Annotated in this window: 425 protein-coding genes, 2 tRNA genes, 6 pseudogenes and 4 riboswitches (1 of these 437 running past the window's edge); of the genes and pseudogenes, 245 read left to right on the forward strand and 188 right to left on the reverse strand. The window is 61.9% G+C overall.

All coding sequences use genetic code 11. The features are described 5' to 3' along the window. Positions 1–1,185 (forward strand): DUF1501 domain-containing protein, encoded by a 1,185-nt coding sequence (locus tag QMO80_RS00005; RefSeq protein WP_283198351.1) that lies wholly within the window; start codon positions 1–3, stop codon positions 1,183–1,185. A gap of 346 nt (positions 1,186–1,531) precedes the next feature. On the opposite strand, the gene QMO80_RS00010 is transcribed toward QMO80_RS00005, so the two are convergent. Together QMO80_RS00010 and QMO80_RS00015 are read right to left on the reverse strand one after the other, a co-directional pair. Then, entirely contained in the window at positions 1,532–2,119 is a 588-nt protein-coding gene (locus QMO80_RS00010; RefSeq protein ID WP_283198352.1) for a hypothetical protein, read from the reverse strand. A 24-nt stretch (positions 2,120–2,143) separates the two neighbouring features. Next, on the reverse strand, positions 2,144–2,530 hold the full coding sequence (locus tag QMO80_RS00015) for an acyl-CoA thioesterase (protein WP_071088984.1): 387 nt from the start codon (positions 2,528–2,530) through the stop codon (positions 2,144–2,146). A 287-nt stretch (positions 2,531–2,817) separates the two neighbouring features. Between QMO80_RS00015 and QMO80_RS00020 the strand changes: the two genes are divergently transcribed. The 4 genes from QMO80_RS00020 to QMO80_RS00035 all read left to right on the forward strand — a co-directional run bounded on the left by QMO80_RS00020 (position 2,818) and on the right by QMO80_RS00035 (position 7,319). Beyond that, entirely contained in the window at positions 2,818–4,638 is a 1,821-nt protein-coding gene (locus QMO80_RS00020; RefSeq protein ID WP_283198353.1) for a methyl-accepting chemotaxis protein, read from the forward strand. Positions 4,639–4,789: 151 nt separating this feature from the next. Continuing rightward, positions 4,790–6,103: an extensin family protein gene (locus QMO80_RS00025; RefSeq protein ID WP_283198354.1), complete on the forward strand. Its 1,314-nt coding sequence runs from the start codon at positions 4,790–4,792 to the stop codon at positions 6,101–6,103. Between the two features lie 137 nt (positions 6,104–6,240). Next, positions 6,241–6,588, forward strand: a complete 348-nt coding sequence (locus QMO80_RS00030) for a CAP-Gly domain protein (protein ID WP_283198355.1) — start codon at positions 6,241–6,243, stop codon at positions 6,586–6,588. A gap of 110 nt (positions 6,589–6,698) precedes the next feature. Further along, on the forward strand, positions 6,699–7,319 hold the full coding sequence (locus QMO80_RS00035) for a hypothetical protein (protein WP_283198356.1): 621 nt from the start codon (positions 6,699–6,701) through the stop codon (positions 7,317–7,319). A gap of 14 nt (positions 7,320–7,333) precedes the next feature. On the opposite strand, the gene QMO80_RS00040 is transcribed toward QMO80_RS00035, so the two are convergent. After that, the gene (locus QMO80_RS00040; RefSeq protein WP_283198357.1) at positions 7,334–8,131 is read right to left on the reverse strand and encodes a class I SAM-dependent methyltransferase; all 798 of its coding nucleotides are present in this window, start codon (positions 8,129–8,131) and stop codon (positions 7,334–7,336) included. 254 nt (positions 8,132–8,385) lie between these two features. Between QMO80_RS00040 and QMO80_RS00045 the strand changes: the two genes are divergently transcribed. Further along, complete coding sequence (locus tag QMO80_RS00045; protein ID WP_283198358.1) at positions 8,386–8,781, forward strand: Ohr family peroxiredoxin; 396 nt, start codon at positions 8,386–8,388, stop codon at positions 8,779–8,781. Positions 8,782–8,888: 107 nt separating this feature from the next. Beyond that, a complete protein-coding gene (locus QMO80_RS00050) occupies positions 8,889–9,935 on the forward strand; it encodes a DUF3095 family protein (protein WP_283198359.1) in 1,047 nt (348 codons plus the stop codon). A 200-nt stretch (positions 9,936–10,135) separates the two neighbouring features. Here the strand turns inward: QMO80_RS00050 and QMO80_RS00055 are convergent, their stop codons facing one another. The 3 genes from QMO80_RS00055 to QMO80_RS00065 form a co-directional block, all read right to left on the reverse strand. Then, positions 10,136–10,537 carry an NUDIX hydrolase gene (locus tag QMO80_RS00055; protein ID WP_283200253.1) on the reverse strand — a complete coding sequence of 134 codons (402 nt, stop codon included), beginning with the start codon at positions 10,535–10,537 and terminating at the stop codon, positions 10,136–10,138. Between the two features lie 27 nt (positions 10,538–10,564). Next, on the reverse strand, positions 10,565–11,062 hold the full coding sequence (locus QMO80_RS00060) for a MarR family winged helix-turn-helix transcriptional regulator (RefSeq protein ID WP_283198360.1): 498 nt from the start codon (positions 11,060–11,062) through the stop codon (positions 10,565–10,567). Positions 11,063–11,206: 144 nt separating this feature from the next. Next, on the reverse strand, positions 11,207–11,974 hold the full coding sequence (locus QMO80_RS00065; RefSeq protein ID WP_283198361.1) for a siderophore-interacting protein: 768 nt from the start codon (positions 11,972–11,974) through the stop codon (positions 11,207–11,209). Positions 11,975–12,240: 266 nt separating this feature from the next. Here QMO80_RS00065 and QMO80_RS00070 point away from each other — a divergent pair. The 3 genes and pseudogenes from QMO80_RS00070 to QMO80_RS00080 form a co-directional block, all read left to right on the forward strand. Further along, a pseudogene (locus QMO80_RS00070) lies at positions 12,241–12,856 on the forward strand (O-methyltransferase). Positions 12,857–13,100: 244 nt separating this feature from the next. Beyond that, positions 13,101–14,060, forward strand: a complete 960-nt coding sequence (locus QMO80_RS00075; RefSeq protein WP_283198362.1) for an acetylxylan esterase — start codon at positions 13,101–13,103, stop codon at positions 14,058–14,060. Then, positions 14,057–14,692, forward strand: a pseudogene (locus tag QMO80_RS00080) (esterase family protein); the annotation flags it as partial. The gene QMO80_RS00075 and the pseudogene QMO80_RS00080, both read left to right, overlap by 4 nt. 25 nt (positions 14,693–14,717) lie before the next feature. On the opposite strand, the gene QMO80_RS00085 reads toward QMO80_RS00080, so the two are convergent. After that, a complete protein-coding gene (locus tag QMO80_RS00085; RefSeq protein ID WP_283198363.1) occupies positions 14,718–16,343 on the reverse strand; it encodes a dihydroxyacetone kinase subunit DhaK in 1,626 nt (541 codons plus the stop codon). Between the two features lie 468 nt (positions 16,344–16,811). Here QMO80_RS00085 and QMO80_RS00090 point away from each other — a divergent pair, with 468 nt between their 5' ends. From QMO80_RS00090 to QMO80_RS00110, 5 genes are all read left to right on the forward strand, one after another. Continuing rightward, positions 16,812–18,257, forward strand: a complete 1,446-nt coding sequence (locus QMO80_RS00090; protein WP_283198364.1) for an MFS transporter — start codon at positions 16,812–16,814, stop codon at positions 18,255–18,257. Between the two features lie 279 nt (positions 18,258–18,536). Further along, entirely contained in the window at positions 18,537–19,601 is a 1,065-nt protein-coding gene (locus tag QMO80_RS00095) for a sensor histidine kinase (RefSeq protein ID WP_283198365.1), read from the forward strand. A gap of 249 nt (positions 19,602–19,850) precedes the next feature. Beyond that, positions 19,851–20,402: a DUF924 family protein gene (locus tag QMO80_RS00100; RefSeq protein ID WP_283198366.1), complete on the forward strand. Its 552-nt coding sequence runs from the start codon at positions 19,851–19,853 to the stop codon at positions 20,400–20,402. A 91-nt stretch (positions 20,403–20,493) separates the two neighbouring features. Next, positions 20,494–23,022, forward strand: coding sequence for a mechanosensitive ion channel family protein (locus QMO80_RS00105; RefSeq protein ID WP_283198367.1), 2,529 nt, complete (start codon positions 20,494–20,496; stop codon positions 23,020–23,022). A gap of 112 nt (positions 23,023–23,134) precedes the next feature. Then, complete coding sequence (locus QMO80_RS00110) at positions 23,135–23,401, forward strand: hypothetical protein (RefSeq protein ID WP_049731840.1); 267 nt, start codon at positions 23,135–23,137, stop codon at positions 23,399–23,401. Between the two features lie 6 nt (positions 23,402–23,407). On the opposite strand, the gene arsC is transcribed toward QMO80_RS00110, so the two are convergent. The 4 genes and pseudogenes from arsC to QMO80_RS00130 all read right to left on the reverse strand — a co-directional run. Continuing rightward, the gene (gene arsC / locus QMO80_RS00115) at positions 23,408–23,830 is read right to left on the reverse strand and encodes an arsenate reductase (glutaredoxin) (protein ID WP_283198368.1); all 423 of its coding nucleotides are present in this window, start codon (positions 23,828–23,830) and stop codon (positions 23,408–23,410) included. A gap of 2 nt (positions 23,831–23,832) precedes the next feature. Next, positions 23,833–24,906 (reverse strand): ACR3 family arsenite efflux transporter, encoded by a 1,074-nt coding sequence (arsB, locus tag QMO80_RS00120; protein ID WP_283198369.1) that lies wholly within the window; start codon positions 24,904–24,906, stop codon positions 23,833–23,835. Between the two features lie 6 nt (positions 24,907–24,912). Further along, a complete protein-coding gene (gene arsN2, locus QMO80_RS00125) occupies positions 24,913–25,389 on the reverse strand; it encodes an arsenic resistance N-acetyltransferase ArsN2 (protein WP_369685944.1) in 477 nt (158 codons plus the stop codon). A 3-nt stretch (positions 25,390–25,392) separates the two neighbouring features. Beyond that, positions 25,393–25,725 (reverse strand): annotated as a pseudogene (locus QMO80_RS00130) (ArsR/SmtB family transcription factor); the annotation flags it as partial. Between the two features lie 42 nt (positions 25,726–25,767). Between QMO80_RS00130 and QMO80_RS00135 the strand changes: the two are divergent. From QMO80_RS00135 to QMO80_RS00145, 3 genes are all read left to right on the forward strand, one after another. Next, a complete protein-coding gene (locus tag QMO80_RS00135) occupies positions 25,768–26,292 on the forward strand; it encodes a DUF6428 family protein (RefSeq protein WP_283198370.1) in 525 nt (174 codons plus the stop codon). A 114-nt stretch (positions 26,293–26,406) separates the two neighbouring features. Next, a complete protein-coding gene (locus QMO80_RS00140) occupies positions 26,407–26,910 on the forward strand; it encodes a DinB family protein (RefSeq protein WP_283198371.1) in 504 nt (167 codons plus the stop codon). A 20-nt stretch (positions 26,911–26,930) separates the two neighbouring features. Next, positions 26,931–27,542 carry a TetR/AcrR family transcriptional regulator gene (locus QMO80_RS00145; protein ID WP_283198372.1) on the forward strand — a complete coding sequence of 204 codons (612 nt, stop codon included), beginning with the start codon at positions 26,931–26,933 and terminating at the stop codon, positions 27,540–27,542. On the opposite strand, the gene QMO80_RS00150 is transcribed toward QMO80_RS00145, so the two are convergent. Further along, positions 27,528–28,511, reverse strand: a complete 984-nt coding sequence (locus tag QMO80_RS00150; protein ID WP_283198373.1) for a squalene cyclase — start codon at positions 28,509–28,511, stop codon at positions 27,528–27,530. The genes QMO80_RS00145 and QMO80_RS00150 overlap by 15 nt on opposite strands. Positions 28,512–28,831: 320 nt before the next feature. Here QMO80_RS00150 and QMO80_RS00155 point away from each other — a divergent pair, with 320 nt between their 5' ends. Together QMO80_RS00155 and QMO80_RS00160 are read left to right on the forward strand one after the other, a co-directional pair. After that, positions 28,832–29,662: a response regulator gene (locus QMO80_RS00155; RefSeq protein WP_283198374.1), complete on the forward strand. Its 831-nt coding sequence runs from the start codon at positions 28,832–28,834 to the stop codon at positions 29,660–29,662. 186 nt (positions 29,663–29,848) lie between these two features. After that, positions 29,849–31,180 carry a diguanylate cyclase gene (locus QMO80_RS00160; RefSeq protein WP_283198375.1) on the forward strand — a complete coding sequence of 444 codons (1,332 nt, stop codon included), beginning with the start codon at positions 29,849–29,851 and terminating at the stop codon, positions 31,178–31,180. 55 nt (positions 31,181–31,235) lie between these two features. Here QMO80_RS00160 and QMO80_RS33015 read toward each other — a convergent pair whose 3' ends face one another. Continuing rightward, positions 31,236–32,258, reverse strand: coding sequence for a GlxA family transcriptional regulator (locus QMO80_RS33015; protein WP_003564299.1), 1,023 nt, complete (start codon positions 32,256–32,258; stop codon positions 31,236–31,238). A 449-nt stretch (positions 32,259–32,707) separates the two neighbouring features. Here QMO80_RS33015 and QMO80_RS00180 point away from each other — a divergent pair, with 449 nt between their 5' ends. Next, positions 32,708–35,500 carry a DEAD/DEAH box helicase family protein gene (locus tag QMO80_RS00180; protein WP_283198376.1) on the forward strand — a complete coding sequence of 931 codons (2,793 nt, stop codon included), beginning with the start codon at positions 32,708–32,710 and terminating at the stop codon, positions 35,498–35,500. Between the two features lie 93 nt (positions 35,501–35,593). Here QMO80_RS00180 and QMO80_RS00185 read toward each other — a convergent pair whose 3' ends face one another. Next, complete coding sequence (locus QMO80_RS00185) at positions 35,594–35,794, reverse strand: hypothetical protein (RefSeq protein WP_049731852.1); 201 nt, start codon at positions 35,792–35,794, stop codon at positions 35,594–35,596. Between the two features lie 279 nt (positions 35,795–36,073). Between QMO80_RS00185 and QMO80_RS00190 the strand changes: the two genes are divergently transcribed. From QMO80_RS00190 to QMO80_RS00200, 3 genes are read left to right on the forward strand one after another with little or no spacing between them, the layout of a single operon-like run. Next, positions 36,074–36,307 carry a DUF2171 domain-containing protein gene (locus tag QMO80_RS00190; protein ID WP_012557983.1) on the forward strand — a complete coding sequence of 78 codons (234 nt, stop codon included), beginning with the start codon at positions 36,074–36,076 and terminating at the stop codon, positions 36,305–36,307. Between the two features lie 53 nt (positions 36,308–36,360). Next, positions 36,361–36,570: a DUF2945 domain-containing protein gene (locus tag QMO80_RS00195; protein WP_283198377.1), complete on the forward strand. Its 210-nt coding sequence runs from the start codon at positions 36,361–36,363 to the stop codon at positions 36,568–36,570. 32 nt (positions 36,571–36,602) lie between these two features. Further along, complete coding sequence (locus tag QMO80_RS00200; RefSeq protein WP_049732037.1) at positions 36,603–36,788, forward strand: DUF3008 family protein; 186 nt, start codon at positions 36,603–36,605, stop codon at positions 36,786–36,788. 36 nt (positions 36,789–36,824) lie between these two features. Here QMO80_RS00200 and QMO80_RS00205 read toward each other — a convergent pair whose 3' ends face one another. Next, positions 36,825–37,544 carry an MgtC/SapB family protein gene (locus QMO80_RS00205; RefSeq protein WP_283198378.1) on the reverse strand — a complete coding sequence of 240 codons (720 nt, stop codon included), beginning with the start codon at positions 37,542–37,544 and terminating at the stop codon, positions 36,825–36,827. A 234-nt stretch (positions 37,545–37,778) separates the two neighbouring features. Between QMO80_RS00205 and greA the strand changes: the two genes are divergently transcribed. Together greA and QMO80_RS00215 are read left to right on the forward strand one after the other, a co-directional pair. Next, the gene (gene greA / locus QMO80_RS00210) at positions 37,779–38,261 is read left to right on the forward strand and encodes a transcription elongation factor GreA (protein WP_283198379.1); all 483 of its coding nucleotides are present in this window, start codon (positions 37,779–37,781) and stop codon (positions 38,259–38,261) included. 132 nt (positions 38,262–38,393) lie between these two features. Beyond that, complete coding sequence (locus QMO80_RS00215; protein ID WP_283198380.1) at positions 38,394–38,750, forward strand: hypothetical protein; 357 nt, start codon at positions 38,394–38,396, stop codon at positions 38,748–38,750. 6 nt (positions 38,751–38,756) lie between these two features. On the opposite strand, the gene QMO80_RS00220 is transcribed toward QMO80_RS00215, so the two are convergent. Continuing rightward, positions 38,757–39,650: a LysR family transcriptional regulator ArgP gene (locus QMO80_RS00220; protein ID WP_283198381.1), complete on the reverse strand. Its 894-nt coding sequence runs from the start codon at positions 39,648–39,650 to the stop codon at positions 38,757–38,759. Between the two features lie 100 nt (positions 39,651–39,750). Here QMO80_RS00220 and QMO80_RS00225 point away from each other — a divergent pair, with 100 nt between their 5' ends. From QMO80_RS00225 to QMO80_RS00235, 3 genes are all read left to right on the forward strand, one after another. Next, a complete protein-coding gene (locus QMO80_RS00225) occupies positions 39,751–40,359 on the forward strand; it encodes a LysE/ArgO family amino acid transporter (protein WP_283198382.1) in 609 nt (202 codons plus the stop codon). Positions 40,360–40,761: 402 nt separating this feature from the next. Beyond that, complete coding sequence (locus QMO80_RS00230) at positions 40,762–41,703, forward strand: LysR family transcriptional regulator (RefSeq protein ID WP_172643288.1); 942 nt, start codon at positions 40,762–40,764, stop codon at positions 41,701–41,703. 99 nt (positions 41,704–41,802) lie between these two features. Then, positions 41,803–41,958 (forward strand): entericidin, encoded by a 156-nt coding sequence (locus tag QMO80_RS00235; RefSeq protein ID WP_283198383.1) that lies wholly within the window; start codon positions 41,803–41,805, stop codon positions 41,956–41,958. Between the two features lie 79 nt (positions 41,959–42,037). Here the strand turns inward: QMO80_RS00235 and QMO80_RS00240 are convergent, their stop codons facing one another. Then, complete coding sequence (locus tag QMO80_RS00240; protein WP_283198384.1) at positions 42,038–42,388, reverse strand: hypothetical protein; 351 nt, start codon at positions 42,386–42,388, stop codon at positions 42,038–42,040. A gap of 33 nt (positions 42,389–42,421) precedes the next feature. Then, positions 42,422–43,423 carry a glycine betaine ABC transporter substrate-binding protein gene (locus QMO80_RS00245; protein WP_283198385.1) on the reverse strand — a complete coding sequence of 334 codons (1,002 nt, stop codon included), beginning with the start codon at positions 43,421–43,423 and terminating at the stop codon, positions 42,422–42,424. 689 nt (positions 43,424–44,112) lie between these two features. On the opposite strand from QMO80_RS00245, the gene QMO80_RS00250 reads away from it, so the two are divergent. Continuing rightward, positions 44,113–45,588, forward strand: coding sequence for a cobyric acid synthase (locus tag QMO80_RS00250; RefSeq protein ID WP_283198386.1), 1,476 nt, complete (start codon positions 44,113–44,115; stop codon positions 45,586–45,588). Between the two features lie 57 nt (positions 45,589–45,645). On the opposite strand, the gene QMO80_RS00255 is transcribed toward QMO80_RS00250, so the two are convergent. Further along, complete coding sequence (locus tag QMO80_RS00255; RefSeq protein WP_283198387.1) at positions 45,646–46,215, reverse strand: hypothetical protein; 570 nt, start codon at positions 46,213–46,215, stop codon at positions 45,646–45,648. 153 nt (positions 46,216–46,368) lie between these two features. On the opposite strand from QMO80_RS00255, the gene QMO80_RS00260 reads away from it, so the two are divergent. Continuing rightward, the gene (locus QMO80_RS00260) at positions 46,369–47,139 is read left to right on the forward strand and encodes an SDR family oxidoreductase (protein ID WP_283198388.1); all 771 of its coding nucleotides are present in this window, start codon (positions 46,369–46,371) and stop codon (positions 47,137–47,139) included. A gap of 125 nt (positions 47,140–47,264) precedes the next feature. Then, positions 47,265–48,493, forward strand: a pseudogene (locus QMO80_RS00265) (adenylate/guanylate cyclase domain-containing protein). A 4-nt stretch (positions 48,494–48,497) separates the two neighbouring features. Here QMO80_RS00265 and QMO80_RS00270 read toward each other — a convergent pair. Continuing rightward, positions 48,498–50,288, reverse strand: coding sequence for a chloride channel protein (locus tag QMO80_RS00270; RefSeq protein WP_283198390.1), 1,791 nt, complete (start codon positions 50,286–50,288; stop codon positions 48,498–48,500). Positions 50,289–50,514: 226 nt separating this feature from the next. Then, positions 50,515–50,912: riboswitch (cobalamin riboswitch) on the forward strand. A gap of 298 nt (positions 50,913–51,210) precedes the next feature. On the opposite strand from QMO80_RS00270, the gene cobU reads away from it, so the two are divergent. Genes cobU through cobO form a run of 4 tightly spaced genes read left to right on the forward strand, consistent with a single transcriptional unit; the run spans position 51,211 to position 57,568 of the window. Next, a complete protein-coding gene (cobU, locus tag QMO80_RS00275) occupies positions 51,211–51,735 on the forward strand; it encodes a bifunctional adenosylcobinamide kinase/adenosylcobinamide-phosphate guanylyltransferase (protein WP_283198391.1) in 525 nt (174 codons plus the stop codon). 4 nt (positions 51,736–51,739) lie between these two features. Continuing rightward, positions 51,740–52,789, forward strand: a complete 1,050-nt coding sequence (gene cobW / locus QMO80_RS00280; RefSeq protein ID WP_283198392.1) for a cobalamin biosynthesis protein CobW — start codon at positions 51,740–51,742, stop codon at positions 52,787–52,789. A 4-nt stretch (positions 52,790–52,793) separates the two neighbouring features. Continuing rightward, positions 52,794–56,936: a cobaltochelatase subunit CobN gene (gene cobN, locus QMO80_RS00285; protein ID WP_283198393.1), complete on the forward strand. Its 4,143-nt coding sequence runs from the start codon at positions 52,794–52,796 to the stop codon at positions 56,934–56,936. Further along, positions 56,933–57,568, forward strand: a complete 636-nt coding sequence (cobO, locus tag QMO80_RS00290) for a cob(I)yrinic acid a,c-diamide adenosyltransferase (protein WP_283198394.1) — start codon at positions 56,933–56,935, stop codon at positions 57,566–57,568. Before cobN ends, cobO begins: the two co-directional genes overlap by 4 nt. Before the next feature lie 37 nt (positions 57,569–57,605). Here cobO and QMO80_RS00295 read toward each other — a convergent pair whose 3' ends face one another. Continuing rightward, positions 57,606–58,391: a TSUP family transporter gene (locus QMO80_RS00295; RefSeq protein ID WP_283198395.1), complete on the reverse strand. Its 786-nt coding sequence runs from the start codon at positions 58,389–58,391 to the stop codon at positions 57,606–57,608. Positions 58,392–58,539: 148 nt separating this feature from the next. On the opposite strand from QMO80_RS00295, the gene QMO80_RS00300 reads away from it, so the two are divergent. The 8 genes from QMO80_RS00300 to QMO80_RS00335 all read left to right on the forward strand — a co-directional run bounded on the left by QMO80_RS00300 (position 58,540) and on the right by QMO80_RS00335 (position 65,190). Further along, complete coding sequence (locus tag QMO80_RS00300) at positions 58,540–58,959, forward strand: cobalamin biosynthesis protein (protein WP_283198396.1); 420 nt, start codon at positions 58,540–58,542, stop codon at positions 58,957–58,959. A gap of 69 nt (positions 58,960–59,028) precedes the next feature. After that, a complete protein-coding gene (locus QMO80_RS00305) occupies positions 59,029–59,979 on the forward strand; it encodes a nucleoside hydrolase (RefSeq protein ID WP_283198397.1) in 951 nt (316 codons plus the stop codon). A 189-nt stretch (positions 59,980–60,168) separates the two neighbouring features. After that, on the forward strand, positions 60,169–61,008 hold the full coding sequence (gene cobA, locus QMO80_RS00310) for a uroporphyrinogen-III C-methyltransferase (protein WP_283198398.1): 840 nt from the start codon (positions 60,169–60,171) through the stop codon (positions 61,006–61,008). Beyond that, entirely contained in the window at positions 61,005–62,312 is a 1,308-nt protein-coding gene (locus QMO80_RS00315) for a cobyrinate a,c-diamide synthase (RefSeq protein ID WP_283198399.1), read from the forward strand. The genes cobA and QMO80_RS00315 overlap by 4 nt, the downstream gene beginning before the upstream one ends. Next, a complete protein-coding gene (locus tag QMO80_RS00320; RefSeq protein ID WP_283198400.1) occupies positions 62,309–63,373 on the forward strand; it encodes a threonine-phosphate decarboxylase in 1,065 nt (354 codons plus the stop codon). The genes QMO80_RS00315 and QMO80_RS00320 overlap by 4 nt, the downstream gene beginning before the upstream one ends. Then, positions 63,370–64,350: an adenosylcobinamide-phosphate synthase CbiB gene (gene cbiB / locus QMO80_RS00325; RefSeq protein WP_283198401.1), complete on the forward strand. Its 981-nt coding sequence runs from the start codon at positions 63,370–63,372 to the stop codon at positions 64,348–64,350. Before QMO80_RS00320 ends, cbiB begins: the two co-directional genes overlap by 4 nt. Before the next feature lie 79 nt (positions 64,351–64,429). After that, positions 64,430–64,630, forward strand: coding sequence for a hypothetical protein (locus tag QMO80_RS00330; RefSeq protein WP_283198402.1), 201 nt, complete (start codon positions 64,430–64,432; stop codon positions 64,628–64,630). A 131-nt stretch (positions 64,631–64,761) separates the two neighbouring features. Further along, positions 64,762–65,190 carry a L,D-transpeptidase gene (locus QMO80_RS00335; RefSeq protein WP_049731878.1) on the forward strand — a complete coding sequence of 143 codons (429 nt, stop codon included), beginning with the start codon at positions 64,762–64,764 and terminating at the stop codon, positions 65,188–65,190. Here the strand turns inward: QMO80_RS00335 and QMO80_RS00340 are convergent. Further along, complete coding sequence (locus tag QMO80_RS00340; RefSeq protein WP_283198403.1) at positions 65,180–65,902, reverse strand: Crp/Fnr family transcriptional regulator; 723 nt, start codon at positions 65,900–65,902, stop codon at positions 65,180–65,182. The genes QMO80_RS00335 and QMO80_RS00340 overlap by 11 nt on opposite strands. Positions 65,903–66,340: 438 nt before the next feature. Between QMO80_RS00340 and QMO80_RS00345 the strand changes: the two genes are divergently transcribed. The 7 genes from QMO80_RS00345 to QMO80_RS00375 all read left to right on the forward strand — a co-directional run bounded on the left by QMO80_RS00345 (position 66,341) and on the right by QMO80_RS00375 (position 72,932). Beyond that, positions 66,341–66,619 carry an acyl carrier protein gene (locus tag QMO80_RS00345; protein WP_003540486.1) on the forward strand — a complete coding sequence of 93 codons (279 nt, stop codon included), beginning with the start codon at positions 66,341–66,343 and terminating at the stop codon, positions 66,617–66,619. Between the two features lie 203 nt (positions 66,620–66,822). Then, positions 66,823–67,305: a 3-hydroxyacyl-ACP dehydratase FabZ family protein gene (locus QMO80_RS00350; protein WP_283198404.1), complete on the forward strand. Its 483-nt coding sequence runs from the start codon at positions 66,823–66,825 to the stop codon at positions 67,303–67,305. Continuing rightward, positions 67,302–68,507 (forward strand): beta-ketoacyl-ACP synthase, encoded by a 1,206-nt coding sequence (locus QMO80_RS00355; protein WP_283198405.1) that lies wholly within the window; start codon positions 67,302–67,304, stop codon positions 68,505–68,507. Before QMO80_RS00350 ends, QMO80_RS00355 begins: the two co-directional genes overlap by 4 nt. A gap of 12 nt (positions 68,508–68,519) precedes the next feature. Further along, positions 68,520–69,806 (forward strand): beta-ketoacyl-ACP synthase, encoded by a 1,287-nt coding sequence (locus tag QMO80_RS00360; RefSeq protein WP_283198406.1) that lies wholly within the window; start codon positions 68,520–68,522, stop codon positions 69,804–69,806. A 151-nt stretch (positions 69,807–69,957) separates the two neighbouring features. Further along, on the forward strand, positions 69,958–70,986 hold the full coding sequence (locus QMO80_RS00365; protein WP_283198407.1) for a zinc-binding dehydrogenase: 1,029 nt from the start codon (positions 69,958–69,960) through the stop codon (positions 70,984–70,986). Positions 70,987–70,993: 7 nt separating this feature from the next. Further along, the gene (locus QMO80_RS00370) at positions 70,994–71,929 is read left to right on the forward strand and encodes a lipid A biosynthesis lauroyl acyltransferase (protein ID WP_283198408.1); all 936 of its coding nucleotides are present in this window, start codon (positions 70,994–70,996) and stop codon (positions 71,927–71,929) included. Between the two features lie 286 nt (positions 71,930–72,215). Then, positions 72,216–72,932 (forward strand): PAS domain-containing protein, encoded by a 717-nt coding sequence (locus QMO80_RS00375; RefSeq protein WP_283198409.1) that lies wholly within the window; start codon positions 72,216–72,218, stop codon positions 72,930–72,932. 31 nt (positions 72,933–72,963) lie between these two features. Here QMO80_RS00375 and QMO80_RS00380 read toward each other — a convergent pair whose 3' ends face one another. From QMO80_RS00380 to QMO80_RS00390, 3 genes are all read right to left on the reverse strand, one after another. Continuing rightward, complete coding sequence (locus QMO80_RS00380) at positions 72,964–73,323, reverse strand: VOC family protein (RefSeq protein WP_283198410.1); 360 nt, start codon at positions 73,321–73,323, stop codon at positions 72,964–72,966. Further along, positions 73,324–73,722 carry an SRPBCC family protein gene (locus QMO80_RS00385; RefSeq protein ID WP_283198411.1) on the reverse strand — a complete coding sequence of 133 codons (399 nt, stop codon included), beginning with the start codon at positions 73,720–73,722 and terminating at the stop codon, positions 73,324–73,326. A gap of 70 nt (positions 73,723–73,792) precedes the next feature. Next, positions 73,793–74,584, reverse strand: a complete 792-nt coding sequence (locus tag QMO80_RS00390; protein WP_283198412.1) for a helix-turn-helix domain-containing protein — start codon at positions 74,582–74,584, stop codon at positions 73,793–73,795. Between the two features lie 204 nt (positions 74,585–74,788). Between QMO80_RS00390 and gndA the strand changes: the two genes are divergently transcribed. The 6 genes from gndA (at position 74,789) to QMO80_RS00420 (ending at position 78,745) form a co-directional block, all read left to right on the forward strand. Further along, positions 74,789–76,240: an NADP-dependent phosphogluconate dehydrogenase gene (gene gndA, locus QMO80_RS00395; protein ID WP_283198413.1), complete on the forward strand. Its 1,452-nt coding sequence runs from the start codon at positions 74,789–74,791 to the stop codon at positions 76,238–76,240. A 152-nt stretch (positions 76,241–76,392) separates the two neighbouring features. Continuing rightward, a complete protein-coding gene (locus QMO80_RS00400; protein ID WP_283198414.1) occupies positions 76,393–76,677 on the forward strand; it encodes a type II toxin-antitoxin system ParD family antitoxin in 285 nt (94 codons plus the stop codon). Continuing rightward, on the forward strand, positions 76,674–76,973 hold the full coding sequence (locus tag QMO80_RS00405; protein WP_283198415.1) for a type II toxin-antitoxin system RelE/ParE family toxin: 300 nt from the start codon (positions 76,674–76,676) through the stop codon (positions 76,971–76,973). Before QMO80_RS00400 ends, QMO80_RS00405 begins: the two co-directional genes overlap by 4 nt. Before the next feature lie 31 nt (positions 76,974–77,004). Then, positions 77,005–77,511 carry a GNAT family N-acetyltransferase gene (locus QMO80_RS00410; protein WP_283198416.1) on the forward strand — a complete coding sequence of 169 codons (507 nt, stop codon included), beginning with the start codon at positions 77,005–77,007 and terminating at the stop codon, positions 77,509–77,511. A gap of 13 nt (positions 77,512–77,524) precedes the next feature. Next, positions 77,525–78,034, forward strand: a complete 510-nt coding sequence (locus QMO80_RS00415) for a GNAT family N-acetyltransferase (protein ID WP_283198417.1) — start codon at positions 77,525–77,527, stop codon at positions 78,032–78,034. A 93-nt stretch (positions 78,035–78,127) separates the two neighbouring features. Further along, entirely contained in the window at positions 78,128–78,745 is a 618-nt protein-coding gene (locus QMO80_RS00420) for a trans-aconitate 2-methyltransferase (RefSeq protein WP_283198418.1), read from the forward strand. A 31-nt stretch (positions 78,746–78,776) separates the two neighbouring features. Here the strand turns inward: QMO80_RS00420 and QMO80_RS00425 are convergent, their stop codons facing one another. The 5 genes from QMO80_RS00425 to QMO80_RS00445 all read right to left on the reverse strand — a co-directional run bounded on the left by QMO80_RS00425 (position 78,777) and on the right by QMO80_RS00445 (position 83,020). Then, positions 78,777–79,310: an AAA family ATPase gene (locus QMO80_RS00425; protein ID WP_283198419.1), complete on the reverse strand. Its 534-nt coding sequence runs from the start codon at positions 79,308–79,310 to the stop codon at positions 78,777–78,779. Between the two features lie 2 nt (positions 79,311–79,312). Beyond that, a complete protein-coding gene (locus QMO80_RS00430; protein WP_283198420.1) occupies positions 79,313–80,389 on the reverse strand; it encodes a D-alanine--D-alanine ligase family protein in 1,077 nt (358 codons plus the stop codon). Positions 80,390–80,422: 33 nt separating this feature from the next. Beyond that, positions 80,423–81,037 carry a C39 family peptidase gene (locus QMO80_RS00435; protein WP_283198421.1) on the reverse strand — a complete coding sequence of 205 codons (615 nt, stop codon included), beginning with the start codon at positions 81,035–81,037 and terminating at the stop codon, positions 80,423–80,425. Positions 81,038–81,211: 174 nt separating this feature from the next. Further along, positions 81,212–81,835: an RNA ligase family protein gene (locus QMO80_RS00440; protein ID WP_369685937.1), complete on the reverse strand. Its 624-nt coding sequence runs from the start codon at positions 81,833–81,835 to the stop codon at positions 81,212–81,214. Positions 81,836–81,982: 147 nt separating this feature from the next. Then, positions 81,983–83,020, reverse strand: coding sequence for a LacI family transcriptional regulator (locus tag QMO80_RS00445; RefSeq protein ID WP_049731894.1), 1,038 nt, complete (start codon positions 83,018–83,020; stop codon positions 81,983–81,985). A gap of 453 nt (positions 83,021–83,473) precedes the next feature. On the opposite strand from QMO80_RS00445, the gene QMO80_RS00450 reads away from it, so the two are divergent. From QMO80_RS00450 to QMO80_RS00505, 12 genes are all read left to right on the forward strand, one after another. After that, the gene (locus QMO80_RS00450; RefSeq protein WP_283198423.1) at positions 83,474–84,709 is read left to right on the forward strand and encodes an ABC transporter substrate-binding protein; all 1,236 of its coding nucleotides are present in this window, start codon (positions 83,474–83,476) and stop codon (positions 84,707–84,709) included. A 173-nt stretch (positions 84,710–84,882) separates the two neighbouring features. Next, positions 84,883–85,788, forward strand: a complete 906-nt coding sequence (locus QMO80_RS00455; protein WP_283198424.1) for a carbohydrate ABC transporter permease — start codon at positions 84,883–84,885, stop codon at positions 85,786–85,788. Next, the gene (locus QMO80_RS00460; protein WP_283198425.1) at positions 85,781–86,725 is read left to right on the forward strand and encodes a carbohydrate ABC transporter permease; all 945 of its coding nucleotides are present in this window, start codon (positions 85,781–85,783) and stop codon (positions 86,723–86,725) included. The genes QMO80_RS00455 and QMO80_RS00460 overlap by 8 nt, the downstream gene beginning before the upstream one ends. A gap of 4 nt (positions 86,726–86,729) precedes the next feature. Next, complete coding sequence (locus QMO80_RS00465) at positions 86,730–87,836, forward strand: ABC transporter ATP-binding protein (RefSeq protein ID WP_283198426.1); 1,107 nt, start codon at positions 86,730–86,732, stop codon at positions 87,834–87,836. A 279-nt stretch (positions 87,837–88,115) separates the two neighbouring features. After that, positions 88,116–90,575, forward strand: a complete 2,460-nt coding sequence (locus tag QMO80_RS00470; protein WP_283198427.1) for a glycoside hydrolase family 2 protein — start codon at positions 88,116–88,118, stop codon at positions 90,573–90,575. A 38-nt stretch (positions 90,576–90,613) separates the two neighbouring features. Then, the gene (locus QMO80_RS00475) at positions 90,614–91,375 is read left to right on the forward strand and encodes a sugar phosphate isomerase/epimerase (RefSeq protein ID WP_049731900.1); all 762 of its coding nucleotides are present in this window, start codon (positions 90,614–90,616) and stop codon (positions 91,373–91,375) included. Between the two features lie 8 nt (positions 91,376–91,383). Then, entirely contained in the window at positions 91,384–92,517 is a 1,134-nt protein-coding gene (locus QMO80_RS00480; protein ID WP_283198428.1) for a Gfo/Idh/MocA family protein, read from the forward strand. Positions 92,518–92,723: 206 nt separating this feature from the next. Beyond that, positions 92,724–93,755 carry an L-glyceraldehyde 3-phosphate reductase gene (gene mgrA, locus QMO80_RS00485; RefSeq protein WP_283198429.1) on the forward strand — a complete coding sequence of 344 codons (1,032 nt, stop codon included), beginning with the start codon at positions 92,724–92,726 and terminating at the stop codon, positions 93,753–93,755. 240 nt (positions 93,756–93,995) lie between these two features. Beyond that, positions 93,996–95,609, forward strand: a complete 1,614-nt coding sequence (locus QMO80_RS00490) for a glycoside hydrolase family 43 protein (protein WP_283198430.1) — start codon at positions 93,996–93,998, stop codon at positions 95,607–95,609. Positions 95,610–96,308: 699 nt separating this feature from the next. Next, positions 96,309–97,235, forward strand: a complete 927-nt coding sequence (locus QMO80_RS00495) for an ABC transporter ATP-binding protein (protein ID WP_283198431.1) — start codon at positions 96,309–96,311, stop codon at positions 97,233–97,235. Beyond that, the gene (locus QMO80_RS00500) at positions 97,232–97,993 is read left to right on the forward strand and encodes an ABC transporter permease (RefSeq protein ID WP_283198432.1); all 762 of its coding nucleotides are present in this window, start codon (positions 97,232–97,234) and stop codon (positions 97,991–97,993) included. The genes QMO80_RS00495 and QMO80_RS00500 overlap by 4 nt, the downstream gene beginning before the upstream one ends. Positions 97,994–98,099: 106 nt before the next feature. Next, a complete protein-coding gene (locus tag QMO80_RS00505; RefSeq protein WP_283198433.1) occupies positions 98,100–98,837 on the forward strand; it encodes an SDR family oxidoreductase in 738 nt (245 codons plus the stop codon). On the opposite strand, the gene QMO80_RS00510 is transcribed toward QMO80_RS00505, so the two are convergent. The 5 genes from QMO80_RS00510 to QMO80_RS00530 form a co-directional block, all read right to left on the reverse strand. Then, positions 98,800–99,723 (reverse strand): LysR family transcriptional regulator, encoded by a 924-nt coding sequence (locus QMO80_RS00510; protein WP_283198434.1) that lies wholly within the window; start codon positions 99,721–99,723, stop codon positions 98,800–98,802. The two genes, QMO80_RS00505 and QMO80_RS00510, sit on opposite strands and share 38 nt — an antisense overlap. A 115-nt stretch (positions 99,724–99,838) precedes the next feature. Next, the gene (locus QMO80_RS00515; protein WP_283198435.1) at positions 99,839–100,276 is read right to left on the reverse strand and encodes an EamA family transporter; all 438 of its coding nucleotides are present in this window, start codon (positions 100,274–100,276) and stop codon (positions 99,839–99,841) included. Between the two features lie 185 nt (positions 100,277–100,461). After that, positions 100,462–101,163, reverse strand: a complete 702-nt coding sequence (locus tag QMO80_RS00520; RefSeq protein WP_283198436.1) for a TIGR02281 family clan AA aspartic protease — start codon at positions 101,161–101,163, stop codon at positions 100,462–100,464. Continuing rightward, a complete protein-coding gene (locus QMO80_RS00525; RefSeq protein WP_283200078.1) occupies positions 101,160–101,378 on the reverse strand; it encodes a DUF1289 domain-containing protein in 219 nt (72 codons plus the stop codon). Before QMO80_RS00525 ends, QMO80_RS00520 begins: the two co-directional genes overlap by 4 nt. Positions 101,379–101,396: 18 nt before the next feature. Further along, positions 101,397–102,179, reverse strand: coding sequence for an adenosylcobinamide-GDP ribazoletransferase (locus QMO80_RS00530; protein ID WP_283198437.1), 783 nt, complete (start codon positions 102,177–102,179; stop codon positions 101,397–101,399). A 169-nt stretch (positions 102,180–102,348) separates the two neighbouring features. On the opposite strand from QMO80_RS00530, the gene cobT reads away from it, so the two are divergent. Then, positions 102,349–103,365, forward strand: coding sequence for a nicotinate-nucleotide--dimethylbenzimidazole phosphoribosyltransferase (cobT, locus tag QMO80_RS00535; protein WP_283198438.1), 1,017 nt, complete (start codon positions 102,349–102,351; stop codon positions 103,363–103,365). Between the two features lie 234 nt (positions 103,366–103,599). Beyond that, on the forward strand, positions 103,600–103,989 hold the full coding sequence (locus QMO80_RS00540; protein ID WP_283198439.1) for a diacylglycerol kinase: 390 nt from the start codon (positions 103,600–103,602) through the stop codon (positions 103,987–103,989). Positions 103,990–104,093: 104 nt separating this feature from the next. On the opposite strand, the gene QMO80_RS00545 is transcribed toward QMO80_RS00540, so the two are convergent. Beyond that, on the reverse strand, positions 104,094–105,629 hold the full coding sequence (locus tag QMO80_RS00545) for a HAMP domain-containing sensor histidine kinase (RefSeq protein WP_283198440.1): 1,536 nt from the start codon (positions 105,627–105,629) through the stop codon (positions 104,094–104,096). A 106-nt stretch (positions 105,630–105,735) separates the two neighbouring features. On the opposite strand from QMO80_RS00545, the gene QMO80_RS00550 reads away from it, so the two are divergent. The 5 genes from QMO80_RS00550 (at position 105,736) to QMO80_RS00570 (ending at position 110,530) form a co-directional block, all read left to right on the forward strand. Then, positions 105,736–106,293 (forward strand): thermonuclease family protein, encoded by a 558-nt coding sequence (locus tag QMO80_RS00550; RefSeq protein ID WP_283198441.1) that lies wholly within the window; start codon positions 105,736–105,738, stop codon positions 106,291–106,293. Between the two features lie 4 nt (positions 106,294–106,297). Continuing rightward, positions 106,298–106,930, forward strand: coding sequence for a uracil-DNA glycosylase family protein (locus tag QMO80_RS00555; RefSeq protein WP_283198442.1), 633 nt, complete (start codon positions 106,298–106,300; stop codon positions 106,928–106,930). A gap of 69 nt (positions 106,931–106,999) precedes the next feature. Beyond that, positions 107,000–107,488 carry an Lrp/AsnC family transcriptional regulator gene (locus tag QMO80_RS00560; RefSeq protein ID WP_003540387.1) on the forward strand — a complete coding sequence of 163 codons (489 nt, stop codon included), beginning with the start codon at positions 107,000–107,002 and terminating at the stop codon, positions 107,486–107,488. 675 nt (positions 107,489–108,163) lie between these two features. After that, a complete protein-coding gene (locus QMO80_RS00565) occupies positions 108,164–109,204 on the forward strand; it encodes a porin (protein WP_283198443.1) in 1,041 nt (346 codons plus the stop codon). A 432-nt stretch (positions 109,205–109,636) separates the two neighbouring features. Then, positions 109,637–110,530 (forward strand): LysR substrate-binding domain-containing protein, encoded by an 894-nt coding sequence (locus QMO80_RS00570; RefSeq protein ID WP_283198444.1) that lies wholly within the window; start codon positions 109,637–109,639, stop codon positions 110,528–110,530. Between the two features lie 61 nt (positions 110,531–110,591). Here the strand turns inward: QMO80_RS00570 and QMO80_RS00575 are convergent, their stop codons facing one another. Together QMO80_RS00575 and QMO80_RS00580 are read right to left on the reverse strand one after the other, a co-directional pair. After that, the gene (locus tag QMO80_RS00575; protein ID WP_283198445.1) at positions 110,592–111,275 is read right to left on the reverse strand and encodes a DNA alkylation repair protein; all 684 of its coding nucleotides are present in this window, start codon (positions 111,273–111,275) and stop codon (positions 110,592–110,594) included. Then, complete coding sequence (locus QMO80_RS00580) at positions 111,272–112,141, reverse strand: NAD(P)-dependent oxidoreductase (protein ID WP_283198446.1); 870 nt, start codon at positions 112,139–112,141, stop codon at positions 111,272–111,274. Before QMO80_RS00580 ends, QMO80_RS00575 begins: the two co-directional genes overlap by 4 nt. A gap of 161 nt (positions 112,142–112,302) precedes the next feature. Between QMO80_RS00580 and QMO80_RS00585 the strand changes: the two genes are divergently transcribed. From QMO80_RS00585 to QMO80_RS00625, 9 genes are all read left to right on the forward strand, one after another. Then, positions 112,303–112,674, forward strand: coding sequence for a hypothetical protein (locus tag QMO80_RS00585; protein WP_283198447.1), 372 nt, complete (start codon positions 112,303–112,305; stop codon positions 112,672–112,674). A gap of 326 nt (positions 112,675–113,000) precedes the next feature. Beyond that, positions 113,001–114,176, forward strand: coding sequence for an FMNH2-dependent alkanesulfonate monooxygenase (gene ssuD, locus QMO80_RS00590; RefSeq protein ID WP_283198448.1), 1,176 nt, complete (start codon positions 113,001–113,003; stop codon positions 114,174–114,176). A gap of 473 nt (positions 114,177–114,649) precedes the next feature. Next, complete coding sequence (locus QMO80_RS00595) at positions 114,650–116,332, forward strand: molecular chaperone HscC (protein ID WP_283198449.1); 1,683 nt, start codon at positions 114,650–114,652, stop codon at positions 116,330–116,332. 4 nt (positions 116,333–116,336) lie between these two features. Further along, on the forward strand, positions 116,337–119,147 hold the full coding sequence (locus QMO80_RS00600; protein ID WP_283198450.1) for a hypothetical protein: 2,811 nt from the start codon (positions 116,337–116,339) through the stop codon (positions 119,145–119,147). A gap of 248 nt (positions 119,148–119,395) precedes the next feature. Next, the gene (locus QMO80_RS00605) at positions 119,396–119,719 is read left to right on the forward strand and encodes a helix-turn-helix transcriptional regulator (RefSeq protein ID WP_283198451.1); all 324 of its coding nucleotides are present in this window, start codon (positions 119,396–119,398) and stop codon (positions 119,717–119,719) included. Then, entirely contained in the window at positions 119,716–120,126 is a 411-nt protein-coding gene (locus tag QMO80_RS00610; RefSeq protein WP_097628495.1) for an SRPBCC domain-containing protein, read from the forward strand. Before QMO80_RS00605 ends, QMO80_RS00610 begins: the two co-directional genes overlap by 4 nt. A 39-nt stretch (positions 120,127–120,165) precedes the next feature. Further along, on the forward strand, positions 120,166–120,378 hold the full coding sequence (locus QMO80_RS00615) for a hypothetical protein (RefSeq protein WP_283198452.1): 213 nt from the start codon (positions 120,166–120,168) through the stop codon (positions 120,376–120,378). A gap of 4 nt (positions 120,379–120,382) precedes the next feature. After that, positions 120,383–120,853: a DUF1801 domain-containing protein gene (locus tag QMO80_RS00620; protein ID WP_283198453.1), complete on the forward strand. Its 471-nt coding sequence runs from the start codon at positions 120,383–120,385 to the stop codon at positions 120,851–120,853. Positions 120,854–120,888: 35 nt separating this feature from the next. Beyond that, positions 120,889–121,341 carry a DUF1801 domain-containing protein gene (locus QMO80_RS00625; protein ID WP_283198454.1) on the forward strand — a complete coding sequence of 151 codons (453 nt, stop codon included), beginning with the start codon at positions 120,889–120,891 and terminating at the stop codon, positions 121,339–121,341. 111 nt (positions 121,342–121,452) lie between these two features. On the opposite strand, the gene QMO80_RS00630 is transcribed toward QMO80_RS00625, so the two are convergent. The 4 genes from QMO80_RS00630 to QMO80_RS00645 all read right to left on the reverse strand — a co-directional run bounded on the left by QMO80_RS00630 (position 121,453) and on the right by QMO80_RS00645 (position 123,871). Beyond that, positions 121,453–121,929, reverse strand: a complete 477-nt coding sequence (locus tag QMO80_RS00630; RefSeq protein ID WP_283198455.1) for an SRPBCC family protein — start codon at positions 121,927–121,929, stop codon at positions 121,453–121,455. Next, positions 121,926–122,267, reverse strand: a complete 342-nt coding sequence (locus QMO80_RS00635; RefSeq protein WP_283198456.1) for a helix-turn-helix transcriptional regulator — start codon at positions 122,265–122,267, stop codon at positions 121,926–121,928. Before QMO80_RS00635 ends, QMO80_RS00630 begins: the two co-directional genes overlap by 4 nt. After that, positions 122,264–122,950, reverse strand: coding sequence for a glutathione S-transferase family protein (locus QMO80_RS00640; RefSeq protein ID WP_283198457.1), 687 nt, complete (start codon positions 122,948–122,950; stop codon positions 122,264–122,266). The genes QMO80_RS00635 and QMO80_RS00640 overlap by 4 nt, the downstream gene beginning before the upstream one ends. Before the next feature lie 102 nt (positions 122,951–123,052). Further along, positions 123,053–123,871, reverse strand: coding sequence for a methyltransferase (locus tag QMO80_RS00645; protein ID WP_283198458.1), 819 nt, complete (start codon positions 123,869–123,871; stop codon positions 123,053–123,055). A gap of 113 nt (positions 123,872–123,984) precedes the next feature. On the opposite strand from QMO80_RS00645, the gene QMO80_RS00650 reads away from it, so the two are divergent. Next, positions 123,985–124,710 (forward strand): DUF2270 domain-containing protein, encoded by a 726-nt coding sequence (locus tag QMO80_RS00650; RefSeq protein ID WP_283198459.1) that lies wholly within the window; start codon positions 123,985–123,987, stop codon positions 124,708–124,710. Between the two features lie 16 nt (positions 124,711–124,726). Here QMO80_RS00650 and QMO80_RS00655 read toward each other — a convergent pair whose 3' ends face one another. The 4 genes from QMO80_RS00655 to QMO80_RS00670 all read right to left on the reverse strand — a co-directional run bounded on the left by QMO80_RS00655 (position 124,727) and on the right by QMO80_RS00670 (position 127,686). After that, positions 124,727–124,993, reverse strand: coding sequence for an usg protein (locus QMO80_RS00655; RefSeq protein ID WP_003594110.1), 267 nt, complete (start codon positions 124,991–124,993; stop codon positions 124,727–124,729). A 172-nt stretch (positions 124,994–125,165) separates the two neighbouring features. Further along, positions 125,166–125,996, reverse strand: coding sequence for an ABC transporter permease (locus QMO80_RS00660; RefSeq protein WP_283198460.1), 831 nt, complete (start codon positions 125,994–125,996; stop codon positions 125,166–125,168). Next, positions 125,993–126,799 carry an ABC transporter permease gene (locus QMO80_RS00665; protein WP_283198461.1) on the reverse strand — a complete coding sequence of 269 codons (807 nt, stop codon included), beginning with the start codon at positions 126,797–126,799 and terminating at the stop codon, positions 125,993–125,995. The genes QMO80_RS00660 and QMO80_RS00665 overlap by 4 nt, the downstream gene beginning before the upstream one ends. A 113-nt stretch (positions 126,800–126,912) precedes the next feature. Beyond that, a complete protein-coding gene (locus tag QMO80_RS00670) occupies positions 126,913–127,686 on the reverse strand; it encodes a transporter substrate-binding domain-containing protein (RefSeq protein WP_064838806.1) in 774 nt (257 codons plus the stop codon). Positions 127,687–128,017: 331 nt separating this feature from the next. On the opposite strand from QMO80_RS00670, the gene QMO80_RS00675 reads away from it, so the two are divergent. Further along, on the forward strand, positions 128,018–130,192 hold the full coding sequence (locus QMO80_RS00675) for an OmpA family protein (protein WP_283198462.1): 2,175 nt from the start codon (positions 128,018–128,020) through the stop codon (positions 130,190–130,192). Between the two features lie 88 nt (positions 130,193–130,280). Here the strand turns inward: QMO80_RS00675 and QMO80_RS00680 are convergent, their stop codons facing one another. Together QMO80_RS00680 and QMO80_RS00685 are read right to left on the reverse strand one after the other, a co-directional pair. Continuing rightward, complete coding sequence (locus QMO80_RS00680) at positions 130,281–131,039, reverse strand: alpha/beta fold hydrolase (RefSeq protein WP_283198463.1); 759 nt, start codon at positions 131,037–131,039, stop codon at positions 130,281–130,283. 48 nt (positions 131,040–131,087) lie between these two features. After that, entirely contained in the window at positions 131,088–132,857 is a 1,770-nt protein-coding gene (locus tag QMO80_RS00685) for a cytochrome c biogenesis protein DipZ (RefSeq protein ID WP_283200079.1), read from the reverse strand. A gap of 327 nt (positions 132,858–133,184) precedes the next feature. Between QMO80_RS00685 and QMO80_RS00690 the strand changes: the two genes are divergently transcribed. The 6 genes from QMO80_RS00690 to maiA all read left to right on the forward strand — a co-directional run bounded on the left by QMO80_RS00690 (position 133,185) and on the right by maiA (position 137,822). Further along, a complete protein-coding gene (locus tag QMO80_RS00690; RefSeq protein WP_283198464.1) occupies positions 133,185–134,219 on the forward strand; it encodes an alpha/beta fold hydrolase in 1,035 nt (344 codons plus the stop codon). Between the two features lie 114 nt (positions 134,220–134,333). Continuing rightward, on the forward strand, positions 134,334–135,074 hold the full coding sequence (locus QMO80_RS00695; protein WP_283198465.1) for a response regulator: 741 nt from the start codon (positions 134,334–134,336) through the stop codon (positions 135,072–135,074). Further along, positions 135,071–136,390, forward strand: a complete 1,320-nt coding sequence (locus tag QMO80_RS00700; RefSeq protein ID WP_283198466.1) for an ATP-binding protein — start codon at positions 135,071–135,073, stop codon at positions 136,388–136,390. Before QMO80_RS00695 ends, QMO80_RS00700 begins: the two co-directional genes overlap by 4 nt. A 192-nt stretch (positions 136,391–136,582) precedes the next feature. Continuing rightward, a complete protein-coding gene (locus tag QMO80_RS00705; protein ID WP_131711033.1) occupies positions 136,583–136,999 on the forward strand; it encodes an organic hydroperoxide resistance protein in 417 nt (138 codons plus the stop codon). Between the two features lie 38 nt (positions 137,000–137,037). Next, positions 137,038–137,190 carry a hypothetical protein gene (locus QMO80_RS00710; protein WP_165503901.1) on the forward strand — a complete coding sequence of 51 codons (153 nt, stop codon included), beginning with the start codon at positions 137,038–137,040 and terminating at the stop codon, positions 137,188–137,190. Further along, the gene (gene maiA, locus QMO80_RS00715) at positions 137,187–137,822 is read left to right on the forward strand and encodes a maleylacetoacetate isomerase (protein WP_097628513.1); all 636 of its coding nucleotides are present in this window, start codon (positions 137,187–137,189) and stop codon (positions 137,820–137,822) included. Before QMO80_RS00710 ends, maiA begins: the two co-directional genes overlap by 4 nt. A gap of 44 nt (positions 137,823–137,866) precedes the next feature. Here maiA and QMO80_RS00720 read toward each other — a convergent pair whose 3' ends face one another. Further along, positions 137,867–138,856, reverse strand: coding sequence for an aldo/keto reductase (locus tag QMO80_RS00720; RefSeq protein WP_283198467.1), 990 nt, complete (start codon positions 138,854–138,856; stop codon positions 137,867–137,869). A 14-nt stretch (positions 138,857–138,870) separates the two neighbouring features. Then, entirely contained in the window at positions 138,871–139,266 is a 396-nt protein-coding gene (locus QMO80_RS00725) for a cupin domain-containing protein (protein ID WP_183781927.1), read from the reverse strand. A gap of 134 nt (positions 139,267–139,400) precedes the next feature. Here QMO80_RS00725 and QMO80_RS00730 point away from each other — a divergent pair, with 134 nt between their 5' ends. The 3 genes from QMO80_RS00730 to QMO80_RS00740 all read left to right on the forward strand — a co-directional run bounded on the left by QMO80_RS00730 (position 139,401) and on the right by QMO80_RS00740 (position 144,091). Continuing rightward, positions 139,401–140,294, forward strand: a complete 894-nt coding sequence (locus QMO80_RS00730; RefSeq protein ID WP_283198468.1) for a LysR family transcriptional regulator — start codon at positions 139,401–139,403, stop codon at positions 140,292–140,294. A gap of 145 nt (positions 140,295–140,439) precedes the next feature. After that, positions 140,440–141,951, forward strand: coding sequence for an ATPase domain-containing protein (locus QMO80_RS00735; protein WP_283198469.1), 1,512 nt, complete (start codon positions 140,440–140,442; stop codon positions 141,949–141,951). Next, the gene (locus tag QMO80_RS00740; protein ID WP_283200080.1) at positions 141,926–144,091 is read left to right on the forward strand and encodes an ATP-binding protein; all 2,166 of its coding nucleotides are present in this window, start codon (positions 141,926–141,928) and stop codon (positions 144,089–144,091) included. The genes QMO80_RS00735 and QMO80_RS00740 overlap by 26 nt, the downstream gene beginning before the upstream one ends. Here the strand turns inward: QMO80_RS00740 and mobB are convergent. The 3 genes from mobB to QMO80_RS00755 are packed head-to-tail and all read right to left on the reverse strand — an operon-like array spanning position 144,023 to position 146,088. Continuing rightward, entirely contained in the window at positions 144,023–144,544 is a 522-nt protein-coding gene (gene mobB / locus QMO80_RS00745; protein ID WP_097628519.1) for a molybdopterin-guanine dinucleotide biosynthesis protein B, read from the reverse strand. The two genes, QMO80_RS00740 and mobB, sit on opposite strands and share 69 nt — an antisense overlap. Beyond that, positions 144,541–145,170, reverse strand: coding sequence for a molybdenum cofactor guanylyltransferase MobA (mobA, locus tag QMO80_RS00750; RefSeq protein ID WP_283200081.1), 630 nt, complete (start codon positions 145,168–145,170; stop codon positions 144,541–144,543). Before mobA ends, mobB begins: the two co-directional genes overlap by 4 nt. A gap of 9 nt (positions 145,171–145,179) precedes the next feature. Next, a complete protein-coding gene (locus QMO80_RS00755) occupies positions 145,180–146,088 on the reverse strand; it encodes a DMT family transporter (RefSeq protein WP_283198470.1) in 909 nt (302 codons plus the stop codon). Between the two features lie 336 nt (positions 146,089–146,424). On the opposite strand from QMO80_RS00755, the gene QMO80_RS00760 reads away from it, so the two are divergent. After that, positions 146,425–147,192, forward strand: a complete 768-nt coding sequence (locus QMO80_RS00760) for an SDR family oxidoreductase (RefSeq protein WP_283198471.1) — start codon at positions 146,425–146,427, stop codon at positions 147,190–147,192. 654 nt (positions 147,193–147,846) lie between these two features. Here QMO80_RS00760 and QMO80_RS00765 read toward each other — a convergent pair. From QMO80_RS00765 to QMO80_RS00785, 5 genes are all read right to left on the reverse strand, one after another. Beyond that, on the reverse strand, positions 147,847–148,629 hold the full coding sequence (locus QMO80_RS00765) for a glucose 1-dehydrogenase (protein ID WP_283198472.1): 783 nt from the start codon (positions 148,627–148,629) through the stop codon (positions 147,847–147,849). A 216-nt stretch (positions 148,630–148,845) separates the two neighbouring features. Further along, positions 148,846–149,634: an SDR family oxidoreductase gene (locus tag QMO80_RS00770; RefSeq protein WP_283198473.1), complete on the reverse strand. Its 789-nt coding sequence runs from the start codon at positions 149,632–149,634 to the stop codon at positions 148,846–148,848. A gap of 77 nt (positions 149,635–149,711) precedes the next feature. Beyond that, entirely contained in the window at positions 149,712–151,190 is a 1,479-nt protein-coding gene (locus tag QMO80_RS00775; protein WP_283198474.1) for a sugar ABC transporter ATP-binding protein, read from the reverse strand. A 28-nt stretch (positions 151,191–151,218) separates the two neighbouring features. Next, on the reverse strand, positions 151,219–152,148 hold the full coding sequence (locus tag QMO80_RS00780) for a sugar ABC transporter substrate-binding protein (RefSeq protein ID WP_003540275.1): 930 nt from the start codon (positions 152,146–152,148) through the stop codon (positions 151,219–151,221). 117 nt (positions 152,149–152,265) lie between these two features. Further along, entirely contained in the window at positions 152,266–153,246 is a 981-nt protein-coding gene (locus tag QMO80_RS00785) for an ABC transporter permease (RefSeq protein ID WP_283198475.1), read from the reverse strand. Positions 153,247–153,457: 211 nt separating this feature from the next. Between QMO80_RS00785 and QMO80_RS00790 the strand changes: the two genes are divergently transcribed. Genes QMO80_RS00790 through QMO80_RS00805 form a run of 4 tightly spaced genes read left to right on the forward strand, consistent with a single transcriptional unit; the run spans position 153,458 to position 157,705 of the window. Next, entirely contained in the window at positions 153,458–154,267 is an 810-nt protein-coding gene (locus QMO80_RS00790) for a transketolase (RefSeq protein ID WP_283198476.1), read from the forward strand. Continuing rightward, complete coding sequence (locus tag QMO80_RS00795) at positions 154,267–155,223, forward strand: transketolase family protein (RefSeq protein ID WP_283198477.1); 957 nt, start codon at positions 154,267–154,269, stop codon at positions 155,221–155,223. The genes QMO80_RS00790 and QMO80_RS00795 overlap by 1 nt, the downstream gene beginning before the upstream one ends. Positions 155,224–155,266: 43 nt before the next feature. Continuing rightward, on the forward strand, positions 155,267–156,733 hold the full coding sequence (locus QMO80_RS00800; protein ID WP_283198478.1) for an FGGY family carbohydrate kinase: 1,467 nt from the start codon (positions 155,267–155,269) through the stop codon (positions 156,731–156,733). Positions 156,734–156,754: 21 nt separating this feature from the next. Continuing rightward, a complete protein-coding gene (locus QMO80_RS00805; protein WP_283198479.1) occupies positions 156,755–157,705 on the forward strand; it encodes a sugar-binding transcriptional regulator in 951 nt (316 codons plus the stop codon). Positions 157,706–158,293: 588 nt separating this feature from the next. Here the strand turns inward: QMO80_RS00805 and moaA are convergent. Then, positions 158,294–159,340, reverse strand: a complete 1,047-nt coding sequence (gene moaA, locus QMO80_RS00810) for a GTP 3',8-cyclase MoaA (RefSeq protein WP_283198480.1) — start codon at positions 159,338–159,340, stop codon at positions 158,294–158,296. Between the two features lie 136 nt (positions 159,341–159,476). On the opposite strand from moaA, the gene QMO80_RS00815 reads away from it, so the two are divergent. Next, entirely contained in the window at positions 159,477–159,851 is a 375-nt protein-coding gene (locus QMO80_RS00815) for a DUF971 domain-containing protein (RefSeq protein ID WP_283200082.1), read from the forward strand. 23 nt (positions 159,852–159,874) lie between these two features. Further along, positions 159,875–161,065 carry a low temperature requirement protein A gene (locus QMO80_RS00820; protein WP_283198481.1) on the forward strand — a complete coding sequence of 397 codons (1,191 nt, stop codon included), beginning with the start codon at positions 159,875–159,877 and terminating at the stop codon, positions 161,063–161,065. A gap of 3 nt (positions 161,066–161,068) precedes the next feature. Here QMO80_RS00820 and QMO80_RS00825 read toward each other — a convergent pair whose 3' ends face one another. Further along, a complete protein-coding gene (locus QMO80_RS00825) occupies positions 161,069–161,536 on the reverse strand; it encodes a MarR family winged helix-turn-helix transcriptional regulator (protein WP_116273554.1) in 468 nt (155 codons plus the stop codon). Between the two features lie 47 nt (positions 161,537–161,583). Between QMO80_RS00825 and QMO80_RS00830 the strand changes: the two genes are divergently transcribed. Beyond that, complete coding sequence (locus QMO80_RS00830) at positions 161,584–162,564, forward strand: alpha/beta hydrolase (protein WP_283198482.1); 981 nt, start codon at positions 161,584–161,586, stop codon at positions 162,562–162,564. A 37-nt stretch (positions 162,565–162,601) separates the two neighbouring features. Continuing rightward, the gene (locus QMO80_RS00835) at positions 162,602–163,213 is read left to right on the forward strand and encodes a pyridoxamine 5'-phosphate oxidase family protein (protein ID WP_283198483.1); all 612 of its coding nucleotides are present in this window, start codon (positions 162,602–162,604) and stop codon (positions 163,211–163,213) included. A 49-nt stretch (positions 163,214–163,262) separates the two neighbouring features. Here QMO80_RS00835 and QMO80_RS00840 read toward each other — a convergent pair whose 3' ends face one another. Together QMO80_RS00840 and QMO80_RS00845 are read right to left on the reverse strand one after the other, a co-directional pair. Continuing rightward, on the reverse strand, positions 163,263–164,330 hold the full coding sequence (locus tag QMO80_RS00840; RefSeq protein ID WP_065092374.1) for a GGDEF domain-containing protein: 1,068 nt from the start codon (positions 164,328–164,330) through the stop codon (positions 163,263–163,265). A gap of 250 nt (positions 164,331–164,580) precedes the next feature. Beyond that, the gene (locus tag QMO80_RS00845) at positions 164,581–166,188 is read right to left on the reverse strand and encodes a fumarate hydratase (protein WP_283198484.1); all 1,608 of its coding nucleotides are present in this window, start codon (positions 166,186–166,188) and stop codon (positions 164,581–164,583) included. A 254-nt stretch (positions 166,189–166,442) separates the two neighbouring features. Between QMO80_RS00845 and QMO80_RS00850 the strand changes: the two genes are divergently transcribed. Continuing rightward, entirely contained in the window at positions 166,443–167,270 is an 828-nt protein-coding gene (locus QMO80_RS00850) for a VCBS domain-containing protein (protein WP_283198485.1), read from the forward strand. Between the two features lie 148 nt (positions 167,271–167,418). On the opposite strand, the gene fumC is transcribed toward QMO80_RS00850, so the two are convergent. After that, the gene (gene fumC / locus QMO80_RS00855; RefSeq protein WP_283198486.1) at positions 167,419–168,810 is read right to left on the reverse strand and encodes a class II fumarate hydratase; all 1,392 of its coding nucleotides are present in this window, start codon (positions 168,808–168,810) and stop codon (positions 167,419–167,421) included. A 61-nt stretch (positions 168,811–168,871) separates the two neighbouring features. Here fumC and QMO80_RS00860 point away from each other — a divergent pair, with 61 nt between their 5' ends. Both QMO80_RS00860 and QMO80_RS00865 read left to right on the forward strand, forming a co-directional pair. Next, entirely contained in the window at positions 168,872–169,138 is a 267-nt protein-coding gene (locus QMO80_RS00860) for a hypothetical protein (RefSeq protein WP_283198487.1), read from the forward strand. Positions 169,139–169,208: 70 nt separating this feature from the next. Further along, positions 169,209–171,119: a murein L,D-transpeptidase gene (locus QMO80_RS00865; protein WP_283198488.1), complete on the forward strand. Its 1,911-nt coding sequence runs from the start codon at positions 169,209–169,211 to the stop codon at positions 171,117–171,119. Between the two features lie 315 nt (positions 171,120–171,434). Here the strand turns inward: QMO80_RS00865 and QMO80_RS00870 are convergent, their stop codons facing one another. Continuing rightward, positions 171,435–172,145 (reverse strand): HAD family hydrolase, encoded by a 711-nt coding sequence (locus QMO80_RS00870; RefSeq protein ID WP_283198489.1) that lies wholly within the window; start codon positions 172,143–172,145, stop codon positions 171,435–171,437. Positions 172,146–172,184: 39 nt separating this feature from the next. Further along, entirely contained in the window at positions 172,185–172,337 is a 153-nt protein-coding gene (locus QMO80_RS00875; RefSeq protein WP_283198490.1) for a hypothetical protein, read from the reverse strand. On the opposite strand from QMO80_RS00875, the gene rpiA reads away from it, so the two are divergent. The 3 genes from rpiA to QMO80_RS00890 all read left to right on the forward strand — a co-directional run bounded on the left by rpiA (position 172,336) and on the right by QMO80_RS00890 (position 173,999). Next, positions 172,336–173,034, forward strand: coding sequence for a ribose-5-phosphate isomerase RpiA (rpiA, locus tag QMO80_RS00880; protein WP_003579681.1), 699 nt, complete (start codon positions 172,336–172,338; stop codon positions 173,032–173,034). The two genes, QMO80_RS00875 and rpiA, sit on opposite strands and share 2 nt — an antisense overlap. A gap of 15 nt (positions 173,035–173,049) precedes the next feature. After that, a complete protein-coding gene (locus QMO80_RS00885; RefSeq protein WP_283198491.1) occupies positions 173,050–173,619 on the forward strand; it encodes a DUF2059 domain-containing protein in 570 nt (189 codons plus the stop codon). A 95-nt stretch (positions 173,620–173,714) separates the two neighbouring features. Then, positions 173,715–173,999 (forward strand): acylphosphatase, encoded by a 285-nt coding sequence (locus QMO80_RS00890; RefSeq protein WP_283198492.1) that lies wholly within the window; start codon positions 173,715–173,717, stop codon positions 173,997–173,999. A gap of 45 nt (positions 174,000–174,044) precedes the next feature. On the opposite strand, the gene QMO80_RS00895 is transcribed toward QMO80_RS00890, so the two are convergent. After that, on the reverse strand, positions 174,045–174,263 hold the full coding sequence (locus tag QMO80_RS00895) for a hypothetical protein (RefSeq protein ID WP_283198493.1): 219 nt from the start codon (positions 174,261–174,263) through the stop codon (positions 174,045–174,047). Between the two features lie 536 nt (positions 174,264–174,799). On the opposite strand from QMO80_RS00895, the gene gor reads away from it, so the two are divergent. Continuing rightward, positions 174,800–176,185, forward strand: coding sequence for a glutathione-disulfide reductase (gor, locus tag QMO80_RS00900; protein WP_283198494.1), 1,386 nt, complete (start codon positions 174,800–174,802; stop codon positions 176,183–176,185). A 119-nt stretch (positions 176,186–176,304) separates the two neighbouring features. On the opposite strand, the gene QMO80_RS00905 is transcribed toward gor, so the two are convergent. After that, a complete protein-coding gene (locus tag QMO80_RS00905; protein ID WP_283198495.1) occupies positions 176,305–177,594 on the reverse strand; it encodes a VWA domain-containing protein in 1,290 nt (429 codons plus the stop codon). Positions 177,595–177,849: 255 nt separating this feature from the next. Here QMO80_RS00905 and QMO80_RS00910 point away from each other — a divergent pair, with 255 nt between their 5' ends. Further along, positions 177,850–179,223: a class II 3-deoxy-7-phosphoheptulonate synthase gene (locus tag QMO80_RS00910; protein WP_283198496.1), complete on the forward strand. Its 1,374-nt coding sequence runs from the start codon at positions 177,850–177,852 to the stop codon at positions 179,221–179,223. A 313-nt stretch (positions 179,224–179,536) separates the two neighbouring features. Here the strand turns inward: QMO80_RS00910 and QMO80_RS00915 are convergent, their stop codons facing one another. After that, positions 179,537–181,372, reverse strand: coding sequence for an ABC transporter ATP-binding protein (locus QMO80_RS00915; protein ID WP_283198497.1), 1,836 nt, complete (start codon positions 181,370–181,372; stop codon positions 179,537–179,539). A 297-nt stretch (positions 181,373–181,669) separates the two neighbouring features. Here QMO80_RS00915 and QMO80_RS00920 point away from each other — a divergent pair, with 297 nt between their 5' ends. Further along, entirely contained in the window at positions 181,670–182,068 is a 399-nt protein-coding gene (locus tag QMO80_RS00920) for a GFA family protein (protein WP_283198498.1), read from the forward strand. Here the strand turns inward: QMO80_RS00920 and QMO80_RS00925 are convergent. Beyond that, the gene (locus QMO80_RS00925) at positions 182,065–182,595 is read right to left on the reverse strand and encodes a DUF1003 domain-containing protein (protein ID WP_283198499.1); all 531 of its coding nucleotides are present in this window, start codon (positions 182,593–182,595) and stop codon (positions 182,065–182,067) included. The genes QMO80_RS00920 and QMO80_RS00925 overlap by 4 nt on opposite strands. Before the next feature lie 190 nt (positions 182,596–182,785). Here QMO80_RS00925 and QMO80_RS00930 point away from each other — a divergent pair, with 190 nt between their 5' ends. The 4 genes from QMO80_RS00930 (at position 182,786) to QMO80_RS00945 (ending at position 187,321) form a co-directional block, all read left to right on the forward strand. After that, entirely contained in the window at positions 182,786–184,468 is a 1,683-nt protein-coding gene (locus tag QMO80_RS00930; RefSeq protein WP_283198500.1) for an NAD+ synthase, read from the forward strand. Positions 184,469–184,529: 61 nt separating this feature from the next. Next, the gene (locus tag QMO80_RS00935) at positions 184,530–185,360 is read left to right on the forward strand and encodes a hypothetical protein (protein ID WP_283198501.1); all 831 of its coding nucleotides are present in this window, start codon (positions 184,530–184,532) and stop codon (positions 185,358–185,360) included. A 93-nt stretch (positions 185,361–185,453) separates the two neighbouring features. Continuing rightward, entirely contained in the window at positions 185,454–185,864 is a 411-nt protein-coding gene (locus QMO80_RS00940) for a hypothetical protein (RefSeq protein ID WP_283198502.1), read from the forward strand. An 890-nt stretch (positions 185,865–186,754) separates the two neighbouring features. Further along, entirely contained in the window at positions 186,755–187,321 is a 567-nt protein-coding gene (locus QMO80_RS00945) for a hypothetical protein (RefSeq protein ID WP_283198503.1), read from the forward strand. Between the two features lie 229 nt (positions 187,322–187,550). Here QMO80_RS00945 and QMO80_RS00950 read toward each other — a convergent pair whose 3' ends face one another. The 4 genes from QMO80_RS00950 to QMO80_RS00965 form a co-directional block, all read right to left on the reverse strand. Beyond that, complete coding sequence (locus tag QMO80_RS00950) at positions 187,551–188,618, reverse strand: 3-deoxy-7-phosphoheptulonate synthase (protein WP_283198504.1); 1,068 nt, start codon at positions 188,616–188,618, stop codon at positions 187,551–187,553. A 328-nt stretch (positions 188,619–188,946) separates the two neighbouring features. Continuing rightward, positions 188,947–189,528, reverse strand: a complete 582-nt coding sequence (locus QMO80_RS00955; RefSeq protein ID WP_283198505.1) for a hypothetical protein — start codon at positions 189,526–189,528, stop codon at positions 188,947–188,949. A 60-nt stretch (positions 189,529–189,588) separates the two neighbouring features. Further along, complete coding sequence (locus QMO80_RS00960) at positions 189,589–191,463, reverse strand: HAMP domain-containing methyl-accepting chemotaxis protein (RefSeq protein WP_283198506.1); 1,875 nt, start codon at positions 191,461–191,463, stop codon at positions 189,589–189,591. Between the two features lie 201 nt (positions 191,464–191,664). Then, a complete protein-coding gene (locus tag QMO80_RS00965; protein WP_283198507.1) occupies positions 191,665–193,125 on the reverse strand; it encodes an MFS transporter in 1,461 nt (486 codons plus the stop codon). A gap of 341 nt (positions 193,126–193,466) precedes the next feature. After that, a riboswitch (cobalamin riboswitch) is annotated at positions 193,467–193,654 on the forward strand. Positions 193,655–193,695: 41 nt separating this feature from the next. Between QMO80_RS00965 and bluB the strand changes: the two genes are divergently transcribed. Further along, positions 193,696–194,385 carry a 5,6-dimethylbenzimidazole synthase gene (gene bluB, locus QMO80_RS00970; RefSeq protein WP_283198508.1) on the forward strand — a complete coding sequence of 230 codons (690 nt, stop codon included), beginning with the start codon at positions 193,696–193,698 and terminating at the stop codon, positions 194,383–194,385. 5 nt (positions 194,386–194,390) lie between these two features. On the opposite strand, the gene QMO80_RS00975 is transcribed toward bluB, so the two are convergent. Further along, positions 194,391–195,485 carry a DUF2865 domain-containing protein gene (locus tag QMO80_RS00975; protein ID WP_283198509.1) on the reverse strand — a complete coding sequence of 365 codons (1,095 nt, stop codon included), beginning with the start codon at positions 195,483–195,485 and terminating at the stop codon, positions 194,391–194,393. A 154-nt stretch (positions 195,486–195,639) separates the two neighbouring features. Between QMO80_RS00975 and QMO80_RS00980 the strand changes: the two genes are divergently transcribed. Then, positions 195,640–196,170 (forward strand): ribonuclease H, encoded by a 531-nt coding sequence (locus tag QMO80_RS00980; protein WP_283200083.1) that lies wholly within the window; start codon positions 195,640–195,642, stop codon positions 196,168–196,170. A gap of 46 nt (positions 196,171–196,216) precedes the next feature. On the opposite strand, the gene QMO80_RS00985 is transcribed toward QMO80_RS00980, so the two are convergent. After that, a complete protein-coding gene (locus QMO80_RS00985; protein ID WP_283198510.1) occupies positions 196,217–198,529 on the reverse strand; it encodes an NADP-dependent malic enzyme in 2,313 nt (770 codons plus the stop codon). Between the two features lie 445 nt (positions 198,530–198,974). Here QMO80_RS00985 and QMO80_RS00990 point away from each other — a divergent pair, with 445 nt between their 5' ends. Beyond that, complete coding sequence (locus tag QMO80_RS00990; RefSeq protein ID WP_283198511.1) at positions 198,975–200,414, forward strand: FAD-binding oxidoreductase; 1,440 nt, start codon at positions 198,975–198,977, stop codon at positions 200,412–200,414. A gap of 91 nt (positions 200,415–200,505) precedes the next feature. Here QMO80_RS00990 and QMO80_RS00995 read toward each other — a convergent pair whose 3' ends face one another. Further along, positions 200,506–201,255 carry a histidine phosphatase family protein gene (locus tag QMO80_RS00995; protein ID WP_283198512.1) on the reverse strand — a complete coding sequence of 250 codons (750 nt, stop codon included), beginning with the start codon at positions 201,253–201,255 and terminating at the stop codon, positions 200,506–200,508. A 143-nt stretch (positions 201,256–201,398) separates the two neighbouring features. Here QMO80_RS00995 and QMO80_RS01000 point away from each other — a divergent pair, with 143 nt between their 5' ends. Together QMO80_RS01000 and QMO80_RS01005 are read left to right on the forward strand one after the other, a co-directional pair. Then, on the forward strand, positions 201,399–202,241 hold the full coding sequence (locus tag QMO80_RS01000; protein WP_283198513.1) for a UDP-2,3-diacylglucosamine diphosphatase: 843 nt from the start codon (positions 201,399–201,401) through the stop codon (positions 202,239–202,241). A gap of 165 nt (positions 202,242–202,406) precedes the next feature. Beyond that, positions 202,407–203,624: an MFS transporter gene (locus QMO80_RS01005; RefSeq protein ID WP_283198514.1), complete on the forward strand. Its 1,218-nt coding sequence runs from the start codon at positions 202,407–202,409 to the stop codon at positions 203,622–203,624. Here QMO80_RS01005 and dgcA read toward each other — a convergent pair. After that, the gene (dgcA, locus tag QMO80_RS01010; RefSeq protein ID WP_283198515.1) at positions 203,576–204,559 is read right to left on the reverse strand and encodes an N-acetyl-D-Glu racemase DgcA; all 984 of its coding nucleotides are present in this window, start codon (positions 204,557–204,559) and stop codon (positions 203,576–203,578) included. The genes QMO80_RS01005 and dgcA overlap by 49 nt on opposite strands. A gap of 85 nt (positions 204,560–204,644) precedes the next feature. Between dgcA and QMO80_RS01015 the strand changes: the two genes are divergently transcribed. The 5 genes from QMO80_RS01015 (at position 204,645) to QMO80_RS01035 (ending at position 210,086) form a co-directional block, all read left to right on the forward strand. Next, a complete protein-coding gene (locus QMO80_RS01015; protein ID WP_283198516.1) occupies positions 204,645–205,829 on the forward strand; it encodes an ABC transporter permease in 1,185 nt (394 codons plus the stop codon). Position 205,830: 1 nt separating this feature from the next. Further along, positions 205,831–206,670, forward strand: coding sequence for an ABC transporter ATP-binding protein (locus tag QMO80_RS01020; RefSeq protein WP_283198517.1), 840 nt, complete (start codon positions 205,831–205,833; stop codon positions 206,668–206,670). Between the two features lie 8 nt (positions 206,671–206,678). Then, the gene (locus QMO80_RS01025) at positions 206,679–208,049 is read left to right on the forward strand and encodes an MlaD family protein (RefSeq protein ID WP_283198518.1); all 1,371 of its coding nucleotides are present in this window, start codon (positions 206,679–206,681) and stop codon (positions 208,047–208,049) included. Positions 208,050–208,073: 24 nt separating this feature from the next. Next, positions 208,074–208,685: an ABC-type transport auxiliary lipoprotein family protein gene (locus QMO80_RS01030; protein ID WP_283198519.1), complete on the forward strand. Its 612-nt coding sequence runs from the start codon at positions 208,074–208,076 to the stop codon at positions 208,683–208,685. 147 nt (positions 208,686–208,832) lie between these two features. Then, the gene (locus QMO80_RS01035; RefSeq protein WP_283198520.1) at positions 208,833–210,086 is read left to right on the forward strand and encodes a sensor domain-containing diguanylate cyclase; all 1,254 of its coding nucleotides are present in this window, start codon (positions 208,833–208,835) and stop codon (positions 210,084–210,086) included. Positions 210,087–210,202: 116 nt separating this feature from the next. Here the strand turns inward: QMO80_RS01035 and QMO80_RS01040 are convergent, their stop codons facing one another. Beyond that, the gene (locus QMO80_RS01040; RefSeq protein ID WP_283198521.1) at positions 210,203–211,078 is read right to left on the reverse strand and encodes a D-alanyl-D-alanine carboxypeptidase family protein; all 876 of its coding nucleotides are present in this window, start codon (positions 211,076–211,078) and stop codon (positions 210,203–210,205) included. Positions 211,079–211,446: 368 nt separating this feature from the next. Here QMO80_RS01040 and QMO80_RS01045 point away from each other — a divergent pair, with 368 nt between their 5' ends. From QMO80_RS01045 to QMO80_RS01055, 3 genes are all read left to right on the forward strand, one after another. Then, the gene (locus QMO80_RS01045) at positions 211,447–212,196 is read left to right on the forward strand and encodes an aminoacyl--tRNA ligase-related protein (RefSeq protein ID WP_283198522.1); all 750 of its coding nucleotides are present in this window, start codon (positions 211,447–211,449) and stop codon (positions 212,194–212,196) included. A gap of 144 nt (positions 212,197–212,340) precedes the next feature. After that, positions 212,341–213,003, forward strand: a complete 663-nt coding sequence (locus QMO80_RS01050; RefSeq protein WP_283198523.1) for a hypothetical protein — start codon at positions 212,341–212,343, stop codon at positions 213,001–213,003. Between the two features lie 93 nt (positions 213,004–213,096). Further along, positions 213,097–213,597 (forward strand): AAA family ATPase, encoded by a 501-nt coding sequence (locus QMO80_RS01055; RefSeq protein WP_283198524.1) that lies wholly within the window; start codon positions 213,097–213,099, stop codon positions 213,595–213,597. Between the two features lie 42 nt (positions 213,598–213,639). On the opposite strand, the gene QMO80_RS01060 is transcribed toward QMO80_RS01055, so the two are convergent. Both QMO80_RS01060 and QMO80_RS01065 read right to left on the reverse strand, forming a co-directional pair. Further along, positions 213,640–214,200: a cysteine hydrolase family protein gene (locus tag QMO80_RS01060; RefSeq protein WP_283198525.1), complete on the reverse strand. Its 561-nt coding sequence runs from the start codon at positions 214,198–214,200 to the stop codon at positions 213,640–213,642. Positions 214,201–214,319: 119 nt separating this feature from the next. Next, entirely contained in the window at positions 214,320–221,342 is a 7,023-nt protein-coding gene (locus QMO80_RS01065; protein WP_283198526.1) for a hypothetical protein, read from the reverse strand. Between the two features lie 464 nt (positions 221,343–221,806). Here QMO80_RS01065 and QMO80_RS01070 point away from each other — a divergent pair, with 464 nt between their 5' ends. Then, positions 221,807–222,190 carry an Hpt domain-containing protein gene (locus tag QMO80_RS01070; RefSeq protein ID WP_082336774.1) on the forward strand — a complete coding sequence of 128 codons (384 nt, stop codon included), beginning with the start codon at positions 221,807–221,809 and terminating at the stop codon, positions 222,188–222,190. Positions 222,191–222,391: 201 nt separating this feature from the next. Next, positions 222,392–222,712 (forward strand): 2Fe-2S iron-sulfur cluster-binding protein, encoded by a 321-nt coding sequence (locus QMO80_RS01075; RefSeq protein ID WP_283198527.1) that lies wholly within the window; start codon positions 222,392–222,394, stop codon positions 222,710–222,712. A gap of 311 nt (positions 222,713–223,023) precedes the next feature. Here the strand turns inward: QMO80_RS01075 and QMO80_RS01080 are convergent, their stop codons facing one another. After that, positions 223,024–223,650: a DUF922 domain-containing Zn-dependent protease gene (locus tag QMO80_RS01080; protein WP_283198528.1), complete on the reverse strand. Its 627-nt coding sequence runs from the start codon at positions 223,648–223,650 to the stop codon at positions 223,024–223,026. Positions 223,651–223,751: 101 nt separating this feature from the next. Here QMO80_RS01080 and folP point away from each other — a divergent pair, with 101 nt between their 5' ends. The 3 genes from folP to folK are packed head-to-tail and all read left to right on the forward strand — an operon-like array spanning position 223,752 to position 225,494. Then, positions 223,752–224,621: a dihydropteroate synthase gene (gene folP / locus QMO80_RS01085; protein ID WP_283198529.1), complete on the forward strand. Its 870-nt coding sequence runs from the start codon at positions 223,752–223,754 to the stop codon at positions 224,619–224,621. Beyond that, positions 224,618–224,983, forward strand: a complete 366-nt coding sequence (folB, locus tag QMO80_RS01090; protein ID WP_009986496.1) for a dihydroneopterin aldolase — start codon at positions 224,618–224,620, stop codon at positions 224,981–224,983. The genes folP and folB overlap by 4 nt, the downstream gene beginning before the upstream one ends. After that, positions 224,976–225,494: a 2-amino-4-hydroxy-6-hydroxymethyldihydropteridine diphosphokinase gene (gene folK, locus QMO80_RS01095; RefSeq protein WP_283200084.1), complete on the forward strand. Its 519-nt coding sequence runs from the start codon at positions 224,976–224,978 to the stop codon at positions 225,492–225,494. Before folB ends, folK begins: the two co-directional genes overlap by 8 nt. 68 nt (positions 225,495–225,562) lie before the next feature. Here folK and QMO80_RS01100 read toward each other — a convergent pair whose 3' ends face one another. From QMO80_RS01100 to QMO80_RS01115, 4 genes are all read right to left on the reverse strand, one after another. Further along, a complete protein-coding gene (locus tag QMO80_RS01100; protein ID WP_003579600.1) occupies positions 225,563–226,114 on the reverse strand; it encodes a hypothetical protein in 552 nt (183 codons plus the stop codon). A 210-nt stretch (positions 226,115–226,324) separates the two neighbouring features. Beyond that, positions 226,325–227,404 (reverse strand): YcjF family protein, encoded by a 1,080-nt coding sequence (locus tag QMO80_RS01105; RefSeq protein WP_283198530.1) that lies wholly within the window; start codon positions 227,402–227,404, stop codon positions 226,325–226,327. Next, positions 227,401–228,876 (reverse strand): YcjX family protein, encoded by a 1,476-nt coding sequence (locus QMO80_RS01110; RefSeq protein WP_283198531.1) that lies wholly within the window; start codon positions 228,874–228,876, stop codon positions 227,401–227,403. Before QMO80_RS01110 ends, QMO80_RS01105 begins: the two co-directional genes overlap by 4 nt. A gap of 75 nt (positions 228,877–228,951) precedes the next feature. After that, complete coding sequence (locus QMO80_RS01115; protein WP_283198532.1) at positions 228,952–229,446, reverse strand: histidine phosphatase family protein; 495 nt, start codon at positions 229,444–229,446, stop codon at positions 228,952–228,954. A gap of 276 nt (positions 229,447–229,722) precedes the next feature. Here QMO80_RS01115 and dksA point away from each other — a divergent pair, with 276 nt between their 5' ends. Further along, positions 229,723–230,142 carry an RNA polymerase-binding protein DksA gene (dksA, locus tag QMO80_RS01120; RefSeq protein ID WP_003569003.1) on the forward strand — a complete coding sequence of 140 codons (420 nt, stop codon included), beginning with the start codon at positions 229,723–229,725 and terminating at the stop codon, positions 230,140–230,142. 64 nt (positions 230,143–230,206) lie between these two features. On the opposite strand, the gene QMO80_RS01125 is transcribed toward dksA, so the two are convergent. Both QMO80_RS01125 and QMO80_RS01130 read right to left on the reverse strand, forming a co-directional pair. Next, positions 230,207–230,851 (reverse strand): DUF1062 domain-containing protein, encoded by a 645-nt coding sequence (locus QMO80_RS01125; RefSeq protein WP_283198533.1) that lies wholly within the window; start codon positions 230,849–230,851, stop codon positions 230,207–230,209. Between the two features lie 413 nt (positions 230,852–231,264). Then, complete coding sequence (locus QMO80_RS01130) at positions 231,265–232,338, reverse strand: flagellar biosynthetic protein FliO (protein ID WP_283198534.1); 1,074 nt, start codon at positions 232,336–232,338, stop codon at positions 231,265–231,267. Between the two features lie 307 nt (positions 232,339–232,645). On the opposite strand from QMO80_RS01130, the gene cckA reads away from it, so the two are divergent. Next, positions 232,646–235,249, forward strand: a complete 2,604-nt coding sequence (gene cckA, locus QMO80_RS01135; RefSeq protein WP_283198535.1) for a cell cycle histidine kinase CckA — start codon at positions 232,646–232,648, stop codon at positions 235,247–235,249. A gap of 257 nt (positions 235,250–235,506) precedes the next feature. On the opposite strand, the gene QMO80_RS01140 is transcribed toward cckA, so the two are convergent. Together QMO80_RS01140 and QMO80_RS01145 are read right to left on the reverse strand one after the other, a co-directional pair. Further along, positions 235,507–236,433, reverse strand: a complete 927-nt coding sequence (locus tag QMO80_RS01140) for a pseudouridine-5'-phosphate glycosidase (protein ID WP_283198536.1) — start codon at positions 236,431–236,433, stop codon at positions 235,507–235,509. Between the two features lie 84 nt (positions 236,434–236,517). After that, complete coding sequence (locus tag QMO80_RS01145) at positions 236,518–237,462, reverse strand: carbohydrate kinase family protein (RefSeq protein ID WP_283198537.1); 945 nt, start codon at positions 237,460–237,462, stop codon at positions 236,518–236,520. A 229-nt stretch (positions 237,463–237,691) separates the two neighbouring features. Between QMO80_RS01145 and recA the strand changes: the two genes are divergently transcribed. Next, positions 237,692–238,780 (forward strand): recombinase RecA, encoded by a 1,089-nt coding sequence (gene recA, locus QMO80_RS01150; RefSeq protein ID WP_283198538.1) that lies wholly within the window; start codon positions 237,692–237,694, stop codon positions 238,778–238,780. Between the two features lie 155 nt (positions 238,781–238,935). Then, positions 238,936–241,590 (forward strand): alanine--tRNA ligase, encoded by a 2,655-nt coding sequence (gene alaS, locus QMO80_RS01155; RefSeq protein ID WP_283198539.1) that lies wholly within the window; start codon positions 238,936–238,938, stop codon positions 241,588–241,590. 91 nt (positions 241,591–241,681) lie between these two features. On the opposite strand, the gene QMO80_RS01160 is transcribed toward alaS, so the two are convergent. Next, positions 241,682–242,314: a LysE family translocator gene (locus QMO80_RS01160; protein WP_283198540.1), complete on the reverse strand. Its 633-nt coding sequence runs from the start codon at positions 242,312–242,314 to the stop codon at positions 241,682–241,684. Positions 242,315–242,440: 126 nt separating this feature from the next. Here QMO80_RS01160 and QMO80_RS01165 point away from each other — a divergent pair, with 126 nt between their 5' ends. From QMO80_RS01165 to QMO80_RS01175, 3 genes are all read left to right on the forward strand, one after another. Then, the gene (locus tag QMO80_RS01165) at positions 242,441–243,292 is read left to right on the forward strand and encodes a GyrI-like domain-containing protein (protein ID WP_283198541.1); all 852 of its coding nucleotides are present in this window, start codon (positions 242,441–242,443) and stop codon (positions 243,290–243,292) included. 85 nt (positions 243,293–243,377) lie between these two features. Further along, positions 243,378–243,659, forward strand: coding sequence for a type II toxin-antitoxin system RelE/ParE family toxin (locus QMO80_RS01170; RefSeq protein ID WP_283198542.1), 282 nt, complete (start codon positions 243,378–243,380; stop codon positions 243,657–243,659). A gap of 54 nt (positions 243,660–243,713) precedes the next feature. Beyond that, a complete protein-coding gene (locus tag QMO80_RS01175; protein WP_283198543.1) occupies positions 243,714–244,019 on the forward strand; it encodes an addiction module antidote protein in 306 nt (101 codons plus the stop codon). 36 nt (positions 244,020–244,055) lie between these two features. Here QMO80_RS01175 and QMO80_RS01180 read toward each other — a convergent pair whose 3' ends face one another. The 3 genes from QMO80_RS01180 to QMO80_RS01190 all read right to left on the reverse strand — a co-directional run bounded on the left by QMO80_RS01180 (position 244,056) and on the right by QMO80_RS01190 (position 246,479). Continuing rightward, the gene (locus QMO80_RS01180; protein ID WP_283198544.1) at positions 244,056–244,682 is read right to left on the reverse strand and encodes a glutathione S-transferase family protein; all 627 of its coding nucleotides are present in this window, start codon (positions 244,680–244,682) and stop codon (positions 244,056–244,058) included. A gap of 68 nt (positions 244,683–244,750) precedes the next feature. Further along, positions 244,751–245,197, reverse strand: coding sequence for a GNAT family N-acetyltransferase (locus QMO80_RS01185; RefSeq protein WP_283198545.1), 447 nt, complete (start codon positions 245,195–245,197; stop codon positions 244,751–244,753). 70 nt (positions 245,198–245,267) lie between these two features. Next, positions 245,268–246,479, reverse strand: coding sequence for an NADP-dependent isocitrate dehydrogenase (locus tag QMO80_RS01190; protein ID WP_003586206.1), 1,212 nt, complete (start codon positions 246,477–246,479; stop codon positions 245,268–245,270). A gap of 188 nt (positions 246,480–246,667) precedes the next feature. On the opposite strand from QMO80_RS01190, the gene QMO80_RS01195 reads away from it, so the two are divergent. The 10 genes from QMO80_RS01195 (at position 246,668) to QMO80_RS01240 (ending at position 257,244) form a co-directional block, all read left to right on the forward strand. Beyond that, positions 246,668–247,195, forward strand: coding sequence for a hypothetical protein (locus QMO80_RS01195; protein ID WP_283198546.1), 528 nt, complete (start codon positions 246,668–246,670; stop codon positions 247,193–247,195). A 95-nt stretch (positions 247,196–247,290) separates the two neighbouring features. After that, the gene (locus tag QMO80_RS01200) at positions 247,291–249,330 is read left to right on the forward strand and encodes an FUSC family protein (RefSeq protein WP_283200085.1); all 2,040 of its coding nucleotides are present in this window, start codon (positions 247,291–247,293) and stop codon (positions 249,328–249,330) included. Between the two features lie 4 nt (positions 249,331–249,334). Next, positions 249,335–250,165, forward strand: coding sequence for an RNA methyltransferase (locus QMO80_RS01205; RefSeq protein ID WP_283198547.1), 831 nt, complete (start codon positions 249,335–249,337; stop codon positions 250,163–250,165). Continuing rightward, positions 250,146–250,946 (forward strand): glutamate racemase, encoded by an 801-nt coding sequence (gene murI, locus QMO80_RS01210; protein WP_283198548.1) that lies wholly within the window; start codon positions 250,146–250,148, stop codon positions 250,944–250,946. Before QMO80_RS01205 ends, murI begins: the two co-directional genes overlap by 20 nt. Positions 250,947–251,075: 129 nt before the next feature. Next, a complete protein-coding gene (locus QMO80_RS01215) occupies positions 251,076–252,587 on the forward strand; it encodes an ATP-binding protein (protein WP_283198549.1) in 1,512 nt (503 codons plus the stop codon). A gap of 337 nt (positions 252,588–252,924) precedes the next feature. Continuing rightward, a complete protein-coding gene (rpsD, locus tag QMO80_RS01220; RefSeq protein ID WP_088674236.1) occupies positions 252,925–253,542 on the forward strand; it encodes a 30S ribosomal protein S4 in 618 nt (205 codons plus the stop codon). 72 nt (positions 253,543–253,614) lie between these two features. Continuing rightward, complete coding sequence (locus QMO80_RS01225) at positions 253,615–254,544, forward strand: glutaminase (protein WP_283198550.1); 930 nt, start codon at positions 253,615–253,617, stop codon at positions 254,542–254,544. Between the two features lie 86 nt (positions 254,545–254,630). After that, the gene (gene ttcA / locus QMO80_RS01230) at positions 254,631–255,503 is read left to right on the forward strand and encodes a tRNA 2-thiocytidine(32) synthetase TtcA (protein ID WP_283198551.1); all 873 of its coding nucleotides are present in this window, start codon (positions 254,631–254,633) and stop codon (positions 255,501–255,503) included. Between the two features lie 48 nt (positions 255,504–255,551). Then, entirely contained in the window at positions 255,552–256,379 is an 828-nt protein-coding gene (locus QMO80_RS01235; protein ID WP_283198552.1) for an inositol monophosphatase family protein, read from the forward strand. Positions 256,380–256,419: 40 nt separating this feature from the next. Then, entirely contained in the window at positions 256,420–257,244 is an 825-nt protein-coding gene (locus QMO80_RS01240) for an inositol monophosphatase family protein (RefSeq protein WP_283198553.1), read from the forward strand. A 90-nt stretch (positions 257,245–257,334) separates the two neighbouring features. Here the strand turns inward: QMO80_RS01240 and QMO80_RS01245 are convergent, their stop codons facing one another. From QMO80_RS01245 to QMO80_RS01270, 6 genes are all read right to left on the reverse strand, one after another. Beyond that, positions 257,335–257,811 carry a GNAT family N-acetyltransferase gene (locus tag QMO80_RS01245; protein ID WP_283198554.1) on the reverse strand — a complete coding sequence of 159 codons (477 nt, stop codon included), beginning with the start codon at positions 257,809–257,811 and terminating at the stop codon, positions 257,335–257,337. Positions 257,812–257,842: 31 nt separating this feature from the next. Continuing rightward, entirely contained in the window at positions 257,843–258,682 is an 840-nt protein-coding gene (locus QMO80_RS01250) for an acyl-CoA thioester hydrolase/BAAT C-terminal domain-containing protein (protein WP_283198555.1), read from the reverse strand. 24 nt (positions 258,683–258,706) lie between these two features. Next, the gene (locus QMO80_RS01255; protein ID WP_283198556.1) at positions 258,707–259,987 is read right to left on the reverse strand and encodes a multidrug effflux MFS transporter; all 1,281 of its coding nucleotides are present in this window, start codon (positions 259,985–259,987) and stop codon (positions 258,707–258,709) included. 52 nt (positions 259,988–260,039) lie between these two features. After that, a complete protein-coding gene (locus QMO80_RS01260; protein WP_283198557.1) occupies positions 260,040–261,245 on the reverse strand; it encodes a multidrug effflux MFS transporter in 1,206 nt (401 codons plus the stop codon). A gap of 138 nt (positions 261,246–261,383) precedes the next feature. Next, entirely contained in the window at positions 261,384–261,719 is a 336-nt protein-coding gene (gene grxD / locus QMO80_RS01265; protein ID WP_003586231.1) for a Grx4 family monothiol glutaredoxin, read from the reverse strand. Positions 261,720–261,901: 182 nt separating this feature from the next. Next, positions 261,902–262,150 (reverse strand): hypothetical protein, encoded by a 249-nt coding sequence (locus QMO80_RS01270; RefSeq protein ID WP_283198558.1) that lies wholly within the window; start codon positions 262,148–262,150, stop codon positions 261,902–261,904. Between the two features lie 164 nt (positions 262,151–262,314). Between QMO80_RS01270 and QMO80_RS01275 the strand changes: the two genes are divergently transcribed. Continuing rightward, positions 262,315–263,490, forward strand: coding sequence for a hypothetical protein (locus tag QMO80_RS01275; protein ID WP_283198559.1), 1,176 nt, complete (start codon positions 262,315–262,317; stop codon positions 263,488–263,490). Positions 263,491–263,785: 295 nt separating this feature from the next. Here QMO80_RS01275 and QMO80_RS01280 read toward each other — a convergent pair whose 3' ends face one another. The 4 genes from QMO80_RS01280 to QMO80_RS01295 form a co-directional block, all read right to left on the reverse strand. Beyond that, on the reverse strand, positions 263,786–264,019 hold the full coding sequence (locus tag QMO80_RS01280; RefSeq protein ID WP_004676237.1) for a BolA/IbaG family iron-sulfur metabolism protein: 234 nt from the start codon (positions 264,017–264,019) through the stop codon (positions 263,786–263,788). A 19-nt stretch (positions 264,020–264,038) separates the two neighbouring features. Further along, positions 264,039–266,270, reverse strand: a complete 2,232-nt coding sequence (purL, locus tag QMO80_RS01285; protein WP_283198560.1) for a phosphoribosylformylglycinamidine synthase subunit PurL — start codon at positions 266,268–266,270, stop codon at positions 264,039–264,041. A gap of 172 nt (positions 266,271–266,442) precedes the next feature. Further along, entirely contained in the window at positions 266,443–267,021 is a 579-nt protein-coding gene (locus QMO80_RS01290) for an acyloxyacyl hydrolase (RefSeq protein WP_283198561.1), read from the reverse strand. A 122-nt stretch (positions 267,022–267,143) separates the two neighbouring features. Beyond that, positions 267,144–268,562, reverse strand: a complete 1,419-nt coding sequence (locus QMO80_RS01295) for a PLP-dependent aminotransferase family protein (protein ID WP_283198562.1) — start codon at positions 268,560–268,562, stop codon at positions 267,144–267,146. 81 nt (positions 268,563–268,643) lie between these two features. Between QMO80_RS01295 and QMO80_RS01300 the strand changes: the two genes are divergently transcribed. Continuing rightward, the gene (locus QMO80_RS01300; RefSeq protein WP_283198563.1) at positions 268,644–268,901 is read left to right on the forward strand and encodes a DUF1127 domain-containing protein; all 258 of its coding nucleotides are present in this window, start codon (positions 268,644–268,646) and stop codon (positions 268,899–268,901) included. A 24-nt stretch (positions 268,902–268,925) separates the two neighbouring features. Here QMO80_RS01300 and QMO80_RS01305 read toward each other — a convergent pair whose 3' ends face one another. The 7 genes from QMO80_RS01305 to QMO80_RS01335 all read right to left on the reverse strand — a co-directional run bounded on the left by QMO80_RS01305 (position 268,926) and on the right by QMO80_RS01335 (position 274,811). Then, positions 268,926–269,324, reverse strand: a complete 399-nt coding sequence (locus QMO80_RS01305) for a hypothetical protein (RefSeq protein WP_283198564.1) — start codon at positions 269,322–269,324, stop codon at positions 268,926–268,928. 31 nt (positions 269,325–269,355) lie between these two features. Next, entirely contained in the window at positions 269,356–270,027 is a 672-nt protein-coding gene (gene purQ, locus QMO80_RS01310; RefSeq protein ID WP_003586242.1) for a phosphoribosylformylglycinamidine synthase subunit PurQ, read from the reverse strand. Next, entirely contained in the window at positions 270,024–270,578 is a 555-nt protein-coding gene (locus tag QMO80_RS01315) for an RNA 2'-phosphotransferase (protein ID WP_283198565.1), read from the reverse strand. The genes purQ and QMO80_RS01315 overlap by 4 nt, the downstream gene beginning before the upstream one ends. 44 nt (positions 270,579–270,622) lie before the next feature. Beyond that, the gene (gene purS / locus QMO80_RS01320) at positions 270,623–270,865 is read right to left on the reverse strand and encodes a phosphoribosylformylglycinamidine synthase subunit PurS (RefSeq protein WP_003568928.1); all 243 of its coding nucleotides are present in this window, start codon (positions 270,863–270,865) and stop codon (positions 270,623–270,625) included. A 15-nt stretch (positions 270,866–270,880) separates the two neighbouring features. After that, positions 270,881–271,645 (reverse strand): phosphoribosylaminoimidazolesuccinocarboxamide synthase, encoded by a 765-nt coding sequence (purC, locus tag QMO80_RS01325; RefSeq protein ID WP_003568927.1) that lies wholly within the window; start codon positions 271,643–271,645, stop codon positions 270,881–270,883. A 229-nt stretch (positions 271,646–271,874) separates the two neighbouring features. Continuing rightward, the gene (locus tag QMO80_RS01330; protein WP_283198566.1) at positions 271,875–274,160 is read right to left on the reverse strand and encodes a bifunctional diguanylate cyclase/phosphodiesterase; all 2,286 of its coding nucleotides are present in this window, start codon (positions 274,158–274,160) and stop codon (positions 271,875–271,877) included. A 96-nt stretch (positions 274,161–274,256) separates the two neighbouring features. Continuing rightward, on the reverse strand, positions 274,257–274,811 hold the full coding sequence (locus tag QMO80_RS01335; protein ID WP_283198567.1) for an alpha/beta hydrolase: 555 nt from the start codon (positions 274,809–274,811) through the stop codon (positions 274,257–274,259). Between the two features lie 177 nt (positions 274,812–274,988). On the opposite strand from QMO80_RS01335, the gene QMO80_RS01340 reads away from it, so the two are divergent. Beyond that, positions 274,989–275,792 carry a DUF2189 domain-containing protein gene (locus tag QMO80_RS01340; RefSeq protein WP_283198568.1) on the forward strand — a complete coding sequence of 268 codons (804 nt, stop codon included), beginning with the start codon at positions 274,989–274,991 and terminating at the stop codon, positions 275,790–275,792. A 128-nt stretch (positions 275,793–275,920) separates the two neighbouring features. Continuing rightward, positions 275,921–276,379, forward strand: coding sequence for a low affinity iron permease family protein (locus QMO80_RS01345; protein WP_283198569.1), 459 nt, complete (start codon positions 275,921–275,923; stop codon positions 276,377–276,379). A gap of 20 nt (positions 276,380–276,399) precedes the next feature. Here QMO80_RS01345 and QMO80_RS01350 read toward each other — a convergent pair whose 3' ends face one another. From QMO80_RS01350 to QMO80_RS01390, 9 genes and pseudogenes are all read right to left on the reverse strand, one after another. After that, complete coding sequence (locus tag QMO80_RS01350; RefSeq protein WP_283198570.1) at positions 276,400–277,875, reverse strand: HlyD family type I secretion periplasmic adaptor subunit; 1,476 nt, start codon at positions 277,873–277,875, stop codon at positions 276,400–276,402. After that, positions 277,872–280,070 (reverse strand): type I secretion system permease/ATPase, encoded by a 2,199-nt coding sequence (locus tag QMO80_RS01355; RefSeq protein WP_283198571.1) that lies wholly within the window; start codon positions 280,068–280,070, stop codon positions 277,872–277,874. Before QMO80_RS01355 ends, QMO80_RS01350 begins: the two co-directional genes overlap by 4 nt. A 67-nt stretch (positions 280,071–280,137) precedes the next feature. Continuing rightward, entirely contained in the window at positions 280,138–287,661 is a 7,524-nt protein-coding gene (locus QMO80_RS01360) for a hypothetical protein (RefSeq protein WP_283198572.1), read from the reverse strand. Positions 287,662–288,511: 850 nt separating this feature from the next. Beyond that, positions 288,512–288,997: pseudogene (locus QMO80_RS01365) on the reverse strand (transposase); the annotation flags it as partial. A 189-nt stretch (positions 288,998–289,186) separates the two neighbouring features. Next, complete coding sequence (gene purB / locus QMO80_RS01370; RefSeq protein WP_283198573.1) at positions 289,187–290,494, reverse strand: adenylosuccinate lyase; 1,308 nt, start codon at positions 290,492–290,494, stop codon at positions 289,187–289,189. A gap of 123 nt (positions 290,495–290,617) precedes the next feature. Then, positions 290,618–291,103 carry a hypothetical protein gene (locus tag QMO80_RS01375; RefSeq protein WP_283198574.1) on the reverse strand — a complete coding sequence of 162 codons (486 nt, stop codon included), beginning with the start codon at positions 291,101–291,103 and terminating at the stop codon, positions 290,618–290,620. A 62-nt stretch (positions 291,104–291,165) separates the two neighbouring features. Then, a complete protein-coding gene (locus QMO80_RS01380) occupies positions 291,166–291,882 on the reverse strand; it encodes a DUF2259 domain-containing protein (RefSeq protein WP_283198575.1) in 717 nt (238 codons plus the stop codon). Continuing rightward, positions 291,879–292,556, reverse strand: a complete 678-nt coding sequence (gene rpe, locus QMO80_RS01385; RefSeq protein ID WP_049735074.1) for a ribulose-phosphate 3-epimerase — start codon at positions 292,554–292,556, stop codon at positions 291,879–291,881. Before rpe ends, QMO80_RS01380 begins: the two co-directional genes overlap by 4 nt. 63 nt (positions 292,557–292,619) lie before the next feature. Next, positions 292,620–293,702 carry an ABC transporter substrate-binding protein gene (locus tag QMO80_RS01390; RefSeq protein WP_283198576.1) on the reverse strand — a complete coding sequence of 361 codons (1,083 nt, stop codon included), beginning with the start codon at positions 293,700–293,702 and terminating at the stop codon, positions 292,620–292,622. 179 nt (positions 293,703–293,881) lie between these two features. Between QMO80_RS01390 and QMO80_RS01395 the strand changes: the two genes are divergently transcribed. Then, positions 293,882–294,376: a flavin reductase gene (locus QMO80_RS01395; protein WP_283198577.1), complete on the forward strand. Its 495-nt coding sequence runs from the start codon at positions 293,882–293,884 to the stop codon at positions 294,374–294,376. Between the two features lie 26 nt (positions 294,377–294,402). After that, complete coding sequence (locus QMO80_RS01400) at positions 294,403–294,723, forward strand: TfoX/Sxy family protein (RefSeq protein WP_283198578.1); 321 nt, start codon at positions 294,403–294,405, stop codon at positions 294,721–294,723. Here QMO80_RS01400 and QMO80_RS01405 read toward each other — a convergent pair. The 5 genes from QMO80_RS01405 to QMO80_RS01425 form a co-directional block, all read right to left on the reverse strand. Beyond that, a complete protein-coding gene (locus QMO80_RS01405) occupies positions 294,693–295,142 on the reverse strand; it encodes an NUDIX domain-containing protein (RefSeq protein WP_283198579.1) in 450 nt (149 codons plus the stop codon). The two genes, QMO80_RS01400 and QMO80_RS01405, sit on opposite strands and share 31 nt — an antisense overlap. Positions 295,143–295,147: 5 nt before the next feature. Next, positions 295,148–296,665 carry a DEAD/DEAH box helicase gene (locus QMO80_RS01410; protein WP_283198580.1) on the reverse strand — a complete coding sequence of 506 codons (1,518 nt, stop codon included), beginning with the start codon at positions 296,663–296,665 and terminating at the stop codon, positions 295,148–295,150. A gap of 157 nt (positions 296,666–296,822) precedes the next feature. Further along, entirely contained in the window at positions 296,823–298,142 is a 1,320-nt protein-coding gene (locus tag QMO80_RS01415) for a peptidoglycan DD-metalloendopeptidase family protein (RefSeq protein ID WP_283198581.1), read from the reverse strand. Positions 298,143–298,248: 106 nt separating this feature from the next. Continuing rightward, the gene (locus QMO80_RS01420) at positions 298,249–299,076 is read right to left on the reverse strand and encodes a ferritin-like domain-containing protein (RefSeq protein WP_283198582.1); all 828 of its coding nucleotides are present in this window, start codon (positions 299,074–299,076) and stop codon (positions 298,249–298,251) included. Further along, positions 299,073–299,546, reverse strand: a complete 474-nt coding sequence (locus QMO80_RS01425; RefSeq protein WP_049735082.1) for a peroxiredoxin — start codon at positions 299,544–299,546, stop codon at positions 299,073–299,075. The genes QMO80_RS01420 and QMO80_RS01425 overlap by 4 nt, the downstream gene beginning before the upstream one ends. A gap of 125 nt (positions 299,547–299,671) precedes the next feature. Between QMO80_RS01425 and QMO80_RS01430 the strand changes: the two genes are divergently transcribed. Further along, the gene (locus tag QMO80_RS01430; RefSeq protein ID WP_283198583.1) at positions 299,672–303,073 is read left to right on the forward strand and encodes an AsmA-like C-terminal domain-containing protein; all 3,402 of its coding nucleotides are present in this window, start codon (positions 299,672–299,674) and stop codon (positions 303,071–303,073) included. A 126-nt stretch (positions 303,074–303,199) separates the two neighbouring features. Next, complete coding sequence (locus QMO80_RS01435; RefSeq protein WP_283198584.1) at positions 303,200–303,484, forward strand: hypothetical protein; 285 nt, start codon at positions 303,200–303,202, stop codon at positions 303,482–303,484. Between the two features lie 81 nt (positions 303,485–303,565). Here QMO80_RS01435 and tyrS read toward each other — a convergent pair whose 3' ends face one another. Beyond that, a complete protein-coding gene (gene tyrS, locus QMO80_RS01440; RefSeq protein ID WP_283198585.1) occupies positions 303,566–304,822 on the reverse strand; it encodes a tyrosine--tRNA ligase in 1,257 nt (418 codons plus the stop codon). 131 nt (positions 304,823–304,953) lie between these two features. Between tyrS and QMO80_RS01445 the strand changes: the two genes are divergently transcribed. After that, positions 304,954–306,072 carry an anhydro-N-acetylmuramic acid kinase gene (locus tag QMO80_RS01445; RefSeq protein WP_283198586.1) on the forward strand — a complete coding sequence of 373 codons (1,119 nt, stop codon included), beginning with the start codon at positions 304,954–304,956 and terminating at the stop codon, positions 306,070–306,072. Next, positions 306,069–306,593, forward strand: coding sequence for a GNAT family N-acetyltransferase (locus QMO80_RS01450; protein WP_283198587.1), 525 nt, complete (start codon positions 306,069–306,071; stop codon positions 306,591–306,593). The genes QMO80_RS01445 and QMO80_RS01450 overlap by 4 nt, the downstream gene beginning before the upstream one ends. Here the strand turns inward: QMO80_RS01450 and QMO80_RS01455 are convergent. Together QMO80_RS01455 and QMO80_RS01460 are read right to left on the reverse strand one after the other, a co-directional pair. Continuing rightward, a complete protein-coding gene (locus QMO80_RS01455; RefSeq protein WP_283198588.1) occupies positions 306,590–307,756 on the reverse strand; it encodes an acyltransferase in 1,167 nt (388 codons plus the stop codon). The two genes, QMO80_RS01450 and QMO80_RS01455, sit on opposite strands and share 4 nt — an antisense overlap. Before the next feature lie 141 nt (positions 307,757–307,897). Next, positions 307,898–308,575, reverse strand: a complete 678-nt coding sequence (locus QMO80_RS01460) for an alpha/beta hydrolase (protein WP_003568896.1) — start codon at positions 308,573–308,575, stop codon at positions 307,898–307,900. A gap of 216 nt (positions 308,576–308,791) precedes the next feature. On the opposite strand from QMO80_RS01460, the gene QMO80_RS01465 reads away from it, so the two are divergent. The 8 genes from QMO80_RS01465 to sufA all read left to right on the forward strand — a co-directional run bounded on the left by QMO80_RS01465 (position 308,792) and on the right by sufA (position 316,238). Beyond that, positions 308,792–309,958 carry a cysteine desulfurase family protein gene (locus QMO80_RS01465; protein WP_283198589.1) on the forward strand — a complete coding sequence of 389 codons (1,167 nt, stop codon included), beginning with the start codon at positions 308,792–308,794 and terminating at the stop codon, positions 309,956–309,958. 168 nt (positions 309,959–310,126) lie between these two features. Then, positions 310,127–311,596, forward strand: coding sequence for a Fe-S cluster assembly protein SufB (sufB, locus tag QMO80_RS01470; protein WP_003568892.1), 1,470 nt, complete (start codon positions 310,127–310,129; stop codon positions 311,594–311,596). Beyond that, on the forward strand, positions 311,596–311,967 hold the full coding sequence (locus QMO80_RS01475; protein ID WP_283200086.1) for an ADP-ribosylation/crystallin J1: 372 nt from the start codon (positions 311,596–311,598) through the stop codon (positions 311,965–311,967). The genes sufB and QMO80_RS01475 overlap by 1 nt, the downstream gene beginning before the upstream one ends. Positions 311,968–312,032: 65 nt before the next feature. Beyond that, positions 312,033–312,788: a Fe-S cluster assembly ATPase SufC gene (gene sufC, locus QMO80_RS01480; RefSeq protein ID WP_037073856.1), complete on the forward strand. Its 756-nt coding sequence runs from the start codon at positions 312,033–312,035 to the stop codon at positions 312,786–312,788. 24 nt (positions 312,789–312,812) lie between these two features. Continuing rightward, positions 312,813–314,087, forward strand: a complete 1,275-nt coding sequence (sufD, locus tag QMO80_RS01485) for a Fe-S cluster assembly protein SufD (RefSeq protein ID WP_283198590.1) — start codon at positions 312,813–312,815, stop codon at positions 314,085–314,087. 12 nt (positions 314,088–314,099) lie between these two features. Then, positions 314,100–315,341 (forward strand): cysteine desulfurase, encoded by a 1,242-nt coding sequence (locus QMO80_RS01490; protein ID WP_283198591.1) that lies wholly within the window; start codon positions 314,100–314,102, stop codon positions 315,339–315,341. A gap of 12 nt (positions 315,342–315,353) precedes the next feature. Next, on the forward strand, positions 315,354–315,734 hold the full coding sequence (locus QMO80_RS01495) for an SUF system Fe-S cluster assembly protein (protein WP_003559708.1): 381 nt from the start codon (positions 315,354–315,356) through the stop codon (positions 315,732–315,734). A gap of 111 nt (positions 315,735–315,845) precedes the next feature. Continuing rightward, the gene (sufA, locus tag QMO80_RS01500) at positions 315,846–316,238 is read left to right on the forward strand and encodes a Fe-S cluster assembly scaffold SufA (protein ID WP_283198592.1); all 393 of its coding nucleotides are present in this window, start codon (positions 315,846–315,848) and stop codon (positions 316,236–316,238) included. 204 nt (positions 316,239–316,442) lie between these two features. On the opposite strand, the gene QMO80_RS01505 is transcribed toward sufA, so the two are convergent. The 5 genes from QMO80_RS01505 to gcvT form a co-directional block, all read right to left on the reverse strand. Continuing rightward, positions 316,443–316,748, reverse strand: a complete 306-nt coding sequence (locus QMO80_RS01505) for a flagellar basal body rod C-terminal domain-containing protein (protein ID WP_283198593.1) — start codon at positions 316,746–316,748, stop codon at positions 316,443–316,445. Positions 316,749–316,886: 138 nt separating this feature from the next. Then, a complete protein-coding gene (locus QMO80_RS01510) occupies positions 316,887–317,924 on the reverse strand; it encodes a GH25 family lysozyme (RefSeq protein ID WP_283198594.1) in 1,038 nt (345 codons plus the stop codon). A 562-nt stretch (positions 317,925–318,486) separates the two neighbouring features. Then, complete coding sequence (gcvP, locus tag QMO80_RS01515) at positions 318,487–321,351, reverse strand: aminomethyl-transferring glycine dehydrogenase (protein WP_283198595.1); 2,865 nt, start codon at positions 321,349–321,351, stop codon at positions 318,487–318,489. Continuing rightward, a complete protein-coding gene (gene gcvH / locus QMO80_RS01520; protein WP_283198596.1) occupies positions 321,351–321,713 on the reverse strand; it encodes a glycine cleavage system protein GcvH in 363 nt (120 codons plus the stop codon). Before gcvH ends, gcvP begins: the two co-directional genes overlap by 1 nt. Before the next feature lie 23 nt (positions 321,714–321,736). Beyond that, positions 321,737–322,873 carry a glycine cleavage system aminomethyltransferase GcvT gene (gcvT, locus tag QMO80_RS01525; RefSeq protein ID WP_283198597.1) on the reverse strand — a complete coding sequence of 379 codons (1,137 nt, stop codon included), beginning with the start codon at positions 322,871–322,873 and terminating at the stop codon, positions 321,737–321,739. 76 nt (positions 322,874–322,949) lie between these two features. Further along, positions 322,950–323,031: riboswitch (glycine riboswitch) on the reverse strand. Between the two features lie 3 nt (positions 323,032–323,034). Continuing rightward, a riboswitch (glycine riboswitch) is annotated at positions 323,035–323,124 on the reverse strand. Between the two features lie 158 nt (positions 323,125–323,282). Here gcvT and QMO80_RS01530 point away from each other — a divergent pair. Continuing rightward, the gene (locus QMO80_RS01530) at positions 323,283–323,663 is read left to right on the forward strand and encodes a hypothetical protein (RefSeq protein ID WP_283198598.1); all 381 of its coding nucleotides are present in this window, start codon (positions 323,283–323,285) and stop codon (positions 323,661–323,663) included. Positions 323,664–323,735: 72 nt separating this feature from the next. Next, positions 323,736–324,737, forward strand: coding sequence for a copper chaperone PCu(A)C (locus QMO80_RS01535; RefSeq protein ID WP_283198599.1), 1,002 nt, complete (start codon positions 323,736–323,738; stop codon positions 324,735–324,737). Between the two features lie 74 nt (positions 324,738–324,811). Here QMO80_RS01535 and QMO80_RS01540 read toward each other — a convergent pair whose 3' ends face one another. Further along, positions 324,812–325,078, reverse strand: coding sequence for a hypothetical protein (locus tag QMO80_RS01540; RefSeq protein ID WP_283198600.1), 267 nt, complete (start codon positions 325,076–325,078; stop codon positions 324,812–324,814). A 120-nt stretch (positions 325,079–325,198) separates the two neighbouring features. Between QMO80_RS01540 and crcB the strand changes: the two genes are divergently transcribed. From crcB to QMO80_RS01575, 7 genes are all read left to right on the forward strand, one after another. Further along, a complete protein-coding gene (gene crcB, locus QMO80_RS01545) occupies positions 325,199–325,576 on the forward strand; it encodes a fluoride efflux transporter CrcB (protein WP_283198601.1) in 378 nt (125 codons plus the stop codon). 94 nt (positions 325,577–325,670) lie between these two features. Next, positions 325,671–326,660, forward strand: a complete 990-nt coding sequence (locus QMO80_RS01550; RefSeq protein ID WP_283198602.1) for an RluA family pseudouridine synthase — start codon at positions 325,671–325,673, stop codon at positions 326,658–326,660. Beyond that, a complete protein-coding gene (locus QMO80_RS01555; RefSeq protein ID WP_283198603.1) occupies positions 326,657–327,310 on the forward strand; it encodes an HAD-IA family hydrolase in 654 nt (217 codons plus the stop codon). Before QMO80_RS01550 ends, QMO80_RS01555 begins: the two co-directional genes overlap by 4 nt. Positions 327,311–327,319: 9 nt before the next feature. Further along, positions 327,320–328,105 carry an ATP12 family chaperone protein gene (locus QMO80_RS01560; RefSeq protein WP_283198604.1) on the forward strand — a complete coding sequence of 262 codons (786 nt, stop codon included), beginning with the start codon at positions 327,320–327,322 and terminating at the stop codon, positions 328,103–328,105. Between the two features lie 67 nt (positions 328,106–328,172). Next, positions 328,173–328,631, forward strand: a complete 459-nt coding sequence (locus tag QMO80_RS01565; protein ID WP_283198605.1) for a hypothetical protein — start codon at positions 328,173–328,175, stop codon at positions 328,629–328,631. 156 nt (positions 328,632–328,787) lie between these two features. Beyond that, entirely contained in the window at positions 328,788–330,320 is a 1,533-nt protein-coding gene (locus QMO80_RS01570; protein ID WP_283198606.1) for an acyl-CoA carboxylase subunit beta, read from the forward strand. Positions 330,321–330,458: 138 nt separating this feature from the next. Continuing rightward, positions 330,459–330,851, forward strand: coding sequence for a DoxX family protein (locus QMO80_RS01575; protein WP_283198607.1), 393 nt, complete (start codon positions 330,459–330,461; stop codon positions 330,849–330,851). A gap of 48 nt (positions 330,852–330,899) precedes the next feature. Here the strand turns inward: QMO80_RS01575 and sugE are convergent, their stop codons facing one another. The 8 genes from sugE to QMO80_RS01615 form a co-directional block, all read right to left on the reverse strand. Then, positions 330,900–331,214, reverse strand: coding sequence for a quaternary ammonium compound efflux SMR transporter SugE (gene sugE, locus QMO80_RS01580; protein WP_283198608.1), 315 nt, complete (start codon positions 331,212–331,214; stop codon positions 330,900–330,902). Between the two features lie 164 nt (positions 331,215–331,378). Continuing rightward, a complete protein-coding gene (locus QMO80_RS01585) occupies positions 331,379–331,846 on the reverse strand; it encodes a YaiI/YqxD family protein (protein ID WP_283198609.1) in 468 nt (155 codons plus the stop codon). A 10-nt stretch (positions 331,847–331,856) separates the two neighbouring features. Next, on the reverse strand, positions 331,857–332,327 hold the full coding sequence (locus QMO80_RS01590) for a GNAT family N-acetyltransferase (protein ID WP_283198610.1): 471 nt from the start codon (positions 332,325–332,327) through the stop codon (positions 331,857–331,859). After that, a complete protein-coding gene (locus QMO80_RS01595; protein WP_283198611.1) occupies positions 332,327–333,454 on the reverse strand; it encodes an S-(hydroxymethyl)glutathione dehydrogenase/class III alcohol dehydrogenase in 1,128 nt (375 codons plus the stop codon). The genes QMO80_RS01590 and QMO80_RS01595 overlap by 1 nt, the downstream gene beginning before the upstream one ends. A gap of 92 nt (positions 333,455–333,546) precedes the next feature. Continuing rightward, the gene (locus QMO80_RS01600; protein WP_283198612.1) at positions 333,547–335,556 is read right to left on the reverse strand and encodes an acetyl/propionyl/methylcrotonyl-CoA carboxylase subunit alpha; all 2,010 of its coding nucleotides are present in this window, start codon (positions 335,554–335,556) and stop codon (positions 333,547–333,549) included. 91 nt (positions 335,557–335,647) lie between these two features. Next, entirely contained in the window at positions 335,648–336,352 is a 705-nt protein-coding gene (locus QMO80_RS01605; protein ID WP_283198613.1) for a hypothetical protein, read from the reverse strand. A 97-nt stretch (positions 336,353–336,449) separates the two neighbouring features. Next, positions 336,450–337,376, reverse strand: coding sequence for a DMT family transporter (locus QMO80_RS01610; protein WP_283198614.1), 927 nt, complete (start codon positions 337,374–337,376; stop codon positions 336,450–336,452). 128 nt (positions 337,377–337,504) lie between these two features. Next, positions 337,505–337,589, reverse strand: a tRNA-Leu gene (locus tag QMO80_RS01615). Between the two features lie 182 nt (positions 337,590–337,771). Here QMO80_RS01615 and lipB point away from each other — a divergent pair. Then, the gene (lipB, locus tag QMO80_RS01620; RefSeq protein ID WP_283198615.1) at positions 337,772–338,491 is read left to right on the forward strand and encodes a lipoyl(octanoyl) transferase LipB; all 720 of its coding nucleotides are present in this window, start codon (positions 337,772–337,774) and stop codon (positions 338,489–338,491) included. 157 nt (positions 338,492–338,648) lie between these two features. After that, a complete protein-coding gene (locus QMO80_RS01625) occupies positions 338,649–339,293 on the forward strand; it encodes an isoprenylcysteine carboxylmethyltransferase family protein (RefSeq protein WP_283198616.1) in 645 nt (214 codons plus the stop codon). 72 nt (positions 339,294–339,365) lie between these two features. On the opposite strand, the gene QMO80_RS01630 is transcribed toward QMO80_RS01625, so the two are convergent. From QMO80_RS01630 to QMO80_RS01640, 3 genes are all read right to left on the reverse strand, one after another. After that, positions 339,366–339,731: a hypothetical protein gene (locus tag QMO80_RS01630; RefSeq protein ID WP_283198617.1), complete on the reverse strand. Its 366-nt coding sequence runs from the start codon at positions 339,729–339,731 to the stop codon at positions 339,366–339,368. Positions 339,732–340,056: 325 nt separating this feature from the next. Then, on the reverse strand, positions 340,057–340,587 hold the full coding sequence (locus QMO80_RS01635) for a BON domain-containing protein (protein ID WP_283198618.1): 531 nt from the start codon (positions 340,585–340,587) through the stop codon (positions 340,057–340,059). Between the two features lie 114 nt (positions 340,588–340,701). Further along, positions 340,702–341,196 carry a peptide deformylase gene (locus QMO80_RS01640; protein ID WP_283198619.1) on the reverse strand — a complete coding sequence of 165 codons (495 nt, stop codon included), beginning with the start codon at positions 341,194–341,196 and terminating at the stop codon, positions 340,702–340,704. 241 nt (positions 341,197–341,437) lie between these two features. Here QMO80_RS01640 and mgtE point away from each other — a divergent pair, with 241 nt between their 5' ends. Together mgtE and QMO80_RS01650 are read left to right on the forward strand one after the other, a co-directional pair. Next, positions 341,438–342,853, forward strand: coding sequence for a magnesium transporter (mgtE, locus tag QMO80_RS01645; protein WP_283198620.1), 1,416 nt, complete (start codon positions 341,438–341,440; stop codon positions 342,851–342,853). A gap of 65 nt (positions 342,854–342,918) precedes the next feature. Then, positions 342,919–343,311 (forward strand): MerR family DNA-binding transcriptional regulator, encoded by a 393-nt coding sequence (locus QMO80_RS01650; RefSeq protein ID WP_049735382.1) that lies wholly within the window; start codon positions 342,919–342,921, stop codon positions 343,309–343,311. On the opposite strand, the gene QMO80_RS01655 is transcribed toward QMO80_RS01650, so the two are convergent. After that, positions 343,312–344,322, reverse strand: a complete 1,011-nt coding sequence (locus QMO80_RS01655) for a heparan-alpha-glucosaminide N-acetyltransferase (RefSeq protein WP_283198621.1) — start codon at positions 344,320–344,322, stop codon at positions 343,312–343,314. Continuing rightward, a complete protein-coding gene (locus QMO80_RS01660; RefSeq protein ID WP_283198622.1) occupies positions 344,322–345,086 on the reverse strand; it encodes a DUF599 domain-containing protein in 765 nt (254 codons plus the stop codon). The genes QMO80_RS01655 and QMO80_RS01660 overlap by 1 nt, the downstream gene beginning before the upstream one ends. A 210-nt stretch (positions 345,087–345,296) precedes the next feature. Here QMO80_RS01660 and QMO80_RS01665 point away from each other — a divergent pair, with 210 nt between their 5' ends. Together QMO80_RS01665 and QMO80_RS01670 are read left to right on the forward strand one after the other, a co-directional pair. Beyond that, positions 345,297–346,070, forward strand: a complete 774-nt coding sequence (locus tag QMO80_RS01665) for a fumarylacetoacetate hydrolase family protein (RefSeq protein WP_283198623.1) — start codon at positions 345,297–345,299, stop codon at positions 346,068–346,070. A gap of 192 nt (positions 346,071–346,262) precedes the next feature. Next, positions 346,263–346,763 (forward strand): carboxymuconolactone decarboxylase family protein, encoded by a 501-nt coding sequence (locus tag QMO80_RS01670; protein WP_283198624.1) that lies wholly within the window; start codon positions 346,263–346,265, stop codon positions 346,761–346,763. 201 nt (positions 346,764–346,964) lie between these two features. Here QMO80_RS01670 and QMO80_RS01675 read toward each other — a convergent pair whose 3' ends face one another. Next, on the reverse strand, positions 346,965–347,966 hold the full coding sequence (locus QMO80_RS01675) for a LacI family DNA-binding transcriptional regulator (RefSeq protein WP_283198625.1): 1,002 nt from the start codon (positions 347,964–347,966) through the stop codon (positions 346,965–346,967). Positions 347,967–348,336: 370 nt separating this feature from the next. Between QMO80_RS01675 and QMO80_RS01680 the strand changes: the two genes are divergently transcribed. The 9 genes from QMO80_RS01680 to QMO80_RS01720 all read left to right on the forward strand — a co-directional run bounded on the left by QMO80_RS01680 (position 348,337) and on the right by QMO80_RS01720 (position 357,799). Then, positions 348,337–349,182 (forward strand): branched-chain amino acid ABC transporter permease, encoded by an 846-nt coding sequence (locus QMO80_RS01680; RefSeq protein ID WP_283198626.1) that lies wholly within the window; start codon positions 348,337–348,339, stop codon positions 349,180–349,182. Then, the gene (locus QMO80_RS01685; RefSeq protein WP_283198627.1) at positions 349,119–350,927 is read left to right on the forward strand and encodes a branched-chain amino acid ABC transporter ATP-binding protein/permease; all 1,809 of its coding nucleotides are present in this window, start codon (positions 349,119–349,121) and stop codon (positions 350,925–350,927) included. Before QMO80_RS01680 ends, QMO80_RS01685 begins: the two co-directional genes overlap by 64 nt. Beyond that, positions 350,917–351,624 carry an ABC transporter ATP-binding protein gene (locus QMO80_RS01690; RefSeq protein ID WP_283198628.1) on the forward strand — a complete coding sequence of 236 codons (708 nt, stop codon included), beginning with the start codon at positions 350,917–350,919 and terminating at the stop codon, positions 351,622–351,624. The genes QMO80_RS01685 and QMO80_RS01690 overlap by 11 nt, the downstream gene beginning before the upstream one ends. After that, entirely contained in the window at positions 351,614–352,192 is a 579-nt protein-coding gene (locus tag QMO80_RS01695; RefSeq protein WP_283198629.1) for a cupin domain-containing protein, read from the forward strand. The genes QMO80_RS01690 and QMO80_RS01695 overlap by 11 nt, the downstream gene beginning before the upstream one ends. Positions 352,193–352,253: 61 nt before the next feature. Beyond that, positions 352,254–353,570: a phosphopyruvate hydratase gene (eno, locus tag QMO80_RS01700; protein WP_283198630.1), complete on the forward strand. Its 1,317-nt coding sequence runs from the start codon at positions 352,254–352,256 to the stop codon at positions 353,568–353,570. A 98-nt stretch (positions 353,571–353,668) separates the two neighbouring features. After that, complete coding sequence (locus QMO80_RS01705; protein WP_283198631.1) at positions 353,669–354,670, forward strand: VOC family protein; 1,002 nt, start codon at positions 353,669–353,671, stop codon at positions 354,668–354,670. 83 nt (positions 354,671–354,753) lie between these two features. Beyond that, positions 354,754–355,971 (forward strand): amino acid ABC transporter substrate-binding protein, encoded by a 1,218-nt coding sequence (locus QMO80_RS01710; protein ID WP_283198632.1) that lies wholly within the window; start codon positions 354,754–354,756, stop codon positions 355,969–355,971. Positions 355,972–356,075: 104 nt separating this feature from the next. After that, positions 356,076–357,194: an alcohol dehydrogenase catalytic domain-containing protein gene (locus QMO80_RS01715; protein ID WP_283198633.1), complete on the forward strand. Its 1,119-nt coding sequence runs from the start codon at positions 356,076–356,078 to the stop codon at positions 357,192–357,194. 53 nt (positions 357,195–357,247) lie between these two features. Continuing rightward, the gene (locus tag QMO80_RS01720) at positions 357,248–357,799 is read left to right on the forward strand and encodes an NADPH-dependent FMN reductase (RefSeq protein WP_097667723.1); all 552 of its coding nucleotides are present in this window, start codon (positions 357,248–357,250) and stop codon (positions 357,797–357,799) included. A 105-nt stretch (positions 357,800–357,904) separates the two neighbouring features. Here QMO80_RS01720 and QMO80_RS01725 read toward each other — a convergent pair whose 3' ends face one another. The 4 genes from QMO80_RS01725 to QMO80_RS01740 all read right to left on the reverse strand — a co-directional run bounded on the left by QMO80_RS01725 (position 357,905) and on the right by QMO80_RS01740 (position 363,770). Then, a complete protein-coding gene (locus QMO80_RS01725) occupies positions 357,905–358,900 on the reverse strand; it encodes a phosphotransferase family protein (RefSeq protein WP_283198634.1) in 996 nt (331 codons plus the stop codon). A gap of 21 nt (positions 358,901–358,921) precedes the next feature. Next, the gene (locus QMO80_RS01730) at positions 358,922–359,884 is read right to left on the reverse strand and encodes a C-terminal binding protein (RefSeq protein ID WP_283198635.1); all 963 of its coding nucleotides are present in this window, start codon (positions 359,882–359,884) and stop codon (positions 358,922–358,924) included. A gap of 86 nt (positions 359,885–359,970) precedes the next feature. Then, complete coding sequence (gene ppc / locus QMO80_RS01735) at positions 359,971–362,724, reverse strand: phosphoenolpyruvate carboxylase (RefSeq protein WP_283198636.1); 2,754 nt, start codon at positions 362,722–362,724, stop codon at positions 359,971–359,973. Between the two features lie 131 nt (positions 362,725–362,855). Beyond that, positions 362,856–363,770 carry a LysR family transcriptional regulator gene (locus tag QMO80_RS01740; protein ID WP_283198637.1) on the reverse strand — a complete coding sequence of 305 codons (915 nt, stop codon included), beginning with the start codon at positions 363,768–363,770 and terminating at the stop codon, positions 362,856–362,858. A gap of 106 nt (positions 363,771–363,876) precedes the next feature. Between QMO80_RS01740 and QMO80_RS01745 the strand changes: the two genes are divergently transcribed. The 7 genes from QMO80_RS01745 (at position 363,877) to QMO80_RS01775 (ending at position 371,605) form a co-directional block, all read left to right on the forward strand. Further along, positions 363,877–365,061 carry an acyl-CoA dehydrogenase gene (locus tag QMO80_RS01745; RefSeq protein ID WP_283198638.1) on the forward strand — a complete coding sequence of 395 codons (1,185 nt, stop codon included), beginning with the start codon at positions 363,877–363,879 and terminating at the stop codon, positions 365,059–365,061. A 57-nt stretch (positions 365,062–365,118) separates the two neighbouring features. Continuing rightward, positions 365,119–366,006: a 3-hydroxybutyryl-CoA dehydrogenase gene (locus QMO80_RS01750; protein ID WP_283198639.1), complete on the forward strand. Its 888-nt coding sequence runs from the start codon at positions 365,119–365,121 to the stop codon at positions 366,004–366,006. Positions 366,007–366,048: 42 nt separating this feature from the next. Then, positions 366,049–367,713, forward strand: a complete 1,665-nt coding sequence (locus tag QMO80_RS01755; protein WP_283198640.1) for an electron transfer flavoprotein-ubiquinone oxidoreductase — start codon at positions 366,049–366,051, stop codon at positions 367,711–367,713. A gap of 40 nt (positions 367,714–367,753) precedes the next feature. Further along, complete coding sequence (locus tag QMO80_RS01760; RefSeq protein WP_283198641.1) at positions 367,754–368,899, forward strand: CaiB/BaiF CoA-transferase family protein; 1,146 nt, start codon at positions 367,754–367,756, stop codon at positions 368,897–368,899. Between the two features lie 361 nt (positions 368,900–369,260). Then, complete coding sequence (locus QMO80_RS01765) at positions 369,261–370,664, forward strand: L-serine ammonia-lyase (RefSeq protein ID WP_283198642.1); 1,404 nt, start codon at positions 369,261–369,263, stop codon at positions 370,662–370,664. 190 nt (positions 370,665–370,854) lie between these two features. Then, positions 370,855–371,106, forward strand: a complete 252-nt coding sequence (locus QMO80_RS01770) for a hypothetical protein (protein ID WP_283198643.1) — start codon at positions 370,855–370,857, stop codon at positions 371,104–371,106. 61 nt (positions 371,107–371,167) lie between these two features. Beyond that, positions 371,168–371,605 carry a DUF1489 family protein gene (locus QMO80_RS01775; RefSeq protein ID WP_003579422.1) on the forward strand — a complete coding sequence of 146 codons (438 nt, stop codon included), beginning with the start codon at positions 371,168–371,170 and terminating at the stop codon, positions 371,603–371,605. Between the two features lie 45 nt (positions 371,606–371,650). Here QMO80_RS01775 and QMO80_RS01780 read toward each other — a convergent pair whose 3' ends face one another. From QMO80_RS01780 to QMO80_RS01810, 7 genes are all read right to left on the reverse strand, one after another. Then, the gene (locus tag QMO80_RS01780) at positions 371,651–371,926 is read right to left on the reverse strand and encodes a hypothetical protein (RefSeq protein WP_283198644.1); all 276 of its coding nucleotides are present in this window, start codon (positions 371,924–371,926) and stop codon (positions 371,651–371,653) included. A gap of 113 nt (positions 371,927–372,039) precedes the next feature. Then, positions 372,040–373,614 (reverse strand): D-alanyl-D-alanine carboxypeptidase, encoded by a 1,575-nt coding sequence (locus QMO80_RS01785; RefSeq protein WP_283198645.1) that lies wholly within the window; start codon positions 373,612–373,614, stop codon positions 372,040–372,042. A gap of 136 nt (positions 373,615–373,750) precedes the next feature. Continuing rightward, positions 373,751–374,536 carry a hypothetical protein gene (locus QMO80_RS01790; RefSeq protein WP_283198646.1) on the reverse strand — a complete coding sequence of 262 codons (786 nt, stop codon included), beginning with the start codon at positions 374,534–374,536 and terminating at the stop codon, positions 373,751–373,753. A gap of 213 nt (positions 374,537–374,749) precedes the next feature. Beyond that, positions 374,750–375,355 carry a transglutaminase-like cysteine peptidase gene (locus QMO80_RS01795; protein WP_283198647.1) on the reverse strand — a complete coding sequence of 202 codons (606 nt, stop codon included), beginning with the start codon at positions 375,353–375,355 and terminating at the stop codon, positions 374,750–374,752. A gap of 365 nt (positions 375,356–375,720) precedes the next feature. Continuing rightward, the gene (gene pip, locus QMO80_RS01800; RefSeq protein WP_283198648.1) at positions 375,721–376,695 is read right to left on the reverse strand and encodes a prolyl aminopeptidase; all 975 of its coding nucleotides are present in this window, start codon (positions 376,693–376,695) and stop codon (positions 375,721–375,723) included. A 211-nt stretch (positions 376,696–376,906) separates the two neighbouring features. Continuing rightward, complete coding sequence (locus QMO80_RS01805; RefSeq protein WP_064838558.1) at positions 376,907–377,518, reverse strand: PilZ domain-containing protein; 612 nt, start codon at positions 377,516–377,518, stop codon at positions 376,907–376,909. Between the two features lie 123 nt (positions 377,519–377,641). Further along, positions 377,642–378,259 (reverse strand): PAS domain-containing protein, encoded by a 618-nt coding sequence (locus QMO80_RS01810; protein ID WP_283198649.1) that lies wholly within the window; start codon positions 378,257–378,259, stop codon positions 377,642–377,644. A 293-nt stretch (positions 378,260–378,552) separates the two neighbouring features. On the opposite strand from QMO80_RS01810, the gene QMO80_RS01815 reads away from it, so the two are divergent. Together QMO80_RS01815 and QMO80_RS01820 are read left to right on the forward strand one after the other, a co-directional pair. Then, positions 378,553–379,344: a rhomboid family intramembrane serine protease gene (locus QMO80_RS01815; RefSeq protein WP_283198650.1), complete on the forward strand. Its 792-nt coding sequence runs from the start codon at positions 378,553–378,555 to the stop codon at positions 379,342–379,344. Positions 379,345–379,435: 91 nt separating this feature from the next. Further along, complete coding sequence (locus QMO80_RS01820) at positions 379,436–379,870, forward strand: CBS domain-containing protein (RefSeq protein ID WP_049735395.1); 435 nt, start codon at positions 379,436–379,438, stop codon at positions 379,868–379,870. Positions 379,871–379,978: 108 nt separating this feature from the next. On the opposite strand, the gene QMO80_RS01825 is transcribed toward QMO80_RS01820, so the two are convergent. The 3 genes from QMO80_RS01825 to folE form a co-directional block, all read right to left on the reverse strand. Beyond that, the gene (locus QMO80_RS01825) at positions 379,979–380,941 is read right to left on the reverse strand and encodes a patatin-like phospholipase family protein (protein WP_116273442.1); all 963 of its coding nucleotides are present in this window, start codon (positions 380,939–380,941) and stop codon (positions 379,979–379,981) included. A gap of 131 nt (positions 380,942–381,072) precedes the next feature. After that, positions 381,073–381,525 carry a phosphoribosyl-AMP cyclohydrolase gene (gene hisI, locus QMO80_RS01830; RefSeq protein WP_283198651.1) on the reverse strand — a complete coding sequence of 151 codons (453 nt, stop codon included), beginning with the start codon at positions 381,523–381,525 and terminating at the stop codon, positions 381,073–381,075. Positions 381,526–381,550: 25 nt separating this feature from the next. After that, positions 381,551–382,165 (reverse strand): GTP cyclohydrolase I FolE, encoded by a 615-nt coding sequence (gene folE / locus QMO80_RS01835; RefSeq protein ID WP_064838553.1) that lies wholly within the window; start codon positions 382,163–382,165, stop codon positions 381,551–381,553. 310 nt (positions 382,166–382,475) lie between these two features. Between folE and QMO80_RS01840 the strand changes: the two genes are divergently transcribed. The 4 genes from QMO80_RS01840 to thrS all read left to right on the forward strand — a co-directional run bounded on the left by QMO80_RS01840 (position 382,476) and on the right by thrS (position 385,993). Then, positions 382,476–382,922, forward strand: a complete 447-nt coding sequence (locus QMO80_RS01840; RefSeq protein WP_283198652.1) for an iron-sulfur cluster assembly scaffold protein — start codon at positions 382,476–382,478, stop codon at positions 382,920–382,922. A 5-nt stretch (positions 382,923–382,927) separates the two neighbouring features. Next, complete coding sequence (yidD, locus tag QMO80_RS01845; RefSeq protein ID WP_283198653.1) at positions 382,928–383,332, forward strand: membrane protein insertion efficiency factor YidD; 405 nt, start codon at positions 382,928–382,930, stop codon at positions 383,330–383,332. Positions 383,333–383,337: 5 nt separating this feature from the next. Then, entirely contained in the window at positions 383,338–383,865 is a 528-nt protein-coding gene (locus QMO80_RS01850) for a DUF1697 domain-containing protein (protein ID WP_283198654.1), read from the forward strand. A gap of 121 nt (positions 383,866–383,986) precedes the next feature. After that, positions 383,987–385,993 carry a threonine--tRNA ligase gene (thrS, locus tag QMO80_RS01855; protein WP_283198655.1) on the forward strand — a complete coding sequence of 669 codons (2,007 nt, stop codon included), beginning with the start codon at positions 383,987–383,989 and terminating at the stop codon, positions 385,991–385,993. Positions 385,994–386,152: 159 nt separating this feature from the next. Here thrS and QMO80_RS01860 read toward each other — a convergent pair whose 3' ends face one another. Beyond that, on the reverse strand, positions 386,153–387,253 hold the full coding sequence (locus QMO80_RS01860) for a hypothetical protein (protein WP_283198656.1): 1,101 nt from the start codon (positions 387,251–387,253) through the stop codon (positions 386,153–386,155). Between the two features lie 113 nt (positions 387,254–387,366). Here QMO80_RS01860 and QMO80_RS01865 point away from each other — a divergent pair, with 113 nt between their 5' ends. The 3 genes from QMO80_RS01865 to QMO80_RS01875 all read left to right on the forward strand — a co-directional run bounded on the left by QMO80_RS01865 (position 387,367) and on the right by QMO80_RS01875 (position 389,814). Then, a complete protein-coding gene (locus tag QMO80_RS01865; protein ID WP_283198657.1) occupies positions 387,367–387,951 on the forward strand; it encodes a nitroreductase in 585 nt (194 codons plus the stop codon). After that, positions 387,951–388,562 (forward strand): flavin reductase family protein, encoded by a 612-nt coding sequence (locus tag QMO80_RS01870; RefSeq protein WP_283198658.1) that lies wholly within the window; start codon positions 387,951–387,953, stop codon positions 388,560–388,562. Before QMO80_RS01865 ends, QMO80_RS01870 begins: the two co-directional genes overlap by 1 nt. 106 nt (positions 388,563–388,668) lie before the next feature. Next, positions 388,669–389,814, forward strand: coding sequence for a DUF2336 domain-containing protein (locus tag QMO80_RS01875; RefSeq protein ID WP_283198659.1), 1,146 nt, complete (start codon positions 388,669–388,671; stop codon positions 389,812–389,814). Here the strand turns inward: QMO80_RS01875 and QMO80_RS01880 are convergent. Further along, positions 389,811–390,221: a hypothetical protein gene (locus QMO80_RS01880; RefSeq protein ID WP_283198660.1), complete on the reverse strand. Its 411-nt coding sequence runs from the start codon at positions 390,219–390,221 to the stop codon at positions 389,811–389,813. The two genes, QMO80_RS01875 and QMO80_RS01880, sit on opposite strands and share 4 nt — an antisense overlap. Positions 390,222–390,348: 127 nt before the next feature. Between QMO80_RS01880 and QMO80_RS01885 the strand changes: the two genes are divergently transcribed. Further along, the gene (locus QMO80_RS01885; RefSeq protein WP_283198661.1) at positions 390,349–390,807 is read left to right on the forward strand and encodes a GNAT family N-acetyltransferase; all 459 of its coding nucleotides are present in this window, start codon (positions 390,349–390,351) and stop codon (positions 390,805–390,807) included. An 18-nt stretch (positions 390,808–390,825) separates the two neighbouring features. Here QMO80_RS01885 and QMO80_RS01890 read toward each other — a convergent pair whose 3' ends face one another. The 3 genes from QMO80_RS01890 to parE form a co-directional block, all read right to left on the reverse strand. Then, on the reverse strand, positions 390,826–392,022 hold the full coding sequence (locus QMO80_RS01890) for an AI-2E family transporter (RefSeq protein ID WP_283198662.1): 1,197 nt from the start codon (positions 392,020–392,022) through the stop codon (positions 390,826–390,828). A 115-nt stretch (positions 392,023–392,137) separates the two neighbouring features. Then, positions 392,138–393,292 (reverse strand): esterase-like activity of phytase family protein, encoded by a 1,155-nt coding sequence (locus QMO80_RS01895; RefSeq protein WP_283198663.1) that lies wholly within the window; start codon positions 393,290–393,292, stop codon positions 392,138–392,140. 201 nt (positions 393,293–393,493) lie between these two features. Beyond that, positions 393,494–395,578 carry a DNA topoisomerase IV subunit B gene (parE, locus tag QMO80_RS01900; RefSeq protein WP_283198664.1) on the reverse strand — a complete coding sequence of 695 codons (2,085 nt, stop codon included), beginning with the start codon at positions 395,576–395,578 and terminating at the stop codon, positions 393,494–393,496. Positions 395,579–395,797: 219 nt separating this feature from the next. Between parE and QMO80_RS01905 the strand changes: the two genes are divergently transcribed. The 5 genes from QMO80_RS01905 (at position 395,798) to QMO80_RS01925 (ending at position 400,597) form a co-directional block, all read left to right on the forward strand. Continuing rightward, positions 395,798–396,697 (forward strand): alpha/beta hydrolase, encoded by a 900-nt coding sequence (locus QMO80_RS01905; protein ID WP_283198665.1) that lies wholly within the window; start codon positions 395,798–395,800, stop codon positions 396,695–396,697. Positions 396,698–396,822: 125 nt separating this feature from the next. After that, the gene (gene tpiA / locus QMO80_RS01910) at positions 396,823–397,593 is read left to right on the forward strand and encodes a triose-phosphate isomerase (protein ID WP_283198666.1); all 771 of its coding nucleotides are present in this window, start codon (positions 396,823–396,825) and stop codon (positions 397,591–397,593) included. Positions 397,594–397,730: 137 nt separating this feature from the next. Then, positions 397,731–398,279 carry a preprotein translocase subunit SecG gene (gene secG / locus QMO80_RS01915; RefSeq protein ID WP_283198667.1) on the forward strand — a complete coding sequence of 183 codons (549 nt, stop codon included), beginning with the start codon at positions 397,731–397,733 and terminating at the stop codon, positions 398,277–398,279. A 144-nt stretch (positions 398,280–398,423) separates the two neighbouring features. Further along, the gene (locus QMO80_RS01920) at positions 398,424–400,052 is read left to right on the forward strand and encodes a CTP synthase (protein ID WP_283198668.1); all 1,629 of its coding nucleotides are present in this window, start codon (positions 398,424–398,426) and stop codon (positions 400,050–400,052) included. A 74-nt stretch (positions 400,053–400,126) separates the two neighbouring features. Beyond that, positions 400,127–400,597, forward strand: coding sequence for an SRPBCC family protein (locus QMO80_RS01925; protein WP_283200087.1), 471 nt, complete (start codon positions 400,127–400,129; stop codon positions 400,595–400,597). Positions 400,598–400,635: 38 nt separating this feature from the next. Here QMO80_RS01925 and QMO80_RS01930 read toward each other — a convergent pair whose 3' ends face one another. Next, a complete protein-coding gene (locus tag QMO80_RS01930; RefSeq protein ID WP_283198669.1) occupies positions 400,636–401,724 on the reverse strand; it encodes a citrate synthase/methylcitrate synthase in 1,089 nt (362 codons plus the stop codon). Between the two features lie 83 nt (positions 401,725–401,807). Here QMO80_RS01930 and QMO80_RS01935 point away from each other — a divergent pair, with 83 nt between their 5' ends. The 5 genes from QMO80_RS01935 to QMO80_RS01955 all read left to right on the forward strand — a co-directional run bounded on the left by QMO80_RS01935 (position 401,808) and on the right by QMO80_RS01955 (position 408,532). Beyond that, positions 401,808–402,953 carry a citrate synthase gene (locus QMO80_RS01935; protein WP_283198670.1) on the forward strand — a complete coding sequence of 382 codons (1,146 nt, stop codon included), beginning with the start codon at positions 401,808–401,810 and terminating at the stop codon, positions 402,951–402,953. A gap of 123 nt (positions 402,954–403,076) precedes the next feature. Then, entirely contained in the window at positions 403,077–403,595 is a 519-nt protein-coding gene (locus tag QMO80_RS01940) for a FecR domain-containing protein (RefSeq protein ID WP_283198671.1), read from the forward strand. A gap of 4 nt (positions 403,596–403,599) precedes the next feature. Next, positions 403,600–405,456, forward strand: coding sequence for a CHASE2 domain-containing protein (locus tag QMO80_RS01945; RefSeq protein WP_283198672.1), 1,857 nt, complete (start codon positions 403,600–403,602; stop codon positions 405,454–405,456). A 99-nt stretch (positions 405,457–405,555) separates the two neighbouring features. Then, entirely contained in the window at positions 405,556–407,556 is a 2,001-nt protein-coding gene (locus tag QMO80_RS01950) for a DEAD/DEAH box helicase (RefSeq protein ID WP_283198673.1), read from the forward strand. Between the two features lie 316 nt (positions 407,557–407,872). Then, a complete protein-coding gene (locus tag QMO80_RS01955) occupies positions 407,873–408,532 on the forward strand; it encodes a methyltransferase (RefSeq protein ID WP_283200088.1) in 660 nt (219 codons plus the stop codon). 18 nt (positions 408,533–408,550) lie between these two features. Here the strand turns inward: QMO80_RS01955 and glp are convergent, their stop codons facing one another. The 5 genes from glp to QMO80_RS01980 are packed head-to-tail and all read right to left on the reverse strand — an operon-like array spanning position 408,551 to position 414,009. After that, positions 408,551–409,774 (reverse strand): gephyrin-like molybdotransferase Glp, encoded by a 1,224-nt coding sequence (glp, locus tag QMO80_RS01960; protein WP_283198674.1) that lies wholly within the window; start codon positions 409,772–409,774, stop codon positions 408,551–408,553. Further along, positions 409,771–410,268 carry a cyclic pyranopterin monophosphate synthase MoaC gene (moaC, locus tag QMO80_RS01965; protein ID WP_283198675.1) on the reverse strand — a complete coding sequence of 166 codons (498 nt, stop codon included), beginning with the start codon at positions 410,266–410,268 and terminating at the stop codon, positions 409,771–409,773. The genes glp and moaC overlap by 4 nt, the downstream gene beginning before the upstream one ends. Position 410,269: 1 nt before the next feature. After that, positions 410,270–411,082 (reverse strand): indole-3-glycerol phosphate synthase TrpC, encoded by an 813-nt coding sequence (gene trpC, locus QMO80_RS01970; RefSeq protein WP_283198676.1) that lies wholly within the window; start codon positions 411,080–411,082, stop codon positions 410,270–410,272. Positions 411,083–411,091: 9 nt separating this feature from the next. Beyond that, positions 411,092–412,108, reverse strand: coding sequence for an anthranilate phosphoribosyltransferase (trpD, locus tag QMO80_RS01975; protein WP_283198677.1), 1,017 nt, complete (start codon positions 412,106–412,108; stop codon positions 411,092–411,094). 8 nt (positions 412,109–412,116) lie between these two features. Then, positions 412,117–414,009, reverse strand: a complete 1,893-nt coding sequence (locus QMO80_RS01980) for a peptidylprolyl isomerase (RefSeq protein WP_283198678.1) — start codon at positions 414,007–414,009, stop codon at positions 412,117–412,119. Positions 414,010–414,228: 219 nt separating this feature from the next. On the opposite strand from QMO80_RS01980, the gene QMO80_RS01985 reads away from it, so the two are divergent. Continuing rightward, entirely contained in the window at positions 414,229–414,510 is a 282-nt protein-coding gene (locus tag QMO80_RS01985) for a hypothetical protein (RefSeq protein WP_003573046.1), read from the forward strand. A 97-nt stretch (positions 414,511–414,607) separates the two neighbouring features. On the opposite strand, the gene QMO80_RS01990 is transcribed toward QMO80_RS01985, so the two are convergent. The 5 genes from QMO80_RS01990 to QMO80_RS02010 form a co-directional block, all read right to left on the reverse strand. Next, the gene (locus tag QMO80_RS01990; protein ID WP_283198679.1) at positions 414,608–414,862 is read right to left on the reverse strand and encodes a GlsB/YeaQ/YmgE family stress response membrane protein; all 255 of its coding nucleotides are present in this window, start codon (positions 414,860–414,862) and stop codon (positions 414,608–414,610) included. 424 nt (positions 414,863–415,286) lie between these two features. After that, positions 415,287–415,748 carry a hypothetical protein gene (locus QMO80_RS01995; protein ID WP_283198680.1) on the reverse strand — a complete coding sequence of 154 codons (462 nt, stop codon included), beginning with the start codon at positions 415,746–415,748 and terminating at the stop codon, positions 415,287–415,289. Between the two features lie 68 nt (positions 415,749–415,816). Next, entirely contained in the window at positions 415,817–416,056 is a 240-nt protein-coding gene (locus tag QMO80_RS02000; protein WP_283198681.1) for a hypothetical protein, read from the reverse strand. A 28-nt stretch (positions 416,057–416,084) separates the two neighbouring features. After that, entirely contained in the window at positions 416,085–417,071 is a 987-nt protein-coding gene (locus tag QMO80_RS02005; protein WP_283198682.1) for a hypothetical protein, read from the reverse strand. Between the two features lie 347 nt (positions 417,072–417,418). Continuing rightward, on the reverse strand, positions 417,419–417,748 hold the full coding sequence (locus QMO80_RS02010) for a HAMP domain-containing sensor histidine kinase (RefSeq protein ID WP_283198683.1): 330 nt from the start codon (positions 417,746–417,748) through the stop codon (positions 417,419–417,421). A 118-nt stretch (positions 417,749–417,866) separates the two neighbouring features. On the opposite strand from QMO80_RS02010, the gene QMO80_RS02015 reads away from it, so the two are divergent. The 3 genes from QMO80_RS02015 to QMO80_RS02025 all read left to right on the forward strand — a co-directional run bounded on the left by QMO80_RS02015 (position 417,867) and on the right by QMO80_RS02025 (position 420,311). Beyond that, positions 417,867–418,022 (forward strand): hypothetical protein, encoded by a 156-nt coding sequence (locus QMO80_RS02015; protein ID WP_003573054.1) that lies wholly within the window; start codon positions 417,867–417,869, stop codon positions 418,020–418,022. A 465-nt stretch (positions 418,023–418,487) separates the two neighbouring features. Beyond that, entirely contained in the window at positions 418,488–419,360 is an 873-nt protein-coding gene (locus QMO80_RS02020) for a transglutaminase family protein (protein WP_283198684.1), read from the forward strand. Positions 419,361–419,468: 108 nt separating this feature from the next. Next, positions 419,469–420,311 (forward strand): transglutaminase family protein, encoded by an 843-nt coding sequence (locus QMO80_RS02025; RefSeq protein WP_283198685.1) that lies wholly within the window; start codon positions 419,469–419,471, stop codon positions 420,309–420,311. Here the strand turns inward: QMO80_RS02025 and QMO80_RS02030 are convergent. Both QMO80_RS02030 and QMO80_RS02035 read right to left on the reverse strand, forming a co-directional pair. Beyond that, positions 420,298–420,522 carry an alkylphosphonate utilization protein gene (locus tag QMO80_RS02030; protein ID WP_283198686.1) on the reverse strand — a complete coding sequence of 75 codons (225 nt, stop codon included), beginning with the start codon at positions 420,520–420,522 and terminating at the stop codon, positions 420,298–420,300. The genes QMO80_RS02025 and QMO80_RS02030 overlap by 14 nt on opposite strands. A 118-nt stretch (positions 420,523–420,640) precedes the next feature. Beyond that, the gene (locus QMO80_RS02035; protein WP_283200089.1) at positions 420,641–421,534 is read right to left on the reverse strand and encodes a LysR family transcriptional regulator; all 894 of its coding nucleotides are present in this window, start codon (positions 421,532–421,534) and stop codon (positions 420,641–420,643) included. Between the two features lie 134 nt (positions 421,535–421,668). Between QMO80_RS02035 and QMO80_RS02040 the strand changes: the two genes are divergently transcribed. Continuing rightward, positions 421,669–423,093 (forward strand): MFS transporter, encoded by a 1,425-nt coding sequence (locus tag QMO80_RS02040; protein WP_283198687.1) that lies wholly within the window; start codon positions 421,669–421,671, stop codon positions 423,091–423,093. Positions 423,094–423,135: 42 nt separating this feature from the next. Here the strand turns inward: QMO80_RS02040 and QMO80_RS02045 are convergent, their stop codons facing one another. Further along, the gene (locus QMO80_RS02045; protein ID WP_283198688.1) at positions 423,136–423,714 is read right to left on the reverse strand and encodes a hypothetical protein; all 579 of its coding nucleotides are present in this window, start codon (positions 423,712–423,714) and stop codon (positions 423,136–423,138) included. A 149-nt stretch (positions 423,715–423,863) separates the two neighbouring features. Between QMO80_RS02045 and QMO80_RS02050 the strand changes: the two genes are divergently transcribed. Then, entirely contained in the window at positions 423,864–425,051 is a 1,188-nt protein-coding gene (locus tag QMO80_RS02050) for a hypothetical protein (RefSeq protein WP_283198689.1), read from the forward strand. 294 nt (positions 425,052–425,345) lie between these two features. On the opposite strand, the gene QMO80_RS02055 is transcribed toward QMO80_RS02050, so the two are convergent. Together QMO80_RS02055 and QMO80_RS02060 are read right to left on the reverse strand one after the other, a co-directional pair. Continuing rightward, positions 425,346–425,996 (reverse strand): quinone oxidoreductase, encoded by a 651-nt coding sequence (locus QMO80_RS02055; RefSeq protein ID WP_283198690.1) that lies wholly within the window; start codon positions 425,994–425,996, stop codon positions 425,346–425,348. Positions 425,997–426,156: 160 nt separating this feature from the next. Then, positions 426,157–426,246, reverse strand: a tRNA-Ser gene (locus QMO80_RS02060). A gap of 259 nt (positions 426,247–426,505) precedes the next feature. Between QMO80_RS02060 and QMO80_RS02065 the strand changes: the two genes are divergently transcribed. The 5 genes from QMO80_RS02065 (at position 426,506) to QMO80_RS02085 (ending at position 431,500) form a co-directional block, all read left to right on the forward strand. After that, complete coding sequence (locus QMO80_RS02065; RefSeq protein WP_283198691.1) at positions 426,506–426,832, forward strand: GYD domain-containing protein; 327 nt, start codon at positions 426,506–426,508, stop codon at positions 426,830–426,832. A gap of 359 nt (positions 426,833–427,191) precedes the next feature. After that, the gene (locus QMO80_RS02070; RefSeq protein ID WP_283198692.1) at positions 427,192–428,286 is read left to right on the forward strand and encodes a septal ring lytic transglycosylase RlpA family protein; all 1,095 of its coding nucleotides are present in this window, start codon (positions 427,192–427,194) and stop codon (positions 428,284–428,286) included. A gap of 74 nt (positions 428,287–428,360) precedes the next feature. After that, the gene (locus QMO80_RS02075) at positions 428,361–429,653 is read left to right on the forward strand and encodes a D-alanyl-D-alanine carboxypeptidase family protein (protein WP_283198693.1); all 1,293 of its coding nucleotides are present in this window, start codon (positions 428,361–428,363) and stop codon (positions 429,651–429,653) included. A gap of 132 nt (positions 429,654–429,785) precedes the next feature. Continuing rightward, positions 429,786–430,466, forward strand: a complete 681-nt coding sequence (gene tmk, locus QMO80_RS02080) for a dTMP kinase (protein ID WP_283198694.1) — start codon at positions 429,786–429,788, stop codon at positions 430,464–430,466. Between the two features lie 8 nt (positions 430,467–430,474). Beyond that, positions 430,475–431,500, forward strand: coding sequence for a DNA polymerase III subunit delta' (locus tag QMO80_RS02085; RefSeq protein WP_283198695.1), 1,026 nt, complete (start codon positions 430,475–430,477; stop codon positions 431,498–431,500). 10 nt (positions 431,501–431,510) lie between these two features. Here QMO80_RS02085 and QMO80_RS02090 read toward each other — a convergent pair whose 3' ends face one another. After that, positions 431,511–432,299: a sulfite exporter TauE/SafE family protein gene (locus QMO80_RS02090; RefSeq protein WP_283198696.1), complete on the reverse strand. Its 789-nt coding sequence runs from the start codon at positions 432,297–432,299 to the stop codon at positions 431,511–431,513. A gap of 235 nt (positions 432,300–432,534) precedes the next feature. Here QMO80_RS02090 and metG point away from each other — a divergent pair, with 235 nt between their 5' ends. Genes metG through QMO80_RS02105 form a run of 3 tightly spaced genes read left to right on the forward strand, consistent with a single transcriptional unit; the run spans position 432,535 to position 435,701 of the window. Then, complete coding sequence (gene metG, locus QMO80_RS02095; RefSeq protein ID WP_283198697.1) at positions 432,535–434,085, forward strand: methionine--tRNA ligase; 1,551 nt, start codon at positions 432,535–432,537, stop codon at positions 434,083–434,085. Positions 434,086–434,089: 4 nt separating this feature from the next. Next, positions 434,090–434,872 carry a TatD family hydrolase gene (locus tag QMO80_RS02100; RefSeq protein WP_283198698.1) on the forward strand — a complete coding sequence of 261 codons (783 nt, stop codon included), beginning with the start codon at positions 434,090–434,092 and terminating at the stop codon, positions 434,870–434,872. Between the two features lie 4 nt (positions 434,873–434,876). Next, positions 434,877–435,701, forward strand: a complete 825-nt coding sequence (locus QMO80_RS02105; protein WP_283198699.1) for an MBL fold metallo-hydrolase — start codon at positions 434,877–434,879, stop codon at positions 435,699–435,701. Between the two features lie 33 nt (positions 435,702–435,734). Here the strand turns inward: QMO80_RS02105 and QMO80_RS02110 are convergent, their stop codons facing one another. Further along, on the reverse strand, positions 435,735–436,340 hold the full coding sequence (locus tag QMO80_RS02110) for a TerC family protein (protein ID WP_283198700.1): 606 nt from the start codon (positions 436,338–436,340) through the stop codon (positions 435,735–435,737). A 286-nt stretch (positions 436,341–436,626) separates the two neighbouring features. Between QMO80_RS02110 and QMO80_RS02115 the strand changes: the two genes are divergently transcribed. Further along, positions 436,627–437,292 carry a hypothetical protein gene (locus QMO80_RS02115; RefSeq protein WP_283198701.1) on the forward strand — a complete coding sequence of 222 codons (666 nt, stop codon included), beginning with the start codon at positions 436,627–436,629 and terminating at the stop codon, positions 437,290–437,292. 78 nt (positions 437,293–437,370) lie between these two features. After that, the gene (locus QMO80_RS02120) at positions 437,371–437,748 is read left to right on the forward strand and encodes a hypothetical protein (protein ID WP_283198702.1); all 378 of its coding nucleotides are present in this window, start codon (positions 437,371–437,373) and stop codon (positions 437,746–437,748) included. 61 nt (positions 437,749–437,809) lie between these two features. Here QMO80_RS02120 and QMO80_RS02125 read toward each other — a convergent pair whose 3' ends face one another. Then, positions 437,810–438,331 carry a PAS domain-containing protein gene (locus QMO80_RS02125; RefSeq protein WP_283198703.1) on the reverse strand — a complete coding sequence of 174 codons (522 nt, stop codon included), beginning with the start codon at positions 438,329–438,331 and terminating at the stop codon, positions 437,810–437,812. Between the two features lie 320 nt (positions 438,332–438,651). On the opposite strand from QMO80_RS02125, the gene QMO80_RS02130 reads away from it, so the two are divergent. From QMO80_RS02130 to QMO80_RS02140, 3 genes and pseudogenes are all read left to right on the forward strand, one after another. Then, positions 438,652–440,802, forward strand: a complete 2,151-nt coding sequence (locus QMO80_RS02130) for a mechanosensitive ion channel family protein (RefSeq protein WP_283198704.1) — start codon at positions 438,652–438,654, stop codon at positions 440,800–440,802. 204 nt (positions 440,803–441,006) lie between these two features. Continuing rightward, positions 441,007–442,380 (forward strand): annotated as a pseudogene (locus QMO80_RS02135) (ISNCY family transposase). Between the two features lie 389 nt (positions 442,381–442,769). Next, entirely contained in the window at positions 442,770–445,028 is a 2,259-nt protein-coding gene (locus tag QMO80_RS02140; RefSeq protein ID WP_283200090.1) for an EAL domain-containing protein, read from the forward strand. A gap of 18 nt (positions 445,029–445,046) precedes the next feature. Here the strand turns inward: QMO80_RS02140 and QMO80_RS02145 are convergent, their stop codons facing one another. Beyond that, positions 445,047–445,490, reverse strand: coding sequence for a hypothetical protein (locus QMO80_RS02145; RefSeq protein WP_283198705.1), 444 nt, complete (start codon positions 445,488–445,490; stop codon positions 445,047–445,049). Between the two features lie 114 nt (positions 445,491–445,604). After that, positions 445,605–445,970, reverse strand: a complete 366-nt coding sequence (locus tag QMO80_RS02150) for a LysR substrate-binding domain-containing protein (RefSeq protein ID WP_283198706.1) — start codon at positions 445,968–445,970, stop codon at positions 445,605–445,607. Between the two features lie 118 nt (positions 445,971–446,088). Here QMO80_RS02150 and QMO80_RS02155 point away from each other — a divergent pair, with 118 nt between their 5' ends. Both QMO80_RS02155 and QMO80_RS02160 read left to right on the forward strand, forming a co-directional pair. Further along, on the forward strand, positions 446,089–449,334 hold the full coding sequence (locus tag QMO80_RS02155; protein ID WP_283198707.1) for an adenylate/guanylate cyclase domain-containing protein: 3,246 nt from the start codon (positions 446,089–446,091) through the stop codon (positions 449,332–449,334). Positions 449,335–449,407: 73 nt separating this feature from the next. Beyond that, entirely contained in the window at positions 449,408–450,088 is a 681-nt protein-coding gene (locus tag QMO80_RS02160; RefSeq protein ID WP_116273388.1) for a peroxiredoxin-like family protein, read from the forward strand. A gap of 38 nt (positions 450,089–450,126) precedes the next feature. Here the strand turns inward: QMO80_RS02160 and QMO80_RS02165 are convergent, their stop codons facing one another. Next, positions 450,127–451,032 (reverse strand): LysR substrate-binding domain-containing protein, encoded by a 906-nt coding sequence (locus QMO80_RS02165; RefSeq protein WP_283200091.1) that lies wholly within the window; start codon positions 451,030–451,032, stop codon positions 450,127–450,129. Between the two features lie 104 nt (positions 451,033–451,136). Between QMO80_RS02165 and QMO80_RS02170 the strand changes: the two genes are divergently transcribed. Both QMO80_RS02170 and QMO80_RS02175 read left to right on the forward strand, forming a co-directional pair. Then, positions 451,137–451,880, forward strand: coding sequence for an SDR family oxidoreductase (locus QMO80_RS02170; protein ID WP_283198708.1), 744 nt, complete (start codon positions 451,137–451,139; stop codon positions 451,878–451,880). Between the two features lie 2 nt (positions 451,881–451,882). Continuing rightward, positions 451,883–452,252 carry the 5' portion of a cupin domain-containing protein gene (locus QMO80_RS02175; RefSeq protein WP_283198709.1) on the forward strand. Its footprint extends 335 nt past the window's final position, so the window shows 370 of its 705 coding nt (coding positions 1–370); its start codon is at positions 451,883–451,885; its stop codon lies beyond the right edge, outside the window.

The following is a 452,252-nucleotide window of genomic DNA, read 5'->3' on the forward strand; positions in this document are numbered from 1 at the left end:
ATGACGCTGTCGATGAACAGGCTCTCGCTTTCCCGCCGCAGCTTTCTGACCTCGGCCTGCTGTCTCGCCGCCGCTCCCGTCTTCACGCCGGTCACCTTCGCGGCCATGCCAGGCGACAACCGCTTCGTCACCCTCGTGCTGCGCGGCGCGATGGATGGGCTGGATCTGGTGCAGCCCTATGGCGATGCCGGCTTTGCCGCGCTCCGACCGACGCTGGCGCTGACGCCAGATACCGGGCTTCTCGATCTCGACGGGCATTTCGGCCTCAATCCCGCCGCCGTCGATCTGATGCCGCTCTGGAAAAGCAAGGAGCTCGCCTTCGTGCATGCGGTGTCGACGCCCTATCGCGATCAGCGCAGCCATTTCGACGGACAGGACATGCTGGAATCCGGCGGCGAGCATGTCGCCGAGGAAAAGACCGGCTGGCTGAACCGGGCGCTTGCCGTCATTCCGCGCTCGAACGCGCGCAAGGCGATCGACGTCAATACCTCGACCGAACTGATCCTCTCCGGACCGAACGACGTCGATGTCTGGGCGTCGGATTCCAATCTGGCGCCGGCGCGTGACGAGATGCAATTCCTGGCGCGGCTCTATGCCGGCGATCCGCCGTTTGCCGCAGCACTCGCCGAGGCGACGCGGGCCGACAGCGCCGCGATGATGGTCGAGCCGGACGGTCAGCGCGGCGAAAAGGTTGCCGATGTGGCAGAGCTTGCGGCCAATATGCTGAAAGGCGATTACCGCATCGCCAGCTTCTCCATCACCGGCTGGGACACGCATATCGGCCAGGCCGGCCAGTTCAAGCGGCCGGCGCAGGATCTGGCGCAGGCGATCAACACGCTGAAGACGACGCTTGGGGCCGAGATCTGGGCAAAGACCGTGGTGCTTGCGATGACCGAATTCGGCCGGACCGCCCGTCAGAACGGCTCCGCCGGCACCGACCATGGCACCGGCGGCTGCGCGCTGCTATCAGGCGGCGCCATCAACGGCGGCCGCATCCTCGGCCGCTGGCCCGGCATCGGCGACGGCCAATTGCTCGACGACCGCGACCTGATGCCGACCGCCGACATGCGCGAGGTGGCGGCGGCGATGCTCTATCGGCAGTTCGATGTCGGCGTGGGCGATCTGACGGGGAAAATCTTTCCGGGGTTGGGGTTTGATAAGGGGTCGCAGTTTTTGAAGGTGTGAGGGGCGGCGATTTTCTTGCTCTTCTGAGTGACGGGCACTGTGCGGAGAGGCGGGGCGGCACGGCACCCGACCAGCCCTCATGGTGAGGAGGCCCGAAGGGCCGTCTCGAACCACGGGGGCGGGTGGCTTGGCGCCAAGCCAGCCTTGGCATTTGGCGAAGCGGGTGGCCAGCCTCGTCCTTCGAGGCCCCTGCGGGACGCCTCAGGATGAGGCTGTAGACAGGCGCGGGCTTGAGACGCAGATTTGTGGAGCAAGCCGCTGCCCGGCATCTTCGCTTCAAGCTCAGAGCGTTCGTCGCTGCAATCGATTCACTGGATCGATTGCTCGGGCTTTGCCCGCCCGCTCCTCACCCCAGCACATCATAAAGCCGGAAGATGAAGCTGACTTGGTAGGCCAGGTTGGCGATGACGAAGGTGGTGTGGAAGCGGCGGTTGGGGGTCCAGGCGGCGAGGGCGCACAGCAGGATGTAGGCGATGTTGCGGGCGGGATATTCCCAGCCGAGTGAGAGAATACGCTCCGGCCCCTTGATCGCCGTGTCGAGGATATCGACGGCATAGATAAGACCGAGGATACCGAAGAACCATTTGCGGCGGGAAATGAAATATTCCTCGTAGCCGCCATATTCGTCGAGCGATGCCGGGAAGAGCAGGGCGCAGAGCAGGAAGAACAGGCTGCAGAAGCAGACGAGGAAGAGATAGATGCCGAAGCCGATGGCCGGCACGGCCTGCAGGCGGTATTCCCACCACCAGATATGGACGATGAACAGGAACAGCGACAGCGCCCAGCCGAGATGAACGGCATAGACCTTCGCCTTGCCGGGATGCTGAACGATGCCGGCAACGCCGGTCAGGAGCCGCGCCAGCGAAAGGCTGATGACCATGGCCATCACCACCTTGATGTGAAGGAAGACCTCCGGCGAGCCGACCGTTTCCATCCCTTATCCCCCGGCGTTAACTTGTCACTCCGCGGGGACGATCTTCGGTTTGCCCTCTTCATCAAGCGCCACCATGATGAAGGTGCCGGCGGTGACTTTTTCCATCTTGGCGTAGCGGGAACGATGCGCCCAGGCTTCGACGATCAGCGTGATCGAAGTGCGGCCGACGCGGTCGATATCGGTATAGACCGACAGCGTATCGCCGATCTTGACCGGCAGTTCGAAGGCCATTTCCTTGACGGCGGCGGTGACGACGCGGCCCTTGGCGCGCTCGGCGGCGCGAATGCCGGAGGCAAGGTCCATCTGCGCCATGACCCAGCCGCCGAAGATATCGCCGGCCGGATTGGCATCGCCCGGCATGGCGAGCGTGCGCAGCGTCAGTTCGCCTCTTGGCTTGGCGGCATCGGTCATTGAGGGGTCTCCATCTGGTGCGGCATCGGCCGACGATTCACTGAGAGCACCCTAGTGCAAAGGCCATGGGCTGTAAAAGACGGCATAGGAGGGTGCTGCAGGCGGCTTGGCGGAAAATTGTTGTCGCCGTTGTCGTTTGAAATTTCATTCGATTTCAAGCCTTTGATTTCCGGCACCCAAGACTCACCTTACGTTATTTAATCATCTTCTCATTAAACTTTACGCTCCAGTAATTCCGCTGCTTCAGTATGTGCGCGAATTCACATAGAAGAATCGCCGGGAACCTCATGCGCAACATCAAGATTTCCACACGCCTTTACTGCCTCGTCGGCTTCACGCTTGCCGTGCTCGCGGCGACGATGGTGTTCTTTCTGAACTATTCCTATTCCGAGCTGCAGGCGGAGCGGAAGGCGGGGCTGGAGAAGATGGAGGCGACGGCGATCGGCATCTTCGACAAATATTACAAGATGGAGCAGGCGGGCACCCTGACCCGCGAGCAGGCCCAGGCGGCCGCCAAGGACGTGATCGGCGCGATGCGCTACGGCGCCGACGGCTATTTCTGGATCAACGACATGCATCCGACAATGGTGATGCATCCGATCAAGCCGGCGCTCAATGGCACCGACATTTCGCAGATGAAGGATCCGAACGGCAAGTTCCTGTTCGTCGAATTCGTCAACAAGGTGAAGAAGGACGGCAAGGGCTTCGTCGACTACTACTGGCCGAAGCCTGGCGCCGACGAGCCGGTGCTGAAATATTCCTATGTCGCCGGCTTCGAGCCCTGGGGCTGGATCGTCGGCACCGGCGTTTATGCCGATGACCTTGCCGCGCTCTATCGCCAGAATGCGATCTGGGCGGCGGTGCTCTGCCTACTCGGTGCGGCCGCCACGATTGCCATCGCCTATGCCATCGTGCGCAGCGTCACCGTGCCGATCGCCCGGCTGAAGACGGCGATGAACGCGATCGCCGCCGAAGAAGCATCGGTGGAAATCGCCGGCAGCGATCGTCGCGACGAAATCGGCCAGATGGCCAAGGCGCTTCTGGTGCTGCGTGATTCCGTCGACGAGCGCAGCGCGCTGCGCGGGCGGGAAGACGAGAGACAGCGGCAGATCGAAGACGAGCGCCGCGGCAACGAGGCAAGCCTGCGTTCGGCCTCCGAGCGGCAGACGCTTGCGATGCAGGCGCTCGGCGTCGGCCTGGAGAAGCTCGCCGGCGGCGACCTGACGGTTGCGATCGGCGACATCGGCGAGGATTACGCCAAGCTGAGAGGCGATTTCAACGCCGCCGTCGATGCGCTGAACGGCGTCATCCACGCGATCGCCGAATCGAGCCGCGTCGTCAACGAGAGCGCTTCCGACATCAGCGAAGCGACCGGCAACCTGTCGAAGCGGACGGAACAGCAGGCGGCCGCACTCGAAGAGACGGCGGCAGCGCTCGACGAGATCACCGCCACGGTCAAGACGGCATCCGAGCGGGCGAACGAAGCGCGCGAGATGGTGGCCGAGACCAAGGCGAGCGCCGGACGCTCCGGCGACATCGTCCGCAACGCGGTGACGGCGATGGGCCGGATCGAGGAATCGTCGAGCCGCATCAATCAGATCATCTCGGTCATCGACGAGATCGCCTTCCAGACGAACCTTCTGGCGCTGAATGCCGGCGTCGAGGCGGCGCGGGCGGGCGAGGCGGGCCGCGGCTTTGCCGTCGTCGCCCAGGAAGTGCGCGAACTCGCCCAGCGTTCGGCCAATGCGGCCAAGGAGATCAAGGAACTGATCAGCCGGTCGGCGACGGAGGTCGAGGGCGGGGTGGCGCTGGTTCGCTCGACGGGTGAGGCGCTGCTCGAGATCGAGGCGCTGGTCAACCAGGTTAACGATCACGTCGCCTCGATCGCGACCGCGGCACGCGAACAGTCGACCGGGCTGAACGAGATCAACGGTTCCGTCAACCATATGGACCAGATGACGCAGCAGAATGCCGCAATGGTCGAGGAGACGACGGCGGCAAGCCGCACGCTCGCCGACGAGAGCACCCAGCTGAAGACGCTGCTTTCGAATTTCCGCCTGCGCGGGGCAGGGCAATCGCCTGGAGCCCGGTACACACGGGCAGCGTGAGTTAAACGACAGATCAAAGGCCGCGAAAGCGGCCTTTTTCCCCTCCGTCGCGTTCAGATTGTGCCGGTAAGTTTTCATTCACCGTTTTTAACTAAAATTGGAGTGAGTTTTTTCTGTCACTGCCCAGTCGGCCTGCGGAAGCGATAAGAGTATGGCGTTTGTTTCCTTTCCACGGCGATCCCTTTTGCCTCTGCTGCTCTCGGTGGCGCTGACCACATGTTCGATCAGCGACGGGCTCGTGCCGCCAGCCAATGTCGACAGCGGAACCAGGGTCAGCTCGATCTCGCCGGCACGGGGCGCAGCCCGGATGGCGCCTGCCGTGCGCATGGCGCGTGCGGAGCGCCTCGCGCCCGCGGAAAGCCAGGCCTCCTATCCCGTCTCCAGTGCGCCCGTCGGCAACAGCCAGGGTTCCGTCGATTATCTCGACACGCCGAACCTTGCCGGCACCGGTCATGCCGCCCCAAAGGCGCAGAACGGGCGCAGGCTGCCGATGATCGACAGCGACGAGGCGCTGGCGGCGGGCCAGCCGAGCGACAATTGGGGCGGCACGCAGAACCTTGCGATCCCTTCCGGCGGCGTCAATATGGATGACGAACTCGGAGCTGAACCCGTCGTCGGGTTGGCGCAGGAGCAACAGCAGCAGATCGCCGAGGGCAATGCGACAGAGCCCGTCGTCGACGGGATCGGCACCGACAATCCGACGCAGCTGAACCAGTCCGCACCGCAGGCAATGCCGCAGCCGGCGGCACAGGCGCAAATGAGCCGGGCGCCCGCCTGGAACGACGGCAGCCCTGTGGTGGCGCCGACGCGCGTTCCGGAAGAGGACGAAAGCGAAGAGGTCGCGATGCTGCGGCCGAACAATCCGATGATGAGCGAGCCGGCAGCCCCCGTCGATCCGAGCGTCATGCCGGCCTCCGAGCTTGCCTGCCGGCGCGAGCTGAAGCGCATGGGTGTGCTCTTTGACGAGAAGCCGCCGATCTCGAACGGGCCGGCCTGCCAGGTGCCGTATCCGGTATCGCTGAAGGGGCTTTCCGGCAATATCGGCGTCAAGCCGGCGGTGACGCTGAACTGCCAGGTGACGCTCGCCTTCGCCAAATGGGTGAAGAACGAGCTGGCGCCGTCCGCCCGCTACCGCTACTGGAGCGGCATCAGAACGATCCAGCCGCTCGGAGGCTATTCCTGCCGTCGCATGAACAACAGCCGGCAGCGATACAATCCGATGTCGGAACACGCCCGCGGCAACGCCATCGACGTCGGCAAGTTCGTGCTGAAGAACGGCCACGAGATCGACGTGCGCAAGAAGGGGCTGTTTTCGCTGCGCGAGGGTCGGCTCCTGAAGGCGGTGCGCACCGATAGCTGCCGCTATTTCAACACGGTGCTCGGGCCGGGCAGCAACCCCGAACACTGGAACCACTTCCACTTCGACCTTCGCTCCCGCAAGAGCGGCAAGGTCTATTGCGACTGATATGCTTTGCCTTGAACCGTGCTGCGCGGGTGCGGCTGTTGTCGCGGCAAATAGGCCCGCTGGCAGAAAATGGTTCATCCCTGCCGTCCGGCGCGTTATAGATCGGTCGGGCGGTTTGCCGTTTGAGAGTTGGATCCATGAGCTATGATTTCCATGTCGGCCAGAAGGTCGTCTGCATCAACGACACCTTCAAGCATGTCAGCATCGACCAGCTCATTCGCAAAGGCGAGATCTATACGATCCGCTGGGTGGGTGAATACACCCATTATGTCGACGGCACGTTCATCGGGGTGAAGCTCGCGGAAATCCATCGCGGCAATGACGACGGGCCGGAAGGTTACGGTGCGGCCGACATGCCCTATCGCGCGACGCGCTTCCGGCCACTGGTGAAGGACAAGATCGCATCGCTGCGCAAGCTTCTGGCGCCGACGCCGGATGCACCGGTCGAGCCGAAGGAAAGGGTCAAGAAAAAAGAGAAGGTCTGAGGGCCGCTCCGGCAATATCCGCTTTTCCGGGTGTCATGCCGGTGACCGCGCGATTGTGCCGCCGTGTGGCCTGTGCGACAGTTCGTGCTGGACATGCCGAGGAGGGGCCGGTGCGGGTGATTTCGAAGATCCTGGCGCTTTGTGCCGCCATCGCTTTTGCTATTGCAGCAACAGGAACGGCGGCGGCCGATGCGCTTGTTTTCAACTATCACGGATGGCAGGTCGATCTCACCAATGCAAGGGGGGCGGAACCCGATCGGGAGATGGTCACGGCCGTCAAGCGGCAGCTCGACATCGTCGAGCATGTCGATCTGAAGCCCGACATTCTCAAGTTCATGCGGACGATCCGGATCTGGGCCAATCCCGCTGCTGCGGGTTTCGGGCCTGGCCATTACAGCAGCAAGACCGGTATCGACCTGCGCGTCAGGGGGCTCGAGCCCGACAAACCGATCATCCTGCATGAGCTTCTCCATGCTTATAACGACCGGATGCTCCCAGGCGGATTTGGCAATTCCGACATCAAACAATTCTTCAATAGCGGTCGGGCGCTCTGGCCGGGCGATTCCTATATGATGAGCAATGACCGGGAATTCTTCGCTGTGACGGCAAGCGTCTATCTGTTCGGCGATATCGACCGGCCGCCCTATTCACGCAGCCAGCTCAAAACCAACCAGCCGCGATACTACCAGTGGCTTGCCACGCTGTTCGACGACGGCCGGCCGCGATCCTGAAAGGCGCGATCCGATCAGGCGGGTTTTCTGCTGAGGAACAGCCCGGTCTCCTTGCTGACATCGAGCGCGCCGCTGCCTTGCCTGAAGGCATCGGTGATCGCGTGGCGGAAGCGGGTAAGCTGAGGCTCGTCGGCGCCTTCGCCGGGCGGATAGGAGGTCAGGGCCAGGAAGACATCCTCCGGCTCGGTAATCCGCATGCTTGCCGGATACTGCGACATGGCGACGTTTCCGAACTGTGACTGCATCATTTGCTCGGCGGCGGCGTATCCAAAGGCTTCGGCGGCCGGATCGGTCGGCGCGCTACCGAAGACGGTCGTCAGGCGATAGATTTCGCGCATGTTGCCGATGCCGTTGGTGGTGACGGCGAGAAAGCCGCCAGGCTTCAGCACCCTTGCCATCTCCGCGATGCCGGCGGCCGGATCGGGCAGGTGATAGAGCATGTGCATGGCGATCACGAAATCGAAGACGCCGTCCTCGAAGGGGAGTGCTGCGGCATCGGCCCGGCGGCCTTGAACGGAAGCGAAGGGCAGTGCGCTGCAGCGCGCCACCGCCTCGTCGACCATGCCCGACGAAAGGTCGGCGAGCGTCAGCTGCAGATCTTTCGGCAGAAGGCCTGCCGTTGCCGCCCAGAACCATGCCGGCCCACAGCCGACATCGAGCACGCGATCTCCCGGTTTCAGGGGCAGTTGCGCGGCAACCCATGGAAACCAGCCCGTTTCGGCGATGGTATATTCGGTATGGAGCCTGGCGCGGGCGGCAAGCTTGCGGCTGTCGCCATACTGCACTGCATTGCCTTCGGTTATGGAGGACATCTCAACTCCGCCTTCTCGTGAGGCCCCGAGCCTCGAGGCGGAGCCTATAGAGGGCTTCGTTCCCGGACAAGACGTGAATATGCGCAACCGGTCGAGCCTGCCTGCATGCCGCCCCCTGACGTTTTTCGTCTGCGCAAAATAAATCGGATCCGATTAAATCGGAATGTTGTTGACATCGAATTTGGCTCGGCGTATTAGAGCGCATCCGATTTAAGCGGATGCGCTACAAATGATCAAACCCGAAGGAGACGACAATGACTGAGAAGCTTCTTTTCGCCGGCAAGACCCATATCGCCGGCGGCCGTAACGGCTATGCACGCAGCAGCGACGGCACGCTCGACATCAAGCTGCCGCAGCCGCATCCGGCGGCCGAAAACCTGTTCGGCGCCGCTTGGTCGGCTTGCTATATCGGCGCCATCGAGCTCGCCGCCGCGCAGCGGAAGATCACGCTGCCAGCCGGTCCCGAGGTCGATGCCGAGATCACGCTCAACGGCGATAACGGCTCATATTTCCTGCGTGCACGGCTCGATGTCAGCCTTGCAGACATCGATCGCGAGATCGCAGAGGAACTGATCGAGGCAGCCCATGGCATCTGCCCCTATTCCAAGGCGGTTCACGGCAATATCGACGTCGAAACCAGGCTCGTCTGAACAGGAAGGGCCGGCCTCGCGCCGTCATCTTCAAGCGGGGGTCTGCCGATCGGCGGCAGACCCGTTTCTGAGCCGGCAGCAACCCCTGCCGATCCGGAGGATATGCCATGATCCACAGCAAGGCAGAGCAGCGCCAGGCCTATGATGAGTTTTCGCTTGTGCTCGATCCCGATGTCTACGAACCGTTGCCTGACGATTGGCTGATCGGCATCACCGACGTCGTCAGCTCGACCGCGGCGATCCGATCGGGGCGCTATGAAGACGTCAATTATGCCGGCGCATCGATCATCGCCGCCCTCGGCAATGCCTGGGGTTCGTTCGCTTTTCCCTTCGTGTTTCGCGGAGACGGAGCAGCCTTCGCCTTGCCGGCGAACGGCATCATGGCCGCGACATCGGCCTTGCGTGATGTCGCGGGCTTCGCCAGAACCGATCTTCATCTCGACCTGCGTGTCGGGCTCGTCACCGTCGGCGAAATCCGCGCCAACGGACGTGACGTCAGGATCGCGCGCTATGCCGCTTCCGAGAGCGCGACCTATGCGATGTTTGCCGGGGGCGGGCTCAAATGGGCGGAGCAGCAGATCAAGAATGGCCGGTTTCTGGTGAAGCCCGGCCGTTATGCGATGCGGCCTGACCTGACGGGCTTGAGCTGTGACTGGGCGCCGTTTCCGAGCCAGCGCGGCGAGATCCTGTCGTTGCTGGTCGAGCCTCGCGACCAGACGCGCCCGGAGGTCTTTGCGACGCTGGCGAAGCGCGTACTTGCGGTTTTCGATGCTGCGCCGCGCCGGTCCCATCCACTTTCCGGAGGGACGGCTAGGGCGAGAGGGCATGCGGAGCAGGTCAGCGCAAAACGCTGGTCGGAGGTCGCCTCCAATTCGGATTTCCGCAAGTTCGACGATGGCCTGCGCCTGACCCTGGACTGCACGCCTGAGCAGATCGACAGTGTCGAAGCCATCCTCATCGCGGCACGCGCACGCGGCGAGATCGACTTCGGACTGCACCGCCAGTCGCATGCGCTGATGACCTGCCTCGTGCCGTCGGGCCGCCCGGATTCGCACCTGCATTTCCTCGACGGAATGGGCGGCGGTTATGCCAAGGCGGCCGAGATGATGGAGGAGGGCGCTCTGGAGGATGTGGCGCGGTCGTGCGTGTTGTAGGCTGGGGTTAGCACTACCTGTCCTCCTTCATTCCTGTGCTTGTCACAGGAATCCAGTACGCCCAAGTCCTTGGGCGCGGGAGAATATTAAATATCACAAGGAGTCGTTCACCGCGCGGACGCGCGGTGGCTGGATTCCTGTGACGAGCACAGGAATGAAGGAGGGTGGGGAAGGCACTCTTCTTCATCGTGTCTTGCGGGTCACTCCCGCCTGAGCAGGTTTAGAAGCATTTCCCTGAGCTGAAGCGGCGCCAGCTCGGTTTCGCATTCTATCTCGGCGGCGGTAAACCATCTGAACGCGGTGTGTTCATCGCCGATAAGTCGCGGAGAGCCCTGCCATCGGTCGACGTGATAGACATGGAAGGCGGCGGATGCCCCCGGCGGGCTTTCAGAAACGAACTTTCCGGCAAACAGCCAGTGCTGCGGCGTCACGCCGATTTCTTCCAGCAATTCCCGGCGCATTGCCGTCTCGGCGTCTTCGCCGGCTTCGACATGGCCGCCCGGCAGGCTCCACCGATCCGGGTGCGTCCTGCGCTCCGAACTTCGCCTGGCGAGAAGAACGCTCCCATTCCCGATCAATGCGCCGATTGCGATCTCAGGCATGTCACCGAGTATCGACATGTGCCGCGATCATGATTTTTCCGGTTCGGCCTGCGCCCGCAGCAGGTTGTCGCGCAGCCGCGTCACCGATTTCTGCACGACCGGGAAATCGTCGCCGAGGCCGACGGCGTCGATCAGGACGGAGCTGGGATCGGTTTCGAGGAGATCGCGTCCTGCCGGTGTCAGGCTGACACGCACCTGCCGCTCGTCAGCGGGGTCGCGATGGCGGGTGATAAAACCCACCGACTCCAGCTTCTTGAGAATGGGCGTCAGCGTGTTGGATTCGAGGAACAGTTTTTCCCCCAGCATGCTGACCGTCTGATCGTCCGCCTCGGAGAGGGCCACCATGGCGATATACTGAGTGTAGGTCAGCCCGAGTGCGTCCAGGACCGGCTTGTAGGCGCGGCCGAAGGCGAGATTGGCCGAATAGACCGCAAAGCACAGGAAATTCGAAAGCTTACGGCCGTCCGCACCTGGGGCGGCGGGTGCAGGCATCTCGGGCAGTTTGGCGGTTTTGGAGGTGGGCATATGAATCCTATCAGCGCTCTGATTGCTTAGAATTATATATGTCGTATCCGATTAAATCGCAATGTAAATCCAGCTGCTTTCCAACGGCGTGTCCGGCCGTCGCCCCGGCTTGCGGAGCGGCGGCCAGCGTCGGCGTCCTACGGGTTAACCGAACTTCTCCGTCGTATCGGCCTTGCCGAATACCCAGTAGCCGGATGCCTTGATCCAGCTCAGCGGGTGACCTCGTTCCAGCAGATGGGCACGGATATCGCGGGTCACCGAGGCTTCCGCCGCGACCCAGACGAAGGTTTCCGGCTGGATATCGACCGCGCGCAGGAGTTTCAGCAGGGCAGCGGCGTCGGTCGCCTTAGAGAGAGGCCGGTGCGCCCAGTGGAGATCGAGGTCGGCTGGGGTGTCGAAGGTCTGCTCTTCCAGCGGGCCGGCGACGGCGGCAATGGCGGTGATGGTGGTTCCGGCCGCACTCTCCTCGATCCGGCGGCCGATCGCCGGCAGCGCGGTCTCGTCGCCTATCAGCAGCCATCGCGTCACCGCCTTCGAGACCACCGCGGAACCTCTTGGCCCGCCGATCTCGAGCCTGTCGCCGGGGCGTGCGCCGATCGCCCATTGCGTCACCGGGCCTGCCTCGTGCAAGGCGAAGTCGATGGTCAACATCCGCGCGGCATTGTCATAGCAGCGCGGCGTGTAGTCACGGCGTTCCTCTCCGCCATCGGCGGCGGGGACGAAGATCTTGATGTGGTCGTCGGGGGCAAGGCTGGTGAAATCGGCAAGATCGTCGCCGGTCAGGGTGAAGCGGCGCATGCCGGGGGTGATGTCGACGACGCTTTCGACCGTCAGTGCGCGCCGGCGCGTCTCGTGGCGCACCCGCTCTATGCCGGGGGGTGAAGTCTGCTCTTTGAATTGATTATTATCCATGTGTCCTCAGGAGCTTTTGAAACTCGATCCGCAGGACACAGTCGCGCAGATCGAAGCCGCAAAGCCGTTCGATCATACGCGTTGAGTGACGTTAACGCTTACGTGGCCGGGTGACCCGACCATTGACTGATTTGATGTAGTCGACCGTGGCGGCATGTGCAACCGCATCGAGGCTGCGAAACCCGATGATTGCCGAAGTTTAACTTTTCTGAGCCAGTTCGGTTGGGCAATGTCAGCCATCAATCGAGGACAGAAGGGCAGGGCCGATGGACAACCGGATCGAGGAAGTGCTCGACATCTATCACGGGATGATCGAGACGGAGCGCAGCAGCCCGCGCGAATTGCCTCCCGGCGGCCGTGACGGAGGGCAGGATCAGCGGCTGCGCGCGGTCGGACCGGAGACCGGGCAGTTCATCAATATTCTCGCCCGGAGCCTCCGGGCGCCGACCATTCTCGAACTCGGCACCTCCTTCGGCTATTCCGGGATATGGCTGGCGGAAGCCGCCCGTGCCTCCGGCGGCCGGCTGATCACGATGGAAATGCACGATTACAAGTCGGCCTATGCGCGCGACATGGCCGTCAAGGCGGGACTTGCCGACCATGTCGAGTTCAAGGTCGGCGACGCCGTCCAGATGATCGGCTCGCTTTCCGAGGGCATCGATTTCGTGCTCGTGGATCTCTGGAAGGATCTCTACCTTCCCTGCCTGAGGCCTTCTATCCCAAGCTCAATCCGAGCGCGATCATCGTCGCCGACAATATGATCCGGCCCGGGGGGAGGATGTGAGACGCTACGGCGAAGCCATCCGCGCCAAACCTGGCATATCAAGCGTGCTGCTGCCGGTCGGCAGCGGGCTTGAGGTCAGTCGTTTCGATCGAGGCTGAGGCGAAAAAGCGCGTAGCGGCGGCTTCATTTTCCCATGGCTCGGCGCCTAACGTTTCCGTGACACAAGCCGTGCCCTCTCTCCGCCCTCATCCTGAGGCGCCCCGCAGGGCCTCGAAGGACGGGGGCGGCCACCGGCGTCTCCTTCGCTAGTGACATGCTGCGGTAAGGTCCCCGGCCACCCGCTCGCTGCGCATGAGCGCACATCGTCTTGCATGGCCGTCGCTTTCACGCGACAAAGTCCGGATGAGCATTCCCACGACGCATCCCTTCGCCTTTGACCCGAGCTACGGCATGCGGGTCGAAGAGCTTCTCGCGATCGAGCCACCCGAGGAGCCTGATGGTTTCGACGCATTCTGGGAGGCGCGGTACCGGAAGGCACTGACGGTCGATCCGCAGCCGGCGCTTTCGCGCAGCGAACTCACCCATCCAGACTGGCACGTGCTCGACCTCGTCTATCTCTCCACGGATGCGTTCCGGATCGGCGGCTGGCTGTTGCTGCCGCGTCAGGGGCAGGTGCGGCGCGGCCTCATTGTCGGGCATGGTTACGGCGGGCGGGACCGTCCGGATTTCGAGCTGCCGGTCAAGGAAACGGCGCTGATCTTTCCCTGCTGCCGCGGGCTGTCGCTCAGTGCCCATCCGCCGATTTCGCAAAATCCCTCCTGGCATGTGCTGCACGATATCGACAAGAAGGACGCCTATATCATCGGCGGCTGCGTCGAGGATGTCTGGCTTGCCGTCTCGACGCTCGTCGCGGTCTATCCCTGGCTTTCAGGGCATATCGGCTATAGCGGCATCAGCTTCGGCGGCGGTGTCGGGGCGATGGCGATTGCCTATGATGACCGCATCGACCGCGGGCATCTCGCGCTGCCGAGTTTCGGGCACCAGCCGCTGCGCCTCAAGCTGCCGAGCGTCGGCAGCGCGCAAGCGGTGCAGGAATATCAGGCGGAACATGGAGATGTGCTGGAGACGCTCAGCTTCTACGATGCGGCGACGGCCGCGCGGCGGATCAAGGTGCCGATGCTGACGGCAGTGGCGCTTTTCGATCCTGCCGTAGCGCCGCCCTGCCAGTTCGCTGTCGCCAATTCGATACCGCAATTTAATGAAATCTTCATCCTGGACGCCGGGCATTTCGACTACCCTGAAAGTGCTGAGCAAGAGGCGGCTCTGCGCGACAAGATCGGACCGTTCTTCAGGGTGCCATGAACCGCGAATATCTCAGCTGGTACAGTCAGCGTCTGCATCGAGACATGGAGATGCTGGTTTTCGGCCATGCCGGCGCCAAGGTGCTGGTTTTTCCGACGCGGGAAGGGCGCTTTTTCGAATATGAGCAGCTCGGCTTGGTCGCGAGCCTTGCCGAGAAACTGCAGGCCGGCCATCTCCAGCTTTATTGCATCGAGGGCTTGGCGGCAGACAGCCTTTACGGTTTCCACCGCCATCCGGCCGAGCGTATTCGCCGGCATGCCGCTTTGGAGGACTATATCCTCAACGAGGTGCTGCCGCTGATGGCGGCGAAGAACCCGCATTGCTGCACTATCGTGCATGGGTGCAGCCTCGGCGCTTTCCAGGCGGCGAGCCTCGTCTTCCGCCATCCGCATCTCTTCCGCAAGCTCGTCGCCTTTTCCGGGCGCTACGATCTGACGATGAAAGTGGAAGCCTTCGGCGATCTGTTCGACGGCTATTACGACGACAGCGTCTATTACCACACGCCGACGCATTTTCTGCCAGGCCTCGGCGCGGACTGGCGGCTGGACAGGCTGCGCGAGATTGACATCGTGCTGACAATCGGCGATGCCGATCCCTTCCTCGACAATAACCGCTATCTCAGCCGGCTGCTTGGCGGAAGATGGCGGCGCTTTACGTCTAAGGACCTGCCACCACGGCGAAGGCTGCGGCAACCGCGACAGCGCCGGGATCGGCCACATCAGCCAGATCCCTTGCGCCGATATAGGACGAACGTCCGGCTCTCGCCTTGGTCATTGCCTTCGTCGATTCCGCGCCTGATGCCGCCGCCTTTGCGGCCGCTGCGACGCCGCCGGAGGCGAGCGCATGCAGCGCCGGCGAGAGCGCATCGACCATCGTCCGGTCGCCGACTTCGGCTCCGCCGTAAAAGGTCATCCTGTCGAGGCCGGCCAGAAGGGCTGCCGATATCTCTGATTTGTCGGCCATTGCCTTGGCTGCCGCGGTGAAGAAGATCGACAGCAGCACGCCGCTCGATCCACCCATGCTGGTGCCGAGGATATCGCCGATCGCGGCAAGGGTGGCCGCCGGCCGGTCGAGCGGCAGCGTGTCGAGGCGGGCGAGCAGGCTGCGGGCGCCCGTTGCGACGGTCGAGCCGGTATCGCCGTCGCCGACGCGGCCGTCCAGCCGGTTGAGCTCATCTTCCAGCGAGATCAGATGCTCGCAGAGTGCCGCGATCAGGCGCCGGTTGCCGGGGTGTTCGCCGGCTGCGGTTTCGGCGGTGGCCGTCCTCGGCGCGGGAATGATCGCGATCTCATGGCGCTCGACGGCCGGCATCCAGGCACGCGGTTCGACATCGGCGGTCAGTGCGGCCTTACGCTCGGTGTCGAGCGGGATCAGCGACAGCGAAAAGCCATTCATGTTGAGCGCGGTCATCATGGGCGCCGGGCCGATGGTCAGGCGGACGCGGCGGCCGAGCGGCGAGGAGAGTACTGCATTGGCGACGACGGCCATTTCGAGCGGCGGCACGGCGCCGAGATTGTTGATGAGGAGTGCATGATCGCCGGCATCGCCAAGCGTTGCGAGGCGAGCGGACATGGTGGCGACGATATCGGTGACCGGCTGCAGCGCGATGCGCTCGACACCCGGTTCGCCATGGATGCCGAGGCCGAGTTCGCCCTCGTTGGCGCCAAGCCGGTCCTCGTGCATTTGGCCGGGCACGCTGCAGCTGGAAAGCGACATGCCGAGCGAGACGATATCGCCGGCGGCACTTTTAGCCTTGGCCGCGACCGTTTTCAGATCCTCATCTCGTTCGGCGTGGTAGCCCGCGATCTTGTGGACGAACAGCGTGCCGGCGATGCCGCGCGCCTGGTTGATGCCGGGCAGGGCGATATCGTCGGCGACGATGACCATCTCGACATGGAAGCCTTCGGCGCGGGCCTTTTCGGCGGCAAGGCCGAAATTCAGGCGGTCGCCGGTGTAGTTCTTGACGATCAGCAGCGCGCCCTTCGCACCGGTCACCGCCCGGATTGCCGTCAGCACCGCATCGACGCTCGGCGAGGCGAAGATCTCTCCCGAGACCGCCGCCGTCAGCATGCCCCGGCCGACAAAGCCCGCATGGGAGGGCTCGTGGCCGGCGCCGCCGCCCGATATGATCGCCACCTTCGACTTGTCCCAGTCTCCGCGCAAGATCACCTTGATATCGGGAAAGCTGTCTAGGCGGGCAAGACGGCCCTTGCTGCTTGTCAGAAGCAGACCGTCCAAGGCTTCGATGACGATATTTTCTCTGCGGTTGAAGAAGTGTTTCATCGGTTGAGCCTCGTCCCTTGGTTTTCGTGCCGTCGTCCTGTCTTTTTGCCGGTCGCACGAGGCCCTGTCCACCGCCATTGCGATAAACCAGTTGCGCAGCGATCACCGCCGTGAAGGGTGAGGACAGGTGATACTTTGACGAATTGCAAAATTTCGTTCGCGAGCGTACCGATACGGCGAAATCTGGCCTCGCTGCGCAACGTACCTCAGGATAGGGAATTCATACCGCTCCTGTTTTCCCGGGAGCGGTTCAAACTTGGCCTCGCTTCGGCGAGGCCTTTTTCTTACGCCGCCCGCAGCATCGGGAATATTCCCGCGCAATGTGAGATTTAGCCTTTCCGGCCGGATGCAACAGGCGTATGCAGCCAGTGCGCGGTTCGTATCCGCGTATCCCCCGCGCGGCAGATTTCCAGTCAGCTTCCTTCCCGTTTTCCTGCCGCGGCATCCAGACTTTTCATTGGCAGATCGATGACAACGGCAGAGACGAGCGAGAATGGGCAAGAGGCGGCAAGCGGCCGCCAGGCGAAAATCGTGGCGCTGGTCGTTGCCGTTTCCTTCTTCATGCAGATCCTCGACGGCACGATCGTCGCCACCTCGCTGCCGCAGATGGCGGCGAGCTTTAACGTTCAGCCGGTGTCGATGAGCATCGGCATCACTGTCTACATGCTGACGATGGCTGCTTTCATTCCGTTGTCGGGCTGGCTCGGTGACAGGTTCGGTGCGCGCCGTATCTTCCTGATATCGATCGCCGTCTTTACTGCCGCCTCGCTGTTCTGCGGGCTGTCCGGCAGCCTGACGGAATTCGTGCTTTGGCGCGCCGTCCAAGGTGCTGGCAGCGCGCTGATGACGCCGGTCGGGCGCATCATCGTGCTGAAGAACGCCCGCAAATCCGAGCTCGTCCAGGCGATCGCGCTGATCACCTGGCCGGCGCTGACCGCACCCGTGGTCGGCCCGGTGCTCGGCGGCTTCATCACCACCTATGCCAGCTGGCACTGGAACTTCCTCATCAACATTCCAATCGGCATTCTCGGCATGGGCCTGGTGCTGCGCTTCGTGCCGGAGCAGCGGGAAACCGATCCCGGCCGGCTCGATCTCGCCGGCTTCGTTCTGAGTGCTGCAGGCCTGACCTTCCTGCTCGCCGCCCTGGAGCTTTCGGTCAAATGGGACGGCGGGCTTTTGCCCGTCACGCTGATGCTTGCAGCCGGCATCGTGCTGTCTGTGTTGGCGACCCGGCATTTCCTCGCCGTCGACAATCCACTGCTCGACCTGTCGGCCTTCCGCGTCCAGACCTTCTCGATGTCGACGCTGTCGGCGGGCACGGCCTGCCGGGTGGCGATCAATGCGACGCCGTTCCTGTTGCCGCTGCTGTTCCAGCTCGGCTTCGGGCTGAGCTCGATTGCCGCCGGCACCTATCTGCTCGTCTATTTCCTCGGCAATCTCGGCATGAAGACGGTGACGACGCCGCTCCTGCGCTTCTTCGGCTTCCGCACGGTGCTGGTGCTCAATGGGCTGATCGCCGCGCTTTCGATCGCCGCCTGCGGTTTCCTGTCGCCGGATACGCCGCAGCTTGTCATCCATGCGCTGCTTTTCCTTGCCGGCCTGTCGCGATCGATGGAGTTCACCGCGCTGAACACGCTTGCCTTCGCCGATATCGGCCCGGCGCAGCGAAGCTCGGCCTCGACGCTGTCGAGCATGCTGCAGCAGGTGTCGATGCTGCTCGGCGTCGCGGTGGCCGCGGCCGTGCTCAATATCGCCTCGGCTCTCAGGGGCGCCGACAATCCCGCGCTTGCCGATTTCCGCTGGGCTTTCGTCGTGGTCGGCGCGATCGGCGTCATCTCGTCGCTGCGCTTCCTGCAATTGCCGGCGGAGGCGGGGGCCGAAGTATCCGGCCATCGGAAATTCCAGAAAAATTAACCCGCCGACGGAAATGATCGGACCGCTCGGCGTCTCGGCATTTCATTTCAGCCTTTCCGTTTCCCGATCTCCTTCAACGGCTTCCATGGGATACTCTCCCAGGCCGGGGTCATGTTCTGAAAATGCCGGCTTTGCGACATCCTTCCTCCGCGCCGCCTGCGGCAAGGGCGAGGGACAACCGCTGTTTACCGCAAGCGGCCAATGCAATACGACATTGCCATGCGGACGACTCGGACGCCTACCGGCGGTCGTCGCTGCGAGAGAAAGCCGGGAGACGGAATGAGCAATTCTAGTGGCGATGCGGATGCCCTGATCCACATCCTCTATATCGATGACGACGAGGGGCTCGCCCTCTTGATGCAGAAGAACCTGGCCCGGCGGGGCTTTTCGGTCGAATGGGCCGAGAACGGTGCCGCCGGCCTTGCCAGGCTCGGCGAAGGTGGCTTTGACGCCGTGGTGCTCGATCATGTCCTGGCTGATGAGACCGGCCTCGACATTCTGCCCTGCATCATGGCGCTGCCGGATCATCCGCCGGTTATCTATGCGACGGGCTCTGATGATACGAGCATCGCGGTTGCGGCGCTCAAGGCCGGCGCCGACGACTACATGCTCAAGCGAATCTCGGCCGATTATTTCGACCTGCTCGCCGCCGCGCTCGAACAGGCGCTGGAGCGGGCGCGTTTTCGCCGCGAGACGGCGCAGGCGCAGGAGGTGATCCGCCAGCAGCGCGACCTTGCCGAAATGCTGCTTGCCGAGGTCAATCACCGCATCGCCAACAGCCTCGGCCTCGTCGGCGCGCTGATCCGCATGCAATCCTCGATGACCAAGGACCAGGTGGCGATCGATGCGCTGCACGAAACGCAGATGCGCATCAACGCCATCGCCAGCGTGCACCGCCGGCTCTATACCAACCGGCGGGTCGGCTCGGTGCAGGTCGACGAATATCTGGACGGCCTGCTCACCGAACTCGAAGCCTCGATGCGCGACGACAAGCGGCCGCACCGCATCGTGCTGACCGCCGAGCCGGTCAATCTGGCGACCGACAAGGTGATCACACTCGGGCTGATCGTCAGCGAACTCGTCACCAATGCCTTCAAATATGCCTATCCGGACAGCGTGCCGGGCGAGATCCGCGTCTTTGTCGATCAGACGGACGAAGCGTTGAGGGTTGTCGTCGAGGATGACGGGGCGGGGTTCGATCCGGAGAGCCCGGCGAGGGGAACCGGGCTCGGCACACGGATATTGACCGCCATGGCCGCGAGCTTGAAATCGGATTTCGCTTATGATCCCGGACATGATGGGACGAAGGCGACGCTGGTGTTTTCGTTGAGCGAGGGGAAGTAGGGTTTTGCGCAATGGCGGCCATATTTCAAGAAGTCTGCCCCTCACCCTAACCCTCTCCCCGTTCTGACGGGGAGAGGGGACGTGCCATACGAGACGTGGGGACGGAGAGCTTGCGGCGATCCCCCTTCTCCCCGCGCGCGGGGAGAAGGTGCCGGCAGGCGGATGAGGGGCTGCTTGGCACATCATTATCCAGCCTTTCCAACACCTTACTAGAGTGACATAAGAGGTCTAACGTTAGGGAAGTCGAACATGACGACGATTCGTACGCCGCGGGAAGTTTACGATTTCTGGTTTGTCCGATGCGGCCGGGAGCTGTGGTTCCGGCCGCCGGCGGAACTCGACGTCGAGATCCGCGAGGGTTTTCACGAGACGCATCTTGCCCTTGCCGCAGGCATCGGTGACGAATGGCGGGCGGATGCCGAAAGCCGGCTTGCTGCCATCATCGTGCTCGACCAGTTTTCCCGCAATATTTATCGCGGCACGCCGCTTGCGTTCGCGACCGATGGGCTGGCGCTTCGAGAGGCCAAGCTCGCGCTTGCCGCCGGCGCCGACCAGGCGGTCGAGACCGCCTGCCGCACCTTCTTCTATCTGCCGTTCGAACATGCCGAAAACCTTGGCGAGCAGGAACGCTCGGTTGCATTGTTCGCCGCCCTCGGCGACGCCGAATATCTGGATTATGCGATCCGCCATCGCGACGTGATCGCCGCCTATGGCCGCTTTCCGCACCGCAACGCCATGCTCGGACGGGAGTCGACGGCTGGGGAGCGCGATTATCTCTCCAAGCCCGGCGCCGGCTTCTGAACCTTTTCCGGGAGCTTCCGCCATTCTGTCGCCTTTCTTTGCTAGGAAAAGCTGGAATTCCATCCCGACGACAACCTTTCCGGAGGCGCTTTTGCGGCTGAGGTCCATCCTGCTTCGCACCATTCTTCTCGTGACGCTGGCGTTTGCCGGCGCGCATTTCGAGGGTGACGCGGCCTTCGCGCAGGAAGCGCAGACGCAGGCAGCCGCGGCGGCGCCCGTGGATACGCCATTCGACCAGGCGGCGAAGGAGATCGAGAAGGCGAAGACCCAGTTTGTCGCCCTTCAGGACAGCGTCAAAGGGAATGCGGACAATGACGATGCCCTGGTCGGGCTTGCGACCAAGGCCGACGAACTCAGCCGCGCCGTCATCACCATATCGGTCAATCTCAGGCCGCGTTTCGACCAGATCAAGAACCGGCTTGCCGAGATCGGCGATCCGCCGAAGGATGGCCAGCCTCCCGAAGCCGAGATCGTCACCCAGGAGCGCAACGCGCTCGCCGCCGAGCGGGCGCAGATCAATGCGGTGACGGGCGACGCCGAAAATCTGTCGATCGCGGTGACGAAGCTCGTCAACGAGATCATCGAGATGCGGCGGCGGCTTTTTGCCGACACGCTTTTCAGACGCACCGAGATCTCCGTCTCGGTGCTTGACGATGCCGCCGGCGCTTTCGTGCACGAGACCGGCGAATTCTCGCAGGCTTTGTCGAGCTGGACCTCTTTCGTCTGGAAGTTCAAGCGTTTCCCGCTGTTTGCCGCGATCTTCCTGTCGCTCGCTTCGGCGCTCATTCTGCTCTCCGGCAGCTACCGGCTGTTCGGCGCCTATCTGCGCCGCGACGAGGCGATCGAGAACCCGTCCTATATCGGCCGGCTGTCGATCGCCTTCTGGTCGACGCTGATCCGCACGCTGGCGCTTGCGGTCCTGCTCGTCACGTCGTTCTTCTTCCTCAACAGTTTCAATGTGCTGCGGCCCGACATCGCGCCCGTCATCGGTGCGTTGTTCGGGACGATCGGGCTCGTCTATTTCGTCGGCCGCTTCGTCAACGCCATCTTCGCGCCGCACGAACCGCGCTGGCGGCTGGTGCGCCTTTCCAATCTCGGCGCACGCTCGATCGGCTACTGCCTGCTGGCGATGGCTATCATCAACGGGCTCGATTATTTCTTCGGCTCCATCGGTGAAGCGATGGGCTCGCCGCTGGTGCTGACGGTTGTGAGAAGCCTGATCGCCGCACTGATCATCGGCATGATCCTGATCGTGGCCTCCTTCGGCAAGCCGATGCTGGCGAAGAACGGCGATCCCGATGCTCCGGGCAGGCATTGGCCGCGCGGCATGGCGATCATCCTGCGCGTCGTCGGCGCCGGCCTGATCGTCACGGCGCTTGCGGGTTACGTCGGACTGGCGCGCTTCGTCGCCACCCAGCTCATCATTACCGGCGCTGTCGTCGCCACCATGTATGTCGGCCTGCTTTCAGGCAAGGCGATATCGCGGCAGGAAAGCTTCGGCGATACCTTCTTCGCGCGCTTCCTGACCCGCCGCTTCAATCTCGGGCCGGTGGCGATCGACCAGGCCGGCCTGCTCGTCGGCCTTGCCATCTATGCGGTGGCGCTCGTCGTCGGCGTGCCGCTGATCCTGCTGCTCTGGGGCTTCCATGTGCAGGACCTGCAGCTCATCGCCTACCGGCTGTTCACCGAGGTCAAGCTCGGCGGCATCAGCATCTCGCTGCTCGGCATCTGCACCGGCATCCTGCTTTTTGCCGGCGTCTATCTCCTGTCGCGCTGGCTGCAGCGCTGGCTCGACAGCAATGTGATGGCGCGCAGCCATGTCGATCTCGGCGTGCGCAATTCGGTCAAGACGGGCATCGGCTATCTCGGCGTCGGCATGGCGGCGATCATCGGCGTTTCATCGGCCGGCATCGATCTGTCCAGCCTGGCGCTCGTCGCCTCCGCGCTTTCGGTCGGCATCGGTTTCGGCTTGCAGAACATCGTCTCCAACTTCGTCTCCGGCCTGATCCTGCTCGTCGAGCGGCCGTTCAAGGTCGGCGACCATGTCGTATCGGGCACGGCCGAAGGCATCGTCAAACGCATCTCGGTGCGCGCCACCGAGATCGAGACCTTCCGCAAGCAGTCGATCATCGTGCCGAATTCGGAGCTGATCAACGGCCTGGTCGGCAACTGGACGCACCGCAACAAGATCGGCCGCTCGGAAATCCCGGTTTCGGTCAGCTACGATGCCGATCCGCAGCAGGTGATGGATATTCTGCTCGAGCTGACGGCCAAGATACCGCTCGTCATGCGCAATCCCGAACCGCATGTGGAGTTCCTGCGCTTCGGCCCCTATTCGCTTGATTTCGAGCTGCGCTTCTTCCTCGCCGACATGGGCGACGGCATGACGGTGCGCAACAATCTGAGGATCGAGATCCTCCGGCGCTTCAAGGCCGAGGGCATCGAGATCCCGCTGCCGCAGAGCGACCTCACCATCCATCGCGATGCCCCGCCGGTCCTTGCCAATGCCGCCAAAGAGCGGACGGACGGTCAGGACGATCCAAAGAACAAGCCCATCGAGGACGAGGAGCGGCCGGTGCGGCAGCTGCGTGGGCGGACGGCGGATGGCCTGAAGAGCTGAACGGCTCATTCAGCCATCATTCACAGGTCTATGTGCATGATCTCCACCATCGGGATTGCTGCCGAGGGCAGCACCGATCGTTCGAGGGGAGGGCGCGCCCGCGCCGCCGCACATGATGGCAAGGTTTGCCGCCGTTCTGCTTATCCCGCTGCTAGCCGCGCCCGCGGCGGAAGCCGCATCCATCACCAACACCGATCCGGCAGCCGTGGTGCTCGTCATCACCGAGAGCGGCCAGCGCGTCGAAGTCGTGGTCGACGCCGGCGCTTCGGAAAACCTCTGCGCCTCCGGCTGCTTCATGACGACGCCCGACGGCGACCGCATCGGGCTCGACGGCGGCGAGACGATCGAAATCGTCAAGGGCTCGGCCGTCGTCAAGTAAGCGGGATCAGACGATCCGCTTGCCCTCAGCATCGAGCACTTTCTCGCCGTCTTCCTTGGTGAAGGCGCCCTTGTGGGGCTCCGGCAGGATTTCCAGAACCAGCTCGGAGGGCCGGGACAGACGGGTGCCGAGCGGTGTGACGACGAAGGGGCGGTTGATCAGGATCGGATGCGTGAGCATAGCGTTGAGAAGCTGGTCGTCGCTGAGATCGGGATTGTGGAGGCCGAGGTCGGCGTAGGGCGTATCCTTCTCGCGAATGGCCTGGCGTACGGTGAGGCCGGCATCGGCAATCATCCGGGCCAGTTCCTGACGCGACGGCGGGGTTTCCAGATAATCGACGACGGTGGGTTCGATACCTGCATTGCGGATCATCGCCAGCGTATTGCGGGAGGTGCCGCATGCCGGGTTGTGGTAGATGGTGACGTTCATGATCAGGCTTTCGTTGTTGATGTGATTTTCGAAGTGGACACCGAGCGCACGGCTGCGCCGCGCTCGTACCAACCTTTGCTGCGGTTGACGATCCAGACCACTGACAACATCACGGGCACTTCAATGAGCACACCGACGACGGTGGCCAGGGCTGCACCCGAGTTGAAGCCGAACAGGCTGATGGCCGCCGCGACGGCGAGTTCGAAGAAATTCGATGCGCCAATCAGCGCTGACGGTCCGGCAACGCTATGTTCCTCGCCGGTCACTCGGTTCAGCAGATAGGCGAGTCCGGAATTGAAGTAGACTTGGATCAGGATCGGAACGGCCAGCAGCCCGATCACTGCGGGCTGCGCGATGATCTGTTCACCCTGGAAGCCGAACAGCAGCACCAGAGTTGCCAGCAGCGCCAAAAGCGAAAGCGGCTGGAGAATATTCAGGAGGCGGTGGAGGGCAGCGACCGAGCCACCCGCGAGGACACTTCGGCGCAGAAGCTGTGCGGCGGCGACCGGTAAAACGATATAGAGCACCACGGAAATCATCAGCGTGTCCCAAGGTACGGCAATCGCCGAAAGACCGAGCAGCAGTCCGACTATCGGGGCGAAGGCGACGACCATGATGGCGTCGTTGAGCGCCACCTGAGACAGCGTGAAATGCGGCTCGCCCTTGGTAAGGTTCGACCAGACGAACACCATGGCGGTGCAGGGTGCAGCTGCGAGGATAATCAGGCCTGCGATGTAGCTGTCGATCTGGTCCGCGGGCAGCATCGACCGGAAAAGGTAACCGATGAACAGCCAACCGAGTAGCGCCATTGAAAAGGGCTTCACAGTCCAGTTGATGATGAGGGTCACGCCAATTCCGCGCCAATGGCGGCCGACCTGGCCCAGCGCCGCGAAGTCGATCTTGATCAGCATTGGAATGATCATCAGCCAAATCAGTGCCGCCACCGGAATATTGACCTGCGCAATCTCGATCGATCCAATGAGATAGAATACGCCGGGCATCAAATGCCCAAGAGTGACGCCGACCGCAATGCAGAGAAACACCCACACGGTGAGATAACGTTCAAAACTGGACATAGTCCGTTATCCCTCCAGCGTTTTGGCGAGCAATACTGCTGAGGCAGGGCACAGGCTAATTGCTTGGCGGGTTTGCAGGAACGCGATGGGTGCTCCCGCGCGGTCGATCGGCGTGAAGCCGAGCGTTTCAAAGAACGGAGCAGCGTTGGTGGTCAGCAGGTAGGCAGTGCGAGCGCCCTCCGCGTGGGCGCGTCTGAATAGGAGATCGGTAGCGCGGCCGCCCAGGCCTTTGCGACGATTGGCCGGCGTGATGACCACGGATCGCAAAAGCACACTGTCTCCATACAATTCATATCCACAATAACCCACGGTATTGTCGCCCTGTGCAATCCGGAAAAAAGTCCGACCCGTTTCGTCGATATCATCAGTCGGGAGGTCGGCGCTTTCGAGTGCGCTGCGTAGCTCGCCTTCATGTCCCGCAATCGGCAGGAGCGCCAGCAAGGTGTCGATCCGGTTCGCGGTCATTTGGAATTTCCCCTCCATTTCAGGAGAACAGCATGCGGCGACGGCCGCCGCCGGCGCGCAGATCTCAGGGTTTCCGCCGCAGCAATCTTCCATCAGAAAGCGGATCAAGCCGCCGAGCCTCTCGTAATTGGCGGTGTAGATGATCGAGCGGGATTCGCGCTGCTGGGCAATCAGCCCGGCCCGTTCCAGCTCCTTCAGATGGAAGGAGACGTTGGATGGCGAGACCTCCGCCTTTTCGGCGATGGCGCCCGCCGCCATTCCGTCCGGGCCGGAGACAACCAGCATGCGGATGATGTGCAGGCGCGTTTCCTGCGAAAGCGCGCTGAATGCGGCGAGGGCTTGACGTTGATCCATATTTCAATAATCCTTGAATAATTGAAATATGGATTAGCCGATATGAACGCAATCGACAACGGAAAAATCCAAGAGAACGATATCAGCCTTGGCACACTGCTCGATGTGCTCGCCGGCCAAAAGGACGCGCAGCTGATTTTCTACTACGATGGGGAGCCGGTGAAATCAGGCTACAATATCACCGAGGTCAAGGCGGGCCAATTCGCGGGTCTCGATTGCGGCGCCAATCCCGAGGCTTGGACGGAGATCTTCATCCAGCTCTGGGATATCGAGGAAGGCGACCGCAAGCACATGCCGGCCGGCAAGTTCTGCGCGATCGTCCGCAAAGTGACGGAGCATGTGCGGCTCGACTCTTCGGCCAAGCTCACCTTCGAAGTCAGCAACGGCGTACGGCCGATGCAGCTCTATTGCGCGGCGATGCCGGTTCTCCGCGCCGGCGCCATACATGTGGCGCTTTCACCCCGACCGGCAAGCTGCAAGCCGCGTGACCGGTGGCTTGCCGAAGAAAATAGGAAGGCTACGGCCTGCTGCAGCCCATCAGCGGCTGGGAGCGCCTGCTGCGCCTAAGAACGAAATGGTGCGGCGTGCGGCAGACATTCCATTGACTGACCGTCAGTCATTCGGATAGATGTGAGGCGCCGGCGTGATGTTGGCGCCGCCCGTTTCATCCCGGAGATCGCCATGAGCGCCAAGACCCTGTTGAACTCCCTGTTCCGATACAAAGCGGACGCCGACGACGAGCTTCTCGACGCGCTGAGCGCGCTCAGCGAGGAGGCGCGCTCGGATACGTTTCGGTCGGCCCTTCGCGTGCTCAACCATGCCCACCTCGTTGACCGCATCTTCGCCGCCAATCTTCAGCGGCTGGATCATTCCTTCACCGCGAGCTGGAGCAGCGAAGCACCGCCATTGGCGCAGCTGGCCTCCGATATCCGCGAGACGGACGGCTGGTATATCGACTACACCGCGCGCATAGCGCCTGACGAAATGGAGGAGGTCGTCGGCTTCACCTTCACCGATGGCGGGCGCGGGCGCATGTCCCGCGAGGAGATGCTGGCGCACGTGGTGACGCATGCCGGTTATCATCGCGGCGAGGTCGGCCGGCTGCTGCCTGATATCGAGAGCACCGCGATGCGCGACGTGTTTACCGGCTACCTGCACAGGGCCGATCCCGCGCGCCGTCAATGAGCGCGGATTCAGTCCCGCCGATGTCGATTGATCCCGTTTCAAAACCGAGAACTAAGCCTGCCGAAGAGCGGCGCGACGAGCTGATGCGTTCGGCCGAGCGGCTTTTCATGGAAAAGGGCCTGGAACAGACCACCATCGAGGAGATCACGGCCGCGGCCGGGGTCGCCAAAGGCAGCTTTTACCTGCACTTTTCCTCGAAGGCCGATGTTCTCCTGGCGCTGCGCGCTCGTTTCGTGCAGGGCGTGCTCGATGGCATCGTCGCGGCGGTCGCGGAACGACAACAAACGGATTGGCGCGGCAAGCTCGCCGCCTGGTCGACGGCGTGCGCCACCGGCTATCTCGACGCGGCCGGGCTGCATCACCTAGCCTTCGTGGCCGAGCCCCCGGCAACGCGGGAAGGGCTTTCGCGCAACATCCTGATCGACCATCTGAGCGAACTGCTGGCCGGCGGGGCAGGCCGGGATGCCTGGTCGGTCAATGATCCCGGCTTTACGGCGGTCTTCCTGTTCAATGCCCTGCATGGCGTCGTCAATCAGCCGATCGGCGAGACACCGGCTGATCGCGCCAAATTGCTGCGCAAGATCGAGGCGCATTTCCTGCGTGCGCTGGGTTTGGCATCAGGCATCGATTGAGAGCTGAGCGTCCCACCATTTGAGCACCCGCATCGCGCGGAGCGTGATCCATCGCGAGGGCTTGCCTTGCCCGTCATCGACCTCGAACCACACACGTCCCGGCAGGCTCCAGTCGAGTGGCCAGCAGCCGTCCTGAAGACGCCGGGAGTGCAGGTGCTCGATCGCCTCGCCGAGGCGCGGATCGGGAGCGACACCGGTCAGGATGGCGCTGGCGCGGAAATAATCGAGGGCGCGCAGGATGTCGTAGCGCCAGCGGTTCGGGTGCAGGAACTGCAGGAAATTTTTGTCGGCCGGCTCGCCGGTGCCGAGACGGCGGAAGAGGTGACGCTCGAGCAGGAATTCCTCGCCCGTCCGGCGCGCTTCGCGAGATCGTAGCGTGCCGCCGGTCGACTTCTCGACCTCCAGCAGTCCTTCCAGCACATTGATGGTGCTGGCGAAGGAGGATCGGCGAGAACCGTTGGTCCTCTCGCAGTTCCAGCCGCCGTCGTCGAGACGCTCGCCGACCAGCCTGTCGACAATCGGCGAGACATCAATGCCGAAATAAGCGCCGTCGGCGACGGTGCGACCGTTGATACATTCTTCTACTTCGCCTTGCCAGTAGGGCTGGCCGCCTTCTTCCCAACAGGCATTGGCGCCGACCAATTCGACGGTGCGTCTAGCCTGCTCGCAGGCGGGATCGAGACCGAATTCCCTGAGTTGCGACAGCGAAAAGGTCGTGGCCGTCCACGGCTGGCCGTGCTCTCGCCACTCCTGGGGATCGAAACCGGCGGGCAGGAAGGCGCCGCCCGCCCATTGCCCGTCCTTGTCCCGGCAGGCAAGCAGCCTTGCACCCCAACCTTCGGTCTCGACTTTCGCTCGCTCGGTCATCCAATTCCGCTCCGGGGCGTCGATGAGGTCACGCATCACCTGCCACCGGATCGACGGATCGGAGTCTAGAAGCCATTCGATCACCGGGTCGGATTGGGTCATGGGCGAACCTCTTCGGCGGATCGGTCGATAAAGCGTTTATAATCGCTTCGGCCTGGCGCTGCCAGCCGGGGCGGGAGAGGACGCTCACCCAGTCGCCCTCGTCTTTCGAGGCTCCGGCCTCCGGGGCATCGGTGTAAGCCCGTTCGATGGCCGAGAATCCGGCGCTTCGCGCCTGATTTCTTAATCATATCTGCAAGAAATCGGAGGTGATCCCATCGGGCCGCTTCTTCGTTTCATATCCGGGGCGCTGATTAATAATTATTCAAATCAATTGATGTACCAAATCGATCCGGGGACAGATTTTACATCAAAGGTTTGCTATGGCGTTTCTAGGTATTTCGGGGATGCAATATTCCGGGGAAATGTTTGCCGGTGCGCGTATTATTGTCGCGGAAGATTCCAACGTATTCACCTCGATGATCAGCAAACGCCTCAAGGAGCTGTTCGACATTGAAGTCGAGATCTGCCGTAGCTTCGAGGATCTGCAGTTTTCCTACGACAAGTCTTCCGATCCGATCACGCTGGCAATCTCGAACATCAACCTGCCCGGCGCCGAAAACGGCGAAGCGCTCGAATATCTGGTCGATCTTTCCATACCCACAATCGTCTTTACCGGCACCTTCCACGAAACCATGCGCGACAAGCTGATGGCCAAGGACATTGTCGATTACATCCTCAAGGACAATATCTTCGCCGTCGACCTTCTGGCGGAATCGATCTGCCGGTTCCTGACCAATCATCGTCACCACGTGCTGATCGTCGACGACAGTGCGACGGCTCGCGCGCTGCTGTCGAGCCGGCTGAAACGCTATAATTTCCGCGTCAGCGTCGCCGAGAACGGCGGTAAGGCGCTGGAGATCCTGAAGGCCAACCGCGATATCGGCCTGATGATCACCGACTACAACATGCCCGACATCGACGGCTTCGAGCTGACGCGGCGCATCCGCTCGAATATCGGCTCGCACGAGCTGCGCATCATCGGCGTTTCGTCTTCCTCGAACCGGTTGCTTTCGGCGCGTTTCCTGAAGGCCGGCGGCAATGATTTCATGCTGCGCCCGTTCATCGACGAGGAGTTTTACTGCCGCGTCAACCAGAACCTCGACACGCTGTTGCAAATTCAGTCGATGCGCAAGGAGCGGGCGGTTGCCTGACGGCCCTTCCAGTATCGGCGTCGCCACAGGCGCGGAGACGACGGTCGCAGACCGTCGTCGAATTTCTACAATTGCAAGTAACGCCGTTATTTGTCCCCTTCACGCGCGCGGGCCTCTCGGTTATCGTTCGCCCCGCCGGGGAGAGGGCCGAGTCGAGGCCATCGGACGCATGGGGGATTAGCGGCTGTGGCTTTTCAAGCGGATTTTCAGCGGGATGGCATCGGGCTCCGCTCCGGCGGGCTCAAAATACTTCTGGTTGAAGATTCCCGGATGTTTTCCGCCGTGCTGTGCCATCGGTTCCAGACCGAACTCGGCCTTGCGGTTAAATCCTGCTCGTCGCTAAAGGCGCTTCGCAAAGAACTTGCCGAGGACGGTCACGGCTACACCATGGCTGTCGTCGATCTCAACCTCCCGGATTCGCCCTATGGCGAAGCGCTCGACTGCACGATCGAGCACGACATTCCGGCGATCGTCTTCACCGCGACATTCGATCTCAACACGCGCAACAGGATCATGGAGCGCAATGTCATCGATTACGTGCTGAAGGACAATGAATTTGCGCTCGACAATCTGGTCGCCACAGTCCGCCGGGCGATCTCCAACCGCAAGACGCGGGTGCTGGTCGTCGATGATGTCGTCTCGGCGCGCCAGGTGCTGGTCGATCTGCTGAAGGCGCAGCAATATCTCGTCGTTGAGGCAAGCTCGGGGCTGGAGGCGCTGGCCGCTCTCGAAGCCTATAGCGATATCGAACTGGTCGTTACCGACCACCACATGCCCGATATGAGCGGCTATGAACTGACGCGGCGTATCCGCCATCGTTTCGGTTCCGACAGGCTGCGCGTCATCGGCGTTTCCGCCTCCAACGACCGCATGCTGTCTGCCAGTTTCCTCAAGGCCGGCGCCAGCGACTTCGTCTATCGGCCATTCGTCGCCGAGGAGCTGCAATGCCGCATCGCCAACAATGCCGAAACGCTGGCGCAGATGCGGCAGCTGAGGGCGGCGGCGGCCTGCGACTACCTGACCGGCCTCTACAACCGCCGCTATTTCTACGACAACGGCCCGAAGCTGGTGAACGAGTGTCTGCGGCTGAAAGTGCCGAGTTCGGTGGCTATTCTCGATATCGACCATTTCAAGCGGCTGAACGATACCTATGGCCACGAGATCGGCGACAAGGTGCTGAAGGCTGTCGCAAACAGGCTGTTCACGATCTTCGACGGCAGCGACAATCTTCTCTCGCGGCTTGGCGGCGAAGAATTCGCCATCCTCTTCCCGCAGATGGATTCCCTTGCTGCGACCAAGCTTTGCGACGAGATCCGCTCGGACATTTCCCGGCTGAAGGTCACCGCCGACGACGAGGAACTCGGCGTCACGATTTCCATCGGCATTGCCGAAATCGAGGGCTACGAAACCTTCGAGAACTATCTCAACGCCGCTGACCAGTTCCTCTATATGGCCAAGCACCGAGGCCGGAACCAGGTCTATTCCGACGCCAGGATGACGGAAGAAGCGGCGCAATAAGGCATTCAGGCGAAGCGCCGCCCTTTCAGGTCAGGCGGCGCGCTCTTTCAAACTCTCAGGCCGCGACCGCCTGCTGGCGCGCAGTCGCCATGGTCATCTTGCGCTCGGCGCGCTCCTGCTGCGGCGAGCGATGGTAGAGTTCGCGATAACACTTGGAGAAATGCGAGGCCGAGACGAAGCCGCAGGCAACCGCGACCTCGACGACGGGCATCGAGGACTGCACCAGAAGATGGCGGGCGCGGTCAAGGCGGATTTCCAGATAGTAGCGGGCCGGCGAGCGGCCCATCTCCTGGCGGAACAGCCGTTCGATCTGGCGCCGGGAGAGGCCAGCACCGTCGGCGATCTCGATCAGCGACAGCGGCTCGGCCAGATTGCCTTCCATCAGCTCGATGATCGACAGCACCTTGGCGTTCTGCACGCCGAGCCGGGCGCGCAGCGGCAGGCGCTGGCGGTCGTGCGGGTTGCGCACGCGGTCGGTCAGGTGCTGTTCGCAGATGCGGTTGACGAGGCTTTCGCCGAAATCCTCGCCGACGAGGTTCAGCATCATGTCGAGCGAGGCGGTGCCGCCGGCGCAGGTATAGAGATTGCCGTCGATCTCGTAGAGATCGGCATAGACTTCGGCCTGCGGAAAGGCTTCCGAAAAGCCCGGCAGGTTTTCCCAGTGAATGGCGCAGCGCTTGCCATTCAAGAGGCCGGCCTGGGCCAGCACATGTGCGCCCGTACAGAGGCTGCCGACGGCAACGCCGCGATTGTAGCATTCGCGCAGCCAGGCATTGACCGACTTGTTGTTAAACTGTTCGACATCGATGCCGGAACAGACGAGCACCATGCCCGGCCGGTTTTCGCCGCCGAGATGGCGGCGCTCCTCGGCGAGCGAGGAATTGGCCTCGACGCCGATGCCGCAGGAGGAATAGACCTTCTCCCCGTCAAGGGAGGCGAGCCGCCAGGTATAGGCCTGATAGCCGAGCATGCGATTGGCGATGCGCAAAGTGTCCACGGCCGCCGAAAAGGGCAGCATGGTGAATTGCGGTACCATAAAGAAGACCAGCGAACGCTTCTTGATCTGCATCCTGTTCATAGCGAAATCCATGCTCGAGGAACGATGACATATTCGTTGCGCGGAATGCGTCGCGCCGATGTCCTGAAAGCGACACTGACATGGAAAAATGCGGCCGAGAAGAGCAAATATGCGACATTGACCGCGTTTTGACCGGTTAAACCGCCGGAATAGCGGCGGGCCGGATGCGGATTGCGCTATAGAGGACTGAAATTAAAGTCTGAAGACGGCTCGGGAACGAATGGGCGCGCACGAAAAAGGCGGCGTTGCGTGATGCAGACGCCGCCCTCATCTTGGGAGGAATGTCGCATTCATTGCATGGTCCGGTGTCTTTGCGGATGCCGTTGAAATTTCCTCTAGACACAACTGACGTTGCATGAACCAAGCCAAGATGATGCAATGACACTGAAGAATTTTAGTCGCAGTTTTCACAATGGGCTCGTCGCATTTTATCCAAAGGGCAGAATTGAATGAAGGACCTCGCTTTTCAGGGAACCTGGCGAGCTTATCAGCAGAAGATACTTGATGATCTGACAAATCTCATAGGCGATGATGGTTTGCATATCGTCGCAGCACCCGGCTCAGGCAAAACGATTTTGGGCCTTGAAGTGATGCGCAGGCTTGGTGAGGCGACCTTGATCTTGGCCCCGAGCAAGACCATCAGGGATCAATGGTCGCAGCGGCTACGGATGATGTTCCTGCCCGCCAATGCTGGTGAACCGGACTGGATTTCTCATGATGTAAGAGCGCCTCGCGCTGTCACGATTATCACCTATCAGGCTCTGCATGCGGCGTTCTCGGGTCATACGGCCGAGGAAGAAATTATAGACAGTGAAGAGGAGGGCAGCGACGGCGTGCAATCCGCCGAAACGGACAGGCAGGAGACGGAGAGGGCGAGAAAGAAAATCATCGCGAAGCTGCGCGAAGAGAAGGTTCGCACCCTTGTGCTCGATGAAGCGCACCACCTTCGAAACGAGTGGTGGAAAGCGCTGACGATGCTCAAGGAAGCATTGGGCAAGCCCACGGTCGTAGCGCTGACAGCTACACCGCCCTATGATGTGGATCCCATGGAATGGGACCGTTATCAGGCGCTTTGCGGGCCGATCGACGGTGAAATTTCCGTGCCGGAACTTGTGCTGCAAGGCGACCTTTGCCCGCATCAGGACTATGTCCACTTCAGCCTGCCGAGCGAGTTGGAAACACAGAAGCTGGCAAAGTTTCGCACACAGATCGGCGACCTCATCGAGGCGCTGCTCAAAAGTGCAGAATTCAAGCAGGCAATTTTGCACCACCCATGGATTACCCAGCCGATCGAGAATGTGGAGCATATACTGGACGACGCACGCTTTTTCTCCAGCATGCTTGTCTTCCTGAATGCGCGATATGTCGACTTGCCGCAATCGACACTCGACATTCTCGGCGTTAAGGCGCGTGAAATACCGGATCTGACGCTTGAATGGATAGAGGTGTTGCTGAACGGCGTTATCTACACCTATCGCAACGATTTCGAAGAAGCGGAACAAATGCTCCGCAACCAAGAAGGCAGACTGAGGGACATCAGGGGAGTCGAGCACGGCAGAGTGCGGCTAACGGATGCGCGGTCGGTTCAGAAGCTGCTGGTATCGAGCGTCAGCAAGCTCAACGCGATCGTCGATATCACCCGGCTCGAAAGCGCGTCGATGCGTGACGAACTCCGTATGGTCATCCTTTCCGACTACATCAGGAAGGATGCGTTGCCCACCGGCCCCGCGGACCTTCCGCCCATCGAGAGGATGGGCGTCGTGCCGATCTTCGAGACGCTGCGGCGGTCCGGGCTTGATCTCAAGCTTGGAATTCTGACGGGGAGTCTCATTCTCATTCCAGCGGAATCAAAAGTAATTCTTGACGAGATCGCAGACCATCTTGGCGTCGGCGCGGAACATATCCGTTATCAGCAGGCAGCATTCGATGCCGGCTTTCTAGGCGTTGAAATCAGCGGCGCTCTGAGCCGCCACATCGTTCATATGATCACCGAACTGTTCAGTCGCGGCGGGATCACGGTTTTGGTCGGCACACAGGCATTGCTGGGTGAAGGATGGGACGCCCCCTCCGTAAACACTTTGATCCTGGCAAGTACGGTGGGATCATATGTGCTCTCCAATCAGATGCGAGGCCGTGCCATTCGCACAGATCCCCGAAGCCCACAGAAGTCCGCGAACGTCTGGCATCTGGCGGTCATCGACCCTGAGAAGTTTGAGCAGAGAATACCGCTGCGGTTCGGGAGGAAATCGACCGATAGAAAGGCGCCCGATCCATTTGATACCATGACGATAGACCTGGGCAGCGACGTCGATGCGCTGAAACGCCGATTTTATGCCTTCGAGGGTTTGTCCTTCGGTGAGCATCCGTGGATTGAAAGCGGCTTTCACCGGCTGATGCTCGGTGCCGCAAAATGGAATGCGCGAGGTGTTGATGACATTAACAAAATAATGGAACGCGGCGCCGCAGACCGCAAATCACTGAAAGTTCGATGGCATAGCGCGCTGCGTAGCTATCGTGCTTTTCCGAGGATGCAGGAAACATTGGAGAGCAACTATGCCCCCAAGGGGCTGCTCAACTGGAATACGACCAAATTTCTGTATGCGCAAAGCGCCGCCCTTGCGGGAATGATCTTAAGCGCATTCTTGGGCGCGCTTTCGGATATGGATATTCGTTCACTCGAACAACTGGCGCTGTTCCTATTCGTTATGTTCTCACTGATGGCTATCTATTGTTTGCCGGGCGCATTCAAAGCCAGTCTGTTGCTGCTGCGGAATGGCTCCCTTGAAGGAAGCATGAAACAGGTGGGGAAAACCGTTCTGGAGGCGCTGCATCATATGGGCGTCATAAGGAGTGAGCTTGGAAAAATGAGCGTCGAGGCAACGCTAGACCAAAACGGCATCATTTACTGCCGGCTTGAGGGTGCTACGACGATCGAACGATCTCACTTTCTCGACGCTCTGCGAGAAGTTCTCGTTCCACCACAGAATCCTCGCTACATTCTCGTCAGGTCGTCAAAATTCTGGCGGCTGAACCGGGTGGATTATCATGCAGTTCCTTCGATCATCGGGAGGAAAAGGGAGGATGCCATGCATTTCGCCCAGCTGTGGGATCGCTACGTCGGCCCTTCGGATATCGTCTACACGCGCAGCGCACAGGGCCGCCTGACGCTACTCCAATTCCGTGCGAAATCGTTTGCTTCGGCATTTACCAGGAAAACAGATAGAGTCAGCCGTTGGGAGTGACAGCCGGAGCGAATCCTACGCGTTCTGAAGACGGAAAAGACGGCGCCGCGTGATGCAGACGCCGCCGTCATCTCGAGAGGAATGTCGCATTCATCAAACGGTCCGGTGTTTGTTGTCGTCCGTGCTCGGCCAGCCGATATCCTTGCGGATGTCGAAGGGCATGGCTTCGATTTCGCGGGCCGTCCGCCAGCGCGTCCAGGCAAGCACGAGCTTGCGGGCATGATATGCCAGATCGAAGCGGCCTGCGCCGGAGGTGAAGGGCTTGCCGCCACCGCGATAGGTAAGCGTGGTCATTTTCCGGTTCCTTTCTTTAGGTCAGGGCATGGTCATCGATGGGAGGTTCGTCCATGTCCGTGATCACAATATGGGCCTACGGGACCCATCATTCAAACGAATAGAGCTTATGGATAACATCAGAGATATTGAATGATCAGCGTTTGCCCGAGGGGGCCGACGCGCCGACCTTTGCGGGGTTGCAAAATGCCAAATCGAGGCACGGAGAGGCGGCTCGGAACTAAGTTCGCTCCACCTCGTTGCCGCTTCGTAGCTGACAATGACGCAAAGGAGGAAATGATGATTTCCGCAGACCAGATCCGAGAACATATGGAAGTGCGGGCTGCCGACGGCACCCATATGGGGACGGTCGATCATCTCGATGGTCCCACCCGCATCAAGCTGACGAAGACCGACTCGGAAGACGGCAAGCACCACCTGATCCCGATCGATTGGGTCGATCACGTCGACGCGCATGTTCACCTGTCGAAGAACGCCAGGGATGTCCGCAGCCAGTGGGCCACCATCAACTGACGAGCGGTCGGCTGCGGCTTTTGCCGCAGCCTCCTCGCCGCAAGGGAAACCACATGTCCAGGCAATTGAAAAAGGGCGAGGACGTGAGCTGGGATACCAGCCAGGGAAAGACCGAGGGCAGGGTGGTCAAGAAGCAGACCAGCCCGACGAAGATCAAAGATCACACGGTGAAGGCGTCGGCGGCGGAACCGCAATATATCGTCCAGAGCGACAAATCGGGAAAACGAGCCGCGCACAAGCCAGACGAACTCAGGAAGCTTTGAGAGCGGTTGATGCCAACGAGAAGGAGATCGATATGCCAGCCAAGTCCAAGGCCCAGCAGAAGGCGGCGGGTGCTGCACTCTCGGCCAAGCGTGGCGAGACGCCCAAGAGGGAGCTCAAGGGTGCTTCGAAGCAGATGGAGGAATCCATGAGTGAGAAGCAGCTCGAGGAGTTCGCATCCACCAAAAGAAAGGGTAAACCGGAGCACGCCTCCAAATAGGTCGGGAACAGCGGTAGCGACGGCGGCGGCGTCCGGTCACGTCGTCGTAGAATGCATCGAGAAATTCGCGATCTCATGCGTCTCGGCGACGGCGAAAAGAATTGCGCGTGCTGATGCATCCGGATCTTTCGCCAGCCACCGCAATTCGAACGTCATCCCGATCCGGCCATCTTCGGTCTGTCCCAGCGAAACGAACAATGCGTTGCATTCAAGAGATCCCAGCACATTTGACAGGTCGGGAATATCGGAGCTCGAGCCGTAGATGACGAGGGTTGCCTTGCGTTCGCAGCGCAGCCATGTGTCCAGGCGCTTCAACGGCGACAGCACGATGAAGGCAACGACGGTGGCCACTGCCCCGGTGACGATCTGGCCGCCGCCGAAGCAGAGGCCGACCACCGTCATGAACCACAGGGTCGCCGCCGTGGTGACCCCGGTCATCATGTCGCCGCGCCTGAGGATTGCTCCGCCGCCGATGAAGCCGACGCCGGTCAGCACGCCGAGGGGAAAGCGCAGCACGTCCATCTGCGTGAAATAACTGAAGGTTTTCCCGTAGGTCGACAGAAGCAGGTTCGCCTGGACCATCGCAATGCAGGCGGCAAGCGCCACCAGGATCGTGGTCCTGAAGCCCGCGGCATGGCCGCCGCGCTCGCGGTCGAGGCCGATAAGGCCGCCGGCAATCACCGTCAGCATGATGCGGGCGGCGATATCCCACCAGCTCGGCGTCAGCGGCATGGCGTCGGTCAGGAGCGAAGGCATGTCTCGCTCCAGACTTCGTCATGGCCTTTCCGCTGCTCGTCGGGCATTCGATCCTCCTCGGTCTGGATGCATCAGGGGTCTGAACGCCGTGCGGCGCAGGACGCTCCCCATTGCCGGTGTCGCCGCCGACAGGTCGAGATTGGCGGTTCGGCTGCAGCCGGTGTATGTATGATTTCAAATATGGGCAGTTCGCCCGTCAGCGAAAGGGCACCGCGCCCAAAACGGAGTATAGAATTGGCCGTCGCCTTCACCAAGGAAGAGAGTTTCGAAACCGCTTCGGAAACCCTGCTGCCCGATCGTCCGGTTTCGCCGCATCTGAACCTGGTCACGGAGGCTGGGCTGAAGGCTCTGGAATTGCAGTTCCAGCAGGCGCGCGAGGCCTATGACGCCGCGAGCACGATCGAAGACGTGAACGAGCGGCGGCGGCAGGCGGCCGGTCCCTTGCGCGATTTGCGCTATCTCGCGGCAAGGCTGCGCACCGCCCAGCTCATGGCCGATCCTGCATCAACCGATGCCGTCGCCTTCGGCAGCACGGTGACCTTCAGCCGTGACGACGGGCGCGTGCAGACCTATCGGATCGTCGGCGAGGATGAGGCCGATCCGAAGGCAGGATCGATTTCCTATGTTTCGCCGGTGGCACGGTTGCTGATGGGCAAGGCTGTCGGCGATGTGGTGGAAACGGGCGGCCAGGAGCTGGAAATCATTGCTATCGCATAGGACGCGATACTTTAAGCGGTGCCGGGGGCGCCCACATGCAATTATTGTCATAAAAACGGTACTATAAGGTACTTTATTTATGAGGCATTTACCATTCGTGACCTAGAAGGTGACATTCCATCATCGAAAGTCATGCTCATGGTCAGCGCAATTTCCAGTTCTGCATCCACCCTTTTGAGTTCAGCCGCTTCAACCTCGTCTTCCAGCTCATCGGATCAGCTTGCCGCCCTCGAGGCGCAGCTCGCCGAAAAGCAGGCAGCCCTGTCGCAAACACAGGACGAAGAGGAGAAGGCGACGATCGAAAAATCCATCGAGACGCTGGAAGCCAAGATTGCCAAGCTCGAAGCATCCGAGAGCAGCGAGACCGAGGCGTCCGCCGCATCGAAGCCGGCCGCCGCTCCGCAGGAACTCTCCGGCGAGAGCGAGCGGATCGGCACGAAGAATTTCGACGAGCCCAGCGAGTTCGGCAGCCGCACGGCTTACGTATGATTGCAGTCACAGGCGGCGCTTCGCCACCGTGACGACCTCGCGCGTCAGCTCCGCAAGGCGGTCGGCGGCGAGGCGGTTTATCTGCCAATAGAGTGGAATATCCAGCGGTGTACCGGGAACGAGTTCCACCAGCCGGCCCGAGGCGAGATGTTCGCGGGTCAGCTGGGTCGGGTTCATGCCCCAGCCCATGCCCGAAAGGGCGGCCTCGACGAAGCTTTGCGTCGAGGGCAGCCAGTGGGTGGGGTGGTCGAGATCGTGTCCGAAGGTCTGCCTTATCCAGTTGCTCTGCAGCTTGTCCTTCTGGTTGAAGGTCAGGGCCGGAGCGTTGCGAATCGCCTCGGCGTTGACGCCATCAGGAAAGTGTCGGGTGACGAAGTCGGGTGTTGCGGTGGCGTGGTAGCGCAACACGCCGAGCGCAAAGCGCCGGCATCCGCGGACCGGCTTTTCCAGGCTGGTGACGGCTGCGATCACCCGGCCCCGCTGCAGCCATTCGGCGGTATGGTCCTGGTCGTCGACGGCAATGTTCAAGAGATAGGAAGAGTTCCTGGCGAAGTTCGACATGGCCTCGACGAACCACGTCCCGAGGCTGTCGGCATTGGTCGCAATCTGGAGCGTCACCCTTTGGCGTGGCTCGTCGGGATCGACGAGAGCCGGCAGCTGGCCGAAGAGTTCGGCTTCGAGCATGCAGACATTCTCCATATGGCGGCAGAGCCATTCTCCCTTTTCGGTCGCCGTACAGGGAATGCCTCTGACGATGAGGACGGTGCCGAGGCGTTCTTCGAGCTGCTTGACACGCTGCGAAATGGCCGAGGGCGTGACGTTCAAAACGGTCGCAGCCTTCTCGAAACTGCCCGTCTGGACAATCGTTGCGACGGCGCGGAGAGCGGGATAATCGAGCATGGATTAGTTTTTCTTACTTCAGATAAGCTGGATTAATTAGCCTAATTCCAGGAGTGGCGATACTGCAACCCCACCGAAGTCAGGGGCGTTTGCCGAAACGATGAGTTTTTCAATCTATGCCACCGGCCTGATGATGGGCCTCAGCCTGATCGTCGCGATCGGCGCACAGAACGCCTTCATCCTGCGCCAGGGGCTGCGCAACGAACATGTCTTCGCTGTCTGCTTCGCCTGCGCGCTCTCCGATGCCGTGCTGATCGTGCTTGGCGTGACCAGCTTGCAGCAGATCGCCAGGTTCATGCCGTGGCTCGATCCGGTGATGCGTTATGGAGGAGCGGCGTTTCTGGCCTGGTATGGGGCGAAAAGCCTCTATTCCGCCTTCCGGTCGTCCGCGACCCTTGCCGCAGCGGAGGCCAAAACGACAAGTTTCCGGCAGACGCTCGCGACCTGCCTGGCGCTCACCTGGCTCAATCCGCATGTCTATCTCGATACGGTCGTGCTGCTCGGCACGATCTCGACGCGTTATCCCGGACAGCAGGCTTCGTTTGCCGCGGGGGCGGTGACAGGTTCCTTCCTGTTCTTCTTTTCTCTCGGCTATGGCGCGACATGGCTGCGGCCGATCTTCTCGAAGCCTTCATCCTGGCGGATGCTGGAAACGCTCGTGGCTTTCACCATGTGGATCATCGCCTTCAAGTTGCTGGGCGGGATGTAGGCGTCATTTTGACCCAGCGAGATGAACACTGAGGCAAGCGAGGTCAAGAGGCCGGGACGATCAGAATGGCGCGCAAGCTTTTTGATGGATGTATGTTTCCCGACTTCCACGCCCGATGAGGCAAGCCGGTCTCGCAATCGTCACCAACGTTTTGGTTCGCTGGCCGAGGAGGAAGGGGCAGTTCCATTTCCGGCTGACAATCGGCCAGCAGATGTGAAGGAAAACGCCTTAACTGCCGGAGTGCAAGCTCATGGTTCGCATCCCTGCGCCTCCGCGACTTGAACGCGGAAAGGGCCTGTACGATATTCCAGATGCTCATGTTCGACATGTCGGGGCCTCCTTTTGCTGCATCGGCTGCTGACCCTCGAAATATGGCGAGCGATTGACATTCAATCAAACAAAATGATATGGGGTTATAAATCAGAAAAATTGAAAGATGCGACGATGAGCCTTCCCTTTCGCCGTCCCATTCCGCTGCTTGACAACGATGTGCTGCGCACCTTCGTCGCCATCGCCGAGACAGGCAATTTTTCGACCGCCGCGGAGGCGGTCTTCCGAACGCCGTCGGCAGTGTCGATGCAGATCAAGAAGCTTGAGGAACAGCTGGGCGCGACGCTGTTTCTGCGCGACGCCCGCTCGGTATCGCTGACGCGCCACGGCGAAATGCTGCTGTCCTATGCCCGCAACATCCTGGCACTGTCGAACGAGGCTGTGTCGCGCTTCATCATGCCGGAACTCAGCGGCGTCGTTCGGCTCGGCGCGCCGGAGGATATCGGCGAGCGGCTGCTGCCGAGCATCCTGAAGAGTTTCGCCGAGAGCTATCCCGGCATCATGGTCGACGTGACGATCGACATGAGCATCGGGCTGAAAAAGCGCATGGAGGAGCAGCGGCTCGACCTGGCCTTGATCAACTGTGCGACGCGGCCGTTCCCGACCGGCGGCGAGGTGGTGTTCCGCGAGCGGCTGGTCTGGGCCGGCGCCCGGTGCGGTTCGGCGCATCGCCGCGATCCGCTGCCGATCTCGATCTGGGAGGACGGCTGCATCTGGCGCCAGGAGGCGCTCTCGCAGCTCGAACGCAACAAGCGGCATTATCGCGTCGCCTATCTCAGCGGCCACACCATGGCGCAGCGCGCCGCCGTGCTCTCCGATCTCGCCATTGCGCCGCTGCCGCTCTCCTATGTCAACGAGGACATGGCGATCCTCGGCCCGCAGGAGGGCCTGCCGGAACTCGGCGCTTTCGATATTCGCCTGCTGACTGCCTCGCAGGTGTCGGGGCCGATCGAGACGGTGGCCGACAGCATTCGCGGTGCCTTTGCCGAGAGAGCCAAGGCCGTCGCCGCCTGAGGATGTCTTTCAGCCGTTGAACCTTTTGTCCCCTTGTGCGTTATCGGCGCGAACGGCATAAGTGCCGTTCGGGGTTGATTTCAAACAAGGATATTCGAAATGACGACAACGGCCAAAATTGCCGCAGCCTTGATGGTTCTTCTTGCCCTTTCCTCCTGCGGCAATACGATCCGCGGCATGGGGAAGGATACGGCGAACGCCGTCAACGCCACCCAGGACGCCGGCCGCTCGGTTGACCGCGCCGCAAAGAAGTAACGACCGTTCGGATTCCTTCGGGGGATCGCCGGATCGATTAATTGACCGGGGCCGGATCACATGATGATCGTGGGCCGGATCAAGGGTTGACCGGGGGATAAGCCTTTTCCAGCCCGCCGGATCGGTCAAGACCGGTCCGGAAGGCCCGGTAGGCAGGATGCTGGCTTGAGCGGGCAGTTTCCATCAGGCGGATCTGCAGCCGATCCGGCGCTTGGGCTCCGAGCCATACTCCGAGGTTTTCGAGCTTCAGCGAATTCAGGAAACGCGAACCGGCTGCCAGATCGAGATGGCGGCGCAGCCCGTCAAGCAGGTTGTCGTCCTGAGCGGCATTTTCCATGAGCAGCGTCAGATATGATTTGTCCGTCTCCGACAGCGCGGCGAGCTTTTCCGCAACGGTATCGCGGTCGGGAAAGGGAACGTTGCCTGTCATCTCGAATCGTCCATGCTTGATGGTGTTTTTGCGTTATAAGTTCGCCTTGACCTTTTCGGCTACATCGGCGGGAACCCATTTCATCCATAGTCCCTCGTAATTGCGAAGGAAATGGATCGCGGCATTCTCGTTGCTTTCGCGGTTTTCGTCCTGCCAGGCCAGCACCTGGTTGATCGTCTGATTGTCCCATTTGCGGGTTTTGAGATAGGTGGTGACAGGTCCGGCACGGCTGGCAAAAGATCTCGTCATCAAGGTGAAGGCGCGCGAGACCGGGTAGGAATTGAGTTGTGGCCTGATGCAGCCGGCAACCGCGGTGCAGCGGTCCCACTCGGCCTTGTTGTGGCCGACGCCGAAGCTCAGCCGCGTCATGTCGTATTTTCCGAGGACGGCGGTCGGCGCCCAGTAATAACCGAGCCAGCCGACCTTGTTGGCGAAGGCGTGGGCAATCGAGGCATCAAGCCGTTCGGGGCTGCCGGTTTCGACGAGTTCGAAGCCCTTTTTGTCCGCGGCAAGCGCCTTGAACAGGTTGGTGGTGGATATCTGGCAGCTCCAGTCGGCGGGACAATTGTAGACCGCGCCCTTCGACGCATCGTCCTCGGCGGGGAAGAGTTCGGGATGTTTCAACGCATCTTCGACCGACCGGATGTCGGGATTGGCGTCGGCGATGAATTTCGGGATCCACCAGCCCTCGACCGCGCCGTCGGCGAGGATTTCGGCTCCCTGCACCAGCCGTCCGGCGTTGACGGCCTGATCGAGCAAAGCCCTGACGGAATTGATCCAATATTCCGAGGCGATGTCTGGGGTACCTTTCTCGTTCATCGAGGCGAAAGTCGGCAGCGTGTCGCCGTCGACAATGGTGACGGAGCAGCCGTAACCCTTTTCCAGGATGATCTTGTCGAAATTCGCCGCAATGCCGGCCGAGGCCCATTTCATCTCGGCGATCGAAACCTTGCCGCATTCTGCGGCTTCGGCCGGCACGACGGCAGAAAGAGCCGCGGCAAAGACGGCCGGAATCAGAAACGTCTTCATCGTCATTCCCCGAATTCTTCTTTACAGCGCTGCGTCTTTTGAGACGCGCTAAGGAGGCTGTGATGCTTTGAATTTACGGACGCACGCCGGGGCAGAAAATCAGCGACAAGTTCCTCCGGCGCCCGAAAGGAAATGCCTTGCGGGCGATGCCGCGACAGACATTTCCGGTTCACGGGTGCCTTCGTCCTTGCGGCTCCGGCAGCTTATCGCAGGTCATGGCTCGAAAATGGCGTTTTAGGGAAGCCTACGCGTTCGCGCGCAGAAATCAACCATCTTCTGCTGATAGTTGTAAGACTAAATGATTGAATTCCAATAATTTATCTCAATATCCCGAAAATGGCGCCTTTGAGCGCGCTGCACGCTCTTGGCGATCGCCAGCGGATCTTCGGCAGAAATTTCGGCGAGAACGTCAAAAAAGATCAAAATTAACATTTGCGTAAGTCTTCAATAACTCTCCGGTAAGAATGTGCCGTTATCAGTTGGGTCGTGGCGGCAATGACCGCCGCTTCTCCGGTTTAGGTAGTGCGTACCGGAGAAAGCGAGCTTCGCCGTGTAGGGGCGAAGACGCCTGAGTTTTCGGCAAACCGCGCAGAGCCAAGGCCATGCGCGGTTTTCGCGTTTTCGCGAAAATGTCGCAACTCTTGACCCGGGATCGGCGGCCATTGTAGGCCTCGCCTCAACGAAAGGCGGCCGCCATGGCAAGAGCAATCATGCTGCAGGGAACCGGCTCGGATGTCGGTAAGACGGTGCTGGTCGCGGGGCTCTGCCGGCTGGCGGCCAATCGCGGGCTGACAGTCCGGCCGTTCAAGCCGCAGAACATGTCGAACAATGCGGCGGTCGCCGATGACGGCGGCGAGATCGGCCGGGCGCAGTGGCTGCAGTCGCTGGCCGCCCGCACGCCGTCCTCGGTGCACATGAACCCGGTGCTGCTCAAGCCGCAATCGGAAAACGGCAGCCAAATCATCGTGCAGGGCAGGGTGTTCGGGCAGGCGAAGGGGCGCGACTATCAACGGCTGAAACCGCAACTGCTCGGCGCCGTGCTCGAGAGTTTCGAAAAAGTGGCCGCCGATGCCGACCTCGTTATCGTTGAGGGTGCGGGTTCGCCGGCCGAGATCAATCTCAGGGCCGGCGATATCGCCAATATGGGTTTTGCGACGCGGGCCGGCGTGCCTGTCGTGCTCGTCGGCGATATCGACCGCGGCGGCGTCATCGCCTCGCTGGTCGGCACGCATGCGATCCTCGACGATGCCGACCGGGCGATGATTGCGGGCTATATCATCAACAAGTTCCGCGGCGACATTTCGCTGTTTGACGACGGTATCCGCGCCATCGAAGGCTTTACCGGCTGGCCGTGTTTCGGCGTTGTGCCCTGGCTTCCGGCTGCCGCGCGCCTACCGGCCGAAGATTCGGTCGTGCTCGAACGGTTGGCGAAGGGCGGGACGGGCGCGCTGAAGGTCGCCGTGCCGGTGCTGCCGCGCATCGCCAATTTCGACGATCTCGACCCGCTGCGGAGCGAGCCGGATGTCGAGCTGGTCTTCGTCAGATCCGGCGAGCGGCTGCCTGCCGATGCGAGCCTCGTCGTCCTTCCCGGCTCGAAATCGACGATATCGGATCTCGCCGATTTCAGGGCTGAAGGCTGGGACCGCGATCTCCAAGCACATATCAGGCGCGGCGGCCGGGTGATCGGCATTTGCGGCGGTTACCAGATGCTCGGCCGCACGGTGCACGACCCGCTCGGTATCGAGGGTGGGACGCGCGAGACGCCGGGGCTTGCGCTTCTCGACGTCGAGACCGAGATGGCGCCTGAAAAAACTGTGCGCAACAGCCATGCCCGCTCGACCGAATATGATGTGCCGCTTGCCGGTTATCAGATCCATCTCGGCATCACCCGCGGCCCGGATTGCGATAGACCTTCGGCGATTATCGATGGCGCGCCCGACGGGGCGCTTTCGGCCGACGGCCGGATCATAGGCACCTATCTGCACGGGCTCTTCGGCAGCGACGCCTATCGCGCCCGGCTGCTGCAAAGCTTTGGGCTCTCGGGCGAGCAGAAGAATTACCGCGAGAGCGTCGAGCGGGCGCTGGATGAGGTCGCGAGCGACCTGGAGAAGCATCTCGATGCGCGCTGGCTTGCCGGGTTGCTCGGCTGCCCCTTTCCAGCGTCGTGCTAGTAGCGCTTGCCGTGAGAATTCGACGGCTTAGCGAACGCACATAACCTGATCGAAAAATTATCTCGTCGGAAGCGCTTGTTCCAGAACCGCGGCCAAATCCTCTCTCTGCATCTTTATGGGGGGTGTCTCGGTGAGTGCGGAAAGAGTAAGATTGATAACTGCAAGCGCATAATCACAGTATAAGCTTGATGGATCATTTTTATATCTGATATCTGCTAAGCAGTGCGATACTCGATCATCCTTGAGCTCGGATCGAGCTACGCCAACAACGGTCCGAATGTTGTCGATCACCTGCTGCGTTTGGGGAGGGGATTGAACATGCACCCGTGTTCCGTTTCTTGCTTGGGTGAGCTTGCTTACAATCTCTTTGAAATCTGTTTTGTCTTGGTAGTCGCGAGCGGCAACTTTCGCCTTCTTTTGTGTGAACAAGATCAGCCATCGCGTAGAACTACAAGCAGGGGAGTCCAGCCCATCACGTGCCAGGATTGCCGTGTAGCATGCTTCGATCTCGCCTCCCTTTCCCGCTATAAGTGTCGCGAAGTAAGGTGGCAGGGCCTCGTTCTCCGCGGCGTTCACAGCCGTTGCAAGCAGCGCGGATAGAGCAGTGATGAGCAATCCAGATTTCATTCTCCACCCTCTGTGATTTCGGAACCGTTTCACATACCGCAAGTCAACAGATCTCAGCTTCCCGTGTAACATCAACCGTCGGTGTGCTATTGTCAAATTAGTTGACTGAGTCCATTAATTGTCGCGACGGGCCCTTTGAGAGCGACGAAAACCATGAGCGTACTGGATAGATTTTCACTGGCAGGTCAGGTGGCGCTGGTGACCGGCGGTGGCCGTGGTCTGGGCTTCGAGATGGCGCGCGCCCTTGCGGAGGCCGGCGCCCATGTCATCGTGACTGGGCGTACGGCGGCGACGCTGGAAGATGCGGTAAACATCATTCGTGCCGCGGGCGGCACGGCGGAGGCGGCCGCCTTCGATATCGCCGACCGCGAAGCGCAGCGTGCTGTGATGGCCGATATCGACCACAGCCACGGCCGCCTCGATATTCTGATCAACAATGTCGGCGCCCGCGACAGACGGCCGTTGGCCGAATTCGACGATGACGCAATCATCGAGCTGCTGCGCACCGATCTGGCCGCGGCGATGATGCTTTCGCGGGACGCCGCCGTGCTGATGAAGCGGCGCAATCACGGCCGCCTGATCGCGGTGACCTCGATCAGCGGCCATGTCGTCATGCCCGGTGACTGCGTCTATCCGGCAGCCAAGCAGGGCCTGACCGGCCTGATGCGCGGTATGGCGGTCGAATTCGGCCCGTACGGCATCACCAGCAACGCGATTGCGCCCGGCTGGTTCGCCACCGAGACGAACGCCGCGATGGCCGCGAACGAGGAATTGATGCCCTTCGTGCGCCAGCGCATTCCCGTCCAGCGCTGGGGACGCCCGGACGAGATCGCCGGCGCGGCGCTGTTTCTTGCAAGCGGCGCCGCCGCCTTCGTCAACGGCCATGTGTTGACCGTCGACGGCGGCATGACGGTCAGGATGTGAGGATGATACCCGCCGGCGTTGTGTTGGCTTCGGATAAAAAGACTTGCCGTTGATCACGGCTGGAAATATCGGCTTGGCGCGACTATCAATTGATAGGGCGGCAGCCCGGTTCGGCACCGCCGCCCATTTGCCCGATTTGCCGTCATAAGATTGCGCTGGCTCATGTGGAGATTCGAAAATTAGCGACCATATTCAGTGGCTTATCGAACAAGGAATCAAGGCCGAGCATATTGGCGACCTCATTGGGGAGCTGTGCGATCGGCTGATCGCCGATGGCTTTCCGATCTGGCGGGGCAGCATTGCGATGCCGTCCATTCATCCCATGTACGGCGGCGTTTCCGCCAATTTCGTGCGCGGCGGTGCCACCACCATCGAGAACGCCGAATATGGAACTGCGGCAGTGCTGAACTTTGAGAAGACGCCGATCTACTATCTGCTCGGCCGCGACGAGACGTCAGGGCGCTGGAACATTGCCAAAGGTGAGGGTGTCGACGACTATCCGCAGCTTGCGGAATTCGCGCTTGGCGGCGGCACGGATCACCTGGTCAGCCTGCTGGAGTTCCCGAAGGAGGCTGCGTTACGCGGTGTCAGCCTGTCGCTCACCAGCGACAGACCGGGTGGGTTCTCCGATGATCAATTGGCGACCGTCGCCAGGTTTTTCCCGGCGCTGGGGCTGGCTTGCTACCGCATCGCGGCTTCGAAAACCGCTGCGGATATCCTTGCCGTCTACACTGGCGCCAAGACGAGTGCACGCATTCTTGCGGGCGATATCCAGAGGGGAACGGGAGGCGCCATCAATGCTGCGATCCTGCTTGCCGACCTCAGAAACTTCACGGCGCTGACCGAGGTTTACCAGCCCGGTGAGATCGCCGGATTTCTGAACGAACATTTCGAGCTGATCGGCCGGCATGTCGAGGAAAGTTCCGGCGAGATTCTCAAATTCATGGGCGACAGCGTGCTGGCGATCTTTCCGACAGACGCCGAGGACCCGCAAAAGTCATGCATGTCCGCGCTGGTTTCCGCACGGAATATTCTGGAAGCGAACAAGGCCTTGAATCATCAGCGGACGGAGAATCGAGGCCCGGATATCGGCGTCGATGTCGTGCTGCATCTCGGCGAGGTGTTCTATGGAAACATCGGCGCGCGCGGCAGGCTTGACTTCACGGTGATCGGCAGCGCCGTCAACGAAGCCTCGCGGCTCGAGAAGCTCTGCGGCACGCTCGGGCACCATCTCCTGATGTCGGAGAGTTTCGCCGTCACCTGCGCGGTTGAGAGCGAATGTCTGGGATCCTTCGAATTGCGCGGTGTTTCTAAGGCGGTCAACGTTTTCAAGCCCGCCGAACCTCGTTCCTAGCGGTTCAGATCTCGCCCGAGACCTCACGGCGGCGGCGGTCGAGTTCTTCGCTGTAGCGGCGCAGCGTATAACTTTCGCTGAGCTGGCCGATCACCTTGCGTTCGATCAGGTTGTTTACGACGGCCAGTGCTTCGCTTTCACTCTTGTCGAAGATCGCCGCCGCCTGCCTGGCATTCATCTGCGGCTGCAGGAAATCATTGCGGTAGTGGATGAAATCGGCAAGCGTCTTGCCCTCGTCTTGGGCGTCGGTCGGGTTGGCGTAGATCTCCGGCACCAGCACGAGGCCGGCATATTTGTCGCTCTCCTCGACGAGGATGACACGCTGGGTCGAGCCGATCGGGAAGGCCTGCTTGAATTCCTCCAGCGAGATGCCCGCCTTGGCCGTCTTGACGTCGGCGCGCATCAGCTTGTCCACCGTCAGGTTGCGGATCCAGCCGACGTCATGGGCGCTGCGGATGCTTTCGCCGCGCAGATGGAAGCGCCATGTGGCGAAGGAGTAGCCGAAGGTCGAGCGCACGACGAGCGAAGAGGTGATGACGGCGGCGAGCACCAGCGCGGTGATCGGGAAATCGCCGGTGATTTCGAGCGCCAGGAACGTCATCGTCAGCGGCCCGCCGATGACGGCGACGGCAAGCGAACTCATGCCGACGACGGCATAGATGACGGGCGTTAGCGTCGCATCGGCAAAATAGGGGCCGCAATAGGCGAAGAGCTTGCCGAGCAGGGCGCCCATGAACAGCGACGCGAAGAACAGGCCGCCCCTGAAGCCGGAGCCGATCGAGATCGCGGAAGCCAAGGATTTCAACAGAAAGAGGCCGATCAGCGCCGGGATGGCCACGTCGCGGGAAAGGTTGAGATGCAGCGCGCCGTGGCCGGCCGAAAGCACCTGCGGCGAGATCATCGCCAGCAGCCCGACAATGATGCCGCCGAGTGCGGGGCGGAAGGGCGGGGCGATCGAGCTCTTGCGCGCGAGTTCCTCGACGAAGGAGACGCCCTGCATGATCAGGATGCCGACGCCGGCGCAGAAGACGCCGAGCAGTATTGCCGGGATATAATCGGCCGGCATGACAGCGCCGAAGCTGCCGATATCGATGGTGAAATCGCCGTCGGTGAGCAGCCTTGCGATCAGGGTGGAAACGAGGGCCGAGACGACCACGGGGGTCAGCGACACGATCGTATAGGTGCCGATGATCAGCTCGAAGGCATAGAAGGCGCCGGTCAGCGGCGCGTTGAAGGCGGCGGCGATGGCGCCGGCTGCGCCGCAGCCGACGAGGATACGCAGATCCGAGCGGCGAAGCTGCAGCTTCAGGCCGAATTTCGAGGCGAGGCCGGCGGCAAGCTGGGTATAGCCGGCCTCCAGGCCGACGGAGGCGCCGAAGCCGTTGGAGATCAGGTTCTGCACGGCGACGATGATGCTGTCGGTCAAGGACAGGCGGCCGCCATGCAGCGCATTGGCCTCGATCGGGTCGACCATCGGCTTCTTGCGGCGTTTGGCCAACACGAAGAGAAGCAGACCGAGCAAGATGCCGCCGATGACGGGGGCGGTCAGCAGCAGCAGCTTGTCGTCGATCACAGACGAGCTCAGCCTTTCGCTGTCTGGTATGCCGAAGACCAGCTGATGCAGTTCATTGGAGACGAAGCTCATGCCGGTGACGGCAAGCCCGGAGGTGATGCCGACGACGGCGCCCGCCAGCGACAGGCCGACTTCGCTGCGTCGCGTCAGCGCCCGCAGCCGCCCCGGATCGAAGAAAACTCGCAGCGCCCGGAACCGGCGCCGATCCAATTTCATAAGCATGGCAAGACAACTAGGCAGGAAGAGGCCCGGTCAAGGGCGATGGCGCAGACCGCTTGCGATGTAATTGCGGCGAAAAGCTGGCGCGACGATCAAATATTTATGACGTAAGTATCTGATAAATGACGATGTTTTAGGTAGAGTAAGTCGTCTTGCGAGCGTTGCGTCGCCTGGCTGGCCATTCCCGGCCATATCGGCCGGTTGACTTCACCCCTGAGCTTGCCTAACCATCTTTGGAATAACGGATGGTTCCGGATCGGTGTTACGCCTTTCCGGATGAAAAGGGAATGTGACGGGGCGGACCCACACCGGGCGCCTTCATCACAGCCGACCCCGCGACTGTAGAGCGGTCAGGGTCTTCCATCCGGCATCCAGCTCTTCCGGCCGACAGTCTGCAATGGTGCAGGCGGGCGGGACGGGCGACATGCCGGAAAAGCCACTGGACATGCATGGTGATCAACCGGGGTCGGACGCCTCTATTTCTACGAATCGTCCACCTCTTCACCGATGCAGCCGGGAAGGCGAGGCAGATCCGCTGGCACGATCATGGGCGACCGGATTCCGGTCCGCCCCGATCGCGGCCGACAACCGCGAGCCAGGAGACCTGCCATTCGTGCCGGGCGAGAAGCCCAACCCTGGGCAAGAGACCCACTGCCAGCACGGAGGTTGTTTTGGCTGAACGAATGAATTCGGCGCGGCTTGGTGCTGTGCGTATGGATTTCCCCTTCTCCCTCGCGGGGAGAAGGTGGCCCGAAGGGTCGGATGCGGGGGCCGCACGGCGCCTCCGTCATTTTGCCCTTCGCTTGTGCTCAGTGCATTCGCGGCTTCGCCGCTCACCCCCTCAACCGCCTGCCGGCACCTTCTCCCCGCGGGGGAGAAGAGGGATGTGGCACCGCCGCGCCCTCTCTAGCGGGAGCGCTTGCGTATGACGATCGCTTCCACCAACACCACCTTTATCCTCGGCGGCGCACGCTCCGGCAAATCCCGCTTTGCCGAATCTCTTGTCGTGCCGACCGGCCTCGATCGTCACTACCTCGCGACCGGCCGGGCGTGGGACGAGGAAATGCAGGCGCGCATCGCCCAGCACCGGGCCGATCGCGGTCCGTCCTGGACCACGCATGAGGAGCCGCTCGATCTTGTCGGCAAGCTCGCCGCCATCGACGGCGAGGGCCGTGTGGTGCTGATCGACTGCCTGACGCTCTGGGTCACCAATCTGATGATGGAGGAGCGGGATATGACCGCGGAGTTTACGGCGCTCGCTGATTTCCTGCCTGACGCGAAGGCGCGGCTCGTTTTCGTTTCCAACGAGGTCGGCCTCGGCATCGTGCCCGACAATCGCATGGCGCGGGATTTTCGCGATCATGCCGGCCGTCTCCACCAGATGATCGCGGCGAAGGCCGCCGAAGTCTATTTCATCGCGGCAGGCCTGCCGCTGAAAATGAAGGGTTAAATCCATGAACCAGCAGAAGATTCCCGCAACCGTCATCACCGGCTTCCTCGGCGCCGGCAAGACGACGATGATCCGCAACCTGCTCACAAACGCGGGCGGCAAGAAGATCGCGCTCATCATCAACGAATTCGGCGATCTCGGCGTCGACGGCGATGTGCTGAAGGGCTGCGGCGCGGAGAATTGCACTGAGGACGACATCATCGAGCTGACCAATGGCTGCATCTGCTGCACGGTCGCCGACGACTTCATTCCGACGATGACGAAGCTGCTGGAGCGCGACCAGCGCCCCGACCATATCGTCATCGAAACCTCGGGCCTTGCTTTGCCGCAGCCGCTGGTCGCGGCTTTCAACTGGCCTGACATTCGCACTCAGGTGACCGTCGACGGTGTCGTCACCGTAGTCGACAGCGCCGCAGTTGCCGCCGGCCGTTTCGCCGACGATCACGATGCTGTCGAGGCGGCGCGCAGTGAGGATGAATCGCTCGATCACGAGAGCCCGATCGAAGAGCTGTTCGAGGATCAGCTGACCTGCGCCGATCTGATCGTGCTCAATAAGACCGACCTGATCGATGGGGCTGGTCTTATCAGGGTGCGCGACGAGGTCGCCTCTCGCACAGTGCGCAAGCCTGCGATGATCGAGGCGAGGAATGGCGAGGTGCCGGCCGGCATCCTGCTCGGTCTCGGAATCGGCACGGAGGACGATATCGCCAACCGCAAGTCGCACCACGAGCTTGAGCATGAGGACGGTGTGGCGCACGATCACGACGAATTCGACAGCTTCGTCGTGGACCTCGGAGCGGTCGCCGATATTGCCGGCTTCGTTGAAAAGCTGAAGGCGATCATATCAGCCCATGACGTGCTGCGCCTCAAGGGCTTCGTCGACGTTTCGGGCAAGCCGATGCGCCTGCAGCTTCAGGCCGTCGGCAGCCGCATCGACCACTATTTCGACCGCGCCTGGACGCCTGGTGAAAAGCGCGCCACGCGTCTGGTCGTCATCGGCCTTCATGAGATGGATCAGGGCGCGGTGAGGGCGGCGATCGAGGCGCTGGCGTAACCCCATGCATCTGCTTCTGGCCCAACAGGGAACGATCAGCGACGGCGATGAGGCGATCGACCTCGGGCAGACGCCGGGCGATATCCTGTTCCTGTCGGCGGCCGACAGCGAGCTTGCGGCGATCGCGGCCGCCCATCAAGCGCGTGGTGGACCGCATTCGCTGCGGCTCGCCAGCCTGATGAGCCTCAAGCATCCGATGTCGATCGATACCTATGTCGAACGCACGGCGCGGCACGCCAGGCTCATCATCGTCCGTGCGCTCGGCGGCGCCAGCTATTTCCGCTATGCGCTGGAGGCGCTGCATGCTTGTGCGGCCCGCAATGGCATGCTGATTGCGGTGCTGCCGGGTGATGCCAGGCCGGATGCAGGGCTGGCGCCCTTCTCGAACATCGCAGCCGACGATCTCGATGGGCTCTGGGCCTATCTGATCGAGGGCGGCGATGCCAATACGCGCGCCTTTCTCGATTATGCTGCGGCAATGCTATCCGGTGCGGAGAAGCCGGCGCCGGCCGTGCCCTTGATGAAAGCCGGCATCTGGTGGCCGGGGCGGGGTCTGATCGGGGTCGAAGAGTGGCGGCGGGTTGTCGGTTCGCATGTTACGCGACCTTCGTCCGTCGAGCGTGGGATACCCCCCTCTGTCCTGCCGGACATCTCCCCCACAGGGGGGGAGATCGGCAAGTCGCTTGGGCTTCGAACCAAAGCAACGCATAAGGATGCCGCACTTTCGGCTGAAGAGATGGCGCGAGGCCTCTCATCCCCGATCTCCCCCCTTGTGGGGGAGATGTCCGGCAGGACAGAGGGGGGTATGGTAGCGGAGGAGCGATTTGAACCCCCGACAATCGCGATCAGCTTCTACCGCGCCCTCGTGCAGAGCGGCGAGACCAAGCCGATCGAGGCGCTGATCGACGCCTTGCAGGCGCAGGGTCTCCGGCCGCTGCCGGTCTTTGCCTATAGCCTCAAGGATCCCGTCTCGACCGGCATTCTCGAAAGCGTGTTTTCAGCGCTGAAACCCGATGTCGTGATCAACACGACCGGCTTTGCCGTCTCCGCACCGGGCGCCGACCGGCAGCCGACGGTGCTGGAGGCGAACGGGGCGGTGGTGCTGCAGGCCATCCTGTCCGCCTCGTCGCGGGAGGCATGGGCTGTCTCCTCGCAAGGCCTCTCGGCGCGGGATCTCGGCATGAACGTGGCGCTGCCCGAAGTCGACGGCCGGGTGCTGGCGCGGGCGGTCTCCTTCAAGACGGCAGCGCGTTACGATGCGGCTGTCGAGACCAACATCGTCGCCAGCGAACCAGATGCCGGCCGGGTGCGCTATACGGCGGAACTCGCCGCCAATTGGGCACGGCTGCGCGGCACCCTGGCACGCGACCGGCGCATCGCTCTTATCATGGCGAACTATCCGAACCGCGACGGCCGGCTCGGTAACGGGGTCGGCCTCGATACGCCGGCCGGCAGCGTCGAGGTGCTTCGGGCGATGGCGGCCGCGGGTTATCCGCTCGCCGATATTCCAGCCGACGGCGACGCGCTGATCCGGCATCTGATGGAGGGGCCGACAAATTCGGGGCATGACGGCCGGGTCGTCCGCGAGACGCTATCCCTGAGTCGTTACAGCAGCTTCCTGGCGTCTCTTCCCAACAAGATCCAGGATGAGGTGAGGGGCCGTTGGGGCGATCCCGAGAACGATCCGTATTTTCGCGAGGGCGTCTTCGCTCTGCCTTTCGCCCGCTTCGGCGGCGTCCTCGTCGGCATTCAGCCGGCGCGCGGTTATAATATCGATCCGAAGGAGAGCTATCATTCGCCGGATCTCGTGCCGCCGCACGGTTATCTTGCCTTCTATGCTTTCCTGCGGCGCGAGTTCGGTGCCGACGCCGTCATTCACATGGGCAAACACGGCAATCTCGAATGGCTGCCGGGCAAGGCGCTGGCGCTGTCGGATGCGTGTTATCCCGAGGCGATCCTCGGGCCGCTGCCGCATCTTTATCCCTTCATCGTCAACGATCCGGGCGAGGGCACGCAGGCCAAGCGCCGGACGGCCGCCGTTATCATCGATCACCTGACCCCGCCTTTGACGCGGGCCGAGAGCTACGGGCCGCTCAAGGACCTGGAAGCGCTGGTCGACGAATATTACGAGGCATCCGGCGGCGACCCCCGCCGCATCCGCCTGCTCAGCCGGCAGATCCTCGATCTCGTCACCGATATCGGCCTCGACCGGGATGCCGGCATCGTCAGCGGCGAAAGCGAAGGCGAAGCGCTGAAGAAGCTCGACGCCTATCTCTGCGACCTCAAGGAAATGCAGATCCGCGACGGACTGCATGTGTTTGGGGTTTCGCCGCAGGGGCGGCTGCTGACGGATTTGACGGTGGCGTTGGCGCGGGTGCCGCGCGGACTTGGCGAGGGCGGGGATACGAGTTTGCAGCGGGCGATTGCGGGGGATGTGGGTGAGGGCGGTGTGCCTGTGGCATCCCCCTCTGTCCTGCCGGACATCTCCCCCACAAGGGGGGAGATTGAATCGGGGCGCTGGCTTCCCCAAACAATAGAGGTTGGCGTGCGGGCTAGCCCCTTGCCGATCTCCCCCCTTGTGGGGGAGATGTCCGGCAGGACAGAGGGGGGTAACTCCACGTTCGACCCTCTCGACTGCGACATGGCCGCTCTCTGGACCGGCCCACGTCCCGCCATCCTCGCAGACCTCCTCGACGCCCCCTGGCGCACCAACGGAGACACTGTCGAGCGCATCGAGCTGCTGGCGGCGAAAATCGTTGCCGGTGAGATGGAATGCCCAACCCTCTGGTCCCAAACCAGAGCTGTGCTTTCCGAGATCGAGACCCGTCTCAAACCTTCGATCCTCGCCTGCGGTCCGGCGGAGATATCCGGCCTGCTTGCCGGCCTCGACGGCCGTTTCGTGGCCCCTGGCCCCTCCGGTGCGCCGACGCGCGGGCGGCCCGATGTCTTGCCCACGGGCCGCAATTTTTATTCGGTCGACAGCCGCGCGGTGCCGACGCCGGCCGCTTACGAACTCGGCAAAAAATCCGCCGAGCTGCTGGTGCGCCGCTATGTGCAGGATCACGGCGAATGGCCCGATACCTTCGGGCTGACGGCCTGGGGCACGTCGAACATGCGCACCGGCGGCGACGATATCGCCCAGGCGCTGGCGCTGATCGGCGTCAAGCCGCTCTGGGATATGAGTTCGCGCCGCGTCACCGGCTATGAGATCATACCGCAGGCCGTGCTCGGGCGGCCGCGCGTCGATGTCACGCTCAGAATCTCCGGCTTCTTCCGCGACGCTTTTCCCGAGCAGATCGCCTTGTTCGACAAAGCGATCCGCGCTGTCGGCGCGCTTGACGAGGACGAGGCCGACAATCCGATCGCAGCCCGTATGCGCGGCGAAGCGGCAAGACTTGCGGCCGCCGGCCTCGACGCCGCCTCGGCGAAACGCCGGGCCGGCTACCGGGTCTTCGGCTCGAAGCCCGGCGCTTATGGTGCCGGATTGCAGGCGCTGATCGACGAAAAGGGCTGGGAGCGGCGCGCCGATCTCGCCGAAGCCTATCTCGTCTGGGGAAGTTATGCCTATGGCGCCGGCGAGGAGGGCAAGGCCGAACGCGGCCTGTTCGAGGAGCGGCTGCGCTCGGTGCAGGCCGTCGTTCAGAACCAGGACAATCGCGAGCACGACCTGCTCGACAGCGACGACTATTACCAGTTCGAGGGTGGCATGGCGGCGGCGGCCGAACAGCTGGCCGGCGCGCGTCCCTCGATCTATCACAATGATCATTCGAGGCCGGAAAAGCCGGTGATCCGTTCGCTGGAGGAGGAGATCGGCCGCGTCGTGCGCGGGCGCGTCGTCAATCCGAAATGGATATCGGGCGTCATGCGCCACGGCTATAAGGGCGCGGCCGAGATCGCCGCCACCGTCGATTATCTCTTCGCTTTCGCGGCGACGACGGGCGCGGTCGGCGCCCATCATTTCGAGGCGGTCTACCAGGCTTTCGTCACCGATCCCGCTGTGCGCGATTTCATGGTGGAGAAGAATCCGGCGGCATTCGACGAGATGACAGCGCGGCTGTGTGAGGCGATCGACCGCAGCCTCTGGACGCCGCGCAGCAATTCGGCCCGGTTCGACTTGGCCAAATCACAGAATGAGGTGAATCGATGAGTGACGAGATCCCGGACAACGAAACGGCCAAGGACGACGCGCGCCATGCCGAGAAAATGGCGAAGAAGAAGGCCGCGCGCGACAAGATCATGGCGACCAAGACCGATGGCAAGGGGCTGATCATCGTCCATACCGGCAAGGGCAAGGGCAAGTCATCCGCCGCCTTCGGCATGATCTTCCGCCACATCGCTCATGGCAAACCGTCCGCCGTCGTGCAGTTCATCAAGGGCGCGATGTGGACCGGCGAGCGCGACCTGATCGAGACTCATTTCTCCGATCTCTGCCAGTTCCACACGATGGGCGAGGGTTTTACCTGGGAAACGCAGGACCGCGCCCGCGACGTTGCCGCGGCTTCGGCCGCCTGGGAGAAAGCCAAGGAGCTGATCCGCGACGAGCGCAATTCCATGGTGCTGCTCGACGAAATCAACATCGCGCTGCGCTACGATTACCTCGATATCAACGAGGTCATCGCCTTCCTGAAGAGCGAGAAGCCCGCCATGACGCATGTCGTGCTGACCGGGCGCAACGCCAAGGAGGAACTGATCGAGATCGCCGATCTGGTGACCGAGATGGAGCTGGTCAAACATCCCTTCCGTTCCGGCATCAAGGGTCAGCCGGGGGTGGAGTTCTGAGGCGTTTGACGGCGATGGACGAGATGAGGTTCGGCGGCTAGACGCCGAGCCAGACGCGCAGCGGATTTGCCGGGTCGGCGAGCAGCTTGACCGCAAGGGCGACGCAGACGATGACGAGGAGCGGCTTGATCAGCTTCGAGCCGATCCGCATGGCAAGCCGCGAACCGAGCTGCGCGCCGAGGAACTGGCAGACCCCCATCAACAGGCCGATCTTCCAGAGGATCGCGCCGAAACTTGCGAAGACGATCAGCGCGCCGAAATTCGAGCCGAGATTGAGAAGCTTGGTGTGGGCGGTTGCCTTCAGCACGCCGAAGCCGGCGAGCGTGACGAAGGCGAGCATGAAGAAGGAACCGGTGCCGGGGCCGAAGACCCCGTCATAGAAGCCGATGGCCGGCACCAGCGTCAGGCCGAAGGCGAAGGGCGTGATGCGGCGATGGGTGTCGACGTCGTTGAGGTTCGGCTTGACGGCAAAGAAGATCGCGATCGACAGCAGCAGCACCGGCATGATCGCCTGCAGCACCTGTCCGGGCACGATCGTGGCAAGGGCAGCGCCGAGCGCTCCGCCCATGACCGCCATCAGCGCCATCGGCAGCTGTTCGTGAAGCTGCACATGGCCCTTGCGGGCATAGGCGAGCGTTGCCGAAGCTGCGCCGAAGATCGACTGCACCTTGTTGGTGCCGAGCGTCTGCAGCGGCGGAATGCCTGCGATCAGCATGGCGGGAACGGTGATGAGGCCGCCGCCGCCGGCAATCGAATCGACGAAACCGGCAAAGAAGGCCGCCGCGCAAAGCAGCAGAAGCAGATGAAGAGCAATGTCAGGCAAGACGGTATTCCGAAGGGGCTTTCGGGTGGCTTTGTTGCATTTCCCATCCCAAGCTGCAATGGCTGCCAGAGCATGATGCCGAAAAGCAGGAGCGGTTTTCCGACGGCATCATCTTCTGAGACACAGCAGAGCGTATTCGACGGCTTCCATGAGCGACATTCCCTTCGACACGGCACGGCGCCACGTGCTCGGGCTCGGCTGCGAGCGCGGGACGGCGCCGGCCGAAATGCTGGCACTGGCCATCGCGGCGCTGGAGGCGGCGGGTATCGGCGGAGCTGAGCTTGCTGCCATCGCCTCCATCGACAGCCGCAGGCATGAGCCGGCAATCCTTGCTGTTGCCGAGCATTTTGCCGTGCCGGCGCTGTTCTTCGATGCGCCGCGGCTGGAAGAGGAAACGCAGCGGCTCAAAAATCCGTCCGAGATCGTCTTTGCCCGCGTCGGCTGCCACGGGGTGGCGGAATCGGCGGCACTGGCGGCCATTGGCCGGGATGCGGAACTCTTGCTCGGCAAGATCAAATCCGCGCATGCGACGGCGGCGGTCGCCCGCATCGGGTTGCAGAAAGCCTGACGGGCGTTATGGTGGCGGCAATTCGCAGCGCCGTCCGGCAGTTCGCGGTTTACATATAAAGGATATTCCATGCACAAGGTCATTTATGACACGGACCCGGGCGTCGACGACGCCATGGCGCTTCTTTTCCTGCACCGCCATCCCGAAATCGATCTGATCGGCATCACCACGGTTTTCGGCAATGCCTCGGTCGAGACGACGACGCGCAACGCGCTTTTCCTCAAGCGCGAATGGAATATTCCGGCACCCGTCGCCAAGGGCGCCGGCGTCACCATCGATCCCTCGCGCGCCGAGCGGGAATGGCCGGCCATGGTGCATGGCGAGAACGGTCTCGGCGATATCGAGGTGCCCGGGACGATCGACCTGCCGCTGGATCCACGCCCGGCGCATCGCTTCATCATCGATACGGTCCGCGCCCATCCGGGCGAGGTGCGCCTCGTGGCCGTCGGGCGGATGACCAATCTGGCGCGGGCGCTGAAGGAAGATCCGGAGATTGCGAGCCTGGTCAAGGACGTCGTCATCATGGGCGGCAACTTCTATGTGCCGGGCAATGTCTCGCCGGTCGCGGAAGCCAATATCCACGGCGATCCCGAAGCGGCCGACATCGTCATGACCGCGCCCTGGAAGGTCGTCGTCATCGGCCTCGACGTCACCTCGATTACCACGATGAGCCGCAGCTATCTCGGCGAGATGGCAGCCAGGGGCGACGGCGCGGTGAAGCTGCTCGACGCGCTGTCGCAGTCCTACATCGATTTCTACAAGCATGCGGTCGAGGACGGCATGATGGTGCATGACAGCTGCGCCTCGGTCTATGTCGTGGCGCCGGAGCTGTTCTCGTCGATATCGGGTGCAGTGCGCGTCGTCTGCGGCGGCATTGCCGACGGCCAGACCATCGTCAAGCCGGACGGCCACCGCTTCCCGCCGGGCGACTGGGATGGCCTGCCCAGCCAGGTCGTCTGCACCGGCATCGAATCGGAGAAGGTCATCGACCTCATCCGCGATACGCTGCTTACGGCTTGACGCTCGGGAGGCCGGCTGCATCGCGGCCGGCCTTCGCGACCATATGATAATATATTCATATTGTTATTCGGGTTTTTCGAGAATTCGAATCCGCTTCCTCGCAAAGTGAGTCACGGTCATCTCAGCAACTTCAAGTGAGGCGGGGCGCGCGGCGTTGACCTTGGCCTTTCCGGGGCCTAGATCAACAAAATGCTGAATAGCCAACTCTCCCATCTTCCGGCGCTGGAGCCGGGCAGCGTCTGGCTCGTTGGCGCCGGTCCCGGCGATCCAGGCCTCCTGACCCTGCTTGCCGCCAAGGGGCTTTCCCAAGCCGACGTCATCGTACACGACGCGCTGGTCAACGAGGAATGCCTGGCGCTGGCGCGGCCGGAAGCGGTGGTGGAATATGCGGGTAAACGCGGCGGCAAGCCTTCGGCAAAACAGCGCGACATTTCGCTGCGGCTGGTGGAGCTGGCGCGCGCCGGCAAGCGGGTGCTGCGGCTGAAAGGCGGCGATCCTTTCGTCTTCGGCCGCGGCGGTGAGGAAGCGCTGACGCTGGTCGAGCACAATATCCCCTTCCGCATCGTGCCCGGCATCACCGCCGGCATTGGCGGGCTCGCTTATGCCGGCATTCCGGTGACGCATCGCGACATCAACCACGCCGTCACCTTCCTCACCGGCCACGATTCCTCCGGCATCGTGCCCGATAGAATCGACTGGGATGCGATCGGCCGGGGCTCGCCCGTAATCGTCATGTATATGGCGATGAAACATATCGCCGAGATCAGCGCCAATCTCATCGCCGCCGGCCGGCCGCCGACCGAACCGGTCGCCTTTGTCTGCAATGCCGCCACCGGCCGGCAGCAGGTGCTGGAAACGACGCTGGGGGAGGCGCCCGAAGCCATCGCCGCCACCGGGCTCGAACCGCCGGCCGTGGTCGTCGTCGGCGAAGTGGTGCGGCTCCGGGCCTCGCTCGACTGGCTCGGCGCGCTCGCCGGCCGGCGTCTGCAGCCCGATCCGTTCCGCCGCTCCGGCAAGGTGGTGATATGAGCGGCCTCCTGATCGCAGCCCCTTCCTCCGGCGCCGGCAAGACGACGGTGACGCTCGGGCTGCTGAGGGCGTTGCGCCGACGCGGCATCGCGGTCGCGCCCGGCAAGGCCGGCCCTGATTACATCGATCCCGCCTTCCATGCGGCAGCGAGCGGCACGCCTTGCCTGAATTTCGATCCCTGGGCGATGCGCCCGGAACTGATCTCGGCCAATTCAGCCCTTCACCGCTCCGGCGACCGCATCCTGGTCATCGAGGCGATGATGGGTCTGTTCGACGGAGCGGCCGACGGAAAGGGAACTGCGGCCGATCTTGCCGCCCAGCTCGGCCTTTCCGTCGTGCTCGTCGTCGACGCCTCGCGCATGTCGCAATCGGTAGCGCCGCTGGTATCGGGCTTTGCCGGCTTCCGCGCCGATGTCCGCGTCGCCGGTGTCATCCTCAACAAGGTCGGCAGCGAGCGGCACGAGGCGATGCTGCGCCAGGCGCTCGAAGCGATCCGCATGCCTGTTGTCGCCGTGATCGGCAGCGACAAGGCGCTTTCCCTGCCGGAACGCCATCTCGGTCTCGTCCAGGCCGGCGAGCACGCGACGCTTGAGAATTTCATCGATCATGCGGCGGACGCCGTTGCCGAGGAATGCAATTTCGAATTCCTGCTGCGCATTGCAAGGCAGGGGCTCAACCGGCCGTCGGCCGCCAATATCGATCGGCTGATGCCGATCGGCGCCCGGATCGCCGTGGCGCGCGATATCGCCTTCGCCTTTTCCTACGAACATATGCTGCTGGGGTGGCGCCGCCGCGGCGCGGATATTTCCTTCTTCTCGCCGCTCGCCGACGAGGCGCCGGCCGGCGACGCCGATGCGATCTATCTGCCGGGCGGTTATCCCGAGCTGCATGCGGGGCGGCTCTCGCAAGCGCAGAATTTCCGCGCCGGCATGCTCGACGCGGCGGCACGCGGCATCCGGATCTATGGCGAGTGCGGCGGCTACATGGTGCTGGGCGATGGGTTGATCGATGCGGCGGGCAAGCGCCACGAAATGCTTGGGCTGCTGCCTGTCGTCACCAGCTATGCCGAGCGCCGGCGCCATCTCGGCTATCGCCGTGTGACGCCGCTCGACGGCGCTTTCTTCGCGCGGACGATGACGGCGCATGAATTCCACTATTCCACCGTTGTCTCCGAGGGCGAGGGAAAGCGGCTGTTTGCAGCGCAGGATGCGCTGGGAACCGATCTCGGTGCCGTCGGGCTGCGGCGCGGCCAGGTGGCTGGATCCTACATGCACCTGATCGATCTTGCGAGAGCGGCCGCATGAACGCGCCCATCGCCCATGGCGGCGGCATCACCGCCGCTGCCGCCGCCTTCGGCGGCAGGCCGGAAGACTGGCTCGACCTATCCACTGGCATCAATCCTTGCCCCGTCGCCCTGCCTGACATTCCGCCAAGGACATGGCACCGGCTGCCGGACAGTCATCTCGTCGACGAGGCAAGACGTGCGGCCCGCGCTCATTACCGCAGCGGCGAGATCCTGCCGCTGCCGGTGCCGGGAACACAATCGGTGATCCAGCTTCTGCCGCGCCTGCTTTGGCAGGAAAGGCAGGGCGCCGTGACGGACGACAAAGTCGCAGTCACGGACAATAGGATTGCCGTGACGGACAACAGGGTTGCCGTGATATCGCCGACCTATGGCGAATATGCGCGCGCTTTTACGTCGGCCGGTTTTGCCGTCGATGCGGTCGGCGATGTCGCCGAAATCGGGGCGGAGCATCGGCTGGCTGTCGTCGTCAATCCCAACAATCCGGACGGCAGGGTCTGGCCAGCGGAAATGCTGATTGCCCTGCACGACAGGATGACGGCTGCAGGCGGGATTCTCGTCGTCGACGAAGCCTTCGGGGATACCGAGCCGGCGCTGAGCCTCGCTGCCCGCGCGCAAGAGCTTCCCAACCTGATCATCTTCCGTTCCTTCGGAAAGTTTTTCGGGCTTGCCGGCTTGCGGCTCGGTTTTGCGATTGCGCGCGAGGATTTTCTCGCCCGTTTCGAGAACTGGCTCGGCCCCTGGGCGGTCTCAGGCCCGGCGCTTTCGCTGGCCGCCTCACTGCTGCGGTCCGACGTCTCCGCGATCCGCCACTGTCTCGATGAACGCAGTGCCGCCCTGCAGGCGACGCTGACCGCGGCCGGATTGCGGATCAGGGGAGGGACCGCGTTGTTCACCCTTGTCGCCGATAGCAGGGTGAGCGACATTTACACGCATCTTTGCCGGCATCATATTCTCGTCCGCAAGTTCGATTATGCGCCGGATTGGCTGCGTTTCGGCCTGACGCCGGATCCGGCGGCAGACAGGCGGCTTGGCGAAGCCCTTCAGGGATTTGAACGATGACGATCGACGAAAACCTCCTCGTGCTGCTTCTGGCGCTGCTGCTCGACCGGATCGCCGGCGATCCGCAATGGCTGTGGTCGCGCATGCCGCATCCTGTCGTCATCTTCGGCGCGGCGATCTCTTACGCCGATCAGCAGCTCAATCCCTCAAGTCTCACGGGCTCTCAGCGCCGGATGAATGGCGTCGCGGCGATCGTGGCGCTGCTTCTGCTGTCGATCGCCGCAGGCCTCGTGTTCGACCGGTTCTTCGCGCTCTTCGGCCTTGCCGGCCTCGTGCTGGAGGCCGGTCTGGTGGCGATCTTCCTGGCGCAGAAGAGCCTTGCCGATCATGTCACTGATGTCGCCGCGGCCTTGCGCCGCGAGGGGCTGGCCGGCGGCCGGAACGCCGTCTCCCGCATCGTCGGGCGCGATCCAGAGACGCTCGACGAGCCGGCCGTCTGCCGCGCGGCGATCGAAAGCCTTGCGGAAAATTTCTCCGACGGCGTCGTGGCGCCGGCCCTCTGCTATGCCGTCTTCGGCCTGCCGGGCCTGCTCGCCTACAAGATGCTGAACACGGCGGATTCGATGATCGGCCACAGGTCGGAAAAATACATCGATTTCGGCTGGGCCGCGGCCCGGCTCGACGATATCGTCAACTGGCCGGCCGCGCGTCTCTCCATCTTGCTGATCGCCGCCGGCGCCTGGATAAGGCGCGGCATGAGCCCCTGCCGCGAGGCGATCCGGGTGGCAATGCGCGACGGCGGCCTGCACCGCTCGCCGAATTCCGGCCGGCCGGAGGCCGCCATGGCCGGCGCTCTCAACGTCCAGCTCGCCGGCCCGCGCATCTACGGCGGTGTCGTCGTGACGGAGCCGATGATCAACAACGCCGGCCGCGACATCGCCACCGCCGGCGATATCGAGGACGGCGTGTCGGTGTTTTATGCCAGCTGCATGGTGCTGACCGGCCTGATCTTCGGGTTGTTTCTGTGTTTTTTGTAGACTGCCACGGCCCAGTGGACAGTCCCGCCTCAAACGTTTATGCGAAGCGCCTCATATCTCACAGACCGGAAGCAGAGCGATGACAGTTCAGGTTGAATTACCGTGCCCGAAGTGCAAGAGCACCAAGATGAAGTTCGAGCGGGCCGAGATCCGCGAGACGGATATCATCACCTGTGCCGCCTGCGGTCACAATCTCGGCACGATGGCTTCCATCCGCGAGAAGATGAACAAGGCCTATCAACGCCTCAACCGGCCTGCGGCTGGGCGCAAGCTCCAGTAGATGAGTCGCTCACTGCTTAAACGTGTTAAAATTGTGATTACCATTCGGATTAAAGCAATATAGAAAGTATTGCCGTAGTCTCTCTGTCGTGAGGGCGCAATTAAACTGCGCGGGTGCGAAGAGGGGTTATCATGAAGACGATTTTAGCGGCCGCGGCCGCAAGTTTATTGCTGCAGTTTTCTCCCGTTGCCGCCGAGGCGGCGACGCTGGTCGCCAATATCAGCATCGGCAAGCAGACGATGACCGTCACCGAGAACGGCTTCGTCAAGTATCGCTGGAAGGTTTCGACCGCGCGCAACGGCTATGTCACGCCGACCGGTTCGTGGAGCGCCAAGTGGCTGTCACGCGACCACCGCTCCCGGAAATACGACAATGCGCCGATGCCCTATGCCGTATTCTTCAACGGCGGTTACGCCGTTCACGCCACCTTCGACCTGAAGCGCCTCGGTCGGCCGGCATCGCATGGCTGCGTCCGCCTGCATCCCGACAATGCGGCAGAGTTCTTCTCGCTGGCGCGCCAGGCCGGCCTTGCCAACACCCGTGTGGTGATTACGCGCTGATTTTCTTTTCCAGCTCATCCATATCGGGGACGACGATATGTCGGATGTTCTCGATGCGGATGACGCCGCTCTTGCGCAGCCGGGTCATCTGGCGGCTGACCGTCTCGATCGTCAGCCCGAGAAAATCGGCGATCTCGGCGCGCGATAGCGGCAGGTCGAAGGCGGTGCTGTTGGCCGTTTGCGGCTCGGCGTGCGTGGCGATGAGGTGGAGCAGGCTTGCGACCTTCTCCTCGGCGGTGCGTCGGCCGAGCGTCAGCATCCATTCGCGCGCGGCATCGAGCTCCTTCAGCGCCTGATCGTGCAGGCTGCGCTGCAATTCCGGCGTCTCCAATATCATGCGGTCGAGCAGGTTGCGGGGGAAGACGCAGATCTCCGCATCGGTCGCAGCCTCGGCCGACAGCGTGCTTTCGCGCATGAAGGGTCTGCCGACGAAATCGGGGGCGAATTGCAGGCCGACGATCTGCTGGCGACCGTCCGGCATCACCTTGCAGAGCTTCACCACCCCGCGCATGATGTTCGAATAGAAAGAGCTTTCCGACCCCTGAGCGACGATCTCTGAACCGGCATCGACCTTGCGGCGCAGCGAATGACGGCCGAGCTCCCGCAGCTGGCTGCTCGACAAGGCGCCGCAGACGACGCCGTGCCGTGCCTGGCAGGAACGGCAAGCGACAGGCGTGCCGGCCTCGGAAACCTCACTGCGTGCGACGTCCATCTCCTGATCCCTTCGAAATCCTGATGCAGCCGGCATGCCCGGGCTTGGCCAACATGCCGGGCGTGGCTGGCTCTTCCGAGACGATTACGCCGCGATTGCGGGTTCGGCTATCCCGATTTCTTCCCGCTCCGCTTGATGATTATCAAATTCGCTAGGCTTGCGATTTGATCCAGATCAAGTGTCCGTGCTTGCTGCTCCAGCCGGGGAGGGCGTTCGCGCCGAGGCGATGCCGTACGATTCGGATGGCTTGTTTGCGCCGCCGGCGCAAAGGCCGCAGCGGCATCGCCCCGCCTCGGGTGACGGCAACGGCCTGCATTCCATTGCTGTTTAGGCAACACCCGACCGGCAAATTGCCGCAACGCCCGGACGAAAGCATTGGCTTTTGAAATGGATTTGCCTATGAGGGGATTTAAATCGTCATTTCATGAGGTACAGCGCGTGACCGCTACATTCGATAAAGTTGCCGACATTATTGCAGAAACCAGCGAGATCGACCGCGCGACGATCACGCCGGAGAGCCATACGATCGACGACCTCGGTATCGATAGCCTCGATTTCCTCGATATCGTCTTTGCGATCGACAAGGAATTCGGCATCAAGATTCCGCTCGAAAAGTGGACGCAGGAAGTCAACGAGGGCAAGGTTTCCACCGAAGAATATTTCGTGCTGAAGAATCTCTGCGCCAAGATCGACGAGCTCAAAGCAGCCAAGGCCTAAGCGAAACATCAATCTTTTTTGACCGCCCTGCCGCCTGACTATGGTGGCCGGGCGGTTTCGTTCCTAACTAGTGCATGCCGCCCAAAAGTGCGCAGCGGTTTTGGGACAACGGCATGCATAAAAACAAAGACCTAAAGTGCGAACCAGACGCGCTTTAGGCGTCACCGGCGGGCGGTTCTGGCCTGTCGGGCCGGAGGATCCGAATGCTGCTGGAATATTTCCAGATGATTGACCGCGTCGAAGCGGTGGACCTGAAGAAGGGCACGCTGACGGCGCGATCCGTCGTGCCGGCCAAGAGCCCCGTCTTCGAGGGTCATTTTCCCGGCATGCCGCTCGTTCCCGGCGTGCTTTTGATCGAGACCATGGCGCAGGCCTCCGGCATGCTGGTGCTTGCCGTCACCAATTTTGCCGCCATGCCCTTCCTGATGTCGGTCGACGGCGCCAAAATGCGCACCTTCGTCGAGCCGGAAGCCGTGCTCGACATCGAGGCGGTGCTCGAGCACGACGGTTCGGGTTTCGCGGTCACCAAGGCTAAAATCACCAGCGCCGGCAAGAAGGTCTGCGATGCGCAGCTGAAGCTTCGCACCATGCCGTTTTCCGAGGTGCCGCTTGGCGATATCGTGAAGAAACGTGCCGGCGAGATCGGGCTTCTCGAAGCGATCGCGGCGCAGGGAGTGATTGGATGAGCAAGGCTGCAAACGACGTCGTCATCTCGGGCATCGGCATCGTCACCTGTCAGGGCGTCGGCAAGGATGCGCATATCGCGCTTCTCCAGGCCGACACAGCTCCGAAAGCGATCGTCGAGACTGAGAAGTTCAAGCCCTATCCGGTGCATCCGCTGCCCGAAATCGACTGGTCGCAGCAGATCGCCAAGCGTGGCGACCAGCGCCAGATGGAGAACTGGCAGCGCATCGGCGTCTTCGCCGCAGGCTTGGCACTCGACGATGCCGGCTTCAAAGACAATCTCGAGGCCTGTGGCACGATGGACATGATCGTAGCGGCCGGCGGCGGCGAACGCGACATCAATGTCGATACGCTGATCGTCGACGAGGCGCTGAAGCGCAACGATCGCGAATTGCTGCTGAACGAGAAGCTGACGACGGAACTGAGGCCGACGCTGTTCCTCGCCCAGCTTTCCAACCTGCTCGCTGGCAATATTTCGATCGTGCACAAGGTGACCGGCTCGTCGCGCACCTTCATGGGCGAGGAAGCGGCCGGCATTTCAGCCGTCGAGACCGCCTTCTACCGTATCAAATCAGGCGAATCCTCGCATGCGCTGGTTGGCGGCGCCTTTGCGGCCGAGCGGCCTGATATGATCCTGCTCACCGAAGCGATCGGCGCCCATGCGCGCGGCGACTGGGTGCCGCTGTGGTCACGCAGACAGAGCGACGGCGGCGGCATGATCACCGGTTCGGCAGGCGCCTTCCTGGTGCTCGAATCGCGCCAGCATGCGGAAGCGCGCGGCGCTCATATCTATGCCGTCATCGACGCGGTCGAGGGCGACCGCGGCAACCGCAATGCCGGCAATCTCGAGATCCGGCTGGAGCGGCTTTTAGCACCGGCCGCCGAGCTTGCCGCCGAAAGCACGGCCATCTTTTCCGGCTCGACCGGCATGCACGACCTTGCCGCCCGCGAGCGGGCGGTGCTCGAACACCAGCTGCCGGGTGCCGCCATCCGCGGCTTTGGCGGCGTCACCGGCCATACGATCGAGACGCAGTTCACGCTGGGTCTGGCGCTTGCAGCACTTGCCGTCGACGGCAAGGCCAAGGTTCCGCCCTTCGATGCCGCCCGTGAGGCGCCGATGCGGGCAGGCGCCACCGCCGCCGTCGTGACCGCGGTCGGACACCAGCGCGGCGAGGGCGTCGCCGTCCTTTCCGCAAATGCGTGAGGAGTGAAAGATATGACAGCTTCCGCTTACAGGGATCACCTCGGCCGCCCGATCGTGGCCGTGACCGGCATGGGTATCATCACCTCGCTCGGTCAGGGTCTTAGCGACAACTGGGCAGCGCTTTCGTCGGGTACGTCTGGCATCCACGAGATCAACCGTTTCCCGACCGAGGGATTGTCGACGCGGATCGCCGGCACTGTTGATTTTATCAGCATCCCGGCCCCAAATGCCGTCGAGCGCTCCTACGCCTTCGCCCGCGAAACGACGATCGAGGCGCTGGCCGATGCCGGCCTTTCCGGCGATTTCAACGGCCCGCTGTTCCTCGCCGCCCCGCCGATCGAGCCGGAATGGAGCGCGCGTTTCGAGCTTGCCGACCGTTCGCCGGCCTCCGAGCATCCCGGCGACGCCTATGAGCGTTTCCTGACGGCGCTGCGCCAGCGGCCGGATCCTGCCTTCCACGAGGCGGCCCTGTTCGGCGCTATTTCCGAGCGGCTTGCCGACCGGTTCGGCACACGTGGCCTTCCCGTTACGCTGTCGACGGCCTGCGCCTCCGGCGTCACGGCGATCCAGCTCGGCATCGAGGCGATCCGCCAGGGGCGCACGACCCGCGCCCTGACGGTCGCAACCGACGGCTCTCTGAGTGCCGAAGCGCTGATCCGCTTCTCGCTGCTCTCGGCCCTTTCGACGCAGAACGATCCGCCGACCAAGGCCTCCAAGCCGTTCAGCAAGGATCGCGATGGTTTCGTCATCGCCGAGGGGGCGGCGACCCTGGTGCTGGAATCGCTGGAAGCGGCGGTCGCCCGCGGCGCCAAGGTGCTCGGCATCATGAAGGGCGCCGGCGACAAGGCCGACAGCTTTCACCGCACCCGGTCGTCGCCGGATGGCGGCCCGGCGATCGCGACGATCCGCGCGGCTCTTGCCGATGCCGGCATCGACGAGAGCGGCATCGGCTATATCAATGCCCATGGCACGTCGACGCCCGAGAACGACAAGATGGAATATGGAGCGATGTCGGCCGTTTTCGGCGAGCGGCTCGTCGGCATTCCGGTGTCCTCGAACAAGTCGATGATCGGCCATACGCTGACGGCGGCGGGCGCCGTCGAGGCGGTGTTCTCGCTGCAGACGATGCTGACAGGCACGCTGCCGCCGACGATCAACTACACCAATCCCGATCCGTCGATCGTTCTCGATGTCGTGCCGAACAAGAAGCGGGAAGCGCAGGTTTCAGCCGTGCTTTCCAACTCCTTCGGCTTCGGCGGGCAGAATGCCAGCCTTGTCATGGCGCTCGAACCGGCTTAGAGACCCTCCTTGATTTTGGGACGAAGTGGTTTTTAACGTCATCCTCGGGCTTGTCCCGAGGATCTACTTGCATCACTCAATGACCGCTGGCAGATGCTCGGGACTAGCCCGAGCATGACGACGATCCACGTAGAAGAAAGAACTATAAATCATGCGCGCTTTGCAACTGATCGACGACCGCAAGCTTGAGATCACCGACCTGCCGGAACCGGACGCCCCTGCAGCCGGCGAGGTGACGCTGCGCGTCAAGGCGGTGGCGCTCAATCATATCGACGTCTGGGGCTGGCGCGGCATGGCATTCGCCAAGCGCAAGATGCCGCTGGTCATCGGCGCGGAGGCTTCCGGCGTCGTGGAAGCGATCGGCCCGGGTGTCGCCAATGTGCTGCCGGGCCAACTCGTCTCGATCTACGGCGCGCGCACCTGCGGCCTCTGCCGCCCCTGCCGCGAAGGCCGCGACAATCTCTGCGAACATGTCTCCGGCGTGCACGGCTTCCATCTCGACGGCTTCGCGCAGGAGAAGGTCAATCTGCCGGCGCGGCTGCTGGTTCCGGCTCCTCCCGGCGTCGATGCGATCGGCGCGGCACTTGCGCCTGTCACCTTCGGCACGGTCGAGCACATGCTGTTCGACAATGCCAGGCTCGAGCCCGGCGAGACGATCCTCGTCCACGCCGGCGGCTCGGGTATCGGCACGGCGGCGATCCAGCTGGCCAAGAAGATCGGCTGCACCGTCATCACCACGGTCGGTTCGGACGACAAGATCGAAAAGGCCAAGGCGCTCGGCGCCGATCACGTCATCAATTACCGCACCGACCGCTTCGAGGGCGTGGTGCGCAAGCTCACCAAGAAGAAGGGCGTCGACGTCGTTTTCGAACATGTCGGCAAGGACACCTGGGCAGGCTCGATGCTCTGCATGAAGCGCGGCGGGCGGCTCGTCACCTGCGGCTCGACCTCGGGAGTTTCCACGGAGATGAACCTGATGATGCTGTTCCAGCAGCAGCTGAAGCTCTTCGGCTCCTTCGGCTGCCGCATGGAGAACATGGCCGATGCGATGCAGAAGATGGGCCGCGGACTCGTGCATCCCGTCATCGACACCGAGGTCAGCTTCAGCGATATCGACCGGGCGCTGGAGCGGATGGAATCGCGCCAGATCTTCGGCAAGATCATTCTGAAAATGGATTGAGCCCCAAGTGAAGCTCCTCATCACCCGGATCGTTCTGGCGCTCAGGCACTTCCAGCAATGGCTGGTGGCGCAGGTGATGTTCGGCTTTCTGAATGTGCTGAAGCTGTTTCCGGCTGATGGCGCGATTCGCTTCGCCGACAGGACGATGCGCCGCCTCGGCCAGTGGACGCGCCGCCACAAGCTGATGCTCGTCAATCTGCGCAACGCCTTCCCTGAGAAAAGCCAAGCTGAGATCGAAGAGATCGCGCTCGCAAGCTGGGGCAATATGGGTCGGCTGGCGGCCGAATACGTCTTCCTCGACCAGCTGTTCGACTATGATCCCGCAAATGACGAGCCGGGCAGGGTGGAGGTGTCGGGCATCCCGATCTTTCTCGATCTGCGCGACAATCCGCGCCCCTTCATCGTCTTTACCGGCCATACCGCCAATTTCGAGCTGCTGCCGGTGGCCGGTGCCGCCTTCGGGCTTCATGTGACCGTGTTGTTTCGGCCGCCGAACAATCCCTATGTCGCCAAGAAGGTCTTCGATTTCAGGAGCGCGCGGATGGGCAAGCTGGTGCCGTCGCATGCCGGCTCCTCCTTCGCGCTCGCCCGTCAGCTGGAAGCCGGCCAAGGCGTGGGCGTGCTCGTCGACCAGAAATTTGGCAAGGGGCTGAAGGGCACCTTCTTCGGGCGCGACGTCAAGACCAATCCGCTGCTGCCGAAGCTGGTGCGCCAGTTCGACTGCGAGGTCTATCCGGCGCGCTGCATCCGGCTGCCAGGCAACCGCTATCGGCTGGAAATCGAGCCGCGGCTGGAAATGCCCCGCGACGCCAAAGGCAATCTCGACCTGCCGGCTGCCGCGCAGCTGCTCAACGACAAGGTGGAAAGCTGGGTGCGGGAATATCCGGAACAGTGGCTCTGGTATCACGACCGCTGGCAGATCAAGCAGACGCTCAGCTCCTAAAGCGCGACGCGATCTATCGGATTCGCTCTCGCGCGTCAGTTCTTTGTTTTGGTGCATGTCGTTATCTGCAAACCGCGACACGCTTTTGCGCGACATGCTTTCAGAATATCCACCCCCAATTATCAGCGGTGAAAAGCGGCAATGGTCTCGGATTGAAACTGAGTGCACTTTTATGTTACCCGTCACTACCAAGACGCGAATAATGTCTACCGAAGGGCGCATTTTTCGAAATGTGCAGCCATAATAGGTCTCGGACCGTCTCTTGGGCCAATGGGAGTTGGGCGTCTTGCTGGAGCTTTTTCGAGCTTTTTCCTTGCGTTGCACGCAGATAGAGGAAGCCATACGCCTGGGTGATGATCAGCGCGTCACGGCGCTCGACGGCCATGTCGAGCCGCTGGTCGAGGCAATCTTCGCCCATCAAGCGGTCAATCTGCTCGAAGTGTACATGCAGCTGCAGTTTGTGACTCATCTCATCGGCCAAGACGCCGACGACAGCGCCAGCGTCACCGAGCACACGACGGTGCTTTCCTACCTGCTTGACCGCTATTTCGGCACGCATGGCCCGGACTGGCGCGTGCCGTCGCCGCAGGACGTGCGCATCCAGCCACCGCCGGCCTATGTGCCTGATACCGACAACGGCCAGTTTCTCAATTCGGCGATCCTCGAAAGCCTGCCGGACCGGGTGGTGGTGCTGACCAGGGACTATCGCTTCCTCTATTCCAATCCAGCCAACTGCGCCTATCTCAACAAGAAGCCGATGGAACTCATCGGCCGCCATCTTTCCGAATTCATCGGAGAGGAGCTGTTTGCCGCGTGCGCCAAATACAAGCTCGACGACTGCTTTGCCGGTGAGCAGATCGACTACGCCTATGAGTGTCCGAACGGCAGCGGCGGATTGGGGCAAGTGCGCTGTCGCATGTCGCCGCTACGCGATGTCGGCGGTACGGTGATTGGCGCGCTGCTCGTCATGGAGGATATCGAGCCGCAGCAGCCAACTGGCTGATCAATAGCTGGCCGCGATCAGCCGGGCACCTTCAGGCAGTCGCCCAGACGGCGAGTTCATATCCGTCGCGGTCGAGGAAATGGAAGCGGCGGCCTCCGGGAAAATCGGTGATCGGCCGGACGATGGTGCCGCCGGCTCTCTCGACCGACGTCAGCACCTCTTCGAGATCCCTGGCGTATACGACAACCAGCGGGCCGCCCGGCCGCACGGGGCCGAAATCGGTGAAGCCGCCCTTCAGCCGGCCATCGTCGAATTCGCAGTAGTTGGGGCCGTAATCGGTGAAACGCCAGCCGAAGGCCGAGCCGTAAAAGGCTTTGGCGGCGGCGATGTCGGCAACGTTGAATTCGACATAATCGATGCGGCGGTCGTTGTTGTCTGATTTGTCGGTCATCTATCTCTCCATCAGGGCTTTCAGCATGGCGAGATCCTTCTCGACATGGGCGGCATCGGCGGAAAACTGCGCGTCGGTCATGCCGGGCAGGCGCAACAGCGTGAACATCACCTCGCAGCCGTCGCCGTTCGGCACGATGCGCAGCGCATTATAGACCCTGAGGCCGGATTCGATCGTCACCGTATGGTCGATTACGCCGAATTCATTGGCGGGCACGAGGCTCACCTTGATGGTTCCGAGAGGGCCGTCGGCGATCCAGTCGGCGCCGTGAGGCTCGAGGCCGCTCGCAAGGCCGGAGGCCCAGAGCGGCATGTTCTCCGGCTTGCCGGCGAAGTCGTAGACGTCGCGCCAGTCGCGCTCGATCGATTGGTGGATGATTTTCGCGGGCATCGTCGACATGGCTTGCAGGTCCTTGATATTGGGTCTCGCTGTGGTAGCAGGCTGATCCGCGGCGTCTTGAACAAAACGGTCAGCCTGGCCTTTTCGGCATGCCGAGTTGGCCGAGAATGACGGCGGGCGTCAGGCTGGAGAGCTCGCCGACCTCGCGCGTCATGTGGGCCTGATCGGCAAAGCCCGCGTCGAGCGCCAGCCGGGCAAGCGGCATCGTGCCGGCCTTGCGGCTGAGATCGAGGAAACGCTGGAACCGGCGGATCCGGTCCAGCGTCTTGGCGCCATAGCCGAAATGGTGGTGGCCGCGGCGGCGCAGCTGCCTTTCACTCGTGCCGAGCCGGGCAAGCAGCCCGGACGCCGGGCGGCCGCCATCGGTGGAGGCGAAGATCACGGCGGCGTCCCGGGCCGGTTCTTCCGCATCGCGTACGGCCTCTTCGAGCAAGCGGGCGAATAGCGCCATGGTATCCGAGGGATGGGGACAATCGCCAAGCCGTGCCTCGAATTCGGCCGTGTCCTTCCCGCCGATCTCGGCAAGCAGCACCGAGCAGCCGACCAGCGCCGAGAGCGGCGTCTTCAGCCAGGGCGCGGCGGCGCCCGGCGCAAAACGTGCGCCGATGACGGTCGCGCCCGGCCGGAGAACGGGAAAGGCCGCCGTCCTGTCGGGCCCGGCAACGGCCAGCCGGCCGTCGATCCAGACGAGGTCGCAATAACCGTCCGGAACGATCGCCACCTGTGCCGGCGGTCCGTCATGGAGCGTATGTGACCAGAACCGGCTGAAATGGCGCCGCAGCGCCGGCGACGGCGCATGTTCGCGGTCGCGGCCGGCACGGGCAGCGAGCAGGGCCGTATCTTTTCGTCTTTCCGATGCCAAGGCGATATCTCCCGAAATGCCGATGATACCATCAGATAGGGCATCAAGGGCAGGTCGCGAGAAAACTTGATTGCCGATCAGCCCGCGCAAGCGGTTGTCGGACAAGTCGGCATATTGGAAGCTTCATTTCATTGCTTTTGCGAACCGATTAGACCCTTGCGAGACTTGCCGTTTGACCGAGACAGTGCCACAACACCGGTCCAAATGACACATCGGAGGTTTGTCGTGGAAAAGGCAGAAATCGGACTGATCGGTCTTGCGGTCATGGGCTCCAACCTGGCGCTCAACATCGCGGAGAAAGGCAATAAAATTGCGGTCTTCAACCGTACGCCTGAGAAAACCGACGAATTCTACGAAAGCGCCGGCGATCTGAAAAAGCAGATCATTCCCTGCAAGACGATCGAAGAGTTCGTCGATGCGATCCGGCCGCCGCGCCCGATCATCATCATGATCAAGGCGGGTGATGCCGTCGATCAGCAGATGGAGGCGTTGCGCCCGCATCTCGCCAAGGGCGACATCATGATCGATGCCGGCAACGCCAATTTCCGCGATACCGTCGCCCGCTTCGACCGCCTCAAGGACACGGCTCTGACCTTCATCGGCATGGGCGTTTCCGGCGGCGAAGAAGGTGCGCGCCACGGCCCGTCGATCATGGTCGGGGGCACGGAAGAGTCCTGGAAGCGCGTCGAGAAGGTGCTGACCTCGATTGCCGCCCGCTACAACGACGAGCCCTGCGTCGCCTGGCTCGGCAATGACGGCGCCGGCCATTTCGTCAAGACCATCCATAACGGCATCGAATATGCCGACATGCAGATGATCGCCGAAATCTACGGCATCCTGCGCGACGGCCTCGGCAAGAGCGCCTCCGACATCTCCAGCATCTTCGGCGAGTGGAACAAGGGCCGGCTGAACTCCTACCTGATCGAGATCTCCGAGAAGGTGCTTGCTGCGAACGATCCCGTTTCTGGCGGCCCGATGGTCGACATGATCCTCGACAAGGCCGGCCAGAAGGGCACCGGCAAATGGTCGGCGATCGAGGCGCAGAACATGGGTATCCCGGCAACGGCGATCGAAGCCGCGGTCGCCGCCCGCAGCCTGTCCTCGATGAAATCGCAGCGCGAAGCTGCCGAAAAAATCTTCGGCACGCAGGCTGCATCCTTTCCGATCGCTTACGGCCCCGAGCTCAACAAGGATCTGGAGCTGGCGCTGTTTGCCGCCAAGATCGGCGCCTATGCGCAGGGCTTTGCGGTGATGGCGGAAGCCTCGCGCGAGTTCAACTGGTCGCTGCCGATGCCGACGATCGCCCGCATCTGGCGTGCCGGCTGCATCATCCGCTCGCAGTTCCTCGACGAGATCACCTCGGCCTTCACCAAGGCGCCCGATGCCGCCAACCTGATCGTCACGCCGGCCTTCTCCGACATGGTCAAGGAATCGATCCCGGCGCTTCGCCGCGTCGTCGCCGCCGCCATTTCGGCCGGCCTGCCGGTGCCGGCGCTGACCTCGGCGCTCACCTATTTCGATGCCTATCGCCAGGGCAGGGGAACGGCCAACCTCATCCAGGCCCAGCGCGACTTCTTCGGCGCCCACGGCTTCGACCGCCTGGATGGCAAGGATTTCCACCACGGCCCTTGGGGCAGCGGTGCGGCGAGCTTCTAAGGTTTGCCGAGAAGACATCAAGGAAGAGCCCGGCCGTCGCGCCGGGCTTTTTTTGAGATGCGTCGCGCTGCACCGCATATGTCGGAATATCAGGAAAGTGTAGGATTTAATCGTGCTCTGTGCGATAAGGATAGAGAAACGAGAGGCAATCCATGCGGACAACTCAATCCCTAAGTATCACCCTGCCGATCGAAATGGCGGAAATGGTCAAGGCTAAAGTCGCCTCGGGAGAGTACGCCACCGAAAGCGAAGTCATCCGTGATGGTCTGCGGACCCTTGCGGCGCGTGATGCCGCCGTGGAACGTTGGCTCCGTGAAGATGTCGCACCTGTTTACGATGAGCTCAAGGCGCATCCGGAGCGGTCTGTCTCCCTCGAAGAGGCTTTCGAGGGGGTCGGCAAACGCATCAAGTCCATCGCGGCCAAAACCAAAGGATGAAATACACAGTTCGGCTGAGTGTCGCCGCCCGGCAGGATGTCGATGCGTTGTTGAATTACCTTGTGCCGCGCGCCGGAGAGACCGCTGCTGAAAATTATATCGGTCGCCTTCAAGCTTTTCTGGAAGCTTTTCAAAGCTTTCCGAAGCGAGGAACGGTTCGGGACGAGATTCGTGATGGCCTGAGGATCGTCGGCTTCGAACGAAGCCTGAGCATTGCTTTCACCGTTGAGGGAGAAACGGTCTATATCCTCCGGATCATGTCCGGCGGGCAGGAATTGCGCCTTTACGAAGAATGATGCCATCGATGTCACGGAGGGTGCCCGAAGGATGCTGATCCGATACGAAATGCCGGCTGATATCGATGCAATCCACGATCTGACTTTGATTGCCTTCGCGCCGATGCCGTATAGCGAGGGTACGGAGGCGGAGATTATCCGGAAGCTTCGCGCGAACGACGATCTGACGATATCGCTGGTTGCTGAAGAAGAAGGCGAGATCCTGGGACATGTCGCATTTTCGCCGGTGACGATTGACGGCGTGTATGGTGGCTGGTTCGGACTGGGTCCTATATCCGTCAAGCCGGAGAGACAGCGGCAGGGGATCGGCAAGGCGTTGATTGTCAGGGGACTTGAACTGTTGAAGGAGAGCGGTGCCGCCGGCTGTGCGTTGATCGGAAACCCGGACATCTATAGCCGCGTCGGTTTCAGCAGCGACGGGCAGCTGACGTATCTCGACCTCGATAAGCGGTTCGTACAGCGGATCGTTTTCCGCGGGACCACGCCAAGCGGAATGCTGCAATTTGCCCCAGCCTTTGAAACGCCAAACCCCACCTGACAGAGGCGACGACATGTCCGAAACCGGCGCGATAAACATCCGAACCGAGCGTCTGAGGCTTCGCATGCCTGGCATAGACGATTTCGCCGCCTATGGGCGGCTCATGGCCTCGCCGCGGTCGGTCGGAATGGGCGGGCCGTTCGATCAGCGCGCGGCCTGGGGAATGTTCTGTCACGACGTGGCGCTCTGGCCGCTGTTCGGGCATGGGGCGCTGATGATCGAGCTTGCCGAAACCGGCGAATGCGTCGGTCAGGTGGGGATCAATCACGGGCCGCTCTTTCCCGAAAAGGAGCTCGGCTGGTTCGTCTATGAGGGCCATGAGGGCAGGGGGTATGCGACCGAGGCGGCCATGGCGTTAAGGGACTGGGCCTTTGCGACGCTCGGCCTGCCGTCGCTCGTCAGCTATATCGCCCCCGGCAACAAAGCCTCGATTGCGGTGGCGGAGCGGCTGGGCGGGCGTCTCGATCCGACGGCACCTCGGACCGATCCCGTGGATCTCGTTTATCGTCATTCCGCTTCCTGATAAAATGGTCATGGGAGCAGTGCTTGGAGGCAGGCGTCTCGATCCTTACATGTCGATCGGTCTGGATCGGATGCTGAAAAATGGGGATGCCGGATGACGGAGGCGAAGCGGGAGCATTGGGACGCGGTGTACCGCACGAAAGCGGCCGACAGCGTCAGCTGGTATCAGCCGACGCCCGAGCCTTCGCTGCGGGCGCTTGACGCGCTGCAACTGCCGGTCACGGCTTCGCTGATCGATGTCGGCGGCGGCGCATCGAGCCTTGTCGATCGTCTTGTCGAGCGCGGGTGGTCCGATCTCACCGTTCTCGACATCGCCGCGCCGGCGCTCGACATCGCCAAGGCGCGGCTGGGGGACGAAACCGCCCGCATTGCCTGGGTGGTTGATGATGTCACCGTGTGGCGACCGGAACGTCAGTACGAAGTGTGGCACGACCGCGCTGTCTTTCACTTCCTCACCGAGCCCGAGCAGCGGCTGGCCTATCGCCACGCGCTCGAAACCGGCACGGCGCCGGGCAGCGCCGTGATCGTCGCCACTTTCGCACCGGATGGGCCGGAACGATGCAGCGGCTTGCCGGTTCAACGTTACGGCGCGGCCGCCCTTGCGCGTGAATTCTCGTCCGCCTTCGCGCTTCAGCGCGACTGGCGCGAGGAGCATACGACGCCCGGCGGCGGCCGGCAGTCGTTTCAGTGGTGCGTCTTCCGCAGGCGCTGAGCTTCCCTTGAGAAAGCAGCCCGAGAGGCGGCTAATTCGTTTCCAGCTGATCGAGGATGAAATCCGCCCGGTCGGCGACCGCGATTTTCGGCAGCATGACGACGTCGTAGCCAAGCGCCGGATAGATTGCGGCAAGCCGGTCATATTCAGCGACCGCCTCGTCGAAGCCATGGCGCCGCTCGGGATCGGCGACATAGATTTCCGGCCATGGCGGGGTGAGAAAAACGCTGCTGTTGTAGCGGTGGAGGGAGCTTAGTCTTTCCAGGACCGGTTCTTCGGTCAGATGCTGAAGCGCTGCTGCGGCATCGATCAGCCCTCGGTCGAAAAACGTCCAGCCGGCGCGCCCGTGCGCCGCCGCGTGATCGGCCGTCGCCATCTCGATGGCGCGGCGGGCGAAGGCCGCCATGTCGATCCAGGGCAGGGCTGTACCGTCGCTTTCGAGCTCTTGCCTGACGATCCGCCGGCCCGGTTCTTCGACGATAGCATGACCGCGACGGCCAAGTTCGGCCAGCAGCGTCGATTTTCCGCCGCCGGAACATCCTGAAATCAGGACCGACCTGTTCATGCTCAGGCAGCCCGGCCGGCGCGCGCCAGGCCGTGGTCGACGAGGCGGTCGATGATCTCGGCGTAACCGACGCCGCTTGCCGCCATCGCCTTGGAATACATGCTGATATCGGTGAAGCCGGGGATGGTGTTGAGCTCGTTGACGAGGAACCGCATATCATCCGTCAGGAAGAAATCGACGCGGGCCATGCCGTCGCAGCCAACCGCCCGGAAAGCTCTCGCGGCCATGTCACGCATGGCGGCCTCGACTTCCTCAGGCAGGTCGGCCGGCACTTTCAGCGCCGCGCCCTGTTCGTCGATATATTTGGCATCATAGCTATAGAAGCCATGGCTTTCGGCCGGCACGATTTCGCCCGGCCGGGAGACGAAGAGTTCGCCGGCCGTATCCTCCAGCACGCTGAATTCGATCTCGCGGCCGGCAATGAATTCCTCGGCGAGCAGTATCCGATCGTGGCGGAAAGCCTCGGCAAGGGCGGGCGCGAATTCCTGGCTGGCATGGACCTTGGCGACGCCGACCGACGATCCTTGCCGTGCCGGCTTGATGAAGAGTGGCAGTCCGAGCTCGCTTTCGAGAGCTGCCAGCGAGGGGGCAGTATCCTCGCGCACCGTCACGGCACGCGCCACCGGCAGGCCGGCCGCCCTGAGCAGGCGTTTGGCGATATCCTTGTCGAGTGCCGCGGCCGAGCCGAGAATGCCGCAGCCGGCAAGCGGCACGCGCGCCACCTCCGCCAGACCCTGCACCGATCCGTCTTCGCCATGCAGGCCGTGCAGCACGGGAAACAGGATGTCGATCCCCGGCAATTCATGGGCCGCGCCATGGGCCGGGATCGCCAGTATCCGGCCGCGTCCGCCCGGCACGAGGCAGATTTCGACGCCTGATGACGGTGTCGCCAGTATGCCGTCCTCGAAATTGCTCAGCAGCCATTGTCCCTCGCGGGTGATGAAAACGGGGATGGCGTCATATTTCTCGGGCTTGAGCGCGCCCATGACATTGGTTGCCGAAAGGATGGAAACCTCATGCTCGGCCGAGCGGCCGCCGAAGAGCACGGCGATGCGCAGCCTGTTTGGGGAAGGGGTCATGCAAGCCTCCGAAACGATGTGGTGTTGAAAAGGTCAGGCGTCGACAGATATGCCGCGATTGGCGAAGAAGCGGTCGAAGACGGCAAGCGGCAGCGTCACATCAGCCTGGCTTGCCTCGTCATGGCCGGACGGGTTGTGGAAGCGGATCGCCTCGTCGCTCGCCGCCGTCACCAGCACCAGATGACCGCCCTTCGATGGCGGCTGGCGCTCCGGCCAGCGGATGCCCGAATGCACAGAGGCGATGAAGAAGCGCCGTTTCGATAGAAGCTCCGGAATGGCCGATGTCTCGACGCCTGTCATCGTCTCCGCATTCAGTGCGAATCGGTCGGCGGCGAAGCGGACGAAGGGGGCGTAGATCAGCCCCTTGATCGAGGCATCGATCTCGTTGACGAAATAACCGCCATATCTAGTGCAGGCCCGGGCAAGCTCGAGGGTCGGATGGATCTCACCGCGGGCGGCCAGAATTATCTTCAAACAGGCCATGCCGCAGACATTGACCGCCCAGCGCGCATATTCCTCGATCGTCGCGGCGCCGGAATGGCGCCAGAGCGGATCGCCGAGCAAGGCCTGCGACCCGTGGGCAAGCACCTGCAGCGTCATGCCGGGTGTTTCCCATTGGCTGAAATAGGGCACGCTGCTTTCTTGCATTCCGTCGATCTCCCCGTGGCTGGTTGTGAGATGGCGGGCAATCTTGGCTTTTTTCGAGGCGAGGGACGCAACCCGAAGATCGCGGCGGTGCTGGGGCAACCGGCAAGGACTGCGCGGCCGGATTTGACGGAGGATTGGTATGGATTTCATGGCGGCTTGCGCCATTTGTGGGCGTCACGAATTTGCCAGCCGATTGGGGATGAGTTCCGACTGCATCCAGTGCGTTTCACTTTGAACGTGATTTGCCCGCACATATTTGCCCATGCGAACCGACATATCGGCTTCTGGGAACGCATCAGCGGTCCGGACGACAAATCCCTCCTGCCTGGTTCTATTCAGGGAGGCCGCAGTCTGCTCAAACAGGCCGGCTTCATATGGTCCGCGATACAGGGTCGGCACAGGAACGATGCCCAATTCTTCGAACCGGGCCAGCGTCAGATCCCAGGACTGTATTTCGTCATGGACAATCCATGCGAAGCCGAGAAAGAAGGACGGCAGATCATCATAACCGACGGAGTGCCGGGCGTAGAAATTTTCGCCGATCACGCGCTCGCCATCAGCCAGTTGCGGCTGTATCCCGGCGGAAAAAGCCTTTAGCCAATCGCGCGACGGATGGTAACGGCTATCGGGACTGCGGGCATGAGACCCGCCACGATGAATGGTCGTGTTTTCGCCATCCATCTTCTCGGTGATGATGAGATCACCGATCATCAGCCCGTCAAGCGTCGCCATGACCTTGTCGTCGCTTGTCGCTCCCGGTGAAATCGGTAGGTGATAGGTTCGTCCGTATTTCTTCATGGTGATGAGGACATAGCGGTTGGCGATCGCACAATGCAAGATCGCCTTTGGCGCCAGCAGTTGCCGGCAGATCCTACCGGGAAATAACGGGTGAAACATGCCGAGGCCGGCGGCTGTCACTCGCTAGGATTCCGACCGGCCGACCGCTTACTTCCCGCCCTCCGGCCAGATCGGCTGGCTGATGCTCTGCAGCAGTTCCGGTTCGACGCCGTCGATGCGGGCGATGACGGCTTTGGCCATTTCGCGGCCGGCCTGGCGCACGTCTTCCTGGACGGTGATGATCTCCGGGCGGATCCAGTTGAGGATCGGCACCGATTGCTTCGATACCATGTCGAGATCGCGGCCGAGCGCCTTGCCGGCGGCCTCGATGCCGGCGTTGACGGCGATCGCCGCGCTGCCGGCCGAACAGACGATGCCGTCAGGGGCATTGGGTGAGCGCATCATCACCTCGACGACGTCGCGGATGTCGGCGAGTGGCGCATCGCTGTTGATGCGCAGCGGCACTTCCTCGGCGCCGTAATCATGCAGGCCGGTCTGGAAGCCGATGCGGATATGGGCGTAATAGGTGAGCTTGCTCGGCGGCTGCAGCAGGGCGATGCGCCGCCGGCCGCGCTTGACCAGCCGTTCCACCGCCTGATGGGCGAAGGCTTCATTGTTGAAATCGTGGAAGGGGTGGGTCAGACCCGCATCGGTGCGCCCATGGGTGGCGAAGGGCATGCCGCGCTCGGTCAACAGCCGCACGCGCGGATCGTCCGGTTCGATGCGCGAGATGATGACGCCATCGGCCGAGCCGGTATCGAGGATATAGCGCACCGGCAGCATCGGATCCTTGCTGTGGGAATGCGGCGTGACGACGATATGATAAGGCGTGCCGGACAGCACCTCGGAGATGCCGAAGACCATCTGGCTGGAGAAGCCCATGATCTCCTCGTCGATGCTGAGGACGAGGGCGATGACGTTGGTCTTGCCGGTGCGCAGGCGCACACCCGCCCTGTTCGGCTGGTAACCGAGCTGGCGGGCGACCATGCGCACCCGCTCCTTGGTTTCAGCCCCGATGTCGGGCGCATCCTTCAGCGCGCGCGACACTGTTGTCACACCAAGGCCGGTCATGAAGGCGATCGTCTTCAGCGTGGGTCGCTCGCGCGACGCCGGCGCCGCTTGCCCGAAATTTCCGTTGTTTTCCATCCCTGTAGGCCTGCCTCGCGCGAATTGGTCTCGCTTATAGAGGCTTTTTCAAGCGCCGTAAGCCCGCCGCCTGCCAAAATCGCGCCTCCCTAAGGAATGCAATCTGTAACGATACAGTAGAAATGTCGAGGGTTTTTTCGTGTGTGCGCCGCAGCATCATACGCAAAAGTTGAATCCGTGATTCATCTCTATTTTTCTGCGCCTGCGAAAAGGATAAAGCGGAAGGCGAAACCAAGTTTAAAAATTTTATCTTTATTTTCAATGTAATAAATTGATTGTGCATTTGCGGAATCGTGAAGATACGTGTCGGTTCGAGGGCTCTGCCGATCCGAGTGGAAACAGTTACAAGTAGCAATTCCCGTTCTCTCGGAAAAATTTGGAGGCGGACGGTTGCGCGCTCAAATCGATTGATCTAAGTTTTTCCGGCAACGTTTCAGTGAGGGAGGAAAACTCATGAAAATCCGTATCACGGCGGCCCTGCTTGCCGCTTCGGTCGCGCTTCCGTTCGGCGCCGCCGATGCTACCGATCTCGAAGTCACGCATTGGTGGACGTCAGGCGGCGAATCGGCTGCTGTGGCCGAGCTGGCGAAGGCATTCGACGCGACCGGCAATCACTGGGTCGACGGCGCGATCGCCGGTTCCGGCGGCACCGCCCGTCCGATCATGATCAGCCGCATCACCGGCGGCGACCCGATGGGCGCCACCCAGTTCAACCATGGCCGCCAGGCTGAGGAGCTCGTTCAGGCTGGCCTGATGCGCGACCTGACCGACGTAGCGACTGCCGAGCACTGGAAAGACATCATCCGCCCGGCGAGCCTGCTCGATTCCTGCACGATCGACGGCAAGATCTATTGCGCTCCGGTGAACATCCACTCCTGGCAGTGGCTGTGGCTGTCGAATGCCGCCTTCAAGAAGGCCGGCGTCGAGGTTCCGAAGAACTGGGACGAGTTCGTCGCTGCCGCGCCGGCTCTCGAAAAGGCCGGCATCATTCCGCTCGCCGTCGGCGGCCAGCCGTGGCAGGCGACAGGCGCCTTCGACGTGCTGATGGTCGCCGTCGCCGGCAAGGATACCTTCAACAAGGTTTTCAAGGACAAGGATGCGGACGTTGCAGCTGGCCCTGAAATGGCCAAGGTGTTCAAGGCTGCCGACGATGCGCGCCGCATGTCCAAGGGCAGCAACGTTCAGGACTGGAACCAGGCCACCAACCTCGTCATCACAGGCAAGGCCGGCGGTCAGATCATGGGCGACTGGGCGCAGGGTGAATTCGCGCTCGCCGGTCAGAAGGCCGGCACCGACTACACCTGCCTGCCGGGCCTCGGCGTGAACGAGATCATCTCGACCGGCGGCGATGCCTTCTACTTCCCGCTGCTGAAGGACGAGGAAAAGTCCAAGGCGCAGGCCGTGCTTGCCAAGACCCTGCTCGATCCCAAGACCCAGGTCGCCTTCAATCTGAAAAAGGGCTCGCTGCCGGTTCGCGGCGATGTCGATCTCGCCGCCGCAAACGACTGCATGAAGAAGGGTCTCGACATCCTCGCCAAGGGCAACGTGATCCAAGGTACCGACCAGCTGCTTTCGGCCGACAGCCAGAAGCAGAAGGAAGACCTCTTCTCCGAATTCTTCGCCAACCCGTCGATGACGCCGGAGGACGCTCAGAAGCGTTTCGCCAAAATCATCGCTTCGGCTGACTGATCGGTAGATTCGCTGCCTTTGCGATCCGGCTCTTGAGGAGCCGGATCGTCCCCCGGACCAATGGTCCGGCCGGCGGCGTGTCTCCGGCATTCCGGCGAATCCCGGGACAGGATGGCAAACGCTGCCAACCCGTTCTGCTACGGGTCGCAGCTGCGAATTGAGGAGAAGTGTTCATGACGGGTCAAGCGCAAGCAGGCCGGCCAAACAAGCTACTGCGCAATCTGAATGCCAAGATTGCGTCCATCCCGATGATCCTGACAGCGCTGGTGATTTTTGTCGGCGGCACGTTCTGGACGGTCTTTTATTCCTTCACCAATTCCAAGCTCCTTCCGCGATTGAGCTTTGTCGGTATCGATCAGTACGAGCGCCTCTGGGCGGCACCACGCTGGGTGACGGCGATCGAGAACCTGGCACTTTACGGCGTGCTCTCGCTGATCTTCAGCCTGGTCATCGGTTTCATGCTCGCCGCGCTGATGGACCAGAAGATCCGTTTCGAAAACACGTTCCGCACCATCTTCCTCTATCCCTTCGCGCTGTCCTTCATCGTGACCGGTCTCGTCTGGCAATGGGTCCTGAACCCGGATTTCGGCATTCAGTCGGTCGTGCGTTCGATGGGCTGGACGAGCTTCACCTTCAATCCGCTCTACACGCCTGAAATCGTCATCTACGGCATTCTGATCGCCGCACTCTGGCAGGGAACGGGTCTTGTCATGTGCCTGATGCTTGCCGGCCTGCGTGGCATCGACGAGGATATCTGGAAGGCCGCGCGCGTCGACGGCATCCCGATGTGGAAGACCTATCTCCTGATCGTCATTCCCATGATGCGGCCGGTCTTCATCACGACGATCGTCATCATCGCCTCCGGTATCGTCAAGGTCTACGACCTCGTCGTGGCGCAGACATCAGGCGGACCGGGCATTTCGTCGGAAGTGCCGGCGAAATATGTCTACGACTACATGTTCCAGGCGCAGAACCTGGGGCAGGGCTTTGCTGCCTCGACCATGATGCTCGTCACCGTCGCGATCATCATCGTTCCGTGGGCCTATCTGGAATTCGGTGGAGGGCGCAAGCGTGGCTGATGTAGGAACTCTCAACACCACCGTTGCCGGTATCGATGCCGTCGCACCGAGACTCGGCGAAGGCCCGAGCGGCGCGAAGCCGCGCCCGGCGCTGTCGTCGCGCAACATCATGCTCTATGGCACGCTGACGATCGCGGCGCTCTATTATCTGCTGCCGCTCTACGTGATGGTCGTGACGTCGCTGAAGGGCATGCCGGAAATCCGCCTCGGCAATATCTTCTCGCCACCGATGGAAATCACCTTCGAACCCTGGGTGAAGGCCTGGGCGGAGGCCTGCACAGGCTTGAACTGTGACGGCCTGTCACGCGGTTTCTGGAACTCGGTGCGCATCACCGTGCCGTCGGTCATCATCTCGATCGCCATTGCCTCGGTGAACGGTTATGCGCTGGCAAACTGGCGCTTCAGGGGATCAGAGCTGTTCTTCTCGATCCTCATCATCGGGGCGTTCATTCCTTATCAGGTGATGATCTATCCAATCGTCATCATCCTGCGCGAAATCGGCATATACGGCACGCTGACCGGCCTTGTTATCGTGCATTCGATCTTCGGCATGCCGATCCTGACACTGCTGTTCCGCAATTATTTCGTGTCGCTGCCGGAAGAACTGTTCAAGGCGGCGCGTGTCGACGGCGCGGGCTTCTGGCAGATCTTCCTGAAGATCATGCTGCCCATGTCGCTACCGATCTTCGTCGTCGCGATGATCCTGCAGGTGACCGGCATCTGGAACGACTTCCTGTTCGGCGTGGTCTTCACCCGGCCGGATACCTATCCGATGACCGTGCAGCTCAATAACATCGTCAATTCCGTCCAGGGCGTGAAGGAATACAACGTCAACATGGCGGCAACGATCCTCACAGGTCTCGTGCCGCTCATCGTCTACTTCGTGTCGGGACGGCTTTTCGTCCGCGGCATCGCCGCTGGCGCAGTGAAGGGTTGATCCCATGAACGTGAATTCAAGTGTCTCCAACTCAAGCGTTTCCATCAAGGATCTGTCGCTGAATTTCGGCGCGGTGAGCGTGCTGAAAGATCTCAACCTCGACATTAACGACGGCGAGTTCCTGGTGCTGCTCGGCTCGTCCGGCTGCGGCAAGTCGACCTTGCTGAATTGCATCGCCGGCCTGCTCGATGCCTCGGAAGGGCAGATATTCATCAAGGGCAAGAACGTCACCTGGGAAGAGCCGAAGGACCGTGGCATCGGCATGGTGTTCCAGTCCTATGCGCTCTATCCGCAGATGACCGTCGAGAAGAACCTGTCCTTCGGCCTTCGCGTTGCCAAGGTGCCGCAGGCCGAGATCAACAAGCGGGTGGCGCGTGCCTCCGAAATTCTGCAGATCCAGCCGCTCTTGAAGCGCAAGCCGGCAGAGCTTTCCGGCGGCCAGCGCCAGCGCGTGGCGATCGGCCGGGCGCTGGTGCGCGATGTCGACGTCTTCCTGTTCGACGAGCCGCTGTCCAACCTCGACGCCAAACTCCGCTCGGAGCTGCGCGTCGAGATCAAGCGCCTGCACCAGTCGCTGAAGAACACGATGATCTACGTCACCCACGACCAGATCGAGGCGCTGACGCTGGCCGACCGCATCGCCATCATGAAGAGCGGCATCATCCAGCAGCTCGACGATCCGACGACGATCTACAACAGGCCGCGCAATCTTTTCGTCGCCGGCTTCATCGGCTCGCCGTCGATGAATTTCCTGCGCGGCGAGCTGGTCAAATCAGGCGACGGCATTGCCTTTTCCGCCAACGGCGTCATTTTCTCGCTCGCTGCCTACGACGCCAACGAGACGCTGCAGCCCGGCCGCAAGGTGGTGCTCGGCGTTCGCCCGGAGCACATCAAGGTCAACGAGAATGCCGGCGGCGAAGAACACGACGCCACCGTCGATATCGAGGAGCCGATGGGCGCGGACAATCTTCTGTGGCTGAAACATGCCGGTCACACGATGTCGGTCCGCGTCAACGGCGCCCGCCGCTTCAACGTCGGAGCCAAGGTGAAGCTGAGTTTCGACATGGCGCTGGCTTCGGTGTTCGATGCGGAGAGTGAGCTGCGGCTTTAGGGAGATTCTGTGGGTGGAGGCCACTAAGCGAGGGTGAGTTTGATGAAAGGCCCACCCCGCTCTCCGTCATCCTCGGGCTTGACCCGAGGATCCATGCCCGCTGCCGCACGTGGATGCGGTGTAGATCCTCGGGTCAAGCCCGAGGATGACGGAGAGCGGGGTGGGCGGATGAGGAGAAAAACGAAACGTCTCTAACGAACGACTAAGTGAAGGCCACCGAAAGGTGACATTTGCCCTTCCTTCAAGACCACAACCCTTTTCGAAATCGGAAATGAAATCGTGACGCAACAACCGCCCCCCTCCAGCATCGACCTTTCCGGTTCGTGGCAGCTCGCCTCCGTCGACGGAGAGATTCGCACTGTGATCACGCTGCCGGGCGACGTGCATACCGCGCTCCACCGCGCAAGCTTGATCCCCGATCCCTATTTCGGCCGCAACGAGGAGAAGGTGCAGTGGGTTGCCCAGCGCGAATGGGTGGTCGAGCGCAGCTTCACGCTGCAGGAGGTCGAAGGCGACTGGTATCTCGATATTGATTATCTTGACACGGTCGCCAGCGTCCATGTCAACGGCTTCCTGGCGCTCGAAGCCGATAACAGCTTCCGCCGCTACCGGCCCGATGTTTCCAGCATGTTGAAAACGGGCGACAACGTCATCCGTATCGTCTTCGCCTCCAACCCCGCCGTTGGCGCCGAGCGCCAGAAGAAGCAGCCTTTCTATATCCCGTACAGTACCGGGAATTCGCCGATCCCCGACGGCAATATGCTGCGCAAGCCGCAATGCCATTTCGGCTGGGACTGGAATATCGCCGTTGCGCCGTTCGGCCTTTACGGCACGATCTCGCTGAAAAAGCTCGAGACCGCGCGCATCGAGCATGTGGTCACCCGCCAGAGCCATAATTTCGACGGTTCGGTCGATCTGACGGTGACGGCGACGCTCTATTCCAAGGGGCCGAGCATTGCCCAGGTCTATTTCGATCTCGACGGCGAGCGGGTGCGCCTCGATGTCGGCGTCCATGGCGAGACCCATGTTCACCACCTCTTCCATATCGACAATCCGCGGCTTTGGTGGCCTTCCGGCAGCGGCGAGCAGGCGCTCTACAGGCTGGCCGTCGAATTGCCGACCGATGAGGTGACGAAGCAGATCGGCCTTCGCACCATCGAGCTGATCACCACGCCGGATGCATCAGGCAGCCGCTTCGCCTTCAAGGTCAACGGCCGCGAGATCTTCTGCCGCGGCGCCAACTGGATCCCGGCCGACGCGCTCTATTCGCTATCGTCGCCCGAGAAGACCCAGGATCTGCTGCAATCGGCGAAAGCCGCCAACATGAATATGATCCGCGTCTGGGGCGGCGGCTTCTACGAGCAGGATCATTTCTACGATCTCTGCGACCGGCTGGGCCTGATGGTCTGGCAGGACTTCATGTTCGCCTGCAACCTCTATCCCTCGACCGACGACTTCCTCGGCAATGTGGCGATCGAGGTCGATTACCAGGTGCGCCGGCTCTCCTCGCACCCCTCGATCGTGCTCTGGTGCGGCGACAACGAACTGGTTGGCGCACTCACCTGGTTCGAAGAATCGCGCAAGGACCGCGACCGCTATCTCGTCTCTTACGACCGCCTCAACCGGACGATCGAGCAGGCGGTGAAGAAGGCGCTGCCGGGCGCGCTCTGGTGGCCGTCGAGCCCGGCTTCCGGCTATCTCGATTTCGGCGATGCCTGGCATGCCGACGGATCCGGCGACATGCATTACTGGTCGGTCTGGCACGATAACAAGTCGTTCGACAATTACCGTTCGGTGCGGCCGCGCTTCTGCTCGGAATTCGGCTTCCAGTCCTATACCTCGCTGCCCGTCATCAAGACCTATGCCGAGGAGAAGGACATGAATGTCGCTTCCCCGGTCATGGAGCTGCACCAGAAGAATGCCGGCGGCAATGAGCGCATCGCCGGCACGATGTTCCGTTATTTCCGCTTCCCCAAGGATTTCCCGAACTTCGTCTATCTCTCGCAGATCCAGCAGGGGCTGGCCATCAAGACGGCGGTGGAATACTGGCGGTCGCTCAAACCCCATTGCATGGGCACGATCTACTGGCAGCTGAACGACACTTGGCCGGTCGCCTCGTGGTCGAGCCTCGACTATGGCGGCCGCTGGAAAGCGATGCATTATCTCGTCAAGCGTTTCTTCCAGCCGGTCGCGGTTGCCGCCATTCCTTCCGAGGACGGTAAGACGATCCGTTTTTCCCTGGTCAACGACACGCTTGAAGATGTCAGCATCGATCTTTCGATGTCTATCCTGACGATGAAAGGCGAACGTCGGCACCTGAAAGACGTGCAAGCTGTATGCTCGCCGGATGCGGCGGTGACGGCTGCGACAATCGACGTCTCCGACATTGACGAGGGCACGCTGCTTGCCTGGCATTTCACCGCATCGAATGGCATGGGCGGCGAGGGGCATTACGTCAACGGCACCTATAAGGCGTTGGAATTGGAGCCTTCGGGCCTGACCGTTACCCACGAATATGTCGAGGAAAGCGGCGCGATCGATATCAACGTCACCGCCAGGGGACTTGCGCTCTTCGTGATGATCGAGAGCGAGACGGACGGCAAGTATTCCGACAACGCCTTCGATCTTGCGGCCGGCGAGAGCCGCCGCATCACCTTTACCCCGGCGCGGCCGCTCGATCGCGGCGCGCTTCCGGAGTTCCGGTTCTACGACCTGCATTCCTGCCAATCGGCGGATTGATCTTCCCAAGCATGGGCACGAGGCCCAAGGAGAATATGATGACGAAACTTAGCTACCAGCTGTACAGCGCCCGCAATTTCCAGCCCTATTCGGTGATTTTCGAAAAGCTCGGCAAGGCGGGCTATGCCGAGGTCGAAGGCTTCGGCGGCATCTATGCCGATCTCGACGATGCCGGACTGAAGAGCCTCCGCGCCGATCTCGACAAGAACGGCCTGGTGATGGCGACCGGCCATTTCAGCCCGGATTTCCTGGAGAAGGACGTGCAGAAGTCGCTGAACATTGCCAAGATTCTCGGCATGGATTCGATCTATGCGCCGCATCTGGCAGCTGACCAGCGCCCCTCCGACGCCGCCGGCTGGACCGCCTTCGGCAAGCGTCTGCAGGAGATGAGCAAGCCTTACAAGGAAGCCGGCTACGAATTCGGCTGGCATAATCACGATTTCGAATTCGTCAAGCTGGCCGACGGCTCGCTGCCGATCGAGCGCATCTTCGAAGGCGCGCCGGATATTTCCTGGGAAGCCGATATTGCCTGGGTCATTCGCGGCGGTGCCGATCCGTTCGCCTGGGTCGAGAAGCTCGGGCCGCGCATCACTGCAGTCCACGTCAAGGATATTGCGCCGGCCGGCGAAGCGACGGATGAGGACGGCTGGGCCGATGTCGGCCATGGCAAGGTCGAGTGGGCGAAGCTGATTGCGGCCCTGCGCGCCACCAAGGCCAAGCACTTCGTCGTCGAACATGACAATCCCAAAGACATCGACCGCAACATCAGCCGCTCGATTGCATCCTTCCAGACTTATTGAGGCACATCATGACCAGGGAACTTGGCGTCGGCATCATCGGATGCGGCAATATCTCTACCACCTATTTTTCACTGGCACCGCTCTTCAAGGGGCTGAAGGTGCTGGCCTGCGCCGATATCAACGTCCAGGCGGCCGAGGCACGCGCCAAGGAATATGGCGTCAAAGCGCAGACGATCGACGAGCTTCTCGCCAATGACGAGATCGACGTCGTCGTCAACCTGACGATTCCGGATGCGCATTTCCGGGTGTCGAAGTCGATCCTCGAGGCCGGAAAACACGTCTATTCCGAAAAGCCGCTGGTGCTTTCGCTTGAGGAGGGTGAAGAGCTTCGCCGCATCGCCAAGGCGAAGAACCTCGCAGTCGGCTGCGCGCCCGACACGTTCCTCGGCGGCGCCCATCAGCTTGCCCGCAAGTTCATCGACGACGGCGGCATCGGCCGGGTGACGTCGGGAGCCTGCTATGTGATGAGCCCCGGCATGGAGATGTGGCATCCGAACCCGGATTTCTTCTTCCTGCCGGGCGGCGGCCCGATCCTCGATCTCGGCCCCTATTACATCGCCAACCTGATCAACCTGATCGGCCCGGTGAAACGTGTCGGCGCCATGACCTCGATGGCGTCGCCGACCCGCACCATCACCAGTCAGCCGCGCAACGGCGAGATCATCCCGGTCAAGACGCCGACGACGATCCAGGCACTGCTCGAATTCGTCAGCGGCGCCACGGTGACGCTGACGGCGAGCTGGGATGTATGGTCGCATCGTCACGCCAATATGGAGCTCTACGGCACCGACGGCTCGCTCTACGTGCCGGATCCGAATTTCTTCGGCGGCACCGTCGAGGCAAGCGGCCGCGACAAGGATATCAAGCCGCTCGAGGACTGGAAGCATCCGTTCGGCAAGATCAACCAGGAAAGCCCGAGCGGCTCGCGCGCCAATTACCGCACGGCCGGCCTTGCCGACATGGCGATGTCGCTGATCGAAGGCCGCGATGCACGCTGCTCGCTCGACCGTACGCTGCACGGGGTCGACGTGATGACCTCGATCCTGAAATCGGGCGAGGAGGGGCGTTTCATCGATCTCACCACGACCTGCACGCAGCCGGCGGCGCTCGGTATCGACGAGGCGCAGGCGCTGTTGAAGTGATAGGATAGCGCGCGTCTGCCCGGCGCGCGCTCCCAAGCTTCCGTCATCCTCGGGCTTGTCCCGAGGATCTGCCGCGCTGTTAGCAGATCCTCGGGACAAGCCCGAGGATGACGACGTTGGAAGGTGGAGATGTTTTTAGCTTTCGGCCGCCGCTCAGGACGGATACGAAAGGGAAGCAATTTTAGACAGGTTCAGGAGACTTCCAAATGAGCTGGCAACCAGCCGCAGACCGTTATTCGAAGATGAAATATAATCGGGTCGGCCGTTCCGGCCTGAAGCTGCCAGCCGTTTCCCTCGGCCTCTGGCACAATTTCGGCGGCGACACGCCGCGTGACCGCAAGATCGACATGTGCCGTACGGCCTTCGACCTCGGCATCACCCATTTCGATCTCGCCAACAATTACGGTCCGCCGCCCGGCAGCGCCGAGACCGCTTTCGGCGAGATCCTGCGCACCGAATTTTCCGGCCTCCGCGACGAGCTGATCATCTCCTCCAAGGCCGGCTACGACATGTGGCCGGGCCCTTACGGCGAGTGGGGCAGCCGCAAATATCTGATCGCCTCCTGCGACCAGAGCCTGAAGCGCATGGGCCTCGATTATGTCGACATCTTCTATTCCCACCGTTTCGACCCCGATACCCCGCTGGAAGAGACCTGCGGCGCGCTCGACCATATCGTCCGCTCCGGCCGGGCGCTTTATGTCGGCATCTCCTCCTACAATTCGCAGCGTAGCCGCGAAGCCTCCGCCATCCTTAAGGATCTCGGTACGCCCTGCCTGATCCACCAGCCGAGCTATTCGATGCTCAACCGCTGGGTCGAGGACGACAGACTGCTCGATACGCTCGACGAGGTCGGCATGGGTTCGATCGTGTTCTCGCCGCTCGCCCAGGGCATGCTGACGACGAAGTATCTCGGCGGTATTCCCGATGACAGCCGCGCGGCGCAGAACCATTTCCTGAAACGCGACTTCATCCGTCCTTCGATCATCGACAATATCGGGAAGCTCAACGAGATCGCCGAGAAGCGCGGCCAGACGCTGGCGCAAATGGCGATCGCCTGGGTGCTGCGCGGCGGACGCGTGACCTCGGCACTGATCGGCGCCAGCCGCTCGGCGCAGATCGTCGATTGCGTCAAGGCGCTGGATAATCTGGAATTTTCGGCCGAGGAGCTTGCAGAGATCGACGTCTATGCCCGTGAGGCGGATATCAATCTTTGGGCGAAGTCGGCGGAGCGGGAGTAGGGAAGGCGAGAGAGCGATCCACAGAAGAGTGGAGACTGAGGGTTGCCACCATCTCCCTCATCTCTGTGCTCGTCACAGAGATCCAGCCAGCCCAAGTCATTGGGCTGAAAAGACTCTTTTGCCGCGCAGACGCGCGGCGGCTGGATTCCTGTGACGAGCACAGGAATGAGGGTGGGGAGGTGAGGTAACCGCCTACATTTGACGTACGTACCACATATAAACCTCGGAGGAGGCCGCATCATGATCCGCAATCCCATCCTGCCCGGGTTCAACCCGGATCCGTCGATCTGCCGCGTCGGCGCGGATTATTATATCGCCACCTCCACCTTCGAATGGTACCCTGGGGTGCAGATCCACCATTCGCGCGATCTGGTGAACTGGACGCTGGTGCGCCGGCCGCTGGAGCGCCGGTCGCAGCTCGACATGCGCGGCAATCCCGACAGCTGTGGTATCTGGGCGCCGTGCCTTTCCTATGCCGACGGGCAGTTCTGGCTCGTCTATACCGATGTCAAGCGCTTCGACGGCAGTTTCAAGGATGCGCCGAACTACATCGTCACCGCTCCCTCGATCGAGGCCGAATGGTCCGACCCCGTCTATGTCAATTCCTCCGGCTTCGACCCCTCGCTCTTCCATGATGATGACGGCCGCAAGTGGTTCCTCAACATGCAGTGGAATCATCGCACCGAGAGCTATGGCGGCTCACCGAAATCGCCGGCCTTCGACGGCATCCTGCTGCAGGAATGGGACCCGGCGACCAAGGCGCTGAAGGGGCCGGTCAGGAACATCTTCGCCGGCAGCCCGCTCGGCCTCGTCGAGGGCCCGCATCTCTTCAAGAAGAACGGCTGGTATTATCTGACGACCGCCGAAGGCGGTACCGGCTACGACCACGCCGTCACCATGGCGCGGTCGCGAGCGATCGACGGACCCTATGAGATGCACCCGAACATGCATCTCATCACCTCCAAGGATCATCCGGGGGCGGTGCTGCAGCGGGCGGGCCATGGCCAATATGTCGAGACGCCTGATGGTGAGGCCTATCACACCCATCTCTGCGGTCGGCCGCTGCCGCCGAAGCGGCGCTGCACGCTGGGGCGGGAGACGAGCCTGCAGAGGTGCGTCTGGCGCGACGATGACTGGCTCTATCTCGAAAACGGCACCTCGGTGCCCGATGTCGATGTGCCCGGTCTCTTCGGCGCCGTGCCTGCGGAAAAGCCGATGCGCAGCGAATACGGCTTCGACGGCGGCACGCTACCGGCCGATTTCCAGTGGCTGCGCACGCCTGAGCCCGAGCGCATCTTCAACCTGACGGACCGTCCCGGCTATCTCAGGCTGATCGGGCGAGAAAGCGTCGGTTCCTGGTTCGAGCAGTCGCTGGTCGCCCGCCGCCAGGAGCATCACAGCTTCCGCGCCGAGACCGTGGTCGAGTTTTCGCCCGATACTTATCAGCAGGTCGCGGGGCTGACGCATTATTACAACCGCCACAAGTTCCACGCCGTTGCCGTGACGCTGCACGAAACACTCGGCCGCTGTGTGACGATCCTGTCCTGCAACGGCGATTATCCGAACGGACGCCTCAGCTTCCCCGCCGAAAGCGGCGTGGCGATCCCAGTCGAGGGCCGTGTCCAACTCGCCATGGAAATCCGCGAGAACGACCTGCAATTCTTCTGGCAGACCGAGGGCAAGGGCGCCTGGCAGCCGATCGGCCCGATCCTCGACGCCGGCATGATTTCCGATGAGGGCGGCCGCGGCGAACACGGCTCCTTCACCGGCGCCTTTACTGGTGTGTTTGCCTTCGATACGTCGGGGAGAGGGAAGGTCGCGGATTTCGACTGGTTCAATTATGATGAGTTATGAGGGGGGCTTGAGAGGCATGGTACGTCTCAATTGCCTTTCGCTTGCGCTCAAGGCGTTCGTCGCTGATGCTCCTCACCCCCCTCATCTGGCCTGATGGGCATCTTCTCCCCGCTGGGGAGAAGGGGGAGCAAGCCGCACGCTGCCACGATTCCCTTCTCCCCAGCGGGGAGAAGATGCCGGCAGGCAGATGAGGGGGTGAGCGACGATAGGGAGCGAATGCGCTGAGCGCAGGCGAAGGCAACTATGGCTGCACGCTGTGGCGGCACTATCCTCAAATACGTCAGGCTGGATGAACCCACCAAAAAAGAAAGCCGGCGCAAGGCCGGCTAAGACGAACGCGGCTGAACAGGGGATGCTGGCCGGTTCCAAGCATTTCGTGACTGAACAATAACTTTCACTACATGCCGAGGCAGCGAAAAAGGGTGCAACGAGAACACCCGGAGACGGCTCCGCGAAGGGGTGGGCAGCGGGGCGGATGCCGGTGCTGGCCTCGGCTCTGTTATCGGGCACGAAGATCACCGGATGATGACATCCGAAATCGACCGCAGTCTTTCTTTTCGCCGCCGCGTCGCCTGCGCCGGCGGCCGACGGTGTTAGCGGGGCGTGAATGCTGTGTTCACGTCTCCAAGGATGTCAAAGCGTCATGAAGGCATTATATAGCGGGCCGAAGTAACACTTAAGAATCCGCAAGAGTACCGCATGGCCCCCATCATTTCTGTTCAGAATCTCACCAAGACCTACGCCAATGGGTTTGAGGCACTGAAAGGCATCAACCTCAATGTCGAAAAGGGCGAGATCCTGGCGCTGCTCGGGCCGAACGGCGCGGGCAAGACGACACTGATCTCGATCATTTGCGGCATTGCCAATCCGACCGGCGGCAAGGTGCTGGTTGACGGCCACGACGTCGTCAAGGATTTCCGCGCCACCCGCGGAATGATCGGGCTGGTGCCGCAGGAGCTGACCACCGATCAGTTCGAGACGGTGTTCAATACGGTGAGCTTTTCGCGCGGGCTGCATGGCAAGAAGGCCAATCCGGCTCATATTGAGAAGGTGCTGCGCGCCCTTTCGCTGTGGGACAAGAAGGACAATATGCTGCGCCAGCTCTCGGGTGGCATGAAACGGCGGGTGCTGATCGCCAAGGCGCTCTCCCATGAGCCGGATATCCTGTTCCTGGATGAACCCACAGCCGGCGTCGACGTGACGCTGCGCAAGGATATGTGGCACGTGGTCGAGGAGCTTCGGGCCTCGGGCGTCACCATCATCCTGACCACTCATTATATCGAAGAGGCCGAAGAGATCGCCGACCGCGTCGGCGTCATCAACGGCGGGCAATTGCTGCTCGTCGAGGACAAGGCGGCGCTGATGGCCAAGCTCGGCCGCAAGCAGCTCATTCTCGATCTCACCGAACCTTTGAGCCGCCTGCCGGATTGTTTTGCCGGCAACGGACTGACGCTGGAGGCGGACGGCGCCCGGCTGACCTATGATTTCGATACCGATAAGGAGCAGGAGAGCATCGGAACACTGCTGACCCGGCTCGGCGAGAACAATATTCATTTCAAGGATCTGTCGACGCGGCAGAGTTCGCTCGAAGACATCTTCGTGGCGTTGGTGGGAGCGGCAAAATGAACGTCGAAGCAGTCAAATCGATCTATTTCTTCGAAATGGCGCGCACGCGCCGCACGCTGTTGCAGAGCGTTATCTCGCCTGTCATTTCGACTTCGCTCTATTTCATCGTCTTCGGTGCGGCGATCGGCTCGCGCATCCAGGAGGTGGAGGGCGTGTCTTACGGCGCTTTCATCACGCCCGGTCTGATCATGCTGACGCTGCTCGGCCAGTGCATCAGCAACGGCTCCTTCGGCATCTATTTCCCGAAATTCACCGGTACGATCTATGAGGTGCTGTCGGCCCCGGTGGCGATGACGGAGATCCTGCTTGGTTACGTCGGGGCGGCGGCGACCAAGGGGATGATCATCGGCTTTATCATCCTGCTGACCGCCAATCTCTTCGTCGACGTCAGGATCGAACATCCCTTCATGATGATCCTGTTCTTCCTGCTGACGGCAATCACCTTCAGCCTGTTCGGCTTCATGATCGGCATCTGGGCCGGTAATTTCGAACAGCTGAACCTTATTCCGATGCTGGTCGTGCCGCCGCTGACCTTCCTCGGCGGCAGCTTCTATTCCATCAGCATGCTGCCGCCCTTCTGGCAGGGGGTCAGCCACCTCAATCCGGTGCTCTATCTCGTCAGCGGCTTCCGCTGGAGTTTCTATGGGATCGCCGACGTCAACCCGGCGATCAGCCTGGCGATGATCACAGTGTTCCTGGCGATCTGCCTCGGCACGCTCGGCTGGATCTTCAAGACCGGCTACCGGCTGCGCAACTGACGCTTGAATGGCATCATCGGAAAATCCGATGATGCCATCGATTTCTTCCGTTTTTCTTCCGCACCGACCCGAGGCATCTGCTCTCCCATTCAAATGGAGATGCGAGATGACTGAAATCAGGATCGAAGGCGCGAAGGTGTTGATCGTCGGCGGCAGCTCGGGCATGGGCTTGGCGCTTGCCAGGCGCCTGCTCGATGAGGGGGCGTTGGTGACGATCGCGGGGCGTAGTCAAGAGAGGCTTGCAGCAGCTTGCCGCCAGCTCGGCGACTATCCGAAACTCGGGACGTGCGCTGTCGATATATCGCGAGAGGAGGAGGTTGCGGCGCTATTTCGAGATAGCGGACCGGTCGACCATATCGTCAGCACGGCCGCCGATATTGAAGGCGCCTATCAGTTGCTGCCGGCGATCGAGCTTGCTGCAGTGCAACGGGTGGTCGAGAGCAAGTTCTACGGACCGCTGCTGCTGGCGAAATATGGCGCCGCCCATCTGCCGCCGTTGGGATCGATCACCTTTACCTCAGGTATCGCGGCCTATCGGCCGGCGGCGCGCGGATCGGTGGTCGCCGCCGTCAATGCGGCGCTTGAAGGTCTGGTCAGGGCGCTTGCCGTCGAACTGGCGCCGATCCGCATCAATGCCGTGTCGCCGGGGTGGGTGGATACGCCGATCTGGAATTCCGTTGCCGGTGACGCCAAGCAGGCAACGCTCGACGCGATGGCGCAACGCCTGCCGGCCGGGCGTGTCGGTCAGCCGGAGGATATTGCCGACGCGATCCGTTTCCTGGTCGGCAATGGTTTCACGACCGGCACTATCCTGCATGTCGAAGGCGGGCATCGGCTGGTCTGACCGGCGAGAGTTCTTCGCCGGCCGATTGCAGCAGGAGGGTGAGCGCCGGCGGCTGCACGCGCCGGCGCCGCCACATCATCACCAGCGCTGCCGCGGGTGATTCGCCCGGCCATGGCAGCTCGACAATATCGCTGCGCGCAGCGGCCGGGCCGAGTGCAAGACGCGGGACGAGGCCGTAACCGGCGCCCGATGCAACGAACCGGATGATCGTTGCGATACTGTCGGCTTGCGCGACGATGGGCGGTGTCGGCAGGCCTGCTTCTTCAAAAGTGGTGTCGAAGAGGTGGCGATAGACGCACCCGGTTTCGGTTGCGACAAAGGGCGCCGTGCTCAGCGCCGCGAGGCCTTCAGATGAAGGGGCCTGCGAATCGCGGCCGGCGATCAACACCAGCGGTTCGATGGAGATGCGGCGTGTCGCGAAGCGCTCGTCCTGCTGGCCGCGATCAAAGGTGAAGGCGACGTCGATCGAGCCGTGCTGCAATTGCGTATGCAATTCGCCGCTGCCGCCGATCTTGAGTTTGAGAGCAAGGCTGGGGTTCTGCCTGCGGAAGAGGGAGAGCCAGGGCGCCAGCCTTTCGGCGGCAATGGTTTCGAGCGCGCCCAGGATGATGGACTGTTCGGTTCTGCCGGCTGCAGAGCGAACGGCGGTCTTTGCCTCGTCATTCAGCGCTAAAATCTCCTCCGCATAGGCCTTTAGCGCCGCACCCGCCGGCGTCGGAGCGACACCCTGGCGGGAGCGGAGAAAGAGTTCCACGCCAAGCTCTTCCTCCAGAGCCTGTATCTGGTCGCTGAGGCTCGATTGGGCGAGGTTGACCTCGGCGGCGGCGCGGGTGAGATTTTCATGCCGGATCACCGCAAGGAATGTCTTCAATTGCCGTGGATTCATTTCAAGCTCCGCTGGGCGCGCAGGCGCCTTGACGCAGGATATCAACAAAGCGGAACCTGCTGCAACGCAGGAGCATTTTCGACGAAGGGCCTGTCTGCGTTGCGCCCCATTCCCCTCAGGCGCTGCTGACCAGCAGGGCGCCGAACAAGATGAGGAGGGTGCCGGCGCCGAGCTTCATTATGTTGAGCTCTGAGGCCTCGCCGAGAAACAGAGCACCGATTGCCAGCGTCACCAGCACGTTGCAGCTCCAGATAGGCGCGAGTTTCGACACCGGGACGCCGTAAGCGAAGAGCGCGAAGCTGATGAGGCCGGTGCCGACGGCGAAGCAGGCGCCTGATGTGGCGGCAAAACCGAGACCTTCGACAGTCCAGGGAGCCGGGCGCCAGATCAGCGCGGCGATCAGGCCGGCCAGCGCACAGGCGCCGCCGAAGGCGATCAGATAGACGGCGGCGCCGGTGGCTGATGTGGCGCTCTGCTTCTGGAAGATGGCGGTGATGCCCCAGAAAATGGCGGGCAGAATGCCGCCGATGACGATCGGCCAGAGTGAATTCATCGCGAAACTCCTGTCGCACCCATAGGTCAGGGCCTTCGCCTCAGGCGACGGCGGGTCGAGCATGCGGGGTGCCACCGGACTAGGAGTTTCTTTTTGCTCTTTGTGGTCTTGTTGTTGCGCCTGAAGGTGACAGAAGCGACCGCTGCCGTAAAGCCGCGGCGACAGCGAATCGCAAGCTCTGCGGCTCAGTCGCGCATGCGCAGCTCGTCGGTCTGCATCTGCAGCGAGCCCAGCGTTTCCAGGAAGCTCATGCCGAGCAGGCTCTGGTCGAGCCGGCCATCCTCGGCGACGCTGGCTGCGACATTGTTGCGGACGATCGGGCCGATCGCCACTTGGTCGAGCGTCACGGGCGCTGCGCGGCCGCGGCCGTTGGCGGTCATGACGGTCATGGAATAGCTGAGGCGGGAAAGGTCGATGCCGATCCGCTCGGCATCTTCGTGCGACAGCGCCACCATGCTGGCGCCGGTATCGACGAGCATCTCGATCGTCTGGCCGTTGACCGCGACATCGGCTTCGAAATGGCCGTTCAGCAGCTTGTGCAGGATGATCTCCTGGCCACCTTCGCTTGTGGTGACGACGACGGCGCGGCCGGGAACGAGGCCGGCGAGCAGCCGGTTGCCGACGCCGAGCGCGTCCTGGCGATAGAGATAGACGGTGACGAGCGCGAGGATGATCACCAGCCAGATCATCATGTGGCGCATCGTTTCACCGATGCTGCTCCGGCGCGCCCAGATGCCGGCCGACAGCATCAGCGCGATCGGCAGCAGATAGACGACGCGAACGAAGTCATCGCTTTGCAGGCCGAGGATCCGGCTGCTGTCATTGTTGACGATCAGCAGCGCAAGGCCGATGCCGATTACGACGAGGAAGACGGTCAAACGGATCATAAAGGCCGCTCCGGTCCGCTGGCGAGGCCTGTTTCCATGTGGTTCGATACCGCGGCGGCGCCTGCAAGCCTTGCCGGCAGCAGCGCCATGATCCGGCTCCGCTCGGTGTCGGAGTAGCTCACCCAGCTGCCGATTTCCTGGAGAGTCCGGCCGCAGCCGGCGCAAAATCCGGTGGCTGAAACCAGCGAGCAGACGTGAATGCAGGGTGTTTGCATGAAGGACATATCGGAGTTTCAAAGAGCCGTGGCAAGGGCGCAAAGCGCGGCGATTTCACAAATTTGCTGCGTCGCGCCCAGCGTGTCGCCGGTGTGGCCGGCAAGCTTGCGGCGGATGAAGGCGGTAAAGGCAAGTGCGGCGATGCCGGCGGCAAGCAGGCTGGTGACCAGCGGCCGCAGACCGAAGGCCGGCCAGATCAGAAGCGCCGCCACGAGGCCGGCCGAGGCGAGGGCAAATTGCATCGCCGCTTCATCCGGCTGGCCGGTCGAGGCGGCGACGCCATCGGCCTTGGCCGGCGGCAGCCGCTGCCAGTGCCAGGCGATGGCGCCGCGGCTGAGTGCGGCGACGGCGGGAATGGCAAGGGCCGACGTGAGCGGCGAGGCGTGGCCGGCAATGGCGGCAAGTGCTGCCGCTCGGATCGCGAAGGAGAGGATCAGCGCTATCGCGCCGTAAGTGCCGATCCGGCTGTCCTTCATGATCTCGAGGCTCTGCTCGCGGCTCTTGCCGCCGCCGATGCCGTCGGCCGTATCGGCGAGGCCATCCTCGTGCAGCGCGCCGGTGACGACGACCTGGATGGACAGCGCGATCAGGGCCGCCATCGGTGGATCGGCGCGCAGCCCCAAAAGCAGAAGCAGGGCGAGTGCGGGGACGAGGCCGATGATGATGCCGGCGAAGGGAAAGGCGCGCACCAGCCGGCCCAGCCTGCCGTCATAGGTTTTGAACAACGATTGCGGCATGGGAATGCGGCTGAGGAAGGCGACGGCGCGGGCGGTATCGACCGCAAGGTCCTTGATCTTCATTCTGCTTCGTTCCGCCCAAGGTCTTATGCTCGCGGGGGCGCTTTTGGAGTTGTTCGCCTCGTCGGGCCGCTTTAAGAGAGTTGCGACCGCAAAGAAGCTGATTTGCTCGACGCAAACAAGTGGTTTGCGTGAAAACAAGAATACCCGGATTCATAGGAAAACCGCACAGATGAGCGTTTCAGGCCTGCCGTTCGACGATTTCCGTACCCTGCTCCGCGACCTGCCGGGGCCGGATGCCCGTGCGCTGGTGGCCGCGCGCGAACGCGACGCGCAGCTGACGAAGCCGCCGGGCGCGCTCGGGCGGCTCGAGGAAATCGCCTTCTGGCTTGCCGCCTGGACGGGCCGCACCCCTGCCGTCAACCGGCCGCTAGTGGCGATCTTCGCCGGCAATCACGGTGTCACCAGGCAGGGCATCACGCCCTTTCCGCCGGCGGTGACGCAGCAGATGGTCGAGAATTTCGCCGCCGGGGGTGCTGCGATCAACCAGATCTGCGTCGCCTACGATCTCGGGCTGAAGGTCTTCGACCTGGCGCTCGATTATCCCACTGGCGACATCACCGAGGAAGCAGCACTTTCCGAGCGCGATTGCGCCGCAACCATGGCCTTCGGCATGGAGGCGATTGCCGGCGGCACCGACCTGCTCTGCATCGGCGAAATGGGCATCGGCAACACGACGATTGCCGCCGCGATCAATTATGCGCTCTACGGCGGTTCGGCACGCGACTGGGCCGGACCCGGCACCGGCTCGGAAGGCGAGATGCTGGAGCGCAAAGTTGCTGCGGTGGAAAAGGCCGTCGAGCTCCACGGTGATCATCTCGACGATCCCCTGGAAATCATGCGACGCCTCGGCGGCCGCGAAATCGCGGCGATGGCCGGCGCCATCCTCGCAGCCCGCATGGAGCGTATCCCGGTGCTGATCGACGGATATGTCGCGACTGCTGCTGCTGCGATCCTCAAAGCCGCCAATCCCTCCGCGCTCGACCATTGCCTGATCGGCCACGTCTCCGCCGAGCCTGGACATCTGCGCGCGATCGAGATGCTCGGCAAGACGCCGCTTCTGGCGCTCGGCATGCGGCTCGGCGAAGGCACGGGCGCGGCGCTCGCCGCCGGCATCGTCAAAGCCGCCGCTGCCTGCCATTCCGGCATGGCGACCTTTGCCCAGGCCGGCGTGACCAACAAAGACTGAGGCCGTGGTCGGCGCCGTCTAAAGCGCGTCGCGTCAAACTTGATTCATGCTACGCGCTTTAGCTCTTTGTTTTAACGCATGTCGTTGCCGCAAAACCGCTGCACACTTTTGCGCGACATGCTTTATCCGCACGCGGCTTCGCTTGCGCCGCCCAGGTGGATTCGGTATCTGCGTATTCGGTCATCAAAAAGGGACGGCAAAGCCTTTCCCGGTCTGGAAGAGGAGAGAGGCGTCTTGACGAAGCCTGCGGTGACGAAACAGACCGGATTTCGGCATTTCACCGCTGCCGCCAGCTATTCCTGGGCAGGCTTCCTGCGGGTGCTGAAAGAGGCAGCCTTCCGCCAGGAACTCGGTTTCTTCGTCGTTTCGATCGCGGCCTTAGCGCTGGTGGGGGCGAGCGCGGGCGAGATCGTCGTTGCGGTGCTGCTGTTTCTCGGGCTGTTTTCGATGGAGGCGATGAATACCGCCGTCGAAGAGGTGATCGACCGGATTTCGCCGGAGATTTCGATCGTCGGCAAACATGCCAAGGATCTCGGCTCCTTCGCGGTGAGCTGCATGATCGCCGCCTGCTGCCTCTATCTCGGCTTCATCCTCGGCAAACACCTGTTCTTCAGCCCGGCATGACTTAGGCCGAATCGGCCTAAGTCATGCCGGGCTGCCGCAAATAAATGATGCATGACGTCTGCCCGAAAACCGCTGGCACTTGTCGGCATCATGCTTTGGCTGAATCAGGCGAAACTCTTGCGCTTGCGCGCGACGGCCTGGGCCTCTTCGACGGCCGGCAGGCTCTGGAGCACGCGCTTGGCGGGCAGGATGGCGATGACCTCGGTGCCCTCGCGCAGCTTTGATTTCAGCACGAACTGTCCGTCATGCTTGGCAAGGATCGCCTGGACGATCGGCAGGCCGAGGCCGGTGCCCTGTTCGGCGCTCTTGATGGCGATCGAGCCCTGGCCGAAGGCCGACAGGACGACGGGAATCTCTTCTTCCGGAATGCCGGGGCCGTTATCCCTGATCGAAATGTATTGTCCGCCGCCGGCCGTCCAGCCGACCTTGACGTGGATTTCGCCGCCCTGCGGCGTGAACTTGACCGCATTGGAGAGAAGGTTGAGCACCACCTGGCGCATTGACTTCTCGTCCGCCCAAATGGCCGGCAGCTGCCGCTCGAACTGATCCGAAATGGCGATGTTCTTGGCGCGGGCGCGCAGCTGGACCATGCCGATGCAATCTTCGGTGATATCGAGAAGCGAGATCGCCTCCTCGCTCAGCTCATATTTGCCGGCCTCGATGCGGGAGAGATCGAGGATCTCGTTGATGAGATCGAGCAGATGCTGGCCGGAGCGGTGGATGTCGCCGGCATATTCCTTGTAGGTCGGATTGGCGAGCGGCCCCATGACTTCGGCCGACATCACCTCGGAGAAGCCGAGGATGGCGTTGAGCGGGGTTCTGAGTTCGTGCGACATGGAGGCAAGGAAGCGGGACTTGGCGAGGTTAGCCTCCTCGGCGCGGCGGCGCGCCTCGTCCGACATCGATTTCGCCACTTCAAGCTCGGCGATCAGGTCGTCTTTTTCCGACTGGTAGGAAAGGATCCTGAGGTTCGACTTGAACAGCCGGTCGCTGATATAGTTGAAGAAGACGAGGGTGCTGGTGAAGAGCCCCGTCAGGCTGATTTCGAGGAGGTCGCGCGACAGGCCGCTCTTGGCGGCGAGCGCCAGAACCGCCGGCGCGAAGGCTGCGAGCACGGCAGGCGTCAGCATGAAATTCGACATCGCCGTGACGGAAAGCGCGATCAGCAGCGTCGCACCCTTATAAAGGATAAAGCTCGACGGCTCGCAGCTGTCGCAGCCCTGCAGCGCGAAGACCGCCCAGCAGCAGCCGAGCAGGACCTGGCCGAGCAGCAGCAGGCGGCGCCATTTGCGGGCGCTCTCTGGGGTGATTTCCTGCCGGCGGGCGCGCCGTGCCAGCAGGATATTGCCGGTGTGACAGGTGAGCGTCAGCAGCGCCCAGAAGAGCAACTGCGTATCTTGAGTGAAATAAACGCCAAGAGCGGTGATGATGACGATGAAGAGCGGCATGACCGTCGCGCCCTGCAGCATCGACGCCACATACATCTTGAGGACGTCACGGTCGAAGGAGGAATTGGACGCATGGCCGGACTGAAGACGTTCGCGCGTTTGCCGCACGGCCTTGGAAACGGCCTTGTTGCGGTGGCTGCGCGACCTGTCGACGATAATCTTGTCGGTCGATGTGCTTACGCCGGTACTCATGTGCACGTTGAAACTTCATCCCAGGGTGGATAAGAGCTTAACCGGCAATTCTTAAGAAGATGTTTGCCATCTTTGCCAAGGATTTGTTTTTTAAGGAGGCGAAAGCGTGACACGGAGCCTGCGCCTGATTCGCGACGGCGTGACCGCTCTTGCCCTGCTGGCGCTCCTGGCGCTGATCGCCGCCAAGCTCAACGATGCAGGAAGCGTCGAATATGCGGGCGCTTTCCATGCTGCCGATGGCGACAGTCTGACTTTAGGAGGCGAACGTTTGCGCCTCGAAGGCATCGATGCACCGGAGCTCAACCAGAGCTGCGAGCGGGCGGGGCATGCCTGGGCCTGCGGACGGGCGGCGCGTGAGGCGCTGCAGGGCATGGTTCTGGCATCGGGAACGCTTTGCCGGGGCAGCCGGCGCGACCGCTACGACAGACTGCTTGTCATCTGCCGGAGCGGGACGGGCGGCGACATCAACGCCGCTATGGTGCGCCGGGGCATGGCAATCTCCTATGGCGGTTACGGCAAGGAGGAGGCCGAGGCGAGGGCCGCGAAGGCGGGGCTCTGGGTGGGGACTTTCGAGCGGCCGCGCGATGTGCGCGACCACGCGCGCCAGAGTTCTGCTTCCGGTGGCCCCCTGCGCTTCATCAGGCGGATCGTCGGATGGGAGTGAGGTCATGACCAATGAAATCGGGCTGGAAGGCCTGCGGCAGGAAATCGCCTCCTGCCGTATCTGTCGTGACGCGCCGGCGAAAGGCCTCGCATATCGGCTGCCGCACGAGCCGCGGCCGGTGGCAGTGATTTCGTCGAGCGCACGCATCCTGATCGCCGGGCAGGCGCCCGGGCTTCGGGTGCATGAGAGCGGCCTGCCGTTCGACGATGCTTCGGGCGATCGGCTGCGGTCATGGCTCGGCGTTGACAGAGCGAGCTTCTACGACCGCGACCGATTCGCCATCGTGCCGATGGGTTTCTGCTTTCCCGGCTATGACGCCAAGGGCGCGGATCTGCCGCCGCGTCGCGAATGTGCGCCGTTCTGGCGGCAAAGAGTGATTGCGGCCATGCCGCAGATCGAACTGGTACTGGTCATCGGCCAATATGCGCAGGCCTGGCATATGGGGGCGGAAAGGCGGGACAATATGACCGAGACGGTGCGGGCTTGGCGGGACAGCCTTCTGTCCAACCGGTCGCCGGCGGTGCTGCCGCTGCCGCATCCGAGCTGGCGCAACAGCGGCTGGCTGAAGCGCAACCCGTGGTTCGAGAAAGAATTGCTCCCGGTCTTGCAGGATCGAACGAAAATGCTGCTTTCTTGAAACAAAATTCTTTTCGTCGCGCGGAATCGCGCTATACAAAGAAAATAATTCGAAAGGACTGTTGCGCGCATGGACCGCCTCGACCGAAAAATACTGCGTCTGCTGCAAGAAGATTCGACCCTTGCCGTGGCCGATCTCGCCAAAAAAGTCGGGCTGTCGACGACGCCATGCTGGCGGCGCATCCAGAAAATGGAAGAAGACGGCGTCATCAAGCGCCGGGTCGCCATCCTCGATCCGGAGAAGGTCAACACCAAGGTCACGGTCTTCGTGTCGATTCGCACGGCCACCCATTCGATCGAATGGCTGCGGCGCTTTTCCGAAGTGGTCGCCGAATTCCCCGAAGTGGTGGAATTCTACCGGATGAGCGGCGATGTCGACTATCTCCTGCGAGTCGTCGTGCCCGATATCGCCGCCTATGACGCCTTTTATAAGCGGATGATCGCCAAGATCGAGATTCGCGACGTCTCCTCCGCCTTTGCGATGGAGCAGATCAAGTATTCGACGCAGCTGCCGCTCGACTACATGATTCTCGACAATGCCAAATCCAATGAGGATTGAATTCGGCAGTGCGGCCGCAAGGCCGCACTGCCGGAAGGCATGAGGATTGTGCTGTTTGAGTCGATCCAACCAACCGCGTCTGAGCGCGCGGATCCGGTCAGTGCGGAAGGGCGGAATGTCGTCATGACTGCAGAAAAGCCCCAGAAATAGCGAAAAAACGCTCGAATCTCACCAAAATTTAGAAAAATACATAGCCTGGTAAGAAATACGACGCTATGTTGTACGGAACCGGTGAGCGTTATGTCATCATTTCGTCTCATTGGTATCGAATTCAGAACACCATGTTCTAAACCGCTGCCTTGTATGTGTTGATTAGCCGGCGGTAGAGTTTATGCACTTCACCAATAATGTTCGACGGGGGTCGAACGGTGGAGTATTTGACAAATGGGGCATAGCGTTTGCGGCTTGCGATGGAGGATTTCCGTCGCGGAGCCGCTTGTCGTGTTTTCTGTCTAAATAATTGATATTGTTGTATAAAAATCACGCTGTTGGGGAAAGTTGCTTTGCGGGAGCCATCCGGCGTGTATCAAGAATTGCTTGATAAGGCCTGGTATGGGATGACGGTTTGGCGGTTCGATCGATCCGCACGCCGAGATGGCTGTTCAAACTGGGCCGGCTTCAAATCGACTACCCGATTGGAAGCCAGCCCCGATCGACAAAGGAATGGATTGGTAAATGAACATCAGAATGGTTTTGCTTGCATCAGCAGCAGCATTTGCTGCATCGACGCCGGTTCTTGCAGCTGACGCTATCGTTGCTGCCGAGCCGGAACCGGTTGAATATGTTCGCGTCTGCGACGCTTACGGCACCGGCTACTTCTACATCCCGGGCACCGAAACCTGCCTCAAGATCGAAGGCTACATCCGTTTCCAGGTCAACGTTGGCGATCGCCCGGGCGACTCGGTAGCTCGTCCTAACGACTCCGACTGGGATGCCGTCACTCGCGGTCAGGTTCAGTTCACCGCCAAGAGCGACACCGAATATGGTCCGCTGACCGGCGTCATCGTCATGCAGTTCAATGCTGACAACGCCACCGATCAGGACGCCATCCTCGACTCCGCTTATCTCGACATCGCGGGCTTCCGCGCTGGTCTCTTCTACAGCTGGTGGGACGACGGCCTCTCCGGCGAAACCGACGACATCGGCTCTGTTGTAACGCTGCACAACTCGATGCGTTATCAGTATGAAAGCGGCACCTTCTACGCCGGTCTCAGCGTCGATGAACTCGAAGACGGCGTTTACAAGGCCGACGAAACCTCCAACAACGTTGGCGTCGCCTTCGGCGTTGGCGGCACGGCTGGCGCGTTCAGCTACCAGATCACTGGCGGCTGGGACTTCGACAACGAAGACGGCGCAATCCGCGCTATGGGTACGGTTGACATCGGCCCCGGCACGCTCGGCCTCGCTGGCGTCTACTCTTCCGGCCCGAACTCCTACTACTCGTCGGCTGAGTGGGCTATCGCTGCCGAATACGCCATCAAGGCAACCGACAAGCTCAAGATCACCCCGGCCGTTCAGTACTACGGCAACTACTTCGGCGGTGGCACGGCTGTTCCGGATGACTTCGACGGTCTCGGCGATGCTTGGAAGGTCGGTCTGACGGTTGATTACCAGATCGTCGACAACTTCTATGCCAAGGCTTCGGTTCAGTACCTCGATCCGGATGATGGCGACGACTCCACTTCGGGCTACTTCCGCCTGCAGCGTTCGTTCTAATCCACTTAGTGGATGCTCCCGGTCTTCGGACCGGGGGCGCTTCAAATCAGTTTCTGATCCGAGTGACCTCCGATCAGCTACGGGGACGGGTCCGGTCTTCCCTGCCGGGCCGTCCTTGCAGCGTTTTTGACGCGCAGTCCTCTGGGCATCTTTCCGAAGCCTTTTCTGAGGAGCCGAACCGGTTCGTTGCGTATTGCACGCCGGCTTCTTGCCACTCCCATTTCAATTTTTAAGCGAGCTGGATCGGTCGACAGCATCGTCGCGCGCACGCAACTGTTGGTCTCTTCCGTTTTGGCCGTCGGCCGGCGTTGCCGCAACAGGTCGCGTAAAGAAAATCCAATGCCGACAATGTGATTACAGCTTTTTGGGAGAGGGGATACAACCTCTGCAGGGGGCCGGCATTCATTTCCTTCTCGCGGGCAGCTTGTTCTTATGGACGATCTCAATGACTACTATTATTTCGCCGCTGTCGTCTCCAGCGGCGGCTTCGCTTCTGCAAGTCGCGATCTGAAGATCCCGCGATCGAAGCTGAGCAGGCGGGTCAGCCGCCTTGAGGAAGGGCTTGGCGCAAGGCTGATAGAACGCTCCACTCGCCACTTCCGGGTGACGGAGATCGGCCAGGCTTTCTACGAAAGATGCCAGACCATTTTGCAGGAGGCCGACCGCGCCAAGTCGATCGTCAGCGAGGCTCAATCCGATCCGCAAGGCGTGGTGCGGATGGGCTGCCCGCTCGGCCTCGTCGATATCTCGGTCGGCGGAATCCTGCCTGAATTCCTGGAGCGTTATCCGAAGATCAAGCTGCAGATCATCGGTTCCGACCGGCGCGCCGACCTCATCAACGAACGGATCGATCTTGAGGTGAGGGCGACCAACGAGCCGGAAACGCAGACGAGCCTGACGATGCGCAAGCTCGACCGGGCGCGGCGCATCCTGGTCGCAAGTCCCTCGCTGGTCGAGCGTACCGGCTTGAATTGCGTGGACGAGCTCGCCGGGCTTCCGACGCTGGCAATGACCTCATGGGTGTCGTTCCACAGCTGGGAATTGATCGGACCGAATGATGCCAAACGGGTGATTCGGCATCAGCCGCGGCTGACCTGCCGCAGCATGACCGCCATCCTGGACGCGGCCCGTGCTGGTCTTGGCTTCGGGCTTTTGCTCGAAAGCGCCTGCGAGGCGGATCTCCGGGCCGGCAGACTGGTGCGGGTGCTGCCGGATTGGCAGTCGGAGGAGAGCCAGTTCTATCTCGTCTTCACGACCGCCAAGGGCATGCCGCCGGCAGTGCGGGTGCTGATCGATTTCCTGGTCGAAAAATCCCGCCAGCATTGATGAAGCAGCATTGAAGAAGCAGCATTGACGAACAAGGGCTTCGCCTTGAAACGGCATGCGTTTATTTCAGCCGTGCCAGCAGCTTTTCGCCGGCCAGTTCCTTGACGGCATCCTTGCCGATCCAGCGGGCGGTTTTGTCGGGGCTTTCCGCCAGCGCCTTTGCAACGACGAGGGCCGGTGCATGGCAGGCGAGATTGCGCTTGCCGATGCTGCGGAGTGCCCAGTTGACCGCCTTGCGCACGAAGTTTCGAGGGTCGCCGGAATGAGCTTCGATCAGCGGCAGCCAGGCAAGGATGCTGGTGTCGGGCTCCGTCTTGCGATGGACGGCGGCACCTGCAATCATGGCGAAGGCAGTGCGCCTGACAAATTCCCGCTCGTCGTCGGCGAATTCTGCGACGAGTTCGTCCAGCCGGGCCTCGACGAAGAGGTCGGCAGCGCAATCGACGATTTCCCAGGAGTTGAAATCATCGGCCCAATGCCGGGCTTCTTCCTCCGTCAGCCGCTTCGGCTCGGCTGTAAAGAGGGCGAGCAAACGGGCTTCGCGGATGTCGCTCCGCCAGAGCTGCATTGCTCTGACGTGATCCTTCTTCGCTTGCCTGGCGATCGCCTTGACATCGGGATTGGCAATGCCGAGGGCGCGGGTGGTGACGATGCCGAAGCGCGCCATGCCGGCGACATTCTCCTCCGAACGCAGCGTTTCGAGATGCGCGATCAGTTCAGCGGCATCGGAGGAGGGGCCGATCATTTTTCGAGGCGGGCAAGCAATGAGGATGTATCCCAACGATTGCCGCCCATTGCCTGCACGTCGCCATAGAACTGGTCGACGACGGCGGTGACCGGCAGCTTGGCGCCGTTGCGGCGGGCTTCGGTGAGCACGATGCCGAGATCCTTGCGCATCCAGTCGACCGCGAAGCCGAAATCATATTTGCCGGCGTTCATGGTCTTGTGGCGGTTTTCCATCTGCCAGGAGCCGGCCGCACCCTTGGAGATCACCTCGACGACCTTTTCGATATCGAGGCCGGAGCGCTTGCCGAAATGCAGTCCTTCGGCAAGCCCCTGAACGAGGCCGGCGATGCAGATCTGGTTGACCATCTTGGTCAGCTGGCCTGAGCCTGCCGGCCCCATCAGGCCAACCATGCGGGCATAGGCGTCGATAACGGGCCTGGCGCGTTCGAAGACGGCCTCGTCACCACCGCACATGACGGTGAGGATGCCGTTTTCAGCGCCGGCCTGGCCGCCGGAGACAGGAGCGTCGATGAAATCGACGCCTTTTTCCTTTGCAGCGGCATAAAGTTCGCGGGCGACCTCGGCGCTGGCGGTGGTGTTGTCGATCAGCACGGAACCCGGCTTCATGCCGTGAAGGGCACCGTTTTCGCCGGATGTCACCGACCGGAGATCTTCGTCGTTGCCGACGCAGACGAAGACGAAATCGGCGCCCGCGGCAGCCTCGGCCGGCGTGGATGCGGATTTGCCGGAGAATTTTTCTGCCCAGGCGACGGCTTTTTCGGCCGTACGATTATAGACGGTGACATCGTAGCCGCCCTTCGTCTTCAGATGACCGGCCATGGGAAAACCCATGACGCCGAGACCGATGAATGCGACTTTAACCATATGTCCTGTCCTTATCCCGAGTGCGAGGTCCTGAGGATTAACCGAAACGGCCGGAGCAGAAAAGCCGTGAAGACGGAGTTCCTTGCGATAGACGGACATGAGGCTGGTCGCCGTTCGCCTCAGCCCTAAATGGAGACTAGGCAAGTGTTTCCGGGGGTGACATGCGCGAAACTCCGACGATCGAGCCGCGGCGCAAAGGCCGCACTGGAATGCAGTCGATGCTTATTCCATCCCAGCAGATGGTCGCAGAGCAGATTCGATCGGCACAGCAAGGTGTTTTCACCGAGCTTGGCGTCCTTCGCCGCCGCCTCGCTGCCAAATACGGGGCGGACGCCTGTTGTCCGGTTACCGTGCAGCGGCATTTGCGCGTGATTGCCGGTCTGTCTTTCCTCGCGCTGCAAAAGGGAGAACCGGTTTCGATGATCACGCCCTATTGGCGCATGGTCGATCCCACCAGCCTGCTGGCGACACGCCTTGCCGGCGGGGCCGGCTTTATCCGGGAGCGGCTGGCTGCCGAACGGCGGGAGGGATAGCGGAAGAAGGCGGCTATCGGCAGGCGCTTGCCGACGAGTGACAGAACGGGAAAAATTATTCCTCAAAGCGGACGACAATGGCAAGTTGATATTGTCGATATAATTTATAGTCTATGCAATATTCCAGCAATCGAAGGCGACTCCTGTTTCCGGCCAGCCGCCATCGATCGACAGGATATTTCAGATGTTCACGCGCAGACAAAACCCCGGCATTCCCTCCGCCGCTACCGCGATCCTCCCAAGCATCCGTGTGGCGGCGCGCGCAGGTACGTCCTGCATGTCCCGCGCGAGCTGATGTTCGAATTTCGCAGCAAAGGACCGTTTCCATGACCGCCACATCCGATCCCATCAATTTCCTCTGGTTCATCCCGACGTCGGGCGACGGCACCTATCTCGGTTCCGCCGATCTCAACCGCGCGCCTGAAATCGGCTATCTCACGCAGATCGCCCAGGCCGTCGACCGGCTCGGCTATTCCGGTGTGCTGTTGCCGACAGGGGTTGCCTGCGAGGAATCCTTCGTAACGGCAGCGGCGCTCGCGGCCAAGACCGAGAAGCTGCAGTTCCTGGTGGCGATCCGCCCCGGCACGGCGTCGCCGGCCTATTACGCGCGCCTGGCGACGACGCTCGACCGCATCTCCAACGGCCGCCTGCTGCTCAATATCGTCGTCGGCGGCAGCCCGGCCGAGCTTGCCGGTGACGGCATCCATCTCGAGCATGACGAGCGTTATGCCCATGCCGACGAGTTTTTCACTGTCTTCGAGGAACTGCTGGACAAGGGCACGGCGAGTTTTGACGGCAAATATATCAAGGCGACCAATGCGCGCCTTGGCTTTCCCTCGGTGCAGAACCCGCGCCCGCCACTCTATTTCGGCGGCTCGTCGGATGCAGGCATCGATTTCTCGGTCGGCCGCGTCGACAAGTATCTGACCTGGGGCGAACCGCCGGCACAGGTGGCCGAAAAGGTCGCCAAGGTGCGCAAGGCGGCCGCCGAGCGCGGCCGCGAGGTGAGCTTCGGCATCCGCCTGCACTTCATCGTGCGCGAAACCGACGAAGAGGCCTGGGAGGCTGCGGAGCGGCTGATCCGTCACCTCGACGACGATACGATCCGCGAGGCGCAGGAGCGCTTCGTCCACGAATCCGACTCGGTCGGCCAGAAGCGCATGGCTGCCCTCCACGGCGGCCGCCGCGACAAGCTCGAGGTCTCGCCTAACCTATGGGCCGGCGTCGGCCTGGTGCGCGCTGGGGCCGGCACGGCGCTTGTCGGCTCGCCGAAGACGGTGGCCGCGCGCCTTGCCGAATACCAGGAGATCGGCATCGATACGGTGATCGGCTCCGGCTATCCACACCTGGAAGAGGCTTATCGTGTCGCCGAGCTGCTCTTCCCCGAACTCGGCATCACCCGCGAGCATCAGCGCCTGGCCTTCAACAACGAATTCGGCCGAAAGCAGATTTTTGCGGGCGGCAGCCACGGCGGCAATCTGAAGGTCGTTTCCGGTTCCTGAGGTCCAACGAAGCGGGTAGGTCTGACATCGCCGGAAGCCGCCCGCGGCTTTCGGCGTTTTACTATATGACGTGCTGGCGAGTTAGATCATGTCTGACGGCCATCCTGCCGCGACTGTCCGGAGGGCCGGTTATGATTGCGCGAGCTGACGCCAAGCCGGACCCTGAAGATCAACACACCATCTATAAATTTTTATCGGCTTTTTGAAGCATGTTGCAATTTAGATCAACTATGAGATGTATAAAGACATCTCACCTGTTATCCGGAATGCATCCTGCGCCCCTCCAAATATCTAGTTCGTCAATCGTTGGTCCCAAAAGCGCATTTTTGCTCGCCGCCCGGCTTCATGCCGCACCGCGCCGAACACGCAGTGCGGCCAGTTCTCGAACTAGGATGACCCGCGCGGCATAGAAGACGACTCATTGTTTCCATCCAGGTAGCGGGCACGCCACCCTATTCGCATTTGAGGTTTTTATGGCAATTATCGGTATCGATCTTGGCACATCCAATTCGTTGGTGGCGGTCTGGTCCGAGAGTGGTGCGGAACTCGTTCCCAATGCGCTTGGCGAAACCCTGACGCCGTCGGCGGTCAGCGTTGCCGATGACGGCGTGTTGCTGGTGGGAAGGGCGGCGGCCGACCGGTTGATCACGCATCCGGAGCGCTCCGTCGCCTCCTTCAAGCGCTGGATGGGAAGCGCCAACGGCGCACAGCTCGCCGGCAAGACCTGGCGGGCCGAGGAACTGTCGGCATTGGTGCTGAAGTCGCTCAAGGACGATGTCGAGGTCAAGCTCGGCGAGGAAATCGTCGAGGCGGTGATTTCGGTTCCCGCCTATTTCAACGATCCTCAGCGCAAGGCAACGTTGGATGCGGCGCGGCTCGCCGGTCTGAATGTCGAGCGGTTGATCAACGAGCCGACTGCCGCGGCGCTGGCGCATGGGTTGGAGGCGGCCGGAGATGGCTGTTTCCTGATTCTCGACCTTGGCGGTGGAACGTTCGATGTGTCGCTTCTGCACAAGTATGAGAACGTGATGGAGATCCGAGCTTCTGCCGGCGATTCCTTGCTTGGCGGCAATGATTTTCGCGATGTGCTCATCGAATTCCTGGTCAAACGGCACCAGTTGAACGAAGCCAAGCTCGATCCGGCCGAGCGGGCTCGGCTGTTGCGCGAGGCGGAAACGATCAAATTCGCGCTGACCGACAAGGCCGAAGCAGCCTATGATTTCTCGCTTGGCAAGACCCCATGCACGGGGGAAGTCAGCCGCGGCGCCTTCGAGGAGGCGGCAGCCCCGCTCTTGAGGCGGATGCGTACGCCGATCGAAAGTGCCGTTCGCGACGCGCGCATCGACATCGCCAAGATCGATCAGATCGTCCTGGTCGGCGGCGCCACAAGGATGCCGCTAGTGCGCAACCTCGTTACCAGACTGTTCGGCCGCTTTCCGTTGGTCCATGCGCGGCCCGACCACGCCATTGCGATCGGTGCAGCGGTGCAGGCAGGCTTGAAGCATCGCCGTGGTGCTCTCGATGAAATCATCATGACCGATGTATGCCCGTTCACCCTGGGGACGTCGGTCCTCGATCCCAGGGCGCCTGATGGTGTCATTCTGTCACCAATCATCGAGCGCAATGCCGTAGTTCCCATCAGCCGGGAAAATACCTATTGGACGGCGTCGAACATGCAGACGCAAGTGAGTATCGAGGTGCTACAGGGGGAGCATATGCGTCCGTCCCAGAATGTGCGGATCGGCACCGTGGATGTATCGGTCCCGCCGGGGCCAGCCGGTCGGGAATCTGTAGGGGTACGATTCACCTATGACATCAACGGTGCGCTGGAAGTCGAGGTCAAAGTGACTTCGACGAAGCATGTCGAACGGAAAGTCTTCCGCAACCAATCCAATCTCAGCGACCAGGAACTCGACAAGAGTTTCGCGGCACTTGCGTCCATTAAGCTAGCGCCACGAGACCAGCAGGAAAACCGCTCGCTGATCGCCCGCGCGGAAAGGCTCTATGCCGAATCGCTTGGGCCGGTGCGGGAGCATATCGCGCAGCTTCTCCTGCAATTTGAGACAGCGCTGAAGGACCAGGCGAACCATGACCTCGACAGCGTGCGCCGCGCATTTGCCGAAACATTGAATCAGTTCGAACGCAGAATTCTTTGATCCCATGGCTGAAACTTGCTGGACGCTCCTGCAGATCGCACCGACTCAGGATGAGAACGACATTCGACGCGCCTATGCCCGGCGGCTGCGCGATTTTCGGCCCGATGAGGATCCGGAGGGATTCCAGCGGCTGGTCGGCGCGAAGGAAGCGGCGCTGGACTGGGCGAAGTCAGCCGAGTTGCCAGCGTTGACCGTTGACGACGGGGACGATCGGGGGATCGATGCGGACCTCGCGCTGCTGACAAGTACCTATACCGCCGACAATTCCAGCGAGCAGCAGACGATAGACGCGGCGCTGCTGCCAGAACTATCGGCTGAAGATGACAAGGCAATACCCGACGCCGGCGACAATGCGGAAACGGAGAAGGAATCCACGAGTGCTGCCGTATTTCACGCGTATGCCGGGCCGATCGAAGATGAGCGCGACCGCCAGATCTTCGAGCGTCTGAACGAAATCGTAGCACCGGATAAGCAGCGCCCGTGGAGTGCCGGCCCGGTAGCCAGGAAGACAGAGTCGTGGAGCCAGCTGTTCGACATGGCTGCAAGCCTCAGTCTGCAACGCCATGAGCAGTTTTTGAAGGAAATCGGCCGACATCTCCCTCCGATCCTCCCTGGCAAGGAGCTTCAGGCGCTGGAGACCCTTGAAGAGTTCACGCAGGGGCACGGTTTTGCCACCGTTGTCGAAATGGTTGAGCAGCACTGCCGGTTTGCCGAGCGGCCGGAATTGCTCGTTCGTCTTTGCGGCCAGGATGCTGCAATGATGTATTTCTCGTGGGTGGCGCACGCGCAGTCCGCAAGAGGCATTCTGCAGCGGCGAAAGACGGGGCGTGGGGCATACGCTGATGCTCAGACCGGCTTGCCGGTCTTTCCGCCTGAAGATCGTATTTTCGCGTTGCAGACGGTCGAACTCGTCAAATTTCACAAGGAGGCCGTAGAGCGTCGTCGCTGGCCGCGCCGTTTCGACTGGAAAACCTTGATCTTTCCGATAACGCGATCGGCTGCCGCCGGTCTCACGCGGGAGGGCGCGCTTTTCCTCGTGATCCTCGGCCTGATCGTTGCAGGCGGCTTGTCGACGTCGAATGATATCGCGCAGATGATCGGTCTGGCGTGCATTCCGATCCTGCTGATTGCGCGCATCGTCATGGCATTCTTCATCAATCGGTTGGCGGTGGGTGCCTCATTGCGGCGGGTGATGCGTGCGGACCGTCGGGGACTCTGGTCTAAGCCCAGGCCCAACGCCTTGCGCAATCACTGGCACGATTATGTGCAGGGCATATTTGTCGGCGAGCTTATCCTTTCCATGGCGGCGCTCATCCTGGCGCCGATCATGATCGCAACTTTCCTCCAGTTGAAAGACGATCTGGACCGACCGGCCGAGACTGTCGTTTCGGAACTCGTCTTCTCAGCGCTTGATGCCGTCGCAAACGACGATCGGCTGCCTGACAGCGCACTCTTCGACGTGATCGACTTCGTCAATTCGGCCGAGTTATTGAACTTCCACGATCGCAGCAAAGGAACTTCCATCACGGTGCGCGATCTCGAAAATCGCGAATGGCTGGCGGAGTTGCACCGTCGCGTCGATCGATTGCTTGGAACGAGCCTGCTCTCAGGCTCCGATCGAGACCTGGTCGGTCCGATCCTGGCGACACCTGCGGCAGAACGCGAACTCAAACTGCACGTTCTTGCCGACGCTTATCGCTCGGCGACGCCGGAGCGGCGCATGGAAATTCAGCGAGTGCTTGCACGCTGGAAGCCGACGCTCGATGCCGCGAATGGCCCGCAGGCTGTTGCCGCCGTCTGGGCGGCCATTCCGCCGCGCAGGAAAGGGCCAAACCTGGACGCCTTCTCCGAGGAAATGCGCAGGCTGCTGCTCGACAGATTTCTCGCGAGCGCGGTCGGAGTTTTCAGCGTGGACGAAATCCAACTCGTCACCCGGTTCCACGACCTTTTGACCGTTCCTGCAGATGGGTTTGCCGCCATCGGTCCGATAGGGTCACCCGATGCGAATTCCATGGTTTCGATAAGCGGACCTAGCCCCGCTGATAGCGACGCAGTGCAAGGCAAAGATCTTGGCGTCGCGCGATACCTCGAGGAACATCCCGATCGCCTCACGGGGGCTGCGGCCCGGATGCCGGGGCTGTCCCGCACCAGTTCGGCGATGGCGCGCTCGAGTTTCTTCGATATCGCCCGTATTTGCCTCGATTCGAATAGCGATGCCGATCGTGTGCATATGCGTGAGTCTATCGGCCGATCTTTGGAGAATTTCCCTGACGCTCGCATTTCAACGACTACCAACCTTTGGCAGACGTTGGGGCGAATCGCCCTGGCGGAACCGAACTGCTATCGCAAGGCTTTCATAGCCGGGAGGGTGTACAGTGGGGATATAAGGATGGGCCAGTTGGACGAGCAGTTTGACGCGCTGGAAGAAGAGCTGGATCAGTTTAGCAAAACCGACGGTGGTATCAGCAATCCGGATGTCCTGGCAGACTTCGTCCAGTTCATCCCGCAAGACGGCATTTATAGTTTCACCCGCAATAAATTGACGTCAGAGATTCATTTTCTTCTCGGCAAGTGGCTCGCCCATAAGGAGGACTATCACAAAGCGATTTTGGAATTCGACCAGGCGCTTGATGCAAAGGAATGCAATGAATTCTATGTTCATCGATTGCAAGCTCTCCGTGCCATAGGAGATAACAAACGAGCTCAAGCAGATCTTCAGCAGGCATTCCAAAAAACCGGATGGTGTATGATTGACGGTGGAGCTGCTCAGGCGTTGCTGTCATCGCTTAAGACACCAGAAAAAGGCGGCCACTAATCCCGGTCTTCTCTACAAGATCCCATGGCTAGGATAGGCGCGCCGCCTGTCAGACCGCCGTCGCGTTATCGATACAAACATCTATGCATAGTTCGCCAGCTATTCATGATCCATATAATTGTCAGGTATGATATGCGCCACAAACTGGCTCGACCTGACCTGTGGTCCTTCAAGCGTGTTTACCTCTTGACTAACGCATACCTGCGTAGCTATACGTTAACTCATAGCTGAATGGGTATGAATTCCAGATGTCCGATGCTCAAGACGCGCTGTTCAAAGCGCTCGCCGATCCGACCCGGCGGGCTCTGTTCGAGCGGCTGTGCCGGGAAGGGGAGAAGACGGTCGGGGCTCTGACGGCTCGGGCCGGGGTCTCGCAGCCGGTCGTCTCAAAACATCTCGGCATTCTGAAACAGGCCGGATTGGTGCGCGACCGCCACGAAGGCCGCCAGACGCATTATAGCGCACAGCTCGGTGCGCTTGCTCCGCTGGTCGACTGGACGAGCGAGATGGCCGGGTTCTGGCAAAACCGCTTCAACGATCTCGAAGATTTGCTGAAAAGGATGGATCAATGACCGACATATCGACAGAAACGCGCTCCGTCGTCATCGAGCGGGAAATCCCTTTTCCCTCGGAAAAGATCTGGCGGGCGCTCACGCAGCCGCACCTGATTCAGGAGTGGCTGATGAAGAGCGACTTCAAGCCGGCCGTCGATCATCGCTTCAGCTTCAACGCCGATTGGGGTTCGGTCGACTGCAAGGTTCTGGAGGTCGAGCCGAACAAGACCCTGTCCTATAGCTGGGATGCCTACGGTCTCGAAAGCACGGTCACCTGGACTCTCACCCCGACCGGCACGGGCACGCATCTGCGCATGGAGCAGTCGGGTTTCCGGCCGGATCAGCGGCAGGCTTACGGCGGCGCCAGGAGCGGGTGGACGCAGTTCCTTGCAAATCTGGAGCAGGTGCTGGCGCGGATGGAGTGAGGCCGCCCATCGCCTCGGCCGATTTTAAGGGAGGCCCCATTGAACTGGAACAACTGGTTGCGGCAGATCCACCGCTGGCTGTCCGTTGCCTTTACCGTAGCGGTCATTCTCAATATTATCGCCATGGTACAGGAGAAATCGACCGTCTGGGTGGGCTTCTTGGCGCTGCTGCCGCTTGGCCTGCTATTGTTGACCGGTCTTTATCTCTTCCTGGTGCCCTATGCCGCCAGATGGCGTGGGAGATCGGAGTGAAGCAATGGCCGGCAAGACGTCCAAGATCGGAGAGAAAGTCACCAAGAAGACCGCCGCCAAGCCGGCCGGTGGTGAGCCAACCCTTCTCTCGGGCGGCAACCCTCAGATTCCCAAGGGTTATGGCGACGCTCCGGTGCAGGCCTATATCGCCGCCATGCCGGGCTGGAAAAGCGACGTCGGCCGCCGGCTCGATATGCTGATCACGCGCACCGTGCCCACTGTATATAAGGCAGTCAAATGGAACTCGCCTTTCTACGGCATCGAAGGGCAGGGCTGGTTCCTCGGCATTCATTGCTTCACGAAATACGTCAAGGTGGCATTCTTCCGGGGTGCGTCGCTGCAGCCTCTGCCGCCCGGCCATTCCAAGCAGAAGGAAGTCCGCTACCTCGACATCCGCGAGGACGACGAAATCGATGAAGCCCAGCTTGCCGCCTGGGTGGAGCAGGCGAGCCGATTGCCCGGCGAACGGATGTGATAACCATACCCCTCGAATGACGGGCGGGAGGAACCATGAAGAAAGCGACAGCAGCCATGAAGAAGAGCGATTCCGGGGAAGCAGAAGGGGGAGCCTCCCCATCTCAACTGATCGATGCGAGGATCGAGGAACTCGGCGATTGGCGCGGCGAAGTGCTCGCCCGCGTTCGGGCGCTCATCAAGCAAGCGGAGCCCGAGGTGGTCGAGGAATGGAAGTGGCGAGGGGTTCCGGTGTGGGAGCGTTCCGGCATCATCTGCACCGGCGAGACCTATAAGAGCGCGGTGAAGCTGACCTTCGCCAAGGGCGCCTCATTACAGGATCCTTCAGGTCTCTTCAATTCCAGCCTCGACGGCAACACGAGGCGCGCCATCGATTTCCATGAGGGCGACGAGATCGACGAGGAGGCGCTGAAGGTGCTCGTTCGCGCCGCCGCAGCATTGAATATGTCAGCAAAGGCTGCCGCCTCCCGGAAGAAATCAAGCGGCTGAGATTCCGCTAAAGCACGTCGCGTCAAACTTGATTCATGCGACGCGCTTTAGGTCTTTGTTTTCAAGCATGTCGTTGCCGCAAAACCGCGGCACACTTTTGCGCGACATGCTTTAATGGATCGGGCTCGCCTCGCGCTCGAGAAAGAGTTCGAGATTGTCGAGGCCGATTTCGGTGCCCTGGAGACGCGCGCCGTTGTCGGCGTAGCCGTCGAGAAAGACCACCTGCTCGGTGAAGACCATCCTGGTGCCGTCGGCTTGGGCTTCGAAGGCGACGGTGGTGAGCGAGGCGGAGATACGGGTTTCGCCGAGCTTCATCTCATAGGCATAGACGATGCGGGTATCCGGCACGATATCGATGTAATAGGCGTCATAGGCGTGCAGAAGCCCATCGGGGTCCGCGACGTGGTTCCTTTCCGTGCCGCCCGGTCTGAAATCGAGCCCGTATTCCAGCGGCACCCATTCGCCGTGGCAGGCGAACCACTGGCGCTTGGCCTCCGGCGTCGACCAGGCGCGGAAGACGCGAGAGACCGGCGCCTTCAGATGGCGCTCGATGACGAGGGTGGCGTGTTCGGCGGATCGTGTCGTCATTCGGAAAAGGTCTCCGGTTCTTCGGCGAGATATTGATCCAGCCTGTCGAAGCTGGCGGTCCAGCGGCTCTTTCGCTGTTCCACCCAGCGTTCGACGGCGGCAAGCGCATCCTGCTGCAGGCGATAGGTTCGCACCCGGCCGGATTTTTCGGAGAGTACGAGGCCGCTTTCCTCCAGCACCTGCAGATGTTTCATCACTGTCGGCAGGGCGACCGCAAGCGGCGCGGCCAGCTCGGTGACGGACGCCGGGCCGCGGCCGAGGCGGTCGATCATGCCACGGCGACTGCGGTCGGAAAGCGCGTGGAACATGCGGTCAAGACCCGCCTGACCGTCGATCATCCCGCGCTATCCCGGAAGCGGCTGGGCAGCCTGTCATGGTAGGGATAGAACTTGAAATAGGGGCGGGCTTCCTCCAGCGCCCTTGCAAAGGACGGGCGGGCGAGAAGCCGGTCGTAATAGGCGCGAAGCTTCGGCTGCTCCTCTAAAAACGGGACCAGCGTCTCGGCGTAGAAGAGGGCGGGGGCTGCGGCGCAATCGGCCATGGTAAAGGCCTCGCCTGAGATCCATGGGCTTTCGGAGAGCTGTTTTTCGATCATCGCATAGGCGGTGGCAAGCGTCGCCTTGCAGGCGGCCACTTCTGTCCCGTCTTCCTTGCCCTCGGGGCGCCGGCGATTGCTGACGATGGTCTGCATCGGCGCCTGGACATAATGGTCGAAGAATCGATCCCAGAGGCGGACCTGCAGCGCCCGGTCGATTTCCAGCGGCAGCAGGGAAACGGGGCCGGGATAATAATGGTCGAGATATTCGATAATGATCGACGTCTCGGGAACCGTGCTGTCGCGCGCTTCGTCCCTGAGCAGCGGCATCTTGCCGATCGGCCAGAAGCGGAAAAGATCGGCGCGCGAGGCCTCGTCGGACAGATCGACGAGGCGGTTTTCGAAGGGCGTGCCGTTTTCGTAAAGCGCGATCAGCACCTTGTGGCAGAAGGAGGCGAGCGGATGCCCATAGAACACGAGCGACATACGGCGACCTTTCCTGTTTGGCGGAAAACTTTACCGACCGACTAAGTATCAGGCCGGAGAGAAATACGCAACAGATAGTTCGCCGATCGTGTAACTATTATCTCAGCCGATATATCTGGCGATCACCAGATGGCCGGGTGTCGGCTGACCGTCTTCCATGCGCACGTTGATATCCGATATCTCGACGAGTTCGAAGCCGGTGGCCGCCAGGCGTTCTTTCACATAGGCGTCGGCATGGGCGAAGCGCTGATGCGGGCCGACCATGTAGGCGCGGCCGGCGAGGGTCTCTTCAGGCAGGGTCTCCGAGGAGAAGATGAAGAGCCCGCCCTGCGTCAGGTTCTCGGCGGCGCCGAAGAACAGCGGTTCGAGCGCGCCGAGATAGGGCAGCACGTCGGTGGCGGTGATGACGTCGAAGGCTTCCTCATCATTGTCGTCGAGGAAATCCTCGACCTCGGCGACGAAAAGCGTCTCGTAGAGATCTTTCTCATGGGCGATCTCGACCATCTTCTCCGAAATGTCGATGCCGGTCATATCCTCGCAGAGGTCGCGTAGCGCGCCGCCGGTGAGGCCCGTGCCGCAGCCGAGATCGAGCAGCCGCTTGAACGGGCCAAGTTTCAGCGCCTGCAGGCGCTGGCGCACCAGCATCGGCACGTGATAGCCGAGTTGCTCGACGAGCACGTCCTCGAAAACCTCGGCATGCTGGTCGAATAGGGTCTCGACATAGGCATCGGGCGCCCTGACCGGCGTTTCGCCGCGGCCCATCGCGGCGATGCGTACGGCCGCACCGCCGTGATCGTCGGGATCGATCGCCAGGACTTCCTCATAGGCCGCAACGGCCGCGTCGATATCGCCGGCCTTTTCCAGCGCCAGGGCGCGGTTATAGGCCTCGCCAAGGGCTTCTTCGTCGATCTTCTTTGCCATCGCGGTCCATCGTCCTTTTGTTTCAGCCATGCGTCTAAGGCGGCTTTCGATGTTTTGCAATGGCGTGGCTGCGGGCGCAGAATGGCGGCAAAGAAGACGAAGGGAGGAAAGCCATGAAATCGGAGCAAGATAGGCCGTCACCGGCCTTTGAAGGGGAGGCTGCGCGGGCGTTGCTGCTGCCTGGTACGCCGGGCGAGATTACCAATACGCTCAGCCATTATTACCGCGGCGAACTCGGGCGGATGACGAGCTGGCGCGACCGCATCGATCGGACGTCGAACTGGGCGATCACCGTGGTGGCAGCTCTGCTCTCGGTGTCGCTGTCGACGCCGAGCTCGCATCACGGGGTCCTGCTGTTCGGGATGATGCTGGTGACGCTACTTCTGATCATCGAGGCGCGGCGTTACCGCTTCTTCGATATCTATCGCGCGCGCATCCGCCAGATCGAGCGCAGCTATTTCGCGCAGATTCTGGCGCCGGAGCCGGGGGGCAGCAGAGAATGGGCGGCGGTGGTCGCCAGCAGCCTGCGCAAGCCGCGTTTCCTGCTCAGCTACCGGGACGCGATGCACCGCCGGCTCAAACGCAATTACGGCTGGATGTATTCCATCCTGTTTCTGGCCTGGTGCCTGAAGATCTCGACGCCGAAACTGCAGACGGAGGGCATGCCAGCGCTGCAGGCGCAGTCCTGGACCTATGTCATCGACAATGCCGTGCTGGGGCCCATTCCCGGCCTTGCGGTCCTCGTCATCGTCGTCGCCTTCTACCTCGGCATCCTCTGTTTTGCGCTCAGCCCGGCCCGCGCCCAAGGCGAATTCGGCCATGGCGAGGCGCATGTCTGATGCCGCGCAAGCCGGATCAGTGCAGGATGAACTCTCCCTTCAGCGCCCGCCACTCGGTCGCCGAGATCAGCTTGCGGTGGATGTAGCGCACCGAATGCAGCGGTCCGTCGAGTTTCTCTTCCCAGAATTTCAGGAAGCCGCGCATTTCGGGGAAATCGGGGGCGAGATCATATTCCTGCCAGACATATGTCTGCAGGATCGCCGGATGATCCGGCAGGTGGTAGAGGATCTGGGCGGTCGTCAGACCATAGCCCTGCAGTTGTTTTTCCATGTCCTTGTGCATCGTGTTCACTTCTTCTCGTTCCCACTCGCGCGCTTATTAGCGCCAGGTGATATGGAAACATGCGAGTGGTTAACAGAAGCTTTGCAGATACTTCATAAAAGGACAATTCATTTTTAATATCAATTGCTTGGCAGCATCGCTCAGAGAGTGCTGCCAGCTTAGGCCGAATTCATCAACGCTTGAGATGCCGGGTCAGGCGGCGTTCGATCCACGCCCAGAGATGGCGCAGCGCTTCGACGATGGAGAGATAGAAGATCGCCGCCCAGAGATAGGTTTGATAGTCGAAGGTGCGGGAGAAGGCGTAGCGGGTTTCGCCCATCAGGTCGAGTACGGTAATGATGGCAACGACCGCCGAGCCCTTGATCAGCAGGATGATCTCGTTGCCATAGGGGCGCAACGCCACGATGAAGGCCTGGGGCAGAATAATCTTGCGGAAAGCGATGGACCTGTGAATGCCGAGGGCGGCTGCCGCCTCACGCTGACCGTGCGGTACGCTCTCGATGGCGCCGCGCAGGATTTCCGCCTGATAGGCTGCGGTATTGATGGTCATGGCGAAGACGCCGCAATACCAGGCTTCGCGGAAGAACCACCAGATGCCGACGCTCTCCAACTGCGGCCGGAACACGCCGAGGCCGTAGTAGACGAGGAAAAGCTGGGCAAGCAGCGGCGTGCCGCGGAAGAAATAGATATAGCCATAGGCGAGCCAGTTGAGCGCCCGGTTCTTCGATAGGCGCGCCATGGCGAGCGGCAGCGAGAGTATCGCGCCGCCGACGACGGAGATGCCAACGAGGCTGAGTGTCACCCAGAGACCGTGCAGATATCGCGGCCCGTAGCGGGTGAACTTCTCCGGATCCCAGCCATTGATGACGGTGTAGATCAGCAGCGCGGCAAAGAGCGCCCAAATGGCAACGAGGATGTAGCCGGCGAGGCGTGCAGCCGTCATCGGCTTCACGACTTCGCGGGGTGCGGGCTGCGGCGGGATCAGCGTTTCGGCGTAGCTCATCGGCGGACCTCCGAACGTTTGGCCCAACGCTCGACATAGACGAGCAGAAAGGAGGAGAGGATGGCGAGCACCAGATAGAGGCAACAGGCCAAGCCATAGAAAAAGAAGGGTTCCTTGGTGACGCGCACGGCGACGCTCGTCTGGCGCAGGATATCGGCAAGGCTGATGATCGAGACATAGGAGGTGTCTTTCAGGAGCACCATCCAGAGGTTCGTCAGGCCGGGCAGCGCGATGCGCACGAGCTGCGGGAGGATGATCAGGCGCAGCGTGCGGCCGTGATGCAGCCCAAGCGCATCGCCCGCCTCATATTGCCCCTTGGGAATGGCGCGGAAGGCCGAGAGCAGCACTTCAGAACAGTAGGCGGAGAAGACCACCGACAGCGCGATGACGCCGGCGAGGAAGGCGTTGATTTCGACCGGCGGTCCATCGTAACCGACGAAGGTCAGCAGAGACTGGATCAGCATCTGCATGCCGTAATAGATGATGAAGAGAGTCAGAAGTTCCGGCAGGCCGCGGAAGATCGTCGTGTAGATACCGGCCGCCAGCCGCAGCGGCTTTTCTTCCGATTGCTGGCCGAGCGCCACCAGAAAGCCGATGGCGAGACCGATCGGCAGGGTGACGATCGCCACCGAAACGGTGACCTGCAGGCCAAGCGCGATCTCGTCGCCCCAGCCGGTATCGCCACAGGCAAGGATCGTCGACTGTCCCAACCAGGTGAAGATGCCAACGGGTCCGCACAGCGGATCGAAAATGTGCACAAGTAAGCTCCAGAAGGAGCCGAGCGCGGAAAATAATCCGCCCATGCGTGAATTCCCCTCACGGCTTTTGCCGTTTTGATCTTGCCATCTTTGTCAAACAAAAATGGCGGAAGAGCAAGCCTTCCGCCATTACCTTGACCGGCCAGATAGCGAATTTCTTATTCGCCGTAAACGTCGAAGTCGAAGTACTTGTCCTGGATCTTCTTGTATTCACCGCTGGCGCGGATCGCAGCGATTGCCGTGTTCAGCTTTTCCTTGAGCGGATCGCCCTTGCGGATCGCAATGCCTGCGCCGTTGCCGTTGATTTCCTTGTCGACCGGCAGGGTCGTCAGGATCTTGCAGCAGGCGCCGGCGTCGGACTTGACCCATTCGGAGAGAACGACGACGTCGTCGATGACGGCGTCGACACGGCCGCTGGCAACGTCCAGCTTGTATTCGTCAGCGGTCGGATAGAGCTTGAGCTCGGTGTCGGCCAGATGCTTCTCGGCATAGTTGGCGTGCGTCGTGGAGGTCTGCGCGCCGATCACCTTGCCTTTGAGGCCGGCAACGTCTGTGATCTTCGAATCCTTCGGCACGGCGATGGCCGGCGGGGTGTTGTAGTATTTGTTGGAGAAGTCGACGAGCTTCAGACGCTCCGGCGTGATCGACATGGAGGAAACGATCATGTCGAACTTCTTGGCGTTCAGCGCCGGAATGATGCCATCCCAGTCGGTGCTGACGAAAGAGCATTCGGCCTTCATCTCGGCACAGAGCGCTTTGGTGATGTCGATGTCGAAGCCCTGGATAGTGCCGCTGGCGTCGACGAATTCGAAGGGCGGATAGGTCGAATCGGTGCCGATCACATACTTCTCGCCATCGGCCATGGCCGAGCCGGCGAAAAGGGACATCGCCGCGATCGAGGCTGCCGCGAAAATACGGGTGGAGATATGCATGAGGATCCTCTCTGTTGGTAGCCGCCGCTCTTTTTCTCGTGGGCTGACGGCCGCAGTTCAACGGTACCGAGACCGCCTTGCGGCGATAATCAGACTTTTTTTCATGGAATTGCAACACAAATCCCATCGCAATTGGGCGGTGCAAATAACAGGCGAGATGAACCTCGGCAGACTGCAACATTCACGCGAGGTTAATCCTCGGCTTCCTAGAACCGGAACAAGTCGGCGGTTCGGCGATTGCCATTTCGCCGTTTCGCCTCATTGCGACGCTAGGGGCGGAAGCAGGGCCTATCGGCCTTTCAGGAAGCTCAAACAGGATCGAGGAAACCCGATGGGCATGAAATCAAGATTGTTCGCAAGCGCGGCTTTTCCGCTGCTTTCCCTCTCGCTGGCGTTCCAGCCGGCATCGGCAATGGCCGCCGTGCGCGACGTCGCGACGCAGGCTCAGGCCGTGCGGCAAGTCGAACAGGGCAGCTTCGAGGTGGCGCAGGATGCGCCTCAGGATGCACCTTCCGAAGAGGAGTTGCTGAAGAAGAAGCGCAAACAGAAGGAAGAGGCGCCGGCCGAACAGGAGCCCGCCGCCAAACAGCCGAAGGAAGCGCCCGCCGAAAAGCCGAAGGCTGAGCGCAAGGAGGCGCCGGAACCCAAGGCGGAGCCGGAACCGCCGAAGGCCGAAGCGCCGAAGCAAGAGCCCGCGCCGCAGGCCGAAAGCAAACCCGAGCGGAAGGCTAAGCAGGAGGCTCAGCCCGAGGCCAAGCCGGAGGCCGCGCCGCAGCAGGAGCAGCCGGTAACGCAGGAGAAGCCGAGGAAGCTGAAGAAGCAGGCCGAGCCGGAGGCTCAGCCGCAGCCCGAACAGCAGCCGGCGGCAAAGGAAGCGCAGCCGGAGACGGAGCAGGTGCAGCCGGAAGCCAAGCCGGAAGGCGGCAAGCGGGCCAAAGGGCAGGACAAGGCCCAGGGCAAAGATAAAGCTAAGGGCAAGGCAGAGACCGCCGCTCCCGAGGCCGTGACGCCGGCCGAGGAGCAGGCCAAGCCCGAAGTCAAGCCGGAGGCAAAACCCACCGCCGAGGCACCGGCTGAGAAGAAGCCGGCAAAGGGTGAAGCCGCAACACCGGCGGAAAAGCCGACCGAAGGTAAGACGCCCGAAGATAAAGCAGCGGCACCGGAGGCCGCACCCGCTGAAAAGCCGAAGGACGGCACCGCGGCAAAACCTGCCGGCGAGCAGCCCGCCGGCGAAAAGCCGGCCGCGCCTGCGACCGACACTGCCCAGCCGCTGCCGGATGCCAGCGGCGGCCAGCAGGTGGAACAGGCCATTCCGGCGCCGGAAAAGGTTTCGCCCGAAGAGCTGGAGCGTCGCAAGACGATCGCCGCGGATCCGGCCAAGAGCAACGAGACCGTCGTGCTGCCGGTCGAGAATGGTGCCGCCGTGCTCGACAGCGACAAGGATGCCGACCGCAGCAAGGGCCGGGAAGGCCGCCGCGACCGCGACAGACAGCGCGCCGAGACCCAAGAGGTGAAGGTGCCGACCTCGGATGCCGATGCGCAGGCCGCCAGCGGCGCCAAGGCGCCGACGATCAAGCTCGAGGCGGTAACCAGCGAGAAGGGCAGGAAGCTCGATGCGCGGCCGCAATTCGTCCGCCCCGACGGCGCGCGTGTCGACGACAGCACCGACGACAATCGTGTGATCATCCAGTACGACAATCGGGTGATTGTGCGTGGCGACGACGACAGGCGGTTCCTGCGCGACGGCGAACGGCCGAGCTACGAGGAGCTGTCGGGCGATCGCTACCGCGAGACGATCACGCGGCCGGAGGGTTACCGCATCGTGACGATCCGCAACCGCTATGGCGACATCATTCAGCGGTCGCGCGTCGACGCCCGCGGGCGCGAGCATGTGCTCTATTATTCGCAAGACCTCTACGACGATCCGGACCGCGACTATTTCGAGGATCCGGGCGCCGACCTGCCGCCGATGCGGCTGCGCGTGCCGCTCAGCGATTACATCATCGATACCCGCAGTGATCCGGACCGGGATTATTACGAGTTCCTGAGCGAGCCGCCCGTCGAGCCGGTGGAGCGTGTCTACTCGCTCGACGAAGTGAAGTATTCGGCCCGCATCCGCGACAAGGTGCGCCGCATCGACCTCGACACGATCACCTTCGCGACCGGCAGCGCCGATATCCCGATGACCCAAGCGCGCACCCTCCGCAAGGTTGCCGACGCGATCAGCCAGGTGCTGAAGAAGGATCCGAGCGAGACCTTCCTGATCGAGGGCCATACGGATGCCGTCGGGACCGATCAGAGCAACCTGATCCTCTCCGACCAGCGGGCGGAATCGGTCGCCAACGTGCTCTCCGATGTCTACGGCATCCCGCCGGAGAACCTGGCGACACAGGGCTATGGCGAGCAATATCTGAAGGTCAACACGTCAGGCCCCGAACAGGAAAACCGCCGCGTCACCGTCCGCCGCGTCACGCCGCTGGTTCGCCCAGTGGCTGCCAACCAGTAAATACCGTTGCCCCTCTCCATTCGTGGGGAGGGGCATCTTGTTGGCTGAGGGCGGCCGTAGATTATCTGCCGCCCTCATCCCGCCGGTTCTACTCGCCGGCTTTCCCAGCCGCCTTTTCGATGATGTCGGCGACCTTTTCTGCCTGGGATGCGAAGACGGCGTGGCTTGCCTTGATCTCGGTCACCTCGCTGCCGGCTCGTTTTGCCATGTCGCGTTCAAGGTCGGGGTTGATGGCACGGTCCTCGGTGGCGACGATCGACCAGCTCGGTTTTGTCCGCCATGCCGGATCTTTGATTTTGGCGGAGAACGCCTGTTTTGCGGCGAAGACCTGCGATTTTGCCAGGAAGTCGGTCTCGGCTTTCGGAAGGTCGGCGGCGAAATCCGCGGCGAAGGCGCCCGGGGCGAGATAGAGATATTTGCCGTCCTTCGTTTCCTTGATATCCATGCTGCCGGCGGGCTTGGAGCTGGCGAGGCTCAGCAGGCTTTCGCCCTTGTCGGGCTGGAAGGCCGCGACATAGACGAGGCCTGCGACATTGGGATCGCTGCCGGCTTCGGTAATGACCATGCCGCCATAGCTGTGGCCGACGAGCAGGCTCGGTCCTTCCTGCAGGTCGAGAACCCGCTTCGTTGCTGCCACATCGTCGTCGAGCGAGGTGATGGGCTCCTGGACGATGGTGACGTTGAAACCGCGTTTCTCTAGAATCTCGGTCGCCTTGCGCCATCCCGAGCCGTCGGCGAGCGCGCCGTGGACGATGACGATGTTCTTGACCGCGGCAGCCTCGGCTGCGAACGCGATTCCGGCGGTGGCAAAGGCAAGGGCTGCGATGAAAGTCAGATGTTTGTTCATGAGGTCACTCCTTGTGGTCGATGTTGAAGGTCTGGATAGGTATCGGGCTCAGCCGAAGGTGAAGGCGTAGGCTTGCACCCCGGGATCGCGGAAGCGGATCTCGAAATTGCGAGCGCCGACCGTGCCGGACTGGCGCACGAGCTGGTAAAGCCTGGTCGCGGTCACGGTGCCTTTGCCATCGGCATCGATGTCGGAGCCGTGGTCCGGCCCGGGCGCCTTGCCGTCGACCGTCACCTGGAAGCGGATCGGTTTGCCGTCGGCGCCGGGCCCGAGAACGAGATGCAGGTCGCGGGCGCTGAAGCGATAGGTGATGCCGCCGCCGGCCTGATCAAGCGTCGCCTGATCCTTGCCGATAGTCCAGATTCCCGACAGGCCCCAGCCGTTGAGGCCGGGTTCGGCGATCGAATAATTCTGCGGCGCGTCGGCCTGCAGTCCCTCGGGCGAGGCGAAATTCGCCGCCTGTTCGTAGCCGAGATAGGTTTCGCCGGAGCGGATATTGCCGAGATCCGGACCTGCTTCCACGCCCTTGGCATCGGGTGCGACCGGCGCACTTGACGTCATCTGGCTGCCGGTCTCGCGCAGCAGGTCCTGAATGGCTTTTTCGGTCCTGCCGTAATTGCCTTCGCCGAAATGGTGGTAGCGGATCTGGCCCTTGGCATCGATCAGATAGCCGGCAGGCCAGTAGCTGTTTTCGAAGGAGCGCCAGATTTTGTAATCATTGTCGATCGCAACGGGATAGCCGATCTGAAAGTCCTCGACCGCCTTCCTGACGTTGTCGATCTTCTTTTCGAAGGCGAATTCCGGAGCGTGGACGCCGATCACCACGAGGCCCTGATCGGCGTATTTTTCCGCCCAGGCTTTGACATAAGGGATCGTGCGGATGCAGTTGATGCAGGAATAGGTCCAGAAGTCGACGAGCACCACTTTGCCCCGCAGCTGCTCGGTGGTCAGAGGCTTGGAGTTCAGCCACTCGACGGCGCCATCGAGCGACGGCGCATAACCTTCGACGGGCAGATCACTGCGGAACGGCTTCTTCGCGTCAGCGATCATCACGTCGTTGCTGGCGACCTCGGCGGGGGCGCCGGCTGCGGGCTTGGCATGCAGCCTGTCGAGCACGGCCTGTTCCAGCGATGCAGTGCTCGCGTAGGAAAGCCGCGCCAGCAGGCTGGTGTCGAGGCCGAGGGCGATGACGGCGACACCCGCCAGGACCGCAGCACCGAGGCCCTGGCGAATCCGATCGCCGAGGCCGAGGGAACGCTTCATGGCGGTGAATATCCGGCCTCCGACAAGCAGGGCGACGGCAAGCGAGGTCGCAGCACCGGCGGCATAGGCGGCCAGCAGGAAGGTGGTCTGCAGATTGGCGCCCTGCAGGGCGGCGCCGGTCAAGACGAGGCCGAGGATCGGCCCGGCGCAGGGCGCCCAGAGCAGGCCGGTGGCGGTGCCGAGGATGAGGGCGCTCTTGACCGTCGGGGCAGCGTGTCCACCGTCGCTGGCGTTCAGGAGATTGTTGCCGAGATCGACGATCGGGCGAGCAAGGGTGCTTGCGAAGCGCGGCGACAGCAGGCTGGCGCCGAAGAGCGCCAGCAGGACGATCGCAGCAAGGCGGCCATATTCGTTGGCGCGAATGGCCCAGCTGCCGCCGACCGCGGCCAGCGTGGCGACAAGGGCGAAGGTGGCGGCCATGCCCGCCAGCATCGGCAGCGTGCTCTTGACGAAGGGCTGGCCGGCACGGGCGAAGACGAAGGGCAAGATTGGGAGGATGCACGGGCTGAGGATCGTCAGCGCGCCTCCGAGATAGGCAATGATCAGAAGTGTCATCATCGTTTCCTTTGAAACCGGTTGATCGGGCTCTGGACGGCGATGGGCCTGAACCAGCAACGGCGGGGATATGGCGGGGCGGACGTATCCCGGATGTGTCCGGTTTTTCGGGAAAATGTACCGAAGTGTTGCTGATGAGCTTGGCCGATACAAAGCGACACAAACTCGCGTCGCGACAGCGGCCGCCGATGAAAACGGCGCGATTGTATCGGAATGTATCCCGGCCGCCGGAAGCTACATCAGCATTCAAAACCGACGGCTCATGACATATCGCTGATACAAGTGGAACGTCTTTTGAGGACGTGATTCATTCGACAGGAGAGACCGATGTCAGAGCAAATCAACCATCACCGCCGCCGCTTCTTCGGCATGACGGCCATCGCCCTTGCTGCGGTCGAATTCGGCGTGGCCGGCAGAGCCGCCGCCCAGTCGGCGCTGTCTGCCGTGAAGGCCCGGACCAACACGTCCTTCGAGGCGCTGAAGCAGGTGAATGCCGGGGTGCTCGATATTGGTTATGCCGAGGCGGGCAGGGCGGATGGACCGGTCGTGCTGCTGCTGCATGGTTGGCCCTATGACATCTATAGTTTCGTCGATGTCGCGCCGCTGCTGGCTTCGGCAGGCTATCGCGTGATCGTGCCTTATCTGCGGGGTTACGGCACGACCCGGTTTCTGGACCAGGCAACGGCTCGCAACGGGCAGCCGTCGGCGCTGGCTGCCGATATGATCGCGCTGCTCGATGCGCTCGATATCGAGAAGGCGGTCGTTGCCGGTTATGACTGGGGCGGGCGGACGGCCAACATTATGGCGGCGTTGTGGCCGGAGCGCTGCAAGGCGATGGTCTCGGTGAGCGGCTATCTGATCGGCAGCCAGGAGGCCAATATGAAGCCGCTGCCGCCGAAGGCCGAACTTGCCTGGTGGTATCAGTTTTATTTTGCAACCGAGCGTGGCCGGCTGGGTTACGAGAGCAATACCCATGATTTCGCAAAGCTCATTTGGCAGACCGCCTCGCCGAAGTGGAATTTCGACGATGCCACTTTCGACAGATCGGCCGCCGCCTTCGACAATCCCGACCATGTCGCGATCGTCATTCACAATTATCGCTGGCGCCTGGGGCTTGCCGAAGGCGAGGCCAAATACGATGCCTATGAGAAGACGCTTGCCGCATTGCCGATGATCTCCGTGCCGACGATCACGATGGAGGGGGACGCAAACGGTGCGCCGCATCCGGAGCCCTCCGCCTATGCCGGAAAGTTCTCCGGCCGGTATGAGCATCGCACCATCGGCGGCGGCATCGGCCACAACCTGCCGCAGGAGGCACCGCAGGCCTTCGCGCAGGCGGTGATCGACGTCGACCGCTTCTGATCGCAGGCGCGGGGGCCGCATTGCTCCGGCCGGCGGAATATGCGTAGGTCGCGTCAGCCGCCTCGATGCCGAGGGGGAAGGCGCGGCCGCTTCTACAGGTAAGGGAACGGACATATGGATCATGTCGATCACATCCTGGTCGTCGACGACGATCGCGAAATCCGCGAGCTGGTCTCGGGCTATCTGCAGAAGAACGGCCTGAGGACCAGCACTGCCGCGGACGGGCGGCAGATGCGCAGTTTTCTCGAAGCCAATGCCGTCGACCTGATCGTGCTCGACGTGATGATGCCCGGCGACGACGGGCTGGTGCTGTGCCGCGAGTTGCGCGCCGGCCGGCACAAGGCGATCCCGATCCTGATGCTGACGGCCCGCACCGACGAGATGGACAAGATCCTCGGGCTGGAGATGGGCGCCGACGACTATCTCGCCAAACCCTTTGCCGCGCGCGAGCTGCTGGCCCGCATCAAGGCGGTGCTGCGGCGCACGCGCATGCTGCCGCCCAACCTGCAGATCAGCGAGGCCGGGCAGTTGCTGAGCTTCGGCGACTGGCGGCTCGACACGGTCGCCCGGCATCTTCTCGACAAGGAGGGGACTGCGATTGCACTCAGCGGCGCCGAGTACCGGCTGCTTCGCGTCTTCATCGATCACCCGCAGCGGGTGCTCAATCGCGACCAGCTTCTGAGCCTGACGCAGGGCCGCGATGCCGATCTCTTCGATCGTTCGATCGATCTCCTGGTCAGCCGCCTGCGGCAGCGGCTGGGCGACGATGCGCGAGAACCGACCTACATCAAGACGGTGCGCAGCGAAGGTTATGTCTTTTCCGTTCCGGTCGAAATCACGGAGCTGCGCCAATGAGGGCGATCCCATGGTTCTCGGGTTTGATCTGGCCGAGGACGTTGCGGTCGCGAATCTTCTTGATCCTTTTGGTCGGTCTCGCCCTTGCCTACGGGCTGTCCTTCAGCGTGCTGTATATGGAGCGCACCATATCGGCCAAGGCGGTGATGCTCGGCACGCTGGAGAATGATGTCGCAACGTCTATCGCCGTTCTCGACCGGCTTCCGCCGGGCGAGCGCGGTGATCTCCTGGATCGGCTGAGCCGCGGCAACTATCGCTTCGTGCTCGGGCCTGGTCTTCCCGGGGTGCCGGACACGTCAAGCAAAGGCACGGAGATAGCAGGCAAGATCGAGGATGCGATCGGGCACCGCTTTCCGATCAGTATCGAACGGATCCCGGGTGAGGTGAACCGGCTGCAGGCGCATCTGACGCTGAGCGACGGAAGCCCGCTGACGATCGACGTCACGCCGAAGGGCGTCATGCCGATCGCCGCATGGCTGCCCTATGTCTTCATCATCCAGATGCTGCTGCTCATCCTCTGCACCTGGTTCGCGGTTCGCCAGGCAATCCGGCCACTCGGCGCGCTTGCCGCCGCCGCCGATGCCCTCGACCCCAGCAAGGACGGTTCCGCCTTGAGTGAGGCCGGTCCGAGCGAGGTCGCGCATGCAGCGAGGGCATTCAATGCGATGCGGGAGAGGATCGCCCACTATCTCGAAGAGCGCGTGCAGATCCTGGCGGCGATTTCGCATGACCTGCAGACGCCGATCACCCGCATGCGGCTGCGCGCCGATATGGCCGAGGATTCGCCGGAGAAGGACAAGCTGGTGCATGATCTCGGCGAGATCCAGCGCCTCGTCCAGGACGGCATAGCCTATGCGCGCAGCGCCCACGGCAGCGGCGAGAAGAATGCCCGCATCGATCTCGCCTCGTTCATCGACAGTATAGCCTACGATTACCAGGACACCGGCAAGGCGGTGACGGTCGTCGGGCTGGTTCAGGGCGCTGCCTTGACCAAGCCGCACGCCCTTCGCCGCATCCTGTCGAACTTCATCGACAATGCCTTGAAATTTGCAGGTGCCGCCGAAATCAGCGTCGGGCACAACGCGGAAAACGACGTCGTCATATCGGTGATGGATCGGGGGCCCGGCATTCCTGACGACATGCTCGAAGCCGCCATGCAGCCTTTCTTCCGGCTGGAGCAATCCCGCAACCGGGAGACCGGCGGCACGGGTCTCGGTCTTGCCATCGCCCAGCAGCTGACGGCCAAGATCGGCGGATCCCTTCGGCTCTACAATCGCGCCGGCGGCGGGCTGGCGGCGGAAGTCACCCTTCGGTGATGCTGGCCTGCCGGAAAATTTTCCGGCGGTTTGTATGGGATAATGTCCTGGATGCCGGATGCTACGTTTTGTGACATTTCGGCCGATTTCGGAAACATGCCGGATATAACAGTCGGTCAAACCTCACTCCGTTCAACCCGATCGCCTGAGGCGATCCGATCGCGAGTAGCGACCGAGACAAGGAGTGTTTCCATGACCAAGATCGACAAGGTTCTTTATACCGGCAAGACCCGCACCACCGGTGGGCGCGACGGCGCTTCGCAGAGCGATGACGGAGAGCTAAATATCAAGCTCTCGCCGCCCGGCAGCGCGCGGCCGGGCACCAATCCCGAACAGCTTTTCGCCGCCGGCTGGTCGGCCTGCTTCATCGGCGCAATCGGCATAGCCGCAGGCAAGCTGAAGGTCGGGCTTCCGGCGGAGACCGCGGTGAATGCCGAGGTCGATCTCGGATCGACCGACGGCGGGTATTTCCTGCAGGCCCGCCTCAATGTCAGCTTGCCTGGCATCGAAGCGGATGTCGCGAAGGCGCTGGTGGATGAGGCGCACCGGACCTGCCCCTATTCGAAGGCCACGCGCGGCAATATCCATGTCGAATTGATCGTTGTCTGACGGATAGCGACCGATCGGCCTCGCCGATGGAGGTTTTGATGCGATTGATGATCATCTGCATTCTGGGCGCGACGGTCTTCGCCGCGCCCTGCATCTACGACGTAAGCTCGCGGGAGCCTTCGCCGCTCGCCGGCCTTGTGACGGCGGCGTCCACGGTTTCCTCTTCAGGCCATCAGGGAGAAAGACAGTGAAACTCTATCAGAACGAAATTTCTTCGGCGACCTCAAGAGTCCGGATCGCGCTCGCCCTGAAGGGGCTGACGGCCGAGGTGCTGCCGATCTCCATTCTCGGCGAAGAGGCCGAGAGCCGGCAGGCCGGATATCGCAGCGTCAATCCGCAAGGGCTGGTGCCGGCCTTGCTGACGGATGACGGCGTTCTCATCACCCAGTCGCTGGCGATCGTCGAATATCTCGACGAGGTCCAGCCGCAACCGGCCCTGCTGCCCGACACAGCGGAGGGCCGGGCGCTGGCGCGGTCGATCGCCCTGGCGATCGCCGCCGAGATCCATGCGCTGCTGCCGCCGCGGATCGGGTTGCATCTCAAAACGACCTTCCAGGCCGATGCCGATGCCATCGCCGGCTGGAGCCGCCATTGGGTCGGCGAGGGAATGGCGGCTGTGGAGACGATGATTGCCGGCCGGAGGCCGGGCGCCTTCGCCGTCGGCGACCGGCCTGGCGTTGCCGATATCTTTCTCTTCCCGCAGGCGATCAGCGCCCGACGCATGGGCTTCGATCTCGCCCGGTGGCCCAATATCGCCGAGATTGTCGGCAGGCTCGAGACAATCCCGGCTTTCCAGGAGAACGCGCCGGCACCGAGACGATGACGCGATGAAGAAGCGGCCGCAAACGATGGCGGCCGCTTCTGTTCTCAGCGGTTGACCCTTGCCTGCAGATGCGCGGGATAACGATCGCCTTTCACCTTGATGGTGGCGAGCGCGCTTTCAATATTGTCGAGATCCTCAACAGTCAGTTCGACCTCGGCGGCTGCGATGTTCTCGTCAAGCCGATGCAGTTTGGTGGTGCCGGGGATCGGTACGATCCAGGGTTTCTGCGCCAGCAGCCAGGCGAGCGCCACCTGGGCCGAGGTGACCTTCTTGTGCGCAGCGATCTCTGCGAGGAGATCGACGAGCACCTGGTTGGCCTTTCGCGCGTCTGCCGAAAACCGCGGAACGATGTTGCGAAAGTCCTTGCTGTCGAAGGTTGTGGTTTCGCTGATCGCGCCGGTGAGGAAGCCCTTGCCGAGCGGACTAAACGGCACGAAGCCGATTCCGAGTTCCTCCAGCACCGGCAGGATCTCTTGCTCGGGCTCGCGCCACCAGAGCGAATATTCGCTCTGCAGCGCCGTCACAGGCTGGACGGCATGGGCGCGGCGGATCGTCTGGGCGCCGGCTTCGGAGAGGCCGAAATGCCGGACCTTGCCTTCCGCGATCAACGCCTTGACCGTGCCGGCGACGTCCTCGATCGGAACATCCGGATCGACGCGATGCTGGTAGAACAGATCGATGACATCGGTCTTCAAGCGCTTCAGCGCCTGGTTGGCCACCGCGCGGATCTGATCCGGGCGGCTGTTCATGCCGCTCTGGCCACCATTGGCATCAAAGTTGAAACCGAATTTCGTGGCGATCACCACCTCGTTGCGAAAGGGGGCGAGCGCCTCTCCCAGAAGCTCTTCGTTCTTGTAGGGGCCATAGGCCTCGGCCGTGTCGAAGAAGGTCACGCCGCGTTCGAATGCCCGCTGGATCAGTGTGGTCGCTTCCTGAATACCTGTCGCCGGGCCATAACCGTAACCCAGCCCCATGCAGCCGAGACCGATGGCCGAGACATGAAGTCCGCTCTTTCCAAGCTCACGTTTCTGCATAGAAGTTTCCTTTTCTAACCTTGGTATTGCGTGTCGGTGACATGCTCCAGCCAGTCGACGACCTTGCCATCGAGCTGTTCCTGGATGGCGATATGGGTCATCGCCGTCGTCGGCGATGCGCCGTGCCAATGGCGTTCACCCGGGGCGAACCAGACGACGTCGCCGGCGCGGATCTTCTCGACGGGGCCGCCCTCGCGCTGCACGCGACCGCAACCCGACGTGACGATCAGCGTCTGGCCGAGCGGATGGGTGTGCCAGGCGGTGCGGGCTCCGGGCTCGAAGGTGACGCTGGCGCCGGCCGCACGTGCGGGGCTGGTCACGGCAAACAGCGGGTCGACACGCACGCTGCCGGTAAACCAATCGGCTGGTCCCTTTGCCGAAGGTTGCGAACCGCTTCGCTTGATATCCATCCTTGTCTTCCTTTCGATGTCGGGCTTTCGATGTCAGGGTGTACATGTCCACTCGAGTGAAAAGGTATTTAGGGCGTGCGCCTGATCGCGATTAGATGGTATAAACGGCAAGAACCCATGAGAAAGTTTCATAAATGCCGCGCCCCGCCGTCAACGACCTCATCGCCTTCCTCGCCGTTGCACGCGCACAGAGCTTCACAAAGGCGGCGGGTAAGCTGGGTGTGTCGCAATCGGCTCTCAGCCACACCATCCGCGGGCTCGAGGAGCGACTTGGACTGCGATTGCTGACACGCACGACCCGCAGCGTCGCGCCGACAGAGGCCGGCGAACGCCTGATCGTCTCCATCGGACCGCGCCTCGACGAGATCGAGAGCGAGCTGGCTGCCTTGAGCGCGTTTCGGGAGAAGCCGGCAGGCACCATTCGCATCAATGCGGGCGAGCATGCGGCCAATGCCGTCCTTTGGCCCGCCTTGGCAAAGCTCCTGCCTGAATATCCCGATATCAATGTCGAAATCATCGTCGACTACGGTCTGACCGACATCGTCGCGGAGCGCTACGATGCGGGGGTGCGGCTTGGAGAACAGGTGGCGAAGGACATGATTGCTGTGCGCATCGGCCCCGACATGCGCATGGCCGTAGTCGGCGCTCCCGCCTATTTCGACACCAGGCCGAAGCCGCTGACGCCGCAGGACCTTACGGATCACAATTGCATCAATCTGCGCCTGCCGACCTATGGCAGCGTTTATGCATGGGAGTTCGAAAAGGACGGGCGCGAGCTCAGAGTTCGGGTCGAAGGGCAATTGGTTTTCAACAATATAGCGCTGCGGCTGAACGCAGTACTGGCAGGTCTGGGGCTGGCATACATGCCGGAGAACTTGGTCGAGGCGCATCTAGCCGATGGACGACTGGTGCGCGTCCTCGAGGATTGGTGCCTGCCGTATTCCGGCTATCATCTCTACTATCCGAGCCGCCGGCATACGTCGCCGGCATTTGCCCTCGTCGTCGATGCACTTCGCTATCGAGCATAAGCGCTCGCCGTTTCGCACCGCCCAGACAGGCATATATCCGAACCACTGGTGATCGGCTCTTGCCGGAAGCGAAATCATGCCTGCCAGTGATTTGACATTCCTTCGTTCGCCGCTAATTCACACTTGAAATTGAAGGAAACAGTGAATGAATACTGCGGCACCTGCCACGAAAGCCCGGACCGGCGTGTCCGGTTTGGATACAGTTCTGGCCGGGGGGCTTTCGCCGGGGCACGTTTTCCTCCTGGAGGGAAATCCGGGAGCTGGCAAAACGACGATTGCGCTGCAGTTCCTGATCGAAGGTGCACGGCTCGGCGAGCAGGGGCTCTACATCACCCTTTCGGAAACCGAGAGCGAACTTCGGGCCGGTGCCGCATCGCACGGCATGGTGATCGATGGCAAGATCGAGGTCTTCGAGGTCGTGCCTCCGGAAAGCCTGCTGGATGCCGACCAGCAGCAGAGCCTGCTTTATTCGTCGGATCTTGAACTCGGAGAGACGACAAAGGAAATCTTTGCCGCTTTCGAGCGGATCAAGCCGAGTCGCGTGGTTCTCGACAGTCTGTCGGAGATAAGGCTGCTCGCGCAAAGTTCGCTGCGCTACCGCCGGCAGATCCTGGCGCTCAAACATTATTTTGCCCGACAAGGAGCGACAGTGCTTCTGCTCGATGATCTGACGTCCGAGGTGCTCGACAAGACGGTGCACAGCGTCGTGCACGGTGTCATCCATCTCGAAGAGATGGCGCCGGGCTACGGCTCCGAGCGCCGACGTCTTAGAGTCATAAAATATCGCGGGCAGGCCTTCCGCGGCGGCTATCACGATTTCATCATCCAGACTGGTGGCGTTATCGTCTTTCCGCGACTCGTCGCCGCCGAACACAGGTCGAGTTACGCCCGTGATCAGATTTCCTGCAATATTCCAGAACTGGACCTTCTTTTAGGAGGTGGCCTTGAGCGAGGTTCCAGTACGCTCATCCTTGGTCCTGCCGGCACCGGCAAAAGCACGTTTTCGTTTCAATTCCTGATGGCTGCGGTTGCGCGCGGCGAGAAAGTGGCGGCCTTCATTTTTGACGAGGAGCTGGGCCTTCTCTTCACGCGGCTGAAGGCGCTCGGAATGGATCTCGAGGCCATGCGAAACGCGGGCTATATTCACATCGAACAGCTCGATGCCGCCGAACTGTCGCCGGGCGAATTCGCCCACCGCGTGCGCAATTGCGTCGACAAGTCGGATGCGAAAACCGTCATCATCGATAGTATCAACGGTTATCAGGCTTCGATGCCGGATGAGAATTCGTTGATTCTTCATATGCATGAGTTGCTGCAATATTTGAACAGGCAAGGCGCCAACACCTTCCTCACCGTTGCCCAGCACGGCTTGGTCGGTGATATGAAGGCGCCCGTCGACGTCACCTATCTCGCCGACACCGTCATTCTGCTGCGCTACTTCGAGGCTGCGGGAAAGGTGCGGCGTGCAGTCTCGGTGATCAAGAAGAGGACCGGCTTTCACGAGGATACCATCCGGGAATATCGTATCGACGGTTCCGGCCTGAGGTTAGGTGATCCTCTCGTGGGGTTCCAGGGCGTACTTCGCGGCGTTCCCGAATTTGTCACGACCTCAACGCCGCTCCTCGCGACCGATGGCGGGGATAGCGGCAATTCCTAATTCCGGCAAACCGAAAGCATTGATCTACACGCCTGCCGGTCGCGATGCCTGGGTGGCGAGATCGTTGGTCGATGAGGCCGGATTGGCATCGATTGCTGCCACTGACCTGCCTATGTTCGCGTCATTGCTCAGCGATGACATTGCGCTTGGCGTGCTGACGGAAGAGGCCGTTCGCTCAAGCGATCTCAAGCCGATTGCCGCCTGGGTTTCGGCCCAACCGAGCTGGTCGGACCTGCCGTTCATCGTCCTCACTCAACGCGGTGGAGGACCTGAGCGAAATCCCGCCGCTGCTAGGCTTTCCGAGGTTCTTGGCAACGTCACATTCCTGGAGAGGCCGTTCCATGCGACCTCCTTCATCAGCGTTGCCCGGACCGCATTGAAGGGGCGCCTGCGCCAATATGAAGCGCGAGCCCGGCTCGAGGCTCTGGGCGAGGGAGAACGACGGTTGCAGACGGCGCTTGCCGCCGGTCGTCTCGGGGCGTGGGAGCTGGAGCTGTCGTCGATGGCCCTGTCTGCTTCGGCGACCTGCAAAGCGGTCTTCGGCCGAGGGCCGGATGACGATGTCACGCGCGACGATCTGATCGCAAGCATCCACCCCGACGACCGGGATAGTGTGCTGGCACGCCTGCGCCAGACGATTGATACTGGACGCGACTATTCGATCGAGCATAGGACGATCTGGCCGGATGGATCGCTGCATTGGACCGAGGTCCACGCGCAGCTCTATTCCGACAGATATGGTTCCGCCAGGAAACTCGTCGGCGTCTGCTCCGATACCACCGTCCGCAAGACCATCGAGGAAAATCTGAGACGGCTCAATGAGAACCTCGAAGAGCGTGTGAGGGAACGGACCAAAGAGGTCAACGCCGCTCACCAGACCCTGCTCGAGGAAGTCGCCCAGCGTGAAAGAGCCGAGGAGCAGCTTCGCCAATCGCAGAAGATGGAGGCGATCGGCCAACTGACCGGCGGCGTCGCACACGATTTCAACAATCTGCTGATGGTCGTTCTCGGAAATCTGGAGTTGCTCGGCAAGCATGTTGCCGGAGATGGCAAGGCGACGCGTCTGGTCGACGGGGCGATTCAGGGCGCGCGGCGCGGGGCGGCGCTGACGCAGCGGCTGCTGGCTTTTGCCAGACAGCAGGATCTGCAGGTCAAGCCCGTCGATCTGGCCGAGCTGGTCTCCGGCATGAACGACCTGTTGCGGCGTTCGGTCGGACCCTCGATCAGCATCGAAACCAGCCTGCCGGCGACGCTGCCGCCGGCGCTGGTCGATGCGAACCAGCTGGAATTGGCGCTGCTCAATCTTGCGGTCAATGCCCGCGATGCGATGCCGGATGGCGGGACGCTGTCCATATCGCTGCGTGATGCGCAGGTGGCCGGCGATGACGGCATTCTCGACAAGGGCGCCTATCTGGTGTTGGCGGTGGCCGACAGCGGCACCGGCATGGACGCGGAGACGCTGAAGAAGGCAATAGATCCGTTTTTCTCGACCAAGGAACTCGGAAAAGGCACGGGCCTCGGCTTATCGATGATCCACGGACTTTCCGTTCAGCTCAATGGCGCACTTCGGCTGACAAGCGAACTTGGGGTCGGAACGACAGCTGAATTGTGGCTTCCGGCGACCGAACGGCGCCCCGAGCGGGCGATCGAAGCGGAACAGGCCGTTCCCCAAGCTGCATCCAGACTTAAGATCCTGCTCGTCGATGACGATGCTTTGATCGCCATGAGTTCGGTCGACATGCTTGAAGATCTCGGCCACGAGGTCGTCGAAGCAAACTCCGGCGCGCAGGCGCTGGAACTGATCAGCAGCGGTCAGCATTTCGACCTTGTCATAACCGACTATTCGATGCCTGGTATGACCGGCGCACAGCTTGCCCGGGCCGCACGGGACATTCACCCGGCGTTGCCGATCGTGCTGGCGACAGGTTACGCCGATCTTCCTGCCGGCACCGATATCGATCTTCCGAGATTGGCAAAGCCCTATGATCAGTCTCAACTCGCCAAGGAAATCGCCAAGGCGATGGCAAGCGAAACGGCTCCGCTTCTTAGATCCGGCGGCGACGCAGGTGGTTCAAAGCTTCGCCTGTCCAAGGCCAACGGTGCCGGCGATGAAATCGGCGATGGCGCCTGTGTCGTCTAGATCGAAGACCGGCAGGGCTGTATCCGTAACGGCGTGATCGGCGGCGATGGCGCAGATATGGGGATCGCTCGACGCCAGCGGCTGGCGATTGGCGGCCTCCAGCCGGCGGGCCTCGATCTTCGGGATCGGCTCGCGCTTGTAGCCTTCGATCAGCACGAGATCGCAGGGCGCAAGACGCGCAAGGATCTCCTCGAATTCCGGTTCGGGCGCGCCGCGCAGCTCATGCATGATGGCGTAGCGGGTGCCGGAGACGATGGTGACCTCATGGGCGCCGGCCTCGCGGTGGCGGTAGCTGTCGGCGCCGACCTTGTCGATATCGAAATCATGATGGGCATGCTTGATCGTCGAGATCCGGTAGCCACGGCGGGTGAATTCCGTCACCAGCCGGACGGCGAGCCCCGTCTTGCCCGAGTTCTTCCAGCCGGCGATGCCGAAGATTTTGGGTGCGGTCATGCGCGAAGGGCCTCCAGCCAGCGTTCGGCTTCGACGAGATCATCCGGCGTGTTGATGTTGAAGAAAGGATCGAGCAGGCTGGCGCGGGTCGGATGCAGCGGAAATGATACTTCCGTAACGTCATGCCGTAACAGGAAGTCACGCACGCGGCGCTTTTCGTCGGTGACGATCCAGGCTTCGAGGTCGGCGGCGAGTGTCGCCGGCCAGAGCCCAAAGACGGGATGGCTGCGGCCCTCGGAGGCGGCGATGGCGATCTGCGACGGGCGCTCGAGCGCTGCCGCCAGCCGGGCGACGAGGTCGGTCGGGAAGAACGGGCAATCCACAGAGACGGTGACGACATGGGTGATCGCGGGAAGGCCGGCGGCATAGCGCATCGCCGCATGGATGCCGGCCAATGGCCCGGCCTTGCCGGGGAAAAGGTCGGGGACGACGGGCACATCCTCGGCGGCGGTATCGGCGTTGATGGCGACGGGGACGACCTGCTGCGAAAGGCGGGTCAGCACATGACGGAGCAGGCTTTCGGTCCCGAGCATTGCGGCCGCCTTGTCGTGGCCCATGCGCTGCGAGCGGCCGCCGGCCAGCACGACGCCTGCTATATCGGATCTGTCGAGCGAGAATTCAGTCATCATCCTGCCTCAAACCGGTGAGCGCGGCGCGGATTCCTGCGCGATCGGCGCCACGTGACGCTTGGCTTCACGATAGAACGTATAGAGGCCGGAAGCGATGACGATCGCAGCGCCGAGCAGCGTCCAGTTGTCGGGCACTTCGGCAAAGAAGAAAAAGCCGAGCAGCGAGGAAAAGATGAGGCTCGTATAGCGGAATGGCGCGACGAAGGAGATCTCGCCGGTGCGCATGGCGAGGATGACCGACTGGTAGCCGACGAGCACCAGCACCGAGGCGAGCAGGAGGTGCCCGAGCGAGGCGGCGCTGACCGGATGCCAGCCGCCGAGCACGGGGATGAGAAGCGCGCCGAAGAAGGAGGCGGAGGTAGCCGTGATGACGGTGATCATCAGCGAGGGAATCTCCGGATCGATCGACCGGGTGGCGAGATCGCGGCCGGCCGTCGTCAGCACCGCGCCGACGCAGAGCAGGGCGGCTGATGTAAACCCTTCCGGTCCGGGACGGATGATGATCATCACGCCGACGAGGCCGACTGTTATCGCCGACCAGCGCCGCCAGCCGACGGGCTCGCGGAAGAAGAGCGCGGCGCCGAAGGTGACGACCAGCGGCAGCGACTGCAGGATTGCCGAGGCATTGGCGATCGGCATCATGCCGAGCGCGGTGATATAGGTGACCGCGGAGAGTATCTCGCAGACGATGCGGAGAATGATCATCGGCTTCAGCATGACACGCCAGGAGCGCAGCGCGCCCATTTTCCAGGCGATCAGAAAGACGAGCAGGCTGGTAAAGAGGCCGCGCAGGAACATGATCTCGCCGGCATTCATATAGGCGATCACCGATTTGGAGAGGGCATCGCTCGAGGAAAAGCCGGCCATCGCCATGCTCATATAGATGGCGCCCTCAGTATTGCGTGACCGCGGCATGAAGAGATTCCCTTTACCTGTGCGCCCCTTCTTAGTCGGGAAGATACATGAAGGGAATCGGATGAATGTCACACCCGGGATAAATCGATGATGCAGCGCACAATGGTGCTGATGCTGAGGCAGGTGCGTGTTTGAAAACCGCGGCAAGTGAACGTTTTACAATGCGAATTCCAATATTTCCGATGCGTCGATCAAGGTCCTCCTCCGGCAACAGAGCTGATCGCCGGCCGAGAACATCGATTGCCAGCGGTTTTCGTTTGTCCGCGCGGGAAACGGGTGGCTGCATCGCCCGATGTTTGCGATCCCGGATGCCTCGACAACAGAGGAGAAACGGACATGACACTTCTGAACGACAAGGTTGCGATCATCACCGGCGCAAGCTCCGGCATTGGCCGCGCCGCGGCGAAACTCTTTGCACGGGAGGGCGCCAAGCTCGTGGTCACCGGAAGGCGACAAGAGGCGCTCGACGCCGTCGTCGCCGAAATCGAGGCGGAGGGCGGGCAGGCCGTCGCAATATCGGGCGACATCAGGGACGAGGGGCTGCAGGCCAGGCTTAGTGAAACGGCTGTCTCCCGCTTCGGCGGACTCGACATCGGTTTCAACAATGCCGGCATTCTCGGCGAGATGGGGCCGGTGGCGGAACTGTCGCCGGAGGGCTGGCGCGAGACGATCGAGACCAATCTCACCGCCGCCTTCCTCGGCGCCAAACACCAGTCGGCAGCGATGGGAAAAGGCGGCGGATCGCTGATCTTCACCTCCACCTTCGTCGGCCACACCGCCGGCATGCCGGGCATGGCCGCCTATGCGGCGAGCAAGGCGGGGCTGATCGGTTTCGTGCAGGTGCTCGCCGCCGAACTCGGGCGGCAGAATATCCGTGTCAACGCCCTGCTTCCCGGCGGCACTAACACGCCGGCTGCGATCACCAATGCGCCGGATGCGACACCGGAACTGCTTGCCTTCGTCGAGGGGCTGCATGCGCTGAAGCGCATGGCCCAGCCGGAAGAGATTGCCAATGCGGCGTTGTTCCTGGCGTCGGATATGGCGAGCTTCGTGACGGGGACGGCGATGCTGGCGGATGGCGGGGTTTCGATCAGTCGGACGTAGGGTGAGGGTGGATGTCGGAGGTCGAGCCACCCGCCCTCGTCCTTCGAGGCTCCGGCCTGCGGCCTACACACCCCAGGATGAGGGCTGATTGTGGTGCCGTGTGGCTGGTGGATTGAGTGGTTTGCCGTGTGGCTGGCGGGCTGGTCGATGTGCCGCGTGACTGGCGGCTACTAATCCGTGTGCCATGTCACGCAGAGTAAGATCTGGCTTGTTGCTCCGCCCTTCATTGAAGCAAGCCGCGACCTCTCTCCGACCTCATCCTGAGGTGCCCCGCAGGGGCCTCGAAGGACGGGGTCGGCCACTGACGCGGTGCCGGCTCCTTCTTGCCCTTCGCTTGCGCTCCGCGCATTCGCGGCTTTGCCGCTCACCCCCTTGTCTGCCTGCCGGCACCGACCGGGGTCGAGCCACGGGTCTCGACCCGTCCTTCGGACCCCCGCTGGGGAGAAGGGGACTCGCAGCGGCGTCTCACTCCACTTGAGACCTCTGGTGCGGGAATGATGACCGTGCGGCTCGCTCCCCTTCTCCCCAGCGGGGAGAAGATGCCCGTCAGGGCAGATGAGGGGGGTGAGGAGCGTCAGCGACGAACGCCTTGAGCGGCAAGCGAAAGGCACGCTTGCATCCTCCCATCGTCACCGCCCAAGATCAGCACCCCGCCTAAGACATGATCAACCCGCCATCGACATTGATCGTCTGGCCGGTGATATAGGCGGCGTCAGCGCTGGCGAGGAAGGTGACCAGGCCGGCGACGTCTTCGCCCGAGCCGGCGCGTTTCATCGGGATGCCTTCGACCCATTCCTTCATCAACTCGCCGGGAGCGTAGTTGCCCAGCAGTTTGCCCCAGGCCTGGTCGTTATAGGCCCACATGTCGGTCTCGATGATGCCGGGGCAGAAGGCGTTGACGGTGATATTTTCGGTCGCCACTTCCTTGGCCAGGCTCTGGGTGATGCCGACCACGCCCATTTTCGAGGCGGCGTAGTGCGGCGTAAAAATGAAGCCGTCGCGGGCCTGGCCGGAGGCGGTGTTGATGATGCGGCCGCCGCGCCTGTGTTTGCGGATACGCGATATCGCCTCCTGGGCGCAGAGGAAGACGCCCTTGGTATTGACGGCCATGACCTTGTCCCACTCGTTTTCGGTGAGGTCCTCGACACGGGCGATGGTGATGACGCCGGCATTCTGGATCGAGACGTCGACGGAGCCGAACTCTGTCTCGGCAACGTCATAGAGAGCCTTCACGCTTGCCTTGTCGGTGACATCGCCGACGAAAGAGACCGCCTTGCCGCCTTCGGCTCTGATCCGCTCGGCGACCGCATGCACCGAATCCTCGTTCGCGGAGACGACGAGGTTGGCGCCTTCATTCGCAAACCGCCTGGCGATCGCCGCTCCGATGCCGCGGCTTCCTCCGGTAATGACGACCGTCTTTTGCTCAAAGCGTTTCATGCTTTTTCCTTCCCGGTATCCTGACATAAACAGCAAATCTGCGGGCGATCTGCCTGCGATCATCATTGGAGCTCAAGCGGCAGCTCGTTCGATCGGCGTGAGGGGCGGGCAGACGACGCTATCGCACGCCGTCCTGCCCGTTATCCCCTTCAGCGCCTCGATCTCTGCCAGGGAGGGAGCGAGATCGTTTTCCAATTGCCGGCAATGAGCTTCGTGTCACCAGCAGCAGAATCCGCCGTCGACGAGAAGATCGACGCCGGTCACGAAACTTGCTGCATTCGACAGCAGAAACACCGCCGGACCTACCATCTCGTTGACATCTGCCATGCGTTGCATCGGCGTCTGCTCTTCGAAGAGCTTGGTCTGATGGACCATCTCCGGACGGGTGTTCATCGGCGTTGCCGTGTAACCGGGGGAGATGGTGTTGACGCGAATGCCGCGGCCGACCCATTCCATCGCCATAGACTTCGACATATGGATGACGCCCGCCTTGGAGGCGTTGTAATGCACCTGGCTCAGGCCCCGATTGACGATCACACCCGACATGGAAGCGATGTTGACGATGGAGCCGCGTCCATTCTTCAGCATGGCGCGGGCCTCGGCCTGGCAGGAAAGAAAGATGCCCTTGAGGTTGATATCCATCAACGTCTGGTATTGATCCTCTTCCATATCTTCCGCTGCGTTCGCATTGGCGATGCCTGCGGCGTTGACGGCCAGCGTCAAGGCGCCGAGGTCCGCTTCGGTTCGTGCGACTGCCTCTGCAAGCGAAGATTTGCTCGTCACGTCAGCCGCGATCTGGATCGAGCGGCGGCCGGCGGCGCGAATATGTTCGGCCGTATTGGCCAGCCCGTCGTCGGTCCGGCGGTCGAGCAGCGCCACGTCGGCGCCGCATTGCGCAAGGCCGATGGCGATGCGCTGCCCGATGCCGCTCCCGGCCCCGGTTACGATGGCAACCTGGCCGCTGAGATCGAAAAGCTTCGGGGCGTTCAGAGTGATGTCGGACACCGCTCTTCCTTTCTCTGTTGTCTTGTTTTCACGCAATTCCTGACGCAAAACCGCTGCACACTTTTGCTGGAATTGCTTTAGATGGTAGCCAGTTCCATGACCGAAACGTCATTGGCCTGGTCACGATTGAGAATCCCCGCCTGCTTGCCTTGCGCCAGCACGAGAATGCGATTGGAGACGCCGAGAACTTCCTCGAGGTCCGAGCTTACGACGATGACCGCGACGCCCTGTTTGGCAAGATTGACGATGATGTCGTAGATGCCGGCGCGGGCGCCGACATCGATGCCTCTCGTCGGTTCGTCGAGCACGACGACCTTGGGATCGCGCATGAGCCATTTGGCGATCACGACCTTCTGCTGGTTGCCGCCGGAGAGGTCCGAGGCGTATTGCTCGGCACGGCCCTTGACGCCGAATTTGGCAACGGCCTTTTCCGCAAACGAGCGCTTGATGCGCGGCGTAATCCAGCCACCGCCCAGTTTGTCGAGATTGGCGTAGATAATGTTCTCGCTGATCCGGTGGCCGACGATCAGGCCCTGCTCCTTGCGGTCTTCCGGAACCATCACGATTCCCCTGGCGATGGCGTCCGCCGGGTCGCGCAGTCTGAGTTCCTCGCCTTCCAGCTTGATCGAACCAGCACTGATCGGATCGGCGCCCGAAATCGCCCGCACCAGTTCGGTGCGGCCGGCGCCGACCAGCCCGGCGATGCCGAGAATTTCGCCGGCCCGCACCTCGAAGGTAACGTCACGGAACGAGTCATCAGGCGAGCTTAGCCCGGACACTTCAAGCACCGGGCGATCGGTCGGAACGGGCAGGGTGGGGAACAAACGGTCAAGCGGGCGTCCGACCATGCTCTCGACAATCGTTCGCACCGGGGTGGCGCTGTCCGAGAATTCCTGCACGCGCTCGCCGTCGCGAAGAACGACGATGCGGTCGGTGATCTGCTTGATCTCTTCCATGCGGTGGGAAATGTAGACAATGCCGACGCCTTCCGAGCGAAGCTTGCGCACCTGTTCGAACAGAGCTTCCGTCTCCGCGCCGCCAAGGGCGGCTGTCGGCTCATCGAGGATCAGCAGCTTTGCGTTGAGAGCCAGCGCCTTGGCGATCTCGATGAGCTGCTGATTTGCGGTGGAGAGACCGGCGACCGTCCGCGTTGCGGGTATGTGAAGGTTCAAGCGAGCGAGCTGGTCCTGAGCGCGGCGAACCATCTGGGCACGGTCGACGGCGCCGTTCTTCATCGGCCAGCGTCCGATGAAGACGTTTTCCGCGATCGACAGCTGCGGCAGAAGCTGCAGCTCTTGGTGAATCAGGACAACACCCTTGTCGATCGCTTCTCTTGGGGTGGCCGGGGCATAAGGCTGCCCCAGCCATGTCATCGATCCTTCGGAGGGCGTGCGGGATCCGGCAATAATGCCCGACAGCGTCGACTTGCCCGCTCCGTTTTCACCGAGAAGTGCAACCACTTCGCCCGGATAGACGTCCAAGCTGACATCCTTCAGAACCTGGAGCGGCCCATACCACTTGGATATGCCTCTCAGGGAAAGAACGGGATCAGTCACGGCACACCTCCTCAAAACCTCAACTTTATCAGGGATGGTTGGCGATGAAGCCTGCCACGTTTTCCTTGGTGGTCAGCGTGGCATCCAGGAGCTGGACCGGCGGCACCTTTTCTCCGGCGACAAGCTTGGCGGCATTTTCAACCGCATCGCGGCCCATTTTCTGCGTCTGCTGCGTCGCCGTCACGTTGAAGACGCCCTTGCTGAGGGCTTCGAGCGCTGCGGTATCGCCATCGAAGCCGCCGACCACGATCTTCTGCGACGGATTGGCGACCTTGATTGCCTGCGCGGCGCCAAGGGCGAGACCGTCGGCCTGGGCGAACACGATCGAAACATCAGGGTTTGCCTGCAGCATATTCTGCATGATCTGGAAGCCTTCGTCCTGGCTCCAGATGTTGGAGAACTGCTCGGCGACGACCTTCACGTCAGGATATGCCTTCAGCGATTCAGCGCAGCCCTTCGAGCGATCGACTTCCGGGGTCGTGCCCTTCTGGCCATGGATGATGACCATCTTACCCTTGCCGCCGGCTTCCTTCAGAATGTAGTCGCACACGGCCTTGGCAGAGGCGACGGAATCCGTTGCAAGGAATGTATCGCCCGGTGCTCCCTCGGCGTTGCGGTCAACGTTTACGACCGGGATGCCGGCGCTCTTTGCGAGCTTGACCGGGACGGTCGCAGCCGCAGCACCGGCCGGGATGTAGATCAGCGCGTCGATCTTCTGAGTCAGAAGATCCTGGATCTGGTTGACCTGTGTCGGCCCGTCGCCTTTGGCGTCGACCGTGATGACTTCGATGCCGCGCTTCTTGGCTTCGGCCTCGACCGATTGCTTGATCTGGTTGAAGAAGTTTGCCTGAAGGTTGGCAACGGCGAGGCCCAGCTTCTTCAGTTCCGCCGCGTGGACGGGACCGAGCATGAGGCCGAGCAGTGCAGCAGACGCGAGCATGGTGCGCGCTATTTTCATTGTATTTCCTCCGTTGTTTAATGGAACCCTCGGGTATGTCCTCCCCCTCGGGGTATAGATCCGCCCCGATTTTCCGGGGCGGAATTCCGGGTCCGCCAGTGCGGCAGACCCCGCTCGTCAGGCGCGACGCCGACGAATGGTCTCCGCGCCGACCGCAAGCACGATGACGATGCCGATGATCACCTGCTGCAGGAACGGCGAGACGTTGAGAAGGTTGAGGCCGTTGCGCAGCACACCGATGATCAGAACGCCGATCAGCGTTCCCCCGATGCCGCCGGCGCCGCCGGAAAGCGACGTGCCGCCGATGACGACCGCAGCGATGGTGTCCAGTTCATAGCCGAGACCGCTTGATGGTTGGACGGAATCCAGCCGGGCGGCGAGCACGATGCCTGCGAGCCCCGCAAGCACTGAACTTACGATGTAGACGCCAATCGTCACGAGCGGGACGTTGATACCGGCGAGGCGCGCGACCTCCGGATTTCCTCCGACCGCGTAGAGCATGCGCCCTTCGGAGCGGAAGTGCAGGAAAAGCCACGCCGCAAGAACCACCGCAAGCATGAGAAACACGGTGGCGGTCAACACGCCGAAATGGCGATCGATTGCCAGCATCATGAACCAGTCGGGGAACCCGACGATCTGCTGGCCGTCCGTGATCATATTGGCGACGCCGCGTGCGGCGGACATCATCGCAAGCGTGGCAATAAAGGCCGGAACCCTGAACTGCGTCACCAGCAGTCCGACGATCAGCCCAGAAACCCCCGATGCGACCAGAGCAAAGGCGATCGCGACCGGCAACGGCAGGCCGGCGACATTGGCAGTCCAGCCCATGACCATCATCGCCAGGGCGAGTGCCGAGCCGACGGAGAGATCGATGCCGCCGATCAGGATGACGAAGGTCATCCCGACCGCCATGATACCGAGAACGGTGATCTGGTCGAGGATGTTGAGGCCGTTTCGAACCGAAAGAAACGTGTCCGTGCTGAGGCTCAGAAAGACGCAGAGCGCAAGCAGTCCCACGAGCGGGCCGGTAGCTCCCTTGAGCTTGCCGAGCCAGGCGCCGGATGAAAGCCTGTGTTCATTGATATCGAGCGCCACCATTGCTCCTCCCTATGCTTAGGCCTGTATCCGATATTCGTTCAGGTGAGAATAAATATTCACGCCTGCTGGAAAATTCATTAACAACTTGCTTTCCGGCTGTCAACAAGATTTCGTTGGATGGATGTTGGCGGCAGTTGGTATAAAGGGGTTGACTAATCGGCTTCTTGTGCAAAAATATCTAGTAGTGAATATTTATGCAGGCGAGGAATCGATGGATACGACAGAACTTGAGCGGGTCGCCCGCGAGATCCGATTGCGCGATCTCCAGGCGGTCTTTGAAGCGGGCGCCGGCCATATTGGCGGGGAGATGTCGGTCGTCGACATTTTGACGGCGCTCTATTTTCGTGTCCTGAATGTCTGGCCGGATCAGCCGAGACATCCCGACCGCGACAGGTTCGTTCTTTCAAAGGGGCATACGGCATGCGCTTTGTATGTGACGCTCGCAAAGCGCGGCTTCATTCCGGAGGAGGAGATTTCCACCTTTCTACAGCCGCATTCGAGGCTGAACGGCCATCCGAATTGCAACAAGGTTCCCGGCGTCGAAACCAATACCGGGCCGCTCGGCCACGGTCTTCCTGTGGCAGTCGGAATGGCGAAAGCCGCCAAGCTCTCGGGCGCTGGATATCGCACCTATGTCGTCACCGGCGACGGTGAGATGCAGGAGGGCTCCAACTGGGAAGCGATCATGGCGGCCGCGCAGTTCAAGCTCGACAACTTGACGCTGGTGATCGACCACAACAGGTTCCAGCAGGGGGCGGCGCTTTCGGAAACCAACGATCTCGCGCCGCTTCGGCCGAAGCTCGAGGCCTTCGATTGGGAGGTCACCGAGATCAACGGCAATACCATGAGGGAGATCGTTCCTGCGCTCGAACATCGAGGATCGAAACCGCATTGCATCGTCGCCCATACCAATAAGGGCCATGGAATTTCGTTCATGCAGGACCGGGTCGACTGGCATCACAAGGTGCCCAATAGGGAACAATACGAAATCGCATTGGCAGAATTGTCGGAGGCACTCTAATGAACGCGCCAGTAAACCCACCCAAGCTCCACGATTGCCGCGACGCCTTTGCCGCCACGCTCGAGCGGCTGGCAGCTGAAAACGAAACGATCGTTGCCGTCTGCAACGACTCCGTCGGTTCCTCCAAGCTCGGCGGCTTCAAGTCGAAGTTTGGAGAGCGCCTCGTCAACGTCGGCATTGCCGAGCAAAACATGGTCGGCGTTGGAGCGGGCCTTGCCAATGGCGGGCGTCTTCCATTCGTGTGCGCCGCCGCTCCGTTTCTCACCGGGCGGTCGCTGGAGCAGATCAAGGCCGATATTTCCTACTCGAATGCCAACGTCAAGCTGGTCGGCATTTCTTCCGGAATGGCCTATGGCGAACTTGGCCCGACGCATCACTCAATCGAAGATTTCGCCTGGCTGCGGGTCCTGCCCAATCTTCCGGTTATTGCGCCTTGTGACCGCATCGAAACCGCCGCAGCCGTCGCCTGGGCCGCGAGTTATGACGGGCCCTGCTTCCTGCGCCTGTCACGGGTCGGCGTGCCGGACCTGCTTCCGGAAGGCCATAAGTTCGAACTCGGCAAGGCGAATCTCCTTCGCCAGGGTTCCGACGTCACGCTCATCGCCAACGGCACTTTGACGCATCGCATTCTGAAGGCTGCCGAAATCCTTGCTGAGCGCGGCGTCAATGCCAGGGTGCTCAACCTTGCGACGGTTCGTCCGATCGACGAGGAAGCTATCATCGCCGCGGCGAGGGAAACCGGAGCGATCGTTACAGCCGAAGAGCATTCGACCTTTGGCGGGTTGGGCTCGGCGGTCGCCGAAGTGGTGGTCGACAATGCCCCGGTGCCGATGAAACGTCTCGGCGTTCCCGGCGTCTATGCCCCCACAGGTTCGGCAGAGTTTCTGCTCGACGAATTCGGGATGGCGCCGTCCGCCATAGCCGACGCCGCGCAGGCACTGATCAAGCGCAAGTAATGGGATCCAGAGACCGGCCGGGACCTGATCTGGGGAGGATAGAATGCGGGCAATTCTGGCAATCGACCAGGGTACGACCAATTCAAAGGCAGTTCTCGTTTCCGAAAGGGGAGAGATCGTCGGCAGAGGGTCGGCTCCTGTCGGCATCTCCTATCCGAAGCCGGGCTGGGTCGAACAAGATCCGCGCCGGCTCTACGCATCGGTCTGCGAAGCGATCGAGGCCTGCCTGAAGGCCAGCCCGGCTGTGAGCATCGAGGTGGTCGCCATTTCCAACCAGCGCGAGTCCGTCACCGCCTGGGACGCCGAAACGGGAGAGCCGCTCGGACCGGTGGTCAGCTGGCAGTGCCGTCGAACGGCGCCGGATTGCGAACGTCTGATTGCCGAAGGCCGCCTCGATCGTGTGCAGGCGCTGACCGGCCTGCCGTTGGATCCGATGTTTCCGGGTTCGAAATTCCGATGGCTGCTCGACCGTATTCCGGCCGGGCGATCGGTGCGGCTCGGAACGATCGACAGTTGGCTCATCCACTGCCTGACCGGCGGACGCCGGCATGTCTGCGATGCGTCGAATGCCGCCAGGAGCCAGCTGTTCGATCTGCGGGAGCAGAGATGGAGCGAGGAGCTTGGCGAGATCTTCGGCGTCGATATCGCGCTCCTGCCCGAGGTGCTCGACAGCTCCGCCGATTTCGGCAGAACGCAAGGATTGCCGGGGGTGCCGGATGGTACTCCCATCATGGCCGCGATCGGCGACAGCCACGCAGCCTTGTTCGGCCATGGAGCCTTCAAGCCGGGCGATGGCAAGGTGACCTTCGGAACCGGCTCTTCTATCATGACGACGCTTTCGCAATTCATTGCCCCGCGCAACGGCGTCACAACCACGGTCGCGTGGCGTATCGGGGGAAAGCCGACTTTCGCCTTCGAAGGCAATATTCTCGTTTGCGCCGCCAGCCTTCCGTGGATGGTCGATATTCTCGGCCTTGCGGATGTGGCGGCCCTTGTCGAACTTGCGGAAAGTGCCGCGCCGGGCGGACCCGGCTTCGTGCCGGCATTCGTCGGACTGGGCGCACCTTACTGGAACGCTGATGCCCGCGCCCTGTTCTCCCAGATCAACTTCAATACGACACGGGCGCAGATGGCCCGGTCGGTCACCGATTCCATCGCCTTCCAGGTGCATGACGTGATCGCGGCCATGCGGGCACAGAGCGGCGGCGAACTCGGCGCGCTCTATGTGGATGGGGGACCGAGCCAGAACCGCTTCCTGATGCAGTGCGTCTCGAACCTCATCCAACATCCGGTGATCCAATGCGAAGCACCCGAGGCTTCGGCTCTGGGCGCTGCCTATCTGGCGGGGCTGTCACTCGGTTTGTGGAGCGATCTCCCTGTTGTCGCGGAGCTGCCGCGAAACACCCAAACCATCGAGCCGCAACCCGTGGATCGGGCGGGGCTTCTCGATGGCTGGAATGATGCGCTCGCCCGCTCGACGTGCCGCGAAACACAGGCTAAAGGTGAATAAAAATTCACTCTGGGATTAGCGATGACTCGCCTCAACGAACTCCGTCTCATTTCAAGGGTCGCCCAGATGTACCACTTGGAGGGGCGGCGTCAGGCGGAGATCGCAGAGCACCTTCGCCTGTCGCAGGCGACGGTGTCGCGCATGCTCAAGCGTGCCGAGGCCGAAGATATCGTGCGAACCAGCGTCATCCCTCCCGTCGGCACCTATAGCGAGCTCGAGGGCGCGCTTCGCGAGAAATACGATCTGCCGGAGGCGGTCGTCGTGGAGTGCACGGAAGATCGGGACGGCGCCATCATGGCCCGTATCGGAGAGGCGGCGGCCCACCTCCTGGAGGTGACGCTTGCGCCGGGGGAGATCATCGGCGTTTCTAGCTGGAGCCAGACCATTTTCAAGATGGTCGAAAACATTCACCCGCAGAAGAGCGCTCAGGTGAAATATGTCGTCCAGACCCTTGGCGGCATGGGCGATCCTTCCGTGCAGACGCATGCGACCCAGCTGACCACGCGGCTTGCACGGCTGACCGGCGCCGAGCCGAAACTGCTCCCCGTGCAGGGCGTGACGTCATCCAGGGAGGCAAAGCTTCTGATGCAGGCCGACCCGTTCGTCCGCGAGACGATGGACCTGTTCGGCAGCATAACGCTGGCGATCGTCGGTATAGGAGCCGTCGAACCGTCCGAACTTCTCGCACGCTCCGGCAACATCTTTTCGTCTCGCGAACTCTCCGATCTCGCGGAAGCGGGCGCCGTCGGCGACATCTCGCTGCGCTTCTTCGATAAGAACGGCAGGCCGGTGAAGACGCCCCTTGATGATCGGGTCATCGGGCTTCCGCTCGAGGATCTTGAACGCGTGGATCGGGTCATTGCGCTCGCCGGCGGATCCAAAAAGACCGACGCTATCGCAGGCGCGCTCCGCGTCGGGGTGATCGATATGCTGGTTACGGACAAGTTTACCGCGCAGCGATTGATCGACTGATGGGGTCGGGGGCTTTCGCGGCTGTGGCTGGAGCGGGAGCGCCCGCCTCGTCCTTCGAGGCTTCGCCCTGTGGGCTACGCGCCTCAGGATGAGGCTCTCTTGGGTGTTGGCGCGTCAGGATACGGCATTTCTCCACGGGTCCTCATCCTTGAGGTGGATCTGCGGAATCGTCTGGCGCTGATGCTCGGAGGATAGGCGACGTCCTCGCTCCGACCTCATCCTGAGGTGCCCCGCAGGGGCCTCGAAGGACGAGGGCGGCCACCGGTGCGCTATCCAGTAATGCGGATGCTGCTGTGGCGTACTGTCACCCGCCCTCGTCCTTCGAGGCTACGCCCTATGGGCTTCACACCTCAGGATGAGGGTTGATCGGTGTGCCGTGCGGCCAACGGTCGGTATACCGTGCTGATCGGTGTGCTTTGCGGTTGATGGGCTGACGGTATGCTTCGCTCGAAGGCCCAAGGACTTGGGCGCACTGGATTCCTGTGACGAGCATAGGAATGAGGGTGGAGAGGTGAGTGCCTTGAGGCGCGACCGCGCCGTGGCTGGATTCACAGGTGAGGGGGCGGCGTGGGCGTTCTCACCAATTTATCACCCGCCGGTGACACTCATGTGCCGCGCCACCGCCGGCCGGTTATGCGTGCGGTCGATGATGAAGTCGTGGCCCTTTGGTTTGCGGGTGATGGCCTCGTCGATGGCGGTGTGGAGGAGGGCGTCGTCTTCGCTGGCGCGGAGCGCTGCGCGCAGATCGGCGGCGTCGTTCTGGCCGAGGCACATATAGAGCGTGCCGGTGCAGGTGAGGCGGACTCGGTTGCAGCTCTCGCAGAAATTATGGGTCATCGGCGTGATGAAGCCGAGGCGGCCGCCGGTCTCAGTAACCCTGACGTAACGGGCCGGGCCGCCGGTCTGGTAATCGATATCGGTGAGGGTGAACTGCTTTTCCAGATCGGCGCGCAGCTCGGAGAGCGGCAGGTATTGGTCGGTGCGGTCCTCGTCGATCTCGCCCATCGGCATGGTTTCGATGACGGTCAGGTCCATGCCGCGGCCATGGGCGAAACGCAGGAGATCGGGCATCTCCACGTCGTTGAAATCCTTCAGCGCCACGGCGTTGAGCTTGATCCTGATGCCGGCTTTCTGAGCGGCGTCGATGCCTTCCATCACCTTGGCGAAATCGCCCCAGCGGGTGATCTTGCGGAACTTGTCGGGGTCGAGCGTATCGAGCGAGACATTGATGCGGCGCACGCCGCAATCATAGAGTTCCTCGGCATGGCGGGCGAGCTGCGAGCCGTTGGTCGTCAGCGTCAGCTCGTCGAGACCGGCGCCGATCTTTTCGCCGAGCCGGCGCACGAGATACATGATGTTCTTGCGCACCAGCGGCTCGCCGCCGGTGAGCCTGATCTTCCTCACCCCCTTGGCGACGAAGGCGGAACAGAGACGGTCGAGTTCCTCAAGCGTCAACAGGTCCTTCTTCGGCAGGAAGGTCATGTTCTCGGCCATGCAATAAGTGCAGCGGAAATCGCAGCGGTCGGTGACGGAGACGCGGAGATAGGTGACCGCCCGGCCGAAAGGGTCGATCATCGGATGTGCATCCGCCGTGAGCGGCGATGCGTTGCCTATTGTTCCTACCCTGGTATTCACCTGTATCTCCGTAGTCTCTTCAATGTGGGCATATGCTATTGTCGCGTCAAGGGAAACAGCCGGTGCGCGCATGCCAATTTCAGCTTGCGCTGAAAAACATCAGCGCCTACTCCTCGCAGAAGAAGAGGACAAGATGATGAGCGATATCTGGCCGAGCGAACTTCGCGTTTCGAAAGACCGGCAGAGGCTGGCGATAACCTTCGACGATGGCCGGAGCTTCGACCTGTCGGCCGAACTCTTGCGCGTGCTGTCGCCGTCGGCCGAGGTGCAGGGCCACGGGCCGGGGCAGCGGGTGACGGTGCCGGGCAAGCGCAACGTCGCGATCATCTCGATGACGCCGACCGGCAATTATGCCGTCAGGATCGGTTTCGACGACATGCACGATACCGGCATCTATACCTGGACTTATCTGCGCGAACTCGGCGAACGGGGCGCGGAGCTGTTTTCGGCCTATGAGGACGAGCTCCGCGAAAAAGGCATGAACCGCGACACGGCGGAAAAGCCGCGCTGAAATCAACGGGTATCGGGGGATACATGACAAAAGCGAACGGAAAGAACTGGCTGCGCGCCAAGGGGAGTGCGGCCGGCAGCAAGGTGACCTTCCTCGAACTGTTCTTCGACCTGGTCTTCGTCTTTTCGATCTCGCAGCTTTCGCATGCGCTTGCCGCTCATTATACGCCGCTTGGTGCCGCCGAGGCGGCATTGATGACCTTTGCGGTCTGGTGGGTATGGATCTTCACCGCCTGGGTGACCAACTGGCTCGATCCCGACAAGATGCCGGTGCGCGGCATGCTTGTGGCGCTGATGATGCTGGGGCTGCTGCTGTCAGCCTCTATTCCCGAGGCCTTCGGCGACAAGGGGCTGCTCTTTGCCGGCGCCTATGTGGCGATGCAGGTCGGGCGCTCGCTGTTTGCGACCTATGCGATGACGCGCGTCGACCGCGCCAATACGCTGAATTTCGTCCGCATCACCACCTGGCTCATCGTTGCCGGCGTCTTCTGGATTGCCGGCGGGCTGCTGGAGCATGAAGCCCGGCTGATCGCCTGGGTGATCGCGCTGGCGATCGAATATGCCGGGCCGGCCGCGGGCTTTGCGGTGCCGGGCCTCGGCCGCTCCGTTCCCAGCGACTGGGATGTCTCCGGCGCGCATATGGCCGAGCGCTGCGCGCTCTTCGTCATCATCTGCCTCGGCGAAGCGATCCTGGTTTCCGGACGAACCTTTTCGGAGCTGCCGGTTTCAGGATTGACCGGGATCGTCTTCGTCACCGGCTTCGTCGGCACGGTCGCCATGTGGTGGCTTTATTTCCGTTTCGGCCACGGGCGCGCCGCCCACCGCATCGAGCATGAGGCGACGCCGGGGGCGTTGGCGCGGCAGGCCTTCACCTATGGACATATCCCGATCTTGGCCGGCATCATCGTGCATGCGGTGGCCGTCGAGTTCATGTTCTCGCATCCGCACGAGACCGGCGATTTCGGCATCGCTGCGGCGGTGCTCGGCGGCTCCGGCCTGTTCCTGATCGGCAATCTCTGGTTCAAGGGCGCGACCAGCGGCCAGCTGCCGCTGTCGCATCTTGCCGGCCTCGTGTTGCTGATCCTGCTCGCCTTCGCAGCCCCCTTCATCGAGATCTATCTGCTGGGCATTCTGGCGACGGTGGTGCTGATCGTCGTCGCGGCCTGGGAATACCGCTCGCTGAGCGGTACATCGCCGGCGCCGACGCTGCATTGATCATCAGTCCTCGTCCCTGAGATCCTGTAGCAGCACGCCGATGATGCGCTCCATAGAATCTGCAGTCGCCATGCATTGTTCGATCGGTTCGTCGGACAGCGTGCGCTCGATGAGGGCGGTCTGGATCGCCATCGCCGCCTCGGTCAGCCGGCGGCCTTCCCCAGTGAGGTAGAGGCGCAGCACGCGCTTGTCGCGCGCGTCGCCGCGCCGCTCGATCAGCTCCCGTTTTTCCATCTGCGGCAAGAGCATGCTCATATTGGAGCGGCCGACCAGCAGCTTGCGCGCCAGCTCCTGCTGCGAGATGCCTTCGAAACGATAGAGATTGACCAGAATATCGAGGTGCGGCGGCTTGATGTCGAGATCGGCAAGCGAGCGGGTCAGCGACTGCTGCATCAGCTGGCAGGCGCGCGCCACCGCGATCCAGCTGCGAAAACGCGGATGATCCCAGGGAAGGGATTGATTTTTGTTCATCGTTGTACTTTATTGTTCAGTGTTGAACAGTATTTTGGATTCTCACTATGGCAAATTTTGCGCTGGAGGTCACCCGTCTGGGTTTTTCGGCTCTGCAGGCGGTTTCACCGGAGCTGGCTGGCAGGATGGCGTTCCGGCTGTTCTGCCGCACACCGTCGCCGCGGCCGAAGGGCGCGAAGGCAAAGGCGGCGCATGCCGCGGGCGCGGCCCGGCTTGCCGGCGCTGAGTATTTTACCCTCAAGCTTGCCAGCGGGGCGAAAGCGCATGCCTATCGGCTGAACGGCGGGGCGAGAGGGAAACGCCAGCGTTTCCTGGTGACCCATGGCTGGGGCTCGAGTGGCGAATATATGGCCGAGCTCGTCTCGATGCTTGCGGCAACCGGTGCGGAAGTGGTGGCGCTCGATTTTCCCGGCCACGGGCGCGCCGGCGGGCGTTCCCTGCATATGGGGCTTGCGGTCGGTGCGATCGCCGCGGCCCGGGAGCGGTTCGGCACCTTCGATGCGGTCATCGGCCATTCCTTTGGCGGTGCGGCGCTGATGGTCTCGGCGGCCGGCCTGCTGCCCGACATGGCGCCTGTTGCCTGCGAACGGCTGGTGCTGATCGGCGCGCCAAGCGAGATGCGCTGGCTGTTTGTCGATTTCGGCCGGATGATCGGCCTTCGCCCCGCGGCGCAGGCCGCGCTGGAGAATGAGGTTTATCGCGTCACCGGTCGGCGACTTGAGGCGTTCGACGCGGACAATACGGCAGGCGGCATCGGCCGGCCGGTGCTCGTCATCCATGCCGAGGACGACAAGGAGGTGCCGCCGGCCCATGCCAGGCGGTACGGTGCGGCGGGTGCAAGTGTGCGCCTGTTCTGGGCGAACGGCTTCGGGCACCGGCGCATCGTCGGCGCAGCGCCGGTGTTTGGCGCGATTGCGGCTTTTCTCGACGGCGATCGGGGTGAAGAGGGCGCGCTTGACGAAAGCATCAAAAAAGTTGCGGAGATCATTCCGTTTTTTGAGCTTCCGGCGCGGCGCGCGGCATTGTAGCGTCCGGCGCGAAGATCAAGCCGCGGCGGGACGCCTCATGAAAATCATCAGCAGCATCGAAGAGCTCAACACGATCTACGGCGCCGGCCTGTCACAGGCCTCGGTCGACAAGGTGACCAGGCGACTGACGCCGCTTTATCGCGAGATGATCGAGATCTCGCCGTTCGCCGCGCTTGCAACCGTCGGGCCGGAAGGGCTCGACTGTTCACCGCGCGGCGATCTCGGCGGGGTGGTGCGCGTCGTCGACGACGGGACGCTGCATCTGCCGGACTGGCGCGGCAACAACCGCGTCGATTCGCTTTCCAATATAGTGCGCGATCCGAGGCTGGCGCTGATGTTTTTGATCCCCGGCTCGAACACGACGATGCGCATCAACGGCCGCGGCGTCGTCTCCAACGACGAGGCGCTGCTTGCAAGCTTCGAGATGGACGGCAAACATCCGCGCACCGTCATCGTCATCTCGATCGACGAGGTCTATTTCCAATGCGCCCGCGCCGTGATGCGGGCAGAGCTGTGGAATGCCGCGCACTTCGCCGATCCCGCCGGCCTGCCGACGCCCGGCCAGATGCTGAAGGCTGCGGTCGGCGATTTCGACCAGGAAACCTATGACCGGGAATGGCCGGGACGCGCGGCGAAGACGATGTGGTAAAACCGCTGTCACCCGTGGGTGACAGCGCGCCCGCGGCGCGGAATTGCCGTCAGCTCTTATAGATCAGCCAGCTCTTGGTGAAATCCTTCTGCATGCCGTCCTGATAGAGGATGGTGCAGTTGCGGCCGGCATTCTTGGCGCCGTAGAGGGCGATGTCGGTCTTGCTGTAGAGTTCGCCGGCATCCTCGGCGCTGGAGGCCATGCAGATGCCGATCGAGACGGTGATCGGGCCGTAATTGACCCGCGTGCGGGAATTCTTGAACGGGGTGGTTTCCAGCGTGCGGCGGATGCGCTCGGCGATTGCGGTGATTTCCTCTGGCGTATTGCCATCGATGATCAGCGCGAATTCCTCGCCGCCGGCGCGGGCGACGAAGACGTCGCGGCGGACATTGCTGCGGATGACGGAGGCGACGGTGGCGAGGATTTTGTCGCCGACGGGATGGCCGTAGGTGTCGTTGATCTTCTTGAAGTTGTCGATATCGGCAAGCAGCAGGGCCGTCACCGGCCGCATGCCGGGATTGTTGAAGACGGCGGCAAGGCGCTCGTCGAAGGCGCGGCGGTTGGAAAGGCGCGTCAGCGAATCGGTGTTGGCGATACGCTTGTATTCGTCCAATTCCTTGCGGACCTGGTCCATCTCCTGCGAGCGCTGAACGACGTCCTCGACGGTGCGTTCGCCGTGCGCCATGGTGTCGCCGGTCGCCTGGCTGAGGAGCTCGATGGCGTTTTCGATCAGCTCGACGCTGGCATTGCTCTTGGAGGTGATGCGCTTATGGGTTTCGCCAAGCAGCCTAGTATAGCTTTCCAGCGAACTCTGCTCCTGTCTCAGGATCCGGAGCAGGCCGTCGAGTTCGCCGGATATGCGGCTATGGGCGTCGTCGACGACGCGGGCCGGGCTGCTGGTGAAATATTGCGCGCCGAGCGCATCGAGTTCGGCCTGCGTCGCCTGGCTGCCAAGGGCTGAAAGCTCCCGTGTCAACGCCGGATTGGAGCCGATATAGGCCTCGTAGAAGAGTTCGTAATTGCGCGGTATCGGCGCAACGCCCATCGAGCGCATGGCATAGGTGATCTGGCCCGCGACATCGGGAACCTGCACCTTGGGCGCGACAGCCGTATTCATCCGGCGAACTCCTCATATATTCGAAGGCAATATTCTATTTGGTAGCTTAAATTTCTTGGGAAAAGATTAAAGCGATATATACCAAATACTACATACGACAATTGCCCTATAGGTCAATACTTCTTGCAGGCCTATGATTCTGCACGGAAAAACGTATCTTTGGCGAGACAGTGCATACTCATTGTGTGAGAACGGTGTCTGAAAAACTTACAGTTCTTCTCTGCCGGAGATCGTCTTCGACTTGTCGATATCAGCCCAGGTTCAATTCCTGGAAGAAATCACTGCCCTTGTCGTCGATGACGATGAAGGCAGGGAAGTCTTCGACCTCGATCTTCCAGACCGCTTCCATGCCGAGTTCGGGATATTCGAAGACTTCGACCTTGCGGATGCAGTCCTGGGCGAGGCGGGCTGCGGGGCCGCCGATCGAGCCGAGATAGAAGCCGCCATGTTTCTTGCAGGCCTCGCGCACGGCGCGCGAGCGGTTGCCCTTGGCGAGCATCACCATCGAGCCGCCGAAGGACTGGAACTGGTCGACGTAGCTGTCCATGCGGCCGGCCGTCGTCGGGCCGAAGGAGCCGGAGGCGTATCCGGCGGGCGTCTTGGCCGGGCCGGCATAGTACACCGGGTGGTTTTTCAGATAATCGGGCATGCCTTCGCCCTTTTCCAGCCGCTCGCGGATCTTGGCGTGCGCCAGGTCGCGGGCGACGATGATCGTGCCGGTGAGCGACAGGCGCGTCTTGACCGGATGCCTGGAAAGTTCGGCCAGCACTTCGGCCATCGGCCGGTTGAGGTCGATATGGACGGTCGATTCCGACAGTTTCGCTTCGTCGATCTCGGGCATGTATTTCGACGGATCGGTTTCCAGCTGTTCGATGAAGATGCCGTCGCGGGTGATCTTGCCCTTGGCCTGGCGGTCGGCGGAACAGGAGACGCCGAGGCCGATCGGCAGCGAGGCGCCGTGGCGGGGCAGGCGGATGACGCGCACGTCATGACAGAAATACTTGCCGCCGAACTGGGCGCCGACGCCCATCTGCTGCGTCAGCTTGTGGATTTCCTTCTCCATCTCGAGATCGCGGAAGGCGTGACCGCTCTCGGAACCCTCGGTCGGCAGCTCGTCGAGATAGCGGGTCGAGGCGAGCTTGACGGTTTTCAGGTTCATCTCGGCCGAGGTGCCGCCGATGACGATCGCCAGATGGTAGGGGGGACAGGCTGCCGTCCCTAACGTCAGGATCTTCTCCTTGAGGAAGTCGATCATCCGGTCATGCGTCAGAAGCGACGGCGTGCCCTGGTAGAGGAAGGTCTTGTTGGCCGAGCCGCCGCCCTTGGCCACGAAGAGGAATTCATAGGCGTCGGTGCCTTCCTCATAGATGTCGATCTGGGCCGGCAGGTTGTTCCTGGTATTCTTCTCCTCGAACATTTTCACCGGCGCGAGCTGCGAATAACGCAGGTTCTTCTTTTCATAGGCATCCATGACGCCGCGGGCGAGGGCTGAAGTATCGCCGCCCTCGGTCCAGACCCGGCGGCCCTTCTTGCCCATGATGATCGCCGTGCCGGTATCCTGGCACATCGGCAGCACGCCGCCGGCGGCGATGTTGGCATTCTTCAACAGGTCGTAAGCGACGAAGCGGTCATTGTCGGTTGCCTCGGGGTCGGCGAGGATCGAGGCGAGCTGCTTCAGGTGGCCGGGGCGCAGCAGGTGGTTGATATCGGCAAAGGCGGTTTCGGCAAGCAGGCGGATGCCTTCCGGCTCGACGGTCAGGATCTCCTGGCCCTTGAAGCTGTCGACCGAGACATGGTCGCTGCTGATCTTGCGATAGGGGGTGGCATCCTTGCCGAGCGGGAAGAGATCGTCAGCCATCGAAGTGACCTTTCTGGTGGGCGCGTCGCTAAATTGGAACCGATCTAAATCCCCTGTCGGGCAAAAGCAATCTGCATGCGGCGGAGTTTGGCGTTGCGGCCATGTCGTGCTGCATTTTGCCGTCGGGATGTCACACGCGGCAGGCGAGTAAAAGAAAGGCGAGATCGACATTTGTCGCGAAACGGCCGACTTCAGGTTGCCTCCAGGTCAAGTCCGGTTCATATTCCCGCAGCGTTAACCTGCCGGGGCTTCCAATGCCAAATGCAAAGCCAACTGCTGTCGACGACCTTCTCGTTTTTTTCGAACATGACTGGATCAGGGGCGATCTGCTGCGCCTCGCCAGCGATCCCGAGGGAGCGGAGATGTATGCGCGCTTCGTCAATGGCGTGCGTATCGACGCCAAACATGGGCCTGACCATGAAACGATCATCGAAGGCAAGTACGGAACCTTCAAGGTGAAACCTGACGGTCACTTCACGTACGAGCTGGACTACACGCTCGACGTGGTGAAGAATTTAGGGAAATACGATCAGCTCATCGAGACGCTGAGCTACAAGATGTCCGATGGCTCGGGGGGCACGGACCTCGGCGTGCTGACGCTGGCGATCGACGGCGTCAACGAAGGCGAAAAATACCACGAGGTCCTGGATTTCGACGACATGGGCGTCACGTCGAGGGCAGATAATTTTTTCCTTCCGGACTATCGGGGCTTTGCGCTCTCCGTGAACGGCAGTCAGGAGCTGACGCTTCTGAACGGCATCGTCTACGATACCATCCCTGGTGTCGACGCCATCACCGAGGACGGTTTCAGCGATACCGTGCTATCCCCGGGTTCAGCGCCCGTGACGTTGAAAATGGTCGATGGCGGCGAGTTTACCTTTCAGGGCGTTTCGATCGCCGAATTGTCGGCATCGCCGTTTCACCTAACGCTCACCGCTTTGAACGACGGGCAGATCGTCTATCAGCAGGAGCTTGAGGTTACCGGTCCCAGTCTCGAGGTGAATATCGAAGACATTGAAGAAATCAGCTTCGATTTCATGGGCAATTCGGTGGTGATGGACAATTTTTCGCTGTTGGTGTGAACTGGCTCGGGTGCGCGGTTTGCCCCTCACCCTAACCCTCTCCCCGTAAAAACGGGGAGAGGGGACGTGGAGAGCTTGCGGCATATCCCCTTCGCCCCGTTTACGGGGAGAAGGTGGCGGCAGCCGGATGAGGGGCAGCCCTCGTTTTCTATTTCGGCCCGATCATCGTTTCCGGCCGGACGATGGCGTCGTAATCTTCGGCCGAGACCAGTCCACTCGCAAGCGCCTCTTCCTTCAGCGTCGTGCCATTCTTATGCGCGGTCTTGGCGATCTTGGCGGCGGCGTCGTAGCCGATTTTCGGGGCGAGCGCGGTTACCAGCATCAGCGAGCGGTCGAGGCCGGCCTTGATGTTGTCTTCGCGTGCCTCGATGCCGACGACGCAGTTGTCGGTGAAGGAGACGGCGGCGTCGGCGAGCAGCTGCACCGACTGCAGGAAATTATAGGCCATCATCGGATTGTAGACGTTGAGCTCGAAATGGCCCTGGCTGTCGGCGAAAGTCAGGGCGGCATGATTGCCGAAGATGTGGATGCAGACCTGCGTCAGCGCCTCGCACTGGGTCGGATTGACCTTGCCGGGCATGATCGACGAGCCGGGCTCGTTTTCCGGCAGCGCCAGTTCGCCGAGGCCGGCGCGCGGGCCGGAGCCGAGCAAGCGGATGTCGTTGGCGATCTTGAAGAGGGCGGCAGCTGCCGCATTGATGGCGCCATGGGAAAAGACCATGCTGTCATGCGAGGCAAGCGCCTCGAACTTGTTCGGTGCGGTGACGAAGGGCAGGGCCGTTATGGCGGCGATTTCTTCGGCCACCTTCTCGGCGAAACCGATTGGCGCATTGAGGCCGGTGCCGACGGCGGTGCCGCCCTGGGCGAGTTCGCAGAGGCCGGGCAGGGTCATTTCGATGCGCCTGATGGCGGAGCCGACCTGGGCGGCATAACCGGAAAATTCCTGGCCGAGCGTCAGCGGCGTCGCGTCCTGGGTGTGGGTGCGGCCGATCTTGATGATGTGGCTGAATTCGGTGACCTTCATGTCGAGGGCGGCATGCAGGTGCTTCAGGGATGGCAGCAGGTGATGAGCGATCCGTTCGGCGCAGGCGATGTGCATCGCCGTCGGGTAGGTGTCGTTCGACGACTGGCTCATATTGACGTGATCGTTCGGATGCACCGGCTTCTTGGAACCCATGACGCCGCCAAGCATTTCTATGGCACGATTGGAGATCACCTCATTGGCATTCATGTTGGACTGCGTGCCCGAACCAGTCTGCCAGACGACAAGCGGAAAATGCTCGTCGAGCTTGCCCTCGATCACTTCCTGGGCGGCGTCGACGATTGCCTTGCCAAGTGCAGGATCGAGCTGGCCGAGCGACATGTTGGCGCGGGCGGCGGCCTGCTTGACAATGCCGAGCGCACGCACGATCGACAGCGGCTGCTTTTCCCAGCCGATCTTGAAATTGCCGAGCGAACGCTCGGCCTGGGCGCCCCAATATCGGTCGGCGGCAACGTCGATCGGGCCAAAAGTATCGGTTTCGGTGCGAGTTGCGGTCATCGGCCTTGCCTTCCCTTTACATGCTGTTTTCGGTCATCTGAGAAAGATGAGGTCTTATAGGTTGGAACGGCGGACAAGAAAACCGGACGCCACAGGAAATATTGAAATTGGAAGTCATGTTTTCGTGGGTTGTGCGGCGTGCTTTTTAGGCCACTTTGAAAATTTTATGCGTGTGGGCGTTTTCGCCCCACTGGCCCGGATGCGAAAATTCGGTAAAAAATTAACTAATAATTTCATAATTTTGTGTGAACTTCTGCGCGGCGCCAAGCAGGATCTCTGTCACACAGAATTGAGTCCGACGGCGCTGGCGGCGCAGGCCGGTTTCTGATCAATGAGCCGGACGCTGAGTTTCGCGGGATTTGAGCTGAGAACAGCATGACACCGGGACTGGAAGATATATGACGTTCGTTTTGAAAAGCGCGGCATCCGCATTGGCAATTTCCTGCGGCGTGGCGGTTATGAGTGCCGCACCCGCGCATGCTTATACTTTGATGGACATGCTGCGCGGCGACAGGCAGCGGACCCAAAGCACCATCTTCATGGATCAGGCGCCCGGCCGTCCGGTGCCGCGCGGCGCCGACGGCGGCTCGCTGGGCGGGCTCGATCCTGAGGCGCCGCTGCCGAAGGTGAGCGGCCCGCGTTATTATACCTATAAGACCGAGACGCTGCAGTTCGTCGACACCAGCAAGTTTGCCGATCCTGTCGTCACCGGCGCGGTCGCCGATGTGTCGGCAAGCGGCGATGCCGGCGCCGAACCCGCCGTGCAGCGCCGTTTCCTGGCGCAGGCCAAGGTGCGCGCCAATGCTGATGTCGCAAAGGCGCTCGAAGCCTATTATGGCGACAGCCGAAATCCGCTCGTCTGGGTCGAGGGCAACCAGGTCAATGATCGCGCCAAGTCGGCGATGGCGGCACTTGCCGATGTGGCTTCCGTCGGTCTCGACCCGGCCGATTACGCCGTTCAGACGCCGGATATCGATCCTGCCAATCCCGATCCCGCCGCCCGCGACCGGGCGCTGACGCAGTTCGAGCTCGACCTCTCGGCCAAGGTGCTGGCCTTCGTGCAGGATACGGTGCGCGGCCGTATCGATCCGAACAAGATTTCCGGTTATCACGACTTCCAGCGCAAGGTGGTCAATCTGACGCCGGTGCTGAAGCTTGCCCGTATGAGCCCCGATGCCGGCGCCTATATCGCCAGCCGCTCACCCGATGGTCCGCAGTTCGAGGCGCTGAAAGCGGAGCTTGCCAAGCTCCGCGCCGCCGATGGCGGCAATGAGGAGCAGATCGTCATTTCGCTCAGCGGGCTGCTGAAGCCCGGCGACAGCTCCCCGGAGATTGCCAACATCGTCAAGGCGATCGGCAAGCACGGTTCCGAAACGCTGAAGACCGATCACGCGGCAACACTTGCCGCTTATGCCGGCGGCATCGACTATTCGCCGGATATCGTCGCGCTGGTCGAGGCTTTCCAGAAGGAGCGCGGACTGAAGGCCGATGGTGTCATCGGCCAGGCGACCGTGCGCGCCATGACCGGCGGCGATACCAATGCCTCGAAGATCGACAAGCTCGATGTCGCCATGGAGCAGGCGCGCTGGCTGCCGGAGGATCTCGGTTCACGCTACGTGATGATCAACCAGCCGGCCTTCATGGCCTACTACCACAATGACGGCAAGGAACAGCTGTCGATGCGCGTCGTTGTCGGCGGCAAGAACAACCAGACCTATTTCTTCGACGACGAGATCGAGACGGTGGAGTTCAACCCGTTCTGGGGCGTGCCGCAGTCGATCATCATCAACGAGATGCTGCCGAAGCTGCGTTCGGATCCGAACTATCTCGACCAGCTCGGCTATGAAGTCGAAGTGAACGGCCATGCCGTCGCCTCGTCGAGCGTCGACTGGTACGGCTCGACCAATAACGTCTCGGTGCGCCAGCCGCCGAGCAGCGACAATGCGCTCGGCGAACTGAAGATCCTGTTCCCGAACAGCCACGCGATCTACATGCACGACACGCCTTCTAAGAGCTTCTTCAAGCGCGACATGCGGGCTCTGAGCCACGGCTGCGTGCGCCTTTCCAATCCGCGCGCAATGGCGGCCGCCGTGCTCGGCACGTCGGTCGACGACGTCGCCAAGCAGATCGCCAGCGGTCAGAACCATGCGGTGAAGGTGCCGCAGAAGATCCCGGTCTACGTCTCCTACTTCACCGCCTGGCCGAACAAGGACGGCGTGGTGGAATATTTCGACGACGTCTATGGCCGCGATGGCTATGTCGACAAGGCTTTCGACGCGACGACAAAGGCGCGTGGGGCGCAGATTTGACGTAAGGTTTAGCGGGTTATCGAATGGGCGGTCTTCGGGCCGCCCGTTTTGTTTTTGGGGTGGGAGTATGGGACTGTTGCGTTTGGCAGATCGGCGCCACGAACTCCTCCCTCATTCCTGTGCTCGTCACAGGAATCCAGCAGCCGCGTGTCTACGCGGCGGGGAATTGCGGCCCCGTCGATTGCAGGAGCAATGTCCTCTTCAAGTAACGGATACTGGTCTCAATTTAAGAGTCTTTTCGGCTTGCGGACGCAGGCCGGCTGGATTCCTGTGACGAGCACAGGAATGGGGGGAGAGGAGAGATGAGTGGTCTCCTCAGACCGCGACTTTCTCCGTATATTCCCGCAACAGCCTCTCCACCAGGTCAGGCGTCAGCTCGTCGTAATGGGTGATGATGACATCCGGATCGAGGTTGGAGACCGGCACGTCGGAATAGCCGAAAGGCACGGCGATCGACGGCACGCCGGCATTCCTGGCGACGGCGATGTCGTTGATGCTGTCGCCGATCATCACGGTGCGGGTGATGTCGCCGTCGGCGCGGTCGATGGTGCCGGTAAGGTGGCGGGCGTCGGGCTTGCGCACGGGGAAGCTGTCGCCGCCTGATATGGCGTCGAAATAGCTGACGAGGTCGAGTTTCTCGAGCAGGCCGAGCGCCAGGCTTTCCATCTTGTTGGTGCAGACGGCGAGGCGGTAACCGGCAGCTTTAAGCCGGTCCATCGCCGCGACGAGGCCGGGATAGGGCTCGGTACGGCCGGGCATGTTGCCGGCATAATGGGCGACGAAGCGCTCGACCAGCGGCGGCAGGGCGTCGCTTTCGAGCGGATGGCCGCGCAGCCGGCAGGCGCGCTCGATCATCACGCGCGCGCCATGGCCGACGAGATGGGTGAGGTCGTCATAGCTCACCGGCTCGAGGCCAAGGGCTGCGATCGTGTGGTTCAGGCTCTCGACCAGATCCGTATGGGTGTCGAGAAGGGTGCCGTCGAGATCGAAGACGATCAGTGCCGGGCGGACAGGGGAAGGGGTCAAGGGTTTTCCTCTTTGCGCAATCGTTTCTGAGGTAGGCGATCACGCGGCGGAAAGCAACGTTAGGATGCCGGCCGGAAGGGCCGCAGGCATTTGTTTCGGCTTTTCATTTTCCGTGATGATTTTGACTTTCGTTTGCCAGGCGAGCCGTGTAAACAGCACATCCAACGCAATAATTCGGAGTTGGCGGCGCATGGATGCCCGCGAAATGAAGATCAAGGCCGCCGCGGCCGCACTCGCCCATGTCGAAGACGGAATGCGCCTCGGCATCGGCACAGGCAGTACGGCGGAAGAATTCGTTCGTCTGCTGGCGGAGAAGGTCGCAGGCGGCTTCAGGGTCGAAGGCGTTCCGACGTCTGAAAGAACGGCGCGGCTTTGCGTCGAACTCGGCGTGCCGCTGAAGTCGCTCGATGAACTGCCGGCACTCGATCTGACGATCGACGGCGCCGACGAGGTGGATCCGGCGCTCAGATTGATCAAGGGCGGCGGCGGCGCGCTGCTGCGCGAAAAGATCGTCGCGGCCGCTTCCGAGCGGATGATCGTCATTGCCGACGAGAGCAAGCTGGTCGACACGCTCGGCGCCTACGCGCTGCCGATCGAAGTCAATCCGTTCGGGCTCGTCTCGACACGGATCGCGATCGAAAAGGTCGCGGCCCGGCTCGGCCTTTCCGGCGAACTCAGCCTGCGCCAATCCGGTGACGGAGAGTTTACCACGGACGGCGGCCATCACATCATCGATGCATCTTTTGGCCGCATTCCTGATGCAGAGGCGCTTTCGAGCGAGCTGAATTCCATACCCGGCGTCGTCGAACACGGGCTCTTTATCAATATGGCGGCACTTGCGATCATTGCCGGTCCTGCGGGTGCGCGCACGCTGCAGGCAAACAGATAACAGGAGCATACACTCATGATGAACATTGCAGGTCTTGGCCGTTTTGCCGCTGCGACCATCGTTCTTTCCGGGCTTGCCTTCGGCTCCGCCGTCAAGGCGCAGGAGGTCTCCGAGGAGCAGCTGAAGGCGTCTCGCGCGGCGATCGACGCCATCGGCGCCACCGCCCAGTTCGACAACATCCTGCCCGGTCTTGCCGAGCGCCTGAAGGCCGGCCTGATCCAGGATTCGCCGAACTACCAGGACATCATTTCGGCGACGGTCGACGCGCAGGCGCTGGCGCTGGCGCCGCGCCGCGGCGATCTGGAGAAGGAGGCGGCTCTCACCTATGCCAAGACCTTTACCGCCGACGAACTGAAGGCGATCGCCGACTTCTACAATTCCGACGTCGGCAAGAAGCTGCTGCGCGACGGCCCGGTCGCCTCGCGCGAAACGGCGAAGGCCGCCGACATCTGGGCGCAGGGCATTTCCCGCGACCTGGAAAAGCAGAGCAATGCCGAACTCTCCAAGGTCATCAAGGCGCCGCCGCCGGCAACCGACAGCCCGGTGGCTCCGGCACCGGCACCGGCTCCGGCTGCCCAGAAGTAAAGCCTGCCTCAGCGGATTTACAAAAGCCCGGCATCGCCCGGGCTTTTTTGCTATGATCGATGCCGAAATACCGATGAGGCTTTTGGTGAGGCAACATGTCCGCTCATTACGAGGCTGTGCGAGTGCGGGTATCTGGCAGGGTTCAAGGTGTCGGGTTTCGCATGTGGACGCGCGATGAGGCGTTGCGGCTCGGGCTTACAGGCTGGGTGCGCAATGAGGGGGACGGATCTGTCGCCGCCTTGATCGCAGGACCCGATACCGCCGTCTCGACAATGATCGAGCGGTTCGGCCGCGGGCCTGCGGGAGCATCGGTTTCCGGCGTCGAGACGGAACCGACCCAGTTTGAGAAAATGCCGACGGATTTCCGCATCACCGGTTGAAAGCGGCAACCGCCAAGGGATGCGCATCCCAGATACGCCGGACGCTCAGCCCCAATCCTTCGAGCTCTTGGCCAATTGCCACACGCCCGTTTCATCCGGCTCGACGCGCTTGTTGCCGCGGTAGAAGATCGGCAGTCCCGTTTTCTTGTCCATCGCGAAGCGGCTCGGCGCGTATTTTTCGTTCTCGTGACCTTGGGTGGCGAGGCCGAGCGCTTCCTTGAATTTGCCGGCCTTGCACAGCTTGGCGAAGAGAGTTTGATCCATCGTTTGCTCCGGCTTCTTTTTTACTGCGTGGATTTGCCTGCCAGCCTCAGGCAGCCGGGTCAACCGTTTGCCGCGAAGATTCGGGCGAAGGGAACGGCATGATGCAGCTGCGGGCTTTTGTTTTCACGGCGATCGCCCCTAGAGCCTTTCCTGGTTAGATTGAAGCATTCTGTTGGCTCAAACGGAGTCGGATGGTCGACCGGCCGGCGCGCGTCGTAGCCCAGCTCTACGGCCAAGCCGGCCGGTCGATCAGCCGGCCCGTTTCAGCCAACCCTCCCGCAGATTTGCCAAGCAAATCTGCAAGACTCTAAAGCGCCGGCCGCACTGATCGCTTCGCCGCGGCGAAGCGGTGTGGCCGGAGGGCCGGGCATCTTTCCGCCAGGATCAGAGGCGATCGGCTCGGCCGTACCTGGGGTATGCCCGTCGCCAATCGCCTCTGCCCTGACGAAAACCTGCTCCGGCAGAATGCTTCAATCTAACCAGGAAAGGCTCTATATCAGGAACATCCTTCCTGCGATTCCCTTCCGGAGCTCCTCATGTCTTCCTACGACTACGACCTCTTCGTCATCGGCGGCGGTTCCGGAGGCGTGCGCGGCGCGCGTGTTGCCGCCTCGCTCGGCAAAAAGGTGGCGATCGCCGAGGAGTACCGCTACGGCGGCACATGCGTCATTCGCGGCTGTGTGCCGAAGAAACTCTTCGTCTATGCCTCGCAGTTCCATGAGCATTTCGAGGATGCGGCCGGCTTCGGCTGGACGGTCGGCGAAAGCAGCTTCGACTGGAAGAAGCTGGTGGCGGCCAAGGATGCCGAAATTGCCCGGCTGGAAGGCCTCTACAAGAAAGGGCTCGCCGGCGCCAATGCCGAGATCCTGGAAACGCGTGCCGAACTCGTCGACGCTCATACGGTGCGGCTTGTGAAAACGGGCCAGACTGTAACGGCAAAGACGATCGTGATCGCCACAGGCGGGCAGCCGAACCCGCATGCAGCCCTTCCCGGCCACGAGTTCTGTATTTCCTCCAACGAGGCCTTTCATCTCGAAGAGCTGCCGAAATCGATCGTCATCGCCGGCGGCGGTTATATCGCCGTCGAGTTCGCCAATATTTTTCATGGCCTCGGGGTCGAGACGACGCTGATCTATCGCGGCGCCGAGATCCTGTCGCGCTTCGACGAGGATCTGAGGCGCGGACTGCACGAGGCGATGGTCGCCAAGGGCATCCGCATCCTCTGCCACGACACGCTGCAGAAGGTTTCGAAGGGCGAGGGCGGGCTCGTTCTGGAGACGTTGAACAGCGGCACGCTGCAGGCCGACGTCGTCATGCTGGCGCTCGGGCGCGATCCGAACACCGAAGGTCTCGGCCTCGATGCGGCCGGCGTCGCGGTCGACGAGCGCGGCGCGATTATCGTCGACGACTATTCCCGCACCAATGTCGAAAACATTTACGCGCTTGGCGATGTCACCAACCGGGTACAGCTGACGCCGGTGGCGATCCACGAGGCGATGTGCTTCATCGAAACCGAATACAAGAACAATCCGACACGGCCGGATTACGAGCTGATCCCGACCGCCGTCTTCTCGCAGCCGGAGATCGGCACCGTCGGTCTTTCGGAGGAAGAGGCGGGCAGGCGTTACGCTGAGCTCGAGGTTTACCGGGCGCAGTTCCGGCCGCTGAAGGCGACGCTTTCCGGTCGGGCCGAGCGGATGATCATGAAGCTGATCGTCGATGCGGCAAGCCGCAAGGTGGTGGGCGCCCATATCCTTGGCCACGATGCCGGCGAGATGGCGCAGCTGCTCGGGGTCACGCTGAAGGCCGGCTGCACCAAGGACGACTTCGACCAGACCATGGCGCTGCACCCGACGGCGGCCGAAGAGCTCGTCACCATGTATGCGCCGAGCTATCGGGTCCGCGACGGGCAGCGCGTCTGAGCCTTCCGTGTGCGCTTAAAGCGCGTCGCATCAAACTTGATTCATTCGACGCGCTTTAGCTTTTTGCTTTGATGCATGTCGTTATCCCGGAACCGCTGCACACTTCCGGGCGACATGCACTAGCTGGTGATGCGCGGCGCGCGGATGGCCTTGAGGAAGAGCGCTTTCATCGCATCGGCGATACCTTCGGTCGGCGTCACCTCGAAATAGAGGCCCGGCGAGGCGCATGCCTGCATTCTTGTCGGGATTTCGCCCTGGAAGGGCTTGATCCACGTATTGTACCAGCTGTTTTTCGGCAGAGGCAGGTAGGTGGTGTAGAGCACCGCAATCCTGATGCCCTTGTCCTTCAGCGGTTGGCAGAAGGAAGTGTCGATCGGCTCCTGGCAGCGGTTGCCGCTCAGTTTTTTCGTGCAGCCTTTCGGTTTTTCGCTGTCGCCGACGCCGTCGGAGACGAAAAACAGGATCTTCTGCGGCGACGCGGCGGTGCTGCCGTCGCCGGGGGTGGTGATGATGTCTTTCATCTGCGTCAGGGCGCTGTCGAAGCTCGTCTGCTGGTCGTTGTTATAGCCCTGATAGGGAATGGTCATCAGATCGACGGCGTCGGTATAGCTACGCACTTTGTCGAGGTCGATCGTCGGGTCGGATATGGTGGTCAGCTTGGCGTCTTCGGCCTTGGTGCCGAAGGTGTAGACGCCCATGCGGAACTGGTTGTCGGAAACGCGCGTCGACTTCGCGGTCAGCGTCAGCTCCTTCGTCGCCTGGCGCACGACGTCGATACGCATGCTGACGCCGAGCTTCTTGGCGAGATTGTAGTAATTGTTTTTGTTCTGAGTTTCGTGGCAGGCGAAGGCGCAGCTGTCGCTGGTATTCTTTTCCATCGTCGCGACGTCGGTCGCGGTGGCGCCGACGCCCATCGAGGGGGTGTTGTCGAGCAGGATGTAGAAATCCATGAAAGACGCGGTCAGGTATTCGGCCGTTGCCGTGCCGGAGATGGTGATCGAATCCTTGCCGAGAACGCGCATGAAGGTGGTCGGCACGACCGCCGTGAACGAAACCTGCGAATTCAGCTTGTTGGCGGTCTTGGTAACGTCGATGCCGAGATCGACATTCACGTCCGCCAGTTCTCCCGACACCTGCGACAGGAAGATGCTGCGGGCGTCGGTCTTGCCGAGCGAGATGGTGCCGTTGCCGCTCATGGTCATGGCGGCGGCGACCGCGCCGGATTTTTCGGCGATCGAGCCGACCGCGGCAGCATCGGCGGCGGCGAAGAGCTGGGTGCGCAGGCTCATGGCGTGAGCGAAATCCACCGCCATGCCTGCCATGCCAAGGAGCGGCACCATCAGCAATGCGGTCATGATGCCGAAATTGCCTGAGCGGTCCGCTATGAAGCCGGGCGGAAGGATCGCCATGACATGTCCCCGATGTTGAAATCTCCTTCCGGTTCTACATTCAAAGTCTAAAATATAGGGAAATCGACGTGGTATATGCTGGTTTAACGATGGAAGCGGGGATTTTTGCTACCTATATGCGAGCGTCGGCCGACGGCCGCGGCATGGCTTGGAGCATCGGGCGATTGGCCTTTGCAAGCCCGATCTAAAGGTCTATAAGCCGCCGCAATCAAGGATAGGTGCATCCCAGGGACGGATGTGAGTGAGGTAAGTGACATGGCAGAGAATTGGACCCCGAGCAGCTGGCGGCAGAAACCGATCCTGCAGGTTCCCGAATATCCGGATGCAGCCGCCTTGGCGGCAACGGAGGCCACGCTCGCCAGCTATCCGCCGCTGGTTTTTGCCGGTGAGGCGCGCCGCCTGAAGAAGCATCTCGCCAATGTCGCCGAAGGCAACGGTTTCCTGTTGCAGGGCGGCGACTGCGCCGAGAGCTTCGCCGAACACGGCGCCGATAACATTCGCGACTTCTTCCGCGCCTTCCTGCAGATGGCCGTCGTGCTGACCTTCGGCGCGCAGCTGCCGGTCGTCAAGGTCGGCCGCATCGCCGGCCAGTTCGCCAAGCCGCGTTCGTCGAATGTCGAAAAGCAGGGCGATGTGACGCTGCCCGCCTATCGCGGCGACATCATCAACGGCATCGAGTTCACCGAGGAGTCGCGCATTCCGAACCCGGAACGCCAGGCGATGGCCTACCGCCAGTCGGCCGCGACGCTGAACCTTCTGCGCGCCTTCGCGATGGGCGGCTACGCCAATCTCGAAAACGTGCATCAGTGGATGCTCGGCTTCGTCAAGGACAGCCCGCAGGGCGAGCGTTACCGCAAGCTTGCCGACCGCATCAGCGAAACCATGGATTTCATGAAGGCGATCGGCATCACCTCGGAAAACCACCCGAGCCTGCGCGAGACGGATTTCTTCACCAGCCATGAGGCGCTGCTGCTCGGCTACGAGGAGGCGCTGACCCGCGTCGATTCCACGTCGGGCGACTGGTATGCCACATCGGGCCATATGATCTGGATCGGCGACCGTACGCGCCAGGCCGACCATGCGCATATCGAATATTGCCGCGGCATCAAGAACCCGATCGGCCTCAAGTGCGGCCCATCGCTGCAGGCCGACGATCTCTTGCAGCTGATCGACATTCTGAATCCTGGTAACGAGGCCGGCCGCCTGACGCTGATCTGCCGCTTCGGCCATGAGAAGGTTGCCGAAAACCTGCCGCGCCTCATCCGCGCCGTCGAGCGCGAGGGCCGCAAGGTCGTCTGGTCCTGCGACCCGATGCACGGCAACACGATTACGCTCAACAACTACAAGACCCGTCCTTTCGAGCGGATCCTGTCGGAAGTCGAAAGCTTCTTCCAGATCCACCGCGCCGAAGGCACGCATCCCGGCGGCATCCATATCGAGATGACCGGCAAGGACGTGACGGAATGCACCGGCGGCGCCCGCGCGGTTTCCGCAGAAGACCTGCAGGACCGCTACCACACCCATTGCGACCCGCGCCTCAACTCCGACCAGGCGCTCGAACTCGCTTTCCTGCTTGCCGAGCGCATGAAGGGCGGTCGCGACGAGAAGCGTATGGTCGCCAACGGCTGAGACTGGTTGATATGGATGAGAAGAGCCGGGCAGTTTGTTGGGCTTAATTCTCTACCTGGCATGGACTTCTGCGATGGCCGTCCGGCTGTGCGGATAGCTGCCCCTCACCCTAACCCTCTCCCCGTTTTACGGGGAGAGGGGACTTGCCCTGCGAGACGTTGGTGAGGGACGGAGAGGTTGCGGCATAGTCCCTTCGCCCCGCGAGCGGGGAGAAGGTGGCGGCAGCCGGATGAGGGGCTGGTTTCGCCCGACCTCCCGAGTCGAGCTGCTCTGTGACGTTTAAAATCCCACTTGCGTCTCCACTGTCGAGCACTCAAATGCTGGCCTGGACGCTATGCAGGTTCGCGTAAACGCCGCCTTGCGCCATCAAATCCTCATGCGTGCCCTGTTCAACGATCCCGTCAGCCGTCAGCACCAGGATGCGGTCGGCATGGCGGACGGTTGACAGGCGATGGGCGATGACCAGGGTAGTCCGGCCGTTTGCGAGACTGAGCAGCGCCTGCTGCACCGCCCGTTCGCTTTCGTTGTCGAGCGCGCTGGTCGCCTCGTCGAAGATCAGGATCTCCGGATCTTTGAGGAAGGCGCGGGCGATGGTGATGCGCTGGCGCTGGCCGCCGGAGAGCTTGACGCCGCGTTGGCCGATATCGGTGTCATAACCCTGGGGCAGGGCCATGATGAAATCGTGCGCATTGGCAGCGCGGGCCGCTGCTTCCAGCTCCACATCGCTGGCGTCGGGCCTGCCATAGCGCAGGTTCTCCGCCACGGTGCCGGCAAAGAGATAGACATCCTGCTGCACAACCCCGACATGGCGCCGGAGCGAGGCCAGCGTCACGTCTCTTATATCGGTGCCGTCGATGCGGATCGCCCCGGCCCCGATATCGTAGAAGCGCGGTATGAGCGCACAAAGCGTGCTCTTGCCGACCCCTGAAGGACCGACGAGGGCAACGAACTCGCCGGGCGCGATGGTGAGGGACAGCCGCTCCAGCACGCGCGGGCCATCGGCCTCGTAGCCGAAGGCGACGTCGGAGAAACTGATCTCCCCCCTTGGCGTCGGCATCGGCCTGGCGGCCGGGCGATCGGTGATATCAGGGTCGATCTCCAGGATTTCCATGGCCCTGATGAAGCCGGTATAGCCCTCCTGCCAGAGACGCACGAAATTGGTGAGCCGTTGCACGGGATCGACGAGCACGGCAACGCAGAGCAGGAAGGTCAGCATATCCGGGACGGTGAGTTCCGCCGCCAGGATGCGTAGGCCCCCGACGACGATCACCAATATGGTGACGAGCTGTGCGAAGGTTTCGGTGCCGACCGAAAACCAGGCCTCGCTGCGGTAGCCGTCGGCGCGGCTTTGCAGGAAGCGCCGGTTCTGCTCGGCGAAGCGCTCCCTTTCCAGCGCCTCGTTGGCGAAGGACTGGACGACGCGGATGCCGGCCAGCGCATCCTCGACGCGCTCGTTGACCGCGGCGATCTGGTGCTTGCTGGCTTCCAGCGCGCGGTTCATGCGCCGGTTGAAATAGAGCGCATAGATCACCGCGATCGGCGTCAGCAGCAGAATGACGCCGGCCAGCGGCGGATCGATGAAGAACAGCACCAGCATGGCGCCGCCATATTTCAGCACGGCGATGGAAAGATCCTCGGGGCCATGATGGAAGAGCTCCCCCAGCCACAAGGAATCATTGGTGATGCGGCTCATCAGCTGGCCGGTGCGCTGGCGGTCGTAGAAGCTGAACGAGAGTTTCTGGCAGTGCTCGAACAGTTCCTGCCGGACCGTCGCCTCGATGCGGGCGCCCATGACGTGGCCGCGATAGTCGACGAAGAAGATGGCGGCGATCTGGACCACTAGGACGGCCAGCATGACGCCGCCCATCCCGAGGATCTGGGCAAAGGCCTCAGGGGCGTCGGGCAGAGCCAGAAGGCGGCTGGTGACGATATTGGCGCAGAGCGGCAGCGCGAGCGCCGTGCCGGCGACGAGGATGGCGCATAGCAGATCCGCCAGCAGCAAGGGCAGATGCGGGCGATAATAGGAGAGAAATTTTCGCATGCGCGACCAGCGTCGGCCGTGGTCGACGGCGGGATCGTGCAGGAATAATTTCAGGAAGGCGTTATGGCGTCGCGAGCTTTTCCTCGCGCGGGAGAACCGAATATTCATGAGGCAGAATGTCCCTGTGGGCGATGTTTCCTTTCTGTTTGGACAGGGTCGCTCTCATGTCAGTCTCCCAAAGGTTGAATGAAATCGGAGCCGCAGTATCACTGACAACAGCCGCGGATTCAATGCCGAGATGGACGAGAGGGGCGGGTGTTGTCGACAAGCAACAGCGATGACCGCAGCAGCCGAGCATCGGCAAGGCCTGCGGCCTTCAAGATTTCTGATGATTTTGTTGAACGGAATGGATTTGACGGCAGGCGCCATCAGCGGCAATTTCCAGTCATAAAGGGGAGAGCGATCATGACCGAACGGCATACAGGCGGCTGTCTTTGCGGCGCCGTGCGATATTCGATCGGGGCAAAGCCCGGACCCGTCGTCGGCTGCCATTGCTCGCAATGCCGCCGGCAGACAGGGTTTTATTATGCGGCGGTCAACGTGCCGCGCGCCGCTCTTTCGGTGGAAGATGCCGGCGCGATCCGCTGGTATCGGTCGAGCCCCGAAGCCCAGCGCGGCTTCTGCTCGAACTGCGGTTCGGCGCTGTTCTGGCAGGGCGACCAATCGCCGGAGGTTTCCGTCATGGCAGGAAGCTTCGACGAGCCCAGCGGCCTTGCCTTCGGCCATCACATTTATTGCGCCGACAAGGGTGATTTCTATGAGATCACGGATGGCCTGCCGCAATATGACAGGTTTCCCGTTTAGCCCCTGGCGGCAAGCTCGGCGCTGAGGCGGGCGACGTCCTCGCGAAGCGCCGTCAGTTCGGTCAGCACGCGCATGTCGATCTTCTGGTGCAGGGAGAGCACCTCGAGCTCGGCCTTGAGATTGACTTCGTAGTCCTTGGCGGCCTCGAAGCGGTCGCGTTCGGCCTGGCGGTTCTGCGACATCATGATGATCGGCGCCTGGATGGCGGCGAGCATCGACAGGATCAGGTTGAGGAAAACAAAGGGGTAGGGGTCGAAAGCGCCAGTCGCCAGGATGATGGTGTTAATCAGCGTCCAGACGACAAGGAAGGCCAGGAAGGCGAGGATGAACGACCAGGAACCGCCGACGCGGGCGATTCCATCGGCGACGCGCTCACCGAACGAGGCCTCGGCGGAAAGGGCGGCGTTGATATCGGTCGAGATGACCTTGCGCGCGTGCGCCTTCGCCAGCACGCGTTTTTCGATATCGCCGAGTTCTTCGGCCGGCTTGTCGAAATGATGGTGCATGAAGTTCGAAAGATTAGACATGGCCTGTTTCCGGTGCCCGTTATCGATGCAGTCGCTTTCCGGGCAGTATTCCGCTCCTCCGGCAAATTGCAATGCGTGTCTATGCCGCGAGACCGTCGCGCGTCCGTTCACAAAAATTTCGTCACCACAAGGTGCGGCTTTTGCCGCGGGACATGTTGCGGTCGCGGAAGCTGCAGGCTAAATAAATGACATGACACAGGAAAACGCTCTTTCTGATATCTTCCGCATCGCCATCGGGCAGCTCAATCCGACAGTCGGCGATGTCGCCGGCAATCTCGTCAAGGCACGCGAAGCGCGCGCCGATGCGGCTCGCGAAGGCGCGCATCTGCTCGTCCTGACCGAGCTTTTCATTTCCGGCTATCCGCCTGAGGACCTGGTGCTGAAGCCGGCCTTCATCCGGGCCTGCTGGAAAGCGGTCGAGAGCCTGGCGGCCGATACCGCCGATGGCGGGCCGGGCGTTCTCATCGGTTTTCCCCGGCAGGACGAGACGGGACGTTATAATTCCGTCGCCGTGCTCGACGGCGGCAAGGTGATCGCGGTGCGCGACAAGATCGATCTGCCGAACTACGGCGAGTTCGACGAAAAGCGCGTCTTCAACCAGGGCGCCATGCCGGGGCCGGTGAATTTCCGCGGCGTGCGCATCGGCATTCCGATCTGCGAAGATATCTGGGGCGATCTCGGCGTCTGCGAGACGCTGGCCGAAAGCGGAGCCGAAATTCTGCTGTCGCCGAACGGTTCGCCCTATTATCGCGGCAAGGTCGATATCCGCCATCAGGTTGTGCTGAAGCAGGTGATCGAGACCGGCCTGCCGCTGGTCTACGCCGCCCAGCTCGGCGGCCAGGACGAACTGGTGTTCGACGGCGCGAGTTTCGCCTTCAACGCCGACAGGTCGCTGGCCTTCCAGATGAGCCAGTTCGAGACGGCGCTGGCGGTGACGACATGGAAGCGCGGTGGGGCCGGCTGGCACTGCGCCGAAGGGCCGATGGCACATATTCCTGAAGGCGAGGAGGCCGACTACCGCGCCTGCCTGCTCGGCTTCCGCGACTACGTCAATAAGAACGGCTTCAAGACGGTGGTGCTCGGCCTTTCCGGCGGCATCGACTCGGCGATCTGCACGGCAATCGCCGTCGATGCGCTGGGCGAGGAGCGGGTGCGCACCGTCATGCTGCCCTACCGCTACACATCGGAAGATTCGCTGAAGGACGCGGCCGATTGCGCCAAGGCGCTCGGCTGCCGTTACGATATCGTGCCGATCGAGCAACCGGTGACGGGCTTCAGCAGTGCGCTGTCCGATCTCTTCGCGGGCACGGATAGCGGCATCACCGAGGAAAACCTGCAGAGCCGGGCGCGCGGCGTCATCCTGATGGCGATCTCCAACAAGTTCGGCTCGATGGTGGTGACGACCGGCAACAAGTCGGAAATGTCGGTCGGCTACGCCACGCTTTATGGCGACATGAACGGCGGCTTCAATCCGATCAAGGACCTCTACAAGATGCAGGTCTATGCGCTGGCCCGCTGGCGCAACGAGAATGTGCCGCCGGGTGCGCTGGGGCCGTCGGGCGAGGTAATCCCGAGAAATATCATCGACAAGGCGCCGTCGGCCGAACTGCGTCCCGACCAGAAGGATCAGGATTCGCTGCCGCCCTATCCTGTTCTCGACGATATTCTCGAATGCCTGGTGGAGAAGGAGATGGCGGTCGAAGAGATCGTCGCACGCGGCCATGACGTGGCAACCGTCCATCGCGTCGAGCACCTGCTCTATCTCGCCGAATACAAGCGCCGGCAATCGGCGCCGGGCGTGAAGATCACCAAGAAGAATTTCGGCCGCGACCGGCGCTATCCCATCACCAACCGTTTCCGGGATCGGGACTGAAGCGATCGGGATCACTGGCGCGATCGGGATCACTGAAGCGATCGGAATATCGGGAGGAAACATGCGCAGCTCGGTCGAGATCTATAATGTCAGGACGGGCAGAGCCCGCGAGGTCTGGCAGACGGACATGCTCGTGGAGGCGCCGAACTTCGCGCCTGACGGTTCCTACCTGCTCCTGAACGGCGACGGGCTGCTCTACCGGCTGCCGCTCAATGGCGGCGAAGTCAGCAAGGTCGATACCGGCTTTGCCGTCAACTGCAACAATGATCACGGTATTTCGCCCGACGGCACCGAGATCGTCATCTCTGACAAGACCGAATTCGGCAAGTCGACGATCTATGTCCTGCCGATCGAGGGCGGCACGCCGCGGCTCGTGACCGAGAACGCACCGTCCTACTGGCATGGCTGGTCGCCGGATGGCCGCCAGCTTGCCTATTGCGGCATCCGCGACGATCTCTTCGATATCTATACGATCTCCGTCGACGGCGGCGCCGAGACGCGGTTGACGCATGGCGAGGGCCGCAATGACGGGCCGGATTATTCTGCCGACGGGCAATGGATCTATTTCAATTCCAGCCGCACCGGGCTGATGCAGATCTGGCGCATCCATCCCGATGGCAGCGGGCTGGAGCAGGTGACGTCGGACAATCAGGGCAACTGGTTCGCCCATCCGTCGCCCAGGAACGACAAGGTGCTGATCCTGTCCTACGACCCCTCGGTTTTCGACCATCCGCGCGACCTCGACGTGCGGCTGCGGCTGATGGACATGGATGGCGGCAATCTGAAGACGCTGTTCGAGCTGTTCGGCGGGCAGGGCACGATCAATGTGCCCTGCTGGTCACCAGACGGTGACGAATTTGCCTATGTCAGGTATTTCCCGGCGAGCTCTTGAGAGCGGCGCACCGCAATTTGATGATGGGGCGGTGGGGTGACGGCTTTGCGGCTTCACTGTAGACGTTGCGTATCAAGCAAGGTCGGGAAAGCCATGATCAAAACTGCAGCGAAAAATGGAATGAAAGCAATTATAGCCACACTCGTCTTTTCGTGCTCAGTCGCATGGGTGAGTTCGGCCGCTGCAGAAACGGTCAAAATATTGGTCGCCGGCGGAGAGGTCGCGCCGTTCAACATGGGCGACCAAATTGTGCTAACTCTTACGCTGGCCAGCTCTAAGGAGTTGTCTAAATTCACCCGACGTCAAGTCGGTAAGGACATAGATGTCCTGCTCAACGGAAATGTTGTCTCATCGCCGCATATCATGGACCCGCTTCTATTTGTCGGAAAACCGCTCCAGATTCCAATTCCTTCAGATGCCACGCGGACTGAAAGCAAGGAAACAATCGACAAGCTAGTTTCCGGAACGTTGATCCTTGAACTCCGATCCCGTGACGGTCAATAGGCAAGCGGCAGTGCGGAGACTCATTCTCTCACGCAGTTAGCCATAGCAGTGGGATGCTTAGCGGCACAGGACAAAACAGCAGGAATCCGGTGATCACTAACCGGGTCCAAAGCTTTCCAATCATACCATTTATGATGGGGTGGTCAGGCATCATCATAAAGCCTCACACAACCCTTCTGAAATAGGCATTGGCCATACGATGGGGAAATCGATGCCGAATATGCCTGTAATTTTAGCTATGCGACTCCGTATGCAAATAGTTCTTGTACTGATGCTTTGCTTTCCAGGTATGGCAGCGGCAACGGCCCTACACGTCGCCTGAAGTAGAATAGCAATGGAATCCCCAACACAGCAGTTGGCGGATACGCACCAATGAGCGCGACTCCCTGAGTTGTTCGGATAGCGCGCTCGGTCATTTCCGGCAGGCCCTGATACAGTGGGCTGTAAAGAGCGTATGCGAAGGACGCGATTAAGGGAACCACGATCAACGCAATCGCTACTCTCCACCAAGGTGGAGACGGAAGAGTTTCTACAGGCATGCGTCACCTATCGAAAAGCTTATTCGGCAGAATTGCACGTCAAAGTGTGCGTGACAACGTCGCGCCAAACCTCATCTTCTAATTGCTGATGCGCACGCTTTTGAGAGGTGGGTGATTGGGGGACTGCCAAGGTTTGATTGCAGCAGCTGCCTCCGGTTCCGTGCACCTCGCCGAAGCGGACGGGGTATTCTATTTCAGGATGAGCTGTGGCATTTATTCATCTTCTTAATTGTGGGGAAATATTGTGACCTGAATATCAGTGCTATTCCGGCTGGTAACGACTGGTCGCCCACTGCTCCAACCAGCTCTTTTGGCATCCGCAAACATGAAGATGAACCTGGAGTTATAGACTTGCTGGCTGTCTTGAGATGCGCGTGGACGCTGCGTGGTTTGACGATCGCCGGCTCCGTGGTGGCAATGGGTTTCACGCTCGCAGGATGTTCATATCTTTTTGTCCGTAGTGTCGAGGGAAGCTACCTCGCAACGGGTACTCCGGTGCTCGGAAAGGTGATCGCAAGTAACGAGAGTGAGCAGATGGGGGGAACGATTGAGATCGGCTCGGCCGAAAGGCAGCAATGCAAGGGTCGCTACAGCGTGTCGCAGGTGAAGACAAATTTCTGGAAGCTGGAGACCGGCGAGCGAACCTATCGCGGGAAGATCTACTGTCTGGATGGTCGAGCAGGCGCGTTTGAACTCATATCGAAGGATAAGGGGAAAACCGGCTCGATCACCGGCGAAATCAATGGCGAGGCATTTCAACTCGATATGTTCGAATCGAAAAGCCGTGAGTGCATGACGGACGAATGCAGATGGGGCTTGAAGTGGACTTACGAAAAAGAGCGCGACGACATGCGTACCTATTACAGGGTCGCGACTGAACACGAGCGCGATTCAGTGAATCCATGGCTGCTCTTTTAAATCTGCTCCTATTCCGCGTGCTGGTGGCCCAGTGCTCCACCCATAGCGGCGTGGCGGCGGGTTGGTAGCCCCAGGTTGCTCGTAGCAGCTTTCAAATCGGAACTTGGATCGATCATCCGGGCGTGAGTTATGAAGCCGGATCCGGTCGGCGTAGCCGTGAGATAACCGGGTTGACCCCCACCGCCCTGTTGGGCGGCGGGTGTCTGCCCGCCGCGCTTGATGCTGTCTATCAGGCCGCGACGGCTGCCTTGCGCCGTTCGCGGGCGGATTTCGCCAAGTCTTCCAGTACGGCTACCGACATGTCCCAGTCGATGCAGCCGTCGGTGATGGACTGGCCGTAGACCAGCGGCTTGCCGGGGACGAGATCCTGGCGGCCGGCGACGAGGTTGCTCTCGATCATCATGCCCTTGATGTGGCGATTGCCGGCGGCGATCTGCGAGGCCACGGATTTGACGACGCGCGGCTGGTTCATCGGATCCTTGCTGCTGTTGGCATGGCTGGCATCGATCAGGATGCGCGGGGGCACGCCAAGCTTGACGGCTTCGCCGACCACAGCTTCGACATCGGTCGCTTCATAGTTCGGCTGTTTGCCACCGCGCAGGATGATGTGGCAGTCCTCATTGCCCCTCGTCGAAGCGATGGCCGCCTGTCCGTCTTTGGTGACGGCGGGGAAGTGATGCGGCTGCGAGGCGGCGAGGATAGCGTCGAGCGCGACGCGGACGCCGCCGTCGGTGCCGTTCTTGAAGCCGATCGGGCAGGAGAGGCCGGAGGCGAGCTGGCGATGGATCTGGCTTTCGGTCGTGCGCGCGCCGATCGCGCCCCAGCTGACGAGATCGGTAATGTATTGCGGCGTGATCGTTTCGAGGAATTCGACACCGGCGGGCAGGCCCATCGCATTGACGTCGAGCAGCAGGCGCCTGGCAATCCGAAGTCCTTCCTCGATGCGGTAGCTGCCATCGAGATGCGGGTCGTTCATCAAGCCCTTCCAGCCGACCGTGGTGCGGGGCTTTTCGAAATAGACGCGCATGACGATTTCGAGATCGCCGGAGAAGCGCTGCCGCTGTTCCGCCAGCCGCTCGGCATATTCGCATGCCGCAGCAGGATCATGGATGGAGCAAGGGCCGATGACGACGATCAGGCGGTCGTCTTCTCCCTCGAGAATCTTGTGAATCGCATGGCGGTTGCTGGTCACCGTCTCGCTGACGGCAACGGTTCGGGGAATTTCCGCGATGATATCGGCGGGTTTGGTCAGCGGGGTGATCTCGAGGATACGGAGATCGTCAATGGTATCGGGCACGGTATGGCTCCTGTTTGGTCATACCGTGCGGAACGAAAAAGCCGCCAGGTAGACTAGCGGCTGTTCGGGTTGTCGTCGCGTCGACTTCAGTTACGCATAGACCCGCATCCGCTGGGAGCAGCGGTACCAATAAAATCGCGAGGCGTAGATCGAAGTGGTCGACATCGGGCGTATGTAGCGTCGCGGCAGCCCATTGTCACGCAGAATTTTGCGGCTGAAAGCCAGGCGCTCGGGCGCGGCGAAACCGTTCCTGCGGAGGGCTTAATTCAATCGCCCAGAAGCTCGCTGCTTCTGGGCGAGAGATACGAACTTAACGAAGGTCTTGAGATCAGAGCGCGTCGACGTTCACGCCGACGGTGATGGCGCCGATCGGCGTTCCCTTGTCGTCTGATATCGTGACGCTTGCCTGCGACTGCAGCGTCTGGGTCGATTCGTCCTTTTCGATCTCATCGACGAAGACGGCATCCTTGCCGGCACCGAAGGACTTCTGGAACTTGCCCTCGTCACCCTGCCAATAGTCGGATGTGGGATCGCTTTGGCCGACATTCAGCCCCTTTGCATCCATGACGAAGATCTCCGAAATCTTGCCGTTGGAAGCAGCCTTCTTTTCCTGAAGGAATTTCGACAACGCATTGCCGAGCACGCCGTCGATCATCGAGTGGTCGGAGCCATCGACTTCGGCACGCCACTTCTTGTCGAGAGCGTCGATATCGCCCTGGCTCAGATTGGCGTTTGCGGCGTTCTGCGCCTTGACCGCCTCGATGATGGCGGGGTCGTTAAGCCAGGGTTTTACGTCGCTGGTCACGTAGTCGGAGATCGGGGCGAGCTTCGCATCCTGCGCCATGGATACGCCCATAGGCACGGCGACTGCGGTGCAGGCCAAAAGAAATGCGGTCACAACTTTCTTCATAACTGTTCCCTTCCCGATTTTGGGTGTTGAGGATTAAAAGTCTATCGAATGAAGACGAGGTCAGAACTCCTCCCAGGCACCGGGAGCAGCGGCAACGGCGGCATTTCCGGCGTGCCGCTGCACGAAGGCTCTGGGTTCAGGGCGAGATTGACGAACGGGTTGAGCGGCTCTGGGCTGACTGGCGGCAGCGGCGCCGACGGTGAACCGGCCGGCGGAATCCTGCAGAAGGCGTCCCTGCGTGCGCAGCTCCTGGCAGGCGGCGTTGGTCTCCTCGACCATTGCCGCGTTCTGCTGTGTCGCGTGATCCATCTGGTTGATGGCGCCGTTGATTTCCTGCAGGCCCGTGGCCTGTTCGCGATAGGATTGGACGATGGAAGCGATGCTGTCGCTGATGCGGTTGATCTGCTCCTCGATCTTCAAAAGGGCATCGCCGGTTTCGTTGACCAGCCCGACGCCGGCCGCCACTTCCTGGCCGGAGACGTTGATCAGGTTCTTGATTTCCTTGGCCGCGTTGGCGGAGCGCTGGGCGAGTTCCCGCACTTCCTGCGCGACGACCGCAAAACCCTTGCCGGCTTCGCCGGCGCGCGCCGCCTCGACGCCGGCGTTCAACGCCAGCAGGTTCGTCTGGAAAGCGATTTCATCGATGACGCCGATAATGCGGCCGATCTGGCTCGATGATGTCTGGATCCGGTCCATCGCCCCGATCGCATCGCGTACCACAGTCGCCGAGACATGGGCGCTGCGCTTCGTTTCCTCGACCAGCTTCCCGGCATCTTCGGCCCGCTGCGACGATGTTCTGACCGTGGTGGTCACCTCATCCAGTGCTGCGGCGGTCTGTTCCAAGGCCGCGGCCTGTTGCTCGGTACGCTTGGCGAGCTGATCGGCGGAGGAAGCAAGCTCGCTTGAGCCGCCTTCAACCGCAACGGAAGCGATCTTGATCTCGGTCAGCGCTGCCGCGACTGCTTCGACCATGTTGTTGAAATCCTGCCGCAGTTTATCGAATTCGGGACCGAGATCGGCCAGGCGTATCGAAAAGTCGCCGGCGGCGAGCTTTTCCAGTTCATTTGCCAGCGCTGTCATGACCAGCCGCTGAGCGTTGCTGGCCTCTTCCGTCAGGGATGCGTTACGCGCCCGTTCGGCGTCGAACGAGGCGCTCTGCTCGGCCGCGGCCTGCTCTCTTTCGATCTTGGCAATTGCCTCGTTACGGAAAACTTCCAGGGCACGCGCCAGAAAGCCGATTTCGTCGCCATTTTCCCTGTAGGTGACGGGGGAGGCCAGATCGCCTTTCTGCAAGGCGCTGATCCGCTCGCTGAGAATTCTGAGAGGGCGGCCGACGAGGCTGCGCATGGCGAGAAGAAAAGCGACAACGGCCATGGCGGTGATCACAAACTGGGTCAGCAGCGAAATCAACACCTTCTGCTTGACTTCGGCAGCGATTTTTTCGACCGACCAGTTGGTGACGACGTAGCCGGTCGCCTTGCCTGATTTATCCAGCGGAAGCGGCGCGATGATCGTCACAACGCCGGCAGATATTCCGCTGTCATCGATCGTGGTTTTCTCAGGCTTGGCACTGAGGCGCTTCGCCAGATCGGCCGGCGAGGGCAAACCGTCAACGCCGTCGCGCGTCCATGTATCGATGGCCGCGGGTTCGGCGTTGAAGGCGGCAAACTGAACAAGGTCAAGCGAGGGATCGTCGCGGTACAGCGAATAGGCCTCGCGAACGGCATTCGCCTTGCCCCATTTCACGCCGCCGGCGGCCAGAGAGGCGAACTGCTCCACATCCTTGGACCAGTTCGCCTTGGCGCCATCGATCAACGCCTTGGTTTCGTACATCCACGTATAGGTGGCAAAGGCGGAGATGCCGCAAAGGTTGACGGTCACGATAATCGCCGCCAGCTTGGCTGTCAGGGGCATCGTTTTTAAAAAATGGAACATGCCGCGGGGGCCTCGAAACGCGAGCTCAGTCGGATATGGTCCCGACCAGCCTATCAATACGGGCATCCACGCCGGCGGTCGCAGCATGAGCACTCATGCCCATGTCCCCCTGTGCGACCCAAAACGCGCAAACGCAGTCTGTCTTCGATGTGTGAAGAAATCATAAAGTGGAATGGGATACCGGACCGGCGGTCGGCGGGATCAAGGGCTGTTTTCCGCCAAGGCCTCTTCGGGCTCGGCCTGGCGGTGCTTAAGGCGGCGTGTCGTCAGTTCCGCGCCGGCATCGCGCGGCAGGCGCAGGAAGGTGATGCAGGCGAGCGCCGAGATTGCCGAGACGCTGAAGAAGGCAGTGTGAAAATCCGAGACCAGCAGCCTGCCGCCATGGAAACTGCTCGAAATTTCGAGGATGCCGCCGGCGATCGCCACACCCATCGCCATGGAGATACGCTGGGCGACGGCATTGATTGCGGTCGCCTGGCTGCTGTCGGCATCGTCGACATCGCCGAAGGCCATGGCATTGACGCCCGAAAAGGCCATGGAGCGGAACAGGCCGCCGATCAGCAGGCAGGCCATGATCAGCGGCAGCGGCGTTGCAGCGGTGAAGAACCCGTTGATGCCGAGGAAGATCGCCGCCAGCAAGGTGGTGATCGATATGACGGTGCGGAAACCGAAGGTATTGAAGGTGCGCGAAGCGGCAAATTTCGACCCCATCGAGCCGAGCGCGCTGACGAAGGTCACCGAGCCCGATTGCAGCGGCGTCAGGCCGAAGCCGAGCTGCAGCATCAGCGGCATCAGAAAAGGCAGGGCGCCGAGCCCCATGCGGAAATTGGAGGCGCCGAGGATTGCCGCCCGGAACATCGGGTAGCGGAACATTTTCGGATCGAGAAGCGGATAGGACGCGCGGCGGGCATGCAGGAGATAGAAGAGGCCGGCAAGGATGCCAATTGCCACGGTGACGTAACCGTAGACGACGGGCACGGCGGGAAGGCTGATGACCGAGAGGCCGAAGACGAAGCCGGAAAAGCCGATGCCGCAAAGGAAGAAACCCGGAAAATCCATCGGCCGCGGGCTGCGCGGCTCGACCGCCGGCAGGAAGCGCGTGACGAGGATGATGCCGGCGACGCCGATCGGGACATTGATCCAGAAGATCCAGTGCCAGGTGAGATAGGTGGTGAGGAAGCCGCCGATCGGCGGCCCCATGATCGGGCCGATCAGCGCCGGAATGGTGAGCCAGGCCATGGCATCGACGAGTTCGTGGCGCGGCGTTCCCCGGACCAACAGCAGGCGGCTGACCGGCGTCATCATCGAGCCGCCGGCGCCCTGGATCAGCCGCGAGACGACGAAGGCTGCGATCGAATTGGAAAAGGCGCAGGCGACCGAACCGATCATGAAGACGAAGATCGCCATGCGGAAGATGTTGCGCGCGCCGAAACGATCCGACATCCAGCCGCTGATCGGGATGAAGATCGCCAGTGCCACGAGATAGCTGGTGACGGCAAGCTTCAGCGCGATCGGCGAGGTGCCGATATCGGCTGCTATCGCCGGCAGGCTGGTGGCAATCACGGTCGAATCCATCTGTTCCATGAACAGGGCGACCGCGAGGATCATGGGCGTGAGGCGGGGCACGGGCAACCGGGGTGCTGGTATGGATTGTTCAGCCATACGCTTTCATCAGCGGCTAGGCTATAGAAACAATCGACGCTGCGGCCTGCCGTGCCGCTTCAAACCGACGCGGGCGGTCAAATGAGATGGGCCTCTCGTTTCTTGCTGTTTTGGAGAGGGTTGAGGTAGGATCGAGACTTGGCCAGCTCCCTCTTCTCCCCAGCGGGGAGAAGGTGCCGGCAGGCGGATGAGGGGGCTGCACGGCACGCCTTTCATGTTGCCCCTCGCTTGCGCTCAGTGCATTCGCAGTTTCACTGCTCACCCCCTCATCCGACCCTTCGGGCCACCTTCTCCCCGCTGGGGAGAAGAGGACTCCCGGCTTGCAGTGGCGCTGCTTTCCTGAAATAGATGCGCCGTCAGGTGCCCGCCATCCAGGCGGGAGAATCGGGAATCCGGTGCAAGACCGGAACGTGCCCAACGCTGTAAGGCCGACGCCTGCCGCTTCATCATGCCACTGGCTTTTGCCGGGAAGGCTGCGGCAGACGGGTGACGCCAAGTCAGAAGACCGGCCTGGCAAGATAGACCCAACCCGCGCGGACGGCGGGCGGTTGCGTTGTTGGGGATTTGACGATGCGACCCTTTGATGAGGATGCCCTGTCAGTGGCGTCCGGTTTTTCCTCGGCCGAACGCGAGGCCGTCTATCATGCGATCATGACGCGGCGCGACGTTCGCAGCCAGTTCCTGCCCGATCCCTTGCCCGACGATGTGGTGGCGCGGCTGCTGACGGCCGCCCATCACGCACCCTCCGTCGGCTTCATGCAGCCGTGGAATTTCATTCTGGTGAAAAGCCCAACGGTGCGTGCGCGCGTCCGGGATGCCTTCTCGAAGGCCAACGAGGAGGCCGCATCGATGTTCGAGGGCGAGCGGCGCCAGGCCTACCGCTCCCTCAAGCTCGAAGGCATCATCGAGGCGCCGCTCGGCATCTGCGTGACCTGCGATCCCACCCGCAGCGGCAGCGTCGTGCTGGGGCGCACGCATAATCCGCGGATGGATAGCTATTCCACGGTCTGCGCCATCCAGAATCTCTGGCTGGCGGCCCGCGCCGAAGGGGTCGGCATCGGCTGGGTCAGTATTTTTCGCGAGGGCGAGCTAAAGAGCATTCTCGGCATACCCGAGCATATCGAGGTGGTGGCCTGGCTCTGCGCCGGCTTCGTCGACCGGCTCTATGACGAGCCGGAACTTTCGGTCAAAGGCTGGCGGCAGCGGCTGCCGCTCGATGAACTCGTCTTTCACGACGGCTGGGGGCAGAGCGAGCCGTAGCCAATTCACTGCTGCTGCGGCTGCGGGCCAGGCGCGGCAGGATTGGCAAGATCGATCGAGCCCTGGTCGCCGGCCAGAAACTGCGGGCCGACCTGGCGGACCTTGTTCTGCGTGGGGTCGTAGGGGCGCTCCGGCACCGATGGCTGCGGCGCGGCTGATGTCGCGGCGGCCTTCACTGGCGGATTGGTGCGGATGGTGGTGATCGAGCCCTGCTGCGGCGGTTGGCTTACCGCCTGCTTGCCGCGCATCTCGTCGTAATAGGCGGTGAGATTGCAGGCGCAGGCGTTCTTTTCACCGGGCGCGCGGTTTTTGTAGGCGAAGGCGTTCTTCATGGCGCTGTAGGGCGTGCCGGTTGCGACCGAGATCATGTTCGAGGCTTCCGTGCTCGTCACCTCGCGATAGAAGAGTTCGGTCTCGATGCCGGGGCACATCTTGGCACAGGTCTCAGCGTCGCGGCCGAAATCGACCGAGGTGGCGTTCGAGCTGATCGGGAAGAAACCGCCATCGCAGCTGCGCACGCACATGGTGCTGACCGGCGACAGCATCTCGGCCCGCGGCAGGCCGTAGCGCGGATCGGCCTCCTCACCGCCGCCGAGCGGAATGAAGGTATCGGAACGCATTGCCTGCTCCTCGACGCTCGGGGCAGGCTCGTCGGCGCTGCGATCGCTCGGCGCATAGAAATTCTCGCTGTTGCAGCCGTTGCTGTCGAGCGCGGCCATCAGTTCGCGGCGGTCGCCATCGGCGCCGTTCCGGCCGGTCAGCTCGTTGCGGCGGTCCTGGAGATAAGCCATATTGTCGATCATCCGGCCTTCGGCCTGCGAGAGCTCGGCGCAATAATCGGCATTCTCGCCGCCGATCACCACCATGCTGCCCGAGGTGCAGCCGTAACTGCGCAGGTCGTTGCGAACCTTGCGCAGCTCGAGGTTCTGCTCGGCCATGGCGCTGGCATATTGGCGCGCTTCCGGGCCGTTGCCATTGCCGATCGATCGCGGCAGGTCGGCGAGACGGCCGCGCAGGTCCTCGCAGATGGCACTGGTCTGCGCGGCTGCGGGCGCTGCGAAGGCGAGGAGAAGGGCGAGAGACAGGTTTCGGCGTTTCACGGCGTCGTCCCGGAATGAGCAAACGGTCGGTGGGTCGAATGCGACTTCAATCGGCCGCGCGTTTTCCCTTAACGGATTTCTCTTAATAAGCTCAGAGAAAATATTAGCGTATTTTCGTGATCTTATCCAGCAATCGCCAGAGACGCGGGTGAAAATGACAGGCATCCCCGACGAGATCCGATCCTTTGCGCCGACACTAGGCGTAGCGGAAGCGCGACATGGCCTTCACCTCTTCACAGACGGTTGTTATGAGCCCGTTTCCGGGCATGGAGGCTGGTCGTTTGTCGTTTATCGCGATGGGGTGGAAATCGCCTCCGACTTCGGTGGCGTCGACGATTCCAGCAATAATTCCATGGAATTGACCGCCGTTCTCAGGGCCGCGATGTGGGTCAACAGCCAACCGACCGGCGAACCCGCGACCATCTGGTCCGACTCCGTCTATGCCGTCAAAGGCTGCAACGGCAGGCGACATATCTGGAGAAACAACGGCTGGAAGAAAAGCAGCCCGAATGGGCAGGGGCGAAGGCGAATGATCGACAATGCGGACCTCTGGAAAGCCGTCGATCTTCAGCTGTCTCAAAACGCCCAGATGACCATTGCCTGGTGCAAGGGGCATTCGGGGATTGCCGGCAACGAGCGCGCGGACGCGCTCGCCGATAGAGGACGCCTGTCGATCCGGGGCTGATACGGCGCTGGCCGGTTTCCGGCGTCGTTGCTCGGCCGCAACCGGCTTACGCCGGCTGCGATGCCTCGACGACGGCGAGGGCCGCCATGTTGACGACGCCCCGGGACGTGACCGAGGGGGCGAGGATATGGGCGGGCAGGGCGGTGCCGAGCAGGATCGGGCCGACATGCAGGCCGTCGGTCATCGATTTGACCACACCGAGCGTGATGTTGGCGGCGTCGAGGTTCGGGAAGACCAGCAGGTTCGCCTCGTCATGCAGTGTCGTATCCGGCATGACGCGTTTGCGCAGCGCTTCGGTGATGGCGCTTTCGCCGTGCATTTCGCCGTCGACTTCGAGATCGGGGGCAGTCTCGCGCACGAGCTGCAGGGCATTGCGCATCTTCGTCGCGCTCTCGGATTCGCGCGAGCCGAAGTTGGAATGCGAGACGAGGGCAGCGCGCGGGGTGATGCCGAAACGGCGAATTTCCTCGGCCGCCAGCACCGTTGCCTCGGCAACCTCCTCGGCGCTCGGATTGAAGGTGACGTAGGTGTCGGTGAAGAAGGTGGCGCCGCGCTGCGAGATCATCAGGCTGAGGGCGGAGAAATCGCGGACATTCTTGCGCTTGCCGATGATCTGGCGGACGTCGCGCAGATGCTTTTCATAGCGGCCTTCCAGACCGCAGATCAGCGCATCGGCCTCGCCGCGGCGCAGCGCCAGCGCGCCGATGACGGTGGTATTGGTACGCACGATGGTGCGGGCAGCTTCCGGGATGACGCCGCGGCGGCCGACGAGGGAAAAATAGAGATCGACATATTCGCGGAAGCGCGGATCGTCCTCAGGATTGATGACCTCGAAATCCTGCAGCGGCCGGATACGCAGGCCGTAGCGTTTGAGGCGCGTCTCGATGACCTGCGGGCGGCCGATCAGGATCGGGTCGGCAAGGCCTTCCTCCAGCAGCACCTGGGCGGCGCGCAGCACACGTTCGTCTTCGCCTTCGGAGAAGATGACGCGCTTGCGCTCTGCTGCCTTGGCCGCAGCGAAGATCGGCTTCATGACGAAGCCGGAGCGGAAGACGAAGCGGTTCAACTGGTCGAGATAGGCGTCGAAATCCTGGATCGGGCGGCGCGCCACGCCGCTCTGTTCGGCGGCCCTGGCAACGGCAGGTGCGATACGCAGGATGAGGCGCGGATCGAAGGGCGAGGGGATCAGGTAATCCGGGCCGAAGACCGGGGTTTCGCCGGAATAGGCGCGGGCGGCGACATCGGACGGTTCTTCGCGGGCAAGCGAGGCAATGGCGCGCACCGCGGCCATCTTCATTTCCTCATTGATCGTCTCGGCGCCGCAATCGAGCGCGCCGCGGAAGATATAGGGGAAGCAGAGGACGTTGTTGACCTGGTTGGCGAAATCCGAACGGCCGGTGCAGATCATCGCGTCGGGGCGGGCGGCACGGGCGAGATCCGGCATGATTTCGGGCGTCGGATTGGCGAGCGCCATGATCAGCGGCTTGTCGGCCATCTGGGCCAGCAGCTCCGGCTTCAGCACGCCGGCGGCCGACAGGCCGAGGAAGACATCGGCGCCGCCGATATTTTCGGCGAGCGTGCGCGTGTCGCTCTTCTGGGCATAGACGGATTTCCATTCGTCCATCAGCTCGGTGCGGCCCTCATAAACGAGGCCTTCGAGATCGTGGACCCAGATATTTTCGCGTTTTGCTCCGAGCGTCACCAGCAGGTTGAGGCAGGCAAGGGCGGCCGCCCCCGCGCCGGAGGCGACGATCTTGACGTTCTCGATCGCTTTGCCTGCGAGTTCCAGCCCGTTCAGGATCGCGGCGGCGACGATGATCGCCGTGCCGTGCTGGTCGTCGTGAAAAACCGGGATCTTCATCTTCTCGCGCAGGCGCCGCTCGACCTCGAAACATTCCGGCGCCTTGATGTCTTCGAGATTGATGCCGCCGAAGGTCGGCTCCAGCGAGCTGACGGTCGAGACCATCTGCTCGACGCTTGCCGCGTCGATCTCGATATCGAAGACATCGATGCCGGCAAATTTCTTGAAGAGCACGGCCTTGCCCTCCATCACCGGCTTCGAGGCCAGCGGGCCGATATTGCCGAGGCCGAGCACGGCGGTGCCGTTGGAGATGACGGCGACGAGATTGGCGCGCGAGGTATATTCAGCCGCCATCTCAGGATTGTCGCGGATGGCAAGGCAAGGGGCGGCAACGCCTGGCGAATAGGCGAGCGCCAGGTCGCGCTGGTTGCCGAGCGGCTTGGTTGCCTGGATCTCCAGCTTGCCGGGGCGGGGATAGCGGTGGAAGAACAGCGCCTGTTCGTCGAGATCGCCGCTCGTCAGGTTCTTTTCCGTCTTGGATTTATCCTGGTGATCCATTGCCGCCTCCGTGCACGTCTTTTTCTGGAGTTCCCTCCATACATCAATCGGATACGGGCGACAGTATGGAAATGGGGGATGGGCGAAGTTTTCGCGAGGACTAGATTGTGCCGTGGGGTTACCCCCCCTCTGCCCTGCCGGGCATCTCCCCCACAAGGAGGGAGATCGGCAGGAGGCTCGATCATCGCTCCCTCTCTACTGGATCGGCGTATTTGTGTGGTCGTTGTTTGAGCGAGCCATCGCGCCCCATCCAATCTCCCCACCTGTGGGGGAGATGCCCGGCAGGGCAGAGGGGGTATCCACGGCACACCCAATGCGTTCCTTGCGTGGAGTCTCATCGCGGCGGAAGCAACTAGCTAATCCTTTTGGAAAACTTGTTTGGCGATCATCGCAGGCGCAATATGCCGCCGCGACGGTGCGGGGCGCCGGTCATATGGAGGAAATCATGGACAATTTGAACCTGACGACCCTGCAAAAGGGGCAGACGATGGTCAATGACGTGGCCATCGATGCGTTTGCCGCCGGATTTCGCGGCAGTCTCCTGACCAGCACAGATATGGACTATAACGAGGCGCGGGCGATCTGGAATGCGATGATCGACCGCCGGCCCGGGCTTATCGCGCGTTGTGCCGGTGCTGCCGATGTCGTGCGCGCCGTGCGGTTTGCGCGCGACAACAATCTGCTCGTTTCGGTGCGCGGCGGCGGCCACGGCATTGCCGGCAACGCCGTCTGCGAGGGCGGCGTCGTCATCGACCTGTCGGCGATGAAATCGGTGCGGGTCGATCCGGAGACGCGCCGCGCCAGGATCGAGCCGGGCGCAACGCTTGCCGATATCGACCAGGAAACGCTGGCCTTCGGTCTGGTGCTGCCGACCGGCATCAATTCCACGACCGGCATCGCCGGCCTGACGCTCGGCGGCGGCTTCGGCTGGCTGACCCGCAAATTCGGGTTGACGCTCGACAATCTGGTCTCGGTCGATGTGGTGACGGCCGATGGCGAGCTGGTCAAGGCGAGCGAGACGGAAAGGCCGGACCTCTTCTGGGCATTGCGCGGCGGCGGCGGCAATTTCGGCGTCGTCACCTCCTTCGAGTTCCAGCTCAACCCGCTCAAGACAGAGGTTCTCGCCGGGCTGGTGGTGCATCCCTTTGCCGATGCGGAGAAAGTGCTGCAGGAATATCGGCAGGCGCTGGAAGCGGCACCCGATGAACTGACCTGCTGGGTGGTGATGCGCCAGGCGCCGCCGCTGCCGTTCCTGCCGGCCGAGTGGCACGGCAAGGAGGTCGTGGTGCTTGCCATGTGCTATTGCGGAGACATTGCGGCCGGGGAAAAAGCGACGGAAAGATTGCGGGCGATCGGAAAACCGATTGCCGATGTCGTCGGCCCGGTGCCGTTTACCGGCTGGCAGCAGGCATTCGATCCGCTGCTGACGCCCGGTGCGCGCAATTACTGGAAGAGCCAGGATTTCGCCTCGCTCTCGGATGCGACGATCGAGGTGCTGCTCAACGCCGTGCGCAAGCTGCCGGGACCGGAATGCGAGATATTCGTCGGCCATGTCGGCGGTGCGGCCGGCCGTATTCCCACCGAAGCCACCGCATTTCCGCAGCGCAGTTCGCATTTCGTCATGAACGTGCATGCGCGCTGGCGGGAGGCCGGGATGGATGCAAATTGCACCGGCTGGGCGCGCGAACTTTTCGAGGCAACCAAGCCGCATGCCGTGGGAACCGCCTATATCAACTTCATGCCTGATGACGAGGCCGATCGGGTGGAAATGGCCTATGGCGCCAATTACGCCCGGCTTGCCGAAATCAAGCGGCGTTATGATCCTGACAATCTGTTCCGGATGAATCAGAACGTCAAACCGATGGCGGCTGTGCGGGCTGCGTGAGGGGACCGAAACGGAACTTGGCTGCACCCCTCCCGACAAGGGAGGGGCTTGATGCTGCTGACGATGCTTTGCATTCGTCCCTTTGTGGGGTCTATCCCTCAGGCTTCGGCGTGATCGTCACGTCGGCGCCATAGGCATCGCGAAGTTCATTTTCCTGTCCCGGCTGCCGGTCGGCCGCCTGATGCAGCAGGATCGACTCGTATCCTTGCGAGCGCGACCCCTCGATCAGTGTGATATCGGCATTGCCGGGATTGTCGGAACGTTCGAACCATTCGACGGGGCGGTGCAGAAAATTCATTTCGACCGCCCGGTTGGTGACGCCGTGGCCGACGATGACGACGTTGTGGCTGCTGTTTTCGGCGTCGCGCATGACGGTCTGCAGGAAGAGGCGCACCCGCTGGGCCACATCCGCCCGGCTCTCGCCATCCGGCGGCCGTGCGTAGAACTTGCCGCTATTGCTGCGCAGCCTCGCCCATTTTTCGAATTCCTCGGGAAACTTCTGCTTCTGTTCGGCGTGGTCATAAATTTCGGTGAAGAGGCCGAAATCCTGCTCGCGCAGCAGGTAATCCTCCCTGATATCGCCGACAACACCTTCCGGCAGGGCTGTGAGCAACGCATCCTTGCTCTGCCGTGTCCTGAGGAATGGTGAGTACCAGATCTGCAGCTTGCCGAAATCGGCGCTTGGCAATGCCTTCAGATAGGCGGCGATGGCGCCGCCGGCTTCGACCGCCTGGCGGTGGCCCCACTCAGTCAGCGGCACGTTGTGATCGCCGAATTGGCGATAGGCCTGTTCGTTGAGGTTGCCGAGAGATTCGCCGTGGCGAACGAGAAAGAGGCGCATCAGCCATCCCGCAGTGTCGGATCTGGAATCGCCGCCATCATGAACGTGCCCAATGGAGAGGGCAACATCGCCACCGCGCCGGCTTTTCCCCGGTTTGTCATCTTCCTGAAACACGAGTCTGGTTTTGGAAGGTGAGATGAAAGATGGGGCATGAGCGAAAGCTCGTGATAGACATGATGGAACCCAGACATTTCCGCACGCTCTTCATTTCCGATGTCCATCTCGGCTCGAAGGCCGCGAAGGCTGATTTTCTCCTGGATTTCCTGCGCCACCACGAGGCCGATACGATCGTGCTGGTCGGCGACATCGTCGACGGCTGGCGCCTGAAGCGCAGCTGGTACTGGCCGCAGGTCTGCAACGACGTGGTCCAGAAGCTGTTGCGCAAGGCGCGTAAAGGCACGCGCGTCGTTTATATTCCCGGCAATCACGACGAATTCCTGCGCGACTTTCCGGGCATGCATTTCGGCGGTATCGAGGTGGTCGACCGCATGATGCATGACGGCGCCGACGGCAAGAAATATCTGATCCTGCACGGCGACGAATTCGACGTCGTCGTCCGCAACGCCCGTCTGCTCGCCTATCTCGGCGACTGGGCCTACGATACGGCGATCCGCATCAACATCCTGCTGGCGGCCGTGCGCCGCCGCCTCGGCATGCCATACTGGTCGTTCTCGGCCTGGGCAAAGCTGCAGGTCAAACATGCCGTCAACTTCATCGGCGAGTTCGAGCGCGTCGTGGCAGAGGAAGCCCGCAAAAGCGGCGCCGACGGCGTGATCTGCGGACACATCCACCATGCCATCATCCAGGACATGGACGGCATCCGCTACATCAATACGGGCGATTGGGTGGAAAGCTGCACGGCGGTCGCCGAGCATGAGGACGGCACTTTCGAACTGATCACCTGGCGGGCGCTCGCCAGCAGCGTGCCGGCGCTTGCCGCCATCGAAATGCGCGACGAAGGCGAACTGGCTCCGCAAGCGGCCTGATTTCGGCGTCGGCGCGTCGGCGCCGGCGCTCCCATTGATTTAGCCGTTACCGTCAGGCGACAGGCCCTATTTATTTTCTAAAACGTTTCAGGAGGGCTATTTCTCGCAATAGTCGCCTCCAGGGTGGTGTGTTAGGACAACGACCAGTTTCCTTCAGGTCCACCGATGATTCCCGCTCAACATTCCCCGAGTGAGGGAGCGCCGCCGCGCTTCCGGTTGCTCAGCGCGCTTTCTTATTGCGCGCCGCTGCTCGTCAACGGCATCGTTCTGCCGTTCTTTCCCGTCTGGCTCGCGACCCACAGCTTCAGCGACCACGAGATCGGCATTATCCTTGCCATACCGATGGTGGTTCGCGTGCTGGTGGCGCCTGTCGTCGCCATGATCGCCGACCGTCTGAAGGAGCGCGCCGACGTGCTGCTCTGGTCGGGCGGCCTGTCGCTGCTGACGGCGATCGCGCTCTTCTGGACGACGAGTTTCTGGCCGGTGACGATCGTCTATGCGCTGCAGGGCGCCACCTTCGCGCCCTATGTGCCCGTCGTCGAATCGATCGTCATCTCGGGCGTGCGCCGCTGGGGGCTCGATTACGGCTCGATGCGCGTCTGGGGCTCGATTGCCTTCATCGTCTCGACACTGGTCGGCGGCCAGCTGATCAGCCGGTGGGGCGGCGGCATGGTGCTTGATATCATGGTGTTCGGCTTTGCCATGACCGTTGTCATGGCGATTTTCTGCCCGCGCATCGGGCCGACACGGCGGCGCGGCCAGCCGATCAATATTCCGGCCGCCACCGGCAGCGGGCTGCGCGAGCCGCATTTGCTGCTGCTCTTGATCGGTGTCGCCATCCAGCAGTCGAGCCATGCGGTGCTCAACGCGTTTTCATCGATCTACTGGCATCATCTCGGTTTTTCCGGCACCGAGGTCGGCCTGCTCTGGAGCGCCGGCGTCGCTTCGGAGGTGACGGTGTTCTTCCTGTCGAAGCGTCTCAACCGGCGCTTCAACGCCTGGACCCTGATCCGCTTCGGCTGTGCCGTCAGCGTCTGCCGCTGGATCCTGTTCCCGATGAATACGGGTTTTGCCGGGTTTTTCCTGCTGCAATGTTTTCATGGCTTCACCTATGCCTTCGTGCACACAGGGGTGCAGCGGCGGATCATGGCGACGGTGCAGGAGACGCAGGAATCCTCGGCGCAGGGCGCCTATTTCTTCTATGTCGGCATGGCGATGGCGCTGATGACCCTGACGTCGGGTTATCTCTATGCCTGGCTCGGCGTCGTCAGCTACTACGTCATGGCGCTGGTCGCGTTCTGTGGCCTCGGCCTCGTCATCTCAGCCTATTACCTTCAGCCCCAGAGCATGCTTTCGGGCGGAAAGACCAGGGAAGCGGCATAGCGCAGGCCGGGTTCGCGGTCGCGGGCAAGCAGCAGCGGGCCGTCGAGATCGACAAAATCGGCATTCTGGGCGAGCAGCACGGCGGGCGCCATGGCAAGCGAGGTGCCGACCATGCAGCCGATCATGATGGAAAAGCCAAGCCGTTCAGCCTCGGCCTTCATCACCAGCGCCTCCGTCAGGCCACCGGTCTTGTCGAGCTTGATGTTGATGGCGTCGTAGCGGTCGGCAAGGCTTGCGAGATCGCCGGTATGGTGGACGCTTTCGTCGGCGCAGACGAGCAGCGGCCGGCGGATTTCGGCGAGCAGAGCGTCGCGGCCGGCCGGCAACGGCTGCTCGACAAGAGCCACGCCTGCTTGTGCGGCGATATGAAGATGGCGTTCCAGCACCGCTTCCGGCCAGCCTTCATTGGCATCGAGGATGATTGTTGCATCGGGTGCGGCGGCGCGAACGGCGCGGATACGGCTTTCATCGTCGCCGGTTCCGACCTTGACCTTGAGCAGCGCGCGGCCGGCATGTTCGCGCGCCTGGGCGGCCATCACCTCCGGTTCGCCAAGCGAGATGGTGTAAGCGGTGGTGAGCGGCTTCAGTTCGGCAAGGCCGAGACGAGCCGCCACGCTTTCACCGGTGCGTTTCGCTTCCAGGTCCCAGAGGGCGCAATCGACGGCGTTGCGGGCAGCGCCGGGCGGCATCGCCGAGAGCAGGTCGCCGCGCGAGATGCCGGCCTCGATCAGCGGGCGGGCGGCCTCGATCTGGGCGAAAACGCTCTCCATGGTCTCGCCATAACGGCGATAGGGCACGCATTCGCCATGCCCTCGCGCACCGCATTCGGTGAGCGTGCAGCTGATCACCTCGGCCTCGGTCTTAGCGCCGCGCGAGATGGTGAAGGTCCCGGCAATCGGAAAGGAATTCATCTGGATATCAAGGGTGCGCGGCATTATTGCTGTCCTGCGAGCATGGAAATTGCAGCTTGCTTCTGTATATTGACGCGCCGGTCGTCGAACGGTCGTTCGCGATTCGGCAATGTCGCTGCAAGCCTTGAAAGACATAAGTATCTTGAACGCCGAGAATCGCAACGCTGCCTCGCTTGACGTGGACGACCATGCCGATGGCTCGGGGCAGCATGTGCGTCTCCGCGGCAACTGGCGCAGCGCCTACATCCATCTCGTGCTGCGCGATTTCGAAAAGCTCCTTCATCAGAAGGCCGGCGACCTGACGATCGACCTCTGTGATATTTCGGATATCGATACCGCCGGAATTTGGCTGCTGTGCCGGCTGAAGAAGGAAGAGGAGGCGGCTGGACGGACGGTTCGCTTCGAAGGCACCAATCCGCATATCGACGAAATGCTGGCGATGTTTTCCGAGGAACCGGCCAAACCCGAGCCGGAGCAGCAGGAGAAGGTCTCGCTTGTCGCGCGCATTTTCGCGCCTGTGGGCAAGATGACCTATGACCTCTGGGATAATTTCGCCGCCTCCATGTATATCCTCGGCTCGGCGGTGCGCGGAGCGCAGATGAAGTTCGGTCGCGGCAGCGGCGTTTCGCCGGCCTCGATCGTCAACCAGATCGACCATATGGGCGTTCGCGCCGTTCCGATCATCCTGCTGATGTCGTTTCTGATCGGGGCGATCATTGCCCAGCAGGGCGCCTTCCAGCTGCGCTACTTCGGCGCCGAGGTCTTCGTCGTCGATCTCGTCGGCATTTTGCAATTGCGCGAAATCGGCGTGCTGCTGACGTCGATCATGATCGCCGGCCGGTCAGGCAGCGCGATCACAGCCGAAATCGGCTCGATGAAGATGCGCGAGGAGATCGACGCGCTGAAAGTGATGGGGCTGAACCCGATCGGCGTGCTGATCTTCCCGCGGCTGGTGGCGCTGACCATTGCGCTGCCGCTTTTGACGGTGCTGGCGAATTTCGCCTCGCTCGCCGGTGCGGCGGCCGTCGCCTGGGGTTATTCGGGCATCACCTTCTCCAACTTCCTGTCGCGCCTGCACGAGGCGGTGACGCTGTCGACGGTACTCTCCGGCATGATCAAGGCGCCGTTCATGGCGCTGGTCATCGGCATCGTCGCCGCCGTCGAAGGGCTGAAGGTCGGCGGCAGTGCGGAATCGCTCGGCCAGCATGTGACCGCCGCGGTGGTGAAGGCGATTTTCGTGGTCATCCTGATGGACGGGCTTTTTGCGATGTTCTATGCAGCGATCGACTTTTAGCATGGCGAATCGCGTGGAAAAACCGATCGAAACGGAAGACCGGAACGAGAGGGACATCGTGCTCTCGGCGCGCGACGTCACCGTCGGCTTCGGCTCCAAGGTCGTTCTCGACAATCTCAACCTCGATATCTATCGCGGCGAGATCCTCGGCTTCGTCGGCGCATCGGGCACCGGCAAATCGGTGCTGATGCGCACCGTGCTCCGGCTGCTGCCGCGCCGCTCCGGCACGATCAAGATCCTCGGCCAGGATTTCGACGAGCTCGACGAACCGCAGCGCAACGCGCTCGACATGCGGCTCGGTGTGCTGTTTCAGCAGGGGGCGCTGTTTTCGTCGCTGACGGTCAAGGAAAACATCCAGGTGCCGATGCGCGAATATCTCGACCTGCCGCGCTCGCTGATGGACGAACTGGCGCATCTGAAGATCCGCATGGTGGGTCTGGCCGCCGATGCCGCCGACAAATACCCGTCCGAATTGTCCGGCGGCATGATCAAGCGCGCCGCCCTTGCCCGGGCGCTGGCACTCGATCCCGAACTCGTCTTCCTGGACGAACCGACCTCTGGTCTCGACCCGATCGGCGCGGCCGAATTCGATGAACTGATCGCCAACCTGCGCGATAGTCTGGGACTGACCGTGTATATGGTCACGCATGACCTCGACAGCCTGTTCTCGGTCTGCGACCGTATTGCCGTGCTCGGAAAGAAACGGGTAATGGTGGAAGGCACGATCGACGACATGCTGGCCTATGACGATCCGTGGGTGCAGGCCTATTTCAAAGGTAAGCGGGCACGCTCGATCGTGCCGCAGAATGATGGCGCGCGGCACGGCAGCAGCGGGAAGTGACCGGATAAATGGAAACCAAAGCCAATTACACGATTGTCGGTTTTTTCACGGTGCTGGTGATCGCGGCGGCCTTCGGCTTCGTCTACTGGATGGCCGAATATGGCCGCGGCGGCCCGATGACCGAGCTGATCGTGCGTATTCCGGGTTCGGCCAACGGCCTCAGTGTCGGCTCGCCGGTGCGTTTCAACGGCATTCAGATCGGCTCGGTGCAGACGCTGTCGATCGATGCGGACGATCCGCAATATTCGCTGGCCTTCACCCAGGTGCGCACCGACGCGCCGATCTACCCCTCAACCAAGGCCGCCCTTGAAATTCAGGGCCTGACGGGGGCCGCCTATATCGAACTTTCCGGCGGCCGCAAGGGCGAGGAAAGCATCCTCCAGCACGCGATCGACAACGGCAAACGCGCCGTCATCGTCGCCGACCAGTCGAGCGTCACCAATCTTCTCGCCACCGCCGACAAGATCCTCGATCGCGCCAACGACGCGGTCGGCGAACTTCAGGGATTCATCGAAGATTCACGCGCGCCCCTGACCCAGACGTTCAAGAATGCCGAGACCTTCTCGGATGCGCTTGCCAAGAATTCCGGCAATATCGATGCCTTCCTGCAGAGCGTCGGTGAGCTTTCGAATACGGTGAAGGCGGTTTCGGGCCGTGTCGATTCGACGCTTCAAGCGGTGGAATCGCTGGTCAAGGCGGTCGACGCGCAGAAGATCGACAACATCGTCTCCAACGCCGAGAAGATCACCGCCAATGTCGCCGATGCCTCCGGCGACCTGAAGGGGGCGATTCAGAAGTTCGACCAGACGGCCACCACCTTCAACGATTTCGGCAAGCAGGCCCAGGCGACGCTCGACCGCGTCGATACGCTCGTCGCCCAGATCGACCCGGCCAAGGTGAAGGGCTCTGTCGACGACATTGCGCAGGCGACCAAGGATGCACGTGCTGCGGTCGCCTCGATCCGCGATGTCGCCAACACGGTTTCGTCGCGCCAGAAAGATATCGACCAGACGATTCAGGACGTCTCGCAGCTTGCCAACAAGCTGAATTCGGCCTCGACCCGCATCGACGGCATCCTCATCAAAGTCGATGCGCTGCTCGGAACAGACAATACGCAATCGATGTTCGCGCAAGCGCGCGAGACGCTGGAATCCTTCAAGAAGGTTGCCGACAACCTGAATGCGCGCATCGGGCCGATCGCCGACAATCTGCAGAAATTCTCCAGTGGCGGCTTGCGCGACGTGCAGACGCTCGTCAACGACATGCGCGGAACCGTGAATAATCTGAACGATACGATCACCAACTTCGACCGCAATCCGCAACGCCTGATCTTCGGCGGGGACACGGTCAAGCAATATGACGGCCGGACGCGGCGTTAACTGGGAAGTCAGGGGTAGCCTAATATGGTCGCATCGCATCTGTTGTCGCGCCGTTCTTGGATCAGGGGAACGGTGATCGCGCTGCCGCTGACGGCGCTGATCCTTTCCGGGTGCGGCACCGCGGCCAAGAACGATACCTATGATCTGTCGGCCACCGTCGACGGCGACGGACCGGCGGCCAAATCCCGCCAGATCCTCATCGCACCGCCAACGGCGCTGAGTGCGCTCGGCAGCGAGCAAATCGTCATCCGTGTTGGACCTTCGGAAATCCAGTATCTCTCGCGGGCGCAATGGGGCGACAAGCTGCCGCGCATGGTGCAGTCGAAGCTGGTGGAAGCCTTCGAGAACTCGGGCAAGCTCGGCGGCGTCGGCATGCCGGGCCAGGGACTGGCGATCGACTATCAGGTCGTCACCGATATCCGTTCCTTCGAGATCGATGCTTCGAACGGCAACCAGGCGGTGGTCGAAATCTCCGCCAAGATCCTCAACGACCGCAACGGCTCGGTGCGCGCCCAGAAGGTGTTCCGCGCCACGGCCCCGGCCGGCGGCGACAATGACGGGTTCGTCAAGAGCCTGGACCGCGCCTTCTCGACGGTTGCCTCCGAGATCGTCAGTTGGACGCTGCGTTCAATCTGAGATGGCGTTGCGCGGCCGCTGCGCCGACATCGAGGGTTGCCGATTCTGAAAAATATTCAGACCCATGAGGCCGGGGCTGCCATCGTATTCAATTTCTTCACGAATTTGTGGAACGCATCATGTTATCGCTGTCAGGAGGCATGCTGCATGGTGGTCGCACGCGTATTCGGAAAGTCGTCGTCGGAAGCGATCCAGCGCGATAACGAGCGCCTGGCTGCGCTGCAGCAGCTCGATCTCCTCGACACGCCGAGGGACGAAGGCTTCGAGCGGATCGTCCGCCTGATAAAGCAGATCTTTTCCATCGACATCGGCATCGTCTCCCTGATCGATGGGCATCGGCAGTGGTACAAGGCCTGTTCCGGCCTGTCGGCCGATGAGGTATCGCTCGAGGACACGTTCTGCCGCTGCGTCGTAGACTGTGACGAGCCTGTTATCGTACAGGATGCCACCAAGGACGCGCGCTTTTCAAAACATTCCGCGGTGACGGGCGAGGACCATATCCGCTTTTATGCCGGCGTGCCGTTGAGAACGAAGGCCGGGCATATGATCGGAACGGTCTGCGCGATCGATCGCCGGCCGAGATCGTTCGGCAGCAGAGACCTTGGCATTCTCGAGGAACTGGCGGGAGCGGCGATGGACCGTCTCGAACTCGTGCAGTCGGCCGCCACCGACAGTCTGACGGAGGCGATGACGCGGCGCGCTTTCAAGCAGGAAGCGGATCAACTCATTTCGATTGCTTTGCGGCACCAGCATGACCTGTCCTGCATCGCTTTCGATATCGACCATTTCAAGCAGGTGAACGATACCTATGGGCATGCCGCGGGAGATGCGGTTCTCAAGGCGGTAGCCTCGATTTGCAAAGCGACCCTTCGCGCCGGCGATCTGTTCGGGCGTATCGGCGGCGAGGAATTTGCCGTTATCCTGCCGCATGTCGATCGGGAAGGGGCTGTTGCCGTCGCCGAGAAACTCAGAGCCGCCATCGCCGCGCAGCCCATTCGCGGCGATCACGGCGCCTTGAACGTGACGGCGAGCTTCGGAACCTCGGCGCTCTCGATGGTCAGCAAGGAGATCGAGACCCTGCTAGCGCAGGCGGATGCTGCGATGTATCAGGCCAAACATGGCGGCCGGAACCGCTGCGTGTCATGGAGTTCTATCCATGCCGATCACGCCATCGGCGCGCGGCGGCGGGTGCTGAAGGCAGGTTCGATCCTCTTCAACGATCGGCGCTCGACCATCGACTGCACCGTCAAATCCATCGGCTCGGAAAGCGCCGGCATTTCGGTCTCCAATTCGGCCGGCATTCCTTCGGAATTCATCCTTGCCATCAAAGGTGAAGGGTTCGAAACGAACTGCCGGGTGATTGCGCAAGACCGGCAGCACCTGGAAGTGGCGTTCAGATAGCTGGAGCAATTTCCAGGAAAAGTGCGAAGCGGTTTTCCGTCCGGAATTGCGTAAAAACAAAAAGCGAGAGCGGTTCTGCGCTTCCATTAAAAGCTGAACCGCTCTCGGACAGCAGCCTACTTCGTCGGCTGCGTATCCGTCATCATCGCTCCCGGCTGGTTGCTCGGCGTTGTCGAAGCTGTCGCGCTCGATGAGGAAGACAGGGTGCTGTCGAGCAGGCCTGCCATCTTGTCGTCGCGCAGGCTCGCTGTCTTTTCGCCCATGACCACGCCGACGACGCGGCGGCCATCCTTCAGCGCCGACGTCACGACATTATAGCCGGATGCATCGGTATAGCCGGTCTTGATGCCGTCGACGCCGTCATAGCGATACATCAGATTGTTGTGACCGCGCAGCTTCATGCCGCGGAACTGAAAGCCGCGCATGGAGAAGAGCTTGAACTCCTCGGGGAAATCCCGCATCAGCGAGAGGCCGAGGGTTGCCATATCCCGCGCCGTGGTGACCTGCTCCGGATCGGGGAGGCCCGAGGGATTCTTGAAGACCGTATCCTTCATGCCGAGCTGGTGCGCCTTGTCCGTCATCGCTTTTGCGAAAGCCAGCTCGGAGCCGCCGAGCTGCTCGGCGATCGCCACGGCAGAGTCGTTGGCAGACAAAACGACGATGCTTTCGACCGCTTCGCGCAGCGTCACCTGGCGCCCGGCGCCGACGGCGAGCTTGAAGGGCTCCTTGCTCTCGGCATTTTCCGACATGGTCAGCTTCTGGTCCCAGTTGAGGCGCCCCTCATGCAGGGCCTCGAAGGCGAGATAGAGCGTCATCATCTTGGTCAGTGACGCCGGATAGTTCAGATCGTCCTGATTGGAGGCTTCGAGAACCTGGCCGGACTGCGCATCGACGACGAAGCTTGCCTGGCCGGCTTGAGCCTGGGTGAATGCGCCCATCAGTACGGCGGAAGAGAGCGCGGTGGCAAGGAGCCGGGAGGTCGTCTTGGTCATCGATGTTACTGTCTCTGTCGTTGAACGGAGGGGGAGCCGTTGGCTAAACGCAAGGCGATCGAGAAAGTTTGTGACGAAATGAAGGACAGGCGGCAATAAAAAAGCCCCATCCACAGCTGATTCATTTTGTCTCACCGTCCTGGGTTTTGACAATGGCGCGCGCGGCCCGTAGAAAATTCACCATGAGCATGAAGCGCACGCCTTTCTCCGGCCATTTCAGCACCTGCCTGCAGGTCGCGATCGCGCGCGCTTTCGACGGACGAGGTCTCCGCGTCCTGCCGTGACGTTGGGCGCTCCGGGCGTCCGGCGCACGGCTGGACGTAAAGCCCCTCATCACGTCGATCCAGGCTGCCAGGGAGACAGGCACCGTGCTCAATCTTTATCATGTCAATTCGCTCGTCCATTGGGAGGAGCGCGAAATTCATCTGCGCGATCATATGATCGGCTTCTTCTCGCAGGAGGTCCGCAGCTTTCTCAGATCGGTCAATCCCGCCTGGGATGTCAGGAGGGTCGAGGCGCCGGCGCTGATGCCGCGGGCGCTGGTTTCCAACGCCTATTCGAATGCCGATATCTGGGTCCAGGAACAGCTTTCCGCCGGCGATACCGCGCTGGTGCTGAGGCCTGAGACCACGCCATCGACCTATGCCTATATGCAGCATATTCTCGGCAATCACTCGAAGACGCGGCTGCCGCTTTGCGTCTGGCAGGCCGGCCGGTCCTATCGCCGCGAGCAGGAGCAGGCGACCAAACACATGCGGCTGAAAGAGTTCTGGCAGCTCGAATTCCAATGCGCCTTCACGGCCGACAGCGGCAACGACTATCACGCCGCCTGCCTCGAACCGGTGCGCCGCATGATTGCCTCGCTCATCCATCTGCCGACGCGAGTCGTGCCTTCCGACCGGTTGCCCGCCTACTCCGAGGTGACGATGGATATCGAGGTCGACAATGGCGACAAGTGGATGGAGGTCTGCTCGATTTCGCGGCGCACCGATTTTCCGCAGCGTTACCGGTCGCAACCGAAGAAGGGAGCGGCCATCGATCACGACGTCCTCGTGCTGGAAATCGCGATCGGCCTCGATCGATGCGTCTACAATTGGGGCATAGCGGCCGATCGGTGAGAATGGGGGCCGGGATCGCGTTGCGGTCCCGGCTTCGCTGCCGCTGTTCACGGATTTTCCGCAGCCCTTTGAATTGCTGCATAATTCCGATTTAAGAGATTATACAGTAGGAGACAGCGTTATGCTGCGAGGGGTGGGATTTCTATGATGCGTTCGGCAATGGTTTTGGTCGTTGGCATATGTGTGCTCGTGCTCTCAGCTTTTTCCGTCTTTGCAGGACGCTCCGTCCCGCGTTCGCTGGTTCCTCAAATGTTTCTGTATGAAGAGAAACCGAAGATGGCACAGCCGACGACGGTTCCCGGTTCTGTTAAGTGGTCAATCGATATGCGCACCGACGCCAAAGGGCGCTCCGATCCTGTTATCCAAGCGCACATTGCCGTGCCGACGCGTCACCTGACTGCAGTCCTGACACTGGAACGCAATGCAGATACCTCCGTTTCTGCAAGCCACCTCATTGAATTGTCGTTTCAGATCGCGCCAGGATTTAAGGGAGGTGGAATTTACAGTCTCCAGCGCATGTCAATGAAGGCGACGGAAAGCGATCGCGGCGACCCATTGATAGCCGTGCCTGCCAAGGTCACGGACAATCTTTACATGCTGGCGCTCAATGATCTGCCTGAAGCTCGTGCCAGGAACCTTGAACTGCTTGAACGCCAATGGATCGATTTGCCGATTTTCTATCAGGACGGCAAACGAGCACTCCTGACGCTTGAAAAGGGCGCCGATGGTGAACGCATGTTCAATCAGGGCATCCAGGCTTGGGCGGCAAATGATCTTGCCGGGACTGCTGCCGGCAACGCACAATAGAAGATATCTGCGGTAAATTTGGTCTGCGAACCGCTGGCGGTTCTGTACCTCCTTCGCCTGCCGTGCATTCCTTGAGCAACAGTAGGAGAAACCATGCTGATTATCTTTGGCGGTCTGCCGGGGTGCGGAAAAACGACTCTTGCCCGCGCGCTCGCGAAACGGCTGGGAGCCGTACATGTGAGGGTCGACACGATCGAGCAGGCGATCAGAGCCTCGGGTGACCCTTCAAGAGACGTCGGCCCGGCAGGTTATGTCGTCGCCTATGGGGTTGCCGAGGACAACCTGACGCTCGGCAGCGTGGTGATCGCGGACTCGGTCAATCCGCTTGACATAACCCGCGACGCCTGGCTGGCGGTGGCAGCACGGTCTGGAGTGACCGCGGTCGAGGTCGAGGTGATCTGCTCCGACAAGATCGAGCACCGCCGCCGGGCCGAGACGCGTAAGACCGATGTCGAAGGTCTTGTCAAACCGACATGGCAGCAAATCGTCGAGCACGTCTATGAAGACTGGGGGCAGGGGCCGATCGTTGTCGATACGGCCGCGAAGAACGTGCAAGAGATCGTCGATGCGCTGATCGTCAGGCTGGGGAATTGATCGTCCGCTTCCGATTTGATTTCAGGTCGGGATTGCAGAGCTTTAAGAAAAGGCAATGTCGGCGGCGGGGCGGATCTGCACCGTCGCCTTGCCCGCATCGAAACCGTCGAGCGTTTCATTGTGATGGGCGACAATCTCGGAGAAGGTGAGGGTCGCCGTATCGCCGGTGGTATGACCGTCGGCAATCAGCGTCACGTCAAATCCGAGCGACACGGCGCGCCTGACCGTCGTGTCGACGCAGAATTGCGACATGCAGCCGCCGATGACGAGGTGGGTGACCGAGCGTTCGTTCAGGCGTTCGGCAAGGTCGGTTTCGAAGAAGGAGTCGGCGCTTTTCTTGCGCACGACGACCTCGCCTGGTTCCGGCGCAATCTCCTGGCGTAGCGCCCATCCCGGCGTGCCGACGGCCAGTCGATGGCCGCTATCGCCGTCATGTTGAACCAGCACGACCGGCGCGCCCGCCTGCCGGGCTTTTTCTTGAAGCGCGGCCAGCCGCGCGACGGTCTCGTCGAGTGCGCTATCAATCCGAGGCTGCCGCTCCGGTGAGGCTTTTCCGGAGAGGATCGCATTCTGCACGTCGATGATCAGAAGCGCCTGGGTCATTCGGGGGAAGTTTCCTTGCTTGTCGGCAGAGTGATTTAGTCGCATTGGTATAATACGAGAAAAGCCGCCTGACACATGTTCAATCGGCTTTCCCTCAACTTCAGTTCAGATCGGCAAACTCAGCTGAGCCTGCCGGCGGCATGGGCGAGCATGGTGTAGACCTTGCCCGTATCCGAGGTCAGGTAGGACTGTGTGACAGTCTGGTTCGGGTCGGTGCGGGCGACGTCGGCGAGCAGCTTTTCGAAATCGCCGATATAGCGGTCGACGGCGGTGCGGAATTCCGGTTCGCGATCATATTTGCGCTTGATTTCGTCGAAAGTCTGCTGGCCCTTCAGCGTGTAGAGGCGGCGGGTGAAGACATCGCGCTCGCCGCGCTGGTAACGGCGCCAGAGATCGACCGAGGCGTCGTGGTCGATGGCGCGGGCGATATCGACCGAGAGCGAGTTCAGCGATTCGACGACGTGGCGCGGATTGCGGCTGTCATTGCTGCGCGCGGCCGGTGCGGCGGTTTCCGCCGGGCGGGCCGGGGTACGGGCAGACGCCTCGTCGGCGGCCTCCTCACGCGATGCACCGCGCAGGAGATCGCTGATCCAGCCGCCGCTTTCAGGGCGGGCCGGTTCCTGGCGGCCTACTTCCTGACGGCTTGGCTCTTGACGGGTGGGGGCAGGCTGCGGAGCGGCGCGCTGGGGGGCGGCAGCCGGTGCAGACGGGGCGATCGTTCCGCGCAGACCCGTGGCTTCGATCGGCGGACGCGCGGCCGGTTGCTGCGGCTGGGCTGCGACCGGCTGGCTTGCGGCTGGCTGGCTTGCGGGGGGCTGGGCGGGACGCGGGGCCGGCTGCGCCTGGGCGAGCGTGCGGGCGACGGGCTCGGAGATCTCAAGCTGCTGGCTGGAGCGGCCGACGAGCTGGGAGATGTCCTGCAGCGCCTTGATCTGCTCGGCGACGGCCCGGCGCATGGCCGAAGCGCTTTCCTTGGCTTCCTCGGGAAGGTCGAAGGCGCCGCGCTTCAATTCGGCGCGGGTGGCGTCGAGCTCGTTGCGGATGTCGGCGGCGGAGCGGCGGATGTCATCGGTGGCGCCGGAGAAGCGGCCGACGGCATCATCGATCGCCTCGCGCAACGCTTCGCGCATGTTCTGGGCGGCACCGTCGGAGGCGCGGCCGGCTTCGCCGAGCATGCGCTCGACTTCCGACAGCGAGGCCGTCAGACCGCCGCGAATACGGTTGGAGAGATCGCCGGAGCGGCGCTCGACATTGGCGAAGGTGCCGTCGATCGTCGTATTGGCCTCCTCGCCGGCACGGGTGATCGCCTCGCGCATCGTCTCGGCGGCTTCCTGGGCGCGCTTCTCGGTTTCGGTGAGAATACGGCCGATATCGGCGAAGGAGGATTGCACGCCCTGGCGCAGGTTGCCGGTGACCTGGTTGGAGCGCTGCTCCGCCCGCTCGAACACACTCTCGATCATGCCGCCGAGGCCGCGCATGGTGTTTTCGATCTCGTCGGAGCGCTGGACCAGGCTGACGGAGAGCGTCTGCAGCGCGCCTTCGCGCTCCTCGAGCGTCGAGGCGAGGTTGGACTGGGCGGCGCCGAGAAGCTGCGAGGCCTGGGTCAGGACCTTGGAGTGTTCGTCGAAGCGGCCGATGATACCGCCGACCTGCGAGAGCGTCTGGCCCGAAATGTCGGAAAGACGATCGACCTTGCCTTCGAGAAGCCGGGTCGAGGCGTTGACCATCTCGGCAGCCTTGGTGGCGGAGTCGGCAAAGCGCGTCGTGGTTTCGCCGAGACGCCCGTCGACGCTGGCCAGCTGCTCGGCGGCGCGGTTCATCATCATCGCCATCGCCGCACTGCTTTCCGACATGCGCTCGACGAGGCCGTTGACGTTGCCGACCAGGCTGTTCTCGATGGCGCTGACGGCATTGGCGACATTCTCGGTGCGGGCGGCAACGGCGCTGGCGAGCGCTTCGTTTTCGGCGCGCAGACGATCGGCGCTGAGGTTGGCCGCGGCGGTGATGCGGGCGGCGGCCTGCTCGCCGGCATCGGTGTAGCGGTCGATGATCGGACGGGCGGTTTCGTCGAGGATGCGCGTCAGTTCGACCGAACGGCCCGCCAGCATCGAGTTGAGGTCGCGGGTGCGCTCGTCCAGCGTCGCGCGGATCGAATTGCCGCGCGCTTCGAGCGCCCGGTCGATCTCGGAGAAGGTCGTATCGATCTCGCGGGCACGCTCTTCGAGATTGGAGCGGATAGCGCTGCTGCGGGCTTCGAGCGCCCGATCGACATCCGCCATGGTCGCCGAAATCTCGCTGCCGGCCCCCGACAGCGTCGAGCGGATGGCGTCGCCGCGCGTCTCCAGAGACTGGCCGGCATCCGACAGCGCCTTGGAGATGGCATTGACCTGTGTGCCGACGATGGTCTCGGCCTCGGCAACCTTGTTGACGATGGCGTTGCCGGCTTCCGAGAAGGTCTGGGCGACTGCAGCGGCCTGGCTTGCGAGCCTGCTCTGGGCCTCAGCGACGCGGGTGACGATCTGCGACGAGCGCTCATCCATGGTGCGGGTGAATTCGTCGCTCTTGGCATTGAGATCCAGGGCGAATTGCTGGCCGGTCTTGCCGAGCAGTTCGGTGGTTCTGGTCGCTTCGCCTTCCATTCCCTGAGCCGCTTCGGCAACCGCGCTGCGCAGCGTCGAGGCGAGGCCGGCGGCCTTGCCTTCGATGGTGCGGTTGACGGCATCGAGGCCGACGGTCAACGCACGGTCCATGGTGGAGAGACGTTCCTCGATGCGTTCATTGCCGCGGTCGAGGGTTTCGCCAAGGCTGGCGGTGCGGCCGTCGATGGCGCCGGTCAGGGTTGTAGCGCGGCTGTCGAGCGTCTCGGCCAGATTGGCGGCGCGGCTGTCGATCGCCTGGGTGAGGTTTGCGGCGCTGCCTTCGAGCGTCGCGGTGATACGCCGGTTGGCGTCGTCGCTAAGCGCGCTGATACGGGAGATGCCGTCGGCAAGCACGCCGGAGAGCTGGCCGCTGGCGGCTTCGACCCTTTCGGCGACACCGCCGACGCCGTTGCTGATGCGGGTCTCGATCGCCGCAAGACCGGATTCCACCCGCGATCCGGTTTCTTCAAAACGGCCGGTCAGGCTTTCGACAGACTGATCGAGTTGGGCGGAGAAATTCTGCGTGGAGGTGGAAATCGCATTTGCCGCCTCCTGGAAGCGGCCGGCGATCTGGCCGGCGCCGGCATGCATGCGCTCTTCCAACGTCTGGGCGCTGGCATCGATAGCCTGGCGGATCGAGGCTTCACGGTCCTCCAGCGACATTTCGAGCATGCTGACGCTCGTCGCCACCGAGGTGCCGATGCTGGTCGCGTGTTCCGTCAGCGTATCGTTGATAAGCGCATGGGCCTGGTTCAGCGACAGGTCGATGGCATTGGCGCGATCTTCAAGCGTCGTGCGGATGCGCTCATGGGCAGAGGTGAGCCCGCCTTCGATACGCGCCGCGGCCTCGTCGGCGAGGCCTCCGAGCCGCGCATGGGCATCGCTCAGACGACCTTCGATGCGGCCGGTCAGGCCGCCGACGAGATCCTCGAAGCGAGCGCCGCCGGCATTGAGAACGCCGGAAAGGGCGGCACTATGCTCGGAAAGCGCATTTTCGAGCCGTTGCTGATTGTCGGTGTAAGCGGCGCGGATAGCATCGGTCTTGTCGGTGAAGGCGCCGGCGACGCGCGACTCGGCGCCGGAGACGGCCTCCATGATGGCGTTGCTGCGCGCTTCGAGCACGCTGTCGAAGCGGCTCTGGTTGTCGTCGAGCGAAATGGCGAGCGCCATGGTCTTTTCGTCGAGCGTGTCGGTCAGCCTGTCGTGCGTTGCCGTTACGGCACCGATGATCGCGGCGGTGCGGTGCACCAGGGCTTCCTCGAGGCGGGCCTGGCCCTCATTCAGCGAGGAGGCGATGGCCGCAGCTTTCCGGTCGAGCACACCGTTCAGGCCGTCATGCGTGCCGGAGACCGCCTGGGTGATGGCATCGGCGCCTGAGGTGAGGGTTTCCTCGAGGCGGCTCTGGCTCTCGTTCAGCGAAATGGCAAGCGCCATTGCCCGGTCGTCGAGTGTCTCGGACAGGCGGTCGTGGGTAGTGGAGACCGCACTGAGGAAGGATTCCGAGCGGCTGTCAAGCGTGTCCTGCAGGCGGCTCTGACCTTCGTTAAGCGAGGCGGCGAGGGCTGCCGACTTTTCATCGAGCGTTTCCGAAAGCCGCTCATGCGTGCCGGACACGGCCTTGAGGAAGGCTTCGGAGCGCGCTTCGAGCGTGTCTTCGATCCGTGACTGGCTCTCATTCAGCGAGATGGCGAGCGTCATCGCCTTTTCGTCCAGCGTTTCGGACAGGCGGTCATGGGTGCCGGAGACGGCGTTCAGCAGGGCTGCGGAGCGGCTTTCGAGCGTCTCGTCGATGCGGGCCTGGCCTTCGTTCAGCGCGGTGGCGAAAGCTGCCACCTTGCCTTCCAGCGTCTCGGACAGGCGGTCATGGGTGCCGGAGACGGCGTTCAGCAGAGCCGCCGAGCGGGTCTGGAGCGTGTCTTCGATGCGGGCCTGGCTCTCGTTCAAGGAGATGGCGAAGGCCGCCGCCTTTTCGTCGAGGGTCTCGGCAAGACGGTCGCGCGTGCCGGACACGGTGTTCAGCAGCGCCTCGGCACGCGATCCCAGCGCATCCTCGATGCGGGCATGCCGCTCGTCGAGCGAGGTCGTAAGGGCGGTCGCCTTGCTGTCCAGTGTTTCGGACAGGCGATCATGGGTGCCGGAGACGGCATTCAGCAGGGCCGCGGAGCCGGTCTCGAGCGTATCTTCGATGCGGGCCTGGTTTTCGTTGAGCGAAATGGCGAGCGCCATTGCCTTTTCATCGAGCGTTTCGGACAGGCGATCATGCGTGCCGGAGACGGCGCTCAGCAGGGCCGCGGAGCGGGTCTCAAGCGTATCCTCGATGCGGGCCTGGCTCTCGTTCAGGGAGATGGCGAGCGCCATCGCCCTCTCGTCGAGCGTCTCGGCAAGCCGGTCATGGGTGCCGGAGACCGCGTCGATGATGGCGTCGGCGCGTGATGTCAACGCTTCTTCGAAGCGGCCGTGATGGGTGGTGAGCGCCTCGACCAGTGCACCGCCACGCTCTGCCATGACGCTGTCGATGCGGCCGTGAGCCGTGCCGAGCGCCTCGGTGATCTCTGCCGCGCGCGCCGCAAGCACGCCGCTCAGTTCCTCGGCGCGGCCGCCGAAGGCTGCGGTCACTTGTTCGGTACCGGCGGCAACGGCGGTCGTCAGGTCGGTGGTGGTGGTGCGCAGCGTGTCGCGGAATTCGGCCGAGCGGGCCTGAAGATTGTTCTGCAGATCGGAGGTGCCTGAGGCAAGCGCCAGCGCGAGGTCTGAGGTGGCGCTCTGCAGCGCCGAGGTCAATTCGCCGGTGCGGCTGCTGAGCACGGTGGTGATTTCGTCCGCCCGGGTGCCGAGCGAGCTTTCCAGCATTTCATGGCCGGTGGCCAGCGCGGTCGCGAGCGCCAGCGACTGGTCGGTCATCGAGGAGCCGAGCCGGTCGATGCTGGAACTCAGGATGCCGTCGATCGATTCCGAGCCGCCGGTCAGCGTCTCGTTGATGCGGGCGAGGCTTTCCATCAGCTTGGTGTCGAGCGAACCGGTGCGTTTGTCGAAGGCGCTGGTGAATTCGGCGACGCGTTCGTCGAAGGCGGTGGACAGCTGGGCAACGGTCGTCTGCAGCCGCTCTTCGAAGAAACCGGAACGGACGTCGAGATCCATGACGGCGTCGTCAGCGGTGCTCTGCAGGCTCTGGCGGAAGCTCGCGCCCTTTTCATCGAGTGCGCTGTTCAGCTTCGACAGCACGTCGTCGAGCGTACCGCCGATGGTGCGTTCGCCCGATGTCAGGCTCTCATTGATCTCGCGGGTGCGGGCGATCAGGATCTCGCTGAGCTGCTGCGTGCGCTCGTGCAGCGCGGCATTCAGCTTCTCGGTGCTGCTGTCCATGGTCGAGGCGCGCGTCTCGAACTGGCTGAGCAGCTTTTCGCCATGGTCGTTGAGGTTGACGGAGAGCGCTTCGAGGCGGTTGTCGAATTCGGTGGCGAGCGCGAAGCCCGACGCGTTCAACGTCTGCAACAGGCTGTCGGTCTTGGCGGCGAGCAGGCTGCCTATCGACTGCAGGGCGTTGTCGGATTTTTCCAGAATCGTCGCAGCGCGCGTATCGATCAGCGAGGCAAAGGCTTCGCCCGATGTGGAGAGCCGTACCGCGATCTCTTCGGTCGCAAGCGACAGCTCTTCCTTCAACTGGTCGTGGACGCTGCCGATCGAGGTGCGGATGCGGTCGGCATGGTTGACGATCGCCTCGCGCTCGGAGCCGAGTTCATGGACGAGACCGCGGACGCGCAGCTCGTTGTCGGCATAGGAGCGTTCAAGTGCATTGACTTCGGAATGGACGAGGGTTTCCAGCTCGGAGGCACGCGCGATGGTGCGCTCGATGCCTTCATTCATGGCCGAGACCTCACGGCGGACGGCCTGGCCGACGGTCATGATGCGCTCGGAGGCAATGGTTTCCGGCTCCGCCAGGCGCAATGCCACCTCCGCCATGGAACGGGCGGCATTGCGCATGTCCTGGGCGCGGGCGATCATGATGGCGAAAGCATAGAACATCATCACCGGGATAATGATGCCGACGAGGCCGGCGATGACGCCGGGCAGGGCGACGAGATCGGCGAGCGAACGGATCTGCCAGATCTGCGGCCCATAAAGCAGCGACATCAGGCCGAGGCCGCCCATGACCCAGAGCACCGAGAACAGCGTGGCGGTGCGCACCGCCGAGCGGCTGGAGGCGCCGTCGAAGGATTTCAGGATCGAGGCGGGCGTGTTGCGGCTGGCATCGTTGGCGGGCGTGAAGGCCGGCCCCCTGGAAGCCTGCTCGGCCCCGGCGCTGCGGCGGTTGCGGCGCTGCGCTTCTTCCTGGGCCTGCTGGTTACGCGCATTCGATGGATCAGACACATTAGCCTCCGGGGCCTCAGGCGCGTCGCCGCGGCGAGACGGCACGTTATCTTTGCCGAAGTCGATCTGGAGCGCCTCGTCCAATGCCTTGAACGCCTTGTCCTCAATCGACTCGTTATATTTGTTGTTCGCCATTGGTTATGCCTCATTACTGTCGGCCGGTCCGGCAGCGCAATCCCGGGCTTCCGCCTCACCCGGGGAACAACTTTGCCGTTCCAGCCTTCCATCCCAACGACGGACGGATAAGCATGTCATTTCAGAGTAGATAGCCGCTTTTTCAAACGGAAGGTATCAAAACACTACCATTATCCACTCGCTCGGCAAAGGCGCGTACCATAAACCCGCTCCACCAGTATCGTAGTGACACATCTGGGCTCTTCACACAATTAATGAAGGTTTGAGATTCAAGGCTCGTTAACCTGTTGTTAACATCTTTAAATCCGCGGCACCGCTTAAAAACCAATAATTTAGGGATATTTAACGGATGTTAACCATATGGCGAGATTTCCGCCCCGACTGTGCCGGAATTTAACGTGATGGCCACCCTCCCGGCGCAGAACTGTTGCAACTGCGCACGACACGAGACGGGAGAATTGGCAATGGCAGCTCAGATGGCAGCATTGAACATCGTATTCGAGGCGCCGGATAATGCAAAGGGACCCTGTCCCTCGAAGGTTCGGCCGATCGATCTCGTCCATCTCGCCAAGCAGACGATGGGCGACAAGTCGCTGGAAATCGAAGTCCTTCAGATGTTTGCGCGCCAGGCTCGCGCATGTCTGCAGGATATTGCCAGCGGCGAAACCATCCGCGTCGGCGCGGCCGCGCACCGCCTGAAGGGCGCGGCAAGCTCGGTCGGCGCCTTCCGCGTGTCGCAGACGGCCGAGGCCGTCGAGGAAACCGGCGGTGACGCCGGGTCAACGGCTGCGCTCGGTGCCGCCGTCATCGACGCCGAGAATTTCATCCTGAAACTCTGCCGCGGCTGATCCCGGTTTGAGATGTGTTCGAATGAGACCCGTTGTTCCATTGCGGAACCTCGGGTCTTTTTGCGACGTCCTGCATGACGCTTTGAAGACGGCGGGCGAAGGCCCGATCTGCAAGGTTAGGGCGACTTTCCCGATGTTGACTGACGCGTCGAATTGTCGGAAGAAAATCCGCCCATCATTTGAAGACCGGAAATAGTCCTGATGCCCAAACTTACCATCGTCGCCTTCGACGGCACGCGCTTCGACCTCGACGTCGACCAAGGCTCCACCGTCATGGAGAATGCCGTGCGCAATTCGGTGCCCGGCATCGAGGCTGAATGCGGCGGCGCCTGCGCCTGCGCGACCTGTCATGTCTACGTCGACGAGGCATGGACCGAGCAGGTCGGCCAGCCGGAAGCGATGGAAGAGGATATGCTCGACTTCGCCTTCGACGTGCGCCCGAACTCGCGGCTGTCCTGTCAGATCCGCATGAAGGCTGTCTATGACGGCCTCGTGGTGCACGTGCCGGAACGCCAGGCTTAAGCGCCTGCGCTTCACCTTCGCCGGAATAGGGTCCAGAAAAAGACGCCTCGCGCGCTGGTGCGAGCGAGGCGAGGCGGGCGCATTACCTACGGATGAGGGAGGAACATCCGCGGCTTCGGAACGCGCCAGGAGAACCCAGCGATGAAAGAGCAGATGCCGTAGCTGCACTTTCGAATGTGTTCATATTAACGCGTTCCGGTTGAGTCTGCCAGGATGAAAAATGACCATTAAATCACTGGGGAGGGTGCAAGTTTCGCACAAGTTTCGTTGTGCAGCTAAGGTTTTCCGCTCGCAACCAGACTGAAAAAGCCTTATTTTGCGCCGGCTCGGCCGTTGATTCGATTGTTCAGCAATCTCAGCATGCGCTTCTGGAAATTGACCGCCTCGACACGGTCGAATCGCGCCTGCTGCCGATCGTGCTCCTCTATACCGCGAGCTGATTCGCCCGAGACGAGTTCCTGCATGGCCTCGCAGCTGCGCTGCTGCGGCAGGGCGCGGATGGCGCGTTCCATGGCGCGGGCCTGATCGCGGGCGATTTCGGCATGGCGTTCCTCGTGGCGCTTGATATCGCTCGACAGGGCGTCCCAGATCACCGACAGCTCCCTGCTGGCGCCCTTGCGGCTGTTCCAGCGCGGCAGGATGATCTGGGTGTGGACCGTGACCTTGACGTTGCCGACGCGGCAGCGGCCGTTATCCTGGATATAGGTGGCTTCACCACCGAAGCGGATCTTCGTTGCGCCGGGATGGCGCGCCGAGGAACCGCTCGACGTCGGGCCGCGACGGCTGAGTTCGCGGTCGAGCTCATCCGCGGTTTTGCCGCGAATGTCGAAATAGGAATAGCTTTTCGATGCAATCACTTCTGCTTGCACTGGGCTGCAGACCGAAAGAGCAATGGAAAAGGCGAGAGGAAGGACCATATAACGCACTGCAAGCGGCATTCTGAACGCAACCCGTGTTGAAATCGACCGGAGCTTGGGGCATAGCCACCGCAAGCGCAATATCGGATGGCGCTTTTTTCGCGATCGATGGGATAAGTCTGGTGACAGGGTTCGAAGGCAGTTTATGGCGTGTGGGCCATGGCCGGGAGATCGAACTCGGCCGCCGTTCTCTCATCATGGCGATCATCAACGTGACGCCGGACTCTTTTTCCGACGGCGGACGCTTCGAAACCTTCGATGCGGCGGTCGAACATGCGCTTCGGGCCGTGAGCGAGGGTGCCGGGATTATCGATATCGGCGGCGAATCGACCCGGCCGAACGCCGCTGCCGTCAGCCCTTCCGAGGAGCAGGCGCGTGTGCTGCCGGTCATCGAGGCGCTGCGCGGGCGCACCCAGGCGCTGATCTCGATCGATACTTATCGCGCCGAGACGGCGCGGCTTGCGGTCAGCGCCGGCGCCCATATCGTCAACGACGTCTTCGGGCTGCAGAGGGAGCCCGATATCGCCGACATCGCGGCGGCGACCGGGGCCGGGCTCTGCATCATGCATACCGGCCGCGACCGGGCGAAGCTTCCCGACGTGATTGCCGATCAGGTGCATTTTCTCAAACGATCGCTCGAGATCGCCCAGGCAGCCGGCGTCGACAGCGAGCGCATCGTGCTCGATCCGGGCTTCGGCTTCGCCAAGGAGACGGCGGAGGAGAACCTCGAACTGATGGCGCGGTTTTCCGAACTTTCCCGCTTCGGCCTGCCGCTGCTTGCCGGGACGTCGCGCAAGCGCTTCCTCGGCGCGGTGACGGGGCGTGAGGCGGCAGACAGGGATGCGGCGACGGCTGCGACCAGCGCCCTGCTCAGGCTTCAAGGGGCTGCGATTTTCCGGGTGCACAATGTCGCAATCAACAGGGATGCGCTCGATATCGCCGATGCTATGCTGAATGCGCGCCAGGAATTCGAGAGGAAGCGGCCGACATGACCACCTACACGATCACGCTGCAGAACTGCGCCTTCTTCGCGCGCCACGGCGTGCATGACGAGGAGGAATTCCTCGGCCAGCGCTTCTTCGTCGATGCCGAGCTCGATGTCGTCGCCGGCGAGGCACTGAAAAGCGATTCGATCGACGATACCGTCAATTACGGCATCGCCTTCACGGTGATCGAGCAGATCGTCACCGGCAAGCGCCGCTACCTGATCGAGGCCTTGGCGCTCGATATTGCCAAAGGGCTCTGCGAGACATTCCCGCAGGTTCGGCGAGCGAAGATCACGGTGCGCAAGCCGAACGCGCCGGTGCCCGGCGTGCTCGATTTCGTGCAGGTGAGCGTTGAGCACTTTGCCTGAGACCGCATGGCAATCCGCCACACTCGGGCTCGGCGGCAATATCGGCGATCCCGTGAAGGCGATGGCCGCCGCACTGCAGCGGCTGGACGCACGTGACGACTGCCGGGTTAGGGCGGTCTCGCGGCTCTATCGCACGCCGCCCTGGGGCAAGACCGACCAATCCTTCTTCTTCAACGCCTGCGCCGCCGTCGAAACCAGGCTGGAGCCCGAGGCTTTGCTCGATGTCTGCCTGTCGATCGAGCGGGAGATGAAACGCGAACGTATCGAGCGCTGGGGGCCGCGCACACTCGATATCGACGTGCTGACCTATGGCAACGTCATCCAGGAGGCGCCGCGGCTGGAACTGCCGCATCCGCGCATGACCGATCGCGGTTTCGTGCTGATGCCGCTTGCCGATATCGCGCCGGACCTTTTCGTCAAGGGCAGGGCGATCAGCGCCTGGCTGTCGGGTGCGGAGGTGGCGGGCATCGAAGTCGCCGATAACAGCCGCGACTGGTGGCTCCAGAGCTGAGGCGGAGATTCTGAAACGGAAAACGGCGGGAAACCCGCCGCTTCAGGAGAATCCATGGTGCGATTTATCTACTGGATGGAACCGACGGCCATCTCATCGACCTGGCGGGTCAGCGTCAGGCCGATGACCGGGATCATCTGGCTTTCGACCTTGACCGAAACGGTGACGTTCATCGTCTTGTCGTCACGCACGCGGGCGATCATCGCGCCGTTCAGCTTGGCGCGGTTGATGCCGACGACGACGGTATCCTCGCTGACGGCGCCGGAGACGACGTCAAGACCCTTGCCGGCGGCGCCGTCGAGGAACTTGCCCTTGTAGGTCGAGCCCGACTGCGAGATGACCGCGGTCATCGGCTGCTTGAAGACGCCGACGCGGCAGGTCCCGTCGAGCTTGATGCCGGCGCCACTGTCGCCTGTCGGCTCGCCGATCAGGTTGCAGGTGAATTTCGTCCCCTTGTACTTGCCGGCGACGATTTCGCCCGGGCCCTTCCAGGAGCCGGCGACGGAATCGAAGAAGGCCTTGTCACGGGTTGCAGCGGTGGCTGCCGGAGCGACGTCTGCGACGGGAGACAATGCAGCGGCGGCCAGACCGCATATAATGAGAAACTTGCGCGAATACATGGATTTTCCTTGGCAAACACCACTCACGAACTGGCTGCAAGTCTTGCCGAAGAATGGTTAATCCTTCCTTTCAATCGTGCCGAAATGCGCTGGAATACAGGGGTTTCGCGCGGTCCGGATTTTAGCTTGTCGCCATTAGAGCCTTGAATCTGCTGCAATTTCGCCAACATTCCGTTAGGGGTGGCAAAGTGTGCGGAATTGCTTCGACTCTCAGGGAGTGTTGCCGCGCGGCGACATGGAGGGCGTGAGGTCGCCGATGAAATCGCCGATTCCCGGCCGCTTCAGGGCATGGAAGGCGAGCGGGCGGCAGAGATCCATCGCCGCGATTCCAATGCGGGCGGTCATCAGGCCGTTGATCACGCCTTCGCCCAATCGGGCCGAGAGCTTGGAGGCCAGCCCATGGCCGAGCACCTGCTGCACGAGGCTGTCGCCGACGGCGATCGATCCGGTGACCGCCAGATGCGCCAGCACGTCGCGCAGCAGACGGAACATGCCGAGCGTGCCGGGGCGGCCGCCATAAAGCTCGGCCATGGCGCGGATGAGGCGCACGGACTCATAGAGCACATAGAGCAGGTCGACCACGGCGCGCGGGCTGACGGCGGTGACGATCGAGACGCGCTTGGAGGCGTTGACGATCAGGGCGCGGGCCTTGCGGTCGAGCGGCGCGAGCAATTCCCGTTCGGCGAGCGCAATCAGATGCGGGGGATCGATGACCTCGCCTTCCGTCGCCTTCAGCGTGGCACGGCCCTTCGATGTCTCGGGATTGGCCGAAAGCAGCGTGGTCAGGCGGGCGACGACGGCGCGCGCCTTTGCCGGCCGGGTTTCGACCATCGCGGCTTCCGCTTCGGCCTTGATCGCCTGGACGGCGGCAAGGCGCATCATCCCTGATGCCTCGCGGATGACGAGGGCAAGCACGGCGAGGAGGCCGACCGCGAGCACGGCAAGCGCCGCATAACCCAACCAGTCGGCGCGGGTGAAGAGATCGCGAACCAGGCTATCGGTCCAGAGGCCGATGCCAAGTGACAGCAGGATGCCGAAGGCACCGGCGGCGATCTTGCCGAAAGAGGTCCGGCGTCTCAGCGGCGTTGCCACGGGCACTGCGCTCAGATCCTTGTCGGGATTGAGGAAGGGATCGTCCTCATCCGCCGTCACGACGATGTTTTCGGAGAAGCTTTCCGGCCTGCGCCGCTGTTCTCCCCGGCGGCCGTTGTCATGGCGCTCGGTGGCCTCGTCCTCATAGGTAAAGACGGCGGGCGGGCGGCGTGGCGGCTCGGAGGGGGGCTTGCTCATGCGAGACGGTCTCCGAACAGGAACTGCATGACGCGGTCGAGGCGGATATGCGGCACCGACAGCTTGATGCCGCCGCCGGTTTCCTCGAGCTGCGGCGGGCGGAACCTGACGACATTGACATCGGGCAGCCGCAGGCCTGTTACACCCGAGGCGATACGGTCAAACAGGCTCTCCGGATCCTCCGGCAGGTCGCCGGGAAAGATCGCGGTCTTTCTCTGGCCGTCGAAACGCTCGCCGGCGATGGTTTCGCCCTCCATCGGCGTACCGACGATGACAGGCAGTTCATGACCGTCGCGCTTGACCGATGCCTCGCGGGTGGCGCGCACGGAGGCGAGCGCCATGACATCGATGCCCGCGCCCGCCATGCCGATGCGGTCGATGGCGCGATCCACCAGTCGGCGGGTGAGCGCATCCAGCCGGTCGTGGCTTTCATGGTGGAGATGATCGGCCTTGGTGGCGGCGACCAGCACGCGGTCGATGCGGCGCCCGAGCAGCGAGGACAGCAGCGAATTGGTGCCGGGGCGGAAACAGGCGAGCACATCGGTCAGTGCGCGTTCCAGATCCTGGACCGCTTCGGGGCCGCGGTTCATCGCCTGCAGCGCATCCACCAGCACGATCTGCCGGTCGATGCGGGCGAAATGCTCGCGGAAGAAAGGTTTGACGACGACCGATTTATAGGCCTCGTAACGCCGCTCCATCATCGTCCAGAGCGAGTTGCGCCCCGGACGGCCGTCCGCCGGCAAGGCCAGCGGCGCGAAGGTCAGTGCCGGCGAACCGTCGAGATCGCCGGGCAGCAGCAGGCGGCCGGGCGGCAGGGTGGAGAGCGAGCGTTCGTCGGCCTTGCAGGCCTTGAGATAATCGGCAAAGGCGGTGGCGAGGTCGCGGGCGACCATCTCGTCGGCGCCGGCCTGGATATCGGCCGCATGCGTCAGCGCCAGCCAGCCGCGCGACAGCTCGGAGCGGATGCCGGTTTTCGCCAGTGCGATCGTTTCCTCGCTGAAGGTGCGGTAATCCTTGCCGAGCAGCGGCAGGTCGAGCAGCCATTCGCCGGGATAATCGACGATGTCGATCGACAGGCGGCCGGGCGAAAACAGCCGGTTCCAGCCGCTGGCGCTCTGATAATCCAGCGTGATGCGCAGCTCCGAGATGGCGCGGGTCGAATCCGGCCAGATACGGTCCTTCACCAGCGCACGGATATGGTCCTCATACTGAAAGCGCGGCACGGCATCGTCGGGCTGCGGCTCCAGACGCACCGCCGAGACGCGGCCCGACTGCACCGGCTCGAACAGCGGCAGGCGGCCGCCATGCAGGAGATTGTGAACCAGTGAGGAGATGAAGACCGTCTTGCCGGAGCGCGAGAGGCCGGTGACGCCGAGCCGCAGGGTCGGATTGACGAGGCCGCTCGCCCGGTCGGCGAGATTGTCGAGGGCGATGCGGGCGTCATCGGCAAAGGATGTCAGGCGTGGCGGCAAGGCGCAATTCCGGTTGGTGACTGCCGGCAATATAGGAAGGGCGCGTCGCCTGAAAAAGACGCGGCGCGAAAGCTTTCAGACGACCACGAAATCGGTGAGGCGCCAGCCGGCGGCGACAGCGTCGTAATCGACGACGGCAAGGCCCGCCGTCGGGAAGCCGCCGGGAAGGGCGCTTGCCATCGCCTCATGGCCGATCAGCGCCTCCAGCGCCTGCTCCATGGTCGGATTGTGGCCGACCAGCATGACGGCTGCCTCATCCTGCGCATCGACGATTTCGAGATAGGTGTCGACCGTGGCGTTGTAGAGCGCATCGACATAACGCACGTCGAGGGCAACGCCGATTGCCCGGTGCACGGCGCCGGCGGTGTCGCGGCAGCGCAGCGCCGTCGAGCTGATCAGAAGATCGGGGCGGTAGCCCTTGTCGGCGGCCTTGTCGGCGATGATCTCCGCATCGCCGAAGCCCTTTTCGTTGAGCGGCCGGTCGAAATCGCGCTGCCCGGGTTCGGCCCAGGCGGCCTCGGCATGACGCAGGAGATAGATGCGGTTCGGCGGAGGCAGCGGTACGGTCATGGGCAAAATCCAGGATCGGGCGGGTCTTTTCAGTAGCGGTTGCAATCGGCCGCCGTCAATCGCCAGCCATGCCGCAATGGCGCAAAACGTGGCTGACAACCGGCGTTTTGAAGGCGAAGAGAAAATTGGCGGCCGGAATAACCATGACAAAATAGGTCGTTAGCCTAAAATTGTAACAGATTTAAAAATCTGTTTACCTGTCGTATTTGGCTTGAACCGCGGCTAGCGCTTGGGATATACACCCGCCCAGATGAGATGTTCTTCAGGAGAATCGCGTTGAGTGAGAAGATCGATCTTAGCAATTACGTTCCCTCGGAAGAGGAAGAGTTCATGAACGTAAACCAGCGTGCCTACTTCAGGACCAAGCTGGTTGCATGGAGAAATGATATCCTTAGAGAAGCGCGTGAAACCCTCGACCATCTGGCCGAGGAAAGCGCAAACCATCCCGACCTCGCCGACCGGGCGTCGTCGGAAACCGACCGGGCGATCGAACTTCGCGCCCGCGATCGGCAGAGAAAGCTGATTTCCAAGATCGACGCGGCACTGCAGCGCATCGAAGACGGCACTTACGGCTACTGCGAGGAAACCGGCGAACCGATCGGCCTCAAGCGTCTCGACGCCCGCCCGATCGCGACGCTGTCGATCGAGGCGCAGGAGCGCCACGAACGCCGCGAAAAAGTCTATCGCGACGAATAATGGTTTTCATGCAGACATGAGAGCAGACAAGCGCCGCGATCGGATCGCGGCGCTTGTTCGTCGATCACTGCTCCACTGCATAATTACCTGTCGCCAGTGGTTTCCACCATCGCTCTCGCTCGGCCTCCATGGAGAGATCGATCGTGACGAGGGTGCCGTTCCTCAGTCGTCGGCGCAGGATGTCTGCCTTCTCAGGATCCGTCCGAACCATGCCTTCCGCGTGAAGAGCCTGCAGCTTCGCGCGTGAAAGCTTCAGCTCGGACGCCAGCAGGCGGTCGAGGCGTGTGCTGGTTGGGACGGGAACCGTCAGTTCGATGGCCAATCCCGTCCAATTCGCAGTTTCGTGCTGTATCTCCTTGGCGATTTCAAATTCGGCAAACTCATCCACACGCAGCGATTTGCGCCGGAGAGCGTCGAGATTGAAGGTCTCGGTCCGGATCCAGTGGGGATCGTTGGACTGCAGCGCCTCAAGGACGGCAGGATCGATGTCGCTGACATTGCGGCGCTCGAGGATCGGCCGGTTCCACGTTCTTTCACAGGCCAGGCATTTATAGATCAGCCAGGCATCCAGCTTGCGGCCGTTGGCGTTGAGCCGGATCTTGCCGCTGGATTGGAAGGCTCTCAGGCCGCCGCATCCGCCGCATGCAATCCAAGGCTGGGGCGCCGTCTTGGGAATAATGGTCCATCGGACCCGAAGGGTCTTGCACATATCGTCTTGGTCTTCCGTTCGGAAGTCCATCGAGATGGTGCATGAGAAAACCCTTGCGGGCGCGGTATGGCGATGTTGCGGGTGGCTGAAGAGCTGAGACAGCGGCGCCTGCCGTGGCACATTATAACAATGCCAAACCGGTCTCTCGCCACCACCCGATGAACATGTTCGCATGCCGCCAGCGCGTCGCTGGGCGGCAGTACGGGTGAAACTGGAGTGAGACCGGTGTTTACTTAGGCAAAGTGCAACCTCGGATGCGCCAACGCTCTTCACCCGATCGATACCAAATGATCAGCATGAAGGGGAGAGCTGAGGCATTCGCAATCTGAAAAAGCCGCGGCATTGCGGCTTTTGTGCAACTTCATAGCGAGGGAGAAGGTGCGGCAACCCGGCGTGACGCGGGCGTCTTGCCTTCATTTGTCGCGATTGACGCTCATTTCGCCGAAGATGCGGGCGACTTCCTTCTGCAGCTCAGTATCGGCGCCGGTGATCGGGGCAAGATCGGGATCGCGGCGCGGCAGGTTGCCCGGCTGCGGCTGCGGTATGGCTTGGCGGGGGGGCTGGTTTGCCGGCACCGGGACGATGCGCTCGGCCGTCAGATTGTTCGACATCTCCTCTTCCAGCACGCGCTGGAAATCACCGCGGATCGCCGCTGCCGGCTGCGCGGCCGCATCGTCCTCGGCTGCGCCGGGTGCTGCGCGGGCGGCGGCCGGCGTGCCCTGGAAAGATGGAGCAGAGATTTCGGGTTCGATGCGCTGCTGCGGCAGCACGCGCTGGCGGGCGGCATCGAGGATCTCGGCCGCACTTGCAGTATCGTGGAACGGTGCGGGCTGCGCGATCGGGGAAGCGACGGGACGCTCCGGCGGGCGCGGCTGAGGCGGGGGAGGCGGAGGAATGTCGCGTTCGGCCGACAGCGGCGCTGTCACGGGATTTGCCGGAAGAGGGCTCGTCGCCACCGGCGGCGCCACGGCCGGCGGGGCTGGCGGTTCGGGGCGCGGGCGCGGCTCCGGCGAAACCGGCGCGGAGAAGGAAGGCTCCGGCTCGATGCGGGCTGCGGCAGGAGCGGCGACTGGGACTGCAACCGGGGCTGCAACTGGGGCGCGGGGCGGAGAAACCGGTGGGGTTTCCGGGCGCGCCGCGGATATTGGGCGCTGCTCGACGGGGTGCGGACGGTCGGCGCTTTCCGGCTGTTGCGCCGCTGCGGGCAGGATACGGCTTTCGATGACGATATCGCTCGGGCCGCCGATCATGATCAGATGCTCGACGTCGTCGCGGCGCACCAGCACCAGCCGGCGGCGGGTATCGACAGCTGCGGCATCCAGAACCTGCAGGCGGGGCTGGCGGTTGCGGCCGCCGCGCACGAAGGGCGAGGGCGCCCGTCTGCGGATCACCCAGAGCACCAGGATGAGCAGGAGAAGCGCCAGGCCGACGCCACCGGCGGCAAGCAGAAAACGGCTGCCATAAGCTCCGACAACATCATCCAACATAATCACTTACTCCCTTTCACATTCGGCACATATTGACGACTTTTCCGTTCCTTAGGCAAGGGCCGCCGGTGCTGTCCAGTCACGGGAGAACGCGATTTCGTGTTCCGCTGCCGGGGCGCCCGGCGATCTTGCGCACGGGCGGCCGCATCAGGGTTCAGGGGCAGATGGCGCTGTTGCCTGTGAATTCAAGCAGTCTTGCCGGCGACCGGTGTTTTTGCCGACGCGGCAAATTGCTAAGAAGGAAAGAGTGCCTGATTCCCGCTTCGTGTTCGTGCTACGAAGCTGAAGGGGCTTATGTGAGGAATAGATGACGAAACCGCGTCAGGCCGACGATTATAACGCACCGCTTGTGGATCGTGGGGGGCGTTCTGGCACGGTCTTGCGCATTCTTCTGCTGGCTCTCGTGCTGATCGCAGCCGCCGGCGGCTTTGTCGTCTTCAAGAGGTCGCTCGACAATGAGGTCGTGCTGGGCGGTCTCGGCGTGCTCGCCATGGTCGGCATCTTCTTCCTGGTATCCTCGGTCATCGGCTTCATCGAGGTGATGCCGCAGCGTCAGTCCGACAGCCTGGCGCGCGCCTTCCTCAACAGTCATCCCGACGGCACGCTGATCACCGACGAAAAGGGCCGGATCATCTATGCCAACGCCGCCTATGGCGCTCTGACCGGCGCGCGCAAGGCGACCGAGGTGCAGACGCTGGAAACCCTGCTGTCGCGCCACCGCGAATCGAACGAGGCGCTCTACAGGCTGGTCAACGGCCTGCGCGAAGGCAAGGAAGGCCGCGAGGAGTTCCGCCTGCTGCGCGCCGTCGGCCCCGGCAGCAACAGCTCCGGCGCCCATTGGTACCGGCTGAAGGCGCGGCTGCTGCATCAGGAGGAGAGCGGCGGCAAGCCGCTGCAGATCTGGCAGATCACCGACATCACCACCGAGCGCGACGACCAGGAGCGCTTCTTCAAGGAGTTGCAGAACGCGATCGACTATCTCGACCATGCGCCGGCCGGTTTCTTCTCCGCCGGCAGGAAGGGCGAGATCTTCTATCTCAATGCAACGCTTGCCGAGTGGCTGGGGCTCGACCTCACCAAATTCGTGCCGGGCTCGATGACGATCGGCGACGTGGTGGCGGGCGAGGGGCTGGCGCTGATCCAGTCGGTGCAGGCCGAGCCCGGCCTGAAAAAGACGGTGACGCTCGATCTCGACCTGCGCAAGACCAACGGCCAGAGCCTGCCGGTGCAGATCATTCACAGCGTCACCTCGATGCGCGACGGCGCACCCGGCGAAAGCCGGACGATCGTGCTGGGGCGTGAAAAGAGCGAAGCCGGCGGCCAGTCCGCTTCGGCCGCCGCCATGCGCTTCACCCGCTTCTTCAACAACACTCCGATGGCGATCGCCTCGGTGGACGGCGACGGGCGCATCCTGCGGACCAACGCGCCGTTCCTCAAGCTGTTCTCCGGCGTCGTCTCGCGCGACGATCTCGAAAAGGCGCCGCATCTCGAAACCATCGTGCAGGAAAGCGACCGGCCGCAGCTTGCCGAGGCGCTGGCGGCGGCCAAGGACCGGCAGGGCGACATCGCGCCGCTCGATACCCGCACGCCCACCGACGAGGCGCGCTATTTCCGTTTCTACGTCAACGCCGTCATCGACCAGAGCGACGAGGCGCCCGAGGAGGCGGCGATCGTCTATGCCGTCGAGGTGACCGAGCAGAAGGCGCTGGAAGCGCAGATGGCGCAGACGCAGAAGATGAATGCTGTCGGCACGCTCGCCGGCGGCATCGCGCATGACTTCAACAATGTGCTGACGGCGATCCTGCTTTCCTCCGACCATCTGCTGCTGCAGGCGCGACCGGCCGATGCGAGCTTCGCCGACTTGATGGAAATCAAGCGCAACGCCAACCGCGCCGCGGTGCTGGTGCGCCAGCTGCTCGCCTTCTCGCGCAAGCAGACGATGCGGCCCTCGGTGCTGAACCTGACGGATGTCGTCGGCGACCTGCGCATGCTGGTCGACCGGCTGCTTTCCGGCACTAACGTCAAGCTCGACGTGCAATATGGCCGCGATCTCTGGCCCGTCAAAACCGACCTTTCGCAATTCGAACAGGTGCTGATCAATCTCTGTGTCAATGCGCGCGATGCCATGCCCGAGGGCGGCACGCTGACGCTGCGCACCCGAAACCTGACAGCGTCGGAGGTCTCCGCCTTCAACTATTCCTACATGCCGGCCGAGGACATGGTGCTGATCGAAGTCGCCGATAACGGCACCGGCATCGCGCCCGAGATCATGGACAAGATCTTCGAGCCGTTCTTCACCACCAAGGATGTCGGCAAGGGCACGGGACTCGGCCTCGCCATGGTCTACGGCATCGTCAAGCAATCGGGCGGTTACATCCAGCCGGAATCCGAAGTCGGCAAAGGCACGACCTTCCGGGTCTTCCTGCCGCGCCACATCCCGGAGCCGGCGGTTGCCGCCGAAGCAGGCGCGATCGATAGCGCCGTTGCCGAGATCGGCATGCGGCCGGAGGCGCCAGCGGCGCAGCAGCCGGAGGATCTGACGGGATCGGCGGTCATTCTTCTCGTCGAAGACGAAGAGGCGGTGCGCCGTGGCGGCAAGCGCATGCTGGAAACGCGCGGCTACACCGTGCACGAGGCGGGCTCGGGCGTCGAGGCGCTCAGCATCATGGAAGAGCTCGAAGGCAAGGTCGATATCGTCGTTTCCGACGTGGTCATGCCGGAGATGGACGGCCCGACGCTGCTGCGCGAGCTGCGCAAGTCCTATCCCGACATGAAATTCATCTTCGTCTCGGGCTACGCCGAAGATGCCTTCGCCCGCAACCTGCCGCCGGAGTCAAAATTCGGGTTTTTGCCGAAGCCGTTTTCGCTGAAGCAGCTTGCTGTGGTGGTGAAGGAAACGTTGGACGGGTGAAGGGGGCCGTCAGAGAGGTCGTGCCGTGTGGTACCCCCCTCTGCCCTGCCGGGCATCTCCCCCACAGGTGGGGAGATCGACAAGAGGCGTGCTCCTCCCGCCTCTCTACCGTTTCGCCGGATTGCAACGCTGACTGTTGAGGAAAGCCGGTGCGCCCAGCCCATCTCCCCACCTATGGGGGAGATGCCCGGCAGGGCAGAGGGGGGCTTGCACGGCACGCCCTATCTGCCAGGGCATTCTTGCCCTCCCACTATCTCTTACTCGCCCAGCGCCACCGCAATCTCAGCCGCCAGCCGCGCATTGTTCTCCACCAGCGCAATATTCGTCTTCAGGCTCTGGCCATCCGTGAGGTCGAAAATGGTCGAGAGCAGATAGGGCGTCACCGCCTTGCCGGTGACTTCGTCGCGCTCGGCGCTATCAAGCGCCCGCTCGATATAGATTTCCATCTCTTCGCGGGCGATCTCGTCGGCCTCGGGCACCGGGTTGGCGATGAGCATGCCGCCGTCGATGCCGAGCTGTTCGCGCACCGTCTGGAAATTGGCGATGGCGGCCGGGCTGTTCAGCGACAGCGGGCTTGATATGCCCGAGGAGCGCGACCAGAAGGCAGGGAATTCTTCGCTCTCGTAGGTGACGACGGGCACGCCGCGGGTTTCCAGCACTTCCAGCGTCTTCGGAATGTCGAGGATCGCCTTGGCGCCGGCGCAGACGACGATGACGCCGGTGCGCGCCAGTTCCTCGAGATCGGCCGATATGTCGAAGCTTTCCTCAGCGCCGCGGTGTACGCCGCCGATGCCGCCCGTGGCAAAGACGCGAATGCCGGCGCGGGCGGCGGCAATCATCGTCGCGGCGACTGTGGTGGCGCCCGTGCGGCGCTCGGCGATCGCGAAGGCGAGATCGGCGCGCGACACCTTCATCACATCGGTCGCCTTGGCGAGCTGCTCCAGTTCGCCGGCTTCAAGGCCGATATGCAGCGTGCCGTGAATGACGGCGATCGTGGCCGGCACCGCACCCTGTTCGCGAATGATCGTCTCGACGCTGCGCGCCATCTCGATATTGCCGGGATAGGGCATGCCATGGGTGATGATGGTCGATTCCAGCGCCACCAGCGGCGCGCCGCGCTGCTTGGCGCTGGCGACCTCCTTCGAATAGGCGATCGGCAAAAGGGGCGAAATGGGCTTGGTCATGATCTTGTCCTGTCGTCGATAGAGCATGATGCCGAAAGGGGTCAGCGGTTTTCGGGCGACGTCATGCTCGATTATATAATCGCTTCAATGCAGAATTCTGACCTTGGGAACAAGGGCAAGCGCCGCATTCAAGAGATCCGGTGTCAGATTTTCGTTGACGGCATGCCGCGACTGCACGGTCAGCGTGGCGGCTGCTGTGCCGTGGCGCACGGCCTCTTCGAGCGGCAGGCCTGATATCAAGGCGGAGAGCGTGCCGGCCGCAAGAGAATCGCCGGCACCGGTGACGTCGGCGACAGTGTCGGAGACCGGCGGCTGCAGCGTCACGGCGCGGCCCTCGCAAAGTGCGACGAGCTCGCGGCGGCCGCGGGTGACGACGGCGTTCCTGATGCCGATCCCGTTGAGAAGCGGCGGCCAGCCGGCGGCGTCTTCGGGCTGTTCGCCGGCAAGGGCGGCGGCCTCGGCCTCATTCAGGAACAGATAGTCGATATCCCCGATGCAGGGTTTCAGCCTGACGACCTTGGCAGGCGAGATGGCAATTGCCGCGACCGGCTTTGCCAGACAATGCGCCTTGGCAACGATCGCCGCGATCGTCTCCTCCGGCAGGTTGGCGTCGAAAAGAATGAGATCATGGGCGGCGAAGGCCTCGCGGACCCAGCGGATGGAGAGACGCCGCGGCACGAAGAAGCGGTAGAGATCCATGTCGGCAAGGGCGATCACCAGGTTGCCGTCCTTCTCGATGATCGCCGTATAACTTGGGGTCTTGCGGTCGAGGAAGACGAAGGGCCGGTCGTCGATGCCGGCGAAATCGGCGGCTTCGCCGACCATCTCGCCGATGGGATCGCCGCCGCGCGGCGAAATCATCGTCACCTGAAAACCCAGCCTCGCAAGGTTGCGCGCCGCATTGAAACCGCCGCCGCCCGGCTCCTCGAACCACGTGCCGGGATTGCTGGCGCCCGGCGCCGTTTCGCCGGAGATGCGGCCGCGCCGGTCGATATGGGCGCCGCCGAGAACAAGAATCTTTTTCTTCATTTCAACCGCCTTCCGATGCCCGAAGCGCGAATCGAGCCGGTGCTTTCCTGCCGCGGCAAAGCCGCCGCATATGGCCTAAGCCGTTGCTTTGCATTGATAAAACAAATATAGAACACGGGCTGTTTTACCTTTTTCTTTCAATCGTTTGATCGCCTATTGCGGGAATGGAACAAATAGGGTACAAACTCGACATTGCTTGGGCGGCTTCAATAACCTAAAGGTGGATCGGATGTCTCAGAATTCATTGCGGCTGGTAGAGGACAAATCGGTGGACAAAAGCAAAGCGCTTGAAGCGGCACTCTCACAGATAGAGCGGTCGTTCGGCAAGGGCTCGATCATGAAGCTCGGCTCCAACGAGAACGTTATCGAGATCGAGACGGTTTCGACAGGCTCGCTCAGCCTCGATATCGCGCTCGGCATCGGCGGTTTACCGAAGGGCCGCATCGTCGAGATCTACGGTCCGGAAAGTTCCGGTAAGACGACGCTTGCGTTGCAGACCATTGCCGAAGCGCAGAAGAAGGGCGGCATCTGCGCCTTCGTCGACGCCGAACATGCGCTTGATCCCGTCTATGCCCGCAAACTTGGCGTCGATCTGCAGAACCTGCTGATCTCGCAGCCCGATACCGGCGAGCAGGCGCTCGAAATCACCGATACGCTGGTGCGCTCCGGCGCCGTCGACGTTCTCGTTGTCGACTCGGTCGCCGCACTGACGCCGCGCGCCGAAATCGAAGGCGAGATGGGCGACAGCCTTCCCGGCCTGCAGGCGCGCTTGATGAGCCAGGCATTGCGCAAGCTCACGGCTTCGATTTCCAAGTCGAACACCATGGTGATCTTCATCAACCAGATCCGCATGAAGATCGGCGTCATGTTCGGTTCGCCTGAGACAACGACCGGCGGCAATGCGCTGAAGTTCTACGCCTCCGTGCGCCTTGACATCCGCCGCATCGGCGCGGTCAAGGAGCGCGAAGAAGTGATCGGCAACCAGACCCGCGTCAAGGTCGTCAAGAACAAGATGGCGCCGCCCTTCAAGCAGGTCGAGTTCGACATCATGTATGGCGAGGGCGTTTCCAAGACCGGCGAACTGGTCGATCTCGGCGTCAAGGCCGGCATCGTCGAGAAATCCGGTGCCTGGTTCTCCTATAACAGCCAGCGTCTCGGCCAGGGTCGCGAAAACGCCAAGACCTTCCTGCGCGACAATCCGGATCTGGCTCGCGAGATCGAACTGTCGCTGCGCCAGAATGCCGGCCTGATCGCCGACCGATTCTTGCAGAACGGCGGACCGGATGCCGATGATGGCGATGGCGCCGCGGAAATGTGATTTTCGCGCTTGAGCGCATCGGACAATTCCAACCGGCCGCATTCCCTGATCAGAATGCGGCCGGTTTTGTTTGTCTGCTGGACAGTGGCGGAGGCGAACGTTAAAAGCCGATGGATTTAGATTTACCTGCCTCCGGCAGCATTGAAGGGCATAGCATGAGCGGTGTGAACGATATCCGGTCGACATTCCTCGACTATTTCAAGAAGAACGGTCATGAGATCGTCTCGTCGAGCCCGCTCGTGCCGCGCAACGACCCGACGCTGATGTTCACAAATGCCGGCATGGTGCAGTTCAAGAACGTCTTCACCGGTCTGGAGAAACGCCCTTATTCCACGGCGACCACCTCGCAGAAATGCGTGCGCGCCGGCGGCAAGCATAACGACCTCGACAATGTCGGCTATACTGCCCGCCACCTGACCTTCTTCGAAATGCTCGGCAACTTTTCGTTTGGCGACTATTTCAAGGAGAATGCGATCGAGCTTGCCTGGAAGCTCGTCACCGAAGGTTTCGATCTGCCGAAACATCGCCTGCTAGTCACCGTCTATTCCGAAGACGAGGAAGCCGCGACGCTGTGGAAGAAGATCGCCGGCTTCTCCGACGACAAGATCATCCGCATCCCGACCTCCGATAATTTCTGGCAGATGGGCGATACCGGCCCCTGCGGCCCCTGCTCTGAAATCTTCATCGACCAGGGCGAGAACGTCTGGGGCGGCCCTCCCGGTTCGCCTGAGGAGGACGGCGACCGGTTCCTGGAATTCTGGAACCTCGTCTTCATGCAGTTCGAGCAGATCGAGCCGGGTGTGCGCAACCCGTTGCCACGTCCGTCGATCGATACCGGCATGGGCCTGGAGCGCATGGCGTGCATCCTGCAGGGCGTCCAGAGCGTCTTCGACACGGACCTGTTCCGCACGCTGATCGCCGCCATCGAAGAGACGATGGGCGCTAAGGCTCAGGGCAGCGCCAGCCATCGCGTCATCGCCGACCATCTGCGCTCCTCGGCCTTCCTGATCGCCGATGGCGTGCTTCCCTCGAATGAAGGCCGCGGCTATGTGCTGCGCCGTATCATGCGCCGCGCCATGCGCCACGCCCAGCTTCTCGGCGCCAAGGAGCCGCTGATGTACAAGCTGCTGCCGACGCTGGTGCAGGAGATGGGCCGCGCCTATCCGGAACTCGTGCGCGCCGAAGCGTTGATTTCGGAGACGCTGAAACTCGAAGAAGGCCGCTTCCGCAAGACGCTGGAGCGTGGCCTGTCGCTGCTGTCGGATGCGACCACGGATCTCGGCAAGGGCGACATGCTGGATGGCGAGACCGCCTTCAAGCTCTACGACACCTACGGCTTCCCGCTCGACCTGACGCAGGATGCGCTGCGCGCCCGTGAGATCGGCGTCGATATCTCCGGCTTCACCGATGCCATGCAGCGGCAGAAGGCCGAAGCCCGCTCGCACTGGGCCGGTTCCGGCGAGAAGGCAACCGAAACCATCTGGTTCGAGCTTAGAGAAAAGCACGGCGCAACCGAATTCCTGGGTTACGACACCGAAACCGCCGAAGGCGTGGTGCAGGCGATCGTCAAGGACGGCGCCGTTGCCGAAGAGGTCAAGGCCGGCGACAAGGTGCAGATCGTCGTGAACCAGACGCCGTTCTATGGCGAATCCGGCGGTCAGATGGGCGATACCGGCGTCATCTCGTCCGACCACGGCAGAATAGAGATCTCGGACACGCAGAAGAAGGGCGAAGGCCTCTTCGTGCATTCCGGCGTCGTTGCCGAAGGCGCATTCAAGACCGGCGATGCGGTCGTTCTGACCGTCGATCACGCCCGCCGTTCGCGCCTGCGCGCCAACCACTCGGCAACACACCTGCTGCATGAGGCGCTGCGCGAGGTGCTCGGCACGCATGTCGCCCAGAAGGGTTCACTGGTCGCGCCCGAGCGGCTGCGTTTCGACGTGTCGCATCCGAAGCCGATGTCGGCCGAGGAGCTGAAGATCGTCGAGGATATGGCCAACGAGATCGTGCTGCAGAATTCGGCTGTGACGACCCGCCTGATGAGCGTCGACGACGCCATCGGAGAAGGCGCTATGGCACTCTTCGGCGAGAAGTACGGCGATGAAGTGCGTGTCGTCTCGATGGGCACCGGCCTTCATGGCGCAAAGAGCAACAAGCCTTATTCGGTCGAGCTTTGCGGCGGCACGCATGTGTCGGCCACCGGTCAGATCGGCTTGATCCGCGTGCTCGGCGAAAGTGCCGTCGGCGCCGGCGTTCGCCGTATCGAGGCCGTCACCGGTGAATCGGCGCGCGAATATCTCGCCGAGCAGGATGATCGCGTGAAGACGCTCGCCGCCTCGCTGAAGGTTCAGCCTTCGGAGGTTCTGTCGCGCGTCGAGGCGCTGATGGATGAGCGCCGCAAGCTGGAGAAAGAGCTGGCCGACACCAAGCGTAAGCTCGCCATGGGTGGCGGGCAGGGCGGCGCGGTCGATGCCGTACGCGAAGTCGCCGGCGTCAAGTTCCTCGGCAAATCGATATCGGGCGTCGATCCCAAGGATCTGAAGGGACTTGCCGATGACGGCAAGACCAGCATCGGCTCCGGCGTCGTCACCCTGATCGGTGTGTCCGACGACGGCAAGGCAAGCGCCGTCGTCGCGGTGACGCCGGATCTCGTCGAGCGCTACAGCGCCGTCGATCTCGTCCGCATCGCCTCTGCCGCCTTGGGCGGCAAGGGCGGCGGCGGCCGTCCCGACATGGCGCAGGCCGGCGGTCCGGATGGCGGCAAGGCTGAAGAAGCCCTTGAGGCCGTTGCATCAGCGCTCGCGGGCTGAATACCGTCTGACGGACATTTCGACATGTTGAGAGCGGCTGCGAGATCAGGGATTTCGCAGCCGTTTTTGTTTCGGGCGCTGGCAGTGGCGGTCAGTTCCGCGTCTGCAGCGCGAGACGGCAGGCAAGGCCGGTGAAGACCGTCGCCAACATATACTGTGGCAGCTTCGGGAAACGGCGGAGCGAAGCGAGCCGTGAGCGGATCTTGCTTCCGAGGATGATGACGGCGCCGTTGACGATGAGGCCGATGCCGTTGAGCACGGTCGCAAAGATAAGCATCTGCACCATGATAGGGCCGCTCTGCACATTCACGAATTGCGGAAAGAGAGCCACGACGAAGAGTGCCATTTTTGGATTGAGCAGATTGGTGGTGAGACCGGCAAAGAAGATGCGTTTGGCCGACAGTCGCTGCAGCGTCGATGCCGGCGCGAAGGCGGCGCCTTCAGAACGAATCGTCTTGTAAGCGAGGTAAAGCAGATAGCCGCAGCCGGCCCAGCGCACAGCTTCATAAGCGGCCGGCACCGCCATGACGAGTTGCGAAAGTCCGAACGCGGCGGCGAGAGCGTGGCAATAGGTGCCAAGCGCAATGCCGCCGTAGGTGAAAAATCCGGCCGCACGCCCCTGGCTGATGCTGCGAGAGGCGATCAGCAGCATGTCGGGACCGGGCGTGGCTGTAAGCACCAGCGCCGCGGCGGCAAAGAGCATCAATGTTGGAAAATCCGGCATCAAGCATTCCTCTTGGTTCGAGCCGGAATTCCGGTCTACGCAAGATTCGCCGAAGGTTCAAGTCAGCAAGATTTGTCAAATCGGGATATGGTTCTCTGTAGCCGATCGATTTGCACGAGGTTTGACATGAATGGCGATACGGCATGGGCACTCTATGAAAACCGTCTGAGACGGGTTTCGGCCTATATTCACGACCACCTCGACGAGGAGCTGGATATGGGGCGCCTGGCCGAGATCGCCTGCATGTCCAGCTATCACTGGCACAGGATCTATCGGGCTATTTACGGCGAGACGCTGGCGGCCACCGTCAAGCGGCTGCGGCTGCATCGCGCGGCGGGCGAGATCGTCCGCACGGAGCTTGCCGTCCGTGAGATTGCGAAGCGATCAGGCTATCCCAATCTCCAATCCTTCAACCGCATTTTCAAGTCGGCCTACGGCATGCCGCCGGCACGCTACCGGAAGGAGGGAAGCCACACAGCCTTCCAACCCTCACCTAACGGAAAGACCAAAGCCATGTTCGACGTTACCATACGTGAGATCGCTCCGACGGAACTGATCGGTGTCGCCCATACCGGCTCCTATATGGAGATCGGCAAAGCCTTCGAAACATTGTTCGGCACGCTTTACGCGCGCGGCCTCGCCAAGCCCGACATGCGGATGATCGGTGTTTATCTCGACGATCCCGATATCGTGCCCGCCGAACAGCTGCGCTCGATCGCCTGCGTCGCCGGCGTTTCCGCGGGGCCGGCCGAAGTGCCGTTCGAGCGGCGCACGATCGACGGCGGCGACTATGCCGTGCTGCGCCACAAGGGCCCCTATGCCGACATGCACAAGGCCTACCAGTGGCTTTATGCGGAATGGCTGCCGAAATCAGGGCGGCAGTTGAAGGACAGCGTCATGTTCGAGGAATATCTCAACAACCCGCGCGAGGTGCCGCCGACCGGGCTGATGACGGATATCCATATGCCGCTTGCCTGAGGGCGATATCCGAGCAACCGTGTGCTGTCATTGAAGAGAATATTCCCAATTGCCACATGTGTAGTCTATAAGCTACACATGTGGCATGAAGCGGTATGAAATCGAGGCCTATGTCGACGAAACCGGTAAATCTCCAGTGCAGGAGTGGCTGGCGGAGATAAAGGATAAAACCGCTCGAACCAAACTTTATGCCCGCATTGATCGTGCAAGCTTCGGAAATTTTGGCGACTGGAAGAGCCTTCAGGGCGTCAAAGAAGTCTTTGAGATGCGAGAGCATTACGGCCAAGGATATCGCCTCTATTACACTATCGTCGGCCAGAAAATAGTTCTGCTGCTGGCGGGCTCGGCGAAGCAGGACCAAAAATAGGGTGATAGCGAAAGCGGCGGCGTATCTGGCTGATTACAATCGGAGGGTAAAACTATGACCGCACCCAGCAAGGCTTTCGATTTTCAGGATCGCGACAACCTTCTGCGCGATCCCGAACAAGCCTCCCTCTATTTGGCTGAGTGCCTTGAAGATGGAGATATGGAGCTTTTTCAAGAGACCTTGCGCAATGTAGCCAAGGCGCAGGAGGGTGGCGTTCGCGCCGTGGCGGAGCAGGCTCACTTGAGCCGTGAAAACCTATACCGAGCCCTTTCGAAGAACGGCAAGCCTCAATTCGAGACCATTTCAAAGATGCTCTCAGCCCTGGGGCTGAAATTCACGGTCACACCTGCGCATCGTTAAGAGAAGAAACCGTGAATATCGCATCCTTTGTTCAATTCAGGCCGCCTGCATCGTCTTTCCGGCCTCATCATCAAGAGCGCTGGCGCGCTTATAGGCCTCACGTTCGCTGATGCGGCCGAAGTAATCGACGAAGGCCTGGCGTTTTTCGATGCTGCCGAAGCCGAGGCCCCAGCCGACATGCGCGCCGACATAGACGTCGGCGGCGGTGAAGCGCTCGCCGGCGACGTAGGTCGATCCGGAGACCGCCATTTCAAGCGTGTTCATGACGTCGCCGAAACCGCCGCAGCCGGCCATACGTAGGCGCTCCGCAGGAATTTCGAAGCCGAGCGCCTTCATCGTCACGGCCGATTCCAACGGGCCGGCGGCAAAGAACATCCAGCGGTAATAGCGGGCGCGCTCTTCCGGCTTGGGGGCCAGCCCCTTTTCCGGGAAGGTTTCGGCGAGATAGGCGCAGATCGCCGCGCATTCAGTGACGACGGTGTCGCCATGGCGGATCGCCGGCACCTTGCCCATCGGATTGACGGAGAGATATTCCGGCGCCTTCATGGTTTCGCCGAAGGTCAGAAGTTCGGTGCGATAGGGCTGACCAATTTCCTCCAGCATCCAGCGCGCGATGCGGCCGCGTGACATCGGGTTCGTGTAGAATACCAATTCTTCGGTCATGACATCCTCCTCCTGTTGCGTCGCCCGGAATCAATAGCGCGGCGAGGTCTTTCTGCAACCCCCGATCTTCAGAGAGCCTTGCGGTACTGGATGAAGCCTGAGCGCTCGGCGATCTTGTCGTAGAGCCGCCTCGCCGTGGCATTCGTTTCATGCGTCATCCAATAAAGCCTGCCTGCGCCGTTTTGACGGGCAAGATCGGCGACCGCATCGATCAGCGCGGCGCCGGTACCGAGCCCGCGCTGGCTGTTTTCGACATAGAGATCCTGCAGGTAGCAGGTCCATTGCGGCAGCAAGCAGGAGCGGTGAAAGATGGCATGGACGATGCCGACGAGGCGGCCGTCTCCATCGAAGGCGCCGAGCGCATGCATCGGTTCGCTGGGATCATGGAAGCGGCCCCAGGTGAGATCGGTGGTTTCGGGTGGGATGACCACTTCGTAGAAGCGCTGATACGCCTCCCACAGGGTTTCCCAAGCGGCGCGGTCGGATGGTTCCAGCGGGCGTACGGTCGCCGTCATCAGCTGTTCTCCCAAAATGAAAACGGCGGGGAAATCCCCGCCGTTTCGATGCTATCCCGAAAGAGGAGGCTTACGCCATCGCCTTCTGCAGGTTCTGGTCGATCTTGTCGAGGAAGGCGGTGGTCGACAGCCACGGCTGGTCGGGGCCGATCAAGAGCGCCAGGTCCTTGGTCATGAAGCCGGATTCGACGGTATCGACGCAGACCTTTTCGAGCGTCGAGGCGAAGCGGGCCAGCTCGGCGTTGTCGTCGAGCTTGGCGCGATGGGCGAGGCCGCGGGTCCAGGCGAAGATCGAGGCGATCGAGTTCGTCGAGGTTTCCTGGCCCTTCTGGTGCTGGCGGTAATGGCGGGTAACCGTGCCGTGGGCGGCTTCGGCTTCGACCGTCTTGCCATCCGGCGTCAGCAGCACCGAGGTCATCAGGCCGAGCGAGCCGAAGCCCTGGGCAACCGTGTCAGACTGGACGTCGCCGTCATAGTTCTTGCAGGCCCAGACATAACCGCCCGACCACTTGAGCGCCGAGGCGACCATGTCGTCGATCAGACGGTGTTCATAGGTGATGCCGGCTTCCTTGAACTGATCCTTGAATTCTGTCTCGTAGACTTCCTCGAAGATGTCCTTGAAGCGGCCGTCATAGGCTTTGAGGATGGTGTTCTTGGTCGACAGGTAGACCGGCCATTTGCGCATCAGGCCGTACATCATCGAGGCGCGGGCGAATTCGCGGATCGATTCATCGAGATTGTACATGGCCATGGCGACGCCGGCGCCCGGCGCGTTGAAGACTTCCTTCTCGATGACGGTGCCGTCTTCGCCGACGAACTTGATCGTCAGCTTGCCCTTACCGGGGAACTTGAAGTCGGTGGCGCGGTACTGGTCGCCGAAGGCGTGGCGGCCGACGACGATCGGCTGGGTCCAGCCGGGAACCAGGCGCGGCACGTTCTTGCAGATGATCGGCTCGCGGAAGATGACGCCGCCGAGGATGTTGCGGATCGTGCCGTTCGGGCTCTTCCACATTTCCTTGAGGTTGAATTCCTTGACGCGGGCCTCATCCGGCGTGATCGTCGCGCACTTGATGCCGACGCCGTACTTCTTGATGGCATTGGCGGCGTCGACGGTCACCTGGTCGTTGGTGGCGTCGCGGTTTTCGACGGAGAGGTCGAAATAGTCGATATCGAGGTCGAGATACGGATGGATCAGCTTATCCTTGATGAGCTGCCAGATGATGCGCGTCATTTCATCGCCGTCGAGATCGGCGACGGGATTGGCGACCTTGATCTTGTTCATGTATCTGCCTCGTTCGAGCTTGAAGGGGACAAGCGTCCCGGGTGGTTGACCTGATGAGGAGCGCTATAGCACTGTGAACCGGGAACGCAAAGCTGCAACGGGTTTCACAATGCGTTTTTGCCGCCATTGCCAAGCGCTGAAATCTGGCTAGTGTCCGCCTTGATTTGCCCGCCCCGGAACATTCGATCATGAAGACAATCGCCGTTGTTATCGCAAGCCTTATCGCCTTTTCAGGCGCCGCCCACGCGGCCGATGCCACCGCTCCCGTGAAGGAGATCATGGACGCAACCAGGAGCAACTGGGCCGACAACAATAGTGACTGGACCGACATCTTCGATGCGAGCCGGCTTGACCATCTCTACAGCAAGGACTTCATCGCGAAATACCAGGCGGCCGCGCAATTTCCCGCCGGCGACGACGACGGTATATCGCCCTTCGATTACGACGTCATCGTCAACGGCCAGGACTCATGCCCACTGGAGGATCTGGCGATGGCGGCGGCGCCCCCGGTCAACGGGACGACCGAGGTCACGGTGCGCTTCAAGAAATCCGCCTGCGCGGACACTCCTGACGCCAAGGACTATACGACCGTTCGCTTCGAGGTGGTCGAGCAGGCTGGCCAAGCCGTCATCGATGATATCGTCACCGAGAATATCGAAACGCAGGGCCGCGATTCCCTGAAGGCGACGATGGCGCTGATTGCCAAGGGCCAATAGGCGCGCGACAGTCGCGAGCGTCGAGATTCGATCGCGGGCGATTTGCTTCGCCCGGCATGGCATTATCTGTCGATCCTTCCGCGGCATGAGGAGGCCTGCATTTGTTTTCCGGTTTTCAGGCTCGCGACTGGCTGCTTGCCAATGATCCGGCGCTTTCGCGTCTGCGCATGGCCCTGCGGGTGACGCTGACGATCGTTTTCTCCTTTTTGGTCCTTCTTGCCATCCACATGCTCATCCTGCCGTTGCCGACCGCGGCCTTTGGCCTCGGCATTGTGCTGTCGATCGAAGGCGGCGTGGCGGTGCGCGACAAGGGCAATTCCCGCCAGCTGGTGACGCGGCTCTTCGGCTGTGTGGCAAGCCTCGCCGTCGTCGGCATCGCGGCGGGGCTCGAGGATCGCCGCTTTCTCTCCGATCTCGTCTTCCTGGTGGTGATCGCGCTCGCATCGGCGGGACGGGTGTTCGGGCCGCGCGGTTTTGCCATCGGCATGTTCGCCTTCACCTCCTATTTCATGGGCGCCTATTTCCGGCCGCCGTTTGCCGAGCTGCCTGAAGTGGCGATCGGCCCTGTCGTCGCGGTGCTCGTCGGCCATCTGGTCCGGGCGGTTCTGCTGCCCGACGATTGGCGGCGCGATCTGTTGCGTTCGCTCGAAAGCGTCAGGGGCCGGATCAACCAGATCCTCTTCAAGCTCGCCGCCATCGCCGGCGGCGCCGAGATCGGCGAAGCCGACCGGCAGGAACTGCGCCAGCTGGAAGACCGGCTGAAGGAAGTGGTGCTGATGGCGGAGACCTTCATCCCGCGCCCGCCGGCCGGCGTCTTCGACGGCGCCGCCGACCCTGCAGCCGAGCTGGCGATCCGGCTCTTCGATGCCCATCTTGCCGCCGAGAGCACGATCGTGCTGAGCTTCCAGAGCCCGCCGCCTTTTGCGCTCGTTCATACGGTGATCGAGGCGGATGCGGCTGAACTTGCAAGATTTGAGGGGATGGCCGAGACCATCCAGGATCAGCCGCAGGGCGAAACGGTGCGGGCGCTTCTCTGGCTCGGCGAGGCGCGGCAGCAGTTGACGCAGGCGATCGGCCAGGGGCAAGCCTCCGGTTTCTCCGAGATCGATGCGGTCAAGGATACGGCGCAATCCCCGGCAATCGACTTTTCGCTTGCCAATCCGCTGCTGCGTTCGGCGCTGCAGATCACCATCGCATCGGCGATTGCCATGAGCTTCGGTCTGCTCTTGTCGCGCGAACGCTGGTTCTGGGCGGTGCTTGCTTCCTTCCTCGTCTTCACCAACACCAATTCGCGCGGCGACACCGCGATGAGGGCGCTGTCGCGGTCGCTCGGGACCGTGTTCGGGATCGGGATCGGCCTTGTGCTCGCCACGCTGATTTCAGGCGAACCTGATATCGCCATTCCCGTTGCCGCCGTCTGTATCTTCCTCGCCTTCTATTTCCTGCAGGTTTCCTATGCGACGATGACCTTCTTCATCTCGATCGTGCTCTGCCTGGTCTACGGCATGACCGGTGTGCTGACGCTCGATCTCTTGAAGCTGCGCATCGGCGAGACCATGATCGGCGCCGTGGCTGGAACGGTGGTCGCCTTCATCGTCTTTCCCACACGCACACGCGGAGCGCTTGATTCAGCGCTTGCCCGCTGGTTCCAGGCGCTGCGCGACCTGCTCGGCGCGCTCGGCGAGGGGAAGAGCGGTTTCCAGCTGATGGCGCTGTCACAGAAGATCGATGCCTGTTACCGCGACGTGACGGTGGCGGCGCGGCCGTTCGGCTCCTCCTGGTCGGTGGTGACGCGGCCGGGCCAGATCCGCCAGACGCTGGCGATCTTCCTGTCCTGCACCTATTGGGCGCGTATCCTGGCGAAGAGCTATGAAGCGCCGGCCGCCGCCGACACGCTGAACAGGCTGATCGCGGCGGATCTGGCGCTGATCGACGATGCCGCCCCGCGTGGATCCAGCTGCTTCCTGATCAAGCGCAAGGCGTCGCGTACGACAGGGCGACACCTGCCGCTGTCGCGCGAAGGCGCCAGGCTGGGGCTCGAAATGATCGGTTCGGCGCTGGAAAGGCTCTATCCGCCGGCCGACGTCTTGCCGTTTGCAGCGGGCGAGGCTATTGCGCGCTCGAAACAGGGATAAGACCATGGCAGGCACGAACAGCGAGCGTCAACTTCTGGCCGAAGGGCCGGCCATTATTCTGGTCGAGCCGCAGATGGGCGAGAATATCGGCATGGTGGCGCGCGCCATGGCGAATTTCGGTCTTGCCGAACTACGCCTCGTCAATCCGCGTGACGGCTGGCCGAACGAGAAGGCGCTGGCGACCGCCTCCAAAGCCGATCATGTGATCGCGGCAACGAAGGTCTACGACACGCTGGAGCAAGCGGTCGCCGATCTCAACTTCGTCTATGCGACGACGGCGCGCAGCCGCGACAATTACAAGCCGGTGCGCTCGCCGGTCTTTGCCGCTGAAACGCTGCGCACGAAATTCCGGTCAGGTGAGGCGACCGGCATCCTCTTCGGTCGCGAGCGCTGGGGCTTGACCAATGAGGAAGTGGCGCTTGCCGACGAGATCGTCACTTTCCCGGTCAATCCGGCCTTCGCCTCGCTCAACATCGCCCAGGCCGTGCTGCTCATGTCCTATGAGTGGATGAAATCGGGCATGGAGGATCTGGAAGCCGTGCCGTTCCAGGCGCTCGAGCAGCGCCCGTCCACCAAGGAGCAGCTCTTCGGTCTGTTCGAGCAGCTGGAAGAGGCGCTCGATTCGCGCAACTATTTTCATCCGCCCTCGAAAAAGCCGAAAATGGTCGACAACTTGCGCGCAGTCCTCTCCCGCCGGGCATTCACGGAACAGGAAATCAGCGTGCTGCGCGGCGTCATCTCCTCCCTCGACCGCTTTACGCGCAACAGTCCGCGTAAAGGCGGTTTCACCCGATCCGGCAAGGATGCGCCCACCGATGACAGCGCCGACGAATGAGCTGAAACCGATCCTCCTCTTCGATTCCGGCATTGGCGGGCTGACCGTGCTGCGTGAAGCGCGCGTGCTGATGCCGGAGCGCGGCTTCATCTATGTCGCCGACGATGCCGGCTTTCCCTATGGCGGTTGGGAAGAACAGGCGCTGAAGGAGCGGATCATCGGGCTCTTCGGCAAGCTCTTGACGGATTATGATCCCGAAGTCTGCATCATCGCCTGCAACACCGCCTTCACGCTCGTCGGAGCCGATCTGCGGGCCGCCTTTCCTCAGATGACCTTTGTCGGCACCGTGCCGGCGATCAAGCCGGCGGCCGAGCGCACGCGCTCGGGCCTGGTATCGGTGCTGGCAACGCCGGGCACGGTGAAGCGGGCCTATACGCGCGATCTCATTCAGTCCTTCGCGCAGCAATGCCATGTCCGCCTTGTCGGCTCGGAGAACCTGGCGCGCATGGCCGAAGCCTATATTCGCGGCGACGCCGTCTCCGATGAAGCCGTGCTTGCCGAAATCGACCAGTGTTTCGTCGAGAGGGACGGTCAGAAGACCGATATCGTCGTGCTGGCCTGCACGCATTATCCTTTCATGGCCAATCTTTTCCGGCGGATCGCGCCGTGGCCGGTCGACTGGCTCGATCCGGCCGAAGCGATCGCACGGCGCGCCCGCACGCTGGTTCCGCTGGTTGCCGATGCCGTGCATCCCGACAATTTCGACTTCGCCGTGTTTACGTCAGGCCAGCAGGATTTCGCGACGCGGCGGCTGATGCAGGGATTTGGGCTGAGGGCATAGAGGGTAATTGTCCTGTGGGTTGGCGAAATCCGGCCCTGAAAATCAGCAGATTCTTTGATAGACGGGGCGTTGCCGTTTCGGAAGAATGGCGTTTCGTTCATGTGAGTCTCTTCGTCGCGAGGATCGGCATTGCAAGTTGGCATCGATATGGGATTGGCGTCCGGCAGCCCGGCGACGCTCGATATCGAGGAGCTGCTGGCGACCCGTCTGCTCGTGCAGGGCAACTCAGGATCGGGCAAGTCGCATCTCTTGCGCCGTCTGCTCGAGCAATCGGCGCAATGGGTGCAGCAGGTCATCATCGATCCCGAGGGTGATTTCGTCACCCTTAGCGACAGGTTCGGCCATATCGTCGTCGACGGCGAGCGCACCGAGGCGGAGCTGGCTGGTATTGCCAACCGCATCCGCCAGCATCGCGTGTCCTGCGTGCTGACGCTCGAAGGTCTCGATATCGAACAGCAGATGCGTGCCGCCGCCGCTTTCCTCAACGGCATGTTCGATGCGGATCGGGAATACTGGTATCCGGTTCTCGTCGTCGTCGACGAGGCGCAGATGTTTGCGCCCTCGGTCGGCGGCGACGTCTCGGAAGATGCGCGCAAGATGTCGCTGGGCGCGATGACCAATCTGATGTGCCGCGGCCGCAAACGCGGGCTTGCCGGCGTGATCGCGACGCAGCGGCTCGCCAAGCTTGCCAAGAATGTGGCGGCCGAGGCCTCGAACTTCCTGATGGGCCGCACCTTCCTCGATATCGACATGGCGCGCGCCGCCGATCTGCTCGGCATGGACCGGCGTCAGGCCGAAATGTTCCGCGATCTGAAGCGCGGCAATTTCGTCGCCCTCGGACCGGCGCTGTCGCGCCGGCCGCTGCCGATCCAGATCGGCGCGGTGGAAACCTCGGCGCGCTCCTCCAGCCCCAAGCTGATGCCGCTGCCGGATGCGCCGCAGGATGTCGAGGACCTGATCTTCACGCCCGATCCGGAAGAATTTCAGCGTCCGCTGGTGCGCCGCGCCCCGCCGGCGCCGCGGCCGACCACCGATATATTGGCCGAGCTTTCACGCTCGACGCCGGCGGCGTCACCCGCGCCGGTCGAGGCGAGGGCGAGCCAGGTGGAGCTCTCCGCCGAGGAGCGGGAAGAGCGCCTCGCCGCCGTGCTTGCCGAAATCCTCGACGACCCCACCTCCGCCTTCCGGACCGATTCGGTTCTCTACCAGGACTTTCTCGTGCGGCTGCGCATGCGCCGCGTGCCGGGACCACCGATCGCGCTGCCGGATTTCCGCCGGCGTGTGGCGATCTCCCGTTCCGGCGTGGATGCCGCGACAGCCGCGACCGACGAGTGGGCGACGGCGCTATCGCTGTCATCTGGTGTTACCGACGACCTGCAGGGTGTGTTCCTGATGCTCGCCAAGGCCGCCGCCTGCGGTGAGCCGTGCCCGTCGGACGCCCGCATCGCCCGCGCCTATGGCACTCATTCGGCACGCCGCGCCCGCCGTCTGCTCGGTTATTTCGAGGAGCAGGGGATCGTCGTCGTGCACGCGGACTTCTCCGGCAAGCGCATCGTGGCTTTCCCCGACATGAATTGCCAGACCGCGCCGGGCGACGCGAATGCGCCCGATACAGGCGATCAGCCGCTGGCTGCGGAATAGTGGCGCTTTCGGGCTCTAGAACAGGATGTTTTAGCCCCGCCCGGCCTAAAATCTGAATCCTGTTCTCAATTAAAGAGTTAGGGCATGAGGTCGTCCGAAAACCGCCTACACTTTTCGGCATCATGCTCTAGCGCAGTTGACATTTTCATGACGGGCCTCTAAAGACCGCGCCAAGCACCGGGCAGCAATGTCCGGTGTTTCATTTGACATGTCCCGTGGATCGTTTCTGTTCGCGTAACCGAAACATCCTGTCAGATCTCGGAAGAGATCAGAGGAGGGCGTGTTTCCTTCGCGCGGTTTGGCAACAAACCGGCATAAACCTTTGAAAGGAAATACGATGAGCAAGCGCGAATCGTCCAAGTATAAAATTGACCGCCGTATGGGCGAGAACATCTGGGGCCGTCCGAAGTCCCCGGTGAACCGTCGCGAATACGGCCCGGGCCAGCACGGCCAGCGCCGCAAGGGCAAGCTTTCGGACTTCGGTGTGCAGCTGCGCGCCAAGCAGAAGCTCAAGGGCTACTACGGCGACCTGCGCGAAAAGCAGTTCCGCGCGATCTTCGCCGAAGCCGACCGCCGCAAGGGCGACACGTCTGAAAACCTGATCGGCCTCTTGGAATCGCGTCTCGACGCGATCGTCTATCGCGCCAAGTTCGTTCCGACGGTCTTTGCTGCCCGTCAGTTCGTCAACCATGGCCACGTCACCGTCAACGGCGTTCGCGTCAACATCGGTTCCTACCGCTGCAAGGTCGGCGACGTCATCGAAGTTCGCGAGAAGTCGAAGCAGCTGGTGACCGTTCTGGAAGCCGTCAGCCTCGCCGAGCGCGACGTTCCTGACTATATCGAAGTCGATCACAACAAGATGGTCGCCACTTTCGGCCGCGTTCCGACGCTCAGCGACGTTCCGTTCCCGGTTGTCATGGAACCGCATCTGGTCGTCGAATTCTATTCGCGTTAAGAAAAACCAGGCGTTTTCGCTTATGGAAAAGCCGCTCTTTCGGGCGGCTTTTTTGTTATCCGGAGAGAAGCGATGGCGGATTTGCAGGCGATCCTCGATAGTATCCATACCGATATCCTGCCGCGCATCGGCGAGGGCAAGGTCGCCGACTATATTCCCGAGCTTGCCAAGGTCGATCCAAGGCAGTTCGGCATGGCGATCGTCACCGTCGACGGCAAGGTCTATCGTGTCGGCGATGCGGACATCGCCTTCTCGATCCAGAGCATCTCCAAGGTCTTCATGCTGACGCTGGCGCTTGGCAAGGTCGGCGAGGGCCTGTGGAAGCGCGTCGGGCGCGAACCGTCCGGATCGGCCTTCAACTCGATCGTCCAGCTCGAGCACGAGGGCGGCATTCCGCGCAATCCCTTCATCAATGCCGGCGCGATCGCCGTTTCCGACGTCGTCATGGCCGGGCACGCGCCGCGCGAGGCGATCGGCGAATTGCTGCGCTTCGTGCGTTATCTCGCCGATGACGAATCGATCACCATCGACGACAAGGTGGCGCGCTCGGAAACGCAGACCGGATATCGCAATGTCGCGCTCGCCAACTTCATGCGCGCCTACCGCAATCTCGATCATCCCGTCGATCACGTGCTCGGCGTCTATTTCCATCAATGCGCCCTGTCGATGAGCTGCGAGCAGCTCGCCCGCGCCGGGCTGTTCCTGGCGGCGCGCGGCAGCAATCCGATGACCGGGCATTCGGTGGTCTCGCCCAAGCGGGCGCGGCGCATCAATGCGCTGATGCTGACCTGCGGCCATTACGACGGCTCGGGCGACTTCGCCTATCATGTCGGCCTGCCCGGCAAGAGCGGTGTCGGCGGCGGCATCTTTGCGGTGGCGCCCGGCATTGCCTCGATTGCTGTCTGGTCGCCCGGGCTGAACAAGGTCGGCAATTCGCAACTCGGCGCCGTGGCGCTGGAGATGCTGGCGGCGCGCACCGGCTGGTCGGTGTTCGGTGATTGATGCTGTGTTGCCGGGCGACTTTCTGCTAAAGGCAGCTTGATAAGCAGGCTCGAATTCAAGTCTGCAATCTTCGATTGGACGAGATCATGAATATCGCAGCCAACATCGCGGACGATCTGGGGCCTGTTGTATCAGGGGATGACATCGGCCATGCGCTGTTTGCCGATGCGCCGCATTCGGTCTCCTTCAACAAGCTGCGCAAGCGGCTGCTGCGGCAAGTGCGCCAGGCTTTCGACGATTTCGGTATGCTGAAGGGGCAGAAGCGCTGGCTGGTCGGCCTTTCCGGCGGCAAGGATTCCTACGGGCTGCTGGCGCTGCTGCTCGATCTGCAATGGCGCGGGCTGCTGCCGGTGGAGCTCATCGCCTGCAATCTCGACCAGGGGCAGCCGAATTTTCCCAAGCATGTGCTGCCGGATTATCTGACGAGGATCGGCGTCCGGCACCGCATCGAGTACCGGGATACCTATTCGATCGTGAAGGAGAAGGTGCCGGAGGGGGCGACCTACTGCTCGCTCTGTTCGCGGCTGCGGCGCGGCAATCTCTACCGCGTCGCCCGGGAAGAGGGCTGCGATGCGCTGGTGCTCGGCCATCACCGCGAGGACATTCTCGAAACCTTCTTCATGAATTTCTTCCACGGCGGGCGGCTTGCCTCCATGCCGGCGAAGCTTCTGAACGACGAGGGCGATCTGATGGTGCTGCGGCCGCTTGCATACGCCGCCGAGGACGACCTCGCAAAGTTCGCAGCCGCCATGCAGTTTCCGATCATTCCCTGCGATCTCTGCGGCTCGCAGGACGGGCTGCAGCGCAATGCGATGAAGGATATGCTTGCCGATATCGAACGGCGGATGCCGGGGCGCAAGGACACGATGCTGCGGGCGCTTGCCCATGTGAATCCCTCCCATCTGCTCGATCCCAAGCTCTTCGACTTTTCCGGCTTGACAGTCACCGACCCTTCGTGAAAGGCCGGCTGCGGGAGACTGGTCGTTGCATGAAGAACAGGATTTCGCATGAGCATTTCAGATAAGGATATTCTCTTTCTCGGCGATTGCGTGAAGGAGGCGGCGCGCGCGGAAATCATGCCGCGTTTCCGCAATCTCGGCACTGCCGACGTTTCGGAAAAGACCTCGGCAATCGACTTGGTGACGCAGGCGGATCTGCTCGCCGAACACAGGATTACCGCGGCGCTGAAAGAGCGCTTTCCCTCAGCCCTCGTCGTCGGCGAGGAAGCCTATGACGCCGACCGCTCCGTCGTGCCGGCCCTTGCCGACGCCGAGCTTGCCTTCGTCATCGATCCTGTCGATGGCACCTTCAATTTTGCCGCCGGGCTTCCGGTCTTCGGGACGATGCTCGCGGTCACCGTCAGGGGCGAAACGGTCGCCGGCATCATTCACGATCCCGTCCTCGACGATACGTTGACGGTGATCAAGGGAGCGGGCGCCTTCCTGACGCGGCAGGATGGGCAATCGAGCAAGCTGAAAGTGGCCGAGCCTACCGCCTTGAACCAGATGGTCGGCGGCATCTCATGGGGCCATATGGTCGACCCGGATCGCTCGCGCATCTCAGCCAACATGGCGAAGATCAAAATGACCTTCGCTTTCAACTGCTCGGCCTATGAATATTGGCTGGTCGCCTCCGGCAAGCTGCATTTCATCGGCCATGCGAAGCTGATGCCCTGGGATCACCTGGCCGGCGTGCTGGCGCATCAGGAGGCCGGCGGCCATACGGCGAAATTCGACGGCACGCCCTATCGTCCCGGCGAGACGACGGGCGGCATCATTTCCGCGCCCGATAGGGAAAGCTGGCAGTTGATCCGCCGCGAGATCGTCGGCATCTGATTTGAGCCCTTACGAAGAGGCCGGACCGAAAGGATTTGACATGACTGCGACTGTCGACGTGACCGTTCTTGCCGATCTCTTGCGCGGCGCGGCGAAGGCGGAGATCCTGCCGCGCTTCCGCCGGCTTGGCCGGGATGAGGTGCGCGCCAAGAGCGAGGCGACCGATCTCGTCACCGAGGCCGATGAGCAGGCCGAGCGGATGATCAAGGCGGAAGCCGAGCGGCTTTGGCCAAGCGCGCTGTTCCTCGGCGAAGAATCGGTCGCAGCCGAGCCTGCGCTGCTCGGCAGGCTCGCAGATGCCGATCTCGCCATCGTCGTCGATCCGGTCGACGGCACGTTCAATTTCGCCGCCGGCATCCCGGCCTTCGGCGTCATGGCCTCCGTCATATCGGGCGGAGAGACGATTGCCGGCATCATTTACGATCCGATGGGTGACGACTGGGTGATGGCGGAAAAGGGTGCCGGTGCCTGGCTGCGGCGGCCGGATGGCGAAGCACGGCGGCTGCGCGCGGCCGAGCCTGTCGCGCTAGACCAGATGGTCGGCATGGCCTCCACCGGCTATCTGCCGCAGGAGAAGCGGGCCGAGATCCTCGGCAATCTCGCCAAGGTGCGCTTCCTCACCAACTATCGCTGCGCGGCCCATGAATACCGCACCCTCGCGGGCGGCCATGTGCATTACCTCATATACAACAAGCTGATGCCCTGGGATCATCTGGCCGGCACGCTGATCTCGCAGGAGGCCGGCGCCCATGCCGCCCGTTTCGACGGTTCTCCCTACCTGCCGCATCATCTCGATGGCGGGCTGCTGGTTGCGCCCGACAAGGCCTCGTGGGAGCTGCTGCGCCGTGAGGTCGTCACGGTTTGAGGCATGAAACCGGCCGCAGAACGCTGATTTTGCTGAGGTAGCCTGCGACGGGGGGCGGCTTCGTTCGATGACGCGTGTCGGAGGTTCCCCCTATTCCGCGTAGAGCTTTTCCATGCGGAAATTTTCCAGGCTTTGCCCGCGTTTCTCGACGGTTTGCCTGGTTATCACGCGGAAACCCTTGCTCTCGAAAAACGGTCGCGCGGTTCGGCTGGCTTCCGTATAAATTCGCTTGAAGCTAACCCTCAGAGCTTCGAGCTCGACCCTGCTCAATAGGCTGCTTGCGACACCGAGCCCCTGAAATTCGGGGTGAACGAACATCATATCCAGGCACCCGTCACCGGTTAGATCGGAAAACCCCACCGGTTCTCCATCGATCTCCGCGATCCAGGCAGGCCTGCTTATCCTGCGTTCCGCCCATAGGCTGCGGTCCTCCACCTTTGCCCAAGCCTCTATCTGAGCGGGTGAATAGTGTTTCGACGAGATTTCCCGGATGGCACGCAGAAAAATGTCAATCGTCGCGTCTGCGTCGCCCGGGGCGTAAGGTCTGATCAGAATTCGATTGTCCACCGGGATGCCTTTCGCGCACTGCCACGTTCGGCTACAGGATAGAGAGAATGTGTTCCCACGCTAGTCGCCCCAATTCGGCGTCGGCGTCATCATTTCCACCGTGAGCATGCAGCGATGACCGCGGCGTCGTTTCGCCCGGCAGCAGGATGCGGTGGCCCGCGTCCTCTCTCAAGAAAAGCTGCGTGGGCAAGGCTGCAGCCGCACGTCGGCGAACGATCGACGCCGCGAATCTGTCCGATGGCCAAAGCGCGTCGTCGGATCCTGCTATGAGCAGAATGTCGGCGCGTGTTCTCTCCAAAGGAATCGAGGCTGCTTCGACCTCCGACTCGTGCACATCAAGGCATCGTTCGAACAGGCTCCTGTAGGCAACAAGCCCATTTCTGTACTCCCGCACCCATGCAGGATCCGTGGGTACGAAGGGAAGCGGCGCGCCTTGCAACGTCCACGACGAGCGTTCCGGCCAACTGATCCCGTCAAGACCCGGACCGATATTTCCCCATACGACTGAAGAAGGGCTCATCGCGACAACGGCGCTAACGCGCGGGTCGTAAACCGCTGTGAGCAGAGCAGCTTCGGCGCCTTTCGATGTTCCCACGAGGACAATACGGTTGCAGCCGAGCTCCACTATATAGTCTACGGCACTAAAAAAAGTTTCCAGCGGCACTTCGCAGATGCCCGGCACCTGGCCTTCGCTGCCGAACCAGCGAAGCGCGATGGCCGTTGCCCCTTGGCTTGCAAACAACTTGGCGCGATCCGAATCCACTCGGCCGCTGGAGCCGGCGAGCACTAAGACGCCAGTGCCAATATCCCGTTCGGGGCGAAAGATCTCGCCCTGCAGTCCCGGAGGGAAAAGGTCATGTCCTGTATCCAAAACCCGGTCCTCCAAGGGCTTGCTTCAGAAGTGGGCCGCACCCGGATCCAGCTGCGGGCTGTCGCCCGGGTGGGTGAAGAGCTTGCCGTTTTCAGCCCAGAGGGTGGCGGCGATCGTTACCGCGCCGAAGAGCGCGAAGCCGCCGAAGAGGGGCTGGACCGTGCCGTTGAACATTTGGCCGACCAAGCCGCCGAGAATCGCTCCGAATGTGGTCGAGACGAAGCCGGTGACGGCGGTGGCGGTGCCGGCGAGATTGCCCATCGGCTCGAGGCTGATGGCGGTGAAATTGGTGGCGATGACGGCAAACATCATCAGCACGATGGTGAAGATGCCGTAGGCGGTGGCGAAATCCGGCTTAGCGGCCAGCGAAATGAAGAAACCGGCAGCTGACAGCGCCGTGAAGATCAGCAAAGCGGCATGCGATATGCGGCGCATTCCGAATTTACGCACGAAGAAGCCGTTGGCGAAATTGGCGACAGCGATGCCGCCGGCGGTCGCCGCAAAGGCGATCGGCAGCCAGTCGCCGAGGCCATAGACCTCGCCGAAGACCTGCTGCACCGAGATGACATAGGCGCTGATGACGCCGGTGAACATGGTGAGGCCGACCATGTAGCCGCAGGTGATGCGGTTGGTGAGCACGGTCTTGAATCCGTCGACGACGGAACCGACCGACAGCGGCAGCCGCTCTTCCGGCGGCAGCGATTCCTTCAGGCGCAGAAATGCCCAGACGAACAGGATGGTGGCGGTGATGCCGAGCAGGATGAAGATCCAGTGCCAGTTGGCGTACATGATGATCAGCTGGCCGACGGAGGGGGCGACGATCGGCACGATCATGAAGACGATCATGACATAGGACATGACGCGGGCCATTTCGCGGCCGCCGAAGCAGTCGCGCACGATGGCCATGGTGGTGATGCGCACCGCCGCACCGCCCACGCCCTGGATGAAGCGCATGACGAGCAGCATTTCGAAGCTGCCGGTTGCCGCGGCGGCAAACATTGCGAAGAGGTAGCAGACGAGGCCGCCGAGCAGGATGTTGCGGCGGCCGAACGTATCCGAAAGGCTGCCGAAGAATATCTGTGAGACACCGAAGCCTAAGAAGAAGACACCGATGATGAGCTGCGCATCGTTGGTATTGGTGACGCCGAGGGAATGGCCGATATTGGGCAATGCCGGCAGCATGCTGTCGATGGCCATGGCGATGCTGGCGGTCATGATGGCAATGGTGACGACGAATTCGCCGAAACCCATGCCGATGCGGCGGGAGCCCTGGTTTTCCTGATGCGGTTTATGCGGCGGCGTCATGTGGTGAAATCCCGGATGCGAAGGAGGTGGCCATTCAGAGGAGGTGGGCCGTTCAGACGGCCGGGTTATGCTGTTGGAAGAGGCGGCCCTTCTCGGCGATCAGCACGAAGACGAGCCCGATGATCGACACGATGAAATAGCCGGCGACCATCGGCAGCGCGGTGCCGTCGAAGGCCTGGCCAATGCCGGCGCCGATGAGGGCACCGCCGACCGTGCTCATGAAGCCGAGGACGGAGGAGGCGGTGCCGGCGACGTGGCCGAGCGGCTCCATGGCGAGCGAATTGAAATTCGAGCCGATCCAGCCGAACTGGAACATGGCCAGGCCGAAGAAGGAGATGAACAGAGCAAAGGGCATCGGCTCGGAGCTCGCCATCTGGACGATCAGCCAAATGGTGTTGATGGTGATGAAGCCGATCAGCGAGCCGTGCGACAGGCGGCGCATGCCGAGCTTGCCGACGAAACGCGAGTTGAAGAAGGACGACAGCGACATGAAGATCGCCACGCCGGCGAAGGCGAAGGGGAAATAGACGCCGAGATCGTAGATGCCGACATAGACCTGCTGAGCGGAATTGATGAAGCCGAACAGCGCGCCGAAAATGAAGGTGCTGGCGATGGTGTAGCAAAGCGCGATGCGATTGGTCAGCACCAGCTTGAAGGCGCCGAAGATCGAGCGGGTGGTGAAGGGGCGGACATTGGCGGGATGCAGGGTTTCCGGCAGGCGGAGATAGGCCCAGACTGCAATTGCCGTCGCCATGGCGGCGATGAAGAGGAAGATCAGGTGCCAGTTGCCGAAGAACATGACGATCTGGCCGGTGCCGGGTGCAATCACCGGCACGATCATGAAGACCATCATGATCAGCGACATGACTTCGGCCATCTGCCGGCCGCCATAGATATCGCGGACAATGGAGACGGTGATGACGCGGGTCGCTGCCGAACCGACGCCCTGGACGAAGCGCAGGGCGAGCAAGCCTGCGAAGGAGGGGACGAAGACGATACTGATGGCGGAGAGAATGTAGATGACGAGACCGATCAGCAGCGGCGTGCGGCGGCCGAAACGGTCAGACAGCGGCCCGTAGAACAATTGGGCGCAGCCGAAGCCGAGCAGATAGGTTGAGACAACGAACTGGCGATGATTTTCACTCTCGACGCCGAGGCTCGCGCCGATCTGCTGCAGGGCCGGCAGCATGATATCGATCGCCAGGGAGTTGACGGCCATCAGGAAGGCGGCGAGCGCGATAAACTCTCGCTTGCCCATGGGCAGGCGGCCCGCGGACACGGCTTGTGATGAATCTGTCACAATGAAATTCCCATAAACAGGTCAAGGCGCTGCTAGCCGCAGCGCCTCGGACTCAAGATTACAGATTTGGAAACCGGGCGGACGTCCGGTGACCGGTCAGGCGGCGCCGCGCACGGTGATGCCGTTTTCCTGGAGATGCTGCTGCAACTCACCGGCCTGGAACATTTCCCGGACGATATCGCAGCCGCCGACGAACTCGCCCTTGATGTAGAGCTGCGGGATCGTCGGCCAGTTGGAATATTCCTTGATCCCTTGGCGGATCTCCGAATCGGCGAGCACGTTGACGCCTTTGTAGTCGACGCCGATGTAATCGAGAATCTGCACGACCTGCCCGGAGAAACCGCACTGCGGAAACTGCGGCGTGCCCTTCATGAAGAGGACGACGTCGTTGCTCTTGATTTCGTTGTCGATGAATTCGTGAATGCCGCTCATAGGACCTGATCCTTTCAACAGGCGGGTTAAAGGCCCGCCGTTTCAATCGTTGTCTTTAGATAGCATGTGGCGGCAGGAATTCCACCCGCCCAAACCAAAAAAAGACCAATCTGGTCAGGCCACTCCGGGATTGTTGCCGTCGCGTTACGGTTGACGGGTGAGATAGGCGTTGCGCGCCTGCCTCAGCTGCGACGCTGGCGGCTGCGGCCGGCGGCGGTGCGGCGCTTGCTGACCTGTTTGCGGGCGGGCTTGCGTGTCGCGGTCGTCTTGCGGGCGGTCGAGGCTGGTTTGCGCGCAGCGGCCGTCGTCGATGCGCTGCGCGTTTTACGCTTCTTGCGCTTCGTCGTGGCGCGGCCGGTGGTTTTCTTCAGGATTTCCTTCAGCACGCTGTCGACGACGCCCGAGATCAATTCTTTGACAAGATCGGCCACAAAACCCCTCCGTTCGTGGTGGAAACGACATGCCTGCTATTGAATTCCTGATGACTTCGGTTAGCAAGGCGGCTTCGAGACGAAAGCTGCTTTTTTGTCGATATTGGAGGCATAGCAGCCGGATCGCAGCAACATGCCGGCCATTCGCCGGGCCGGAAGGTGGAATGAAACTGATCGAGAAGCGGGTCGTCCTGCATTTTCCCGGCTTCGAGCCGCTCGATGGCGCCGCTCACAGGGCGCGCTACGAACGTTCTGCCAAGCAGAGCGCTGCTGTCTGGGGCTATTCGGTCGAGGTGGGGGCGCCTGCGGCGGGAAGCGATCCGCGCAGTTTCGAGGTCACGACGGGCGGCGATGCGGCGCCCGGTGAAACCGGTTCTCGCGGCTGGCAGACGAAGAGCCGGATCCACATGGTCGATCACGATATGTTCGTGCGCCGACTGCGCAGCGGCAACACTTTGAGCCAGATCATCGCAGGCTTTCGCAGCTGCGCTCAGATCATGTTCGAAGGCGGCATGCGGGGATATTTCCGCCATGCCTGGCGCTTCGGGCTGTTCTTTCTCTTTCCGTTCCTGCTGACGGCGCTGGCGATTGCGCTGACGGCGCAAATCGCTGTGCTGCCCTATGGTCTCGGCTTTTCTCCCTGGCACATGCTCTGGAGCGGGCCGCTCGCGCTCTGCTTCTTCATCTTCGCCTTCCTGCCGTTTTCCGAACGCTTCCACACGCTGCATCTCTTTGCCGATTGGGAAATGGCGGTGGCGCTCGGCCGGATGGATCGGGCCGATTTCAACGACTGGCTGGAAGACCGGGCGACGGCCGTGCGTGAGGCCCTCACCGAAGAAGCAGACGAGTATGTGATCTCCTCGCACAGCATGGGATCGAATGTGGCCGCCCATGTCATTGGCATCTTGCTGGAAAGGGAGCCGGAGATCTTCACGGGCAAACGCGTAGTGTTTGCCACGCTCGGCAGCGCCATTCTGCAATGCGCGCTGCTGTCATCGGCAAGAGTGCTGCGCGCCCGCGTCGGGCTGATCGCCCGCTGTCCGGAGATTTCCTGGCTCGACGTGCAGTGCCTGACGGATTCGATCAATTTCTACAAGGTGCCGGTCGTCGCCGTGTCCGGCCATGCCGATGCACCGCCGGCAAAGATGATCCTGATCCGTGTCAAGCAGATGCTGACACGCGAGCACTACCGCAAGATCCGCAAGGACCAGCTCCGCGTCCACCGGCAATATGTGCTGGGGCCCGATCTGCAGGCGGCCTTCGACTTTACGCTGATGACATCGGGGCCGATGCCGGCTTCGGTGTTTGCTTATCCGGAGAAGGGCAGGTTACCGGCTTAAGGGGTGTGGTGCTCGGTAACGATGGAAGCATCACGTTTACGCCGGGCTCTTTGATGGGAGTTCCTTTTCGGGACTCGACGCGATTCCAGCTCACCAAGGCCGCTGGATCGATGCGCGTTCACAAAACCACCCTCATTCCTGTGCCCGTCACAGGAATCCAGCCACCGCGCGTCGGCGCGGTGAATGACTCACTTGTTTCAAGGAAAAGGTCTTATGTGCCCAAGGACTTGGGCACGCTGGATTCCTGTGACGAGCACAGGAATGAGGAGTGATGGGGGCGCGGCCTACCCTAAATTCAATCCGGCGCCGAGGTCTGCAGTGCCAGTGCGTGCAACACGCCGCCCATATTGCCCTTCAGTGCCTCGTAGACCATCTGGTGCTGCTGTACGCGGCTCTTGCCGCGGAAGGCTTCTGCGACGACTTCGGCGGCGTAGTGGTCGCCGTCGCCCGCCAGATCGCGGATCGTCACCTTGGCACCGGGAATCCCAGCCTTGATCATGTCTTCGATATCGCCGGGTTTCATGGCCATGATCGTTACTCCTTGCGCATCATTCCGCAGCCAGTTCGCCGCGGCCTTCCATGAAATCAGGGAACCACGATTCATGGGCATCGCGCAATTGCTGAATCGGCAGCGAGATGAGATCGCCGACGACAAGCGCCGTGCCTCCGACCGTGCCGAGACGGCGGAAGGGAACGCCCGCGCCTTCGGCGTTGGCGCAGACGAAATCGGCGACATCGGCCGGGATCGTCAGCACGTATCGTGCCTGGTCTTCACCGAAGAGCAGCGCATGCGGCGCACCCTTGCCTTCGCCGAGATCGATCGTCAGGCCCTTGTCCGAGGCCATGGCCATTTCCGCGAGTGCGACCGCAAGGCCGCCCGAGGAAATGTCGTGGCAGGCGGTCGCCTGGCCGTTGCGGATGACGGAACGGACGAAATCGCCGTTGCGGCGCTCGGCAAACAGATCCACCTCGGGGGCCGGACCTTCGCGGCTGGCGAGCACATCGCGGAGATAGACCGACTGGCCGAGATGGCTGCCGTCGACGCCGATCATGACCACCTTGTCGCCGTTATTGGCGGCGCCGATGCGGGCCATGTTGCGCCAATCCGGCAGCATGCCGACGCCTGCGATCGTCGGGGTCGGCAGGATGGCGACGCCGTTGGTCTCGTTGTAGAGCGAGACGTTGCCTGAGACGATCGGGAAATCGAGTGCCCGGCAGGCCTCGCCGATGCCCTTCACCGCCTCGACGAACTGGCCCATGATTTCGGGCTTTTCGGGATTGCCGAAGTTCAGATTGTCGGTGGCGGCGAGCGGCTCGGCGCCGGTCGCGGTGATGTTGCGCCAGCATTCGGCGACCGCCTGCTTGCCGCCTTCGAAGGGATCGGCCTCGACATAACGCGGCGTCACGTCGGAGGAGAAGGCGAGCGCCTTGCTCGGGTGGCCGTCGACACGCACGACGCCGGCGTCACCGCCCGGAAGCTGCAGCGAATTTCCCTGGATCAGTGTGTCATACTGCTCGTAGACCCAGCGGCGGCTCGACTGGTTGGCGGAGCCGACGAGCTGGAGCAGCGCCTGGCCATAATCCTGAGGGGCGGCAACGAGATTGGCGGGCAGGGGGGCAGGTTTGCCGGACTCGCGCCAGGGGCGATCATATTCCGGCGCCTGGTCGCCGAGATCCTTGATCGGCAGGTTGGCGACTTCCTCGCCCTGATGCATGACGCGGAAGCGCAGATCATCCGTGGTTTTGCCGACGATGGCGAAGTCGAGGCCCCATTTGACGAAGATCGCCTTGGCTTCCGCTTCCTTCTCCGGCTGCAGCACCATGAGCATGCGCTCCTGGCTTTCCGACAGCATCATCTCGTAGGCGGTCATCTGTTCTTCGCGCACCGGCACCTTGTCGAGCTCGAGCAGGATGCCGAGATCGCCCTTGGCGCCCATTTCGACGGCCGAGCAGGTGAGGCCGGCCGCACCCATGTCCTGGATAGCGATGACGGCGCCGGTCTGCATCAGTTCGAGGCAGGCTTCGAGCAGGCATTTTTCGGTGAAGGGGTCGCCGACCTGAACGGTCGGGCGTTTTTCCTCGATCGATTCGTCGAATTCGGCCGAGGCCATCGTCGCGCCGCCGACGCCGTCGCGGCCGGTCTTGGCGCCGAGATAGACGACCGGAAGGCCGACGCCCTTGGCTTCGGAGAGGAAGATGGCGTTGGATTTGGCGATGCCGGCGGCAAAGGCGTTGACGAGGATGTTGCCGTTGTAGCGGGCGTCGAATTCGACTTCGCCGCCAACCGTCGGCACGCCGAAGGAATTGCCGTAACCGCCGACGCCGGAGACGACGCCGGAGACGAGGTGGCGGGTCTTCGGATGATCCGGCTCGCCGAAGCGCAAGGCGTTCATCGCGGCGACCGGGCGCGCGCCCATGGTGAAGACGTCGCGCAGGATGCCGCCGACGCCGGTCGCAGCCCCCTGGTAAGGCTCGATATAGGAGGGGTGGTTGTGGCTCTCCATCTTGAAGACGACGCAATCGCCGTCATCGATGTCGACCACGCCGGCATTCTCGCCCGGGCCCTGGATGACGCGCGGCCCCTTGGTCGGCAGCGTGCGCAGCCATTTCTTCGAGGATTTGTAGGAGCAGTGCTCGTTCCACATGGCCGAGAAGATGCCGAGCTCGGTGAAAGTCGGTTCGCGACCGATCAAATCCAGAATGCGCTGGTACTCGTCCGGCTTCAGGCCATGGCCCGCAATGAGTTCCGGCGTGATCGGGATGGTGTTTGGAATGGTCATGAGCGGAAAGTCCCTGGCGCGTTTTGCGCTGTCTTTAGCTTATGTCGCGGCGATGCGCGACAGAAAAAAGCCTGCCGTCTACACAGTGAACTGACTCCCGAAAGTTGGACACCCAACTTTCGGGGGCAGTTCACAGGGGCAGGGAGGCTTTTCTCGTAAAGGCTCTCGCCGCTCAGAACTTGTAGCCGATCTGCAGGCCGGCGCGCGTCATGCCGTCGTTCGGGCCGTCGCAAAGATTGGCATGCGAGGAGTGGGCGATCTGGGCCATCACGTTCCAATGCGAGGTGAAACGATAGCCGGCGCCGGCATATTCGTGGAAGAGAACGCGGCAGCCGAGTTCCGGGCCATCACCATCGCCCTCGAGATCGCCGGTATGGATGACGCCGCCGAAGCCCGCTTCGGCGAAAAGCTTTTCGTTGAAATCGACCGTCCAGGTGAAGCCGGTGAAGAATTGGGTGGCCTCGCCTGATGTGCCGATCGAGGTGCCGAGATGGACGCGGGGATGCAGCAACTGCTGTTGCCAGCCGACGGCAGACTCGTAGCCGAAAGGATCGAAAAGAGCGGTGATCTCGGGAAAGACGCCGTCTTCCCTGGAATGGCCGGATTGCACCGAGGTCGAAAGGCCGAAACGCAGTTCATCGAATATCTGCTCGCCGGCATTCGCCGAGCCTGCCGCCAAGGTGCCGGCGATTGCTGCCGACGACGCCGTATTCAAAAAACGCAACGCGATCCTTCCGAAGTCGATCCTCATTTGCTGTCCTCTGATTCGCGTCGGGCGAGAATAACAAAGACGTAGCATGGAGGTTGAGTCGGTGAAGCGTCCCGAATTGGCTCTGACGTTTTTTCTAAATTATGACGTGTATTTGCAACACCTCATATTTCGCCGTCATAGGCGGAACCGCCGTTTTCGAGCAGCCGGCGCAGGATCATCAGGCCGGAGACCAGTTCCTGTTCCGACTTCGGCGAGGAGAAGCCGATGCGAACGCGGTGATAGATTTTCTCGCCGCGCGCCGCCTTGAACTCGTCCTCGTCATCGACCAGCACGCCATCGCGGTAAGCGGCGTTCTTGAACGTGCCGGACATCCACGGCTCCGGCAGTTTCAGCCAGAGGAAAGGCGCGTGGGGGTGCGATTGGAAATCGAAGCCTTGCAACTGCTCGCGGGCGAGCCGGACGCGCCGGGAGAGTTCTTCGACGCTCTGCTTGCGGATCGCGTGCGCCGTGCCGCTTTCGACGAGACGAGCACAGGTTTCCGCCAGGATGAAGGGCAGGCCACCGGTGATCATCCTGTGCGTCACCCTGATGCGCTGGGCGAAATGCGGCGGGCAGGCGACCCAGCCGCCGCGCACGCCGGCGGCGACGGATTTCGACAGGCCGCTGACGAGGAAGGTGCGATCGGGCGCAAGCGAGGCGATGAGCGGCGTGTCATCGTCGGCCATGCCGCCGTAGAGATCGTCCTCGATCAGCCAGACGCCATGTTTCCTGGCGATTGCAGCAATTGCCGCACGCCGTTCATAGGGCATGATCGTCACGGTGGGATTGTGGATGGTCGGCATGAGGAAGGCGAGCTTCGGATGCTGCTGCTGGCAGAGCCGCTCGAAATCCTCAGGGATCACGCCGTGTTCATCGGAATCGACCGTCAGCGTGCGACGGCCGAGAAGGCGGGCGCTGCGGCTGACCTGGGTGTAGGTGAGGTCCTCGAAGACGATCTTGTCGCCCGGCGCCGAGACGGCGGCGATGACGGCAACCGCCGCCGCATGGGCGCCGAGCGTCGGCACGATGTTTTCGGCTTCCGGCGTCCAGCCGCTGCGGGCAAGCCAGCGGCGGCCGGCCTCGAACCAGTTGCCCGGAAAACTCCTGGAATAGGAGGAGATTTCGGCAAGATGCTGCTCGCCGATCTCGGAAAGGATGCCCGCTATGATCTTGCCCTGGCCAAGATCGGGAGCGGCGGTGGTGTCGAAACGGATCTTGTCTGCCGGCGCATCGCGGAGGCGGGTGCTGCCGAGCGAAACCGTCAACGGGTCGGCCTGTTCGCCGGGCGGGGTCTCCGAGCGGTTCAGCACATAGGTGCCGCGCCCGACTTCGCCGGCGACCAGGCCACGCTCATGCACCAGCGCATAGGCGCGGCCGATCGTGCCGATTGTCACCCCGATATCATAGGCGAGATTGCGTTGCGGCGGCAATTTGCTGCCGGCGGGCAGGGCGCCGCTCGATATGGCGGATTCGATGCTGTCGGCAAGCCGGAGATAGACCGGCCCGGAGCCGCGGGAAAGATCAGGAAGCCAATTTGTCATGGTGACAATTGCCTATATTGTCACATTGTATCTGTCAAGATTAAGAGTCAATTCCAACGGATAACCGAGAGGATTCCTGGAATGTCTGCCTTGCCTGAGATCAAAATGCCAATTGTACCGATTGTCTCCTATGAAGATAGGAGACAGATCGTCCTCCCCGATGTGCCTGCAGAGGGGACGACTCGCTTGGGCCGCATTTGGGCGGCGGTGCTTGTCTGGCATCAGAAGCGGGAAGGCCGGCGGGCGCTGAGAAACCTGACGGCGAGCGAACTCAAGGATATCGGCGTGTCGCAGTCCGATGCCGCACGCGAAATCAGCAAGTCGTTCTTCTGGGACTGATTCCGCGGGGATTGATCGCAGCGATCAGCTGCAGGCCTTGCTGCCGCCGGACCAGCGATTGACGTCGGCGGCGATGCGGCCGGCGACCGGTTCCGACATCATCGGACCGAAGGCCTGGACATTCGACGGGCTTCCCTCGGCCTGCACGACGAGCAGCGGCCGGCTTTCCGGGCTGCCCTTATGGACGAGCAGGATGCGCGGGCGACCGGAGAAGGAATTGAGCTCCGGCGCGAGCTTGTAAGCAGCAAAGGCCGGATCGCCCGATTTGAACCAGCAGGCATTGGCGCCGAGCGCCACGCGCTCCATCGTCGGCAATGCGGCGCGGTTCGGACCTGACGGTGCCGGCGTGGACTGGCAGGCCGCGACCATGGCTGCGAGAGCGGCAAGCAGGGCGGCATTTGCGACGGAAAGGCGAGGGCGCATCGATCTTGCTCCAGATCCGGATGAGAGGATTTCAGGCGGCAATGACATCGAGCGCCGAGGCGAAGAGGCCGCGGCCATCCGAGCCGCCATGGGCGGCTTCGATCAGGTTTTCGGGATGCGGCATCATGCCGAGCACGTTGCCCTTTTCGTTCATGACGGCGGCGATGTCGTTGACCGAGCCGTTCGGGTTGGTGCCCTCGGCGTAGCGGAACACCACCTGGCCATTGCCTTCGATTGCCGCCAGCGTCGCTTCATCGGCGAAATAATTGCCGTCGTGATGGGCGACCGGGCTGCGGATGATCTGGCCCTGCGCGTAGGCGCGGGTGAAATCCGTCTCGGCATTGACGACTTCGAGCTTGATTTCGCGGCAGACGAATTTCAGCGAGGCATTGCGCATCAGCGCGCCGGGCAGCAGGCCGGCCTCGACGAGGATCTGGAAGCCGTTGCAGACGCCGAGCACCTTCACGCCTTTTTCGGCTTTGTCGATGATCGCCTGCATGACCGGCATACGGGCGGCGATCGCGCCGCAGCGCAGGTAATCGCCATAGGAGAAACCGCCGGGGATGACTATCAGGTCGACATCGGGGATCTCGGTTTCCGTCTGCCAGATCGTCACCGGCGGCTTGCCGGAAATTTTCGTCAGGGCGGCGATCATATCTCGGTCGCGGTTGAGGCCCGGAAGTTGAACGACGGCTGATTTCATGGGGTCCCCGCGTCTGGCGAAAGATATTGATTTGGAACGCTTTCGGCGAGCCATACTCCATTGTCGGAGACAAAGAAAGAATGACCCTCTGAAAACATGCGAGCCGCATCGACACGCAGGATGAGATATTCACCCTTGCGGCGCGTTGCGACGATTTTTGCGGTTTCGATGTCCGCCGACAGATGAACGTGATGACGCTGCATCTTTTTCAAGCCTTCGCGCTCGATCGAATGCCAGTTGGCGGAAGACGTGCCGTGGTAGAGAGCCGCTGGCGGTTCCACCGGGGTCAATGCGAGATCGACGTCGACGCTATGACCCTGATTGGCGCGAATTCTATTGTCGGCAAGGGTGAAGCGCTTCTTCGGATTGTTTTCGACGACCGCGATAATATCGGCGCGGGAAACGTCGTATTTCGACGTCACCGCCTTTTCGAGTTCATCCAACGACACCCAGCCCTCGGCATCGAGCGTCAAACCTGCGGCCTCAGGCGCATGACGCAAAACATAGCTCATATATTTCGAGACTTCTGTCTCCAGCTTTGCCTGCGTCATGACGCCAAATCCTCAAGGTCCGCCGGACGACGGGTCGGTGATCGTCAGTCGATCGCGATCGCGTAGTTCTCGATGACCGTGTTGGCGAGGAGCTTCTCGCACATGGCTTTTAGGTCGGCTTCGGCCTTGGCCTTGTCGGTGCTTTCCAGTTCCAGGTCGAAGACCTTGCCCTGTCTGATGTGGCCGACGCCCGAGAAGCCGAGGGCGCCGAGCGCGCCTTCGATAGCCTTGCCCTGCGGATCGAGAACGCCGTTTTTCAGCGTGACGGTGACACGAGCCTTGATCACTTTGTCTTTCCTGCCTTACTTGACCAGAACCGGGCCGGTGCCGCGCACAGGCTCGTTTTCATTGATGATGCCGAGACGGCGCGCAACTTCGGAATAGGCTTCGAGCAGCCCGCCGAGATCGCGGCGGAAACGATCCTTGTCCATCTTCTCGTGGGTCTCGATATCCCAGAGCCGGCAGCTGTCCGGTGAGATTTCGTCGGCGAGGATGATGCGCATCAGATCACCTTCGAAGAGGCGGCCGCATTCGATCTTGAAGTCGACGAGCTGGATGCCGACGCCGAGGAAGAGGCCGGTCATGAAGTCGTTGACGCGGATGGCAAGCGCCATGATGTCGTCGAGCTCGGCGGGATTGGCCCAGCCGAACGCAGTGATGTGCTCTTCGGAGACCATCGGATCGTCGAGCGCGTCGGATTTGTAGTAGAATTCGATGATCGAGCGCGGCAGCACCACGCCTTCGTCGATCCCGAGACGCTTAGCGAGCGACCCGGCGGCGACGTTGCGCACGACGATCTCCAGCGGGATCATCTCCACTTCCTTGATCAGCTGCTCGCGCATGTTGAGCCGGCGGATGAAATGCGTGGGGATGCCGATCTTGTTCAGATGGCTGAAGATATATTCGGAAATGCGGTTGTTGAGGACGCCCTTGCCATCGATGACTTCGTGTTTCTTCTTGTTGAAGGCAGTGGCATCGTCCTTGAAGAACTGGATCAAAGTGCCCGGTTCCGGGCCCTCATACAGAATCTTTGCCTTGCCCTCGTAGATACGGCGGCGACGGTTCATCGTGGTCATTCTCTGTTGTTGGCGCTCTTGGGATAGCGCGAGTGGATCGATCTCGTGGCGTCCCCTTAAAGGAAAAGAGTGAGTTTCACAATCCGCCTATCCTTCCTTCCCCGGTTTCCAGATTTTACGGAATACCGCCAAGAGAATCGAATGAATTCGCAAGACGAGTCTAGCGCCTTTTCCGATACGGTGAAATGACGGCGAAATGGCGGGCTGCTTGTGCAGGTCTTTATTTGGCGGCTCTGTTTCGAAGCTCGCGGCGAAGCTGCGTCTGCAAGGCGCGCGCGGCGACCTGCCCGTGGCGCCAGCTGCCGGCGCGGATGAAGGAGGAGATCTGCATGGCCGGCATCGGCCGGGCGAGTGCGTAGCCCTGCAGCGTGTCGCAGTCGAGTTCTTCGAGAATGCGGATATGATCGGCAGTCTCGACACCCTCGGCAATGACAAGAATGTTCAGCGAGCGGCCGATATCGATGATCGAGCCGACGAGTTTGCGCTGCTCAGCCGATTGCGGCAGCAGCCGGATCAACTCGCGGTCGATCTTCAGCGTCTTCGGGCTCAGGCGCAGCAGGCTGACGATCGAGGCGTGGCCGGTGCCGAAATCATCGATCTGGATGTCGATGCCGAGTTTGCGCAGCTTTTTAAGGTTGGCGGCGACCGCCTCGTCGCAATCGTCGAGCGAGATCGATTCCAGCAATTCGAAGGCGAAGGTGCCGGGCGCAATCTTCAGGGCGCGGAGCTTCTTGCCGAGATCGGGATCGCCAAGCCGCCGGGCGGAAACGTTGACCGATATCTTCGGAACGGACAGCCCGTCCTTGATCCAGGCGCGGCGATCGGCGATGGCGCGCTCCAGGATCAGAGCGTCGATGGTCGAAACGACGTCGAGATCCTCGGCGATATCGAGGAAACGGTCTGGTGCCAGCAGCCCGTGCACCGGGTGCTGCCAGCGGGCAAGTGTTTCGACGCCGACGACATCAAGCGTGCGGGCATCGAACTGCAGCTGATAGAAGGGCACGAATTCGTTGCGCTCGAGGCCGATCAGGATCTCGTCGGCAAGGTGCTTGGCCGAGATGACGTCGCGGCGGTCGGATGCGGAGAAAAATTCGAAACGGTTGCGGCCCAGGCCCTTGGCGCGATAGAGCGCGATATCGGCATCGAGCAGCATCTGTTTGGCGTCGAGTGTCGGGCCGCTATCGACGGCAATGCCGATGCTGGCCCCGAAACGGCAGTCGTGCCCCTCATATCTGACCGGTTTGCGCAATTCGCGAATGATCCGTTCGGCAAGGCTGGCGATCTTCTTCGAGGCGGGATCGACGGTGCAGAGGATGACGAATTCGTCGCCGCCGATGCGGGCCACGAAATCGGCGGCGCGAACGGAGTTTCTGAGCACGCTTGCAGCATGCTGCAGCATGGCGTCGCCGGCCCGGTGGCCGAGCGTGTCGTTGATCTGCTTGAAGCGGTCGAGATCGATATGCAGGATCGCAAGGCCCAAGCCCTTGGCCCGGCATTCAGCCGAGCGCTCGTCCAGCATCTTGTCGAGATAGCGGCGGTTCGGCAGGCTCGTGAGATAATCGTGCAGCGCCAGGCGCTCGATGCTCTCCTTGGCGGCTTCGAGCTCGCGGTTATGCGCCTCGGCCTGATCCTTGGCGCGCTGCAGCTCGTTGCGGAGCGCGACCTCCTCGGTGACGTCCCAATTGGCGCCGATCAGCTTGCGGTGGCCGTTGCCGTCGACGAAGAAGGCCGAGCGGGCGCGGATGACGCGCTCGGCGCCGTCGCCGCGGATGATGCGGTATTCCTGCTGAAAATCACTGCCGCTTTCGACGCTGCGATCGGACAAGCCGAGCACGCGCTCGCGATCGTCGGGATGCAGGCTTTTTGCCCAGATGTCGCTGGCGATTGGCCGCGAGGCGCCCTTCAGCCCGTAAATGGCGATGAGACGCTCGTCCCATTCGACGGTATCATTCTCGATATCCGCCTCGAAGACGCCGATGCGGGAAATCTCCAGCGCCAGGTCGAGCCGGCGCGACAGGCGCGACAGCGTATCCTCGGCCTCCTTGCGGGCGGTAATATCCGTATCCGTGCCGACGATGCGCGTCGGCACGCCGCTCTCGTCCCATTCCACGCAGGCGCCGCGGCAGTCGATCCACATCCAGTGGCCGTCCCTGTGGCGCTCGCGATATTCGAAGATCTGGAAATCCGGATCGCCGGCATTTTGCCGATCGATGGCATGGACGACAAAATCGCGATCATCGGGATGGACGAGGGCCAGCCAGGCATCGTAATCGCCGGCGGCCTCCTCGTCGGGCGCCATGCCGCGCATGGTCTTCCACGTCTGCGAATAATATTTCCGGTCGAGACGATAGTTGTGATCCCAGACGCCGAGGCCGGAGCCGACGAGCGCATGGTTCCACCGGCTCTCCCGTTCCGCCAGGTCGGAATCGTCATCCGCTACGCTGCCGACGCCTGCCTCAGCCGCCGTGGAATCATCGGCCTCTGGATGGGCTTTCTTCACGGGCATTCTCGCTTATTTCATCTCGGCGCAGTTTGCTGTCATTCCATTAAGAAAGACTTAGAAAGCACTTGCTGAATTATCGAGAAGGGCCGGTTTCCTCTATCAGGCGGAGAGCCGGCTGAGGAACTGAGCGAAGACCATGGTGCCCTCGGGCCAGGGGCCGTGACCGGAATCGGCATTGATATGTCCTGCCTCGCCGGCATCGACGAGGAAGGAGCCCCAGCTGCTGGCGATATCGTCGGCATGTTCGTAGCTGCCGAACGGATCGTTGCGGCTCGCCACGGTGATCGACGGGAAGGGCAGCGGATCGCGCGGGTAGGGGCCGAAGGTCATCAAGTGCTTCGGGCGAATATCCGGATTGGCAACATCGGGCGGGGCGACGAAGAAGGCGCCAGCCACCGGCTTGCGGAAATGCGGGATGGCGTGGATTGCCGAGGTCACGCCGAGCGAATGGGCGACGAGGATAACCGGGCGGGTCGAGGCGTTCACTTCCTCGGCAATCTGGGCGATCCAGTCCTCGCGGACTGGCTTTGTCCATTCGGCCTGTTCGACGCGCCGCGCCGTGCTGAGCTTTGCCTCCCAGCGGCTCTGCCAGTGGCTCGGGCCGGAATTGGTGTAGCCGGGGATGATGAGGATATCTGCGTCTGAGGCTTTCATAGTGCCGCCGATGTGAGAAGGCGCGCCCGAGATGTCAAGAGGGGATGTGAAGGGAGAGAGCGACACGGGCGATTTGGTTTGCTATATTGCTCCAGTGCCGGTTGCGGATTTCGTGTCGGCGTTCCCGCCGATTGCGTGTCCGCCGCCGACAAGGTCTCGGCTGAGGAGGAGAAAGCCATGGCGGCATTTCATGTCATGACGGGTTCTAGCGAAAGCTTTGCACGGCCCGTTGTCAATCGCATCGGTATCGCCGACGTCTTCGACGCGCTGAAGCGCGGTTACGATGATTTCATGGAGAAACCGTCCCACTACGTGTTCCTGTGCCTGATGTACCCGATTGCCGGCGTCTTCCTGACATTGTGGACGTCCGGGGCCAATCTTTTGCCGATGGTCTTTCCGCTGATGGCAGGTTTCGTGCTGATCGGCCCGATCGCAGCGATCGGCCTCTACGAGATCAGCCGCCGGCGCGAAGCCGGCCTCGACAGTTCGTGGACGCATGCGCTCGAGGTCCGCCATTCGCCGGCGCTGCCCTCGATCGTCGCAGTCGGCTTGATGCTTTGCGGCATTTTCGTCGTCTGGCTGGTGACGGCGCAGACGCTCTACAGCAATCTGCTTGGCGAAGTATTTCCGCGCAGCATGGCGGATTTCTTCCGTCAGGTCTTCGGCACGCCCGAGGGCATGCAGCTGATCATTTGGGGCAATCTGATCGGCTTCGTCTTCGCGCTCGTCGTGCTGGCGATATCCGTCATCACCTTTCCGCTGTTGCTCGACCGCGATGTCGGCGCCGTGGCCGCCGTCGTCGCCTCGATCCGCGCGACGATCGCCAATCCGGTGCCGGTGCTGCTCTGGGGCCTGATCGTCGCTGCGCTGCTCGTCATCGGCACGATCCCGGTCTTTGCCGGGCTTGCGCTGGTCATTCCCATCCTCGGCCATGCGACCTGGCATCTTTATCGCAAGCTGATTGCGCGGGAAGCCGCGTAATCGAAAGTTTCCGGGGATCTCGAACTGTCGCGATCCCCGGAATTCAAACCTTCCCCGGTTCCCGGAACCTCAAGACCTCCCGCCGCGTTATTTGTGACCGGCTTTTTGGGAGGATTTCAGAGGTGACGATGAAGCATCTGTTCGCCCGCTTCGCAACCAAGATCTCGGAATGGGCGGGCAAACCCGTCATCTTCATCCTGGCGCTGACCGCCGTCATCATCTGGGCGGCACTCGGCCCCTTCTTCGACTATTCGGAAACCTGGCAGCTGGTCATCAACACCGGCACGACGATCATCACCTTCCTGATGGTCTTCGTGCTGCAGAACGCCCAGACGCGCGACACCAGGGCGATCCAGGCCAAGCTCAATGAAATCATCCTGACGAGCCACGCCGAAAACCGCTTCATCGGCATCGAAAACCTCGACGAGGAAGAACTGAAGCGTCTCGACGAGCTGGTCGCCAAGGCTGCCAAGGGCAGGGGCGAGACGGAGGCTTGCAGGACGACGGAGGATCTGAAAGCTATGCCGTCGAAAAAGGAAGAGCCACGCAAGCGACGGGCTTCAGCCAAGCCGGCGAAGCAGAGATAGGGTCGACTATTTTTCCGCACTTACCTTTCCTGCATCGCTTCCGAGGCAATTTCGGCAAGCGGCGAGTAGAGATATTCGAGGATGCGGCGGCTGCCGGTTTTGACCTCGACAGTGACGGACATGCCGGGTGAGAGCGGCACGCGCGTTCCCTCGATGTCGATGCTGGCGACATCCGGCTTGATGACGATGGGGAAGACCAGGTTCTGGACGCGCTGCGCATTGCCGATTGGGATGATGCTCTGCAGCTCCTTTGCCGGCTGGCCTTCCAGCTGCTGTGCATCTGGCTCAGGAATGGCGTCGGTCGCGACACGGGTGACTTTCCCGTTGAGGATGCCATAGCGGGTAAAGGGGAAGGCCTCGATCTTGATCACAGCAGTTTCCCCTGGTGAGACGAAGCCGATGTCCCGGTTCGGCAGATAAGCTTCGATTTCAAGCGAGGCGTCGTCGGGGACGATCCGCATCAATTCCGCGCCTGCCGTCACCACCTGGCCGACCGTGGTGATGGCGGATGTCTGAACAACACCTTTGATCGGGCTCTTGATCGTCATCGACTCGAGGCGCTTGGCCGCCTTTACCAGTTGCTGTTCCTTCTCGTCGATCTCCCGTGACGCCTGCGCCTGTTTCTGAGCATTATCGGCGACGAAGGTCTTGATGGCTTTCAGGCCTTCGCTGGTCGCAGCAATGATCGCGGTCTCCGCTTCCGCCCGCTGACCGATCTGCTCGGCAAGCGTTGCCTCTTCCTTCTGCCTGATCTCGACCGCATCGATGACACCGGATCTCGACCCGGCGCTGAGATCGACGAGGTTGGAGCGCATGGTGACACGATCTGCAAGCGTGGCCACCAGGGCCTGTTGGGCGGCGACCATTTCGGTATATCGCTTCAAAGCGGCGAATTGCTGATTGCGCTGGGCCGCCAGGCTGTCCACCGTCGATGCAAGCTGCTCAAGATCTGAGGTGTAGAGCAGGGCCTCCCGTGCGCGGATCTCCGCCGGTATGGAGCTGTCGAATTCGGGGGTGATTTCGATCTTACGCGACCCGCTCCAGAGATCGCTTTTCTGCCAGGCGTTAACCTCAGCCAGTGCTGCAGCTCGCCGGGTAACCTCGGCACGCAGCGCGGCAAGGCTGGTGGACAGGGTGTTGACTTCGGCCCTGGCTTCGGTCGGATCGAGCTCGACGAGGATGTCTCCGGCTTCCACCTTGGCGCCGTTCGAGACCGGGACCGCGATCGTCTTGCCGACCTCGATCGACTGGATCACCTTGACGCGTCCGGTCGGCTGGATCTTGCCCTGTGCCGTCGCGACGATATCGAACGTGCCGACATAGCTCCAGACCAGCGCGCCGGCCGTCAGCAGGCAGATGAACCAGATGAGCGCGGTGCGGATCGGCGAGGCCGGGGTTTCCAGGATTTCGAGCGCGGCCGGCAGGAACTCGTTGTCGACCGGCAATCGCTTCGGCGGTTTCGGCGGAAGCCGGGGAGGCTGGACGTTCTGGTTCATGATTCAACCGGCCCCGTCTGCAATTGCCAGAGATGGGCATAAAGCCCGTTCGGGCGGGCCAGCAGCTGATCGTGCGTTCCCTCTTCGACGATGCGCCCGTCCTTCATACCGATGATGCGGTTGCAGTGGCGCACGGTTGCCAGGCGATGGGCGATGATGATGACGGTGCGGCCGCGGACGATCTCGCGCATATTGCCGAGGATGATGCGCTCGCTCTCATAGTCGAGCGCGCTGGTGGCTTCATCGAGGATCAGGATCGGCGGATTGGTGGCGAGCGCGCGCGCAATGGCCAGGCGCTGCCGCTGGCCGCCGGAGAGATTGGCGCCGCGCTCTTCGATCAGGGTATCGTAGCCGCGCGGCAGCTTGGCGATGAATTCGTCGGCGCCGGAGAGTCGCGCCATCTGGATGGCGGCGGCCCGCGACATGGCAGGATTGACCATGCAGATATTGTCGTGGATCGTCCGGTTGAACAGCATGTTCTCCTGAAGCACCACACCGATATTTGACCGTAGCCAGGCCGGATCGACCTGGGCGATGTCCTGGCCGTCGACGAAGACCTGGCCGTTGTTCGGGATATAGAAGCGCTGCACCAGCTTCGTCAGCGTCGACTTGCCGGAGCCGGAGGGGCCGACAATGCCGATGACTTCGCCCGGCCGGATCGCAAAGGTGATGTCCTTGAGCACATCCTGGCCGTCGGGGGAATAGCGGAAGTTCACCGACTTGAAGCCGATCGCGCCTTTCGGCGGCGGCAGGCTGACGGCAACGCTCGGACGCGGCTCCTGCGGGGCGTTCAGAATATCCGAGAGCCTGGCGACGGAGACCTGCACCTGCTGGAAATCCTGCCAGAGCTGCGACAGGCGCAGGATCGGCTGCGAGACCTGGCCGGCGATCATGTTGAACGCGACGAGCGCCCCGACGGTCAATTCGCCGTCGATCACCGCTTGCGCGCCGAAGAGGAGCAGGGCGGCAGAGGTGATCTTGTTGATGTACTGGATGGCGTTCTGGCCCTTCGCCGCCAGCATGGTCGCCAGGAAGGACGAGCCCACATAGGCGGCAAGCCGCTCTTCCCATTGCGAGGAGACCACCGGCTCGACGGCCGATGCCTTCAGCGTCTGGATGCCGACCACGGTTTCGACGAGCAGTTGCTGGCTGAAAGCGCCGCGCTCGAACTTCTCGTCGATCCGCTCCTTGAGGAAAGGGCGGATGAGAAAGCCGATCGCCAGGTAAAAGGGAATAGAGGCGACGACGATCCAGGCGAGCTTCGACGAATAGGAAAACAGCACGAAGATGAAGATGATGGTGAAGATCAGATCCAGGCCGGAGAACAGACCTTGGCCGGTGAGGAAGTTGCGGATGGTTTCGAGCTCGCGGATTCTCGCGACTGTCTGGCCGGTGGCGCGGGTCTCGAAATAGCTGAGCGGCAGGTTGAGGAGGTGGCGGAAGAGGCGCCGGCCAAGCTCGACATCGATGCGGTTGGTGGTGTGCGACAGCGCATAAGTTCTGAGATATTGCAGCACGACATCGAAGAGCCCGACGGCGGCAAGGCCGACGACGAGCACGATCAGCGTCGAATAGCTGCGATGCGCGAGCACCTTGTCGACAACGACCTGGAAGAACAGCGGCGTCACCAGCGCGAAGATCTGGATAACGAGCGAGGCGATCAGCACGTGGCCGAAGGCGCGCCGATAGCGCCAGATCGCCGGCAGGAACCAGCGGAAACCGAAGTGCTGCTGCGAAGCGCCGGGGCCGGCAAAACGGCGTTGGACGAGGATGAACTCGCCCGAGGTCAGAGCCAGAAGTTCGTCTGCCTCGACGTTGCGAGCAGAGAAATCGATCGGATTGATCAGACGATAGCGACCTTCGGCGGCCACGCCGCCGAAGACGGCAAAGGTGCCGTCCTTCAGCGAGGCAAGGGCGGGAGCTGGCAGAGTCGTCAGCCGTTTGACACGATGAGCTCGGACCATCCGCGCCTTCAGGCCGATAATCTTTGCGGCGCGCAGAAGGTCGTCGCGTGATGCCGGCGCGGTCAGCGCAAGCTCGCGGCTCAAAGTCTCTGGGCGCGATGCTATCCTGAAATAGCCGGCCACGGCAGAGAGGGCCGCCAGGCCGCTGTCGGCAACCTCCGCTTCCGGCGCAGCACTCGGTTCGTTGTTTCCCGTCACCGCGTCGCGGTCGGGTGTCTGGATGTCGGTCATGATGGGGGATCAACGAAAGGCGGATATGCCGGCGCTGCAAAGCGCCGGCATGAGGCAGGGGATCTGGTTATGCGACATTGGCCGCCTGACTGGACCGTACGGCGAACATCGCATCACCGACGAGATAGTGGTTGCTGCCATCTGTCGATTGATATGAGCTAGTGCCGCTGATCATCGAGCCATCGGCGAAGGATTGTGTCCCGTCGCTGCTCGCTATCAGGTTGACCAATCGGATACCGGCGCTCGTCATCGTCTGAAGTTCGCCGGCATCGCTGACGCCGTTCTGGTTGAGATCACGCCAGATCCTGAACTCGCTCCATCGATCATCGTTCATGTCGAGGATGTTGTCGTTGTTGGTATCGAAGGCGCGCCGGAGGCCGTCGAGATCCGAGGTCGACTCGTTACTCCAAACGCTAAACGCCAGTTCCCGTCCCTGGTCGATCTTTCCATCGGGACCGGCCATTCCGTTGGCATCGAGATCGATCACGAGGAAGCCGTCCTGAGGACCAACCCAGGCCGTTTCATCGGCCACGCCATCGCCGTCCCAGTCGAAACCTACCGATGGGCTAAGTGAGTCAAGCGGACGAAGATCAACGTGACCGTCACCATTCAGGTCCAGAAGAACGGGACTGGTGCCTCTTGCTATGACACGCCCTTGCGCATTGTACTTTTTCCACCAATCCAGCGTGCCGCCCTTGTCGGAATGGTATTCGTATTCGATGCGGGTGCCGTCATCGAAATAGGTATCACCACTGGTTCTGACGCCATACCTGTCAAAGCGGATGATGTCTGTGGTCCATGACTTGTTATTCAGATAGTCACGGTATTCGTAATACCACTTCTTTGCCTCGTCCATCTGCACGAATGTTTGCATGAGGACGTTCGATGACGAATATGATTCAGTTTGAAATCTCCATTTCTGGCCACTGAAGTCATAAGTCGTCTTGTCCGTTTGGCCGCTATCGAAAGTCGTTTCTTCGTAAGTCGTCTGTCCGGCGCTATTTTGAATCACCAGACGCGATGACCAGTTTGCGTTCGCTCGGTCCCATGCGTAGTAGCGCGTGTCGCCGTTGTCATAATAAATGTTCTGAGCTGTGAGCTGATTGCTGGCATTGTAGGAATAGTCGATGCGAGACCAATTCACGGCATTGGCGGGATCGTAGCTTGTGACATAGCGTGTGCCGTCACGATTGGCTTGATCGACCCCAACCAGCCTGTTCGCAGTGTCATAAGACTGCTTGATCGTAGACCATGACTGCGTGCTTGCAACGTCGTAGGCAGTCTTCGAGCCGTCGTCGCCCGTTTCAAGCTTGTACGTCAGCTGTCCTGCCGCATTGTAGTTCTGTTGAATCTGCGACCACGCCGCAGCATTCGATGGATCAAAGCTGATCTCGATCCGCGTGCCGTCGTCGTAGAACTGCTTTTCCAACGTCTTTCTGCCGGCACTGTCATATTGCTGCTCGACGCTTTTCCACGTGTTGGCACTAAGCGGGTCGTAGAAAACAACGGTTGTCAGCAAGCCGGCCTTATTGGCATTGGCCGTGCTCAAGAGCTGGCCGGTTGCCCCGTCATAGGTCTTCGTCACCGAGCTGCCATCGGCGGCAACAATGGTGTCAGCGGTCTTGCGGCCGAGCGAGTCAGTCGTGAGGCTGGAGGAAAGTGAGCCGAGCGCGGTAACCTGATCGACGGTCGTCTGCGTCATTGCTCCGCTGGCGTTAAGATCGACCTTGGTCCGGGTGATCGAGCCGTCGGCATGGATTACCGCCGTCTCGGTATGATCGATAGTGCCGTTATTGCCGGCATCCTTCGACAGCTTAGTGATTAGGCCGTCGGCGCTGGTCGAGATCGTGCCCTTTGCCGTCACCGTGCCACTGGTGTTGGTTTCGGTCACCGCCGTGAGAATGGAGCCGTCGACCTGAATGGTCGACTGCATGACGATCTCGTAGACGCCGTTGCCGTCATAGTCGTATTTGGCAATCTTGGTACGGCCATCCGCTGAAGTGCTCGTCTCGATCTTCGCCGCGATTGCCTGGCTCCAATAAACGCCGCCCGGCGTTAGGTTGGAGACCTTTTGCGCCGTTGCATTGTTGGTGACGACCGAGAGCGAGGCGCCGGTGGGATCGACGGTGACGGTCTCGGCCTGGTCGATTGTTCCATCGCCGTTGATATCCTTCGACGTCGTCCTCACCCTGCCGTCGGCGGATGTCTGAATCGTCGTCTTGGCGGCCAGAGTATTGGCCGGGAGATCGGTATCCGAGATTACGGTCGTGCTGCTGCCATCGGCATTGACGGCGAAACTCGTCAGCCGCTGCCGGTCGATCGTACCGTTGCCATCGAGATCCCAGCTGGTGGTCGTCAGGCGGGCATCAGCGGACACGACGACGGTCGACTTGTCCTTGATCGTTCCATCGGCCTTGAAGTTGGTGGTGACCGATGTCTGGATGCCGGAGTTGGCCGTGATCGTCTCCTGGCGCTGATCGACGATGCCGTCGCCGTTGCCGTCGCGATCGATAGCGACTGTCAGTTTGTCGGCGCTCGTCAGGGTGGCGATCTTGCCGATGAGGGTTGCGCCGCTATCCTTCGTTTCGACGACCTCGCGCACAGCGCCGTCTGCCAGCACCGTGATCGTGTCGGTGACGGTCTGGTTGGTAAAGCCCGGACGCTCCTGGCTCGATGCAACGATCAGACCGTTGGCGCTAATCGTGGTGATGCTCCTGGAGATCAGAGAACCATCAGCCTTTTTGCTTTCCACCGTCCTTGTCTTCGTGCCATTGGCATTCAAGACGGTGACATCCGTCGCCGTCTGGCTGTAGGTGCCGGCACCCGTCGGGTCGATCTGAGTGGTGACGGACAAGCCATTGGCGCTGGTGGTGATGAGCGTGCGGCTGGTCAGCGTCGTGCCGGTCAGATTGCTGATCGTCTGCGTCCTGGACCCATTGGCGTTGAGGACGGTGACGTCGGTCCGGCTTTTGTTGAAGGTGGTGCCGCCGCCGGTACCTGCGGTATCCCATTTGGTGGTGACGGTCAGACCGTCTCCTGACACCTCTGTCAGCGTGATGCTCTTGGTGACGCCGGCAACGATATCCTTCGTCGTCGTCGCCGTGGCACCATTTGCTTTCAGAACGGTGGTGTTCGTCGTCTTCTTGTCGACCGTGCCATCGCCATTGCTGTCGTATTCGAGAGTTTGCGTCAGGCCGTCGGCGGAGGTCGTGACAGTCTTGGTATCCTTCAGCGCATTGTTCGCATCGAAGTCGCTGAGGGTTTTGATTATAGAGCCGTTGGTCTGCTTGGCGGTGACCGATTTCTTATCGACAATATTGTCGCCGTCGACATCGATGGTCACCGTGGTCGTAAGACCGTGCGCAGCGACGGTGGTAACCGTTTTGCTTTCGAGCGTCGTTCCATCCGCCTTGAAGTAGGACAGCGTCTCTTTCGTCCCGCCATCGGCGTTGAGAACTGTGACGTCGCTCATCGAGCGAACTGCCGACCCATCGGCATCGGCCCAACTCACCGTCTTGCTCAGGCCGCTGGCGCTGACAGTCGCCGTCGTGCGGGAGATCAGCGCATCGCCGATACCCTTTTTTGAGATCGTCTCGGTGCGGCTGCCATCGGCATTCAGAACCATCACATCGGTAGTGACGAGTTCAAAGATGCCGTTCCCGTCCAGATCGGAACTCGAAGTCTTCGTCAGTCCGTCGTCCGAGGTGGTGGCGACTGCCTGGCTTTCGAGCACTGCGGAAGCGTTGTACTGCTTGACCTCGTCCTTCTGCGTTCCAGCGCTGTCGATGGTGATCGTTTCCACGAAGTCATCAACGGTGTCGCTGTCGATCTTGGTCTTCACCGTGGTGGTTTTCTGGTCGGCGCTGACGGTGGTGATTTTCTGCGAGATCAGCGTGACCGCGGCGTCGGTTGCCTTGACCGTTTCGGTTGTGGTGACCGATCCGGCCGGATCGAGCGGCGTTTTCTTCCACGACAAGGTCTGATTGACCGTGCCGTCGCCGTCCAGATCGTAGTCGGTCGACCCGGAAAGGCCGTTGAGGTTGGTCGTGACTTTGGTTGTTCCTACGAGCGACGTTCCCCGGTAATCCGATATGGTCTGGAACTGCAGTCCATAGGTGTCGAATGTCGTCACATCGGTCGTCTTGGCATCGATCACCTCGTCGGCGTTGATGTACTCGCTCGTCGTGATCGACATGCCGTTGCCGCTGGTGACGACGGTCTTCTTGTTCAGACGCGTGGCATCGCTGCTCGTCAGAGAGATCGTCTCAGTCTTGCTTCCGTCTGCATTCAGCACCGTCTGGTCGCTGGTGATCCGGTCGCCGACGCCGTCGTGGTTCAAATCAGCCGATACGGTCGTTGTCAGGCCATTGCCGCTGATGTCGGTGATTGTCGTGCTGATCGTCGACGCATCCGCAGCGTATTGCCGCTCCCAGACGTTGACATTGCCGCTGGCCGAGACCGATTCGACCCGGCGTGTATTGGTCCTGCCATCGCCATCCGCATCCGTCACGATCGTGGTATTCCGGCGATCGGCGCTTATGTCGGTGACGATCTGGGTCTTGAGCGTTCCGTCGGCGCTCGTGCTCCTCACCGTTTCCTTTCGCGCGCCGGTGCTGTCGAGAACGATGACGCTTTTCGTCATGTCCTCGTAGATGCCGTCGCCGTTGACGTCGGTCTTGACATACTGCGTCAGGCTGTCGGCGGATGTGTCCGTGACAGTCTTGCCGATCACCGTGCCGTTGGCGTTTTTCAACGTAACTGTTTCTATGCGGCCGCCATTGGTCCCGTTGGTGATGACATCCGTCACCACCAGATCGTTGACGGTATCGCCATTCGCGTCGATGCTCGTCGTCTTCGACAGGCCATCGGCCGACGTGACGCTGACCGTCTTCCCGACCAGCAAGCCGTCTGAGTTCAGTGTGCTTACCTTGTTGGTGGTCTGCCCATCGGTCCCGATGACGATCTCGGTCAGTTTGTCGGTCTTGGTGTCGCCGTTCGCATCCTCATTGATCGTGATCTTTTTCCCGTCGAGGCTGGTCGTCGTGACCGTCTGCGACAATAGCGTACCGGTGATACCGGTCTTGGTCCGATGCTGGACCGTCTGCGTCCGGTTGGTGGCGTCGATCACCGTCACATCGGTATCGGTAAAATCAATGACGTTGTCGGCGTTAACGTCGCTCGTCGTGGTCTTCGACAATCCGTTGGCGGTGGTGATTGTCGTCGATTTCGAGCGCTTAATGAAGGACGCATTGGTGTTGTAGACAATCGTGTCCAGGGTCACGTCGCCCGACGCTGCCACGGTCGATGTGGTGACAGTTTTGGTTTCGGAGGGGCCGTTACCATCCGCGTCGGTCGTTATGGTGGTGGTGCGTTTGTCGGCGCTGATCGACTTGTAGACGGTGGAGAGCGTTTTGCCGCTCGAGCTGCGATCCACCGTCGTTGTATTGCGCGCGCCATCCGCCGCGACAGTCGTCGTCTCGGTTACGATATCGTCGTAGGCGCCATTGCCGTCACGGTCGAGGCTGGTCGTCTTCGTCAATCCGTCGGCGGAGCCGTTGACGACTGTCCCGAACAGGACCGTGCCGTTGGCGCTGAGTTGCTGCGTGGTCGTCGTGGTCGAACCATCAACGTTCTTGACGTAGGTCTGGCGCTGGTTAGCGTTTCCGTCACCGTCCTGATCGAGCGTCGTCGTCACCGTCAGATGATCGGCGCTGGTGACCGTCGCGGTGCGATCGGCAAGCGATCCGTCGGCATTGAAGTTGGAGACGGTCTTCGTCTGGACACCTGAAACATCGGTGGTGAGCGCGTTGGTCTGCGAGCGGTCGAAGGTGCCGTTACCGTCATCGTCGAACTGCGTCTGAACGCTTTTTCCATCGACGCTGGTGGTGACGACGTTGCGGAACGCCAGGCTGCCGTCCTTATCGTAGGCAAGAATGGTCTTCTCGACCGAGCTGTCGGCCTTCGTTACGGTGGTCGTCTTTAGGATATATCCGATGTCATCAGCCATCAATATGGCGTCGCCAACCGTTCCCGTCGTGCCATCGGCACGGCTGAAGGTTGTCGTTCCGGTGATGGCGGAGCCGTCCTCAAAGGTTTGGCCGCTGCCCTTCGGGGTCAGGTCGATCGAGGTGATGCCGAGGCTGTCAAGCGTCACCAACTGGCCGTTTACATCAACCTTGAACTGAGACCAGCGTGCATCGCCCGCGTCCAACTTGCCGTTACCATTGGTGTCGAAAACATGCTTCAGCGCCTCGAGATCACCAGTCGCCGAATTATCCCACTCGGTGAAGACGAATTCGCTCGACCGACTGATCTTGCCGTCGCCATCCGCATCAATGATAAGAACGCCGGTGCCTTGAGCCGCCCATGCGGTTCTCGTTTGGTAGCCGTTTCCTTCGAGGTCGATGAACCTAGATGAGGACGAGAGGGCATCAATGTCTAAGCCGTTGCCGGAGATATCGAGAAGAACAGGTACGCCTGCAATACCACCCTTTTTGCCATGATCTTGTTGAAGTCCTCGACTTGGTTTGTCACTAATTCCAGCGGGACCTCGACCAGGCCTGCTCGCAGCATTGCGCTCAGAAGGCGTATCATAGGAACGATAGTCCACATTTCTGCCGGGACTTGGCCTGTTGGCGGCATTGCGCTCAGAAGGCGTATCATAAGACCGATAATCGGAATAATCGTAGTCCGGTCTGGAGCTCGGAGTAGCATTATACTGCGGGCTCGCGGAGCCGCCGGACTGACGACCGCCACCTGTGGAAGATCCGCCAGAAGAAGATCCGCCCCACGATGAGCCGCCGTATGACTTACTGTAACCGTCGTAGATATCGGCGGATCCACCGCGACCAGACGAACTCGAATACCCCCGGCCTTCGCTATAGGAAGAGGCGTCCCAGAAATTCCGAAAATCCGATAGTGATGCAGGCGCAAGCGGTGCGACGGAAGGAACCGGTGAAGGGGCCGTGAGAGGGGTGAAGCTAATGGGGTCGACCGGAGGAATAGGGCTTTCCACCGGCCCCGGTGTGACGCCCCCGGACACGGGACCATCCTTCAGCCCTGGATTTTCAAAAGATGGCGCGGGGTAATTTTCCCATGCCTTATCCTGCATATATTGGGAAAGTGTTAGTCCATAACCAGTTACCCGTGTCCAGCTCAAGCCGTTATAGAGTGTGCCTATAGCCTCGGGGGTCGGAAAAGCCAAACGCTCTTGAATTTCCGACAATATTTTTGCCGTTAATCGGATGTTTTTGCCCGGATCGTTAGCTAGCTCATCGGCCGTCATACCATCGAGAAGGCCCACCCATCTGTCTTGGACGTTTCCGGGCCTGTGAGAACCACCCCAACCAAATTTAAGTACATCGTAATAACCATGGGTATTCTCAAAGAAAATCACCCCTCTTAACAAATCTGGGGCAATTCCGAACTCCTTTGCCGACCGCTCGATAGCTTGGTCATTCCGACGCACCATGGCTGCCCCGAGCTGAGGATACCCCCACCAAGGATAGGCATACGATTGCCAACGCTCCCCGGATGGCGTCTTGCCGATTTCGAATGAATTAAAGCCAAACGTTACTTGACTATCTTTCATTATACTATTGTAACGCTCAGAGTCCGTGCCCATGGTTTCTCCTGTTGTGATGATATTTTTTTGATTCTAGCGGCGGTTTTTCTTAATGTTCATTAATACAAATACAATCTCGTATAGCAGCACTGGAATCAGAACGTAAATATTCAATATAAATGTGAATATTATCCATGACCTTACGTATTTAATCTCATTTCCCTCGTACGGAAAAGAAAACGCCCTATCGAAGGACGATATGGAATGGATAAAATAATATACAAAAATATTCGCAATAACTACATATATGAATATTGCCAAAAGCGCCCTTTTTCCTGGTACTAATTTCATGGCGTGCTTCCCCGAACGTTTGTATTTATTCATGCATGCATCCTAAAATAATGTCGAGGATGCTCATCGCTTGATTGGTGAAGCGGCATTAATTTATAATGCAAATTCTGGAATCTTTAGGTGGCACATTCACCAGAACGCACTACACTTGTAAAATTCAACTTAATGATGAATTATTTCTGCGCGTCAACGTTGTCAACAGCAACTGGACGGAAATTCCCACTATTTTTATAAACTGCTAATTGTCCGCGCGCAAAGTTATCACGCCGTGGGAAAAATGGGTATTGTCTCAAACGCCGGGCGCAATCGCCTAAATGGGCGCGCCTATTTAGAGCCGCCAGCGAATCTGGCTTGCCGATCTCATGTGAGAACGATGTCTCGTTCACGTCTCTCAGCGGCGAGAAAGCGTTTCTAATAGAGGTGCAAGAAACCGTAGGCGAAGGGGGAAGGATTTGCCAGCACACGAGAGCAGGCAGCCTAGTTGTTTAGTCCCGGCATTTGATGGATAGGGTCGAGGATGAATCGATCTGGCTCGGAAGCTCTTTATCGAGGCAAACGCCTTCAGCATCGTGCCGTCGACCGAAAAATGCTCCGCGCTCAACAGCCGCTTGACCGCAGGCTGTGAAAGCAGGGCCGACAGGAAACCCTGGGCAACCTCCGTCATCAGCAGCCGGTCCCGGTTCTTCGAAAACGACGAGGCATCCCAGACCGCATCGTCGATGCCAAGGCCGACGAACCAGCGGAACAAAAGGTCTAACTCCAGCCGTTCCATCAGTTGGCGCTCCGAGCGGATCGAATAGAGCATCTGCAACAGCACCGCCCGCAGCATCCGTTCAGGCGCAATCGAGGGCCGACCGGTCTTGGCATACAGCGCCGCGAACGATCCATCCAACGCCGTAAGCGAAGTGTTCACAAGATCGCGCATGGCCCGAAGCGGATGCCCGGCCGGAACCCGGGCCTCAAGATCGACATACGAAAACAGAGACCCAGTCCGATCATCCCCGCCGCGCATCAAAAATCCCTCGATATCCCTATCAAGAGGGAATCATGGACAAAGCACAAAAGCCAGCGGGTTTTTCAGCAGCCTGCTAGTGCGCATTCATAACGAGCTATTCGACCGCCGTGATCTCACGGGGGCCCTTCAAGAGCGAAGGTCGATAGTACGACCTGCTTCCATTCCCAAACACAGTTTCCGAACCGCCTACGGAGTCCCAAACACCCGCCGGAAAATCGTGTCGACATGCTTGGTATGATAGCCAAGGTCGAACTTCTCACGAATATCCTCCTCGGAGAGCGCGGCGCGAACCTCAGCATCCGCAAGCAGCTCCTCCAGAAAGTCCTTGCCCTGTTCCCAGACCTTCATGGCGTTGCGCTGGACCAGGCGGTAGGCATCCTCGCGGGAGGTGCCGGCCTGGGTCAGCGCCAGGAGGACGCGCTGGGAGTGGACGAGGCCGCGGAATTTGTTGAGGTTCTTCTCCATGTTCTCGGGGTAGACCAAGAGCTTTTCGATGACGCCGGCGAGGCGGGAGAGGGCGAAGTCGAGGGTGACGGTGGCGTCGGGGCCGATCATGCGTTCGACCGAGGAGTGGGAGATATCGCGCTCGTGCCAGAGGGCGACGTTTTCCATGGCCGGCATGGCGTAGGAGCGGACCATACGGGCGAGACCGGTTAGGTTTTCGGTCAGCACCGGGTTGCGCTTGTGGGGCATGGCCGAAGAGCCCTTCTGGCCGGGCGAGAAGTATTCTTCGGCCTCCAGCACCTCGGTGCGCTGCAGGTGTCGGATTTCGGTCGCCAGGCGCTCGATCGAGGAGGCGACGACGCCGAGGGTGGCGAAGTACATAGCGTGGCGGTCGCGCGGGATGACCTGGGTCGAGACCGGCTCGGCCTTCAGGCCGAGGGCTGCGGCGACATGTTCCTCGACGCGCGGATCGATATTGGCGAAGGTGCCGACGGCGCCGGAGATGGCGCAGGTCGCGACTTCCTCGCGGGCGGCGACCAAACGCTGGCGGCAGCGCTCGAATTCGGCATAGGCAAGCGCCAGCTTGACGCCGAAGGTGGTGGGCTCGGCGTGGATGCCGTGCGAACGGCCGATGGTGACGGTGTCCTTATGTTCGAAGGCGCGGGTTTTGAGCGCTGCGAGCAGGCGGTCGATATCGACGATCAGGATGTCGGTGGCGCGCACCAGCTGGACGTTGAAGCAGGTGTCGAGCACGTCTGACGAGGTCATGCCCTGGTGGACGAAGCGAGCATCCGGGCCGACGATTTCGGCAAGGTGGGTCAGGAAGGCGATGACGTCATGCTTGGTGACGGCCTCGATCTCGTCGATGCGAGCGACGTCGAAGGTGGCCGCGCCGCCCTTTTCCCAGATGGTCTTTGCCGCCGATTTCGGGATGACGCCGAGTTCGGCCAGCGCGTCGCAGGCATGCGCCTCGATCTCGAACCAGATGCGGAACTTGGTTTCGGGAGACCAGATGGCGACCATTTCGGGCCGGGAATAACGCGGGATCATGGGCGGCTGCCTTCACTTCGAGAGTTTTGAGCGTTTCGTTTTTACGCAATTCCGGACGGAAAACCGCGGGGCACTTTTCCTGGAATTGCTTCAGTGCCCCTGTAGCAAAGACGGGCGGCAATCTCAACGCATGCGTTTGGCAAGATAGTAGCTGCTGACGACAAGGCAGACGAGACCGAGCGGCAGGAAAAGGCGCAGGCCGATCACTAGGAACTGGTAGACGGCGCTGATGCTGGTGAAGACGAATTGAAAAGCCCAGACGACGCTGCCGAAGGGCGCGTGCCAGCGCGAATAGAAGAGCCGGTATTCCATGGCGAAGAGGAAGGCGGTCATGGCGATCGTTGCCGCCGTCAACGTCACGAAGAAGGCGGCAAAACGCGCTTCCGGCGGCCTGTCATAGGCAAAGAAGCGGGCGACCGGCAGGGCGAAGGGCCAGGCGAACAGGCCGCCGGCGAAATAAAGGACCGCGACTTCTGCAAGCCGGCTCGTCTGCAGGCCGTTGCGGAGGTAAAGGCCGAGCATGGCGGAGGCGAGCATCTGCGTGCCCCAGAACAATGCGCCGGCAATCAGATCGGGGTAGGGCGGCCGCGCGGCTCTCAGACGATCCATCCTCGGGCGATCCGTCTTGGGGCGATCTGGGCTCGGGCCATCCATCCTTGGGCGATCCGGGTTCAGGGCCGAACCGGAACGGCGATCCAGCGTCCGTTCCTGTCGGCGTCGAAGGCCAGGATCAGGGCGATGTGAACCTGGTCTCCGGTTTCCGGCTGATAGACCACCGCGCCACCGATCCGGTATTCCACAGAACAGGCGCGCTCGGCCGGAATCGCCGTCGCCTGCCGCGCGGCCTGGCGGTTCGGAGCGCCTTGTTTCTCGATCATCTGCAGGCTGAAGCCGAGGACCCGCTTGTCGACTGCTGCGCAATCCTTCGGCGTCGGCACGGGCATCTCGCTGAGCGAGAGCGTATAGGGCGATTTCGGCGGGCCGTCGGTCGCAAGCGTGGTGTAGCGGATGGTCTTCGAGGGTGAGCCGAGTTCGGTCGGCGGATTGAACGCGGCGATCAGGCCGGGATTGGTCAAGAGATCGTATTTGTCCATCTGGCTGCGCGCCGCCGTCAGGTTCTGCCGCCGCGCCTTGGAAAGATTGGCGTCCTTCTCGGTCATCTCGGTGCGGAAAGGCGTGCCCTCGAGATACTGGCCGTTTTCAGTATCGACGAAATAGGTGTTGGAGTAAGGAGCGCCGCCTTCCTCCTTGATGCCGAATTCCTGAAATCCGAACACCTTGCCATCGGCGGAAAAGCCGATCGGCTGGATATTGGCGATGTCGCCGGCCAGCGACATGCCGGGCAATGCAGCGGCAAGCATGCCGCCGATGAGTAGCCGCTTCATCATCCTCGTGCCCCTTCGGCTGCCTGACGCAGATCGGTGACAGTCCGGCGATAATCCTCGACCGTGGCTCCCTTGAAGATTGCCGAGCCGGCGACCAGGACGTTGGCGCCGGCGCGCGCGATTGCCGGCGCCGTTTCCACCGTCACGCCGCCATCGACCTCGAGTTCGATCGGCCGGTCACCGATCAGTGACTTTGCCGCTGCGATCTTGGCTGCCATCGCTGGAATGAACTTCTGCCCGCCAAAGCCGGGATTGACCGACATGATCAGGATGAGGTCGACATCGTCGAGCACGTTTTCGATGGCGCTGAGCGGGGTCGCCGGATTGAGCGTCACCCCGACCTTCTTGCCGAGATTGCGGATGGTCTGAAGCGAGCGATGCAGATGCGGGCCGGCCTCGGCATGGACGGTGATGCGGTCGCAGCCGGCCTTGGCGAAGGCTTCGAGATAGTCGTCGACCGGCGAGATCATCAAATGGCAGTCGAAAGTGGCCGAGGTATAGGAGCGCAGCGACTTGATGACATCGGGACCGAAGGAGATGTTCGGCACGAAATGGCCGTCCATCACGTCGAGATGGATCCAGTCGGCGCCGGCGGCCGTGACGTTGCGCACCTCCTCGCCGAGCCGGGCGAAATCCGCCGCGAGGATCGAAGGGGCAATGCGAATGGGCAGCGTCATCAAGTTTTACTCCCTGTGGGCCGCCATTTGAGCACGGCCTCCGATTTCAAGACTGGCGGCCGCTCACTCCGTCGGCGCGGCAGGTGGAAAAAAGCCGTTGCCCCGCCATTCGAGCAGGCGGTAGGCGTTTTGCGCAAGTTCATGCGCGGCGGTGAAGGCGATGGCGCCGACCGGTGTCTGGAACGTCGTGCCTATGAGTGCCTCCTGGAGAGGCTTGCCAGCCGCGGCGGCGGCTTCCCCGGCCTGGCCGGCAATCAGTGCCGCGGCGAGCGACGGCAGGACATAGCCTTCCGGCTCGATGCCTTTGGCGCTGAGCGCGTCGGCCGCTGCTGTGCCTTCCGGCAGAAGGGCATATTCCGGCAGGGCGACGGCGCGCACGCCGGGGGCAAGCGGCAGCGGCTGGTCGGCGGCGCGCATGGCGTCGCCGCCGAGAATGGAGAGCGGGATGTTTTCCGCTTTGGCGTCGCGGGCGATGACGGCGACATCGTTGCGGTCGCCGCCGATGAAGACCCTGGTGGCGCCGGCGCGTTTCAGCCGGCGGACCAGGGCAACCTGCTGCTCCTGTCCCGGGCGATAGGTATCGGTAAAGACCGGCTTCAGGCCGTTCTGCTCCAGCGCGTTGCGCACCGCTTCGGTCAGTTCGCGGCCATGGATGGTGCCGTCCTCGATCAGCGCGATCGGATCGGCGGCCCAGTCCTTCAGGATCACTTCGTTGATCTTTGCCGCCTCGGTGCCATCGGCGGGCGCCAGCCGGAACAGCGGCCAGCCATTCTTCAGCGCATCCTCCATCAGGATGCGGGAGCGAACCGAGACGGTGATTGCGGCAATGCCGGCGTCCTTCAGCTTCGGCAGCGCGCCTTCCAGCGTCTCGCTGCAGAGAAAGCCGATGGCGACCTGCGCCTTGGCAGCAACCAGCGCATCGGCAACCGCAGCACCGCTATTGTCCTCGCAGGTCTCGTTGATGGCGACGAGGGTGTTTCCGGATCGCTGGATCTCGAAACCGGCCCCGGCGGCAATCTGGGCGCCGAGCAAAGCGAGCGAACCGTTCTGAGGGGCGACGACGCCGATCGTCACGCCGGCCGCATGGCCTTGCGCCGACGCTCCCAGCAGCGCCAGAAAGGCTGCTATCCCTCGCAGGTTGATCATGAAAGGCGGAGATCCCCTAGCCATCGTCCATGCCCTTTTATCCGCAAGGCCGCGATCGTCAAAGAAAAACAAGCGTGAAGCAGTGCTTTTCACCGGTCCTATTGTAGAAAAGGTAACCGATGCTCGCCATATTGGCGCGATAACAAAATGATCCATGCAGAAAAGCACGGGAGAAGCAGGTGTTGAACAGGCAGCATATCGACCCCGGTCTTTATCGAGACGCGATGAGCCGTTATGCCGGCCATGTGCAGCTCGTGACGACGGCGATGGAAGGCTTGCGCCGCGGTGTCACCATCACCGCCGCCTGCTCGGTCTCGGACAATCCGGCCTCGGTGCTGATCTGCCTCAACAACACCAATCCGAAAAACGAGATCTTCTTCCGCAGCGGCATCTTCGTGCTGAACACGCTCGGCGCCCATCATCAGGGTGTTGCCGACGCCTTTTCCGGGCGGACCGCGCTTGGCGATAGCGAGCGTTTCGCCAGCGCCCGCTTCGAGACGCTGGTCACTGGCGCGCCGGTGCTTGCCGATGCGCTGGCTGCCTTCGATTGCCGGGTGACCGACATCAAGGAAATGCCGACGCATAATGTCATCTTCGGCGAGGTCGCGGCCGTGCGCTTCAGCGAAAAGCATCCGGCGCTCATCTATATGAACCGGGATTATCACGCGCTGTGATTTTCAGGATTTCAAGGAAATAGCGAATGGACAATGCCGGCATCGAGGAAATGTTTCAGGGGCTCGGCCCGGTCACGGTCAAGCGCATGTTCGGCGGCAAGGGCATCTATCATCTCGGCCGCATCGTCGCGCTCGAAGTGCGCGACGAGATGCTGCTGAAGGCGGATGAAACGAGCGCCCCGGAATTTGCCGCCGCCGGCGCCACGCAATGGAGCTACGAGGGCAAGAAGGGCAAGCCGGTGAAGATGCCCTACTGGACGATCCCCGACGAGGCCTATGACGATCCCGATCTGATGGCGAAATGGGTACGGCTTGCCTATGAGGCGTCGTTGCGCGCCGATAACTGACCGCATTCGGCTGAGGGCAGGGCTGCGATCGCTGCCCTGGTGAAGGCCGAGAGCGGTTCCGGCAGATCCGTCAGCGGAAACCAGCCGAAATCGGAAAGCTTGTCCGGTTCGGTCAATTGCGGCTCGCCTTCGACGTCGCGGGCGAGATAGAGAAGTGAAATCCAGTGCTGGCGGTCGCTGTCGATGATCTGTTCGGTCATGCCGATCCGCTCGATCCGGCCGATCCTGAGGCCGGTTTCTTCCTCGGCCTCGCGGCGCGCGGCTTGCTCGGCCGGCTCCATATGATCGACCTTGCCGCCGACGATATTCCAATAGCCGGCTTCCGGTGGGCGCACGCGCTTATAGAGCAGAACCTTGGCGTCGCGCAGAATGACCAGGCCGACGCCGAAGCCCGGAAAATCGAGACCGGGCTTCGCCATGGCGATCAGATCTTGGCGCTGCCGGCGATCAGCATGAAGGCAGGGATGTCGTCGCCGAAGCCGACCGGGGTCGGGCCGTCGTCGTGGTCGCGATGGCGGCGGCGGTCGCGGCTGTCATCGTTTGCCGGATAAGGCCGGCTGTTACGCGCATTGTTTTGCGGCTTCTGCTCTGCTCTGCGCTCGTTCTTCACGATGTCGGCCTTTACTGGTGCTGCCTGGATCACTTGGACGTCATTATCCTGGATGTCGTTATCAGATTTATGACCTGCGGCGCTGCGATTGCCGCGTCCGCGACCACGATCCCTCTCGCCGCGTTCACCCTTCGCGCCACGCTCGCGGCTGTTGCGCCGCGGGCGCTCGCTGTCGGCGCTTTCTTCTGCCGGCGGCAGGGAATTCACATCGCCGCTCAGCCATTCGACTTTCTCGCCGATCAGCTTTTCGATCGCATCGACGAATTTGCTGTCGCGCTTGGTGACCAGCGTGAAGGCGGCGCCCGAGCGGCCGGCACGGCCGGTACGGCCGATGCGGTGGACGTAATCCTCGGAATGGATCGGCACGTCGAAATTGAAGACGTGGCTGACATCGGGAATGTCGAGGCCGCGGGCGGCGACATCTGAGGCAACCAGCAGCTGGAGATTGCCGTCACGGAAGCTCTGCAGCGTCATCGTGCGGGAGCGCTGATCCATGTCGCCATGCAGAGCGCCGACGGAGAAGCCGTGGCGTTCCAGCGACCGGAAGAGATCGGCAACATCCTTCTTGCGGTTGCAGAAGATGATGGCGTTCTTGAGTTCGGTCTGGGCGCGGACGAGTTCGCGCAGAACGGCGCGCTTCTCGTAATCCTTGCTGTGCGAGGCGACGAAGCGCTGCGTCACGGTCTTTGCGGCCGATGCCGGCTTGGCCACTTCGATGCGCTCGGGATTCTGCAGGAAGCGGTCCGCGAGCTTCTGGATCTCCGGCGGCATGGTTGCCGAGAAGAACAGCGTCTGGCGGGTGAACGGGATCATCTTGGCGATGCGCTCGATATCGGGAATGAAGCCCATGTCGAGCATGCGGTCGGCCTCGTCGATGACGAGGATCTCGACGCCGCTCATCAACAGCTTGCCGCGCTCGAAATGGTCGAGCAGTCGGCCGGGTGTGCAGATCAGCACGTCGGCGCCGCGCTCAAGCTTGCGGTCCTGATCCTCGAAGGAGACGCCGCCGATCAGAAGGGCGACGTTGAGACGGTGGTTCTTGCCGTATTTTTCGAAATTCTCGGCGACCTGGGCGGCGAGTTCGCGCGTCGGCTCGAGAATCAGCGTGCGGGGCATGCGGGCGCGGGCGCGGCCCTTTTCCAGAAGCGACAGCATCGGCAGAACGAAGGATGCCGTCTTGCCGGTGCCGGTCTGCGCGATGCCGCAAATATCGCGACGCTCGAGCGCAAACGGAATGGCTCCCGCCTGAATAGGCGTGGGTATCGTGTAGCCCGCGTCGGTAACAGCGGATAGCACTTTTTGGCTCAAGCCAAGGTCAGCGAATGTCGTCAAAGGGAAAACTGTTTCCGTTCCGGTTCGGCCGAGCTCTGAACGAGTCGGCGGGATTGCATGCCGCAATGCAGCGCGACATAGCCCCGAATGGCCGGCAAGTCAAGAAATAGAGAGGCCGCACCCCGTACAGAGTGAAGCGATGGTTACCTCAAGGCTGTTACTTGATATAGGTGGCGAGCTTAAGGCCGGCATTCATGAAATATACTGGATCGACCGCGTGGCCGTCCTGGCGCACTTCATAGTGCAGATGCGTCCCCGTCGAGCGGCCGGTGCTGCCGGCAAGGCCGATGACGTCGTTGCGGCCGACCGTGTCGCCGACCTTGACCAGCACCTGGGACATATGGCCGTAGCGCGTCGAGATGCCGTTGCCGTGATCGACCTCGACCATATTGCCGTAACCGCCCGTCCAGCCGGCGGAGATGACCTTGCCCGGCGCCGACGGGCGGATCTTCTCGCCAGGCGAGAAGCGGAAATCGATGCCGGAATGCAGCGCGAGGCGGCCGAGGAAAGGATCGCGGCGATTGCCGAAGGGGCTGGTCACGTCCTTGCCGATGGCGGGATTGCGGAAGGGCAGGGATTCGGCGGTGCTGCGTACGGCCTCCAGCCGGGTCAGCGCGCCATCGAGCGCTGCCAGCGAATTGTTGAAATCGTCGTTGCTTTCAGGCTCGACATAGGGGCCGCCGACGGCGTCGTCGTCCTGCCTCGCCGCGGGTTCTTCAGGCACCGGAATTTTGAAGCGGGTCAGCACCTTGCCGATCGCATTGGCGGCATTGCCGGCGTCGCTCGTCAGCTGCTCGACGCGGTTGCGCTGGTCCTGCTCGACACCCTTCAGCGACAGCGTCACGTTGGAGAAGATGCGGTCGGCGCGGTCGCCGACCGTCTCGGCAGACGGCACATAGGCAAGCGTCGAATTGTCGGGCGTCGCATCGGCGGGCGCGCCGCTCGCCAGCTGTTTCTCGATCGCCTCGATGCCGCCGCCGGTCAGCGACGCGCGCTTGTCCTTGATATCAGGGGTATAGGACTGAACGGGCGAGGACGGCGCGGGCAGGGCGCCGTCCTTATCGGTCAGGCCGGAGCTTTCGGCCCGGTCGAGCAGATTGTCGAGCTTGCCGTGGCGCGACGTCAGTGCCATCTGCTGCTCCATCAGCTTGTCGACCTTATCCTCGACCACCTGCTGGTCGAGCAGCTGGCGGGAGGTGATGCGGTCGACCTGGGCGCGCAGCGCGGCGATGCGGTCTTCATAATCGTGCTGCATGCGGGCCTGGCGCGCCATGGTGGCGCCGATCAGATCGTCGCGCAGCACGAGATAGGAGGTGGCCAGCAGATAGCCGATCGAGAAAACGCCGACGAAGCAGAAGGCAAGGGCGGCCATCCACGGCCGCACCATCATGTGGCGGACCTTGTCGCCGCTTGCCAGGATCAGGATGTGTTCCTGCGCTCGCCTGCCGAATACCCGGTGCTGATGTCCGCTGTTCACGCAGGCTCTCCCGATTGATGCGCTACGCCTCTTTCGGAAAATTAGACACTCTTATGGTTAATGAATGCTTTCTTTATCGCTGTCCGTGTAGAAAATACCAGCGATTTCAAGCATGACTGATCGATGCGAGCGAGCGGTAGAAAGACGGGGTCAGCCCGGCCTCGGCGCGGGCGAGATCGTTGAAGGGCGGCTTCAGCGGCCCGCGGAAATTGGCGCGCACCAGCTCCTGGAAGGCTTTGGCCGGGTCGCGCTTCTCCCGCGCGCAGAGGAAGCGAAACCATTTGGCGCCGACGGCGACATGGCCTTTCTCGTCGTTGTAGATGACGTCGAGGACATCGGCACTTTCGAGGTCGCCGGTCTGGCGCATCTTTGCCTGCAGCGACGGCGTGACGTCGAGGCCACGGGCTTCGAGAATCAGCGGCACGACCGCGAGCCTTGCCGTCAGGTCGTTGCGGGTCGAATGGGCCGCCTGCCAGAGCCCGTCATGGGCGGGGAGATCGCCGTAATCGGCGCCGAGATCGTTGAGGCGGGCGCGCACCATGCGGAAATGCTTGGCCTCCTCGAAGGCAACCTGCATCCAGCCGTCGAAAAAGGAATTCGGCACCTGTTCGGTGGCGAATCGCGCAACGATATCAAGCGCCAGATCGACGGCATTGAGCTCGATATGGGCGATGGCATGGAGCAGGGCGATGCGGCCTTTGAGCGTATGCAGCGAGCGCTTTTCCACCTGGGTCGGCGGCGTCAGCACCGGCCTGTCGGGACGGCCGGGCCTCTCCGGCAGGGCCGCATCGAGCGGCGAGCGCAGCGACACCCGGCGGGCGAACCAGCGGGTGGCGCTTTCCTGCGCAAGCGCCGTCTTGCGGTCGAGATCGGCGGAGCAGATGGCATCGATGGCGCCGCCGCGCAGCGAGGTTATCGTGAGGTCGCCGGTCACGCAGCCAGATTCCGCACCGCCTCGAGCACGGTTTCGGCATGGCCCTGCACCTTCACCTTTTGCCAGATGGTGGCGATCGTGCCGTCCTGGCGGATCAGGAAGGTGGTGCGCTCGACGCCCATGAAGTTGCGGCCGTACATGCTCTTTTCCTTCCAGACGCCGTAGGCCTGCAGCGTCGTCTTCTCCTCGTCCGAGGCAAGCGCCACCGAAAGACGGTGCTTTCTGATGAATTTGTCATGGCAGGCGGCCGAATCGGGCGACATGCCGATGACGGCCGCACCCGCGGCCTCGAACTCGCTTGCCAGCGCGGTGAAAGCCAATGATTCGGCGGTGCAGCCTGTCGTATCGTCCTTGGGATAGAAGAACAGCACGAGCGGCCTGCCCTGGAATTCGGCCAGCGAGACGCGGCCGCCGCCGTCGCGGGGAAGGTTGAAATCAGGAGCCGTGGCGCCGATGCCGGGAACCGCCATTGGGAAAACCTTTCTTTTGCCGGGTTTGTGGATGACACTTTCTCTCCCCGAATTATATAGTGGACGGAAACCCGTCCAGCATGGCCGGGTTCAATTCTTCACTTAAAGGGAGAGCCCGAAGGCGCATGTCAGCCATCCGCGGCGAAAAGGTCACGTTTCGCAAGAAGGATATCGTTGCGCTGGACCGCTTGCCGTCCGCCCAGGCCGAGGATCCGATCATCGTCCATTGCCCGCCGCCGCGTTCGCCGGTGCGGCGCACGGCGAAGCTGACCGCAGGATTTCTGGGCGTGATTCTGCTTGTTCTCGCCGCGATCGTCTTCACCGTCGAGAGCGGCATGTTCGACAAGCCGCTGTCGCAGCAGGCGCAGGCGGCCTTGAACGGCGTGGCCGGACCGCGCTACCGCGCCGAGGTCGGCTCCACCGTCATTCGCTTCACCTCGGATTTCCGGCTGGCGCTGGAAGCGCGCAACGTCAACATGATCGACGAGCAGAGCGGCCAGCACCTGTCGACGACGGGTTCGGTGCGCCTGGGGCTCGATCCGCTGCAGCTCTTCCGCGGCCGCATCGCCGTCACCGACATCGAAGCCGACGATATCGCGCTCGATACCGCGCTTCTGCCCTCCGGCAATCCCGTGACGCTCGACGATCTGCGCATCGACGCCATGCCGGCGGCGATGGAGAAGATCTTCTCGCAGTTCGATATGTTCGACAGTGTCGTGACGCGCGGCTCGACCAATTCGGTGCGCATCTCCGGCATAAACATCAAGCTTGCCGACACCGCCAACGGCCCGCTGTCGCTGGTCGTCGACGATCTCGTCTTTGCCCATGCCGGGCCATCCTCGCTGCAATTGACCGGCGAGGTGGCGCTGAACGGCGAGGTGGCGGAACTCGAGGTGCTGGCCGAGAAGGAAGACGGCCACGTGTCGAAGGTCGTGGCGACGCTCAAGCATGCCGACCTCACGCCCTTTGCGCTGAAACGCAACGATCAGGGCGTGATCCGGCAGGGGCTCAACACCTTTGCCGACCTGACGGTATCGGCCACCAGGGCGCGCGATGGCGTGCAGCCGGCGCTTGCGGCCACCCTCGACATCGATCCCGGCCTGATCTATGCGGACGGCGATCCGCAGGAACTGTCGGGCGGACAGATCAATCTCGTTTATGATTTCGCCAAGCAGACGATCGAGATCGCCAAATCGAACGCGCGGTTCGGCGCGACCACCGTTCCGATCAACGGCGCGCTGATCGATCTCGACAAGCTCGATCCGCAGGCCGGAAAGGGCTTCGGCATCGACCTTCTGGTCAGCGGCGGCACGGCAGCCCCCGGCGGCTCCGGCGAGCAGCCGGTCGCCTTCGACATCCAGGCGACCGGGCGCTACCTCGTCGCCGGGCGGGAGTTCCTGTTTCCCAACATGACCGTTTCCAGCCCGCTTGGCGCGCTTTACGGAGCACTGCACGTCAGGCTGGGAGGCAAATCGCCGGAGATCAGCTTTGCCGGCCAGTCGTCACAGATGCAGACGACGGCGATCAAGCAGCTGTGGCCATTCTGGATGGCGCCCAAGGTGCGCACCTGGGTGCACGGCAACCTCTTCGGCGGCACCGTCACCAACGCCTCCATCTCCGTCTTCATTCCCTTCGGCAGGCTGGATGAGGCGGCCGGCGGCAAGGGGTTGAAGCTCGACGCCAACCAGATCCGCATCGGTTTCGACATCGCCGACGCGCGGATGAACGTCGCCGGCGACATTCCGCCGGTTCGCGACATGGCGGCCCATTTCGACCTGACCGGCCCCACTGCGACGATCGCGATCAAGAGCGGCACGTCGTTTTTCCCCTCCGGCCGGTCTGTCGGTCTAGGGCAGGGAACCTTCGCCATACCCGCAACTTACGACAAGCCGCTGATGGCCGATATCGATCTTGCGATCTCAGGGACAGCAGACGCCGTCGGCGAGCTTCTGACCTACCGGCCGATCCGGGTGCTGCAGCGCGCCGGCTTTACGCCCGACGATTTCAAGGGGCGGATCGAGGCGAATGTGAAGGCGCATTTCGGCCTGCTCTCCTCGCAGAACCCGCCGCCGGCCGAATGGACGGCGGCGATGAAGCTCACCGATATCGATCTTGCCAAGCCGTTTTCCGGCCGCACGATCAGCAATCTCGACGGCATGCTGAACGGCAATCCGAAACAGATCACGCTCGACGCCAAGGCCCAGATCGACGGCGTCCCGGCCGATATCGATCTAACTGAGCCAGTCGAGGCATCCGACAGCGCGAAGCGGCAGCGGGTGATCACCGCGACGCTTTCCGAGGAGCAGCGCAACAAGCTGATACCCGGCCTTTCCGGCATCATCGGCGGCAGTGTCAAGATGGTCCTGACGCGGATCGACGACGACCGCCAGGACGTCCAGCTCGACCTTACCCGGTCGCAACTCGACCTGCCGTGGATCGGCTGGTCGAAGGGCAGCGGCATTGCAGCTTCGGCCGAATTCGAAACATCCGGCCCGGCCGACAATATTCAGATCAGGAACTTCCGACTGAAGGGCGACGGCTTCGGCGCCACCGGCTCTCTGAATGTCGGCAAGGCCGGGCTAATCTCGGCCGATTTCGACAGCGTCAAACTCTCCTCGCTTGACGATTTCGCCCTGTCGGTGAAACGCAGCAGAGGGAATTTCGACGTCTCGGTCTCCGGCGACAGCGCCGATGCGCGGCCGGTGATCGCACGGTTGAAATCGGGCTCGGGCGATGGCGATGATGACGGGGATGGCGGCGACACCGGCGTATCGGTGCGCGCCAGGCTGAAAAACGTCGTTGGCTTCAACGATGAGAAGATCGGCAATTTCCAGGCGCAGGTGTCACTGCGCGGCGACAAGCTGCAGGCGCTGAACTTTTCCGCCGTGACCGACAGCGGCGAGGCCGTGGTCAGCCAGATGAAGGACGGCGGCGTCATCAACATCACCAGCGGCGATGCCGGCGCGGTCTCGCGTTTCGCCGATCTCTACCAGCACATGCAAGGGGGCCTGCTCAATCTGGCGATCCGGCTTTCGCCACAAGGCGGCTGGGACGGCTCGCTCGACGTGCGCCGTTTCTCGATCGTCAACGAACAACGATTGCAGTCGATCGTCTCGACGCCTGTCGGAAGCGAGCAGCGCAGCCTCAACGAGGCCGTCAAGCGCGACATCGACACCTCGTCGCAGCGCTTCCAGCGCGGTTTTGCCCGCGTCGTTTCGCGGGGCGGCATGGTCGGCATCGAGAATGGCGTGCTGCGCGGCGACCAGATCGGCGCGACCTTCCAGGGTGTCGTGCGTGACCGCAAGGGCAATATGGACATGACCGGCACCTTCATGCCGGCTTACGGTCTCAACCGGCTGTTTGCCGAACTGCCGCTGATCGGCGTCATCCTCGGCAACGGCAGCGACCGCGGCCTGATCGGCATCACCTTCAAACTGACCGGCAAGTTCGACCAGCCGAACCTGCAGATCAATCCGCTGTCGATCATCGCGCCGGGTGTCTTCCGGCAGATCTTCGAATTCCAGTGAGGCGGACAGGGCCATTGCGCAGGTTGCGCCCGACGGGCAATTTTGTCATCGACGCATGACGTGTTTTAGCGAGTTCTGATGTAGTATTCGCATTCGGCCCGGAAACAATGGCCGGCGGAGAATGCCATGCAGTGCTCCCGGACAGTCTCTCTTGCATCGGCCGCCATGATCGTCGTCACGATCGGCCATCAGGCTTCGTATTCAGCGGAGAAAGGCGAGCGGCTGAAGCAGCCCGAGAGCATCCGCTCTGGCCACATCCTCCTCGTTCCCCTCGACGCGACGGTGACGCCGCCGACTTTCTCGATCAGCTGGTGGTCACGCGTGACACGCGCACCCGGCGTCGATCCGCCACCCTATGTCTTCCGGGAGGCCGAACGAACGGACGCGACATCTCGGCCCGGTGTTGAGTAAAGGTTGCGCCCCAACTCAGGAGTTGGGCAAAGAAAAGCCGGCGCGGACGCCGGCTTTGATATCCGTTCAGTTTGAATCCGCTTACGCGGCGCGGCGGATCAGGATGTGCTTCTTTTTACCGAGCGAGAGCTTGATGACGCCATCGGCGGTGATTTCGTTGCTGCCGATCAGGCGGCGTTCGTCGCTGACCGCCTCGTCGTTGATGCGCACCGCGCCGCCCTGAACATGCCGGCGAGCCTCGCCGTTCGAGCCGGCAAGGCCGGCGCGGACCATCAGCGAGAGCAGGCCGATGCCGCCGTCGAGTTCGGTCGCCGGGATATCGACCGAAGGCAGGTTTTCCGAGAGCCCGCCTTCTTCGAAGGTCTTGCGCGCCGTTTCCGCGGCCTGCTCGGCGGCCGGACGGCCGTGGAGGATCGCGGTGACTTCGGTCGCGAGGATCTTCTTGACCTCGTTGATCTCCGAACCGCCGAGTGCAGAAAGACGAGCGATTTCATCCATAGGCAGCGTCGTGTAGAGCTTCAGGAAGCGCGAGACGTCGGCATCCTCGGTGTTGCGCCAGTACTGCCAGAAATCATAGGCCGACAGCATGTCGGCGTTCAGCCAGATAGCGCCCGTCGCCGACTTGCCCATTTTTGCGCCCGACGACGTCGTCAGCAGCGGCGATGTCAATGCATAGAGCTGCTTTGTCCCCATGCGGTGACCGAGGTCGATACCGTTGACGATGTTGCCCCACTGGTCCGAACCGCCCATCTGCAGGCGGCAGTCGTAGCGCTTGGCGATCTCGACAAAGTCGTAGGCCTGGAGGATCATGTAATTGAATTCCAGGAAGGACAGCGACTGCTCGCGGTCGAGACGCGTTTTCACGCTGTCGAAGGACAGCATGCGATTGACCGAGAAGTGCTTGCCGACATCGCGGAGGAATTCGAGATAGTTCAGCGAGCGCAGCCATTCGGCGTTGTTGATCATCAGCGCGTCCTTTGGACCGTCGCCGTAGTTCAGGTAACTCGAGAACACACGCTTAATCGAGGCGATGTTGCCTTCGATCGTATCCACGGTCATGAGCTGGCGGGCCTCTTCCTTGAAGGAGGGATCGCCGACCATGCCGGTGCCGCCGCCCATCAGCGAGATGGCGCGATGACCGGTCTTCTGCATCCAGTGCAGCATCATGATCTGGATCAGCGAGCCGGCATGCAAGCTGGGCGCCGTTGGATCGAAGCCGATATAAGCCGTCACGGTTTCCTTGGCGAACATTTCGTCGAGGCCACGTTCATCGGAGACCTGATGAATGAAGCCGCGCTCTTTCAGCGTGCGGAGGAAATCGGACTTGAACTCGGACATGGCTTTCGTCTCTTGGTGTCTGCGCTTGACCCATATGGCTTCACGCAAGTTCGTTGTTGTTGATCTGTCGCGGCGCGTTTAGCACTGTTTTTATAAAAGTGCATCCGGGAATCGCATGGGAGGCAAGCCTCATGGACATCATCAGGACTGCGATCGGCCTGATGAGCGGCACGTCGATGGACGGAATCGACGTGGCACTGATCAGGACCGACGGCCGCGGCTTCATCGAGCGCGGACCGTTCATGGGCGTGCCCTATGAGGCCGATTTCCGTGGGCGGCTCAAACGGGCGCTGGAGCTGGCGCGGCCGCTGACCGACAGGAACGGCCGCCCCGTTGAACTTCGCGACATCGAGCGTGAGTTGACCCGACGGCATGCAATTGCCGTTACGGCATTCCTGGAGCGTTTCGGGCTTGCTGCCAATGCCGTCGATGTTCTCGGCTTCCATGGCCAGACGGTGCTGCATCGACCCGATGAGGGGCTGACGATCCAGATCGGCGACGGCCAAGAATTGGCGCGCCAAACCGGCATATCGGTCGTCTATGACATGCGCGCCAACGACATGGTCCACGGCGGCCAGGGCGCGCCGCTGGTGCCGGCCTATCACGCCGCACTTGCGGGAAAACTTCAGCAGGCCGGGCAGGCGGTCTGTTTCGTCAATATCGGCGGCATCTCCAATCTGACCTTCATCGGCACGGACGGGCGGATATCGGCCTTCGACAGCGGCCCGGGCAATACGCTGATCGATCAGTGGGTGGAGATGCAGACCGGCAGAACCTATGATCCCGGCGGCGAGATCGCCGGACGCGGCAAGGTCGTGGCCGCCCTGGCGCAACGGTATCTGGAAAGCCCATTCTTCCGCGGCAATGTCCGCCGCTCGCTCGATCGCGGCGATTTTGCGCCGCTTCATCAGGGCGAGGCGAGCCTTGAAGACGGCGCCCGGACGCTGGCGCATGTCGCCGCCGCCTCGATCGTCAAATCCGCCGGTTTCCTGCCCGAGACCCCGTCGACCTATATCGTCTGCGGTGGCGGGCGGCTGAACGCCACGCTGATGGCGGAGTTTTCGGCCATGGCCGAAGCGCTGGGGTCGAAGGTATTGACCGCCGAGCAGGCCGGCTTCGACGGCGACGCGATGGAGGCCGAGGCCTGGGCCTATCTCGCCGTCCGCTCGCTGGATGGGCTGCCGTTGACGTTTCCCGGCACGACGGGGGTCAGCTCTCCTGTTAGCGGCGGAATGTTCGCAAGGCCATGAGCGAGAGGGTGATCCTGAAGACGCCGCGGCTCGGCTTCGTCATGTGGGATGAAGGCGATGCATCGCTGGTGCAGCAACTGCATTCGACGATGGCGACGACCCGATACCTTCCCGGCAATGCGCCGTGGAGCCTTGAGAAAGCCGAGGAGCAGCTGCGGCGCTGGTTCGAGGAGCAGGCACGCGACGGCACGACCAAATACAAGCTCCTTGCCGAAGATGGCAGCTTCGTCGGGCGCGCCGGCATTTCGCGGTTCAGGAGCGAACAGTTCGAACTCGGTTATTCCCTGATCGAGGAGGCATGGGGCAAGGGCCTGGCAACAGAAGCGGCAAGCGCCTTGGCCGGCTGGTTCTTCGAAAGGAGACTTGCGCCCGGTTTCATTGCCTTCACACATCCCGAAAACGTCGCCTCGCAGCGCGTTCTCAGGAAGATCGGCATGCGCGAACGCGCGCCGATCCTTATCGATGGAGAGCTCGATGTGGCTTTCGAGATGACCGCTGAAATGCGGCCAGAGAATCCCTAACTCTTGACGGCAAGCGGCTGAACGCGCCCGCCTTGATTGCCATCCTCGACACCTCTGACCTGGGCGATGAACGAGAACCTCTTGCGGAGGCCGAGGATCGGTTTCTCGATGAAATGCCAGGACAGCACCGCGACGGCGAGAGCCGAGGGCAGGCCGACGGCATAGAGCGCCAGCGCCCCATATTTCGGAAAGAGAAACACCGAGGGGAACGCGCTGATCCAGATCTGCAGGAAGGGATCGTGGTAGAGATAGACGCCGTAGGAATAATCGCCTTTCCTGAAGAAGGCCGGGATCGGAACCTCCGACAGGCCGATGAAGACGGTCATGTAAACCAGCGAAGTAATGACGATCGGCCGGTTGATCACCGACTCGACCGCGCGGTTGTCGAGGGTGAGGATGGCGGTGATGCAGACCAGGCAAGCGGCGGCGAATAGCCAGCGGGAATGCGGAATGACCGCTTTGAACTGAAAGGCGACGATGCCCATCATGAACGCCGTTATCAGCTGCGAGCCCCGGCTCATGAACAGGAAGCGCGCGATCGGCTTGATTGTATCAGGGAACAGATAGGGCATCTTCTGCACGATGAGGCCGAGGACGATATAGGCGGCCGTCACGGCGAGCAGCTTGTAGCGCGTCTTCACGATGGCGGTGATCATCAGGAACGACATGATGATGTAGCAGAAGATCTCCCAGGGAACCGTCCAGAGAGCGCCGTTGACACGCTGGCTGGGATTATCCTGGAAAACACCCGGCAGCTCATAATGGATCCAGCCGACGATATTCAGGAAGTATTTGAAAAATCGCGGATCGGTAAAATAGTCGGCGTGATAGACGATCGTGACGATCGGCCCGATGATCAGCGAACAAACGACGATATCGACGGCCAATGCTGGAACGATGCGCAAGCCGCGATTGATCAGGAAATTCTGCAGGCTCAGGCGCTGGGCGCTGCCGGCGATCAGAAATCCGCTCAACGCGAAAAACATCGGAACAAGAGCGTATTCAGTAAACCAGAATACCGAGCCTCTGACGAAGGCATCATTGCTTGTCAGCAAAAAGGAATGGGTCAATACGATAGAAAAGGCGAGCCCAATTCGAAGAAAGTCGAACCCCGGACCAATACCCCTATACTTATCCAGGACTTCCCCGAACGACTTGGTCATTGCGGACCTCGCTTTAGTTAGGATCGCGAGGAGCCTACCGCACTGCAATATATATTGCAACACGGTAGATGATCTGTTTCGGCACAATCGATCCACGCGGCCCGGATCGTGCTGCATGAGATGGATCTGAGCGCTATGGCGTCAGCGAATCCGCTTGGCGGCCGGTTCCGGCACCAGTTCGCCGTTCAGGCGGCGGTCGAGATAGTCCTCGCATTCGCCCATCAGCGTTTCCACCTGGCCGTTGAAGAAGTGGTTGGCGTTGGAAACGGTGCGGTGGGTGATGAGAATGCCCTTCTGGGTCTTCAGCTTCTCCACAAGGCCGTTGACGTCCTTTTCCGGCGCCACCTTGTCGGCCTCGCCGTTGATGATCAGGCCGGAGGAGGGGCAGGGCGCCAGGAAGGAGAAATCGTACGTGTTCGGCTGCGGGGCGATCGACATGAAACCTTCGATCTCCGGCCGGCGCATCAGAAGCTGCATGCCGATCCAGGAGCCGAAGGAATAACCGGCGACCCAACAGGTCTTCGAATCAGGATGCAGGCTCTGCACCCAGTCGAGCGCCGAGGCGGCATCCGAAAGTTCGCCGGCGCCGTGGTCGAATTCGCCCTGGCTGCGGCCGATGCCCCGGAAATTGAAGCGCAGCGTCGTGAACCCGCGCTTCTGGAACATGTAGAAGAGCTGGTAGACGATCTGATTGTTCATCGTGCCGCCGAACTGCGGATGCGGATGCAGAATCAGGGCGATGGGCGCGCTTTTTTCCTTGGAGGGCTGGTAGCGGCCTTCAAGACGGCCGGCTGGGCCGTTGAAAATAACTTCGGGCATTGGTACTCCGGGTTTTATTTCGCGTTCGCGCTGCGTCGGACGACAACATGACTTGACTAGTGTTGTCAGCTTTTCTAAAACGCAGTTTAGAACAATTCGAAACTTGCATGGCGATCCACGCATCGTGAATGTGTCATAAGGCAAGCCCGGCGGAAATTTCAAGAAAAATGAGCCGTGGGTGCTGAAGCAAGCTCGTCAAGCGCAGGACTGAAGATCATGGCGCCGCCACGCCTTTATCTCGATTGGAATGCCACAGCGCCGCTGCACCCCGCAGCACGCGAGGCGATCATGCGCGCCATCGACATATTCGGCAATCCGAATTCCGTTCACGGCGAGGGCCGTGCCGCCCGCGCCGCGATCGAATGTGCACGGCGCAAAGTGGCGGCGCTGGTCCGTACCGACGCCGGCAATGTGATCTTTACCAGCGGCGCTACCGAGGCCGCCAATCTGGTGCTGACGCCTGATTTCCGCATGGGCCGCACGCCGCTTCAGCTCGGCCGCCTCTACTTCTCGGCAATCGAGCATCCGGCGATGCGCGAAGGTGGCCGCTTCGCCAGGGAGAAGATGACGGAGATCCCTGTCACTTCAGCCGGCATCGTCGATCTCGATGCGCTTGATGGACTGCTTAATGCGCATGACAAGGCCGCCGGCCTGCCGATGGTCGCCATCATGCTCGTCAACAACGAGACCGGCATCGTCCAGCCTGTGGAGGCGGCGGCAAAGATCGTCCACGCCCATGGCGGCCTCTTCGTCGTCGACGCCGTTCAGGCTGCCGGCCGCATCGGGCTCGATATCGGCAAGATCGGCGCCGATTTCATGATCGTTTCCTCGCACAAGATCGGTGGGCCGAAGGGGGCCGGCGCGCTGATTGCCCGGGGCGAAGCGCTGATGCCGCGGCCGCTGATCCAGGGCGGCGGGCAGGAGCGGGGTCACCGCTCAGGGACACAGAATTCATTGGCGCTGATCGGCTTCGGCGCGGCGGCGGAAGCCGCGGCCGACGAACTCGAGGCGCGCAATGCGGCGACCGGCGCATTGCGCGAGCGGCTGGAGGCCGGCATGCGCCAGGCGGCAGCCGATGTGGTGATCCATGGCGAGGGCGGCGAGCGGGTCGCCAATACGATCTTCTTCACCCTGCCGGGGCTGAAGGCCGAGACGGGGCAGATCGCCTTCGATCTCGAAGGTGTGGCGCTTTCGGCTGGCTCGGCCTGCTCATCCGGCCGACTCGGTGAAAGCCATGTGCTGACGGCGATGGGCCGCGATGCCAAGCTCGGCGGCTTGCGCATTTCGCTCGGCTTTTCGACGACGGAAGAGGATATCGACCGGGCGATTGCCGCTTTTGCGAAGATTGCCTGCCGGCGCAAGTCGGCGGGCGAGGCGGCCTGACCGCGTCATAAACTTGCGGAAACGCAAATTTCTGCTTGCCAACCGGGCTGAAAAGTCCCTTTTGGCCTCTTACATCAAGGGCAGGAATTTGCCCGACATCAGGGGCAAGAGAATTGCCCATGCGCTACAAGCTGCCGGACCTTGGATCCGGCGAGATTGGAGAATGAAATGGCTGCCGTGCAGGAAACGATCGACCAGGTCCGCCTGATCGATGTCGACCAGTACAAATACGGTTTCGAGACCGTCATCGAAATGGACAAGGCGCCGAAAGGCCTGTCCGAGGACATCATCCGCTTCATTTCGGCCAAGAAGCAGGAGCCGGAATGGATGCTGGAATGGCGTCTCGAGGCCTATCGCCGCTGGCTGACGCTGGAAGAGCCGACCTGGGCGCGCGTCGACTATCCGAAGATCGATTTCAACGACATCTATTATTACGCGGCGCCGAAGAGCACGCCGGGTCCGAAGTCGCTCGACGAAGTCGATCCAGAACTGTTGAAGGTCTATGAGAAGCTTGGCATCCCGCTGCGTGAGCAGGAGATCCTGGCCGGCGTCGAGAAGCCGAAGATTGCCGTCGACGCCGTTTTCGACAGCGTCTCTGTCGTGACCACCTTCAAGGCGGAACTGAAGAAGGCCGGCGTGATCTTCATGTCGATCTCGGAAGCGATCCGTGAATATCCCGATCTCGTGCGGAAATATCTCGGCTCGGTCGTGCCGACTTCGGACAATTATTACGCGACGCTGAATTCGGCGGTCTTCACCGACGGCTCCTTCGTCTTCGTGCCGAAGGGCGTTCGCTGCCCGATGGAGCTTTCCACCTATTTCCGCATCAACGAGAAGGGCACCGGCCAGTTCGAGCGCACGCTGATCATCGCGGAAGAGGGCGCTTACGTCTCCTATCTCGAAGGCTGCACGGCGCCGCAGCGCGACGAAAACCAGCTGCATGCCGCGGTGGTCGAGCTCGTTGCGCTCGACGATGCCGAGATCAAATATTCCACCGTCCAGAACTGGTATCCTGGTGATAAGGAAGGCAAGGGCGGCATCTACAATTTCGTCACCAAGCGCGGCGATTGCCGCGGCGACCGCTCGAAGATCTCGTGGACGCAGGTCGAGACCGGCTCGGCGATCACCTGGAAATATCCGTCCTGCATTCTGCGCGGCGACGACAGCCGCGGCGAGTTCTATTCGATCGCCGTCTCCAACGGCCATCAGCAGATCGACAGCGGCACCAAGATGATCCATCTCGGCAAGAATACGTCGAGCCGCATCGTCTCCAAGGGCATCGCCGCCGGTGTTTCCAACAATACCTACCGCGGCCAGGTCTCGGCCCACCGCAAGGCATCGAACGCGCGCAACTTCACCCAGTGCGATTCGCTGTTGATCGGCGACAAATGCGGCGCCCATACCGTGCCCTACATCGAGGCGAAGAACTCGACGGCGCAGTTCGAGCATGAAGCAACGACCTCGAAGATCTCCGAAGACCAGCTGTTCTACTGCCTGCAGCGCGGCATCCCCACAGAAGCGGCGATCGCGCTGATCGTCAACGGCTTCGTCAAGGAAGTGCTGCAGGAACTGCCGATGGAATTCGCCGTCGAGGCGCAGAAGCTGATCAGTATTTCGCTTGAGGGTAGCGTGGGTTGATGACTTCCGCCGAGACTGTGACGCTCTTTCGACCGGTTGGACTGGAAGAACTAGAACTGATCAGGACGAGTAGCTGGAAGGCTTTTCCACCGCGTCTGCCGGATCAGCCGATTTTCTATCCGGTGACGAACGAAGGCTATGCGGCGCAGATCGCCCGGGACTGGAACACGAAGACAGGATCGCGGCACGGTTACGTGACGCGTTTCGAGGTAAGGGCCGATTATGTTTCCCGTTTCGAACGCAAGGTCGTTGGCGGGCGTGAACATGAGGAGCTTTGGGTACCTGCGGAAGAGCTTGAAGAGTTCAACCGTAATATCGTCGGATCAATCACCGTGACCCAAAAGTTCCTGCCCACTGATAAGACGAACTGAAAGCCGATAGGCACGTTTGAATGGCTCGCGCGGATATGCGGGCCGAACACGTTAGGAAGACAAAGATGCTTGAAATCAGAAACCTCCATGCCCGCATTGCCGAAGACGGCACCGAGATCATTCGTGGCCTGAACCTGACGGTGAAGGCCGGCGAAGTTGCCGCGATCATGGGGCCGAACGGCTCCGGCAAGTCGACGCTCTCCTATGTGCTGTCTGGCCGCAGCGATTATGAAGTCACCGAGGGCGACATTCTCTATAATGGCGAGAGCATTCTTGAGCTCGATCCGGCCGAACGCGCCGCCAAGGGCGTCTTCCTCGCCTTCCAGTATCCTGTGGAAATTCCGGGTGTCGCCACCATGCAGTTCCTGAAGGTGGCGATGAACGAGCAGCGCAAGGCGCGCGGCGAGGACGAACTGACGACGCCGGATTTCATGCGCCGGGTCAAGGATGCTGCCGGCAAATTGCAGATCAACACCGAGATGCTGAAGCGGCCGCTCAATGTCGGCTTCTCCGGCGGCGAGAAGAAGCGCGCCGAGATCCTGCAGATGGCGCTGCTGGAGCCGAAGCTCTGCGTGCTCGACGAAACCGATTCCGGCCTTGACATCGACGCGCTGAAGATCGTTGCCGACGGCGTCAATGCGTTGCGTTCGCCGGATCGCGCCGTCGTCGTCATCACCCACTATCAGCGCCTGCTCGACTATATCGTGCCGGATACCGTCCACGTGCTCTACAAGGGCCAGGTGATCAAGTCTGGCGACAAGACGCTGGCGCATGAGCTTGAGGCCAACGGCTATGCCGACATCATCGGCGCGGCGGCCTGATCTCGGGTGGAAAGGACGACGTCCATGAACATGCAGACGACGAGCCGCCTGACCGCGGCGGAAACTGCGCTGATCGAGGCCTTCAACCATCAGATCGGCGATCTGCCGGGCAATGGCGCGGTGACGGCGCTGCGCGACCGGCTTCTCGATGATCTGAAGAAGGCCGGCCTGCCGACGCGCCGCATCGAAGCCTGGCACTACACCGATCTGAAAAACCTGCTGCGCACATTGCCGCCGCAGGTCGGTGACGCCGGCTCCGACGCGCTTGAGCCGCTTGTCGACGGCTCTACGGTGCTGGCGGTGATCCAGGGTCATGCCAACCAGAAGGCTGCCGCCGACGGTCTTGGCGTTTCGGCCTATAGCGAACATCTGCTCGACGGCTCCGCCGCGGACGGCCTCGATGCGCTCGGCAGCGACGACGCGGTCGGCCGCATCAACGGCAGCTTCGTGCGCGACGGTTATGTCGTCGACGTGCCCGCCGAGACCGAGCTTGACGCTCCGCTCGAAATCCAGTTCCTCCATGCTGGCGGGCAAGCGCATACACGTCTTCCCGTTGCCTTCGGCGCCGGTGTCAAGGCAACCGTCATCGAACGTCACCGTGCGGTGACCGGCGATGCGGCGCTGGTGTCTCATGTCAGTGACATCGCAGTCGGCGAGGGTGCCGAGCTGACCTGGATCATCCTGCAGCAGCAGGGGGCCGAGGATACGCATCTCGGCCAGATCCGCATCGATCTCGGTGCTGATGCGAAGCTTCGCTTGTTCGTCATCAACGCCGGCGGCAAGCTGGTGCGCCAGGAACTGCATATCAAGGTAACGGGCGAGGGCGCGGATCTGACGCTGCGCGGCATCAACCTGCTCGGCGCTGACAGCCATACCGACGTGACGATGGTGCTCGGCCACGATGTGCCGCATACCGGCTCGACCGAAGTGATCCGCAACGTCGTCTTCGACCGCGCCAAGGGTGTCTTCCAGGGCATGATCAGGGTTGCGCCCGACGCGCAGAAGACCGATGCCAAGATGGCCTGCAACACGCTGCTGATGTCCGACGACGCCGAGTTCTCGGTCAAGCCCGAGCTCGAAATCTTCGCCGACGACGTGCAGTGCGGCCATGGGGCGACGGTGACCGATATCGACGCCAACCATCTTTATTACCTGATGGCGCGCGGCATTCCGGAGAACAAGGCGCGGGCGATGCTCGTCAACGCTTTCGTCGCCGAGATCGTCGAGGAACTGGAAGACGAGGCCCTGGTCGAAGCGCTGGAAGGCGTGATTTCGGCCTGGCTCGAAAAGCACGCCTGATCGGATATAGCAATGGACAAGATCGTGCCGGCCACGCCATACGATGTCGAAGCCATCCGCCGGGATTTTCCGATCCTGGCGGAGAAGGTGCACGGCAAGCCGCTGGTCTATCTCGATAACGGCGCCTCGGCGCAGAAGCCGCAGGTGGTGATCGACGCCATCTCGCATGCGTATTCGCATGAATATGCCAATGTGCATCGCGGATTGCACTATCTCTCCAATGCCGCGACCGATGCTTATGAGGCGGCGCGCGAGAAGGTGCGCCGTTTTCTCAATGCGCCTTCGGTCGATGACATCGTCTTCACCAAGAATTCGACAGAGGCGATCAACACCGTCGCCTATGGCTGGGGCATGCCTGAGATCGGCGAAGGCGACGAGATCGCCCTGACGATCATGGAGCACCACTCCAACATCGTGCCCTGGCACTTCATCCGCGAGCGGCAGGGTGCCAAACTGGTCTGGGTGCCTGTGGACGATGAGGGCGCCTTTCATATCGAGGACTTTGAGAAGAGCCTGACGGAGCGCACCAAGCTCGTCGCCATCACCCATATGTCGAATGCGCTCGGCACGATCGTTCCCGTCAAAGAGGTCTGCCGCATTGCGCATGAGCGCGGCATTCCGGTCTTGATCGACGGCAGCCAGGGTGCGGTGCACCTGCCTGTGGATGTGCAGGACATCGATTGCGACTGGTATGTGATGACCGGCCACAAGCTCTACGGCCCATCCGGAATCGGCGTGCTCTACGGAAAGAAGGAGCGGCTTTCGCAGATGCGCCCGTTCCAGGGCGGCGGGGAGATGATCTTCGAAGTTGCCGAAGATGCGGTCACCTACAATGATCCGCCGCATCGCTTCGAGGCCGGCACGCCGCCGATCGTCCAGGCGATCGGGCTCGGCTATGCGCTCGACTACATGGAGAAGGTCGGCCGCGAGGCGATCGCCCGGCATGAGGCCGATCTTGCCGCCTACGCGGTGGAACGGCTGAAATCGGTCAATTCGCTGCGTGTGTTCGGAACGGCGCCCGACAAGGGCAGCATCTTTTCCTTCGAGCTTGCCGGCATCCATGCTCATGACGTCTCGATGGTGATCGACCGCCAGGGCGTTGCGGTGCGAGCCGGCACGCATTGCGCCATGCCGCTCTTGAAACGCTTCGGCGTCACCTCCACATGCCGTGCATCCTTCGGCATGTACAATACCCGCGCCGAGGTCGATGCCCTGGCCGATGCGCTTGAATATGCGCGCAAGTTCTTTGCTTGAGGAGTGTCCGTGATGAGCCTGGACGAAAGCGAACAGAAGATCGACGTGCGCGAAGGCATCGTGCATTCCAGCATTCCGGCCGATGAGCTGGCGCGGCTCAGCGACGACGTCATCAGCGCGCTGAAGACCGTCTACGATCCGGAAATTCCGGCCGACATCTTCGAACTCGGTCTGATCTACAAGATCGACATCGAGGACGACAGGATGGTGAAGATCATGATGACGCTGACCGCGCCCGGCTGCCCGGTGGCCGGCGAGATGCCCGGCTGGGTGGAGAATGCCGTCGGCGCCGTCGAAGGCGTGTCCGGCGTCGAAGTTGCAATGACCTTCGATCCGCCGTGGACGCCTGATCGCATGTCCGAAGAGGCGCAGGTCGCAGTTGGTTGGTATTGAGGCGGCTGGTACTGATACAGTACCGTGGTATTGATCCGTTTACCTCAGGCGACTACATTTGAATCACGAAGCACCGGATCTTGACCCCGGTTGCGGAAGGAGATGAAGCCGATGGGCTTTGCAGTGATGAGCATGACGGACGGGGCCGCGGCCCGCGTCAGGGCGATCGTCGAAAATTCCGGGTCGGAAGCCAAGGGCGTTCGCGTCGGCATCAAGAAGGGCGGCTGCGCCGGGATGGAATACACCATCGACCTGGTGACCGAGCCGAATGCCAAGGACGACCTGATCGAGCGCGACGGCGCCAGGGTCTGGGTCGAACCCTCGGCCGTACTCTATCTGCTCGGCACCGAAATGGGCTTCGAGCAGACGACGCTGCGCTCCGGTTTTACCTTCACCAACCCGAACCAGACATCGGCCTGCGGCTGCGGCGAATCCGTCGAACTGAAACCCGCCGATCTCGCGGCCCTTGCCGCGCAGCGCCAAAGCGAGCCGGCGCATTCTTGACGCCATTTCGCACGGCTTGGCTGAAATTACCCGCTCACCGTTCCTCATAAGTCGGTTTGGCTCCATTAATATCGCGGTTTTCTGGTTATGGATGAGCAAAACGAGGCGCAGGACGGCTGATTTCGCGGCGGTCGAGGCCAGTACGCAGATCGGCATAGGTGATGCGAAACCGAGTTGTAACAACCACGACCTTGAGAGTCGTCCTCAGTCGCGCTTGATGCTCATCAGCATTTCCCACATGTCGGCGCCGGTCTCGAAGACCGTGGCATTTGACTTGTAGCTCTGTTCGGCTTCGATGAGATCGGTCAGTTCGGTGGCCGGATCGACATCCGATGCCGTCGGGCTGACGGTCGCCAGGACGCCGCCTGATGCGACTGAAGTGAGGCTGGTGTTCAGCCTGGCATAACCTGATGTGCTGCTGTTTGCGACGTTGTCGGCGATCGCGCCTATCCGCGTCGTCTGCGCCCGCATTCCCGAAAGAGCAGTGTTCGTGATGCCTGATATGCTCATCAGCCGTTTCCCCCGAACTGGATGATCGTCTTTTACCTGCAAGGATTTAGAGAATGCTGAAGGCGTTGCCTTAGCAAAGACCTACAGGAGTGCGCCCTGCCATTCCATCTGTTCCGGATTGGCACGGAACCAGCCTCGCTAGCGCGACGCTACCCAATCGTGCCAGTCGCTTTCGTTGCCGTTGAAGACGTTGAGATCAATCTTGCCGTCGACGCCGTCGGAAAGGCCGGAGCCGGAATATTGCCAGAACAGCCATTTGCGGCCTGGGTAGACCTTGGAGGGATGGGCTGCCACCGAGCGCAGCCAGAAGGGATAGTTGAGCATCTGGCCCTTCAAATTGTCGCGGTAGAAGTCCGGCGCGGTGTAGATGATCGGGCGCTGGCCGTAATGGCGCTCCAGCTTGTCCATGAAGACCTGCATCTTTTCCCGGACACGGGCGGGGGAAATGCGCCGCTTGCAGCTCGATTCGCCGTTCCATTCGACATCGATGACTGGCGGAAGCGCGTTTGCTTCTCTCGGCACGTTGCGGATGAACCAGTCGGCCTGTTCGCCTGCCGTCCGGCACCAGTAGAAGAAGTGATAGGCGCCGTGTTTCAGGCCGGCTTCCTTGGCCCGGCGCCAGTTCTTTCTGAACATCGGATCGAGGTGATCGCCGCCGTCCGTCGCCTTGATGTAGACGAAGTTCGCGCCCTGCCGGCGCAAGGTATCCCAGTCGATTTCACCCTGCCAGCGCGATACATCGACGCCGTGCACGGCAAGCTTTCTCGGCGAAGTGGAACCAAAATTGATCGGCTTGGCGTCGCGGAAGCGGTGGCTGTAGATCTGTCCGCGTGACGGCGATTTCCTGCTGGCATCGGGGTCGGCTTCCGGGTTGGCGGGCATCAGCATCGCCACCGGTCTTTCCGTCGGCATCGGCATGCCGACCGGCCTGTCGGCGGGCACGAGCGCCTCAGGTTCGGGAACCGGCCCGGTCCAGCTCAACGCTTCCTGCGGCGCGCTTGTTTGTGGCGTGTCGCCGACGGCGGCGGCCGGTATCGGGCCGCTCGGCTTGGTGATTGCATTGGTTGTTTCCGCCGACGGGACAGGCGTGAGCACATCTTCGGCCCCGGAACTGGCGGCGCATCCGGACAGGACCAGGGCGGCAAGGAGGATTGCTGGCAAAGCCGATGGACGCATGAGAACCTGCACGCAAAACAAAAGGTCGGCGGCAATATTCCCGCTGGAGAAAACCCGCCCATTTTCAATTGCTAACAGAGACTTGCTAAGAAAGGTTAAATTTGATCCTTGCGCCGCGAAAGCGGGGATTGCTCTGTCCTTCAGGCCGAGCCTGCGGGCCTGGGGATATATGCCGCAGCGTCGCGATTCCCTCTTCTCCCCATCGGGGAGAAGGTGCCCGTAGGGCGGATGAGGGGGCCGGCAATGCCGGTCTTCCTCACAATATTCACCAGGCTTCGACCGCATTAGTATGGTCTTGACCCTGTTTCGGACACTTCGCGATGAGTAGATAATCGCGGGACTGGTGTGCCGCGTGGCCCCCTCATCCGCCTGCCGGCACCTTCTCCCCGCTGGGGAGAAGAGAATATTGCCGCGTCGTCTACGTTCCTCGCTAATTCTTGCCGGGCACCGTCAGCGCGAACCGGGCGGCCCCGGCTCAAGGGCGAGAGTGACGCGGGATTAAAGACGAGGTGTCACAAGCTGAGCCCCTCCCAATTCGTGGAAGGGGCTCGCCGAATGCATATTACTCCGCCGCCTCGGCATAACTTTCGACCGGCGGGCAGGTGCAGATCAGGTTGCGGTCGCCGTAGACATTGTCGACACGGTTGACCGGGGACCAGTATTTGTCGACGCGGAAGGCGCCGGGCGGGAAGCAGGCCTGTTCGCGCGAATAGGGCCGGTCCCATTCGCCGACGAGGTCTTCCACCGTGTGCGGGGCGTTCTTCAGCGGGTTGTTGACCTTGTCCATGCGGCCGTCTTCGATGGCGCGGGCTTCCTCGCGGATTGCCAGCATCGCCTCGCAGAAGCGGTCGAGTTCGGCCTTGGTCTCGCTTTCCGTCGGCTCGATCATCAGCGTGCCTGCCACCGGCCAGCTCATGGTGGGAGCATGGAAGCCGCAGTCGATCAGGCGCTTAGCGACGTCGTCGACGGTCACGCCCGCACTGTCGACCAGCGGGCGGGTGTCGATGATGCATTCATGTGCCACGCGGCCGGTCTTCGACTTGTAGAGCACGTCATAGGCGCCCTTCAGCCGGGTGGCGATGTAGTTGGCGTTGAGGATCGCCACCTTGGTCGCCTGCGTCAGGCCTTCGCCGCCCATCATCAGGCAATAGCTCCAGGAGATCGGCAGGATCGAGGCCGAGCCGAAGGCTGCAGCCGAAACCGCGCCGGGACGGCCGTCGGTTTCGGGATGGCCGGGCAGGTGAGGCGCCAGATGCGCCTTGACGCCGATCGGGCCCATGCCGGGGCCGCCGCCGCCATGCGGGATGCAGAAGGTCTTGTGCAGGTTGAGGTGGGACACGTCGGAGCCGATGTCACCGGGCCGGGACAGGCCGACCATGGCGTTCATGTTGGCGCCGTCGAGATAGACCTGGCCGCCATTGGCGTGCACCAGATCGCAGATTTCCTTGACGGTCTCCTCGAAGACGCCGTGCGTCGAGGGGTAGGTGATCATGCAGCAGGAGAGGTTTGCCGCATGCTCCTCGGCCTTGGCGCGGAAATCGTCGAGGTCGATGTCGCCGTTTTCGCGCACCTTGACGACCACCACCTTCATGCCGACCATCTGGGCCGAGGCCGGATTGGTGCCATGCGCCGAGGTCGGGATCAGGCAAACGTCGCGATGACCCTCGCCGTTGGCGATATGAAAGTTGCGGATCGTCAACAGCCCGGCATATTCGCCTTGCGCGCCGGAATTCGGCTGCATGGAGAAGGCGTCGTAGCCGGTGACGGCGCAGAGCTTTTCGATCAGGTCGTCGATCATCTCGCGGTAGCCGAGCGCCTGGTCTGATGGCACGAAGGGATGGATGTCGGAAAATTCCGGCCAGGTGATCGGCAGCATTTCCGCCGTCGCATTGAGCTTCATCGTGCAGGAGCCGAGCGGGATCATCGAGCGGTCGAGCGCCAGATCGCGGTCGGAGAGCCGGCGGATGTAACGCGTCATCTCGCTTTCGGCGCGGTTCATGTGGAAGATCGGATGGGTGAGGTAATCGCTGGTGCGGAGCAGGCCCTTCGGCAAGCGGTAAGAAGGCTCGAAATCGGCAATGGTGAAATTGCCGCCGAAGGCGCGCCAGACGGCTTCGAGCGTCGCCGGCCGGGTGCGTTCGTCGAGGCTCATGCCGATTTTGGTTTCGCCGACCTTGCGCAGATTGACGCCTTCGGCGACGGCGGCGCGCAGGATGAGGCCCTGCATGTGGCCGACATCGACGGTGATCGTGTCGAAGAAAGTGTCGGGTTCGACCTTATAACCGAGCTTTTCCAGGCCCTTGGCCATCAGCACGGCCTTCTGGTGCACCTGCTGGGCGATCGCCTTGATGCCCTTCGGGCCGTGGAAGACGGCATACATGGAGGCCATGACGGCAAGCAGCACCTGTGCGGTGCAGATATTCGACGTCGCCTTTTCGCGGCGGATATGCTGTTCGCGGGTCTGCAGCGACAGGCGATAGGCGCGGTTGCCGCGGGCATCGACGGAAACGCCGACGAGGCGGCCGGGCATGGAGCGCTTGATGGCATCCTTGACCGCCATATAGGCCGCATGCGGGCCGCCATAGCCGACGGGAACGCCGAAACGCTGCGAGGAGCCGACGGCAATATCGGCACCCATTTCGCCGGGCGATCTCAGCAGCGTCAGCGCCAGAATGTCGGCAGCGACGATCGCGATGGCGCCGGCCTGGTGCAGGCGGGCGATCAGGCCGGTGAAATCATGCACATGACCATGGGTGCCGGGATACTGGAAGATCGCCCCGAAGACATCGACGGGATCGAGATCGGTGAAGGGATTGCCGACAATGACGCTCCAGCCGAGCGGCTCGGCGCGGGTACGGATCAAGGCGATGGTCTGCGGATGGCAGTCGGCATCGACGAAGAAGGCCTTGGCCTTCGACTTGGAGACGCGCTCGGCCATCGCCATGCCTTCGGCGGCGGCGGTCGCCTCGTCGAGCAGCGAGGCGTTGGCGACATCGAGGCCGGTCAAGTCGCAGACCATCGTCTGGTAGTTGAGCAGCGCCTCGAGGCGGCCCTGGCTGATCTCCGGCTGGTAGGGCGTGTAGGCCGTGTACCAGGCGGGGTTCTCCAGGATGTTGCGCTGGATGACGGGCGGGGTGATCGTGCCGTAGTAACCCTGGCCGATCAACGAGACCAGCACCTTGTTCTTGTTGGCGGTCTCGCGCAGCTTGTCGAGCGCCTCGCGCTCGGTCATCGGCGCCCCCCAGACGAGCGGCGCCTTCTGGCGGATTGCGGGCGGCAGCGTCGCATCGATCAAGCCGTCGAGGCTGTTATAGCCGATCACCTTCAGCATGTCGGTCATCTCGGCCGGCGACGGGCCGATGTGACGGCGATTGGCAAAATCGTAAGGCTGATAGTCGGTGAACTGGAATTCGGTCGGCGTCGTCATTACGCTGTGAGCTCCTTATAGGCGGCCTCGTCGAGCAGGCCGTCGGCATCCGCGGGATTGGCAAGCTTCAGCTTGAAGAGCCAGCCCGACCCTTGAGGATCGGAGTTGACCAGCGACGGATCCGCAACGATGGCCGGATTGACCTCGGTGATCTCGCCGTCGAGCGGACAATAGACGTCGGACGCCGCCTTGACGGATTCAACGGTCGCCGCATTGCCGTTCTTGGAGAAGGTTGCGCCGACTTCCGGCAGTTCGACGAAAACCAGGTCGCCGAGCTGATCGACGGCATAGTTGGTGATGCCGACCGTCGCAACGCCGCCTTCGATCTGCAGCCATTCGTGTTCTTCGGTAAATTTCAACATTGTTCGTCCTCTCTGGAAAAGGTTTAGCGTTTGTAAGTCGGTGTGACGAAGGGCAGGGCGCTGACGGTGATCGGCAGATATTTGCCGCGCACCTCGGCGTAGACGAGCGTGCCGGCCGCAGCATGGGAGACCGGTACGTAGCCCATGGCGACGGGGCCTTCGACGCTGGGGCCGAAGCCGCCGGAGGTGACTTCGCCGATTTCGACCTTGCCTTCGGCATCGGCATAGAGCTTGGCATGGCCGCGCACCGGCGCCTTTCCCTCAGGCTTCAGGCCGACGCGGCGGCGGGAGGCGCCGTTTTCGAGTTCGGAAAGGATGCGGCCGGAGCCCGGGAAGCCGCCGGCGCGCGCGCCGCCGGCGCGCCGCGCCTTTTGCATCGCCCATTCGAGCGCTGCCTCGACCGGCGAGGTGGTGGTGTCGATATCGTTGCCATAGAGGCAGAGGCCGGCTTCCAGGCGCAGCGAGTCGCGGGCGCCGAGGCCGATCGCCTGGACGTCGGGGTGCTCGAGCAGCCGCATGGTGACATCCACGGCCTTGTCTGCCGGAATCGAGATTTCGAAACCGTCCTCGCCGCTATAGCCGGAGCGCGAGACCAGACAGGAAACATCGTGCAGCCGGCAGTGGCGCACATCCATGAATTTCATCGCCGCGACATCGGCCCAGAGTTCGGCGAGAACCTCGACTGCGCGCGGTCCCTGCAGCGCGATCAGAGCGCGGTTCAGAAGGGTGATGTCGCACGTGTCGCCGATATGCGCCTGCAGATGGGCGAGGTCGGCCTCCTTGCAGGAAGCGTTGACGACGACAAAAAGATGGTCGTCGACATGGGTGATCATCAGATCGTCGAGAATGCAGCCGCTGTCGTCGGTGAAGAAGCCATAGCGCTGACGGCCTTCGGCAAGGCCCAGGATATCGACCGGCACCAGGCTTTCGAGCGCCAGCGCGGCATCCTCGTAGCTGCCGGATTTCGCCTTCACGATGACCTGGCCCATATGGGAGACATCGAAGATGCCGGCTTCGGTGCGGGTATGAAGGTGCTCCTTCATCACGCCCGCCGGATATTGCACCGGCATGTCGTAACCGGCGAACGGCACCATGCGGGCGCCGAGCTGGAGATGCAGGGCATGCAGCGGGGTTTTCTTCAGGGCAGCAATATCGTCCAAAAGACGCCTCCGGGGTTTGCGCCTTCTTGCAAAGGCGCGGGCTCAAATCTGAAGGCGCGGCTGCGCACTTCTCTCCTGAGCCCCCTCTGTCCTTGACGCCTGAGATTGTTATCCCTTCGGCGAGCGTTTCGAGAACGCTTCTCTCCAGAGTTCCGTCTGCCCCTTGCTGGTCCTTTGGCCTGAGAGTTTCCGGGGCGGTTGCTCCTTCGGCACCGGTGGCGACAAGCACCGGATTCTCCCAACAAGGTTGGCGCAATTATCCGGCGGCTGTGGCACTTGGCAAGCGGCAAATGTCGTTTGCGAGCAAATTTTTGTCGTCTTATTCCAATCAGGGCTTGAGCTGCGGCAAATCTGCTTTTGCATTCGGGGGCGAAACCGGCTATCGCGGCTTGCTGTTGAAGGGGATCTCATGCGGCCGACCGGACTGAAAGCGACGCTCTTCCTGCGCATGCTTTGCGCCTTGAGCCTGGCTTTGCTCGGCCTTGCCCATCAGGCGCCGCAGGCTGTCGCCTCCGAAGGTTACGATGCGAGCGCCTATGTGCTGCCTGACGGCACCTTCGCCTCGCTCTGCGTCACGGTGAAGGACGCCGACGGCAAGAGCGTCGTCTTCAAGCCGAATTGCGAAGCCTGCCGGCTGTCGGCCTCTATCATTCTGCCGACGCCCGATGCGGGCGCCTGGCTCCAAGGCAAGATCGCCTCGCTCGTCAATTCGCCGATCGAAACGTCGGCCGTTGCCGGCGCCTCTGCCGTCAGCCGGCCGAACTCCCGCGCGCCGCCCACCCTCGGCTGATCTGCCTTCGCACCTATGATGCAGCATGCCGGTCCGCCAGAGAGAAGTTTGCGGCCGGCGAGGAGATATCCGATGAAGATCAGCACGACATCCGGCAAGACATTCGCGCTTGCCGCCCTTTTTTCCGCCACCGCCACTGCTGGTGCCGAGGCGCATGTGACCTTCCTCAACAAGGAGGCGACCCAGGACAGCACCATTCTCGCCACGCTGCAGCTGCCACACGGCTGCGACGGCAAGGCGACCACTGAGGTGCGGGTCAAGCTGCCGGAAGGTTTCGTCTTCGCCAAGCCGCAGCCGAAGGCCGGCTGGGAGCTCGAGGTGATCAAGGGCGACTACCAGAAGACCTATGACAATCACGGCGACAAGGTGAAGACAGGCGCGGTCGAGATCCGCTGGAAGAACGGCAATCTCTCCGACGATTTTTATGACACCTTCGTCATCCAGGGTAAGGTATCGGGCGTCGAGGCCGGCACCTCGCTCGCCTTTCCGGTGACACAGCTGTGTGGCGACACGGTCGAGGCCTGGGATCAGGTGGCGAAGGAGGGCGGTGATGCGCATGGGATGAAAAGCCCGGCGCCGCTGTTGAAGGTCGTTGCCGGCGAAGACCATGGTCACGATCATGACGACATGGCCGGCATGGATATGACCGGTATGAGTGGTATGGGTGCCGCGGCGCCGGCCGGCGAAGCGGTCAAGGCCGGCGATCTCGAAGTCTCCGGCGGTTTCGCCAAGGCGATGCTGCCCGGCCAACCGGTCGGCGGCGGCTTCTTCACGGTGAAGAACAACGGCCAGACGGATGACCGCCTGGTGTCGGTGACATCGCCTGCAGCAGGCGAGGTTCAGATCCACGAGATGGTGACGAAGGACAATGTCATGCGGATGCGCCAGCTGAAGGACGGCATCGCCATTGCCGCCGGCGAGACGCTCAAGCTCGAGCCCGGCAATCTGCATCTGATGTTCCAGAAGGTGAAGACGCCGTTCAAGCAGGGCGATACGGTGCCGGTGACGCTGATTTTCGAAAAGGCCGGCAAAGTCGAGCTGGTGTTGCAGGTGCTGTCGGCGCAAGGCAAGTAAGCGCGATCCGATCGAAACAATAAAGCCCGCGGCTGTGATCGCAGCCGCAGGCTTTCATTTGGGAGGCGATTGCCTCAAACGTCTTCGTAGGATTGCAGTGCCTGCTTGAGGCCGGCCTGCGGCTGGCGATTGCCTTTGGCCATCAGGTCGAGCGCCACTTCTGTCGACTGGATGATGCTGGAGGGCTCCTCGGCCTGATCGGGGCTGTCGGCTTTCAATTGCCGGTCGGCAATGCGGCGCGCATCGCGGGCGGCGGTGCTGGTGGCGACACGCTGCGGAATCCGCAGCGATTCGAAGGCAATGGCAGCGGTGTTGGCCGATATGGACAGGAGCTGGGTCATAGTGTCACGGTATCGGCATGACCTTGGCGCCATCATAAGAAAATCATTGGCATTTTACCGGATGGTAAGATTCGTTCCGAGATGATTGGAATCTCCGCGCAGTTGCGATAAATCCGGCTGATGATCCAGGCTCTTCTCGTCGCCGTCGGCGGCGCCATCGGTTCCCTTCTCAGATATTATGTCGGCCAGTGGTCGTTGCGGCTCATGGGCCCGGCCTTTCCCTGGGGCACGCTTGCCGTCAACGTCATCGGCTGTTTCGTCATCGGCGTCTTCGCCGAGCTGATCGCGCGCCGGTTCAACGCCTCGGTGGAATTGCGCCTGTTGCTGATCACCGGCTTTCTCGGCGGCTTCACTACCTTCTCGGCCTTCTCGCTGGATGCGATCTCGCTGTTCGAGCGTGGGGAGGCGATTGCCGGCGGCGTCTATATCGTTGCCAGCGTCGGGCTTTCGATGGCGGCGGTCATGGCGGGCCTTGCCGTCATGCGCGCTTGGGCGTGATTTCTTTTCCGGTTTCCGTTTTGTGTGAAAATGCTCTAAAGGCTGCGGCAAGAACGCCGGCTTGGCCCGTGCTGCAATTTCCGAAAGATTTTTTATGGCTGGCATAGAACATATCAAGGTTGAAGCCGACGAAGCGGGCATGCGGCTCGATCGCTGGTTCAAAGTACATTTTCCCGGGCTCGGCTTCGGCCCGCTGCAGAAGCTCCTGCGCTCCGGCCAGGTGCGCGTCGATGGCGGCCGGGTCAAATCGGATGCGCGCGTGCAGCCCGGCCAGACGGTGCGGGTGCCGCCGCTGGATGTCGATGCAAAGAAGTCCGGACCGATCGCCGGCAAGGATCTCAAGCATTCCAGCGATTTCGAGCTGCTGTCGCGCATGGTGCTGCATGAGGACGACAAGGTGATCGTGCTCAACAAGCCGCCCGGCATTGCGGTGCAGGGCGGCTCCGGTGTGGCCCGGCATATCGACCAGATGCTCGAAGCCTGGACCAGCCCGAAGGGCGAAAAGCCGCGGCTCGTTCACCGCCTCGATCGCGACACATCAGGTGTTCTCGTCATCGCCCGCACCCGCGGCGCCGCACAGAAGCTGACCGCCGCCTTCCGCGAGCGCGACACCAAGAAGACCTATTGGGCGCTGGTCAAGGGCGTGCCGCGCAAGCACGAGGACAAGATCTCGACCTGGCTCGTCAAGGAAGCGACCGCCGATGGCGACCGCATGCGCATCGCCAAACACGGCGAGGACGGCGCCGATCATGCGATTTCCTTCTACCGCGTGGTGGAGACGGCGGCGCAGAACCTCGCCTGGCTGGAGATGGAGCCTTATACCGGCCGGACCCACCAGCTGCGTGTCCATGCTCTGCATATCGGTCACCCGATCATCGGCGATCCGAAATATTTCGACGACGATCCGAATTGGGATTTTCCGGGCGGCATCCAGAAGAAGCTGCATCTGCACGCGCGCCACATCGACATCCCGCACCCATCCGGCGGCCGCCTGCGCGTCAGCGCGCCGCTGCCGCCGCATATGGTGCAGACCTGGAACCTGCTTGGTCTCGACCTTGCCGGCGCCGAAAGGGACAGCGAATGAAACTCGCGCTTTTCGATTGCGACGGCACGCTGGTCGACAGCGCCGGGCTGATCCACGAAACCATGCGCCGCACCTTCGAAAAATTCGGCAAGCCGGAACCGCGATTTGAGGACACCAAGGCGATTATCGGCCTGTCGCTCGATATCGCCATCGCCCGCATGCAGGGCAAGCCGCATGTCGAGCCGGAAGACATCGAGATGACGGCGCATTACAAATCGCTGTTTTCGGTCGTGCGCCAGGATCTCGACTACCGGGAACCGCTGTTTCCCGGCATTCGCGAGATGATCGACGCGATTAGCGGGCGCGAGGATCTGCTGATCGGTGCCGTAACCGGCAAATCCAGGCGGGGGCTGAACCTGGTGATGGAAACGCACGGCTTCGACCGCTATTTCACCGTGGCGCGCACCGCCGACGATTGCCCTTCCAAGCCGCATCCGGCCATGGTGACGGAATGCTGCGACGAAACCGGCATGAATGCCGCGGATGCCGTTGTCATCGGCGATGCGATTTACGATATGCAGATGGCAAAGGCTGCCGGCGCCAAGGCGATCGGCGTTGCCTGGGGCTATGCCAGCGTGGATGAGCTGATCGCCAACGGCGCCGATGCGATCGCCTATCATCCAAACGAGATATTGCGCCATTTTTCCTGAGGTGAGCCCATGCGCGATCTGCTGAACGACCTTTCCGAGGGCCTGAGCCATCCCGACCCGATCCGCCGGGCGCAGATCCAGATGAAGAAGCCGCTGCCGAAGCGTTTCTACACCGATGTCGCCGTTGCCGAGCATGAGGGCGGTTTTGCCATCACGCTCGACGGCAAGATGGTGCGCACGCCGGCGCGCCAGGTGCTCGCGCTTCCCACAGAGGCGCTGGCGCGGCTTGTCGCCGCCGAATGGCAGGCGCAGGGTGAAGAGATCGATCCGGTGACGATGCCGGTGACGCGGCTCGTCAACACCGCGCTCGACGGCATTACCGGCAACACTCAGGCTATCCTTGAAGATATCCTGCGCTTTTCCTCAAGCGACCTCATCTGCTACCGCGCCGATGGGCCGGAACTGCTGGTCGAGCGTCAGGCCGAGCGCTGGGACCCGGTCATCGACTGGGCGGCGTACGATCTCGGCGCCCGCTTCATCCTCGTCGAAGGCGTGATGCCGCGTGACCAGCCGCGCGAGGCGACTGCCGCCTTCGCTGTCACGCTCGCCAGATACGACAGCCCGATGGCGCTCGCCGCCCTCCACACGATCACGACTCTGACCGGTTCGGCGATCCTGGCGCTCGCCTTCGCCTGCGGCCGGTTGACGGTTGAGGAAGCCTGGTCGCTTGCGCATCTCGACGAGGACTGGACGATCGAACATTGGGGCAGCGACGAGGAAGCCGAGGAGCGGCGGGCCAAGCGCTTTGCCGAGTTCAAGGCGGCGACGGACGTTTTTTTCGCCCTAAGCGCCTGAAACATATTGCCTTCCCCGCCATTATGACGAAATCTGCGACTCCAACGGGGTCGTGCGGGATTTTGCAATGAATTGGCTGAGGTCGTGTTTTTGCCGGGCCGCACTCGTCTGTGTCGCGCTGACGGCCTGCGTCAGCCTCTCGGGCACGAAGCCGGCGGCGCCGGTCTATGACGTGCGCAGCGCCGTTGTCGTCTCCGGCCCGAACATGCCGGCCGAGCTGCTTTCCGGCATCAACGACCGCGTCAACGCCGCCATCAACGCCACGGTGCGCGATACCGTGCTGCCGCGGGTGGTGCTGACGATCCGCGTCGTCGCCATCGAGAAGGGGCTCGGCTTCCAGAAGGACCGCAACATCGCCAAGGTGAGTATCGACGCGGCCTCCGTCGAGGATGGCTCGGTCATCGCCGTCAGTGCCTTCGACGTGACCAGCATCGCCGCCGATCCCAAGCTTGCCGACGAGATCCTGGCCGAGGACGTCGCGGCAAGGATACGCTCGGTTTTCTCGCTCAGCGGGCGTGGGCTCTAAAGCATGATGCCGAAAAGTGTCAGCGGTTTTCGGGTGACATCATGCTCTAACTAATTAATTTAGAACAGGATTTAAGCCGAATGGCTTGAAATCATCCTGTTCTAAAGCATGTCGCGGCGATAACGACATGCAAAAAATATAGGCGAGGGAGATCGCATGAAGGAAATTCTCGAAGAACTGGAACGGCGCCGCGGCGTCGCACGCCTCGGCGGCGGCAAGGCGCGCATCGACGCCCAGCACAAGCGCGGCAAGCTGACGGCGCGCGAGCGCATCGACCTCTTCCTCGACGAAGGCTCCTTCGAGGAGTTCGATATGTTCGTCGAACATCGCTCCACCGATTTCGGCATGGACAAGAGCCGTGTTGCCGGCGACGGCGTCGTCACCGGCTGGGGTACGGTCAACGGCCGCACGGTGTTCGTCTTCGCCAAGGATTTCACCGTCTTCGGCGGCTCGCTTTCGGAAGCGCATGCCGAGAAGATCATGAAGGTGCAGGACATGGCGCTGAAGAACCGCGCGCCGATCGTCGGCATCTACGATGCCGGCGGCGCCCGCATCCAGGAGGGCGTGGCGGCCCTTGGCGGTTACGCCGAAGTGTTCCAGCGCAATGTGCTCGCCTCCGGCGTCATCCCGCAGATTTCGGTGATCATGGGTCCCTGCGCCGGCGGCGATGTCTATTCACCTGCCATGACCGATTTCATCTTCATGGTGCGCGATACCTCCTACATGTTCGTCACCGGGCCGGATGTGGTGAAAACCGTCACCAACGAGACGGTGACGGCGGAAGAACTCGGCGGTGCCGTGGTCCACACGACGCGCTCTTCGATTGCCGACGGCGCCTATGAGAATGATGTGGAAACGCTGCTGCAGGTGCGCCGGCTGATCGATTTCCTGCCGCTTTCGAACACCGCGCCGCTGCCCGAGATCGAATGTTACCAGTCGGTGACAGAGGTCGACATGTCGCTCGATACGCTGGTGCCGGCCAGCGCCAACAAGCCATACGATATCAAGGAGTTGATCCGGAAGGTGGCGGACGAGGGGGATTTCTTCGAGATCCAGGCAAGCTTTGCCGGCAATATCGTCTGCGGCTTCGGCCGCGTCGAAGGCTCCACCGTCGGTTTCGTCGCCAACCAGCCGATGGTGCTGGCCGGCGTGCTCGACAGCGATGCCTCGCGCAAGGCTGCCCGCTTCGTGCGCTTCTGCGACTGCTTCAGCATTCCGATCGTCACCTTCGTCGACGTACCGGGCTTCCTGCCGGGCACGGCGCAGGAATATGGCGGGCTGATCAAGCATGGCGCCAAGCTGCTCTTTGCCTATGCCGAAGCGACGGTGCCGAAGCTCACCGTCATTACCCGCAAGGCCTTCGGCGGCGCCTATGACGTGATGGCGTCGAAACACCTGCGGGGAGATCTCAACTATGCCTGGCCGACGGCGCAGATCGCGGTGATGGGGGCCAAGGGCGCGGTCGAGATCATCTTTCGCAAGGATATCGCCGATCCGGAAAAGATCGCTGCCCATACGAAAATGTACGAGGACCGTTTCCTCTCGCCCTTCGTCGCCGCCGAGCGCGGTTATGTCGATGAAGTGATCATGCCGCATTCGACCCGCCGGCGGCTGGCGCGGGGGCTGAAGATGCTGCGCAACAAGGACCTCACCAATCCGTGGAAGAAGCACGACAACATTCCGCTTTGACATTCGAAAATGAATAAAGCTGCCGGCTCGGCTGTTTGCCTGCTGTCGAAAAAGTGAACGGCCGTCAGTGATCCGTGTGTTCAATCCCTGTCGGTGACGAGCTAACGCTCGCCAGTATTCTTTTAATGGAGAGGTTTTATGTCAAGTTTCGAGCGTCTTTCTGCCTACCGCCCCTATGGGCTGGCCGCTCTCAGGATCATCACCGCGCTGCTGTTCATCGAACACGGCACGATGAAGCTTTTCGGCTTCCCGGCGTCGCAGATGTCCGGCTCGCTGCCGCCGCTGATGCTTTTCGCCGCTCTTCTCGAGCTTGTCGGCGGCATCCTCATTCTCATCGGCCTGCTGACGCGCCCCGTCGCCTTCCTGCTCGCCGGCGAAATGGCGGTTGCCTATTTCATGGCGCACGCTCCGAGCAGCTTCTTCCCGGCCGTCAACCAGGGCGATGCCGCGATCCTGTTCTGCTTCGTCTTCCTCTACCTGTTCTTCTCCGGTCCCGGCGCGTTTGCCGTCGACAACCGCAAGGCAGCCTGAGCCGATATAGACTGCGGGGCGTTGCGATGCCCCGCAGCATTTCCTTCGTCAGGCAGTGAGCTTGAGACCGGCGATGCCGCCGACGATCAGCATGATGCAGGCAAGACGGGAGACACTTGCCTCATCGCCAAGCAGCCAGACGCCGAGGAGCACGGTGCCGACCGTGCCGATGCCGGTCCAGACCGCATAGGCGGTGCCGATCGGCAGGTGCTTCACCGCCAGGCCGAGCAGCACGATGCTGACCACCATGGATATGACGGTCAGCGCCGTCGGCAGCGGCCGTGTGAAGCCATCGGTGTATTTAAGGCCGATCGCCCAGCCGCATTCGAAAAGACCGGCGAGAAAAAGCAGAAACCAAGCCATACGACTCTCCTTGTTCAAGAGCGAGGCCGTCCCCGCGACGTTGCATCCTCAGGATGCCGCAGTCGTCTGCGATGACGCCTATATGCGAGAGGAGACGGGCGACTTCAAGGTAGGAATCGACACGGCTGCCATGCCACCCGTTTCTTGCCGGCTTGGAAGCAGGATCAGGATCGCTCGCCAGCCTCGGCGGAAAGGCTCTTGGCGCGGCGGCAGAGGCGGTCGAAGGTTTCCAGGAAACGTGAGCGGTCTTTCGGGCTGAAGGCGGCGTTGTAGCCCTTGCTCTCGCCGGTTTCGCGCAAATGCGCGCCGAGATCGCGCATGGCGCTCGCCATGCCGATATTGGTCTCGTCGAAGACGCGCCCTGTCGGGCCGCTAACGAAGGCGCCGGTGGCGACGCAGCGCACCGCGAGCGGCACGTCGGCGGTGACGACGACATCGCCCGGACCGGCGTGCTCGGCGATCCAATTGTCGGCGGCGTCGAAGGCGTTGGAGACGATGACGTTGTGGATCATCGGATCGCGCGAAGGGCGCAGGCCGGAATTGGCGACGAAGGTGACTTCGAGGCCGAGGCGTTCGGCGACCTTCAGGACTTCCGGCTTCACCGGGCAGGCATCGGCATCGACGTAGATCATGGCGATATCCTCATGCCGGCCGCGCCGACTGTCTGACCATATCGATATGGGGAATGCCGTCTTCCAGATATTCCTCCGATGCCACGGCGAAACCGAAGGCTTCGTAGAATCGGCGCAGATGGGCCTGCGCCGACAAGGCGATGGGGTTTGCCGGATAAAGCCGTTCGCAAGCCGTGATCGCTTCGCTCATCAATGTATCACCCAGGCGCTTGCCGCGATGGGCAGGTGAGACGACGACGCGGCCGATCTTTGACGGCTCCTGCGGTTCGTGCGGCTTCAGGATCCGCGCTGAAGCCAGGAGTTCGCCGCTCTCCATCAGTCGCAGATGCAGGGCATCGATATCCTTGCCGTCGAGTTCCGGATAGGCACAGTTCTGCTCGACGACGAAGACATCGACACGCATTTTCAAGAGGTCGTAGAGCTCGCGCGCGAGGAGCTCGTCGATGCTCTTGAGATCGGCCGTGTAGGTCGTCGAAGCCATCAGTAGACCACCACGCCGCGGATGCTTTCGCCCTTGTGCATCATGTCGAAGCCCTTGTTGATGTCTTCGAGCGGCATCGTGTGGGTGATCATCGGATCGATCTGGATCTTGCCCTGCATGTACCAGTCGACGATCTTCGGCACGTCGGTACGGCCGCGCGCGCCGCCGAAGGCGGTGCCCATCCAGTTGCGGCCGGTGACCAGCTGGAACGGCCGGGTGGAGATCTCCTGGCCGGCGCCGGCCACGCCGATGATGATCGATTTGCCCCAGCCGCGGTGGGAGGCTTCCAGCGCCTGGCGCATGACCTTGGTGTTGCCGGTGCAGTCGAAGGTGTAGTCGGCCCCGCCGATCAGGTCGCCGTTGCGCTTGGTCATATTGACGAGATAGGGCACGATGTCGTCGCCGACCTCCTTCGGATTGACGAAATGCGTCATGCCGAACTTCTCGCCCCATTCCTTGCGGTCATTGTTGATGTCGACGCCGATGATCATGTCGGCGCCGGCAAGGCGCAGCCCCTGCAGCACGTTGAGGCCGATGCCGCCGAGACCGAAGACGATGGCGGTGGCGCCGATCTCGACCTTGGCGGTGTTGATCACCGCACCGATGCCGGTGGTGACGCCGCAGCCGATATAGCAGATCTTGTCGAAGGGAGCATCCGGATTGACCTTGGCAAGGGCGATCTCCGGCAGCACGGTGTAATTGGCGAAGGTCGAGCAGCCCATATAGTGGTGGATCTTGTCCTTGCCGATCGAGAAGCGCGAGGTGCCGTCCGGCATCACGCCCTGGCCCTGGGTCGAGCGGATGGCGGTGCAGAGATTGGTCTTGCGCGACAGGCAGGAATAACATTCCCGGCATTCCGGCGTGTAGAGCGGGATGACGTGGTCGCCCTTCTTGACCGAGGTGACGCCGGGGCCGACATCGACGACGATGCCGGCACCCTCATGGCCGAGGATCGCCGGGAACAGGCCTTCCGGATCGGCGCCCGAGAGCGTGAAGTCGTCGGTGTGGCAGATGCCGGTCGCCTTGACCTCGACCAGCACTTCGCCGGCCCGCGGGCCCTCCAGATGCACGGTCATCACTTCGAGCGGTTTTCCGGCCTGAACGGCTACGGCGGCGCGAACGTCCATCTTCACAATCTCCCTGACAATTTTATTGGGGCTGACCTTGGCATGGTCGGTAAGCAGCGCTCAAGCGAAAACGGCCCGGCGGCCTTTTCCTCTCAGGCGAATTCCATGATCACGGCATCGACGGCCAGGCTTTCGCCGGCCGCGGCATTGATCTTCGAGACGATGAGATCGCGCTCGGCGCGCAGCACGTTTTCCATCTTCATCGCCTCGACGATCGCAAGCGTCTCACCCGCCTTGACTTCCTGGCCCTCGGCGACCGCGATGGACACGACGAGGCCGGGCATCGGGCAGAGCAGCAGCTTGGAGGTATCGGGCGGCAGCTTCACCGGCATCAGCCTGTCGAGTTCGGCATGACGCGGCGAAAAGACCTTGGCCGTCACCGAAAGCCCCTGCCAGTCGATCCGCAGCCCGTTGAGCACGGGGCGGATCTGTGCGGTGATATCCCGGCCGCCGACCTTGCCGTTCCAGACGGGATCGCCGGGTCTCCAATCGGTGACAATGCTACGGTTTTCGCCCTCTATGGCCATCTCCATATCGAAGGGGATGGTGACGAGACCGTCGAGCAATCGGACGTCGACATGGCTGTCGCCTGTTTTCACCACCCAATGCTCGCGTTGCGCGCCCGAGGCGGCGCGCAGGCGATCGGCGAAACGCTCGCGCCGGTTCGTCTCGATCAGGCAGGCGGACAGCGCAATGGCGGCCAGTACAGCCTCTTCCGTCCTGTCCGGTTTCATCGGCGCGAAGCCGTCGGGATATTCCTCTGAAATGAAGCCTGTGGAAAGCCGGCCCTCGCGCCAGCGTGGATGTTTCATCAGCGCCGACAGGAAAGGGACATTGTGCTCGATGCCGTCGACGACGAAGCCGTCGAGCGCCCGGCCCATGGCCTCGATCGCCTCCAGCCGCGTCGGCGCCCAGGTGCAGAGCTTGGCGATCATCGGATCGTAATACATCGAGATCTCGGCGCCTTCGAAAACCCCGGTATCGTTGCGGATGACGACATTGCCGGTCCGGCCTTCGGCCGGCGGGCGATAGCGCGTCAGGCGGCCGATCGAGGGCAGGAAGGTGCGGTAGGGGTCTTCGGCATAGAGCCGGCTTTCGATCGCCCAGCCATCGAGCCTGATATCGTCCTGGGCGAGGGCAAGCGGCTCGCCCGCGGCGACACGGATCATCTGTTCGACGAGATCGATGCCGGTGACCAGTTCGGTGACGGGATGTTCGACCTGCAGGCGGGTGTTCATTTCGAGGAAATAGAAGTTGCGGTCGCGGTCGACGATGAATTCGACGGTGCCGGCGCTCTGGTAATCCACGGCTCTGGCCAGCGCCACCGATTGTTCGCCCATCGCCTTGCGGGTTTTTTCGTCGAGGAAGGGCGAGGGCGCCTCTTCCGCCACCTTCTGGTTCCGCCGCTGGATCGAGCATTCGCGCTCGCCGAGATAGACGACGTTGCCATGCGCATCGGCCAGCACCTGGATCTCGATGTGGCGCGGCTCGACGATGAACTTCTCGATGAAGACGCGGTCGTCGCCGAAGGAGCTCTTGGCCTCCGAGCGGGCGCGCTCGAAACCGTCGCGCACCTCGGCCTCATTCCAGGCGATGCGCATGCCCTTGCCGCCGCCGCCGGCCGATGCCTTGATCATGACGGGATAACCGATCCCACCCGCGATCACTTCCGCATGGGCGGCATCCTCGATGACGCCGAGATGGCCGGGGACTGTCGATACGCCGGCGGCATTGGCGAATTTCTTCGATTCGATCTTGTCGCCCATCGCCATGATGGCTTTCGGCTTAGGGCCGATGAAGACGATGCCCTGCTTTTCCAGCTCAGCGCAGAAGGAGGCGCGCTCCGACAGGAAGCCGTAGCCCGGATGCACCGCCTCGGCGCCGGTCGCCTTGCAGGCGGCGATGATCTTTTCGGCGACTAGGTAACTCTCGGAGGCCGCGGCCGGGCCGATATGCACGGCCTCATCGGCCATCTCGACATGCAGCGCGTCCCGATCCGCATCCGAATAGACGGCGACGGTCGAAATGCCCATGCGGCGCGCAGTCTTAATCACGCGGCAGGCGATTTCGCCGCGATTCGCGATCAGGATTTTCTTGAACATCGAGACTCCACCCAGAAATGCGTTCCGGAGTTTTACGCACAAAACACCGGAACGCACAATCATGCTTGAGGAGTGGCAGGCTTGAGGAGCTTCAGGCGACGGCCGCTTCCGAGACCGGTTCTTCGTCGACAATGCGCAGCCAGCGGCTGCGCCGCGGCTCGGCATAGTCGCGCAGCTCGGCGGCGGCCATGATGCCGGCCCAGTGCGGGTGATTGGCGCCGGGCAGCGTCGCCTGATCGATCTGCTGGAGCACGCCGTATTCGACCGAGGAGACGGGGATAACACCGCCTTCGGCGACGCTTCTGAAGATGCGCATGGCGAAATCGACATCCTGGCGGGTAATGCCCCGGCGATCGACGGCGCGCGACAGCTTGTAGCCACCGATATTGTCGGTGATCGCCAGGCGGAGCTGGTCCAGCGCGAGCGCCCTCAATTCACCCGGGACATCGGCCGAAAGCTCCATCACGTGGAGAATGAGCTCGAGTTCCAGCGCCGAGTTGACGACGCCATCGGTCGTGAACATGCGCATGATCCAGGCGATGTTGATTTCATCGAGCGAGCCCTGCGGATAGGTGTAATGGACGATGAAGCCGGCGAGCTGCTCGACGAAGAACGCGTTCCACGCGGCGCATTTTTCAGGGCAGGAATTGTTGAGCGCCAACATCGCCACGACATCGTCGGATGTCCGGATTCCTTCCGGGAAAGCATGTTTGCGCAGCAGGACTATATCTTCGGCCGTCAGCCGATGCTTGCCGGCCACCACACAGGCCGGGAAAGCGAGACGGAATTCGCTCATGTTTTAGCTCCAGGCTTCATCATGAAGCCGGAAACAGTTTTACCGTCTGCGAATTGACGATCCCTCAAGAAGCGGAGTTAATCCGATATTCCCGGGATCAGGAGGATTTTAGCGATCGCGCCTGCAGCCGCTCGCGCCAGATGATGAAGAGGCCCGATGCGATGATGATGAAGATGCCGATCCATTTGGAAAAATTCGGGAAGTCGTTGAAAAGCGCATAGCCGAGAACGGTTGCCGAGATGATCTCGAAATATTGGAACGGCGCAAGCAGCGACAGCGGCGCGAGCCGGAAAGCCCGGACGATCAGCATATGCGCATAGCCGGAGATCGAACCCAGCGCGAGAAGCAGGACGAGACCGAGACCGGAGGCGGGCAGGGAGACGGCGAAATCGGCATTGCCGGTGCCGCTGCCGACGAGAAGGGCGGCGGCCATGAAGGCCGTTCCGCCGATGCCGGCCATCGTCTGCATGGTTAGCGGCGAATCGGCCTCGCCGATGGCGCGGTTGAGGAAGAGATAGAGCGAGAACAGAAAGGCGCAGGCCACCGGCAGCAGCGCCTTCAGACCGAATATTTCGTAGCTCGGCTGAATGACGATCATCGCGCCGCCGAAACCGACGACGATCGCCATCCAGCGCCGCCAGCCGACCTTCTCCCCGAGGAACAGCGCCGACATGGCCGTCAGCATGAAGGGCTCGACGAAATAGATGGCGAAGACGTCGGCAAGCGGCATGTATTTGACGGCGACGAAGAAAAGCAGGCTTGCGGCGCCATGCAGCACGCCGCGCAGCAGGTTCATCCATGGCCGCTTGGCCGAAAGCGCCTTCAGCCCGAAAACGGCGAAGAGAATCGGCAGGGTGCAGGCGATCTGGAAGAAGAATCGGTAGAAGGTCACCTGACCCGGCGACATCGCCTCGAAGGTCGCCATATATTTGGCGATGGCATCCATGGTCGGCAGGATCAGCATGGCGCCGGACATGATCGCCATGCCCTGCAGGGAGTTTTGATGGGCTGGATGCTCTGACATGGCGGCCGATTCGTGAGGGGGGTGACGCCATCAACCATGCGAAGACCCGGCGATCAAGCCGCGCAACCGCAAATAGCGTCGAGGTGAAATCGAAATCGTCGCTTTGAAAGCGTTTCCCTGAAGGGAGATGGTGCGGTCGAGAAGACTCGAACTTCCACGGGTTGCCCCACAGCGACCTCAACGCTGCGCGTCTACCAATTCCGCCACGACCGCATCGTGGTAGGTGCCGATTTGCGTCGGCGGGGCAGCATGTAGCAAAAGCATTTGGGGTGCACAAGGGCGATATGACAGTTTTTTTCAAAACCCGTCACAGCATTTGAATTGCCCCTGAAACGGGTCCATATAGGTCTCCTGCCGCCCCTTTTTATCAGGCCTTTCGGGGAGGGCGGCAAGGAATGACCATGCTTCGCACCGATCTCGAATTCTCCATGCTCCCGAATCCCGGTACCCGCCCGGTACGCTGGCGCATCGCCGACGGCCTCATTGCCTATGAAGAGGCGGTGGAGACGATGGAGCGCGAAGTGGCGGTGATATCGGATGGCGGCGACGAGCTCGTTTGGCTCGTCGAGCATCCGCCGCTCTATACCGCCGGCACCAGCGCCAATGCCGGGGATCTCGTCCAGCCGGACCGTTTCCCGGTCTTTGCGACGGGGCGCGGCGGGGAATATACCTATCATGGACCCGGCCAGCGCGTCGCTTATGTGATGCTCGACCTGAAACGCCGGCGCCAGGACGTGCGCGCCTTTGTCGCTGCCCTCGAGGATGTCGTCATCCGCACGCTCGATATGATGAATGTGCGCGGCGAGCGGCGTGAAGATCGCGTCGGCGTCTGGGTGCGCCGGCCGGAAAAGCCGTTTCTTGCCGATGGAACGATGGCCGAGGACAAGATCGCCGCCCTCGGCATCAGGCTGCGGAAATGGGTGACCTTCCATGGACTGTCGCTCAACGTCGATCCCGATCTCGATCATTTCGGCGGCATCGTGCCCTGCGGGATCTCGGCCTATGGCGTGACCAGCCTCGTCGATCTCGGCTTGCCGGTGATGATGGCCGATGTCGATATCCGGCTGCGCACCGCCTTCGAGGCGGTTTTCGGCGAAACGACGCGCGAAAGCTGAGGGCGGTCTGGCCTGTCGTTGTTACCGCATTCTGCAGTCAGGATCGGCAAAGCAAGAATCGCCGCTCCTTCAGATGTGAGCGAATGCCTTAACCTATAATTAGCGACCACGCAGATATAGATTGCCACAATCTTATGATGTGGAAGTCTTGCAAACTATGAAAAAACAGGCAGCGGCAAGCTGGTCATTCCTCGATATCCATTTTGTTCTGGATATCGTCGAAAAGGTCCTGATCTGCTATTTATTCGTTGCGATCGTTATGCGTATCGTGCCCCAGATGCAGGACAATAGGGCGATCATCGATGGCCTGCTGCTTGTTTCGGAAGGCGCTGCCGCCTTTCTGATCCTCACCCGCAGAGCGACGAGGAATGCGTCGCTACGGGTCTATGACTGGACTGTCACCGCCATCGGCACGCTCTTCCCGCTGCTCGTCTCGCCAACGACGACGGGGCCGCTTGCGCCGCTCTGGCTCTGTGGAATGGTGATGTGCCTCGGGTTCATCCTGCAAATATCCGCAAAGCTGGTATTGCGGCGAAGCTTCGGCCTGGTGCCGGCCAATCGTGGCGTCAAGATCGGCGGCCCCTACAGGTTTGTCCGTCATCCGATGTATGCGGGCTATTTGATGACGCATGTCAGCTTCTTCCTGGCCAACCCGTCGCTCTTGAATTTCGCCATTTATGCGGCGGCTATTTCCGCGCAATGTCTGCGCCTTCTGGCAGAGGAGCGTCTGCTCAAGGAGGATCCTGCTTACGCGGCCTTCATGACCACGACCCGCTACCGGCTTGTTCCATTCGTGTTCTAAGACGACAGAGAAGCAGATTGAAAAGAGAAGGGCCGGTTTCCTGGTTGGATTCCGGCCCGATCTTTTATTGGATCAATGCGTGGCGCGGCAGGCTTCGGTGCGGGAGGCACCGCTGTCGGCACCCTTGGTGTGGGACCCCTTCGGGCCAATCATGCTATGGCATGGGGGCAGGGGAGCGATGCTCGCCGTTGCGGTCTTGTCGACGGCAGGGGCGGCCATGGCGCTCGGGGCGAAGCCGTCGCTGTCATTGGTATAGTCGCTGGAATAGGCCGGGGCCTTATGGTTCGTGTAGTGAACAGGGGCAGGCTTGGCCACCGGGCTCGGTGAGAAGCCGTCGCTATCGTTGGTGTAGTCGTCCGAATAGGTCGGCTGGGCGAAGGCGGCGCCTGCAAGGCTGACGGCGAACAGGGACGCGGCAAGGGCAAATTTGATGCGCATGGGTCTATCTCCTCAATCTGCTGTTGAATTCCACAACATAAAACCAACCCCTGGCGCATCCGAGTTCGCGCCCCAATTTGGGCAATTTTGTGATGGAACGGCGGCGCAGCCGCGACCTTTTGTCCAAATGAAATCACAGTGTTGTCACTGAAATTGACGTTCGCGTTACGCAAGCCGCCTAAGCAAAATGAGAGAATGCGGCATCACAGGACACATATTGCGATGCAATCTGAAATTGTTAACTTTTGGTAATGTTAGACGGGGCAGACCGCGGCGGCGCGAGGCATTGGCGCCGTCCGCCGGCTATCCGTATCTGGTGGGTGAATCAGTCTTCGTTGGGGATATGCGCGTCGACGCCGGTCAGCTGCAGTCTGTTGCGGACATGGCGGACGCCGTCGACCGAAAGTGCGCTGAGTTCGACCTTGCGGGCGATGCCGATCGTCTCCACCGAACCTTCCAGGGTGATGACGTGCCCGTCTGCATGAACCTCGATGCTGTTGATGTCGACCTCGGGAATAGTTTCGAGATGATCGTTCACCCGCGCTTCGAGTTCGTCGCTTTCATCGCGGTCGATGGTGTCGGCCCGCAGCGAGTCCTTCAGACGGTTCTCGTTGCCGTCTGCATCCGTGCCATCGATCCGGAAGCCTCTGTTGGGGTCGCTGTCGAAATTTGCGGCCGTCTCGCCATAGGGGCGGTTGGCCGGGTCGGCGCCGGTGCCGTCGGCATAGGGCCAGCCGTCGTCGAGATTGCGTTCCTCGAGGTCGCGATAATCCTCTTCACGGGAAAGCTCTGCCTTTTCATCAAAAGGCTTGGGACCTTCGCGTGAAATCGGGGGCTTGTCACCGATCCTTGCCATTGCAGTCGCTCCTTTTTGCGGGAAATCGCTGGGTTTCTTTGCGGGAGAACGCCAGCGGCGGCGAATAGTTCGGCGCGGGAGCCGATTTGTCAGCCCGATCGTCAGGCTTGGTCGTCAGGTTTGCGCCTTCTCCCATTTTTTCACGAGACGGTCGCGCTTCAGCCGCGAGAGGCGCTGCAGCCAGAAAATGCCGTCGAGTTGGTCGACCTCGTGCTGGATGCAGATGGCGAGGAAATCTTCGGCGACGTCCTCGTGCATGTTGCCCTCGGCGTCCTGATAGCGGAAGCGGATCGACCGCGGCCGCGTGACCTCGTCGGTCGCTCCCGGCATCGACACACTGCCTTCGGCATGCGTCATCGTCTCCTTCGAGAACCAGGTGATCTCCGGGTTGACGTAGAGCCGCACGCCGTCTGTCTTGTCGAGTTCCAGCACCGTCACACGGCTGAAGACGCCGATATGAGCGGCGGTGATGCCGACGCCGGGGGCGGCGCGCATCGTTGCCAGCAGGTCGTCGGCAAGCCCGGCAAGCGACGAATCGAAGACTGTCACCGGCGCGCAGACGGTCTTCAGACCGGGATGCGGATAGCGCAGGATCGGGCGAATGGGCATGGGGCTGTATTCCTCGGCTCGGATGCGCGGCGAAACTATCGCCGGTCGCGGGCATTGTCATCAAGAGGCAGGTTTGCGGCTTTACGGCAGGGATGCTTTGGGCTAGCAGGAACCATGAATTCCGACCGCGGGAACCTCGCGCGGGGATTTGCTTATCTGCTTGTTGACAATATGTTTTCCGCCGACATTCGCGAATGCGGCGCTGTAGTCGTTGAAATTCGAACCAGATGCGAGGCGGCAGATGACGACGACCGATGGGGAAGAGCGCATCCGCAGGCGTCCCGAGGACGAGGAAGCCGATATCTACGACGAGGACGGCAATGTCCGCAGCGATTTCCTGGCGCTGGTCGGCGCCGCGATCGCTGACCGCGACACGCTGTTCCTGCGTCAGAATGTTGCCCGCCTGCATGAATCCGAAATAGGCGACCTGCTGGAATCGATTCAGCCGGATCAGCGCCTGGCGCTGGTGCGCCTGCTCGGCGAAGATTTCGACATGACGGCGCTGACCGAGGTCGACGAGGCGATCCGCCGCGAAATCGTCGACCAGATGCCGAACGACCAGATTGCCGCCGCGATCGGCGATCTCGATTCGGACGATGCCGTCTACATTCTTGAAGATCTCGACAAGGAAGACCGGGAAGAGATCCTTGCGCAACTGCCGTTTACCGAGCGGGTGCGGCTGCGCCGGGCGCTCGACTATCCTGAAAGTTCGGCCGGGCGCCGCATGCAGACGGAATTCGTCGCCGTGCCGCCGTTCTGGACTGTGGGACAGACGATCGACTACATGCGTGACGAGGAGGATCTTCCCTATTCCTTCTCCCAGATCTTCGTCATCGATCCGACCTTCAAGCTGCTCGGCGCCGTCGATCTCGATCAGATCCTGCGCACCAAGCGGCAGACGAAGATTGAGCAGATCATGCGCGAGACCAACCATCCGGTTCCTGCCGAGATGGACCAGGAAGAGGCTGCCCAGCTCTTCGAGCAGTACGACCTTCTCTCGGCCGCCGTCGTCGATGAAAACGGCCGGCTGGTCGGCGTACTGACCATCGACGACGTCGTCGATGTCATCCACGAAGAGGCGGATGAGGACATCAAGCGCCTCGGCGGTGTCGGCGACGAAGAGCTGTCGGACAATGTGATCTCGACGGCGCGCTCGCGCTTCCTCTGGCTTCTGATCAACCTCGGCACGGCGATGCTGTCGGCCAGCGTCATCGGCCTGTTCGACGCCTCGATCGAGAAGATGATCGCACTTGCCGTGCTGATGCCGATCGTCGCCTCGATGGGCGGCAATGCCGGCACGCAGACGATGACGGTGACGGTGCGCGCGCTCGCCACCCGCGATCTCGACATCTACAATGCCGGCCGCATCATCCGCAGGGAGGCGGGCGTCGGCATCCTCAACGGCGTCGTCTTCGCGACGATCATGGGCTTGATCGCCGGCACCTGGTTCCACGACTATCAGCTCGGCGGGGTGATCGCGGCGGCAATGATCATCAATCTGATGGCGGCAGCCCTTGCCGGCATCCTGCTGCCGCTGCTGCTCGACAAGGTGGGCGCCGACCCGGCGATCGCCTCGTCGGTCTTCGTGACGACGGTGACAGACTGTACCGGCTTTTTCGCCTTCCTCGGCATCGCCACATGGTGGTTCGGCATTTGAGCGGTTGTCAAAAATTGACTATTACGTAAAAGTCAATATTATTGCCGGTTCATGACGGGGAACACATGCTGGTGAACAAGTTTTATAGCATAACGGAGCTGACGCGCGAATTCGGTGTCTCGACGCGCACGCTCCGCTTCTACGAGGATGAGGGACTGATCCATCCGGAACGGCGCGGGCGCACCCGTCTCTTCCGGCAGGCCGACCGACGGCTTATCGCGGAAATCCTGCGCGGCCGACGCATCGGTTTCACCATTGCTGAGATCCGCGAGATCATCCAGGTCTACAAGGAGCCGCCGGGCGAACTCGGTCAGTTGAAGCTGCTGATGAAGCGCGTCGACGAGAAGCGCGATGATCTGCGTCAGAAGCGCAAGGATATCGACGACACGCTGGTGGAACTCGACAATATCGAAGAGGCCTGCCTCGGCCGCCTCGCCGAAATCGGCGTCACCACCTGATCATGGCTGCGGCTGTGGCGCAGGCTCTACCTCGGCGCTGCATTCGCCGGCGATCGTCTGGACCCGCTCATCCTTCTCCACGTCGATCTCGTTCGCCTGCAGCTGGTTCAACAGGCTTTGGGCCTGCAATTTCTCCAGCGTACACTGGCAAAAGCTGCGGCAGAGCGCTTCGCCCTGTTGCATGACGCAAGTGGAGTTGCATTGCTTTAGGTAAGTTTCGGGCGGATCCGGCTTCGGCGGCGGGACGAGAAGGGAAAGCCCGTAAGCGATGGCGATCAGCACCGGCTGGTGAACGAGGTAGAAGGCAAGGCTGTGGCGGCCGAGCCTTGCCGGCCACCAGGAACCGGTGCCGATAGCGGCAAGCCGATGCAGCAGCCTGGTTCTGATGGCGATCGAGGCAAAACTCAATCCCGCGAAAAACGGCGTTGCCCAGGGAAACAGCGGCACATAATCGTTCGACCGTTCCGGCATTGCGGCCAGCCCGATCCAGGCGAGATATCTCGGATCGAAGAAGGATGACCGCAGCAGGCCGGGCGTGCCGAAATTATCGGTAAGCCAGGCAGCAAGGAGCGCCAGCGTGGCGATCAGCGTGAAGGCGATCGGCAGCCTCAAAAAGACGATGCCGATCAGCGTCAGCACCGCGATGCAATGCAGGATGCCGAAATAGATCCACTCGTTCGGCATCGCGATGCGCGTCGCGATCGAGATCGCAGCCGCCGCCGCGGCAATCATGCCGAAACGCTTCCAAAAAGACGGCCAGCGGATCTCCGGCCTGCTCGACAGCACCAGGCTGATGCCGACGATGAACAGAAAGGTCGTGGCGATCGCCCGGGCATAGATCTTCAGCCAGCCTGTCTCGGCCGTGCCTGGCGCGAGATAGCCCATGAACTCCATATCCCAGCTGAAATGGTAGCTCGCCATGGCGATCAGCGCGACACCGCGCGCCGTATCCAACAGGCCGATGCGCGGCGGTCTTGCCGCCGCATCGGCTTTAATTGCCGGCAATGTCATCACAGTCCCTCGGGCAAATCACGTCCGTCGCTCGACGGCATGTCGCGGCGGAGAGCGGAAAGATGGAGATTCGATGGCGGGCCGGCATCCATGATCGCCAGCCGCGCCTGCGAGAAGAATTGCCGCCGCCCCAGCACGAAGATGACGATCGCCGTCGTCGTCATGAAGACATAGGGGTTGATGAACCAGCCGAGATAGCCGATCGACAGGAAGATCGCCCTGAGGCCCTCGTTGAAATTGCTGCCGGCAATGACATTCATGCGGATGACGCGTTCGGCGGCCCGCTCGGCGGCGATGATATCACTCTCGGCGTCGCGCAGCATTGGGATCGAGCCGAAGAGAATGGTGCAATAGTTGAACAGCCGATAGGACCAGCCGAACTTGAAGAAGGCATAACCGAAAAGCGCCGCCAGTCCGCCGACCTTCATCTCGAAGGCGGCATGGCCGCCATGGAGGACGAAGGGCAGGTCGGCAAAGACCGCGTCGACCTTCTCGGTGGCGCCCAGCAACGCGAAGCAGCTGCCGATTGCGAAGATCGAGGTCGAGGCGAAAAAGGCGGTGCCGTTCTGCAGGCCAGCCATGATCTGCGTGTCGATCATCTTCAGGTCGCGGCGCAGCGAATTGTAGATCCACTCGCGCCGCCGCTCGGTCATCGCATGGGTGAGGCTGGTGCGGCCGAAAAAGGTGCGGCCCTTCAGCAGCCAGGAATAGCCCATCCAGACACAGGCAAAGAAGGCCAGAGCGATATAGTCCGCCGTCGTCATCAGTGATTCAGTCTCCGCATGAACGCGGCCACCTTACATATGCGCTGCAATGCTGCAATGACCGGTGAGCGAGGCCCGCGCGGTTTATGCGCGTAACCTGACAATCGAATTCGACTTTCCGAGCGGATGATGGCCAAGGCAACAGGAGGGAACAGGGCGCGTTGACCAGGTCAACCAGTTGCGCTAACGTTAGCAAAAAAGGAGATCAGCATGAAGGTTGTGCGCTACCGGTCTGTCGATGGAATTCACTATGGGGTCGAAAGTGAGGGCAGGATCGATCGCATAGCCGGCGATCCGTTCGAAGGCATCGAGCGGACGGGAAAGGAAGATCACCTTTCCGACGTCCGTCTGCTGTGCCCAGTGGAACGGCCCCGGATATTTGGGGTCGCTTACAATTACCGACAGCACACCGACGAGTCCGGAAAGGAGCAGCCGACGCTTCCGGTGTTGTTCATGAAACCCAGCACGGCGGCGAGCGGCAACGGAGATGCCATTGAATATCCGAGTGATGGCGAAATCGTCCACTACGAAGCTGAACTGGTCGCCATCATAGGCAAGGGCGGACGCCGCATCAGCAAGGAAGATGCGTTGCGGCATGTGCTTGGCTACACGTGCGGAAACGATATCAGCGACCGCATCATACAGCGGCAGGAAAGCAAATTTGGCTGCCTGCTGGCAGGCAAAGGTTACGACTCCTTTGCGCCGATGGGGCCGGCCATCGTTACCGATCTCGATCCGACGAATCTTGACGTCATCCTTCGTCAGAACGGTACCGTCAAACAGGCGGGAAATACGCGAGACCTCGTCTATCCCGTTGCTGACATCGTTGCTTATTTGAGCCGCTTCATGACGCTGCTGCCTGGTGATGTAATCATGACCGGTACGCCTGCGGGCGTTGGGCCGATCGGTCCCGGCGACGAACTCGAGGTGGAAATTCCCGGTATCGGTGTTCTGAAAAATCCGGTGGTTGCGGCACCGCACTAGCTGAAGCTCTTGCAGGGGGCGCTGCGGCGCGAACATTCTGATTGACCTCAGAATCACTAATGCTATTAATGCTAACGTTAGCACCTGTTGCAGAGAGTGGTTCCGCACCGGACCACGTTGAACAGGGAATTTTGTCAAGGCAAAGTTGAGGGTGGAGAAATGGCACGCGTAAAATATGTCTCGAATACCGAGTTGGCCGAGACGCAACCTGCGCTCAATGAGCGCCTGCTGAAAGAGAGGAAGGTTCCGACCGGAAACATCTTTCTGGCGCTCGCCAACGCCCCTGCGATCCTCGGCGATTTCCTCACTTATGCCAATGCGGTGCGGGCTGCCGACCTCAGTCCGAAGCTGCGGGAGATGGCCATCCTAACGGTCGGGTACTGCACAAACTCCGAGTACGAGGTGAAGCATCATCATTCTCATGGGCTCAAGGCCGGCCTGACGGAGGAGCAGTTCCATGCAATCGCGCACTTCGAGACCTCGGATCTCTTTGACGAGCAGGAAAAGGCTGTGATGGCCTTTGCCAAGGAGTCCACGCTGAATGTCGATGTTTCCGATGAGGTGTGGAACGGGGTCGCGAAGTTCCTGTCGGAGAAGCAGCTTGTCGAGCTCTCGATCAATGTCGCCTGGTACAATTCCGGCGTTCGCCTCATGGGCGCGCTGAAGATCGACCTTGAAGAGGGGTATCGCTGAACAGGCAGGCGGCGCCCAAGGCTGCGCCGCCTCGACTTGCCGTATGGTCTTGGCGGCGCTCATCAAGATAATTCCAGAGCTTTCAGCGTCCGGCCCTGGATGCGGGATGAATCGCAGCCGATCGAAGAGAGGCGCGTGTCGCCGGACGGGCGCCTCTCTCTGATCCCGCCTGCCGCGGGAGATCTGCAGCCTGCCGGCGTTTCACGGAGCGCCCGTGCTGCCGCGAATGACCAGTTGGGGCGGAGAGATGAAGCTGTATGGCTTGCTGAGGTCGCCCTTGTTCTGGAGGTGGTGCAGGAACCAAAGCCCGCAGGCGGTCGCCAGCTCCGAAACGGGCAATTGGACTGTCGTCAGTCCCGGACCCCACCACCGATAGCCAAGCTCATCGCCAAATCCGACGACCGAGATATCTCGAGGGACGCTCAAGGCCTGGTCCTGGATTTCGTCAATGACTCCGGAGGTGTTTTGAACTGCGCCGAGCACAAGCGCCGTCGGTCGATCCTTTAGGGAAAGCAGGCGGCGCACGGCCTCCCGTCCGAATTCGGGCGAGGAAGGCGCACCAAGCTCCTCGTGAACGGTGATGGTTCGGCCGGCGCTTTTGACGGCGTCCCGGAAACCCTGCACGCGCGCCGCGCCGGTGGGCAGTTCTTCCGTGCCGCCGATATAAGCGATCCGATTGTGACCCGCACCGATGATATGTTCGGTGCTCTCGTAAAGCGCCCGTCTGTCATCGATCCCAAACCATTGGTCGCCGAGCAGCGGTGCCTTTCGCAGCAATTGGATGTGCGGCGTCATCTTCAGGATTCGCGCGGAATCGGGATGAGGTTTTGCGCTCGGGACCAGAATGATCCCGGCGACATTGACGCTCGTGAGCTCCCTGATGTGGCGAAGCTCGTGCATTCTGTCGTCATCGGTTTCGCACAAGGTCAGCTGGTAATTCGCCGACAGAAGGCACTGCGAGAGGGCGTGGGCAATCGTCGAATAAAAACTGTTCCGGATATCCGGAACAATCAGCCCGACGAGATTGCTCTGCACCCCGCGCATCATGCGTGCAGCACGATTGGCAACGTAGCCCGCTTGAGCGGCGGCTTCGTTCACCTTTCTCTTCATCTCGGCGCTGATGCGGCGATCGTCCGCAAGCGCGCGGCCCACGGTCGAGGGGGAAACTTGAAGTATCGCGGCGATGTCTTTAATTGTTACCATCGTTTCTGGCTCGGAATGATCGCTTTGGCTAACGATAGCATTGACGCCGCGGTTGTCAAACCTTCCGTACCGTTTAAGTGGCAATCATTTGATTTTTCGCCTTCAGCACTTGGGCGCGGTCGCTGATCACCATGTAAAATAAAAATCTTTCAGTCGCTTAAGTCTAGCAATCGGGATTGCTGTGCCCATGGCGATGCGCTCGCGCGGGCGCTTCGGCGCCAATTAACTTCTTCAAAGCCGTTGACAGAAGGGTCGCCTTGTGGGACGAATGTCTGTGCAAACGTTAGCGCAAACGGGAGGAGGCATAACGTATGGATATCCTGGTGTTTCTGGTATCGATCATCACGTCCGCAGAGGGACGTAGATCCTGATGACCGTCGCTCTTTTCCTGCAATCTGCTGTCGGCGGCGTCCTGTTGGGCGGGATCTATGGCCTGCTGGCGATGGGTCTCAGCCTGAGCTGGGGCCTGTTGAAGCTTGTGAACCTCAGCCACTTCGCGCTGGCGTTCCTTGGCGCCTACCTGACCTATCAGCTCGGCACCGTCTATGGCGTTCCGGCATATTTGAGCGCTCTTCTGATCGCTCCGCTGTTCTTCGTGCTCGGCATTGCCCTGCACAGCGTGTTCGTGCGCTTCAAGGTGAAGGAATTCGCCTCTCTCCTGGTGACGTTCGGCGTCACGATCCTGATCGAGTCGCTGATCCAATGGATCTGGTCGGCCGACTTTCTTCGCTACGAAACGCCGTATGCGCAGAGCACCATCCGGCTCGGTCCGATCTTCGTGCCTGTATTGGATCTTTCCGCCTTTGCCTGCGCCGGCGTGCTTGCTGGAGCGGCCTGGTACGCGTTGAACAAGACCATGCTCGGCAAGGCGCTGCGTGCCGCCGCCCATGACGCTCCCGTGGCGTCGGCTTTCGGAATCAATTCCACCCGCGTGTCATACATTCTGGCCGGCCTTTGCTCGGCGACAGCAGGCATCGCGGGTGTCTTCATCGCCCTGATCGGAACTTTGGCGCCATCTCAAATCGAGGCCTGGATCGGAGTGGTATTTGCCGTCGCCATCATTGGAGGATTGGGCAGTCCCATCGGCGCGCTGGGTGCCGGAATGCTGATCGGCGTGGCCGAGAGCCTTACCATGTCCGTCGTGAACCCCGCTTGGGCGCCGCTCGTTGCATTCAGCGTGCTCATCGTCATCCTCCTGCGCAAACCGGTGATCTGACCATGAAAAAGCTCCTAATCGCAGCGCCTGTCGTGGCAGTCCTGGCCTCGCTGCCTTACCTGGGAATGGCGGACTACTACCTGTCCTACCTGTACATCATCTTCTTCTGGGTCGTGCTGGCAACGAGCTGGGGCATCCTGAGCGGCTACACCGGCTACTGGAGTTTCGGTCACGCCGCATTTTTCGGGATCGGCGTCTACACGACGGCCACGCTGGCGACGCAGCTGTCATGGCCCTTCGTCGCAACGATACCTGCGGCGGCACTGCTCGCGGCCGCGGTCGCCGTTCTGATCGGCTTGGTTGTCTTTCGCTCGGGGGGGCTACGCGGCGAATTCTTCGCGCTGCTGACGCTGTCCGTGACGTTTGTCATCGCGGCCATCGTGTCGAACACCGCGCTGGACTCGGGCACCGGCGTATTCCTCTCGGGGATCGAGATCCCGATGATCGGTGCAACGGCGTCCGGCTCCCTCTATATGTTCGGGCTTATCGCGGCTCTTGCCGCGCTGGCGACGTCCTATTTCATCTTTCACAGCAAATTCGGTCAGGGCCTGCTCGCAATCCACGACGATGAAGACGTTGCGGAGGTGAAAGGCGTTCCGACGTTCCGCTATAAGCTGATCTCGTTTGCGGTCTCATCGGCGCTTGCCGGCGCAATGGGTGCGATCCACGCCGTCTATGTCGGTTACGTCACGGTCGGCGAGACGTTTGCGGTGACCGTTCCTCTCTATGTCGTGCTCATGAGCATTCTTGGCGGAGCCCGCCATTGGGCTGGGCCTGCGATCGGCGCTGTCATGATCACCGTGCTGCAGAGCGCCATCGTCAGCGGCGCTCATGCGGAATTCGGTCGCGCCGGCGTTGCTCTTGCGCTGATCGTCGTCATCCTGGTGCTGCCGTCCGGCATCGTTCCCAGCCTTGTTCGCAGGTTTGCCGGCGGGCATAACGGAGCTGGCGCGGCGGCGGGGACTGCCGAGGCCGTTATGCAGTTTGCGCCTTCTGCTGCGGCGGGCTCCGGTCCTGTGCTTCTCAAATGCGAGGATGTCACAAAGTCCTTTGGCGGTATCCGCGCCTTGACCGGCGTGACCCTGGATGTCTGGCGGGGAGAAATCCTGGCCCTGGTCGGGCCGAACGGCTCCGGCAAGTCCACGCTGATCAATATGATCAGCGGCCACTACGCCATGACCTCCGGCAAGATCACGCTGGAAGGCGAGGAGATTTCCGGTCGATCACCGCATCTGATCGCGCAGCAGGGCGTGGCGCGCACCTACCAGATCCCACGCCTGTTCGATAACCTGACGGTCCTCGAAAACGTGCGGCTCTGTGCGAAGTTCGGCAGCGCGGATGGCATGGCGGGGGCCACGGTCGAGGCAGTCACCCGGGAGGCGCTCGCCTTCACCGGCCTGGTCGAAAAGGCCGACGTGCTTCCCGAAGCCTTGAACCTGCATGACCGAAAGTTCGTCGAATTCGCCCGAGCGCTGGCCGCAAAACCGCGACTACTCCTGCTCGACGAGGTGCTCTGCGGCTTGAATCCGGCCGAGGTCGACCACGCGGTCGAAATGATCAAGCGGATCAAGGCCGGCGGCACGACGATCATCTTCGTCGAACACCTCATGCGTGCGGTCGTCGCGCTGGCGGACCGTGTCGCGGTGCTGGATCAAGGCAAAGTTCTGGCGCTTGGGCATCCAGGCGAAACGATGCGGGATCCGGCTGTGGTCAGCGTATATCTGGGAGGCAGTCATGCTGCTTGAGGTCGATAAGATCGAGGTCGGCTATGGAGACGCGATCGCTCTGTGGGACCTGTCCATCAGTGTAAGGCCAGGCGAGATCGTTTCGGTCGTCGGCCCGAACGGGGCAGGGAAGAGTACGCTGGTAAACGCCATCGCCGGCATTCTTCGCCCGCACCGGGGAAAAATCGTTATCGAGGGCAACGACGTTTCCAAAGTGCCGAGCCATCGGGTCTGCGACTACGGCATCGCGGTGGTCCCGGAAGGGCGTCGTCTCTTCACGGCGATGACGGTCCTGGACAACCTGTTGCTCGGTGCGTACCGCTCGCGCGCTCGTGCGGAGCGCGATGCCACACTCGCTGAGGTGTTTCAGCTTTTCCCCGTTTTGAAAGAGCGCCAGGATTCGCTGGCGGGCTCCTTGTCGGGTGGGCAGCAGCAAATGGTTGCGATCGGCCGCGGCCTGATGGCCAAGCCGCGCGTGCTGCTCATGGACGAGCCGTCACTCGGGCTGTCGCCTCTGATCGTCGGGGAAATGTTCAAAATCATTCAGATGATCAATGAGCGGGGCGTCGCCGTGCTGCTGGTCGAGCAGAACGTGAACAAGGCGCTTGAAATTGCCCATCAGGCCTACGTGATCGAGCAAGGCCGCGTGACGGCCTCCGGAGCGCCCGAGGTTCTCATCAATGATCCGAGCATCAGGGAGGCGTATCTTGGTATCTGAAAATTCGAGCGGGAGAGTTCCCGCGCATATCAGGCGCGTCGTCACCAAGCACGGCAGTCAGGGTGTCGCCGGGTTCGCTGAGGACGGCGCCGTTCCGCGCACTGATATATTCAGAACGATCCCCGGACTGGTCTCGCGGATGGTCTGGTCGACTTCGGCTTCCACGAGGGTTCCATTCGACGGAACCGATCCAACGCCGCTGGTGACGAGTTTCGTTCCCGAGCCGGGCGAAACGCGCTTTCTAGTGCTAACGTTCCCACCGGATTCGGTTTTCATGTCTCCGGATTTCGATGGTCCGGCGGCGATGGCGGAGAACCTGGCGGTCAGTCCGGGTTTGGCCGAACGTTTCGAGCCGGATGGCAAACATCAAACGCCCACGGTCGACTACGGCATCGTTCTCGACGGCGAGGTCTGGATGGAGCTCGACGATGGCAACGAGACTCGCCTCGGACAGTTCGATGCCTTCGTCCAGAACGGAACGCGTCACGCCTGGCGAAACAAGAGCGACAGACCGGCAACCATCGCCGTGGTGCTGGTTGGTGCACGGACCGCCGATACGACGGATTAAGCTGACGGCCTGCGAGCGTCGATGATCCAAAATCTCAATCTGACTTATGGACCAATTGAACATGACCAACACCGAAATCCGAAAAGTTCAGGGCCGTCGCGTCTGGGATTCCCGTGGCAGGCCCACCGTCGAGGTAGAGATCGAGCTGGCGTCCGGCGCCATCGGCCGCGCCATTGCGCCTGCAGGCGCATCGACCGGTACCGGCGAAGCTCTCGATCTGCGCGACGGCGGCAGCGCCCTTGCCGGCTTGGGCATCAACAAGGCCCTGGCTGCCGTCAACGGCGAAATCGCCAAGTTGCTGGTTGGCCGTGACGCCAGGCTTCAAGCCGAGCTGGACCACGCCATCATCGAGCTGGACGGCACCCAGAACCGGAGCAGGCTGGGTGGGAATGCATCGGTTGCAACGTCGATGGCCCTGCTTCACGCCGCCGCGGCCGCGGCCGATCAACCGATCTGGCGGTATCTCGCGGGCTCCAGCAAGGGAATTACCATGCCGCTGCCGGAAATCCAGATTTTCGGCGGCGGAGCGCACGCAGCGCGCCGGGTCGACGTCCAGGATTTCATGATCATGTGCCCCGCCGCCTCGACTTTCTCGGAGGCTCTGGAATGGACCGCCGAGGTTTATCGCGCCGCGGGCGACATCATGAAGCGGGCCGGCAAGCTCCAGGGCGTGGCGGACGAGGGAGGCTACTGGCCGGCCTTCACCAGCAATGAAGAGGCTCTGGATGCCTTGGTGCGTTCGATCGAAGCTGCCGGTCTGAAGCCGGGCGGCGAAGTGGCGATATCGCTCGACATCGCGGCTTCCGAATTCGGCCGGGAAGGCAGGTATTCGCTGGCGCTGGAAGATCGGCAGCTCGATACGGCCAAGATGATCGACATGCTTGGCGGCTGGTTGAAGGCCTATCCGATCGTCTCGATCGAGGATCCGCTCGCCGAGGACGATCCTGATGGCTTCAAGGAATTTACCGCCCGCTACGGCTCCAGATGCCAGATCATCGGCGACGACTTCTTCGTGACGAACGCGGCGCGGGTAACCGAGGCGATCAGGGATAAAAGCGCCAATGCCGTTCTGATCAAGCCGAACCAGGCGGGCACGATCACCGAGACCTTCGAGGCGCTCTCCGTTGCCAAGAAGGCGGGTTTTCGGACGATCGTTTCGGCGAGATCAGGCGAGACGGAAGATGTGACGATCGCCCATCTCTCGGTCGGCTGGGACGCCAGGCAGCTCAAGGTCGGATCGTTCTCCCGCTCCGAGCGGATGGCCAAGTGGAACGAGGTTCTCCGGATCGAGGAGGCGCTTGGAAAAGAGGCTTCGTTCGCCGGGTGGACGGCGCTGGACTTGGCTGAAAAGCCAGCCGTCGTTGCCGCCGTCGGTTAGAATTTGGATGGGCCGGGTGCGGGTCTCGCGTAAAAACAGGCGTTGACAAAACACCCGGCCGTTTTATGCTAACGTTAGCAAAACTCAACGAGGATGACATGCTTCCGGCTGTTAATTTGAAACCTCCCTTCAACATCACGCGCTTCAGCCACGTCGTGCTCGAGGTCAATGATGTGGGACGCAGCCGGGATTTCTATGTCAATGTCGGCGGCCTCGTCGAAACGGAATTCGCTGATGGTGTCTCCTACCTCCGCGGACTGTCCGAGGCCTGCCACCACAGCCTCGTGCTCGCACCCGCCGGCGGCAAGCCGGCGTGCAGGCGGATCGGTTACAGGGTGTTCCTGGAGGAAGATCTCGACAAGGCCAAGGTCTTCTTCGAGGAGAAGGGGCTTCCGGCGGAATGGGTCGAAGTTCGAAACCAGGGGCGGACCTTGCTTGTCAGCGATCCCTCGGGGGCTCGCGTCGAGCTTTGCTCCAGCATGAGCGTCCATCCCCGCAAGTTTCTCCAGGTGCATGAACATCGCGGCGCCCGGGCCCAGGGCCTCGACCATTGCCAGATCATCGTCGCCGATCCGCTGGGTCTGAGCGCCTTTTACGGTGAACTCGGTTTCCGGACGTCGGAATATATCGCGGCGGGCGACGATCTCATTGCGAACTTCATGTATCGCAAAGGTGTCTGCCTCGACCTGGCCCTGGTGCCCGGCATCGGCCCGCAACTGCATCATTTTGCTTATACGGTTCCCGAAAGCAGCGACATCTTCGCCGTCTGCGACTTTGCCAGCCGTTACGGATATGGAGACAGCGTCGAGCGCGGGCCTGGCCGTCATGGCCCTTCGGGAGTCCTGTTCGTCTATCTGCGCGATCCGGATGGCCACCGGGTGGAGTTCTTCAACAATCACTACACCACGATAGATGCGGAATTGGAGCCCATTCGCTGGGACGCGGCATCTCTGAGCACCAATGTCCATTGGGGCATGCCGGCGGTCTCGAAATGGTTCTTCGAGGCCAGCGAATTTACGGGAGTACCGCTGGAGCGCCCCGAGAAAATGCCGAACCCGATGACGCTGGAACGCTACGCGGAAGGGCTGGCGAAGAGCTGAGACCTGCCGCCGGCGGGCAGGAGACCGACGCGCCGCGAGACCCGTGAGCGCGATGACATGCCGGAAGCACTTGGGAGGATGAAATGAGTGCGAATTCCATGAAACTGAACAGACGTGCATTTCTCGGCTCAGCCGCCGCCGCGGCGGCTTTCGGCGCGATGCCGAAGGTTTTCGCGCAAGGTGGGCCGATCCGCGTCGGCGGAACGCTGCCGTTGACAGGCCCGCTTGCCGGCGTCGGCGCAATCCATAAGCTCGCGGCAGAGGTGTTCGTCGAACAGATCAACACCAAAGGCGGTATTCTCGGACGGAAGGTGGAGTTCGTCCTTCTCGACGACCAATCGCTTCCCGCCAATGCGCGAACCCTTTACGAGCGCCTGGTGACGGCCGATAAGGTCGATCTGCTGATGGGGCCTTATGGCACCTCCTCGATTATCGCGGCAATGGGCGTTGCCGCGCGGTTCAAGAAGATGCTCATTCAGAGCAGCCTCGGCGACCCGAGCCTCGCGCCCTATCCGCTGCAGTTCCCGTCGCTTCCGATCGGGGCCGAGCCGCAATTGACCGACACCGAGGTCGTTCTCGATGCCTATGCAAGCCTGCCGACCCCTCCCAAGACGATCGCCTTCGTCACCAGCAAATTCCCGTCGGCGCTGACGATCGCCAAGGGCGGGCAGCAGGTCGCCGAGAAACGCGGCATCAAAAGCGTGCTGGACCTCGAATACGAATTCGGCACGAAGGATTTTGGCGCGATCGCAAACCGCATCAAGGCGGCTGATCCGGATCTGCTGTGGTCGGGTGCGATCGGCATGGAGGCCGTGCAGCTTCTCGATGCGATGAGCAGGATCGATTACCAGCCAAGGAACCAGTTCTACCTGTTCCCGGCGCCCGGCCCGACTGCGGCTCACCCGAAAGCGAATGGCCTGACCTCGCTGACCTGGTTCGAAGAGCACGAACCCTTTCTCAAAAATCATGGCGCCCAGGAGTTCGTCAGCGCCTATGACAGCAAGGCGAAGGCGTCAGGCTTCCCCTATCCGCGCGCCGAATATCAGGCTGCTGTCGAATATGCTGCGTGGCAGATCCTTGCGGCGGCAGCTGAAGGCGTGGGGAAGCTGGACGATGCCGCGATGGCTGCGTGGCTGCGCGCAAATCCTGTCGAGACGGTCGTCGGGACAAGGACTTTCGACGGCAAGTTCAATGCCGGGAAGCCATCGACAAAGGTCAAGCAAGTTCAAGGAAAGGATTGGGTGACTGTCTGGCCTGCGGACTTCCGACCGGCCGGCAAGGAGTTCCTGGCCGCCCTCTGACGAAACCGCTCGGCACTGCCGCGCACCTGTCTGAAACTGAAAAAATGCAATCGGTCGGGCACGGTTCGACCGATGTCCCTATGGAGGAGTAAATGGTTAAAACTATGATCGCCGCCCGGCTGCATGCTCTGCATCAGCCGATGTCGTTGGATGAGATTCCGGTTCCCGCGCCCCGGCCCAACGACGTCCTGGTGCAGGTCAGGGCCTGCGGCATCGTGCCCAACATGGCCAACGTCATCAACAATTGGCCGACCTGGTTTCCCCACCAGCCGCTGCCGAAGTTTCCGGCAGTGTTCGGCCTGGATCCGGCCGGGGTCGTCGCCGAAGTGGGCGAGGCGGTCACCAATGTCAAAATTGGCGATCGTGTCTATGTCAGTCCTCTCCGATCCTGTGGCTCCTGCAAAGCGTGCCGGTCAGGCAACCGCAGCCAATGCCGCTACTACACCTTGAACGGCTACTTCAGCACCAGCCGCGATGGTCAAAGAATCTTCGATCTTTATCCCTATGGCGGCTTCAGCCAGTACATGACCGCTCCGGAATATTCCCTCGTATGCCTGCCGGACAATCTCAGCTTCGAACAGGCCGGCCGCTTCGGCTATCTCGGCACATCCTACGGCGCCCTCAAGAATGCGCAGGCCGGACCCGGCCAGGTGTGCCTCATCGACGGGATTACCGGCACGCTCGGCGTCGCGGCCACCAAGCTCGCTCTCGCCATGGGCCTATCCAAAATTCTGGGCACCGGCAGAAACAAGGAATTGATGGACCGCATAAAAGCCATCGCTCCCGACCGCATCGATACGATCATGCTCGGCGAGGGCTCGACCGGAGAATGGGCAAAGGCCCAAACCGGCGGCGAGGGGGTGGATTTCGTCATCAGCGCGCTGGGCGCGAGAGCTCCTGCTGCCACCGTGGTCGATTCCATGCGCGGCGTTCGTCGAGGCGGCCGTGTGGTTGTGGTTGGCGGCGTCGCGGAAGATGTTCCTGTTGATGTGAAGTGGCTGATGGACGAGCAGGTTCAGCTCATCGGCTCCAACTGGTTCAGCGCTGCCCAGGGGCAGGAAATGGCCGACATGGTCCGCACCGGTGCGCTCGACCTCTCCTATCTCGAGCATAAGGTCTATCCGCTCGAGCGGGTGAACGAAGCCATCTCCGGCATCGGCGAACGCGATGGCGGCTTCAGCAACTACGTGGTCGTTCCGCCGGTTCCCGCCGTCTGGCAATAACAATCACCGGCGCCGGCTGCGGCCGGCGCCTCCCTCACGCGAGAAGAGAGAACATGTCCAAGAAAGATATCGCGGTCCTGGTCGGGAGCCTTCGTCAGGCTTCGATCAACCTGAAATTCGCCCGTGCCATGCAGAAAGTGGCGCCTGACGGGCTGAACCTGGAAATCGTGCCGATCGGCGATCTCCCGCTCTATAACCAGGACCTGGAAACCGAGACACCGCCGGTGGAATGGACGTCCTTCCGCGAGCGCATCAAGGCTTGCGATGGCGCAATCTTCGTAACGCCGGAATATAATAGATCCGTGCCGGCGGCATTGAAGAATGCGATCGAAGTCGGCTCTCGGCCGTTCGGGAAAAGCGTGTGGGATCACAAGCCCGGCGCGGTGACCGGCGCTTCTCCCGGTCTCATCGGCGGCGCAGCGGCAGCACTTCAGCTCCGGGTTATCCTGACCAACATCAACGTGCCGACTATGCCCCAGCCTGAAGTTTACCTCAGCACGGCCGACAAATTGGTGGGCGACCATGGGATATTCCTCAACGAAGGAACCCAGAAGTTCATCGAGAGCTTCCTGGTTGCGTTCGAAAGCTGGGTCGCCCGATTCTGAGCCGCAGCAGAGCAAGACTTCATCCGCCACCGCGAACACAGCGCGGTGGCTTTTTCTTTTTAATCTGCAAGGAAAAGCGTACTGCTCCGGAAAAGCCTGGGTTCCTTACGGAAACCAGGCCTGCGCCACGTCAGCGAGCTTTTGCGGAGGCGACGCGATCAATGGAATAGCAGCCTTGCGGACCGCCTCGCGCTGACATTCATCGGTTATGTATTCGACGGGCGATTTGCCATCGACCCGGGCGAGGAAGAGGGCGGGGAGCAGGCTTGCGGCCCGGGCCTCGAGAGCGTCCCGATCTTCCCAATCGACCTGATCCATGTAGGCTGCCGTCAGAGCCGCGAATGACGATGCGAGCTCGGATGCCGCCTTTTCGGCAACGATCTTCTTCAGCAGCAGATGGTTCAGGCAGAAGGCCAGGTCGAAAGCCGGATCGCCGAACCAGGCGCATTCGGCATCGAGGAACACAGGGCCGTTCCTGCCCAGCAGGATGTTCTTCGGGCTGACGTCGCCGTGGACCAGCGCCAGCTTTGTTTCGGCCGTGCACTGAACCAGCTCGGCCAGGCGATCGCTAACGAAAGGATGTTTGGCGGCAGTCGCCACCAGGTAGGGCTCCAGCCGAAGCGCAAAGAAGTTCGATCCGGAGTCAAATTTTTCCGGCAACCCCGGTGTGCGGGCACTGACGGAATGGATCTGTCCAATCCGCTGGCCAATGACCTCTGCCGCCTTTCGGTCGACGCTCCCATGAAGCAGGTTGGTCTTCCAGAGCGGGTAGTCGTCGCTCGGAAGAAACTCCATTGCGAAAACACCAGACGGCCCGTCGTGCGCGAGAGGCTTCGGAACGGCGGAAGGGAAATGCTCGGCCACGAAGGAGATCCAGTTCCATTCGTATAGATTTCTCGACACCGGCGCCTGCCAATCGGCGGATACTTTAAGCTTGGCAAGTGCGCGTTTCACGCAGATAAGCCGGCCGGGAAGCTCCACGCGGTAGATATCTGAAGAAACGCCACCCGTCAGGGGCTTATAGATCGCTTCCTCGGAAGCGCTCTTCAGGCCGCTCTTCAGCAGGAAATCGTCGAAAATCGTGGTCTCGGCTGCAGACATGAATTCAGTGTCCTTGCGGCATTAGCGGCGGGGGCTGTTGCGGGCTTGTTCGGGCATCTCTCCGCAGAGAACCCTGACGACCTCTTCTGCTGCCCGGCGGCGCAGCTCGATCAGCGAGGCATCCGAGGAGAAGGCGACATGCGGCGTGATCATCGCGCCCGGGTGAGCAATCAGCTCCGGGGGAACGCGTGGCTCATCCTCGAGCACATCGAGGCCGACACCGCTCAGAATGCCGGCGGCCAAGCCCTCGATCACGGCGGCGGTATCCACGACGCCGCCTCGGCTGACGTTGATCAGCAGGCTTCCACGCCGCATCTTCGAGATGGCGTCCCTGTTGATCAGATGACGCGTCGCAGGCGAAAGCGGCGCATGGACAATGACGATATCGCTCTTGCTGAGAAGCGTATCGAAGTCGGCAAGCTCCACGTTATCAGGCACGTTCGAGGCATGGGGATCGTGCGCCGTCACGCGGCATCCCAGCGCCTGCATCTTTGCCGCCGTCGCACGGCCGATGCGACCGAAGCCGACGATGCCGCAGGTCAGCTCCGAAAGCCTGCGGAGATTTGCCGAAGCCGGGTCCCAGCGTCCATCTCGAACCTCGCGATCGAAGTGGATCAGGCCCCGGGCCCAGGCAATTGCAAAACCGACGGCGTGGTCGGACACTTCCGTGACGCAATAGTCAGGCACATTCGTGACCCATATCCCGCGCTCAGTTGCTGCATCGACGGCAATATTATCCAGGCCGACTCCGAGACGCGCGACGATCTTGAGATTGGGAGATGCAGCGATCGCTCTCTCGCTGACCTGAGCCCAGCAGGTCAGGATGGCGTCCGGCCGATGTTCCGCAGCCAAGGCGTCGATCTCGGCAGAGGGCGAGGGCTCGGCGGGGCCGCTGACCAGGGTGAATCCGGCCCGCTCGATCACCTCGCGCTCCACCTTGTCATCCGGCCAGGCGTAGTCCGTCAAGAGCACGGTCCGTGTCATGATTTCCTCCCAGTTTGTGCAAACGTTAGCGCAATATTTTCGCCAAGGTCAAGAAAAATAGGTTCGCCATCCGCATTGGCGGCTCGTTACCCGCTGTTTCGTAGCCCGGCGGCAATTCCATTGATGGTGAGATGCAGCGCCTCCTCCGTGTCCTGATCTCGTTCTCCGGCGCGGTGGCGGCGAAGAAGGTCGATCTGCATGTGGTTCAGCGGATCGAGGCATGGAAAGCGATGATGGATCGATTGCTTCAGCGCCGGATTATTCTCCAGGAGCGAGGCCTGATCCGTTATGCCGAACAGTGCGGCCGTCGTCGCTTCCCATTCGTCTTTTATGCGTGTGAAGATTTTCTCATGGGCGGATGCGTCGGGGGCGAGGTCGACATACCGCGCCGCGATCGCCATGTTGGTTTTGGCCAGCACCATCTCCATGTTCGCGATCAGCGTCTGGAAGAAAGGCCAGTCCCGATGCATCCTTTGAAGGGTTTGCAATCCGTCGGGATGTCTGGTCAGCCACTGTCCGATGGCCGAGCCAAATCCAAACCAGCCCGGCAGCATGATCCGGCTTTGCGACCAGCCGAACACCCACGGTATTGCGCGAAGATCTTCGATGCGGCGGGACGAGCTGCGTGAGGCCGGCCGGCTGCCAATATTCAGTTTTGCGATTTCGCCAATGATCGTGGCTTCCCAGAAGAACCGCTCGAATCCGTCGGTCTCGTAAACCAAAGATCGATAGGCGCCAAAAGCGAGCTCGGACAGCTCCTCCATGGCGCCGAGATATTCGGGATCCGGCTCTTGTGCGTCGGAAGGCAGCAAAGACGCTTCCAGCGTCGCGGCGATCAGCAGTTCCAGATTTCGGCGGCCGAGTGCCGGATTGGAATATTTCGCTGCAATGACTTCGCCTTGTTCCGTCAGCCGGATCGATCCGGCAACCGCGCCGGGTGGCAGGGCGGTGATGGCCTCATAGCTCGGACCGCCGCCGCGCCCCACGGAGCCACCGCGGCCGTGAAACAGGCTGAGGCGAATGCCCTTACGCTCGAAAAGCCGAATGAAGGCCACCTCCGCCTTATAGAGCTCCCATCCCGACGTCAGATAACCGCCGTCCTTGTTGCTGTCGGAATAGCCGAGCATGATTTCCTGTTTGCCGCCGAGTGCCTTCAAGTATGTGCGATATGCTTCGATGGCCAAAACCGTTTGCATGACGTCATGCGAGTTTCGAAGATCCGAGATCGTCTCGAAAAGCGGTATGATGTTGACCGACGCCGCTTCAGGCTCATCGGGCCGGAACAGTCCCACTTCGCGGAACAGGATCATGACCTCCAGAAGGTCGGAAGGGCTTGCCGCCTTCGAGATGATGTAATTCGGGATGCTGGCGCGGCCATAATGCTTATGGGCCTCGGCGGCTTCACGGAGGACGGAAAGCTCCGACATCGTCTCGGCCGAATAGGTCTTGAGCGGTGTAACCAGCAGCTGGGAAGAGCGGAGTTCCTCAGTGAGCAAGCGGATCCTGTCGCTCTCGGCGAGCGCTTCATAGCCTGTGCCGGGGCGCACATTCTCGAAAAGCTCATGAATAACCCGCTGATGAACCTCGGAATTCTGTCGCAGATCGAGGCTGACGAGATGAAAGCCGAAGACGTCTACGGCGCGTTGGAGGCTGCGCAGTTTTCCAGCGGCGATCTTTTCTGCGCCATTGGCTATCAGAGATTTGCTGATCGTCGCCAGGTCTGCGGCGAATTCTCCGGGGCGCCGGTAGCGGGGGGCGGCCGCTACAGGTTCGCGAACGAGCTCCGTACTGCCGAATTTACGGGCCGTGGCCGCCAGGCGAGCATAGATACCCGAAATCGCCAGGCGATATGGCTCGTGCCGGCGCTGCTCCGACCTATCGGGAGAGACGGTCGCGAGGCGCTGAAGGTCCCGCGAGACCTTCACATACCGATCATCCAAGGAAAGTTCGGCGCCAAGGCTGTGCAGCTCGCCGAGATAGAACGAGAAAACTCTCTCACTCTGCAGCCGGAGCGCCTCCCTCAGGGTCTCGCCGTTGACATAGGGATTGCCATCCCTGTCGCCGCCGATCCACGAACCCATGCGCAGGAATGGCGGCAGCGCGTCATGACCGAAGCTCCAGGGTGAGGCTCGAAGCTGATTTTCGAGAACTCCGTAAACTTCCGGGATGACGCGGAAAATCGTGCTGTCGTAATAAGATAAGCCATTGAGGATTTCGTCCACGACCTGCAGCCGCCGCCCTCGCAGGCTGTTCGTTTGCCAAAGCGTCGTCGTCGCCCGTTCCAAATCCTCCCGATAACGATCCGCCTCCTGCGCCGTCAGGCCGGTCTGGTCGAGCCGGCTCAAGCATCGGGCAAGCTCCTGCTCGATGTCGATAACGCTCTTCCGCCGGACCTCGGTGGGATGCGCCGTGAAAACGGGCGAGACGACCGCTTCAAACAGTAGCTTGCGGATATCCTCCGACTCTACGCCGGCGGCAGCGAGAACCGAAAGTGATCTGGCAATCGTTCCCGGCATGGCAGGTTCGCCATCGGCGATGCCGAAGCGCTGCACTCTGGCCTGATGAGCGTCTTCGGCGATGTTTACGAGCTGAGAGAACTGGCTGAACGCGCGGATCACGCGCTTGAGGGTGCGGGGAGGCATGTCTGCGCAGAAGGGGGCGAGTTCGCCGTTCAGGCGTGGGCTGGTCTTTCTGCGGCCGGTTACCGAGAGGGCGCGGACGCGTTCTACGGTCTCCCGGATCTCCCTGCCGTCGCTTGCTTCAATGGCTTCGCACAAAAGGCGGCCGAGCAGCCGAACATCCTTCACCAGGGCCCTGGCCGTGAGGCGCCTTCCCGGCATGCCTGTTTTTCTCACTTGAAGATCCACATGTGCATTCCTTATGCTAACGTTAGCATAAAACTGGCAGGATTTGGCCGAAGAGTCAAGAATGCTTGCAGTCGAGCAGGAGCGAACGGTCGAATAGCCCCGGGTTAGCCGGCAGCGCCTTGCTGGTAACGCGCGACCTCTTCCAAGAGCCATGCGCGGAACGCCACGACAGGGCGGAAGTCCTTCCTGCTGAGCGGCGCGACCGCATAATAGGCGCTGGGGCTTTTGACCTGATGCGGAAAGGCTTGAACGAGCTGGCCATTCGCAAGCTCGGAATCGATGAGGAAAAGCGGCATCAAAGCGAGCCCCAGCCCGGCAATGCAGGCTTGGGCCACGCTGCTGAACTGTTCGAACCGCATCGCCTGCGACGGGGCGCCGCTGACCTGGAGGCTTTCGAAAAAATGGCTCCAGGCTCCAGGCCGCGATGCCATCTGCAGAAGCGGAAGGCGAAGCAGATCTTCAGCTTTCTGGACGGGATGCGAACTCAGAAAAGACGGGGAGGCGACCGGCGCCACCATCTCCTCCATGAGAAATGTGCTTTCCGCACCCGGCCAGTCGGGCTGGCCGATATGGATCGCCATATCGATGTCGTCGCGGTCGAAATCGAACAGCCCTATGCGCGTCGCGAAGTTCAGAGTGATCTCCGGATGTCTGGCGACAAATTGCGGGATGCGCGGCATCAGCCAGCGGGTGCCGAATGTTGGCAAGATGGCGAGATTGAGTTGATCGTTATGCTGTTTGGTCATGGCATGCAGCGAAGCGGAGCGGATTTCCGCCAGAGCGCTGGCAATAGCCCGTGCATAATCGGTGCCGGCCTCCGTGAGAATGACACCGCGGCTGGTGCGCTCGAACAGCAAAACGCCCAGCTGTTCTTCCAGCGCGGCAATCTGCCGGCTGATGGCGCCCTGCGTCAAGGAAAGCTCCTCAGCCGCCGCGGAGAAGGTGCTCAGCCGCGCGACGGAATCGAAAGCCGCGAGTGCGGAGGTCGAGGGAAGCAGTCTTCGCGAGAGGTTTGCCATAGGCTATTACTATAGCTCATAGGGCGATGAGTAAACCTCGCTTTCCCGGTCGCGGAAAAACGGTTCTAATTCCAACCAATCGAATTGCAAAAACCTTAACGGGAGGATGACGATCTTGGCCTTTTCCTGGAATGACCCCTTTCTGCTCGATGATCAGTTGACCGAAGATGAACGGATGATCCGCGAGTCCGCTGCGGCTTTCGCAGAATCCGAACTCTTGCCGCGCATCCAGGAGGCCTATCTCGAAGAAGCGACCGATCCGGAGCTGTTCAGGTTGATGGGGCAGACCGGCCTTCTCGGTGTGACGCTGCCGGAAGAATACGGGGCCGCGAACGCATCCTATGTCGCTTATGGCCTCGTCGCTCGCGAGGTCGAGCGTATCGACTCCGGATATCGTTCGATGATGAGCGTGCAGTCCTCGCTGGTCATTTACCCGATTTTTGCTTACGGCTCCGATGAGCAGAAGAAAAAGTATCTGCCCGGTCTCGTGTCGGGTGAGCTGATCGGCTGTTTCGGCCTGACCGAGCCAGACGCCGGCTCCGATCCCGGCGGTATGAAGACCCGCGCCGAAAAAATCGAGGGCGGCTACCGATTGCGCGGCTCGAAGATGTGGATCTCGAACTCGCCGATTGCCGATGTCTTCGTCGTCTGGGCAAAGTCGGAAGCCCACAACAACGAAATACGCGGCTTCGTTCTCGAAAAAGGCATGAAGGGACTTTCGGCCCCGAAGATCGGCGGGAAGCTTTCACTGCGTGCCTCGATCACGGGCGAAATCGTGATGGACAGCGTCGAAGTCACCGAGGATGCGCTCCTGCCCGGCGTTTCCGGCCTCAAGGGGCCGTTCGGCTGTCTCAACCGCGCCCGCTACGGCATCTCCTGGGGCGTCATGGGAGCGGCCGAGGACTGCTGGTTCCGCGCTCGTCAATATGGTCTGGACCGCAAGCAGTTCGGCAAACCGCTTGCAGGCATGCAGCTCTATCAAAAGAAGCTCGCCGATATGATGACCGAGATCACGCTCGGACTGCAGGGTTCGCTTCGGGTTGGCCGCCTGATGGATGAGCACAAGATGGCCCCGGAAATGGTGTCGCTCATCAAGCGCAACAACTGCGGGAAGGCGCTGGATATTGCGCGGCAGGCCCGGGATATGCATGGCGGCAATGGTATTCAGATCGAATACCATGTCATGCGCCACGCGCAGAACCTGGAAACGGTCAACACATATGAGGGCACCCACGATGTGCATGCTCTGATCCTTGGGCGGGCCCAGACGAGCCTCCAGGCATTCTTCTAATCCCCATAGTCTGTTCGGCGCAGATCGTCTTTCACCTCCGGATCAACGAGAGGCAGCATGCCTATAGCGAATAAGATTTCTACCGTCGCCGTCATCGGCGCCGGTCAGATGGGGACCGGGATCGCGGAAGTCGTGGCTAAACATGGGTATGAGGCCTTGGTTTACGATCTCGATAAAAGTCGAATCCGCTCGGGCATCGAGGCGAGTGCCGGATATTTCGAACGTCAGGTCGAAACCGGCAAAATGCCGAGGGAGGCGGCTGAACAGGCAATCTCCCGAATAAAGGGAGCGTTTTCCCTCTCGGATCTGGCGAGCGCCGATTTGGTCATCGAAGCCGTAAGCGAGAATGAAGCCATCAAAAGGAAGGTGTTTACGGATGTCTGCACTGCCCTGAAGTCCGACGCGATCCTGGCGACGAATACATCGTCGCTCTCGATAACGCGGCTTGCCGCGTCGACCGACAGACCCCATCGTTTTATAGGGATACACTTCATGAATCCCGTACCGGTTATGAAACTTGTGGAACTGGTTCGCGGTATCGGAACGGATCCGGAAACCTTCGTCACAGCCAAGGATTTCGCGCAATCCATCGGCAAGACCGTCACCGTCTCCGAGGATTTTCCGGCTTTCATCGTAAACCGCGTCCTCATCCCCATGATCAATGAAGCGATCTACACCCTGTATGAGGGTGTCGGAAATGTGGAAGCCATAGACACCGGCATGAAGCTCGGCGCCAATCATCCGATGGGGCCGCTCGAACTCGCCGACTTCATCGGTTTGGACACATGCCTGTCCATCATGCAGGTCCTTCACGAAGGGCTGGCTGACAGCAAATACCGGCCGTGCCCGCTGCTGGTCAAATATGTTGAGGCCGGCTGGCTCGGCCGCAAGGCGCAACGGGGGTTCTACGACTACAGCTACACGCCGGCTCGGCCAACGCGCTGATCCCCATCTCACTCCAACTTCGAGATTTGTCAGGCATTTATCATGACGGAAGAACACGCAGACGATAGCCGCGAGAGCATGGAATTCGACGTTGTGATCGTCGGCGGTGGTCCGGCGGGTCTTTCAGCGGCGATCGGGCTGAAGCAGGTCAATCCGGAACTGTCGGTCGTCGTCCTGGAGAAGGGGGCCGAGGTCGGCGCCCATATCCTGTCGGGCGCTGTGGTCGATCCTATTGGCATCGACCGGCTGCTGCCCGGCTGGCGCGAGGATGGCGATCATCCCTTCAAGACCGAGGTCACCGCGGACCACTTCCTGCTGCTCGGTCCGGCCGGCTCGATCCGCCTGCCGAATTTTTTGATGCCGCCGCTGATGAACAATCACGGCAACTACATCGTATCGCTTGGGCTTGTCTGTCGCTGGCTGGCCGGCAAGGCCGAAGAGCTCGGCGTCGAGATCTATCCGGGCTTTGCCGCAACCGAAGTGCTCTACGATGATAAGGGAGCGGTGATCGGGGTTGCCACCGGCGACATGGGCATCGAGAAGAACGGCGAGCCCGGCCCGAACTATACCCGCGGCATGGAACTGCTCGGCAAATATGTGCTGATCGGCGAGGGCGTGCGCGGCTCGCTCGCCAAGCAGCTGATCGCCAAGTTCGATCTGCAGAAGGATCGCGAGCCGCAGAAATTCGGCATCGGCATCAAGGAACTCTGGCAGGTCAAGCCGGAGAACCACAGGCCGGGCCTGGTGCAGCATTCCTTCGGCTGGCCGCTCGGCATGAAGACCGGCGGCGGCTCCTTCCTCTATCATCTCGAAGACAATCTGGTCGCGGTCGGCTTCGTCGTCCACCTGAATTACAAGAACCCCTATCTCTATCCCTTCGAGGAGTTCCAGCGCTTCAAGACGCATCCTGCCATTCGCGGCACCTTCGAGGGCGGCAAGCGGCTGTCCTATGGCGCCCGGGCCATCACCGAGGGCGGCTACCAGTCGGTGCCGAAGCTCTCCTTCCCCGGCGGGGCGCTGATCGGCTGTTCGGCCGGTCTCGTCAACGTTCCCCGTATCAAGGGCAGCCACAATGCGGTGCTGTCGGGCATGCTGGCGGCCGAGAAGATCGCCGCCGCCATCGAGGCCGGCCGCAGCCATGACGAGGTGGTCGAGATCGAGAATGAATGGCGCCAGGGCGACATCGGCAAGGATCTCGAGCGGGTCAGGAACGTCAAGCCGCTCTGGTCGAAGTTCGGCACGGCGCTCGGCGTGGCGCTCGGCGGTCTCGACATGTGGACCAACACCCTGTTCGGCTTCTCCTTCTTCGGCACGCTGGGTCACGGCAAGACCGATGCGCAGTCGCTGGAGCCGGCCTCGCAGCACAAGCCGATCGCTTATCCGAAGCCGGATGGCGTTTTGACCTTCGACCGCCTGTCCTCGGTGTTCCTGTCGAACACCAATCACGAGGAGGACCAGCCGGTGCATCTGCAGGTCAAGGACATGGGCCTGCAGAAGCGTTCGGAGCACGACATCTATGCCGGCCCGTCGACGCGCTACTGTCCGGCCGGGGTCTACGAATGGGTGGAGAAGGACGGTCAGGACACCTTCGTCATCAACGCCCAAAACTGCGTGCACTGCAAGACCTGCGACATCAAGGACCCCAACCAGAACATCAACTGGGTGCCGCCGCAGGGCGGTGAGGGGCCGGTCTATCCGAACATGTGAGAGGGATCGGCGGGCTTGGCAATGAATCAGGGAGTTACCGATGCAATTTCCGCTTGAAGGCGTTCGGGTCGTGGAACTGGCGCGCATCCTCGCCGGTCCGTGGGCTGGGCAGACACTTGCCGACCTCGGAGCAACCGTCATCAAGGTGGAAAGCCCGGAGGGCGACGATACGCGCCGCTGGGGGCCACCCTTCATTGCCGATGGCGATGAAGTCGCTGCCGCCTACTTCCACAGCTGCAATCGCGGAAAACTGAGCATCACGGCGGATTTCAACTCGGCGGAAGACGTCGAAAAACTTCGGGCCCTGATCGCCAACGCGGACGTCGTCATCGAGAACTTCAAGGTAGGCGGGCTAAAGAAGTTCGGCCTCGACTTCGACAGTCTGAAGGCGATCAACCCAAGACTGATCTATTGCTCGATTACCGGCTTTGGCCAAACCGGCCCATATGCCGGGCGTGCAGGTTATGATTTCATCATCCAGGGCATGGCGGGCATCATGGATTTGACCGGTGAACCTGATCGGGAGCCGCAGAAAATCGGCGTCGCGTTCGCCGATATCTTCACAGGACTCTATTCGGTCATCGCTATCCAAGCCGCTCTAATTCTCAGAAATACGACAGGTGAGGGACAGTTCATAGATATGGCACTTCTGGACAGCGCGGTGGGTGTGCTGGCCAACCAGGCAATGAACTTCCTGGCCTCGGGAAAGGCGCCGACGAGACTTGGCAATGCGCATCCCAACATCGCGCCATATCAAGTATTCCCGGTGTCTGACGGCAATATCATTATCGCCTGCGGGAACGACGCTCAGTTTGCACGGCTATGCGATATCCTCCGGCTATCCGCTGTGGCAGATGACGTCCGTTTCAAGTCGAATGCGGAAAGAGTTCGCCATCGAGAGGAGCTGAGATCGGTCATGGAAGCACAGACGAAGCTTTTCAAGCGGACGGATCTGCTAGCCGACTTGGCGCGCGTGGGCATTCCCGCCGGCCCCATCAACACCGTCGAAGACGTGTTTGCCGACCCGCAAGTCGCGCACCGAAAGATGGCCGTGGAAAATGAAGGGATAGCGGGCATCCGTACACCAATCATTTTCTCAGGGCAGGCGCTCTCCTCGCACCGCAAGTCGCCCAGGCTTGGTGAGCACAATGGCAAGGTACATCAAGACTGGACCTTACTGGACTGACGTTTTAAGCCGGCATTTTCGACATCGACGGCAATGAGAGGCCGCGCCGAAACTGCGCGTTTGAAAAGCGGTCGCAGAAGGCTCTCTGATCCGGGCTGACCGAAAACCGCGCCGCTTCTGCCGAGCTTTCGTCTGAGCCTTTGCTCAGGGGACATCTTCGTGGCACGATGATCGTCTCTTGCAGTGATGCGACGATGTTCGTAACAATCGGTTGCCGCATCGCTGCGTTGCGCGGGTTTTGTCTGTGTCATCCCAGTGTGCAGTCGGAATGTCGCACCGACTCTATGCGATGTCGGTTTGCCGCTTGGATCAGAAACCGGCGGCGTCTAAATTTGCATTCCGGTGATCAGAAGGCGCATCCATGTTTCTCTCGGTATTCGACGTGTTCAAGATCGGTGTCGGGCCGTCGAGTTCGCACACGATGGGTCCGATGTCGGCTGCCAACCGGTTTCTCGATCTGATTCTGTCGAATGAATGGCCACGCCCGTCATCGGGCGCGCAGGTCGCCGCGATCAAGGTCAGCCTCCATGGTTCGCTCGCCCATACCGGCATCGGCCATGGAACGGGCAGGGCCGTCATCCTCGGGCTGATGGGCGAAGCGCCCGACAGCGTCGATCCCGACAAGATGGACGGCATCATCGATACGGTCGAGCGCACCGGCCGCATCGCGCCGGCGGGACATCCGGCCTACCAATTCCAGCCGAAAACCGACCTGGTTTTCGACAAGAAGCAGCCGCTGCCCGGCCATGCCAACGGCATGATCTTTTCCGCTTATGACCGTGACGGCCGGCTGCTCCTGAAACGCATCTATTATTCGGTCGGCGGCGGCTTCGTCGTCACCGACACCGAGCTGGAGCAGATGCGGGCGAAGAAGAACGCGGCCGGTGGCACGCGCGTGCCCTATCCCTTCGCGACCGCCAGGCAGATGCTCGACATGGCGGAGCGCTCGGGGCTTTCGATTGCGCAGATGAAGCGGGCGAACGAGGAGAGCCAGCGCTCGCGCGAGGAGCTCGATCAGGGGCTCGACCGCATCTGGGAGGCAATGCGCTCCTGCATCGAGCGCGGCCTCAAGGTCGAGGGCGTCATGCCTGGTGGTCTCAACGTCAAGCGCCGCGCCCGCAGGATCCACGACAAACTGCAGGAGGAGTGGCGCAGCAATCGCGTCAATCCGCTGCTCGCCAATGATTGGCTCAGCGTCTATGCGATGGCCGTCAACGAGGAAAATGCAGCCGGCGGCCGCGTCGTCACCGCGCCGACGAATGGGGCGGCCGGCGTCATTCCGGCGACAATCCGCTATTACGAGCATTTCCACGAGGACTGGGACCAGGACGGCATCCGCGATTATCTGCTGACAGCCGCGGCGATCGGCGGCATCATCAAGCACAATGCCTCGATCTCAGGCGCCGAGGTCGGCTGTCAGGGCGAGGTCGGCTCGGCCGCGGCAATGGCGGCTGCCGGCCTTGCCGCCGTCATGGGCGGCACGCCGGAGCAGATCGAGAACGCCGCCGAGATCGCGCTCGAACATCATCTCGGCATGACCTGCGATCCGGTGGCGGGCCTGGTGCAGGTTCCCTGCATCGAGCGCAACGCGCTCGGCGCCGTCAAGGCCGTCACCGCGGCATCGCTCGCGGTCAAGGGTGACGGCCAGCATTTCGTGCCGCTTGACGCCTGTATCGAGACGATGCGCCAGACCGGCCACGACATGAGCGAGAAATACAAGGAAACCTCGACGGGCGGCCTTGCCGTCAATGTCGTCGAGTGCTGAGCTTGTAATGCCTGCTTAGGTATGAGCTTTCAGGGGGTACCCCGTTTCCCGGCAGGTCACAGTGCCGGCGTGCAGCGTAATTGAAGAGGGGGCTGTGTCGTTGAGACATACCCCCTCGCGTGAAGCATCTTTACACGGTCAGTTTATTCAACCATTCAGCCGTCGTACGTGGCCTCCGGCCGAGGCGCTGTTGAGCACTTTGCGTGATCTCGAAGCTGTGGTCGGGTTGAGAGTTGATCGCGGTGTAGAGAGCCGCAATGCCGGCTGCCGCGCCTTCACCCACGTACTCAGCTATGGACGCTCCGAACTGTTCAGGCGCAAGCGCGTCGTAAACGACGGTCTTTCCCAGACGGTCGGAAAACGCCTGCGCCAGATCGTGGCCTGTTATCCCCGGATGCTGACCGATGGCGATAACGCCGCGGGAATATTGCCTGTCGCATAAGCGGGGGAGAATTTACCTCCAGGCGCTTGACGCCCGCTGTCAAAAGGATTTCAACGGCGGCATGGCATTGCATCTCATCAAACTCTGCGTCGGCGCCGACTCGATAGACGATCTGCGCGAATGGGTGGCGGAACGCTCGCTCAGCGCCATCGCCGCCGGGCTCGAGCCGCATTCGGTGCACACGACGCGCATGGTGCCGAAACGCATGGAAGAGCTGCTCGATGGCGGCTCGCTGTACTGGGTGATCAAGGGGCAGGTGCAGGCGCGGCAGAAGCTGCTCGGCATCGAGACCTTCACCGACGGCGAAGGCATCTCGCGTTGCCGCCTGATGCTCGGCCCGGAGGTCATCGAGACGGCGGTGCAGCCGAAGCGTCCCTTCCAGGGCTGGCGTTATTACACTGAAGATGATGTGCCGCGCGACCTGATGAGCCTTGGCGCCGGCATTGTCGAAATGCCCGCGGACCTTCGCCGCGAGCTGACGGAACTTGGCCTGCTCTAACGTCTGCCGCCCAAAACGTGTCCTGGTTCTGAGCAATAGCAAGCTTCAGCGCAGGCGAAGCTGCACCGGCGCGCTGCCGTCAGGCGAGGTCACATGCAGATGGATGCGGGCTTCGGGCTGGGAATAGCGCCAGGCGCGGGCTCCATGGCAAAGCAGCAGGTTGATGAGGTCGCGGGTTTTTGGAGATTTCGTCTTCGGCCTCTGCAGGCCGATCTCGGCCAGCCGCATTGCTGCCTCGTGCAACGGATGCAGCGATGAGCGCCCCTTGGCCGCCATGCGGCGGTCTGAAGGCATTCCCGGAACATTCTCATTGATCGCCATTGTTTTCCCCGTACGCCATACTGATCGAGTTCAAGAACGGTGGCCGGAAACGCAAACACCGATTCCGGCCGTTACCGATGCCGCCGGCCATCTTGCAGGCAGCATCGAATAGCTCATTGGGCAGCCGCCCAGCACTTGATGCCGGCCTTCTTCAAGGCCTTGCAGGCATTGACCGCATCGCGCTGGTCATCGAAACCGCCGAAGCGGGCGCGGTAAAGCTGGTCGCCGCCGGCGGCATAGGCGACTGCGAAGGGCTTTGCCGAGGCCAGCGCCTTGCCGCCCTTGGTCTTGGCGCTCTCCAGCAGATCCATCGCCATCTGCCGGCTCGGCGAAACGCCGACCTGCACGACCCAGCCGCTCGGGCCATTGTCGGTTGAAGCGGCGCTGGCCGGGGCAGCGGTGGTCGAAGCGGTGGTGACGTTGTCGACCGCCGTATCGGCCTGTTCCGGCCGCAGGGAAGCGGGCGCCGGCTTCGGCGCGGCGAGCGATGCCTGCTGCTTGAAGGTCGTGGTCTTGACCTTGGTCGGCGCCGGCATCGGCTGGGCTACCAGCGGATTGTCGGATTTCGGCTGAGCGGTTTCGGCATAGGCGACTTCGGTCTCTGCGGCCTGATAGCGTGCATCCGGCAGCGGGCCCTTATGCGGCAGGCTGAGATCGGCAGCGGCTGCGGAAATCGGCGGCTGTGCTGCGGTGATCGTCTTTGCCACTTGCGGCTGGACCTTCTGCGGCATGACCGGAGCAGGCGTCACGATCATTTCGGGGGCAGGGGCCGCCTGAGCGATCAGCGCCGACGATCCGCCGCGGCTCGATGCCTTCGGCAGGTAGGTGGCGATCAGGTTGCGCATCTGGGCGTCGCGGGCGGGCGTCGAGGCGCCGCCGAGCACGACGCCGACGATCGATTTGCCGTCCACCTGTACCGAGCTCACCAGATTGAAGCCGGCGGCGCGGGTGTATCCGGTTTTGATACCGTCGACGCCGCGCACCGAACCGACCAGGCGGTTGTGGCTGCGGATCGTGCGGGTGCCGAACTTGAAGGCGCGGGTGGAGAAATAGCCGTAATATTGCGGGAAATGCTGGCGAAGGGCGATGCCGAGACGGGCCTGATCGCGCGCGGTCGTCATCTGCGCCGTGTTCGGCAGGCCGTTGGCGTTGCGATAGGTGGTGCGCGTCATGCCGAGCGCATGCGCCTTGGCGGTCATCAGCTGGGCGAAACGGTCCTCGCTGCCGCCGCCGAGCATTTCGCCGAGCGCGGTTGCCGCGTCATTGGCCGACAGGGTGACGAGGCCGAGGATGCCCTGTTCGACGGTGATCGTGCCGCCGGCGCGAACGCCGAGCTTGGTCGGCGCCTGGGCTGCCGCATGGGCGGAGAAGGGAACCGGCGTATCGAGGCGGATGCGGCCCTGCTCCAGCGCCTCGAAGGTCATGTAGATGGTCATCATCTTGGTCAGGGAGGCGGGGTATTGCAGCCGGTCGGCATTCTCGCTGTAGAGAACGTTGCCGGTCTTGGCGTCGACGACGATGCCCGCATATTTCGAATTCGCCGCTTCCGCTTCGGCATTGACCGAATCGACCAGGACGACCGTGAGGGCCACCGAAAGGATCGCCATGAGCTTTGCAAAAAAGCTGCCGGATCGGGACGATGATACGGAGGAGACTGACCTTGACACTATTCCACTCTTCGCTTGCATTTCAGTTGTTTGGCATTCGGATATTCGGCGCCGGGACGGCACACCTCCCGCAGCACAGCCCGTCTTTAGAATTTACCGATTGGGCGTTACCAATCCGTTTATGATGAATCGTTTATTTCGCTGTACGGGGAGCATTTTAGAGACTTGTTGCAGAACGGTTCATAAGACGCGCTTCCACAAAGGTGCGGATAGCGGCATCAATATGTTCCCAGTCGTTAAGATGGCTGCTTGAGAAGCGGTAGAGGACGCTGAGGTCCCTGCCGACCTTGATATCGCGCTGACAATCGCCACTCGCCGCCCTGTCCGGGACGGAAGGCAAGATGCAGCGCACGACGTAGTCCGGGCCGTTTTTGACGGGCGCCGTCAGCAGCACCTCGTCGCCGTAACCCGCATCGGCGCGAAGGCGGTGCAGCGTCAGGCCGTCGCGGAAGGGCTCGGCCGGGCCTTCGAGCAGGTGTGAATAGATCGGCTCCAGCCGCCCGGACATGTCGCGCGACATGGTGCTCTGGGTAAGCTGCAGGAAGATCAGGCCGGAGGACTGGCCGATATCGTCGAATCGAAGGTGGTTTTCCTTGCCGTAGCCCTGCATCTCGGGCCAGGCGAGGTAGAGATCGACACGCTCGGCCGCACCGTCGTGCCTTTGACTCGGGAAGCGGATGGCATTCTCCGGGAATTTCACGCTGTCGCGGCCGATGGCCAGCGTGATTTCAGCCGTGCTGTCGGTGTTGCCGGCAAGCGAAATATGCCGGCCGAACCACCGGCCGCCGATGCTGATGGCGACGGTCAGCACCGCGAGAACGGCGATCACCGCCATCGTGCGGAGCAAAAACCCCATGGAAAAAAGCGGCTGCTCGTCGGGTGCGCTGTGCGCGGCGTGGCTCATGGCGGTGCTTCGTGTTTCGGTCCGCCGCAGGAGGAACATGAGCCGCCGGTGCCGATGATGAATCTGATCGGCATGATCGGACTGGCGTGGTTAATAATTCGCTAAGATTTCAGGGGTGTGGGGGCGCGGGGGCGAAAGCCTGTCCCGAAAAAGGACGAGCCGTTCCCGGGACAGCGGGAACGGCTCTTGGGCACCGGTCGGGACGGGATACGGGGACTGACCGGGCCGCAGGCTGCAGCCGACAGGCTGTTCTTACTTGACGCTACCGACCGCGACAGCGCGGCCGTCCTGGAGCTTCGACCAGCGGGCCGGATTGTCGGCGGACTGACGCTTCAGGTAGGTGTATTCGGTATCCGACCACAGCAGCACCTTGTTGCGCATGTTGTCGAGGATGAAGTCGCCGTGATCGGTGCGAACAGTCAGCACGGCATGGCCTTCGCCGTTCGGCTGCAGCACGACTGTTATCAGCGTGTCGGATGGCGAGAAGCCGTCCTCGATCAGCATCTTGCGCTTCAGCAGGACATAATCCTCGCAGTCGCCGACGGTTGTCGGATAGGCCCAGCGTTCTTCGACGCCGTAAATCTGTTCATCCGTCTCGGGCTGGATCGTCGAATTGACGGTGTAGTTGACCTTGAGAATTTCCTTCCAGCGATCCTCTGTGAGGATGGCAGGCCCGGCATCGCCGCCGGCAAAGGCGCATTCCGTCGGATTTACCTTGCAGAATTCGTAGTGCCCGATCGGCGGGCTGGCATTGCCAGCGAGCGCCATGCTGGCGGGCATCGCCTGTCCCGAACCCGCCATTGCCATCATGAGGGCACCGGCCAGAAGGCCGCCTTTCGAGATGTTTGCAGTTGTCATTGCCGTCTCCCCGTAAGTTGAGGTGACAATGACACGGACGTTTTTATCTCACGGAAAATTACGCAATAGAATTAAAGGCTTAGTTGATTCAAATGCCGATAAAATCTGGCTAAAAACAATCTCGAATGCGCGTAAAATTCGACGCGTATTTGTCTCGAAATCGATTAAAATTGTAATTCCCGCAGCAAGGCTTTCGCTTTGGAAAAGCCTGGATTGCCGTCTCGGCGTTAAGGATTTTCGTTGAGCCGGATAAGGGCCGACCGCGGTTCGGCGTTGCGCGGCAGGCTGACGATGCAGCCGGAATCGGGCGATTCGGCCCGGTCAAAAGCAGACGACCGTTCGGATTTCAGTTTTCGGCGGTAAAATTATTTTTGCTGGAAATCGCGAAATCGATCGGTGGCGGCGACGATCGCGGCGCTCATATCGGGATTTGCAGTGGAATGGGCCGCATGCGGAAGAATGTGCAGCTCGCTTTGCGGCCATGCGCGGGCCAGTTCCCAGGCGGTGACGAGCGGCGCCTCCAAATCGAATCGTCCCTGCAGCAGGATCGCCGGGATGCCTGTCAGCCGCCCGGCGTTGTTCAAAAGCTGGCCGTCCTCCAGCCAGGCGCCGTTGATGAAATAGTGGGTGATGATGCGCGCGCGCGTCAGCAGATAGGCCGGATCGGCCCAGCGGCGCGGCAGGCCTTCAGGATCGGCGAGCAGGATCGAGGCCGCCTCCCAGTCATGCCAGTCGCGCGCCGCTTTCAGGCGCGTCTCGGCGTTGGAATGGTTGAGGAGACGATGATAGGCGGCAACCATATCCTGATCTTGCCCCTGGCCGCCCGCAGAAGCCGCTTGGCGCAAACGATGCCATTCCTCAGGAAAGAGCGGCGCCATGCCGCGACAGAGCCAGTCGATTTCCGAGCGCCTCGTGGTGGTCACGCCCGATAGGACGATTGCGGCGACGCGCCGCGGATGGGTCTGGGCATAGGCGAGGGCCAGCGTCGAGCCCCAGGAATTGCCGAAAACGAGCCAGGTGTCGATGCCGAAGAAGACCCGCAGCCGCTCGATATCGCCGACAAGATGCCAGGTGGTGTTGAGGGAGAGATCGGTTTGCGGATCGGCAGCGCTCGGCAGACTGCGGCCGCAATTGCGCTGATCGAACAGAATGATTCGGTAGGCGTCGGGATCGAAATGACGCCGCGCCATGGTCAAACAGCCGGAGCCCGGCCCGCCGTGCAGCACCAGCGCCGGCCGGCCTGCCGGATTGCCGCAGGCCTCCCAATAGATCAGGTTGCCGTCGCCGGTGTCGAGCAGGCCGTGATCATAGGGTTCGATTTCCGGATAGAGAGCTGACATGGTTCTGCCTGTCGCAGGTTCTTCTACTCATAATATCAGTGACTGAATGGTCGGAACGACTTGCGACAGGATTCACGCCTGCTTTCCGAAGCCGGATTCGTTGCCGCTGGCAGATCTCTTGCCGTAAAACCGAGGCTTTTCAACGCGACCCGACCGGGTGCGCGCCCGGCAAATGCTTTCGCGGCACCGTCACACGATCAGCAGTCTCTTATTAGAGGAATTCGCGCAGCGTCTCGCGGGACTGGATCGACAGGAATTCGATCGCCACACCTTCGACGAAATGGCGTACGACGCGGCCGCGCATGTTGCCGAGCCGCACCGCGGTTCCGATCGAAGGGCGCATCTCGACGTCGACGGCGGCGCCCGACAGCGAAAGGTCCATGATCCGGCAGGAATAACGCGTGCCGTCCTCGAGCGTCAGTTCGGTATTCGTATCGCGTGGCGTCAGACGGTCATGGCGACGATCTTCCGGCAGGCCGAGTTCATGTTTGTTGGCAAGCCAGGTGAGCTGGGCGGCGAGCTTCTCCCGCTTCCGCTCGGTGGCATTGATCGACATGGTGAAGCCGCGGCCATCGATGGTCTGGACATAACCTTCGACGCGGCCGAGATGGTCGATATAGGCAACGACGCGTTCATTGGTTCGTGGCCGGCCGAGGCAGGTGACGTACATGTCGCCGGGCGACATGTCGATCACCATGCATTCGAACTCCTCGTAATTCGCAAGCATCAGCCGGCCCTGCATATTGATCGGCACGCGCTGAAAAACGCCCTGTTCAGGGCGCGGCGCAGGTCTTTGCGTCTGAGCTGGCTGGAACGAGTGCATCAAGGGGCTTCTTCATCAAATCTGAGAGACCGATCATTACCCGCAATCCATTAACAGAAGGTTGTTTTGCCTCATTCTCATATAGCCGAAAACGAGTATGTCCGATGTCCTGAAACGGGACTGTCAGCGCGCCTCTGCACTCGTCAGCAGTTGCGACACCATACGGCGCATGACCTGGCCGAAACCGGCGCTTTTGCCGGCGACCATTTCATTGATGGGGCGCAGCTCGGCGGCTTCAGCTTTGCCGAATTTTCCGGGCAGCAGACGGCTGCGGTCAAGCGCCAGGAATTCGAGCGGCACGATCTCCAGCCAGCTCGCGGCCGCCGTGGGTGCGATCGCGCCGAGCAGCCGGTCGCAGGCGCCGCCTGGCGAGCGCAGCGGCATCATGATGATCTCGAAGGAGGCCTGATGGCCGACGGTGCTGTAGCCGGTGGCATTGAACAGGGCCGGCATGGCATGGTCCATGACGCCCATCGCCGTGCGTTCGATATCGGCGTGCTGGCCGTTTGCCCAGAGCGAGGAGAAACGCGCGCCGCGCAGATCCCGCCCGAAGAGATCGCAGATGCGGGTGCCGGCGAGTCGGAAGCCGATGTCGCCTTCCGCTCGGGTCTCGAGGATGAACAGGCTTTGGAGCAGATGGGGGACGGCGGAGGGTTCGACCTGAGATTTCAGCGGCGCATCGGCAGCGCCGCGGATACGGTTCCAGTAGTCAAAAATTTCGATGGTCGTTTGCACACGCATTTTTCACCAACCTGTCCCATTCCGGATCATTTTCGGGCACTCATTGCCCCTACAGGCTCTACCTTGCGGATTTCATGCCAAGTCGGGGCGGTTAAGGTTAAGAAAGGGTTTCGGTTGAGATGCGGTGCCTGTCGTGACACTGTCGCGCCATCGCTTCGACTTTCGAAGTTCAGCACAACCTGTTCGGGCCAAGGTCTTTCCTGGAAATCCCGGTATGCCGTCCGGCACTTCGGACGGCTTTTTTTTTGACAGGTGCTCCTGTATGGCTGTGGCCTCAACGAGGCGATATTGAAATGAATGAGCAGACGGTCGAGCCGCATAAGGCGCCCGAACCTTTCGAGGTCCAGCGGCCGGCAAAGCCGCCGCGCGTGCCGGTCTTCAACCTTCCGCCGGCGCTGTTCTTCAGCCTTTGCCTGCTTGTCGTCATCTATGCGGCGCAGGAACTCGTGCTCTCAGACGATGCGCTGAGTTGGCTGTTCTTCACCTTCGGCTTCGTGCCCGCCCGCTACGTGATTCCGCTGTCGCAACAGGGGCCGGAGCTGTTCTGGACGCCGGTCACCTATTCACTGCTGCATGGCAGCGTCCAGCATATCGTCTTCAACGGCTTCTGGCTGATGGCCTTCGGCGCGCCGGTCGTGCGCCGCATCGGGACGATGCGTTTCGTGCTCTTCTGGCTGTTCTCAGCCGTCGCGTCGGCGGCCCTGCATGCTGTCCTCAACTGGGGGGATGTGACGCTTTTGATCGGCGCGTCGGGTGTTATCTCCGGGCTGATGGGGGCTGCCTGCCGATTCGCCTTTCCGGCCGAACGGCGGCCGATGCTGCCTGCGCATCTCAATGCCCGGCTTTCCATCGTCGAGGCGCTGCGGAGCCGCACCGTCGTCATCTTCATGCTGCTCTGGCTGGTCGGCAACGCCCTGATCGCCGTCGGCATCCCGCTCGTCGGCGACAGCGATCAGGCCATTGCCTGGGACGCCCATATCGGCGGCTTCGTCTTCGGCTTTCTGCTGTTTTCGCTGTTCGACCGGGCGCCGCGCCCTCCTGTCACGGAAGCCGCCGATACGCAGAAGGATATGTTGCAATCCTGAGCCGGTCAGTGCACCATCGACCTATCCGCGATGGGGGGAGAAACCGCCGCGGATGCCTGTGACAAGTGTTTCACGGACATAGGAGGTTCGAATGACCAGTTCAGTCAAAGCAATCCTCGACCTGAAGGGCAGGGACGTATTTACCGCCGGGCCGAACACCACCGTCGCCGAAGCGGCGGTCATCCTCAGCAAGAAAAAGATCGGCGCCATCGTTGTCGTCGGCATGGAGAACCGGATTTCCGGCATGTTTACCGAGCGCGATCTCGTGCATGCCATCGCCAAATATGGCAAGGACGGACTCGACCAGTCGCTAGCCCAGGTCATGACCGCGAAGGTCTACCGCTGCCATGAAGAGACGACCGTCAACGAGCTGATGGAGCTGATGACCAGCCGGCGTTTCCGCCACGTGCCGGTGGAAAGCAACGGCAAGCTTGCCGGCATCATCTCGATCGGTGACGTGGTGAAATCGCGCATCGCCGAAGTCGAGCGCGAGACCGAGGAAATCAAGGCCTATATCGCCGGCTGAGTTTTCGTCGGCTCGTTCGGCTGATCATTGTCCCAAAACGCTGACGCGCTTTTGGACAATGCGTCAAGGGGCTGGGCGTCAGGGGGCTGGGCGTCAGGGGGCTGGGCGTCAGGGCTGGCTGGCGTAGATTTCCTGCATGCGTTTGATTTCGGGGAGCCTGGCTCTCGCCTCCTCGTAGCCGCGTTCGATCGCTTCGCCGGCGCGGTGGAATTCGGAAAGGCCGATATAGCTGAGGCGCGGCTGCAGCGAAATATCAGGCGGGTCGCCGGCCAGGCGCGCGCGGGCAATCCTATCCTGGATGATGTTGAAGGCCTGCACCATGACGCCGGTCATGCCGAGACGGGCATAGGGCGCCTCTTCCTGCTTCTGCACTTCCTGCGGCGAGAGGCTGGCATTGTGCCGGACGACGGCCGAGCGGCCATAGAGATCGTAATTGAGATTGACGGCGACGACCAACGGCTGCTCGTAGGCACGGCAGACGGAGACGGGAACGGGATTGACCAGCGCGCCGTCGACCAGTGTGCGGTGATTGCTGCGCACCGGCTCGAAAATGCCGGGCAGGGCGTAGGAGGCGCGTAGCGCCGTAATCAGCGAACCATTGGCGATCCAGACCTCATGGCCGGTATTGACCTCGGCGGCGACGGCGACGAACGGCCGGTCGAGATCCTCGACGTTCAGGCCTTCGAGATGTTCCTGCATGCGCTTGGTCAGCCGCATGCCGCCGAACAGGCCGCTGCCGCCGATCGTCAGATCGAGGAGGCTTGCGATCCGCCGCATCGTCAGCGAGCGGGCGAAACTTTCGAGTTCATCGAGTTTGCCGGCGAGATAGCAGCCGCCGACCAGCGCGCCGATCGAAGTGCCGGCAATCATGCCGATCTCGATTTTTGCCTCGTCGAGCGCGCGCAGCACGCCGATATGGGCCCAGCCGCGGGCCGCTCCACCGCCAAGCGCCAGTGCGATCTTGATTCGTTTGACGGGAGCTGGAGGCGGGATCGTCTCAATCGTGGTCGACATGCCGGAACCGGAACCCTCGCCTTCGGAGCTTTGACGATGCAAATTCCAGCTCAGCATGGCGCTCTCCCCTCCCAGCAGAACACATGGTTTGCGATAGTGTGCCCGATCAGTTTCCAAATGGTATATAGAGGCGACTTATGGCGCAATAACGAGCAGATGAAGGGGAAATTCCGGCCCTCTTTCCGAGCCTATTTTCCGTAAACGTCCTGCGGATCGAAATGACGCTCGTCGTCGACGATATCGAGCATCGGCTTTCCGTCCCGAAGCGTGATCGTGCGATAGAAGCAGGAACGGCGGCCGGTGTGACAGGTGGCGTCGTGGCCGGCGACCTCGACCTTCAGCCAGATGGCGTCCTGATCGCAATCGGTGCGGATTTCCTTCACCGTCTGAAGATTGCCGGAGGTCTCGCCCTTCTTCCAGATCTTGCCGCGCGAACGGCTGAAATAATGGGCCGTGCCGGTCTGAATGGTCAGCGCCAGCGCCTGGGCGTTCATGTGCGCCACCATCAGCAGTTCGCCGTCGCCGGCGTCGGTGACGATGGCGGTGATCAGACCACGATCGTCGAAACGCGGCGTGAAATCGCCGGCGTCTTCCAACGCCGACTTGTCTTCGGATGGTTGATTGAAGATCAGTTGGTTCATCGCGGCCCTCCTGAGGGAGCCGGTATCAGCGGCTCCGCACCATGGTCATGAAACGGGCCTGATCGGCCGGCTCGGTCTTGAACGTACCCGTAAACGTCGTCGTCAAGGTGGTCGAGCCCTGCTTCTGAACGCCGCGCATCGCCATGCACATATGTTCGGCCTCGATCATCACGGCGACACCGCGCGGGTTGAGCGTATCGTCGATCGCCCGGGCGATCTGCGCCGTCATCGTTTCCTGCGTCTGCAGGCGGCGGCCATAGATCTCGACGACACGGGCGATCTTCGACAGGCCGAGCACACGGCCATCAGGCATGTAGGCGACATGAGCCTTGCCGATGATCGGCACCATATGGTGTTCGCAATGCGAGAAGAACGGAATGTCCTTGACGAGGACCATGTCGTCGTAGCCGGCGACCTCCTCGAAGGTGCGGCCGAGCACGTCTTCCGGCGCCATGTCGTAACCGGAAAAAAGCTCGCGGTACGATTTGACGACACGGGCCGGCGTTTCGATCAGGCCCTCGCGCGCCGGGTTCTCACCGGCCCAGCGCAGCAGGACACGAACGGCTTCCTCCGCCTCCTGCTGGGAGGGGCGATCGGAATCGCGGCTCGTCTGCGGAAAGTTCTTAACGATGGCGTCCATGAACAATGGTCTCCTGGTCCGCACCGCGGACCGATCTGTCGGAATCGCCACTGGTCAATCCCATGCGGGAATTCATGCACCTTTGGCAGGCTCCGGGGCTTTCGAGGCGCATTCAACGCCTGTCCGGCACGGTTTCCCAATCAAACTTACACGAGGCCATTGCATTTTAATGGCCTTCGAACGACATACATATAGGAAGACGGCCATCGTATGTAAGTATCCTCAGATGACACGGTGTGTTTTTTGTTTCAATAACAATAACAGCCCTTATTGAGGCCGATCCGCAGCGATTTTGGAGCGGAAATCCAACATGGACGACATCTACAACAGCAAGATCCTCGAATTCGCCGGCAATATTCCATTGACCGGCACGTTGGCGGATGCCGATGCGAGCGCCCAGGCCTATTCGAAGCTTTGCGGCTCGAAGGTCACGATCTGGCTGAAAATGGACGGCGATACCGTCACCGGTTTTTCTCATGACGTGAAGGCCTGCGCGCTTGGCCAAGCCTCGTCCTCGATCATGGCGCGCCATGTCGTCGGCGCGACATCGGGCGAATTGCGCCAGGCACGCCAGGACATGCTCGCCATGCTGAAGGCGGATGGAGCCGGGCCCGAGGGACGGTTCGAGGACATGCGTTATCTGCTGCCGGTGCGGGACTACAAGGCCCGCCATGCCTCGACGATGCTGACCTTCGATGCGGTGGTCGATGCGATCGGGCAGATCGAGGCGAAACGGGCTGAGGTTGTCGAGGCGTAACTGAGATGTGCGAGTTCTGCGCCCTGCAGGCCAGCGATGAGGACGACGGCGGCGCCGCCGAACCCGAGAGGCCGCGTGAAAAGGCCGCACGCACTTCCCGCAATTATACCGGTCCGTTCCGCAAGACTCCCGACCGCCTGCTCGGCATGGGGTTCATCCGTCTCTACCAGCTGACGCTTTCCGGCTTTGTCGGCAATTCCTGCCGTCATATCCCGACCTGCTCCGAATATGGCTACGAGTCGATTGCCCGTCACGGCCTGTGGGCCGGCGGCTGGATGACGTTGTTTCGCGTCGGCCGCTGCGGCCCCGGCGGCACCAGCGGCCTCGACCGGGTGCCGGAGATATTGGGCGACAAGTTCCGGTGGTGGACGCCGTGGCGGTATTTCTCCCTGGGACGCAAGGGGGAGTGAGGGCCATGAGCATGTTCGTCGCGCTTCTGCACAGCATCGTCCTGACGCCCGACCGCCGCGTCATCATGGAAGATCTGCGCGCGCTTGCCAAAGAGCTTGGCTATCGCGAGCCGCGCACGCTGGTTTCCACCGGCAATCTGGTTTTCGAGGCCGACGATGTCAGGCCGCACGAACTCGAGGTCGCGCTGGAAGAGGGGTTCGAAGAGAAATTCGGCAAACATGTCGATATCATCGTGCGCAGCGACTGCACCTGGATGGCGTTGTGCGGCACCAATCCCTTCCGGGACGGCAGCGGCGACCAGGTCATCGTCCGGGTGATGCGCCTGCCGGTCGATCCTGAGAAGGTGGAGGCGCTGAAGCCGCTGATGACGGAGGGGCAGCGCATCGCCATCGTCGGCGGCGACCTCTGGATCGATTTCGCCGGCAAGCCGAGCCAGTCCAAGCTGCTTTCGGCGCTGACGACCAAGCGGATAGGCGTCGGGACGATGCGCAATTGGAATACAGTTTGCGGCCTCGCTCAAATGATTATGTAGGCCGGCTTCTTCTTTACTCCCACGGGAAATCTGAGTATCAGGCGGCAGCGCATCCAAGGACGGAGGCGCTTCCATTTCAACCACCCGCATTCGTTGGCGGGACTGGACAAGGAGAATTTCGATGTCCCAAGCTATTTCCCTGACATTTCCCGATGGTTCCGTGCGCAGCTTCGATGCCGGCGCAACCGGCCGGGATGTCGCCGAATCCATTTCCAAATCGCTCGCCAAGAGCGCGGTCGCTATTGCGCTCGACGGCGCCGTGCAGGACCTTTCCGATCCCGTCACCGATGGCAAGATCGAGATCATCACCCGCAAGGACGGCCGAGCGCTGGAGCTCATCCGGCATGATGCCGCGCACGTCATGGCCGAGGCCGTGCAGGAGCTGTGGCCCGGCACGCAGGTGACGATCGGTCCGGTCATCGAAAACGGCTTCTATTACGACTTCGCCAAGAACGAGCCTTTCACGCCCGACGATCTGCCGAAGATCGAAAAGAAGATGAAGGAGATCATTGCCCGCAATGCGCCCTTCACCAAGCAGATCTGGTCGCGCGAGAAAGCCAAGGAAGTCTTTGCCGCCAAGGGCGAGCAGTACAAGGTCGAGCTCGTCGACGCGATCCCGGCTGGCCAGGATCTAAAGATCTACAATCAGGGCGAGTGGTTCGATCTTTGCCGCGGCCCGCACATGGCCTCCACCGGCCAGGTCGGCACGGCCTTCAAGCTGATGAAGGTTGCCGGCGCTTATTGGCGCGGCGACAGCAACAACGCCATGCTGTCACGCATCTACGGCACGGCATGGGCTGACCAGGCCGATCTCGACAACTACCTGCACATGCTGGCGGAAGCCGAAAAGCGCGATCACCGCAAGCTCGGCCGCGAAATGGATCTTTTCCATTTCCAGGAAGAAGGCCCGGGCGTCGTCTTCTGGCATGGCAAGGGCTGGCGCATCTTCCAGGCGCTCGTCTCCTATATGCGTCGCCGACTCGCGGTCGATTACGAAGAAGTCAACGCGCCGCAGGTACTCGACACCGCGCTTTGGGAAACCTCGGGTCACTGGGGCTGGTATCAGGAAAATATGTTCGCCGTGAAATCGGCGCATGCGATGACGCATCCGGAAGATAAGGAAGCCGATAATCGCGTTTTTGCGCTGAAGCCGATGAACTGCCCCGGCCACGTGCAGATCTTCAAGCACGGGCTGAAGTCCTATCGCGAACTGCCGATCCGTCTGGCCGAATTCGGCCTGGTGCATCGCTACGAGCCTTCGGGCGCGCTGCACGGATTGATGCGTGTGCGCGGCTTCACGCAGGACGACGCGCACATCTTCTGCACCGACGAGCAGATGGCCGCCGAATGCCTGAAGATCAACGATCTCATCCTGTCGGTCTATGAAGACTTCGGCTTCAAGGAAATCGTTGTCAAGCTTTCCACTCGGCCGGAAAAGCGCGTCGGTTCCGACGCACTCTGGGATCGCGCCGAAGCCGTCATGACCGACGTGTTGAAAGCGATCGAGGCGCAGTCCGAGGGCCGCATCAAGACCGGCATTCTGCCGGGCGAGGGCGCCTTCTACGGGCCGAAGTTCGAATATACGCTGAAGGACGCGATCGGCCGCGAATGGCAGTGCGGGACGACGCAGGTCGACTTCAACCTGCCTGAGCGATTCGGCGCCTTCTATATCGACAGCAACTCCGAAAAGACGCAGCCGGTGATGATCCATCGCGCCATCTGCGGCTCGATGGAACGCTTCCTCGGTATCCTGATCGAAAACTTCGCCGGCCATCTGCCGCTCTGGGTGTCGCCGCTGCAGGTGGTGGTCGCGACGATCACCTCGGAGGCCGACGCCTACGGGCTTGAAGTGGCCGAGGCGCTGCGCGAGGCCGGTCTCAACGTCGAGACCGATTTCCGCAACGAGAAGATCAACTACAAGGTCCGCGAACACTCGGTCACCAAGGTGCCCGTCATCATCGTCTGCGGCAGGAAGGAAGCCGAGGAGCGCACGGTCAATATCCGCCGCCTCGGCAGCCAGGACCAGGTTTCGATGGGGCTCGACGCCGCCGTCGACAGCCTTGCCCTGGAAGCGACGCCACCAGACGTCCGTCGCAAGGCCGAAGCAAAGAAAGCCAGGGCGGCCTGATAAACGCCTCTTTCCGACAGCGCCACCCGGCGCTGTCGGAAATCTGATATGGAAGCAGGATTTGTCGCGAACCGCGGTGAAACTGCTCTCACCTTATGTTTTTACACGATCTTGAACGGAAAACCCTTCGCAGTTTTCCTTGGGTCGTTTCTCTGAAAATCAATCGAGGCTGGTGTCGTCGCCGCCTTGCGGCGCGAGCTGTTCGTAGGAAGGGAGTGGCGCCACCGGAGCCGGCTGGACGCCTGGCGGCGGTGGCGTTCCCACAGGCACCTGCTGCACCGTGCGGGCCGCGTCGTTCACCGGCGGCTGCGGCTGCTGGTCCTTCATCAGAACCTCGACATCGGTGTTCCTGCCGGCGACGACGGTGAAGTCACGCTGGTAGATCCTGTCCTTGTTGCGGGCGACGGCGGAATATCCGCCTTCGGCAAGAACCATGGTCGGGAAGGCGCTGACGCTTTCGCCGACGCTGTCGCCGGCCGCTGTCAGGATCGACCACGCCGTATCGGCGATCGCCTCGCCGCCGGCATCGGAGACCAGCTTGAAGGTGACCTGCGCGGCGCGATGCTGAATCGTCGCTTCGGTCAGCTTGCCGGCTTCGACCTGGATGTCGGCGCGGATGACGGCATTGACGCTGCCATATTCCGAAACGATGTGATAGGTGCCGGCATTGAGGCGGACGACGGTGTTCGGCGAGACGTCGGCCACGACGAGGCCGCGCTCGCCGTCCTCGCGCACTTCCGAGGAATAGATCGAGAAGCTCAACTGGTCGGGGCGGATGCGGGCATCGGTGCCGGAGACGGCATTGAGCAGCAGGCCGCCGGCATCGAGCACCATCACCTGCTTGTCGACCTCGCCGTCGGCGGGCACCGTCAGTTTCTTGGTGACGCCGGCGCGGCCGAAGGAGACGTTGACGAAATAATCGCCGGGAGCGAGTTGGAAGGCGGCGGGTCCGCCCTTGGCGCTGGCAATCAGCGGTAGCTTGCCGTCGGCTCCGGCGATCGGGCTGAAGACATACCAGGAGAGGCCCTCTTCGACCGGCGTGCCGTCCGCCGTCAGCTTGGCTTCCATCGGGACGTCGCGCAGCTTGACCCCTTCCGTCGCCGCGCCGGGTGCGATGAAGGCATCGAGCTTCGGCATCTTCGACGTCGATTCAAGCTGCTTGAACTCCTTGAAGGCATCCTGAGCGCCGGCGCGTGGAGGCGTCAGGATCGTCAGGGCAATGGCAAGGCCGATGCGTGCAAAAGGCGAAATGCCAAACATCTGTTTCGTGAACCGATTGACTTCTGAAATCGCAAAGGCCACTTCAAGACCAACGCGATGGCAAATTCAAGACCCGCCCATTGCAGCAGCATAAAAATGAGAGTTTCTCCCGCATGAAATCCGATATCAAGCTGATCGATTACCTCGCTGTACGCCGCTCCATCCCCGCTTTCCAGATGTGCGAACCAGGCCCCGAAAAGGCCGAAATCGAGGAAATCCTGCGTCTTGCCTCGCGTGTTCCCGATCATGGCAAGATCGCACCATGGCGCTTCATCGTCTATCGCGGCGGCGAGCGCGCCCGTCTCGGTGAGGCGCTTCTGACCTTGGCGCTCGAGACGAAACCTGAACTTTCCGAAGAGATGATCCAGGTCGAGCGCGCCCGTTTCACCCGCGCGCCCGTGGTCGTCGCGGTTGTCAGCAAGGCCGGGCCGCATATCAAGATCCCGGAATGGGAGCAGCTGATGTCGGCCGGCGCGCTTTGCCTCAACGTCATCCTCGCCGCCAATGCCAGCGGTTATGTCGCCAACTGGCTGACGGAGTGGTTCGCCTATGACGAGCGCGCCTATCCGCTGCTCGGCGTCGGGCCTGACGAAAAGGTGGCGGGTTTCATCCACATCGGCTCGACGACATTTCCGGCAATCGAGCGGCCGCGGCCGGAGCTTGCCGATACCGTGACCTGGGTCGGCGGGGAGGATTGATGTTTTACACCACCGACGAGAACCGGCACGGGCTGGCGCATGATCCGTTCAAGGCGATCGTGTCACCGCGGCCGATCGGCTGGATCGGCAGCAAGGGCAGGGACGGTTCGATCAACCTCGCACCCTATTCCTTCTTCAACGCCGTTGCCGACCGCCCGAAGCTGGTGATGTTTTCGTCCGCAGGGCGCAAGGATAGCCAGCGCAACGCGGCCGAGACCGGCGTCTTCACCTGCAATTTCGTCGGTCGCGATCTCGCCGAGAAAATGAACCTCTCCTCGGCGGCGCTGCCCTATGGCGAGAGCGAATTCGCGTTCTCCGGCCTGACGCCGAAGCAGGCCGAACTCATCGACGCGCCCTATGTCGGCGAGGCTTTCGCGGTGCTCGAATGCAGGGTGACCGAGATCATCGAGCCGAAGACGCTGTCGGGCGCGCCGTCGGAAAACGTCCTCGTCTTCGGTGAAGTGGTCGGCATCCGCATCGACGAGGTGATCGTCAAGGACGGCCGTCTCGACATGTCGATCGCCCGGCCTTTGGCCCGTATGGGCTACATGGATTACAGCGAAGGCAGCGATGTTTTCGAGATGATGCGGCCGCAGCTGCCGAAGGTTTAGATCGGCCGCAAGGCATATAAAGGCTTAAGAAATATGGTGAACCAATCTTAAACCTTTTGCCGTTACCGTCGCAGCATTGAATGAAACGCGAGGGAATCGCGTTCAAGTGCTGGGGCGTCGCGTGATCGTAGAAGCTTTCCTTCGTTGGATCGAAACGGCCAAGACCGGTGACCGGGCCCGGGCCGCAAACGCGCTCGGGCGGGCCTATCTGCAGTCCGAGATGACAGGGGATGAGCGGGCGGCAGCCGAGATGGCGATGACCTTTCTGCTCGACGATCCGTCGCCGCGTGTGCGGCTGGCGCTTGCCGAGGCGATCGCCTGGTCACCCGATGCGCCGCGCAGCCTGGTCCTTTCGCTCGCCGAAGACCAGCCTGAGGTCGCCTGCCATGCGGTGACCTGTTCGCCGCTTTTGAGCGATGCCGATCTCGTCGATCTCGCCGCACGCGGCAATGGCGCCACCCGCATGCTGATCGCGGCGAGGGCGCATGTGACGCGCCCGGTTTGCGCAGCGCTTGCAGAGGTCGGCGACGAGGAAGAGCTGCTCTGCCTGCTCGAAAACGACGGCGCGGCAATCTCCGGCCAATCCCTGAAACGTATCGCCGAGCGGCTCGGCGACGGCTGCGACATCCGCAACCTGCTTCTCGATCGCAGCGATCTTCCTGCCGATGCCCGCCAGCTGCTCACCCAGCATGTCAGCAATGCGCTGGTCGGGCTGCCGCTCGCCCAGGCGGCGATCGGCCTGCAGCGGCTGCAGCGCATCAGCCGCGAGGCGACCGAGGCCGCCATCGTTTCGATCGCCGGCGACATCGCGCCGCGCGAAATCCCCGATCTCGTCGAACATCTGCGCCTCGGCGGCCGGCTGACGCCGTCCTTCCTGATGCATGCGCTCTGCGCCGGCAAGGTGGATTTCTTCGCCGGAGCGATCGTCAATCTGACGGGTTGCGGTGAGCGCCGGGTGCGCTCGATCCTGGCGACCGGGCGCATGCATGCCGTGCGCGCGCTTTACGAGTCCGCCGGTCTGCCCAGGGACATCAGTGTGATCTTCGTCGAGGCGACGATGCTGTGGCGCGAGGCCGCCAGGAAAGCGCCGGGCAGCGTGCTCGGTACCGTCTGTGGCCGGCTTCTCGAAAAATTTCGTCACCACGACGGCGCCCATGGCGCGGTCGGCGAACTGCTCGATATGGTGGAAAAGCTTGCTGTCGCCGAACAGCGGCAATCGGCCCGTGTCTATGCGGCGCTTGCGGCCGCTTAATCGGCCAGCCGCGTCACCACCCAGGAATAGCTGGCGGAGACGAAATGCACCGGTTTGGCGAGCGTGTCTTTGACGCTCCGGCCGGAGGGCAGATGGTCGCGGACCTTTCCAGCAATGTCGTCGGCAAAACCACGCAGACCCTGCGGGTGCTGTTCGGCCGGTTCGGGTGCGGCCGGCGGTACGGGCGCCGGTTTCGGCGGCTCGGCGGCGGCGAGCGCTTTCGGCGCCTCGCAGACCGCGATCACCGAGGGATAGCTGACATTGGCATAGGTTTTCAGCCGGCGTTCGGCTTCGGCATCGCAGGCGGCAACCGTCTCCCAGCGTTTGTCTACCGTCGCGACATAGCTGCATTGGCTGATGGAATCGTCGCAACCGAGAATGGTCATCGCGATCAGCACCGCTTGCATATTTTGCCTCCTTGGCTATTGAGCATGTCATCGTCTTAGAGGGCGCAATTCCAACCGAATGAAGGCAAGAGCATTACCTCTTCGTCATCTCGGGAAAAATTGGGCCTGCCCGGCAGAAAGAAGCAGCATGTCCGTCACCATCGCCCTGGAGCCGCCGCGTCAGGACGGCGTCATCCGCCTTCTCGATCTTTCCGATGCCTATGCGCAGTCGCTCTATCCCCCGGAGAGCAACCATCTGGTCGATCTATCCTTGCTGGAAAAGCCGTCAGTGAGCTTCCTGGTCGCACGCAACGGCGATGCGATCGTCGGCTGCTGCGCGCTCGTCGAGGCTGGTGACGGCACGGCCGAGATCAAGCGCATGTTCGTCGATCCCGAGGCGAGAGGCCTGAGGATTGCCATCGGCCTGATGAACGCGCTCGAAGCGATCGCCAGGGAAAAGCAGCTGTCGGCAATCCGGCTCGAAACCGGCATCTACCAGCCCGAGGCAATCGCGCTCTACCGGAAATACGGTTACCGGGACATCGAGCCTTTCGGCGGCTATCTGCCGGATCCGCTCAGCCTGTTCATGGAAAAGCGGCTGGGATGACGGTTTGCAAAGGCCTTTTCAGCCTTCGGCAATACGGGGGATTGCCGGCGGGGCTTGCTCGTCGATGAGAACCTGCGGTCCCGTTTCGCCCTTATCGGCATTGCGGGCCTCGTGGATCCATTCGCGCCAGATGGCGACGATCAACGCCATCAGCACCGGGCCGATGAACAGGCCGAGGAAGCCCATCGTCTTGACGCCACCGACGAGGCCGAAAAAGGTCGGCAGGAAGGGCAGCTTGATCGGGCCGCCGACGAGCTTCGGCCGCAGCGTCTTGTCGACGATGAAGAGCTCCACCGTTCCCCAGACGAAGAGACCGATGCCGGCGACATGCGAGCCGCTTGCCAGGAGATAGATCGACACCAGCGTGAAGGAGAGCGGCGCACCACCCGGGATCAGTGCCATCACGCCCGTCAGCACGCCGAGGGTTACCGGCGACGGCACGCCGGCAATCCAATAGGCAAGGCCGAGCACGATGCCTTCGCCGATCGCAATCAGCGTCATGCCCATGACGGTGGAGCTGATCGTCGCCGGCACGACGCGGGAAATGCGCTCCCAGCGGTTCGGCAGGATGCGCTCGCCGAGCATGTCGATCTGCTTCGAAAAGGAAAAACCGTCGCGGTAGACGAAGAACAGCGCGATCAGCATGAAGAGCAGCGTCAGCAGGAGATGGAAGGCGCCGCCGCCGGCCGCAAGCACGGCGCGGTAGATATTGCCGATATTGGCGCCGCTGACCGCCTGGATGACCTCGCCGAGCGCGCCGGGGCTGCCGATATATTTGGTCCAGGCTTCATCGAGATAGGCGCCCGCCCAAGGCAGGGCGACGATCCAGGCCGGTGTCGGGGCGCCGGCGCGGTTGGCGTGGATTGCCCAGGCGACCCAGGTGCGCACTTCACCCGTGGTATAGGTGACCGCAAGCCCGATCGGGATGACCAGGAAAGTGACGATCATGATGATGGCGATGGTCGCGGCGACCGTCGTATTGCCGCCGACGCGGGCAAGAAGCTTGCGGTAGAGCGGCCAGCTGGCGAAGCCGATGACCAAGGCTGCTAACACCGGCACGAGGAAGCCGTAAAAGAAGTAGACGCCGGCCGCGACGATCAGAACCAGCAGCCAGCGTGCCGCCGAGATGGAAGGAATCAGCGGTGTGCGTGTCGGCGCCGACGAGCCGAGCCATCGCGGTTCATGATTGCTTTTCTGACGGTCGAACACACCCACACGCGCCTCTTCTTTTTCTTGTCCTCTGGTTATGGGCCATCACCCCCGCTGTTTCAAGGTCCGCACCCCGAAAGCGTATACAAAGCGTCGCTATTCGGCCGTCGGACCGCGCGTCTTACTGCTGCGGACGCTTGAGAACCTTGAAGGCGTAGAATTGCGTCTTCTGGGCGGTCGAGAAATTGTTGTCGGAACCGAGAATGAGAATGTCGGTGCCGTCCTTGGCCTTGCCGAGCGACATCGCCTCGATATTGTCGGGGACGAGCCCGATTGCTCTCAAATCAAGGACCTGGCTCTTGCGGGCGGGGACGACGCGCTGGTCGGTTTTGGCGAGCGAAGCGATGGCGGATAGGTCAGTGGCATCGGCCAGATCCATCATCGTGATCTTGATGGTGTTGCCGTAGCCCTGGGCATAGCTGCGCTCGACGGCGAGCAGGCGGTGATCGTCAAGCGCAAGCATTTCCGACATGCCGTTATCGTTGCCGCCGTCGGGTTTGGTGGCGGCCTGCGGGATCGGTGAAACCGGATAGACGTACTGAGCCTTGGGCTCGCCGGTTGCGCCGTCATAACGGATGATGCGCGACAGGCTGCCCGTAGTCAGCGAGGGGTTGGGGCCGTCCTGATAGAGGGCGGCTTCGACGCCGACGAAGACATCGCCCGAGGGGGCCACGGCGAGATCCTCGAAGGCGAGGTTGTCGCGGATGCCGGTCGACTTGTCAGCTGTAGGAGCAAAGCCTTCCGGCAGCTTGAATTCGCGCAGGAAGGAGCCGTCCGGAGCCGTGACGCGGATGAAGGGCGGCAGCAGTGCCTTGCCGTCGCCTTCGCTGCCCCAATAGAGGCCGTCCTTGCCGAGGCGGATCGATTCCGGATCGACGGTTCTCGCGGCGAAGGGCTCGCCGTTCTTATCCTTCAGCGTAGTCTGCTTGACGATGGAGACGCCCTTGAGGCCCGAGGCATCGACATCCACATCGAGTTCATAGAAGCGGGCAGGCGCCCTTTCCGAGCGATCGTCGCTGATGGCGAGATAGTGGCCGGTGGAGGGATCGAAATCGAGGCCGGAAATGCCGCCGAATTCGACGCCGTTTTCCATATGGCCGGTGGGAATGACGAACTCACCGAGATAGGAGAGCGAAATGCCGGCGGCGCAGTCGCCGAAGGGGCAGGCGGTTTCGAAAGTGGCGCCGATATCGGTGGCTGCAATATCTGTCGCACTGACCGTGGCGGTGTTGGACAGGAGAACGAAAGCGGCAGCCGCGAAAAAACGCTTGGTCATGGCAAAGTCCGGCAAGGGGTTGAAAAACGGTTCGAACCGGCGCAGCCGCTCTTCTCGGGAGAAGGCCGCACGCCGACCGCTTCATGCGCCGGTTGTTTAACGGAGTTGTTACGGTTCTTCGTCAGTTCCGTGAAATCGCGGATGCTAAAATGCAGGCCGCGCCGAACGGTATCTATTCCAGTTCGGCGCGACGCTTATAACTTAAATATCGAGGTTTTCAGCGAAGGCCGCGCGTTCCTGGATGAAGCGGAAGCGGGCTTCCGGCTTGGTGCCCATCAGATCGTCGACAGCGCTGCGCGTGCCTTCGAAATCCACCTCGTCGATCAGCACCTTCAGCAGGGTGCGTTTGGACGGATCCATGGTGGTTTCCTTGAGCTGGGCGGGCATCATCTCGCCGAGACCCTTGAAGCGGCTGATCTCGACCTTGGCCTTGCCCTTGAACTCCGTCTGCATCAGCTCGGCGCGATGATTGTCGTCGCGGGCATAGGCGGATTTCGACCCCTGGGTGATCTTGTAAAGCGGCGGCACGGCGAGGAAGAGGTGGCCGCCGCGCACCAGTTCCGGCATCTCCTGATAGAAGAAGGTGATCAGCAGCGAGGCGATATGAGCGCCGTCGACGTCGGCATCGGTCATAACGATGATGCGTTCGTAGCGCAGGTCTTCGTCGCGGTATTTCGAGCGGGTGCCGCAGCCGAGCGCCTGGATGAGATCGGCGAGCTGCTGATTGGCGCCGAGTTTTTCGCGGCCGGCGCTGGCGACGTTGAGGATCTTGCCGCGCAGCGGTAGGATAGCCTGGTTGGCGCGGTTGCGCGCCTGCTTGGCCGAACCGCCTGCCGAGTCGCCTTCGACGATGAAGAGTTCGGCGCCTTCGGCGGTGTTCTGCGAGCAGTCGGCAAGCTTGCCGGGCAGGCGCAGCTTGCGCACCGCCGTCTTGCGGTTGACTTCTTTTTCCTTGCGGCGGCGCAGGCGCTCCTCGGCGCGCTCGATCACCCAGTCGAGCAGCTTGGCCGACTCGTTCGGGTTGTCGGCAAGGTAGTGGTCGAAGGGGTCGCGCAGCGCGTTCTCGACGATGCGCTGGGCCTCGACAGTCGCGAGCTTGTCCTTGGTCTGGCCGACGAATTCGGGCTCGCGGATGAAGACCGACAGCATACCGACGGCCGAGATCATCACGTCGTCGGTGGTGATCTGCGCGGCGCGCTTGTTCTGCGTCAGCTCGGCATAGGCTTTCAGGCCCTTGGTCAGCGCGATGCGCAGGCCGGCCTCATGCGTGCCGCCTTCGGGAGTCGGGATGGTGTTGCAGTAGGAATGGACCTGCGGATCGCCGCCATACCAGGTGATCGCCCACTCCATCGAGCCGTGGCCGCTCGCCTTCTCGGTCTTGCCGGCGAAGATCTCGCGGGTGACGGTGAACTCCTTGCCCATCGTCGCCTGCAGATAATCCTTCAGGCCGCCGGGGAAGTGGAAGACCGCCTTGTCGGGGACCTCGGACCCTTCGGGCAAGACGCCCGGCTCGCAGCTCCAGCGGATCTCGACGCCGCCGAATAGATAGGCCTTCGAGCGCGCCATCCGGAACACCCGGGCGGCGTCGAACTTCATGTGATCCCCGAAGATCTGGGGGTCGGGATGGAAGCGTACGCGGGTGCCGCGGCGATTGTGGACATCGCCCAATTCTTCAAGGCCGCCTTGCGGCAGGCCGCGGGAGAAGCGCTGGCGGTAGAGTTTGCGATTACGCGCTACCTCGACCTCGAGGTCGTCGGAGAGCGCGTTGACGACCGAGACGCCGACGCCGTGCAGACCGCCCGAGGTCTCGTAAGCCTTGCCGTCGAATTTGCCGCCGGCATGCAGCTTGGTCATGATGACTTCGAGCGTCGACTTGCCCGGCACCTGCGGGTGGTTCTCGACCGGGATGCCGCGGCCGTTGTCGGAGACGGTGAGGTAACCCGCGAGGTCGAGATAGACCTCGATGAAATTGGCGTGTCCGGCGACCGCTTCGTCCATCGCGTTGTCGATGACTTCGGCGAAGAGGTGATGCAGCGCCTTTTCGTCGGTGCCGCCGATATACATGCCCGGGCGCATGCGCACCGGCTCGAGGCCTTCGAGGACGCGGATCGACGAGGCGCCGTATTCATCGGCATTCGACGCGGCGGGTGCCGGGCGCGCGGAGGCTCCCGCAGCAGCAGGCACGGCCGTCACCGCCGGCCGTTCGGCGGCAGCCGCAGGCTTCTGCGCCTCCTCGCGTTTTTCAGAGAGGGGCATTCCGGAAAAGAGGTCGTTGCTATCGTCCATGGAGCCGTTCAGATCTTCATCCTGTCTTGGGTCAGGCTTGGGGCTTGCATCCTCCGCCGACCCAAAATCACCGCATTTCATGTCACGTTTGCGAATCAGGCAGATTTTGCCAGAAAGCACCTCTATACGCGACACCGCCAGTTTTGGCGGCTTTTCACACATGATTTGCGTTGCCGGGCGCGGAATGGCAAGCGGCGGCAGGCTTCAGGAACCATCCGAATGCGAATGTCCACAAGTCATTGCACCATCATCACTGCAATTGCGGCGTTTTTCCTGTCCGCGACTATTTTGTCGGCTGTCGGGCCGGCGAGGGCGGGTGATGCGCTGCCGCCGTTCAAGGACGATCTGTTTTCGCAGCAGGCCATCTTGCAGACGGGCGATGACGGCGCCTTCGAGGTCATCGACTATGACGAGATGCGCGATATCAACGGCCGCGACCAGATCCCGCAAAAGCGGGTGCAGCAGAAATATGTGGCGCTCGGCATCCGCAAGGCCCAAGTCGACGAAACCCTGTCTCTCGACGGCGTCAGGCTCGATGTCACCAGGGTGGGACAGGCCCAGAATGCCGCCTTAACGGTGATTTTCATCCATGGCCGCGACGGCGACCGGCGGCTGGGGGCCAACGACTACAGCTTCGGCGGCAATTTCAACCGGCTGAAGAACCTCGTCGCCGGCAATGGCGGCGTCTATTATTCGCCGACGGTCAGGAGCTTCGACAGCAACGGCGTTGCGGCAATCGCCGGCTTGATCCGCTATGCCAGCGCCCAATCGCCCGGCCGGCCGATCGTCCTGTCCTGCGCCTCGATGGGCAGCCAGATCTGCTGGGGCGTTGCGCGTGACGGCGAGAGCGTCAAGCGGCTGAAGGGCATGCTTGTCATGAGCGGCGTCACCGATCCCGATTTTACCAGGAGCGCCTTCTACAAGGCGAAGCTGCCGCTCTGGTTCGCCCATGGCAGCCGTGACCCGGTCTATGCCGCCAGCACCCAGCAGGCGCTGTTCGAAAGCCTGCACAAGGCCAAATATCCGACGCGCTTCACACTGTTTCAGACCGGCAACCACGGGACGCCGATCCGGATGGTCGACTGGCGCCGGGTCTTGAACTGGATTCTCGCCGGTTAGCAGTTGAATTTCGTAGAAATATAGGCGGGATCGCCGAGATTCCCCTTACGTCAAGGGCATGATGCTTTTCTTTGCCGCGCGCTTTTGATATGGCCCAAGGCCTACGCAGAATTTGGAAGGCTGGCATGACACCTGACGTGCGCCCGCTCGTGGCGGGAAACTGGAAAATGAATGGCATGCGTGCCTCCCTGGATCAAATCAAGGCGATCGCCGAGGGCGTTTCCTCGCCGCTTGCCGACAAGGTCGAGGCGCTGATCTGCCCGCCGACGACGCTGCTTTATGTGGCGACGGCGCTCTGCACCGACAGCCCGCTGGCGATCGGCGCTCAGGACTGCCATCAGAACCCGTCGGGCGCGCATACCGGCGATATCTCGGCCGAAATGATTGCCGATTGTTTCGGCACTTATGTCATCGTCGGCCACTCCGAGCGGCGCACCGACCATGCCGAAACGGATCATCTGGTCCGCGCCAAGGCGGAGGCTGCCTTCGCCGCTGGGCTGACGGCGATCATCTGCATCGGCGAGACGGCCGATGAACGCCGGACAGGCCAGGCACTCGACGTGATCAAACGTCAGCTTTCCGCCTCGGTTCCGGACGGCGCCACCGCCGAGAATACCGTCATTGCCTACGAGCCGATCTGGGCGATCGGCACCGGAGTGACGCCGACGGCGGGCGATGTCGAAAAGGCGCATGCCTTCATGCGTGCCGAGCTCGCGGCCCGCTTCGGCGGTGAAGGCCGCAAGATGCGTCTTCTCTATGGCGGCTCGGTCAAGCCCGCCAATGCCGGCGAACTGATGGGCATCGCCAATGTCGACGGTGCGCTGATCGGCGGGGCGAGCTTGAAAGCGGCCGACTTCCTCGCCATCTACCGGGCCTATGAGACGCTGCTCGCCTGAGGCATTGTTCATTCCCGGTTTATTCGTTTATCCAGGGCGTATTCTGGGCCGAAGGGCTTGGAATAGGTGAAAGCCTCATGTAAAGAGCCGCCAGAATTCTTAACTTTGTCCGTCTCCAGGCGGGCAGGACTGGACCCATGCAGACCGTATTGATTGTCATTCATCTCATGATCGTGCTCGCCCTTGTCGGCGTCGTGCTCATCCAGCGCTCGGAAGGCGGCGGCCTCGGCATCGGCGGCGGTTCGGGCTTCATGTCGGCGCGCGGCACGGCCAATGCGCTGACGCGCACGACCGCGATCCTGGCGACCCTGTTCTTCATCACCTCGCTCGGCCTCGGCATTCTGACCCGTTACGAAGGCCGTCCGAGCGATATTCTCGACCGCATTCCGGCAACGGGCGGCCAGGGCAACGGCATTCTCGATTCGCTCGGCGGCGGCGCGCAGGCTCCGGCCAGCCAGCCGGCCGGCAACGGCGTCCCGAGCAGCGGCGCTGCGACGCCAGCACCGCAGGCTCCGGCCGCGACTGCTCCGGCCACTGCGGTTCCGGCAACGACCGCTCCGGCGGCTCAGGCTCCGGCTCCCACCGAACCTTCAGCGACGGCTCCGGCAACGACTGCCCCGGCAGCGCCCGCAACTCCGGCTGCGCCGGCACCGGCTCAGCCCGCCGGCGTCCCGACGGGACAGTAAACCGGTCTTCGACATAAACCGCCGGCAGGCCCTCGGGTCTGCCGGTTTTCTTTTGTTCAGATTCCTTCGCCACGCTTCGAAAATTCCGGAAAAGAATTTTTGGGGCTGGTGGAATCGTTTTTGAAAAGGTATCCGGTGAATCCCATGGCGCGATACGTATTCATCACTGGCGGCGTGGTTTCCTCCCTCGGAAAAGGAATTGCGGCCGCGGCTCTCGGAGCGTTGCTGCAGGCCCGTGGATATCGGGTGCGGCTTCGCAAGCTCGATCCCTATCTGAACGTTGACCCGGGCACGATGAGCCCGACTCAGCACGGCGAGGTCTTCGTCACCGACGACGGCGCGGAAACCGATCTCGATCTCGGCCACTACGAACGCTTCACGGGGCGTTCGGCGACCAAGACCGACAACATCACCACCGGCCGCATCTATAAGAACATCATCGACAAGGAACGGCGCGGCGACTATCTCGGCGCGACGGTGCAGGTCATCCCGCACGTCACCAACGAGATCAAGGATTTCGTCATCGAGGGCAATGACGATTACGACTTCGTCATCTGCGAGATCGGCGGCACGGTCGGCGACATCGAGGCGATGCCCTTCATGGAGGCGATCCGCCAGCTCGGCAACGACCTGCCGCGCGGCACCGCCGTCTACGTCCATCTGACGCTGATGCCCTATATTCCGGCGGCCGGCGAACTCAAGACCAAGCCGACCCAGCATTCGGTCAAGGAACTGCAGGCGCTCGGCATTCATCCCGATATCCTGCTGGTGCGCGCCGACCGCGAAATTCCGGAAGCCGAGCGCCGCAAGCTGTCGCTGTTCTGCAATGTGCGCCCGTCGGCCGTCATCCAGGCGCTCGACGTCGCCAACATCTACGACGTGCCGATCGCCTACCACAAGGAAGGCCTTGACGACGAAGTGCTGGCTGCCTTCGGCATCGAGCCGGCGCCGAAGCCGCGTCTCGACCCCTGGGAAGAGGTCTGCAACCGCATCCGCACGCCTGAGGGCGAGGTGACGATCGCGATCGTCGGCAAATATACCGGTCTCAAGGATGCCTATAAATCGCTGATCGAGGCGCTGCATCACGGCGGCATCGCCAATCGCGTCAAGGTCAAGCTCGAATGGATCGAGTCCGAGGTCTTCGAAAAGGAAGATCCGGCACCCTATCTCGAAAAGGTGCACGGCATTCTCGTGCCCGGCGGCTTCGGCGAACGCGGTTCGGAAGGCAAGATCCACGCCGCCCGCTTCGCCCGCGAACGCAAGGTGCCGTATTTCGGCATCTGCTTCGGCATGCAGATGGCGGTCATCGAGGCGGCGCGCAATCTCGCCGACGTGCCTGGCGCTTCCTCGACCGAATTCGGTTCGACCAAGGAGCCGGTGGTCGGCCTGATGACCGAATGGGTCAAGGGCAACGAGCTGCAGAAGCGCACGGCAGCCGGCGATCTCGGCGGCACGATGCGTCTCGGCGCCTATAAGGCGGCGCTGAAGAAGGGCACGAAGATCTCGGAGATCTACGGTTCCACCGATATTTCCGAGCGTCACCGCCACCGTTACGAGGTCAATGTCGACTACAAGGACCGGCTCGAGAGCTGCGGCCTCGTCTTCTCCGGCATGTCGCCGGATGGCGTGCTGCCGGAGACGATCGAATATCCCGATCATCCATGGTTCATCGGCGTGCAGTATCACCCCGAACTGAAGAGCCGGCCGCTCGACCCGCATCCGCTGTTTGCCAGCTTCATCGAAGCGGCGACGGAACAGAGCCGCCTCGTCTAACCGCAATGACGATCCAGATCGCGCGATTTCACGCGCGATCTGGGCAAGCACCTGTGGTGCTCTATATCGCCGGCATGGCCACCCGACGCAGCACCACCGTTTCACGCTTCATCGCCGCGCCGCCTGAGCGCATCTACCGTGCCTTCCTGGATGCAGAGGCGGTCGCCACCTGGCTTCCGCCCGGTTCGATGCGGGGGATCGTCCATGCCTTCGAGGGCAGGGAAGGCGGCGCGTTCAGCATGTCGCTGGTCTATCCCGATGACGAGGCGTGTCAGCCAGGCAAGACCTCCGACAAGACCGACAGGTTCGAGGGCCGTTTCGCGAGCCTCGTGCCTGACGAACGGATCGTCTGGGCCACGGTCTTCGATTCCGAAGATGAAAGCTTTTCCGGTGAGATGATGGTCAGTACGACATTGTCGCCTGCGGATGGCGGCACCGATGTGACGATGGTCTGCGACAACGTTCCCTCCGGCATTCGCCTTGAAGACAATGAGGAAGGCTGCCGATTGACGCTCGGCAACCTCGCCGCTTTCGTCGGCGGCTGAAACTCGGCGGCAGATCTAACCGCCGCCGAATTCCATCGTCAGGCTGCGACCGGCAGCGGGCCGATATAGACCGAGCGTGGCCGAATCAGCCGGCCGTCGAGCGCCTGTTCGCGCGCATGCGCCAGCCACCCGACCGTGCGGCCGATCGCGAAGACGCCGGTGAAGGCTTCTCGTGGGAAACCCAACGCTTCGAGCAGTAGCGCAGTGTAGAACTCGACGTTGACGTCGAGCGGCCGGTCCGGCTTGCGCGCTTTCAGGATCGCCAAAGCGGCAGCCTCCACGGCTTCGGCCAGCGCGCCGCGAGCGCTGTCGACCTGTCCTGTTGATATCAGCGGCTTCAGGGCGCCTTTCAGCGCATCGGCGCGCGGATCGCGGACGCGGTAGATGCGGTGGCCGAAGCCCATCAGCCTCTCGCCGCGATCAAGCGCCTTACCAAGCCATTGGGCCGCATTCTCGGCGGCTCCTATCGCGTCCAGCATGTCGAGCACCGGCCCGGGTGCGCCGCCATGCAGCGGTCCCTTCAGCGCGCTCAGCGCCGCCAGCACCGAGGAGGTAAGGCCGGCCTGCGTCGAGGCGATGACGCGCGATGCGAAGGTCGAGGCATTGAGGCCATGGTCGGAGATCGTAACGAGATAAGTATCGAGCGTCGCCGTCTGCTCCCTGGTCGGTAATTGTCCGGTCAGCATGCGCAGGATATCGGCCGCCTGCGGCAGCGCGGCGTCGGGCGCGATCGGTTTTTCTCCGCGCTGCAGGCGCAGAACCGCCGGCAGGAAGACTGCGGGCGCCGCGAGAAGGCTGAGCGCTGTATCAAAATCCTCGCCGTCGGGCAGCCGGGCGATCAGTGCCCGCATCGCATCGACCGGCGGCAGCGCCAGCAGGGAGGCATCGGCGGTCTCGACATGGTGGAAAATCCCGGCTCGTGCTTTCGCCAGCCATTGGCGCAATTGCGCCTCGTCGAAGCTTCGCTCCGTCAGCCCGTCGAGCAGCAATGCGGCGACACCTTCATAGCTGCAGTCTGCGACCAGCTGATCCAGCGAGACACCGCGGATGATCAGCCGCCCCGCTTCGCCATCGACATCCGAAAGCTGCGTTTCGGCGGCAATGACGTCTTCCAAGCCATTTTTCATGTTGTTTCTCCTTTACCGCCGGGATGATCCGACCTACTCTCATTGACGTCAATCTTGATGTAATCGATCAATATGAGACTTCGATGCCGTGGCTGACCGCCGAGGAAGCGCTGCAGGCGCTGAAGACCAAGCCGCAAACGCTCTACGCCAATGTCAGCCGCGGGCGCATCCGCGCCAAGCCCGATCCCGTCGACCCGCGCCGCAGCCTCTATCAGGCGGACGACGTGCAGCGGCTGGCCGAACGCCATGCCGGCCGGCGCAAGGCTGAAACGGTTGCCGCCGAGACGATTCGCTGGGGCGACCCGGTGCTCTCCTCGGCGATCTCCACCATCATCGGCGGACGGCTTTTCTATCGCGGGCGGGATGTCGCCGATTTCGCCGAGACGGCGACGCTGGAGCAGACGGCGGCATTGCTCTGGAACGGTGCGGAAGTACTTGCCTCCGGCAATGTGGCGGGCCATGCGGCTCCATCGCTCCAGGCTGCATTCCTGGCGCTTGCCGGGCGGGTGACATCGGACCTGCCGTCGCTCGGCCGGTCGCAGGCAGCCCTTCGCAAAGAAGCAGGCGGGGTGCTGTCTACGGTCGCCGATGCACTGGCGCCGGGGCCTTCAGACCAGCCGCTGCATTTGCGGCTTGCAGAGAGCTGGCAGCGACCGAATGCTGCAGATTGCCTGCGCCGGGCGCTGGTGCTGCTTGCCGATCACGAACTCAACGCCTCGACCTTCGCGGCGCGTGTCACGGCATCGGCGGGTGCTGCGCTTTCGGCCGCCGTGCTTTCCGGGCTGGCGACGCTGACGGGGCCGCTGCATGGCGCCGCCTGGCAGGGTGTCGACACCTTGATCGAGGCGGCTTCGGCCCTCGGGGCGGAGCAGGCAATTCGCCGCACGCTTGCCCAGGGCCATCGCCTGTCGGCCTTTGGCCATCCGCTCTATGCTGACGGCGATATCAGAGCTCAGGCGCTGCTTTCGCATTTCTCCCTGCCGCAACAGTTTGCCGAACTCAGGGAAATCGGCGAGGAGATGGTCGGCGAGAAGGTCAATGTCGATTTCGCGCTTGCCGCGATGGCCGCCGTCTTCGATCTGCCGCGGGAGGCGCCGATCATCATCTTCGCGCTTGCCCGTTCCGCCGGCTGGCTGGCGCATGCGATGGAGCAAATCGACAGCGGCGAATTGATCCGGCCGCGGGCGCGTTATGCCGGGCCGGCGCCTGAAATGAGCGGCCGCGCTTAAGGAGCGTGCCGGTTGCTTTTTTGCCTATGGAAATATCCGAATTCGGCTATCATGCCAGACATGGAAGAAGACGGTTGGCGGGCGCTTTCGAAAAAGCTGTCCGCACGGTCATGGGGGCTTTCCATGCATAGGACCTTTCGCAGCCTGCTTGCCGCCGCACTCGCTGTCGGCCTCATTCCGCATGGAGCGGCCGTTGCGCAGTCTGCCGGCTGCACGATCGCGCGTGACGCCAGCGCCCGCCAGGTGTTCACTTGTCCCGGCGGGGTAAAGATCACGGCAGAGGCCGGCGCTTCCTTCCGCCTTGCCGACCGCAACCGTGACGGCAGCCCCGATTCGGCGTCGCTGCGGCGCAAGGCGATCCTCGTCGATGTCGACAGCAGCCAGCACGCCGGCGGTTTCCAGGTGGTGACGCCGCAGGCAATCGCTGCAGTGCGCGGCACGCAATGGGCCGTCGACGTCGCGGCCGGCAAAACCTCGGTGCTGGTCGTCAGGGGCAGCGTCGCGGTCCGCCGGCCGGCCGGCGAGCCCGTGGTGCTGTCGCCGGGCGAGGGCGTCGACGTCAGCGGCGGAACCGAACCGCTTGTCGTGCGGCGCTGGCCGGCGCCGCGTGCCGCCGCCCTTCTTGCCCGCCTCGGCCAATAAATCCATGAACCATCGCCTGCAGACGGTGATCGCGCTGCTGCTCGCCGGTCTTTGGGGGGCTGCACTCGGCTATGCCAATCTCAATGGCGGAAGCGGCCTGCTCGACCGGATGGAGGCATCTCTTGCCGATATCCGCAGCGTCGTCATCGGGGCGAAGACGCCGCCGCCTGTCGTCTCGATCGTTGCAATCGACGACCGCACCGCCGCCGCCCACGGCTATCCGCTTGATCGGGCCACGCTTGCGCGCCTCGTCGGTACAATCACCGCCTTGAAGCCGAAGGCGCTGGCGCTCGATATTCTGCTCGTCGATCCCGGGCCGGAGGAGGGCGATGCGGCGCTGGCTGCCGCCCTTGCACAAGGGCCGAGCGTGATTGCCGCCGCGGCCACCTTTGCCAGGAGCAGCCAGGAGGTCACCGATGCGGCGAACGATCCGCTTGCCGCCATCCCCGAGGCAAGCCAGCTTCTGTTGCCGCTTCCCCGCTTCGCCGAGGCAGCCGCCGTCGGCATCGTCAATGTCGCAACCGACCAGACCGGCACGCCGCGTTTCATTCCGCTGATTTCGCGCGGCACGGAGCGGCTGGATCCGGCCTTTCCGCTGCGCGCCGCTTCGGTGGCGCTCGGCGTCGATCCCAGCATCGAACCTGGCGCCATCATGCTCGGAAAGCTGCGTATTCCCACCGATATCGGCCAGCGCCTGCCGGTGACCTTCTATGGCGCGCATGGCAGCATCGCCACATCAAGCGCCGCCGATGCGCTGGATGGTGGGCTTTCTGGCGATGCCGTTGCCGGCCGCATCGTCGTCATCGGTTCGACGGTCACCGGCGGCGGCGACGTTTTCCCGACGCCGTTCGACCCCGTCATGCCTGGTGTCGAAGTGATGTCGACGGCGATCACCCATCTCGTCAGCGGCGACGGCATGGTGCGCGACCACAGGATACGGCTGATCGATGCCGGCACCGCCGTTGGGCTGCCGCTCGTGCTCGTTTCGTTGATCGCCTGGCGGCGAAGCGCCGCGGGCTATGTCATCATCGTGCTGACGCTGATCGTCTGGGCAGTGCTCAATCTGTCGGCCTTTGCGCATGGCTACTGGCTGAGTGCGGCGCTGCCGATCGCCGCAGCGCTGCCGCCGGCGCTGATCTTCGGCGCAGCCGAACTCTGGCTCGACCGCGGCCGCGCCCGCCATTTCGCCGAGCAGAGCGCGCTGCTGCAGCGCATCGAGGCGCCCGGCCTCGGCGAGTGGCTGGCGCGCGATCCGAATTTCCTCGCCCGGCCGGTGCGCCAGAACGCCGCCGTCATCTTCATCGATCTCTCGGGTTTCACCGGCCTCAGCGAAAACCTCGGGCCGGTCAAGGTCAGCGAGGTGCTGAGCGGTTTCTTCGAACTGATCGACGAGGAGGCGCGCGCGCACGGCGGCGCCATCACCAGCTTCATGGGCGACGGGGCGATGATCCTGTTCGGCCTGCCGGAGCCAGCCGATGACGATGCCGCCCGGGCGGCCGCCTGCGCCGTCAGCCTGTGCGAGCGCACCCGGGGCTGGCTTCAGGCGCATGCGGGTTTTGCCGAGAAGAAGATCGGCTTCAAGGTCGGCGCCCATTGCGGCCCGATCGTCGCCTCGCGGCTTGGGACCGGCGACCGGCAGCAGATCACCGCGGCGGGCGACACGATCAATGTGGGCAGCCGGCTGATGGAGGTGGCCGCGCTCCATGGCGTCGAACTGGCGCTGAGTGCCGAGATCGTCCGCGCCGCAGGCCCCGACAGCGCGCTGCTGCAGGCCGGCCGCATGGAGGGCCCGTTGGAAACGGCGCTGCGCGGCCGGGCGAGCCATATCGACACCTGGCTGTGGCGAAGCCGCACGCTTTGACAATCGCCGCGGGAGCGGCTAGGAACGGCGCAAATACCCCGCCGGCTGGCTCCGGCCATGGCGCATTTCGCGCCTGACAGCTCCGAAAGATCGAAACCCATGACAGAATTCAACGGCGTCGTTCCGGCGATCGCCAAGGCGTTGCAGAAGCGCGGTTACGCCGAACTCACCCCGGTCCAGAAGGCGATGCTCGATCCTGATCTCGCCGCTTCCGACGCGCTGGTCTCGGCCCAGACCGGCTCCGGCAAGACCGTCGCCTTCGGCCTGGCGCTGGCGCCGACGCTGCTTGAAGGCGGGGAGCGCTTCGGCAATGCCGGCGCGCCACTTGCGCTTGTCATCGCCCCGACGCGCGAACTTGCCCTGCAGGTGAAGCGTGAGCTCGAATGGCTCTATGAGATGACCGGTGCGGTGATCGTCAGCTGCGTCGGCGGCATGGATATCCGCAGCGAGCGCCGAGCGCTCGAACGCGGCGCCCATATCGTCGTCGGCACGCCCGGCCGTCTCTGCGACCATATCCGCCGCCGGGCACTCGACATGTCGGAACTAAAGGCCGCCGTGCTCGACGAAGCCGACGAGATGCTCGATCTCGGCTTCCGCGAAGATCTGGAATTCATTCTCGATTCGGCGCCGGACGAGCGCCGGACGCTAATGTTTTCGGCAACGGTGCCGGCCGCGATCGCCAAGCTTGCCAAGAGCTATCAGCGCAACGCCGTGCGCATCAGCACCGCCGCCGAGGAAAAGCAGCATATCGACATCGAATATCGCGCGCTGATGGTGGCCCCGAGCGACCGCGAGAATGCGATCATCAACGTGCTGCGCTATTACGAGGCGACCAACGCCATCGTCTTCTGTTCGACGCGCGCTGCCGTCAATCACCTGACCGCGCGCTTCAACAACCGCAATTTCGCCGTCGTGGCGCTTTCCGGCGAGTTGACGCAGAACGAACGCAGCCATGCGCTTCAGGCGATGCGCGACGGGCGAGCCCGCGTTTGCATCGCGACCGACGTCGCTGCCCGCGGCATCGACCTGCCGGGCCTCGATCTCGTCATCCATGCCGACCTGCCGACCAATCCGGAAACGCTGCTGCACCGCAGCGGCCGCACCGGCCGGGCCGGGCGCAAGGGTATCAGCGCCATGATCGTGCCGCTGAATGCACGGCGCAAGGCCGAGCGCCTGCTCGAGAACGCCGGTATTTCGGCCGCCTGGGCTCGCCCGCCGTCGGCCGAAGAGGTGAATGAGCGCGACGACGAGCGGCTGCTTGCCGATCCGATCTTCAGCGAAGCGCCGCAGGAGGAAGAACAGGGGCTGGTGCAGCAGCTGCTTTCGAGCCACGGCGCCGAAAAGCTCGCCGCCGCTTTCCTGCGTCTTTACCGCACCAATCATTCGGCGCCGGAGGATCTGATCGAGGTCACCGTGCAGGACGGGGGCAGCCGCAAACGCCGGGACAATGCCGAGCCTTACGAGCCGGCGCAGAAGGGACCGCGCGAGGATTTCGGCGCCAGCGTCTGGTTCTCCGTCTCGGTCGGGCGAAAGCAGAATGCCGAGCCGCGCTGGCTGATCCCGATGCTCTGCCGCAACGGCAATGTGACGAAGCGCGAGATCGGCGCGATCAAGATGCAGCCCGAGGAAACCTTTGTGGAGATCGCGGCAGCGAGTGCCGAAAGCTTCCTGGCGGCGATCGGCCCGAACAAGGCGCTCGAACGCGGCATCCGCGTGACCAGGCTTTCCGGCACGCCGGATTTCAGCCGGGCGCCGTCGCCGAAACCCTATGCCGGCAAGTCGTCGCGTGAGGAACGGCCGGGCGACACGTTCCGCGACGAACGCCCGAAGAACAAGTTCGGCAAGGGTCCAGGCGGCGGATATGCTGCAGCCGACAATAGTGGCCAGCAAAGGCAGGATAGCAAACCCTGGAGCAAGAAACCCGGCAAGCCTGGCTTCGATGGTCCGAGATCAGATAAGCCGAAGTTCGACAAGCCTAAATACGACAAGCCAAAATTCGAAGGCGGGAAATCCGAAGGCGCCAAATCCGAACGCCCGAAATACGAAGGCAAGGGCGGCGCCGGGCCGAAGAACAAGTTCTCGAAGAAGAAGCCTGGCTGATTTCGCCGCAGCCCTACGCCGGTCCAGGCGGGGGCTTTATTCCCAGAACGGCGGCACGCGGCATCCGCATGAGGTCTTTTGAATCGGATTTCGCAATGGGGCAGCATTGCTGTCTGGTTGGTGAAGGCTGCCCCTCACCCTAACCCTTGCCGGGGTCGAGCCACTTGTCTCGACCCGTCCTTCGGACCCCCGTAAACGGGTAGAGGGGACGTGCCAAACGCGGCGTTAAAGTTGAGGCGGCGGGTGCGGCATATCCCCTTCGCCCCGCTTGCGGGGATACTACTTGTGTCTAAATGAGGCAGGGAGCATGACGACGATAAAACGCTCCGGCACGCCGCGTCCCGATCCGGCCGCCTTCATCCAGGCCCATCTGCCGATTTCACCCGTTCCCGCCATTCCCGAAATCCTGCTCCATACCGCGGGCCCTGCGAGTGGGCTCTGGCGGCTTGCCGGCCGCGGAGAAGCCGATCCAGCGCCCTACTGGGCCTATCCCTGGGCGGGCGGCGCCGTGCTTGCCCGCCATCTGCTCGATCGGCCGGAAGTGATCGCCGGCCGCCGCGTCGTCGATCTCGGCGCTGGTTCCGGGCTCGTCGCCATCGCTGCGGCCAAAGCCGGAGCGGCCGCGGTGACGGCGGTCGATGTCGATGCCAATGCCATTGCTGCAATCGGTCTCAACGCGGCGATCAACGGCGTGGACATCGTTGCCATCGCCGCCGATATCATCGAGGCGCCGCCGCCGGAGGCAACTGATCTCCTCGTTGTCGGCGACCTGTTTTATGATCCAGTGCTCGCCGTGCGGGTCATGGCTTTCCTGCGGCGTTGCCAGGCCTCCGGCATCGAGGTGCTGATCGGCGATCCCGAGCGCGTCTATCTGCCCCAAGGCGCACTTCAGCGAATCGCGACGCATGCGGTTGCGGATTTCGGCGCGGGGTCCAGCGACGGGGCAGTGCAGGCGGGCGTTTTTTCCCTTTCCTGAAGCAGCTGAAAGTCGAAACTATACCAGAAGATCCGGCCGCAACAGCATGACCGGGCAGGGCGCTCCGGCGGGCAGCTCCGGCGCATGCGGCGGGCGGATGATGAGGCAATCGGCTTGGGCAAACACCTTCATCATCGAGGAATCCTGCTTGCCGAAGGGTTCGGTCAGCCAGTTTCCGGCGGCGGATTTCGAGAGTTTCGCCCTGATATAATCCTGGCGGTGGTCGTTGGCGCGTAGCGTGACGGCCGCCTCCACCATTGCTTCGCGCTGCACGGGCGGCAGGGAGGCGAGTTTGCGGATTAGCGGCTCCAGGAAGAGCAGCGAGCAGACCAAGCTCGAGACCGGATTGCCGGGCAGGCCGAGTACATGGGTCTCGCCGAAGCTGCCGACCATCAGCGGTTTGCCGGGGCGCATGGCGATGCGCCAGAAATCGAGCTGCATGCCGGCCTCGATCAGCGTCGCCTGCACCAGATCGTGGTCGCCGACCGAAGCGCCGCCGAGCGTGACGATGACATCGGCCTGGGCGTCTCGCGCCATGTCGATCGCCGCGGTGATCCTCGCCTTATCGTCCGGCACGATGCCGAGATCGAGCACGTCGGCGCCGGCTTTACGGGCAAGGGCTGCGATACCGAACGTGTTGGAGGCGATGATCTGTGAAGGGCCGGGCGTGCTTCCGGGCGGCAGCAGTTCGTCGCCGGTTGCGAGGATGGCGATCAGCGGGCGTTTGAGGATCTCGACATCGGGCCGGTTCATGCCGGCCGCCACCGTCAGCCGCGAGAAATCGAGCACAGTGCCGGCCGAGAGCACCGCTTCGCCTTCGGTAAAATCCTGGCCGCGGGGACGCACATGCTGACCCTGCCGGACCGGGAAATTGGTGCGGATGCCGCCTTCGATCTTCTCGGCATCCTCCTGCAGCAGGACGCTGTCGGCGCCCGACGGAACGGGGGCGCCGGTGAAGATGCGGACGGTCTCGCCCTTGCCGACGTTTCCTTCAAAGGCATGGCCAGCTGAAGATGTGCCGATGACCTTCAGCACGGCGCCCGGCTCCGGCGCATCGTCGCGGCGCAGCGCATAGCCATCCATGGCCGACGCGTTGAAGGGCGGTTGGGTTATCCCGGCCTTGAGATCGACGGCCAAGATGCGGCCTACGGCCTCGGCGAGCGGCAACGTCTCCGATATCGCGACTGGCCTTGCGCGAGAAAGCAAGCGGCTTAAAGCCTCGGTGACCGGGAGAAGGTTCATCTCGCCTCCGGATGACGGAAATCGCCCGACTTGCCGCCGGATTTTTCGAGCAGCCTGACGCCGCCGATCTCCATTGCCTTGTCGGCGGCCTTGGCCATGTCGTAGATCGTGAGGCAAGCAACCGAGACGGCGGTCAACGCCTCCATCTCCACACCGGTCTTGCCGGTCAACTTGGCGGTTGCCGTGACGCGCAGTCCGGGCAGGGCGGCGTCTTCCTCGATCTCGACGGTGACCTTGGTCAGCATCAGCGGATGGCAGAGCGGGATGAGATCGGCGGTGCGTTTGGCCGCCATGATGCCGGCAAGGCGCGCCGTGCCGATCACATCGCCCTTCTTGGCATTGCCTTGGCGGATCAGCGTGAGGGTTTCCGGCGCCATCTTCACATGGCCTTCGGCCGTGGCGATGCGCACCGTCTCGGCCTTGTCTGAGACGTCGACCATATGCGCCTCGCCTGAGGCATCGATATGGGTGAGGCCGGGCTTTCCGCCGCTCATATCATTCGGCCGCGATGGCGGCTTCGCCGAAGAGCAGCGCGCGGGTGGCGGCCGTCACGTCGTCCTTTCGCATCAGGCTTTCGCCGACAAGGAAGGTGCTGATATCGACGGCCTGCAGGCGCTTGCAATCGGCATGGGTGAAGATGCCGCTTTCGCCTATGAGGAGGCGATCTGCCGGAACCATGGAAGCAAGCGTCTCGCTGACCGTCAGGCTGACCTCAAAGGTCCTGAGGTTGCGGTTGTTGATGCCGATGAGCGGCGAGGACAGCTTTAGCGCCCGCTCCATCTCGTCAGCGTCGTGGACCTCGACCAGCACGTCCATGCCGAGCGAGAAAGCTTCGTCCTGCAGCCGTTCGGCATCGTCATCGGTGAGCGACGCCATGATGAGCAGAATGCAGTCGGCTCCCCAGGCGCGCGCCTCATGGACCTGATAGGTCTCGAACATGAAATCCTTGCGCAAAGCGGGGAGCGCGCAGGCGGCCCGTGCCGCCGTCAGGAACTCCGGCGCGCCCTGAAAGCTCGGCGTGTCGGTCAGCACGGAAAGGCAGGCCGCGCCACCAGCCTCATAGGCCTTTGCCAGCGCCGGCGGATCGAAATCCGGACGAATGAGGCCCTTCGACGGGCTCGCCTTCTTGATCTCGGCGATCAGACCGAAATGGCCGGCGTCACGCTTGGCCGTGAGCGCCTTGTAAAAACCGCGCGGCGCGGACTGGCCGGCCTGCATCGCCTTCAGGTCGGCAAGCGACACCGCAGCCTTGGCGGCGGCGATCTCCTCGCGCTTGTAAAGTTCGATCTTCTTCAGGATATCGGTCATCGGGCAATCCTAGTCGATATCGTTGGAAACGGCGATGAGTTTGTCGAGGGCGAGCGCGGTGGCGCCGCTATCGAGCGACTGCGCGGCCAGCGTCATGCCGTCGCGGATCGTTTCGACCTTGCCGGCGATGACGAGGGATGCTGCAGAATTGGCGAGCGAAATATCCCGATAGGCGTTCTTCGCGCCGCCCAGCACCTCGCGAAGTGCTGCGGCATTGGCAACACCGTCGCCGCCCTTGATGTCTGCGAGCACGCAAGGGCTGACGCCGAAATCGGCCGGCGACAGCACGAATGTGCGGATCTTGCCGTCTTCGAGCGCGGCCACCTGGGTGATGCCGGTCGTGGTGATTTCGTCGAGGCCGTCGCCATGCACCACCCAGACGCATTCGGAACCCAGATCGCGCATGACTTCGGCAAGCGGCACCAGCCATTGCGGCGAGAAGACGCCGAGCAGCTGGCGGCGGACGCCGGCCGGACTGGAAAGGGGGCCCAACAGGTTGAAAATGGTGCGGGTGCCGAGTTCGACGCGGGAGGGGCCGACATGGCGCATGGCGGAATGATGAAGCTGGGCGAACATGAAGCCGACGCCGGCCTCGGTGATGCAGCGGGAAATGATCTCGGGGCCGACATCGAGCTTGACGCCGAGTGCGGCCAGATTGTCCGCCGCGCCCGATTTCGAGCTCAGCGCCCGGTTGCCGTGTTTTGCGACGGGAACACCGGCGCCGGCAACGATCAGCGCCGCCAGCGTCGAGATATTGTAGGTGCCGCTGGCATCGCCGCCAGTGCCGACGATGTCGATCGCATCGGCCGGCGCCTCGACGGTCAGCATCTTCGAGCGCATCGCGGTGACGGCGCCGACGATCTCGTCGACGGTTTCGCCGCGCACACGCAGCGCCATCAGGAAGCCGCCGATCTGCGAGGGCGTCGCCTGGCCCGACATCAGAATGTCGAAGGCGGCGCGGGCCTCGTCACGCGTCAGCGGCTCGCGGCTTGCGGCCTTGGCCAGGAACGGCTTCAGATCGGTCATAAGGCCTCCTAACGAAGCGTCGCCTGTTCGGCGAGCGTCTGGTTGATCTGCGCGCCGTACTGCGTCTGCAGCAGGTTGACCATCTGATCGAGAATATCGTCGCCGGCGGCATTGGCCATGGCGGTGATCTGGGCATCGCGGTTGTTCAGCGCGTCGCTGGTCGGCTCGCTGTTGACCTCGGTGACCTTCATCAGGATCTGCGTCGAGGGATCGGCGCCGACAGCACTCGCAACCGCATCGATGGGGCCGGAGAAGGCGGCGGTGACGCCGGCGCGGCCAAGCACCGGATCATCGGTGGAGCGGGTGACGCCGCTCTTGCTTTCGACGGCAATGCCGAGCGGCGTTGCGATATCGGCAAGCGCGGTGCCCTTGGCGGCTTCGGCCTTCAATGCGTCGGCCTTCTTGGCGAGTTCGGCCTTCTGCTGTTCGGCCGTCCAGTCCTCGACCGCCTTTTCGCGGACCTCGGCGACCGGGCGCTCGCGGGTCGGGGTAATTTCGCGGACGTTGAACCAGACATAGCCGTCATTGCCGATCGGCAGCGGCGGCGCATCGACGCCGACCTCGGTCTTGAAGGCTTCGCCGAGCAGCTGCTGCTTGACGGGGATATCCTTGACCTCTTTGCCGTCCTTGTCGGCGCCGGTCATATCGACGGCGTCGACGGTCACGGCCTTCAGTTTCAGCTGGCCGGCGATATCCTCGAGCGTGGCCCCGCCGGCGCGCAGATCCTCGATGCGGTCATGAACGTTGATCACTTCCTGCGAGGCATTGGAAAGCGCCAGCTGCTTGCGGATGTCCTCTTTCACCTCGTCGAAATTCCGGGTGGTTTCCGGCTTGATGTTGGTGATGCGCAGGATGACGGAGCCGAAGGAGCCATCGACGACAGGTGTCGTGCCGCCGTCCTTCGAAACTGCGAATGCCGCATCGGCAACGGCCTGGTCGGGAACCTTGTCCTTGGTGAATTCGCCGAGCAGCACGTCGCTTGCGGTCTTGCCCTGGTCGGAGACCAGCTGGTCGAAGCTGGTGCCGCCCTTCAGCGCGGTTTCGGCGGCAGCGGCAAGATCCTTGCTGGCAAAGGTCAGCTGTTCGATGGTGCGGCTTTCCGGCGTGCGGTAGGTATCCTTGCTCTTGTCGAAGGCTTCGTGGATCTGGTCGTCGGTGACGGTCGCGGCGTCGGCGATATCGGCGGGCTGCAGCGAGAGATAGACGAGTTTGCGGTACTCAGGCGCCTGGTAGCGCTGCTTGACGCTCTCGAACCACGCCGCCAGCACGTCGTCGGCAGGCGCCTTGATCGGCTCGATATTGGCGTTGGTGAGCAGCAGATAATCGATGCTGCGGCTTTCATTGCCGTAGAGCTTCAGCGCGTCGACCAGCGTCTTCGGGGCGGTGAAGCCGTTCGAGATGGCATCGACGACCTGGCTGCGGACGGCCACCTTGCTGCGCTCCTTGATGTAATCGTCCTGGCGGATATTGGCATTGCGCAGCCGCGAGACGAAGAGTTCGCGGTCGAACTTGCCGTTGACGGCCTTGAAAGCCGGATCGTCGGCGATCAGCTGGGCGAGGCGGTCTTCGGACAGGCCGAGGTTCATGTCCTCGGCGAGCTGGTCGAGCGAGGCGCCGGCGACGAGCTGGGCGAGCACCTGCTGCTCGACGCCGAAGGCGCGGGCCTGTTCCGGGGTGAGGCGCATGCCGAACTGCTGGCCGAGGCTTGCCACCTGGCGCTGATAAGCGAGGTGGAATTCGTTGACGTCCACATGCTGATCGCCGACGGTTACCACCGTGGTGCTGTTGCCGCCCGACAAGAGCTGATGCGACACGCCCCAGGCGCCGAAGGAGACGACGAGGAGAAGCAGGAGCAGCTTGGCAACCCAGGTCTGAGCAGCTCTTCTCAGGATATGGAACATGGAAACGCAAACCTCGCAGTATCATTGAGCCGCGCGCGGGCGGACATTCGACGTTCCTTAAAACAAACCCGACAGGAAATGAAGGGTTTGTCGCGCGAAAAGCTGCACAAGCCCGCCGCTTATCCGCGGCGGCTTTGCGGCCAACAAAAGATCGGTTGCGGCGGAACCTTTCGGGCCGCCATTTCGTTGAAGCGGCATCCCATGCAACAGGAGCAGACCATGGCTGAATTGAAAACCGCTTCCGCCGAATCCACCGCTGCGCGCGTCAAGGCTGATATGGCAGCAGACGACCTGTCGGCGCAGGTCGCAGCCCTTCGCAACGATCTCTCCCGGCTGACGGAAAGCGTGGTCGCGCTCGGGCAGGGGGCAAAGTCGGCGGTTACCGACGAGGCGTCGCTGATGACCGAACAACTGCGCGACAAGGTTCGTGAAGAGCCGCTGATGGCGCTCGCGGTGACGGCAGGCATCGCCTATGTTTTCGGCCTGCTGAGCCGCCGCTGAAAGACAATTCGGGAAAGAGAAAAGCTGGTCGGGAAAGAGAAAAGCCGGACGCGAAGCGCGCCCGGCTTTTGAATTGTGTCCGCTGCATCAGCGGCAATCAGCGGCGTATGGCGCGGCCGACGAAAATCAGAATGCAGGCACCGACGAAGCCGGTGATCAGATAACCCAGCCAACCGGCCAGCGGCTGGATGTGCAACAGACCCAGGATCCAGTTGGCGACGATGGCGCCGACGATGCCGAGCAATATGTTCATGAGCAAACCCATGTTGCTGCTCATGGCTTTTTCCGCCAGCCATCCGGCGATGCCACCGATGATGATGGCTGCAATCCAACCCACGCCTGCGTTTTCCATGGTTATCTCCCTCCTGGCAAAACGAGTCACAGAATGCACGAAACGAAAGGAAGTTCCACTCCCAGTTACGAGATTGCCTGCCGGTTCAACAACTTATGTGACTTACGGCTGCAGCATGGTCACGGGGGAGTGCAACGCGTAGGAAGCAATCTGGAACAACAGGCCGGCAATGGCAAGCATTGCGAATCCCAACGGCATGATCAGGCTTTTTGTAAACATTGTTCTTCTCCCCTTTGCATAAGCATAAGCGGAAGAGGACGGCGCGCAAGTATATTGTTAATGAATAGTTAAGTATGGCATTTAGTTAAAATTTAATACATCAGATCTCGCTGCAATTCTTGCATGAATTGAAACTCTTCTTGTTCGACCTTTATGGGTGTGCTGCCAAGCCGTGCCCATTGCGCCCCGGCGCCTGATCATCTGTTCAGGGCCGGCTCGCTTCCAGCTCAATGACCGCGGCCCCTCGGCCGTCCAGCCCGCGAAGGCTTACCTTCGTTTCATCAATCGCTTGTGCCCGGACAACACGCCGTCCACCGTAAGAGAGCGTGCCACTCTTTTCTTGAACGCCATGGCTGAACACGAGGGTGATCGTATCCCCGATATGGATTGCGGTCTCGGGCGCGGTCACCGACTCGAACTCGTCAATGTCTCCGGGACTCCCCAGCAGTTCTTTCGGGATTGCGAAACGCTGCGCCCTGAAGCGCACTTCATAGTGATAGGTGGTTCCAACGGACAGATGATGTGTGCGAACGTAGTAGATCTTCCAAGGCGACGGACGTGTCTCGTACTGGAGCATACGCTGTGAACCGGAACAGCCGGCAAGTGTCCCCAGCATCAACAAGGGGATACCCAGCCACGGCCACAATATATTTCTCCGATTTTTCATAGGATGCTTCTGTTATGGATGCCGCGCCTTTTGAGGCGCAAAGAGATATGTCGGGCAGGTGGGGCAAATCAGGTTTCGAGAAGCCCCGCAAACCTAGTCTCGATTTCTTGGCGCCCAGCGACGGTTATTCCTTTGGTTGCAAAGCTCTTTGCCGCCAGATCCTCACCGGCGAAGAGAGGTGACAATTGAACGAGAGCCGCGGCCGCGGCATATTGCGGATCTGAAGCCAACAGTCCGATCATCATGAACAAGACCAGGCGGATCAACGGGAGTTTGCGCGACTTTGCGCGGAGAGGTTTGTTCATCATCCAGCTCTCCCTCGGTGTGTGCGATCCGTCAGCCTTTGATCGCTACCGACGCGGCGATTTCCTCCATCACGTCCTTCAAGCCTTCGTATTTGTCTTGCGAGGCGGTACCAATGAAGCCGATAAATGCACCGCTTCCCGTCGGGGCGACAATCTGAACAAAGTTCTTCTTCACACCGTTTTCTGTAAAAGTGCCATGGCTGGCGATGCCGTCGAGGTCGGCAAACATGGTGTCTTCCTGCGTTTCGGTGGTAACGTCGTCGCCGAGTGCGTTCATGACAATGTTGGCAAAGGTTTTCAGGTCGCCGGCCGGGGCGCCGGTTTGCGTATAGGTTACGACGATCTGCGGCTGCGTGGCCTCCGGATCGACGTCCTTGGGACCGACGGTCAGGAGCGCGCCGGTATGGTTCGTGACGCTCGCCAAGCGAAACGGTTCGACAATGTCGAGTTCATACGGCAGTTCAGCAAGCCGCGGATCACCCTCCGGCTCGCTCGCAGCGCCAGCGAGTTTCACGGAAGCGAAGGCCGCCTTCATCGCGTCCTCGTCAAGGTCGCTGTCCTTGGGGATCTGGAACGTGATCATAACGACCTTGTCAGCCGCGTATAGCGCCATCCATTTTTCGAGCGTCACGCCATTCGCTTCCTGGCTTCCGCGCAGGAGTGGGATCGTGTCGCCGTCAGCGTTGTCGATCTCCTCACGGCTTTCGACCGTTATGCCCTTCTGCGCGAAAGCGGCGGCCGCGCCGCTTTGATCAGCAAAAAGGCCCGAGAGCTGTGAGGCGGCTTCCGCAGGAAACTCTGCGACGAGGAAGCTGCCCTTCTTTTCGACATTCTCAAAGCCAGTAAACCCACCGGCAATCGTAAAGCCCTCCGGCGGCGTCATCGTAACCGACGTGCCGGGCACGGCGAGCTGAGCGATGGCTATGCCGGCATGCAGCGCTAGTGCAGCCAGTACCGCCACGGGCCTTCCAACGAAACGCGAAAGGTTGCCGGCCCACGAGTATTTCCTATTGGTCATTTAATGCCTCTGCTCTGAATTCGTCTCAGTGTATTGATGTCGTGTCCGACGAAGGGACGGTTGCTTTTTCCGGGCGGGTCCTTCGGATGGGACGCTTTGCGACCGCCCAGTCCAGAATCTCCAGCGCAATAGTCGACTGCGTCGCGCGGGAACGGAAGTGTCGAAAGTCATGCCGGAAGGAAGGAGGCCAGTTGCTCCATCCTCCGTTGCCCCATAATGCGCTACCTAGACCCCGTCACAGCGGTCACCTATCCGGGCCTGCGTGGCGAAAGTTTCGCAATTCGTCCCGTTTCATATCGGCAGATCGCCCGACCGGGAGCCGGCAAGCCATCCGCACCAAATCGCCTTCAGTCCGAATTCGGAATTGACGTCATGAAGCTGAAGCTCGACGGACTCGCGACCGGCAGCACCAGCCGAAAGCGGCTGCCGCGACCGGGGCGAGAACGAACATCCACCGGATGATCCAGCAAGCGCGACAGGCGGTGCACGACCGAAAGGCCGATGCCGAGGCCATGCGTACGGCCGCTGCCTGGATTGTGAGCCTGGTAGAACTCTTCGAAGACATGCCCAAGATGCTCGGCTTCGATGCCGATCCCGGTGTCACGGACGTCGACCCACACACGGTCGCCGCGTGCGCGAGCCGTGACGCTTGCACCGCCGCGCACCGTATACTTCATCCGGTCGGCCTTGGCGATGACGCTCCGCAGCAGTTCGTCGGCAGGGCGCGCCGGTGGATTGATTTTGCCGGGGAATGCATCATCTTTCCCTTATCGCCAATCGATCCGGGGAAACTTGATGTCAAAAGCCGCAATCGCCGTCGCCTGCATCTGCCTTCTCACACTTTCCGGCTGCGGCAATACCGCATACGGGTTGAAGAAGGATGGACAGGAGGCGAGCCACGCCATGGACAATGCGACACATCGGGTGCTTTCCGCAGGCGCCAAGAAATAAGGAGCGCGCCAAGAAGTACGGCGCGGAAAAAAGCATCACGGCGAAAAAAAAGCCCGCCTGGGGTGAGGCGGGCTTGCAATAACAGGAAGAATGGACGGATAGACGCCGTCTCTGCTAATGAAGCATTTCCTTAAGCGTGTGGCTTTACGTCATTCGACGTATCCGCCACCGTTCCGGCAGCAGCCTATACGATCAGGCTTCGGAATCGGATCAGAAGTTGCCCCAGTTCTGGGCGCGGGCACGGGCGCGAATAATCCGATATTCGCGACCGCCATAGAGCGAGCCGATTGTCAGCATAAGCGTCAGAACGTCCCAGATGATATGCATTTTATCCTCTTAGGTTGGACGGCTCTGCCGCCGATCGGTGAATGCAGAATAACAATCTTTCGCATGTGCTTATATGACAAGAAATCGGGATAAGCGGGAAGCGGGCAGGGCGCGCCTCACACAGAGGAAAGGCGGCCTATGACGATATTCTCCGTCCGCCACATGACGTCCTATCGTTACGTCAGGGATGTCGATTTCGGCGAGCATCGCTTGATGTTCCGGCCGCGCGACAGTTTCGACCAGCGGCTGATCGAAGCGTCGTTGACGATATATCCTGAGGAAAGTCATGTGCGCTGGATCCACGATGTTTTCGGCAATTGCGTGGCGCTCATCGATATTTCCAGGCCGGCGTCCGAGCTTCGCTTCGAAACCTGGATCACGCTCGATCATACGCCCCAGGTTGCCCTCGATCTCAAGGTGGACGATCAGGCCCTCACCTATCCGTTCTCCTACGACAAGGACGAGATTGCCGATCTGACGCCGGCGATGCAGCGCCATTATCCCGACCCCAACGACGAGGTTGGACGCTGGGCGCACCGGTTCGTGCGCCAGGGGCGTCCGACGGAGACCGGGCATATGCTGATGACGCTCTGTTACGCCATCCGCGAAAGCTTCGTCTATGCGCGCCGGATGGAGCACGGAACGCAGACGCCGCTGCAGACTTTGCAGCTTCGCTCCGGCACCTGCCGGGATTTCGCGCTGCTGATGATGGAGGCGGCACGCGTCCTCGGCCTCGCGGCGCGGTTCGTCACGGGCTATGTCTATGTTCCCGACCGGGACGGCTCCACCGTGCTCGGCGGCGGTTCCACCCATGCATGGTGCCAGGTTTATCTTCCCGGCGCCGGCTGGGCGGAGTTCGATCCGACCAACGGGATCGTCGGCAACCGCGATCTTATTCGTGTCGCCGTCGCCCGCGATCCGCGCCAGGCGGTCCCGTTGAGCGGCAGCTACGATGGCGACGGGACGGATTTCGACAGCATGACGGTGCAGGTCAACGTCACCACGAAGTGACGTCGGACTTCCCGAGATTTGGGCGGCGACAATCGCGGCTGCGGGAACCGGGCAGGACGATCGACGTTGCATAGTCACGCCATCTGTGCGGGACGCGAGGACGCCACCATGAAAATACGCGCCGGGTTTCATCTGGGCTATGAATGCATACAGCCGACGCCGATGCTGCTCGCTCTCAACATTCATCCTTCGCGCCGCGCCGATCTTCTCAGCGATCAGGTTCTGACATTCGACCGGCCGATCGAGGCCTGGGAATATACCGACGGTTTCGGCAATGCCTGCAGCCGGATCGTCGCCCCGGCTGGAGTAACGACGATCTCCACCGAATTCGAGATTTACGACAGCGGCCAACCCGACGTCGTTCCCGACGACGCCGTCCAGCACGCGATCAACGACCTGCCGGACGAGGTGCTCGTCTTCCTGCTCGGCAGCCGCTATTGCGACACCGACAGGCTTGCCGATTTCGCCTGGGCAACCTTCTCGCCGACGCCGCTCGGCTGGGCGCGCGTCCAGGCGATCTGCGATTTCGTCCACGACCACATCACCTTCGACTACCAGAAGGCCGACCTTCTCCGGACCGCGCATGGCGGCTTCGTCGACAAGGCAGGCGTCTGCCGGGACTTTGCCCATCTCGCCATCGCGCTGTGCCGATGCATGAATATCCCGGCCAGATATTGCACTGGCTATCTCGGCGATATCGGCGTTCCGATCGATCCCAATCCGATGGATTTCAGCGCCTGGTTCGAGGTCTTTCTCGGCGGCCATTGGCATACGGTCGATGCCCGCCACAACACGCCGCGCATCGGCAGAATCCTGATGGGGACCGGCCGCGACGCCACCGACGTCGCGATGTCGACGGCCTTCGGCCCGGCCGTGCTTTCCCGCTTCGAGGTGATCACCGAGGAAGTGCCCCAGGAGGGGGCCGTTGAGGCCGATCCTATGCCTTCTTGAGGAATTCCGTTTTCAACACCAGGCCCTTGACCTGCTTGGTGTTGCACTCGATCTCGCCTGGATTGTCGGTCAGGCGAATGCCCTTGACCAATGTTCCCCGCTTCAGCGTCTCCGAGGTTCCCTTGACCTTGAGGTCCTTGATCAGCGTTACGGAATCGCCGTCGTGAAGCTGGCCTCCGTTGCTGTCCTTTACGATGATGTCGTCGGCCATGATGTTCCCGCCTGATAAATTCGCCTGATGATCTCCGGCGGGAAATCACGTCGACACGGGATAGTCAACTATTACGAACGGATCGATCGTCTGCCCGCGGTGCTGCTTCGCCAGTCGATCACGTCGCCGCGCAGGCATCCCGAACGCAGCCGCGCAGCCAGCGATGGGCCGGATCGGCATCCATCCTCGGATGCCAGAGCAAGGAAACCGTGATTTCAGAGATTGGAAAGGGCAGGGGAAAACTGTGCATTCCCTGGCGCAATGCTTGCGTGTGCCGTTCCGGAACGCAGGCGATAAGATCCGAAGCGCGGGCGAGCGCCAGCGCCGTGGAAAATCCGCCGACAATCGTGGCAATCTGCCGTTCGAGCCCGAGCGCATTCAGAGCTTCATCGATCGGTCCCTTGTCGAGCCCGCGGCGGGAGACGGCGATGTGCCGGCCAGCCGCATATCGGGCGGGCGTGAGCTCGCCCTGGCAGAGAGGATGCCCGATGCGCACGACGCCGATGAAACGATCACGGAACAAGGCCTGCGCCCGCACCTCCGGTCCCATCGTTTCGCCGACGACGCCGGTTTCCAGGTCGACGCTCCCGTCGCGCAACGGGGCGCTATCCTTATCCGGCTTCTGTACGAAGCGCAGCCGCGCGCCCGGCGCTTGCCCACCGAGGCGGGCGATGAGATCGGGCCCGAAGCTCTCGGCGAAGCCTTCGCTGGCGCGCAGCGTGAACGTCCGCACCAGGCGTTTGAGATCAAGCGCCGCGGCGGGGCGCAGCACCGCTTGCGCATCCTCGACGATCCGGCCGACCCGCTCGCGCAGTTGCAGCGCCCGGGGCGTGGGGACGAGGCCGCGGCCGGCGCGCACCAGCAGCGGATCGCCCGTTGTTTCGCGCAGTCGCGCCAGCGCCCGGCTCATCGCCGACGGGCTGAGCCGTAGCCTATCGGCGGCGCGGGCAACGCTGCCTTCGGCAAGCAGCACATCCAGGGTGACGAGCAGGTTGAGATCGGGTGGCGACATGCAGCCGATATAACACGGCTTCATATGGCGTCCAACGCATGGATAGAATGCAAATGCTGCGCGTTCCGCCATGTCGGTCGGAGGACTATGTTTCCGGCGGCTCCGTTCCTGGGAGCGAAAATACGGAGTCTACGGTGAAACCGATCATTGCAGAGCCAGGCGAGGCCGTCGCCGAACCCACCTATTCCGTCCGCTGGGCACTCGCCAGCCTTTCCCTCTCCATGCTGCTGCCATCGCTCGGCACCAGCATCGCCAATGTCGGCCTGCCAAGCCTGGCGCGGAGCTTCGACGCCTTCTTCCAGGACGTGCAGTGGATCGTGCTCGCCTATCTCCTTGCCATCACCACCCTGATCGTCAGCGTCGGGCGGCTCGGCGATGTCACCGGCCGGCGACGGCTGCTGCTCAGCGGCATCCTGCTCTCCACACTGGCTTCGGTCCTCTGCAGCCTTGCGACGACGCTGTGGCTGATGATTGCAGCGCGCGCGCTGCAGGGTCTGGGCGCGGCGATCATGATGGCGCTGACCATGGCCTTTGTCGGTGAAACGGTGCCGAGGGCGAGGACCGGGAGCGCCATGGGGCTGCTTGGAACGATGTCGGCGGTCGGCACCGCTCTTGGGCCGTCGCTCGGCGGCCTGCTGATCGCCTGTTTCGGCTGGCCGGCGATCTTCCTCGTCAACGTGCCGCTCGGCGTTGCGACCTTCGTTCTCGCCTATCGCTTTCTGCCGGACGACGGCGGACGGAAGAAGGGGCGGGCGGGCTTCGATACAGCGGGCACGCTGTTGCTTGCTCTTACGCTGTCGGCTTATGCGCTGGCGATGACGATCGGACATGGCAGCTTTGGCCTGCTGAACCTCGCCCTGCTGCTGACAGCCGGTTTCGGCGCCGGTCTCTTCGTCTTCACCGAGGCGAGAACGGCATCGCCGTTGATCGAGTTGTCGGTGTTCCGCAACCGCGTGCTCACCGCCAGCCTGGCGATGAACGCGCTCGTTTCGACCGTGATGATGGCGACGCTGGTGGTTGCGCCCTTCTATCTCTCCCGCGCGCTCGGGCTCGGCGAAGCGCTGGTTGGAGCCGTCATGTCGATCGGTCCGGCGATCTCCATCCTCAGCGGTGTCCCGGCCGGTCGCCTGGTCGATCGCCTGGACGCGCCCTTCGTGGTTGCCGCAGGGCTCGTCGCCATGGCCGCCGGCTCCATCGCTCTCGCCGTACTGCCCGGAATTGCCGGCTACATCGCCGGTATCGCCATGCTGACATCAGGCTATCAACTGTTCCAGGCAGCCAACAACACAGCCGTCATGGCGGATGTGCAGCCCGACCAGCGCGGCGTCATCTCCGGCATGCTCAACCTGTCGCGCAATCTCGGGCTGATTACCGGCGCATCCGTCATGGGGGCCGTGTTTGCATATGGATCGGCAACGCCCGAGATCGCTACGGCACGTCCCGAGGCCGTGAATGCAGGCATGCAGATCACCTTCGGCGTCGCAGCGGCATTGATCGCCGTCGCGCTCACCATTGCGGTCGGGACCTACCGTCGCCGAACCAGTTCCGAAGGAGCATGACCGCGCTTGGACCGGATCTATCGAGCACAAGCCGTCGGGAATTCAATCTGCCTCAAGCTTACCTGTGAAGCGGTTTCGCCCGTTCCAATAGGAGCAAGCCGGACAAGCCTCGCCGACCGGATAGTCGATTCCCTCTTCGTGAGGGCAGCCGAAGATTCCATCCATCGCCGCCACCGATTTCACGTCGTTTTCGCGCAGGAATGCCGCGATCTCAGCGATAATGGCGTCGTCTGTTCTGAGATCGCCGGTTTCGGCAAACCACCGGCGCATATCGGTCAACTCCGCATCCGGCGCCGGGATGATGCTGACGGCCACCTTGGTGGCGCGGCGGTTGTCGGGACCATAGTAAGCGATCGTACCGATGGGGTAGCCGCGGATACCCCGCTTGGTCTTTTTCTCGAGCCATTTCCGTGGCTGCCAGCCCAATTTCATCGCACTGCTCGCTTTTTGTAATTTGCTTTTCCATCCCGCCTGGTTCGTGGGATACCGTTCGATACCTAGAATATGGGCCGAGGATATGGCGCGCAATAAGCAATGGATCAGTCTATCCCCGAACGAGAATTCGGCTGCGGCCAACGCTCTTGAGAAATCGGCGACTATCGCGGCCTGCGAGGAACTCATGCCACGTTCGCCCGCATCTCCATTCCGGGATGACGCTTGCCGGGGCCCTTCGAATCCTCGAAGCTGACGATGTGCCGCATCCGGTCCGATCGAGGCGGTATCGGCGCGCAAGCTTGCCTTCGACGAATGAAATCTCGGTAACTACAATCATGAGCGAATATCAATACTACGAGTTCCAGGCGATCGATCGCCCGCTTCGCGATGCGGATCGCCAGGCCCTTCGCAATTTATCGACGCGGGCGCGGATCACCGCCACGAGCTTCACCAACTCCTACAACTGGGGCGACTTCAAAGGCGACCCGGCGGAGCTGATGCAACGCTGGTTCGACATGCACCTCTATCTCGCCAATTGGGGAACGCGGCGGCTGATGATCCGTTTCCCCAAGCGGTTGATCGATCAGCGGCGCATCGAGGAATTTTTCGGCGCGGCCGAGTGCGCCGAATTGACCACCTCGGGCGAACACCTGATCGTCGACATCCGCAGCCAGGAATCGGGGTTTGAAGATGACGATTGGGAGCCTGAGGATGACGATTGGGAGGAGGGGTCGGGCTGGCTCGCGGCGCTGACGCCGTTGCGTGCGGATGTGCTGCGAGGGGATTTCAGGCTCTTCTATCTGGTCTGGCTGATGGCCGTCCAGGAGGGCTCTGTCGCGCAGGATGCGGTGGCACCCCTGCCTGGGATCGGCCCGATGACCGACGAGCTTGAAGCTTTCGCGCAATTTTTCCGTCTCGATCCCCACCTCGTTGCCGCGGCCGCCGAACGCCCGGTAGAGACGGATTCGGACCGCTCCATGGCATCCGATGCCATCCGGCGCTTCGCAGCCGGCTTGCCCGACAATGAGAAGACGACGATGCTTGCCCGCCTGATCGAGGGTGATCCATATTTGGCAACCGAATTGCGAGAACGCGCCCGTAGCCTCTCTGCCGCCGTGGCCTCCTCAGCTAGCCCGGCGCCAACGATGGCGGAGCTGCAGGCCCGCGCCGGCGCCATTCGCGATATGCGCAAGCGCGAGGAAGAGGAGCGGCTGGCGGCGGAACGAAAACGGAAAGAGGCGGAGGAGGCCGGTGCTCGCCGCGCGCGGCTAAACGCGATCATAGAGCAGGGCGATAGCATCTGGCCTGAGATCGAGTTCGAGATCGAACGCCGCAAAGCTCCCGGCTATGACAGGGCCGCCAGTCTCCTCATGGACTTGAAGACGATCGCCGCGGAGAACGGCGACACCGCCGAATTCACCCGCCGCCTGCATTCGATCTTTGAACGCCACGCTCAGAAGGAGCGCTTCATCGCGCGGCTGACCGCTTTCGGTTGGTCCGGCGCACAAGGAGCGGAGATATAGCTGCAAGCTCCATCGATGCCGGCGGCCCGATTTGGAATATGCGGTAACAATCGAATCTCAGACCAAAGTCCGATCAATCCCGGACTTCGTACCCCATACCAACCCTTCTGCCGGTGCAATAGATTCGCGGGATGAGTGAAATTTCGGAGCTTTTGCTGTGACGAAGGTCATCATTGCGGGGATGATACTTGCGCCCGTTATCTTCTGGGGTTCTATCGGCATCTGGGTCTACTCGCTGCTTTCGTGAGCGGGTGCGGCGTCTTCAGTTGCCGATACAGATGGCATGACGCGACCTCACGGAATGAGGATGATCGATCCGCGCGTTCGGCGGGCTTCCATATCTTCATGGGCTTTCGCGGCCTCGCCGAGCCTGTATTTCGATACATTCGGCGCTTTGACGATACCGGCCTCGATGGCGGCGAAGAGGTTCCTCGCCGCCGCCTCGTACTCGCTGCGGTCGGCCGTATAGTGGGCGATGGACGGACGGGTGACGAACAGCGATCCCTTTGCGCCGAGCGACGCAACATTCAAGGGCGGCACGGGGCCGGAGGCTTCCCCGAAGCTGACAAGCGTGCCGCGCGGGCGCAGGCAATCCAGGGATCTGGCGAAGGTATCGGCGCCGACGGAGTCGTAGACGACGTGCACGCCCTTGCCGCCGGTGATCTCGGCAATGCGGGCTTTGAAATCTTCGCTGGTATGGACGATCGCGTGGTCGCAGCCATTTGCCCGCGCGATTGCGGCCTTTTCCTCCGAGCCGACTGTGCCGATCACGGTGGCGCCGAGATGCTTCAGCCATTGGGTGGCGATCGAGCCGACACCGCCTGCCGCGGCATGGAAAAGGACGGTGTCATCCTTGCCGACCGGCACGCAGCGATGGATCAGATATTCGGCCGTCAGCCCCTTGAAAACCAGGGCGGCGACCGTCTCGCTGTAATGTCTCGTCAAAATCCTGACCGAGAATGCGGATCAACTGGAGGGTTGAGCTGCGGCATAGCAGCCTCTTGATCCCAAGATGGGCAATGCCCCATAAAGCAGGATGATTTCCGCCGATCGACCGTCATTGCGAGATCCAGCGAGGGAGCAAAAATCCTGCCGACCGGCAGCATGGCGGAAGAGGTGGGATTCGAACCCACGGTACGGTTTCCCGCACGCCGGTTTTCAAGACCGGTTCCTTAAACCACTCGGACACTCTTCCATCTGATTGAAAGGGTTGAACAATCACCAAACGGTTGATTTTCAAAAATCGGCGTTTCCCACCGATTTGCGCCCCAATCACTCGATGGCTGGCTTTTTAGCAGCTTTGGTAGCAGCGTCAACTTGCCCGGCAGCATTTGTCGGCATCCGCGCCGATTGCAGGTCCGGCGCATAGTTTTTTGCCCGTTCGCGCATTGGAAATGATTGGCGTTCCTTCCGGCTTGAGCGTTTACTGTATTGTTCTGGCGGAGGAAAAAACCATGGCCATGTATCTCACGCGCTTCAGCTACACGCCCGAAACATGGGCGCGCATGATCGAAAACCCCGAGGATCGCCGGGAGGCGGCCCGTCATTACATTGAATCGGTGGGCGGAAAGCTCCATGGGTTCTGGTATGCCTTTGGCGAGCATGATGGTTGGAACCTCTGGGAGGCGCCCGATAACGTCTCGATGGCGGCTGTCGCGCTTGCTATCGGGGCGGGAGGGGCAATCAGCTCCATGGAAACCACTGTCCTGCTCAGCATCGAGGATACGATCGAAGCCTTGGGAAAGGCGAAGTCGGTTCGGTATCGCCCACCGGCAGCATAGGGGCGCCGGCTTGGACTACGATCATCCTGCTTTAGCGTCCGTCGGATCCCGTGGCGTTGGGCGTTTCAACATGGTGCTTTTCGGGCGTTTTGAAGCGGGCGAATCTTTACCATATGCCCCGCATCGGCACGGGAATTTCAGGCCTCTTTGCGGCAGCCGCAGGGCAGGGTGGCAAGCCTCGCGTTAGTGATTTATAAACCATAATCATTAGAATTGTCGCTATCGCTGCGAAATCGTTCGTAAATTTGCCACGAACTTCGCAAGATTAAAGTCTCGTTAGGCGGGCGGGGATAAGGCGTATTGGCCCAGTATGGGGCAAAGTTCCTTAACCATAACGATCTTTGAGCGGCGTGGGACATATGAAATTGGGATACGGGGCGGTGTCTTTCGCAACCACAGCGCGGTGGCTGGCGGTATCGGCGATGTGTGCGACGGTTGCAGCGTGCGGCACGACGCAGGCGGTGCCGAAGAAGAAAGCCCACGGCAAAGAATATTTCTCCGAATCCGAATATGGCGTGAAGGCGAGCCCGCGGGTCGCCACCGGCAACAATATCCCCAAGGGCGGCGGGCGTTATATCGTCGGCAATCCTTACGAGGTGAAGGGCAAGTGGTATTATCCGAAGGAAGATTTCGCCTATAACAAGGTCGGCGTCGCCTCCTGGTACGGCTCGGCCTTTCATGGTCGCCTGACGGCGAACGGCGAAGTCTACGATCAGATGCATCTTTCCGCCGCCCATCCGACATTCCCGCTGCCGAGCTATGCGCGTGTCACCAATCTCGAAAGCGGTTCTTCGGTCATCGTGCGCGTCAACGATCGCGGCCCCTATCACGAAGGCCGCATCATCGACCTTTCGAACAAGACGGCCGATATGCTCGATCTGCAGCACAGCGGCACCGGTAAGGTGCGCGTGCAATATGTCGGCCGCGCCCGCATGGACGGCCACGACATGCCCTATCTGATGGCCTCTTACGTGCCGAAGGGCAGCCGCATTCCCGGCGTCAATCCGGAAGGCCAGATCGCAACCGGCGTGATGGTCGCCTCCAACAGCCGCAAGATCACCCGCGACCAGCTGCAGAGTTCGGACGATTACGAAACGCCGGCCAACGTGCCCGTCCCGATGTCGGCGACCTCCTATGCCGGCTCGACGCCGAGCGCACGCTATAATGCGGCAGCTGCTCCTGCTCCGGGCGCTCATGTCCTGGTGGCGCCGGCGGCACCGTCCGCCAGCAATGCCCCGCAGACCTTCGGCCAGATGGTCGTGCTGCCTGAGATCGGTCCCATGCCTTATGAACGGCCGCTGGGCTCGCTCGCGCTCGGTTACCAGAACGAGGACGTGAAGACGGTGACCGTTAATCTTGCCTTTGATGCGGTGATGGTGCGCAATGACGGGCTGACGCAGGAGTCGATCCTTGCCTCGGCCAAGCGTCATCAGGCCAAATTCGCCGCGCGCTGAGCGCGGCGATTGCATCGGATTTCCTCTCGCTCTAACCTCCGGACGACACGCCGCTCGATCTATGGAAACTCCTGATGCTGAAGCCTGTGCTTCGCCTGTTAGAGCGGTTCCGCTTCTCATCGAAGCGCAGAACCGCTTTAAATTCTTGTTTCGCCGAAATTCCGGACACAAAACCGCTACGCACTTTTGCTGGAATTGCTTTGGGCCTCCTGCCGTTGACCACCGGGGCGCTTGCTGCCGATAGCGGGGCCGCCGGTTTCGCCACCAAAGCGGCGCAGGCCTATATGATCGAGGCCGCCACCGGCACCGTGCTTCTCGCCAAGAACGAGGACCAGGGCTTTTCGCCGGCTTCGCTCGCCAAGCTGATGACGATGGATCTCGTCTTCGATGCGGTGACGAAGGGCCAGATCACCTTCGATACCGAATATCCCGTTTCCGAATATGCCTGGAGAACCGGCGGCGCGCCGTCGCGGACTGCAACGATGTTTGCCAGCCTCAAATCGCGCGTGCGCGTCGAGGATCTGATCAAGGGCATCGCCATCCAGGGCGCCAATGACAGCTGCATCATCCTTGCCGAAGGCATGGCCGGAAGCGAGCAGCAATTTGCCGTGTCAATGACGCGGCGCGCCCGTGAACTCGGCATGGCGACGGCCGAGTTCGGCAATTCCACCGGGCTTCCGGATGGGAAGAGTAAGGTGACGGCGCGCGAGATGGTGACGCTGGCCACGGTCCTGCAGCAGTCCTATCCGAACCTCTATCCCTATTTCGCGCAGCCGGATTTCGAGTGGAACAAGATCTTCCAACGTAACCGCAATCCGCTGCTCGGGCTCGATCTCGGCGCCGACGGGCTGGCCACCGGCTTTACCGAGGGCGAGGGCTATTCGATCGTCGCCTCGGTCGAGCGGGACGGCAGGCGGCTGTTTCTGGCGCTTGCCGGCATCGCTTCCGACAAGGAGCGGACGGAGGAGGCCAAGCGAGTGCTCGAATGGGGGCTGACGGCCTTCGAGAACCGGCAGATCTTCGCCGACAAGGAGGTGATCGGCGCCGCCAGCGTCTATGGCGGGACGGCACGCACCGTTGATCTCGTGGCCAAAGCGCCGGTCAGCGTCTATATTCCGATCAGCAATCCCGACCGGCTGTCGGCGCGCATCATCTATCGCTGGCCGCTGACGGCGCCGGTGCAGCCGGATACCCAGGCAGGTACGCTCAGGATTTTCGCGGGCAGCCGGCTGCTCAGGGAAGTGCCGCTCTATACCGTGCAGGCGGTCGGCGAGGGTTCGCTCAGCAGCCGGGCTGTTGACGCTATGCTGGAACTCGGCGAATCGCTGTTCTTCTCCTGGCTCTGGGACAAGTCCGCGCCCGGCTGAATGCCGGCGCTGCGATGCAATTTGCCGGGAAAGGTGAATATGTCGCCGCGGCGAAAGGTTTTCCTTCCTGCTGTCTTCGGATAGATAGAAGAAGCAAGGCGCGTGCGGCGCCTGGAATGCGGGAAGTTGTCATTGTCATCCGGTGCGGGATTGTTCGTTACGTTTGAAGGCGGGGAGGGCGCTGGGAAATCCACGCAGATCCGCCGCCTCGCCGAGGCACTGAAGGGCGAAGGTCACGATGTGCTGGTGACGCGGGAACCGGGCGGATCGCCGGGTGCCGAGGCCGTGCGCCACGTGCTGTTGTCGGGGGCTGCCGAAGCCTTCGGCACGCGGATGGAGGCGATTCTCTTTGCGGCGGCGCGCAACGACCATGTCGAAGAGGTGATCCGGCCCGCACTGGCGGCCGGCAAGATCGTGCTCTGCGACCGCTTCATGGATTCCTCCCGCGTCTACCAAGGCGTTACCGGCAATCTGGAGCCCGATTTCATCGAGACGCTGCAGCGCATCGCCATCAACGGCGTGATGCCGGATTGCACCGTGATCCTCGACATCCCCGCCAAGATCGGGCTGGAGCGGGCGCAGAAGCGCGCCGCCGCCGATGCCCCCGACCGCTTCGAGAAAGAGCGGCTCGAAACCCACGAAAAACGGCGCGAAGCCTTTCTCGATATCGCCACCCGCGAGCCGGAGCGCTGTCACGTGATCAACGCGATGCAGAGCGAGGAGGCGATCGCCGCTGAGATCCAGGCGATCGTCCACCAGCTCATGTCGCCGGCAGGCCGTGCGCGCATGCCGGAAGCCGCCCATCATGAGTGAAGCCCGCTATGAGTGAAGAAAGACCCGGACTGCTCGATGGCGCCATCTGGCCGGGGGAAAATACCAGGCTGTTCGGCCATGAGGAGGCAGAGGCCTTCCTTGCGCACTCCTACCGCTCCGGCAAGGGTCACCACGCCATCCTGATAGAAGGGCCTGAGGGCATCGGCAAGGCGACGCTTGCCTTCCGCTTCGCCAATCACGTGCTCTCGCATCCCGATCCCGCCACCGCGCCGGAGACGATCGGCGATCCGGATCCTGCCTCATCCGTCAGCCGGCAGATCACCTCCGGCGCCTCGCACAATCTCCTGCATCTCGCCCGTCCGGTGGATGAAAAGACCGGCAAGGTAAAGTCGGCGATCACCGTCGACGAGGTTCGCCGCGCCGGCAAATTCTTCTCGCAGACCTCGGGCACCGGCAATTGGCGGATCGTCATCATCGATCCGGCCGACGACATGAACCGCAATGCGGCCAACGCCATTCTCAAAATCCTGGAAGAGCCGCCGAAGCGGGCGCTGTTCCTGGTGCTCTCGCATGCGCCGGGACGATTGCTGCCGACGATCCGCTCGCGCTGCCTGCCGCTGAAACTGGCGCCGCTTGCCGACGATGCACTGATGGCGGCGCTTGCCCATCTCGGCATATCAGGCGAGGGCGGGGCGGTGCTTTCGGCTGCCAAGGGCAGCGTCGGCGAGGCGCTGAAACTGTTGAACTACGGCGGCGGCGAGATCATCGCCGCCTATGACGAGATGCTGTCGGCCGAAGGAGCAACAGCCCGCAAGGCGATGCATCGGCTGGCCGACGCGCTTTCGGGCAAAGAAAGCGACACGATCTTCGATTTCTTCGTCAGCCATGTCGGCGACGACATCATGAACCGGGCGCGCGTGGCGGCAGGCGAGGGGCAGATCACGGCTGCAGAACGGCTGGCGCGGCTCTATTCCGAAATCGCCGAGCGGCTCTCTATTTCGGACGCCTATAACCTCGATCGCAAACAGACGATTATCAGCATTCTCGCCGATATCAAGCAACCCGGCCTTTAATGTGCTGTGTTCAGCCGGTCAGCAGCTTGCCTGCGACGACGGCGAGTGTGGCGGCAAGAACGATGCGGATGGTGCGTTCGTGCAGCTTCGGCGCCAGCAGGCTGCCGATGATGATGCCGGGGATGGAGCCGATGAGCAGGGCAAACAGCATCGGCCAGTCGATTTCACCGATCAGCCAGTAGCCCGTGCCGCCGATCAGGGTCAGCGGCACGGCATGGACGATATCGGAACCGACGATCTCGCGCACATTGAGCCTGGGATAAAGGACCAGCAGGATCGTCACCCCCAAGGCGCCCGCACCGACCGAGGTCAGGGTGACGAGAACGCCGAGGAGAAATCCGAGAATGACGGTGAGGGCGAGGATGGTTCTCGGCTGCGGCGGTGTGCGGTCGCCGATGGCGCGGCGTGCCATCTCGAGTATCGGGCCTCGGAACACCAGCATGATCGCAGTCATGACGAGAAGCCAGCCGAGCGCCGTGGTGATCGTATTGGTGACGCCGATGCTTTTGCGATCGACGCCTGCCAGCAGCCACAGCATGAGCAAGGCGGCCGGAACGCTGCCGATGGCGAGACTGCCGACGATCTTCCAGTTGACGCGCCCGTGCATGCCGTGGACGGCAGTGCCGGCGGTCTTGGTGATCGCCGCATAGAGAAGATCGGTGCCGACCGCGGTTGCGGGATGGACGCCGAAGAGCAGCACCAGCAAGGGGGTCATCAGCGAACCGCCGCCAACACCGGTGATGCCGACGAGCGCGCCGACGAACAGGCCCGAAAGCGAATAGAGGGGCTCGAACGTCAATCAAGCGCCTCCGACGGCGCGCGGCCACGACTAACCGGATCGATGAAAACTGACACTTCGTTCTGCTCCGCCCTCTTCTCCATGACGGGTAGATTGCGGCAGAAGCTGAGTCAAGTTCACTGCCGCCCGCGTCCCGGAAATCATCGGCGGCGGTAAAACTTGATGTTTCGCTTGACGGTGACATGCGCTAAGAGCGGCTGACCATTTTTATAGAGTTAGCCGGACATTGGCCGCCATGACAGACAAGACACCCTTCTACATCACCACCGCGATTTCCTATCCCAACGGCAAGCCGCATATCGGCCATGCCTATGAGCTGATCGCGACGGATGCGATGGCGCGCTACCAGCGCTTGGATGGCAGGGATGTGTTCTTCCTGACCGGCACCGACGAACACGGCCAGAAGATGCAGCAGACGGCGCGCGCCGAAGGGATTACCGCGCAGGCGCTTGCCGACCGCAACTCCGGCGAATTCCAGGCGATGGCGACGCTGCTCAACGCCTCGAACGATGATTTCATCCGCACCACGCAGGAGCGTCATCACGAAACGTCGCGCAACATCTGGAACCTGATGGCCGAGAATGGCGACATCTACAAGGACAGCTATGCCGGCTGGTATTCGGTGCGCGACGAGGCCTATTACCAGGAAAACGAGACGGAGCTGCGCGCCGACGGCGTGCGCTACGGGCCGCAGGGCACGCCGGTCGAGTGGGTGGAAGAGGCGAGCTATTTCTTCAAGCTCTCCGAATACCAGGAAAAGCTGCTTGCCCATTACGAGGCGAACCCCGATTTCATCGGTCCGGCCGAGCGCCGCAACGAGGTGATCTCCTTCGTCAAGTCGGGCCTGAAAGACCTCTCGGTCTCGCGCACGACCTTCGACTGGGGCATCAAGGTGCCGAACGATCCCGCCCATGTCATGTATGTCTGGGTCGACGCGCTGACCAACTACATCACCGCCACAGGTTATATCGAGGACAGGAACGGCCCGCGGGCGAAATACTGGCCGGCCGATGTGCACATCATCGGCAAGGACATCATCCGCTTCCACGCGGTCTACTGGCCGGCCTTCCTGATGTCGGCGAAGCTGCCGCTGCCGAAGCGGGTCTTTGCCCACGGCTTCCTGCTCAACAAGGGCGAGAAGATGTCGAAGTCGCTCGGCAATGTCGTCGATCCCGTCAATCTGGTGAACCATTTCGGTCTCGATCAGGTGCGCTACTTCTTCCTGCGCGAAGTTTCCTTCGGCCAGGACGGCAGCTACAGCGAAGAGGCGATCGGCACGCGCATCAATTCCGACCTCGCCAACGGCATCGGCAACCTCGCCAGCCGCTCGCTGTCGATGATCGTCAAGAACTGTGACGGCAAGATCCCGGAATGCGGGCCGCTGACCGATGACGACAAGGCGATGCTGGCGCAGGCCGACGCGCTGCATGCCTCGACGCGCGAGGACATGGGCAAGCAGCAGATCCACCGGGCGCTCGCCTCGATTATCGCGGTGGTTTCCGAGACCGACCGTTATTTCGCCGGCCAGGCGCCGTGGGCGCTGAAGAAGACCGATCCGGAGCGGATGGGCACGGTGCTCTATGTCACTGCCGAAGTCGTGCGCCAGATCGCCATCCTGCTGCAGCCCTTCATGCCGGAATCATCCGGCAAGCTGCTCGACCTAGTCGCGGCACCGAAAGACAAACGCGACTTCGCCGCTCTCGGGCAAGCCGGCCGTCTCGTTGCCGGAACGCCGCTCGAAGCGCCGACCCCGGTCTTCCCGCGCTACGTCGCTCCGGAGGCTTGAGGCCGTGCTAATCGATACCCATTGCCATCTGGATTTCGCCGACTTCGAGGCGGAGCGCGACGAGATCGTCGCGCGTGCTCATCAGGCCGGTGTCAGGCAGATGGTGACGATCTCGACGCGGGTGCGTAAGCTCGATGGGCTGCTTGAAATCACCGAGAAATATCCCTCGGTCTTCTGCTCGGTCGGTACGCATCCGAACAATGCCGGCGAAGAGCTGGATATCCAAACGGAAGAGCTGGTGCGCCTTGCCAACGCCCATGAGAAGGTGGTGGCGATCGGCGAGGCGGGCCTCGATTATTTCTACGATACGCAGACGCCTCAGGACCAACAGACCGGCTTCCGCCGCCATATCGCGGCGGCGCGCGCCACACAGCTGCCGCTCGTCATCCACAGCCGCAGCGCCGATGAGGACATGGCCGCGATCCTAACCGAGGAAACGGGGAAGGGGGCCTTCCCCTTCATCCTGCACTGCTTCTCGGCCGGCCCGGAACTGGCACGGACCGGCGTCGAACTCGGCGGCTACGTTTCTTTCTCGGGCATCCTGACCTTCCCGAAGTCGGAAGAGCTGCGCGAAATCGCCAAGACCATCCCTCAGGATAGGCTGCTGGTGGAAACCGATGCGCCGTATCTGGCGCCGAAGCGTTGGCGCGGCAAGCGCAACGAACCGTCCTATGTCGTCAACACCGCCGAGGTGCTCGCCGAGACGATCGGCCTTTCCTACGCGGAGGTTGCGCGGATCACGACGGAGAACGCATTGCGCCTGTTTACGAAGATGCCGAGGGTCTGAGAGCGTGCTCTACCGGCGGCGCTTCACCATTCTCGGCTGTTCGTCGTCACCCGGCGTGCCGCGCATTACCGGCGACTGGGGCGCCTGCAATCCCGACAATCCGAAGAACCGGCGCACCCGTGCCGCCTTCATGGTGCAGCAATTTGCGCCGGACGGCGGTGTCACCACCGTCGTTATCGACACCGGGCCGGATTTTCGCGAACAGATGATCAGGGCAGGGGCCGACCATGTCGATGCCGTGCTCTACAGCCATCCGCATGCCGATCATATTCATGGCATCGACGATCTGCGCGGCTATTTTCACAACACCCGCCGCCGGGTGCCGATCTTTGCCGACCAATATACGATGGACAGGCTGCGGGAAGCCTTCGGCTATTGCCTGGAAACGCCGCCGGGCAGCAATTATCCGCCGATCGTGCTGCCTGTTGTCATCGAAAACCTCGACGAAGCCGTCGAAATCCGCGGCCCCGGCGGCAAGATACAGTTTCATCCGCATATTCAGCAGCACGGCGATATCCATTCGCTCGGCTTTCGCATCGGCGATGTGGCTTATTGCAGCGATATCAGCGACTTCCCGCCTCAGACCGTCGACAAGCTTCAGAACCTCGATGTGCTGATCATCGACGCGCTGCAATATACCTATCATCCGAGCCATCTGTCGCTGGAACAGTCGCTCGACTGGATCGGCCGGCTGAAGCCGAAACGGGCAATCCTCACGCATATGCACACGCCGCTCGACTACGACGTGGTGATGGCTGAGACGCCGGACCATGTGGTGCCGGCCTATGATCAGATGAGTTTCGAAACCGAGGTCAGGATCGGGGCTTGAGCCCCGACCTCAGAGCATGTTCGGGCCTGATCACTACATGTAGGGCATAACCTCAACGGCGCCGCGATAGATCATGTCGAGCGAGACGTAGAGGATGATCAGCAAGCCGACATAGGCGATCCAGCGATGGTCGTGGAGCAACCGGGCGATCAGGTTGGCGGCGATGCCCATCAGCGCGATCGACAGGGCAAGACCGATGATCAGCACGCTCGGATGTTCGCGCGCGGCACCGGCCACGGCGAGCACGTTGTCGAGCGACATCGAGACGTCGGCGATGACGATCTGGGTCGCCGCCTGGAAAAAGGTCTTTTTCGGCGCGCCTTCGGCGCCGGCCGCTTCGTGGTTCTCGCCATGGCCGGCGCGAAGCTCGCGCCACATCTTCCAGCAGACCCAGAGGAGCAGAAGTCCGCCGGCCAACAGCAGACCGACGATCGCCAGCAGATAGACCGCAACGCTGGCAAAGAGAATGCGCAGGACGGTCGCGGCCACGATGCCGACGACGATCGCTTTTCGGCGTTGGGTGGCCTCGAGGCCGGCAGCGGCAAGACCGATAACCACGGCGTTGTCGCCGGCGAGAACGAGGTCGATAGCAATGACCTGCAGCAAAGCCGTCAGACCGGCTGCCGTAAAGATGTCCATATGAAATATCCCCAATGCGTCAACAGCCGTGCTAGCGTCTCGAAGGTTTGACGTCAACCGCTACGGCGCTTTGAATTGCGGTGACGCCGGACAATGGTCCTCGATACCAAAACGTTCCTCATTTCGATGTCGGAGAGCTGCAAATGCCGGGGCGGGCAGTGCGGCTGATGCCGCCGGTATCTCCCGCGCATCGGCTTGGAACATTCCTCTCGCCCACCTGTTTTTCTGATCAGGAAACCAGCCGGCGGATCGACGGCGTGGGTCTATGCATCGAGAGGAGATTCCCATGAGCAGCATTTACAACGATACCAATCCGGCCTTCTCGGGCCCGATAGGGGGCAGCAGCCTCACCGCATTTTTCGACAGCCGGTCGGAAGCCGAATCCGCCGTCTCCCGTCTCGAAGACGCCGGCGTGCCGGTCGCGAGAATCCGGTTGATGCCCGGATATGAGGCGGATGGAAAAACCGCCGGCGCGATGAGCGACGACCGCAGCGGCTTCTTCGACGCGCTGGCCGACTTCTTCTTCCCCGATGAGGATCGTGCTGTTTACGCAGAGGGGCTGCGGCGAGGTGGATTCCTCGTCCAGGTCAATGATATCGATGACGCGCTCTATGAGACCGTCCACGATATTCTGGACGACGAGGGCAGCATCGATATGGATGAACGGGCAGACCTCTGGTCGTTGGAGGACAGGCAGCAAGGCGCATCCAATACCGGTTTTGCCGGCCAATCGTCCGGCGGCAAAGCGTCGGAAGACCTCGCTGTGTCCGAAAGCGCATTCGACGATACGCGCCCCGTGGCGATGCGGGACACCACACATGGAAGCGCCACTGTGCGGGCCTACACCTATAGCGCCAGCGGTGCTTCGTCATCGGACGATGCCAATCGCCAATCGCAGAACCAGTCGCAAGACGGATTCCGGCGGAGCCAGAGTTTCCGGCGCGACCACTGATCCGCTGACGTGCATTGGAGGGTCCGGCCGCGACGCCGGGCCTTCATCTCATCTCGCTTGTTATTCGAGGATATGTCCATGCAATCATCCATCAATCGCGACGGCCGTCTTCCCGACCCCGATGAACTGATCGCGGAGGGTGAACCGCCTTTTGCCGACGCTGCCCCGCAGACCGCACGTGAAAAAGCCGACCAGGATCTGAACGCCCTGCAACAGGAGTTGAGGCTGCTGAAGGCCCGCATAGGCGTGCTGCGCGAGGACGCCGAGGCGGCGCTGAAAGCCAAGGCCGCATCGGTCGATGCAAGCGCCCATGTCCAACTCGGCAGCTATCCCTGGGCGAAGCTTGCCGCGGCGATCTGCGCAACCTTCATCGCAGCCAGGCTGGTTCGAAATGTTCCGCTGGGGCTCATGCTTGCCGGATATGCCGGTCATCTCTCCGAGGCGAGACGGCTGTGACCGGCTGGCCGGGAATCGCGGGATATGAGCCGGCGCGTCGACCTCACGGCGTGGAAGGAAATCAATGAACCGGCGCGATGTCGGAAGGCATCGCCGTGGCAAGCTCTTTTAGAATCGCTTCAAGCGCATCGGCCGTCGTCTGCAGGCCGGATGACTTCGCAATTTTCAGTGCCGCCCTGCAGTGAGCAGACAATTCGTCTTGCTGGCTCTGATCATTCGTCGGAAATACGATGCCCGCATAGTGCGACGGGTTTCCGGCTTCGTCCCTGAAGCAGCGGCCAAAGGCAGCCACGGCCACCACTTGCCCGCTTCGATCAAATACCCGGTAGTCATGGCGATAGGGATTTCCCGTGATCACCGAGTCTGAAATCGCCTTGGCCACGGACGGCTTGTCGTCCGGGTGGATCCGGTCGAGGTATTTTATAATCGGCAGCCCCGCGATGGTCTGCGCCGGCTCAAGCCCAAAAAGCATTGCCAGCGCCGAATCCGCATAAACCGTGTCGGTCGCCAAATCCCACGTGAAGATACCAGGCTCCTCGGACAGAAATTCGGGCGTTCCAAAAGCTCCGTTGACAAGGTTCATTTTGCATCCCCAGTCTGAGCGCCAATGCCGCGGGTTACCCCCCGTCACCCGGCTCTCGATGCATGACAGGGCGATCGACCATTTCGCCCCAGATCTTAGTCTCGTTTCGACCGGACGCAATATCGACGTTGTTGATCTCCGCACCCAGTGAGGCAATGCGCGGGCGGGGAGGCGATGCACGGGCAGGGAGCATGGCGGCAGGGATTCTATCGGCGTCCGCCAGACAGTCGTCGATTGACGTTGATCGTGCGACCCTTCACAAAGTGCGACGCTTTATCGGCCGGCAATAGCGACGACAACTTTTCGGGGACCACGGGTACATGTGCACCAACGACGACCGTCTTTCCCTCCGCAAAATTTCCCTATTCCTGACTGCTGTATTTTCGGCGCTTCTGATCTGGAGCGTAGATTCCACCGGAGCCGCCGAATCGACCAATCCGTCCGCACCAATCCGGGTTATCATCGAACTGCCGAACGATGAATCAGGACGCGCGCTGGTCGATCGGATCATTCCCGGCAATCGGGAACCGGCGCAGCCGGCAGCGGCCCCGCAGGAGGCGCCGCCGCCGTCGATTGCCACCTCACTACAGGATTTGCGCCAGAGGTTGCTGACGCTCGTCGATGCAGTCCCGACCCTTCCTGGGCAGATCCGGGCGGCGGTGCGGACCTTCCAAGCGGATAATCATATCGATCCCGTCGGCCTGATCTTGGCGGTCACACTCTTCGTAGCAGGCGGATTCGCTGCGCAGCGCCTTGCCTGGTGGTCCGGGCGAGGGCTTCTTCATTTTGTGCTGACCGCGCCTGCCGACACCGTCCGGCAGCGGATCAAGCTGCATGCGAGCCGACTTGCAATGGGCCTTCTCGCATTGGTCGGCTACCTGATCGGAAGCCTCGGCGCGTTTATCCTCTTTCCATGGCCGGCTGTCTTTCGCGATATTGCGCTCATTCTGCTGTCCGCGGCGCTGATGGTGCGCCTCGGCGTGCTTGTGGGCCGCATTGTCATCGCGCCCGGCGCCCGATTGCCGCATATGCGGCTGCTGACGCTTGTCACCTCGCTTGCCTGGTTCTGGTACCACTGGCTTCTCGCAATCGTCGCCATGCTGGCGGCTGGCTGGGCCATCATCGAAGTGTGCCAGACCATCGGGGCTTCACCCATCCTGGTCGATCTCTTTACCGCGGCGTGGCTCGGTGTCGTTTCAATCACGCTGATCGCCATGATCTGGCTGCGGCATTTTCGTTCTGATGGGCTGCCGGTGAACCGGCTGGTCTGTGTCGGCTTCAGCGCGAGCATCGTGCTGTCGTGGCTGTTTTGGGTGTCCGGGCTCCGGGGAGCATTCTGGACATTGATCGTCATGACGCTTCTGCCGCTGACCGTTTCCGTGGCTCGGGATATCATCGGTCGCATCATTCGGTCCGGCGGCGAGCACGTTGTCGAAGATCCGGCCATCGTCGGATGGTCTGTTGTCATCATGCAAACGCTGCGCAATGGCCTGATCGTGGTCGCCGCGCTGCTCATTGCCCGTTCGTGGAATGTCAATCTCAGTGATCTTGCCGCAGCCGAGACAGTGACCACACGTTTGATCCGCGCAGGAATCCGCATCGTTATCGTGCTGCTGGTGACCGACGTCATCTGGAAGCTCGCAAGCACGCTGATCGACAGTCAGATGGCACTGGCGTCGAGAAGTGCGCAGATGGGGCATCAGGACGGACCCGACGCGCGCCGGCGTCAGCGGTTGAATACGCTGCTGCCCATCCTTCGCAATGTGCTGTTTCTGGCGATCGGGGCTGTCGGCTTCCTGATGATCCTGGATGCCGTCGGCATTCAGATCGGACCGCTGCTGGCGGGCGCCGGCGTCGTCGGCATTGCCGTCGGCTTCGGTGCACAAACACTCGTCAAGGACATCATCTCCGGCGTCTTTTATCTGTTCGACGATGCCTTTCGCATCGGTGAGTACATTCAGGCGGCGAAATACAAAGGGACGGTCGAAGGTTTCTCGCTGCGATCGATCCGCCTGCGACACCATCGCGGTCCGGTCACCATCGTTCCCTTCGGCGAACTCGGCGCGGTACAGAACCTCAGCCGCGACTGGGTGATCGACATCATTACGCTTACCCTGAACTATGACAGCGATCTTGAGGAGGTCCGCAAGACCATCAAGCGCATCGGCGTCGAGCTTCTGGAGGATGCCGAACTCGGGCCTAATATCATCGAGCCCTTGAAGATGCAGGGCATTGAGCAGATGGCCGATTACGGTGTGCAAATTCGGCTGAAGTTCATGGCCAAACCCGGCGAACAATTCGGCGTTCGCCGGAAGGCCCTTGCCATGCTCAAGAAGACATTCGCGGAAAAAGGCATCCAGTTTGCAACCCCGACTGTTCATGTTTCCAGCGGGACAGGAGACGCAACGGCTTCCGCCGCCGCGGCGGAACTGCAAAGGCCATCCAAAGTCATCCCAACACCTGAGGAATAGCAAGGGCGAGTGCAGGCGATTTCGGCTTGAAAAGAGTGGGGCTATCAGGCGGACGGACAGTATGCCGTTGTAATCAAACGACATATTCTAGTTCCATAATCTATCTTATGCGACACCGTAGTGTAGCCGCAAAGTTGAAGTGTCCTGTTTCTGCAAAGTTGGAATGTCACTCTCCCCGCGTTTGATGGCGCGGGAGACAAGCGGATGGGACTGATTGCGATGAGCGAGCGTGACCTGCAGCGGATCGAGGTTTTGTCGAAGGTTGCCGACGGGCGGATGACGATGGTGTCGGCGTCACATGTGCTTGCTCTCAGCGAGCGCCAGGTGCGGCGGCTGTTGGATCGCATCAGAACGACCGGTGCGGCATCGATCCGCCACAAGGCGATCGGCCGGCCGTCGAACAACCGGATCAGCGATGGTGTTCGCGATTATGCGGTGACGCTGGTTCGTGAACGTTATGCGGATTTCGGTCCGACGCTGGCGGCCGAGAAGCTTGCCGAGCGCGATGGATTGCGTGTGTCGCGCGAGACGTTGCGCGGCTGGATGACGCAGGCCGGATTGTGGCTGTCACGCAAGCAGCGGCGGACGTTTCATCAGCCGCGCTTGCGGCGCGAAGCCTATGGCGAGCTGGTGCAGATCGACGGGTCCGAGCATCGCTGGTTCGAGGATCGTGGAGATCCGTGCTCGCTCCTGGTGTTTGTCGACGATGCGACGGGCCGGTTGATGCAGTTGCGGTTCGTGCGCTCGGAAAGCGCCTTCAGCTATTTCGACGCACTTGAGCTTTATCTGAAGCAGCACGGGGCGCCGATCGCCTTTTATTCCGACAAGCACTCGGTCTTCCGGGTGACGAAGAAGGAGGCCAAGGGTGGTCAGGGCATGACCTAGTTCGGACGGGCACTCTCGGAGCTAAATATCGAGATTCTCTGTGCAAACTCCAGCCAGGCCAAAGGCCGTGTCGAGCGGATGAACCGGACGCTGCAGGATCGTCTGGTCAAGGAATTGCGACTGGCAGGCATCGACACCATGGAGGCAGGCAATGCGTTTCTGCCGGGCTTCATGGTGGACTACAATGGGCGGTTTGCGATTGTCCCTGCCCGATCCGATGACCTGCACCGGCCGGTAAATCTTGCACCGGATCGGTTGAAGGAGATCCTGTGCAAACGCGAGCAGCGCTATGTCGGGTCGCAGCTGACGTTTTCGTTCGAGCGTAAGCGGATCATGCTGGAGGAGAGCGACGTGACGCGCGGATTGGCCGGCCGCTATGTCGAGACCTATGCCTATGCCGATGGCCGCCTCGATGTACGATGGAAGGGACATTCCCTGCCCTACAAAACCTTCGACAAGGACCAGCGGGTGACGCATGCGGCGATCACCGAGAACAAACGGCTCGGCGACGTTCTGACTTATATCAAGGAGCGTCAGGAGCAGCCGTCGAAGCCGGTGGTGATGACCAACAGCGAGAAGAACGGCTATGTGCGACGTGCTCACGGTCCGGGGCGACGGAAGGATTTTACGAACGATCCGGCCGTCATCGAACGCCATAAAGCTGCGCTGGCAAAGCGCGATGCTGCCGAGTGAGGCGTCGATCGCATCGTCTTAAAGCTAAAGCCGATGGTGCCACAAACCCGCCCCGATCTGATCTTGCAACCCGGACCAGCCGCTCAGATCGGGGCTGGTCGGCCTGCCGTGCGGCTGCCGCCAGTGACATTTCTACTTTGCGCAACCGCGGACATTTCAACCTGACCGCCACATTGATTTGATGTGGGTACATTCTATTTCCAAGTGCGACATGCCAGAAAAAACAATGGCTTCCCTTTGGAGATTTTGGAATGTCCCGATGCAATCTCCAACCGACCGTGGCCGATCGCCCTCGCCTGCATCGGCTTTTCTCGCAGGCTGGCCGGTTTAGCGTTGCCTTAAAGAAACTGTGCAAGGATGCAGGCGTATCCATCCATGCCGGAAACCTGATGACGTTTCGAAGAAATCCAAAGATAGTACGTGGCCTCGCTGCTTCCGCAGTCAGCCATGCAAGCGCATTTGCTCCGGCACTATTTGCGGCAATTATCGCAGTCATCGTCGTCTGGGTCGCAACCAACTGGCGGCTGGAGCGATCGCTGGCCGAGGAGCGCTCGATCGTCGCCGGTGAGCTTGCCACAATATCATCTCGGCTTCAGACGAACCTCAACAGCAATGTTAAGCTGCTGCAAGGGCTGGCGGCTGGCATCGCAGTCGACCCGGCAATGGGCCAAAACGGATTTTCCAAACTTGCCGCGCAGATCCTGCAGCCCGATTCACAATTGCGCAGCTTCGCGGCGGCGCCCGACATGGTGGTCCAGTGGGTTTATCCGGAAAAAGGAAACGAAAAGGCCATCGGGCTCGATTACCGAAAGAATGACAAGCAACGGGCTGCCGCGATGCTGGCGCGCAACACCCACAATATCGTTCTGACAGGGCCAGTGGAGCTCGTCCAGGGCGGAACGGCTTTCGTCGTCAGGTGCCCGATTTATATCAATGACGGAAAGAGCCAGATCTTTTGGGGTCTGCTCTCCGGAATCATAGATATTCCAAGGCTCTATAGCGATAGCGGCCTTGGATCGACCGAGCTTGAGATTGCCATCAGCACCGTGCCGGAGCCCGACTCGCCCAAACAGGTTTTTCTCGGAAATCTGGAAACCTTTTCGAAGCAGCCGGTCGTGACATCCGTCGATATGACGTATGGCCGATGGACCTTCGCCGCAGTGCCCAAGCGCGGATGGGGCCAAAATAGCGGGATCGGCATTTTCGAGTTCTATGCGAGCCTGTTGGCCTTATGTGTCGTTGCGCCGATCATTTGGGTCGGCTTCCTGACCAAATCACGCCAAAGAACAATCGAGAAGCTTCGCCTTCACAAGAAAAAGCTCGTTAGAGCGCGGCAACGGCTGGAATATCTGTCGCTGCACGACGCCCTGACGGGGCTTGCGAACCGCCGGTTTGTCGACCGGATGATCTCGCAACCACAGAGACCCGGTGGAGAAGACTGTCTGATCCTCATTCATATCGACCTCGACCGATTTAAAGAGATCAACGATACGAAGGGGCATGCCGGCGGTGACATGGTGTTGCAAACAACGGCTTCGCGCCTCGCCGATTTGACCGGTCCAAACGACGTCGCAGCTCGGATCGGTGGAGACGAGTTCATTTTCGCCAGGTGGAGCACCAATCCCGAACCTGAAGCAACCGAATTGGCCAGACAGATTGTCGACGCGCTGCAGCAGCCCATTCTTATCGATGGCGCGGAGTATATGGTCGGAGCAAGCGTCGGTGTCGCCTGGGAGACTGAACATGCTCGCGGACGGGATCTCGGTCAGTTGCTTCTCAATGCCGATCTGGCTCTCTACGAGGCGAAGAAGGCGGGCCGCGGCCGCGCGGCCATTTTCACCGAAGAGCTTCGCAGCGCCGCAATCCATTCAAAAGAATTGGCGGATGAGTTCAATCAGGCGCTCGACCGCGATGAACTCGTTGCATTCTTCCAACCGCAGTTCAATGCGGACACCCTTGACATAGCGGGCGTCGAGGCCCTCGCCCGCTGGGAGCACCCGCGAAAAGGTCTGCTCGGCCCGAACAATTTTCTCGACGCCGCGGAAAGGCTTGGGCGCAGCGGCGACATGGATAGGCTGATCCTGCAGAAGGCCCTGTTCGAGCTGACGCGATGGGACAGCCTGGGAATGCAGATCCCGCGTGTCTCAGTCAATATATCGGCGCGCCGACTGGCGCAGGCAAATCTGCTTGCCGAGCTGTCCGAGCTTCCCGTATCGAAGGGTCGCCTGTGTTTCGAGCTGCTCGAGACAATTTCCTTCGACGAGCTTCAACCTGCGCTCAACGACATCATTCCGATGATCAAAGAGCTTGGCATTGAAATCGAGATCGACGATTTCGGCACGGAACATGCCAGCATCATCAGCCTGCTTCGATTTGAGCCGCGGCGACTGAAGATCGACCGCGAAATTATCAAGCCGATCATAGCCTCTCCATCCCAACGCCGCCTGGTTTCCTCCATTATCGAAATCGGCCGGTCACAGAATATCGACATCGTCGCCGAGGGCGTCGAGACGATGGAGCACGCGAAGATCCTGAAAGATCTTGGTTGCCATTTGCTGCAAGGCTACGCTCTGGCGCGACCAATGACGTCGGAGCAGTTGATCGAATTTTGCCGCATGAAGGACAAAGGACTGACGGAGGCAGGTTGATGCGCGAAATTACGCGGCCTAGTCGTCACCCCATTCGTCAAGGCCGAGGTCTTCAAGATGGCGAAAGCGGCCAAGACCGAGCGCATCGAACGCGTCGGCGCTGCCAGCCGCGTCAACACCGAGGGATCGCAACGCCGTGTTGACCGGGTCGGTCGGGCGAATTGGGTCTTGCGACACCGGTGTTGCGGCGCAGAACAGCATTTCCCCTTCGGCGAATGCGGCTGCGGCCTGGGAACCGGTTCCACCGAAATATTGCATTTCAATATAGACCAGCGGGCCATTTTCAGACGCAGCCGCCAGAGCCAGCTCAAGGGCGGCGGACAGGCTCTTGAAGCCTTCATGGCGGGCGCCGGGCTGCAGTTTCGTCAGTCGATCGATCTGCTCATGGCCCAGCGGAGCGATCGTCAATCCGAATGGCAATGCCGTGGGTTCAGGGCAGTCCCCTGCCTCGACGATCGCCATCACAGCGGGAGGCGATCCAACGACCGCCACGATATTCTGCCCCACACATCGCTCCCGAGTTTAGAGCTCCCGACGTAACCGCTCTAACGGCTGCTGTCCACGGAATCCGGCATATCACGCGTGGGCACGGCAGAATGCCTCGAATTCCCGCGCAGGCGCAGTCCGATGGCGCTCCTTGTGTCTGAGCAAGGTGAACCGTCCCGGCGGAAGCTCGACTTCGAGCATTCGCAACTGGCCATTCTCGACGAAGGGCATGGCGATCACCTCGGAGAGCGCCGCGACGCAGCCGCAGCTTCTCACAGCCGACAGTACGGCTTCGTTCGAGGGAAGCACCAGCGAGACGTCGAGTTTGGAAGGATCGACGAGAAGCTCGCGCAGCGACTGTTCGAGCACCGAGCGTGTTCCGGAACCCGCCTCTCGCATGATCCATCTGAGCTGGCACTGGCGTCTATGAGCGCCATCGGGCCGATGATCCTTCACGCCGATTGAAATCCTGCTTGCGGGTCTGACGCAGCAGGTTCATGCTTGTCTCTGTTTTGAGGCCCGCCGGTGCGGCCGGGATAGCCGCCACATATCGGGCTTTCGTGGGACGCGTGCGATGGAGTGCGCCGGCTGCGGTTTCGATATTCAGAGCGGTTTTGCCTTCTGCCCGCGGTGCGGGGCAAGGCAGCCCCTCTCCTGCGCCGCCTGCGGCAATCCCTGTCAGCCCGATTTTGCCTTTTGCCCGAAATGCGGCGCGTCGATCTCAGGCAAAGTCCAGCCTGCGCCGAAGCCAAGCATCGAGGTGATACCGCACCAATCAGACAGCGATGCCGACCGGCGGCCAGTGACCGTGCTGTTTGCCGATCTCTGCGGCTTCACAACGCTGAGCGAGCAGATCGACCCCGAAATCATGCGGGTGCTGCAGAACGAATTGTTCGAAGAGATGACCCAGGCGGTCGAGGCTTATGGCGGCTTCGTCGACAAGTTCGTCGGCGATGCGCTGCTGGCGCTGTTCGGCGCGCCGGTCGCCCATGAGGACGATCCGGTCCGGGCGCTCAGTGCCGCGCTCGATATGATCCGTCGGGCGACCGAAGTCGGCGAGCGCTGGCGCCCCCGCGCCGGCGTGCCGCTGCGTCTGCATATCGGCATCAACAGCGGCCCTGTCGTCACCGGCGGTTTCGGCGCGGTGAGCACAAAATCCTATTCGGTCACCGGCGACACGGTGAACACCGCCCAGCGGCTGCAATCGATGGCCGGCGAAAACGATATCCTCGTCGGGCCGCTGACCTATCGCCTCACCCGCCATGCCTTTGCCTTCGACAGTCTCGGCGCGCAGACGCTGCGTGGCAAAAGCGGAAACGTCCTCGTCCATCGGCTGGCAGGACTGCTGGAAGCGCCGCATAAGGCACGCGGTCTCGAAAGTTTCGGCCTTCAGGCGCCGATGATCGGACGGGATGGCGAGTTGTCGCGGCTGCTGACCTGCCTCGATCTCGCCTGCGGCGGTGCTGCGCAGCTCGTCCGCCTGATCGGCGAAGCCGGGATCGGTAAATCGCGGCTGGTCACCGAATTCGTCGAAACCGCCGGCGATGCGGCCCGTTTCCCCGGCCTCGCCATCCGCAAAGCCACCTGCTCTCCGCTCGGCGAACAATCCTACGGCACGCTCGCCGCGGTCGTGCGCAGCGCCTACGGCATCGGCGAGCGGGATGATCTCGACAGGACGCGGCAACTGCTGACAACGGGATTCCGCGCGCTCGATCTCGGCCAAGAGGATGTCGAGGGGCTCTTGCCGCTCTTTCTGCATGTCCTTGGCCTCGGCGATCCCGATGGCGCGTTACGGCACATCGAGCCGGAACAGTTGCGGCGGCAGATCTTCTATGCGGTGCGCACCGTTTTCGAGCGGCGGCTGGCGCAAGGTCCTCTGCTGCTCGTCATCGAGGATCTGCACTGGGCGGACGCCGCCTCGCTGGAAGTGCTCCGCTTCATGATGGATCGGCTGGAGCGCAGCCGGCTGATGCTGCTTACGATATACCGGCCGACATCGCAGACCGATCCGCTCAACTCCGATCGTGTCAACGTCACCGTGCAACGTCTTGACCCGATCTTTGCGGCCGATGGGCAGAAACTGCTCGCTGCCTTTTTTGGCGAAAGTCATGGCAAGCTGCCGGTCGCTATGCGCAAGCGCATCCTCGACCGCGCCGGCGGCAATCCGCTTTTCATCGAAGAAATCCTTCGCGGATTGATCGACATGGGTACGCTGCACCATGACGGCCACCGCTGGCATGTTGCAGCCGACGACACCGATGTCGATATCCCGGTCAATCTGCAGGCGCTGTTGCTTGCCCGCGTCGATCGCCTGCCGCAGGAGATCAGACGCTTGGCGCAGGAGGCGGCGGTCGTCGGGCCGAAGTTCGATACCGCCCTGCTCCGCGCTGTCACCTCCGACCCGGCCGCCGTCGATGCGGCGCTGGATTATCTCTGCGATGCCAACATCATCGAGGAATTGCGCGGCCCGGATTTGGCGGGGTCGCCGGGCTATCGCTTCAGCCAGACGCTGATGCACGACGTCATCTACCATAATCTGCTGCTGCAGCGGCGCATGGAGCTTCATTTCAGGATCGGCCGGGTTCTGGAACGCCAATATGGGGTGGCGCCCGAAAGGGCCGAGCATCTGACGCAACTCGGACATCACTTCAGCCTGACCACCGAGAAGGCCAAGGGCGCCGGTTATCTGATGGCGGCGGGCGATCTGGCGCGGAAGACCTACGCCAATGACGATGCCATGCGCCTCTACCATCAGGCCCTTGCCGCCTTCGCCGATGAGCCGGAGGTAACGCCGGAGCAATTGGCGCTCATGGAGCGTCTTGGCGATCTCTGCGGTCCCGCCGGCCGGCGCGATGCTGCTTTGAACCATTATCAGCGGGCGCTGGCGATCCACCGCACCAAGGATGATCGGATCGCCGCGGCAAGGATCCTGCGAAAGACCGGCCGCCTGCATCTGGATGCGGGGCGCCGCGACCAGGCGGAGACCCATTGCGCCGCGGCCGAAGCGTTGATCGCGACGATCGATGCGCCGGTCGAACATGCGCACCTGCTGCAGGAGCGCGGCCATCTGGCCTTCCGCATGGGTGACCAGGCTGCCGCCGCCGAGTGGGCGACGCAGGCGCTGCAACGCCTGCAGACGCTGCCGGTCGACGGAACGACCGAGGCAGGACGGGAGGCCGCACGGGCGATGGCGGAGGCGCTGAACACCAAGGGTGCAGCGCTGGCGCGGCTCGGGCGCCGCCGCGATGCCGTGCAGGAAGTCGAGCGCAGCCTCTCCGTCGCCGAAAAGGCCGATCTGCAAAGTGCGGCGTGCCGCGCCTATTCCAATCTCGGCGTTCTCTACACGATCGTCGATCCGGCCAATGCCATCAAGATCTGCCGGCGCGGGCTGGAGGTCGCGATCCGCATCGGCGATCTCGGCTTCCAGGCCCGCCTTCTCGCCAATCTAGCGGTGTCCTGCTGCACCTTTACCGATCGCTGCGCGGCCGAGGGCGTGCCGGCGGCGGAGAAGGCGGTCGAAATCGACCGGGCGCTCGATCAGCGCGATCATCTGTCCGTGCCGCTGATCGTGCTGGGGCAGATTCATCAATGCCACGGACAGCCGAAGCTAGCTCGTAAGTATTACGAGGAAGCCCTTGAGGTTGCAAAGGAAATTGACGAGCCGCAACTGCTCTTTCCGTGCTATGATGGCTTGGCGACACTGAGCCTCGAGCATGACGACATGGACGAGGCGGAACGGTATTTCACGCTGGCGCAGGATGTGTGCATCCGCCACAACCTCGATCCAGGTACACTCGTCGTTTTGCCGTTTCTCGACTGACCTTCCTCATGGTGCAAACTTCTGAAGATCGGTTAGTCCAAACAAGTCAGATAGATAAAGGGAGGAACTAAACATGCAGGAGAACCACTCGGAAAGACCATTACAGCCTGGAGATCGCGCGCCGAACGTCGTGCTCGATGCGATTACCCGCCAGGGCAAGATCGCCATCGACGATTTCCGCGGCCAGAAACCGGTGTTCGTCGGGTTGTTCCGCGGACTGCATTGCCCCTTCTGCCGCCGGCAGATTGCCGCCATGGCCGAACTCACCGATGCATTGCAGGAAAAAGGCATCGACAGCCTGACTGTCGTGAATACCCCAATCGAGCGGGCCCGCCTCTATTTCCGCTATCATCCGCTTCCCAATCTGCTGGCGGCCTCCGACCCGGAACGGGTATCGCACAGGGCCTTCGGCCTGCCGCAGCTCCAGTTCACCGAAGCCGAGAACGACTGGCCGCATAAGGTCAGCATGAATGCGGTGATGTCGATGCGCGTCGATATGCCGGGCGAGCTTCCAGAGCCCATGAACCCAATGGCGGCGATGGAATTCCTCGACAAGGCGGATGACTATGAATTCACTGAGGACGATAAGCAGATGATCGCTACCGGCGAAGGCCAGCTTGTCGGCGAATTCCTGCTCGATCGGGATGGCGTCGTCCGCTGGTGTTTCACCGAGGTCGAGGAGGCCGGCCGTCATATGTTCGGCGTTCCCGCGCCTCGGGAAGTGATGTCGGCAGCGTCGAACATGGCTGTTTGACGCGAGCGATCTTACGTTCAGGGATCACTCCTCGGGAATTATCCCTGACGCGAGGCCAGCCAATCGTGAAAGGCTGCGACCTCTTGCCGGCGCAGCGCCTTTGGCGCGGCGACGATGTAATACGCCCACTTCACCGGCCAGCGGACATCCGGCAACAGATGGACCAGCCTGCCGCTGTCGAGTTCCTGCGCCACGAGCGCCTTGCGCACGAGGGCGACGCCCCTCGCCGCGACGGCAGCCTGGATCACTGCCGCCGTGGAATTGATCTTCAGCCCGCGGTCTGTCGGAACCTGATTTGCGCCGGATCTGGCCAGCCATTCCGCCCATGCCGGGAAGTCGCCACCCGGATGCGGCGTGCCGTCATGGATCAGCGTCTGTTCGACGATCCAGCCGGCGGTCACCTCCCGATCCGCCTGGAGCAACCGATTGTGGCAAACCGCGATAATCTCGTCGCTCATGAGGAATGTCGATTTCACACCCTTCCATGAACCAAGGCCGAAGCGTATGCCGATATCGGCCTCGCCCTGGGCCAGATCGACGACCCTGTCGGAGACATCAAGCCGGACATCGATCGCCGGGTAGTTCGTCGAGAAGTCGTCCAATCTTGCCAGCAGCCAATTGGCAACCAGCGCCTGGGACGCCGTGACCACCACGACCGACCGGGCCTTCCTGCCGCGAAGCTTCCTCAGCCCGGTTTCGAGAAGATCGAGCCCTTCGGCGATATCATCCAGCGCGTCCTTCGCCTCGTCGACAGGCGTCAGCCTTTCGGCGCCGGAACGGCTTCTTCGAAACAGCGGATAGCCGACCCAATCCTCCAGCGAACGGACCAACTGGCCGACGGCAGGAGGCGTGACATCCAGCTCGGCTGCCGCTCCGACGAAGCTGCCATGTCTCGCGGAAGCCTCCAGCGCCTGCAGCGACTTCAATCTGGTCAGGTCTCTCATCTCACCCACGACAAAGTTTTTCTTTCTTTGCGGTATGGCCGGTTTTCCTCGCCAAAGCAATCTCCTGCGCTACCCTGGAGCAAAGACGAAGAGGTTTGCGAGTGATGTTTCAGGGAAAGACGGCGTTGATCACAGGCGGCTCGAGCGGGATCGGTCTCGCGGCTGCAAGGCAATTGCGCGATGGCGGCGCGCAGGTGGCGATTACCGGTCGATCGCAGGAAAAGCTCGATCGCGCCGTGGATGATTTGGGCGGCAGTGTCGTGGCGATCCGTGCCGACATGTCCTTATTGGACGATCTGAAGCGCATGCGAACGGAGCTTCAGGATGCGTTCGGGGCGCTGGACATTCTTTTCGCAAATGCCGGCGTGGCGCTCGGCACGCCGCTCGCGACCGCGGAGGAAGAGATCTACGACAAGATCATGGATGCGAACGTGAAGGGCGTCTTCTTCACGGTGCAGGCTGTCCTGCCGCTGATGCGCGAGGGCGGGTCTATCGTTCTCAACACCTCCTGGCTGAACCAGGTCGGCACGCCGGGACGGGCGGTCCTTTCCGCTTCCAAGGCGGCCGTTCGCTCCTTCGCGCGGACGATGTCGGCCGAACTGATCGACCGGAAGATCCGGGTGAACGCCGTCAGCCCCGGCTCGATCGAGACACCCATTCACCGCGGAAAGAACCAGACCGAGGAAGAGTTCCGCGCCTATGCCGAGCGGGTCGGCGCACAGGTGCCGATCGGGCGCATGGGCAGGCCGGAGGAGATCGCCGCCGCTGTCTGCTTCCTTGCCAGCGATACGTCGAGCTATATGCTCGGTGCGGAGATCGTCGTCGATGGCGGCAGATCGGAACTTTGACCATGTTGCTCAACGACGACCTCTCCCAGCGCGCCCTCGTCCATGCCGGGCGGCTCGAATGGATACCGAGCCCCACGAAAGGCGTGGATCGGCGTATGCTGTTTCGTATCGGCGGTGAAAAAGCCCGCGCCACCTCGATCGTGCGCTATGCGGCGGGCAGCCGGTTCCCGCATCACGAACATCCGGGCGGCGAAGAGTTCTTCGTTCTGGACGGCGTCTTTCAGGATGAGAGCGGCGATTTCCCCACCGGCAGCTACGTTCGAAATCCTCCCGGAACGGGGCATGCACCCGGAAGTGCGGACGGATGCGTGATCCTCGTCAAGCTCTGGCAGTTCAAGCAAGGCGACCGGGAACGGATCGTCCGCCTGCCCG

It is taken from the genome of Rhizobium sp. BT03, from assembly GCF_030053155.1.
GTDB lineage: Bacteria > Pseudomonadota > Alphaproteobacteria > Rhizobiales > Rhizobiaceae > Rhizobium.

Coding starts and splice junctions, on each gene's coding strand:
- QMO80_RS00140 (WP_283198371.1), top strand. CDS start 26,407: ATGAGCGCCAAGACCCTGTTGAACTCCCTGTTCCGATACAAAGCGGAC.
- QMO80_RS00915 (WP_283198497.1), bottom strand. CDS start 181,372: ATGAATATTCGGTTCTCCCGCGCGAGGAAAAGCTCGCGACGCCATAAC.
- QMO80_RS00780 (WP_003540275.1), bottom strand. CDS start 152,148: ATGAAAATAGCGCGCACCATGCTCGCGTCTGCTGCACTGCTCGGCCTC.
- QMO80_RS00305 (WP_283198397.1), top strand. CDS start 59,029: ATGCACAAGGTCATTTATGACACGGACCCGGGCGTCGACGACGCCATG.
- QMO80_RS00220 (WP_283198381.1), bottom strand. CDS start 39,650: ATGCTCGATTATCCCGCTCTCCGCGCCGTCGCAACGATTGTCCAGACG.
- QMO80_RS01435 (WP_283198584.1), top strand. CDS start 303,200: ATGCAGTGCTCCCGGACAGTCTCTCTTGCATCGGCCGCCATGATCGTC.
- QMO80_RS00480 (WP_283198428.1), top strand. CDS start 91,384: ATGACCAGGGAACTTGGCGTCGGCATCATCGGATGCGGCAATATCTCT.
- QMO80_RS01475 (WP_283200086.1), top strand. CDS start 311,596: ATGACTTCCGCCGAGACTGTGACGCTCTTTCGACCGGTTGGACTGGAA.
- QMO80_RS02120 (WP_283198702.1), top strand. CDS start 437,371: ATGCAATCATCCATCAATCGCGACGGCCGTCTTCCCGACCCCGATGAA.
- QMO80_RS01350 (WP_283198570.1), bottom strand. CDS start 277,875: ATGAACCAGAACGTCCAGCCTCCCCGGCTTCCGCCGAAACCGCCGAAG.
- secG (WP_283198667.1), top strand. CDS start 397,731: ATGCAGACCGTATTGATTGTCATTCATCTCATGATCGTGCTCGCCCTT.
- murI (WP_283198548.1), top strand. CDS start 250,146: ATGACAGCGCCGACGAATGAGCTGAAACCGATCCTCCTCTTCGATTCC.
- QMO80_RS00895 (WP_283198493.1), bottom strand. CDS start 174,263: ATGGATCAAACTCTCTTCGCCAAGCTGTGCAAGGCCGGCAAATTCAAG.
- eno (WP_283198630.1), top strand. CDS start 352,254: ATGACCAACACCGAAATCCGAAAAGTTCAGGGCCGTCGCGTCTGGGAT.
- QMO80_RS00300 (WP_283198396.1), top strand. CDS start 58,540: ATGAGCGACATTCCCTTCGACACGGCACGGCGCCACGTGCTCGGGCTC.
- QMO80_RS00790 (WP_283198476.1), top strand. CDS start 153,458: ATGGATACGACAGAACTTGAGCGGGTCGCCCGCGAGATCCGATTGCGC.
- QMO80_RS01060 (WP_283198525.1), bottom strand. CDS start 214,200: ATGACCCAGGCGCTTCTGATCATCGACGTGCAGAATGCGATCCTCTCC.
- QMO80_RS01445 (WP_283198586.1), top strand. CDS start 304,954: ATGGACATCATCAGGACTGCGATCGGCCTGATGAGCGGCACGTCGATG.
- QMO80_RS00735 (WP_283198469.1), top strand. CDS start 140,440: ATGAATACTGCGGCACCTGCCACGAAAGCCCGGACCGGCGTGTCCGGT.
- QMO80_RS01815 (WP_283198650.1), top strand. CDS start 378,553: ATGAATGAGCAGACGGTCGAGCCGCATAAGGCGCCCGAACCTTTCGAG.
- crcB (WP_283198601.1), top strand. CDS start 325,199: ATGATCCAGGCTCTTCTCGTCGCCGTCGGCGGCGCCATCGGTTCCCTT.
- QMO80_RS00240 (WP_283198384.1), bottom strand. CDS start 42,388: ATGACAGGCAACGTTCCCTTTCCCGACCGCGATACCGTTGCGGAAAAG.
- QMO80_RS01050 (WP_283198523.1), top strand. CDS start 212,341: ATGATGCGTTCGGCAATGGTTTTGGTCGTTGGCATATGTGTGCTCGTG.
- cobT (WP_283198438.1), top strand. CDS start 102,349: ATGAGCGTTTCAGGCCTGCCGTTCGACGATTTCCGTACCCTGCTCCGC.
- QMO80_RS01145 (WP_283198537.1), bottom strand. CDS start 237,462: ATGAAGAAAAAGATTCTTGTTCTCGGCGGCGCCCATATCGACCGGCGC.
- QMO80_RS01680 (WP_283198626.1), top strand. CDS start 348,337: ATGACCGTCGCTCTTTTCCTGCAATCTGCTGTCGGCGGCGTCCTGTTG.
- QMO80_RS01295 (WP_283198562.1), bottom strand. CDS start 268,562: ATGACAAATTGGCTTCCTGATCTTTCCCGCGGCTCCGGGCCGGTCTAT.
- QMO80_RS00435 (WP_283198421.1), bottom strand. CDS start 81,037: ATGCAAGAAAGCAGCGTGCCCTATTTCAGCCAATGGGAAACACCCGGC.
- QMO80_RS01870 (WP_283198658.1), top strand. CDS start 387,951: ATGTTTTACACCACCGACGAGAACCGGCACGGGCTGGCGCATGATCCG.
- QMO80_RS02050 (WP_283198689.1), top strand. CDS start 423,864: ATGAGCGAATATCAATACTACGAGTTCCAGGCGATCGATCGCCCGCTT.
- QMO80_RS01980 (WP_283198678.1), bottom strand. CDS start 414,009: ATGTTCCATATCCTGAGAAGAGCTGCTCAGACCTGGGTTGCCAAGCTG.
- QMO80_RS00835 (WP_283198483.1), top strand. CDS start 162,602: ATGAAAATCATCAGCAGCATCGAAGAGCTCAACACGATCTACGGCGCC.
- QMO80_RS00065 (WP_283198361.1), bottom strand. CDS start 11,974: ATGGATAATAATCAATTCAAAGAGCAGACTTCACCCCCCGGCATAGAG.
- QMO80_RS00015 (WP_071088984.1), bottom strand. CDS start 2,530: ATGACCGATGCCGCCAAGCCAAGAGGCGAACTGACGCTGCGCACGCTC.
- QMO80_RS00230 (WP_172643288.1), top strand. CDS start 40,762: ATGATATGGGGTTATAAATCAGAAAAATTGAAAGATGCGACGATGAGC.
- QMO80_RS01565 (WP_283198605.1), top strand. CDS start 328,173: ATGAATTGGCTGAGGTCGTGTTTTTGCCGGGCCGCACTCGTCTGTGTC.
- QMO80_RS00920 (WP_283198498.1), top strand. CDS start 181,670: ATGACCGAACGGCATACAGGCGGCTGTCTTTGCGGCGCCGTGCGATAT.
- sufC (WP_037073856.1), top strand. CDS start 312,033: ATGCTTGAAATCAGAAACCTCCATGCCCGCATTGCCGAAGACGGCACC.
- cobN (WP_283198393.1), top strand. CDS start 52,794: ATGCATCTGCTTCTGGCCCAACAGGGAACGATCAGCGACGGCGATGAG.
- QMO80_RS00530 (WP_283198437.1), bottom strand. CDS start 102,179: ATGAAGATCAAGGACCTTGCGGTCGATACCGCCCGCGCCGTCGCCTTC.
- QMO80_RS01330 (WP_283198566.1), bottom strand. CDS start 274,160: ATGCCCGTGAAGAAAGCCCATCCAGAGGCCGATGATTCCACGGCGGCT.
- QMO80_RS01450 (WP_283198587.1), top strand. CDS start 306,069: ATGAGCGAGAGGGTGATCCTGAAGACGCCGCGGCTCGGCTTCGTCATG.
- QMO80_RS00650 (WP_283198459.1), top strand. CDS start 123,985: ATGAAATCGGAGCAAGATAGGCCGTCACCGGCCTTTGAAGGGGAGGCT.
- QMO80_RS02085 (WP_283198695.1), top strand. CDS start 430,475: ATGAGTGAAGAAAGACCCGGACTGCTCGATGGCGCCATCTGGCCGGGG.
- QMO80_RS00330 (WP_283198402.1), top strand. CDS start 64,430: ATGACAGTTCAGGTTGAATTACCGTGCCCGAAGTGCAAGAGCACCAAG.
- QMO80_RS01430 (WP_283198583.1), top strand. CDS start 299,672: ATGTCAGCCATCCGCGGCGAAAAGGTCACGTTTCGCAAGAAGGATATC.
- QMO80_RS01675 (WP_283198625.1), bottom strand. CDS start 347,966: ATGGTAACAATTAAAGACATCGCCGCGATACTTCAAGTTTCCCCCTCG.
- sugE (WP_283198608.1), bottom strand. CDS start 331,214: ATGGCTTGGTTTCTGCTTTTTCTCGCCGGTCTTTTCGAATGCGGCTGG.
- QMO80_RS01895 (WP_283198663.1), bottom strand. CDS start 393,292: ATGACCAAGCGTTTTTTCGCGGCTGCCGCTTTCGTTCTCCTGTCCAAC.
- QMO80_RS00150 (WP_283198373.1), bottom strand. CDS start 28,511: ATGACCCAATCCGACCCGGTGATCGAATGGCTTCTAGACTCCGATCCG.
- QMO80_RS01665 (WP_283198623.1), top strand. CDS start 345,297: ATGAAGGTTGTGCGCTACCGGTCTGTCGATGGAATTCACTATGGGGTC.
- QMO80_RS00055 (WP_283200253.1), bottom strand. CDS start 10,537: ATGCCTGAGATCGCAATCGGCGCATTGATCGGGAATGGGAGCGTTCTT.
- alaS (WP_283198539.1), top strand. CDS start 238,936: ATGAGCGGTGTGAACGATATCCGGTCGACATTCCTCGACTATTTCAAG.
- QMO80_RS00670 (WP_064838806.1), bottom strand. CDS start 127,686: ATGCATATCTCCACCCGTATTTTCGCGGCAGCCTCGATCGCGGCGATG.
- QMO80_RS01945 (WP_283198672.1), top strand. CDS start 403,600: ATGAACCATCGCCTGCAGACGGTGATCGCGCTGCTGCTCGCCGGTCTT.
- QMO80_RS02010 (WP_283198683.1), bottom strand. CDS start 417,748: ATGAAGTATACGGTGCGCGGCGGTGCAAGCGTCACGGCTCGCGCACGC.
- QMO80_RS00850 (WP_283198485.1), top strand. CDS start 166,443: ATGCCAAATGCAAAGCCAACTGCTGTCGACGACCTTCTCGTTTTTTTC.
- QMO80_RS01825 (WP_116273442.1), bottom strand. CDS start 380,941: ATGCTGAGCTGGAATTTGCATCGTCAAAGCTCCGAAGGCGAGGGTTCC.
- QMO80_RS02170 (WP_283198708.1), top strand. CDS start 451,137: ATGTTTCAGGGAAAGACGGCGTTGATCACAGGCGGCTCGAGCGGGATC.
- QMO80_RS00800 (WP_283198478.1), top strand. CDS start 155,267: ATGCGGGCAATTCTGGCAATCGACCAGGGTACGACCAATTCAAAGGCA.
- QMO80_RS00110 (WP_049731840.1), top strand. CDS start 23,135: ATGATGGCAAGGTTTGCCGCCGTTCTGCTTATCCCGCTGCTAGCCGCG.
- QMO80_RS00425 (WP_283198419.1), bottom strand. CDS start 79,310: ATGAACAGGTCGGTCCTGATTTCAGGATGTTCCGGCGGCGGAAAATCG.
- QMO80_RS00020 (WP_283198353.1), top strand. CDS start 2,818: ATGCGCAACATCAAGATTTCCACACGCCTTTACTGCCTCGTCGGCTTC.
- QMO80_RS01015 (WP_283198516.1), top strand. CDS start 204,645: ATGTCGCTGCAAGCCTTGAAAGACATAAGTATCTTGAACGCCGAGAAT.
- gcvH (WP_283198596.1), bottom strand. CDS start 321,713: ATGTTGAAATTTACCGAAGAACACGAATGGCTGCAGATCGAAGGCGGC.
- QMO80_RS00135 (WP_283198370.1), top strand. CDS start 25,768: ATGAACGCAATCGACAACGGAAAAATCCAAGAGAACGATATCAGCCTT.
- QMO80_RS00095 (WP_283198365.1), top strand. CDS start 18,537: ATGAGCAATTCTAGTGGCGATGCGGATGCCCTGATCCACATCCTCTAT.
- QMO80_RS00710 (WP_165503901.1), top strand. CDS start 137,038: ATGCGATTGATGATCATCTGCATTCTGGGCGCGACGGTCTTCGCCGCG.
- QMO80_RS00885 (WP_283198491.1), top strand. CDS start 173,050: ATGATGAACATTGCAGGTCTTGGCCGTTTTGCCGCTGCGACCATCGTT.
- QMO80_RS00450 (WP_283198423.1), top strand. CDS start 83,474: ATGAAAATCCGTATCACGGCGGCCCTGCTTGCCGCTTCGGTCGCGCTT.
- QMO80_RS00050 (WP_283198359.1), top strand. CDS start 8,889: ATGATCCACAGCAAGGCAGAGCAGCGCCAGGCCTATGATGAGTTTTCG.
- QMO80_RS00315 (WP_283198399.1), top strand. CDS start 61,005: ATGAGCGGCCTCCTGATCGCAGCCCCTTCCTCCGGCGCCGGCAAGACG.
- QMO80_RS01165 (WP_283198541.1), top strand. CDS start 242,441: ATGAATGGCGATACGGCATGGGCACTCTATGAAAACCGTCTGAGACGG.
- QMO80_RS01705 (WP_283198631.1), top strand. CDS start 353,669: ATGCTTCCGGCTGTTAATTTGAAACCTCCCTTCAACATCACGCGCTTC.
- QMO80_RS00565 (WP_283198443.1), top strand. CDS start 108,164: ATGAACATCAGAATGGTTTTGCTTGCATCAGCAGCAGCATTTGCTGCA.
- QMO80_RS01755 (WP_283198640.1), top strand. CDS start 366,049: ATGACGGAAGAACACGCAGACGATAGCCGCGAGAGCATGGAATTCGAC.
- QMO80_RS01885 (WP_283198661.1), top strand. CDS start 390,349: ATGTCCGTCACCATCGCCCTGGAGCCGCCGCGTCAGGACGGCGTCATC.
- QMO80_RS00025 (WP_283198354.1), top strand. CDS start 4,790: ATGGCGTTTGTTTCCTTTCCACGGCGATCCCTTTTGCCTCTGCTGCTC.
- QMO80_RS00675 (WP_283198462.1), top strand. CDS start 128,018: ATGGGCATGAAATCAAGATTGTTCGCAAGCGCGGCTTTTCCGCTGCTT.
- QMO80_RS01405 (WP_283198579.1), bottom strand. CDS start 295,142: ATGGCGAAGCCCGGTCTCGATTTTCCGGGCTTCGGCGTCGGCCTGGTC.
- mgtE (WP_283198620.1), top strand. CDS start 341,438: ATGACGACGACCGATGGGGAAGAGCGCATCCGCAGGCGTCCCGAGGAC.
- QMO80_RS00570 (WP_283198444.1), top strand. CDS start 109,637: ATGGACGATCTCAATGACTACTATTATTTCGCCGCTGTCGTCTCCAGC.
- QMO80_RS02045 (WP_283198688.1), bottom strand. CDS start 423,714: ATGAGTTCCTCGCAGGCCGCGATAGTCGCCGATTTCTCAAGAGCGTTG.
- QMO80_RS00270 (WP_283198390.1), bottom strand. CDS start 50,288: ATGCTTATGAAATTGGATCGGCGCCGGTTCCGGGCGCTGCGAGTTTTC.
- QMO80_RS01375 (WP_283198574.1), bottom strand. CDS start 291,103: ATGGATCGTCTGAGAGCCGCGCGGCCGCCCTACCCCGATCTGATTGCC.
- QMO80_RS00465 (WP_283198426.1), top strand. CDS start 86,730: ATGAACGTGAATTCAAGTGTCTCCAACTCAAGCGTTTCCATCAAGGAT.
- QMO80_RS00380 (WP_283198410.1), bottom strand. CDS start 73,323: ATGACCGACAAATCAGACAACAACGACCGCCGCATCGATTATGTCGAA.
- gor (WP_283198494.1), top strand. CDS start 174,800: ATGTCTTCCTACGACTACGACCTCTTCGTCATCGGCGGCGGTTCCGGA.
- QMO80_RS01115 (WP_283198532.1), bottom strand. CDS start 229,446: ATGACCGTACCGCTGCCTCCGCCGAACCGCATCTATCTCCTGCGTCAT.
- QMO80_RS01025 (WP_283198518.1), top strand. CDS start 206,679: ATGGAAACCAAAGCCAATTACACGATTGTCGGTTTTTTCACGGTGCTG.
- QMO80_RS01510 (WP_283198594.1), bottom strand. CDS start 317,924: ATGCGTCCATCGGCTTTGCCAGCAATCCTCCTTGCCGCCCTGGTCCTG.
- QMO80_RS01930 (WP_283198669.1), bottom strand. CDS start 401,724: ATGAAAAATGGCTTGGAAGACGTCATTGCCGCCGAAACGCAGCTTTCG.
- pip (WP_283198648.1), bottom strand. CDS start 376,695: ATGTCAGCTCTCTATCCGGAAATCGAACCCTATGATCACGGCCTGCTC.
- QMO80_RS01255 (WP_283198556.1), bottom strand. CDS start 259,987: ATGACGCCGCCGCATAAACCGCATCAGGAAAACCAGGGCTCCCGCCGC.
- QMO80_RS01080 (WP_283198528.1), bottom strand. CDS start 223,650: ATGCCGCTTGCAGTGCGTTATATGGTCCTTCCTCTCGCCTTTTCCATT.
- QMO80_RS00760 (WP_283198471.1), top strand. CDS start 146,425: ATGACACTTCTGAACGACAAGGTTGCGATCATCACCGGCGCAAGCTCC.
- moaC (WP_283198675.1), bottom strand. CDS start 410,268: ATGAGCGGCGGAAAGCCCGGCCTCACCCATATCGATGCCTCAGGCGAG.
- QMO80_RS01995 (WP_283198680.1), bottom strand. CDS start 415,748: ATGAAAAATCGGAGAAATATATTGTGGCCGTGGCTGGGTATCCCCTTG.
- QMO80_RS00180 (WP_283198376.1), top strand. CDS start 32,708: ATGAAGGACCTCGCTTTTCAGGGAACCTGGCGAGCTTATCAGCAGAAG.
- sufB (WP_003568892.1), top strand. CDS start 310,127: ATGGCTGCCGTGCAGGAAACGATCGACCAGGTCCGCCTGATCGATGTC.
- QMO80_RS00205 (WP_283198378.1), bottom strand. CDS start 37,544: ATGCCTTCGCTCCTGACCGACGCCATGCCGCTGACGCCGAGCTGGTGG.
- QMO80_RS00235 (WP_283198383.1), top strand. CDS start 41,803: ATGACGACAACGGCCAAAATTGCCGCAGCCTTGATGGTTCTTCTTGCC.
- ppc (WP_283198636.1), bottom strand. CDS start 362,724: ATGCCGGGAAGGCGCCTCACGGCCAGGGCCCTGGTGAAGGATGTTCGG.
- QMO80_RS01055 (WP_283198524.1), top strand. CDS start 213,097: ATGCTGATTATCTTTGGCGGTCTGCCGGGGTGCGGAAAAACGACTCTT.
- QMO80_RS01260 (WP_283198557.1), bottom strand. CDS start 261,245: ATGGGCAAGCGAGAGTTTATCGCGCTCGCCGCCTTCCTGATGGCCGTC.
- QMO80_RS01765 (WP_283198642.1), top strand. CDS start 369,261: ATGTTTCTCTCGGTATTCGACGTGTTCAAGATCGGTGTCGGGCCGTCG.
- QMO80_RS01170 (WP_283198542.1), top strand. CDS start 243,378: ATGAAGCGGTATGAAATCGAGGCCTATGTCGACGAAACCGGTAAATCT.
- QMO80_RS01345 (WP_283198569.1), top strand. CDS start 275,921: ATGAAGCATCTGTTCGCCCGCTTCGCAACCAAGATCTCGGAATGGGCG.
- QMO80_RS00320 (WP_283198400.1), top strand. CDS start 62,309: ATGAACGCGCCCATCGCCCATGGCGGCGGCATCACCGCCGCTGCCGCC.
- QMO80_RS01530 (WP_283198598.1), top strand. CDS start 323,283: ATGCGGCCGACCGGACTGAAAGCGACGCTCTTCCTGCGCATGCTTTGC.
- QMO80_RS01175 (WP_283198543.1), top strand. CDS start 243,714: ATGACCGCACCCAGCAAGGCTTTCGATTTTCAGGATCGCGACAACCTT.
- QMO80_RS01065 (WP_283198526.1), bottom strand. CDS start 221,342: ATGGCGAACAACAAATATAACGAGTCGATTGAGGACAAGGCGTTCAAG.
- QMO80_RS02140 (WP_283200090.1), top strand. CDS start 442,770: ATGACGTTTCGAAGAAATCCAAAGATAGTACGTGGCCTCGCTGCTTCC.
- QMO80_RS01860 (WP_283198656.1), bottom strand. CDS start 387,253: ATGTTTGGCATTTCGCCTTTTGCACGCATCGGCCTTGCCATTGCCCTG.
- QMO80_RS01640 (WP_283198619.1), bottom strand. CDS start 341,196: ATGCCCATTCGCCCGATCCTGCGCTATCCGCATCCCGGTCTGAAGACC.
- QMO80_RS01390 (WP_283198576.1), bottom strand. CDS start 293,702: ATGATCAACCTGCGAGGGATAGCAGCCTTTCTGGCGCTGCTGGGAGCG.
- rpsD (WP_088674236.1), top strand. CDS start 252,925: ATGAGCAAGCGCGAATCGTCCAAGTATAAAATTGACCGCCGTATGGGC.
- QMO80_RS02075 (WP_283198693.1), top strand. CDS start 428,361: ATGCTGAAGCCTGTGCTTCGCCTGTTAGAGCGGTTCCGCTTCTCATCG.
- QMO80_RS00400 (WP_283198414.1), top strand. CDS start 76,393: ATGCGGACAACTCAATCCCTAAGTATCACCCTGCCGATCGAAATGGCG.
- QMO80_RS01035 (WP_283198520.1), top strand. CDS start 208,833: ATGGTGGTCGCACGCGTATTCGGAAAGTCGTCGTCGGAAGCGATCCAG.
- QMO80_RS00420 (WP_283198418.1), top strand. CDS start 78,128: ATGACGGAGGCGAAGCGGGAGCATTGGGACGCGGTGTACCGCACGAAA.
- QMO80_RS01315 (WP_283198565.1), bottom strand. CDS start 270,578: ATGACGCAGGCAAAGCTGGAGACAGAAGTCTCGAAATATATGAGCTAT.
- ttcA (WP_283198551.1), top strand. CDS start 254,631: ATGAATATCGCAGCCAACATCGCGGACGATCTGGGGCCTGTTGTATCA.
- QMO80_RS00190 (WP_012557983.1), top strand. CDS start 36,074: ATGATTTCCGCAGACCAGATCCGAGAACATATGGAAGTGCGGGCTGCC.
- arsB (WP_283198369.1), bottom strand. CDS start 24,906: ATGTCCAGTTTTGAACGTTATCTCACCGTGTGGGTGTTTCTCTGCATT.
- mgrA (WP_283198429.1), top strand. CDS start 92,724: ATGAGCTGGCAACCAGCCGCAGACCGTTATTCGAAGATGAAATATAAT.
- glp (WP_283198674.1), bottom strand. CDS start 409,774: ATGAACCTTCTCCCGGTCACCGAGGCTTTAAGCCGCTTGCTTTCTCGC.
- QMO80_RS02160 (WP_116273388.1), top strand. CDS start 449,408: ATGCAGGAGAACCACTCGGAAAGACCATTACAGCCTGGAGATCGCGCG.
- QMO80_RS01465 (WP_283198589.1), top strand. CDS start 308,792: ATGGCGCCGCCACGCCTTTATCTCGATTGGAATGCCACAGCGCCGCTG.
- QMO80_RS00640 (WP_283198457.1), bottom strand. CDS start 122,950: ATGTCGCTCGTGTTCTATGGGCATCCGCTCGCCTCCTTCTGCCACAAG.
- QMO80_RS00560 (WP_003540387.1), top strand. CDS start 107,000: ATGGACCGCCTCGACCGAAAAATACTGCGTCTGCTGCAAGAAGATTCG.
- QMO80_RS01740 (WP_283198637.1), bottom strand. CDS start 363,770: ATGGCAAACCTCTCGCGAAGACTGCTTCCCTCGACCTCCGCACTCGCG.
- thrS (WP_283198655.1), top strand. CDS start 383,987: ATGTCCCAAGCTATTTCCCTGACATTTCCCGATGGTTCCGTGCGCAGC.
- QMO80_RS01840 (WP_283198652.1), top strand. CDS start 382,476: ATGGACGACATCTACAACAGCAAGATCCTCGAATTCGCCGGCAATATT.
- QMO80_RS00995 (WP_283198512.1), bottom strand. CDS start 201,255: ATGCGCCTCTTTCTCGTTCGCCACGGCGAATCTCTCGGCAACCTCAAC.
- cckA (WP_283198535.1), top strand. CDS start 232,646: ATGACGAAACCGCGTCAGGCCGACGATTATAACGCACCGCTTGTGGAT.
- purL (WP_283198560.1), bottom strand. CDS start 266,270: ATGACCATTCCAAACACCATCCCGATCACGCCGGAACTCATTGCGGGC.
- tpiA (WP_283198666.1), top strand. CDS start 396,823: ATGACACCTGACGTGCGCCCGCTCGTGGCGGGAAACTGGAAAATGAAT.
- parE (WP_283198664.1), bottom strand. CDS start 395,578: ATGGACGATAGCAACGACCTCTTTTCCGGAATGCCCCTCTCTGAAAAA.
- QMO80_RS00200 (WP_049732037.1), top strand. CDS start 36,603: ATGCCAGCCAAGTCCAAGGCCCAGCAGAAGGCGGCGGGTGCTGCACTC.
- QMO80_RS00415 (WP_283198417.1), top strand. CDS start 77,525: ATGTCCGAAACCGGCGCGATAAACATCCGAACCGAGCGTCTGAGGCTT.
- QMO80_RS01190 (WP_003586206.1), bottom strand. CDS start 246,479: ATGAACAAGATCAAGGTCGCCAATCCCGTCGCCGATCTCGACGGCGAT.
- QMO80_RS02025 (WP_283198685.1), top strand. CDS start 419,469: ATGAAAATACGCGCCGGGTTTCATCTGGGCTATGAATGCATACAGCCG.
- QMO80_RS00990 (WP_283198511.1), top strand. CDS start 198,975: ATGGACAATTTGAACCTGACGACCCTGCAAAAGGGGCAGACGATGGTC.
- QMO80_RS01280 (WP_004676237.1), bottom strand. CDS start 264,019: ATGGCCATGAAACCCGGCGATATCGAAGACATGATCAAGGCTGGGATT.
- QMO80_RS00910 (WP_283198496.1), top strand. CDS start 177,850: ATGGCAGAGAATTGGACCCCGAGCAGCTGGCGGCAGAAACCGATCCTG.
- trpD (WP_283198677.1), bottom strand. CDS start 412,108: ATGACCGATCTGAAGCCGTTCCTGGCCAAGGCCGCAAGCCGCGAGCCG.
- QMO80_RS00655 (WP_003594110.1), bottom strand. CDS start 124,993: ATGCACAAGGACATGGAAAAACAACTGCAGGGCTATGGTCTGACGACC.
- QMO80_RS00475 (WP_049731900.1), top strand. CDS start 90,614: ATGACGAAACTTAGCTACCAGCTGTACAGCGCCCGCAATTTCCAGCCC.
- QMO80_RS00195 (WP_283198377.1), top strand. CDS start 36,361: ATGTCCAGGCAATTGAAAAAGGGCGAGGACGTGAGCTGGGATACCAGC.
- QMO80_RS00385 (WP_283198411.1), bottom strand. CDS start 73,722: ATGTCGACGATGCCCGCGAAAATCATCCACCAATCGATCGAGCGCGAC.
- QMO80_RS01130 (WP_283198534.1), bottom strand. CDS start 232,338: ATGTTGGATGATGTTGTCGGAGCTTATGGCAGCCGTTTTCTGCTTGCC.
- QMO80_RS01225 (WP_283198550.1), top strand. CDS start 253,615: ATGGCGGATTTGCAGGCGATCCTCGATAGTATCCATACCGATATCCTG.
- QMO80_RS00145 (WP_283198372.1), top strand. CDS start 26,931: ATGTCGATTGATCCCGTTTCAAAACCGAGAACTAAGCCTGCCGAAGAG.
- QMO80_RS00185 (WP_049731852.1), bottom strand. CDS start 35,794: ATGACCACGCTTACCTATCGCGGTGGCGGCAAGCCCTTCACCTCCGGC.
- QMO80_RS01605 (WP_283198613.1), bottom strand. CDS start 336,352: ATGAGCGAATTCCGTCTCGCTTTCCCGGCCTGTGTGGTGGCCGGCAAG.
- QMO80_RS01070 (WP_082336774.1), top strand. CDS start 221,807: ATGGCAGCTCAGATGGCAGCATTGAACATCGTATTCGAGGCGCCGGAT.
- purQ (WP_003586242.1), bottom strand. CDS start 270,027: ATGAAATCAGCCGTCGTTCAACTTCCGGGCCTCAACCGCGACCGAGAT.
- QMO80_RS00520 (WP_283198436.1), bottom strand. CDS start 101,163: ATGATCCGTTTGACCGTCTTCCTCGTCGTAATCGGCATCGGCCTTGCG.
- QMO80_RS00355 (WP_283198405.1), top strand. CDS start 67,302: ATGAGCAAGGCTGCAAACGACGTCGTCATCTCGGGCATCGGCATCGTC.
- QMO80_RS01940 (WP_283198671.1), top strand. CDS start 403,077: ATGCATAGGACCTTTCGCAGCCTGCTTGCCGCCGCACTCGCTGTCGGC.
- QMO80_RS01400 (WP_283198578.1), top strand. CDS start 294,403: ATGGACAATGCCGGCATCGAGGAAATGTTTCAGGGGCTCGGCCCGGTC.
- QMO80_RS01020 (WP_283198517.1), top strand. CDS start 205,831: ATGGCGAATCGCGTGGAAAAACCGATCGAAACGGAAGACCGGAACGAG.
- QMO80_RS01290 (WP_283198561.1), bottom strand. CDS start 267,021: ATGAGGATCGACTTCGGAAGGATCGCGTTGCGTTTTTTGAATACGGCG.
- QMO80_RS00360 (WP_283198406.1), top strand. CDS start 68,520: ATGACAGCTTCCGCTTACAGGGATCACCTCGGCCGCCCGATCGTGGCC.
- QMO80_RS00500 (WP_283198432.1), top strand. CDS start 97,232: ATGAACGTCGAAGCAGTCAAATCGATCTATTTCTTCGAAATGGCGCGC.
- QMO80_RS01865 (WP_283198657.1), top strand. CDS start 387,367: ATGAAATCCGATATCAAGCTGATCGATTACCTCGCTGTACGCCGCTCC.
- QMO80_RS00010 (WP_283198352.1), bottom strand. CDS start 2,119: ATGGAAACGGTCGGCTCGCCGGAGGTCTTCCTTCACATCAAGGTGGTG.
- arsN2 (WP_369685944.1), bottom strand. CDS start 25,389: ATGGAGGGGAAATTCCAAATGACCGCGAACCGGATCGACACCTTGCTG.
- QMO80_RS00075 (WP_283198362.1), top strand. CDS start 13,101: ATGAGCATTCCCACGACGCATCCCTTCGCCTTTGACCCGAGCTACGGC.
- QMO80_RS00335 (WP_049731878.1), top strand. CDS start 64,762: ATGAAGACGATTTTAGCGGCCGCGGCCGCAAGTTTATTGCTGCAGTTT.
- QMO80_RS01595 (WP_283198611.1), bottom strand. CDS start 333,454: ATGGACGTTCGCGCCGCCGTAGCCGTTCAGGCCGGAAAACCGCTCGAA.
- QMO80_RS00840 (WP_065092374.1), bottom strand. CDS start 164,330: ATGAATACGGCTGTCGCGCCCAAGGTGCAGGTTCCCGATGTCGCGGGC.
- QMO80_RS01180 (WP_283198544.1), bottom strand. CDS start 244,682: ATGACCGAAGAATTGGTATTCTACACGAACCCGATGTCACGCGGCCGC.
- QMO80_RS01030 (WP_283198519.1), top strand. CDS start 208,074: ATGGTCGCATCGCATCTGTTGTCGCGCCGTTCTTGGATCAGGGGAACG.
- QMO80_RS01075 (WP_283198527.1), top strand. CDS start 222,392: ATGCCCAAACTTACCATCGTCGCCTTCGACGGCACGCGCTTCGACCTC.
- QMO80_RS00875 (WP_283198490.1), bottom strand. CDS start 172,337: ATGCGCCGCCAACTCCGAATTATTGCGTTGGATGTGCTGTTTACACGG.
- QMO80_RS02070 (WP_283198692.1), top strand. CDS start 427,192: ATGAAATTGGGATACGGGGCGGTGTCTTTCGCAACCACAGCGCGGTGG.
- QMO80_RS01660 (WP_283198622.1), bottom strand. CDS start 345,086: ATGACGACGGCGGACTATATCGCTCTGGCCTTCTTTGCCTGTGTCTGG.
- QMO80_RS00510 (WP_283198434.1), bottom strand. CDS start 99,723: ATGAATCCACGGCAATTGAAGACATTCCTTGCGGTGATCCGGCATGAA.
- ssuD (WP_283198448.1), top strand. CDS start 113,001: ATGACCGCCACATCCGATCCCATCAATTTCCTCTGGTTCATCCCGACG.
- trpC (WP_283198676.1), bottom strand. CDS start 411,082: ATGACCGATATCCTGAAGAAGATCGAACTTTACAAGCGCGAGGAGATC.
- QMO80_RS00515 (WP_283198435.1), bottom strand. CDS start 100,276: ATGAATTCACTCTGGCCGATCGTCATCGGCGGCATTCTGCCCGCCATT.
- QMO80_RS00365 (WP_283198407.1), top strand. CDS start 69,958: ATGCGCGCTTTGCAACTGATCGACGACCGCAAGCTTGAGATCACCGAC.
- recA (WP_283198538.1), top strand. CDS start 237,692: ATGTCTCAGAATTCATTGCGGCTGGTAGAGGACAAATCGGTGGACAAA.
- QMO80_RS01950 (WP_283198673.1), top strand. CDS start 405,556: ATGACAGAATTCAACGGCGTCGTTCCGGCGATCGCCAAGGCGTTGCAG.
- QMO80_RS01355 (WP_283198571.1), bottom strand. CDS start 280,070: ATGACCGACATCCAGACACCCGACCGCGACGCGGTGACGGGAAACAAC.
- QMO80_RS00820 (WP_283198481.1), top strand. CDS start 159,875: ATGACAAAAGCGAACGGAAAGAACTGGCTGCGCGCCAAGGGGAGTGCG.
- hisI (WP_283198651.1), bottom strand. CDS start 381,525: ATGAACCAACTGATCTTCAATCAACCATCCGAAGACAAGTCGGCGTTG.
- QMO80_RS00805 (WP_283198479.1), top strand. CDS start 156,755: ATGACTCGCCTCAACGAACTCCGTCTCATTTCAAGGGTCGCCCAGATG.
- QMO80_RS00665 (WP_283198461.1), bottom strand. CDS start 126,799: ATGGGCGGATTATTTTCCGCGCTCGGCTCCTTCTGGAGCTTACTTGTG.
- QMO80_RS01540 (WP_283198600.1), bottom strand. CDS start 325,078: ATGACCCAGCTCCTGTCCATATCGGCCAACACCGCTGCCATTGCCTTC.
- QMO80_RS01455 (WP_283198588.1), bottom strand. CDS start 307,756: ATGACCAAGTCGTTCGGGGAAGTCCTGGATAAGTATAGGGGTATTGGT.
- QMO80_RS01560 (WP_283198604.1), top strand. CDS start 327,320: ATGCGCGATCTGCTGAACGACCTTTCCGAGGGCCTGAGCCATCCCGAC.
- sufD (WP_283198590.1), top strand. CDS start 312,813: ATGAACATGCAGACGACGAGCCGCCTGACCGCGGCGGAAACTGCGCTG.
- dgcA (WP_283198515.1), bottom strand. CDS start 204,559: ATGCCGCGCACCCTTGATATCCAGATGAATTCCTTTCCGATTGCCGGG.
- purC (WP_003568927.1), bottom strand. CDS start 271,645: ATGAACCGTCGCCGCCGTATCTACGAGGGCAAGGCAAAGATTCTGTAT.
- QMO80_RS01650 (WP_049735382.1), top strand. CDS start 342,919: ATGCTGGTGAACAAGTTTTATAGCATAACGGAGCTGACGCGCGAATTC.
- QMO80_RS01340 (WP_283198568.1), top strand. CDS start 274,989: ATGGCGGCATTTCATGTCATGACGGGTTCTAGCGAAAGCTTTGCACGG.
- QMO80_RS00350 (WP_283198404.1), top strand. CDS start 66,823: ATGCTGCTGGAATATTTCCAGATGATTGACCGCGTCGAAGCGGTGGAC.
- gndA (WP_283198413.1), top strand. CDS start 74,789: ATGACACATCGGAGGTTTGTCGTGGAAAAGGCAGAAATCGGACTGATC.
- tyrS (WP_283198585.1), bottom strand. CDS start 304,822: ATGTCCGAGTTCAAGTCCGATTTCCTCCGCACGCTGAAAGAGCGCGGC.
- QMO80_RS00685 (WP_283200079.1), bottom strand. CDS start 132,857: ATGACACTTCTGATCATTGCCTATCTCGGAGGCGCGCTGACGATCCTC.
- sufA (WP_283198592.1), top strand. CDS start 315,846: ATGGGCTTTGCAGTGATGAGCATGACGGACGGGGCCGCGGCCCGCGTC.
- QMO80_RS01745 (WP_283198638.1), top strand. CDS start 363,877: ATGACGATCTTGGCCTTTTCCTGGAATGACCCCTTTCTGCTCGATGAT.
- QMO80_RS00545 (WP_283198440.1), bottom strand. CDS start 105,629: ATGAGTACCGGCGTAAGCACATCGACCGACAAGATTATCGTCGACAGG.
- QMO80_RS00525 (WP_283200078.1), bottom strand. CDS start 101,378: ATGCAAACACCCTGCATTCACGTCTGCTCGCTGGTTTCAGCCACCGGA.
- QMO80_RS01100 (WP_003579600.1), bottom strand. CDS start 226,114: ATGTATTCGCGCAAGTTTCTCATTATATGCGGTCTGGCCGCCGCTGCA.
- QMO80_RS01240 (WP_283198553.1), top strand. CDS start 256,420: ATGACTGCGACTGTCGACGTGACCGTTCTTGCCGATCTCTTGCGCGGC.
- QMO80_RS00490 (WP_283198430.1), top strand. CDS start 93,996: ATGATCCGCAATCCCATCCTGCCCGGGTTCAACCCGGATCCGTCGATC.
- QMO80_RS01575 (WP_283198607.1), top strand. CDS start 330,459: ATGTCAAGTTTCGAGCGTCTTTCTGCCTACCGCCCCTATGGGCTGGCC.
- cobU (WP_283198391.1), top strand. CDS start 51,211: ATGACGATCGCTTCCACCAACACCACCTTTATCCTCGGCGGCGCACGC.
- QMO80_RS00725 (WP_183781927.1), bottom strand. CDS start 139,266: ATGGATATCAAGCGAAGCGGTTCGCAACCTTCGGCAAAGGGACCAGCC.
- QMO80_RS00740 (WP_283200080.1), top strand. CDS start 141,926: ATGGCGGGGATAGCGGCAATTCCTAATTCCGGCAAACCGAAAGCATTG.
- QMO80_RS00980 (WP_283200083.1), top strand. CDS start 195,640: ATGACAGGCATCCCCGACGAGATCCGATCCTTTGCGCCGACACTAGGC.
- mobB (WP_097628519.1), bottom strand. CDS start 144,544: ATGACCGCACCCAAAATCTTCGGCATCGCCGGCTGGAAGAACTCGGGC.
- QMO80_RS01570 (WP_283198606.1), top strand. CDS start 328,788: ATGAAGGAAATTCTCGAAGAACTGGAACGGCGCCGCGGCGTCGCACGC.
- QMO80_RS01550 (WP_283198602.1), top strand. CDS start 325,671: ATGGCTGGCATAGAACATATCAAGGTTGAAGCCGACGAAGCGGGCATG.
- QMO80_RS00155 (WP_283198374.1), top strand. CDS start 28,832: ATGGCGTTTCTAGGTATTTCGGGGATGCAATATTCCGGGGAAATGTTT.
- QMO80_RS01490 (WP_283198591.1), top strand. CDS start 314,100: ATGGACAAGATCGTGCCGGCCACGCCATACGATGTCGAAGCCATCCGC.
- QMO80_RS01585 (WP_283198609.1), bottom strand. CDS start 331,846: ATGATCTACGTCGATGCCGATGCCTGCCCGGTGAAGCCGGAAGTCCTG.
- QMO80_RS02020 (WP_283198684.1), top strand. CDS start 418,488: ATGACGATATTCTCCGTCCGCCACATGACGTCCTATCGTTACGTCAGG.
- QMO80_RS00755 (WP_283198470.1), bottom strand. CDS start 146,088: ATGCCGCGGTCACGCAATACTGAGGGCGCCATCTATATGAGCATGGCG.
- QMO80_RS01795 (WP_283198647.1), bottom strand. CDS start 375,355: ATGACAACTGCAAACATCTCGAAAGGCGGCCTTCTGGCCGGTGCCCTC.
- QMO80_RS00960 (WP_283198506.1), bottom strand. CDS start 191,463: ATGTTCCATTTTTTAAAAACGATGCCCCTGACAGCCAAGCTGGCGGCG.
- QMO80_RS01730 (WP_283198635.1), bottom strand. CDS start 359,884: ATGACACGGACCGTGCTCTTGACGGACTACGCCTGGCCGGATGACAAG.
- QMO80_RS01305 (WP_283198564.1), bottom strand. CDS start 269,324: ATGCGCCCTCGCCTTTCCGTCGCAAATGCCGCCCTGCTTGCCGCTCTC.
- QMO80_RS01905 (WP_283198665.1), top strand. CDS start 395,798: ATGCGAATGTCCACAAGTCATTGCACCATCATCACTGCAATTGCGGCG.
- QMO80_RS01360 (WP_283198572.1), bottom strand. CDS start 287,661: ATGAAAGATAGTCAAGTAACGTTTGGCTTTAATTCATTCGAAATCGGC.
- QMO80_RS00595 (WP_283198449.1), top strand. CDS start 114,650: ATGGCAATTATCGGTATCGATCTTGGCACATCCAATTCGTTGGTGGCG.
- QMO80_RS01555 (WP_283198603.1), top strand. CDS start 326,657: ATGAAACTCGCGCTTTTCGATTGCGACGGCACGCTGGTCGACAGCGCC.
- QMO80_RS00030 (WP_283198355.1), top strand. CDS start 6,241: ATGAGCTATGATTTCCATGTCGGCCAGAAGGTCGTCTGCATCAACGAC.
- QMO80_RS00690 (WP_283198464.1), top strand. CDS start 133,185: ATGTCAGAGCAAATCAACCATCACCGCCGCCGCTTCTTCGGCATGACG.
- rpe (WP_049735074.1), bottom strand. CDS start 292,556: ATGACGCTGCCCATTCGCATTGCCCCTTCGATCCTCGCGGCGGATTTC.
- QMO80_RS00635 (WP_283198456.1), bottom strand. CDS start 122,267: ATGATCGACGGTCAGGCGGGTCTTGACCGCATGTTCCACGCGCTTTCC.
- rpiA (WP_003579681.1), top strand. CDS start 172,336: ATGGATGCCCGCGAAATGAAGATCAAGGCCGCCGCGGCCGCACTCGCC.
- arsC (WP_283198368.1), bottom strand. CDS start 23,830: ATGAACGTCACCATCTACCACAACCCGGCATGCGGCACCTCCCGCAAT.
- QMO80_RS00405 (WP_283198415.1), top strand. CDS start 76,674: ATGAAATACACAGTTCGGCTGAGTGTCGCCGCCCGGCAGGATGTCGAT.
- purB (WP_283198573.1), bottom strand. CDS start 290,494: ATGATCCCGCGTTATTCCCGGCCCGAAATGGTCGCCATCTGGTCTCCC.
- QMO80_RS02000 (WP_283198681.1), bottom strand. CDS start 416,056: ATGATGAACAAACCTCTCCGCGCAAAGTCGCGCAAACTCCCGTTGATC.
- QMO80_RS01920 (WP_283198668.1), top strand. CDS start 398,424: ATGGCGCGATACGTATTCATCACTGGCGGCGTGGTTTCCTCCCTCGGA.
- folB (WP_009986496.1), top strand. CDS start 224,618: ATGACCACCTACACGATCACGCTGCAGAACTGCGCCTTCTTCGCGCGC.
- QMO80_RS00060 (WP_283198360.1), bottom strand. CDS start 11,062: ATGCCCACCTCCAAAACCGCCAAACTGCCCGAGATGCCTGCACCCGCC.
- QMO80_RS01630 (WP_283198617.1), bottom strand. CDS start 339,731: ATGCGCATCAAATTTGCCCTTGCCGCGTCCCTGTTCGCCGTCAGCCTT.
- QMO80_RS01785 (WP_283198645.1), bottom strand. CDS start 373,614: ATGCAAGCGAAGAGTGGAATAGTGTCAAGGTCAGTCTCCTCCGTATCA.
- QMO80_RS00680 (WP_283198463.1), bottom strand. CDS start 131,039: ATGAACAAACATCTGACTTTCATCGCAGCCCTTGCCTTTGCCACCGCC.
- QMO80_RS00340 (WP_283198403.1), bottom strand. CDS start 65,902: ATGGACGTCGCACGCAGTGAGGTTTCCGAGGCCGGCACGCCTGTCGCT.
- QMO80_RS00625 (WP_283198454.1), top strand. CDS start 120,889: ATGAAGAAAGCGACAGCAGCCATGAAGAAGAGCGATTCCGGGGAAGCA.
- QMO80_RS00555 (WP_283198442.1), top strand. CDS start 106,298: ATGACCAATGAAATCGGGCTGGAAGGCCTGCGGCAGGAAATCGCCTCC.
- QMO80_RS01850 (WP_283198654.1), top strand. CDS start 383,338: ATGAGCATGTTCGTCGCGCTTCTGCACAGCATCGTCCTGACGCCCGAC.
- QMO80_RS00255 (WP_283198387.1), bottom strand. CDS start 46,215: ATGAAATCTGGATTGCTCATCACTGCTCTATCCGCGCTGCTTGCAACG.
- QMO80_RS00825 (WP_116273554.1), bottom strand. CDS start 161,536: ATGAACAAAAATCAATCCCTTCCCTGGGATCATCCGCGTTTTCGCAGC.
- QMO80_RS01715 (WP_283198633.1), top strand. CDS start 356,076: ATGATCGCCGCCCGGCTGCATGCTCTGCATCAGCCGATGTCGTTGGAT.
- QMO80_RS00100 (WP_283198366.1), top strand. CDS start 19,851: ATGACGACGATTCGTACGCCGCGGGAAGTTTACGATTTCTGGTTTGTC.
- QMO80_RS02035 (WP_283200089.1), bottom strand. CDS start 421,534: ATGTCGCCACCCGATCTCAACCTGCTCGTCACCCTGGATGTGCTGCTT.
- QMO80_RS00580 (WP_283198446.1), bottom strand. CDS start 112,141: ATGGTTAAAGTCGCATTCATCGGTCTCGGCGTCATGGGTTTTCCCATG.
- QMO80_RS01040 (WP_283198521.1), bottom strand. CDS start 211,078: ATGACCAAGACGACCTCCCGGCTCCTTGCCACCGCGCTCTCTTCCGCC.
- cbiB (WP_283198401.1), top strand. CDS start 63,370: ATGACGATCGACGAAAACCTCCTCGTGCTGCTTCTGGCGCTGCTGCTC.
- QMO80_RS02115 (WP_283198701.1), top strand. CDS start 436,627: ATGAGCAGCATTTACAACGATACCAATCCGGCCTTCTCGGGCCCGATA.
- cobO (WP_283198394.1), top strand. CDS start 56,933: ATGAGTGACGAGATCCCGGACAACGAAACGGCCAAGGACGACGCGCGC.
- QMO80_RS01300 (WP_283198563.1), top strand. CDS start 268,644: ATGTCTGCCTTGCCTGAGATCAAAATGCCAATTGTACCGATTGTCTCC.
- QMO80_RS00660 (WP_283198460.1), bottom strand. CDS start 125,996: ATGAGCTACGCCGAAACGCTGATCCCGCCGCAGCCCGCACCCCGCGAA.
- QMO80_RS00005 (WP_283198351.1), top strand. CDS start 1: ATGACGCTGTCGATGAACAGGCTCTCGCTTTCCCGCCGCAGCTTTCTG.
- QMO80_RS01690 (WP_283198628.1), top strand. CDS start 350,917: ATGCTGCTTGAGGTCGATAAGATCGAGGTCGGCTATGGAGACGCGATC.
- QMO80_RS02145 (WP_283198705.1), bottom strand. CDS start 445,490: ATGGCGATCGTCGAGGCAGGGGACTGCCCTGAACCCACGGCATTGCCA.
- QMO80_RS00830 (WP_283198482.1), top strand. CDS start 161,584: ATGGCAAATTTTGCGCTGGAGGTCACCCGTCTGGGTTTTTCGGCTCTG.
- QMO80_RS01935 (WP_283198670.1), top strand. CDS start 401,808: ATGCCGTGGCTGACCGCCGAGGAAGCGCTGCAGGCGCTGAAGACCAAG.
- QMO80_RS02065 (WP_283198691.1), top strand. CDS start 426,506: ATGGCCATGTATCTCACGCGCTTCAGCTACACGCCCGAAACATGGGCG.
- QMO80_RS01925 (WP_283200087.1), top strand. CDS start 400,127: ATGGCCACCCGACGCAGCACCACCGTTTCACGCTTCATCGCCGCGCCG.
- QMO80_RS00965 (WP_283198507.1), bottom strand. CDS start 193,125: ATGGCTGAACAATCCATACCAGCACCCCGGTTGCCCGTGCCCCGCCTC.
- QMO80_RS01000 (WP_283198513.1), top strand. CDS start 201,399: ATGGGGCATGAGCGAAAGCTCGTGATAGACATGATGGAACCCAGACAT.
- QMO80_RS02155 (WP_283198707.1), top strand. CDS start 446,089: ATGGAGTGCGCCGGCTGCGGTTTCGATATTCAGAGCGGTTTTGCCTTC.
- QMO80_RS01725 (WP_283198634.1), bottom strand. CDS start 358,900: ATGTCTGCAGCCGAGACCACGATTTTCGACGATTTCCTGCTGAAGAGC.
- QMO80_RS01750 (WP_283198639.1), top strand. CDS start 365,119: ATGCCTATAGCGAATAAGATTTCTACCGTCGCCGTCATCGGCGCCGGT.
- QMO80_RS00090 (WP_283198364.1), top strand. CDS start 16,812: ATGACAACGGCAGAGACGAGCGAGAATGGGCAAGAGGCGGCAAGCGGC.
- QMO80_RS00040 (WP_283198357.1), bottom strand. CDS start 8,131: ATGTCCTCCATAACCGAAGGCAATGCAGTGCAGTATGGCGACAGCCGC.
- QMO80_RS01160 (WP_283198540.1), bottom strand. CDS start 242,314: ATGCCGGATTTTCCAACATTGATGCTCTTTGCCGCCGCGGCGCTGGTG.
- QMO80_RS00045 (WP_283198358.1), top strand. CDS start 8,386: ATGACTGAGAAGCTTCTTTTCGCCGGCAAGACCCATATCGCCGGCGGC.
- QMO80_RS01655 (WP_283198621.1), bottom strand. CDS start 344,322: ATGACATTGCCGGCAATTAAAGCCGATGCGGCGGCAAGACCGCCGCGC.
- QMO80_RS02130 (WP_283198704.1), top strand. CDS start 438,652: ATGTGCACCAACGACGACCGTCTTTCCCTCCGCAAAATTTCCCTATTC.
- QMO80_RS00430 (WP_283198420.1), bottom strand. CDS start 80,389: ATGACCCCTTCCCCAAACAGGCTGCGCATCGCCGTGCTCTTCGGCGGC.
- QMO80_RS00260 (WP_283198388.1), top strand. CDS start 46,369: ATGAGCGTACTGGATAGATTTTCACTGGCAGGTCAGGTGGCGCTGGTG.
- mobA (WP_283200081.1), bottom strand. CDS start 145,170: ATGACTGAATTCTCGCTCGACAGATCCGATATAGCAGGCGTCGTGCTG.
- QMO80_RS00645 (WP_283198458.1), bottom strand. CDS start 123,871: ATGGCAAAGAAGATCGACGAAGAAGCCCTTGGCGAGGCCTATAACCGC.
- QMO80_RS00865 (WP_283198488.1), top strand. CDS start 169,209: ATGACGTTCGTTTTGAAAAGCGCGGCATCCGCATTGGCAATTTCCTGC.
- QMO80_RS01195 (WP_283198546.1), top strand. CDS start 246,668: ATGAAGACAATCGCCGTTGTTATCGCAAGCCTTATCGCCTTTTCAGGC.
- QMO80_RS01205 (WP_283198547.1), top strand. CDS start 249,335: ATGGCAGGCACGAACAGCGAGCGTCAACTTCTGGCCGAAGGGCCGGCC.
- QMO80_RS00765 (WP_283198472.1), bottom strand. CDS start 148,629: ATGAAACGCTTTGAGCAAAAGACGGTCGTCATTACCGGAGGAAGCCGC.
- QMO80_RS01880 (WP_283198660.1), bottom strand. CDS start 390,221: ATGCAAGCGGTGCTGATCGCGATGACCATTCTCGGTTGCGACGATTCC.
- folE (WP_064838553.1), bottom strand. CDS start 382,165: ATGGACGCCATCGTTAAGAACTTTCCGCAGACGAGCCGCGATTCCGAT.
- QMO80_RS01460 (WP_003568896.1), bottom strand. CDS start 308,575: ATGCCCGAAGTTATTTTCAACGGCCCAGCCGGCCGTCTTGAAGGCCGC.
- QMO80_RS00245 (WP_283198385.1), bottom strand. CDS start 43,423: ATGACGATGAAGACGTTTCTGATTCCGGCCGTCTTTGCCGCGGCTCTT.
- QMO80_RS00730 (WP_283198468.1), top strand. CDS start 139,401: ATGCCGCGCCCCGCCGTCAACGACCTCATCGCCTTCCTCGCCGTTGCA.
- QMO80_RS00605 (WP_283198451.1), top strand. CDS start 119,396: ATGTCCGATGCTCAAGACGCGCTGTTCAAAGCGCTCGCCGATCCGACC.
- gcvP (WP_283198595.1), bottom strand. CDS start 321,351: ATGACGACGCCGACCGAATTCCAGTTCACCGACTATCAGCCTTACGAT.
- QMO80_RS00600 (WP_283198450.1), top strand. CDS start 116,337: ATGGCTGAAACTTGCTGGACGCTCCTGCAGATCGCACCGACTCAGGAT.
- QMO80_RS00695 (WP_283198465.1), top strand. CDS start 134,334: ATGGATCATGTCGATCACATCCTGGTCGTCGACGACGATCGCGAAATC.
- QMO80_RS01805 (WP_064838558.1), bottom strand. CDS start 377,518: ATGCACTCGTTCCAGCCAGCTCAGACGCAAAGACCTGCGCCGCGCCCT.
- QMO80_RS02110 (WP_283198700.1), bottom strand. CDS start 436,340: ATGGACATCTTTACGGCAGCCGGTCTGACGGCTTTGCTGCAGGTCATT.
- QMO80_RS00620 (WP_283198453.1), top strand. CDS start 120,383: ATGGCCGGCAAGACGTCCAAGATCGGAGAGAAAGTCACCAAGAAGACC.
- QMO80_RS01505 (WP_283198593.1), bottom strand. CDS start 316,748: ATGAGCATATCAGGCATCACGAACACTGCTCTTTCGGGAATGCGGGCG.
- QMO80_RS01105 (WP_283198530.1), bottom strand. CDS start 227,404: ATGAGCAAGCCCCCCTCCGAGCCGCCACGCCGCCCGCCCGCCGTCTTT.
- QMO80_RS01425 (WP_049735082.1), bottom strand. CDS start 299,546: ATGGCGGTTCCCGGCATCGGCGCCACGGCTCCTGATTTCAACCTTCCC.
- QMO80_RS01590 (WP_283198610.1), bottom strand. CDS start 332,327: ATGGCTTCGACGACCTACACGGCCGATCTCAAGAGCATCGACGAGCTC.
- QMO80_RS00440 (WP_369685937.1), bottom strand. CDS start 81,835: ATGAAGAAATACGGACGAACCTATCACCTACCGATTTCACCGGGAGCG.
- QMO80_RS00785 (WP_283198475.1), bottom strand. CDS start 153,246: ATGGTGGCGCTCGATATCAATGAACACAGGCTTTCATCCGGCGCCTGG.
- QMO80_RS02125 (WP_283198703.1), bottom strand. CDS start 438,331: ATGAACCTTGTCAACGGAGCTTTTGGAACGCCCGAATTTCTGTCCGAG.
- QMO80_RS00845 (WP_283198484.1), bottom strand. CDS start 166,188: ATGGCTGACGATCTCTTCCCGCTCGGCAAGGATGCCACCCCCTATCGC.
- QMO80_RS00575 (WP_283198445.1), bottom strand. CDS start 111,275: ATGATCGGCCCCTCCTCCGATGCCGCTGAACTGATCGCGCATCTCGAA.
- bluB (WP_283198508.1), top strand. CDS start 193,696: ATGCGACCCTTTGATGAGGATGCCCTGTCAGTGGCGTCCGGTTTTTCC.
- QMO80_RS01985 (WP_003573046.1), top strand. CDS start 414,229: ATGGCTGAATTGAAAACCGCTTCCGCCGAATCCACCGCTGCGCGCGTC.
- QMO80_RS01635 (WP_283198618.1), bottom strand. CDS start 340,587: ATGGCAAGGATCGGTGACAAGCCCCCGATTTCACGCGAAGGTCCCAAG.
- QMO80_RS00585 (WP_283198447.1), top strand. CDS start 112,303: ATGCGCGAAACTCCGACGATCGAGCCGCGGCGCAAAGGCCGCACTGGA.
- QMO80_RS01005 (WP_283198514.1), top strand. CDS start 202,407: ATGATTCCCGCTCAACATTCCCCGAGTGAGGGAGCGCCGCCGCGCTTC.
- QMO80_RS01720 (WP_097667723.1), top strand. CDS start 357,248: ATGTCCAAGAAAGATATCGCGGTCCTGGTCGGGAGCCTTCGTCAGGCT.
- QMO80_RS01775 (WP_003579422.1), top strand. CDS start 371,168: ATGGCATTGCATCTCATCAAACTCTGCGTCGGCGCCGACTCGATAGAC.
- QMO80_RS00225 (WP_283198382.1), top strand. CDS start 39,751: ATGAGTTTTTCAATCTATGCCACCGGCCTGATGATGGGCCTCAGCCTG.
- QMO80_RS01625 (WP_283198616.1), top strand. CDS start 338,649: ATGAAAAAACAGGCAGCGGCAAGCTGGTCATTCCTCGATATCCATTTT.
- QMO80_RS00935 (WP_283198501.1), top strand. CDS start 184,530: ATGCGCAGCTCGGTCGAGATCTATAATGTCAGGACGGGCAGAGCCCGC.
- QMO80_RS01710 (WP_283198632.1), top strand. CDS start 354,754: ATGAGTGCGAATTCCATGAAACTGAACAGACGTGCATTTCTCGGCTCA.
- QMO80_RS00930 (WP_283198500.1), top strand. CDS start 182,786: ATGACACAGGAAAACGCTCTTTCTGATATCTTCCGCATCGCCATCGGG.
- yidD (WP_283198653.1), top strand. CDS start 382,928: ATGTGCGAGTTCTGCGCCCTGCAGGCCAGCGATGAGGACGACGGCGGC.
- QMO80_RS00610 (WP_097628495.1), top strand. CDS start 119,716: ATGACCGACATATCGACAGAAACGCGCTCCGTCGTCATCGAGCGGGAA.
- QMO80_RS02005 (WP_283198682.1), bottom strand. CDS start 417,071: ATGACCAATAGGAAATACTCGTGGGCCGGCAACCTTTCGCGTTTCGTT.
- QMO80_RS01535 (WP_283198599.1), top strand. CDS start 323,736: ATGAAGATCAGCACGACATCCGGCAAGACATTCGCGCTTGCCGCCCTT.
- QMO80_RS00720 (WP_283198467.1), bottom strand. CDS start 138,856: ATGCAGAAACGTGAGCTTGGAAAGAGCGGACTTCATGTCTCGGCCATC.
- QMO80_RS00985 (WP_283198510.1), bottom strand. CDS start 198,529: ATGGATCACCAGGATAAATCCAAGACGGAAAAGAACCTGACGAGCGGC.
- QMO80_RS01990 (WP_283198679.1), bottom strand. CDS start 414,862: ATGGAAAACGCAGGCGTGGGTTGGATTGCAGCCATCATCATCGGTGGC.
- QMO80_RS00890 (WP_283198492.1), top strand. CDS start 173,715: ATGTCCGCTCATTACGAGGCTGTGCGAGTGCGGGTATCTGGCAGGGTT.
- QMO80_RS01760 (WP_283198641.1), top strand. CDS start 367,754: ATGCAATTTCCGCTTGAAGGCGTTCGGGTCGTGGAACTGGCGCGCATC.
- cobW (WP_283198392.1), top strand. CDS start 51,740: ATGAACCAGCAGAAGATTCCCGCAACCGTCATCACCGGCTTCCTCGGC.
- fumC (WP_283198486.1), bottom strand. CDS start 168,810: ATGACCGCAACTCGCACCGAAACCGATACTTTTGGCCCGATCGACGTT.
- QMO80_RS02165 (WP_283200091.1), bottom strand. CDS start 451,032: ATGAGAGACCTGACCAGATTGAAGTCGCTGCAGGCGCTGGAGGCTTCC.
- QMO80_RS33015 (WP_003564299.1), bottom strand. CDS start 32,258: ATGAACAGGATGCAGATCAAGAAGCGTTCGCTGGTCTTCTTTATGGTA.
- QMO80_RS02030 (WP_283198686.1), bottom strand. CDS start 420,522: ATGGCCGACGACATCATCGTAAAGGACAGCAACGGAGGCCAGCTTCAC.
- QMO80_RS01790 (WP_283198646.1), bottom strand. CDS start 374,536: ATGTTCCTCCTGCGGCGGACCGAAACACGAAGCACCGCCATGAGCCAC.
- QMO80_RS00445 (WP_049731894.1), bottom strand. CDS start 83,020: ATGGAAAACAACGGAAATTTCGGGCAAGCGGCGCCGGCGTCGCGCGAG.
- QMO80_RS00455 (WP_283198424.1), top strand. CDS start 84,883: ATGACGGGTCAAGCGCAAGCAGGCCGGCCAAACAAGCTACTGCGCAAT.
- QMO80_RS00630 (WP_283198455.1), bottom strand. CDS start 121,929: ATGACGACACGATCCGCCGAACACGCCACCCTCGTCATCGAGCGCCAT.
- QMO80_RS01235 (WP_283198552.1), top strand. CDS start 255,552: ATGAGCATTTCAGATAAGGATATTCTCTTTCTCGGCGATTGCGTGAAG.
- QMO80_RS00495 (WP_283198431.1), top strand. CDS start 96,309: ATGGCCCCCATCATTTCTGTTCAGAATCTCACCAAGACCTACGCCAAT.
- QMO80_RS01810 (WP_283198649.1), bottom strand. CDS start 378,259: ATGCGTGTGCAAACGACCATCGAAATTTTTGACTACTGGAACCGTATC.
- QMO80_RS01780 (WP_283198644.1), bottom strand. CDS start 371,926: ATGGCGATCAATGAGAATGTTCCGGGAATGCCTTCAGACCGCCGCATG.
- QMO80_RS01335 (WP_283198567.1), bottom strand. CDS start 274,811: ATGAAAGCCTCAGACGCAGATATCCTCATCATCCCCGGCTACACCAAT.
- grxD (WP_003586231.1), bottom strand. CDS start 261,719: ATGAGCGGCATTCACGAATTCATCGACAACGAAATCAAGAGCAACGAC.
- QMO80_RS01495 (WP_003559708.1), top strand. CDS start 315,354: ATGAGCCTGGACGAAAGCGAACAGAAGATCGACGTGCGCGAAGGCATC.
- QMO80_RS00410 (WP_283198416.1), top strand. CDS start 77,005: ATGCTGATCCGATACGAAATGCCGGCTGATATCGATGCAATCCACGAT.
- QMO80_RS00905 (WP_283198495.1), bottom strand. CDS start 177,594: ATGGCGATCCTTCCGCCCGGCTTCATAGCGGACCGCTCAGGCAATTTC.
- QMO80_RS01380 (WP_283198575.1), bottom strand. CDS start 291,882: ATGATGAAGCGGCTACTCATCGGCGGCATGCTTGCCGCTGCATTGCCC.
- lipB (WP_283198615.1), top strand. CDS start 337,772: ATGACCATGCTTCGCACCGATCTCGAATTCTCCATGCTCCCGAATCCC.
- QMO80_RS01125 (WP_283198533.1), bottom strand. CDS start 230,851: ATGTGCAAGACCCTTCGGGTCCGATGGACCATTATTCCCAAGACGGCG.
- QMO80_RS01140 (WP_283198536.1), bottom strand. CDS start 236,433: ATGACCAAGCCCATTTCGCCCCTTTTGCCGATCGCCTATTCGAAGGAG.
- QMO80_RS01610 (WP_283198614.1), bottom strand. CDS start 337,376: ATGTCAGAGCATCCAGCCCATCAAAACTCCCTGCAGGGCATGGCGATC.
- QMO80_RS00700 (WP_283198466.1), top strand. CDS start 135,071: ATGAGGGCGATCCCATGGTTCTCGGGTTTGATCTGGCCGAGGACGTTG.
- QMO80_RS00505 (WP_283198433.1), top strand. CDS start 98,100: ATGACTGAAATCAGGATCGAAGGCGCGAAGGTGTTGATCGTCGGCGGC.
- QMO80_RS00955 (WP_283198505.1), bottom strand. CDS start 189,528: ATGAAGAAAGTTGTGACCGCATTTCTTTTGGCCTGCACCGCAGTCGCC.
- QMO80_RS00815 (WP_283200082.1), top strand. CDS start 159,477: ATGAGCGATATCTGGCCGAGCGAACTTCGCGTTTCGAAAGACCGGCAG.
- QMO80_RS00085 (WP_283198363.1), bottom strand. CDS start 16,343: ATGAAACACTTCTTCAACCGCAGAGAAAATATCGTCATCGAAGCCTTG.
- QMO80_RS00215 (WP_283198380.1), top strand. CDS start 38,394: ATGCTCATGGTCAGCGCAATTTCCAGTTCTGCATCCACCCTTTTGAGT.
- QMO80_RS00925 (WP_283198499.1), bottom strand. CDS start 182,595: ATGTCTAATCTTTCGAACTTCATGCACCATCATTTCGACAAGCCGGCC.
- QMO80_RS00940 (WP_283198502.1), top strand. CDS start 185,454: ATGATCAAAACTGCAGCGAAAAATGGAATGAAAGCAATTATAGCCACA.
- cobA (WP_283198398.1), top strand. CDS start 60,169: ATGCTGAATAGCCAACTCTCCCATCTTCCGGCGCTGGAGCCGGGCAGC.
- QMO80_RS00705 (WP_131711033.1), top strand. CDS start 136,583: ATGACCAAGATCGACAAGGTTCTTTATACCGGCAAGACCCGCACCACC.
- QMO80_RS00795 (WP_283198477.1), top strand. CDS start 154,267: ATGAACGCGCCAGTAAACCCACCCAAGCTCCACGATTGCCGCGACGCC.
- QMO80_RS01185 (WP_283198545.1), bottom strand. CDS start 245,197: ATGACGGCGACCGTACGCCCGCTGGAACCATCCGACCGCGCCGCTTGG.
- QMO80_RS01275 (WP_283198559.1), top strand. CDS start 262,315: ATGAAACTGATCGAGAAGCGGGTCGTCCTGCATTTTCCCGGCTTCGAG.
- metG (WP_283198697.1), top strand. CDS start 432,535: ATGACAGACAAGACACCCTTCTACATCACCACCGCGATTTCCTATCCC.
- QMO80_RS02015 (WP_003573054.1), top strand. CDS start 417,867: ATGTCAAAAGCCGCAATCGCCGTCGCCTGCATCTGCCTTCTCACACTT.
- QMO80_RS01820 (WP_049735395.1), top strand. CDS start 379,436: ATGACCAGTTCAGTCAAAGCAATCCTCGACCTGAAGGGCAGGGACGTA.
- QMO80_RS00250 (WP_283198386.1), top strand. CDS start 44,113: ATGGCAAGAGCAATCATGCTGCAGGGAACCGGCTCGGATGTCGGTAAG.
- QMO80_RS01600 (WP_283198612.1), bottom strand. CDS start 335,556: ATGTTCAAGAAAATCCTGATCGCGAATCGCGGCGAAATCGCCTGCCGC.